Source organism: Pseudotabrizicola sp. 4114 (assembly GCF_031457365.1).
Taxonomy (GTDB): domain Bacteria; phylum Pseudomonadota; class Alphaproteobacteria; order Rhodobacterales; family Rhodobacteraceae; genus Pseudotabrizicola.
Genome location: NZ_JAVDWP010000005.1, coordinates 1 through 368,355, shown reverse-complemented (window position 1 = coordinate 368,355; position 368,355 = coordinate 1). Strand labels below are relative to the sequence as shown.

The following is a 368,355-nucleotide window of genomic DNA, read 5'->3' as shown; positions in this document are numbered from 1 at the left end:
CCGCACCACGCATCATCACCCCCGCCGTTGCCGTGCGCAGGGTGAATCATGTTCCGCAAAACAGGTCGAGAGCCGACTTCTTCAGCAGCCTGCTAGGGGGCAAACGCCATCCCCCTTGGCCTTTGCCCCCACATTCGCTAAGTCCCCTGCAACCGCAGAGGAACACGCCCATGCCGATGGAAAAGACCTTCAACGCCGCCGAGGCCGAGGCCCGGATCTCGAAAACCTGGCTCGACACCCGCGCCTTCCGCGCCGGGGCCAATGCCAAACCCGGCCACCCCGCGTTTTCCGTCATGATCCCGCCGCCGAACGTCACCGGCTCGCTGCACATGGGCCACGCCTTCAACAACACGCTGCAGGATATCCTGACCCGCTGGCACCGGATGAAGGGCGACGACACGCTCTGGCAACCCGGCACCGACCATGCCGGCATCGCGACCCAGATGGTGACCGAGCGCGAGATGGCGAAAAACGGCGAGCCCAGCCGCCGCGACATGGGGCGCGAGGCGTTCCTGTCCCGCGTCTGGCAGCAAAAAGCCCAGTCGCGCGGCACGATCATCGGCCAGCTGCAACGCCTCGGTGCCTCCTGCGACTGGGACCGTGAGGCCTTTACCATGTCCGGCGCCCCGAACGCGCCCGAGGGTGAGGAAGGCAATTTCCACGACGCCGTGATCAAGGTCTTCGTGGATATGTACAACAAGGGTCTGATCTATCGCGGCAAGCGCCTCGTGAACTGGGACCCGCATTTCGAGACCGCGATCTCCGATCTGGAGGTCGAGAATACCGAAGTTGCAGGCCATATGTGGCACTTCAAATACCGCCTCGCCGGGGGCGAGACCTATGAATATGTTGAGAAAGACGAAAACGGCGCAGTCACCCTGCGTGAGACGCGCGACTATATCTCCATCGCCACGACGCGCCCCGAAACCATGCTCGGCGACGGCGCGGTGGCGGTGCATCCGTCAGATGAGCGCTACGCCCCCATCGTCGGCAAGATGGTCCACCTGCCGCTGTGTGACCGCCTGATCCCGATCATCACCGACGAATACCCCGACCCGACCTTCGGCTCCGGCGCGGTGAAGATCACCGGCGCGCATGACTTCAACGACTATGCGGTGGCCAAACGCGCCAACCTGCCCTGCTACCGCCTGATGGACACGCGCGCCCAGATGCGCGCCGATGGTGCCCCCTATGCAGAAGCGGTGGCCCGCGCCCGCGAGATCGCCGCAGGCTCCCCCACCAATGAGTCCGAAGTCGACAGCCTCAACCTCGTCCCCGAAAAATACCGCGGGCTGGACCGGTTCGAGGCCCGCAAACAGGTGATCGCCGACATCAACGCCATCGGCCTGTCGGTGACGACACTGATCAAGGAAACCGACCCCGAAACCGGATCGGAACACCTGCGCCGCGAGCCGGTGGTCGAGGCGAAAAAGATCATGCAACCCTTCGGCGACCGCTCCAAAGTGGTGATCGAGCCGATGCTGACCGACCAATGGTTTGTCGACACCGCCAAAATCGTCGAACCCGCGCTCGATGCGGTGCGGACCGGCCAGACCAAGATCATCCCGGAATCGGGCGAGAAAACCTATTACCACTGGCTGGAAAACATCGAACCATGGTGCATCAGCCGCCAGATTTGGTGGGGGCACCGAATTCCGGTTTGGTATGGTCCAAATCTTCAAATGGTCGAAGCTGGTATCAAGCTTCGCGCAGAACACGACAGCCAAGAAAAGCTGCTTGGACGTAGCCTAACCGCTGACGAAAGATGGGCTATTATTGACAAGCATGTCGCAACCGCTTCGAGTGTTCCCCAAGAATTCTGTGCCGAAAACAAAGACAAAGCTGCACAATTGGCGCAAGAGTTTTACGGGACCAACACCAAAATTCACTTCCAAAAAGACGACGTTTGGTCCCTACGTTCAGCCGCAGGTGCTTTCACGGGGGGCTATGAAGATGGTGTAAATACGATCAGCCTGTTCCGCGACCCCGACGTTCTCGACACCTGGTTCTCCTCCGGCCTCTGGCCGATCGGCACCCTTGGCTGGCCGGAACAAACCCCAGAACTGCAGAAGTATTTCCCCACCTCCACCCTGATCACCGGGCAGGACATCATCTTCTTCTGGGTCGCCCGGATGATGATGATGCAGCTTGCCGTGGTGAACGAAGTCCCGTTCAAAACCGTCTATCTGCATGGCCTCGTGCGCGACGCCAAGGGCAAGAAGATGTCGAAATCGCTCGGCAATGTCATTGATCCCTTGGAGATCATCGACGAATACGGGGCCGACGCGCTGCGCTTTGCCAATGCCGCCATGGCCAGCCTTGGCGGGGTGCTGAAACTCGACACCGCCCGCATCGCCGGCTACCGCAACTTCGGCACCAAACTGTGGAACGCCTGCCGCTTCGCCGAAATGAACGGCGTGTGGGAGGGGCATCGCACCCAGACCCAACCGCCGCAGGCCAGCGCCACGGTGAACAAATGGATCATCGGCGAGACCGCCAAAGCCGCTGCCGAAGTCAGCGAAGCGCTGGAAAACTACCGCTTCGATCAGGCCGCCGACACGCTGTATAAATTCGTCTGGGGTAAGGTCTGCGACTGGTACGTCGAATTCGCCAAACCGCTGTTTGATGGCGAACAGGCGGGCGAGACCCGCGAAACGATGGCCTGGGTGCTGGATCACTGCATGATCCTCTTGCACCCGATGATGCCCTTCATCACCGAAGAGCTCTGGGCCACCACCGGCACGCGGGCGAAACTGATGGTCCACACCGACTGGCCCGAGCTGCCCGCCCGCCTGATCGACGCCCCCTCGATGGCCGAGATGACCTGGGTGACAACCCTGATCGACGACATCCGCTCCGCCCGCGCGCAGGTGCATGTGCCGGCCGGGCTGAAACTCGATCTGGTCGCCACCGCGATGACCGAAACGGCGCAAGCCGCATGGGCCAACAACGCGCCGCTGATCCAGCGCCTCGCCCGCATCGACACGCTCACCCACACCACCACCGCGCCCAAAGGCGCGATCACCGTCGCGGCCGAGGGCGCGACCTTTGCCATCCCGCTTGCAGGCGTGATCGACATTGCCGAAGAAAAGGCGCGGCTGCAAAAGACCCTGGACAAACTGGCGAAAGAAATCGGCGGGCTGAACGGGCGGCTGAAAAACCCGGCCTTCGCCGCCTCTGCCCCGGAAGAGGTGGTCGAAGAATGCCGCACCAATCTGGCCGCGCGCGAGGATGAGGCGGCAAAACTGACAGCCGCCATGACCCGCCTGTCCGAAATCGGCTGACCGGATCGCCTTTGCCCGCCGGGGACGCCTCCGGCGGGAGTATTTTGCAAGCAGCAATGCTCATGTTCTGTCTTCAAATCCCCTCGGCGGGATGAGGGGCGTCAGCGACAAAGGCGGGCGGAAAGCCCCCCTTTGCAATGGCAGCCGCAGGGCGGTCCGGCGGCAAAGTGTTAAAAAGACATTAAAGCCGCCCCGCCAAGCCATTGATATCCTTACATCTGGCCGCTTGTAACACAGGGGGAAGCCCCCTTGCCCCGCGCGCCGATTCCCGCCACTCTGCCCCGATCATGACCCGCTTTCTCACCCCCCACGCCGCCACCCTTCCCTCTGTCGTGCCCTTCACCGGCCCCGAGACGCTGGAGCGTCAGCAGGGCCAGCCGTTCCGGGCAAGGCTGGGGGCCAACGAGAGCCTGTTCGGCCCCTCGCCTGCCGCCATCGCCGCGATGCAGGCGGCGGGGACGGGGGTCTGGATGTACGCCGACCCCGAGAGCTTTGAGCTGAAACAGGCCCTCGCCCGGCATCACGGCGTGACCCCGCAGCATATCGTGGTGGGCGGCGGGATCGACGGGCTGCTGGGCCTGTTGTGCCGTCTGACGCTGGAACCGGGCACGCCGGTCGTGACCTCGCTTGGGGCCTATCCGACCTTCAACTTCCATGTGACCGGCTTTGGCGGCGCGCTGACCCGTGTGCCCTACCGTGGCGACTTTGAGGACCCGCAAGCCCTGCTGGATGCCGCCCGGCAGACCGGGGCGCGGCTGATCTATCTGGCCAACCCCGACAACCCGATGGGCAGCCATCACGCAGGCGCGGTGATCGAGGACATGGTGGCGCACCTGCCCGGTCACAGCCTGCTGGTGCTGGATGAGGCCTATGCCGATCTGGCGCCTGCGGGGACCATCCCCGACATCGACCCGAACCACCCCCAGGTGATCCGCGTGCGCACGTTTTCCAAGGGCTATGGCATGGCGGGCGCGCGGGTGGGCTATGCCATCTCCCACCCCGATCTGGCGCAGGCTTTTGACAAGGTGCGCGATCATTTCGGCATGAACCGGGTGGCGCAGATCGGTGCGCTGGCGGCGCTGGCGGATCAGGACTGGCTGGCCGGGGTGCAGCGGCAGGTCATCGCGGCCCGAGACCGCGTGACGGGCATCGCGGCGGCAAATGGGTTGCGCGCGTTGCCCTCGGCCACCAACTTCGTCACGGTGGATTGCGGGCGCGACGGCGACCATGCCCGCGCCATTCTGCGCGAGACGGTGGCGCGGGGGGTGTTCATCCGCATGCCGGGCGTGGCCCCGCTGGACCGCTGTATCCGCATCAGCCTGGGGAATGATGCCGCGCTGGATGTGCTGGAAGAGGTGCTGCCGCAGGCCATTGCTGCGGCAGGCTGATCATTCGGCGGCGATATCGGATTTTGCCGGATCAGGTCTGGCGGGGCCGGATTTGGCCAGATCGGATTTGCCCAGATCAGATTTGGCCGGCCCCAGCGCCGGAGCTGGCCCCGCCGCCACATGCGCGGCCCCAAGCTTCAGCGTCGGCAGCTCCGGCTCTGGCGTGGCGCGCAACGTGCTGAAAGCGGGGGGCAGCTCTGCTACCGCAGTCTCGGCCAGCGTGCGCCGGAACACCAGCATGTTCTGATAGGTGGTCTTTGTGCCGGTCAGGCCCGCGCGTTCATCGCAAGGCAAGGTATCGGCGCGCAGATACTCCCACCCCTCTGCCCCAAGGCTGTTCATCAGCTGGGTCAGGGTCTGGGCAAAGCGGTCTTCGGTCGTTTTCACTCCGCGGAGTTTCTCACCCCGCTTGGGGGCTGGAATGACCTTGTATTCATAGCGCTGCATGATGGCTCCCGCGAATTTTCAATGTGCAGAATAGCGGGTTTCCCGGGCCAAGACCAAGCTTTCAGCGCACTTTTTCGGCATCCCCGGGCAGCTGGGCAACATCTGGCCTATGTGGTGGGCATGGATCGCCCCGCCCCCATCTCTAGGGGGTATCCCCTGCCGCGAGGCCGGGAAACAGCTGCAACACATCCGCCTCCAGCGCGTCGGCGGTGTGGCGTTCATCGGCATCGGGGGCAAGCGCGCGGGCGGCATGCAGGTGCTGGCGCAGGCTGACCGCAAGCCTGCGGCCATCGGGGCAAAGCGGCGAGCGGCACAGGGCGAGCAGGATTTCTGCCATCGCCAGATGGCTGGCGGCAGACGGGATGACCAGCGCTTCGGTCTGTGCTTCCTCGGCCCGGAGCAGTTGGCGATAGCGCCGGTCGGGGTCTGTGGCATCTTCTGGCAGCGGCAGCCAGGCCTGGGCCAGAGCGGCCCACAGGGCGGCCCGGTCGGTCGCGGAGAGGCGCGGTTGTTCGATCATCGCGCGCAGTTTGGCCACCGAACGCGCCCGCAGGATGCGGGCCGGTTTGCCGGTCAGCGCCTGCGCCTTGGCCCGCAGCGCGCGGCCCAGCAGCAGCGCCACCTCGGGCGTGTTCGGCAGCCGCTCCAACGCGGCAATGGCGCGGTTCAGCGGCGCAAGACAGGCGGGCGGGTTCAACCCCAGGCCCATCCGCACATCACCGCGCGCCCGCGCCAGCAGCGAGGCATCATCGCGGCCAAGGGCCGCGCGAAGGCGGCCCAACAGGCTCACAGCCCCAGTTTCTGCGCCACCATCGCATTCACGACGGCGGGGTTGGCCTTGCCGCCGGTGGCTTTCAACACCTGCCCGGTGAACCACCCCGCCAGCTTGGCATTGACCTTGGCCTTTTCCACCTGACCGGGGTTGGCCGCGATCAGATCGTCCAGCGCGCGTTCAATCTCGCCGGTGTCAGTTACGGCTTTCATGCCATGTTTCGCGGCCTGTTCAGCCGGATCACCGCCCTCGGTCCACAGGATTTCGAACAGATCCTTGGCCATCTTGCCGGTGATCTCACCCGAGGCCAGCAGATCGAGCATACCGCCCAGTTGCGCCGCCGAAACCGGGCTGTCGACGATCGCCTTGCCCTCTTTGTTCAGGCGGCCAAAGAGCTCGTTGATCACCCAGTTGGCAGCGGACTTGCCGTCTCGGCCCTGTGCGACCGCCTCGAAGAACCCGGCGGATTCCAGATCGGCGGTCAGCACGTTGGCGTCGTAATCGGTCAGGCCGAAATCGGCCATGAAACGGGCTTTCTTGGCGTCGGGCAGCTCTGGCATGCTTGCTGCAATGTCATCGACCCAGGCCTGTTCGATCTCCAGCGGCAAGAGGTCGGGATCGGGGAAGTAGCGGTAATCAAACGCTTCTTCCTTGGACCGCATGTTGCGGGTTTCGTTCTTGTCAGGATCGTAGAGCCGGGTTTCCTGATCGACCTTGCCACCGTCTTCCAGAATCGCGATCTGGCGCCGGGCCTCATAGTCGATGGCCAGTTGGATGAACCGCATCGAGTTCATGTTCTTGATTTCGCAGCGGGTTCCCAGATGGGCAAAGTCCTGCGTGGCCTGATACTTCTCATACTGGCCGGGGCGGCAGACAGAGACGTTCACATCGGCGCGCAGGTTGCCGTTCTGCATGTTGCCGTCACAGGTCCCCAGATACCTCAGGATCTGGCGCAGCTTGGCGACATAGGCCGCTGCCTCTTCCGGCCCGCGAATGTCGGGGCGGCTGACGATTTCCATCAGCGCGACACCAGTGCGGTTGAGGTCGACAAAAGACATCGCCGGGTCCATGTCATGGATGCTTTTGCCCGCGTCCTGTTCAAGGTGGATGCGTTCAATCCGCACCAGACGGGCCACGCCGGGCGACAGCTCGACCAGCACCTCGCCCTCGCCCACGATGGGGTGATAGAGCTGACTGATCTGATAGCCCTGCGGCAGATCGGGGTAGAAGTAGTTCTTGCGGTCAAAGGCCGAGAACAGGTTGATCTGCGCTTTCAGCCCAAGGCCGGTGCGTACCGCTTGCTCGACACAGAAATCGTTGATCACCGGCAGCATGCCCGGCATGGCGGCATCAACAAAGGCCACGTTGGAATTGGGCTCCGCCCCAAAGGTGGTAGAGGCGCCGGAAAACAGCTTGGCGTTTGACGACACCTGCGCGTGGATTTCCATTCCGATGACAAGTTCCCAGTCGTGCTTTGCCCCGGCAATCACCTTGGGGGTCGGCGCGGTATAGGTCAGGTCCAGCATGGCGCACTCCTTCTTTGCCCTGACTTCGGGGCATTTCCCCCTGTCTTTAGGCGGCGGCGGGCTTTGGGGCAAGGGGGTGGAACTGGCGGATTGACGCCGATTGCCGGGTCATGGGGTTGCCCGACTCAGGCCAGACAGCCTAACGCCACAGGGCCGTGCACAGAGGTGCGGCGCTGCCGATGGACTTTTCGATGCGTTTTCCCTTTTCGCTTGTGGCCGTTTCGGCATTCGTTCTGGCTGGCTGTGTGGCCGGAGCTACCGGAAAGGACTCAGGCGAACAGCCCGCGATGCGGTGGGATCACCGGCCAGAGGCGGCCACCTGGACGCAGACCTCGATGAACATGATCGCCGCCAATGACGCGGTGCTGGCGGCCAAGGTGCCGGCGGATATTCAGGGCTGGTGCCCCGGCTATGGTCAGGCCTCTGTCACCGAACGCCGCGCGTTCTGGGCCGGGCTGTTGTCGGCAACGGCCAAGCATGAAAGCACGTGGAACCCAAAGGCTTCGGGCGGTGGCGGGCGCTATATCGGGCTGATGCAGATTTCTCCGGCAACGGCGCAGGCATATGGCTGCAAGGCAACCAGTGCCGCCGCGCTGAAGAATGGCGAGGCCAACCTGGCCTGTGCCATCCGGATCATGTCGAAACAGGTCGGGCGTGACGGGGTGGTTGCCGGGGGCGGCAATCTGGGCATCGGGCGCGACTGGGGGCCGTTCCGGTCGGCGTCGAAACGGTCTGACATCGCGGGCTGGACCAAATCGCAAGAGTATTGCGCCAGCTGACCGCGCGGCTTTTCGGGCCCTTGTCTGTGCCATCTTGTCCCTGACCGGCCTGCGGCCTATGTCTTGATCATGTTCGAACGTCTCCTCTCCGGCCTGCTGGCCCCCTCCCCCGCGCGGCTGCCCGAGCCGGATGCGCGCCTTGCCTTTGCGGCGCTGATGGTGCGTGTGGCCCGGTCTGACGGCGACTATGCCGCTGCCGAGGTCGCCCAGATCGACCGGGTGCTGGCCACCTTGCACAATCTGTCGCCCTTTGCCGCCGCCAGCCTGCGGGCCGAAGCCGAGGTGCTGGAGGCCGAAGCCCCCGACACCGTGCGCTTTACCCGCGCCCTAAAGGCCGCTACCGCGCACGAAGACCGCGCCGGTCTGGTGCAGGCGCTGTGGTCGGTTGCGCTGTCGGATGGCGCGCGTGACGCCGAGGAAGACCGGCTGCTGCGGCTGGTGGCCAATCTGCTGGGGCTGACGGATGTGGACTCGGCGCTGGCCCGGCAGCGGGCGTCCCAAGGCGCAGCGCGGGGATGATCGCCTCGCTTGGCATGTATGACCGGGCCGAGACGATGGCCGCCAACGATGTGTTGTGGGCGCTGATCCGCGACGGCCTGCGGGCGCGCGGGCTGATCGCGCCGGAGGCGCTGACCCGGGGGGCGCAGGCCTATTGGTCAGCGTGGGAAGCGCCCGGTCTGCTGCTGTCGCAGACCTGCGGCCTGCCGTTCCGGGCGCGGTTGCATCAGCGTGTCACGCTGATCGGAACACCGGATTATGGCGTCGCGGGCTGCGCGCCGGGGTTCTATCGCTCGGTCCTGATTGCAAGGGCCGATGACCCGCGCGCGACCGAATCCGAGTTCAGCACCGCGCGGCTGGCCTTCAATGAGCCCTTGTCGCAGTCGGGCTGGGCGGCGGTGCATCAGCATTTCCAGCACCTTGGCCTGACCCTCCGCCCCACGCTCCAGACCGGCGGCCACCGGGCCAGTGCGCTGGCGGTTGCCAAGGGCGAGGCCGACTTTGCCGCCATCGACGCGGTGACATGGGAAATGCTGGCGCGCCACGAGGATTTTGCCAACGGGCTGCGCGTCTTTGCCCGGACCGGGCCCACGCCGGGCCTGCCGCTGATTACGGCACAGGCGGCACAGGCCGATGCGCTGTTCGAGGTCGTCAGTCACGCAATCCGCGCGCTGAGCGATGCGCAGCGCCACACGCTTTGCTTGCGCGGGCTGGTGCGGATACCCGCCAGTGCCTATCTCGCCCTGCCTATCCCCCCTGCGCCTGCTCAATTTGGTGGCACTTTGTGACCAAAGCTGCGGCATATGCCGCAGCGTTTGTCACAAAGGGCGTTGCAATGGCGCGAATCTTGCGCCCTATTTGATCAATCAAAGCAACCGCGCGAGGCAAAGTGACCGCTGCCATCCAGACCGCCCCTCAGACCACCGCTCAAAGCGCCAACACGCCGCCGGTGATCGCGATTCATGGCCTGCACAAAGCCTATGGCTCGCTGGAGGTGCTGAAAGGGGTGGATCTGACCGCGCCGCGCGGCCATGTCGTCAGCCTGATCGGATCATCAGGATCGGGGAAATCCACGCTGTTGCGCTGCTGCAACCTGCTTGAAGACAGCCAGCAAGGCGAGATCCGGTTTGAAGGCGAAGCCGTGCGCTGGAAGGGTGAGGGGCTGAACCGCCACCCCGCCGACCGCGCACAGGTCACCCGCATCCGCACCAATCTGTCGATGGTGTTCCAGCAGTTCAACCTGTGGTCCCACATGACGATTCTGCAGAACGTGATGGAGGCCCCGGTCACCGTGCTGAAACGCGACCCCGCTGAGGTGGAGGCCAAGGCGCGGGAATATCTGGCCAAGGTCGGCATCGCCGACAAGGCCGATGCCTGGCCCGCCATGCTGTCGGGGGGCCAGCAGCAACGCGCGGCCATCGCGCGGGCGCTGTGCATGGAGCCGCGCGCGCTGTTGTTCGATGAACCCACCTCTGCGCTCGACCCCGAGCTGGAGCAAGAGGTGGTGCGCGTGATCAAGGCCCTTGCCGAAGAGGGCCGGACGATGATTCTGGTCACGCATGACATGAAGCTGGCCGCCGACTGCTCGGATCACGTCATCTTTCTGCATCAGGGCCTGATCGAAGAACAGGGGCCGCCAGTAGCGATGTTCAAATCGCCGCAAACCGCACGACTTCGTGGCTTTCTTTCGGCCACGTCCTGAGATTACACTAAACGATAACAACAGCTTACCAATGGGGAGACACATATGAAAAAGCTGCTGATCGCAACTGCGCTTGTCGCGCTGACGGCTGGGGGCGCCATGGCGCAACAGACCATCCGCATGGGCACCGAGGGCGCTTACCCGCCCTACAACTTCATCAACGACAGCGGTGAAGTGGACGGGTTCGAGCGCGAGCTGGGCGACGAGCTGTGCAAACGCGCCGAGCTGACCTGTGAATGGGTCACGACGGATTGGGATTCGATCATCCCGAACCTGCAATCGGGCAACTATGACACCATCATTGCGGGCATGAACATCAACGAGGAACGCTCCAAGGTGATCTCGTTCACCCAGAACTACACCCCCCCGGCTCCGTCGGCCTATGTCGCCTTGTCGCCTGATGCCGATATCGCGGGCGGCGTGATCGCGGCGCAGGTCAACACCATCCAGTCGGGCTACATCGCCTCGTCGGGTGCGACGCTGCTGGAATTTGCGACCCCGGATGAAACCGTTGCCGCCGTGCGCAACGGCGAAGCGGATGCGGTGTTTGCCGACAAGGACTATCTGGTTCCGATCGTCAACGAATCGAACGGCGAACTGGTTATCGTGTCAGAAGATGTGACGCTTGGTGGCGGCATTGGCATGGGCCTGCGCCAGTCGGACACCGAGCTGCGCGGCAAGTTTGATGCCGCCATCACCTCGATGAAAGAGGATGGCACGCTGAACACCATGATCCTGAAATGGTTCGGCGAAGACGCGGACGTATTCTGATGAAATGGCCCCCGCGCGCCTGCCGGGCGGGGGCAAATCCCCATGTTTGAAATCTGCGCGGATCCCAAATCGCTGGAAGGCCTGACATGGCTGTCGTGCTACCTGACCTCGGGCAAGCACATGAACATGTATTGGGCGTTCGGAACCGTGCTGCTGTTGCTGGCGGTCACGGCCCCGATTGCGATGCTGTTCGGTTTTTTCGGCGCGATGGCGGCGCGCAGCCAGTATTTCGCGCTGCGCCTGCTGGGCAAGGGCTATACCGGCATGGTGCGCGGTGTGCCCGATATCGTGTTCTTTCTGTTCTTCGTGATCGCGCTGGATCAGGGCATTGAATATATCATGCATCTGCTGCGCTGTCCCGACTGGACCGAGCCGGTCCGCAACGGGCTGGAATTCCGGGTCTGCCCGCAGGCCAAGGTGCCGCTGGGCAGCGCGCCGCAGACGGTGCATCAGTTTTACGGCTTCATGCTGGCGGTGCTGACCTTTGCGCTGGTGTTCGGGGCCTTTGCCGCCAATGTGCTTTATGGCGCGATGCAGGCGGTGCCGCGCGCGCAGCTCGAAACCGCCGAGGCGTATGGGCTGAGCCCGGCGCAGGTGTTCCGCCGGGTTCTGGTGCCGCAGATGTGGGTCTATGCCCTGCCCGGCCTGTCGAACCTGTGGCTGATCCTGATCAAGGCAACACCTCTGCTGTTCCTGCTGGGCGTGCAGGACATCGTTTATTGGGCGCGCGAGCTGGGCGGGGCCAAGACGCAAGCCTTTGACTATCCGCACCCGGACTGGCGGCTCTATTACTTCCTGTTCCTGCTGGTGTTCTATCTGGCCTTTACCCGCGTCTCTGAAATCGTGCTGAACCGCCTGTCCGCCCGCCTGTCCAAAGGTCAGGCGACGGCAGCGGGCGAAGCCATGCGAAAGGCGGGGATATGACCTGTTGGGAAACCATTGGCGCCTATGCCTTCCGCTCGATCGGCTATGGCGAGCGGTTGTTGCCGCGCACCGATTTCACCCTGTGCCAGCAGTTCACGCTGATCGGTTCGGGGCTGATCTGGAACGTCTATTTCGGCGTGGTCGCGCTGATCTTTGGCTTTGTGCTGGCCAATGCCATTGCCTTTGCCAAGGCATCGCACAGCCCGCTGGTGCGCAAACCCGCAGAATGGTTCATCTTTATCTTCCGCGGCTCGCCGTTGTTCATCCAGTTCTTTCTGGCCTATGAGGCGCTGCAGATGCTGCCGCGCGCCGGGATCGACGTGTTCGGCATCACCGTCCACACCAGCTGGACCACCAAGGCCTGGGCCGGGGCGCTGTTCGTCCTGTTCCTCAACACCGCCGCCTATTCGGCCGAGATCTTTTATGGCGCACTGCGGTCGATCCCCAAAGGCGATCTGGAGGCGGCAGAGGCTTATGGCCTGACCGGATTTGCCAAGTTCCGCCGCATTCAATGGCCCACGATGCTGCGGCTGGCCTGGCCCGCCTATACGAATGAGGCGATCTTTCTGTTCCATTCGACCACGCTGGTGTTTTTCTCGGGCTTTCCGGCGTTTCAGCAGCGCGGCGACGCGCTGTATTACGCCAGCTACTTTGCCGACAAGACCTTCAACCCCTTTGTCCCCTACCCGATCGTTGCCGGCTACTTCATCGCGCTGACCTTGCTGCTGATCTGGCTGATGAGCGCTGTCAACAACCGGCTGAACCGGCATTTGCCATCTAACATGAGCGGTAAAATTCGCTTGCGTCCTCAGGTGATCAGATAGTAGCGTATATTTGATCAAATTATTCGGGCACCCGCCCGGACCCGTGCCCCGCACGGGAGGAAAGATCACAAATCAAGGATGGAACAAGGGCCGCGCCCGGTGCAACGCCCCGACCAACGATCATGATGAAGGACTATCTTCGAAAACACCCGCAAGTGCGCACGATCCGGGTGGCCGCCGCCGACCTCAACGGTCAGGCCCGTGGCAAGCGCATTCCCGCCCGTTACGCCGACAAGGCGGTCAAGGACGGCACCCGCTTTCCGTTCTCTGTCCTGTCGCTCGACATCTGGGGCGAAGATATCGACGACAGCCCGATGGTCTTTGAACAAGGCGATCAGGATGGCGTGCTGAAACCCACCGAACGCGGCTTCATGCCGATGCCCTGGCTGGAGGCGCCGACAGCGCTGCTGCCGATCTGGATGTTCCGTGAAAACGGCACCCCCTATGAGGGCGACCCACGCCACGCGCTGAACGCCGTGGTCAAGAAGTACAAGAAACGCGGCCTGACCCCCGTGGTGGCGATGGAACTGGAGTTTTTCCTGATCGACGATTCGGGCAAAACCCTGCAAGTGCCGTCCTCGCCCCGGTCGGGCAAGCGACGCAAGGCGGCGGAAACCCTGTCGATCCGCGCGCTTGACGCCTTTGACACGTTCTTTACCGACCTGTACGACGCCTGCGAGGCGATGGACATTCCCGCCGACACCTCGACCTCGGAAACCGGCCTCGGCCAGTTCGAGGTGAACCTGATGCATTGCGATGACGCCCTGCGCGCCGCCGATGATGCCTGGCTGTTCAAGATGCTGGTCAAGGGTCTGGCCCGGCGGCATGGCTTTGCCGCCAGCTTCATGGCCAAACCGTACAAGGAATATTCCGGCTCGGGTCTGCACACCCATTTCTCGGTGCTGGATGAAGCGGGGGACAACATCTTTGACTCTGGCGGGCCAAAGGGCACGGCGGCGCTGAAACATGCGGTTGCGGGCTGTCTGGCAGCGATGTCCGATTCCACGCTGGTCTTTGCCCCGCACGAGAACAGCTATGAACGTCTGGTGCCCGACAAACACGCCCCCACCGCGATCTGCTGGGGCTATGAAAACCGCACCGCAGCGGTCCGTATTCCCGCAGGCAGCCCGGCCGCGCGGCGGATCGAGCACCGTGTCGCGGGCGGCGACGTGAACCCGTATCTGATGCTGGCGACCATCCTTGGCGCAGCCCTGATCGGGATGGAAGACGAGATGGAGCCGCCGTCCCCCGTCACCGGCAACGCCTATGCGATGGATCTGCCGCAGATTCCCGCCACATGGGACGCCGCCATCGAAGCGTTCGAGCACAGCGATATGCTGTCGCGCTTTCTGCCAAAAGAGCTGATCCGCAACTTCGTGCTGACCAAGCGTCAGGAAATGCACTACATCGCGGAACTGACCCCGGAGGAGCGTGTCGAACTGTATCTCGATACGGTCTGACGCCCCGGTTGCCACGCCCCCCTTGACCAGACGGGGGGCGCGGCGCATTGCTTTGTCACCCTCACATTCGGACAAATCATGCTGATCGGCATACTGCAAACCGGGCTCGCGCCCGAAGCTCTGGCGCCCACCATGGGCGATTACCCCGATATGTTCGCCCGCCTGCTGGACGGCCACGGCTTCACCTTTCGTACCTTTCCGGTGGTGAATGGCGTGTTTCCCGCAGGGGTGCATGACTGTGACGGCTGGCTGATCACCGGATCAAAGCACGGCGCCTATGAAGATCACCCGTGGATTCCGCCGCTGGAAGACTTCATCCGTGCCGCCTTTGCAGCGCGGGTGCCGGTGGTGGGCATCTGCTTTGGCCACCAGATCATCGCGCAGGCGATGGGGGGCCGGGTCGAGAAATACGCCGGGGGCTGGTCTGTCGGCCCCACCGCCTATGACTTTGACGGCGAAACCGTCACGCTGAACGCCTGGCATCAGGATCAGGTGGTGCAGCGGCCACCGGGGGCGACTGTGCTGGCCCGCAGCGGGTTTTGCGAAAACGCGGCCCTCTTGTATGACGACCGGGCGCTGACCATTCAGGCACACCCGGAATTTCAGGCGGATTTTGTCGATGGTCTGATGAAAACCCGCGCCATCGGCGTCGTCCCTGACCCGTTGTTGCAGACGGCGGCGACAAAACTCGATACACCCTTGGACGACACCTCGATAGCCGCGCGCATCGCGGCCTTTTTCAAAACGCCCCGGGCCTGACATCCGGGACAAACACACGGACCAACCCATGTCCAAATGGACCGAAAAACTGCCCCAAGCCGCGCGTGACTTTATTGGCGACCGCCGCGTGGACGAGGTGGAGTGCATCATCGGCGATATTGCTGGGGTGGCACGGGGCAAGGCGATGCCTGCCGCCAAATTCGCGACCCAGAAAAGCTATTTCCTGCCGAATTCGATCTTTCTGCAGACCATCACCGGCGAATGGGCCGACAACCCGTTTGACGCCTTTACCGAACCCGACATGATCCTGGAGCCGGATTTCACCACCGCCACCGCAGCGCCGTGGACGGCGGATGTGACCCTGCAGGTGATCCACGACGCCAAGGATCAGAACGGCGTGCTGGTGCCCTATGCGCCGCGCAACGTGCTGCGCCGGATTGTCGATCTTTATGCCGAACAGGGCTGGAAGGCCGTTGTCGCGCCCGAGATGGAATTCTTCCTGACCGCCCGCAACATCGACCCCAACATGCCGGTGATGCCGCCCATGGGCCGCTCTGGCCGCCGGGCGGCCGGCAAGCAGGCCTATTCGATGTCGGCGGTCGATGAATACGGCAAGGTGATCGACGACATCTATGACTTTGCCGAAGCCCAGGGGCTGGAGATTGACGGGATTTTGCAAGAGGGCGGTGCCGGCCAGATCGAGCTGAACCTCGCGCATGGCGATCCGGTGCGGCTGGCCGATGATGTGTTCTTCTTCAAACGCCTGATCCGTGAGGCCGCGCTCCGCCACGATTGCTTTGCCACCTTTATGGCCAAACCCATCGCGGGTGAGCCGGGGTCGGCGATGCACATCCACACCTCGGTCGTGGACAGCAAGACCGGCAAGAACATCTTTTCCGGCCCCAAGGGCATGGAGACGGAGGCGTTTTTGCACTTCATCGGCGGCTTGCAGAACCATCTGGGCGCGGGCATCGCGCTGCTGGCGCCTTATGTGAACAGCTACCGCCGCTACGTCCCCGACTTTGCCGCCCCGATCAATCTGGAATGGGGCCGCGACAACCGCACCACCGGCTTGCGGGTGCCTATCTCCACCGCTGCGGGCCGCCGGGTCGAAAACCGCCTGCCGGGGATGGATTGCAACCCTTACCTCGGCATCGCGGCCACCCTCGCCTGCGGCTATCTGGGTCTGATGGAAAAGCGCAACCCCCGGCCGGAATTCATCGGATCAGCCTATATCGACAGCGACGAGATCCCGGTCAACATGGGCGACGCGCTGGATCTGCTGGATGAGGATGCGGCGCTGAAAGCGGTGCTGGGGGACGGGTTCTGCAAGGTCTACGACTCGGTCAAGCGCAACGAATACAAAGAGTTCCTGCAAGTCATCAGCCCGTGGGAACGCGAACACCTGCTGCTGAACGTATGAACCTGCTGCACGCCAATGACCGGACGGGGGAATATCCCCCGTCCTATTACGCGGCCACCGCCACGCCGCTGGCCCCCTTCCCCACGCTCACAGGCCAGACCCGCGCCGATGTCTGCATCATCGGCGGCGGCTATACCGGCCTGTCGGCGGCGCTGCATCTGGCCGAAGCCGGGCTGGATGTCGTCCTCTTGGAAGCCCACCGCATGGGCTTTGGCGCGTCTGGCCGCAACGGCGGGCAAGTCGGCTCCGGCCAGCGGCAGGATCAGGACTGGCTGGAGGCGACGGTGGGGTATGAGCATGCGCGCCGGTTGTGGGACATGGGCGAAGACGCCAAGGCACTGGTGCGCGGGTTGATCGACCGCCACGCCACGCCGGTGACCTTTCACCCGGGCATCGCCCACGCCTGCCGCTCGGCAAGCGAGGTGCGGCATGCCCACGCTTACGCCGAAAAGCTGGCACGCGACTATGGCTACGATCAGATCCAGCCGCTGGACCGCGCCGAGATGCGCGCCATCATCGGGTCAGACGCGTATCACGGCGGCGATCTGGATATGGGCGCGGGCCACCTGCACCCGCTCAACTTCGCGCTTGGCCTTGCCAAGGCGACGGCAGAGGCGGGCGCACGGCTGTTTGAGCGTTCGGAAGTGCATCACATCGCCCATGGCGACAAGCCGGTGGTCCGCACCGCCAGCGGGCACGTCACCTGTGATCATGTGATCCTTGCGGGCAACGGCTATCTTGGCGGGCTGGACCGCAAGATCGCGGCCCGCGTGATGCCGATCAACAATTTCATTCTGGCGACCGAGCCTTTGGGGGATCGTGCCGCCGGCGTGCTGTCGCAACCCATAGCGGTGGCCGATACCAAGTTCGTGGTCAACTACTGGCGGCTGTCGGAAGACAACCGCCTGCTGTTCGGGGGCGGCGAAAGCTATGGCTACCGCTTTCCCGATGTAGTGAAAACCGTGATGAAACCGATGCTGGAGGTCTATCCGCAACTTCGCGATGTGCGGGTGGATTATGCCTGGGGCGGCACCTTGGCGATCACCATGAACCGCATGCCCTGCTTTGCGAGGCCCGCACCGAATGTGCTGTCAGCATCGGGCTATTCCGGGCACGGGGTGGCAATGGCGACACTCGCGGGCAAGATGATGGCGCAGGCGGTGCAGGGGCAGGCGTCTGGTTTTGACCTGATGGAACGCCTGCCGCAGCCACGCTTTCCCGGTGGCGCTGCCCTGCGCTGGCCGCTGCTGGTGGCCGCGATGACCTGGTATTCGCTGCGTGACCGGCTGGGGGTTTAAGCAAGGCCTTGCTTAATCATGGATTTGTCACTGGCTTTGCACGCGCCCACAGATTAAGCAGTCCTTAAACTGAGTTTAAGGATTCCCCATGGCACATGACGGCCAGACCCTGCCCCCCAATGTCTACGACGCCGAGCCGATCCCCGACGCCGCGCGCGCCGAGATCGAGCGGCTGCTGAGCTCGGGCGACCTGTTCCGCTACACCGCCGCCAAGGATTCCCCGGTCAGCCTGCTGGAGCAGGAGTTTGCCGACCTCTTGGGTGCGCGCTATGCGCTGGCCGTGTCGTCCTGTTCGGCAGCACTCTTCCTGTCGCTCAAGGCGCTGGATCTGCCGCGCGGAGCGCAGGTTCTGATCCCCGCCTTCACCTTTGCCGCCGTGCCTTCGGCCGTGGTGCATGCCGATTGCGTGCCAGTTCTGGTCGAGGTGGGCGACAGCTACCGCATTGATCTGGCAGACTTCGCCGCCAAACTGCCGGGCGCGGGTGCGGTGTTGATCAGCCATATGCGTGGCCACACCTCTGACATGGACGCGATCATGCGCCTGTGTGATGCCGCTGGCATTCCGGTGATCGAGGATGCGGCGCATTCTCTGGGCACGGTCTGGGGTGGGCGCAACATCGGCACCATTGGCCGCGTCGGCTGCTTCAGCTTTCAGTCCTACAAGATGGTGAACGCGGGCGAAGGCGGGATCATGGTCACCGATGACCCGGAAATCGCGGCGCGGGCGGTGATCATGTCGGGCGCATATGAAGAGAACTGGAAAAAGCACCCCGGTTTTCAGAACAGCTACTGCGAATGGCAGAACAAGCTGCCGCTGTATAACCTGCGGATGCAGAACCTGTCGGCGGCGGTGATCCGCCCGCAACTGCCGCTGATCGCGCGGCGGGTGGAAGACGGGCGGCGCAATCATGACCATGTGGCGGCAGCGTTGAACGGCTGCGGGCTGCTGCAGGTGCCCCCTGCCCTGCCGCCCGAGGTACGCGCCCCGGATTCGATCCAGTTCACGCTGGCCGGGGACTGGACCGATGCGCAGGCGTATCAGTTTCAGGCCGAGGCCAAGAGGCGCGGCGTGTCGGTGCAGATCTTCGGTCTGTCCGAGGGCAACGCGCGGGCATTCTGGAACTGGCAGTTTCTGGGCGAGGCCCCGGATCTGCCGCAAACCCGCGCCATGCTGATGCGGGCCTGCGATGTCCGCCTGCCCGTGCGGCTGACTCTGCCAGAGCTGGATTACATCGCCGACGCGCTGACCGATGCCGCCCGGGCCGCGCGTCCCGCGTAGCGGCCCCGCCGTCAGGACAAGCGCAGATCCGGCCCCAGCCACGGCCAGGCCTTGACGGCAGGCGTCACGATCGAGGCACCGATCAGGCGGCGCAGATCCTGCGCCACCCGGTCCGGCACATCGCCCATCACCCCCGCCCGCGCTGACAGCGAAATGCTGCGGCTGAGCGGCGCGCCGGGCAAGGGCTGCACCTCCACCGCGCTCAGAAACCGGGCCGCGTGGTGCAAAGCCAATGGGGTCAGGATCGTCCAGCCCGCGCCTTGCGCGACCAGCGCCAGAATGGCGTGATAGCTGTCCAGCTCGAACCGCACCTGCGGGCGCTGGTTGGCGCGGGCCAGATGCCCCGCGATCTGCCGCCCCATCAGGTGACGGGCGGAATACAGAATCAACGGCACATCCCCCGCCGCTTTCGGGCGCACCGCCACAAAGGGTTCGGTCAGGATCGGATGCACCTCACGCCAGCCAGCCTCGGTGCCTTCGGTGCCCAGTTCAGCGGCGACGGCAATATCCAGCGCCCGCGCCTCCAGCTTGTCCAGCAGCCGGTGGCTGGCCCCGGTTTCCAGCAGGAACCGGCAATCGGCCATGTCCTGCGCGAGGCCCGACAGCAGGGCTGGCGTCACCTCAGCGTCAAGGTCTTCGATCATTCCCAGCCGCAGCGTGCTGAGCCGTGCCAGGTCGGCGCGGGCCAGATCGGCGCGGGCTTCGGCTTCGGTGTTCAGGATCACCTGCGCATGGCGGCGGAACAGGCTGCCTGCCGGGGTCAGCACAAAGGGGCGGGCGGCGCGGTCGAACAGGACCGCGCCAAGCGTCGCCTCGATCGCCGCAAGCTGCTGGCTCACCGCGGGCGGTGACACCCCCAGACGGCGGGCGGCGGCAGAGATCGTGCCCTCTTCCGCGACGGCCAGAAAGACCTCGATCCCCCACAGGGTGACGCGGGTCTGTGCTTCGGCCATGATCGGTTACAGCTTGGAGAGTTTCTTTTGCAGCTCGGCCAGCTGCTTCTTGATCTGCGCCAGATCTTCGGCGCTGGTCGCCTCTTCCTTGTCGGGTTCCGGGCCCGAGCCTTTCCAGCCGGGAACGCCGGTCATCATGGTTTTCATGAACGCCTCCTGCTGCTTGCGCATCAGGTCGAACCCCGGCATCGCGGCCATCGGGTTCGGCAGCACGCCCAGATTGCCCATCATCTTGGACTGACCTTCGCGCAGCATCTCGAAGCTGGCGGCGAGGAACTGGGGCACGACGGAATGGACGTTGGTGGTGTAGCTGCGGACCAGATCGGTCAGCACGGCAATCGGCAGGACGTTTTCGCCCTTTGACTCATGCTCGGCCACGATCTGCAGCAGGTACTGGCGGGTCAGGTCGTCGCCGGATTTGAGGTCGACGATCTGCACCTCACGCCCCGCGCGGATGAAGCCGGCGATGTCCTCCAGGGTCACGTAGTCGGACGTTTCGGTATTATACAGGCGGCGGCTGGCGTAGCGTTTGATCAGCAGCGGCTTGTCGGTATCGGCCATGGCCACCCTCCCTGAGGTCTCTTCGCATGTGCAGAGAAGCTTACGCAGGCCAGACGCAAAAGGAAAGCCTGACGGTGGGGGGACAGGTTCCCCCTGTGTTACAGAGGATATAGTTGTTTAATATCAATTGGTTGACTGTGCGATGTTAAGAAAAACTTAACACTTTCCGCTCTTACAGAAGCGGCGCAAAGGGCCAGCCCCCCGTCGCTGTGCGACTCCCCCCGTGATACTTGCGGCGTTATGCAGCAAACGCACCAAGCCAGAAGGTAGTGCGCCATCATCATTATGGCGCTGGCAATTCTATTGGCTACGAACGCCATCGGACAAATGGATGTCTACCCCGTGAAGATGAACGCGGTTGAAGACATCAACAGACTGAAACTTTCCCTGCACGCAGACGCTGATTCCATCCCGCTCAATCATATCTTTCAGAAACCTACCTCTGCCTCGATCAAGTCTGAATTTTTCGCGGACTGTATCTTGCGGGGCTACTGTCCAGCCATCGCTCCAGAATTTTTGGCTCCAAATTTGTTTGAATGCGTATGGGTCGGAAACCAAAACATAACAGTCAACGAAAGATACACTGCCAGGGCTGTTTCCAAAGTTTTGAAAGATGATGTCTATGGTGTCTGTGTCTGTGTTAACTTCTGCCACATTGGCATAAATGTAAGATCTTACCTGCGCCTCACCGATGCGCTGAGTGTCAGTCGCCATTTTTCGCGTAGCGACAAGCGTTTGCCATACAAAAACAACCCCGAAGGTCGTAACGGCTGCCATAATCACAGTGGTAATAAGCATCCATCTGGCCCATTCGGCCATCTGCTGTTGGGCATCAAGGTCCTGCTCGGATCTCTGCTGTTCGCGCTCTGTGCTTTTGGCCGCGGCTATGCATTCGTATTGGGAGACACCGGAAAGAGCGAGGCATGTATCCTGTATTTGGGCATCAGCTTGCTGGGTATAAGCCTTGGCGCTTGCGCCTTGGTGGCTTTCTTGCCCCTGCTTGAATCCTTCATACCACCCTATCAGAGCTACGATTAGCAAGCATACAACTACAGCAAAAGCTAAAATCGAACCGTGTCTGTCACTATTACACTCATGCATTGCAAAAAGAACGTCCCCTAAACTTCCCCTTGGAAAGTTTGTTGCGGACGTTCACCTCCCTTTCGTCGATTCCCGAATTAGCAGCTTGCCCACAAGCTGCGCATAAGTCACGCCTTTCCGCTTGCGTTTCGGCCTGAGCAGGTTCGCGGTGATCATGTCCCGGCCTGCCTGTTCTGGCGTGTGTCACCCGGATAAATGGAAGCACTGTAAACAATACTTATACCCACAGTGCCGGATATTTGGGACAGAAAATGCTGCGGGCCGGGTAGAGACGGCAGGCGTGCAGAGCGCGCCAAAAGAAAAGGCGGGCCCTGGGGGGGCCCGCCTGATGCTGCTTTCCGTCCGGGGAGGAGGTCAGCGAAAAGCAGCGTCGATCAAAGGATCACTTGGCAGCGGTGGCTGCCGAGGTGGCTTTCTTGGCGGCAACGGTCACTTCGTTGGTCGCTTTTTTCACAGCGGCGGTCGCGTCTTCCGACATGTCCTTGCCAGCAGCCAGCATCAGCTCGACGGTTTCCATCTGCACTTTTTTCGCAACTTCTGCGAAAGCGGCCAGATTTTCAGCAGCCATTTCAGCAGCGGCCGACGCGAAGTCGGTCACCGATTTGGTGTAATCGGTCGGCTCGGTCTTGGCTTTGGACACGTCAGCCATTTTGGCGATGGTGTCTTTGGTCCATTTGGCGGTGATTTCGGTCGACTTTTCAGCAGCTTCCAGAGCCACTTTCGACATTTTCTCGGCCAGAGCAGCCTGGGTCTTGAACGCGTTCTGCATCGCGGACGAGTCAACCGGGAAGGAAGCCATCATGTCCTGCATCACTTTGGCGAAATCTGGGGTCTTGGTCATTGGTCTTCTCCTGCTTGGCCGGAGGGTCCGACCTGTTTTCCATGACAGCAATATAGATGCTGCACTGCAGCATTTCAACCATTTTTCTGCAATGCAGCATTATTTTCGGTTGTGCCGGGCTAAGCCCTTGGCCGCTAATCACTTCCCGCGACGACTGTTGCCGTTACGTAAGTCCCCGGCGCGTCACAGAGCACCGGATTGGTCGACTCGCCGGGGATCCGGGCGGGAATCATCTTGCCCGACCGGGCCTTGAGCCACTCGCCCCAGCGCGGCCACCAGCTGCCGGTGTTGAAGGTGGCCCCGGCCTTCCAGTCCTCGGGCACGCCGGCAACCGGCGCGTCAGAGGTGTAGTGGCCATATTTGTTCTTGGACGGCGGATTGATGATCCCGGCGATATGGCCGGATTCCGACAGGATGAAGGTTTTGTCCTTTGACCCCATCTGTTTGATGCTGTTGAAGCTGCCGCGCCAATGCGCGATGTGGTCAGTCTCACAGGCAATAGCGCAGAGCGGCACCTTGACGCCCGACAGGCTGACCGGCTCGCCGAACACCGGGAATGTGCCTTTGGCGAAACCGTCACCCTGACACAGGCCCCGCAGGTACTCTACCGCCATGGTGGCGGGCAGGTTGGTGCCGTCGCCGTTCCAGAACAACAGATCAAACGCGGGCGGCGCTTCGCCCAGCATGTAGCTTTTGATGGCGGGCTGATAGATCAGGTCATTGGAGCGCAGAAAGCTGAAGGTGCGGCCCATGAAGAATTTCGACAAAATGCCATCGCGCGCCGATTGCCGCTCGATGCCATCGACGAAATCATCCTCAAGGAACACGCCAACCTCGCCCGGATCAGAGAAATCGGCGAGGGTGGTGAAAAAGCTGGCGGATTTGACCGAGGTATCACCGGCCCGGTCCAGATGGGCAAGCGTCAGACCCAGCGTGGTGCCCGCGATGCAATAGCCGACCGCGTTGACCTGCTTTTCGCCGGTGATGCGCCGCGCCTCGGCCATGGCGCGCAGAAAGCCGTCGCGGATGTAGTCATCCATGCCGACATCGGCATAGCTCGCATCCGGGTTGACCCAGGAGACGACAAACAGCGTAAAGCCCTGATCCACGATCCATTTGATCAGCGAATTGGCGGGCTTCATATCCATGATGTAGAACTTGTTGATCCACGGCGGAAAGATCAGCAAGGGCGTCGCATGCACCTTTTCGGTGGTGGGCGTATACTGGATCAGCTCCAGCATGCGGTTGCGGTAGACCACCGCGCCGGGCGTGGTCGCGATGTTCTGCCCGACGTGAAAGGCGCCCGGATCGGCCAGCGTGACCAGCACATCGCCATTATTGGCCTCGATGTCGCGGACCAGATTTTCCAGACCCAGCACCAGACTTTCGCCATCGGTGGCTACGGCCTTTTCCAGCGCATCGGGGTTGGTGCCCAGAAAGTTGGTGGGCGAGAACATGTCGATGATCTGCTTGGTGAAGTATTCGACGCGGCGGCGGTCGGTCGGCTCCAGCTTGTCCAGATCGCCGATGGCATTGGTCATGGCCTCGGCGTTCAGCATGTATTGCTGCTTGATGAAATTGAAGGCCGGATGGGTTTCCCACAGCGGGTTGGAGAATCGGCGGTCTTTCGGGGTCGGATCCGGCGGAGCCTTGAGTTCGCCCGACAACAGGGCCTGCTGGGCGTCGACATAGTGCTTGAGGCTCTTGCCCCAGTAGCTGATCTGCTGTTCCAGAATCTTCGACGGGTTTTGCATCATTTCGGCCACATAAGCGGCTGCCGCCTTCATATACACCTCGTTCGAGGGGCCGGAGAGGGCATTGTCGGCCTGTTTGCGATGCGCAAGAGCACTGATCAGGCGCTGCGACAGCTCCTCGACCCGTGCCAGATTGGCCTGCATTCGCTGCAACTTTAGTCCCGCGTCATTGTCGTCAGTTGTCATGTTAAACTTTCCCCCCTAACCTGCCCAGGTGCAGCATAACGTCGCCCGACTGGGGGGGAAAGCGACGAATTGCCGGGGCACCTCGCCCGCAATGGAGATGCAGATGAAGTATATGACCACCTATGACATGATGGAAACGGCGCGGAACACCAATGCCTGGCTCGGCGCGACCGCGCGGGCGATGGCCTCGTATCCGGTGTTTGCGCTGTCGATGAACCCGATGCTGCCCTTGATGGCCGCCTGGGGTGAGGTGACGGAACGCACGTTTGACCGCATGGTCGCCAAGCCTGACTGGGGCATCCGCTCGATCGTCGGGGCCGATGGCACCGACCATCTGGTCGACGTGAAACCGGTGGTAGAGCGGCCTTTTGGCAGCCTGATGAAGTTCGACGTGCGCCGCCGCGCGCCGATGAAGCGCCGGGTGCTGGTGGTGGCCCCGATGTCGGGGCATTATGCGACGCTGCTGCGGTCAACCGTGCTGTCGCTGCTGCCCGATTGCGATGTTTATATCACCGACTGGCACAATGCGCGCGACATTCCGGTCAGCGCGGGCAAGTTCGATATTGAGGATTACACGCTGTATCTGGCCGAATTCATGCGCGAGCTTGGGTCCGACCTGCATGTGATCGCGGTGTGTCAGCCGGTGCCGCTGACCCTCGCCGCAACCGCCTATCTGGCGGCGGAAGACCCGAGCGCGCAGCCGCGCAGCCTGACGCTGATCGGCGGCCCGGTGGACCCGGATGCCGCCGCGACCGAGGTGACCGATTTTGGCCGCCGGGTGACGATGGGCCAACTGGAACAGCTGGCGATCCAGCGGGTCGGGTTCAAGTTCAAGGGCGCAGGGCGGCTGGTCTACCCGGGGCTGCTGCAATTGCAGAGCTTTATCTCGATGAACGGCGATCGGCATTCCAAAGCGTTCAGCGAACAGATCATGCGGGTGGCCCGCGGTGAGGCGTCAGATCACGATGCGCACAACCGGTTTTACGACGAATACCTCGCCGTGATGGACATGACGGCAGAGTTTTACCTGTCAACGGTAGAGCGGATCTTCAAGAACCGCGAGATTGCGAAAAATGAATTCGTGGTCGCCGGACGCAAGGTTGATTTTGGCGCGATCACTGACGTGGCGGTCAAGATCGTCGAAGGCGCGAATGACGATATTTCCGCGCCCGGTCAGTGCCTTGCGGCGCTCGACCTGTTGACCAACCTGCCCGACAGCAAGAAAGCCGCGCATCTGGAGCCGGGGGCCGGGCATTACGGGATCTTTGCGGGCAAGTCCTGGCGGCTGAACATCCGGCCCTTGGTGCTGGCCTTTATCGACGCCAACTCCGATGGGCCCAAGGCACGCAAGGGCGAAAAGCCTGAGGCTGCGCCGGTGGAAAAAGCCGAAAACGTGATCAACCTCGCCTCAGCGTAGGATCATCGGACCCGCCAGAAAGCCCTCGATTGCCGTGGTCACGGCATCGGGGGCCTCCAGCATCGGCAGATGGCCTGCGTCTTCGATCAGTTTCAGCACCGAAGACGGCATCAGGTCACGCGCGAATTCCTGACGCCGCAGCGGCAGGATCGTATCGGCCAGCCCGGCCAGCAACAAGGCGGGCACGGTGGCGCGGCGCAGGGTGCGTTGCTGATCGGGGCGGCGTTGCAGGGCGCGGCATTGGCGCAGATACACACCCTCACCCAGCCCCAGCGCCATATCCTGCATCAGCGCCAGCACCGCGCCACGGTCGGGGGTGTCGGCCAGCGCGCTGGCGGGCACATCTTCGGCAATCGCAGATTTGAGCCGCCCGGATTGCGCCGCGACCATCCGCGCTTCGCGCAAAGCGGCCATTTGCGGCGCCTCGGCCAGCGGATCGGTGGCCAACAGCACAATGCGCGTCACCCGTTCCGGCGCGCGGCGCAGAATATCCAGCGCGACATCACCACCCAAGCCATGCCCGACCAGCGCAAAACGCGGCGGCGCGTGGCGCAGGGCCGCTTCGCTCATCTTTTCGACATTGTCCTGCACCGGCAGATAAATCTGCGCGGTGTGGCGCAGCCCCAAGGCCACGATCTGCGGCAGGAAAGCGCGGGCATCCTGCATCAGACCGGGGATGAACAGGATGGGATCGCTCATCGCAGGGGCCTGTGGTCATGCAAAACGGCAATGTTCGAAAGGTGCAGTTTTTTCAGACTATGCAGCGTCCTGCAGTATGAAATTATTGGAAACTGACACATGAGGGGTCTCATTCCTGGCCCCGGTTCAGGATGCCATCAATCGCCTGCGTGATCATGGCCAGACAATCGGGCGTGGAAAAGCGGTGATCTGCGCCCTTTACCAAGGTCAGCCGCAGATCGGGGCTGGTGGCGTGATGCAGCAGGCGCAGCGCGACCGAGGGCGGCACATCGGTATCAGCTGTGCCTTGCAACAGCCTGACCGGAAACGGCAAATCCAGAGTGTCACGCAATACCAGACGGGTGCGCCCGTCTTCGATCAACCGGCGGGTGATGATATAGGGCTCATCGGCGTAGTCCGATGGCAGCTCCACCCGGCCCACCTCGGTCAGCGCGTGGCGTTGGGTTTCGGTAAAGCTGGCCCACATGCTGTCTTCGGTGAAATCGGGGGCGGCGGCGATGCCGACCAAACCGGCCACGCGCTGCGGAATGGCCTTTGCCACCAATAGCGCGATCCAGCCCCCCATCGATGAGCCGACGAGGATTTGCGGCCCCGTGGTCAGGGCGGTGATCGCGGCCAGCGCATCTTCGAACCAGTCGCCAATCGCGCCGTCGAGGAAATCGCCCGAGGACTGACCATGGCCAGAATAGTCGAACCGCAGAAAGGCGCGGCCCTGCTGTGCGGCCCAGTCTTGCAAAAACAAGGCCTTGGTGCCGGTCATGTCGGATTTGAACCCGCCCAGAAACACCACGCCCGGCCCCTGCCCCGCCGTTCGATGACAGGCAATCCGGCGGTCTTGCGGGGTGGTCAGAAACTGCGGCTGTGTCATGGCATCCTCCGTCCCTGCCCTTCTACGCGGGCGATGTTGACTTTGCCAAGCGCCGGGCGCAAAAACGCGCCCGATATAACCCGCAACCGGGCGTTTCGTAGGCGCCAAAACGACGAGGAGGCCGATATGGCACAAATCTCACTCACTTTTCCCGACGGCAATGTGCGCAGCTATGAGGCGGGCGTGACGCCTGCCGAGGTGGCGGCGTCGATTGCGCCCAGCCTCGCCAAGGCGGCGATTTCGGCGCAGGTCGATGGCCAGCACTGGGATCTGGCCTGGCCGATTACGGCGGATGCCAAGCTCGCGATCAACACGCTGAAAGATGACGCGGCGGCGCTGGAGCTGATCCGGCACGATTGCGCGCATATCATGGCGCGCGCGGTGCAAGAGATCTGGCCGGATGTGAAGGTCACCATCGGCCCGGTCCGCGATTATGGCTGGTTTTACGATTTCGACCGAGCCGAGCCGTTCACGCCCGATGATCTGGGCCAGATCGAAGCGAAGATGAAGCAGATCATCAACGCCCGCGACCCTGTCAAAACCGAACTTTGGGATCGGGAACGGGCACGGAAACACTATGAAGAACGCGGTGAACCTTACAAAATCGAACTTCTGGACCGGATTCCGGCAGGTGAGGACATCCGCATGTACTGGCATGGGCCTTGGCAGGATCTGTGCCGGGGGCCGCATCTGCAACACACGGGGCAAGTGCCTGCCGATGGCTTCAAGCTGACCCATGTGGCCGGGGCCTATTGGCTGGGCGACTCCACGCGCCCGATGCTGCAGCGCATCTATGGCGTGGCGTTCCGGAACCGCGACGATCTGAAAGCGCATATGACCATGCTGGAGGAGGCCGCGAAACGCGACCACCGCAAGCTGGGCCGCGAAATGGGCCTGTTCCATATGCAGGAGGAAGCGCCGGGCCAGATCTTCTGGCATCCGAATGGCTGGAGCATCTATGTCGCCTTGCAGGATTATATGCGCCGCAGGCAGCGAGCGGATGGCTATGTCGAGGTCAACACGCCGCAGGTGGTGAACCGCAAGCTGTGGGAAGCCAGCGGGCATTGGGAAAACTATCAGGAAAACATGTTCATCGTGGAGGTCGACGAGGACCACGCCCGCGAAAAGACGGTGAACGCACTCAAGCCGATGAACTGCCCCTGCCATGTGCAGATTTTCAACGTCGGGCTGAAAAGCTACCGCGATCTGCCGATCCGCATGGCAGAGTTCGGGTCTTGCGCCCGCTATGAACCCAGTGGCGCCTTGCATGGCATCATGCGGGTGCGCGGCTTTACCCAGGATGATGCGCATATCTTCTGCACGCTGGCGCAGGTGGAAGAAGAATCGAAGAAATTCATCGAGTTGCTGGCGCGGGTCTATTCGGATCTGGGCTTTGACAAATGGCGGGTCAAGCTGTCGACGCGGCCAGAAAAGCGGGTTGGCTCGGATGAGATCTGGGACAAGATGGAAGAGGCGCTGGCCAATGCCTGCCGGGCCGCAGGCTACGCGTTCGAGCTGTTCCCCGGCGAGGGCGCTTTCTATGCGCCCAAGCTGGAATTCGTGCTGACCGACGCGATTGGCCGCGACTGGCAGTGCGGCACCTTGCAGCTGGACCCGAACCTGCCCGAGCGGCTGGATGCGGCCTATATCGGCGAGGACGGGGCGAAGCACCGCCCCTTTATGCTGCACCGCGCGGTGTTGGGCAGTTTCGAGCGGTTCATCGGCATTCTGATCGAGAACTTTGCCGGCAAGCTGCCGTTCTGGCTGGCCCCGCGTCAGGTTGTGGTGGCCTCGATCGTGTCGGATGCCGACCCGTTTGTCGAAGAAGTGGTGACCGCGCTGACGCTGGCGGGAATCCGGGCAGAAGCCGACATGCGCAACGAAAAGATCAACTACAAGGTGCGGGAGCATTCGGTGGGCAAGGTGCCGGTGATTCTGGCCATCGGCATGAAAGAGGTCGAAGAGCGCACGGTCTCGGTCCGCCGGCTGGGCGAGACCCAGACCCGCACCATGGCGCTGGAGGCGTTGGTGGCGGATCTGACCGCCGAAGCGACGCCGCCCGATCTGCGCAAGGTCTGAGGCGACGGGAACTTGGGCAAAAACCAGCTCATGACCCCGGATTCGGCGGTCATGGGCGGTCGATTGCCGGGTCGGGCCGGTTTCCTCTTGATTTTAGGGGAATCTGAGTCATCCTTGAGCCAAGTGATTGACAGACTTTCTGACCGCCTCGCAGACCGAAGGCCGTAGAATCTGGCGGCACGGCTTGCGGCAATTCCGCTGCGAGGTGAGTTGAGAGGAGAGACGGTATGCCCACCGGCACAGTAAAATGGTTCAATGCGACCAAAGGCTTCGGCTTTATTGCCCCTGATGATGGCGGCAAGGATATCTTTGTCCATATCTCCGCCGTGGAGCGGGCCGGGCTGCAGGGTCTGAACGACAACCAGAAGATCGCCTACGAGCTGCAATCGGGCCGCGATGGCCGGGAATCGGCCAGCGATCTGCGCCTGCTGTAAGCGCATTCAAGCGCAAGGCTTTGACTGGACGGCCCGCTTTGCGGGCCGTCTGGCATTTCAGGGGGTGTTATGCGCCCGTAAGCGCGTCAATCGTGGCCTGATCCCAGCCCAGATACCATGTGCCACCTGCGTCGATCACCGGGCGTTTCATCACGGTGGGCTGGCTGCGGATCTGGGCATCGGCGTCAGAGGCTTTGAGAAAATCACTGAACGCGCGATAGGTGGTCGAGGTCTTGTTGATGATCCGGTCGCCGAATTCGGTGATGATGGTGTCAATCTCGGCCTCGGTCAGCGGGTCTTTGCGCACATCGCGAAAGGTGACGGGGTGGCCCGCGGCCTCCAGCGCCTTGATCGCTTTTTTGCAGGTGTCGCAGGTGGAAATGCCATACAGGATCATTCGGGGCCTCATGTGAACAGGGATGCCCCGAAGGTGTAGCGCGGGGCGGGGCCGGATGACAGCCCCTGCCCCACCTTAGCCCAGCAGCGCGCGGGTGATTGCCACCCCGGCCCAGGCCGAAAACGCGGTCAGCACGGTGCCCCACAGCGTGTCGGTGATCACCATCGACCAGTGCCAGTCGCGCAAAATGGCATAGCTGGTGAATTCATAGGTGCCATACGCCATCGCGCCGATGATCGCGGCGGGCAGGATCAGCGGCGCGCCGTCGCGCAGGGCGGGCAGGCTGACCAGATACAACAGCCCCGCCACATAGGCCGCATAAAACAGCCCGGCGGGGGCATAGCGGATCGGCTCGGCCATCAGCGCGCCGATGTGGCGGGTGAACAGCGGTTTCATCACAAGGCTGAGCATGACCGCATCGACGATCAGAAATACCAGCGCGGTGGACAGGTAGAGGGTGACAAGTTGCATTGCGGGCTCCCGTTTCCACGATGATAGGGCGCGGAATGAAAAGGTCACGCTTTGGCTGTGCCTGAGCCAAGAAATGTGCGCGCAGCGGTCAGGTCAACCCGTAGCGCCGCATCTTGTCGTTCAGGGTACGGCGCGGCAGGCCCAGCTTTTCGGCAACCCGCAGGGTGTTGTCACGGTGGCGGTCAAGGGCCGCGGCGATTTCGCGGGCCTCGAACGCGGCGACACGTTCGGCCAGCGTGCCTTCGGGCAGGGTGGAATCGTCGGGCGTGGCGGTGAACAGGCCAAGGGCATACGCCTCGGCCGCCGCTTTCAGCTCGCGCACATTGCCGGGCCAGGCGCGGCGTTTGAGCTGCTGGTCCAGTGCAAAGCTTACGCTGGGGTCGGCGCGACCATAGCGGCGGGCAGCAAGCTGGGCGTAATGGGCAAAGATCAGCGCGATATCCTCGCCCGCTTCGCGCAAAGGTGGTGTGCGCAGGTCGGCCCCGGCAAGGCGATAGTAGAGGTCGGCGCGAAAGTCATCACGCCCGCGCAGATCAGCTTTGCTGGTCGCGATCACCCGCAGATCGAGCGGGCGCAGGCCGTTTTCGCCAAGCCGTTCCACGCTGCGGTCCTGCAGCGCGCGCAAGAGTTTGGCCTGCACCGGGGGAGTCATCGCCTCGACCTCGTCCAGCATCAGGGTGCCGCGATTGGCGGATTCGAGCTTGCCGGCGCGGGCGGTGGTGGCGCCGGGAAAGGCCCCGGCGGCATGGCCAAAGAGCAGGATTTCGGCCATGGCATCCGGCAGGGCGGCACAGTTGAGCGCCACAAAGGGGCCGCCTGCACGCGGGCTGGCGGCATGCAGCGCCCGCGCGGCGAGTTCCTTGCCGGTGCCGGTCTCGCCGGTGATCAGCACGTCGATGTCCAAGGGTGCAAGGGCGGCGATGCGGTCGCGCAAGGCGCAGATGGCACGGCTTTGGCCCAGAAGCGTGACCTCGGCCCGTTCCGCCAGCACCTGTTGCAACCGCCCGACCTCGGCCCGTGTGGCGCTGGCGGCGAGGGCGCGGGCGACCACGGCAATCAGATGGGCGGCGTCATAGGGCTTTTCCAGAAAATCCTCGGCTCCAGCCCGGATCGCCTGCACCGCATGGCCAATATCGCCATGGCCGGTCAGCAGGATGACCGGCAAGTCCAGCGGCAGGGCGCGGATGGCGCGCAGCAGGGCCAGACCATCCATCCCCGGCATCCGCAGATCGGTGAGGATCAGGTCGGGCGGGTCGGTCAGGGCGGCAAGGGCCGCCGGCGCGGTGGCAAACCCCTGCGCGCGGTGGCCCGCCGCCTGCATCAGATCGCAGAGCGCGGCGCGGTGGTCGTCGTCATCTTCCACCACAAACAGCCGGGCACTCATTCGGCGGCCTCGCGCAGGGGTTCGGCGAGCGGCAGCGACACGGTGACGGTGGTGCCAAGACCGGGGGTGGAGGTGATGACCAGATCACCGCCAAATTCGGACAGGATCGCCTTGGAGATCGCGAGGCCAAGGCCAAGACCTTCGGTGGTTTTGGTGGAAAAGAATGGCTCGATCACGCGCGGCAGCACATCGGCGGCGATGCCGGGGCCGGTGTCGGTGACGGTGAGGTGTGCTTTGCCATCAGCGGCACCGAGGGTGACGGTGACGGCGGCGGCCGGGTGCCCCTCGACCGCGTCGAGCGCGTTGAGGATCAGGTTGACCGCCACCTGCTCCATCCGCACCGCCCCGGCCATCACGGTCACGCTCGCAGGGGTAAAGCTGGGGATCACCCCCACCGCGCGGGCGCGGGGGGTGACGAGTTCCAGTGCCGAGGCGATGACGGGGCAGAGGTCGATCAGCTTGCGCTCCCCCGCCTCTTTGCGGCCAAAGCTCTTGAGGTGTCTGGTGGTGCGCTGCATCCGGCGGATCAGGCCGCGCGCGGTGGCAAGGCGCGGCGCGGTGCCGGCGTCACTGGCGGGCAGGCCGATTTCGGCGGCGGCAAGCGTTGCCTCCATCGCGGCGAGGGGCTGGCTGATTTCATGCACGATCGCGGTGGACATGCGGCCAAGGGCGGCCATTTTCTCGGCATGGATCAGATGCTCTTGTGCTGCCCGCAGATCGGATTCGGCCTGACGGCGGGCCTCCACCTCGCGCGCGAGGTCGGCGGTGCGGGTGGTCACCATCACCTCCAGCCGTTCGGATTGCGACAGGCGCAGCGCGATGAGCTGGCGGCGTTGCTCCCATGTTTTCAGGCCGGCGGCGGCGGCGAGCGCCAGAAGCGCTGCAATCAGCGCCCAGCCAAGGGCCAGCCCGGTCACATCGGCGCTGGGGCGCGCGGCGATCAGCCGCCAGCCGGTGCCCTCTACCGCCGTCAGCCGGGCGATCCAGCCGTCGCCGGTGGCATCGGCCCCCAGGGGCGCGCGGGGCAAAAGCGGCGGGCTTTGGGCCAGATCGACCCCGTCATAGGTGCGGGTGGCGGCCAGCCGGGCCAGCGCATCGGGGCCAAGCGAGGCCAGCGGGCGGTAGAGCCAGTCTTCGCGGCCCGACAGAAAAATCACGCCATCGGCATCGGCCAAGGCCACCTGCGCGCCCGCGCTGCGCCATGTTGCCTGCAACGGCCACAGGTCGAGCTTCACCACCAGCACCCCGGTCTGATTGCCCGAGGTGACGCGGGTAGACAGGAAATAGCCCGGCACCCCCGTGGTGACCCCGATGGCATAGAACTGGCCGCGCCCGGATTCCATCGCCAGCGTGAAATAGGGGCGGAAGCTGTAGTGTTCGCCGACAAAACTGCCGGGGCGGTTCCAGTTCGACGCGGCAATCGCCTGCCCCTCGGCGTTGATCAGGAACAGGTCAGCGGCCCCGGCATGGGCAGAGACGGTTTCCAGATAGCGGTTGGCGGCATCCAGGCTGCGGGGGTCGAGCAGCGCGGCGCGGATGCGGGCATCTTCACCCGCGACATCGGGCAGCGCGCGGAAGCGGTCGATCTCGGCCTCGACCGCGCGGGCGGTCAGCAACAGCGAGCGGTCAAGGGTTTCGTGCAGGCTGGTGGTGGCCCAGCGTTCGGCGATCAGCCCTGCAAGCGCCGCCGCGACCAGTGCGGCGAGCAGCGGGACAAGCAAACCACGGCTTTTCATGCGGCACCCGCCCGTCCGCCCTGCCCCGAGCCACCGCCGCAGCCACAGTCACAGCCGCGCGACCGGCGCAGCGGCATCAGGCTATGGAAAGGCGGTCTGGCTGTCATCTGGTGTCCGGGTTGTGGCCTTGGGGTCAGGATATGGGCATCTTGCACGCGCCATCTGCGGCAAGGAAAGCGAATTCAGGGCGTGGCGCAGGGGGCGAGCCGGATCGCGCCACCGGCTTCAGCGCCCAACTCGTGGCAGTTCTGCCCGTCGCACAGCTGCCAGCCCGCCCCGGTGCTGCCAGAGGCGGCGAGGTGCAGCGCGGGCACCTCGATTTGCGGCGACCAGACCCACCAGCCGTTTTGCTGCACCGCATCCGGCCCCGGCTCCATCCCCGCGCCGGAGCCTTTGATGCGGGCGAGGCTCAGGCGCAGGCTGTGGGGATGAACCTGCCACTCCTCGACCCATTCGGTTTTCTCGACCGAATGGGTCCAGTGCAGGGAAAAGCCGGGGCCGGACAGCGCCAGCACCAGCGCCCCGGCCAACAGGCAGGTCACGCGGCGGCCCTGCGGCGCAGCAGCAGGTGCTGGGCGACAAAGGCCAGAACCAGCGCAAAGCCGATACCATCGGTGGCAGGCAAGGCCACCACCAGCGCACCCGCCGCGACCATGGCAAGGCCGCGCTGCCACAGGGTCAGCGGCGTACCCAGCCAGCCGATCACCGCGATGCCCCACAACCCGATGGCCAGCACGGTTTTGGTGACGACATAGATCACCGCCGGGATAAAGCCGATGCTGGCGGCCAGCGGCCCGCCATCCTGCAGCATCAGGGCGGGGGTATAGACCGCCATGAACGGGATCACGAACCCCGCCGCCGCGATCTTGACCGCCTGAATCGAGATGGTCAGCCCGCGCTCTTTGGCAATCGGGGCGGCGGCAAAGCAGGCCAGCGCCACGGGGGGCGTCAGATCGGCGAGGATGCCGAAATAGAACACGAACATATGGCTGACGATCAGCGGCACGCCGAGTTCCAAGAGCGCAGGCCCCGCGATCGACGAGGTGATGATGTAGTTCGGGATGGTGGGGATGCCCATGCCCAGCACGATACAGGTGATCATGGTCAGCACGAGGCTGAGAAACAGGCTGGATTCGCCGACCCCCACAATGAACTGGCCAAAGGTATTGGCGGCCCCGGTCAGGGTCATGGTGCCGATGATGATGCCGACCAGCGCGCAGGCGATGCCGACCGGCAGCGCGGTTTTCGCGCCATCGGCCAAGGCGTCGCGGCAGATGATCAGCGTCTCGCGCCCGCCCTTTGACAGGGCATTGAGCGCGATCAGCCCGGCGACCACGCCTGCCACCACCCAAATGCCCCATTGCAGGAACGCCCCGGCGGCAAAGCCGAGCCCGATCCAGAAGATGATGCGGATCACGCCCGCAGGCAGGCCAAGCGCCACGCTGGCCCCCAGGATCAGCATCAGCGTCAGGCCAAGGCCGACGGTGCCCGCAAACAGCGGCGTGTAGCCCGAGAACAACAGCCAGACCAGCACCGCCAGCGGCAGGATCAGGTGCCAGCCCTGTTTCAGCGCGGCGAGGGGCGAGGGCAGCTCCGCCTTTGACAGCCCGCGCAGGTTCATCCGGCCTGCCTCCAGATGCACCATCCAGAAGGCGGCGGCGAAATACAGGATGGCGGGGATGATGGCGGCGCGGACCACCTCGATATAGGCCACGCCCAGCGTTTCGGCCATGATGAAGGCCACCGCCCCCATCACCGGCGGCATGATCTGCCCGCCCATGCTGGCCGTCGCCTCGACCCCGCCGGCAAACGCCGGGCGGTAGCCAAAGCGTTTCATCAGTGGAATGGTGAACTGACCGGTGGTGACGACATTGGCCACGCCGGAACCGGAGATGGTGCCCATCAGGCCCGAGGACAGAACGGAAACCTTGGCCGCCCCGCCCATCCTGTGCCCGACAAGACCGAGCGAGACATCGGTGAACAGCTTGATCATCCCGGCTTTTTCCAGAAAGGCGCCGAACAGGATGAACAGGAAGATGAAGGTGGACGAGACATAGGTGGGAATGCCGTAGATGCCTTCGGTCCCGTAGGCCATATGCTCGACCACCTGCGCGAAATCGTAGCCGCGATGGTTCAGCGGTGCGGGCAGATACTCGCCAAACAGGCAATAGGCGAGGAACGTGCCCGCGATGACCGGCAAGGCGATACCCATCATCGCCCAGGCCGCGCCGAACACGGTGGCCAGGGCAATCACGCCCACGACAATATCCAGCGGCAGCGGATCGCCCGCGCGCATCAGCAGCGGCACATATTCCAGCCATTGGTAATACGCGACCGCGACCGACAGACCGGCCAGAGCCCATGCCGCAAGCCGGATCGCAGGCCCTGCGCCGCGCATCAGCGCCAGCAGCGGAAAGCCCAGCAGCAACAGAAAGCCCACATGGATGGCGCGGGTGATCTGGCTGGCGAAATCCACCAGATGCGCCGCCGTCAGGATCTGGAACACCGAAAAGGTGATGGCGATCAAGAACAGCGCCCGCCCCTCCCACCCCGGCGGAAAACCCTGGGCCAGCGGGTCATGCGGATTATGCGCCTCCAGCACGGCGTCAGCTTTGTCTTTGGTCATCATTGCCCTCCCTGGCCGATGCGGGCGGGCCTGTGCGGCCCGCCCTTTCCCGTTTTTCGCGGGTTACTGGATCAGCCCGGCTTCGCGGTAATAGCGCTCGGCCCCCGGATGCAGCGGCACCGGCATGCCGTCGAGCGCGGTGTCGAGCGAGATCGCGCTCGCCGCCTGATGCGCTGCGGCCAGAGCGGGCAGGTTCTCAAACAGCAGTTTGGTCATCAGATAGGCGGTTTCGTCATCCACATCTTCATGGGTCAGAAAGAAGTTGCCGACGGCGAGGGTCGGGATATCCTCGGTCTGGCCCTCATAGGTGCCTGCCGGGATCATCGCCGACAGATAGGGCGCGCCCAGCGTGTCTGCCACCTCGGCCGGGACCGAGACGATGGTGGTGGGCACCGAGGTCGCCAGATCCTTGAGCGAGGATACACCAAGGCCCGCCGACTGCAGCGTGGCATCCAGCTGGCGGTTCTTCATCAGCTCGACCGATTCCGCAAACGGCAGGTATTCGGTCTTGCTCAGATCGTCATAGCTCATGTCCAGCGCGCCAAGGATCGCGCGGGCGTTGAGTTCGGTGCCCGATTTTGCCGCGCCCACCGAGATCGACTTGCCCTTGAGATCGGCGACGGTGGTGATGCCGCTGCCCGCGCTTGCCGCGATCTGGATATAGTTCGGATAGGCCGCAGCAATGCCGCGCAATTTGGTCAGCGGCGCGTTGAAACCGGCGTCGGCATCGCCTTCCCACGCCAGTTTGACCGAGTCGCCCAGAGCGATGGCAAACTCGCCCTTGCCCTGTTGCAAAAGGTTCAGGTTTTCAACACTGGCCTTGGTGGCCTGCACCTGCGTGCGCGCGCCTTCGATGCCGTCGGCATAGATCTTCGACAGGCCGACGCCGATCGGATAATAGACCCCCGACGTGCCGCCGGTCAGGATGTTGATGAATTGCTCGGCCTGCGCCGCCATTGGCACAACAGTCAGCGCCGTGCAGGCGACAAGCGCGCGAAACCCGCGCGTTACGGAAATGGTCATGTGATCCTCCTCTGATCCGGGCAGGGTATCCCGCCCCTCCTCACCCCGGCTCCTCAGCGGGATAGGGCAGTCTGGCCCGGTCAGGGGGGTCTGGGAAGGGGGTTTGGGGGGGGCGTGCCGGGTTTTGTCGCAAGCAGCCGCCATGGTCCGGGCAGAAATCCGCCACAGGCGGGGGCCGTCCTGCACACGGAACGCTGGCGGAGAGGTGCGCCTCCGGCGGGAGTATTTTTGCCAAGATGAATGGCAAAGGGCGGTGGAAGGGGGCAGAGGCTCAGCTCTGATCCGCAAAGCTTTCGTTCAGATCCTTGAGCAGGCGGCCATGGCGGCGCACTTCGGACAGGACCGCGCCAAAGGTGTCAAAGCCCCTGCCCTGCAGCATCGGCACCAGTTTGAGGAAGGCATCCGCCGTGGCGATGGTGTCGCCGATGGCGGTGTGGCGCGCCTCTTCGGGGATGGTGATGCCCAGGCGGTGCGACAGCGCGTCAAGGCTGTGAACCTCGTGCTGGCCAAAAACCACCGCCGACAACAGCACGGTATCAAACACCGGGTTGTCAAAGCGCAGGCCAAGGGTCGGCTCCAGCCGGCGCAGAAATTCCATGTCGAACGGGGCGTTATGGGCGACCAGCACCGCGCCTTCGGCGAATTTGTGAAAGCGGCTGGCCACCTCTTCGACAAAGGGGGCGTCCTGCACCATGGCTTCGGTGATGCCATGCACCTCGGTCGAGCTGAGCGGGATCGGGCGGCGCGGGTTGACGAGGGTGTTGAACACCTCACCCTCGACCCGGCGGCCGTTGACGATGCGGACGGCGGCAATCTGCACGATCTCGTCCCCCTGCCCCGGCAACAGGCCGGTGGTTTCGGTGTCAAAAACCACATAGGTCAGGTCGTGCAGCCGGGCATCCTGTACCTTGGCGTTGCGGGCTTTGGACAACAGGTCAAAGTCATAGACCACCGGGCGCGCGACGGGTTCGGGGCGGCGCACCACGCGGCGGGCTTGCGGGATCGGCATGCACAGGCTGTTTTCGCCCTGCCCGGCCGCTTCGGGCCAGATCTCGGTCGCGTGGGTGGCGAGGACCGAGCGGCGTGGCATGGTGGTGATGCCCGGTTCCAGCGGGGCGTCAAGCCAGGTTTCCAGCTGCGCCATCGGCAGCGCCTCGCCCTGCCAGACCAGCCGGATCAGCGCGCCGGTGCCGTCCTCCTCGATCTGCAGCCGGAAGGCGCGGGCCAGGCCCGAACGCGCCATCGCCTCGGTCAGGCCGGACAGCAGGGCGATCACCTCGAACCCGTTGCAGCGCAGCAAAAGCGCGTCGGTCCGGGTCTCGGCGGTCAGGCCGTCGCCCTCCATCCGGGCGCGCAACCCGTCAAGGAGGTCAGAGGCGCGGGTCATCGCCAGCGACCAGCCGTCGCTGCGGCCCTCATCATGGCGGCGGCTGAGGTCGGTGACGGCGGTGGCCAGCGTTGCCACCTCTTCGCGCAAGGCGCGGTCGAGCTTGCCGGGGGCAGACGCGCCTTCGGGGATGGCGGCCATCAGGGTGGTGAGGTTGGCGGCCGGGCGGCGCACGCGGTCAAACACCTCGGCCAAGAGCGCCTCACGCCGGGCATGGGTGGCGTGGTCGGCGGTGACATCGCGCAGGGTGAGGACATAGCCGGGCACGGTGCCGTTATCCGCCGCCATCAGGCGCATCCGCGCCGACAGCACCCGGCTGCCGGTCAGGGTGGCGCAGAGCAGGTCAGAGGCGGCGTCGCGGTCGCCGGTGGCGATCAGGCGTTCGTGGGCCAGCAGGATCGGGCCCTCGCGCAGATAGTCGAACAACCGGCGGTCCAGCCCCGGCGCGGCCATGCCCGCGCCCATCAGATCCACCGCCTGCCCGTTGTAAAACGCCAGCGTATGATCGCCCGAACACAGGATCACCCCGGCATCAACATCCGAGAGCAGCGTTTCCAACCGCTGCTTTTCGACCGTCAGCCGGGTGGTTTCGCGCGCCACCGCCTCGGCCAGAGCGTTGCGGGTTTCCGAGAGCGAGGCGGCGGCGGCTGTGGCGGCGGGGGCCAGATCGCCGAGGTATTCGGCAATCCGCGCGTCGATACCGCCGGTCACATCGGAATGCGCCCGCGCGCGCAAAGCACCGGCCAGGGAGTCGATGGGGCGGGCCACATTGATGTCGAACAGATACCAGACCCAGGCCACAACGCCCAGACTGACAAACCCGGCCACCACGCCGCCCTGCACAAACGCCTCCAGCGTCTCTGGCGAGCCGAGCCGCCGGTAGCCCAGCCACAGGCCCGCACTCAAGGCCGCAAGCGCGCCTGCGGCCAATCCGGCAAACAGCAGGAATATCCGCAGCCGCAGGGACAGCGCGCGCAGCACCGCCTAGGCTTCCGTGACCAGAAGGCGGCGCACCTCGGCGCGCAGCTCTTTCAGCTCAAACGGTTTCGAGATGAAACCATCCGCCCCGAGCGCCAGCCCCTTGCGCCGTTCGATCGCCGATCCGCGCGCGGTCATCATCAGGATTTTGACATCTGACAGGGTCGGGTCCAGCCGCACCCCCTGACAGATCTCGTACCCCGACACTTCGGGCAGCATCACATCAAGCAGCACCAGATCGGGATGCGTGTCGCGGATGCGCGCCAAAGCATCGGCCCCGTTGGCGATGCGGTCATGGTCATAGCCTTCGCGCGTCATCAGATAGTCAAGCGCGATGGCAATGTTATCCTCATCCTCGACCACGAGGACGCGGTGCCGTCTCCCCCCTTCGGCCGTCATCTCTGCCTCCCCCTTCAGGCTGCCGTGCAGGCAGCCGCTTGAAATCCGTCGCCTTCGGGCGCGGTCACCCAATCGGCCCCTTGCAGGGTGCCGTCTTCGGAAATCTGCACTCCCTCGGTCACCAGAACCTGCTGGCGCTGGGCACAATCAAACACCATCAGCGCGTCGGTCACCGAACGCCAGCGGGCAAAGTTGAACAGCTTGGCCATGCGCAGACCCGGGTTGTTCGGGTGTTGAGCGATAGCGCGGGTGTCCATGGCGACAAAGCGGGTGGTGATCGGCGCGATCAGGGTCCAGGGCCGCAGGGTCATCACCTCTTCGGACAGCCAGACCACCTGTACCCCTTCGGGCAATTCGGCGCTGACCCGGTTGAACCAGTCATATTCCAGCCAGATCGTGGTGCCGATCAGGCCGACAGCCGCAGCGACGGTCACCGACCAGTTGGGCAGGCGGGTTCCGGTCAGTCTGCGCAAAAGATGCACCATGCCGCCAAGGGCGACAGCGGCGACGATTGCAGCGAAAAATTCAAAGGCCATTCATCAACTCCGGGTGCCGCGGGTCTGTCCCACGGCTGATTGCATGGTGCGCACCACGACAAAAGCGTCGCGCAGGTGGCTTCGCTCAAAGTCGGACATATCCGACGGGGCGAGGAAATTGTCGGGCTTGCGCCCCGACCGCACCAGCCGCGCCTGATTTTCCAGCCGGGTCTGCGCGATCAGGTCATAGGCCTCCATCAGATCGCGCGCGCCCGAGACGCTGATCACGCCTGCCGCTTCGGCAGCATCCAGCCGGGCGCGGGTGTTCACCGGCTCCAACTGGCCGATCAGCGCATAGATGCGGCCCAGATCCACCACCGGCACCACGCCGTTCAGCTTCATGTCGATGTGGTTCTTGTACTCACCCGAGCGGATGGTGGCAAAGCCGCGCAGCAGGCCCAGCGGCGGCGTGTGTTTCAGGCTGTTGCTAATCATATGCGCGACAAAGATCGAATTGCGGGCCGCCATTTCCAGCGTTTCATGCTGCAGATCGCTGAACAGGCTGGCCTGTCCGCCGATTGGGCGCAGGTCGAACATCACCGACGACAGCATCTGCGCCATCGGGTCCGGCGTCTGCACCCATTTGCGGAAATAGCTGCGCCAGACCCGCATGGGCTGGCACCATTGCGGGTTGGTCGCCATCATGTCGCCCGGGCAATAGACATAGCCGCAGGCATCCAGCCCGTCTGACACGATCTTCGCAAGGGCGTGAAAATACGCCATGTCGTCATCGGTCGCGGCATCGTCGATCATCAGGCAATTGTCCTGATCCGACACGCCGGTCTGCTCCTGCCGGCCCTGACTGCCACAGGCGAGCCACAAATAGGGCACCGGCGCGGGGCCAAGCTGCGCCTCGGCCATGGCCAGCAGGCGGCGGGTGACGGTATCGGCGATGTCGGTGATTAGGCGGGTGACCACCTCATGCGCGCTGTTGCCCCCGACCAGCTGCACCAGAAGGCGCGGAATGCGGGCGGTGACGGCGGCCATATCGGCCACGGTTTCCGCCGTGGCCGCGTCGCGCACCAGTTGCGCCGAGCTGACGGCCTGAAACCGGGTCAGGTCGGTCTGGGTGATCATGCCGACCAGCGTGCCGCCTTCGACCACCGGCAGATGCCCGATGCGGCGTTCCAGCATGATGTGCAGGATGTCAGAGCCCAGCGAGTCGGGGCGCAGCGACACCGGATCCGCCGTCATCACCTCGGCCACCGGGGTGGACGGGTCCAGCCCGTCGGCCAGCACCCGGTTGGTCATGTCGCGGGTGGTCAGGATGCCCAGAAACCGCCCGTCCTGTACCACGCCCAGCGACGATACCTTTGCATCGCGCATCTTTTGCGCGGCCGTGCGGACCGAATCCTGCGGCCCGACCACCACAGGTTTGCGCGCCATCAGGTCGCCCACCTTTTGCGTGGTCAGATCGCCGCCGCGCGGGTCGTGCCCGCGCCCCCGGCTGAAAAACCGCTCAAACGCCGGAGAGCTGGCCAGCAGCCGCCGGAACTCGGCCACCGGCAGCAGCAGCAGGACCGAGTCTTCGGTGACACGGGCAGCCGTCACGGCCAGCCCGTCACGCGCCAGACCACGTTCGCCAAAGCTGTTGCGGGGGCCAAGCAGCGAGATCACCTGACCGGAAGGGTCCTGCACCTCGACCGAGCCGCGCTTGATCAGGTACAGGCCCTTGAGCGGTTCACCGGCGTGATAGACTTCTTCTCCGGCGGCGTATTCTCTGCGGCTGAAGGAAGTGGCGACACGCGCCAACTCGTCCTGCGGCAGGGTATCGTAGGGATGGACCGTTTCCAGAAAAGCGATGATCGTCTCGACCGGGTGGTCCATGGCTTTGGTCCTTCCTGAGTTGCGCGCCCCCGGATGTCCGGGAGCGCGCGGTCGTTCTTAGTGGGCTGTTGCCGCACCGGCGCCTTTCGGCACGCGGATCGACTCGATCAGCTCAACCACATGCGCCGGCGGCGCTTTGGTGGCCATCGACACGATATAGGCCGAGGCGAAGTTGAGAACGGCACCGATGGTCCCGATCGACAGCGGCGAAATACCGAAGATGTAGTTCGCAGGGGTGTCAGGCAGCCAGTTGGTGCCGGGAACGAAGAACATCCCCTTGTAGGCGAAGATGTAGAGCGAGGTGAACACCAGACCCACCAGCATCCCGACAATCGCGCCTTCCTTGTTGATGCGCTTCGAGAAGATGCCCATCATCAGAACCGGGAAGATCGTCGCCGCTGCCAGACCAAAGGCCAAGGCCACAACCTGCGCGGCAAAGCCGGGCGGGTTCAGACCCAGGTAGGTCGCCACAACGATGGCAAACGACATCGCCACACGCGCGGCCAGCAGTTCGCCCTTTTCGCTGATGTTGGGGTTGATCGACCCCTTGATCAGGTCATGGCTGATGGCGGACGAGATTGCCAGCAACAGACCGGCAGCGGTGGACAGGGCAGCAGCCAAAGCACCGGCAGCAACCAAAGCCACAACCCAGGCCGGCAGAGCCGCGATTTCCGGGTTTGCCAGAACCATCATGTCGTTGTCGATTTTCGTCAGTTCGTTGCCACGCAGGCCCTGTGCGGCCATGGACTGGCCTCCGAGCTGCGCTTCGGCCAGAGCGGCGTCAACCGCGGTGGTGGCGGTCGCAACCGCAGCTTCCAGCGGCGCCTTGTCAGCACCCTCGGCAGCGTCGGTCAGGGCCTTTGTCGCATCGGCAAGGGCCTTGTTGGCAGCAACCAAAGCGGCGGGTTCGTTGAAGTACTGGATCAACCCGTCGCCGTTCTTGTCTTCATAGGCCAGCAGACCCGTGGTTTTCCAGGTGTTGATCCAGGAAAGCTCGGGCTTCGACTCGATATCAGCGATCGAAAGCGCTGGGGCCGAGAACGCCGATCCGGTCACTGCACCGGGCCAGAAGGTGGTGGTCAGGTTCAGTCGGGCCATCGAACCGACTGCCGGAGCAACCGTGTACAGCAGCGCGATGAACACCAGCGACCAGCCTGCCGACGACCGGGCGTCAGCCACTTTTGGCACCGTGAAGAAGCGGATGATGACGTGTGGCAGACCGGCGGTGCCGATCATCAAAGACATCGTGAACAGGAACATGTTGAACATGTTGGCCGATTCCGACGTATAGGCCTTGAAGCCAAGTTCCGTGACCACCTGGTCAAGCTTGGTCAGCATGGCCACGTCACCACCAGAGGGCGCATAGCCGCCGATCAGCCCGAGCTGCGGCAGGAACGACCCCGTCAGCGACAGCGAGATGAAGATCGCCGGAATGGTGTAGGCGATGATCAGCACGACATATTGGGCGACCTGCGTATAGGTGATGCCCTTCATGCCGCCAAGAACGGCGTAGGCGAACACGATCGCCGCGCCGATATACAGGCCGGTATCGGTGGAGACTTCCAGAAAGCGCGAGAAGGTCACGCCCACACCGCGCATCTGGCCGATCACATAGGTCACCGAGATGATGATCAGACAGATCACGGCCACAAGGCGTGCGCCGCCCGAATAGAAGCGGTCGCCAATGAATTCCGGCACGGTAAACTTGCCGAACTTGCGCAGATACGGCGCAAGCAGCAGCGCCAGAAGCACATAGCCGCCGGTCCAGCCCATCAGGAAGGCCGACTGCTCGTACCCACCGGCAGGCGCCAGGGCGATGATGCCGGCCATCGAAATGAACGACGCCGCCGACATCCAGTCAGCGCCCGTCGCCATGCCGTTCAGAACCGGGGGCACGCCCTGCCCGGCGGCGTAAAACTCAGCGGTCGTGCCCGCACGGGCCCAGATCGCGATCCCGATGTAGATGGCAAAGGTAATGCCAACCACGATCAGGTTGAGGGTAAATTGATCCATCTGTCCCTGTCCCTTACTCTTCGACGCCGAATTCTTTGTCGAGCTTGTTCATCTTCCACGCATAGACGCCGATCAGCACGAGGAAGACGTAAATCGACCCGTTCTGTGCAAACCAGAAGCCAAGGTCAGCGCCCCCGACCATGATGCCCTTGAGGGCTGGTCGCAGGATGATGCCAAGACCGAACGAGCAGAAGAACCAGACGGCAAGCGATATCAAGATCACCCGCACATTGGCTGCCCAGTAGGCCGAGGACGAAGTTCTGTCCGCCATGAGTTTTACTCCCTGTGTTTTGTCTCCACACCCGCACCCCCAGGGGGATACAGGCCCCCCTTAGTGCGCTGACACACCCGCGACGATGGCGCCCAGAGTCTGACGGATCGCGGCGATGTCACCCATCGCGTCGATCCGTTTCAGAACGCCTTTGCCATCGTAATAGGCGATCAGCGGTGCCGTCTGTGCGTGGTAGGCGCGCAGCCTTTCCCGCACGGTTCCGGCGTTGTCGTCGGCCCGGCGCTTGAAGCCCGTGCCGCCGCATTTGTCGCAAACGCCCGCAACAGCGGGCTGTTTGAACGTGTCGTGATACCCTTCGCCGCACCCGCCGCAGGTATAGCGGCCCGACACGCGACCGATCATCGCCTCGTCATCCACCTCCAGGCTGATGGCGGCGTTGACGCGCTGACCCGCTGTGGCAAGCAGCCCGTCCAGCGCCGCCGCCTGCGCGTCGGTACGCGGAAAGCCGTCAAGAATGATGCCACGGGCCACATCGGGCTGGGCCATGCGGTCGCGCAGGATGGCCAGCACGATGTCATCACTGACCAGCCCGCCTGCCTCCATGACCGCGCGGGCCTGCTGGCCCGCCGCGCTGCCCGAGGCAACCGCGGCGCGCAAAAGGTCGCCGGTAGAAAGCTGGACCAGACCGAAATCTTCTTCCAGCATCCGGGCCTGCGTGCCCTTGCCCGCGCCCGGAGGCCCGAGCAGGATCAGAACGGTGGGGGAGGACATGTCGCGCATCTCCCCACTCAGCCCCGGTTCATCCGGTTTTCGATCAGCTCATCGACCACCGACGGATCAGCAAGGGTCGAGGTATCGCCAAGCGCCGCGAAATCATTCTCGGCAATCTTGCGCAGAATGCGGCGCATGATCTTGCCCGAGCGGGTTTTCGGCAGGCCGGGCGCCCATTGGATCAGGTCCGGCTTGGCAATCGGGCCGATTTCGGTGCGGACCCAGGCCTCCAGCTCTTTGCGCAGGGCGTCGGTCGGGTCGATGCCGTTCATCAGCGTGACATAGGCATAGATGCCCTGCCCCTTGATGTCATGCGGGTAACCGACCACCGCTGCCTCGGCCACCGCCTCATGTGCCACCAGCGCCGATTCAACCTCCGCCGTGCCCATGCGGTGACCGGAGACGTTGATCACATCATCGACGCGGCCGGTGATCCAGTAGTCGCCATCCTCGTCGCGGCGGCACCCGTCGCCGGTGAAGTAATAGCCGCGATATTGCGAGAAATACGCCTCTTCAAACCGCTCGTGATCGCCCCAGAGCGTGCGCATCATGCCCGGCCAGCTGTCAGCGATGCACAGCACCCCGACGGCGGCGGTCTCGGTCTGAACCTCGGCATTGGCCGGGTCCAGCACGACGGGCTTGATGCCAAAGAACGGCTTGGTCGCCGCCCCCGGCTTTTGCGGAATGGCACCCGGCAGCGGCGTGATCAGGTGGCCGCCGGTTTCGGTCTGCCAGAAGGTGTCGACGATCGGACATTTCCCTTTGCCGACATGGGTGTTGTACCAGTTCCACGCCTCGGGGTTGATCGGCTCGCCCACGGTGCCCAGCAATTTGAGCGACGACAGGTCGTGCTTTTCGACCCATTCCGGGCCCATGCCCATCAGGCTGCGGATCGCGGTGGGGGCGGTGTAGAACTGGCTGACCTTGTGCTTGGCGCACACCTCCCAGAACCGGCCCGCATCGGGGAAGGTCGGCACGCCTTCGAACATGATCGTGGTCGCGCCGTTCGCCAGCGGGCCGTAGATGATATAGCTGTGACCCGTCACCCAGCCGACATCGGCGGTGCACCAGAACACATCCCCATCGTGATAATCAAAGGTGTACTGGTGCGTCATCGCCGCATAGGCCAGATACCCGCCCGAAGTATGCACAACCCCCTTGGGCCGCCCGGTCGAGCCGGAGGTATACAGGATGAACAGCGGGTCTTCGGCCCCGACTTCGACATAGGCGCAATAGGGTTTTGCAGCCGCCATCTCGGCCTTCAGGTCAACGTCGCGCCCCTGAACCCAGGTGGTCTGGTCGCCGGTGTGCTTGACGACAAGGCATTTCACCTTGTCCGAGCAATCGAACAGCGCCTTGTCGGTGTTGGATTTCAGCGCGGTTTTCTTGCCGCCACGCGGGGCGAAATCGGCGGTGATCACCACCTTGGCCTCGGAATCGTTGATCCGGTTGGCCAGAGCATCAGGCGAGAAGCCGGCAAACACCACCGAATGAATCGCGCCGATCCGGGCGCAGGCCAGCATGGCATAGGCCGCTTCGGGGATCATCGGCAGATACAGCACAACGCGGTCGCCCTTGCCCACGCCATAGGCTTTCAGCACATTGGCCATGCGCGAGGTGTTTTCCAGCAGTTGGGCATAGGTGATGTGCAGCGACGGCGTGGCCGGGTTGTCCGGCTCCCAGATGATCGCGGTCTGGTTGGCGCGGGTCAGCATGTGGCGGTCGATGCAATTGGCGCTGACGTTCAGCGTGCCATCCTCGAACCATTTGATCGAGACTTTGCCATAGTCAAAACTGGTGTTCTTGACCTTGGTAAAGGGCTTGATCCAGTCCAACCGCTGCGCCTGATCGGCCCAGAAGGCATTCGGATCGGTGACAGAGGCCTCATACATCCGCGCGTAGCCATCCGCATCGATATGCGCGTTGGCAATGAAATCAGCCGATGCGGTGTAGACGCCCGACGCTGAACCCTGATCTGTCATTTATATCTCCTCCTGCGCGGGCCGAATTTCGCCCGCCATCTGCAATCTTGCGGCATGTGCAGATGCCAACCAGATCGCCCTCTACCCTGCGCAAGTGTAACGCGCAGTCAATTTTATTGTAACCCCTTTTATTAAATGGATATTTCTGTAAATAAATTTTCTAATGATGTGCAAAATCTGAAAAATTCCGAAAACCGGCAAAAATTAGGCAAGCTTTTTCAAAGTGCTGCGCGTTCACAGACTGGTGAAGATGGTGTGAACGATGACGCAGCGTCAAACATGCATCTTCAACGCGTCTTTGACCTGTTGCCGCAAGGGAAAAACGGCGCCGCTGCCCGCCGAATCATGGTGGCGCTAACGCGCCGCTTCGGCCGTGGTCACGCTGTCCAGATCCGGCAGAAAACGCACCAACGGTTCGCGCACACCCTGTGCCAGCAGGTCACGGCGCACGTCGGGGCGGGTGCCGGTCAGGTACAGCTGCCCCCCCTTGCGCGCCACCTTGTGCGCCAGCAGTTCAAAGGCGCGCGCCCCCGAGGAATCAACAAACGGGACATCGGTAAAATCGACGACAAAGGCGCGCGGATAATCGGCGATCCGGTCCAGCACCGCACCCAGCCGGGCCGCAGCCCCAAAGAAATACGGCCCGCGCAGGCGGTACACCACCCGGTCACGGTCGCCCCCCTCTTCCGGTGACCATGTGCTGACCTGCGCCGGTTCCACCTCTGCCGCCTCGGACATGCGGCGGATGAACACCAGACCGCCCAGAGCAAAGCCCACCACGATGCCTTCGGTCAGGTCGCGGAACACCACCAGCAGAAAGGTCACGATGACCACCATCGCATCGCCCCTCGACGATTTCAGCAGACCCCAGAACTCTTCCTTTTCGGCCATGTTCCAGGCCACCACCGCCAGCAACCCCGCCAGAGCCGCCAGCGGGATGAAGGCGGCCAGCGGAGCCGCCACCAGCATGAAGCCCAGCACGAACAGCGCATGCAGCATGCCCGACACCGGCCCCCGGCTGCCCGCCCGCACATTGGTGGCCGTGCGCGCAATGGTGCCCGTGACGCAAAACCCGCCGAACAGCGCCGCGCCGACATTGGCCACGCCTTGCGCCACCAGTTCGGCGTTGCTGCGGTGCCGCCCGCCGCTCATCCCATCGGCCACCACCGCTGACAGCAGTGATTCAATCGCCCCCAGCAGCGTAAAGCTGACCGCATAGGGCAGCGCCGCCAGCACCGCATCCGCGCTCAGCCCCGGCAGCGCGGGGACAGGCGGCAGGCGCGGCAGATCGCCAAATCGCGAGCCGATGGTCTCTACCGGCAGGCCGGTCACAGCCACCACCACCGCCGCCGTCACAATCGCAATCAACAGGTTCGGCCAGCCCGGACGCAGCCGCTTTACCCCCAGGATCAGCGCAATCGTGGCCAAAGCCACCGCCAGCGCCGCCGGCGTCACCGTGCCCCGCGCGCCCCACAGAGCGCTGACCTTGTGCATAATTTCTGCCGGCTCCGGTCCGGTCAGGGTCAGGCCGAACAGATCCTTCATCTGACTGGCAAAGATGATCACCGCAATCCCGGCGGTGAAACCGACCGTGACCGGATAGGGGATGAACTTGATATAGGTGCCCAGCCGCAGCACGCCCGCCGCCACCATGAACAGGCCTGACAGAAAGGTGGCCAGGATCAGCCCCTCAACCCCGATCTGCATCACACAGGCCGAAACCAGAACGATAAACGCCCCCGCAGGCCCGCCGATCTGAAACCGGCTGCCGCCAAGGGCCGAGACCAGAAACCCGCCGATGATGGTGGTGTAAAGCCCGCGTTCCGGCCCGACCCCGCTGGCAATCGCAATCGCCATCGACAGCGGCAAGGCAACAATCGCCACCGTCAGCCCGGCCAGAACATCGGCGCGGAAATCCTGCGCCGAATAGCCCTCTCGCCACACGGTCACCAGTTTGGGCAGAAAATCATGAGCCATGTCAGCGGGTTTTCTGGTCGGCTGCTCTGAGGTTTTGTCGGTCATCTTGTTCCGTCTTTGTCCGGCCGGTCGCATCTGCCCCAGACAAGCGCTTCGCATCAGCGTGAGTCAATTGGATTGAGCCAAAGACCGGCAGGCTTTGTCCGGGTGCCCGCATGACAAAGGGGCGGCCCGACGGACCGCCCCTCTGCCCCATTGCCCGGCCCTGTCAGGTCGGATTGTCACAGCGGATCGTCGCCAGCACCTTGCCCTTGACCGCTGTCGGCCAGCGCAGATGCACCAGATTGCGCTCAGACCCTTGCTCGTTCTGGACAAAGGGCATCGCAAATTGCGCCACATTGGCGGTGTTGGTGATGGCGCCATCGGCCACCACACTTTGCGTAAGGCGCACCCGTCCGCCAAACGGCATGAATGCGCCGCCATCGACCACCCAGGTTTCGGCAGCCGTGTTCTGCGTATGCAGGATCGGCAGCGGGTTCATCACCACCTGGCTGACGCCGTTGAACGCATTCGCGCCAAAGTTCACGTTGCGGAAACGGCTGAAATCCAGCGTGCCATGCGTGCTGTCCACCGCCTCGGCCCGGTCGACAAAGCCATTGATGGCGCGGAAGGTGTTGTCCGAAACGCTGAGTCCATGCACAAACTGCCCCGATCCTTTGGGCGCAATCACGATCCAGCGGAACCATGGGGCCACGTCACTGGCAAAGAAATGGTTGGCCGCAATCGACATATTGCCAAAACTGAACCCCGAGACGAAATCAGGGTTGGCGTCGTGTTCGTTCGACCATTCAATAAAGCAGTTATCCACATAATTGCCGGTAAAGGTCAGCCGCGGATTGGTCTGGGTGACAATCAGACCGGCGCGGCGGATGCCCGCCGACGCGGTGTCCCCCTGAAAGAAGTGGTTGCCGCTGATCAGATGGCCGCCGCCATTGGCCACCATGAAATGCGCAAAGCGCACAATCCGGTTGGACCGGATCTTGGTGTCATTGGCATTGACGTTCAGCGCAATCGTGGTGCGGTCCTGCGCCAGCATGGCCTGTTCATTCGACCAGAACTGGCAGCCTTCAACGATCAAACCCTGACAGCCCGACCCGGTCGAGGTGATGCCGCGATCCTTTGGCCGGTTGAACACGCAGTCGCCGATCCGCAGGGTCAGGCCGACGCGGGGCAGCATGACACCCGAACATAGCCCGTTGCAGTTCAGGTCCAGCCGGTCGATCTCGAACCGCGACAGATCGTCAAAGCCCGAAAAATCCAGCAGGTATTTGTACCGGGTAAAGGTCAGCGTCCGGGTGCCCGCCCCGCCCCACAGGGCCTGGCTCAGGGTAACGGTTCCGGTGCCGACATTCCTGGCCACCACATAGATCTCGCGCCCGACGCCATTGCCGCTGACCCGCGCCCCGATGGGGATGTTGGCAACATTGGCCACGCCGGTCAGCAGGGTCGGGTTGGCCGGGTTATAGGTGGTGCCAGAGGTCACCGTCACCGTATCCCAGCCCGGCCCCGCCACCGCATTCAGCTGGCCATTGGTCAGGAACCGGCGCTGAGCAAAGGCGGTCAGACCCGCAATCGCCGCAACATCCAGCGGCTCGACCAGATCGACGCGGCGGTCAGACAGATCCAGCGCCACATGGTCGGTAAAATAGAACAGCGCCTGCAACGCCTTGCGAAAGCCCAGAAGCTCGCTGCCAAACGCGCTGGTATAGGTGTCCAGATCGTAATTGCGCGTCAGCGCCAGCCGCACGTTGTCGGGCTGGATCAGCGTGCCCTGAAACCGGATCGGATTGTTGATCGTCAGGTTTCCGGCAATGCGGTAGGTGCCCGAAGGCACCGTGAGGGTGCGGCCCTGCGCCGCGCTGTCGGCGGCGGCAAAGGCGGCGGTGTCATCGGTCGTGCCATCGCCCCGCGCCCCGAAGTCGCGCACGTCAACTGCATCAAAGATGTCGCGCAGATAGATCCCGGTCACATCCGAAATCTCGATATTGCTGATACGCACCACGCCGCCGTTTGGCCCGGTCAGGTCCAGCCCGATATGGCCATAAACCGCATTCGGCCCCCAGGCCATCGCGACCCCGCCGCGCCAGCCGGTCCCGATGATCGTGGCGAACTCGACCACCTGACCATATTGCGTCAGCGTCTGCGAAGGCGCCGACTGCACGACGCCGGGCACGTTGCTGCCGTCCGACCGTCCAGCCCAGCCCGCGATCCGCACCGAGGGGAAAGCGCCCGAAATGCACTTCACCCGGAACCGGACCAGCAGATACAATCCGGGCTGCATCGGGATCTGCTGAAAGCAGCGCAGCCTTTGCGTGGCTTCGGTTTTCTGCAACTCCATCGCGCCGCCGAAATCCTGATCCGCCGGAACGAAAGCCGCATTGGGCTGACCCGCATAAGACCCCTGCCCCGGCCGCCCGTCTTCGCGCGACCACAGATGCAGCCCCGCTGCGAATGGAGGCGGCATCAGCACCAGCCCGTCGGTAATCGCCTTGTTCATATCCTGAATCCTCGCTTGGTCCCATCGGCCAGCGGAATCCTCCCCGGCCATGCGAGGAACAGGGCTATCAACAATCGGTTAATGCGGGCTCAGACCACCGTACGCTGTGGCGGCAGGCAAGCCGCGAAATGCGCCATGCGCGCGGCGAATTCCGATTCGAAATCATGGGCTTGCGCAAAGGAAAGCCCGGCCGTCGCCGCACGCACCAGCTCTGCCCGGTTGCCCGCCAACCGGATGATCCGGTCTGACAGCGCCCGCCGGTCGCCCAAGGGCACCGCCCAGCCGCCGCCGGTTTCGGTTGCCATCCGGCCCCACATCTCATTGGCATAGCCCAAGACCGGCACCCCGCAGCCCAGACTTTCCAGATAGCTGCACGACGGGTCCGCCTGCCGGTGACAGCTGAGGAAAAGATCGGCGTGGCGGCGCATCCACGGCACCAGAGCGGTCTCGAAATCCACCGGCGCATGCAGGCGCAACCGCCCGCCCAATGCGTCAGCCCCGGCCCGCACCTCCGCCTCCAGCGCGCCGGTGCCAAACACGTCCAGCGTGAACTCCACGCCCGCCGCCACCAGCGCTCGGGCGACCGGCACCAGATCCTGCGCGCCCTTCATCGGCTCCAGCCGCCCCGAATGCACCAGCCGCAGTGGCCCCTGATGCGCCGCCCTGGCCGCCATATCCTGCGCCGAGGCCATCATCGTGCGGCGCATCCGGCCATCGAGATACAACAGGGTGCGCGGGTTCAGACCCGCATAGGCGTCAAACGCCGGATAGCCATTGCACTGCACCCCCGCCGCGCGCCGGAACGCCGCCCGCCGCCGCCGTTCAACCGCCAGATTCCACAGCGCCGACCAGCCCTTGCGCGCCATCCCCCGGCCCCGGTCCAGCGCCACAATGCGCAACCGGGTGCCAATGGTATACTCCACCACAAACACCACCGGCACCGGCCCCCAGGCCAGCACCAGCGCCTGCGCCATATCGGCAGGCACCGCGATCAGATCGGCCCCAAGCGCAGGCAAAGCCGCCCCCGCAGGCAGCACCGTCAGCGCAAAGCCCAACTCATCCGGTGCATACTCCGCCCCGAACGGCACCGCACTTGCCCCCTCCCAGACCACAGCCGAAACCGGCCCCTCCCACAGCGCGCAATGGGCACGCATCCCTTCGACATATTTCACATCCAGCCGCAGCCGCCCGTCAGGCAGACGGATCACAGGCGCGGGCGCAAGCATCAGCAAATGCGGCATGAAACCTCCGGCAGTTGCGCTTTCATCGCCCGGCAATCCGGCCATATCAAGGCTGCAAACGGAAAAGGGGCGGCCCTTTCGGACCGCCGCCCTGTTTCCTGACGGAAACGACTGGTCAGATAATGCAAGCCAAAGGCTTACATCATGCCGTCCATGCCGCCCATTCCGCCCATGCCGCCGCCGCCGCCAGCCGATTCCTTGGCTGGTTTGTCAGCGATCATGGCTTCGGTGGTGATCAGCAGCGAGGCGACCGAAGCTGCATCTTCCAGCGCGGTACGGGTCACTTTGGCCGGGTCGATCACACCGAAAGCGAACATGTCGCCATATTCTTCGGTCTGAGCGTTGAAGCCAAAGGTCACGTCGTTCGACTCACGCACCTTGCCAGCCACCACAGCGCCATCGACGCCAGCGTTTTCAGCGATCTGGCGCAGCGGAGCTTCCAGCGCGCGGCGCACGATGGCGATACCGGCGTTCTGGTCAGAGTTCGCGCCGGTCAGGCCTTCGAGAACCTTGCCAGCCTGAACCAGAGCCACACCACCGCCAACAACGATGCCTTCTTGCACGGCAGCGCGGGTTGCGTTCAGGGCGTCATCAACGCGGTCTTTACGCTCTTTGACTTCGACTTCGGTCATGCCGCCAACCTTGATCACAGCAACACCGCCAGCCAGTTTGGCCACGCGCTCTTGCAGTTTCTCACGGTCGTAATCCGACGTGGTTTCTTCGATCTGGGCACGGATCTGGGCCACGCGGGCTTCGATCTCGGCTTTGTCGCCAGCACCATCAACGATGGTGGTGTTGTCTTTGTTGATCGTGACTTTCTTGGCACGGCCCAGCATGTCGATGCCGACATTTTCCAGCTTCATGCCCAGATCATCGCTGATCACCTGACCACCGGTCAGAATGGCGATGTCCTGCAGCATCGCCTTGCGGCGATCGCCAAAGCCCGGGGCCTTGACAGCAGCGATTTTCAGACCGCCGCGCAGCTTGTTGACGACCAGCGTGGCCAGAGCCTCGCCTTCAACGTCTTCAGCGATGATGATCAGCGGGCGCTGCGACTGGATCACGGCTTCCAGCAAAGGCACCATCGGCTGCAGCGACGAGAGTTTTTTCTCGTGCAGCAGGATATAGGCGTCTTCCAGATCGGCGATCATCTTGTCAGCGTTGGTGACAAAATAAGGCGACAGGTAGCCACGGTCGAACTGCATGCCTTCGACAACGGTGGTTTCCGTTTCCAGGCCTTTGTTCTCTTCGACGGTGATCACACCCTCGTTGCCGACTTTCTGCATCGCGTCAGCGATCTGACGACCGATTTCCGCTTCGCCGTTGGCCGAGATGGTGCCGACCTGAGCGACTTCAGCGCTGTCCTTGACAGGGCGCGAAGCAGCCTTGATCGCAGCCACAACCTTGACAACAGCCAGATCGATGCCGCGCTTCAGATCCATCGGGTTCATGCCGGCAGCAACAGCTTTCAGGCCGTCCTTGATGATGGCCTGTGCCAGAACGGTGGCGGTGGTGGTGCCGTCGCCGGCTTCGTCATTGGTGCGGGAAGCGACTTCCTTCACCATCTGAGCGCCCATGTTCTCGAACTTGTCGGACAGTTCGATTTCCTTGGCGACCGTCACACCGTCTTTGGTGATCCGGGGCGAGCCGAAGGACTTGTCGATCACCACGTTGCGGCCTTTGGGGCCCAGCGTGACTTTCACAGCGTCAGCCAGAATGTTCACACCGCGCAGCATGCGGTCGCGGGCATCGGTATCAAAACGTACGTCTTTAGCACCCATAGTGCAGACTCCTCGTCTAAGATGTTGAAATCAAAAGCGCCGGGCACATTCTGCGCCCGAAAACCCTCAGGCGATGATGCCGAGGATGTCGCTTTCTTTCATGATCAGCAGTTCTTCGCCTTCCAGCGTCACTTCAGTGCCCGACCATTTGCCGAACAGGATGCGGTCGCCGGCCTTGACGGACGGAGCAATCAGCTCGCCCGAATCCTTGCGCGCGCCTTCACCAACCGAGACGATTTCGCCTTCAGCGGGTTTTTCCTTGGCGGTATCGGGAATGATCAGGCCGCCCTTGGTTTTGTCTTCGCCTTGAATACGGCGGACGAGCACACGGTCATGCAGCGGTTTGAAAGCCATCTGGCAAACTCCCTAAGGTTCCAGGTTGAATCTTTTAGCACTCACTGTCGGCGAGTGCTAACGACGTTTATCTAGTCGCAAGCCCCGCCTCTGTCAACCGGGGGCGGCCCGCCGGTTCCCTGCATTTTTACTTGGCTTCCCCGGCCATGCCTGCCACCTTCTGCGCGCAATCAAAGGGATGATGTATGCGTAACTTTCTGAGCTTGCTGTGTCTTCTGGCCATTCCTCTGGGGGTGTCCGCACCGGCGCAAGCCGCCTGTCAGGGTGTTAACCTGTTTTCACAAATGGCACCGGCAGAGCGCACCCGGCTGGAGCAGACCGCTGCCACCCATCCGTTTCATCAGGGCAATCTGTGGCGCGCGACCAAAGACGGGCAGCAGATCACGCTGGTCGGCACCTATCATCTGGCAGACCCGCGCCACGATCAGATTCTGGCCCAGGTCCAGCCGCATCTCGACACCGCCACCACGGTGCTGGTGGAAGCCGGCCCCGAAGAAGAGGCCGCGCTGCTGGCCGCGGTTGCCAAAGACCCCACGCTGTTCGTGATGCCCGACACCACCCTGCCCACGCTGATGGCGCCGGAAGATTGGGAAACCCTGTCCGACGCCATGGCGCGCCGGGGCATTCCCGGCTTCATGGCCGCCAAGTTTCAGCCGTGGTATCTGACCGTCCTGCTGGCCGTCCCGCCCTGCATGATGGCAGAGGTTCAGGCGCAGCCCAAAACCGGGCTGGATCACCTGATCATGCAAGAGGCCCGCGCACGCGACATTCCGGTGCAGGGGCTGGAGCCCTATGATACCGTTTTCGCTCTGTTCGACAGCTTTTCGCGCGACGATCAGATTTCGATGCTGCGCGCCTCTCTCGCCATCGAGGGACAGGCCGAAGATTACATGACCACGCTCGCTGACAGCTATTTCGCAGGCGAATCGCGGCTGATCTGGGAGCTGATGCGCGATCTGTCGTTGCAGACGCCCGGCTATACGCCCGAACAGCTGGAGTCCGATCTGGCAAAGATGGAACAGGCCATGCTGATCACCCGCAACCAGAGCTGGATTCCGGTGCTGGAGACCGCCGCGGCCAAAGGCCTCGTGCTCGCCGCCTTCGGTGCCCTGCATCTGCCGGGCGAACACGGCATCCCCTTTCTGCTGCAACAACGGGGCTGGACACTGACCCCGCTCGAATAGGCGAAAGGCGGGGGTCTCCCCGCCTTTCGGGCCGCACAAGGCCGTAAACGGCACAGCGGCCAGACAGGCGACCAAACGCGACCCAGATGTAGGGCGGGGGTCTCCCCGCCATTCCCCGGCAATGGCGGGGAGACCCCCGCCCTCCCCAGGCCTCATCGTTCCCCATCACCACGCGCACCGTCCCCCACGTGACAACTCCGGCTCGGCCCCGTATAAGCCGCGTCAAACCCCATGCCCCATAGGTGCCCACATGACCACGCTCGTATTCGGCCACAAATCCCCCGACACCGATTCCACCGGCTCGCCCATCATCTGGGCGTGGTATCTGTCCACGGTGCAGAACACCCCGGCCAAACCGGTTCTGCTGGGCGAACCCAATACCGAAGCGGCGTTCGTGCTGACGCATTGGAACCTGACAAAGCCGGACATCATCACGGACGTGACTGCCGACGACGCCGTGGTGATCGTTGACACCAACAACCCGGCCGAACTGCCGCCCTCGATCAACGAGGCGAAAATCGAAGGTATCATCGACCATCACATGCTGGTCGGCGGGCTGAAGACCAAAGGCCCGATCGACATCACCATCCGCCCGCTCGCCTGCACCGCCACGATTATGCACGACCTGATGGGCGACGCACTGGCGCAGGCCCCGCGTGAGATCAAGGGCGCGATGCTGTCGTGCATCCTGTCCGACACGCTGGAGTTCCGCTCGCCCACCACCACCGCGCATGACCGCGCCGTGGCCGAAAAGCTGGCCGCCGATCTGGGTGTTTCGATCAGCAAACTGGCCACCGCGATGTTCGAGGCCAAGTCCGATGTCTCGGCCTTCACCGATGCCGAACTGCTGCGGATGGATTCGAAAGAGTACACCGTCGCGGGCAAGGACCTGCGGGTTTCGGTTCTGGAAACCACCGCGCCGAAAATCGTGCTCGACCGCAAGGCCAGCCTGATGGCCTCGATGGACGCCGTCGCCCGCGAAGACGGCGCCGATCAGGTGCTGTTGTTCGTGGTCGATATCCTGCGCGAAGAGGCCACGCTGCTGGTGCCCAACGATCTGGTCAAACAGATGGCCGAAGCCTCCTTCGGCTGCACCGTCACCGGCGACACCGTGGTGCTGCCCGGCGTGATGAGCCGCAAAAAGCAGATCATCCCGGCCCTGAAACTCTGAGAAAAACGGCTGGCAAGCGCCGCGCACCCACAGCCCGACGCTTGCCATACCTTTGCCATACCTGAACCAGACCCAGATCAGACCTGCTGGTCTGCCGGAAAGGCCCCCGTCGCATGACCCAAATCATCCGCTCGCTCAACGATCTGTCAGACCGCTACGACGCCCTGTTCTGCGACCTCTGGGGCTGCCTGCACAATGGCGTCACCCCGTTCCCTGCCGCTGTCGCCGCCCTGCAAGCCTTCCGCGCCGGCGGCGGCAAGGTCATTCTGGTGACCAACGCACCGCGCCCAAAATCCAGCATTATCAAGCAATTGGATGCCATGGGCCTGCCCCGCGACACCTGGGATGACATCGCCTCATCGGGCGACGCGACCCAGGCCGCCATGCTGTCAGGTGCCGCAGGGCCTCGCGTTTACCACATCGGCGCGCCCAAGGATGAACCCTTCTTTACCGATTTCGAAGATGATCTGGCCGAACTGGCCGCCAACACCACCATCACCCGAGTGCCTCTCGATCAGGCCACCGGCATTATCTGCACCGGCCTTGCCGACGACCTGACCGAGACGCCTGACGATTATCGGGGCAAGCTATTGATGGCAAAGGCAAAAGGCTTGAAAATGCTCTGCGCCAACCCCGACATCATCGTCGATATGGGCGAAAAGCGGCTGTATTGCGCGGGGGCTCTGGCGCAACTGTATGAGCAGATGGGCGGCGAGGCGCTGTATTACGGCAAACCCCACCCGCCCATCTATGATCTGGCCCGCAAACGGCTGGGACTGGACGAGGCGCGCATCCTGTGTGTCGGCGACGGGATCTTCACCGATGTGCAGGGTGGCATCGGCGAAGGGCTGGACACGCTGTTCGTCACCGGCGGCCTGGCCGCGCAGGAGTTCGGGCCGGATATTCATAACCCGGACAATGACTTACTGCTGAACTGGCTGGCGGGCCACCAGCTTTCAGCCACCTATGCCATCGGCTATCTGCGCTGACCCGCGATCCTCTGGATAACATACTTGCGACTTTAGGCGCCAAAACGTAAATAACTTGCGCATCGGAATTGCGCTGCGCTGCGGCATTTGTTAAGGTCGCACCAGCACAATAACGGGAATCGCAAGATGCTGGACAATATGCCCCGCGGCACCATCTGCATCGAAGACCTTGAAATCGGCATGACGCGCGGCCTGTCAAAGCTGATCACCGACCGCGACATCGAACTGTTTGCCGAGGTGTCGACCGACCGCAACCCGGTACATCTTGATGATGCCTATGCGCAGGATACCATATTTGCCGGTCGCATCGCCCATGGCATGCTGACCGCCGGGCTGATCTCTGCCGTCATCGGCGAACAGCTGCCCGGTCATGGCACGGTCTATCTGGGCCAGTCCCTGCGCTTCATGGCGCCGGTCCGCCCCGGTGACCGGGTAGATACAGTGGTCACAGTGACGGCAATCGACCACGCAAAACGCCGGGTAACCCTTGAAACCCATTGCTCTGTGGGTAAAACGGTGGTGCTAAAGGGCGAGGCGCTGGTACTGGCGCCAAGCCGCAAGTTCGACTGACGGGGCATCTGCCCCAGACCGGGGTAGAATGCAGATCCACCGATCCTGGCAGGGGCTCGCCCCATCCGCCCGTGGCGCATCCTGTGCCATGGGCAACTTCGATGGCGTGCATCTGGGCCATCAGGCGGTCATTGATCTGGCCCGTGGCCTTGCCCCCCTGGGGATCATCACCTTCGAGCCGCACCCGCGCGAGGTCTTTGCCCCCGACGCCCCCCCGTTTCGCCTGATGAATGCCGAGGCCCGGCTGAACCGTCTGGCCAAGCTGGGGGTGCAGCATCTGTACGAGCTGCCGTTTGACAAAAGCCTCGCCTCATTGTCACCCGAAGACTTTGCCCGCGACGTGCTGGCCGATGGTCTGGGGATAAACCATGTCGTCGTCGGCGCGGATTTCTGCTTTGGCAAGGGGCGGGCCGGCAAGGCGGCTGACCTGCAAAGCCTTGGCAACGCTCATGGTTTCAAGACCACCATCGCCGATCTGATCACCGCCGCCGACCTGCCGATCTCTTCCTCCGCCATCCGCACCGCCCTGACCGAGGGCCGCCCGCGTGACGCGGCGGCGATGCTGGGCCACTGGCACCGGATCGAGGGCGAGGTTGTTCACGGCGAAAAGCGCGGGCGAGAGCTGGGCTACCCCACCGCAAATATGTCTGTGGCCGGGCTGCACCTGCCAAAGCTGGGCGTGTACGCGGTCAAGGCCGATGTGCTGACCGGCCCGCACAAGGGCAGCTACAATGGCGCCGCCAGCCTTGGTGTGCGCCCGATGTTTGGTGTAAACCGGCCCAACCTTGAAACCTTTCTCTTTGATTTCAAAGGCGATCTCTACGGCGCGCATCTGTCGATCGCCTTTGTCGATTATCTGCGCCCCGAGCTGAAGTTCGACGGCCTGCCCGCTCTGATCACCCAGATGGCAGCCGATTGCGACCGCGCCCGCACCATCCTGTCCGCCCTGTAACCCTTTGCCCCAAGGCCCCCTTATGCGTCCGAAGTTCTGGGAAACCATCCCGCTCACGAAAATGACGCCTCAGGAATGGGAGGCGCTGTGTGACGGCTGCGGCAAATGCTGCCTGAACAAGATCGAGTACGAAGACACCGGCGAGGTGGAATACACCCGCGTCGCCTGCCGCCTGCTCGATGGCGAAACCTGCCGCTGCATGCAATACCCGATCCGCAAGCAGTTCGTGCCCGATTGCGTGCAGCTGTCGCCCAAGACCCTGCCAAAGATCGCCTATTGGATGCCACGCACCTGCGCCTACCGCCTTCTGCATGAAGGCAAGAACCTGCCCGAGTGGCACCCGCTGATCACCGGCGACCCCGAAAGCACGCACACCGCCGGGGCCTCGGTGCGGGGTTGGACGATCCCGGAGTTCGAGGTGTCGGAAGACGACTGGGAAGATTACACCATCGAGGAAACCCCCTGATGTTCTTTGCCTCGGATAACGGCGCGCCGGTGCATCCGACGGTGATGGCCGCAATGCAAAGTGCCAATGCGGGCTATGCGCTGTCTTACGGCAATGACGCCGCCTCGGTGGCCCTGCGCGACCGGATCCGCACGGTGTTTGAGGCACCACAGGCCGAGGTGCTGCTGCTGACCACCGGCACCGCGGCCAATGCGCTGGCGCTGTCGCTGCTGACCGCGCCTTGGGCCACCACCTTCTGCCACCGCCACGCCCATATCGCCGAAGATGAATGCGGCGCGCCGGAGTTCTTTTCAGGCGGCGCAAAGCTGACCCTGATCGACGGGCCGAATGGCAAGATCACACCGGACGGCTTGGCGCAGGCTATCGTCCAAACCGGCGGCTCGGTCCATGTGGCGCAACGCGGTGCGCTCAGCCTGACCAACGTGACCGAAGCCGGCACGCTCTACACCCCGGCCGAGCTGTCGGCGCTGACATCGGTGGCGCAGGCGCATGGCCTGCCCGTGCATCTGGATGGCGCGCGTTTCGCCAATGCGCTGGCCGCCACCGGGGCCACCCCGGCAGAGCTGTCGTGGCGCGCGGGCGTCGATGTGCTGGTGCTGGGCGGCACCAAGAACGGGCTGCTGGGGGCTGAGGCGGTGGTGCTGTTCGACCCCGCCAAAGCGTGGGAAGGCGAATTGCGCCGCAAGCGCGCGGGTCATCTGAATTCAAAGCTGCGCTTTGTCGCCGCGCAGTTCGACGCGTGGTTTGACGGTGACCTGTGGCTCACCCTCGCCCGCCATACCAATGCCATGGCCGCCCGGCTGGCCACCGGACTGGCGCACCTGCCGGGGGTCGAGATCCTGCACCCCACCCCCGCCAATATGATCTTTGCCCACTTGCCCGCGGCCACGCATGCCCGCGCAAAGGCGGCCGGAGCCGTGTATTACCAGAGTGACGACACCCAGTGCCGCCTTGTCACCTCGTGGTCGACGACCGAGGCGGATGTCGATGCGCTGCTCGCCGCGTTTCGCGGCTAGACCCTCAGAGCTTGCCCGACAGGTACAGGTCCAGATCCTGCAGCCGGTCCTGCCCCCAGAACGCCTCTTCGCCGACCAGATAGAATGGCACGCCGAACACGCCGCGCGCCACCGCCTCTTCCAGATTGGCGGCAAAGGTCTCGGCCCCCACCAGCATGCCGCTGTCCGCCAGCTTCGGGTCAAACCCGTTGGCGGTCAGGATGTCCTTGACCACCGCGTCATCCGAAATGTCGCGATCTTCGGCCCAGACGGCGCGGCAAAAGGCGTGGACCAGCGGCCCCACATCGGCCCCGGTGCCGGCAGCGGCAATGATCGCATAAGACGAGGGGGCGGCGTTTGCCGGGAAGTAGGCAGGCCGCAGATTCAGCGGCATCCCGAGTTTGATCGGCAGGCGCCGCAACTCCTGCAGGCGGTAAGCGCGGCGGCTTTCGTGCCGGTCGGCCAGCACCTGCCCGCCCATGCGCGGCATCAGCGCCATCGGATTGATCGGCTTATAGCTGATCGTCGCGCCATGGCGCGCCGCAATCTCTTCCAGCCGGGTGCCTGCGAGGTAGCAATAGGGCGACATGGTCGCGAAAAAGTAGTCGATGTGTGTCATTTGACGCCCTATTCCCCTGCATCGGTTTGCAAGACCCTAGCCGGGTGATAAGCGGTGTCAACATCCCGATTCCGTGGCCCCGGAGACCCATCATGCCCGCCATCACCGAACCCAAGCTGATTTCCGGCAATGCAAACATGCCGCTTGCCAAAGCCATCGCCCGCCGTATGTCGGTGCATCGCGGCATGTCCGTGGGGTTGGTGGATGCCCGGATCGAACGGTTCAACGATCAGGAAATCTTTGTCGAGGTGTTCGAGAATGTCCGCGGCGAGGATATGTATGTCATCCAGCCGACCTCGAACCCGGCGAATGACAACCTGATGGAACTCTTGATCATGGTCGATGCGCTGCGCCGCTCGTCGGCGTCCCGCATCACCGCCGTGATCCCCTATTTCGGCTATGCGCGTCAGGATCGCCGCGCCAAGGCCCGCACCCCGATTTCGGCCAAGCTGGTGGCCAACCTGATCGAAAGCGCCGGGGTGGACCGTGTTCTGACGCTGGACCTGCACGCCGCACAGATTCAGGGGTTCTTCGACATTCCGGTGGACAACCTCTATGCCAGCCCGGTGTTTGCGCTGGATATCGAACACCACTTCAAGGGCCAGATGGAGGAGCTGATGGTCATCTCGCCCGATGTCGGCGGTGTGGCCCGGGCCCGCGAACTGGCCAAACGGATCAACGCCCCGCTCGCCATCGTCGACAAGCGCCGCGAAAAGGCCGGCGAGATTGCCGAAATGAAGGTGATCGGTGACGTTCAGGGCAAGAAATGCATCATCGTCGATGACATCTGCGACACCGCCGGCACCCTGTGCAAAGCCGCCGAAGTGCTGATGGAAAACGGCGCAACCGAGGTGCACAGCTACATCACCCACGGCGTGCTGTCTGGCCCGGCAGTGGAGCGGATCAAGAACTCGGTGATGAAATCGCTGGTTATCACCGATTCCATCGAACAAAGCGCCGCAGCGACGGCCGCCTCCAACATCCGCGTGGTCCCCACTGCCCCGATGTTTGCCCAAGCCATCCTCAACATCTGGAACGGCACCAGCGTGTCGAGCCTGTTCGAGACCGAAACCTTGGTCCCGATCTACGAAGGTATGTATCAGCGCGGTTAACCTGCCTGAAACCGGTCTCGGTCAGAGTGCAGTTGTCTGCCCTGACCGCGAGATCACGATGAAAAATGCTTTTCGTGGCGGAGACCATATCTCCCCCCCGCCCCTTGCTCCTCCTGCCCCGGGACCGGACAACCGGATCATTGATGAAATGGTGGCGGCCTCGGTGCAGCTGGGCCATGACATTGTGGACGTGGCGGGCTTTTTTGACGGCGTCGATGCGGCCGCCGCAGAACACGTCACACGCCTGACAGAAGTGCGCGACAGCGCCCGCAGCGTGTCAAAGGCATCTGCCTCCATGGTCGGGACGACCGAACGCCTGTCCACTGTCATGGGCAGTCTGATTGAGGTGCTGGCAACGTCAACCACACAGTTGCATCAGGCGATCGGGGCCAGCCAGCAGGTGTTGGGGTGGGTCAGTGGCGTGGGCGGGCCCCTTGCCCGCATTGATGACGCGATGCGGGCCACGCAGGCATCCAACACGCGTATTCTCGACATCGCACGTGAAATCAATATGCTGGCGATGAATGCAAAGATCGAGGCTGCCCGCGCGGGCGACCGCGGCCGTGGCTTTGCCGTGGTGGCCGATGCGGTCAATGCATTGTCAGCCCAGACGACCATTACCGCACGCGTGATTTCCGATACGGTGGGATCGTTGGCCGGGGAAATTGCCGCATTGCGCGCCGAGGCAGAGGTGACTGTCGGTCAGGCCGAAACCGGCTTGCGCGACCTTGCATCTGCCGGATCGGCCCTGAAAGATCTGGGAAAACAAGCCGGTGCAGGCGGGTCCGAACTGGCCGCGATGGGCACCGATGCGCAACAGATGCGGGGTGTCATGCACGGGTTCGCCCCAACATTCGTGGCGCTTTACGATGGGATCATCGAGCAGACCCAGATGATAAATGACGCGCGCAACCGCGTGTCCGGATTGATCACACTCAGCGAACGCATGGTGCAACACATGTTCGCGCTTGGTGGCGCTTCGGAAGACCGGCCGTTGATTGATGCCGTCATGCACTCTGCAACCCGGCTGAGCGAGCTGCTGGAACAGGCCGTCGACCGCGGAGAAATCAGTCAACAGATGCTGTTCTCCTCTGACTATCGCCCGATCCCCGGCAGCAATCCCGCCCAGGTTCTGGCCCCCTTCACCAGCCTGACTGACCGCCTGTTTCCGCCGGTACAAGAACAGATGCTTGCGCTTGACCCGCGGATCGTCTTTTGCGCAGCGGTGGCCCGGGACGGCTATCTGCCAACCCACAACCGGAAGTTCTCGGCCCGTCAGGGCAATGATCCGGTCTGGAATGCCGCGAATTGCCGCAATCGTCGTATCTTTGATGACCGGGTCGGTTTGGGGGCCGGAAGGTCCACCGCGCCTTTCCTGATGCAGATCTACCGCCGCGACATGGGCGGTGGCACCTTTGTGATGATGAAAGATGTTTCAGCCCCGATCACGGTCAAAGGTCGCCACTGGGGGGGCCTTCGGCTGGCCTACCGTTTTTAGGCGCCAGCCTCAGTCGATCTCCCAGTCGTCTTCATCCGGCACTTGGCCAATCGCCATCCAGTCGGCGCGTATGCGCGCGACGCGGGTGTCGCCCCAGGTTCTGAACACCAGATGAAAGCTGGTTTCGGTGACATTTTCCGCGGTCAGATCAGCGCGAGCGTTGGTCCGGTGATCGGTGTCCCACATCGAGATGCCGACATGCACCGCGGGGACCATGCGGAACGGCTCTTTGAACCGCACGATATGGCGGCTTTCGCGATCCCCCTCGCCCGTCCACATCACCCCCCCATCGGCGAAATCGGAAAACAGAACCCGCGAACCCTGAACGATTCCGATACTGCCGGGAGGAAAACGCTTCATGCGGAGACCCTTCATTGGCACTCTGGCTCTGGTGCCCTGTCATCCAAAAATCTGTACCTTGAAATGAACAGGCCCCAGCATATGCCGGGGCCTGTGCAGACTTCAACTGTTTCAGAGCATTACTGCCCGATCGCGCTGCGGGCTGCCATCATGTCGGCCACGATCTTGTCGGTGGCATCCTTGTCATCCGACCCGGCTGCCGCATCGCGGAGTTCGGCCACCAGACTGTCCATCAGGGCAGGCGTTGCCTCTTCGACCGGAACCGCGCGCTCGGCAAGAACCGAAACGCTGGTCGCGGTGATCTCGGCGAAACCGCCGGTCACGATAAAGGCCTTGGTCCCGTCAGCGGCGACCGCTTTCAGGATGCCGGGGCGCAGGGTGGTAATGGTGGGGGCATGCCCCTCCATCGCCGTCAGGTCGCCCTCAGCGCCCGGGATCTGCACCTCGGTCGCCTGAGCCGACGCAAGGCGCCGTTCCGGGCTGACGAGGTCGAACTGAACTGCCATGATCCCCTCCTTATGCCGCAGCGGCGGCGAGTTTGGCGGCTTTGGCTTTCACGTCTTCGATATCGCCGACCATGTAGAAGGCGGCTTCCGGCAGGTGGTCGTATTCACCCGCAACCACGGCCTTGAACGAGGCAATGGTTTTTTCCAGCGGAACCTGCACCCCGTCAGAGCCGGTGAACACCTTTGCCACGTCGAACGGCTGCGACAGGAAACGCTCCAGCTTACGCGCACGGGCCACGGCCAGTTTGTCGTCTTCCGACAACTCGTCCATGCCAAGGATGGCGATGATGTCCTGCAGCGACTTGTAGCGCTGAAGCACTTTCTGCACGTCGGTCGCGACCTTGTAGTGTTCGTCCCCGATGATCAGCGGGTCCAGCAGGCGCGAGGTCGAGCCCAGCGGGTCCACCGCCGGATAGATGCCTTTTTCCGAGATCGAGCGGTCCAGAACCGTCGTCGCGTCCAGGTGGGCGAACGAGGTGGCTGGCGCAGGGTCGGTCAAGTCATCGGCAGGAACATAAACGGCCTGAACGGACGTGATCGAGCCGTTTTTGGTCGAGGTGATGCGTTCCTGCATCGCGCCCATGTCGGTGGCCAGCGTTGGCTGGTAACCCACGGCAGACGGGATACGACCCAGCAGAGCCGACACTTCCGAACCGGCTTGGGTAAAGCGGAAGATGTTGTCGACAAAGAACAGCACGTCAGCGCCGGTCTCGTCGCGGAACTGTTCCGCCATGGTCAGACCCGACAGGGCGATCCGCATCCGCGCACCCGGAGGCTCGTTCATCTGGCCGTACACAAGGGCGATCTTGGATTTGGTCAGATCTTCCAGGTCGATAACGCCGGATTCGATCATCTCGTGATACAGGTCGTTGCCTTCACGGGTCCGCTCACCCACACCGGCGAACACGGACACGCCCGAGTGCACTTTTGCGATGTTGTTGATCAGTTCCATGATCAGAACGGTCTTGCCCACGCCGGCACCCCCGAACAGACCGATCTTGCCACCCTTGGTATAGGGGGCCAGCAGGTCGATCACCTTGATCCCGGTCACCAGAATCTGGCTTTCGGTGGCCTGCTCGGCAAACGTCGGGGCGGGCTGGTGGATCGACCGGGTCTCGGCCGCGTTGACCGGGCCACGCTCGTCAACCGGCTCGCCGATCACGTTCATGATGCGGCCCAGCGTTGCCGGACCGACCGGAACCTGAATCGGTTTGCCGGTGTCAGACACCGGCGCGCCACGGACCAGACCCTCGGTCGCGTCCATCGCCACGGCGCGGACGTTGCTTTCGCCAAGGTGCTGGGCCACTTCCAGAACCAGCGGCTTGCCGTTGTTGTCGGTGATCAGCGCGTTCAGAATTGCGGGAAGTTCGCCTTCGAACTGCACGTCCACGACGGCGCCGATAACTTGCGTCACCTTGCCCGCCGCGGCAGCTGCTTTCGGTGCTTTTGCCATGTCGTTTCTCCAGTTCCTCAGAGCGCTTCAGCGCCCGAAATGATTTCGATAAGCTCTTTGGTGATCGCAGCCTGACGCGAGCGGTTATAGATCGTCGTGTACTTCTTGATCATATCGCCTGCGTTGCGCGTTGCGTTGTCCATCGCGCTCATCCGTGCCCCTTGTTCGGAGGCACCGTTTTCCAGCAGAGCGGTAAAGATCTGCGTTGCGACACCACGGGGCAGCAGGTCGGCCAGAATGGCCTCTTCGCTTGGCTCATAGTCATAGAGCGCGCTGGTGGTGGCGCCTTCAAACTTGGCCGGAATGATCTGCTGCGCCGTCGGCACCTGGCTGATGACCGACTGGAACCGGTTGTAAAAGATCGTCGCGACATCAAACTCACCCGCCTCGAAACGGGTCAGCACTTCGCGCGCGATACCTTGCGCATTGGCATAGCCCACGCGCTTTACATCGCTCAGATCGACGTGGCCGATCATGTTGGCTTCCAGATCGCGGCGCAGTTGCTCGCGGCCCTTTTTGCCGACCGTCAGGATCTTGACCGTCTTGCCCTGCGCCAGCAACTCGTTCGCCTTCACGCGGGCAAGCCGCGCGATGGTCGAGTTGAAGCCGCCGCACAACCCGCGCTCTGCCGTCATGACGACAAGCAGATGCACCTGATCCTTGCCCGTCCCAGCCAAAAGCCGGGGCGCGCTTGCCGATGTACCGACCGATGCGGAAAGTCCTGCCATGACTGCGTTCATCCGCTCGGCGTAGGGCCGGGCAGCTTCGGCAGCCTCTTGGGCGCGGCGCAGTTTCGCCGCAGACACCATCTGCATCGCCTTGGTGATCTTGCGCGTGTTCTTGACGCTCGCGATCTTGTTTTTTAAGTCCTTAAGGCTGGGCATATCCCTGTCCTTTCAGACGCTTAAGCGAAGGTTTTGGCGAATTCAGCGATAGCGTCTTTCAGCTTTTGCTCATCTGCGCCTTTGATTTTCGGGTCAGCGGTGGTGATCCAGTCCAGGATATCCTTGCGCTGATTGCGCAGGAACGACAAAAGGCCCGCCTCAAAACGGCCCACATCCTTTACTGCAACCTTGTCGAGGAACCCGGCGGTGCCCGCATAGATCACGCAGACGATTTCCGCGTTGGTCAGTGGCGAGTACTGGTTCTGCTTCATCAGCTCGGTCAGGCGCGCACCACGGGCCAGCAGCTGCTGGGTCGAGGCGTCAAGGTCAGAGCCGAACTGCGCAAAGGCCGCCATCTCGCGGTACTGGGCCAGCGACAGTTTCACCGGGCCCGCAACCGTTTTCATCGAGTTGGTTTGTGCAGACGAGCCAACGCGGCTGACCGACAGACCGGTGTTCACAGCCGGGCGGATACCCTGATAGAACAATTCGGTCTCAAGGAAGATCTGGCCGTCGGTGATCGAGATCACGTTCGTCGGAATAAAGGCCGACACGTCGCCGCCCTGCGTTTCGATGATCGGCAGCGCAGTCAGCGAGCCCGAGCCGAAATCAGAGTTCAGCTTCGACGAACGCTCCAGCAGGCGGGAGTGCAGATAGAACACGTCGCCCGGATAGGCTTCACGGCCCGGCGGACGGCGCAGCAACAGCGACATCTGACGGTAGGCCACGGCTTGCTTGGACAGGTCATCATAGATGATCAGAGCGTGACGGCCGTTGTCGCGGAAGAATTCCGCCATCGCGGTTGCCGAATAGGGCGCCAGGAACTGCATCGGCGCCGGGTCGGATGCGGTAGCGGCCACCACGATGGTGTAGGCAATCGCGCCGGTCTCTTCCAGCTTCTTCACCAGCTGTGCCACGGTCGACCGTTTCTGGCCGATGGCAACATAGATGCAGTACAGTTTCTTTGACTCGTCGTCGCCAGCGGCCTCGTTATAGGACTTCTGGTTCAGGATGGTGTCGAGCGCCACAGCGGTCTTGCCGGTCTGACGGTCACCGATGATCAGCTCGCGCTGGCCACGGCCAACCGGGATCATGGCGTCAACGGCTTTCAGGCCGGTTGCCATCGGCTCATGCACCGACTGGCGCGGAATGATGCCGGGGGCCTTCACATCGGCGATCCGGCGTTCGGTCGCAGCGATCGGGCCTTTGCCGTCGATCGGGTTGCCCAGACCGTCGACAACACGGCCCAGCAGGGCGTTGCCGGCAGGCACGTCCACGATGGACTTGGTGCGCTTGACGATATCGCCTTCCTTGATGTCCTGGTCAGAGCCAAAGATCACGACGCCGACGTTGTCGACTTCAAGGTTCAGGGCCATCCCGCGGATACCGCCGGGGAATTCCACCATTTCACCAGCCTGAACATTGTCCAGACCATGCACACGGGCAATCCCGTCACCTACCGAAAGAACACGGCCCACTTCGGCCACTTCGGCATCCTGGCCAAAGTTCTTGATCTGCTCTTTCAGGATCGCAGAGATCTCAGCAGCCTGAATTCCCATCACCCAACCTCTTTCATTGCATTCTGGAGAGCTGCGAGCTTTGCCTTGACCGAGGTGTCGATCATGGTGGAGCCGAGCTTGACGACAAGACCGCCGATGAGACTTTCATCAACGGTGGTTTTCAATTTCACATCCTTGCCCACACGCGCTTTCAGCGTGGCGGCAAGGGTATTGGCCTGATCCGGCGTCAGGGCGGTGGCCGAGGTCACTTCGGCAGTCACCTCGCCCTTTTCCTCCGCGATGCGGGCGGCAAGACCGGTCAACACATAGGGCAACACAAAAAGGCGGCGCTTGGCCGCCATCAGTTGCAATGTGTTTGCGGTCAGATCCGACAGGCCCATCCTGGCTGCAATCGCAGCCATCGACCGGGCCTGATCATCGCGGGTGATCACCGGCGACGAAATCAACGTCCGGAAATCATCGCTGGTGGACAATGCGGCAGTCAGCGCGTCTGCGTCGGATTCAAGAGCCGCAATGGCCCCCGCATCCTTTGCCAGCTCGAACAGAGCGGTGGCGTAGCGCGCGGCGATGCCGGAGGAGATCGAAGCTGGTTCGGACACGTCATCCCTTCCGTTGTCTTAGGCCCGTCCCCACACGCCGGCAGGTCAGAGGCCGCCAATGGCGCATACAAGGGTATGCGTCTTGATTTTCGGCGTCTCTAGCAGAGCCTTTGCACCCCCGCAACCGTGTTGGTCGCCAGTTTGTGATCGTTCCATGCTGGTTTCCCACATGTTTGCGCTGCACCTGCACAGGTGCGACTCTTTGGCACCTTTCAGATCGGGCCGCAGAGCCAAAACCGTCGCCCCCGGCAGCCGTCTGCGCCGGGCCGTGGCGCGCAATTCCTGCCCACAATCCGCCCGCCGCGAATCCCCCACCGCACCCGATCAGTCCGACCGGCGCACCCCGGCGGGCGTCGGAACCGGCTGGCCCACCCCCTCCAGCACCCGGAGCGGGCGGCGCACGGCCGCGGCCAGCCCGCCGCGCGTCGGGGCATAGACCTGCTTTGTCGCCTCGACCATCAGCACCCCGCCCACCAGCCACGGCACGCGCTTGCCGATCCGCTCCCAGAATTCGGCGGTGCGCAGCCAGAACCGCCCGGCCGAGGGCGGCGCAAACAGCGCCGCTGCCGCCCGGTCCGGGGTAAAGCCATGCCGTTTGAGCTGCGCCTCCAGCTGGCTGACACTATAGGGCCGGCCAAAGCCGAATGGCGTGCCATCGCGCCGCGCCCACAGGCCCGAGCGGTTGGGCACGATGAACAGCGCCCGCCCCCCCGGCCCCAGCACCCGGTGCGCCTCTTCCAGAACGGCGGACGGCTGCTCTGATGTCTCCAGCCCGTGCATCAGCACCAGCCGGTCGACCAGCCCGGTCGGCAGCGGCCAGGCGGTTTCTTCGCACAGCACCGACACGTTCAGCATCCCGGCAGGCCAAGGCATCACACCTTGCGGCCCCGGCATCAGCCCGATCACCCGGCGCGATTTCGGCAGATAGGGCCGCAACAGCGGCACCGCAAAGCCGAAGCCCGCCACCGTCTGCCCCACCGCAGGCGGCCAGAATTGCACCACCTGATCCCGGATCGCCCGCTGCGCCACGCGCCCCAGCTGGGTGCGATAATAAAAGTTACGCAGATCGAGTACATCAAGATGCATTGCGGACCATCCTTCTTCCGGGCCATGCTGGCCGTATGCGACACAGTCAACCGTAAGGACGACCATGCCCCTGGACCTTGTGACGATCCCCTGCCTGAAAGACAACTATGCCTTTCTGATCCACGATTCCGCCTCCGGTGCGACCGCCGTGGTCGATGTGCCCGATGCTGCACCGATATTGGCCGCACTGCAAACCCGTGGCTGGCGGCTGACCGACATTCTGATCACCCATCACCACGATGACCATATCGCGGGCGTCCCTGCCCTGCGTGATGCCACTGGCGCACAGGTCTGGGGTGCCGCGGCCGACGCGCACCGCCTGCCGCCGCTGGATCACGCATTGACTGAGGGCGACAGCGTGACCATCGGCGGGGAAACCGGCGCTGTGATCGACGTGTCCGGCCACACCATGGGCCATATCGCCTTTCACTTCCCCGGCTCCGGCCTTGCCTTCACCGCCGACAGCCTGATGGCCGCCGGATGCGGGCGGCTGTTCGAGGGCGCGCCCGATACGATGTGGGCCAGCCTGTCAAAACTGGCCGCCCTGCCGCCCGAGACGCTGATCTGTTCGGGCCATGAATACACCGCATCGAACATCCGATTTGCCCTGTCCCTTGAACCCGGCAATCCAGCACTTATCTCTCGTGCATCGCAGGTTGCTCTGGCGCGCGAGGATGTTCGCCCCACAGTCCCCTCGACCCTGTCCGAAGAACTGGCCACAAACCCGTTCCTGCGCGCGGCCTTGCCCGAACTCAAGGCCGCTGTCGGAATGGCCAACGCCTCTGACGCTGAAACCTTCGCCGAAATCCGCAAGCGCAAGGACAGGTTCTGACGTGTTAACGCCCAAGGGCTGATCACATTTGATGTGACAAATGTCACCAAAGCCCAAAGCGTGAATATTCTTCTTGAAGTACGGCAAATAAAACCGAACTTTAAAGGTATGAGGCAACGGTTGGTAAAGGTGAAGAACACCCGAACCTGCCCCGAGGAACAGGAGCACGCAGCAAGTGCCTTCGTTTTCAACCACTCTCGAGCAAGCCATCCACGGCGCCTTGGCTTTGGCCAACGCCCGTCGCCATGAACTCGCAACGCTGGAGCATCTGCTGCTGGCGCTGATCGACGAACCCGATGCCGCCCGCGTGATGCAGGCCTGCTCGGTCAACCTTGATGACCTGCGCAAAACGCTGATGGAATTCATCGACGATGACCTGTCCACACTGGTCACCGATGTCGAAGGATCCGAAGCGGTGCCAACCGCCGCCTTCCAGCGCGTGATCCAGCGCGCGGCGATCCATGTGCAATCATCCGGCCGCAATGAGGTGACGGGGGCCAATGTTCTGGTCGCCATCTTCGCCGAACGTGAAAGCAACGCGGCCTATTTCCTGCAGGAACAGGACATGACCCGTTATGACGCGGTCAACTTCATCGCGCATGGTGTGGCCAAAGACCCGTCCTTTGGCGAAGCCCGCCCCGTGCAGGGTGCCGAAGAACACCATGAGACGCCAAAGGCCGAAGCCGGCGATGCCAAGGAATCGGCCCTGTCGAAATACTGCGTTGACCTGAACGTCAAAGCCAAAAAGGGCGATGTCGACCCGCTGATCGGCCGCGAGGCCGAGGTGGAGCGCTGCATTCAGGTGCTCTGCCGCCGCCGCAAGAACAACCCGCTGCTGGTGGGTGACCCCGGTGTTGGCAAGACCGCCATTGCCGAAGGTCTGGCGTGGAAGATCATCAACAAACAAGTGCCCGACGTTCTGGGCGGTGCCACCATCTATTCGCTCGACATGGGCGCTTTGCTGGCCGGCACCCGCTATCGCGGTGATTTCGAGGAACGGCTGAAAGCCGTGGTCAAAGAGATGGAGGATCATCCCGACGCGATCCTCTTCATCGACGAGATCCATACCGTGATCGGTGCCGGGGCCACCTCTGGCGGCGCGATGGATGCATCGAACCTGCTGAAACCCGCGTTGCAGGGCGGCAAGCTGCGCTGCATGGGTTCGACCACCTACAAGGAATTCCGTCAGCACTTTGAAAAGGACCGCGCCCTGTCGCGCCGGTTCCAGAAGATTGACGTGAACGAGCCTTCGGTTCCCGATGCTATCAAGATCCTGATGGGTCTGAAACCGCATTTCGAGTCGCACCACGACCTGCGCTACACCGCTGACGCGATCAAATCGGCGGTGGAACTGGCCAGCCGTTACATCAACGACCGCAAACTGCCTGACTCGGCGATTGATGTCATTGATGAGGCCGGCGCGGCACAGCACCTGTTGTCCGACTCCAAGCGGCGCAAGGTGATCGGCACCAAAGAGATTGAGGCTGTGGTCGCAAAAATCGCCCGCATCCCGCCGAAAAACGTCTCCAAGGACGATGCCGAAACCCTGCGCGATCTGGAAAAAACGCTCAAGCGTGTGGTCTTCGGTCAGGACAAGGCGGTTGAGGCGCTCTGCTCGGCCATCAAACTGGCCCGTGCAGGCCTGCGCGAACCCGAAAAGCCCATCGGCAACTACCTGTTTGCCGGGCCAACGGGTGTGGGCAAGACCGAGGTGGCCAAGCAACTGGCCTCCAGCCTTGGCGTCGAACTCCTGCGCTTTGACATGTCGGAGTATATGGAGAAACACGCCGTCTCCCGTCTGATCGGCGCGCCTCCGGGCTATGTCGGCTTTGATCAGGGCGGCATGCTGACCGATGGCATCGACCAGCACCCGCATTGCGTGCTGCTGCTCGACGAGATGGAAAAGGCCCATCCGGATGTTTACAACATCCTGCTGCAGGTGATGGACCATGGCAAACTGACCGACCACAACGGCCGGTCTGTCGATTTCCGCAATGTGATCCTGATCATGACCTCGAACGCCGGGGCCTCTGACATGGCCAAGGCAGCGATCGGCTTTGGCCGCGACAAGCGCACCGGCGAAGACACCGCTGCGATTGAGCGCACCTTCACGCCCGAATTCCGCAACCGTCTGGATGCAGTGATCTCCTTCGCCTCGCTGGGCAAAGAGGTGATCTTCCGGGTGGTCGAGAAGTTCGTGATGCAGCTCGAAGCACAGCTGATGGATCGTGGCGTTCACATCGAACTCACGCCAGAGGCGACGATCTGGCTGGGCGACAAGGGCTATGATGACAAGATGGGCGCGCGCCCCTTGGGCCGCGTGATCCAGGAACACATCAAGAAGCCGCTGGCCGAAGAGCTGTTGTTTGGCAAGCTGGTCAAGGGCGGCGTGGTCCGCGTCACGGTCAAAGACGATGCCATCGTGCTCGAAATCGACGAGCCGCAAAAGCCGCGCCTCACCGGCTCCAAACCGCCGCTTCTCACGGCGGAATGATCCGGCACTTCCCGAATACGACACAGGCCCCTGCGCAAGCAGGGGCCTTTTGCTTGCCGGTGCCGCTTGACTGCACCCTTGGGTGAGAGCTGCCCAAGTGGCTACAGGTGCCACCCAAACCGCTACCGCTCGGTCAGCTTCAACTCGATGCGCCGGTTTTGCTGGCGGTCCGCTTCGGAGTTGCCCGAGTCCACGGGCCGGTATTCGCCAAAGCCGGTTGCCGCCAGCCGGTCAGGTGGAAAGCCCAGAGAGTTCTGCATGAACCGCACCACCGACAGCGCACGCGCCTGACTCAGCTCCCAGTTATCGGCAAACTCCCCGGCCCCGGACAAAGGCACGTTGTCGGTGTGGCCATCGACCCGGATGATCCAGTCGATCGTGTCAGGAATTTCGGCCCGCACCTCGTTCAGGATTTCGACCACCCCGGCAATCTGGGCGCGGCCCTCGGGGGCCAGATCGGCGGCACCGGGCTGGAACAGCACTTCGCTGGAGAACACGAACCGGTCGCCCACAACGCGCACGCCCTCCCGCCCTTGCAGCAACCGGCTGAGCTGGCCAAAGAATTCGCTGCGGAACTTCTCCAGATCGGCGTTTTCCGCCTCCAGCCGCAGCCGCTCGGCCTCCTCCAGGGCGGCGCGGCGTCTTTGCTCGGCCGCGACCTGCGCCAAAGCGGTGTTCAGCTGCGACCCCAGCGCCTCCAGCTGCACCTGAGCGGTCGCATCCTTGTCGCGCGCCTCGTTCAGCACCGCCTGCAGGCTGCCCAACTGGCCGCGCAGGGCAACGATCTGCTCGTTCAGCAGCGCCACCCGCTGCGCCGCCTCGATCGACTTGGCCTGTTCATCCGTCAGCGCCCGCTCTGCCGCCGCCAGCATTGCCGCCGACTGGTCGACATCCGCCGCCGCCTGAGCCGCGTCGGTCTGGGCGGCGGCCAGCAACATCAGGGTTTCCTCGGCCCGCTTGCGCTGTTCTTCCAGCGCCAGTGTCATCGCCGCCATCGCCTCATCCGACCCGGCCATCCGCGCCCGCAACGCCTCCAGGGCCTGCGCATCGACCAGCCGCGCCGCTTCCGCCTCGGACAGTTCCGTTTGCGCCGCCGTCAGCGCCGCCGCGTCAGCGGTCGATTTCGCCTGCAAATCCGCAATCAGCGCCTCAACCGCCTCGCGCCGGGCCGCTGCCAGCCGCGCCTCTTCGGCGGTCTGATCAATCTCTTGCCGCGCCCGCGCCACCGCCAGTTGCAGCGCATCGCGTTCGGTCAACAGCGCCGCCCGCGCCGCCTCCAGCTCGGCATTGCTGACCGACAGATCCGCCACCTCTCCGCGTGCGGCATCGCGCTCGGCCAGCAGGGTCGCCACCTGAGCCTCAAAACTGGCCACCCGCGCCTCTGCCGCCTGCAATTCGGTCTCTGCCGTCGCCAGCCGCCCAGCCAGCCCCGCCACCAGCGCCGCCTGCCGCTCGCCCTCGGCCTCGCTTGCGGCAAGATCCGACCGCAGTGTGCCGACTTCGGCCTGCAACTGCCCGACCCGGTTCCGCTCAAGCCCCAGCGCATCGGCCAGCTGCGCCACCTGATCGGTCAGCGAATTCAGCTCACTGTCCTGCGTGGTGATGGTTTCCTGCAACACCGATTGCAGCACGGTAAAGATGGTCAGCACGAACATCAGCACCATCACCAGCGTCGTGACCGCATCCACGAACCCCGGCCAGATGATCGACGCGTCCCGCCGCCGCGACAGGCCCATGGCTCAGCGCCCCACCCCGGTGCGCGACAATTGCCGCACCGCCGCCGTCAGAGCCGAAATCTCGCCGCGCAGATCGGCCACGCTTTCCTGCCGCCCTGCTGAAATTTCCTCCAGAATTCGCAAGAGTTGCACATCAATCGAGCGCAAGCGCATCCGGCTTTCGGCATCCGAATGCGCGCCGCCCTCGGCGCCCACCAGCGCCGCGATCAACCGCTCCTGTCCTTCGGCGATGCGATCCAGCGCCGCCGCCTGCCCGGATTCCGCCTCCAGCCGGTTGGCAAGCGCGCCGACCGCCGCCGCCAGCTCGCCGATCCGCGCGTCTACTGCGCCCCGGCTGGCATCCGATTGCACATACAGCCCTTGCAGCACCTCCATCTGGCTGACCATCTGGTCCAGCACCATGGCCACCGCGCCACCGTCACTCTCGCCTTCGGCCTCGCCGCTGGAAAAGCCCAGCCGGGTGATCGACGACAGCCACTCTTCCAGCTCGCGGTAAAACCGGTTCTGACCATGGCCGGCAAACAGCTCCAGCAGGCCCACAACCAGCGATCCCGCCAACCCCAGCAGCGATGACGAAAACGCCGTTCCCATCCCGCCCAGCTGCGCCTCAAGCCCGCTCATCAGCTTTTCGAAAACCGCAGCGCCGCTTTCGCCCTCTTGCGGCGACAGTGACCGGATCGTTTCCACAATCGCCGGAACCGAGGTGGCAAGCCCGTAAAACGTGCCCAAAAGGCCTAGGAAAATCAAAAGGTTGGTCAGATAGCGCGTGATATCGCGCGCCTCATCAATTCGCGTCGCGACCGATTCCAGAATCGAGCGCGAGCTGGAGGAAGAGATCTGCATCTGCTGCCCACGCGTGCGCAACAGCGATGCCAGCGGCGCCAGCAGACGCGGCACCCGCTGGGTTTCCGCCCCCGGCCCGTGACTGACAAAATCCTCGATCCAGCTGACCGACTGGATGAGGATCAGCACCTGCCAGAAGCAGGTGACCACACCCAGCACAAAGATAAAGGCGATGAACCCGTTCAGCCACAGGTTGGACCGGAACACCTCGGCCACCTGGCCATGAATCAGCCATGCCCCCGCGGCCACCAGCCCGGTGATCACCAGCATGGTTACGATCTGCTGGATCGGCTGCGTAAATTTCGCGGCCCTGCGCTCTCGCCCAGGACGGCGTGCTCCGGCCTTTGCCTCGGCCTTGGTCTGCTTCATCAGACGCTGCCTGCCCGTTTGTTCTGCTTTGCCCGACGATACGCCATGATACCCTTGCTGCCAAAGAAATTCTCTGTGTCTTCACAGGGTAAGTGCGCGCACCCGAGAAGCCAACCACTCCAGTTCCGGGTCGGAAATGCCCAGTTCCGCCAGATGCGCCGCGGTTGACCAAAGGTAATCGCGGTTCAGCCCGCGCCCGCCAACAGCGCGCGCAATGATCTGCGCCTGCTCTTCCAGATCAACCCCGCCACAGTATTGCCAATGGTCCGGGTCGATCACATAGACCAGCGCGTCGCACCCGCCGCCATCCGGCCAATCGGCCCGCACCCGGGCCTCCAGATAGGCCGACGAGATCAGCTCGCGGTCCCGCAACAGGGCCAGCGTGGCGGCCTCGGCCCCCGGCTCGACCCGGAAGGTCACCCCGTCGCAATGATGCCCCTCGGCGGCGTCCAGTGCCAGCACCAGCCCCGGCTCCGCCTCAGACCCGCGATGATGGATCGAGCGCATGCAGAACGACCGCCGCCAGCCCTGCACCCGTGCGATGCGCGCCTCGGCCACCGGAAATTCCGGGTTCCAGATCAGCGATCCATAGCCAAAGACCCACATCGTCTCGGTCAAGTGACTGGCCCTCCTTGCTTGCTGCCTCTAAACAACAGGGGCGGATGAAAGAAAAGGGCCGATGATGCGCGCATTGCTGTCGATTGCCATCCTTTTGGTGGCGCTGTGGTCAGGCTACTGGTTTGTCGGCAAAACCGCCGTCGAACGCGGGTTCGAGGCGTTTCTGCAAGAGGCCCCGGCGCGCGGGCTGGAGATTGCGCAATCCGGCTACAGCTTTGTCGGCTTTCCCAACCGCTTTGATCTGACCGTGACCGAGCCACGCGTAACCGATCAGCGCAGCGAAATCCGGTGGGAAGCGCCGTTCCTGCAGGTGTTTTCGCTCAGCTATCGCCCCTGGCACGTGATCGCGGCCTTTGCGCCAGAGCAGATCCTCCGCACCCCTGCCGAAGACATCACGCTGCAATCGGGCAAGCTGCAGGCCAGCCTTGTGGTGACCCCCAGTACCGCGCTGACACTGGACCGCACCACGTTTGTCGGTGATGCCGTGCGCGCCGAGTCCAGCCTTGGCTGGGTGCTGGCGGCCGAGACGCTGCGCTTTGCCACCCGCACCGACCCCAGCCGGACCAATGCCCATGACATCGCGCTGGAGCTTTTGAACCTGTCGCCCGACCCGGCCCTTGCCGCCCGCCTGCCCGACCTGCCACCGCAGATCGCGCTGACGCGGGTTGATGCCAATGCCAGCTTTTCTGCCCCGCTCGACCGCTTCGCCGCAGAAACCCGGCCGATGTTGACCGCGCTGTCGCTGCGCGAGGCGGTGCTGACCTGGGGCGAGCTGTCCATCTTTGCCAAGGGGGATCTGCTGGCGGTGGATGGCTTGCCCGAAGGCCGGATCGAGATCCGGGTGACCGGCTGGCGCAATCTGGTGACTCTGGCCACCAGCATGGGCCTGATCAAACCCGAAATCGCGCCGACCGTGCTGAACATGATGCAGGCCGTTGCCGGCAGTTCGGGCGACCCTGATGTGCTGGAAATGCCGCTGATCTTTGCAAGCGGCCAGATGTCGCTTGGCCCGCTGCCCCTCGGCCCCGCGCCCCGGCTGAACTGAACCGGGGCTTAGCGGCAGTAGGTGCTGTTGCGTTTGGCGGTGTCGAAATGCAGATGGTCTTCGTGCATTCCGTCCGACCCCGGCCCCAGCGTGGTGTTAAAGATACCGCAGGCCGCTTTGTGGGCTTTTCTCATTTTCTTGTCGAAATTCCGCAGAACAGGCACGGTCTTTCCGTTCGAAAAGGTAAAGCCCGAGATGTCGATCGCCCGGCCCTTGCCATGTTCGCTGACCTTGGCCCCGGCGCGGTGATTGCGGGTCCGGCAGACATAATGCCCGGCCACCTGCAACTGAACTACCTTCCCTTTGCCATAGGCTGGCTCTACCCCGCGCTCGACCCAGGTCTTCAGCGCGCGGGCGGTATCGCAATCCACCGTGGCCGCCTGGCTCAGCCGCACCCCGGCCACGCTGGTGATCCGTACCGGGTCCGGTACGCCGCAGCCCTGAATGCGCGAGGTGATCGGCGCCAATGCCTCCCCCCGGATCGACGGATCGCCACAAACTGCGCCCTTGACCGACACAACGCCCTGTTTGCCCGGCTTTACCGGCGCAACGGTGGCCGCGACCAGTTGCTTATCAACCAGCCCCTCAGGCCGCTTTGACGGGCGCAGCAGGCCGAACAGACCCTTTTTCTCTGGCGGGGCAACCGCAGAGGCGGTGGCAACGACCACATCCGGCGCGGCAATCATCGCAGGCGCTTCAGCAACAAGGGTCTCGGGTCGCATCCTGGGGCGCACCGAAAGCGCCATGACCGGAAGCGCTGCAACCTGAGCGGTCACGCCCACCGTCTCGGCCTCGGCAACGGCGACCATTCCGGGGCGCGGCATCGGACGGGGCGATTTGGACGGCGCATCGGCGAACACAGCACTGGCCACAACCAGCAGAACAGCCCCCGTCACCCCCGCCCTGACCATCAGCCTTTGCCCTCTCCTCCACCCTGCGGGCTGCGCCCGAAGTCTGGAGCAGATGTATCCTGTCCTGCCTCGATAATGCCACGCCTGATTGCGCGGGTGCGGGTGAAGTAGGCGTGAAGATGCTCACCATCGCCCATGCGGATGGCGCGTTGCAGGGTGAACAGCTCTTCGGTAAAGCGGCCAAGGATATCCAGCACCGCATCCTTGTTGGTCAGAAACACATCGCGCCACATCACCGGATCGCTGGCCGCGATCCGGGTCAGGTCGCGAAACCCGCCCGCCGAATACTTGATGACTTCGGAGTTCGACACCCGCCGCATATGCTCGGCCACGCCGACCATGGTATAGGCAATCAGGTGCGGCGTATGGCTGGTGACGGCCAGCACCAGATCATGATGGCCTGCGTCCATCTCATCGACATTTGCGCCCATGCCCTCACACAGCGCCCGCAACCGGGCGACCGCGTCACGGTCCGCCCCTTCCAGCGGGGTCAGCAGCCACCAGCGGTTCTTGAACAGCGTGGCAAAGCCCGATCTCGGCCCAGAATGCTCGGTCCCCGCAATCGGGTGGCCGGGAATGAAATGCACGCCCGACAGCATGTGCGGCGCCACCGCCTCGACCACCGCGCCCTTGACCGAGCCCACGTCGGTGACGGTCGCCCCCGGCGCCAGATGCGGCCCGATCTCAGCGGCAATCTCGCCCATCACCCCGACCGGCACACAAAGCACCACCAGATCCGCGCCCTGCACCGCCTCGGCTGCGGTGGCAAACACCGCGTCACACAGACCGATCTGCAAGGCAATGTCCCGGCTCTCGGCCGATTTGGCATGGCCCACAATCTCGCCCGCCAGCCCGTATTGCCGCATCGCATGCGCCATGGACGAGGCAATCAGCCCCAGCCCGATCAGCGCCACACGCTGATAAAGAACCGTCATTTCAGCCCCTTGAACTGCCCCACGGCATGGGCAACCCGGCGGCACCCGGCTTCGTCGCCCACCGTGATCCGCAGACAATGCGGCAGTTTGTAGCCCGCCACCCGCCGCACGATCAGCCCCTGGGATTGCAGAAACGCATCGCACGCCTCGGCCTCTTCGACGCTGGCAAAGCGGGCCAGCACGAAATTCGCCATGCTGGTGTCAGAGGGCACCCCCACCTCGGCCAGAGCCTCGGCCAGCCAATGCCGCATCCGTGCATTCTCGGACCGGCATTTGTTCACCCACTCCTGATCGCGCACCGCCGCCTCGGCCACCTCCAGCTGGGTGGTCGACAGGTTGAACGGCCCGCGGATGCGGTTGAGCACGTCGATGATGTGTTTCGGCCCGTACCCCCAGCCAATGCGCAGACCACCCAGACCATAGATCTTGGAAAACGTCCGCGTCATGAACACATTCTCACGCCCGGTCGCCAGACCCGAACCGCCGTCATAGCCCTCGACATATTCGGCATAGGCCCCGTCGATCACCAGAATGGCCTGCGCAGGCAGCCCCGCCGCCAGCCGCTCCATCTCGGCGGGCGAAATCATCGTGCCGGTCGGGTTGTTGGGGTTGGCGATGAACACCAGCTTGGTGCGCTTGGTACAGGCGCGCAAGATCGCGTCCACATCCGTCATTCGCTCGCGCTCGGCCACTTCGACCGGGGTGGCCCCGACCGCCAGCGCCGAAATCCGGTACATGAGGAACCCGTGTTCGGTGAACACCACCTCATCTTTCGGCCCGGCATAGGCCTGGCACAGAAAGGTGATGATCTCATCCGAGCCGACGCCACAGATGATCCGCTCCGGGTCCAGCCAGTGCACATCGCCGATGGCCTGACGCAAGGCAGCGTGATCGGTGCCCGGATAGCGGTGCAGCGTGTGAACCGTCTTGCCGAACACCTCTTTCGCCCGGTCACCGGGGCCGAACGGGTTCTCGTTCGACGACAGCTTCAGCGCATTTGACACGCCGGCCAGATGCGCCTTGCCGCCTTCGTAAAGCGCAATGTCCAGAATGCCGGGCTGCGGGCGGATTGTGTCGTGCATAGTGGCCTCCAACTCACCCGGCGGTTCTAGCGGGCACAGGGCGGTTAGACCAGTGCGATTATAGCGCGCAGCTGTGGTCAGACCGGCCCTATTTGCTGGCGTATGACTTTGCCTGCAGCCAGTCCATCACCGCCAGCAACACGCCCGAGACCACAAAAGTCAGATGGATCACCACCAGCCAGAACAGCTCGGTCTCGCCGAACTTGGCATCCGCCACAGATTCCCCGATTTCCATGAACCGCTTCAGCAGATGGATGCCGGAAATCGCCACGATACTGGCCACCAGCTTCATCTTGAGCCCGCCAAAATCGACCTTGCCCATCCAGTCCGGGCGATCCTGTCCAGTATCAAAATCGAACTTCGACACAAAGTTCTCATAGCCGGAGAACATCACGATCAGCAAAAGGTTGGCTGCCAGCGTCAGGTCAATCAGCGTAAGGCACACCAGAATGACCTCATCCGCCGTCATCGCCAGCACCTGCGGCGCATAATAGGCCAGATCGCGCAGGAAAATCACCACCAGCATGCCAAGGCTGACGACCAGTCCCAGATACATCGGAGCCATCAGCCAGCGGCTGGCAAACAGCCCGGCCTCAAAGCGGTCTTCCAATGACTTGCGGTCCATATACCTCACCCAGATTGCAGCCGGTTCTGCCGCTTCGATAGCGCAGGCCGTGCATAAGGAAAAGGCCCGTCAATCGACCCCGGCGGCAATGCCCGCTCAAAGCAAAAGGGCCGCCCAATCGGGCGGCCCTTTGCACATTCTGCGCGAAAAATCAGTTCTTCGCGTAATATTCGACGACCAGGTTCGGCTCCATCACGACCGGATACGGCACATCGCCCAGACCCGGGGTGCGCACAAAGGTCACGACCAGTTTGTTGTGGTCGACTTCCAGATAATCCGGCACGTCACGCTCTGACGATTGCACGGCTTCCAGAATGATCGCCAGCTGACGCGATTTCTCGCGGACCGAGATCACGTCGCCCTCTTTCACACGGTAAGACGCGATGTTCACGCGAGCGCCGTTCACCTGCACATGGCCGTGGTTCACGAACTGACGGGCGGCGAACACGGTCGGCACCAGCTTGGCGCGGTACACGACCGCATCCAGACGGCGCTCCAGCAGACCGATCAGCATCTCGCCGGTGTCGCCGCGCACACGCTCGGCCTCACCAAAGATCTTGCGGAACTGCTTTTCGGTCAGGTCACCATAGTAACCCTTCAGCTTTTGCTTGGCGCGCAGCTGGGTGCCGAAGTCGGACAGTTTGTTCTTGCGGCGCTGACCATGCTGGCCCGGGCCATATTCACGCTTGTTGACCGGCGACTTGGCGCGGCCCCAGATGTTCTCGCCCATGCGGCGGTCAATTTTATACTTGGCAGACGTGCGTTTGGTCACGGCTGATCTCCTTCAAGGTTTGCGCGACCGGATTTCCCGGCACGCTTTGCGAAGGGCGTTGTCCTTGTGCCTTCACCTTCTAAAAAGGCTTCGGCCCGACAGGCATCCCCTTGCGGGGTCCACCAACACCAATGAAAAGCCCCGGAGGTTACCCGCCGGGACAGAGCGCGCTTATACGCCCGCAAATCAGGGTGTCAACAGCCGCTTCCGCCCCGGTCCGAAAATAACACCGGGGGAGGTGCAAAGCCAAAGCAGCAGTCCGCCCGCTCCCGAAGCCTAGGCCGCCACATCATGCCGCAGGATCGCCACCTCAGACGACGACAGATTGCGCCGGACATAATCGCCATAGCTGGCCGGGTTGAGCGAGACTTCCGGCAGGATCGCCATCAGCGCCTCGCGCTGCGCCGGCTCAATCGTGTCCACCGCAGTGTTCGACGGGTGAAAGCTCTCTGTCTCCATGCCGTTGGCCCAGACGATATTGTGCCGGTTCAGCAGGATATGGATATAGGTCACTTCGCGCAGCGCATGATCGACACAGATCGTCACATCGTTGATCAGATCCTCAGCCTTGACCAAGACTTCTTCGGTGTTGAACAGCGCCCGTGCGGCCGGCCCGTTCAGCACCATCCGGTGCTGGGGCGAGACCACCAGATCCATATCGGGCCGCTCGATCCCCAACGCCCCGGCCCGGAACCGGACCGGGCGCAGATGCGGCATCGCATACAGCCGCGCACCGCTCATCCGGCGGGTGCCGGTCCACAGAATGTCCTGCGCGCCGTTGTCCTTGGTCAGAATGCGGTCGCCCGGGCGCAGATCCTGGATCAGCCGCGCGCCGGTCGGCGTGGCAATGCGCGTGCCCGGCGTAAAGCAGATCACCCCGCCCGCCACCTTGGCCCCCGCGCCGGAATGGGTGCGGTCGATCGCGGTGCGCACCACCCACAGATCCTGCCCCGGCGGCGGCAGTTCGCCGACAAACATCAGCAGCCGCGCCCCCGTATCCGGCACCGGCAGAATGGTGACAGACCAGCTTTGATGGCCATCCGTCACGATAAAACCCTGATCCGGAGCCTCTTCTTCGTCGGCCTCTGCCCCGGGCGCGGCAACCGCCTCACCCGTGACTGCAACGCCAATCAGGCGGCGCACCATTTTCGCCGCCCGCCTGCGAATGTCCGCAATTCCCTCGGCCCCCTCCAGCAGAAGCATCCCGCCCTGACCATCCACGCGGACGGGCCGACCGGACCAGCGCCAAGAGGCGCCGACGGCAAGACCATCCAACGGGGCGGCACTCAGGCCGTCTATCTCTGTCTGTGACCAGGAAATTACGAACGTGCCCCGAGAGCCCGTTCCCATACCTGCACCTTTTTTTAGTCTGCTCGTGTTTTTATTACAGAAACCGTACCAAGGCGTTAAACCTTTGGCTATTGTAAAACAGCAACAATCCAGACGAACTCGGCAGAAGTATGAGCGAAACGGGAAACAGTCTGCAACTGCCGGGCGAGCAACCTGAAAAGCGCTGCATTTGCGCCCGCAGGCTACTTGCCAAAATGCGAAAAGCGATAGGGCGAAACCCCGTATTTCACCCGGAAAGACTTGGAAAAATGTGAGCTGCTGGCATAGCCGCAGGCAATCGCCACCTCGGTCACACTCATATCGGTTTCCGCCAGCAGCGCGCGGCCATGTTGCAGGCGCAGATCATTCATATAACGCACCGGGGTCACGCCCATGTAGCGGCTGAACAGCCGCTCGATCTGCCGCCGCGACAGGTCCAGCTGCGCGGCACAGGCGTCCAGATCAAACGGCTCTTCGATCCGCGCTTCCAGAAACGCCACCGCCTCGATCAGCTTTTCATGGCGCGTGCCCAGCCGGGCAGCCAGCGATGTCATCTGCTCATCGCCCTGCCTGCGCCGCTGAGCGAGCAGGCACATGTTCATCACTTCCTGACTGAGGGTGATGCCAAAGCGCTCGTGGATGATTTCCAGCATCAGATCGGCCGCCGCGACACCGCCGGCGCAGGTGACGATCCGGTCATCAATGCAGAACACTTGCCGCGCGGCCGTCAGATCGGGAAAGGTCTCGGCAAAGCCTGTCAGATTCTCCCAATGCAGGGTAAACCGCCGCCCTTTCAGGATACCGGCGCGCGCCAACGCATAGGCCCCGGTACACAGCCCCCCGACGATCCGCCCCCGCCGCCACAACCCACGCATCCAGTCCGCCAGTGCGGCCGAAGTCTGCAGCTCCGGCTCCACCCCGGAACAGACCAGCACGATCCCCTCGGGCTGGACCGCGCCGTAAGCCCCGTCCACCATCACCGGCACCCCGTTCGAACAGGCCACCGCCTGCCCGTCCGCCGACAGCACCTGCCAGCGGAACAACGCCTGCCCGGTCAGCTGATTGGCGATCCGCAACGGCTCGATGGCCGAAGCAAAGGCCAGCATGGTGAATTTCGGCAGCAACACAAAGCTGACCGCGACCGGGCTGGCCATGGCGGGCAGCTCGACATGGGCCACCCCTTTGGAAATATATCGCGCCGCGTCATCACTCATCCGCCAACCCTCCAGGACCGCCGCTCTTTGCCACCAAGTCTCAGTCTATGCCATATCCCGCAGCAACACGCCGGAAAAGCAAGTGCCAGCCAGATCGGGCTGCTTTCCCCTGCCCTGCCATGCTCGCCCGGTGCTCTCCGGCCCGGCGCGGTGCGCAAATATCCGGCCTCTGTGCAGATCCTCCGGCAGCAAGCCCCCCGGTTGCAGCCCCCGTATCCCTCGGCTAACGTCAGCCACCGCGTGAGGATAGGAGCCGAACCCATGTCGAAATCCCTGTTGAGCATTGGCGAATGCATGGTAGAGCTGTCACCCACCGCCTCTGGCGACTATGCGCGCGGTTTCGCGGGGGATACCTTCAACACCGCCTGGTATGCCCGCCGCCTTTTGCCCGCAGACTGGTCTGTCGCCTATGGCTCGGCCATCGGCACCGATGCGGTCTCGGATGAAATGGCTGCATTCATCGCCGGTGAAGGCATCGACACCACCGCCCTGCGCCGCCTGCCCGACCGGACCGTGGGCCTGTACATGATCAGCCTGCGCGACGGCGAACGCAGCTTTTCCTACTGGCGCGGCCAGTCGGCGGCCCGGATGCTGGCCGATGACCCCGACTGGCTGGAAACCACCCTCGACGGGCGCACCATCATCCATTTTTCCGCCATCACCCTTGCCATCCTGTCACCCGACCACCGCCGCAGCTTTTGCGCAGGCCTTGCCCGCGCCCGCGCCAGGGGCAGCCTGATCGCCTTTGACACCAACCTGCGCCCGCGCCTTTGGGACGGGGCCGATGCCATGCGTGACGGCGTGATGCTGGGCGCATCGGTCGCCGACATCGTGCTGCCCTCGTTTGACGAAGAAACCGGCCTCTGGGGCGACCAGACCGCCGCCGACACTATCGCCCGCTATCAGCAGGCCGGGGCAAACCGCGTCGTGGTCAAGGATGGCGGCGGTCCCGTGACCCTGTGGTCCGCCGATCACGGCAGCCGGCAGCACGCCGCGACCCCGGTCGCGCAGATCGTCGACACCACCGCCGCAGGCGACAGCTTTGCCGGCGGCTTTCTCGCCCATCTGGCCATGGGCGAGACTGAAGACCGCGCCGCACAGGCCGCAACGGCCCTCGCCGCGCAGGTCATCCAGTCCCGCGGCGCGCTGGTCCCCGCGCTCTTCGCCTGAGCTCTGCGCCCAGGCCCGATCCGGCAAACCCCTGCCGGATTGCTGCTTGCCAAAAACTCCCGCCGGAGGCGTCCCCAGCGGCCCCCGGCGCTTGCCGTTCAGTCCACGGCACTCCCCAGAACGGCACCTTTTTCATCACTCCCCAAGGCGCTGCACAATCCGCAAGCATGGGCGCACAAAAATCCATCACCCTATGCGCCCGGCCTATGACTCTGTCGCGTAATCTTGACCAATTGGGAAAACCCCAACCGGAGTCTGCCCCATGATCCGTATCGCCCTGTCCGGCCTTGTCACCGCACTTCTGGTGGCACAGGCGGCCCAAGCCGAAACCGCCATGCCCTTTGCGCTGGACTGGAAATTCGAAGGCCCCGCCGCCCCCTATTTCGTCGCCCTCGACAAAGGTCACTTCGCTGCCGAGGGGCTGACGGTCGAGATCACCGAGGGCGCGGGCTCGCTGGATGCGATCCCGAAAGTGGCCACCGGGGCCTATCCGGTCGGCTTTGCCGATATCAACAGCCTGATGAAATTCCTCGACCAGAACCCCGGCGCGCCGGTCACGGCGGTGATGATGATCTATGACAAGCCGCCCTTTGCCATGGTTGGCCGCAAATCGCTGGGCATCAACGCCCCCGGCGACATCTCCGGCAAGATCCTTGGCGCGCCGCCGCCGGATGGCGCCTGGGCGCAGTTTCCGATCTTTGCGGCCGAGAACGGCATCGACATGGCCACCGTCACCGTCGAACCCGTGGGCTTTCCGGTCCGCGAACCGATGCTGGCCGAAGGCAAGGTGGCCGCCGTCACCGGCTTCAGCTTCACCTCCAGCCTCAACGTCAAACGCCTTGGCGTTCCGGCCGATGATATTTCGGTCATCCTGATGGCCGATCACGGCGTGGCGCTTTATGGCAATGCGGTGATCGTCAACACCGACTTCGCCGCCGCCAACCCCGAAGCCGTGACCGGCTTTCTGCGCGCCATTGCCAAGGGCTGGAAAGACACCGTCGCCGACCCCGACGCCGCCATCGCCAGCCTGATCACCCGCAACCCCGCCGCCGATGCGGAGCTGGAGGGCGAGCGTCTGGCGCTGTCGATCAAGGACAATGTGATGACCGACTGGGTCATGACCAACGGCCTTGGCAACATCGACGCCGCCCGGATGGAAAAGGCGATCGAGCAGACCAAATCGGTCTACACCTTCACCAACACCCCCGATGCGGCGCTGTATTTTGATCCGACATGGCTGCCCGCCGATGGCAGCCTGATGATGCAATAAGGCCCCCGCCGCCCGGAGACTGGCGGCGCACCCCATGACAAACCTCATCGAGATCAAGGGCGTCACCCACGCCTACCGCACCAAATCCGGCCCGCTACCGGTGCTGGACAACCTCAACATCGCCGTACCCGAAGGCGAATTCGCCGCCGTCGTCGGCCCCTCGGGCTGCGGCAAATCCACCCTCACCCGGCTTGTCGCCGGGCTGATGAAGCCGGATCAGGGTGAGGTCTGGCTGCATGGCGAACGCGTCACCAGCCCGCGCAAGACGGTTGGCATGGCGTTTCAGAACCCGGTGCTGCTGGAATGGCGCACGATCCTTGAAAACGTGATCCTGCCGCTGGAAATCGTCGCCCCCCGCATGGCGCAGCGCGACCGCGAGGCGCGGGCCATGCACCTGCTGGATATGGTGGGCCTCAAGGGCTTCGAGTCCAAACGCCCCAGCGAGCTGTCGGGCGGCATGCGCCAGCGTGCCAGCCTGTGCCGCGCCATCGTGCACAAGCCCGATGTGCTGATCATGGACGAACCCTTTGGCGCGCTTGACAATTTCACCCGCGAAGACCTGTGGCAGACCATGCGCGATCTGCGCGCGGCGGAACCCTTTACCTGCGTGCTGATCACCCATGACCTGCGCGAAAGCGTGTTCCTGGGCGATCAGGTCTTTGTGCTGTCGGGCCGCCCCGCCCGCACCCAGATGGTGCTGAACGTGGATCTGCCCGCCGACCGCACGCTCGACATCCTCTATCAGCCAAAGGCGCAGGACATGCTGCACACGCTGCGCGACCAGATCCGCATTGCCCAAGGCCGCGACGGAGAGGTGCACTGATGGAAACCCTGCAGAAAATCGCCGTGCCGATTCTGGCCGTGATCCTGTTCCTGCTGGCATGGGAGTCGCTGGTCTGGGTCAACGACTGGCCGAATTACAAAATGGCCTCGCCCTCCGACCTGCCGCCCGCGTTCTGGAAATTCCGCTGGCTTTTCCTTGAGATGGGCTGGCAGACCCTGTGGCGCACCGTTGTCGGTCTTGGCCTTGCGGTGCTGTTCGGCACCCTCGTCGGCATGATCATGGGCTTTTCCCGCATCGCCCGTGACGGGCTTTACCCGTTGCTGGTCGGGTTCAACGCGATCCCGAAGGCGACGCTGGTGCCGGTGATCAGCCTGATCTTCATCGGCCAGCATGATTTCAACACCGTACTGATGGCGTTTCTGATCAGCTTTTTCCCGATCGCCGTCTCGGTCGGCATTGGCCTCTCGACGCTGGAACCCGAATACCGCGACATTCTGCGCAGCCTTGGCGCATCGCGGCTGACGATCTTTCAGAAGATCGCCCTGCCCAAAACCCTGCCCGAGTTCTTTGGCGCGCTCAAGGTCTCGGTCACGCTGGCCTTTATCGGCACCAATCTGGTGGAGATCGTGGCCCCCCATGGCCGCGGCCTTGGCGCGCTGTTCAAATCGGGCGAAACCAATGGCGACTACCCGCTGATGTTTGCGGTGCTGATCGCCCTCGCCGCCCTCGGCATCCTGCTGTATTATGCGGTTCTGGTGCTGGAACGCATCTTCGCAGGCTGGGCCGAACGCCCGCAAAGCTGATACCACGCGCGTCCAGCGTCACCGCTGGCCGCGCGGCCCTAGCCACGTTTGCGCAGGTTGGTGATCAGATCCCATCCGGCCAACGCCACCGTCACGCTGACCACCCCGATCAGATCCCAGCGCGGTACATGCCACAGCAGGATTCCCAGAAACCCCAGCAACACCGCAAACGCAAACAGCGCCATCACATTGTTCATTGGCTTGCGCCTCCCTTTGCCTGCGTTTCCACATGCGCCATCAGCCAGCGCGCGGTGCGCAACAGGCGCGCATCATCGCCCCGCCGCCCCACCAGCTGCAAGCCCATCGGCAAGCCGCTGTCGGACCAGAACAGCGGCAGCGTCACCGCCGGCACCCCGGCCAGCGTCCACAGCCCGTTGAAGATCGCCGATCCGGTAAACGCCAGCCCCTCGGGCGCGGGGCCGGGGGCCGCCGGGCACAGGATCGCGTCACAGCGCTCAAACACCGGGTTCAGGGCCGCATTCAGCAGCCCGCGCCAATCCAGCGCCGCCAGATAATCGCGCGCCAGCACCGCCTTGCCCTCATCCATCGCAGCAACCAGCACGTCAGACATCTGATCGCGCCCGCGCCGCTCGATCCCGTAATAACACTTGGCCATCTCGGCAAAGTTGATCCGCTGCCGGATCGCCGCCACCTCACTCAGCCCCGGCAGATCGGCGTCAAAGCACTGCTCGCCCAAGAGCGCCGCCACTTCCTCGACCGCCGCCCGCATCTGCGGGTCGGCCTCATCCCATCCGGGTGGGCGCAGAAAGGCAAACATCGGCGTCACCGGCACCTTTGCCAGCGTCACATCCAGCAGACGCGGCACCGGCACGGCCTCGGTCGCGCTGTCCGCCGGATCATGGCCCGCCAGCACCTCGACCAGCAAGGCCGCATCCTCGACAGTGCGGGCGAACACCCCCACCGTATCCAGGAACGGCGATTGCGGCAAAATCCCGGTGCGCGGGATCAGCCCAAAGCTGGGCTTCATCCCCACCACCCCGCAATAGGCCGCTGGCCGGATCACCGACCCACCCGTCTGCGTGCCGATGGCCAAGGGCACCATGCCCGCCGCCACCGCCGCCGCCGAACCTTGCGAAGACCCGCCCGGCGTATGCGCGGCATTGTGCGGATTGCGGGTCTTGCCGGGGTGCATATAGGCGCCCTCGGTCGTCACCGTCTTGCCCAGGATGATCGCCCCCGCCGCGCGCAGCCGCGCCACGATCCACGCATCCTCTGACGGCACCCGTCCGGCGTCCACCGCCAGCCCGTTCGCCGTGGGAATGCCCTTGGTGTCGATGATGTCCTTCAACGCCACCGGCACCCCGTGCAGCGGCCCGATCGGCCGCCCGGCCAGCCTGCGCGCATCCAGCGTGCGCGCCTGTTCCAGAGCGTAGTCGCCATCCAGCCAGGCCCAGGCCTGCACCTGCGGCTCCACCACGGCGATGCGGGCAAGGTAAGCCTCCACCACCTCGACCGCGCGCAAAGCACCCGAGGCCAGACGGTCGCGCAATACCACTGCGCCAAAGCCGGTCAGATCCACCACCTTATCGGCCCGGCCCATAGAATGCCTCCGGCAGGCTGAACACGATCTGCGGGAAGACATAGAGCAGCACCATGCAGATGATCACCATGCCGCAATAGGGCAGCACGCCCGCGAAAATCTCGGTCAGCTTGATCTGCGGCGGCGCGATGCCCTTGAGATAATACGCACTCATCGCCATTGGCGGAGTCAGGAACGAGGTCTGCAGGTTCAGCGCCACCAGCACGCCAAAGAACAACGGATCAATCCCGAACAAGGGCAGCAGCGGCAGGAAGATCGGCACAAAGATGATGATGATCTCGGACCATTCCAGCGGCCAGCCCAGCAGGAAGATGATCACCTGCGCCAGTATCAGGAACTGGATCGGCGTCAGATCCAGACCCATGACGAAATCGGCAATCACATGCTCGCCGCCCAGATAGCTGAACACGGCCGAGAAGGTGTAGGAGCCGACGAACAGCCAGCACACCATCGCGGTGGTCCGCACCGTCAGGTAGACGCTTTCGCGCAGGCGCTGGAACGTCATCGCCCGGTAGCCGACCGCCAGCAGCATGCCGCCCAATGCGCCGATTGATGCGGCCTCGGTTGGGGTCGCCAGACCGAACAGGATCGACCCCAGCACCGCAAAGATCAGGAAGGCCAGCGGGAAGAAGCTGGTGGCAAGCATCACGATCAGCTTGCTCCACGGAACCTCGGGCATTTCTTCGAGCGTCGGTTTGGGCGCGAGCTTGGGGTTCAGGATCGACCGCCCGATGATATAGATCAGATACAGCCCCACCAACGTAAAGCCCGGCAGCAAGGCCGCCGCATAGAGCCGCACAATCGACACACCCGAAGACGCCGCATAGACGATCAGCATGATCGACGGCGGAATCAGAATGCCCAGCGTGCCGCCCGCGCAGATGATGCCGGTGGCAAAGGAATGGTCATAGCGCGCTTTCAGCATCTGCGGCAGTGCCAGCAGCCCCATCAGCGTGACAACCGCGCCCACGATCCCCGTTGCGGTGGCAAACAGCGCACAGGTCAGCAGCGCCGCGACACCCATGGACCCGGGAATGTTGCGGGTGGCAATCGCCAGCGTACCGAACAGCTTGTCAACGATGTTCGCGCGTTCAACGATATAGCCCATGAACAGGAACAGCGGGATCGCGGTCAGCACCTCGTTCGAGATCACCGTATAGGTCTGGTTCACGAACAGGTCGAAGATCCGGTTGTTGTAAAACCCCTCGATCCACAGGCTGGTGCTGTCCCACCACCCCGCATCCTCGGTCAGCCGGTTATAGCCGCGCCACATCCGGCTGGGATCAAAGTAGGCGTAATAGCCAAAGGCAATGCCAAGCGCCATCAGCGTAAAGGCAATCGGGAAGCCCAGAAAGACAAAGGCAATAAAGATGCCCAGCATCATAAGGGCGATTTGCGGGTCGGTCACGTGTGCGAACTCCGGGAATGGGGCGGCGTTTTGGCCGATTACCTTTGGGCTTTGGCGGCTGCCGCGGCGGCAGCCTCAGCCGCCTGCCTGATCAGCAATTGTTCGGTTTCCTCGACATCTTCATCAGCGTGCATCCATTCGCCGGTGCGCATGCAGATGATGCAGCGGAACACCTGCGCCAGCCCCTGAATCAGCAGCAGGATACCCGCCGCAACGATCACCGATTTGAACTGATAGATCGGAATCCCCGCCGGGCTGTTCACCGACACTTCGGCATAGCCCCACGACCGGGCCGAGTATTTCCAGCCGGTGAACACCAGCGCCAGAATGCCGGGAAAGAAGAACAGGACATACAGCACCAGATCGACCAGCGCCTGCGTCTGCGGCCGCCAGGTGCGATAGATGAAATCGCCCCGCACATGCCCGCCGCGCGACAGGGTATAGGCCCCGCCCATCATGAACAGCGTGCCATACATGATGAAACTCAGGTCCAGCGCCCAGGGCGTCGGACGGTTGAACGCGTAGCGGACCAGCACCTCATAGGCCATGCCAAAGGTCATCAGAATGATCAGCCAGCCAAAGGTCTTGCCAAACCACGCGGACAGCTGGTCGGCAAAGCGAATATACCCGAGCATGTGGGGAACTCCGTTCAAGCAGTCACGCGGGCAGATCAGCCCGCAGCAGGAATCGCGGCGCAGATGAAACGGGGCGCGTCAGCCGCGCCCCCGGATCAGATTACAGTTTCAGTTTGCCGGGGAAGTAATGCTCGTATGCGAGCCCCAGATCCGGCGCACCCATCAGCTCGTAATACGACACCTGCTCAACCCAGGCGCGCTGGCTGTCCATGACCTTTTTGTTGAACGCGTCGGCTTCCAGATCGACGATCAGCTTGTCCCATGCTTCCAGCTGCGCGGCAAGAATCTCGGGCGAGGTACGGTGCACGGTGACACCGGCATCGCTTTGCAGCTCTGCCAGATCCTTGGAATACTCGCGCTGTGCCAGTGCAAGGTTTGCCGTGGCCGAAGCTTCAACCCCGTACTTCAGGATCGCCTGCAGATCGGGTTCCAGATCTTCAAAGAAATCCCGGTTGAAGGTGAATTCAAACGCTTCCGACGCCTGATGATAGGACGACAGGTAGTAGTTCTTGGCCACGTCCTGCGCGCCAAAGCGGCGGTCAGACGACGGGTTGTTGAACTCGAACGCGTCGATCACGCCGCGTTCCATCGCGGGCACGATCTCGCCGCCCGGCAGCTGCGCCACCGACATGCCCATCGCCTGCAGCAGGTCAGCCGCCAGACCCACGGTCCGGTATTTGAAGCCCTGAATGTCGGCGACCGTGTTCACTTCGGTCTTGAACCAGCCGAAGGGCTGGGCTGGCATCGGCATCCCCATGAAGCCGATCACGTTCAGGCCCAGCACATCCTGCGTCAGTTCGCGGTAGAACTCTGCCCCGCCGCCCTCATAGAACCAGCCCAGCATGGTCGAGGCCGAGCCGCCGAACACCGGCCCGGTGCCAAAGAACGATGCCGCCTTGTGCTTGCCGTACCAATAGACTGGCACGGTGTGGGTGGCGTCGATCACGCCGTCATGCACGGCATCCATCACCTGAAATGCGCCGACCACCGCACCGGCGGGCAGCAGGTCGATCTTCAGACGCCCGCCCGACATTTCTTCTACCCGCGTCACATACTGGCGCGCGAAATCCATCCAGATGTCCGACGCAGGCCACGAGGTCTGCATCTTCATCACCAGCGGGGCCTGCGCCAGAACGGCAGGGGCCGCCAGCACCGAGGCAGCGGCGGCGGCAGAGCCGCCCAGCGCACCTTTGCGCAGGAACGAACGACGGGAAAGCCCGGTGTCGCGGGTATCAGTCATATGGTGTCCTCCCAGACGATTATGGCCGCTCCTCGCGACCTGTTATCTGCGGAAAGTCTAATGCAGGGGGCGCGAAAAGCAAGCACTGGTAAGTTTGTTTTACCACGTCTACCCAATCATCGGTATAGACCCCGGTTTATGCCACCCGGTCACCCGGCTCCTGTCCGGCAAAAAACGCGTCCAGATTGTCCAGCGCGCGAAACCCCATCGCATCGCGGGTCTCTTCGGTGGCCGAGCCGATATGCGGCAACAAGAACACGTTCGGCAGCGCCGCAAGCGCCGGGTTGCCGCCGGGCTCGGTCTGAAACACGTCCAGCCCCGCCGCAAACAACCTCCCCGAGGTCAACGCGTCAACCAGCGCCGCCTCATCCACCAGCCCGCCCCGCGCCGTGTTCACCAGCACAGCCCGCTCCGGCAGCAGCGCCAGCGTACGCGCATTGATGATCCCGGCATTCTGCGGGGTCGAGGGGCAATGCAGGCTCAGCACATCCGACACCGCCAGCAGCCCCTCCAGCGTGTCATGAAAGACCGCGCCCTTTTCCAGATGATCGGGCAAGCGGCGGCGGTTGTGGTAATGCACCTGCATGCCAAAGCCGCGCGCCCGCTCTGCCGTGACCTGCCCCACCCGGCCCATGCCCAGCACGCCAAAGCGCTTGCCCGTCACTTGCCGCCCGACCATGAAGGCGGGTGACCAGAAATCCCACTTGCCCGCCCGGATCATCGCATCGCCCTCGGCCCCGCGCCGCGCCGCCCCCAGCATGCACAGCATGGCAGTCTCGGCCGTGGCATCCGACAACACGTCCGGCGTGTTGGTCACCACGATCCCCGCCGCCTTTGCCGCCACCAGATCGACGTGATCCGTGCCCACCGAGTGATTGGCGATGATCTTCAGTCTTGGCCCCAGCGCAGCAATCACATCGGCACTGAACCGCTCAGAATGGCAGGGCAAGACCGCATCCACCGTGCGACACGTGGAGATCAGCTCTTCCCGGCTGAACAGCCGGTCCCCGGGGTTCAGAATCACCTCGTAGTCCCGCGCCGCCCGCGCCTCGACCACGTCGCGCAGCTTGCGCGCGATAAACAGTGTTGGTTTTGTCATCTCTGCCTCCCAGCTTTGGGGCAGAGCCTAACCCGTCAGGCGACAGGTTCAAGCAAAGGGATCCACCGGATAGCCCACCCCGGTCAGATACAGCCCCTGCGGCGGACAGACCGGGCCACAGGCCGCGCGGTTGCGCGCCTCCAACGCCGCGTTCACATCCTCTGGTGCCCAGGTCCGCGCCCCGACCCGCTCCAGCGTGCCGACGATCGAGCGCACCTGATTGTGCAGGAAACTGCGGGCGCGCAGGATAAAGCGATACTCCACCCCGCCCGCATAGGCGTGCTCGGAAATGGAAATCTCATCCAGAGTCTTCATCGGCGACTGTGCCTGACAGAGCGACGACCGGAAGGTGGTGAAATCGTGGTGCCCGATCAGATGCGCCGCCGCCGCCCGCATCGCCCCCGTATCCACCGGGTTCAGCACCTGCCAGACCCGGCCCCGGTCATGCGTGACCGGCGCGCGCCGCGCCACCAGCCGGAACAGATAGCGCCGCTCGGTCGCGGAAAACCGGGCGTGAAAATCGTCCGGCACGCGCGCGGCACCGATGATCGCCACCGGCGCCGGCTTCAGATGCCAGTTCAGCGCCTCGGACAGCCGGTACGGCTCCCACTCACGCACCAGATCCACCGTCGCCACCTGCCCGGTGCCATGCACGCCCGCATCGGTGCGCCCGGCGGCAGCAATGGTGTGCGGCCCCGGCTGCAGCCGTGACAGTGCCGCCTCGACCGCAGCCTGCACCGACGGCTGATGAGCAGCCTGCCGTTGCCAGCCCTGAAACGGGCCACCGTCATAGTCGATTTTCAGCGCAAAACGTGGCATGGCTGTTCCTTACCCGATTTGCCCCCCACTGCAAGCCCGGCGCGGGCGGCTAAGTGCGGAAGCGCTCCGCGCGGGAGTATTTTCAAAGCAGCAATCCGGCAGAGGGGTGCGCCGGTCGGTCGGGCTTTCCCCCTACACAGCCGGGGCATAGCTGCCTATGTAGAGGCAAGCAGAAGGAATATCCGATTGGTCCTGTCTTCCCTGACTGATGGCATCACCCGCAGCTTTGAAGGGCTGACGGGATCGGTGACCGATCTGTTCGACCCCACCCTGCGACTGGGCGTCACCGGCCTGTCGGGGGCCGGCAAGACCGTGTTCATCACCGCGCTGGTCGCCAACCTGCTGGACCGGGGCCGGATGCCGCAACTGATGGCGCAGGCGCAGGGCCGGATCGAGACGGTGCTCCTGCAGCCCCAGCCCGACCTGACCCTGCCGCGCTTTGACTTCGAGGCCCACCTGACCGACCTGATGGGCAGCGATCCGCGCTGGCCGCAATCCACCCGCGCGGTGTCGGAACTGCGGCTGTCGTTCCGGCTGCGGCCCTCGGGGTTTCTGGGGCTGACCGGCAATACGCGCCTGCACCTCGACATTGTGGATTACCCCGGCGAATGGCTGCTGGATCTGTCGCTTCTGGACAAGGACTATACCCGCTGGGCCGAGGAAACGCTGACCCGCATCGCCAAACGCCCCGAGGCTGCCGATTTCATGGCGCAGGCCCGGGCCGAGGATGGGTCGCTGGCGCTGGACGAGCCGCGCGCCCAGGGCCTCGCCGCCGCTTTCACCGCCTATCTGCAGGCCGCACGCGGCAAGGGCTGGTCTGACCTGACGCCGGGGCGGTTCCTGCTGCCGGGGGAACTGGCAGGCTCGCCCGTGCTGACCTTTGCGCCTTTGCCCCTGCCCGCCAGCACCCCGCGCGGCAGCCTCTGGCGTGAGATGGAGCGGCGGTATGAGGCGTATAAGGCCAAGGTGGTCAAACCGTTTTTCCGCGACCATTTCTCGCGCATCGACAGGCAGGTGGTGTTGATGGATGTGCTGGGCGCCATCCATGCCGGTCCGCGCGCGGTCGAAGACCTGCGCCGCACCATGGCCGAAATTCTCACCGCCTTCCGCCCCGGGGCCAATGGCTGGCTCAGCCGCATTCTGGGCGGCAAGCGGGTGGAAAAGATCCTGTTCGCCGCGACCAAGGCCGATCACCTGCACCATCACCAGCATCCCGCCCTGACCGCGATCACCGAGGCACTGCTGTCCGACGCCCGCCGCCGCGCCGATTTTTCCGGCGCACGCACCATGGCGCTGTCGCTGGCCAGCTTGCGCGCCACGGTCGAAGACTCTGTGCAGCGTGATGGCGCGCCGCTCGATCTGGTGCGCGGGCGGCTGATCTCCACCGGCAAACAGGCCGCGATGTATGCGGGCGATCTGCCGACCGACCCCGCGCGCATCCTGGCCCCCGCCCGCGAAGGCGCCGAGCGTTGGCTGGATGCCGATTTCTCGCTGATGGGCTTTGCCCCCGCCCGCATGACCCTCAAACCCGGCGAGGGCCCGCCGCACATAAGGCTGGACCGGGCCGCCGAATTCCTGATCGGAGACCGGCTGTGACCGACCTGCCCCCCCCGCCCCCGCGTAAGCCGCTGATTCTGGAACTTGAGGATGAGGTCGATCCCTCCACCGCCGCCCCGGTGCCGGATGACCTGCCGCAGGGGCAGGCGATGCAGCTGGCCGCCCGCATCCGCGCGCCGCGCTCGCCGCTGGCGCGCTTTGCGCTCTGGGCGTTCACCGCCTTCTTCACCTTTGCGCTCTCGGTTGCGGGTTATGATTTCGTGACTGACCTCTTTGCCCGCAATGCCCTGCTGGGCTGGGTCGCGGGCGTGCTTCTGGTGCTGGCGCTGCTGGCCGCCGTGCTGCTGGCGGGGCGCGAATGGTCGGCCTACATGCGGCTCATGAGGCTTGACCACCTGCGGCAGGCCGCCATCACCGCCCGCCAGACCGCCGACCTGAAATCCGCCCGCCGCACCGTGGCATCACTCGTCAGCCTCTACGCCGCCCGCCCCGATACCGCCTGGGGCCGCGCCCGGCTGGCCGAGCGCGAGGCTGAAGTGCTGGACGCCGACGCCCTCCTGTCGCTGGCCGAGGCCGAACTGCTGCCCCCCCTCGACGCCCGCGCCCGCGCCGAGGTCGAGGCAGCAGCGCGGCAGGTCGCCATGGTCACGGCACTGGTGCCGCTGGCGCTGGCCGATGTGGCCACCGCTCTGGTCGCCAACCTGCGCATGATCCGCCGCATTGCCGAGATCTACGGCGGGCGCTCGGGCGCGCTGGGGTCGTGGGGGCTGCTGCGCCGCGTCTTCGCCTCGCTCTTGGCCGCTGGCGCGCTGGCGCTGACCGATGACCTGATCGGCTCGGTCGCAGGTGGCGGTGTGCTGTCAAAACTCTCGCGCCGCTTTGGCGAAGGCGTGGTCAACGGCGCGCTCACCGCCCGCGTCGGCCTCGCCGCCATCGATCTGTGCCGCCCGATGCCCTTTGTTGCGGTCGAGCGCCCCTCGACCTCCGGCACCGTCAGCCGGGCTTTGGCCGGGCTGGTGCCGCGCAAGGCCTGACGCGGCACGCTGATCAAAGGTCGGACGCGCGCCGCGCGGGGAGTATTTCAGAAAGGTGCAATGCACAGCGCCCGTGCAAAGGTTTACGCGAGCGCAAAGGCTTTGCTGCTTTCCAAATACTCAAAGCCACAAAGCGCAGCCTGCTGCGCGCCCCGCAACGGCACGTGAGGGCAAAGGGGGCGGTCCGGTGTCAGGCACATCTTCCAACCTTTGGCCGATCTGCTAAACTCGGCGCATGATGGCGCCCAGTGCATACAGCTTTCGCAAGGTCGCGGTGGGTGATCTCGATTTGCTCACGGCATGGCAATCACACCCGCATGTCCGGAAGTGGTGGGGGTCACAGGAGCCTTATACCGCACCGGATCTGGCCGATCCCCGCGTTTCACGCCGGATCGTATCCTATCATGCACGCCCCTTTGGTTTCATGCAGGACTACACCGTTCACGGCTGGAACGATCACCATTTCGCGCATCTGCCTGCGGGCGCGCGTGGAATTGACCAGTTTATCGGAGAGCCGGATATGATCGGTTTGGGTCATGGCCCGGCCTTTATCCGCACAAGGCTGCAGGCTCTGTTCGATGACGGGGCGCCGGTGATCGCGACTGATCCGCATCCGGACAATGCACAGGCCATTGCCGCCTACAGGAAACTCGGCTTCGAACCCTCTGGGCCGCCTCAGGAAACCCGGTGGGGTCTGATCCTTCCGATGCTGGCGAGGGCGCAGGCGGGGTGTCGCAGCGGTCCGCTCTGACCGCTCATTCCGCGCGCGCTGTTCCGTGCAGTGCTACAGCCCGCCACAGGCCGCGCAGCCCGCGCGCCGCTTCACCCCGATCACCCGCGTCTCGGCATAAAGCGCGTCGTGGATCATCAGCCGGCCGCGCAGGCCCTGCCCCGCGCCGGTCAGATGCTTCACCGCCTCCATCGCCATCATCGCGCCGATCACGCCGGGCAGCGGGGCCGCCACCCCGGCCTCGGCGCAGGTCGGCACCATGCCCGGCGCGGGCCGCACCGGGAAAACGCATTCGAAACAAGGGCCGCCTTGCGCCGGATCATACAGGCTGATCTGCCCCTCCCATTGGGTGATCGCCGCTGCAATCAACGGCTTGCCCGCCGCTGCGCACACCCGGTTCACCAGATAGCGGGTGTCGAAGTTGTCGGTGCCGTCCAGCACCAGATCATACTCCGCCACCAGCTCTGCCGCCAAATCCGCGTCCAGCCGCCGGTGATAGGGCCGCACCTCGATGAACGGGTTCAGCGCCTTCATCGCGATTTCTGCCGAGAACACCTTTGGCATCCCGATGCGCGCATCGGTATGGATGATCTGGCGTTGCAGGTTCGATCCCTCGACCCCGTCGCCATCAATCACCCCGATCACGCCCACGCCGCTTGCCGCCAGATACAGGAGCGCGGGCGAGCCAAGCCCGCCTGCCCCGACCACCAGCACCTTTGCCGCCTTCAGGCTTTTCTGCCCCGGCCCGCCGATTTCGCGCAGCATGATGTGGCGGGCGTAGCGGTCCAGCTCCACCTTTGAGAACGCCCCCGGCTTGGCCTCCACCACCGGCGTCACCCGCCTGCGCACCCGGCCCAAAACTGCGCGATACGCGAGGACCAGCGCCGCCAGCACCCCCAGCACGAACCAGCCGCGAAACTCGCCGCCGACAAACGCGCCCAGCTCTGGCGGCATGAAGGGAGCATGCGCCAGCAGCAGCACCAAGAGCCAGCCCCAGGCCAGCAGCCAGACCCAGCGCGCAGGCCAACCCAGCCAGCGCCCGCCCGCAAACACCGCGACAAAGCCCAGCAGGCCGATCATGCGAATGCGCCGATCATGCCATTTTTCCGATCATGACCGCCCGGTTGACCCGAACCCGCCCGCGCCGCGCGCGGTCTCGCCCAAGCTCTCCACCACCGCAAACGCGGCCTGCACCACCGGGGCCACGATCATCTGCGCCACCCGGTCGCCATGCTGCACGGTGTAGGGTTGATCCGACAGGTTGACCAAGGCCACCCCCAGCGGGCCGCGATAATCGCTGTCGATGGTGCCCGGCGTGTTGGGCAGGGTGATGCCCGATTTCGTCGCCAGCCCCGAGCGGGGCCGGATCTGCATCTCGAACCCCAGCGGAACCTCCACCCGTATCCCGGTCGGGCAGATCGCCCGCTGCATCGGCGCAAGGGTGAACCCCGCCGCCCGCATTTCGGGCGGCAGATTGGCGCGGATGTCGGCCCCCGCCGCCCCCGCAGTCTCATACCCCGGCAAGGGCAGATCCCGGTCCGCCCAGTCTTCAAACACGATCTTTACCACCGGGGTCATTGCAACGCCTCCGCAATCTTTTCCGCCAACCGCCGCGCCACGGCATCCTTGGTCATGCGCGGCCAGACCTCGGCTCCGGCGTCAGTGATCACCGTCACCGCATTCTCGGCCCCGCCCATGATGCCGGTCGCAGGGGAGACATCATTGGCCACGATCCAGTCACAGCCCTTGCGCAGGCGCTTGGCGGTCGCATGCTCTACCACCGCCTCGGTCTCGGCAGCAAAGCCCACCACCAGACGCGGGCGCATGGCCCCCTGCGAGACCGTCGCCAGAATATCGGCGTTCTCGGCAAACTCCAGCCTCGGGGCCTGCCCCGCTCCGTCCTTCTTCATCTTCTGCGCGCCCGCATTGGCCACCCGCCAATCGGCCACCGCCGCCGCCATCACCGCCGCATCGGCGGGCAAGGCGGCCTGCACCGCCGCCAGCATCTGCGCCGCCGTCTCGACCCGCACCACATCCACGCCACCGGGCGCGGGCACTGTCGCGGGCCCGGTCACAAACGTCACCCGTGCCCCCAGATCGCGCAAAGCTGCCGCAAGCGCCGTGCCCTGCGCGCCGCTCGACCTGTTGGCAATATAGCGCACCGGATCAATCGGCTCATGCGTCGGGCCGGAGGTCACCAGCACATGCCGCCCCGCCAACGGCCCGCCGCCCAGCGCGGCACTGATCGCCGCCACAATCTCCACCGGTTCCGCCATCCGCCCCGGCCCGTATTCGCCGCAGGCCATCTCGCCCTCATTGGGGCCGGTCATCAGCACCCCGTCACCGCGCAAAGCCGCCAGATTGCGCTGCGTCGCCGGGTGCCCCCACATCCGCACATTCATCGCCGGGGCCACCAACACCCGCTTGTCGGTCGCCAGAAGCAAGGTCGAGGCCAGATCATCGGCCCGCCCGCCCGCCATTTTCGCCATCAGATCCGCCGTTGCCGGGGCCACCACCAACAGGTCAGCGGCGCGGGACAGCTGGATATGCCCCATCTCTGCCTCATCGGTCAGATCGAACAGCTCCTGATACACCTTGTGCCCGGACAGCGCCGACACACTCAAAGGCGTCACAAACTCCGCGCCCGCCCGCGTCAGCACCGGCACCACCGAGGCGCCCGCCTTTTGCAAAAGCCGGATCAGTTCCAACGACTTATAGGCCGCAATCCCGCCGCCAATGATCAACAGCACCCGTTTTCCGGCCAGCATGTCACGCCCCCTGTTTGTCCCCGGACGTTAGGGCGCAAAGCCTGCCAAAGGCAACACCCCGTCAGCGAAACGCAGCACAGGGGTCGTCGCGCTCCACCGCTTCCGTCACCAGCCACAGATCGAACGGCGCATCTTCCACCGCCGCGCCTTCCATCTGCCCGACCGACAACACCGACAGGCCGGGCGCGGCCCCGGCCAGCACCGCAGGCACGCCCCAATCGGTGCGGGCATGGCCCGATCCGGTGATCACCGCCACCGGCGGCCCCACCTCCTCCAGCGCCTGCAGCACCGCCTGCGCCAGATAGGCATCGCGCAACCGCTGCGCCTGCACCATGCCGGGCAACAGGTCCGCCGGCATCGCATCGCAATGCGCGGCCATCTGTTCCGCCTCACGCGCGGCCTGTTCGGCCTCTGGCAACGCCCGCGCCAGACCGGGACCATCCGGCATCACCGCCAGCGCGCCCTCAGACACCGACCGCCGCGCCAGATCGCGCGGCACTTCGGCCCCGTAATGCCGCGCGTCGCGTGCGGCGACAAAGATCGGATAATACATCGCAAAATCAGGCCAGCCGCTCTGGTCCCACCTTAGCGCCCGCGCCACAGCGTCCCTGTCGCCCAGATCCGCCGGCACCCGTGTCGCCGCGTCCGCAGACAGCTGCTCCCAGACCACCGCCTTCGGGGTCAGCGAAAACACCGCCCGCGCCTGATTGAAATGGTGCGCGGGGTTGTCATGCACCTCGCCCAGCACCACCACATCGGCGGGCGGCAGGCTGTCCAGCGCCTTTGCGTCGATCTGCGCCGCCGTGGCAGTACCAAGACCGGCGGCCCCCATCACGAAGGCCACGGCCACGCTCAAAGTCAGGATCAGGTTTCTCATAAAAGAAAGTGATGCACTTCCCGCGACTGGGTTTCAAGGTTGCGCCGCATCTTGGCAAAGGCCGCCGCCTCCAGCTGCCGCACCCGTTCCTTGCTCAGCCCCAGCTCTTCGCCCAAGGATTCCAGCGTGCGCGGCTCGTCGCGCAGCTTGCGCTCGGCCACGATAAACCGCTCGCGCGGGTTCAGCGCCTGCATCGCTGTCACCAGCCAGCCGCGCAGGCATTCGGCATCATGCGACAGCTCCACCTGTTCCGCCGCGCCCGCACAGTCATCTTCCAGCGCGTCAATCCATTCGCGCCCGTCCTCGTCACTCGATTGTGTGGCGTTGAGCGAGAAATCAGAGCCCGACAGCCGCCCCTCCATCATCTCGACATCGGCCAGCGGCACCCCCACCTCGGTCGCCACCATCTGGCGCAGCTGGAACTGGTCCAGCTTTTCGCCGCGCTGCGACGCCTCGCGCTCCAACTTGGCCTGCACCCGGCGCAGGTTGAAAAACAGCGCCTTCTGGCTGGAGGTCGATCCGGTGCGCACCATCGACCAGTTGCGCATCACATAGTCCTGAATGCTGGCCTTGATCCACCACACGGCATAGGTCGAAAACCGCACGCCGCGGTCCGGGTCAAACTTGTCTGCCGCCTTCATAAGGCCCAGCGATGCCTCCTGAATCAGGTCCGGCATCGGCGCGCCATAGCGGCGGAACTTTGACGCCATCGAAATCGCCAGCCGCATATAGGCGGTGACCAGCCGGTGCAGCGCCCGCTCATCGCGCTGATCGCGCCAGGCATAGGCCAGCTTCAGCTCGGTCTCGGCATCCAGCAATTCCGCCCGCATCGCTTGGCGGGACATGGTTTGGTCGCTATATCCGTCCAGTGCCATCTTTGTACCCCCAGTTTCCGATCCCCCAGCGCCCGCGCCCCGAACCGCAACAATCGTTCGGAAAGGCAGCCGCTTTTGAAAGGTTCTACGCAGCGTGACCGCGACCGGATCACTTTCCCCATCGACTTTTTCGCTCCCCGCGCTAACGCTCGTGGTCGGCGGCGCGCGCTCCGGCAAATCGCGGCTGGCCGAACGGCTGGTCACCGCCACCGGCCGCCCCCGCATCTACATTGCCACCGCGCAAGCCTTTGACGCCGAAATGCGCACCCGGATTGCCCAGCACCTGACAGACCGTGGCCCGGACTGGACCACGATCGAGGCCCCCACCGACATCGCCACCGCGCTCAGCGGCTGCGACCCCGGCGGGGCGATCCTGCTCGACTGTGCGACACTCTGGCTGTCCAACATGCTGCTTGCAGGCCACGACCTGCACCACGCCTGCCAGGATCTGGTGGACACCCTCACCACCAGCCCCGCGCCCGTCGTTGTTGTCTCCAACGAGGTGGGCTGGGGTATTGTTCCCGACAACGCCCTCGCCCGGCAGTTCCGTGACGCGCAGGGCCGCCTGAACCAGATGATCGCCGCCCGTGCCGGGCTGGTCCTCGGCGTCATGGCCGGCCTGCCCTTCGCGCTCAAGGGCACCCTGCCCGAAGGCGCACTATGACCCGCCTGCACCTCGTCCGCCACGGCCCGACCCATGCCAAGGCCATGGTCGGCTGGACCGATCTGCCCGCCGATCTGTCCGACACCGCCGCACTCGCGCGGCTTTCGGCCCATTTGCCCCCGGATGCCGCCCTGATCTCATCCGACCTGTCCCGCGCCGTCACCACCGCCGACGCGCTGGCGCTGCCCTCCCGCGCCCGCCTGCCGCATGATGCCGCCTTGCGCGAGCTGCACTTCGGCACGTGGGAAATGCAGACCTTCGCGCAGGCCGAGGCGAAAGATCCCGCCCATATCCGCGCCTTCTGGGAATCGCCGGGCACGATCCGCGCCCCCGGAGGCGAGGGCTGGCACGATATCACCGCGCGCATCACCGCCGCCCTCGACCGCCTGCCCGGTGAGACCATCGTGGTCTGCCACTTCGGCGCGATCCTTGCCGCATTGCAATGCCGCCTTGGCCTGACCGCGCAGGATGTGTTTCAGCACAAGATCGACAACCTGTCGGTCACCGAATTGCACAAGACCTCATCGGGTTGGCAGGCCCTGCGCATCAATCACATTCCGTGATGACTACCCACAAAAATCATCACTTTCCATGACCGGCGCTCTGGCCTTAGCTGGCAAAAACCAGCGCAGAGGAAGCCGCCAGATGACCATCCCCTATGACCTCGTGATCGGCGACCGCGCCTATTCCAGCTGGAGCCTGCGCGGCTGGCTGCTGTTCGACGCCTTCGGCATCCCGTACAAACTACACAAAGCGCGGCTCTACACCGATGAGCTGCCCACCCTGCTGAAACAATTCCACCCGGCCCGCACCGCCCCCACCATCCGCACGCCCGACGGCGTGGTGATGCCGGAAAGTCTGGCGATTGCCGAAGAACTCGCCTCCCGTCACCCCGATGTCGGGATCTGGCCGACCGATCCGAAACACCGCGCCATCGCCCGTGTGCTGGCGGCCGAAATGCACGCAGGCTTTACCGCACTGCGCACCCATTGCCCGATGAACCTGCGGGTCAGCTACACCGATTGCAGCCCGCCGCAAGCCGTGCTCGATGATGTGAAACGGCTGGAAACGATCTGGGACTGGGCATGGGACCAGACCGGATCAACCCATTGGCTGTGCGGTAACTATTCCGCCGCCGATGTGTTCTTTGCCCCCGTCGCCAGCCGCATCGCCACCTACAACCTGCCGGTCAGCCCGCGTGCGATGGCTTATGTGCAGGCCCATCTGGCGCATCCCAGCTTCCGGCAATGGCGCGCCATGGGCCTGATCGACGGCGCGGATCAGGAGTTCTACCGTCGCGACTACCCGACACGGGACTGGCCCGGCCCCACGCGCCTGCCCGCCCGCGCGGTCGACGGCACCGCTTCGGAAAACACCGCCTGCCCCTATTCCGGCAAGCCCGTGACCCATGTGCTGGAGCTTCAGGGCCGCCGTTTCGGCTTTTGTAACGCGTTCTGCCGCGACAAGACCGTGGCCGACCCCGAGGCGTGGCCAAAGTTCATGGCCCTGCTTTAACCGGCATCGCCAGACGGACAACGTTAACCATTCGCTAACCCCCTCCCGTTAACCCTTTGCTACGGGATCGGGGTGCATGATGGTCGCCAAAGCCTATACAGTCGCGTTTGAAGGGGTCGAGGCGCGTCTGGTCGAAGTGCAATGCGCCGTCTCGCCCGGCATGCCCGGATTCTCCATCGTCGGCCTGCCCGACAAGGCGGTGTCCGAGGCCAAGGAACGGGTGCGCGCCGCGCTGAGCTCGATGTCCATCGCGCTGCCCACCAAGAAAATCACCGTCAACCTCTCTCCCGCCGACCTGCCGAAAGAGGGGTCGCACTTCGACCTGCCGATCGCGCTGGCGCTGCTCGCCGCCATCGACATCATCCCCAAGGACGAGGTAGAGGCGACGGTTGCCCTGGGCGAGCTCTCCCTCGATGGCCGCCTGATCGCAGTGATCGGCGCGCTGCCCGCCGCCATGGCCGCCGCCGAAAGCGACCGCTCCCTGCTATGCCCGCGCGCCTGCGGTGCCGAGGCCGCCTGGGTCGGGGCCACCGAAGTGCTTGCCGCCGCCTCGCTGGATGAGGTGGTACGCCATTACACCGGCCAATGCCCCCTGCCCCCGGCCGAGGCGGGCGAGGTGCTGCCCAAGACTGGTGGCCGCGATCTGGCCGAGGTCAAGGGTCAGGAACGCGCCAAACGCGCACTGGAAATCGCCGCCGCCGGCCGTCACCACATGCTGATGGTGGGCACGCCCGGCTCTGGAAAATCCATGCTCGCCGCCCGCCTGCCCGGCATCCTGCCGCCGCTTTCGGCGGTGGAGGCGCTGGAAACCTCGATGATCCACTCACTTGCCGGGCTTTTGACCGAAGGCGGCATCTCCCGCGAGCGCCCCTTTCGCGAACCGCATCACACCGCCTCGATGGCCGCCATCGTCGGTGGCGGCAAAGGCGCGAAACCCGGCGAAATCAGCCTTGCGCACAACGGGGTGCTGTTTCTGGACGAGTTTCCGGAATTCCCCCGGCAGGTGCTGGAAACCCTGCGCCAGCCGATCGAGACCGGCGAGGTGATGGTGGCCCGCGCCAATGCCCATATCCGCTATCCCTGCCGGTTCCTGCTGCTCGCCGCCGCCAACCCCTGCCGCTGCGGCTATCTGTCAGACCCGGCCCGCGCCTGCGGCAAGGCCCCCTTGTGCGGCGACGATTATCTGGGCCGGATCTCCGGCCCGCTGATGGACCGGTTCGATCTGCGCGTCGACGTGCCCCCTGTCGCCTATGCCGACCTTGACCTGCCCGCAACCGGAGAAAGCTCCGCCACCATCGCCGCCCGCGTCTCCCGCGCCCGCGCGCTGCAAACCACGCGCTATGCACAGGATGACACCTTGCGCGTCAACGCCGACCTGGAAGGCAAACGGCTGGAAGAGGTCGCGACCCCGGATGCCGAAGGCCGCGCCCTGATCGCGCGCGTCGCCGAACGCATGGGCCTGACCGCACGTGGCTATCACCGCGTATTGCGCGTCGCCCGCACCATCGCCGATCTGGACAATTCAACCGACGTGCGCCACCCCCATGTGGCGGAAGCGGTCAGCTACCGGTTTGCAGTCGGCTCAAAATCATAGCCCCGTCGCAGCACAAATTTTCTGCGAAAATTTACGTCGCCCTGCCTACAAATGTTTCAAGCGACCACCGAATTTTCGCAGAAAATTCGTCCTGTCGAAGCAATCACCGCGCCCGTTTGGCCTCAATAACCTCCCAGATCCGCGCCGCCGTATTGGTCCCGTCAAACCGCTCCAGCTCCTGAATGCCGGTGGGCGAGGTCACATTGATCTCGGTCAGCCAGTCGCCGATCACGTCAATGCCCACAAACACCTGACCATTGTCACGCAACACCGGCCCGATCCGGGCGCAAATCTCCAGATCCCGCGCCGTCAGCCCCACCTGTTCCGGCCGCCCGCCAGCATGCATATTCGACCGCGTCTCACCCTCCTGCGGCACGCGGTTGATCGCCCCCACCGGCTCCCCGTCGACCAGAATTACCCGCTTGTCCCCGGCCGAGACCGCCGGCAGGAATTTCTGCACGATCAGCGGCTCCCGGTTCATCCCGGTGAACATCTCATGCAGACTGGCGAGATTGCGGTCATTCGGGTCCAGCCGGAACACCCCGGCCCCGCCATTGCCGTACAGCGGTTTCAGAATAATATCGCCATGCCGCGCCTTGAACGCCCGGATCGTCTGCAAATCCCGCGCAATCGCCGTCGGCGGCGTCAGATCGGGAAACCGCAAGACCAGCAACTTCTCAGGAAAATTCCGCACCCAGAACGGGTCATTCACCACCAGCGTCTTCGGATGGATCATCTCCAGCAGATGCGTCGTCGTGATATAGCCCATGTCAAAAGGCGGGTCCTGCCGCAGCCAGACCACATCCATCTCCGACAGATCGACCTCGACCTCCGGCCCATAGCTGACATGATTCCCGACCTCGCGTCGCAGCTCGATCCAGAACCCCCGCGCCATCACCCGGCCTTCGACAAAGGCCAGCCGGTCCGGCGTGTAGTAAAACAGCGCATGCCCACGCGCCTGCGCTTCCAGCGCAATCCGGAATGTGCTGTCGGCGTTGATATTGACCGACCCGATCGGGTCCATCTGCAGGGCAACTTTAAGCGGCATGGCAATCCTCCGTGATCGCGCCAGCATTGGCGCAAAGCCGGGAAAGATGCAAACCGTCAGGCGGCGAAAGCGTTTTCCAGCACCTCGATCCGACCGGCCCCGTCGACCAAAGCCACATCAAACCGCACCGGCGTGTTCTGGCCCGCCGGTTCGCCGCCGATAAAACATGCCGCCGACGCATAAATCCGCGCCATCTGTCGCGTCGTCAAACGTTCTGCCGCCACTGCATGGCTGCGTGCCTGCTTGACTTCGATGAAAATCACCTCCGCCCCGTCGCGCGCAATCAGGTCAATCTCGCCGCCCGGCCCCCGCCACCGCCGCGCAATCACCGACCGGCCGGAACGGTCATAGAGCTGCGCCACCTGATCCTCTGCCGCAACGCCTGCATAATAGCTCCTGCGTCCGCTCATCCCCAATCCTTTCCCAACCGCACCGACTTCACCGCCCCCGCGCCAGAGCAAGCTGATACACTTCGCGCCGCGGCAGACCATAGGCGTCGGCAATCGCCGCTGCTGCATCCTTGACCGACATGCTTTCCAGCGCGCGGTCGAGTGCCGCCTCTACCGTTTCCGCATCGGCCTGCACCTCGACCCCGCGGTCGATCAGCAAGACGATCTCGCCCTTCACATCGCGCCCGTCAAAGGCCGCCGCCAGTTCTGCCAGCGTGCCACGGGTCACCTCTTCAAACCGTTTCGTCAACTCGCGGCACACCACCGCCTCTCTCTCTGCTCCGAAGTATTCCACGCAATTCATTAATGTTTCCCCAATGCGCTTGGGGCTTTCGTACAAAATCAGCGTCGCCCCGACCCGGACCAGCTCGCTCAGGAATGTCCGCCTTGCGGCTTTGGCCGACGGCGGGAAGCCCGCGAACAAGAACCGGTCGGAGGGCAGGCCCGACACAGTCAGCGCGCACAGCACGGCAGATGCGCCGGGGGCGGCCAGCACGGCGATGCCCTCGGCAATCGCCGCCCGGGCCAGACCAAATCCGGGGTCCGAGATCAGCGGCGTTCCGGCCTCTGACGCATAGACCACCGATTTGCCTTCGCTCAGCGCCCGCATCAGCCGGGGCAAAGCCTGCGCCTCATTGTGCTCGTGATAGGGCACCAGCGCCCGGTCTTTCAGCGCAACCCCGTGAATTTCCATCAGATGCCGCAGGCTGCGGGTGTCTTCGGCGGCCAGCACATCGGCCCCGGCCAGCAGGTCCAACGCCCGCAGGGTGATGTCGCGCGCCGCGCCGATGGGGGTCGCCACAAAATGCAGTCCCGGCGGAATCTCGCGCGCGGCGGCGATATGCGCGGTGGCAGAAGGGGAATCTGGTCTGTCGGCTGTCATCGGGGGGTCCTGACAAGTTTACTTCGTCTGCCATTGCCCGTAAGTTCAGCCGATAAAGCTGCGCAGTCCGGGAAGAGGAAGTCCATATGTTGTCTGTTATAAGCCGGGCCCGCAAGTCGCTGGGTCGTGCGGCCTTTGCCCTGGCTGCCGTTGCACTTGCTGCCTGTCAACCCGCCACCGGCCCCGGAGCCGGCGGTCCGACGGTCGATTCGTCCGCCCCGGTCATCGTGGCCCTGCTGGTGCCCTCGGGCTCGGGTCAGGCCAGTGACGAGCTGCTGGCACGGTCGTTGCAGAATGCGGCCCGTCTGGCGATCTCTGATCTGGGCAACACCCGCATCGACCTGCGGGTCTATAACACCGCAGGCCAGCCCGCCACCGCGCAGGCGATGGCGACCAAGGCGATTGATGACGGGGCCAAGATCATCCTCGGCCCGGTCTTCGCGCAAGAGGCAAATGCCGCCGGGGCCGCTGCTGCCGCGCGGGGCATCAACGTGCTGGCCTTCTCGAACAACCCCGATATCGCGGGCCGCAACGTCTTTATCCTTGGCCCCACCTTCAGCAACACCGCCACCCGTCTGGCCAGCTACGCCGTGCGCAACGGCAAGCGCCGGATCATGGTGGTGCATGAGCAGAACACCGCCGGCCAGCTGGGCCGCGCCGCGATCGAACAGGGCATCGCCCGCGCCGGTGGCTCGGTCGTCGGGGTCGGCTCGTATGAATTCTCGCAAAACGGCGTGGTCTCTGCGGCTCCGCGTCTTGCCGCTACCGCGCGCGACAATTCTGCCGATGCCGTGTTCCTGACCGCCGATACCGCCGGGGCCTTGCCGCTGGTCAGCCAGCTTTTGTCTGAAAACGGGCTTGGCCCGGCCGTCACCCAGTTCATCGGCCTGACCCGCTGGGATATTCCGCAAGGCACGCTGGCGCTGCCCGGCGTTCAGGGCGGCTGGTTTGCCCTGCCCGACCCGGCGCTGTATCAGCAATACCAGTCGCGCTATCAGACCGCCTTTGGCGAGCCGCCGCACCCGATCTCGGGTCTGGCCTATGACGGGATTGCCGCCATCGGGGCCCTGCTGAAACAGGGCCGCTCCAATGCCCTGACCGGGCAGGCGCTGACCCAGTCTGCTGGCTTTGTCGGGGTCAACGGCATTTTCCGCCTGCGCTCTGACGGGCAGAACGAACGCGGTCTGGCCGTGGCGCAGATCCGCAACAATCAGGTGGTGATCATCGACCCGGCCCCGCGCAGCTTTGGCGGCTTCGGGTCATAAGGCACGCCCATGGCGCGTGCCGCCGCCCCCCGGACGCCGGTTTCCGGCCCCGCATCTGGCGCCGCCGCCCCGGCGGCGGCACCAGATATGCTATTGCCACCCGAGCAGATCTTTGACAGCGCCGCCTGTCTGGCCGCCATCGCCCGGGAACGCGATGAGGCCCCCGACAGCCGCGCCTTGCGCGGCATCGCGGTCCGCCATCTGGCCGAGGCGCGCGCCCGTGGCAATGCGGCCCTGGCCGAAGCCTTTCGCCTGCGCCCCCGCGACGCCCGCGCGCTGGTGCTGGGGCAATCGGTCCTGACCGACGGTCTGGTGTACGTGGCGCTGGAAATATCCAGCCGCTGGCTGCACCCGTTGTCCAACCCCACCGAATCAGAGCGCATCGCCGTGCTGGCAGTCGGCGGCTACGGCCGTGCCGAAATGGCCCCGGCCTCGGATGTCGACCTGTTGTTCCTGACCCCATGGAAAACCACCCCCTGGGCCGAAAGCGTGGTCGAATCCATGCTTTACATCCTGTGGGATCTGAAGCTCAAGGTCGGCCACGCCACCCGCACCGTCAAGGACTGCATCCGGCTGGGGCGTGAGGATATCACCATCCGCACCGCCCTTTTGGAACACCGCTTCATCGCCGGGTACGAGCCGCTTGCGACCGACCTTGGTGACCGGCTGTGGTCAGACCTGTTCCGCAACTCCGGCCCCGAATTCATCGAGGCCAAGCTTTCCGAACGGGCCGAGCGCCACAAACGGCAGGGCGGCCAGCGCTATGTGCTGGAACCCAATGTCAAAGAGGGCAAGGGGGGCCTGCGCGACCTGCAAACCCTGTACTGGATCGGCAAATACCTGCACCGCGTACCGGCCGCGCGTGAGCTGGTCGCCATCGGCCTGTTCCGCCCCGAGGAATACGTTTCTTTCCGCACCGCCGAGGAATTTCTCTGGGCTGTGCGCTGCCACCTGCACTACATCGCAGGCCGCGCCATGGATCAGCTGACCTTTGACCTGCAGGTCGAGGTGGCCGACCGCATGGGCTATCGCGATGCAAACGGTCGCCGCGCGGTGGAAATCTTCATGCAGGACTACTTCCGCCACGCCACCCGCGTCGGCGAGCTGACCCGCATCTTCCTGACCGAACTCGAAGCCCGCCACGCCAAGCCCGAAGCCAGCCTGCTGGGCATCTTCAAGCGCAAGAAACGCGTGCGCGACGGCTATGTGCTGGTGCAGGGCCGCATCAATGTCGCGGACGAGGCCAGCTTCCTTGCCGACAAGCTCAACCTCTTGCGGGTGTTCGAAGAGGCCCTGCGCACCGGCTATCTGGTCCACCCCAACGCCCTGCGCCTGATTGCCGCCAACCTGAACCTGATCGACGACGACATGCGCGACGACCCCGAGGCGGTGCGCCTATTCACCGACATGTTGCTGAAACACGGCAACCCCGAACGCGCCCTGCGCCGGATGAACGAAATCGGCGTGCTCGGCGCCTTCATCCCGGAATTCGAACGCATCGTCGCCATGATGCAGTTCAACGTCTACCATCACTACACGGTCGATGAGCATATCATCCAATGCGTCTCGGTCCTGGCCCAGATCGAACGCGGCGAGCTGGTCGAAGAGCTGCCGGTCGCCTCCGGCATCCTCAAGGCCGGGATCAACCGCAAGGTGATCTATATCGCCCTTTTGCTGCACGACATCGGCAAGGGCCGGCCCGAGGATCATTCGATCATCGGCGCGCAGATGGCCCGCCGCATCGCGCCACGCCTTGGCCTGACGGCGGATGAGGTGGAAACCGTCGAATGGCTGGTGCGCTATCACCTGCTGATGTCCGATGTCGCGCAAAAGCGCGACATCGGTGATCCGCGCACGCTGCGCGACTTTGCCAAGGCGGTGAAAACCCGCAAACGGCTGGACCTGCTGACCGTGCTGACGGTCTGTGACATCCGCGGTGTCGGTCCGGGCACCTGGAACAACTGGAAAGCCATGCTGCTGCGCCGGCTCTACAGCGAGACCGCCGAAGCGCTTGAAAACGGGCTGGAAAACGTCAACCGCACCAAGCGCGAGGATGAGGGCAAAAAGGCCCTGCGCACCGCGCTGTCCGACTGGCCGCAGGCCGACATCCGCGCCGAACTCGCGCGACACTATGCCCCCTACTGGCAGGGCCTGCCGACGGAAACCCAGGCCGTGTTTGCCCGCCTGCTTCGGGGTCTGGCCGATGACGAGATCCGCATCGACCTGCACCCCGAACCCGACCGCGACGCCACCCGCGCCGCCTTTGCGCTGGCCGATCATCCGGGCATCTTCTCACGCCTCGCGGGGGCGCTTGCCCTTGTCGGGGCCAATGTCGTCGATGCCCGCACCTATACGTCAAAGGACGGCTATGCCACGGCGGTGTTCTGGGTGCAGGACGCCGAAGGCAAACCCTATGACGAGGCCCGCCTGCCCCGCCTCCGCGCCATGATCGACAAGACCCTGCGCGGTGAAGTGGTCGCCCGCGACGCGCTCAAATCCCGCGACAAGGTGAAAAAGCGCGACAGCGAGTTCCGCTTTCCGACCCATATCATGTTCGATAACGAAGGCTCCGACATCTACACCATCATCGAGGTCGATACCCGCGACCGCCCCGGCCTGCTGTATGATCTGACCCGGACGCTTGCGAACAACAACATCTACATCGCCTCTGCCGTGATCGCGACCTATGGCGCGCAAGTGGTGGACAGCTTTTACGTCAAGGACATGTTCGGCCTGAAACTCCACGCCAAAACCAAACAGGACGCGCTGGAGAAAAAGCTGCGGCAAGCCATCACCGAAGGCCGGGAGCGGGCCGCCACATGAAACCGATCCGGCTGATCCGCTCGATCATGGTGGTCGGCGGCTGGACGCTGCTGTCGCGCGGGGCGGGCTTTGCGCGCGACATCATGATCGCGGCCTATCTGGGTTCCGGGCCAGTGGCCGAAGCGTTTTTCACTGCCTTTTCCCTGCCCAACATGTTCCGCCGCTTCTTTGCCGAAGGCGCGTTCAACATGGCCTTTGTGCCGATGTTCGCCAAAAAGCTTGAAGCTGGCGAAGATGCAAAAGCCTTTGCCCGCGATGCTTTCAACGGGCTGGCGGGGATATTGCTGGTGTTCTCCGTGCTCGGCACGCTCGCAATGCCGTGGCTGGTCTGGGCGATGGTAAGCGGCTTTGTCGGAGACGAACGCTTTGATCTGGCCGTGCTTTATGGCCGGATCACGTTTGTCTACATTCTCTTTATAAGCCTTGTTGCGTTGCTCTCTGGTGTGCTGAACGCCTTTGGCCGCTTTACCGAGGCCTCATTTGTGCCAGTGCTGATGAACCTGATGTTCATCGCCGCGATGCTGATGGCCGCCCGTTCCGGCTGGGATATGGGGCTGACACTGGCATGGACCGTGCCGGTCACCGGCGTGGCGCAACTTGCCTTTACCTGGTGGGCAGCCGCCCGTGTCGGCTTTGCACCAAAGCCCGCATGGCCCAGGCTCACGCCCGACCTGAAACGCCTGTTCATCATCGCCGCCCCTGCCGTGCTGGCGGGCGGGGTGATCCAGGTGAATCTGCTAGTGGGCCGCCAGATCGCCAGCTTTACCGAAGGCGCAATTTCCTGGCTCAACTATGCCGACCGGCTGTATCAGCTGCCCTTGGGCGTGGTGGGCATTGCCATCGGCACCGTGCTCTTGCCCGATCTGTCCCGCCGACTGCGCGCAGGCGATGCGCAGGGCGGGCGTGACAGTTTCAACCGGGGCAGTGAATTTGCGATGGCGCTGACCATTCCGGCGGCGGTGGCGCTGGTGGTCATCGCCATGCCACTGTGTGCCGTGCTGTATCAGCGCGGCGAGTTTGGCGCGGATGACACCGCAAACACCGCGATGGCGCTGGCCGCCTATGGTCTGGGCTTGCCCGCCTTCATGCTGCAAAAGATGCTGCAACCGCTGTATTACGCGCGCGAAGACACCCGCCGCCCGTTCCGCTATGCGGTGATCTGCATGATCGTCAATGCGCTGATCGCCATCGGCCTGATGCCTTTGATCGGCTTTGTCGCGGCGGCACTGGCCACCACACTGTCGGCCTGGGTCATGGTCTGGCAACTCTGGCGCGGCAGTCGCGGCATGGGCGAGGCGGCGCAGTTTGACGACCGCTTCCGCGCCCGCGCGTGGCGGATTCTGGTCGCCGCCTTTACCATGGGGGCCGTGCTGTTCGGCGCGATGACGGTGCTTGGCCCGATGCTCGGCACCCCCGGCCTGCGCTATGCCGGTCTGGCCTTGCTGATCGCGTCCGGCGTACTGAGCTATTTCGCCACCGGCGCGCTGATCGGCGCGTTCCGGCTGTCAGATTTCCGATCAGCCCTGCGCCGCAGACCGGACTGACATCCGCCGGGCCGTGCTCGCCCATGGCTGCGGTAGAACGCTCCGCGGGGAGTATTTGGAAAAGCTGCAATGCAAAGGATCTGATGGGCTTTGCACCTTTCTGAAATACTCCCGCCGGAGGCGATCCGGCCTCACCACCCGCGCGCGGTGCCAAGGCCGTCGCCCCCGGATCAGGCGCAAAGGCGCTCCGCAGAGGTTAAGACCGCGTTAAAATCAAAATCCAAGCCCTTGATTCCATTGCATCCACAGGCTTGTAACACAGGGGGCAGCTAGCGCTGCCGCACCTTCTCCAGCACCCGCCCCCAGCCGCCGGGGCTGACCACAAAGGACAGGACAAACCCGGTCACAAACCCGGTCAGATCGGCCACCCATTCATAGCCGCCGCCAAACAACAGCCCAAAGACCAGCTGAATCCCCAACAGGAACCCGATCAGCGTAAAGGCCCGGTACTTGTTTGCCCCCACCGCCGCCAGATTGACCCACAACAGGAACGTGAAGCCCCCGATCAACCCGTAGACCGGCGGATACCCCCCGATCAGCGGGGCGCGGACCCCCGGCAACACCAGCGTATAGACCAGCGCCCCCACAATCGCCGAGGCAAAGAAGATCAGCAGAACCGCCCACCAGCGGAACACCTCGCCCACCATCTTGCCCAGCGCCAGCAGGATGACGACAACAAAGACCACATGGGTCACATTGCCATGCACAAACGGATAGCTGACCAGCCGGTGCAACCCGTCCAGCGGAAATTGTCCGGTCTCCAGTAAGTACCGCATCAGATCAGGGGAAAAGGCAAACCGCTCCAGCGCCTGCAGCCGCCAGCCAATCCCCTCCGGCCCGCCAATCAACCCGGCCCCGGCCAGACTCAGGACCAGCTCCATCGCGATCATCGGCAAGGCCAGCGCCCAGACCACCAGCGGCAGCGGGTTCAGCGGGGCGGCATTCATGTCCTGCATGGCAAACTCCTGTCGGGCCGTCCCGATTGACGCCCCCTTGCCCATGGATTACGCCAGCCACAGCACTTTATCCAGATGGAGACGACCATGTCAGAGCCTTCGGCGGTCCAAACGCCGCAAGCCTTTCCGCCACGGATTTTCTCGGGCATCCAGCCTTCGGGCGGGTTGACCCTTGGCAATTACCTCGGCGCCCTGAAACGCTTTGCCGAGAAGCAGGACGAGGGGATCGAGACGATCTATTGTCTGGTCGACATGCACGCCATCACCGTCTGGCAAGACCCGGCCAAGCTGCGCCAGCAGACGCGTGAGGGGGCTGCGGCCTTTATCGCCTCGGGTGTCGATCCGGCGCGGTCGATCCTGTTCAACCAGAGCCAGGTCAGCGCCCACGCGGAACTGGCGTGGATCTTCAACTGCGTCGCCCGTCTGGGCTGGATGAACCGGATGACCCAGTTCAAGGACAAGGCCGGCAAGAATGCCGAAGCAGCGAGCTTGGGTCTCTATGCATACCCTGCGCTGATGGCGGCGGATATCATGGCCTACCACGCCACCCATGTGCCGGTGGGCGAGGATCAGAAACAGCATCTGGAACTGACCCGCGACATCGCGGCCAAGTTCAACCACGATTACGGGGTGGAGTTCTTTCCCATCGTCGAGCCGCTGATCGAGGGGGCCGCCACCCGCGTCATGTCCTTGCGCGACGGCACCAAAAAGATGTCGAAATCCGACCCGTCGGATCAGAGCCGGATCAACCTGACCGACGATGCCGATGCCATCGCTGCCAAGATCCGCAAGGCCAAGACCGACCCGGAGCCGCTGCCCGACACCCTCGACGGGTTGAAAGACCGGCCAGAGGCGCGCAATCTGGTAAACATCTATGCCGCCCTTGCCGGAATGACGGCGGCAGACGTGATCGCGCAGAACGCGGGCGCGCAGTTTGGCAGCTTCAAACCCAAGCTGGCCGATCTGGCCGTATCGGTGATGTCCCCGATCACCACCGAGATGAACCGGCTGATGCAGGACCCGGCCGAGATTGACCGCATTCTTGGCGCGGGCGCTGACCGGGCCGAGGCGATTGCGCGGCCCATTCTTGATCAGGTCTATGACATCACCGGCATGATCCGGTCCCGGCGCTGAGCAAAGGGGCGGCCTTGCGCCGCCCTTTTACCCGTGGCGAAGGGACTGTGCCCGGCGGCCCGGCTTTGCTAGGATGCCCGGAATGAAACGTCTGGCGCGGACCCTGTTGCTTTTTCTGTTCATCGGGTCGCTGGCGATGACCCTGCGCTCTGGCATTCGGATCGCGGACAATCCCGCGCTTTCCCCTATGATCGACCGCGCTGCCGACGAAATCGCGGCACTGACCGACCGGATGATGGCGCGCGAGGCCACGCCCGAGCGGCTGGCAGAGCTGATCACCACAAGGCTGGCCGAAGCGCCGCGCAACTGGGTGGCGCTGCAGGCTCTGGCCGAGGTGGCCGCCGAACAGGGCCACGCCCTGCCCCCCGCTTATGCCGACGCATGGGAGCAGGACTCGGGCCTGCTGGCGATGTCGGGCGATTGCCTTGCCTGCATGTGGGATATCGCGACCTGTTCGCTGTCGACCGCGCTGATCTGCAAGGCGCCGATCCTGCTGACCCCGGTCGAGGATCTGCGCGGGGTGGTCAAGGCGGGGGCCGATTACACCATGGGCCAGCCGGTGGATCAGCTGGACCTTGGGTTGTCAGTGGTGGGGCTGGGGGCGACGGCGGCCTTTGTGGCGACTGGCGGCACCTCGGCCACGGTCAAGGCCGGGACGGCAACGATCCGGCTGGCGCGGGGCATGGGGCGGCTGTCGCCGCGCCTGACCACCCGAATGACAGCAGCGGTGACCGATGGCGTCCGCTGGGCCGATCTGCCAAAGGTTCGCGGGGCCGATGATGCGGTGGCACTCCTGCGCACCGATACCCTGCGCCCGCTGGCCGAAACCGTAACCGACCTTGGCCGGGTTGCCGACGCCGCCGGCCCGGTGCCCGCCCTGCACCTGCTGCCGCTGGTGGATGATGCGGTGGATGCCCGCCGACTTGCCCGCGCATCTGAGGCGTTGGGGGCAAAGACGGTGTCGCGCGCGGAAGTTCTGGGCAAGTCGCGACTGCTGCGGGCGACGATACGCTATGGCGACACCGCGATCGGGCTGATCGTCGGGCTGGTGGGGGCGCTGATGTCATTGGCGCTGATGCTGGCGGGGGCGGTGCAGACGATGGTGATCCGCGCCCTGCGCCGCGCCGCGCGTGTCACATGATTGATTCCAACCCGCGCTAACGCAGAGGGTGACGGGCGGGCCTGTCCCCCTCTGCGCTGCCACTTGGGTCCGTCCCCGGCCCCATGCAGCCCCGCCCTTGTTGCCCCCGGTTCAGTCCCCCTGAACCGGGGGTCTTTTTCCACAGCCTCTGTGCGGTCTTGCGCCTATGTCGCAAGCAACAGAGAGGCTATGTTCCTCAGGTCACAGAATTGACCCGAAGGAGGGCAAGATGAACAGCATTCACCCCGGCACCCGTGTCGGTCATGTCCACCTGAAGGTGGCCGATCTGGACCGGGCTATCGACTTTTACTCGGGCCTGCTGGGCTTTGGCATCACCCAGCGCTACGGGCCGCAGGCAGCCTTTCTGTCGGCCGGGGGCTATCACCACCATATCGGGCTGAACACATGGGAAAGCGCCGGCGGCACGCCGCCGCCGCCCGGTCATACCGGCCTCTTTCACACCGCCTTTCTGTTCACCGATCGCAAGGCGCTGGCGCAGGTGTTCAAACGGCTGGTCGAGGCGCGCTGGCCGATTGACGGCGCGGCGGACCATGGGGTGAGCGAGGCGATTTATCTGACCGACCCCGATGGCAACGGCGTGGAGCTGTATGTCGACCGGCCCGAGGCGGAGTGGCCGCGCGATGCCAACAGCACCCTGACGATGGTCAACAAGCGGTTTGATCTGGCGGCGCTGCTGGCCGAGGCTGACTAGGTCTTTACAGCGCGGCGCAAACCGCTTACCCCCGCCGCCTTGGTTTCAGGGGGCATCATGGCACAGGCACGCGTTTGCGGGGTGGATTTCGGCACGTCGAACTCCACCGTCTCGGTTCCTGCGGGGAATGGGGCGCGGTTGATTGCGCTGGAAGGCGACAGCGTCACCCTGCCCTCGGCGGTGTTCTGGGACGCAGAGGGCGCGCCGCCGCAATTTGGCCGTGCGGCGATGGCGGCCTATGTCGAGGGCGATGACGGGCGGCTGATGCGGGGCTTGAAAAGCGCGCTGGGGTCGGACCTGATCCACGAGAAAACCCGGGTGGGCAACCGGGCGATTGCCTTTACCCAGATCATCGGCCGGTTCTTTGCCCATCTGCGCGCCAGGCTGGAGGCGACACAGCCCGGCACCGATCATGTCGTGCTGGGCCGGCCGGTGCATTTCGTCGATGACGACGCTTTGGGTGATCAGGCGGCGCAGGATGTGCTGGAGGCGATTGCGCGTGAGCAGGGATTTACCGAGGTCGGGTTCCAGTATGAGCCGATTGCGGCGGCGCTGGATTATGAAAGCCGCATCACCGCCGAAGAACTGGTGCTGATCGTCGATATCGGCGGCGGCACCACTGACTTTTCGGTGATCCGCGTCTCTCCCGAGGGGGCCACCCGGGCCGACCGCTCGGGCGATATTCTGGCCAATCACGGCTTGCGGCTGGGCGGCACCGATCTGGACCGGCTGCTGAGTCTGGACCATATCATGCCCGATCTGGGGCTGGGGTCTTTGGTGCATGGCGGCAAGGCCCCGATGCCGCAGCACTATTACCTCGATCTGGCCAGCTGGCACCGGATCAACGCGATGTATGCGCCCGGTGTGGCGCGCGAGATCAAGGAGCTGCGCCAGCGGGCGGTGCGGCCCGATCTGCTGGACCGGCTGCTGTCGGTGCTGGAGAGCCGCCACGGCCACGCGCTGGCCATGGCGGCAGAGGCGGCCAAGATCGATCTGTCGGATCGCAGCGTGACGCAGATCCTGATCGCGGCGCTGACCGGGGGTCGCGACAAGCCGCTGTCACGCACCGGGTTTGAAGACACCGTCGCCCAGCCCGTGCTGCGCCTGACCTCGGGTCTGGCCGAAGTGTTGCGGCAGGCGGGCGTGGCCCCGCGCGACATCGGCACCGTGTTCATGACCGGCGGCTCGGCCAGCCTGCCGGTGCTGCGCGAAGCGGTAAGCCGCTGCCTGCCCGGCACTCCGATTGCGACGGGCGACATGTTCGGCAGCGTCGGCACCGGGCTGGCACTGGATGCCGCCCGGCGCTTTGCCTGACAGGCCGGGATTTGCCCTGCGCGAAGGGCCGGAATGTGCGCCCTGCGCGCCGGGGCTTGCCAGCCCCCCCGCCCATCCGCCATGATGCGCCCGCTTGGGGAGATCATGTATGCGGAAGTTTCTTGTCGTTCTGGACGACAGCCGGGAATGCCTGAACGCGATGCGCTTTGCCGCGTTGCGGGCGGCCCACACCGGCGCGGGGGTCACCATTCTGTCGGTGATCCCGCCCGAAGAGTTCCAGCACTGGATGGGCGTGGCCGATCTGATGCGGGCCGAAGCGCGCGAGCGGATCGAAGCGCATTTCGAAGTGTTCGCCAAATGGATGCGCGACAAACAGGGGGTGAACCCCGATCTGGTGATCCGCGAAGGCGACCCGGTGACGGAAATCCTGAAGCTGGTCAACGACACGCCGGAAATCGGCGTGCTGGTTCTGGGCGCGGGCAGCGACAAATCCGGCCCCGGCCCGCTGGTCAGCCAGATGTCGAAAAACGCAGGCGGCCTGCCGATTCCCATCACCATCGTTCCGGGGGAAATGTCAAAGGAACGGCTGGAGCGCATCACCTGAGCCTTGCGCCGGGCGCAGGCCGGACTTGCAGGCTTTGACCTTTCGCTGCAGTGCGGCAAGGACTAGGTAATGTGCAGGGAGGAGAGCATAAAGGGGCTTACGCCATGACCGCTCTCACATCACCAGACACCTACTACCGCCATGCGGTGAACGTCACCGCACTGGAACGTGCCAAAAGCGCCACCGTTGATTATTGCACTGTCGCCGCCAAGGATCTGGCGCATACCAAGCTGCGCGACCTGACCCCGCTGGAGGCGATGTATGCCTATTTCGGGTCGGACGAAGCTGCCGCCTGACCGCCGATGGCAGCAGGGTTCCGGGGCCACTTGTTGACTTGTGCGAGGCAAAGCCCCATATCCGAAAGGAACTGTCGGAGATAGCCATGTTCATCCAGACCGAGTCGACCCCGAACCCTGCCACGCTGAAATTCCTGCCGGGTCAGACCGTGCTGGAACTGGGCACTGCCGATTTCCCCAATGCCGCAGCGGCGGACAAATCGCCGCTGGCCAAGCGCATCTTTGCGGCGGCTGGCGTCACAGGCGTGTTCTTTGGCACCGATTTCGTCACCGTGACCAAATCGGACGAAACCGATTGGCAGCACATCAAACCCGCCATCCTTGGCGCCATCATGGAGCATTACCAGTCGGGTGCCCCGGTGATGGAGGGTGAGGCAAAGGCCGCTGGCGGCCATGCCGAGCACACCGGCGAAGATGGCGATATCGTGCGCCAGATCAAGGAATTGCTGGATACCCGCGTGCGCCCCGCCGTGGCGCAGGATGGGGGCGACATCACCTTCCACGGGTTTGAGCGTGGTGTGGTCTACCTGCACATGCAAGGTGCCTGCGCGGGCTGCCCGTCGTCGACGCTGACCCTGAAAATGGGGATCGAAAACCTGCTGCGCCACTACATCCCGGAAGTGACCGAGGTGCGCCCGGTTGCTGCCTGAGACCCTTCTGGCATTCGACACATCGGCGGCGCATTGCGCCGCCGCTTTGCTTTTGCCGGATGGCCGGTGCCTGATCCGGGTCGAAGACATGGCGAAGGGTCAGGCCGAACGCTTGATTCCGCTGCTGGAAGACCTGCTGGCCGAGGGCGGGATCGGCTGGCACGATCTGGCGGCGATTGGCGTGGGCACCGGGCCGGGCAATTTTACCGGCGTCCGCATCTCGGTTGCCGCAGCGCGCGGGTTGGCGCTGTCGCTGGGCGTGCCCGCCATCGGCGTGACCCGGCTGGAGGCTTTGGCGCATGGCTTGCCCCGGCCGCTGACGGTGGTGGAAGATGCGCGGCGCGAGGAAGTCTATCTGCAGCATTTTGGCGCAGACGGGCCACGGCCTGCGGGGTTGCACCCCCTCGCCGGGCTGACGGTCACGGGCCCGGTCACCGGGTCGGCGGCGGCGGCTCTGGGCGCGCCCGTGTTGCCGCCTGCGATGCCGCTGATCGAAGCCGTTGCCCGAATCGCGGCCACCCGGCTGGGCAGCCCGCAGCCGCGCCCTGCCCCGTTTTATCTGCGCGGTGCCGATGCCGCCCCGCCCAGCGACCCGCCGCCGGTGATTCTGGATGCCTGACGCAGCGGAGCTGGCGGCACTCCACGCGGCCTGCTTCACCCTGCCGCGCCCTTGGACTGCCCATGAAATCAACGCGTTGCTGGACAGCCCGCATGTGTTTGCGCTGATCGAATCAGGTGGCTTTCTGCTGGGCCGCGCCGTTGCCGGCGAGGCGGAATTGCTGACACTGGCCGTCTTGCCTGCCGTGCGCCGGCAGGGTCTGGGGGCGCGGCTGGTTCAGGCGTTTCTGGCCGAAGCCCGGGTGCGGCAGTCGGAGCAGGCGTTTCTGGAGGTGGCCGCCGGAAACACCGCCGCCATCGCCCTGTATGACCGCGCCGGATTCTCCGAAGTGGGTCGGAGAAAGGCCTATTACACTGGCGCGGATGGCCAAAGTGACGATGCGCTGGTCCTGTCCCGCGCCCTTTGACGCGGCGTTACCCTGTCTTGGGAACGCCTTGATTTTGATCGAAAGATCAAAACTCACGCGACGGCTTTGAAATGGCACTTGACCCTTTGTCGCGACCCTGCCCTAAATTGACAACGATCCGGGGCTGCTGCCATAGCGGGTTCTGGGCACCAAAAAACGTAATCGTCGTAACGACAACCGGGAGACTCTCCATGACCATGATGAAGCACCTTTTGGGCGCAGCCGGTGCGCTGGCCCTCACGGCTGGCGTTGCCAGTGCGGAACCGGCGCTGATCTACGACTTGGGCGGCAAATTCGACAAATCCTTCAACGAAGCGGCCTACAATGGCGCGGAACGCTGGGCCAAGGAAACTGGCGGATCGTACAAGGAAATCGAGATGCAGAACGAGGCCCAGCGTGAGCAGGCCCTGCGTCGTCTGGCCGAAGCCGGGTCGAACCCGATTGTCACCACCGGATTCGGCATGTCCGACCCGATTGCCACCGTGTCCAAGGACTTTCCTGACACCAAATTCGTTACCATCGACGGGTGGGTCGATCCGGCCGAGCATCCGAACGTGCTGACCATCGGCTTTGCCGAGCATGAAGGCTCATATCTGGTGGGCATGATGGCAGCTCTGGCCTCCAAAACCGGCACGGTCAGCTTTGTCGGCGGCATGGATATTCCGCTGATCCGCAACTTTGCCTGCGGCTATGCGCAAGGCGCGGTTGCGGCCAATCCCGACATCAAGTTCATCTCGAACATGACCGGAACCACGCCGGCCGCCTGGAACGACCCGGTGAAGGGATCCGAGCTGGCCAAAGCGCAGAAATCGCAAGGCTCTGACGTGATCTTTGCAGCGGCGGGTGGCACCGGTCTGGGTGTTCTGCAGGCGGCGGCGGATGAAGGCATCCTGTCGATCGGCGTGGACAGCAACCAGAACCACCTGCACCCCGGCTCGGTCCTGACCTCGATGCTCAAGCGCGTCGATGTGGCGGTCTACAACTCGATGATTCAGGGCGCGGAGCTGGACACCACAATGCAGGCGCTGAACCTTGCGTCCGATGGTGTCGGCTACGCGATGGATGAAAACAACGCCGAGCTGGTGACGGCAGAGATGCAGGCTGCGGTGGACGCAGCGGCCGAAAAGATCAAATCGGGCGAGTTGGTCGTGCATGACTACCGCACCGACGACACCTGCCCGGCTGCGACGTTCTGATGGCCGCAGCGGCTGACACCTTGGGGCGGCAGGAGACTGCCGCCCCCTTTGCCATCGAGTTGAAGGGCATCTCCAAAGCCTTTGGCCCGGTTCAGGCAAACAAGGACATCAACATCGCCGTGCCAAAAGGCACGATCCACGGCATCATCGGTGAGAATGGTGCCGGAAAGTCGACTTTGATGTCGATCCTTTACGGGTTCTACAAAGCGGATTCCGGTCAGATCTTCATCAGTGGCAATCTGACCCCGATCCCCGACAGCCAGAGCGCCATCCGCGCCGGCATCGGGATGGTTTTCCAGCATTTCAAGCTGGTGCAGAATTTCACGGTGTTGGAAAACATCGTGCTCGGCGCCGAGGATGGCGCGCTGCTGAACACCTCGCTGGGCAAGGCGCGGCGGGTGCTCAAAGAGCTGGCGCAGGAATACGGCCTGGACGTGGACCCCGATACGCTGGTCGAAGACCTGTCGGTCGGCCATCAGCAACGGGTGGAAATCCTCAAGGCGCTGTACCGACAGGCCGATATCCTGATCCTGGACGAGCCGACCGGGGTGCTGACCCCGGATGAGGCCGACCATCTGTTCCGCATCCTCAAAGGTCTGAAGGATCAGGGCAAAACCGTTATCCTGATCACCCACAAGCTGCGCGAGATCATGGAGGCGACGGATAACGTCAGCGTCATGCGGCGTGGCACCATGGTCGCCACGGTCAAGACCGCCGAGACCAGCCCCGAACAGCTGGCCGAGCTGATGGTGGGCCGCAAGGTGCTGCTGGAAGTGGAAAAGACCCCCGCCGTGCCGGGCAAGGTCGTGCTGGCGGTCGAAAACCTGCGCGTGCGCGACGAGCATGGGGTGGAGCGGCTGAAAGGCATCAGTCTGGAGATCCGTGCGGGCGAAATTCTGGGCATTGCCGGGGTCGCGGGCAATGGTCAGTCCGACCTGCTGGCCGCCTTGGGCGGGATGGTCAACGCCAGCGGCAAGATCACGCTGAACGGGGCGGATCTGCCCCTGTCCGGCGCGGGATCCGACGGGCAAAGCCGACGGGAGGCGGGCATCGCCCATGTGCCCGAAGACCGGCACCATCACGGGCTGATCCTTGATTTCACCGCTTGGGAAAACGTGGCCTTTGGCTATCACAACGACCCCAAGTACCAGAAATCGGCGCTGTTCATGGACAATGACGCCCTGCGCGCCGATACCGAGAAAAAGATGGCCGCCTATGACGTGCGCCCGCCGATCTGCACGCTGGAGGCCAAGAACTTCTCTGGTGGCAACCAGCAAAAGATCGTGGTCGCCCGCGAGGTTGAACAGAACCCCGATCTGTTGCTGATCGGCCAGCCGACCCGTGGCGTCGATATCGGCGCGATCGAGTTCATCCACAAACAGATCGTCGCGCTGCGCGATGCGGGCAAGGCGATCTTGCTGGTCAGTGTGGAACTGGACGAGATCATGTCGCTGTCCGACCGCATCGCGGTGATGTTTGACGGCCAGATCATGGGCATGCGCGACCCCGAGACCACGGATGAGCGAGAATTGGGGATGTTGATGGCAGGCATGAACGGCAAAAGCACCGGCACCACTCCGGGGGAGGCCGCCTGATGGACCGTTTGCCAAGATGGGCCGACCTCACGCTGGTGCCACCGGTCAGCCTGCTGTTTGCCGCCGTGATTTCGGCGCTGGTGCTGCTGGTGATCGGCCAAAGCCCGGTCGAGGCGTTCAAGGTCATGGTCGATGGCGCGCTCGGCTCGTCCTACGGCTGGGGCTATACGCTGTATTATGCCACCAGTTTCATCTTTACCGGGCTGGCGGTGACGGTGGCCTTTCACGCCGGGCTGTTCAACATCGGCGGCGAGGGTCAGGCGCAGTTGGGGGGCCTGGGCGTCGCTCTGGTCTGTCTGTCGCTGCCTTGGCCGCACTGGACCATCGCCCTGATCGCGGCAACCGCCGGGGCGGCGCTGTTTGGCGCGGCCTGGGCCGCCATTCCCGCCTATCTGCAGGCCAAGCGTGGCAGCCATATCGTGATCACGACGATCATGTTCAACTACATCGCGGCGGCGCTGCTGGTCTACATGCTGGTCGATGTCCTGAAGCCCGTTGGTCAGGCCGACCCGGCCTCGGCCCGGTTCCCGGTCGGCGCGCAACTGCCGGCGCTGAATGACATCCCCGGTTTCAACCTGATCTTTGAGCGCCCGGTCCCGGCCAACGTGACCCTGCTGATCGCGCTTGCGATGGCGGTTGTGGTCTGGGCGCTGCTCTGGCGCACCCGGCTGGGCTACCAGATCCGCGCCTTTGGCAAATCCGAGGCGGCGGCGAAATATGCGGGCATCAACCCGGTGCGCATCACCATCATCGCGATGCTGATCTCTGGCGGTCTGGCTGGAATGATGAGCATCAACAACGTGATGGGCGAGGCAGAGCGGCTGTTGCAGAACTCGTCCGAAGGCGCTGGGTTCATCGGCATCGCCGTGGCCCTGATGGGCCGCAACCACCCGTTTGGCGTGGTGCTGGCGGCGCTGCTGTTTGGCTTTCTCTATCAGGGCGGCGCAGAGCTGGGCCTGTGGACCAGCATTCCGATCGAGATGCGGATCGTGGTGCAGGGGCTGGTGATCCTGTTCACCGGCGCGCTGGACATGATGGTGCGGATGATCCTTGAGCGGGCCTTTGGTCTGGTCCGTTCGGCCAAAGCGATGAGGGCCGCCTGATGGATTACGCGACACTTCTGCAAGTCCTCGACACCACCGTGCGGCTGGCGACACCGCTGCTGCTGGCCTGTCTTGCGGGTCTGTATTCCGAGCGCGCCGGGATTTTCGACATCGGGCTGGAGGGCAAGATGCTGGCCGCCGCGATGTCGGCGGGGGCGGTGGCGGCGCTGACCGGCTCGGCCTGGGCCGGGCTGTTGGCGGGGATCGGCGCATCGCTGCTGTTTGCCGCCCTGCATGGCATTGCCGCCATCACCTTTCGCGGCAACCAGCTGATTTCCGGCGTGGCGCTGAACTTTCTGGCCTCGGGCCTGACCGTGCTGATTGCACAGGCGCTGTTCCGGCAGGGCGGGCGCACCCCGCCCCTGTCCGGCAATGCCCGCTTCAACCCCGTCACCCTGCCGGGGGCCGAGGGCTTGCGTGAGGTGCCGGTGATCGGGCCGCTCTATTACGAGGTGATCTCGGGCCATTCCGTGCTGGTCTATGTCGCGTTTCTGATCGTGCCGCTGACCTGGTGGGTGCTGTTCCGCACCCGGTTCGGCCTGCGCCTGCGGGCGGTTGGCGAAAACCCTGCGGCGGTGGATACGGCGGGCGTATCGGTCGTTGGCCTGCGCTTTGCTGCTGTGGCGATTACCGGCGTTTTGTGCGGTGTTGCGGGGGCCTATATGGCGACCGCGCTGCAAGCCGGATTTGGCCGCGAGATGACCGCCGGGCGCGGCTATATCGCGCTTGCGGCGCTGATCTTTGCCAAATGGCGGCCCGTGGCGGCGATGTGGGCCTGTCTGCTGTTCGGCTTTTTCCAGGCCCTCGCCCTTCGCCCCGACGTGGTGCAGTCGGTGGTGCAAGTCAGGGTGCCGGTGCCGGTGCTGGACGCGCTGCCCTATATCCTGACCGTGCTGGTGCTGGCGGGATTTGTCGGCAAGGCCATCCCGCCGCGCGCCGGGGGCCAACCCTATGTCAAGGAACGCTGAGCGATCCGCCTGAGACCAGCCGCCGGGGGTTTTACGCCCCCGGGGTTTCCACAACAAAGAAGGCAAGAAGCATGAGCAACACATCCGAGGCAATGCGCCTGATCCGGGAGCGGGCCGGCGACGCGCCGGTCAGGCTGGGGCTGATCCTGGGCTCGGGCCTTGGTCATCTGGCCCATGCGGTTGATGGGGTTGCCATTCCCTATGCCGATCTGCCCGGCTTTCCGCATGTCGCGGTGTCGGGGCACAATCCGAACCTGCACATCGGCACACTGGAAGGGGTGCGGGTGGCGGTGTTTGGCGCGCGCGAGCATTACTATGAAAAGGGCAACCCGGCTGCGATGCGTCTGGCGCTGGAGGTGCTGAAGGAACTTGGGGCAGACAGCCTGATCCTGACCAATGCCGCCGGGTCGATGCGCCCGGACATTCCGCCGGGCGATCTGATGCTGTTGTCGGATCACATCAATTACAACGGGTTGAACCCCTTGATCGGCGAGCCGACGGATGCGCGTTTCGTGCCGATGACCGATGCCCATAACCCCGGCCTGCGCGCCGCGCTGCGCGCCAGTGCGCAGGCCCAGGGCATCGACATCAAGGACGGGGTTTACGCCTGGTATTCCGGCCCGTCATTTGAAACCCCGGCGGAAATCCGCATGCTCAAACTGCTGGGGGCCGATGCCGTTGGCATGTCGACCGTGCCCGAGATCATTCTGGGCCGTTTTCTGGGTCTGCGCTGTGCTGCGATCTCGACCATCACCAATATGGCGGCGGGCATGTCGGATGAGCAGATCAGCCATGAGCATACCAAAGCGATGGCACCCATGGGTGCGGCAAAACTGGAACGCATCCTCAGGCATTTCCTGAGCAATCTCCGATGAGACGGATCGGGATTTGACTTCGCGGCCAAAGGCGCGCAAGCCTTTGGACTGACCGCCCTTTCGCCTGCCGGGGCCCGACATGCAGATCTTTCTCCCTATTGCCGATATTTCGGTCAATCTCTTCCTGCTTCTGGGAATCGGCGGTGTCGTGGGGTTTCTGTCGGGGCTGTTCGGTGTCGGCGGCGGGTTTCTGATCACGCCCTTGCTGTTTTTCATCGGGATTCCCCCTACCATCGCGGTGGCGACCGGGGCCAATCAGGTGGTGGCCTCGTCGGTTTCGGGCGTACTGGCGCAGGTCAAGCGCAAGGCGGTGGATTTTCCGATGGGCTTCGTCCTGCTGGCGGGCGGTCTGGTCGGATCGGCGGGCGGGGTCTGGTTCTTTGCGCGGCTGACGGCGGCGGGTCAGGTCGATCTGTTCGTGCAGCTGTCCTACGTGCTGTTTCTGGGGCTGATCGGTCTGACCATGTTCTGGGAATCGGTGGTCGCGTTGCGGCGCGCGAACCGGCCCGGTGGGCCGATCCGGCGGTCGCATACGCACAACTGGGTGCATGGCCTGCCGTTCAAGATGAAATTCCGCGCCTCGGGCCTCTATATCTCGGTGCTGCCGCCGCTGGCGGTCGGGGCGCTGGTCGGGTTTCTGGCGGCGATCATGGGGGTCGGCGGCGGGTTCATCATGGTGCCCGCGATGATCTATCTGCTGGGGATGCCAACCAAGGTGGTGATCGGCACCTCGTTGTTCCAGATCATCTTTGTCACCGCCTTTACCACGCTGATGCACGCGGTCACCGCCAACACCGTGGATATGATGCTGGCGGTGCTGCTGATCCTGGGTGGGGTGATCGGCGCGCAGATCGGCGCACAGGTCAGCGGCCGGCTGAAGGCCGAGCAGTTGCGCATCCTCTTGTCGCTTCTGGTGCTGGGTGTGGCGGCCAAGATCGCGCTGGACCTGCTGCTGCGCCCGTCCGAGCTGTACACCATCACACCGGGGTTGCTGCCATGATCCGCGCGGCATTGCTCTGGTTGCTGTCCGCCCTGCCCGCCTTGGCGGCGGGTGAGGATATTGTTGCGGGCCTCAGCCAGAACCGGGTCTCGATCACGGCGGATTTTGAGGGGTCCGAGATTTTGATCTATGGGGCGGTCCGGCGGACTGCCCCTGCCCCACCGGGCGCGCTGCATGTGATCATCACGGTCGAGGGGCCGTCGACCCCGATCACCGTGCGCAAGAAAGACCGCACCGCCGGCATCTGGATCAACCGTGAGTCGGTGCAGATCGCCAGTGCCCCGTCGTTTTATGCCATCGCGACCACCGGCCATCTCAGGGACATCCTGACCGAGACCGAGAACCTGCGTCACCAGATCACCATTCCGCGGGCGATCCGGGCGGTCGGAATCTCGCAACAGGCCGAAAACGCGCCGGAGTTTCTGGATGCTCTGGTGCGCGTGCGCGCAGCCGAAGGCCGCTACCGGCTCAACGAACGCTCGGTGCAGTTCACCCAAGGCACGCTGTTCCGCTCGGATGTGGTCTTGCCGGCCAATCTGACCGAAGGGCTGTATGTCGTGCGGATCTTTCTGACCCGTGACGGGCAGGTGGTGGACCGGATCGAGCGTCAGATCAACGTGCGCAAAGAGGGGTTGGAGCGGTTCTTGTTCAACATGTCGCGCGATCAGCCGCTGATCTATGGCCTGCTGTCGCTGCTGATTGCGGTGATCGCGGGCTACGGTGCCTCAGCCGCGTTCCGGCTGATGAAACGCTAGCCGCGGTCACTCTGCCGGTGTTCCCGGCGGCGATGGCATCAGGAAATGCCCGGTGCCTTGGGCAAACAGCCGGGCGCGGTTGTCTTGCCAGGCCTCGACATGGACGCTCGCATAGCGCCGCCCCGAACGGTTGATCCGCGCCCGCGCATAGGCATCGCGCGGCAGGCCGGAGCGCAGGTAATCGACGGTAAAATCAATGGTCTTGGGCAGGCGCACCGGCCCCATCTCGGCGGTGGGGTCCACCCGCCCCGCCTCCATCTCTTCCCACAGGCTGCCCCAGGCCAGCTCGATGATCGCCGCCACCTCCAGAAAGGCCGCCGTAACGCCCCCATGCAGCGCAGGCAAAGCCGGGTTGCCGATCAGCTTTTCGTCAAACGGCAGGATCGCGGTCAGCTCATCACCGCGACGGTCGAACTGGATGCCGAGATAGGCGATATAGGGCACGCCTGACAGCAGGCCCCGCAGGGCCCCGTCCCGGCGTTGCTTGATCACCTGCACAGGTTCGGGGCGCGCTGATGTCATGTCGCAGCTCCTTTCGGGCGGTCCAGCGTAAAGGCGCCGGTGGCGGCGGCCACCGGGCGCGCCTCATCCTCATCGGTGGCGGTCACCCGCACAAAGGCGACAGAGCGGGTCACATGATAACACTCGGCCCGCGCCGTGATTGCCTGCCCCGGGGTCGCGGCGCGGAAGTAGTCGATCCGCAGATCCAGCGTCGCCGTCGACGCAGGGGCAGTCGGATGGCACATCACCGCCGCACCCGATGCGGTGTCCATCAGCGCCGACACCGCGCCGCCATGGATCACCCCGGTTGCCGGGTCACCAACAAAGCGCGGGTCATAAGGCATGGAAATCACAGCCTTGCCATCGCCAAGGCTGTCAAACGCCATCCCCAGCGCGCGGGCATGCGGAATGGCTTCGATGAATTGTCGCGCAATGCGGATGATATCGGTCATGGGCGCTCCCTCGCTGCCCATAATCCCCGCTTCGCCCGGCGCTGCAAGCCGCGAATTGCATGCGCGGACATTGCGCGCGCTGTGATCCCCGCATAGGTTGTGTCAACGGAGGACCGCGATGACCGACACCAGCCGCCTCAGCTTCAAGGAAATGTGCGCCCGGTTCGATGTCACCCCGCGCACCCTGCGCTATTACGAATACATCGAACTGCTCTCTCCCGAAAAAGAGGGCCGCGCCCGGTTTTACGGCCCGCGCGAGCTGGCGCGGATGACGCTGATCCTGCGCGGGCGGCGGTTTGGCTTCAGTCTGGAAGAGATCCGGCAATGGCTGCTGATGTATGTTCAGCAGGGCACGCGCCCGCAGTACGAGACCTTTCTTGGCCTCGCCGACCGCCAGCTGGGCGAGCTGGAACGGCAAAAGGCCGAGCTGGATGCCACAATCGACGATCTGCGCGCCCTGCGGGCAACAACGGTCGATGCGCTGTCAAAACTGGACTGACCTGACATCACGTCACCTTGTTTTCTGACGTGACGTTACATTTACGTTAACGTCAAGCACTCTAGTATGGTCACCTGAAAGCACACATCTGCTGGTCAGATGGACGTGTTCGTGAGTGTATGACAATGACAAATGATCTGATGACCATTCGCCAGATGTGTGACGCTTTTGATGTCACCCCCCGCACCCTGCGGTTCTATGAGGCGAAAGAACTGCTGTTTCCGCAGCGCGACGGCACCCGTCGTCTGTTCACCCGGCATGACCGTGCCCGGCTGAAGCTGATTTTGCGCGGCAAGCGGTTTGGCTTCAGTCTGGAAGATATCCGCCAGATCCTTGATCTGTACGATCGCGATGGGTCCAACCATGCCCAGACGATCCGCACCTATGAACTGGCCCAGCACCGCCTCGCCCAGATGGAGGCGCAGCGCGCCGAACTGGACGTGGCGATTACCGAGTTGAAGGCCGAACTGGACGCGGGCGGCGAAATGATCGCCGGCCTGCGCCGGGCGGCAGAATGACCACAAAGATCGTCTAAGGGAGAGAGCACCGATGCCAACCTATACCGCCCCCGTAAAGGACATGCAGTTCCTGCTGCACAACGTCCTCAAGGTCACCGCCGCCGACACCCCCGGCTATGCCGAACTGGACGAAGGCTTCACGGCGGCCGTGCTGGAAGAGGCGGGCAAGGTGGCCTCTGACCTGCTCGCCCCGCTGAATGCGGTCGGCGACCGCGAAGGCTGTGTGCTGGAAAACGGCGTGGTGCGCACGCCCAAGGGCTTTGACGCCGCGTTCAGGGCGATGAAAGAGGGTGGCTGGACCGCTCTTGATTGCGACCCGGAGTATGGCGGTCAGGGCCTGCCTTACCTCATGGGCTCTGCCGTGGGCGAGATTTTCGTCTCGGCCAATATGGCCTTCAACATGTATCAGGGCCTGACCCACGGCGCCTATTCCGCGATCCACACCCATGGCACCGCCGCGCAGAAGACGACCTATCTGCCAAAGCTGGTGTCCTGCGACTGGACCGGCACCATGAACCTGACCGAACCGCATTGCGGCACCGATCTGGGGCTGATGCGCACCAAGGCCGACCCGCAGGACGATGGCAGCTATCTGATCACCGGACAAAAGATCTTCATCTCGGCGGGCGAGCATGATCTGGCCGAAAACATCATCCATCTGGTGCTGGCCAAGGCCCCTGGCGGCGGCGACGGCACCAAGGGAATTTCGCTGTTCATCGTGCCGAAGTTTCTGGTGAACGAGAATGGCTCGCTCGGCGAGCGCAACGCCTTGTCCTGCGGCAAGATTGAAGAAAAGATGGGCATCCACGGCAATGCCACCTGCGTCATGAACTATGACGGGGCAAAGGGCTGGCTGCTGGGCGATCTGCACAAGGGCATGCGGGCCATGTTCACGATGATGAACGAGGCGCGGCTGGGTGTTGGCCTGCAAGGCTATGCCCAGGCTGCAGCGGCCTATGAAAATGCGCTGGCCTATGCCAAGGACCGCCTGCAAGGCCGCGCCGTGACCGGGGCGGAAAACCCCTCCGGCCCCGCCGATCCGCTGATCGTCCACCCCGACATCCGCCGCAATCTGATGGAGCAGAAGTCTTTCGTCGAAGGTGCGCGCGCCCTGACCTTCTGGGCTGCCCATCTGATCGACCGCTCGGTGCGGCAGGGCGATGCCGCGGCCGAGGGGCTGGTCAGCCTGATGATCCCGGTGATCAAGGGGTTCCAGACCGACAAGGGCTTTGACATGGCCGTGCAGGCCCAGCAGGTGTTTGGCGGGCATGGCTATATCGAAGAATGGGGCATGAGCCAGTTCGCCCGCGATGCCCGGATCGCCATGATCTATGAGGGTGCCAACGGCGTACAGGCGCTGGATCTGGTGGGCCGCAAGCTGGCACAGGATGGCGGCAAGCATGTGATGGCATTCTTTGAGATGCTGAAGGCGGAATGCAAGGCGCATGACGGTGATGACCGGATGAAAGGCTTTGCCGAGCCGCTGAAAACCGCATCCAAGCAGCTGCAACAGGCGGGCATGTTCTTCATGCAGGCGGGCATGAAGAACCCGAACGCGGCGCTGTCAGGGTCGTATGACTTCATGCACCTTATGGGCCATGTCTGCCTGGGCCTGATGTGGACCCGGATGGCAAAAGCCGCCTATGACGCGCTGGACGCCGGCCACGCCGACCGCGATTATCTGGAGGCCAAGATCGCCACCGGACGGTTCTACATGGCCCGCCAGCTGCCCGCCTGCACCATGCACCTGGCCCGGATCGAAACCGGGGCGGACACGGTCATGGCCTTGTCTGCCGAGGCGTTCTAAGCTGCGCAAAACGTCGGGGGATCACGATTTTTCTGCGAAAAATCCCCCCGGCCCCAGCCGGAGAAACCCGATGCCCAAACGCTTTCGCCTGACCCGCCGCTTTCCCGTTGCGATGACCGAGGACGGCTATCGCCGGTTGAAGCGCTTTGCCACCGAGGCCGGGCTGGATGAAGGCGAGGCGCTGTCGTTCTTGTTCGAGCATTTCGACAGCGTCACCCACAAGGAGAACCTGACCCACCGGCTGCGGCTGTTCAATTCGGAGCTGGAGGCGCGCAAACACTGATTGTTGCGCAATCTGACGCGGCGGACGCCTCCGGCGGGGGAGTATTTGGGCCAAGATGAAAAGGCCCGCGTCCACCCCGCCCCGACTGTCCGCTTTGGCTATGCGGGGCTTCGGAGCGGGGCTTCACCTTGGGCGGTCATCGGCTCTCCAGCCTGTACCGCGCGTTTGACGATAGGATGACAAGGTTAACCATTCCTTGTTTCATCTTGGCAAAAATACTCCACGGGGGTCCGGGGGTGTGAAACCCCCGGTGACCCCGGCAGGTCTGGGAGGGCCGATAGCAGTGGAAGATCAGACGACTGAACTGGCGGAAGAGAGCATGGTGCACCTGTATTGCTTTGGCGAGAGCGGCAATGCCTATAAATGTGCGCTTGCCCTTGCCCTGACCGGCACGCCCTGGCGGCCGCGCTATGTCGATTTCTTCAACGGCGAGACCCGCACGGCTGAGTTTCGCGCGGTCAATGAGATGGGTGAAGTGCCCGTGCTGGTCGATGGCGAGGCCGTTCTGACCCAATCCGGTGCGATTCTGCTGCATATCGCGGCAAGGGCGGGGGCTTTGGGCGGGGCCACGGTCAAAGCCAGGAACGAGGTGGTGCGCTGGCTGTTGTGGGACAATCACAAACTGTCGACCCAGATCGGCACGGTCCGCTTCCTGATGAATTTTGCGCCGGTCGACAAGCGGCCCGAAGGTGTGGTGCCGTTTCTGCAAAGCAGGCTGAAAGCGTCCTATGCCGTGCTCGACGCGCATCTGGCGCGGCGCGACTGGATGGTGGGCGATGGGGTGACCATCGCCGATCTGTCCTGTTGCGGCTATCTCTATTACCCCGAACCTTTTGGCTTTGACCGCAAGGACTGGCCCCATATCGACGCCTGGCTTGACCGCATCGCGGCGCTGCCCGGCTGGAAACATCCCTATGATTTGATGCCCGGCAATCCATCAGACCGGGCATAAGGAGAGGACCCCATGTCAGACGCTTTTATCTATGATGCAGTCCGCAGCCCACGCGGCAAGGGCCGCCCCGATGGCAGCCTGCACGAGCTGACCTCGGTCGCCCTGTCGGCCAAAATCCTGAACGCAGTCAAAGAGCGCAACGGGCTGGAAGGCCACGCGGTCGAAGATGTGATCTGGGGCAATGTGACCCAGGTGGGCGAACAGGGCGGCTGTCTGGCGCGCTCGGCGGTGCTGTTGTCCGATCTGGACGAGAGCATCCCCGGTCTGGCCATCAACCGCTTTTGCGCCTCTGGCATGGAGGCGGTGAACCTGGCTGCCAATCAGGTCAAGGCGGGCGCCGGTCAGGCCTATATCGCCGGTGGGGTCGAAATGATGGGCCGGGTGGCCATGGGCAGTGACGGGGCGGCCATTGCCGTCGATCCGTCGTTGGCGATGAAGACCTACTTCGTGCCGCAGGGCATCTCTGCCGATATCATCGCCACCGAATACGGCTTTACCCGCGACATGGCCGATGCCCTGGCAATGGAATCGCAGCGCCGGGCGGCGGCGGCGTGGGCCGACAACCGCTTTGCAAAATCGGTCATCACCATCCGCGACCAGAACGGTCTGCCGATCCTGGATCATGACGAATACATGCGCCCCGGCACCGACATGCAGGCGCTTGGCGCGCTGAAACCCGCCTTCAAGGACATGGGCGAGGTGATGCCGGGCTTCGACAAGATTGCCATGATGAAATACCCGCATCTGGAGCGGATCAATCACATCCACCATGCGGGCAACTCGTCAGGCATCGTGGACGGTGCGGCGGCGGTGCTGATCGGCAATGCCGAATTCGGGCGCGCGCATGGGCTGACCCCGCGCGCGCGCATCCGGGCCACGGCCAAGATCGGCACAGACCCCACCATCATGCTGACCGGCCCGGTTCCGGTGACCGAAAAGATCCTGCGCGATGCGGGCATGAGCATCAGCGACATTGATCTGTTCGAGGTCAATGAGGCCTTTGCCAGCGTGGTTCTGCGTTTCATGCAGGCGTTTGATGTCGACCCCGCGCGGGTGAACCCGAACGGCGGTTCCATCGCCATGGGCCATCCCTTGGGCGCGACCGGGGCCATCATCATCGGCACCCTGCTCGACGAGTTGGAGCGGACTGGCAAGAGCGTGGGCCTGGCCACGCTGTGCATCGCATCCGGCATGGGGGCCGCCACCATCATCGAACGGGTATAGCCGTGCAGGCCGCCACCATCCTTCAGACCTATCTGGATGAAATGGGAGCAGCCGTCATGGCCGAGGATTTTGCGGCCTACCGGAGCGGGGTGGTGGTGCCCTTTCATCTTGTGACCCACACAGAAAGCATTTCGATTGCGACGGAAGAAGACCTGCAAGAGGGCTTCGCCAGTTTCTGCGGAATGCTCAAATCACAACGGGTGACCGACTATATCCGCCTGGTGGACAACGCGCAGCTGCTTGCGCCTGACCTGATCACCGGTCGCTATGTCACCCATGTGATTGCGGGCGGAATGCGGGTGTTTGATCCGTTTTCGTCACAGATCTCGTTGCGCAGGACCAACGGGCGTTGGTGTGCGGCCTCGATTACCAATTCTGTTGCCAAATCACGCTGGCCGCTGCTGATGCCCAGCCCAGCCAGAACCGACCTTCGGAAAGGACCGGAAGAATGACCGATTTTACCTATGTCGTTGATGCCAATGGCGTCGCCACCCTGACCTGGGATGTGCCGGACAAGTCGATGAACGTGATGTCGCTTGCCGGCTTTGCGGAACTGAACGGCCATATTGACACCGCGCTCGCCGATCCTGCGGTCAAGGGCGTGATCATCACCTCTGGCAAAAAGGATTTTGCCGGCGGGATGGATCTGAACGTGATCGCAAAGATGCGTGATGACGGGGGCGCGACCGGGATTTTCGACGGTGTCATGGAAATGCACGCCATCCTGCGCAAGATCGAACGCGCCGGGATGGACCCCAAAACGCTCAAAGGCGGCAAACCGATTGTAGCCGCGCTGCCGGGCACCGCGCTTGGCATCGGGCTGGAAGTGCCGCTGGCCTGCCACCGCATCATCGCGGCGGATAACCCCAAGGCAAAGATCGGCCTGCCGGAAATCATGGTCGGCATCTTCCCCGGAGCAGGCGGCACCACCCGGCTGGTGCGCAAGATGGGTGCCATGATGGCCGCGCCCTATCTGCTGGAGGGCAAGCTCTCTGACCCCAAGGGCGCAAAAGCGGGCGGTCTGATTGACGAGGTGGTGGCACCCGAAGATTTGCTGACCCGCGCCAAGGACTGGGTGCTGTCGGCGAAAGAGGCGGATCTGGTCAAACCCTGGGATGCCAAGGGCTACAAGATGCCCGGTGGCGCCCCTTATCATCCGGCGGGTTTCATGACCTTTGTCGGTGCATCCGCGATGGTGCATGGCAAGACCATGGGCGTCTACCCTGCCGCCAGGGCGCTGCTGAGCGCGGTTTATGAGGGCGCGATGGTGCCGTTTGACCTGGCGCTGAAGATCGAGGCGCGGCACTTTACCTCGGTGCTGATGAACCCGTCTTCGTCTGCGATGATCCGCAGCCTGTTCATCAACAAGGAAGCGCTGGAAAAAGGCGCAAACCGGCCAGACGCCCCGGATCAGACCGTAAAAAAGGTCGGCATCATCGGCGCGGGCATGATGGGGGCGGGCATCGCCTATGTCTCGGCCAATGCGGGGATCGAGGTTGTGCTGATCGACGCGGCGCAGGATGCGGCGGATCGTGGCAAGGCCTATTCCGAAGGCATCCTCGACAAGGGCATCCAGCGCCGGAAGGTCACGGCGGAGAAAAAGGCCGAGGTGCTGGCCCGCATCACCGCCACCACCGACTATGCCACGCTGTCAGGCTGCGATCTGATCGTCGAAGCGGTGTTTGAGGATATGAAGATCAAGGCCGATGTGACCGCCAAGGTCGAGGCCGTGGTCGGGCCGGACTGCATCTTTGCCACCAACACCTCCACCCTGCCGATTTCCGATCTGGCACGCGCCAGCCAACGGCCAGAGCAGTTCATCGGCATCCACTTCTTTTCGCCGGTTGACAAGATGATGCTGGTGGAAATCATCCGCGGCAAACAGACCGGCGATGTGGCGGTGGCCAAGGCGCTCGATTTCGCCCGCCAGATCCGCAAGACCCCGATCGTGGTCAATGACGCGCGCTTCTTTTACGCCAACCGCTGTATCATCCCCTATATCAACGAAGGCATCCGCATGGTGGCCGAAGGGGTGGAACCGGCTCTGGTCGAGAATGCGGCCAAGCTCGTCGGCATGCCGCTGGGGCCATTGCAGCTGGTGGACGAAACCTCGCTTGATCTGGGCGTGAAAATCGCCAAGGCCACCAGGCTGGCCATGGGCGACGCTTATCCTGACAGCGCGGTGGATGAGGTGCTGTTCTGGATGGTCGATCAGGGCCGCATCGGCAAAAAGGCCAATGCAGGCTTTTACACCTACGACGATGCAGGCAAGCGCGGCGGCTTGTGGGACGGGCTGGCGGCGCACTATTCGGTCGCCGATGACCAGCCGGACCTGACCCAGGTGCAGCACCGCCTGCTGATGGCACAGGTGCTGGAAGCGGTGCGCGCGCTCGAAGACGGCGTGTTGACCGATATCCGCGAAGGCGATGTCGGGGCGATCCTCGGCTGGGGCTTTGCGCCATGGTCCGGCGGCCCGTTCGGCTGGCTCGACATCATCGGCGCGGCCCGCGCGGTGGAGATCTGCGACGCGCTGACCGCCAGCGAAGGCGCGCGCTTTGCCGTGCCAGACCTTTTGGGCGAGATGGCCGCCACGGGCGCCACCTTTTACGGCAAAGCCGCCCGCAAGGCGGCTTAGGCCCGCGATCCCGGTCGGTGCTGCTCTGCCATCCGCAGGGCAGCACCGGTCTCTTCCGCCATCAGGCAGACGATCAGATGCCGGGCCTGTGCCAGCGAATAGCTGGTATAGCTGCGGGCACGCCACCCGGCATCGGCCAGCGGGTCACCGCCACACGACAGCAACACCCCCCGGCTGGCATAGATCACCTGATGCTGCGCGAACTGCAGCTGAACCACCGCCGCCAGCGGCGGTGGCCTGCACCGTGCGATGCCATGCAACCCCTCCAAAGCGCGTGCCGGGATCAGCGCAAACGGGTCGCCATACAGATCTTCTGCCGCATCCGCCTCGATCAGCACCTTCTGTTCGGGCAGCAGCACCAGCTCTTCGCGATTGTCCATCGCCCAGGCTGGCACCAGCAGCGGCCAGAGGCCGGGCGGTGCCTCCTCGAAGGCCAGAACCAACGCCCGCATCACCGGCTGACTGCCCGCATCAAAGGTCATGACCTGCGCGCCAGGCATCAGATCGCCCGCCGCGCGCCAGCCGCCGGGCGTGGCAACCGGGGTCGTGGCCAAGATCCCCTCGGCCACCACCGAGGGTCCGCCCTGTTCCGCCCGTACCGGCTCCGGCCAGACCATTCCCCGCTCCTCATTCGCGCCCCTGACCCTTAGAGGACAGGGATCACGACTCCAGCCCTGCCCCAAAGACAGGGCCTGCGCATGGCAAGCCACCGGCAAAACCAAGGCAAATCCAGCGAATTTGATAAACCGGACAGATCACGCTACGCGCTCACGATTGCATAGGCACCACATCTGGCATTGCTGCTTTCAAAATACTCCCCGCGGAGCGTCCGACACCAGCCGCCGGACGCTCCGCGGGGAGTATTTGGGCAAGGTGAAAGCCGGGCCCGCTACACCGGGTTGGGCAGCGGGCGCCCCTCGGCAAAAGCAATCAGGTTGTTGACCGCCATCATCCCCATGCTCTCGCGCACCTCCAATGCGGCGGTGCCCAGATGCGGCAGCAGGGTGACATTTTCCAGGGCCATCAGCGCCGGATTGATCTGCGGCTCGAACTCGTACACATCCAGCCCGGCCCCGGCCAGACGGCCCCCGACCAGCGCCGCTGCAAGCGCGGTCTCATCCACCACATCACCCCGGCTGATGTTCACCAGAATGGCATGGGGCTGCATATGGGTCAGCGTGTCGGCGTTGATCAGGTGATGGGTGTCCTTGCCACCCGGCACGGCCAGCACCACCACATCGGCGGCCATCGCCTCGGACAGGCTGACCTGCCGCGCGGGCACGCCGACTTCGGCGACCGTAGAGCGGTTGAAGAACACCACCTCCATGCCGAAGCCCGCCTGCGCACGGCGTGCAATCGCCTTGCCGATCCGGCCCATGCCGATGATGCCGATACGCTTGCCAGACACGTGCATCCCCAGCATCTGGGTCGGGTGCCAGCCCTCCCACCGACCGGCACGCACCATCCGCTCGCCCTCACCAGCGCGGCGGGCAGTCATCAGCATCAGCGTCAGGGCAATATCGGCGGTGGCATCGGTCACCGCGCCGGGGGTGTTGGAGACCACCAGACCGGCAGCACGGGCGGCGGCCACGTCGATGTGATTGTAACCCACGCCGAAATTCGCCAGCATCCGCGCGCGCGGCTCTGGTACATCGGCAAAGACATCGGCCTGATAGCGGTCGCCCAGCGTGGGCAGGATCAGGTCAAACGCGCGCAGGCTGGCGCGCATCTCGTCGCCGGTCAAGGGCCGCGTGCTTTCCCGCTGCGTGACCTCAAACCGGGCACGCGCGGCCTCGGTCACGTCATCCGGCAAGGGTCGTGTGATCAACAGTTTCATCAGAACATCCTTCCGCCCAAGGGCACGTCTTGCGGCACGTTTTGATCGGGCGACAGCAGCACCACCTCACCCTCATCATCCGGCACGCCCAGCACCAGTACTTCGGACAAGACCTTGCCGATCTGGCGCGGCGGAAAGTTGACCACCGCCATCACCTGCCGCCCGATCAGGGTTTCGGGCGTATAATGCCGCGTCAGCTGCGCGCTGGAGCGCTTTTCGCCAATCTCGCCGCCGAAATCCACCCAGAGTTTGATTGCAGGCTTGCGCGCCTCGGGGAAGGGTTCGGCACGGGTGATCCGCCCGACGCGGATATCGACCCGTTGGAAATCGTCGTAGCTGATCATTTGCCAAGCTCCCGCCCACGATCCGCCGCCGCCTTGACCGCCCGGCGCAGCAGGGCCGGAAAGCCGGTGTCCGGCTCCATCAGCACCGACAACGCCGCCGCCGTGGTGCCGCCGGGCGAGGTCACGTTGATGCGCAACTGTTCCGCACTTTCCGGGGCGCGATGGGCCAGCTCCCCCGCCCCGGTGACGGTGGCGCGGGCGAGTTGCATGGCCAGCGCTGCAGGCAGCCCCTCGGCCTCGCCCGCCGCCGCCAGCGCCTCGATCAGGTGAAACACATAGGCCGGGCCTGAGCCGGAAACGGCGGTAACGGCATCCATCTGATGTTCGCCCTCCAGCCGCACCACCTGACCCACCGCCGACAGCAGCGCTTCGGCAAGATCCAGATCGGCGGGCGTTGTCGCGGCATTTCCGGTGATGGCGGTGATCCCGCGTCCGACGGCGGCAGGCGTGTTGGGCATGGCGCGCACGATATGCGTGCCCGCGCCGAACGCCGCCTCATAGGTGGCAATGGTCGTCCCGGCCGCCACGGTCACGATCAGCGTGTCACCGCCGCCAAGCCCGGCAATCTGCGGCAGGGCGGCCCCCATCATCTGCGGCTTGACCGCGATCAGTACCACGGCGGGCGCCTCCGGCATGCCACCGTTCAGCGTCAGGCCTTTGGCGGCAATCCCCTGCAGCCAGTCCGACGGGTGCGGTTCAATCACCCAGGTCGCCTGCGGCAACAGCCCCCGCTCCAGCCAGCCTTCCAGCATGGCCGATCCCATTTTCCCGCATCCCAGCAGCACAAGGCCCCGGCGGTTGATCCTGTCCAAGTTCATCACATTCCCCGTCTTGACGGGGCAAGGTTAGGCGCGACCGTAGGCCTCGGCAATGGCAACCTTCATCGCGTCGGCGGGGGTCTTGTCGCCCCAACCCACCAGCTGGAACGCCGGATAGAACCGCTCCGCCGCCATCACCGCGCTGGAAATCAGCCGGTCGATCTGCTCCGGCCCGGCCACCTGCCCGCCCGCCAGCACCAGCCCATAGCGCCAGACCATCAGCTTTTGCTCGGCCCAATAGGTGAACGCGCCGGTCCAGACCATATCATTGCAACGGTTGAGCACATCGAGCAGCCCCGCCAGCTTGCCCTCGGGCGGCTCCATCTCGAAGGTGCAGATCAGCCGCAGGGTTTCATCCTGCGCCGACCAGGCAAGGGTCAGCGAATAGGTGCGCCACTGCCCTTCGACCGCCATGGCGATCTGGTCATCCGTGACCCGGTCAAACTCCCACTCATGGTGTTCGGCCAGGGATTCGACGATATCGATAGGGTGCATATCGTCGTTCGACAGGAAATCTTCGGATAGTGACATTGCCCGGCCTCTTCATGATGCCTTTCGCGGGGCGTGACCCACGAAATGCTGGGTGTCTGGCAAGGCGCTGCGTATGCCCGACAACGCCCATACTAGATATGGTGTTGCAGAAGCGAAACCCTGTAAAGCGATTTCTTGGCAAATCTTCTGTGGACAACAGGTGGTGTTGTGGCTGTAGCGCGACGCCGTAGTTTGCAGAGTTTTACGTCATAACCTGCAGCAGAGCACTTTTGGTTGCACGGGGCTTAAAGGGGGGATTGAACGGCGCGTCAAGCCGATCTGTCGCGCCGCGTACTGTCAGGCGCTGGTCACCTGCGCCATCCTGCACCGCAAAGCCGATCGGGGTGCGCCGATGGGGTCCAGCGTGGCCTCTGCCGGGCCGACCCACATTTCAAGCGCGTCAGAATGCGCGGCCGGACACGCTCTGCCTGCGACAGAACGTTGAGGATGGTCCGGCCGATCCGTTCCGCCGCTTCAAGGCTGACCGTCATGATGCAAATTGTGATGCCATTTGAACTTTACACCCGCAAATGATCCGGAAAATCGCTGGTCCGTTGCGGGATCCGGGCACTGCCGCAAATTCGCGCAGCACGATCCTGCGCGTTCGACGCGCAGACGGCGGTGGCAGTTGCCGAAGACGCGGGCAGTTGCTATGGCTGCGATGGCGCATTGTGTTTCTTGCGCAGGCCCCGCCCCGTGGGTGGCCTGCGCACAGCAGAGCGGCGTGTTTGACGACGAATTGACCCATGCAGGATTTGACATGACAAAAAAGGCCTTGATCACCGGCGTAACCGGCCAGGACGGATCCTATCTCGCTGAATTTCTTCTGGAAAAGGGATATGAGGTGCACGGCATCAAGCGTCGCGCCTCGCTGTTCAACACCCAGCGGGTGGATCACATCTATCAGGATCCGCACATCGACAACGCCCGGTTCCGGCTGCATTATGGCGACCTGACCGACAGTTCGAACCTGACCCGGATACTGCAGGAAGTGCAGCCTGACGAGGTGTACAATCTGGGTGCCCAGAGCCATGTCGCCGTCAGCTTTGAGGCCCCCGAATATACCGCAGATGTTGACGGAATGGGCACTCTGCGTCTTTTGGAGGCAATCCGCTTTCTCGGGCTGGAAAAAAAGACCCGGTTTTATCAGGCCTCCACCTCAGAGCTCTACGGTCTGGTGCAGGAGATCCCGCAGCGCGAAACCACGCCCTTCCACCCCCGCTCGCCCTATGCGGTGGCCAAGATGTACGCCTACTGGATCACGGTGAACTACCGCGAAGCCTATGGCATGTATGCCTGCAACGGCATCCTGTTCAACCACGAAAGCCCGCGCCGCGGCGAGACCTTTGTGACCCGCAAGATCACCCGCGGCCTGTCCAACATTGCACAGGGGCTGGAAGAGTGTCTGTTCATGGGCAACATCGACGCCCTGCGCGACTGGGGCCATGCCAAGGACTATGTCCGGATGCAGTGGATGATGCTGCAGCAGGATGTCGCCGACGATTTCGTCATCGCGACCGGCGTGCAATATTCGGTGCGCGAGTTCATCACCTGGACGGCGGCGGAACTGGGCATCTCTCTGGAATTCACCGGGACGGGCGTCGAGGAAGTCGCCACCGTAACGCAGGTCACCGGCGACAAGGCCCCTGCGGTGAAACCCGGCGACGTGCTGATGCGGATCGACCCGCGCTACTTCCGCCCCGCCGAAGTGGAAACCCTGCTGGGTGACCCGACCAAGGCCAAGACCAAACTCGGCTGGGTGCCGGAAATCACTGCGCAGGAAATGTGCGCCGAAATGGTGGCGCATGACCTGAAAGCCGCGCAACGCCACGCGCTGCTGCGGACCCACGGCTATGACGTGCCGGTCAGCCTGGAAGGCTGACCTCAGCTACGGGCATGACGCGCGACGCGTCATGCCCAAACCGTCACGGACTGTTTGTCGCTCTGCGTGCGCCGTTGCGGTATGTGCCGCTCCCACCGAAAGGCGGCGTCCGGCACTCACCCCTCGTAGCCAAGCCTTGCGCAGAGTTTGGCGTAATTTTCGCTTTTCTGGCGCTGGTCTTCCATCTGATCCGGGATCGGCTGACGCGGACGCGCGCCGATGCGGCCGCTGCTGCGGCCACTGTCTCCCGATAGGGTGAAGGCCTGAAACAGCTCTGTAAAGCCATCGGAATAGGTCAGATCCAGCGTCGCACAGGCCTGTCGCAGATGCGCACGGGGGTCTTCCAGAAAGTCCTCGTAGCGCAGCATGTCAAACGCGTCATGCCGGTCAAGAAACAGGTGATAGCGCCGTGCGTATTCGTCGAGCGTGGCGGGAACGAAATGTTTGTCCCAACCCATTTTCACCAGCGACAAGAAAGAATCAAGCGGATGGCGCACCGTCACCAGCGAGCGCAGCGGCATGTGGTCTTGCAGCATCTCGCGCAGGGTGGGCCGGTCTGGCCGGTAGCTGCCAAAGTCGAATGCACCATGGGAATGATCGCGCAGCACCAGATCAAGCCCAAGGTTCCGGCAATCCTGACGTACCACCTCCAGCCCCGCACGAAAGATCTGCGTTTCAACCTCCGAAGACACCGGGCGCGACGCCTTGCGGGACAGGCGCACAATATCTGTCGGAACAAACATGACCTTCTCATTGATCTGGCTGAGCGGGTCCACTTCACTCAGCAGGCGTACATTGGGCAGGGCCGCCAGACAGCGGCTGATCAGGGTGCCGCCCGTGCAGGCCAGATGGTGAACCAGTCGCACCGGCGGCGGGCCACGTCTTGCGGTGTCTTCGGTCATCTGACGGCACCGCTCCAGCAGACTGGGCAAAGCCTGTGCCGGGAGATCCCGCTTTGGCCGGTCGGCCAAGCGCGCATTCAGCAGCGTCAGCGTCGAGCGGATGGTGTCGTGCAGCTCCTGCCTGCGGGGGTCCGGCCTGCTCATTTGGCGCGCTTCTTTGACTTGCGGCCGGGCTCGCGGGCCGGGGCTTTGCTGACGGCGGCCTGTGCCACCGGGAGCAGACTGCCCGGCGCCTCGCGTTCCAGATCCTGCAGGTAATAGGCGGCCTCGGTCAGCCGGCTGGTCAGATCCTGCAAAAGCTGGTCCTGTTCCTCTTTGTCCGATTGCAGCCGGGTGTAGCGCGACCGCAGATCCGCCAGATCGGCATCGCGCAAGGCCAGCATGCGCAGCGACAGCGTGGTTTCCTGCTGATGCACCGCCTTCATCTCGGCTTCGCGCTCTGCCAGAGACGTTTTCAGGGAATCGATCTGCTGTGCGTGGGTCGCGGCGGAAATGCTGGCTGCCAGTTGGGTTTCCAGCGTGGTGATCCGCTTCGCCTGTTGCGCGGCCTCTTCGCTGTGCTTTGACAGCGCGGCGTCGCGCGTTGCAAGGTCCGCCTTCAGCGTGGCGATATGCGTCTCATGCTCCTCAGCTGCACTTGCGCCTTTGGCCGCAGCCGCCTGCTGCTCAGCCAGATCCGCCTCCAGTGTGGTGATGCGCTTGGCCTGGGTCTCTGCCGCCGCTGCCGTTTGGGCGCGCAAGGTGCTCAGGTTTGCGTCACGATCTGCCAGAGACTTTTTCAGCGCCTCGACATGCTCATTGTGGCGGGCACGCGGAAGGCTTGCCTCCAGTTCGGCTTTCAACGCGGCGATCCGGGCAGTCTGCTGCCCTGCCGCGTCAACGCTTTTGGCCAAGGCTTCGTCGCGTGCCGCAAGATCTGCCTTCAGTCTGGTGATCTGCGCCGCCCGGTCTTCGGCCGTACTTTTGCTGGTCGTCAATGCCGCCTGCTGCTCAGCCAGTTCTGCTTCCAGCGTGGCGATATGCGCGACCAGCTCCTCAGTTGCACTTGCACCTTTGGCCACAGCCGCCTGCTGCTCAGCCAGTTCCGCTTCCAGCGTGGCGATGCGCGTGGACTGACTTTTCGCCGCTGCTGCCGTTTCGGCCCGCAAGGTGCTCAGGTTTGCGTCGCGCTCTGCCAGAGACTTATTCAACGCCTCCACTTGCTCGTTATGGCGGGCACGAGGCAGGCTCGCCTCCAGTTCGGCCTTCAGCGCCGCAATCCGCCTGGCCTGCTGCTCTGCCGCACTCGCGCCCGCAGCAAGTGCTGCGTCCCGCGCGGCCAGATCCGCCTCCAACGCGGCAACACGCGCCGCCTGCTGTTCCGCCGCCGCCGCCGTTTCCGCGCGCAGGTTGTCCAGTTCTGCCGCAAGCGCTTTCGCCTGTCCGGCCTGCTGCTCTGCCGCGTTCGCGCCCGCACTAAGTGCTGCGTCCCGCGCGGCCAGATCCGCCTCCAACGTGGCAATACGCGCCGCCTGCTGTTCCGCCGCCGCTGCCGTTTCCGCGCGCAGGTTGTCCAGTTCTGCCGCAAGCGCTTGCGCATGTCCGGCCTGCTGCTCTGCCGCACTCGCGCCCGCACTAAGTGCTGCGTCCCGCGCGGCCAGATCCGCCTCCAACGTGGCGACACGCGCCGCCTGCTGTTCCGCCGCCGCCGCCATTTCTGCGCGCAGGTTGTCCAGTTCTGCCGTCAGCGCCTCCGCACGTCCGGCCTGCTCCTCTGCCGCACTTGCGCCCGCAGCAAGTGCTGCTTCACGCGCGGCCAGATCCGCCTCCAACGCGGCGACACGCGCCGCCTGCTGTTCCGCCGCCGCCGCCGTTTCCGCGCGCAGGCTGTCCAGTTCTGCCGCAAGCCCCTGCGCATGTCCGGCCAGCTGCTCTGCCGCACTCGCGCCCGCAGCAAGTGCTGCTTCACGCGCGGCCAGATCCGCCTCCAACGCGGCGACACGCGCCGCCTGCTGTTCCGCCGCCGCTGCCGTTTCCGCGCGCAGGCTTTCCAGTTCGTCCTGAAGGGCTACGGCGCGGGTGGCCAGTTGCTCTGTCGCACTTACCCCCGAGGTCAGGGCCAGATCACGCGCGGCCAGATCGCCCTCCAACGCGGCGATGCGCGCGGATTGCTGGACAGCCGCAGCCGCCATGGTCGTGCGCACCTCTTCCAGTTCGGCCCCGAGTTCCTTGATGCGTTTTCCCCGCCACTCGACCTTGGCGTCAATTTCCTTGCGGCTTGCAGCATTCTCGGCAATCTGCGCCTCCAGCTTTTTGCTGTAGTCACCCTGAGCCTTTGCGCTGGCAGTCATCTCGGCCAGCGTGGTCCGAACCTGATCCAGCAGGCTGGTCTTCAACGTGACTTCGGCTTCAAGATCGCCAAGTTTCCGCTGCAACGCCGCGGTCTGGCCTTCCGCGGCCTGCAAGCGGGCCAGAGCTTCCTTTTGCGCAAAAGCGGCACGATCAAAGGTGAACAGGCTGGCCACGAAGTCGGGGTCATCGCTGGTCAGGGGCGTATGGGCATATCCTTGCGCGATCAGGTCACGGCTCAGCTCGGCTGCCGCCGGTCCACCCTGATACAGCGCTTCGGTTCCGCATTGCAGAATGATCCGCGAAAAACGCCGCAAGCTGTCAGGGTCAGCCAGCCCTTTCAGCACGATGTCCTCGGCACCCGGAGCGTCGATCACCAAAAGATCGCCATCCGCATCCGGGGGCGGCAGCTGCGCCAGCAGATCGCTCATGGCGAGGGCGGGCACCATGGGCCGCTCGGTCACCCGCAGCCCGGGAAACAGGTTCAGGACATCTCCCGGTTCGCGAATGCTGGAAAGCTCGGTAAAATTGAAGATATTCAGCGGCACCGTCCCGCTGCTGTCGGCAACAGCCGAGGCAATGACAGTCAGTCGCGGTTCGGACTCTGCGCGCCGGGTCAGGCTGTCTGCCAGCTGAGCATTCGGCTCGACAAGGAAAATCTGCTTGGCACGCGTTGCCAGCCAACTGTCAAGCTGAGCGCCCTGGCCTGCGCCGACATGCAGGATGACCCCGTTGATCTCTGCCTTATTCAGACGCTCCGCCAAGTCCGTCATCACATCATTCATCAATGACCCACACTCAAATCAGTCTCAGTTCCCGCCAGCTTACGATGGTGCAGAGCGCGTTGAAAAGCCAAATGAGGCCCATATCGTGTCGACCATGCAAAAGAGCCGCACTCTGCTGACCCGCCGGCAGGTGCTGTGTCAGGGAAGTACCCGGCCAGACCGGCTGCCAGATATGACAACCGGCGGCCACCTCCCTGTCAGGTCGGAACGGTGCCCCCAAGCGCAAGGGTCAGCGACTGGTTGATATGGCGGGACAGTGCCTGTGTCGTGGCATCGCAGCGGCCTTGCAAAAGAGGCGTCAGAAAATCGAGGTGCTCCGAGATAACCCGCGTCGCATTCTGCCGGGTGACACGGACGCGCGACTGCGCCGCCATGCGGATCTTGATCGCGGTCACACGGTACACATTGGAAATCAGCTTGTTTTCCATCGCTTCAACCATCTGGCTGTGCATCTGCCAGTCAAACAGCTGAAAATCGCGTAAAAATCCGCTCAGGTCGTCGGTGTCGCCCTCCGCCAGCCGGGCACGGGCGGCCAGATGCCAGTCGATCCAGCCCTGAACCACTGATTTTTCCAGCCGCTCACACAGATCCGGCACCGTGCCAAGCTCGATCAGGCGGCGCATCTGATAGGCCTCGCGCACAAACACCACGTCAAGGCTTGGCACCATCAGCCCGCGCTGCGGCACCGTCTGCAACAGACCCTCGGCCTCGAATCGCGGAATCGCTTCTCGGACCGACCCCAGCGTCACGCCGGTCATTTCCACCAGCGCGCGCTGTGAAATGATCTGGCCGGGGCGCAGCCTGCCCCAGTTCAGCAGATCTTCGATCCGGTCATAGGCGATCTGGCGCAGCGAAGTTTCCCCGCCCGCTGCGGTCCATGTCGGGCTTGGCGTTTGCGTCATTGTCGGTTCTGGCATTCTGGTGTCCGATACCCGTTGCTAACATCAGACTAACATGTTAGTCGGAGGATAGTAAGCGCAAACCTGTCAGACATCCGATGGCTGCATCAAGAACAGCCAGGAACCGCCGCTGACAGACCGACGCTCGCACACTGACTCTGGGAGGAGATAGACAGATGACAAAACTGATGACACGCCGGGTCTTTCTGGCGACGACCGGCGCATTGGCGCTGTTTGCGGCCAGCCTGGCGCCGCAGCACTTGATGGCACAGGACAAGCCGGTGATCCGCATGTCCACCCCGGCCTCTGACACCGATCAGCGCTCGGTGGCGCTGGCCACGGTCTTTGGCCCGGCCATTGCCGACTTTGCGAGCTATCAGCCGCATTACAACAGCTCGCTGATCGCCCAAGGGTCAGAGCTGGAGGCGATTGCCTCGGGCGATCTGGAAATGTCGATCACCTCGGCGCAAGAGCTTGCAAACTTCTTTCCCGAATTCTCGATCTTTGCCACCGGCTATGTCCACCAAAGCGCCGCGCATCAGGTCAAGGTCTTCAACGACCCGCTGATGGACCCGTTCAAGCAAAAGGTCGAGGATGAGCTGGGCATCAAGCTGCTGGCGGTGATGTATCTGGGTAAACGCCACGTGAACCTGCGCTTTCCGCGCTCGGAGCGCGATGTGATGACCCCGGCCGATCTGGCCGGCGTCAACCTGCGGATGCCGGGCAGCGATGCCTGGATGTTCCTGGGCAAGGCGATCGGGGCCAACCCGACCCCTGTGGCCTTTACCGAGATTTACACCGCCCTGCAGACCGGGGCCGTTGACGGGCAGGACAACCCGCTGCCAACCGTGGTGGATGCCAAGTTCTACGAGGTGACAAAACAGGTCAGCCTGACCGCGCACCTTGTCGATCTGAACTACATCGCCCTGTCAAAAACCGTCTGGGACGGCCTGACTGCCGAGCAGCAGGCCGCTGTGCAGAAAGCCGCCGATGACACGGCAGAAACCGCCCGTCAGGGCCAGCTGGCGAAAGAGGAAGAGCTTGTCGCCTTTCTGACGGAACAAGGGCTTGACGTGTATGAACCCGATCTGGCCGCATTCCGCAGCCATGTGCAGGCACAATACGTCGGGTCGGAGTTTGCCAAAGCCTGGCCCGAAGGCGTGCTGGACCAGATCAACGCTCTGGGCGACTGATCCGCACTGACATCCGGGCCGGGGGCGATCCCCGGCCCGTTTTTCCCACATCACCGCGCCCTTGGTGCGGCTTGCCGGAGGTGTAGGCGTGTCCCGCATCCAGACCCTGTTCCGCACCCTGACCGAGGCGGTCGCGGCGGCCCTGATGGCGGCCATGTTCGGCACATTCATCCTTCAGGTTCTGATCCGCTACACCGCGCGGATCGAATGGGTCGCGGTCAACCTGCCCTGGCTGCAACCGATCAACTTCAGCTGGACATTGGAATTCTGCCTGGCGGTCTGGGTCTGGCTGATCTTCTGGGGCAATGCTTTTGTCGTGCGCAATCAGGATCATGTCACCTTTGACATCCTGTATCTGGCCGTCCCGCCCCGTGTGCGCCGTGGCTTTGCGATTGTGACCGGGCTGGTGATTGCCATCGGGCTTCTGGCCTCGATCCCGCCGACCTGGGACCGCTTCATGGTGCTGCGGCTGAAAAAGACCGCCACGCTGGGCGATCTGTTCGGCGACTGGATCAGGATGCGTGACATCTACATGATCTACATCGTCTTTCTGTTCGCCGTCGCTGCCCGCTATCTGTGGATGGTCTGGCACGCCTTTCGCTATGGGGTCGAAGAGCCCGTGTTGCCAACCGAGAAGCGGCCAAACCCATGAGCTTTGAATTTCTTCTGTGCCTCGTCAGCCTGCTGGGTCTTGCCGCCATCGGCACACCCATCGCCTATGCGATCATGATCGCCTCGCTGATCTATCTGGCGGCGGCGGGGCAAAGCATCGGGGTCAGCGGCAAGATCCTGATGGATGGCATGTACAACGGCTTCATCCTGCTGGCGGTGCCGCTGTTCATCGTGGCGGCCAACATCATGAACGCGGGCACGGTTTCGGACCGGCTGCTGCAATTCTGCATTGCGATGGTCGGGCGGTTCCGGGGCGGTCTGGGCCATGTCAACGTGCTGGCCTCGCTGGTGTTTTCGGGCATGTCCGGCTCGGCTGTCGCCGATGCCGCCGGGATCGGCAAGCTGATCATCGAGATGATGGTGAAATCGGGCCACTATACCCGCGGCTATGCGGCGGCGATCACCGCCGCCTCGGCGACAATCGGGCCGATCATTCCGCCGTCGATTCCGATGGTGCTCTATGCGCTGGTGTCGAACACCTCGATCGGGTTCCTGTTTCTGGCGGGCATCGTGCCGGGCCTGCTGATGGGCGCGGTGCTGATGGTGATGAACGCGCTGATCTCGCACAAGCGCGGCTTTGCCAAGGATGCGCCGGTGCCGCTGCGCGATCTGCCGCGCGTGACGCTGAACGCGGGGCCTGCGCTCTTGATGCCGGCGATCCTGCTCTATGGCATCTACGGCGGTGTCACCACGCCCACCGAAGCGGCAGCGGTCGCGGCGTTTTATGCGCTGATGCTGGCGGCGGTGTTCTACCGCTCGCTGTCCCTGCGCAGCTTTTACGACATTCTGGTCGCCTCGGCCCGGTCGTCGGCGGCGGTGGGTCTGGTGATCGGCGGCGCGCTGATCCTGAACTATGTGGTCGCGTCCGAGAATATTCCGGGCGTCGTGGCGCAGGCTCTGGTCGGCCTCGATATTCACCCGCTGGTCTTCCTTTTGTGCATCAACCTGCTGCTGTTGCTGCTGGGCTGTTTTCTGGATGCCACCACCATCATTCTGGTCATCATTCCGCTGTTCATTCCCAGCTGCCGGGAACTCGGGATCGATCTGGTGCATTTCGGGGTAGTTGCCGTCATCAACTGCATGATCGGGCTGATCACCCCGCCCTATGGCATTTTGCTGTTCGTGATCAACGCCGTCACCCGCATCCCGCTGGCCGAGATCATCAACGAGATCTGGCTGTTCCTTGGCGTGCTGGTGGCCGCCCTGCTGGCGCTGATCCTGTTTCCCGACATCACCCTGATGCTGCCCCGCGCCTTTGGCTACGAGGGCTGACCCATCTTAACGCTTCAAGGACCAATCCCCATGCCGCATGCCATGCAAGGTATCTTTCCTGTCGTCATCACGCCGTTTCAGGCCGACAACACCATCGACTGGGACGGATACGCCCGCCTGATCGACTGGTACATCGACAACGGCTCGCACGGGTTGTTCGCGGTGTGCCAGTCGTCGGAAATGCTGTTCCTGTCGCTAAAGGAGCGGGTCGCGCTGGCGCAATTCACCGTCAAACAGGTGGCGGGCCGGGTGCCGGTGGTGGCCTCGGGCCATATCTCGGACAGCATGGCCGATCAAAAGGCCGAGTTGCGCGCGGTGGCCGACACCGGGGTGGATGCGGTGGTGCTCGTCACCAACCGGCTGGCGGCGGCGGATGAGGACAGCACCCAGTTCCGCGCCCGGATGGACGATCTGCTCAGCGCCCTGCCGTCTGATCTGTCGCTGGGCCTGTACGAATGCCCTGCCCCCTATCGTCGCCTGCTGACCGATGACGAGGTCAGCTGGTGCGCGCAAAGCGGTCGCTTTGCCTTTCTCAAGGATGTGACCTGCGATCTGGATCATCTGAAGCGCCGTCTTGCGCTGGTCAAGGGCACGCCGCTGGCGATCAACAACGCCAACGCTGCGATTGCCTGGCCTGCGATACAGGCCGGTGGGCACGGATTTTCCGGCGTGATGAACAACTTCCACCCCGATCTCTATCGCTGGCTGATGGACCACGGCCGCACGCACCCGGACCTTGCGGCAGAGCTGGATACGTTCATGGTGCTTGCGGCGATGTCCGAGGGCATGGGCTACCCCAAGCTTGCCAAGCATTATCACCGCCGGATCGGCACCTTTGACAGCGTTCACAGCCGGACCATCCCCTATGACATCGCCGAAAAGCACTGGGCAGTAGAGGTGGTGCTGGATCACATCGTCGAAGACGCCGCACGGTTCCGCGACCGTATCCGCGCGCTCAGCTGAGCGCGGCGCCCTGAAAGGCAACCCCTCGGCGAAACAGCACCTGCGCACAGATGCCCCTGCGCCAACGGCGTGGACAGAGGGCGCACACCGGCATAGCAAGGCGGAATGGCTGACAGCATCTTCCTTGACCGCCGGACCCCGCCGCATATTGCGACGCTGATCCTGATTGCCGGGCTTTCGGCCCTGACCATGAACATCTTCCTGCCGTCGCTGCCGGGAATGGCGGCATGGTTCGGGGTGCCCTACAGCCTGATGCAGCTGTCGGTGGCGCTGTATCTGGCGCTGTCGGCGGTGTTGCAGATCGCCATCGGCCCGATTTCCGACCGCTATGGCCGCCGCAAGGTGCTGCTGTGGTCGCTGGTGCTGTTCCTGATTGCCACCGTGGGCACGCTGCTCGCGCCCAATGCGACCATGTTTCTGGTGTTCCGGATGGCACAGGCGGTGATCGCGGCGGGTATGGTCCTGTCCCGCGCCGTGGTGCGCGACATGGTGCCCGATGCGCAGGCCGCCAGCATGATCGGTTATGTCACCATGGGCATGAGCATTGTGCCGATGATCGGCCCGGTGCTCGGCGGCGTGCTGGAAGAGCTGGTCGGCTGGCAGGCAAACTTTGGTTTGCTGCTGGTGCTGGGCCTGTTCACCCTGTGGCTGACCTGGGCCGATCTGGGCGAAACCGCGACCCTGCGCCCGGTGACATTGGGCGCGCAGATGCGGCAATATCCGCAGCTGCTGCGCTCGCAGCGGTTCTGGGGCTATGCGCTGTGCGCAGGTTTCGCCTCGGGCTCGTTCTTTGCCTATCTCGGCGGCGCGCCCTATGTCGGGACCGAGGTGTTCAACCTCTCGGCCTCGGGCGTAGGGGCGCTGTTTGCGCTGACCGCCATCGGCTATGCTGCGGGCAATTTTGTTGCAGGCCGGTTTTCGGTGCGGATCGGGATGAACCGGATGGTCTATATCGGCGCGCTGATCACGCTGGGCGGGCTGGCCACGCTGGCGGCGGTCACGCTGGCGGGCGTGCATTCTCCCTTCGTGTTCTTTGGCTTCACCACCTTTGTCGGCATTGGCAATGGCATGACCCTGCCCAATGCCAATGCCGGGCTGTTGTCGATCAAGCCCGAACTGGCGGGCACCGCCTCGGGTCTGGGCGGGGCGATCATGATCGGCGGCGGGGCGGCACTGGCGGCCTTCGCCGGGGTGCTGCTGGGGCCGGGCGCAACCGAAACGCCGCTGGTTCTGCTGATGCTGGCCTCGTCGGTCGGTTCGCTGCTGTCGATCCTCTGGGTGATGCGGCGGGCGCGAGCACTGGGCCTGTCGGCGTGACAGCGTGACCGCTTGACGGCGGCTTTGCAAAGGCCAAGATGGCTTTGCAAAACCGGGGGACAGCATGGCCACTCAAAAGCTCTACGCGGGCGCCAAACTGCGCGAGATGCGCGGGCGTCTGGGGCTGACGCAAAAGCTGTTTGCCGACAAATTGTCGGTATCTTTGCCATACCTGAACCAGATGGAAAACAACCACAGGCCAGTCTCGGCCGGCGTGGTTCTGGCCTTGGCGCAAGAGTTCGGGCTGGATGTCACCGAACTGACGGTCGGCGAAAGCGAACGGCTGGTCAGCGACATGAAAGAGGCGCTTGCCGACCCGGTCTTCGGCGCGGCCAGCCCGCCCCTTGCCGATCTGCGGCTGGCCGCCTCCAACGCCCCGGCACTGGCCCGCGCCTTTCTGGATCTGCACCGCGCCTATCGCCAGACCCATGAGCGTCTGGCATCGCTGGACGAGGCGCTGGGGCGTGAAGATGCTGCATTGCGGCCCTCTCCGTGGGAAGAAGTCCGCGATTTCTTTCACTATTGCGACAATTACCTCGATGCGGTCGACCGCGCCGCCGAGCACTTCGTCACCGGCCCCCAAGGCCGCCGCGATGTGATTCAGGTCGCGCGTGAGGCGCTGGAGCGGCGCGGCATCAGCCTGCATTTCAGCGACACCGGCGCGATGCGGCGCTATGATCCGGTGGCAAAGCGGCTCGATGTCTCGGCCAGCATCTCGGAACCGACCCAGCGGTTTCAGCTGCTGCATCAGGTCGCCCTGATCACCCAGAACGACCTCTTGGACGCCACCCTGGACCTCGCCCGCTTTCACACCCCCGAAGCCCGCGAGATCGCCAAAATCGGCCTCGCCAATTACTTCGCCGGGGCCGCGCTGCTGCCCTACCGCGCCTTTCTGGAGGCAGCGGGCAGCACGCGGCACGATCTGGAACGGCTGGCAGATCTGTTCGGCGCAAGCATCGAACAGGTCGCGCACCGGCTGTCGACCCTGCAAAGGCCGGGGGCCAAGGGCATCCCGTTCTTTTTCGTGCGGGTCGATCAGGCCGGGACCATCACCAAACGCCACTCCGCGACCCGGCTGCAATTCGCCCGCTTTGGCGGGGCCTGCCCGCTGTGGAACGTGCATCAGGCGTTCGAGACCCCGGGCCGCTTCCTGCGCCAACTGGCCGAAACCCCCGATGGCGTGCGCTATCTGTGCCTGTCACGAGATGTGTCCAAACCCGGCGGCTCGTTCCACGCCCCCACCCGGCGCTATGCCATCGGGCTGGGCTGCGAGGTGCAACACGCCGGCGCGCTGGTCTATTCCGACGGGCTCGACCTCAAGGGCCGGTTCGAGCCGATCGGGATCTCGTGCCGGATCTGCGAGCGCGTCGATTGCCACCAGCGCTCGGTTCCGCCGCTGGAACGACGGCTGCGGGTCAACCCGGACCGCCGCGATGTGCTGCCCTATGAGATCCTTGCCTGATCAGAGCGGATCGCCCGGGGCTGGCCTGCGCGCTCCGCGCGGGAGTATTTGCCAAGCAGCAATGCAAAGCACCTGGCCTGTGGCTTGCTGCTTGCCAAATACTCCGGGGGGAGCCGAAGGCGGGGGGCAGCGCCCCCCACTGCCAACCCCAGCCTCAGCCGGGACTGTCGGAGCCCTGCGCGAGGTGATGGGCAATATGATCCTTCAGGTGAAAGCGTTGACGGCGCAACGCCGCTTCGGCCTCTTCCGACAGCGCATCAATGCGGGTTTCCGCCCGGTGCACCGCGCGGTTGATCTCGGTGTAATGCACCAGAAGGTTGGCGAAATGCGGATCGGACAGTTTCAGCGCGTGGATCTTGTCGGACTGACCGGGGAATTCCTCTGCCAGTTCATGCGGGGTGTTGGACATCTGCGCCTCCTGCTGCTTGCGTCACGCACAGGATAGCGCTTCGGTGGGGCGGGCACCTTGACCCGGATCAAGTCACCGCCGCGCCGCGCGGAAACCGGCGGCTTTCGCGGCCTTTTCGCTGCAGAACCAGGCCTCGCCTTTGGCAAGGTCGATGCGGGTCGCTGCATAGTCACGCTGGCCGGGGCGATGGTAAATGCGGCCCGATGCGCCGATGTTGCCCTTGATGTCACAGCCTGCGGGTGCGGTCTGGGCCATAGCGGCCACAGGGGCCGCGCGGCGGCGGTGCACTTCGGGGGTCGTCATGCGCCCGGCCCAGAGGCCATGGCCTGCCGCTTTGGCGACGGCCTCGTCGCCGGTGTAGCGGTCGGAATAGCGGGCATAGGCCTGCGCCGCCCCGGCCTGCACCTGCGCGCGGGACAGATCCACCCCGCCCGCCTTGCAGGTGGCGACCATGCGGCCATAGCGGTCGGTGTCTTCGCGCGCGCAGGTCACCGGGCCATTGGCGACGGCGCGGCCCAGCATGGTCGCGGACCACGCGCCACAGTCCCAGCTTTGCCCGGCGCGGTCACAGCTCTGGCCGCGCTCGGGCGCGTCGATGCCGAACAGGCGCACGCGCTGGCCCTGCCAGTCCAGCGTGTCGCCGTCGATGACCCGCACCGCCCCCTCGCGGGTGAGGGCAAAGGCGACGGGCGCGGCAAGCGACAGGGCGGCCAGAACGAGAAGGGAACGAAAAGTTAACATGCCCCCGAAATCGGAGATTATGCCCGGGCGCGCAAGGCAAAAGTTAACGAAAGGTTAACGTGAATTAAGGCTGTTGCCCGGCCCGTCAGCGCTGGGCAACCTGCCACGCCGAGTTGATCCACGGGCCAAGGTTCATCGGGGCCAGCGGCGTGCGGCCCAGAATGTGGTCCGCCGCCTTTTCCCCCACCATGATCGACGGCGCGTTCAGGTTGCCATTGGTCACCTGCGGAAACACCGAACTGTCGGCCAGACGCAGGCCATCCACCCCGATCACCCGGCATTCGGGGTCCACCACCGCCATGGGATCGGATCTACGCCCCATGCGGGCGGTACCGCAGGGGTGGTAGGCCGATTCGACATGCTCGCGCAGGAAGGCGTCGATCTCGTCATCGGTCTGCACCTGCGGCCCCGGCTGGATCTCGGATTTGACAAACCCGGCCATCGCGGGTTGGGCAAACACCTCGCGCGTCAGGCGGATCGCAGCGCGGAATTCGGCCCAGTCGTCGGGATGCGACATATAATTGAAGCGGATCACCGGATTGTCCGCAGGGTCCGCCGAGCGCAGCGTGACCGAGCCGCGCGATTTCGACCGCATCGGCCCGACATGGGCCTGAAACCCATGCCCGCCCGCCGCAACCTTGCCATCATAGCGCACCGCAATCGGCAGGAAGTGGTACTGGATGTCGGGATAGTCGATCCCGGCACGGGAGCGGATGAACGCACACGCCTCGAACTGGTTGCTGGCCCCCAGCCCCTTGCCGGTGAACAGCCATTGCGCCCCGATCAGCCCCTTGCTCCAGATATTCCAGTGTTTATACAATGTGATGGGCTGCGAAGCAGCGAACTGGAAATATATCTCCAGATGGTCCTGCAGGTTTGCCCCCACGCCGGGCCGGTCGGCGACCAGCGGGATGCCGTGGCCGGCCAGCTCTGCCGCAGGGCCGATGCCCGACAGCATCAGCAGCTTCGGGCTGTTGAGCGAGGAGGCGGCGATGATCACCTCACGCCCCGCCTGCACCACAAAGGGGGCGCCGCCCTGATCCACCTCGACCCCGGTGGCGCGACCGTTTTCGATCACCACGCGGCGGGCAGTGCCGCGCAACACGTGCACATTGCCGCCCGCCATCGCGGGTTTCAGATAGGCATTGGCAGCCGACCAGCGGCGGCCTTTGTAAATGGTGGCCTCCATCGGGCCAAAGCCCTCTTGCTGGTGGCCGTTGTAATCCTCGGTCACCGGATAGCCCGCCTGTTCGCCCGCCGCGATAAAGGCGTTGAACAGCGGATTGTCGCGCGGGCCACGGGTGATGTGCAATGGCCCATCGGTGCCGCGATACTCCGGCCCCGATCCACCGTGCGACTGCTCCATCCGCTTGAAATAGGGCAGCACATCGGCATAGCCCCAGCCATCGGCCCCCATCTCGGCCCAGGTGTCATAGTCGCGGGCGTGGCCGCGCACATAGACCATGCCGTTGATGCTGCTGGACCCGCCGATGACCTTGCCACGCGGCGTGGCCAGACGCCGCCCGCCCAGATGCGGCTCGGGTTCAGATTGCAGGCCCCAGTCATAGATGCCCATGTTCATCGGGTAGGACAGGGCGGCAGGCATCTGGATGAACGGCCCGGCATCCGATCCGCCCGCCTCGATCACGGTCACGCGCCGTCCGGCCTCGGCCAAACGATAGGCCATTGCGCAACCGGCAGAGCCTGCCCCGATGATGATGTAATCCGCGTGCATGTCTTTGACTTTATTCTCAGAAAGAGGCGTCGACCGGGCCCATGCCGACATAGACAGATTTGATCTGGGTATAGTGCTCGACCGCTGCATGGCCGTTTTCGCGCCCCACACCCGAGGCTTTGCTGCCGCCGAACGGCGATTCGACCGGGGTCAGGTTATAGGCGTTGATCCAGCAGGTCCCGGCCTGCAACTGGCCAATGACGCGGTGAGCCCGGGTCAGATCGGCGGTGAACACCCCTGCCGCCAGCCCGAATTCGGTGGCATTGGCGCGGGTCACGGCCTCGTCCTCGGTGTCGAAATCCAGCACCGCCATGACCGGGCCGAACACTTCCTCGACCGCAAGGGTCATGTCGTCGGTGACATCGGCAAACACCGTCGGCTGCACATAATAGCCGGTGTTCAGCGCCGCACGCACGCCGCCGGTGATCAGGCGCGCGCCTTCGGCCTTGGCGGTGTCAATATAGCCCAGCACCTTGGTCAGTTGGGCGTCAGACACCAGGGGGCCCATCTGTGTCGCATCATCCTGCGGGTCGCCCAGCACAATCGCCTCTGACCGGGTTTTCAGGCGGGCGAGGAAGGCATCCTTCAGCCCCTTTTGCACGAAAACCCGGGTGCCGTTGCTGCACACCTGCCCGGCGGAGTAGAAGTTGGCCATCATCGCCGCGCCCACCGCATCCTCCAGGCTGGCGTCGTCAAAGATGATCAGGGGCGATTTGCCGCCCAATTCCATCGTGACATGGCGCATGCCACCCGCTGCAGCGGCATAGACCTTGCGCCCGGTCGGCACCGATCCGGTCAGCGACACCTTGGCCACGCGGGGGTCAGTGACCAGCGCGCCCCCCACGGCCCCCCTGCCCTGCACCACGTTGAACAGTCCCGCAGGCAGACCTGCCGCGATATAGATCTCGGCCAGTTTCAGCGCGCCCAAGGGGGTGACTTCCGACGGCTTGAATACCATCGCATTGCCAAGCGCGAGCGCCGGCGCAGATTTCCAGCAGGCGATCTGGCTGGGGTAATTCCACGCGCCGATGCCGACGCAGACGCCCAAAGGCTCGCGGAGGGTATACACAAAATCGCGGCCCAGCGGGATGGTTTCGCCGGTCACCGTCGGTGCAAGACCGGCGAAATATTCCAAAGCATCAGCCCCGGACGGCCAGTCGGCGACCCGGGTTTCCTGAATCGGTTTGCCGGTGTCGAGTGTTTCCAGCTGCGCCAGCGCTTCGCCCCGGTCACGGATCATATCGGCGGCGCGGCGCAGGATGCGGGCACGCTCCACCGGGCGGGTAGCGGCCCAATCCGCCTGCGCGCGGGCGGCAGAGGCCAGCGCCCGGTCGATCAGGGCTGGCGTTGCCTCGTGCAGGCGGGCGATCACCTCGCCGGTGGCAGGATAGATCACCTCGATCACCGCCCCTGCGGTGTCTTCGGCATAAGCCCCGTCGATGAAATGGCTGGCGGTTGGTTGCGCTTTCATGCGTCATCCCCCGTTAGGTGTGAATTCAGATAGGTAAGCGCCATGCTGACCGCCGCCACGCCATCAGGCGGGCCGGATTTCAGCACTTCGCGCAGATAAAGCCCGTCGATCAGCGCACCCAGACCGTCGGCCAGCGCAGGCGCTTTTGCCCCGGCCAGCGGGCGCAGGCAGGCCATCAGGTTCGACCGCAACCGCCGCTGATAGATCGCCAGCAAGCGCCGCGCCTGCGGCACGGTCTGCGCCAGAACCCAGAAGTTGAGCCAGGCCCCCACCGCCTCGCGGCGGAAGTTGCCGGGGCTGAAACTGGCGCGCAAAATCGCCTCCAGCCGGGCCTGCGGCCCCTGCGTGGCGGCCAACGCACCGCGCACCTCGGCCCCGTACAGCGACAAGACATGGCGCATGGCGGCCAGAAACATCTCTTCCTTGGAGCCGAAATAATGATGCGCCAAAGCAGGCGACATCCCCGCCCGCCGCGCGATCTGGCTGACGGTCACATCCAGCGACCCGGCCCGCCCGATCTCGGTGATCGTGGCTTTGACCAGCGCGTCCTTTCGGATAGGCTCCATCCCGAGTTTGGGCATTTTGGTGTGACCTTGTGGAAATATCTTGCCAAACCAAGTAAGCTTGAAGTTCATTGACTCGTCAATCAACAAAAAAACAGGGATGCCTCATGACCCTTCGTAACAGCCTCCGTTCCGGCCTGCTGGCCACCACTGTCACCTTTGCCATCGCCGGCAGCGCCTTTGCCGCCAGCTGTGACAAGGTGATTTTCTCGGATGTCGGCTGGACCGACATCACCGCCACCACTGCCGCCACAACGGTGGTGCTGGACGCGCTGGGGTATGACACCGAGATCAAGCTGCTGTCGGTGCCGGTGACCTATTCCGGGCTGGCGGGCAACGATATTGACGTGTTCCTCGGCAACTGGATGCCGACGATGGAGGCTGATATCGCCCCCTATCGCGAGGCGGGCACGGTCGAAACCGTACGCACCAATCTGGAAGGCGCGAAATACACCCTCGCGACGAATGAGGCCGGAGCTGCACTCGGCATCGCCGATTTCAAGGACATCGCCGCGCACAAGGACGCGCTGGGCGGCGAGATCTATGGCATCGAGCCCGGCAATGACGGCAACCGCCTGATTCTCGACATGATCGAGGGCGGGCCGTTCGGTCTGGACGGGTTCAAGATCGTGGAATCGTCGGAACAGGGCATGCTGTCGGCGGTGGCGCGGGCCAACCGTGACGGCAAGCCGATCGTGTTTCTGGGCTGGGAACCGCACCCGATGAACGCCAATTTCACCATGACCTATCTGACCGGCGGCGATGACTACTTCGGCCCCGATCTGGGCGGCGCGGTGGTGGCGACCAACACCCGCAAGGGCTATGTCGCGGAATGCCCCAACACCGGCAAGCTGTTGGAAAACCTGTCGTTCACGCTGGCCATGGAAAACGAGATCATGGGCGCGATCCTGAATGACGGGGAAGATCCGGCAGCGGCGGCAAAGACCTGGCTGGCCGCGAACCCGGCCACATGGGAGGCCTGGCTGGACGGGGTGACCACCATGGACGGCGGTGACGCCAAGGCCGCCGTGGCCGCCGCGCTGAACTGATCCGCGATAGCGACTTGACGGGGTGCTTGTCGAAAGCGCCGGGGGCTTCGCGCCCCCGGACCCCCGCGGAGTATTTTTCCCAAGATGAAGGGGGCGGGTCGATCTGATGGACTGGCTGACGGATTACAAGCTGCCGGTGGGCAGGACCGCCAAGGCGGTGTTCGACTGGCTGAACGACAATATGGCCGGGGTGTTCGACACCATCTCTGACGGGATGGAGGCGATGATCGCCGCGATCCTGTGGTGTCTGTCGACGCCGCATCCCTTGGTGATTGTCGCGGTCTTTGTGGCGCTGACCTGGGCCTTGCAGCGGCGCTGGCCGGTGGTGCTGGGGGTGTTTGTCGGGTTTCTGTTCATCCTCAATCAAGGCTACTGGATGGCGACGATGGAAAGCCTGACCCTGATCCTGTCGGCCTGTGTGGTCTGCATGGGGATAGGCGTGCCGATCGGGATCGCCACCGCGCACCGGCCCCGGCTCTATGCCACGCTGTCGCCGGTGCTGGATCTGATGCAGACCCTGCCGACCTTTGTCTATCTGATCCCGGCCATCGTGTTCTTTGGTCTTGGCATGGTGCCGGGGCTGATCGCCACGGTGATCTTTGTGCTGCCCGCCCCGATCCGGCTGACGCATCTGGGGATCTCCTCGACGCCGACGCCGCTGCTGGAGGCCGCAACCGCCTTTGGCGCGACGCCGGGCCAGCGGCTGTGGAAGGTGGAACTGCCCTATGCGCTGCCGCAGATCATGGCGGGGCTGAACCAGACCATCATGCTGTCGCTGTCGATGGTGGTGATCGCGGCGCTGGTGGGGGCCAACGGATTGGGTGTACCGGTGGTGCGGGCGCTGAACACGGTGAACACCTCGCTGGGGTTTGAATCCGGCTTCATCATCGTCGTGGTGGCGATCATTCTGGACCGGATGCTGAGGGTGCGGCGATGAACGCAGTTGAATTTGACCGGGTGTCGATCGTCTTTGGCGACCACCCCGAACGCGCCCTGCCGCTGATGGATCAGGGCCTGAGCCGGGCTGAGGTGCAGGCAAAAACCGGGCAGGTGCTGGGGGTGCATGATTGCAGCCTGAGCGTCGCCAAAGGCGAGATTCTGGTACTGATGGGGCTGTCCGGTTCGGGCAAATCCACCCTGTTGCGGGCCGTCAACGGGCTGAACCCTGTCGTGCGCGGAGCCGTGATGGTGCGCGATGGCGACTGGAGCTGCGATGTCGCCAGCGCCGCCCCGGCTGAATTGCTGAAGGTACGGCGCGAGTGCATTGCCATGGTCTTTCAGGCCTTTGGCCTGCTGCCCTGGCGCACGGTGCGCGAGAATGTCGGACTGGGGCTGGAGCTTGCCGGTCAATCCGCGGCGCAACGGCGCGCAAAGGTGGACGAGCAGCTGGAGCTGGTGAACCTGACCCAATGGGCCGACCGCAAGGTCGGCGAGTTGTCGGGCGGCATGCAGCAGCGCGTCGGCCTGGCCCGCGCCTTTGTGACCGAAGCCCCGATCCTGCTGATGGACGAGCCGTTCTCGGCGCTCGACCCGCTGATCCGGGCCAAGCTGCAGGACGAGTTGCTGGACCTGCAGGCCAAGCTGAAACGCACGATCATTTTCGTCAGCCATGATCTGGATGAGGCGTTCAAGATCGGCAACCGGATCGCGCTGATGGAGGGCGGGCGGATCGTGCAGATCGGCACCGCGCGCGAGATCATCGCCAATCCGGTGGACGCCTATGTACAGGAATTCGTGGCCCACATGAACCCGCTGTCGGTGCTGACGGCGCGCGATGTGATGGTGGCCGGGGAGACCATGTCGGCCCACGCCGTCGCGGCGGAAACCCCGGTGCGCGAGATCATGGCCATGATGCGCGACGGCGTGGGCGAGATGGCGGTGACGGAACACGGCGCGCGCATCGGGGTGCTGCGCGCCGGAGCCGTGATGGGGCGGCTGATCAACCCCAGAACGGGTTGATCAGCACGGGCTGATCACTCCGCCGCTTTGGGGGCGGCTTTGGGGGCCGGCTTTTTCGCGGCGGGCTTTTTGGCTGCCGGTTTCTTGGCCGGGGCCTTTTTCACCGCCGGTTTGGCCACTTTCTCTGCCGCATCCCCAGCCGTTTTCGGTGCAGCCTTTTTCGGCGCGGCCTTTTTCGGTGCGGCTTTCTTTTTGCCCGGCGATTTGGCGGCCTTCTCAGCGATCAGTTCCAGCGCCTGATCCAGATTGATGTCTTCGGGCGTGATCTCTTTGGGGATCGTCGCGTTGATCTTTTCCCATTTGATATAAGGGCCATAGCGGCCCGGCATCACCGTGATCGCCCCGCCATCCGGGTGATCGCCCAGCGCCTTGATCGGCTCGGCCGGCGCGGCAGCGCCCCTGCCCCGGCTGGCCTTTTGTGCCAGCACTTCCATCGCGCGGTTCATGCCGATGGTGAAGACTTCCTCAACGTCCGGGATATTCGCGTAGACCTTGCCATGCTTGACATAAGGCCCATAGCGGCCAATCGCCGCCTCGACCGGCTCGCCGTCTTCGGGGTGCTGGCCGATCAGACGCGGCAAGGACAGCAGCTCCAACGCGCGTTCCAGCGTCAGACTGTCCGCGCCCCAGCCTTTGGGCAGGCTGGCGCGGTCGGGTTTGGGCTGGTCTTCGGTCGCCTCGCCGCGCTGCACGTAAGGCCCGAACCGCCCCGCGCGCAAGCTGATCGGCAAGCCGTTCTCGTCATTGCCAAGGATACGGCCATCCGCCCCGCCCGCATCTTCCCCGCCCGAAATCGGGCGGGTGTAGCGACATTCGGGATAGTTGCCGCAACCGATAAAGGCGGACCCCGAGCGTGCCGTTTTCAGATGCAGACGCCCGGTGCCGCAGGTCGGGCACGAGCGCGGATCAGAGCCATCGGCCCGCAGCGGGTACAGATGGGGCGACAGGAAATCATCAATCTTTTCCAGCACCTCGCCAATCCGCAGATCAGAGGTCTCGGCCACAGCGGCAGAGAAATCACGCCAGAACCGTTCCAGCACATCCTTGTAATCCAGCGCCCCCGCCGACACTTCGTCGAGCTGGTTTTCCAGATCGGCGGTAAAGTCATACTCCACATATTTGCGGAAATAGTTGGTCAGGAACGCCGTCACCAAGCGCCCCTTGTCTTCGGGGATCAGCCGGTTCTTGTCCTTGCGGACATATTCGCGGTCCTGAATCGTCGACAGAACCGAGGCATAGGTCGAGGGGCGGCCTATCCCCAACTCTTCCATGCGCTTGACCAGCGTGGCCTCGGTATAGCGGGGCGGCGGTTGGGTGAAATGCTGCTCGGGCGCGACCGACTGCTTTTGCGCAGGCTCGCCTTGCATGATCTGCGGCAGACGCCCGCCCTCTTCATCCTCGTCGTCGCGGCCTTCGTCATAGACCTTGAGGAAGCCGTCAAACTGCACCACCTGCCCGGTGGCGCGCAGGGTCACCTGACCGTCGGCGCTGCCGACATCGACCGTGGTGCGTTCCAGCCGCGCCGCTGCCATCTGGCTGGCAATCGTACGCTTCCAGATCAGATCATACAGATTGGCCTGATCCTTTTCCGCCAGACGCAGCTTTTCCGGGGCCGCTGCCAGTTCGGTCGGGCGGATGCATTCGTGGGCTTCCTGCGCGTTCTTGGCCTTGTTCTTGTAGAGGCGCGGCTGGTCGGGCACATAAGCTGCGCCGAAGCGGTCCTTGATCGCCTCGCGCGCCTGCGTCACCGCCTCGGGGGCCATGTCGATGCCATCGGTCCGCATATAGGTGATGTGACCGGCCTCATACAGCCGCTGCGCGGTGCTCATGCACTGTTTCGCGCCCATGCCCAGCTTGCGGCTGGCCTCTTGCTGCAGGGTCGAGGTCATGAACGGCGGATAGGGGTTGCGGGTGGCGGGCTTGGCCTCCACGCTCTGCACGGTCAATGTTCGGGACGTGACAGCCTGAACGGCGATTTCGGCCGCTTCCGAAGTGGTAATGTCGAATTTGTCCAGTTTCTTGCCGCCCAGAACCGTCAGCCGCGCCTCAAACTCCTGCCCGCGCGGGGTGACAAGCACCGCCCGGACAGACCAGTATTCGCGGGCACGGAACGCCTCTACCTCCATCTCGCGCTCGACGATCAGGCGCAGACAGACCGACTGGACACGGCCTGCCGATTTCGACCCCGGCAGTTTGCGCCACAGGACGGGGGACAGCGTGAAGCCGACCAGATAATCCAGCGCGCGGCGAGCGAGATACGCCTCCACCAGCGGCGTGTCGATCTCGCGCGGGTTCTTCATTGCCAGCGTCACCGCATCCTTGGTGATGGCGTTGAAGGTGACGCGGGACACGGTTTTGCCCTTCTTCAGACTGCCGGCAAGCGCCTCACGCAAGTGCCACGAAATCGCCTCCCCCTCGCGGTCAGGGTCGGTTGCGAGGATCAGGGTGTCGTCGGTTTTCAGCGCCTCGGTGATGGCGCGAATGTGCTTTTTCGACTCGGCAGCCACCTCCCATTTCATCGCGAAATCATGCTCGGTATCGACCGAACCATCCCTTGGCGGCAGGTCGCGGACATGGCCGTAAGAGGCCAGAACCGTGAACTCTGGACCAAGATATTTGTTGATTGTCTTGGCCTTGGCAGGAGATTCGACTACGACGACGGCCATGAAATACCCTTTTTGCACGAAGCCCCGAGAGGCGCGGCAAGATGTGGGCGAAGCGGCCAGAATGTCAATGCAACAATCTGCGCAACAATCTGCGCAGCAGTTCAGGCAATACTCCACGCACGGGTCAGGCACAGGCCAAGCACGGGCCAGGTACGGGCCAGGTACGGGCCAGGCGGCCACTGTGGGAGCCTCCGGCGGGAGTATTTTTACCAAGATGAATGTGGGACGTCACTCCGCCCGGCTCAGCAGCCCGCCGGGGGCGCGGTGAACCCGGCCATCCAGCTCCAGCGTCAGCAGATGCTGGGCCACCGTCGCAGGCGGCATCGACAGATCGCGGATCAGCTGATCCTCGGCCAGCGGGCTGGGACCAAGCCGGGCGAGGATCTGGCTGTGTACCGACGCGATGTCGGTCAGCGGGCGGCGCGCAGGGGTCGGGCCGGGGAGAGGCGGATCCTCCGTCACCGGCTCCTCCTCCGGCGCAAAGGGCAGCACCTGCGCCCCGATCGCCTCCAGCACATCGGCCGGGCCGCGGATCAGGGTTGCCCCGTCGCGCAGCAACATGTTGCAGCCCGCCGCCCGCGCATCAAACGGATGCCCCGGCACCACCAGCACATCGCGGCCCTGATCCAGCGCGGTCTTTGCGGTGATCAGCGAGCCAGACCGCGCCGCCGCCTCGACCACCACCACGGCGCGCGAGAGGCCCGACACGATCCGGTTGCGCTGCGGAAAATGGCGGGCCTGCGGTTGCAGACCCATCGGCTGTTCCGACACCAGACAGCCCTGTTCGGCAATCTGTGCCATCAGCCGGCTGTTTTCTTCAGGGTAGGCAACATCAAACCCGCCCGCCTGCACCGCCACAGTGCCGGTGATCAGCGTCGCCTCATGCACCGCCGTGTCGATCCCGCGCGCCAGACCGGACACAGTGACAAACCCGGCCTGCGCCACGCCGTCCGCCAGCCGCCGCGCCATGCGCAGACCAAGGGATGAGGCATTGCGCGCGCCCACCATCGCCACCAGCGGGCGGTGCAGCAGCGCCGCATCCCCCAGCACCCAGAGCACCGGCGGCGCATCAGGCAGGTCGCACAGCGGCATCGGGTAAGTGCCCGTCCCCCAGACGATCAGATGCGCCCCGGCGGCACGGCCCTGTGCCAGTTCGTGCCGGGCCACCTCGACCGGGCAGACGGCGTAATTCTCGACCCCCGCCGCGCGGGCCACATCGGGCAAGGCGGCCAGTGCCGCCCGGGCCGATCCATGCTCGGCCAGCAGCCGGTGCCAGGTGACCGGGCCAACCCTGCGGGAACGAATGAGACGAAGACAATCCACCGGGTCATCGTCCAGGGGTGTGGGGTGGGGTGTGGGTTTGGATGTCAGTCCCATGGCCGCCTCGCCTCATTCGCACCGTCACCCTGCACCGGGTAAGGTTAACAGCAGGTGAATCGCTCCGCGCCCAATTCCCCTTGCAGGATTTTCTTCGTCACTGGCGAAAACAGTCCCGGCAACGTCGGTAAGGTGATGGACGAAGCGATAAAAGTTTGATCAAATGTTGCGCGACGGCCCATGTCGGGCCAAAGGGAGCCCCACGCCATGCTGAACGCCGAAGTTGCCCGCCGCCGTGATGATGCCATCTCGCGCGGGGTCGGGATGATGACCCAGATTTACGCCGACCGCGCTTTGAACGCCGAAGTGTGGGACATTGAGGGCAACCGCTATATCGACTTTGCCGCAGGCATTGCCGTGGTCAACACCGGCCATTGCCACCCCCGCGTCATGGCCGCCGTGACCGAACAGCTGGGCCGCTTTACCCACACCTGCCATCAGGTGATGCCGTATGAGAATTACATCCGTCTGGCCGAACGTCTGAACGACAAGGTGCCGGGCGATTTCAAGAAAAAGACCATCTTTGTCACCACCGGGGCCGAGGCTTGCGAAAACGCGGTGAAAATCGCCCGCATCGCCACCGGGCGCAATGCGGTGATCGCCTTTGGCGGCGGCTTTCATGGCCGGACCTTCATGGGCATGTCGCTGACCGGCAAGGTCGAACCCTATAAAAAGGGCTTTGGCGCGATGATGCCGGATGTGTTTCACGTCCCCTTCCCGATGGAGCCGCATGGCATTTCCACCACCGATGCGATGGCGGGCATTGAAAAGCTGTTCAAATCCGATCTCGACCCCGCCCGCGTCGCCGCGATCATCTTTGAACCGGTACAGGGCGAAGGCGGGTTCTACCCCGCCCCGGCCGAGCTGATCAAAGCCATCCGTGCCCTGTGCGACAAACATGGCATCGTGATGATCGCCGATGAGGTGCAGACCGGCTTTGCCCGCACCGGCCATCTGTTCGCGATGGAGGCTTATGGCGTTGCCGCTGACCTCACCACCATGGCCAAGGGGCTTGCGGGCGGTCTGCCGCTGGCAGCCGTTACCGGCAAAGCCGAACTGATGGATGCAGCCAACCCGGGCGGTCTGGGCGGCACCTATGCCGGCAACCCGCTGGGCATCGCCGCCGCCAATGCGGTGCTGGATGTGATCGAGGACGAAGACCTGTGCGCCCGCGCCAATGAGCTGGGCAGCCGGCTGAAACAACGGCTGGAATCGATCCGCGCCACCGCGCCCGAGATCATCGACATCCGCGGCCCCGGCTTCATGGTCGCGGTGGAATTTGCCAACCCCGGCACCAACGCGCCCGACGCAGGCTTTACCGCCCGTGTCCGGGCCGAAGCGCAGAAACGCGGGCTGATCCTGCTGACCTGCGGCGTTTACGGCAATGTCGTGCGCTTCCTTGCCCCGATCACCATTCCCGACGCCCATTTCGCCGAAGGACTGGACATTCTGGAAGCCTCGGTCGCGGCTGCCCGCAACAACTGATCCCGCGCCCCGCAACGGGCTTCGGGGACTGACATATCGGAAACCGGGTGGAGGTTTATCCTCCATCCGGTCGCCCCAGATCTGATCCGCCAGCCGCAACACCGGTCATCCGGCCCGCCCCGCCCGCAAAAGGCTCTGGCGTTCTGATCACACCTGTCCCGTTTGCGGGCGAATAAGCGCTCGCGGTTGCGGAATTTGTAGCAAACTCCCGCAAATGGGTTGTAGATGCAAAGGGAACACCAAGACACCCCGCATGCCGGAAGTATACCGAAGTTGATGTCGTTTACCGCAGAGCTCCTCCAGAAAATCGAAGACTTTCCTGATCAGGACAAAGTGGGCGAAATCCTGTCCTGGCTTGTGCGCCGCAGCGGTGCAACTTCGGGTCTGCTGGTCGTCGGCCCCCCTGACATGACAGCGCACCTGCGGGTTGCCTGGCCAGACTCTGAACAGGCGTGTCTGTGCGCGGCTCTGGCCTCCGGGCAGGTGTCGGATGATCCGGCAACGGGCAGCATCCGCAAACTGGCACTGGGGACTGTCGGCGGTCAACCGGCGGTCTTGCTGCTGACCCTTGGTGCAGAGCAATTGCCGGCAGACATCGCAAGCGCGCTCGACGGCCTGCGCGCCATTCTGCGCCTCTTTGTCGAAGGGCTGATTGCCCGCCAGAACTCTGACCGGCTGACGGAATTTGCGGCATTGTTCGGGATCTGGATCTGGGACATCGACGCTCAGGGACAGTTGTGCCGGCTTTCCGCACCAATGCCGGATGGCACCGGCTGTGCCCCCGATGGCCAACCCCTGCATCAGGCAGACTGGTCCGGTACGGACTGGACGGCGGTGCAGTCGCGGCTGGCGCAGCGCGCGCCGTTCCGCAATCTTGTCCATGCCGTCACCTTGCCCGACGGCAGCCAGCGCTGGCTGCGCAGCAGCGGCACACCGCGTCACGATGCGTCGGGCACATTTCTGGGCTACTCGGGCGTCAGCTCAGAACGGCCCGAACCGTCTGACAAGGAACACAGCGCCATCGCGGCTTTTGAACGGCTGACGGCGATTCTGGATGTATTGCCCGACCTTGTGTTCGAAATCACCGCTGACGGGCGCTATACCGATTTCATCGCAGGCCCGATGGATCTGCTGGGGGATGCACAAAAAAGCCTGCCCGGCCGCCTGCTGGAAGACGTACTCCCCCCCGATGTCGCCCTCCGAAGCCGAGCCGCGCTGGAAGAGGCGTTGCGCACCGGCCGCAGCCCGCAGGCCCGTTTCAGGCTGCCCTCGCCGATCGGCATGCGCTGGTATGAAACCACCGGCGCGCGCAAGCTGGCCAACACGCCGGACGAACAGCCGACTGTGATCTTTGTCGTCCGCGACGTGACCAGAGACATGCAGAAATCCGAAGATCTGGGGCGTCTGGGCCGCGTTGTCGAGAACATGTCGAATCTGGTTGTCGTGGTCGACACCGACCAGAACATCACCTGGGCCAACCAGGCATGGGAACGCCGCACCGGCTGGACCGTGGACGAGGTTCTGGGCCGCCAGCTTTCCGAAGTGGTGCGCGGCAAGCATAGCGACCCGAAGAACGAAGCCGAGGTGTCACATGCCATCGCCCACCATCAGCCTTATCATGGCGCCACCATAAATTTTGACCGGCACGACAATGCCTATTGGATAGATTTCAACATCCTGCCGCTGCATGACCGAGACGGCAATGTGAACGGATATGTCTCGATCGAAACCGATGTGACCGCCCAGAAATTGGCCGAGGCACAGATGGCGCAGCTGGCAGATGAAGCCGACAGGATGCGGGCGCAGATGTACAATGCCATCGAAACCCTGCCCGACGGCGTTCTGATCTGGGATTCGAATGAACGTCTGGTCTTTGCCAACTCCGCCTACAAACGGATGTACCCCGAAGCAGCGCATATGCTGGTCTCCGGCGTCTCGCAGGAAGAGCTGCTGCGGTTCGGCATCGAGAACAAAGCCTTTCCCGAGGCGTTCGGACGCGAAGAAGAGTGGCTGGCCGAACAGTGGGAACGCTACCGCAACCCGAACATTGACGAAGTCCGACGCGCAAATGACCGCTGGATCCGGCGGGTTGACCTGCGCACCCCGGATGGCGGCCGCATTGCGGTGCGGATCGACACCACCGAACGCCACCGGCAATTGCTGGCCCTGGATGAAGCCCATCACTCGCTGGCCGAGGCCCGCGACTCGCTGGCCCAGATCATCGAAAGCGCGGATGTCGGCACCTGGAACTGGCATGTCGACACCGGCGAACTGCGGATCGGCGGGCGTTATGCCCAAATGCTGGGCTACACCCCCGAAGACCTGGGCGAAACTTCGGATGCGATGTTCCGCTCTCTGGTACATCCCGAAGATCTGGCGCGGCTGGACGCGACCGAGGTGGAGGATTTTGCCCCGCTGCCGGATGGCCGCGAAGTCGTGCGCGAACACCAGCTGCGGATGCGGCGCAAAGATGGCAGCTGGGCATGGATTCTGTCGCGGTCGGCAGTCACCGAGCGTCTGCCCGACGGCAGCCACAGGGCGGTTGTCGGCATTCACCTCGACATCACCGAGCGCAAGGCGCTTGAAGATCTGGTGATGAGCAATCAGGCCTTTCTGACCGAAGTGATGGACGCCTCGATCTCGGCCATTGTGGTCATGGACAGCCAGGACCGGATCACCTACGCGAACGCCGAGGCTGAACGTATTCTGGGCCGGGAACGTACGACGATTGAGGGGCTGACGTTCACCGACCCGATCTGGCGGATCACGGCTGCGGATGGTGGGCCGATCACTGATGCCTGCCTGCCCTGCCGCAAAGCCCTCGACGAAAACGAGATTGTGCGCGATGTCCGCATAGCCATCGAATGGTCAGACGGGACGCGCCGCGTTCTGTCGGTCAACGCTGTCCCGCATCATCAACCCGACCAGTCCGACGCGGAAAAGCTGGTCATCGCCTCATTTGTCGACATCACCGAAGACCTGAACAAAGCGTCGCGGCTGGAGCATGCCCTTTTGCAGGCACAGGCCGCCAGCCAGTCAAAGTCGACCTTTCTGGCCAATATGAGCCATGAAATCCGCACGCCGCTCAACGGTGTGCTGGGCATGGCCGAACTGCTGGAAGGGCTGATCACCGACCCACGCAAAAAGGAAATGATCGGAACCATCCGGCACTCGGGCGAGGTATTGCTGAATGTCCTGAACGAAGTTCTGGATATGTCAAAGATCGAGGCCGGCAAGATGGTGATCGAATTGATTCCGTTTACACCTGCCGAAATTGCCCGTCAGGTCGAGCCCCTGCACAGCCTGCGCGCCGAAGAAAAAGGTCTCGATTTCGAGGTGCTCACCAATTCCGGCGCGGAACGCCCGCGTCTGGGCGATTCGTTCCGTATTCAGCAGATCCTGAACAACTTGCTGAGCAACGCGATCAAATTCACCGAATCGGGCTCCATCGCGCTGACCATGTCCGCGCGTGAGGGCAAACCGCTGACGATCGAGGTCAGCGACACCGGAATCGGCATGTCCTCCGATCAGGTCGCGCGGATCTTTGACAATTTTGAACAGGCCGAAGGCGGCACCACCCGCCGCTTTGGGGGCACCGGGCTGGGCATGCCGATTGTGCGCAATCTGGTCGAGCTGATGGGGGGCACAATTGCCGTGACCAGCACACAAGGCGTCGGCACCCGGGTCAAGGTGACCCTGCCGCTGGCCGAATCGACCGAAGCCGCGGCGACAGAACCCAGCATGCCCGACAAGGCGCAGTTCCGGTCTCTGGCGGGTGTCTCGCTTCTGATCGCCGATGATTCTGCGACCAACCGGATGGTCATCAATGAGATGCTCAAGGACAGCGGCGCCGAGATCGTGCTGACGAACAACGGGGCCGAAGCGGTCGATGTCTGGCGGCAACGCGCGCAAGGCGGCACCCCGTTTGACATGTTGATCCTTGATATCGCCATGCCGGTGCTGGACGGCACCGGCGCCCTGCAGGCCATTCGTGCAACCAACCTCGCCGGGTCGCAGGTGCCGGCCATCGCGGTGACCGCCAATGCGATGTCCCATCAGGTGTCCGAATACATCATGGCAGGATTCGATTCGCATGTGCCCAAACCCTTCCGTCAGGCAGAGCTGCTGCACGCAGTTTCGACATTGTTGACAAGAGATTAGCACAACTCAGGGGTTACAAATGCAACCCAAGATTGATACTTTCAAGGCAACCTCCCTTATGTCGGGAATTCCGCACGCGAAACGACATCTTTCGTCCTTTGTGCAGCCACATTCTGATGAAATATGTTAGGGGTTCATTGATCCCGGCACAGTTGCCGCAGGATGAGTTGGAGTAAGAGTCGTGGGGATTTTGCAGCGATGACCCAAAGTGGGGACCAGTCGCCGGCTGTTGTTTTGCTGGCTGAAGACGATGTAATCAATCAGCAGATCGTCCGTCATCTTTTGGCGGATTTTCCGTTTATCGATCTCGTGATCGCCGGTGACGGCAAAGTGGCGCTGGAAGCAGCGATATCTCAGCCTTTTGACCTGATGATCTTTGACCGCAACATGCCATTGATCTCGGGCGACCGGGTGATCCGTCACCTCAAGGCGGCCCGCACGATCAACACCTCCACCCCGATGATCCAGTTCACCGCAGATGCGGACCGTACCTCGACGAATCCGCGTCCCGGCGATCAGGCAGATGCTGTGATCCCAAAGCCGATCCAGAGCGAGGTGTTCCGCAACACCGTTCTGCGTCTGCTCGGCCGGGGGGTTGAGCCAGAGGCGCGCAAAATTTTTGGCTAACGCCCAAATTCTGCCGCAAACTCCGGCTTAGGTTGTATTCAGACAACCAAAGGTGGTGATGATGTCAGCCAATATGCGATACCTAGCCGTTGACGATGATCCGGCATTTCACTTTGTTCTGACGAAAATGATGACCCAGCTCGGGTATCAACCGCCAGTCTGTGCCATTTCTGCTGTTGAGGCCCTGAAGTATCTGTCTGATCCGCAGGAACAGTTTGATGCGATTCTCCTGGATATCCAGATGCCGGGAATGGATGGAATCGAGGCCTGCCAGCACATCCGCGCGATGCCGCATCACAGCGAAACGCCGATCATGATGGTCACGACCATGAACGGGCGGGAATTTGTCGATCAGGCTTTTGCGGTCGGCGCAACCGACTATCTGACCAAGCCGATCAACCGGATAGAGTTGCAGGCCCGGCTCGGCATGCTGGACCGTCTGGTCAAAGAGCATGCCAATGCCCGCTCGCTGCAGTTTGCCATGGAATCGATGGATGACGTGGAAAGCTTTGGCTTTGCCTTCGAAGACGCGGTGACCCTGCCGAAATGCGGCTCGCTGATCGACTATCTGGCGCTGGAAAACCACTTGCTGACCCTCAGCCGGCTCAAGCTGCATGCCCATACCGCACTGGCGTTTCAGGTCGTGGGCGGCGCGTCGCTGTTCCGGCGGCTCAACCGGATGGAGTTTCTCGATTGCATGGCCGATGTCGGCTCTGCCATCGCGGCCTGCATGAAGCGCCAGACCTTTCTGCTGGCCTATGCCGGCAGCGGCGAGTTCGTCTGCATCCTCAACCGGCAGCATCCGGTCGACATGCAAGAGCTGGAACAGGAACTGTCGTCAGAACTGATGGTCTATGACGCGGTTTACGACAGTCTGGGCCTGCCGATGCTGGAAGTGCGGATCGGGGCCACGGTCACCTCGGGCCTGTTCTCGACCTCGGCGGTCAAGACCATGCTGGGGCGCGCGCGCGCGTCAGTACGGGGCCACTCCGGCTATCCGATGCAATACATGGCGGGCTAAGGTGCGCGCAGACATGACAGCGGGACCAGAGGCCGCAGACCCGTGGACACTGGCGCTCTTGCCGCAATTTCTCGATCTGACGGCCAGCCGACAGAACGAGATCGACATCGAGCGTGGCAATCTGGAAGCGGGCGAAGACCCGCTTTCCGCAGCCCGCGAAATCGGCAAGATCGCGCACAAGATCGCCGGAACCGCCGCCAGCTTTGGCTTTGGGGGTCTGGGCAGACAATCCCAACGCATCGAACTTATCTGCAATCAGATCTGCTCTTTGTCTGACGCCACCCGCGACGAGGCCGTAAAGACCTATCTTCTCCCCGCACTGGATGATCTTTCGGGTGAGATGACCAAGGCCCTGATGTCTGCTCCCTGATTGCGGCGCCGGTGTATGCTGGCGTACCGGCGGTTTTCGCCGGTTTTTTGCCAGGTCACGTTTTCCTGACTGGAACCAATTCGCTGTTTGCCGCGTTATGCTGCATATGTAGAGAATCCAGGTAACTCCAAGAGGCTTCCAATGAAAAAATTCGCCCTTCTGTCCGCTGTCGCGCTGTCTCTGGCCGCTTGCCAGACCTCCAACCAGAATGCTGCGCTTGGCGCTCTGGGCGGGGCCGCTCTCGGCGCGGGCCTGTCCTCCGGGTCGGACCGCACCACCGGTGCGCTGATCGGTGCGGCGGCGGGTGTGGCTGCATCCACCCTGATCGGCCCGGCCCAACAGCGTGGCCAGTGCTACTACCGTGACGCAAACGGCAACCGTTTCGTTGCCGCCTGCTGATCTGACCTTGGGTTAGATATGGGGCGGGACCGCATTGCCGGTCCCGCCCTTTTGCATTCCGGCCCCCGGCAGCCATCCGGCCTTTTCAGCCCGCCGCCCACCCGGTATGAGCGGGGCAAGCACAGCCGGGGCGCGCCGACCCATGACCAGATCCACCGCAGCCGATGATGATGGTATCGTTCTGACCGATGCCAGCGTCACGCTGACCGGCAGGCCGGTTCTGCACAACCTGTCGCTTCACCTGCATCAGCAGCGGATCGGCATCATCGGGCGCAATGGCTCGGGCAAATCCACGCTCATGCGGCTGATGGCCGGGCTGATCGCGCCCGACCGGGGCACGGTACGCGTCGAAGGGGATGATCCCACCCGCGCGCGCAAGAAAATGCTGTCGCATCTGGGCATCCTGTTCCAGAACCCCGATCACCAGATCCTGTTCCCCACGGTTGATGAGGAACTGGCCTTTGGCCTCATGCAGATGGGCGCTCCGAAATCCGACGCGCAGGCGCAGGTCACTGCCCACCTCGTCCGCCATGGCCGCAGCCATTGGCGCGGCGTGTCGGTTGCCACGCTGTCGCAGGGCCAACGCCACTGGCTCTGCCTGCAAGCCGTGCTCTTGATGCAGCCGCGCACGATCCTGCTGGATGAACCACTGGCCGGGCTGGATCTGCCCACACAAACCCGGCTGGCCCGCGCCTTTGCCGCCCTGCCCCAGCGTCTGATCACCATCACCCATGACCCGGCCAGCCTGACCGGCTGCGACCGCGTGATCTGGCTGGACGGCGGCAGCGTGGCCGCCGATGGCCCGCCCGCGCAGGTTCTGCCGCTGTTTCAGGCCGAGATGCAGCGACTGGGGGGCCTTGATGCTGACGCTGACCTCGCCGGTTGAAACCCCGCTGCACCGGCTGCGGGCAGGGGTGAAACTCGCCGCACTCGCCCTGTTCACCTTTGCCCTGTTCTGGACCAGATCCCCGCTCTGGCTGGGCGTCGCACTGGGTCTGGTCATCGCAGTATACCTGACGGGGGGCACGATATTCGCCCGCCACGGCGCACGCATGCTGCGCCCGCTCTGGCCCTTTATTGCCGTCATCGCACTCTGGCATCTGTGGCAGGATGACCTGTCCGGCGGGGCCGTGGTGCTGCTGCGCATGGTTGCAGCGGTCGCGGCGGCCAACCTTGTCACCATGACCACCCGACTATCAGACATGATCACCGTGCTGGAACGGCTGGCCCGGCCGCTGTCGCCGCTCCTGCCACCCCGGCGACTGGCGCTGGCAATCGCGCTGGTGATCCGGTTTATCCCGGTACTCTCCGAACGCGCGGCGCAGCTGTCACTGGCCTACCGCGCCCGCTCTGGCCGCGCCCCCGGCTGGCGGCTTTTCGCGCCGGTGGCGCTGGCCGCCCTTGATGATGCCGAATGCGTCGCCCAGGCCTTGCGCGCGCGCGGCGGCGCGGGGTAAGACCCTGCAAACTCCGGAGGATCCGATGGAACGCAGCCTGACCCATATCGCCCTGTTTGCCGCCCTGATTGCCGTGCTGGGCCTTGTGCCGCCGCTCTATCTGGCCGGTGCCGTGCCGGTCACCGCACAAACCCTCGGGGTCATGCTGTGCGGCACCGTGCTGGGTGCCCGGCGCGGCGCACTGGCGGTGCTGCTGTTCCTGCTGCTGGTGGCGCTTGGCCTGCCGCTGCTGTCGGGCGGTCGCGGTGGCCTTGGCGTGTTTGTCGGCCCTTCCGTCGGCTATCTTGTCGGCTTCCCCCTCGCCGCCTTTGTCGCGGGCTGGATCATGGAACGCACCACGCTGCCGACGTTCTGGGCCGCAACGGCGGGCGGGGTCATCGGTGGCATCGGCGTGATGTACCTCTGTGGCATCACCGGCATGGCCATCGTGCTGAACAAAACGCTGGCCGAGGCGGCATTTCTGGGCCTCGCCTTTCTACCCGGCGATCTGATCAAGGTGGTGCTGGCCGGTCTGGTGACCCAAGGCATCGCCCGCGCCCGCCCCGGCGCGCTGCTGGCCCGCGCCTGAGGCAGTTACCGCTGCACCACCAGCGCCGTGCCGATCCCCCCGGCCGAGGCAATGGCCGCAAGGCCAAAGCCTTGGCCAAGGCTGTGAAACAGCCGCACCGCCAGCACCGCGCCGGATGCCCCGATCGGATGTCCGCGCGCCAGCGCCCCGCCCTGCAGGTTCACCCGCGCCGGGTCCAGCCCCGCGCCTGCGACACAGGCCATCGCCTGCGCGGCATAGGCCTCCATCACCTCGCTCTGCGTCATGTCCTGCGCTGACAGCCCCAGCGCGCTGAATGCCGCCACAATCGCCGGAACCGGGGCCAGCCCCGGCTGCTCCGGGTCCGCCCCCAGCGTGCGCCCGCCGCAGATGCGCAGCGCGCCCGCCCCGGCAAGGCGATCCGCCGCCACCAGACAAAACGCCGCCCCATCCGCCGCCACCGCCGCCGTCGTCCGGGTGACCGACCCCGCCACCACCGGCGCCCGCGCCAGCAGCGCCGGGGTCAGGCGACGCGCAAAGTCATCGCGAGACACCCCCACCACCGGCACAATCTCGGGCCAATCCGCCACCGCCAGCGCCTTGGCATGGCTCGCCACCGCCCAGGCCTCCTGCGCCGCGCGACCGTAGCCACAGGCCCGCGCCAAAGCCGCCGCCGCATCCGCCATGCTCGGATTGCGCGCGGGCCAGGGCGTAAACGGCGCCTCGTCATAGGCCACCGGCGCGCCGCCCTCCGGGTCGGTCGCGAGCCGCAGCGGGCGGCGCGAGAAACTCTCCACCCCGCCCGCCAGCACCAGATCGGCCTGCCCCGAATCGACCAGCGCCGCCGCCAGCAGCAGCGCATCCAGCCCCCCCGCGCATTGCCGGTCAATCGTCAGCCCCGCCACCCGCTCCGGCAGCCCCGCCGCCAGCGCGATCCGCCGCGCCGGGTTGCCCCCCGGCCCGATGGCATTGGCGCAGATCAGCTCATCCACCGCCGCCACCCCGGCATCCGCCAGACAGGCCAGAACCACCGGCACCGCCAGCGCCTCCAGCGACAGCCGGGCAAAGGCCCCGCCCTTGGGCACGATCCCCGTGCGCCGGGCCGACAGGATCACCGCCACGCCTCCACCTCCCGCTGCAACGCGCCAAAATCGGTCTTGCCCGAGGCCAGCACCGGCCAGTCCTGCCGCCAGATCACCCGGCGCGGTGCCAGCATTGGCCCCAGACCCGCCCGCGCCGCCGCCAGAATCTCCCCCTCCCGCGCCTGCTCCCCCATCAACACCGCCCACAGCACATGCCCGCGCAGCGCATCCGCCCGCGCCAGCACCGCCGCCCGCGTCACCCCCGGCAAGCCCGCCAGAAACCGCTCGATCTCTTCGGGAAACACATTCTGCCCGGCAATCGTCACCATCCGCCCCGCCCGCCCGCGCAACACCAGCCCGGCAGGCGTCATCGCCCCGATCTCGCCCACCGTCAGCCAACCATCCCGCCACCGGGCCGAGCCATGATCCGCCCCGGCATAGCCCTGAAACACATAAGGACTGCGCACCCAGACCTCACCCACCGCCCCCTCGGGCAGGCCCCCCCCCCCGGCATCACAGATCCGCAGCTCCACGCCCGGATACACCCGCCCCACCGTCTCCGGCCCATCCTCCGGCCCGGAGAGCGTGATGAAACTCGCCTCCGCCGCACCATAAAACTCGCGCACAACCGCCGCCGGGGCCACCGCGCGCACCTCAGCGCGCAACCCCGCCTCCAGCTTGGCCCCGCCCACCAGCACCAGCCGCAGATCGGGCCAGACCACCCCCGCCGCCACCATCTGCGCCAGATGCACCGGCGTCGCATAGATCACCCCGATCCGCCGGTCCGCCAGCGCCTGCGCCATCCGGTCGGGCCGAACCCCGTCCAGCAGATGCACCTCGGCCCCCAGCGCCAGCCCCTCCAGCGCTGCATACAGCGCCAGCGATTGCGACAACCGCCCCGGCACCGCCACCCGCACCCCCGGACCGATGCCGAACAGCCGCGCATTCACCGCAAAACTCGCCAGCCACGAGGCTTGGGTCCGCACCACCCGCCGCGACCCGCCCAAAGAACCGCCGGTCAAGGTCTCGAAACACCCCTCCCCCGCCGCAACCGCGCCCGCTCCGCCAACCCGGAACCCGGCCCCCCGCCCCGCCAGAACCGCCGCCAGCGCGACCCCGCCCGGATGATCCGGTACCACCGGCGCAAACACCGCCCCACGCGGCACCTCACCCCCGTCAGGACCGATCAGCCGAGCCTGATCATGCCATTCAAACCAAGGCTTTGCAGCTTTCCCAAATACTCCCGCCGGAGGCATCCGCCGCTCTCCCCAAACGACCGCGCTCAGGACAGCACGAGCGTCCGCATCCGCCGCACCGCCAGCAGATAGCCCTCGGTCCCGAACCCCGCGATCACCCCCTCCGCCCGCAAACTGACATAGGAATGATGCCGGAACGCCTCGCGCTTGTGGACGTTCGAGATATGCACCTCCAGCACCGGCCCGTCAAAAGCGTTCAGCGCGTCCAGAATGGCGACCGAGGTATGGGTGAACGCACCGGGGTTGATGATGATGCCCGCGCCCGCGCCGCGCGCCTCGTGGATCCAGTCGATCAGCGCGCCCTCGTGGTTGGACTGGTGAAAGCGCAGCTCCAGCCCCAGATCCGCCGCCAGCGCAGCACAGGCCGCCGCCACATCCTCCAGCGTCTCGCGCCCGTAAATCTCGGGCTGGCGCAGGCCCAGCAGGTTCAGGTTGGGACCGTTCAGAATATAGATCGGCTTGGTTTGGTCAGGCTGGGCCATGGCGTCCTCTTTGCAACTCGCGCCATGCTATCCAGACCGGGTGCGACAGGAAACCCGCATTTGCACAGGCTGCTCTGCAGCATGGGCAAACAGGGCGGCCCGCGCCACCCAAAAAAAAGAGGCCCAGGCCGCATTCGGCAAGGGCCTCAGGGAGACGCCGTCAGCCTGTGGTCAGGCAACCTTTTCCAGAACCAGCTCGGGCACCAGTTCGGGCTGGATGCCCAGCGCGCGCACGACTTCGCGGGTCAGATGCGGGCGGTTCAGGGTGTAGAAATGCAGATCCTCGACCCCGCCTTGCAGCAGGTTGTCGCAAAGCTGGGTGCAATGGGCCAGCGCATACAGCTCTTCACGCCCGTCACGGGCGGCGGTGGTAAAGGCCTCATCCAGCCGCGCCGGCACGTCCGAGCCACAGCGCAGCGCGAATTTCTTGGCCCCCGCCCAGCTGGTGATCGGCAGGATGCCCGGAATGATCGGCGCGGTGATGCCCTCTTTCACGCACAGATCGCGGAAGCGGAAAAACGTGTCGGCATCAAAGAAAAACTGGGTGATCGCGCTGGTCGCACCCGCGTCGATCTTGCGCTTCAGCCAGCGCACATCGGCAAGGCTGTCTGCCGCATCGGGGTGCGGCTCCGGATAGGCCCCGACGCGCAGCTTGAATTTCCCGGTCGCGGCCAGCGCCTCGATCAGCTCCACCGACGAGGCAAAGCCGTCCGGGTGCGCGGTAAACCGCTCCGCCCCTTTGGGCGCATCGCCGCGCAGGGCGACAATCTCGGTCACGCCCGCCTCGGCATAGGCCGCAGCAATTTCCATGGTCTCGGCGCGGGTGGCATCCACACAGGTCAGGTGCGCCGCCACGTTCAGCCCGTAGTTCTTGCCGATCGCCGTCACCGCCTCATGCGTCAGCCTGCGGGTGGTGCCGCCCGCGCCATAGGTAACCGAGACAAACTCCGGCTGCATCGGGGCCAGCGCCTGTACGGTTTCCCAAAGACGGAACGACGCGTCGAGCGTCTGGGGCGGGAAGAACTCGAACGAGATGCGCGGGGTGGCCATGGGTCTCTCCTTTTGATGCCCCCTTGTCGCAGATTGGCGCATGTGAGACAAATTCATAATCTTCACGATGATCTTGTGGTGAACCTCATGTATATCGAACTCCGCCACCTGCGCACCATCCGCGCCATTCATCAGGCGGGCGGGCTGGCCCGCGCCGCTGACCTGTTGAACATGACGCAATCGGCCCTGTCACATCAGGTCGCCAATCTGGAAGATCAGGCCGGGATGGAGCTGTTCGTGCGCCGCTCCAAACCGATGCGCCTGTCAGCGGCAGGCATCCGCATGCTGCGCGCCGCCGACCGCATCCTGCCGGAAATCGAGCTGATGGAGGAAGAATTCCGCGCCCTGCGCTCGGGCAAGACCGGGCGGCTGCACATCGCCATCCAGTGCCACGCCTGTTTCGACTGGCTGTTCCCGGTGCTCGAGATGTTCCGCCACGCCTGGCCCGAGGTTGATGTCGATATCCGCGCCGGCCTCGCGTTTGACAGCTTTCCCGCGCTTCTGCGCGAAGAGGTGGATCTGGTCATCACCTCCAACCCCGAACCGCTGACCGGCATCACCTATAACCCGCTGTTCGACTACCATCCGGTGTTCCTGGCCTCAGCCCAGAACCCACTGGCCGCCAAACCCTTCATCACCGCCGAAGATTTCCGCGATCAGGTGCTGATCACCTACCCCGTGGGCCGCGACAAACTCGATGTGTTCACCGAACTCCTCACCCCCGCCAAGGTCGAACCCCGCGGCCAGCGCCCGGTGGAACTGACGGCGGTGATCCTCATGCTGGTGGGGTCGAACCGCGGCGTGTCGGTGCTGCCCGACTGGGTGCTGCGCGACATCAAAAGCAATGCCGATTACATCACCCGCCCGCTCGGCCCAGACACAGTGACCAAGCGCCTCTCCGCCGCCACCCGCGACGAGGATGCGGCCAAACCCTTCATGGCGCATTTCCTGCGCCTGTGCCGGTCCGAGCCGGTCAAGCTGCAACGCGACTGACCCCGCCGCGCCACCCGCTGCCAAACAGCGGAAAATCCGTGCCTTTTTCAGCGCAGGGCAGGAATTCCTGACCCTGCACCTCGCGCAAACCATTTGACTTGCCCCCCGATCAGCGGAACCCTGCCGAGCGTCGGACACCCCTGCCGGAGGATGTGATGCGCGTTGTGATTGCCGCCCTGACCCTTGCCCTTCTGGCCTGCGCCACCCTGCCCGCTCAGGCCGCCCAGAGCTTGTTGCCCGCCCCCGAAGCACAGGCCACCCCCGAAGCGCAGGCCGCAGAGCAACCCGCGCGCATCTCGGTCCGCGTCTCGATCTCGCGGCAAGTGATGGAGGTGTTTCACGAGGGCCGCAAAATCCACGAATGGCCGGTCTCTACCGCGCGGCAAGGCAAGATCACCCCCACCGGCCAGTGGAACGGCGCGCAATGGCTGTCCCGCAACCACCGCTCCAGCCTCTATAACAATGCGCCGATGCCGTTTGCGGTGTTCTACAACGGCAATTACGCGATCCACGGCACCGATCAGGTCAGGAAACTGGGCCGCCCCGCCAGCGCCGGATGCGTCCGCCTGCACACGGCCAATGCCAAGATCCTGTTCAACATGGTCCGCGCCGAGGGCAAGGACAATCTGCGCGTCACCGTGGTGCGCTAACCCCACCGCTGACCTGCCCGCAGCGGGGTGTCCCGCCGCTGCCCCCCTCGCAGCCGCCCGAAACGCGCCGGAATACAGCGAAACACCCATCCCCCCTTCCCTTGGGCAACCGTCCGCCCTATACGCGGGCGCTTAAGCGGAACGGAGTCCTCACGATGCAAGGCAGCGCCAACCTCAACCTGATGATCAAGGCGGCGCGTCGCGCTGGCCGCTCTCTGGTGAAAGACTTCCGCGAGGTTGAAAACCTTCAGGTCTCGACCAAAGGCCCCGGCGACTTTGTCACCAAGGCCGACCGCGAGGCCGAGCGGATGATCCGCGAAGACCTGATGGGCGGCCGCCCCACCTATGGCTGGCTGGGCGAGGAAACCGGCGCCGCCGCCGGGGCTGACCCCACCCGCCGCTGGATCGTCGATCCGCTCGACGGCACCACCAACTTCCTGCACGGCATGCCGCATTGGGCCGTCTCGATCGGGCTGGAGCACAAGGGTGAAATCGTGTCGTCAGTCGTGTATGACGCGGCCAAGGACGAGATGTTTTGGGCCGAAAAAGGCTCGGGCGCCTGGCTCAACGACAGCCGCCGCATCCGCGTCTCGGGCCGCCGCACGATGAGTGAGGCGGTCTTCGCCACCGGCGTGCCGTTCGGCGCAAAGAAAACCCTGCCCGCCACCCTGCAAGACCTCGCCCGCCTGATGCCTGCCTGTGCCGGTGTCCGCCGCTGGGGTTCCGCCGCACTCGACCTCGCCTATGTCGCCGCAGGCCGCTACGAGGGCTACTGGGAGCGTGAGCTGTCCCCCTGGGACGTGGCTGGCGGCATCCTGCTGGTCAAGGAAGCCGGCGGCATGGTCACCGGCATCCGCGAAACCCAAGACCCGCTCGAAGACGGCAGCCTGATCGCTGGCAATGAGGGCTTGTTCGAGGCGTTCCGCAAGATCATCCGCAACGACGCCTGACAGGGGGCGGGGCCTGCCGCGCCCCCCTATCGCGGCCGCCGCGGTACCTGCGGCACACGTGACTGCGCCAGCGGATAGCGCGCCTCCGGATGCGGCGGCGCGCCGTGGGTGCGGTTCCAGAACCCGAACCCGCCCCGCCGCAGCCACAGCGGCAGCGTCATCGCAACCCCGGCGACAAACCCGCCCGTATGCGCCCAATAGGCCACGCCGCCACCGTCCAGCGGTGTGACCGCGCCATTGAACAGCTGCAACGCAAACCAGATCCCCAGCACAATCCAGGCCGGAATCGGGAAAATGCGGAAAAAGATCACGAAAATGATCAGCACATCCACCCGCGCCTTGGGAAACAGCAAAAGATACCCCCCCATCACCCCGGCAATCGCCCCCGAGGCGCCGACCATCGGAATTTCCGACACCGGATCCGCCGCATATTGCAACCCGACCGCCGCCAGCCCCGCCAGCAGGTAAAACAGGGCAAAGCCGGAATGCCCCATCTCATCTTCCATATTGTCGCCAAAGATGAACAGGAACAGCATGTTGCCCAGCAGATGCATCCAGCCGCCATGCAGGAACATATGGCTGACAATCCCGTGCAGGCTGACCCCTTCGGTCACGAAACGCGGCACAAAGCCCCAGTCGTAATAGAAATAGGCCAGTTGCTGTTCGTCCAGCGACAGATTGAACAGCAAGAAAACCGCCACATTCGCAGCGATCAGCAGCCAGGTGACATAGGGCCTGCGCCCCGACGGGTTATGATCGCGGATGGGAAACATGCGGCCCAGCCTTTCGCATCACCCCGCCCCCGTCAAGCCCGCGCAGCGGCCTTGCTGATGCCGTACCAGCGTCACCCCCGGGGGCCAGCCCCCGGACCCCCGGAGTATTTTCTAAGCAGCAATACAAAGAATCAGGCTTGCATTGCTGCTTCTGAAAATACTCCCGCGCGGAGCGCACTCCCGAGGAGACGCGGCGCAGCCGCGCGACGAGATAAAACCGCGCGGCGCAGCCGCTCCTTCAGATCCGCCGCCTCAGCCCGCGACTTCGGCCAAAAGCTGGGCATTGCCGCCCGAGGCCGTGGTGTCGATGCAGGCGTGGCGCTCCAGCGTGGCATGGGCCGCGTCGGGCATACCGGTGATCAGCGGCAGGATCGGCCCTTCGCGCGCCGCCAGTGCCTGCACGCAGGCGCGGGCAACCGCCTCATCGCCCCACCAGATCGCCCCGGCAAAGCCCGTCTCTGTGCGCAGCGCCTCGGGCAGCAGACCCGGCACCTCTACCGCCAGCCCGCCCAATGCGCGCACGGCGGTTGCCTGCGCCATCGCCTGCGCCGGGGACGGTCCCAGACACAGGACCGGCGCACGTGCCACGGATGTCAGGCGGTTCGATTCGCCGGTGGGACCGGGCAGATCGACCGTGACCGGCGCAGGCGTCGCCTGCGGTGCCTTCAGTGCTGCGCGCAGCTGTGCCACGCTGGTGGTTGCGCCAAGGTCGGCGTTATCCACCTCCGGCGCAGGGGCTGCGGTGAAGCGGTGCAGGTAATGCGGACCGCCCGCCTTTGGCCCGGTGCCGGACAGTCCTTCGCCGCCAAAGGGCTGACTGCCCACCACCGCGCCGATCTGGTTGCGGTTGACATAGATGTTGCCCACCCGCAGCGCGCCGATCACCTGCTGCACCCGGTCATCAATCCGCGTGTGCAGCCCGAAGGTCAGGCCATAGCCGGTGGCGTTGACCGCCGCGATCACATGGGGAAGCTCTGCCGCCCTGAATGTCGCCACATGCAGCACCGGCCCAAAGATCTCGCGCGCCATCGCCGCGATGCCCGGCACCTTTATCACCACCGGTGCAACAAACGTGCCGCCCTGCGGGGCCTTCAGCTCTTTCAGCACCCGCCCCTCGGCGCGGGCCGCTGCCACATACGCCGCAATCCCCGCCTGGGCGTCGGAGTCGATCACCGGCCCCACATCGGTCGCCAGATCCCACGGATCGCCCAGCGCAAGGTCGTCCATCGCGCCGAACAGCATCTCCAGCACGGTCGCCGCGATATCTTCCTGCACATACAGACAGCGCAGCGCAGAACAGCGCTGGCCCGCCGACTGGAAGCTCGACGCCAGAATGTCGCGCACCGCCTGTTCGGGCAGCGCGGTGGAATCCACCACCATCGCATTCAGCCCGCCGGTTTCCGCGATCAAGGGCGCGCCGGGGGCCAGATACTCGGCCATGCTGGCGCGGATCTTCAGTGCCGTATCGGTGCCGCCGGTAAAGGCCACCCCCGCCACCCGCGCATCGCGGGTCAGCGCAGCCCCCACCGCGCCGTCGCCGGGCAACAGTTGCAGCGCCGTCACCGGCACCCCCGCCTTGTGCAGCAAGCCCACCGCAAACGCCGCAATCAACGGCGTCTGCTCCGCAGGCTTGGCCAACACCGCATTGCCCGCCACCAGCGCCGCCGCGATCTGCCCGGTGAAAATCGCCAAGGGGAAGTTCCACGGGCTGATGCAGGCAAAGACCCCTCGCGCGGGATGCGCCAGCGCCCCGGCCCCGTCGGCATAATAGCGCAGGAAATCCACCGCTTCGCGCAGTTCGGCCACCGCATCGGCTTGCGTCTTGCCCGCCTCGCGCGCCAGCAGCGCAAAGATCGCGCCGAACTCGGCCTCATACAGATCCGCCGCGCGGCGCAGCACCTCGGCCCGCACCCCGGCCTCTGCCGCCCAGGGTTCGGCCAGCCGCAACGCGCAATCCACATCCGGGGCCGCAGCATCGGTGACAAAACCCACCCGTGCGCCGGTGGCGGGGTTCAGCACCTCGTGCCGCAAGCCGCCAACGGCGCGGCCCGCCAGCAGCGGCGCCGCCTCGAACACATGGTCCCGGAACGGCTCCCGCGCCGCCGCCACCGCCGCCAGATCAGGCGCAGCCGTCAGGTCAAACCCACGGGCATTGCGCCGGCCGCCGAACAACTCCGGCCCGGTCAGCAGCGCCTTGTTGGGCAGGCTCAGCCGCTCCACCGCCGTCAGCGGACAGGCGGCCACCCGCAGCGGCGGCACATCCTCATCAACGATCTGGTTGACGAAGCTGGAGTTCGCGCCGTTCTCCAGCAACCGCCGCACGAGGTAGGCCAGCAGGTCGCGGTGCGCGCCCACGGGTGCATAAATCCGGCAGCGGGTGCCGCGAGCCGTCAACACGATGTCATGCAGCCGCTCGCCCATGCCGTGCAACCGCTGGAATTCATAGGCCATTGCATCGACCCCCATCTCGCCCGCCATATGCAGCACCGCCGCCACCGTATGCGCGTTATGGGTAGCAAATTGCGGATAGATCCGGTCGGTCATGCCCAGCAGTTTGCGGGCGTTGGCGATATAGGACACGTCCGTCGCCTCTTTCCGGGTAAAGACCGGAAACGACTCCAGCCCCAGCACTTGCCCCCGCTTGACCTCGGCATCCCAATAGGCGCCCTTGACCAGCCGCACCATCAGTTTGCGGTCCAGCCGTTCGGCGGTGTCATGCAGCCAGTCGATCACCGCGCCCGCGCGGCGGCCGTAAGCCTGCACCACCACGCCAAACCCGTCCCAGCCCGCCAGCGACGGATCGGCCAGCACCACCTCGATCACCTCCAGCGACAGCTCCAGCCGGTCGGCCTCTTCGGCGTCGATGTTGAAGCCCAGCCCCGCCGCCCGCGCCAGCCCGGCCAGCGCCCGCACCCGGGGCACCAGCTCCGCCATCACCCGCGCGCGCTTGGCCACCTCATAGCGCGGATGCAGGGCCGACAGCTTGACCGAGATGCCGGGATTGGCGCGGATGTCATTGCCCTTGGCCGCCCCGGCAATCGCGGTGATCGCTTTTGAATACGCAAGATGATAGCGCCGCGCATCGCCTTCGGTGCGCGCGGCCTCGCCCAGCATGTCATAGCTGTAGGTATAGCCCTTGCCCTCCAGCTCGCGGGCGCGGTCCATCGCGCGGTCAATCGTCTCGCCCAGCACGAAGTTGCGGCCCATTTCCTTCATCGCCTGCGCCACCGCGCGTCGGATCACCGGCTCGCCCAGCCGTTTCACTGCTGCACGCAGGTGCCCCACCACCCCCGGCTCGCGGTCTTCCAGCACCTTGCCGGTCAGCATCAACGCCCAGGTCGAGGCATTGACCAAGGACGATGCCGACCGCCCCAGATGCCGCCCCCAGTCGCTTGGCGCGATCTTGTCCTCGATCAGCGCATCCATGGTTTCCGCATCCGGCACCCGCAGCAGCGCCTCGGCCAGACACATCAGCGCGATGCCCTCATCGGTCGACAGACCATATTCGGCCAGAAACACCTCCATCAGCCCCGGCCTGGCACTCTTGCGGATGCGGGTCACCAGATCGGCCCCATCCGCCGAAATCGCCGCCCGCGCATCGGGCGCCAGCGCGGCCTCGGCGACCAGCGCCTGTACCAGCGCCGGCTCATCGCGCAGCGCTTCGTTCTGAATGATCGCAAAGGGGGAGGCGTGGGACGGACGCGGCATGGGGGATCTCCTGTTTGGCCCATGATACCGCGCTATTCAAAGGCTGTTCTCCCGATTATCATCCTGCAGACAGGCATTCCGCCCGCAAATCAGGGAGTCTCCGATGTCATCTGTTCCACCCGATCTGGACCGTTTCGACCATGCCATCCTGCGCATCCTGTCATCCGAAGGCCGGATCAGCGCCGTGGAACTCGCCCGCCGGATCGGACTGTCAAAAAGCCCGACCCAGGCCCGCATGAAACGGCTCGAAGAACTGGGGGTGATCACCGGCTACCGGGCGGGCCTCGACCCGATCAAGATGGGTCAGGCCCATGTCGCCTTTGTCGAGGTAAAGCTGGCCGATACCCGCGAAGCCGCGTTGCAGGCGTTCAACAAGGCGGTGCTGACCGTGCCAGAAGTCGAGCAATGCCACATGATCGCCAGCCGCTTTGACTACCTGCTCAAAGTGCGCACCGCCGATATTCAGGCCTATCGCCGCGTGCTGGCCGAACGCATCTCTGCCCTGCCCCACGTCACCAGCACCTCCACCTATGTGGCAATGGAATCGGTGAAAGAAGGCCCGATCTGACCCCGCGCGCCGCCCCCCACCCCATCCCTCCCCCACAAGGGGGGAGGGAGGCGCTTGCGGCTCGCGGTGGTCCCGGACGGCCAGGCGCAGGCCCCTGCCCCAAGCGCGCCCTGCCCCTTGTGGGGAGGGATGGGGTGGGGGGCGGCACAGGGCTCAGACGGTCAGGCACCACCCCTCTCTGATCCCCGCGGAACCACATCAACGTCATGACGCAAGCCATACAGAAACCAGACGCGGGTCACACGTGACGCATACCTGAAATTTTCAGTCTTTTCATCCCCTTGCCGCCCGTCAGCGCCGGGCGCAATGCCCGGCCTCCGGGCCGTCACGATCAGCTCACCCCCCGATGCCCCGATCAGGGATCCGCTCAGTCAGGTGGTGCCCGCGGCCGGACTTGAACCGGCACGACCTTGCGGTCGGGAGATTTTAAGTCTCATGTGTCTACCATTTCACCACGCGGGCAGCGCAAGCACAGCATAGCGAAGCAGACGGCGGGGAAAAGGGGGGCCGTGACAATCCGTGCGGATCGCTTCACATGCTGCCCTGCGGCAATTGACACCGCCCCGGTTCCCCCGCTTTATGACAGCAACGTTTTTGCGGAAAGGGTCAGCATGAAAAAGGTCTATCCGGATGCCAGATCGGCACTCGACGGGGTGCTGTTTGACGGAATGCTTATTGCTGCGGGAGGCTTTGGCCTGTGCGGCATTCCTGAACTGCTGATCGCCGCGATCCGCGACGCGGGCACCAAGGATCTGACGGTCGCCTCGAACAACGCGGGCGTTGATGGGTTCGGGCTTGGGGTGCTGCTGCAGACGCGTCAGGTCAAGAAGATGATCTCGTCCTATGTCGGCGAAAACGCTGAATTCATGCGACAATATCTGAGCGGCGAGCTGGAGCTGGAGTTCAATCCGCAGGGCACGCTGGCCGAACGGATGCGCGCCGGCGGCGCCGGGATTCCCGGCTTTTACACAAAAACCGGGGTGGGCACGGTGATTGCCGAAGGCAAGCCGGTGATGAATTTCGACGGTCAGGACTACATCATGGAGCGCGGCATCGTCGCGGATCTGTCGATCGTCAAGGCGTGGAAGGCCGATCCCTCGGGCAACCTGATCTTCCGCAAGACCGCCCGCAACTTCAACCCGCCCGCCGCCACCTGCGGCAAGATCTGCGTGGTGGAAGTCGAAGAAATCGTGCCACTTGGCACACTTGACCCCGACCACATCCACCTGCCCGGCATCTATGTGCATCGCATCATCCAAGGCCAGCACGAAAAACGCATCGAGCAACGCACTGTTCGCAAAAAGGAATCCGTGTAATGTGGGACCGCAACCAGATGGCCGCCCGCGCCGCGCAGGAACTGCAGGACGGCTGGTATGTCAACCTTGGCATCGGCATCCCGACGCTGGTGTCGAACTACATTCCCGAAGGCGTCAACGTGACCCTGCAATCGGAAAACGGCATGCTGGGCATGGGCCCGTTCCCGTTTGAGGGCGAAGAGGATGCCGACCTGATCAACGCCGGCAAGCAGACCATCACCGAATTGCCGCAGACCGCTTTTTTCGATAGCGCCCAGTCCTTTGCCATGATCCGCGGCGGCAAGATCGCCATGGCGATCCTTGGCGCGATGGAGGTGGCCGAAAATGGCGATCTGGCGAACTGGATGATCCCGGGCAAGCTGGTCAAGGGCATGGGGGGTGCTATGGATCTGGTGGCCGGGGTGGGCCGGGTGGTGGTGGTGATGGACCACACCTCGAAACACGGCGAGTCCAAGGTGCTGAAATCGTGCACACTTCCGCTGACCGGCAAGGCGGTTGTCGACCGCATCATCACCAACCTTGGCGTGCTCGATGTCGTGCCCGGCGGGCTGAAGCTGGTGGAACTCGCCGACGGTGTTTCCGAGGCCGACCTGCGCGCCGCGACGGAGGCCACCCTTGTCGACTGACCCCAGCTTCCGCCGCGAAGATCACGGCGCCAAAGGCCGTTATGTCCTGACGCAAGATGGGGCGGAGGCCGAGATCACCTTTTCGGTCACCACCCCCACCCTGATCATTGCCGACCATACCGGCGTGCCCGATGCCCTGCGCGGCACCGGCGCGGGCGCGGCGCTGGTCGAATACATGGTGGGTGATGTGCGGGCGCGCGGCATCAAGATTGTGCCGCTCTGCCCCTTCGTGAACGCGCAGCGCCGGAAACACCCCGAATGGGCCGATGCCTTCGCCACCTGAAGCCATTCAGCTGTTCAGAAATATTTCCGGGGGGTAGGACCGAAGCGACGAGGGGGGCAGACAGCCCCCCTTTGCACCGCCAGCCCCAACCGCAACCTTCAGCCGCCCGCAGAGATCACCTTGAACACGCAAGGATCGGTCACCAGCTCTGGTGGCGTCAGGCACAGCCCCTGTGACACCTGCCAGGCCGCCAGCACCTTGGGCACATAGTCGCGCGTCTCGGCATAGGGTGGCACCCCGTCATTGGCCCGCACCGCGCCCTCGCCCGCATTATAGGCGGCGAGCACCATCAGCGGATCGCGGTTGAACTCTTTCAGCAGCCAGTTGAGATAGGCCACCCCGCCCTTGATGTTCTGCGCAGGGTCGGTCGAATCCGTGACCCCGAACCGCGTGGCGGTCGCGGGGATCAGCTGCATCAGCCCCTGCGCGCCCGCCGTTGACACCGCATCGGCGCGACCGGCGCTTTCCACCCCGATCACCGCCAGCACCAGCGCGGGCGAGACATCGGTCCCGATGGTGGCCGCCAGAATATGCTTGCCGTACTTCTCGGCGATGCCCTGCATATGCTGCATCCGGGGCGCGGCCACGCCGGTGCCTTTCGGCCCTTTGGACAATGTGGCCATCGCCAGCGGGAACCGGTCTGCCACCGCGCCCCGGCTGGTGGGCACGGTCTGCCAGAACCAGTCATAGCTGGAGGATTTCGGCGCCACCTGCATCAGCACGCCCGGCGGGGCCACGGCACCGGCCACCGCCGTCACCGCATCCGGCTCTGGCGTCGGCTCGCGTGGTTTCACCTTGGGGGCCAGCGCCAGCAGCCGGGCCTGTTCGGCCGGGTCAATCTGCACGATCTTGCGTTTGCCCATGCCTTCGCCGACCTTGACCCGCTTGAACGAGAAGTCGCGTTCGCCGCTCAATCCCTCAGCCGCACCCGGAACGGGCGCAAGACTGATTCCCGCGGCCAATAGTCCTGCAATGAATCGCATCGCTGCTCGATGCCTGTCTGTTGTTTTTATTGCCTGCACTTTCGCACGAATCTGCGCTTTGGGCTATCCGCCCGCGCAAATCAGCCCCCAATTCTGGCGAATTTGCCGCAATTGCGGGAGCCGCGTTGGCCTGCCCGGCCGCACGTCACCAGAAACGGAACCTAAAATCATTCAGAATCAGAGATTTATAAGTTTTCTTCAGATATTTTCATTTGTCTGAAAAACACCTGATCTCCGCCCAGAAGTTGCCACCGTGACAGGTGAAAACATGCTCATACCGAACGGAAGACGGAACGGAACAGAGGCCAGACCGAAAAAGACGCCGAGCGGTTGAAACAAACCAAAGCAACACGTGAAAGAGAGATATACCATGCTGAACATGATCCAGAACTTCAAAAACGACGAATCCGGCGCTGTGACTGTTGACTGGGTGGTTCTGACCGCCGCCGTTGTGGGCCTGGGCCTGATCGTCGTCAACGCTGTCCGTCCGGGCATCACCAACGCTGGTGCCGTTCTGGCCACCGACCTGACCACCGCTGCTACGCGCTGATCTTAGGGCAAGGCGACCTAGCCTTGCCTGACCAAGACGGCGGGCGCGGACCGATCCATCGGCCCGCGCCCTCTTCGTATCTGTGGGCGGCGGAAAGCAGGCGCGCAGATGCTCCCCGGTAGAGAGTATTCACCAAGCGGCGGGTCCGCGGCAGCAGCTGACCACGCAGAACAAGGCCAGTGTCATGAAGTTTTACCAGACCTCAAACCGCCGTCGCCTCTGCCAGTTCTGGACTGACGAGTCAGGTGCCATCACCGTTGACTGGGTTGTGCTGACCGCCGCTGTGGCCGGTCTGGCAATCATGGTTGCGACCTACTTCACCCCCCAGATCTTTGAGGCGGTGGGTGTGACAGTGGTGTCCTATCTCGATGAGGCCAGGGTGCGGCCATAAGGCACCCGGAAACGACGGGCAGCGGTTGCACAACGCGATACGCCGCTCTCAGGTGGGAAAGGGTTAAATCATGCGCGGCATGTTCGGACTGGTGCTTGTGGCGGGCGTCGCCCTCGCGGGCAGCGCGGTCTATATGGCACAGGGCTATATCGGCCAGACCCAGACGCAACTGGAACAGGAACGCCAGCTGCGCGAAAAGGTTGGCCCCATCACCCAGGTCTATGTTGTCACCAAGACCAAGAATTACGGCGAAGAGCTGACGCCCGAGGATGTGCAACTCGTCTACTGGCCCCAGAACTCGCTGCCCGAGGGCGTCTTTACGGATGAGGCAAAGCTTTTTCCTAGCGGGATCAAGGAAAACCGCTACATCCTGCGCCAGATGGACAAGTTTGAACCCATCCTCGCCACCAAAGTCACCGATCCGGGTCAGGGCGCAGGCCTGACCGGACAGATTGCCAAGGGCATGCGCGCCTTTGCCATCAAGGTCGATGTCGCCTCGGGCGTGTCGGGCTTTGTGCAGCCCGGCGACCGCGTCGATGTCTACTGGACCGGCGCGGTGGATGGCACCGGGGGCGAGCTGACACGCCTGATCGAAAGCTCTACCCGCATCATCGCGGTGGACCAGCAATCCGACGCTCTGGGCGGCGCGATGGTCGCCCGCACCGTGACCGTGGCCGCCACCCCGGAACAGGTTGCCCGTCTGGCGCAGGCGCAGGCCACTGGCCGTCTGGCGCTGTCGCTGGTCGGCTCGGGCGACGATACGATCACCGGCACCATCGAGGTGAACAGCAGCGCGCTTCTGAACATCCAGAAGCAGGAAGTGGTTCAGATCGAGGCCGCAAAGGTCTGCACAATCATCCAGCGCAATGGCAGCGAACGGGTCGAAGTGCCGATCCCCTGCACCAACTGACGCAGCAAAGCGACAGGGGCGGCACCTCATCTGGTGGCCGCCCGGATGCCTTCGCCGATCTGTTGCGGGTTGTTGCAACTTATCCACATAAGCTTTGGCGAATAAGCGTTTGATTCTTGCAAAAAAACGGCTTTGCAGGCATGTTCTGTGACAATACGGGCGAAAAGACCCGGAACGAGGCGTGATCGAAAGGGCAGGTCACATGAGCATGAACATCCTTCTCAAGGCGGGTCTGATGGCCGCAGCCTTGGCCACGACGGCGCTGAGTAGCGTCGCCTCGGCAGAAACCCTCCGGGTGATGCGGGGCTCCGTCTCAGCACCGCTGCAAGTCCCGATGAACCGCGCGGTGGTGGTCGAAAGCGATACGCCCTTTGCCGAACTCTCCATCGCCAACCCCGGGATCGCCGACATCTCGACCCTGTCTGACCGGTCGATCTATGTGCTGGGCAAAACCCCGGGCCGCACCACGCTGACGCTGCTGGCCCCTGACGGACGGCTCATTTCCAACGTCGATGTACATGTCACCCCCGATATCGCCGAATTCAAGGAACGCCTGCAGCAGATCCTGCCGGGCGAACCGATCGAGGTGCGCACCGCCAATGACGGCATCGTGCTGTCGGGCGTCGTGTCCTCCACCGCCAAACTCGACCGGGCGCTGGATCTGGCCAACCGCTACGCCCCCGAACGGGTCTCCAATCTGATGAGCGTCGGCGGCACCCAGCAGGTGATGCTCAAGGTCCGCTTTGCCGAAATGCAGCGCTCGGTTGCGAAAAATCTGGGCGTGTCGCTGGCGGCGCAGGGTGGCAAGAAGATCGGCATCGCCGGCGAAACCGGCACCTGGCTGTCGGGCGACAACGGCATCGGCAACCCGATCACCACCGCCCCCGGCACCCGGGGCGCGCTTGGTCTGGGCTTCACCGCCGGATCGGTGCAATTCGCGGTGCTGCTCGAAGCGCTGGAATCCAAAGGGGTCGTGCGCACGCTGGCCGAACCCAACCTTACCGCCCTGTCAGGGCAAGAGGCGCGGTTTCTGGGCGGCGGCGAATACCCGATCCCGGTGCTGACCTCGGATGGCGTGGTGATCGACTACAAACCCTTTGGGGTCGAGCTGAACTTTACCCCGACCGTGGTGGATGGCGATATCATCAACCTGCAGCTCAACGCCGCCGTGTCGTCGATCGACACCACCGTCACCATCGAATCCGGCGGCTTTTCGATCAACGCCTTCAAACGCCGCGAAACCTCGACCACCGTGGAAATGCGCGATGGTGAAAGCTTTGCCGTCGCCGGTCTGTTGCAGGACGATTTCCGCAACCTGAATACGCAGCTGCCGTGGATCGGCGATGTGCCGATCCTTGGCGCCCTGTTCCGCAGCGCCGATTATCAGCGCAACCAGTCGGAGCTGGTGATCATCATCACCCCGCATCTGGTGACCCCGACCCGCGGCGATGTCTATGCCTTGCCGACCGACCGGGTCCGCCTGCCGACCGAACGGGAGTTTTTCCTGAACGGCACCGTCGCCAACGCCCCACGCGGGGCCGCAGGCGAAGTGGCGCGGCAGGATTTCAGCACCTCTTATGGCTATGTGATGGAGTAAGACCATGCTCAAGACATCCACAGCCCTGATCAGCCTGCTTCTGACCGCCGCTCTGGCCTCCTGCACCGCGTCGCCCGGCTTTGACAAAGAACTCGGCTCCGAGATTGACGAAAGCGGCTATGGCGCGGTGACCCGCAACAACACCGGCATCATGTCAGGCGAAATCAACGCGACCGTGCAGCTGAACACCCGCTTCCGGGCCGAGGTGCCCAGCACGGTCACCTTTGCCTTCAACAGCGCGGTGCTGACGCCAGAGGCGCAGCGCGTTCTGGCGCAACAGGCCAACTGGATCCGCCAGTTCCCCGAACTGCGCTTTTCGGTCTATGGCCATACCGATCTGGTCGGTTCCAACAGCTACAATCAGACGCTTGGCAAACGCCGGGCGCAGGCTGTGGTGGCGTTCTTTGCCAGCCAGGGCATCAGCCGCAACCGGCTGGAGGCGCTGGTGTCTTACGGCAAGACCCGCCCCGTGGTCGCAAGCCCCGGCCCCGAAGAGGCCAACCGCCGCACCGTGACCGAGGTGGCGGGCTTTCACAAGCGCAGCAGCGCGCCGCTGAATGGCAAATATGCCGAAGTGATCTTCCGCGAATACGTCGCCAGTGCCGTCCGGCCTCATCCGGTCAACAGCACCATCACCACGCAGGTCAATCCGGGCGAGTAACGCCACGGCAAAGCGCCGGATCATCTGGCCGGAACCGAACCGCACAGGGGGCAGCCAGTCTGCCCCCTGTGCCATGCCGGGCATCAGTTGCAGCCAACAGACCCGACGCATCCGCCAGAAATCAAAGAATCACGATCTTTTAGCCCCAATCCTGCCACCATTTCCCAGCATTCCTTGGCCAATGGAAACAGTCGCGGGGGGCAGCCCCTGCACGGTTCCGGGGCAATTTCCCGTGGTGTCAGCATGTTGCCGATACCCTGCCCTGTGAGTCGTCTTCTGGAAGGACAAGAGACGAGATGACGAGTGTGGCAACCCTGCAACCCGATCCCGCCCCGATTGTAGCCTGCACCATCTCGCGGGATGTGCAGAACTTCGAGATGCTGATCGACGACATGGAAAACGCCCTTGGCGAAAGCTGGGGGGATCTTTCGTTTGACGATGCCCTGCTGTTTCTGGGTCAACCCGAAGCATCCACGCTTGAATTTGTCGCCATCGCCGTTGACGCCGAGGACGAAGCCGATCTGACCCGGATTTCAGAGATCATCCGCACCGCCAAGGCGCGCGGCATAAAGGTGGTGCTGATCGCCGATCAGCTCAGCCCGATCGCCCTGCACCAGCTGCTGCGTCTGGGGGCCGATGATTTTGTGCCCTATCCCCTGCCCGACGGCGCGCTGAACGAAGCCATCGAACGCCTGCGCAAGCCCGAGCCGGTCCGTATCGCCGCCCAGGTGGTGACCGAGCCCCCAGCCGAGGCCGAGGCCGTCGCCACCCCGAAATTCAAGGCCAAAGGCGACCGCGAAGGCGTGGTTCTGCCGGTGCATGGTCTGGCGGGCGGCACCGGGTCGTCGACCTTTGCCGTCAACCTGGCCTGGGAACTGGCGACCATCTCCAAAACCGACGCCCCGCGCGTCTGTCTGCTGGACCTTGATTTTCAATATGGCTCTGCCGCCACCTATCTGGACCTGCCGCGCAAGGAAATCGTGTTCGAGGTTCTGTCAGACACCGCCAACATCGACAGCGACACCTTTTTGCAATCCATGCTGACGTTCAACGACCGTCTGCATGTCTTTACCGCGCCCGCCGACATGCTGCCGCTCGACATTCTGGGGCCCGAAGACATTGGCCGGGTCATCGACATGGCTGCGGCGAATTTTGACTATGTCATCATCGACATGCCCAAAACCATCGTTGCATGGACCGAATCTGTCCTGACCCGCGCGCATGTCTATTTCGCGCTGCTGGAACTTGACCTGCGCTCGGCGCAGAACGTGCTGCGCCTGATCCGCGCGCTCAAGGCCGAGGCGTTGCCGCATGAAAAGCTGCGCTATGTACTGAACCGCGCACCGAAATTCACCGACCTGTCGGGTAAGAGCCGCGTCAAACGCATGGCCGAAAGCCTCGACATCGCCATCGAGGTGCAACTGCCCGATGGCAGCGCACAGGTCACGCAGGCCAATGACCATGGCCTGCCACTGTCTGAGACCGCCGCAAAGAATCCGCTGCGCAAGGAAATCCAGAAACTCGCCAAATCGCTGCACGACCTGAACAAGGGCGTGGAGACAGGCAAGGCCTGACCGGGCCAAGGGGGCACCACGATGTTTTCGCGATTCAAGAAACCCGAAACCGGCCCGGCATCCACCGGGTTGAAAGCCGTGACCTCATCCGGCCCGGTAGCCCCGCTGGCCGCTGCCACCGCCAAGCCGATTGCGATCTCGTCGCGCCCCGCCCCCGCCGCTCCGCCGCCAAAAACCCCGGCCGAAGCACTGGCGGCGGACAAGGAAAAAAAGCGCAAAGACAAGCTGATGGAGCTCAAGGTCGAGCTGCACAAGCGCCTTTTGGACAACCTCAACCTGTCGGCGCTGGAAAAGGCGTCCGAGGCCAGCCTGAAACAGGAAATCGCGTCGATCACCGCCGAAGCGCTGGACGAAATGAGCGTGGCGCTGAACGCCCAAGACCGCCAGATCCTGCATCAGGAACTTTATGACGAGGTGATGGGCCTTGGCCCGCTGGAAGCGCTGCTGAAAGACGATACCGTCAACGATATTCTGGTCAACGGCCCCAAGCGCATCTTTGTCGAACGGGGCGGCAAGCTGACGCTGACCGACATCACCTTCAAGGATGAGCGCCACCTGTTGCGGATCATCGACAAGATCGTGTCGGCCGTGGGTCGCCGGGTCGATGAATCGAACCCCTATTGCGACGCCCGCCTTGCCGATGGCTCGCGCTTCAACTGCATGGTGCCGCCGGTGGCCGTCGATGGCTCGCTGGTGTCGATCCGCAAATTCAAGAAGGACAAGCTGGGCATCGCCGACCTTGTGCGCTTTGGTGCCTTTACCGAGGAAATGGCCGCCTATCTGCAAGCCGCCGTCGCCACCCGGCTGAACGTGATCGTCTCGGGCGGGACCGGGTCGGGCAAAACCACCACGCTGAACGCCCTGTCATCGTTCATCGCCAACGACGAACGTATCCTGACCATTGAAGACACCGCCGAACTTCAGCTGCAACAGGTCCATGTCGGCCGCATGGAAAGCCGCCCGCCCAACGTCGAGGGCAAAGGTGCGGTGACCCAGCGCGACTGTCTGCGCAACGCGCTGCGGATGCGCCCCGACCGGATCATCGTCGGCGAAACCCGTGGCGAAGAGGTCATCGACATGTTGCAGGCGATGAACACCGGCCATGACGGATCAATGACCACGATCCACGCCAACTCGGCGCGCGATGGCATCAGCCGGTTGGAAAACATGATCGCCATGTCGGGCATCGAAATGCCGACCAAGGCGATGCGCAGCCAGATCTCTTCGGCTGTGAACCTGATTGTGCAGGCCAGCCGCCTGCAGGACGGCTCGCGCCGCATGGTCAGCATCACCGAAATCACCGGGATGGAGGGCGAGGTGATCTCGATGCAGGAAATCTTCCGCTACGAACGCCTGGGCACCGAGGCCAACGGCAAGATCATCGGCCGGTTCAATGCCACCGGCATCCGTTCCGCCTATTCCGATCGCTTCCGCCAGTGGGGCTATGACCTTCCGGCATCCATCTACGAACCGATCGTGTAAAGGGTCAGCACCATGGAAATCTCAGCCGCTCCGCTGATCTACATTCTGATTTTTGTCGCGGTCATTATGCTGGTCGAAGGCCTGTACCTGACCGTGTTCGGCAAATCCATCAGCATGGACAGCCGCGTCAGCCGCCGTCTGGCGCTGATGCAGAAAAACGGCAACCGCGAACAGGTTCTGGAACAACTCCGCAAGGAGATGAGCCAGCACATGTCGTCGCGCGGGATTCCGCTGTATTCGCTGCTGGCGGACAAGGCACAAAAGGCCAACATCGCCTTTTCGCCCAAGCAGCTGATCGGCATCATGGCGCTGGTCAGCGTCTTTGCCTTTGTCGGGCTGACCATCGGCACCGCCGTCGATACCCCGGTCCGCATCGCCATCGCCGTGATCATGGGCGTCGGCGGCGTGTATTTCTGGGTCAACAAAAAGGCCAAGAAACGCGTCAGCATGATGGAGGAACAGCTGGCCGAAGCGGTGGAACTGATGGTGCGCTCGTTGCGCGTCGGCCACCCCTTTGCCTCGGCCATCGGCATCGTGGCCAAGGAAGTCCCCGATCCCTTGGGCACCGAATTCGGCCTGATCGCGGACGAGGCCGCCTATGGCCGCAACGTCGCCGACAGTCTCAAATCCTTTGCCGAACGGATGGACAATCAGGATCTGCGCTTTCTGGCCGTCGCCGTCGCCATCCAGCAGCAATCGGGCGGCAACCTGGCCGAAATTCTCGAAGGTCTGGGCAAGGTGGTGCGCGCCCGCTACAAACTGTTCCGCCGCGTCAAGGCCATCACCGCCGAAGCGAAATGGTCGGGCATGTTCCTGTCGGCCTTTCCGCTGGTCGCGCTGGTCGGGATCAACATCGTCGACCCGAACTATTACGAAGAGGTCAAGGATTCCACCGCCTTTGTCCCGGCGGGCATCTTTGTCGGGGTCATGCTGACCTTCAACATCATCTACATGAAAATCATGACGACGATCAAAGTCTGAGGCAGGCCATGCAAATCATCAACCAGATCAATACGATGCTGACCGATACGCTGGGCGAAATGGGGCCCCTGCTGGCACTTGGCTTTGTCGGCATCGTGCTGATCGTCGCCGCCCTGCCCTCGATGCTGAAAAAGGAAAAAGACCCGCTTGACGGTATCCGTGCCCTGCGCACCGGCAAGACCGTCACGGTCGAAAGGCTGCGCCGGGGTGGCGGCCCGTCCAAAGCCGACAAGCTGGAACGCTTTGCCTCGTATCTGGAACCGCAAAGCGCCGAAGAGCTGTCGGCCACCAAGCTCAAGCTCTTGCGCGCCGGTTATCGCGGCAAGAACGCGGTGCGGCTGTTCCACTTTTCGCAGTTTTCGCTGGGCATTGGCGTGCTTGTGCTGGGTATGCTCTACGCCCTGCTCAAATCGACCCAGACCGAGATGACCACGCAGATGATGGTGCTCTACACCATCCTGCCCGCCGCCATCGGCTATTACGCCCCGGTCTACTGGGTCACCCGCCGTATCGGCATGCGCCAGCAGCAGATCACCGAAGGCTTTCCCGATGCGCTCGACATGATGCTGGTCTGCGTCGAGGCCGGGCAATCGCTGGATCAATCCATCATCCGCGTCGGCAACGAAGCGCGCAACGGCTACCCCGCTCTGGCCGAAGAGTTTGAAACCGTGGCGCAAGAGGTCAAGGCCGGCAAGGAACGCGTCACCGTTCTGCGCGACCTGTCCGAACGGGTCGGCCTGCCCGACATCACCTCTTTCGTGACCACGTTGATCCAGTCGGCCAGCTTTGGCACCTCGATCGCCGATGCGCTGCGGGTCTATTCGTCGGAAATGCGTGACAAACGCATCATGCGCGCCGAAGAAAAGGCCAACACCATCCCGACCAAGCTGACTCTGGGCACAATGCTCTTCACCCTGCCGCCGCTTCTGGTTATTCTGATCGGACCCTCGCTTGCCAAATTCGCCGGTCAGATGGGGGGTGGAGGCTGAGATTCCGCACATCCGTTTTCAACCAGGCCCCGCTCTGGCCCTGATACTCTGCCTCGCCGCCTGTGGCTCCACCGGCGGCAACGGGCTGTTTGGGGGTCAGGCCGACAGCACCCGCACCTCTGCCTTTGGCGTCAACCCGCGCGAAGAGTCTGTGGACGGGCTGATCGTCGGCCACCGGCTGATGGCCGCCGCCGAATATGATCTGGCGCTCAAGGCCTATCTGCGCGCGGCGGGCGAGCAGGGGTTTACCGTCGATGTGCTCTCGGCGCTGGGGTCGGCAAACCTGCACCTCGGCCGGCTCAATCAGGCCGAAAAGCTGCTGCGCGACGCCGTGCGCGAAGACCCGAATTTTGTGCCCGCGCTCAACAATCTGGGCGTTGTGCTGATGGAACGCGGCACCTATGGCGAGGCGCGGCTGTTCTTTCAGCGCGCCTTTGCCGCCGATAGTGGCCAAACGGACATGATCCGGGAAAACCTGATGCGCGCCATCGCAAAAAGCGAAGATGCCGTGTATGTAGAACCCGAGGAAACATCACGGTTCACCCTCGTCCGGCGCGGCTACAGCACGTATGAGCTGTTGTCCGAACTGTAACGGGGCAAGGGCCGGAGCAGTCAAAAAGGACGCATAAATGCGCCGACCGATCGTTGTGGCACTGTGCCTTTCGGGCGCGGTGGCTCTGAGCGCCTGCCAAAGATCAGCCGATGCCGAAGTGCAGCGCGCGTTGAAAGACGTGAACGTGATCGACGAATCCAACCTCTCTGACATCATGCTCACCGTGGGCGATCCGGATGAGGCTGTCAGTTATTTCCAGCGCACCGCCGAACAGAACCCTGACCGGATCGACCTGAAACGCGGCCTTGGCAAATCGCTGGTCCGCGCCGGTCGCCCGACCGAAGCCGCTGCCGTCTGGCGGTCCGTGGTCGCCCATCCGCAAGTCACCCATGAAGACCGGGTTTTGCTGGCCGACGCCCTGATCCGCGCCAATGAATGGCCCGCTGCCGAGGCCGAGCTGAACAAGGTTCCGCCCACGCACGAAACCTATGAACGCTACCGGCTGGAGGCGATGGTCGCCGACAGCAAGAAAAACTGGAAGAAAGCCGACAGCTTTTACGAAATCGCCGCCGGTCTGACCACCAAACCCTCGGGCGTGCTGAACAACTGGGGCTTTTCCAAGCTGACCCGGGGCGACGCTGCCGGGGCCGAGCGGCTGTTCGTGCAGGCGCTGACCTTTGACCCGACGATGTTCACCACCAAGAACAATCTGGTTCTGGCCCGGGGCGCACAGCGCAAATACGAACTGCCCGTGGTCAAGATGAGCCAGTCGGAAAAGGCCGAACTCCTTTACACCATGGCGCTGACCGCGATCAAACAGGGCGATGTCAGCACCGGCAAGCAGCTCTTGCGCGAAGCCGTCGACACCCATCCGCAGCACTTCGAGACCGCCGCCCGCGCGCTGGCCGCACTGGAGGCCTGAGGCATGGAGTTTCTTCCGACCCTCGCCCCCCTGACCACCGGCGCCGCCATTGCCTTCCTGCCCTTTGCCCTGATCATCGGCGGCTGGGTCGCGTGGTCGGACATGAAGTTCATGAAGATCCCCAACACATGCATGATGGCCCTGCTGGCAGTCTGGCTGGTGGTGGGGCTCGGGGCAGTCTGGCTCACCGGCCTGCCCTTTGCCTCATGGGCCTGGGGCTGGGCTCTGGCGGCCGTCACGCTGGTCGTGGGCTTTCTGGCCAATGCGATGCGTCTGGTCGGTGGCGGCGATGCAAAATTCGCCACCGCCATGGCACCGTTTTTCGTCGGGGCTGACTGGCGCAGCGTGTTTGTCATTGCCGCAGGCTGTCTGATTACGGCCTTTGTCGCGCATCGTGCCATCCGCACGCTTGGGTTTGTCCGCCGCGCCACCCCGGATTGGGTCAGCTGGACCAGCAAGGATTTTCCGATGGGCCTCGCCCTCGCCGGAACACTGATTTTCCATCTTTTGCTCACAATTTCGGGCGCATTCTAGGACAGGCTTCGGCCAACGGGCGGGATCTGTTCCCAGCCGCCCGTTCCTTGTCCTTCAACCCGAGTGCCCCGCATGAACATGCCGATCACGCCGAATGTGATAGCCCCGCCAGCGCCAAAGTCGCTGGCCGAAACCGGCCTGTCGCTGGTCATGATGCGGGACATCCTGCTCAAAACCATCTTCCGCATGAACATCGACCTGGTGTCCGACATCGCCCGCGTGGTCGCGCTGTCGCCGCAGCTGACGCAAGAGTTGATCGACATCGCCCGTGGCCAAAAGCTGATCGAGGCGACGGGCACGCTGCACGCCACCTCCGGCAATGAAATGGGCTATCAGCTGACCGACGCGGGCAAGGCCCGCGCGCTGGATGCGCTGTCACAATCGGAATACTTTGGCGCGATGCCGGTGCCGCTGGCGGCTTATGCTGTTCAGATGAAACGGCAATCGGTGCGCAATATCCGGTTGACGCGGGCGCAGCTGATGGGGGCCATGGGCCACCTGATCCTGCCGCCCGACCTGTTGGGCAACCTTGGCCCCGCCATCACCTCGGGCCGGTCGATCCTGCTCTACGGCCCGCCCGGCAACGGCAAATCCTCGATCTCCAACGGCATCCGTGCCGCAATGGGGGACAAGATCTATATCCCGCGCGCGCTGGCCTATTCCGGTCAGGTGATCACCGTTTACGATCCCATCGTGCATTCCTCGGCTGAAGAGTCGGTCGATGACCCGAATGCCCTGCGCCGCACGTCCGGCCGGTTCGACACCCGTTATGTCTATTGCGACCGCCCGACCGTGATCACCGGCGGCGAGCTGACGCTTGATATGCTGGATCTCAAGTACAATCCCGTCGCCCGCACCTATCAGGCCCCGCTGCAACTGAAAGCTTCGGGCGGGATCTTCATCGTCGACGACCTTGGCCGTCAGTCCGAGCCACCGCAAAAGCTGGTCAACCGCTGGATCGTCCCGCTGGAAGAGGCGCGCGATATCCTGTCGCTGCAATCGGGCGAGAAATTCACCGTGCCGTTCGATACGCTGGTGATCTTTTCCACCAACTTCCACCCGAACGAGATTTTCGACGGCGCCGCCCTGCGGCGGATCTTTTTCAAGATCAAGGTCGATGGTCCCGATCAGGAAATGTTCCTGAAAATCTTCGCCATGGTCGCGCGCAAGAAAAAGATGCCGCTGGATGAGGCGACGCTGCTGCACATGCTCAAAACCAAGTACCCGACGATCCGGAACAACTTTGCCAACTACCAGCCGACCTTTCTGATCGACCAGATGATCGCCATCTGTGAGTTCGAGGGCATCGCCTATCAGATGCGCCCCGATCTGATCGACCGCGCCTGGGAAAACATGTTCGTGCGCGAAGAGAAAATCGCCCGGTAACAATTTTTCTGCGAAAAGCCCCGATACGATCCTTCTGCGAAGGATCCCCTTTTCGAATTTTCGCAGAAAATTCGTTCCACCGCGTTTTCGCAGAAAACGCGCGCGCCGGTCAGAACCGCCGCACCCCCTGCTCGGTCACGATCATGTCCAGCCTCTGATCGGTCGCATCAATCGGCACCGCCTCCACCTCCTGCGCCGCAAAGGCAAAGCCCACCGCCAGCACCTTCCTCCTCGCCCGCAAGCCTTCCAGCGTGCGGTCATAAAACCCGCCGCCATAGCCCAGCCGATAGCCGCGCGCATCAAAAGCCAGCAGCGGCACGATCAGCACCTCCGGCTCCAGCCAAGCCCCCTCCTCCGGGATCAGCGCGCCGAATTCGCCCGCCACCATGGCACAGCCCGGCGACCATTCCCGAAACCGCAACGGCTGTGCCGGGCCCGGGATCACCGGCACCCCCACCGGCCCCTGATGCGCCGCCATTGCGGGCAGCGGGTCAATCTCGGTCCGCATCGGCATATAGCCCGCCAGCACAGTGCCGCGATATGCCGCCAGCACATCTGCCAACAACTCCGCCGCCTGCCCCTGCCCGGCGGCAAAGGCCGCCTTGCGCGCCGCAAAGGCGGCCTGACGCGCCGCCGCCTTTACAACAGCATCCATGACGCCAACCCCAGAAAGGCAAAGAAGCCAACCACATCCGTCACCGTGGTCACAAACGGCCCCGAGGCCAGCGCCGGGTCTACGCCGGCACGCTCCAGCGCCATCGGAATCGCGATGCCGCCGAACGCCGCCGCCATCAGCGTCAGCACCATCGCCAGCCCGATCACCACCGCCAGCATCGGCACGCCGAACCACACCCCCGCCACCAGCGCCATCAGCACACCAAAGACTACCCCGTTGATCGCCCCCACCGCCACCTCGCGCCGGATCACGCGCGGCGCGTTGCGCGGGGTCAGGTCGCGCGTCGCCAGCGCCCGCACCGCCACGGTCATCGACTGTGTGCCTGCATTGCCACCCATGCTGGCCACGATCGGCATCAGCACGGCCAGAGCCACCATCTGTTCGATCGTCTCGGCAAAGGCGCTGATCACCACAGAGGCCAGAATGGCCGTCAGCAGGTTGACAAACAACCACAACGCCCGGCCCTTTGTCGCCTCCCACACCGTATCCGACAGCGTGGCCTCGTCATCCACCCCGGCCATCCGCAACATGTCTTCCTGGTGTTCCTCATCCAGCACGTTCATCGCGTCATCAATCGTGATCACACCCACCAGCCGCCCGTGTGCATCCACCACCGGGCAGGAAATCAGGTGATACTGGTTGAACAGATAGGCCACATCCGCCTCGGCATCCGAGGCTTCAATCGTGCGGAAGCTGTCTTCCACAATCGCCGTCAGCGCCACATTGCGCCGCGCCGACAACAGCCGCCCCAGCGTGACATAAGACACCGGCTTTATCCGCGGATCGACCAGAATAACGTGGTAAAACTGGTCCGGCAGCCAGTCAACCGACCGCAGATGGTCGATCATCTCGCCCACAGTCCAATGCTCGGGCGCCGTCACCACCTCCCGCTGCATTAGACGCCCGGCGGAGTATTCCGGATAGGCCAGGGCCTGCTCCACCGCCAGCCGGTCCGCCTTGTTGAGCGACGACAGAATGGCCTCTTGCGCAGGCTCTTCCAGATCTTCAAGAATATCAACGACATCGTCGGTATCCAGATCCCGCATCGCCTCGGCCACCACCGCATGGGGCAGCGATTCAATCACCTCTTCCCGGATCGCATCCGAGATTTCCGACAGAATGTCGCCGTCGATCTCGCCCGACCACATCGCCAGCAACTGGCGGCGCTGCTCACCGCTGATCTGCTCCAGCAAGTCGGCCACGTCGGCGGGGTGCATCGGCTCCAGCAGGCGGATCAGCGCCGCGCTGTCGCCTGCCTCTGCCGCCTCCAGAATGGCGGCCACACGGCGCCTGTCCAGCCCGTCTTCGTCATCCCTGCGCGCATCAACTGCCATACCGACCCCACCTGATTACCCCGACAGTAGCGAAAGCTGTTTCCGGCAAACAGGGGGCATGGGCGCCCTTGGGGGAAATTTACCCAAAGGCGGAAACACGATACGTTGCCCGCAACAAAGGGGATGACTTATGACCGATCTGTTGCTGGGCCAGGTGCTGCACTACACCGCCGACCCGTTCGACCACGGCCCTGCCGCCGCCCGCGTGGATGAAGCGCTGGTGGTCGAGCATGGCAGGATCATCGCCGTCGGCACCGCCGATGCGCTGCGCCGCCAGTACCCCGACGCCCGCATCAACGATTACGGCCGCAGCCTGATCAGCGCCGGATTTGTCGATGCACATGTCCACTACCCGCAAACCGCCATCATCGCGTCCTGGGGCAAGCGGCTGATCGACTGGCTGAACAGCTATACCTTCCCCGAAGAAATGCGGTTTTCGAACCTTTCCTATGCGCAAGACGTGGCAAACCGCTACTTTGACCTGACAGTTTCGAACGGCACCACCTCGGTCTGTTCGTATTGCACCATCCACCCCGAAAGCGTGGATGCGTTCTTCACCGCCGCCGCCACCCGCAACCAGCGGGTCTGGGCTGGCAAGACCTGCATGGACCGCAACGCGCCCGAAGGTCTGCGCGACACCCCGCAATCCGCCTATGACGACAGCAAGGCGCTTCTCGACAAATGGCACGCGCAGGGCCGCGCCTCCTATGTCATCACCCCGCGCTTTTCGCCGACCTCGACACCGGAACAGCTCCACGCCCTCGGCACCCTTTGGCGCGAGCATCCCGACTGCCTGATGCAAACCCATCTGTCGGAACAGACCGACGAAATCGCCTGGGTGCAGGATCTGTTCCCGCAATCGCGCGACTACCTTGATACCTACGAATCCCAGGGCCTGCTGCGCGAAGGCGCAATCTATGGCCATGCCATCCACCTGACCGAACGGGAAAAATCCCGGCTCAAGGAGGCCGGCGCCAGCCTGATCCACTGCCCGACCTCGAACACCTTCATCGGCTCCGGCCTGTTCGACATGGGCGGGCTGAAAGCCGCAGGCCAGCGCATCGGCCTTGCCACCGACACCGGCGGCGGTTCCTCATTTTCAATGCTCCGCACCATGGCCGCCGCTTATGAGGTCGGCCAGCTCGCCGGGCGCGCGCTGCACCCGGCGGAACTGTGGTGGCTGGCCACGCAAGGCTCTGCCCGCGCCCTGCATGCAGACACCCTCATCGGCAATATCGCGCCGGGGATGGAGGCGGATCTGGTGGTGGTCGACCTCGCCTCCACCCCCGCCATCGAACAGGCCACCCGCCGCGCGGATGACATCTGGCAGGCGTTGTTTCCCACCATCATGATGGGCGACGACCGCGCCATCCGCGCCACATGGGTCGCGGGGGCCTGCGTTCACGGGGGTTAAGCGCCCTCAGTCAAAGCCGAATTCCCAGCCGTCGGGCAGGAAATCATAGGCCACGCCAATCTCGCTCACCTTGCGCTCTTCCTCCCACAACACCTCGGGGGTGATGCGCAAGGGGGTCTTGGTGGTGACGATCAGCGTGTCTTCGTCCGTGTCCCGTTGGGTGGAAAAGCCTTTGGCCTGCAACGCCTTTTCACAAACCTTCCAGTTTGCCTCATCGCTTTCTGCCAGCAGGTAGAACTCCACCAGCGACATCTGCGGCAGCGTCGCGCCGCCCTTTTTCATCTCGGCAAAACTGTCAAACGTCTCGCGCCGCTGCGCTTCAAAATCATGTGCCATGCTAGTCCCTCAGCTTGCGCGCCAGAGCGGTCTGCCGCTCGACGATCGTCGACAGGTCTACCGTAACCATCTGCCCCCCGGCAACCACTCTGCGGCCTTCCACAAACAGATCGCGCACCCGCCCCGGTCCGCACAGCGCCAGCGCCGCCACCGGGTCCCACGACCCCGCCGCCTCGATCCCGCTGACATCCCAGATCGCCACATCAGCGCGTTTGCCGGGCACCAGCGCGCCGCAATCGCCGCGCCCCAGCACCTGCGCCCCGCCCAGCGTGGCAATCTCCAGCACCTCGCGCGCGCTCATCGCATCGGCCCCGCGCGCCACCCGCTGCAACAACAGCGCCTGCCGCGCCTCATTGATCAGGTTGCCCGCATCATTGCTGGCCGAGCCATCCACGCCCAGCCCCACCGGCACCCCGGCATCCCGCATCGCGCGCACCGGAGCAATCCCCGACCCCAACCGGCAGTTGGAACAGGGGCAATGCGCCACCCCCGTACGGCTGCGGGCAAACAGATCAATCTCGCCCGCATCCAGCTTGACGCAATGCGCGTGCCAGACATCGGGGCCGGTCCAGCCCAGATCCTCGGCATATTGCCCCGGCCGCACCCCGAATTTCGCCAGAGAATAGGCGATATCCTCATCATTCTCGGCCAGATGGGTGTGCAGCATCACGCCCTTGTCGCGCGCAAGCAGCGCCGCTTCACGCATCAGATCGCGGCTGACCGAGAACGGCGAGCAGGGTGCCAGCCCCACCCGCACCATCGACCCCTCGGTGGCATCGTGAAACGCATCCACCACCCGGATCATATCCTCCAGTATGGCCGCCTCGCGCTCTACCAGACTGTCGGGCGGTAGCCCGCCATCCGACTCGCCGATGCTCATCGCGCCGCGCGTCGGGTGAAAGCGCAGGCCCACCGTGGCCGCCGCCTCAATCGTATCCTCCAGCCGCGCGCCGTTCGGGTACAGGTACAGATGATCCGACGACAGGCTGCACCCGGTCAGCGCCAGTTCGGCCAAGCCCACCTGCGCCGAGACGAACATCTCTTCCGGCCCGAACCGCGCCCAGATCGGGTACAGCGTCTTGAGCCAGCCAAACAGCAAGGCATCCTGCCCGCCCGGCACCGCCCGCGTCAGGGTCTGGTACAGGTGGTGATGGGTGTTGACCAACCCCGGCGTGACCACACAGCCCCGCGCCTCGACCACCTCGGCCCCGAGGGCAGGCAAGCCCTGCCCCACAGCGGCAATCACGCCCCCCCGCAGCAAGACATCCGCCCCCGCCAGCTCCCGGCGGGTGGCATCCATCGTCACCACGACATCCGCATTCCTGATCAGAATATCACGCAAAACAGGTTCCTCCGCCCCTTCGGTGGAACCTCAAGGCGGGCCGACAGAAGGGGAAAGGACTCGGCCACCGCAGGGAAAGACTAGCAAAACCGGCTTGGAAAACGCAAGCCATCCTGTTTTCTGTCTGAAAATACCCTGGGGCTGAGAGGCGAAGCGATGAGGGGGCGTGAGCCCCCCCCTTTCACCCGTTCAGCAACGCCAGCGCCTCGGCGTGTACCGCTGCGTTTGCCGCCGCCAGCACCTGCCCGCCCTGATGACAGGGGTTGCCCTGCCAGTCGGTCATCACGCCGCCGGCCGCCTCGATCACCGCGATCGGGGCCTGCACGTCATAGGGCTGCAGCCCGGCCTCGATCACCAGATCAATCTGCCCGGCAGCGACCAGTGCGTAGCCATAGCAATCCATCCCATAGCGCACCAGCCGCACCCGGTCGGCGACCCGGCGAAAGGCCAGATGCTCGGCCGTCGTGCCCACTTCGGGAAAGGTGGACAGCATGATCGCATCCGCCAGCGGCCGCGCCGCACGGCAGGCCAGCGCAAACTCCCCCGAAGGCCCGAGGCCACGGGCCAGACCAAAGCCGCCCTCAAACCGCTCGCGGATATAGGGCTGGTCGATCAGGCCGTAAACCGGGCCGCTTTCATCCGCGACCGAGATCAAAACTCCCCAAGTGGGGGTGCCCGACAGATAGCCCCGGGTGCCGTCAATCGGGTCCAGCACCCAGGTCAGGCCCGAAGTTCCGGCCTTGCTGCCGTATTCCTCGCCCAGAATGGCATCATCGGGCCGACGCTGCGCCAGAATGGCCCGCATCCGCTCTTCGGCCAGCCGGTCGGCGATGGTCACCGGGTCGAACCGCGCGGTTTCCTTGCTGTCCGCCAGCAAACCCGGCTTGCGGAAATGCAAAAGCGTCGCCTCACGCGCGGCATCTGCCAGCGCATGGGCGGTCGCGATCAGGTCACGATGTAGCTCTGTGTTCAGATTGGCCATGCTGTCCCCGATTCTTGCGGGGCAGGAACCCCCGGCAGAACAGGCGCTACCGCCGCCCTATGCCGGGGTCAAGTTCAACTGGCCGGTTCCGGGCCGTTTCCGGCCCGGGGGGCCCCGTCTCAGGCCGCTTCGCTCAGCACGCGGGCCAGATCGAACAACCGGCGGCGCTGCGCTTCGGGAATGGCGTAATACGACCGCACCAGCTCCAGCGCTTCCTTATCGGCAAAGAAATCACCGGCGGGGGCGGCGGCAGGCACAGCACCCTCGACCGTCAGTCCCTCAAAGAAGAACGGGATCTGCACACCCAGCGTTTCAGCAATATCCCACAGGCGGGACGCGCTGACGCGGTTCATGCCGGTTTCATACTTCTGGATCTGCTGGAACTTGATCCCGACCTTGTCCGCGAGTTGCTGCTGGGTCATGCCCACCATCCAACGGCGATGGCGGATCCGTTTCCCGACATGGGCATCAACTGGGTGTTTCATCTGGCTCTCCGACACTGTAAGTCCCCTGCATATACACAAGCAACACTCGTGCCAACTTAAAGAAATTTCCTGTCAGGCCGGGATTTTTATACAGTTCGCCGGTTATGAGCCGGATTATGGCGCTTCAGTTGCACAACCGATCAGAACCAGCCCCGACTTACCTGCAGAAGAACAGGCAAGCCATGCACTCGCGCCCAGCGTGTTTTGCATTTTGCTTTGCATTCTGCAACAGACTCGCAGATTGGTGGGGTGCATCCGCTTCGTCAGTCCTGCGACCCGCTTGCCTCTGGCCTCGCCTGCCGGCCCGCACTAATCTTGCCTCAGCCACCAAAGGATACCCTGATGCGCGCCTGGCAGATCGACACGCTCTCAACCCCCGCCCGCCTGACCGACCTGCCAACCCCGGCCCCGGCTCAGGGACAGGTGTTGCTGCGCATCCATGCCTGCGCGCTGAACTTTGCCGATCTGCTGATGGCGGAAGGCAGGTATCAGTCAAAACCGCCGCTGCCCTTTACCCCCGGGCTGGAGCTGGCGGGAGAGGTGATAGCCCTTGGCCCCGACACGCCCGGCCCCGCGTCCGGCACCCGCGTTGCCTGCTATGCCGGTCATGGCGGGCTGGCCGAATACGGCGTCTTTCCCGCCGCCCGGCTGATCCCGGTGCCGGGTGCCATGCCCTATGACCACGCCAGCGCCTTTCTGATCGCTTACGGCACCTCGCACCTGGCACTCTGGCACAAGGCGCGGCTGCAACCCGGCGAGACGCTGCTGGTCACCGGCGCCGCAGGTGGCGTGGGGCTGACGGCGGTGGAGGTGGGCAAACGCATGGGCGCGCGTGTCATCGCCACCGCGCGCGGGGCGGACAAACTGGCGGTGGCACGGGAGGCCGGGGCGGATCACCTGATCGACAGCGATGCGCCCGACCTGAAAGACCAGCTCAAGGCGCTTGGCGGCGTTGACGTGACCTATGATACCGTCGGCGGCGCAGGCTTTGACGCCGCCCTGCGCGCCACCCGCCCCGATGGCCGCCTGCTCTGCATCGGCTTTGCCGGCGGCGAGGTGCCAAAACCTGCCGCCAATATTCTGCTGGTCAAGAATATCTCGATCATCGGCTTCTGGTGGGGCGCCTACTTCGACTTCGCCCCGCATCTGGTGCGGCAAAGCCTGTCCACCCTGATGGGCTGGTATGAAACCGGCGGCCTGCGCCCCCACATCTCGCACCACCTGCCGATGGAAGCCCTGCCCGAGGGGCTGGCGCTGCTGCAAGACCGCAAGGCGACCGGCAAGGTGGTGATAGCTATCAGGTGACGGGATTGGCCCTCGCAACTGACAAACAGTTTCGCCGCCCTATCAGCGTGACAACCTATCACACAAAATCAACCTTCTTCACTTTAGCTTTACAAGCACTTGGCGGAGACGTAGCAGTTGCAAGGACTGTAAGCAGGGATTGACTGATAAGATGTCCAAAAATGTAGACGCCTGGGTCATAGTGCCCACACTGTTTCTACTTTCAAGCTGTGTCACAACTGAGTACCGCGCAGAGGAGGCAAGCTGCTCCAGCACATGGATGCAAAAGATCGCACCTCGTTATGAACAAGAATTGTATAACAACATGCAGTCACGTCAGGTGCCAACTGGGCAGATGACGTGCACAAGTTATGGATACACAACAAATTGCCAACAAGTGATGCGGACAGAGTTCTACTCCATTCCAGCGGTGCGAACGGTGGATAGGAACGCCCCCCAGCGCGATGCTCATATCCAAGCGTGCACTCAAAATGCCTGCATGCAAAAATATGGTGACGCCGAATGTAAAGCAAAAGACGGGAAGGCCTGAACGGCCGCTTCGCCTGAAACGAGTAGCACGCGAAAGCAACGTCAAATCTACCCTTCAATGGTTCCCACCAGGTTGTGCAGCACAACACTTGCAAAATCTTCTCTTCCCCTTCAATCGTGTGGAGGGGCGGGATGCGCCACAAAGCAGCCCCCCCCTCACCCCGCCGCCCTTACCACGCCCCTCGCCTGATAGGCGCGCTGGATCATCGCCGCCATCTCCAGCACCGCCGGGCTGTGCGCCGGGTCTGCGACATACAGGTTCACCTTCATCCGTTTCAGGTCGGGCAAGGTGCCGCCATGGCTGATCCGCTCCACATACGGCGGCTCCGATCCGGCCAGCACGGTATGCACCGCCAGATCGGCGCTGACGCTGGCCTCGATCGTGCGGGTGCTGTCGCTTTCCACCGCCATCTGCCAGGCGATGCCCGCCCGGTCCAGCGCGGCCTGCACGCCCTGCCGGAAGATGCAGTTGTGCTCATAGGCCAGCTTCAACGGCCGCCCCTTCCACGCCACACCCCCCGGCGCCCCGACCCAGACCAGCGGCAATTCGGCCAGCGTCACGCCCCCCGGATCAACGCCATCCTCGGTGGTCAGGATGATGTCACACTCGCCCCGGCCAAACTGCGCCTTCAGCACACGCGTAAAGGAACTGATCAGCGACACCTTCATCCGGGGAAAGCTGCGGGCGAAATGCTGCAGCACCTGCGGGATCACCGGATAGACGATGTCATGCGGCACCCCCAGCACCACCTCGCCCTCATGAGGGTCGCGCGTCAGCCGCTCCATCACCTCGTCGTTGAGGGCCAGCATCCTGCGCGCATAGCCCAGCAGCTGCTCGCCCGCCGCCGTCAGCGCCACCTGCCGGCCCGAGCGATCCAGCACCTCGACCCCCAGCATCTCTTCCAGCCGCTTGATCTGCATCGACACCGCCGATTGCGTCAGGTTCAGAAACCCCGAGGCCCGCGTCACCCCGCCCGCATCGGCGACCGCCACAAAAGACCGCAGGGCGGTCAGGTCCAGATTGCGCGCCATATCACAAATCCTGATGTGAGAGTTCAAAAGCATTCACTTTTCTAATGTCGATGATTCGGCTATCTGAGGCAAGTGATTTGAGAACGCCGCGCGCTTCGTCACGTCTGATGATGACCCTGAAAGGAAAGACCATGTTTGCCTCGCTCCACACCGCCACGATCGCCACCCGGCGCGTGCGGTCGGCTGGCAGCGCCCCGCGCCTTTTGACGCTTGTGCGCGCGGCCCTTGCCGCGCACCGCCAGCGTCAGTTTCTCGCCCGGCTCGATGACCGTACTCTGGCCGATATCGGCCTCACCCGTGATCAGGCCCTGTCCGAGGCTGAGCGCCCGATGTGGGACATTCCCGCCAACTGGAACGGCCGCATTCTGGCCTGACCGGCACCCACCGCAGAAAAGTCGGATTTTAGGCATCGTTTTAGGCCGGAAATCCTTGAAACCGGCGGCATCCTTCCCGATATTAACCCCATAAAATCCTGCGCGGACAAACCGCGCGGGGCATGGGGTCAACTTCGGAGGCTATCACATGGCTGACTATACAACGATCCGTACAGCCGGCGCAGGTGTACGCGCCGCCCAGCTGGACGAGGGCCTTCGCGCCCACATGAACAAGGTTTACGGGCTGATGTCCGTCGGCATGGTGCTGACGGGCGGTGTGGCCTGGGCTGTTGGCACCAATGACGCGATGCTCGCCGCCATCTTCGGCACCCCGCTGAAATGGCTGGTGATGTTCGCCCCGCTGATCATGGTCTTTGCCTTCAGCGCGATGATCAACCGCCTGTCCGCTGCTGCGGCACAGCTGTTCTTCTACGTCTTCGCCGCCCTGATGGGCCTGTCGATCAGCTATATCTTCGCCGTCTACACCGGCATCTCGATCGCGCAGACCTTCTTTGCGACTGCCATCGCCTTTGCCAGCCTGTCGCTCTATGGCTACACGACGAAAAAAGACCTCTCCGGCATGGGCACCTTCCTGCTGATGGGTCTGATCGGCCTGATCGTGGCCTCGATCGTCAATATCTTCCTCGGCTCGTCGGCGCTGCAATTCGCCATCTCGGTGATCGGCATCCTGATCTTTGCCGGCCTCACCGCCTATGACACGCAAAGCATCAAGAACGAATATGTGCAGCATGCCATGTCGATGGATCAGGAATGGCTCGGCAAATCCGCCATCATGGGTGCGCTGCGGCTCTACCTCGACTTCATCAACATGTTCATGTTCCTGCTGTCGTTCATGGGCAACCGCGAATAATCGCGGCGAAACCAGACCTGTGACAGGGCCGCCTCTGGGCGGCCCTTTTCTTTTGCGCAGGCCCCGGCCATCCTGCGGCAAAGGAGAGCCGCGATGCCCCACTTCCCGCTTGCCGACGCCCTGACCGACAGCTCTGACGGCACCGACTCCGCCGCTGGCCCCTATCGCGCGCTGCTCTTGTCCGACACCGGCGGCCTGACCCAGTTCGGCGCCTTTATCGAGATCCTGCCGCCCGGCTCCGGCTCTTCGCTCAAGCACTGGCATGCGAACGAGGATGAGATGATTCACATGCTGGCGGGCGAGGTCACGCTGCTTGAGGGTGACACCACCACGATCCTGCACCCCGGCGACACCGCCACCTTCAAGGCCGGCATGGCCCTGGGCCATTGCCTGCACAACCACAGCGACGCCGAGGCTCGCTATCTGGTGATCGGCACCCGGGGCCCTGCGGACGTGATCACCTACCCCGACCACGACCGCGTGCTGCACTTCACGCGCAGCCCGCTCCAGCGCCGCTATACCGACCTGCAGGGCCAGCCCGCAGACTCGCCCTACCGCAAACCGGGCTGATCGCCAAAGCCGCGCACAAACCGCCGCACCGCGCGCGCCGAGGTCAGCCGCACCAGCCGCTTCGCCGACGGGGCGCTGTCCCACAGCCGCTGGATCCCCGCCCGCGACGTGTGGCGCGTGCGCCAGATGAAGCGCCAGAATGGCAGCGTCTCGCGGTGAAACCCCTCCGGGCACTCGGGCGGCAGGTCGGGACGATTGCGGCCCTGCCAGCGCAGCGTGCGCCACACCACCCGGCCGAATCGCAGCCAGAGCGGCAGATCCAGCCAGATCAGCATCTCCGCCCGCGCCAGCCGGTTGGCCCAGGTCGCCGAATGCCCGCCCTCAAAGATCCAGGCCTCGCCCGCTTCCACCGCGTGGCACAGCCGGGTTTTCTCATCGCGCGGCCGCTCGACCCAGCCCTGCATCCAGTGGATGTGGTCTATATGCACCACCGGCAGCCCGGTCTGCGGGCCCAAGGCCCGCGCCAGCGTCGATTTCCCCGATCCCGGCTGGCCCACAATCATAATACGATTCATGGCATGATGCGCCGCATCGCCTGCTCCATCGCCCAAATGCAAAAGGCCGCCCAAAATGCAAAAGGCCGCCCAAAGGCGGCCTTCAGACACGGATCAGCAGGATCTTACTTGATCTTGCCTTCCTTGTACTCGACATGCTCGCGCTTGACGGGGTCGTATTTACGGACCGTCATCTTTTCGGTCATGGTCCGGGCATTCTTTTTGGTGACATAGAAATGCCCGGTGCCAGCCGTCGAGTTCAGACGGATCTTGATCGTCGCCGGTTTGGCCATAGTCGTCTCTCCTGCATCGGGGAAACACCGTTGCCCCGCGAAATCCTTGAAGCCCGCCTTTTACCCGTGCGCACCGCAGAGTCAACAGCCAAACGTCACTCCCTGTCATCTTCCGTTGACCTGATAGAGCGCGCTGTGCGCGCAAGCTGTTTTCTCGCCTCTGTGGCAGGGCCACAACCGGCTCGGGCGATGCCTCCGGCGGGAGTATTTGGACCAGGATGAAGGGCATTCATCCTGGTCCAAATACTCAGCCTGATGTATCAAGCGCATCAAACCCCCGAACGGAGGGCTGAATGATGGCTAGCGCGCTGGCACTAGTGCTCATTCTTGGGGGCCACTTGGCGAACCTCGACAGCGAACGGCTCATCGATTGTTATCATTCGCATGGAGAAAAGGAGAGTTGCGGCACTGACCTCGGGAAGTTCATCGAAAAAATTGTCAAATGTCACATTGAAGGTGCCCCCCCACCGGCACTTATCGCCAGGGAAGGCGCGCCCACTAAGCCAACTGTCTTGGGCCTCTTTGAGTTTCTCTTGGGCGCTCTCACTCCCGGAACTCACATTAAGTAAAGCGAAGCCAAGGACGTTATCCAGAAGACACTCGTCGCCCACAGGGCGGTCGAGCCTGATATGCAGAGTCACGGCCTCGGATCGATCCCGCCCCATACTTATTGTACTATCAGGTGCAACACATGTCCTGAATAACCCCCCGAGTCGTCGCGGGCCTCCCGGGTCGGAGAAAGAAACTACGGCCTCTCCGCTGCCCATGGAAACTCGAACCGAACGTGAGGGGCTATTGCCTATATTCGACAATGTAAGCGTGATATAAAGATGAATACACTGGCTAATGATTTTGGGGTCAGCAATACTGAGAGACCCTATCTCCATCGGCCCCGCCTCACGGAAAACTGCTTCAGCTTTCTCAATAATCACGTAAGCTTGGCTGCTTTTCTTCGCCGCGTTCAGGGTGGCGCCAACACCCTTTTCGGCGATGGAGGTTGCCTTTTGAGTCTCGACCCAAGTCCTCCGCAACAAAACCAAACCGTACAAGGCAACAAGCGTTCCGGCGAAGGCGGTGGTGAACATCCAGAACGCCCAATGAGCCATCCATTCTTGGGCGTGAAGATCGCGGGTGTCTTCACTCTGTTTCTGGTAGGCCTCCATCGCATCCAGTGCGCACTCTCCCCAGAGAGGCCCACTCAAGCTTGAACAGACTTCCTCAATATGACGCTGAGCCTCATGAATATTTGCGCCACGGTCGGCTTGTTCGGCTACGTAATCCTGCATTCCATTTAGGTAGGCAGAATCTATCGCCACATAACAGACCGCGCTAACGGACAGGACAAAAACAATTACAAGTGCAGGGTCTATGATCAAACGGCGCTCAGGCATTGCAATAGGAACGCCGCAGTGAATTTCCCTGGGGAAAGTCTGTTGCGGACGTTCACCTCCTTCTCACTGATTCCAATCGCCGCCAGCTTTTCGACAAGCTGCGCACAAGTCACGCCTTTTCGCTTGAGAGGCGAAGCCGAGGGGGCAGAGCCCCCTTGCACCACTGGCAGAAAACGCGCGGATGGCCTGTAAGCCGGATTCTGTCCCGGGGTTTCCCCCATGGATGACCATTCCTCTGCCGCACCTGTTACCAGATGCAGTCAAGCTGCCAACCCGGGCCTCTGGGCTGAAGCGTCCCTGTGGAGGTCTCTGCTGTCGCCGCCGGCTTGCGCCTTTGGCCGTCGCAGACCTTTCCACACAAGGCCCCTATTCGGCATTGCTCCGGGTGGGGCTTGCCATGCCGGTCCTGTTACCAGTCCCGCGGTGGGCTTTTACCCCACCGTTTCACCTGTTCCCTGCCACGCGAGAGGCGAACCTCTCTGACAACAGGGAAGTCTGTTCTCTGTGGCGCTTTCCCTGGGGTTGCCCCCGCCGGGGGTTACCCGGCACCCTTGCTTCATGGAGTCCGGACTTTCCTCGAAGGCTTGCGCCCCCGCGGTCATCCAGCCATCCGCGCGCTGCGGGGCTTACGCCTGTGCGGCGGGGGCGTCAACGCCAAAGCGCAGTGCAAGGGCGGCGGCCATGGCGGCATCGGCAGAGGTGACCGGGCCAGACGCAGCGGGCCGGAAGCGCCAGCGAAACGCCCGCAGCACCAGATCTTCGCCCAAGGCCGGGTAGCCGAAGCGGCAGGCGGAGGACAAGAAGTCGGGCGCGGGATCGGCCCCGGTCAGTTCAGGCCAGACCGACAGCCCCTGCCGCGCCAGCCGCTGCCAGTCAAAGCGCGGGCCGGGGTCCGATTTGCGGTCGGGGGCCATGTCGGAATGGCCGATCACCCGATGGGCCGGAATCTGCCAGCGCGCCATGATGCCTTCCAACAAAGTCTCCAGCGCTGCCATCTGCGGCTCGGGGAACGGCTCATTGCCGCGATTGTCCAGCTCGATCCCGATGGAATGCGAGTTCACATCGGTGATGCCCGCCCACGCCCCTGCCCCCGCATGCCAGGCGCGCTTGTCCTCGTCCACCAGCGCCTCTGCGTCGCCGTGGCGGGAAATCAGCCAATGCGCCGAGACCTCTGCCACAGGGTCGCACAGCCGCGCGCGCGCGGCGGCGCAGCTTTCCATTGCGGTATAGTGGATCACGATCAGCGACGGAGTTGCCCCGCCACGCCGGTCGGAAAAATTCGGCGACGGTGTCACCGCAGCCGGTACGGGCTCGGGTCCCAGGTGCAGGCATAGCCGTCGCCATCGGGGTCAAGGCCAAGCCGGTCCCGCTCTGGTCCGCCGCGGGCCAGAAACGCCTGCTGCGCCAGATCGGGCGAGGCATAGCCTGCGCATTTGCCCGCAGCATTGCCGCCGGCAAAGCCAGAGCGCTTGTAAAGCTGGGTGCCGCGCGGGTGGTTGGTGGCCAGCGCATAATCCACAATGTTCGGCCCGGCATCACCGGGTCGCACCGGCAGCGCGCCGGGCTGAATCACTTGATACTGCGCGCGGTTGCGGTCAATGCGGGCGCGGTCGCTCTCAATCGTCTCGCGGCTGGCGACCGCGTCAAAGTCATTCTCGTCCGAGATCCGCGCGCCGCCGCCAAGGCTCGCGATCCGCGACGCCTCGCCGGTTTCTTCGCGGATGCCCGCAGGCGCGTTGCCGCGCGGGCGGTTGGCCGACATGTCGCCGCCAGATGCCGGGCTGGCCCCGATCACCGACCCTGTCACCGGGCCCGTCGCAGGTGCGATGCCGCCACGGCCATCGGCCCGGTCAATCGCCGCCCCGATCTGGTCGGCCGAAAAGCCCGGCGTGACAATCGGCTGTGCCCGCCCCGCTGCCGCATCGCGGTCGCGCATATAGGAATTGTAATCCTGAAACCCGACCCCGGCGCCGCTGTCGGGCACCGCAGGCGCGCAGGCCGCGATCGTCAAAGGCAAAAGCAAAATCAGGGAAACGCGCATGATCTGACAGACCCACATTTAAATTCAGCGGCAGGAATTACCACCATTTTGCCGGTTTGGCCACAAAGCCCGCAGCCTGCTCCAGCACATAGGCGTGATTGAGCAGGTCCGCCTCCTGCCACGGCTGACCGATCAGCTGCAGACCCAGCGGCAGCCCCTTGGCATCCAAGCCCACCGGCACCGCCACCCCCGGCAGACCGGCCAGGTTCAGCGTCACCGTGAACACGTCGTTCAGATACATCTCGACCGGGTCCGTCCCGCCCTGCTCGCCCAGACCAAAGGCCGACGACGGCGTGGCGGGCGCCAGAATCGCATCAATCCCCGCCGCAAACGCCAGCTCAAAGTCACGCTTGATCAGCGCACGCACCTTGCGCGCCCGGTTGTAATAGGCGTCATAGAACCCGGCCGACAGCACATAGGTGCCCGCCATGATCCGGCGCTGGGTCTCGGGGCCAAAGCCTTCGGCGCGGGTCTTTTCATACATCTCGGTGATGCCATCGCCCTGCGCCAGCTTGGCGCGGTGGCCATAGCGCACCCCGTCATAGCGGGCGAGGTTTGACGACGCCTCGGCGGGCGCAATCACGTAATAGGTCGGCAGCGCATATTTCGTATGCGGCAGCGAAATATCCACAATCTCTGCCCCGGCATCGCGCATCATGTCCATGCCGCGATCCCAGAGCGCGGCAATCTCGCCCGGCATTCCGTCCAGCCGGTACTCACGCGGGATACCAATTTTCTTGCCACGGATGTCGCCGGTCAGGGCCGCCTCAAAATCCGGCACCGCCAGATCGGCAGAGGTGGAATCTTTGGCATCATGCCCGGCCATCGCGCCCAGCATGATCGCCGCATCGCGCACCGATTTGGTCATCGGCCCGGCCTGATCGAGGGATGAGGCATAGGCCACCACGCCCCAACGGCTGACGCGGCCATAGGTCGGCTTGATCCCGGTGATGCCGCAGAACGCCGCCGGTTGGCGGATCGACCCGCCGGTATCGGTGCCGGTCGCCGCCAGACACAAATCTGCCGCCACCGCCGCCGCCGACCCGCCAGACGATCCGCCCGGCGTCAGCTTGCGGTCATCCACCTTCCACGGGTTCACCGCTGGCCCATAGCACGACGACTCATTCGACGATCCCATCGCGAATTCGTCCATGTTCAGCTTGCCAAGGCAGACCGCCCCCGCGCCCCACAGCTTGGTGGTCACCGTCGATTCGTATTCGGGCCTGAACCCGCGCAGAATGTTCGACCCGGCCTGCGTCGGCACGCCCTTGACCGCAAACAGGTCTTTCACGCCGACCGGAATGCCGCACATTGCGGGCGCATCGCCCCCCGCCAGCCGCGCATCCGCCGCCCGCGCCTGCTCCAGCGCCAGTTCGGGCGTCTTGTGGACAAAGGCGTTCAGCCCGTCGCCCGCATCTATCGCGGTCAGACAAGCCATGGTCAGATCCACCGCCGTCACGTCACCCTTGCGCAGCGCATCGCGCGCCGCTGCAATCGTCCAGCCGTTTGCACCCGTCATATCCGCGCTCATTCCACCACCTTCGGCACCGCAAAGAAGCCCTCACGCGCATCGGGCGCGTTTTTCAGCACGGCGGCCTGCTGGTTGCCATCTGTCACCGCATCGACCCGGCGCTTCAGCCGCATCGGCGTCACCGATGTCATCGGCTCGATGCCCTCTACGTCCACATCCTTCAGCTGTTCCATGAACCCAAGGATCGACGACAGCTTGTCGGCCAGAGCGGGCAGATCGCCCTCTTCCACCCGGATACGGGACAGTTTCGCCACCTTGCGGGCGGTGTCGATGTCGATGGACATATGGGGCCCTTTCCCTGCAATAACCCGCATCGTTTAGCCCCCTGCCCTGCGGGCTGCAAGCCCGGCCATCGGTCTGCGCTCTTGTCAAAGCCGGGTGCAACACCCAGTCTCATGGCACAACAGGACCAAAGGAACACCCCATGCAGATCATCTGGCTTGGCCACTCCGGCTTTCGGATCGAGATTGAAAACGCCGTCCTGCTGATCGACCCATGGCTCGACGACAACCCGATGTTTCCAGAGGGCCGCCGGGCTGAGGCCCTCAAGGGCGTCACCCATATCTTTCTGACCCATGCCCATGGCGATCATGCGTCGGGCGCACTGGCCATTGCACAGGAAACCGGCGCCCCCATCGCCGCCATTCACGAACTGGCGGAATACCTGACCCGTCAGGGCGCAAAAGACGTGACCGGTTTCGGCAAGGGCGGCACCATTGACGCGGGCGGCGCAAAGGTCACCATGGTCAATGCCACCCATTCCTCCAGCATCGACTTCGCGGGCGGCAACGCCATCCCCGCCGGGTCCGAGGCGGGGTTCATGATCGCCGGTGAAGGTGAGGTGATCTATATCTCCGGCGACACCGACATCATGGCCGATATGGATTGGATGGGGGATTATCACAAACCCACCATCGGCATTCTGTCCTGTGGCGGCCATTACACCATGGACATGGCCCGCGCCGCCTATGCCGCGCGGCGCTATTTCAACTTCAGCACCGTGATCCCCTGCCATTACAAGACCTTCGGTCTGCTCGCGCAGGATGCATCAGAGCTCAAGGCAGGTCTGCCCCCCGGCACCACCCTGATCGAGCCGCAGGTGTTGGAGCCGATCCGGTTTTGACCCGGCAGAGCCAGTCCCCCTGTCTGGCGCCCTTGCAGGTGGTGGTGGAGTCGCTCTACCACCACCTGCCGCCACAGATGCCCCCGATGATGGAGGTCTGTCTGTGCAACATCTGCATGTTGCCCGCGCAGCTGGCGCAAATGATCGCGACCCCGGTACGCGATATGCCGGCGGCACTGGTGCGCGAATACATCGACTCGGCGCATGGCGTGCCCGCCAATCCGGATGATCTGCGCGCCATCCTGCCACGCATCCTTGATCTGATGGCGCGGGGGGATGACATTTCTACCCTTGGCACCCACACCGAACTGCGCCGCTTTGGCGACGCCCGCGCGGTGCATCCCGATCTGTTCGATCCGCACACCCTTGCCCTGCTGGATGATTTCGCCCGTTTGATGCTGCTGCACACCGGCTGGGCCGAAGCCACGGGCGAACCCGCCCGCGACACACCGCTGACCCTGACGGAAACGCTGCTGGTCGGCGGCTGGCCCCCTGCCACCGTGACCGGATCCCTCGACGCGCTCTTTGCCACCGCGCAAGGGTCCGGGGCGCTGACGCGGCTGCTCACCGCTCTGGGCACCAGCCTGCAAAGCGAGGGCCACTTTGACCTCTGGGCCTTGGCCACCTACCGGGCCGAGGCGATTCCGGCGCTGGCAGACTGGCTGAACCGCCTGCTGCTCAGCCCCGCCGTGCAAACCCTTCTGCTGCCGATGGACGCCGAGGATGCCCCCTGGGCCGGGGCGCTCTGGGCCATTGCAGGCGACATAGCCCCGGCCCATTTCACCGCCGCCGCAGCGGGCAATCGTTAAAAATAGCTTAATTAGATACAGTCAAGCCTTTGATTTAAAACGCTTGCAAAACGTGTAACACAGGGGGTCATACCCCGCGCCGCCCGGCAAAGAACGCCCGCAACAGCCCCTCCGCCTCGCCCGCCGCGATGCCATCGTAAACCTCCGGCACATGATGGCACTGCGGGTGGGAAAACACCCTCGCCCCCACCGCCACGCCGCCGCTCTTGGGGTCCGCCGCACCATAATACAGCCGCCCCACCCGCGCGGCCGCAATCGCGGCGGCACACATCGGGCACGGCTCCAGCGTCACATAGAGATCATAGCCCACCAACCGCTCTGACCCCGCCAACCGGCAGGCCTCGCGGATCACCAGCACCTCTGCATGGGCGGTCGGATCGCTCAGCTCCCGCGTCCGGTTCCCCGCCTGCGCCACCACTGCGCCATCAGGCGAGACCATCACCGCCCCCACCGGAACCTCGCCGCGCCGCGCCGCCGCCCGCGCCTCTTCCAGCGCCAGCGCCATAAAGGAGGTAAACCCGCGTTGCTCTTTCATCCTGGCTCAAATACTCTCGCGGTTAGCCAATCGGGTTCGCCATTGGTCCGAAAGACCAATCGGCCTGGGCGCGCAGACAGCCCCAAGGCTGGGCACCCGGTGCCAAGGATGACAGTCATGACCGCAAATGAAAAGCCACCCCGCCCGAAAGCCGCCCCGAAAGCTGCGCCCAAATCGGCATCGCCCGAAGGCGAGCGCATCGCCAAGGTGCTGTCCCGCGCCGGCGTCTCGTCGCGGCGTGAGGCCGAACGGCTGATCGAGGCGGGCGAGGTCACGGTCAACGGCAAGCTCGTCACCTCTCCCGCGCTGAACGTCACCGCTGCCGACCGGATCACCGTCTCCGGCCAGCCGGTCGGCGCGCCCGAACCGGCCCGGCTGTGGCTGTATTACAAGCCCGAAGGCCTTGTGACCTCTGCCTCGGATGAAAAGGGCCGCGACACGGTGTTCGACCACCTGCCCGAGGATATGCCCCGGGTCATGTCGATCGGCCGGCTTGACCTCAATTCCGAGGGCCTGCTGCTTTTGACCAACGACGGCGCGCTGAAACGGCAGCTGGAACTGCCCTCCACCGGCTGGCTGCGCAAGTACCGCGTGCGGGTCAAGGGCAACCCGACCGAGCCCGAGATTGAACCCCTGCGCAAGGGCATCACCATCGACGGCGAACGCTTTCAGCCGATGGAGGTCAAGATCGACCGGCATCAGGGCGCAAACGCCTGGCTGACCATCGGCCTGCGCGAGGGCAAGAACCGCGAAATCCGCCGCGCCATGTTCGCCATCGGCCTGACCGTGAACCGGCTGATCCGCGTCAGCTACGGCCCGTTCCGCCTGAACGAGATGGAGCCGGGCGATGTCGAGGAAATCAAGGCGCGGGTGATGCGCGACCAGCTGGGCGCGCTGATCTCGGGGCAGATCGAAGATGCCTCCGAGGTGCCGACCAAGCCGAAATCCCGGGTCCGCACCACCAGCCGCACCGCTGGCGATGACGACCGCCCGGCGCGCAGCTCCGGCCCCCGCCCCGTGCGGGCAACGATCGGCGACCGGCCCGCGCGCAGCGGCACCCGCGCCCCGCGCGATGACGCAGCAAAACCCGCCCGCGCCAGCACGGGCAAACCCGACCGCAACGCGCCCAAGGCACCGGGCGCGATGACCAGCACGCGGGGCCGCAAGGCGCTGGGGCAACTGGCTGACAGCTGGGCCACCGCGTCAAAGCCTGCGACAAAACCTGCCGCGAAGCCTGCCGCAAAACCCGCCCGCCGCCAAACATCGTTGCAGATCGAGGGTGACACCGCCGCGCCGAAACCGCGCGGCCGCACCACCACCGGCGCCAAACCCAGCACCCGCAACGCAGGCCCTGCAGCACCCCGCGGCGGCAGCCCGAAACCACCGCCGCGCCGCAAGTAGGCGGCGCTGACCGTGGCGGGGGGAACGCAGTCTGTGAGTTCCCCCCTGCGTCACCTCTGGCAAGGCCGTCTTCCTTCCCCTATACTAAAGAAGCAGGCCCGCCCGTCGCCGCGCCGCTGCCAGAATGAGGCTGAAATGTCCGGAAACGGGATGCAAACCCTGTCCTTCATCCTGCTCATCGGGCTTGTTGCCTATGTGGCCTTTGGCGGAGGTCTCTAGATGGCGCAACGTTTTGGCGGCAGATTCAGCCCCGGCGCTTCCGATCCAAAGGGCACATTGCCCCCTGCGCATCCGTTTGATGGCAAACAACCGCTCAAAGGTGCCGGGCGTGCCCGGTTTATGGGCATCGCGGCGCTGCTCTTTCTGCCCGCCGCCTTTACCGGCAGCCCCCGTCAGCTGATGTTCGGCCTTGCCGCCACAGCGCTGCTGCTGGCCGCCGCCTTTCTGACCCGGGAGGGGCTGAAGGCCCATGCCGCCTATGACCAGCGCAAGGTCGCCCGCCGCCCCGCCTTTCCGCGCAAGATTTTCGGCTCGGTGCTGACCGGGGCGGCCCTGGTCGCGGGCGGGTTGATGAGCCATGACGGGCTGCTCTACCCGCTGCTGTTCGGTGTGGCCGGGGCGGCGCTGCATTTCAACACCTTTGGCGCCGATCCGCTGCGCGACAAGGGGGCCGAAGGAATTGATACCTTTCAGACCGACCGTGTTGCCCGTGCCGTGGATGAGGCGGAAAAGCATCTGAGCGCGATGCGCGATGCCATCCTGCGCGCGAATGACCGCCAGCTGGAGGGCCGGGTGGACCGGTTCACCGCCGCCGCCCGCCAGCTGTTCCGCACGGTCGAGGAAGATCCGCGTGATCTGACCGCCGCCCGCAAGTATCTGTCGGTTTACCTGATGGGCGCGCGTGACGCGACGGTCAAGTTTGCCGATCTGTACGCCCGGTCGCGCGATACGCAGGCGCGCGGCGATTATCTGGCGCTGCTGGATGATCTGGAAACCACCTTTGCCGACCGCTCGCGCCGCCTGCTGAGTGACAACCGCAGCGATCTGGATGTTGAAATCTCGGTCCTGCGCGACCGGCTGAAAGCCGAAGCCTGATCCCTTTGCCACCTGCCCCCTTTCCCGCCAGTGCCCGAAAAACAGTGAGAATGACGCCATGACCGAAACCACCCGCGAACAGGCCGCCCGCGCCCTGACCCAGATCGAGGAAGTCACCGCCGTCATCCTGCCCGAACCGGGCGGCGAGATCGTGGCGCTGGAGGCCGCCGATGGCGACAAGGCCGGGGCGATCCGGGCGCGCATGGCAGAGCTGGACATGGCCAACACCCAGTCGATCATCTCGTTCGGCTCAAAGGCGCAGGCCGAGTTGCAAGTCATTTCTCAGGAAATGCTGGCCGATGTGAAAAACAAGGACGCAGGCCCCGCTGGCGACAGCCTGCGCAAGATCGTCACCACGATCCGCGGCTTCGGGGCCGAAGAGCTGGACCTGCGCCGCGACCGCAGCTGGTGGGAAAAGCTGATCGGGCGTGCCGCGCCCTTTGCCAATTTCGTCGCCAAGTATGAAACGGTTCAGGGCCAGATCGACAAGGTCACCGAAGAGCTGCTGCATCATGAGCATACGCTGCTCAAGGACATCCGCGCGCTGGATATGCTCTATGCCAAAACGCTGAATTTCTACGACGAACTGGCGCTCTATATCGCGGCGGGTGAGGCAAAGCTGGCCGATCTGGATGCCACCACAATCCCCGCCGCTCAGGCCGTGGTGGCGGCAGCGCCCGAAGCGGATCAGGTGAAAAAGGCGCAGGAGCTGCGTGACCTGCGCGCCGCGCGCGACGATCTGGAACGCCGGGTGCATGATCTGAAACTGACGCGGCAGGTCACCATGCAATCGCTGCCGTCGATCCGGCTGGTGCAGGAGAATGACAAATCGCTGGTCACCAAGATCAACTCGACGCTGGTGAACACCGTGCCGCTGTGGGAAACCCAGCTGGCGCAGGCCGTCACCATCCAGCGGTCGCGTGAAGCCGCCGAAGCGGTGCGCGGCGCCAATGACCTGACCAACGAGCTGCTCACCAAAAACGCCGACAACCTGCGCGAAACCAACCGTGTGGTGCGCGAGGAGATGGAGCGTGGCGTGTTCGACATCGCGTCGGTCAAGCAGGCCAATGATCAGCTGATCGCCACCATCAACGACAGCCTGCAGATCGCGGATGAGGGCAAGGCCCGCCGCGCTGCCGCCGAAGCCGAATTGCAGAAGATGGAGGCCGAATTGCGTGATACCCTCGCCTCTGCCTCCGCGCGCCGCCCCGTCCAGCAGCCTCAAGGATAGACCCGTTCCGATGCGCGTTTCCGCCGCCTTTCGTCTGACTTTGTCCGCGCTGTGCGGTCTGGCGCTTGTGGGCTGTGTGGCCAGCCCGCAGGCCCCGCGCAGCTCGCCCAATGCCCCCAATCGCCCCACCCCGGCGGCGGTGGCCGTGCCGCAAACACCGCCCTCTGCCGCAAGTCAGGCGGTGCGTCTGCATTTCGCGCGGGTGCAGGCCGATCTGTTGTCGAACGGGCTATTGCGCACCGATGGCGGCGGGCGCGACACCCCGTTTACCGACCGGATGCTGGCTGAAAACTTCATCCGCGTTGCTTTGTACGATGAATATGTGCGTGGCTCCGGCGGCCCGGTTCAGCGCGAAACCCCCAGCCGCCTGCGCCGGTGGGAGGCGCCGGTGCGCGTCGGCCTGCACTTTGGCGCCTCGGTCAGCGCCAGCAGCCGCGCCACCGACACCGCGCGGGTGCGATCCTACCTCGCGCGGCTCAGCCGCCTGACCGGCCATCCGATCGGGCTGAGCGATCAGGCCCCCAACTTTTTCATCTACATCGTGAACGAGGATGAACGCCGCGCGCTTGGCCCCGCCGTGACCTCGGCCCTGCAAGGCCTGTCAGCGGGTGAGGTGGCAGGCATCACCAACATGCCGCTCTCGACCTATTGTCTGGTCTACGCCATGTCTGAAGGCAGCTCTGGCCGCTACACCCGTGCCTTTGCCGTGATCCGGGCCGAACACCCCGATCTGTTGCGCCTGTCCTGCATGCACGAGGAAATTGCCCAGGGCCTTGGTCTTGCCAACGACAGCCCGCGCGCGCGCCCGTCGATCTTTAACGACGATGAGGAATTTGCGCTGCTGACCGGGCAGGACGAGCTGATGCTGCGCATGCTCTACAACCCCGCCCTGCGCACCGGCATGGCCGAATCCGAAGCGCGACCGATCATCGAATCCCTTGCGCGCGCCCTTGTGGGCGGCGAAAGTTAAGCGGCCCTGACGGGCAAAAGGAGTGTTGTCATGGTTTTTGATTTCCTCAAGGGCGAGTTCATCGACGTCATCTCCTGGCTGGATGACACCCGCGACACGATGGTCTGGCGGTTTGAACGCCGGGGTCAGGCGATCAAATACGGGGCAAAGCTGACCGTGCGCGAAGGTCAGGCGGCGGTGTTCGTGCATGAGGGGCAGCTGGCCGATGTCTTCGGCCCCGGCCTGTACCAGCTTGAAACCAACAACATGCCGATCATGACCACCCTGCAGCACTGGGACCACGGGTTCAGCAGCCCGTTCAAGTCCGAGGTGTATTTCATCAACACCACCCGCTTCAACGATCAGAAGTGGGGCACCAAGAACCCGATCATGACGCGCGACCCGGAGTTTGGCCCGGTCCGCATCCGCGCCTTTGGCACCTATTCGATGCGCGTCAGCGACCCCGCCGTTTTCTTACGCGAAATCGTCGGCACCGATGGCGAATTCACCGCTGATGAAGTGTCGATGCAGATCCGCAACATCATCGTGCAGGAATTCAGCCAGACCATCGCCAAATCCGGCATCCCGGTGCTGGACATGGCCGCCAACACCCGCGATCTGGGGCAGATCGTCACCACCGCAATCAACCCGACGGTGGCCGAATATGGCCTGACCCTGCCGGAATTCTACATTGAAAACATCAGCCTGCCGGAAGAGGTCGAAAAGGTGCTCGACAAGCGCACCTCGATCGGCATCGCGGGCGATCTGAACAAATACATGCAGTTCAACGCAGCCGAAGGCATCGCCAACCCCGCCTCTGGCGCAGGCGCGATGATGGGGGCCGGGATGGCCGCCGGCATGGGTGCCGCGATGGCGCAAGCCGCCGGGCCATGGGGCGCGCCACCGGCTGCCCCCGCAGCACCCGCCACCGCTGCGCCGCCGCCCCCGCCGGCACCGCCCGCCGCAACCGTCTGGCACGTGGCCGAAAACGGCGCGACCAAAGGCCCGTTTGACGAGCAGACCCTTGCCACCATGGCCTCCGCGGGCCAGCTCTCGCGCGCGACAATGGTGTGGACTGCCGGACAGGACGGCTGGAAAATGGCCGCCGACACCGCGCTCAAACGCCTGCTCGACTCCGTCCCGCCACCGCCGCCCGCGCCGTAACCGGGACCGATGATGGCAGAACAGGAACACCGCTGGCCCTGCGAAAGCTGTGGCGCAGACCTGCGCTACTCGCCCGGCGATACGGCGCTGAAGTGCGACCATTGCGGCCATGTGCAACCCCTGCCCGACGCGCCGCCCGCGCGCCGGTCGGCGCTGGAAGAGCTCGACCTGAACCTCGCGCTGCAAGACGACCTGCCGCCCGCCGATATGGAAGAGGTGCGCATCACCCCCTGCCCGTCCTGCGGCTCGCAGGTGGAGTTCAAGGGGGCCGAGCACGCCACCGAATGCCCGTTCTGCGCGACGCCGGTCGCCATCGGCACCGGCACCCAACGCCTGATCAAGCCACAAGCCGTGCTGCCCTTTGCCCTGACCGAACGACAGGGGCGCGAGGCGATGGGCAAATGGCTGGGCAGCCTGTGGTTCGCCCCGGGCGGTTTGGTCGAATACGCCCGCAAGGGCCGCACCCTGTCCGGCCTTTACGTGCCGTACTGGACCTATGACGCCGCCACCCGCAGCCGCTATTCCGGCGCGCGGGGGGAGTATTACTACGAGACCCGCACCGTCACCGTACAGGTGAATGGCAAGAGCGAACGGCGGCAGGAACAGGTGCGCAAAACCCGCTGGCATTCCGCTGCGGGCTGGGTCTCGCGCCGGTTCGATGATGTGCTGGTGCTGGCCAGCGGCTCGCTGCCGCGCCGTTACACCGATGCGCTCGCGCCGTGGGATCTGGGGGCCTTGGTGCCCTATTCCCCCGATTATCTGGCGGGTTTCACCGCCGAAGGCTATACCGTCAGCCTGACCGATGGCCAGACCATCGCCCGCGAAATCATGGCGGGGCAGATCGCGCATGACGTGCGCCACGACATCGGTGGCGACGAGCAGCGCATTGACCGGATCGACACCGCCTATTCAGCCGAGACCTTCAAGCACATCCTGCTGCCGGTCTGGATGGCGGCCTATAAATACAACGGCAAAAGCTATCGCTTTGTGGTCAACGGCCAGACCGGCAAGGTGCAGGGCGAACGTCCGTATTCGGCGTGGAAAATCGCCTTTGCCGTCATCGCCGCCATAATCGTGATCGGCGGGATTGCGTATCTGAGCCAGATGTAGCGCAGGGCCGTCTTTCGGTCCCGACTGCAATGGGTTAGCATCGGGAAAACACAAAAAGCACAGGGGCAGATCATGCAGGCACAACGGCGCGCGTTCACATTCGGATTGGGTGCCCTGTGGCTGTCGTCCTGTGTCGGCGGCGGCGGCACCAGCTCTGTCGTCTCTCGCGGGCCCGAACCCGGCATGTCGCCGGTGCCCAATGCCGGGTTTGACGCCTGGGTTGATGGCTTCAAATCCCGCGCCACAGGCCGGGGTCTGTCCCAATCCACCATCGACACGGCGTTTCGCTCGGCGGGTTTCCTGCCCGGCGTGATCGAACGTGACCGCAACCAGACCGAATTCAAACGCACGCTGGAAGATTACCTTGCCATCGCCGCCAGCGCCGAGCGCGTGGCCAAAGGCCGCGCCGCTCTGGCCCGCCACCGCAATGCCCTGTCGGCCATCGAATCGCGTTACGGGGTCGAGGCCGAAGTCGTCACCGCCGTCTGGGGTCTGGAAAGCCAGTATGGCGAACGGCGCGGCACCGTGCCGGTGATCTCGGCACTCGCCACCCTCGCCTATGACGGACGCCGGGGTGCATTTTTCGAGCAGCAACTCACCGCCGCCCTGCGCATCCTGCAAAACGGCGACACCACCCCCGCCAACATGACCGGCAGCTGGGCAGGGGCCATGGGCCATACCCAGTTCATCCCTACCAGCTATCTGGAATATGCGGTCGATTTCACCGGCGACGGCCGCCGCGACATCTGGGCCGATGACCCGACCGACGCGCTCGCCTCTGCCGCCGCCTACCTGTCGCGCTCCGGCTGGCGCAAGGGCCAGCCCTGGGGGATCGAGATCCGCCTGCCGTCGGGCTTCAACACCGCCGTCACCGGACGCGGCAAGGGCCGCAGCTCTGACGCTTGGTCGGCGCTTGGCGTCACCACCGCCGACGGCGGCCGCCTGCCGAACCACGGCGCAGGCTCGATCATCCTGCCGCAGGGGGCGGGTGGCCCGGCCTTCCTGATCTTCAACAATTTCAACGCCATCGCCCGCTACAACAACGCGGTCAACTATGTCATCGGCGTCGGCCACCTGTCTGACCGGCTGCGCGGGGCCGGCCCGATCCGCGGCAATTTCCCGCCCGATGCCACCGGCATGACCATCTCCGACCGTCAGGATCTGCAACGCCGCCTGACCGCCGCAGGCTTTGACACCGAAGGCAGCGACGGCGTCATCGGCGCCAAAACCCGCGCCGCGATCGAAGGGTTCCAACGCGCACGCGGCCTGCCCGTCACCGGCGAGCCGACCCTCGCCCTGCTGCAGATGCTGCGGGGCTGACCGGGGCAGGCGCCCGCCGGTCCATAATTCTGATCCGACCCGCCGCTGCACCGTTGGTCTTTGAGTATTTTTGCCAAGATGAAATCGCAAGGCACAGCCCACGGGGTTCATCTTGGCCCAAGTACTCCCGTGCGGAGCACAAACCCGAGGAGACGCGCGGCACGCGCGCGACGAGACAAAAACAACGCGGCGCAGCCGCTCCATCAGATCCCGTTTGGCCCCCGGTTCAGCGCCGGGGCCGTTGACTCGCCGCCCTGACCGCGCAATAGCGCTATCCATCCCGACCGGAGGCTCCGATGCTCGATCTGACCCGCGTTCTGCCGCATGCCCGCATTCCCGAACTGCCCAATCCCTATTTCGGCAAGGTGCGGGATTGCTACGATCTGCCCCCCAGTGCGGATCATCCTGGTGGCAGGCGGATCCTGATCTCGTCGGACCGGATCAGCGCCTTTGACCGCATCCTCGCCGCGATCCCCTACAAGGGGCAGGTTCTGACCCAGACCGCGCGCTACTGGTTTGACCACACCGCCGATATCTGCCCCAACCATGTGCTGGGCTACCCGGACCCGAATGTGGTGATCGGCCAGCACGTTACCATCCTGCCGGTGGAAATCGTGGTGCGCGGCTATCTGGCCGGCACCACCTCGACCTCGGTGCTGACCCAGTATCGCGCGGGCCACCGCAGCCTGTACGGGCATACCCTTCCCGATGGCATGCGTGACAATCAGCCCCTGCCGCAGCCGATCATCACCCCCACGTCAAAGGCGTTTGACGGCGGCCATGACGAACCGCTCACCGCCGATGAGGTCCTCGCGCAGGGCCTGCTGACGCCGGCGCAGTGGGAACAGGTCTCGGCCTATGCCCTCGCCCTGTTTGCCCGGGGGCAAAAGATGGCGGCTGAGCGCGGGTTGATCCTCGCCGATACCAAGTATGAATTCGGCACCGATGCGACAGGCCGCATCCTGATCGCCGATGAAATCCACACCCCCGATTCCAGCCGCTACTGGCTGGCCGATGGCTATGACGCCGCGTTCGAGGCCGGCAGCCGCCCGCCCAGCTTTGACAAGGATGTCATCCGCTCCTGGGTCGCCGCGCGCTGCGATCCCTATACCGACCCGATCCCCGAGATCCCTGCCCAGATCATTGCGCAGACCGCTGAGGTCTATGTCGGGGCCTATGAGGCGATCACCGGCCAGAGTTTCCATGGCGATACCTCGGGCCCCACGCCGCTGGACCGCATCCGCGCCAATCTGTCGCCGTGGTTTGCCGGACACCCCTGAGCCGCGCCAGCAAGGCTCTGCCGCCCGGCTGAGCCTTTCGCGCTCACAACGAATGTTTGCGCTAACACGCCCTTCGCCTGTATAGTCCCCGCCCATCAAGACCCCATTACCCCGCCGGAGGCCCCGATGATTCTCAGCTGTGGCGAAGCGCTGATCGACATGCTGCCGCGCACCTCGACCCAAGGGGAGGCGTGCTTTGCCCCCTACGCGGGCGGAGCTGTGTTCAACACCGCCATCGCGCTGGGGCGCCTCGGCACGCCGTCGGCGTTCTTTTCCGGTGTCTCGACCGATATGCTGGGGGACATCCTCGCCGATACGCTGACCGCCTCAGAGGTGGATACGCAGTATCTTGCGCGCTCTGACCGGCCCACCACGGTTGCGTTTGTCAAACTGGTGAACGGTCAGGCCACCTATGCCTTTTACGACGAGGCCACCGCCGGGCGCATGCTGTCGCCAGATCAGCTGCCAACCCTGCCGGGTACTGTCAGCACCCTGTTCTTCGGCGGCATCAGCCTGGTCAACGACCCCGCCGCCAGCACCTATGAGGCGCTGCAGAACCGCGAGGCCGCCGCCCGCGTCACCATGATCGACCCCAACATCCGCCCCGGCTTCATCGCCGGCAAGGAAGCCGAATACCGCGCCCGCATCGAGCGGATGATCGCCCGCGCCGATATCGTCAAACTGTCCGACGAAGACCTGCACTGGCTGATGGGCGCGGGCGATCTCAGCGCCCTTGCCCGCCAGATCATCGCCACCGGCCCGAAGCTGGTGTTCATCACCGAAGGTGCCGCCGGGGCGCGCGCCCTGACCGCCACGCAAAACCGGTTCTTCGCCGCCACCCCGGTCACCGTGGCCGATACCGTGGGCGCAGGCGATACCTTCAACGCGGGCGCGCTTTCGGCTCTGCACGCCGCAGGCGCGCTGACCAAAGCTGCCCTGACCAGCCTGCCCGATGCCACGCTCGACGCCGCCCTGTCGCTCGGCACCCGCGCCGCTGCCATCACCGTCAGCCGCCCCGGTGCCAACCCACCCTGGGCCAACGAATTGTGAGAGCCGTCGTTCAGCGCGTCTCCCACGCCTCGGTCAGCGTGGACGGCACCATTACCGGCGAGATCGGCGCGGGCCTGCTGATCCTGATCTGCGCGATGGAGGGCGACACCGAGGCGCAGGCCGATGCCATGGCCGCCAAGATCGCCAAGCTGCGCATCTTCAAGGATGATCAGGGCAAGATGAACCGCTCGGTCACCGACATCGCCGGATCAGCCCTGATCGTGTCGCAATTCACCCTCGCCGCCGATCTGCGCGGCAACCGCCCCGGCTTTTCCACCGCCGCAAAGCCAGAGACCGGCCAACGCCTCTACGAGCATTTCACCACCCGCATTGCCGCCGCAGGAATCCCCACCGCCAACGGCATCTTCGGCGCCGACATGGCGGTCAGCCTCACCAATGACGGCCCGGTCACGATCTGGATGGACATCTGACCCCGGCTTGCTGCTTTTGAAATACGCTGGGGTTGTTCATCGGTGTCGCCATCGGTCCGAGAAACCGATGAACCAGGGGGCAAAGCTCCCGGCGGGTCAGCCCGCACATCACCGCACAATCAGCTCCAGCGGATCATACAGGCTCTCCCCCACCCCCCAGGCCGCCGAGGGCAGGCTGTCGGGCTTGAACCTGATCCCGCGCAGCGCGTCGCGGCTGAAAAACCGCCGCTCGGTCACCACGCCTTCGGGGTCGCGCCAGCTGTCACTGATCTGCCCGCCCACGATCTGGCAGCGGAAGTAAAGATCGACCTGATGAAACCCGCGCTTTGGGTCGTGAAATTCGTTCACGAGGCACGGCGCGCCGACGGCCACCGTCAGCCCGGTCTCCTCCCAGATCTCGCGCTTCAGATTGTCATGCAGCGATTGCCCCACCACCGCCCCGCCGCCCGGCGCGCACCACAGGTCCGACACCCCGCCGCGATAGGCGTTCACCAGCAGCAGCCGGTCATCAGCCAGAATAAGCGCGCGGGTGGCAAGGCGAGGGGTTCGGTGCGACATGGCCGCAGCCTGTGACGTTGCGCGCCGTTTGTCCACTCCCCCTTGGCAACAGCGCGCATCGCGGCCATCTTGCGCCCATGATCCGTGCGCTTGGCCTTGCCCTCCTTTTTGCGACACCCGCGCAGGCCGATTGCGTGGTGCTGCTGCACGGGCTGGCGCGCAGCGATGCCTCGCTGATCCCGATGGCGCAGGCGCTGCAAGGCGCGGGCTTTCGCACCGTCAACCAGTCCTACCCCTCGACCTCTGCGCCGATCCGCGATCTGGCCGCTTTTGTCGATGACGGCATCGCCGCCTGTGCGCTTGCGCCTGATGAGCAGATCCATTTTGTCACCCATTCGATGGGCGGCATCCTTGTGCGCTATCTGCTGGCCGATCACCGCCCCGAGGCGCTTGGCCGCGTGGTGATGCTGGCCCCGCCCAATCAGGGCTCGGAACTGGTGGATGCGCTCGGCGCCATCCCGGTCTTTGACTGGATCAACGGCCCTGCCGGTCAGCAACTCGGCACCGATGCCGCCTCGGTGCCGCGCACCCTGCCCGCGCCCGATTATCCGCTGGGCATCATCGCCGGCAATCAGTCGCTGAACCCGGTCTATTCCAGCCTGATCCCCGGCCCCGATGATGGCAAGGTCAGCGTGGCCTCGACCCGGATCGACGGCATGACTGCCCACCTGACCCTGCCTGCCACCCACACATTCCTGATGATGAACCCGATCGTTCTGCGCCAGACCATCCTGTTCCTGCGCACCGGAACCTTTGACGCCACCCTCAGCTATGCGCAGGCGGTTGAGGCCCTGATCCTACAGGACTAGCTTGACTTCGCCCGCAGGTAAGGGTGTATCGGCGCGAAGACGCCCGAACCCTTGAAAGGGGACTACTGATGCACGCCTATCGCAGCCATACCTGCGCCGCCCTGAACACCGCCCATGTCGGCGAAACCATCCGCCTGTCGGGCTGGGTGCACCGGGTGCGCGATCATGGCGGCGTGTTGTTCATCGACCTGCGCGACCATTACGGCATCACCCAGATCATCGCCGACAGTGACAGCCCGGCCTTTGCCGACATCGAAAAAGTCCGCGCCGAATGGGTCATTCAGGTCGAGGGCCGGGTCAAGGCCCGCGACGCATCGCTGATCAACCCCAAACTGCCGACCGGGGAAATCGAGGTCTACGCCACCGGCATCACCGTGCTGGGCGAGGCGGCAGAACTGCCGATGCCGGTCTTCGGCGAAACCGAATACCCCGAGGAAACCCGCCTCACCTACCGCTTCCTCGACCTGCGCCGCGACGGCATGCACCGCAACATGATGCTGCGCTCCAACGTGGTGCGCTCGTTGCGCAACCGGATGTGGGATATGGGGTTCAACGAATTTCAGACGCCCATCATCACCGCCTCCTCGCCCGAGGGCGCGCGTGACTTCCTCGTGCCGTCGCGCCTGCATCCGGGCAAGTTCTACGCCCTGCCGCAGGCCCCCCAGCAATTCAAACAGCTGATCATGGTCGCGGGCTTTGACCGCTATTTCCAGATCGCGCCCTGCTTCCGGGATGAAGACCCCCGCGCCGACCGCTCGCCCACCGACTTCTACCAACTCGACATCGAGATGAGCTTTGTCGAACAGGAAGACGTGTTCGCCGTGGTCCAACCGGTGATTCAGGGCCTGTTCCAGGAATTTGCGCCAGAAAAGCCGGTCGATGCCGACTGGCCGCGCATCGCCTATCGCGATTCGCTGCTGTGGTACGGCTCCGACAAGCCCGACCTGCGCAACCCGATCAAGATGCAGATCGTCTCCGACCATTTCGCAGGCTCCGGCTTCGCCGTCTTCGCCAAACTGTTGGAGCAGGAAGGCACCCAGATCCGCGCCATCCCCGCCCCCAAAGGCGGCAGCCGCAAATTCTGCGACCGGATGAACGCCTTCGCCCAGCAACAAGGGTTGCCGGGGATGGGGTATATCTTCTGGCGTGAAGCCGAAGACAAATCCGGCATGGAGGCCGCAGGGCCATTGGCGAAAAACATCGGCCCCGAGCGGACCGAGGCGATCCGCCAGCAACTCGGCCTCGGCCTCGGCGATGCCGCCTTCTTCCTCGGCGGCAAGCCCGAAGCGTTCGAATCCGTTGCCGGACGGGCCCGCAATGTCATCGGCGAGGAACTCGGCCTGACCGAGAAAGACACCTTCCGCTTCGCCTGGATCGTCGATTTCCCGATGTACGAGAAAACCGACGACGGCAAGATCGACTTCAGCCACAACCCGTTTTCCATGCCGCAAGGCGGGATGGACGCGCTCAACGGTGACCCGCTCAACGTCTACGCCTATCAGTATGACCTGGCCTGCAACGGCTATGAGCTGCTGTCGGGCGGCATCCGCAACCACAAGCCCGAGATCATGTTCAAGGCGTTTGAACTGGCCGGATACCCGAACTCCGAGGTCGAAAAGCGCTTTGGCGGCATGGTCAAGGCGTTCAAATACGGCGCGCCGCCCCACGGCGGCTGTGCGGCGGGGATCGACCGCATCGTGATGCTCTTGGCCGACACCACCAACATCCGCGAAGTCATCATGTTCCCGATGAACCAGCGCGCCGAAGACCTGTTGATGAACGCGCCCTCCGACCCCACCAACGACCAGCTGCGCGAATTGCGCCTGCGCGTGCTGCCGAAAGACGCCTGATGTATCACGCCACCGTCCCCGTTTTCCGCCACTACCTCGCCCAGATGGCCGGGATCGTGGACAAAGCGGGGCGGGAGGCGATGACCGCGCAGATCGCCGACAGCTTTACCGCCAGCCAGCACTTTGCCACTGCCGCGGGCTTTACCCTGCGCATCGCCTGCCCGCTGGCAGGCCGCGCGGTGCCCGACCTGCCCACCGCGCTTGCCCCGCGCATGGCGGTGGCCCGCGCCACCCTTGGCGCGATGAAACCGGCCGAGTTTGACGGGGCTGCCGACCGGATCATCAGCCATCGCGCAGGTTTTACCGATCTCGACCAACCCGCGCATGATTTCGTGTTCCTCTATGGCCTTCCGAATTTTTTCTTTCATATGACAATGGGTTACGCCTCTCTGCGTGCGTCTGGCATCCGCTTGGGCAAGGGCGATTTTGATGGTTTTCACAGCTATCCCCCCGATTTCAGCTTTGACGGATCGCTCTGACACTGACTTTCCCCGGTGCAAAGGCCCGCGTTTGCCTTTATCCTGACCGCACCTCAAGGACGCCCGATGACTCAGGACAAGACGACTGCCGCCTTTCGCTTTGGCTATGGGCTGCCCCTCCCCGATCAGGCGCCGGCCGAACCCGCGTCGATGCTGGCCGCCCTGCGCGGCCCCGATGTCATGGCCGCCACGTATCCCGGCCCGCGTCTGGCCGATCTGAACGACACCCTGGCGCGTGCCGATACCTTGCTGCAAACATGGCGCCGCGCCGAAGCCGCCGAGGCACGGGTCGCCCGGCAAGATTACCGTCAGGCCATCGCCCAGCTTGAAGGTGTCACCCTGCTCGCCGCCAAAACCACAATCGCCCGTGCGCTGGATGCCCCTGATGGATTTCGCGAACGTCTGGTGCAGTTCTGGGCCGATCATTTCACCACCGTTGCCCGCGCGCGCCGGGACAGCCCGCTGCCCGCGACACTGGTGGAAGAGGCGATCCGCCCCCATTTGACCGACCGCTTTGCCGATATGCTGAAAGCGGTCATCCAGCACCCGGCGATGCTGCGGTATCTGGATCAGTCGCGCAGCATTGGTCCCAGATCGCGCATCGGAAAACGCCAGAACAAGGGGTTGAACGAAAATCTGGCGCGCGAACTGCTGGAACTGCACACCGTAGGCAGCGGCTATGCCCAGGACGATGTGACCCAGATGGCCGAACTGCTGACCGGGCTGACCGTCGGCAAGTCCGGCACCACCTTTGACGCCCGCCGCGCCGAGCCGGGGCCGGAGACCATTCTGGGCACCACCTATGCGGGGGATAAACTGGAGCCCGTGCTGAAAGCACTGGATGATCTGGCCGAACACCCCGCCACCGCCGCCCATCTGGCGCGCAAGCTGGCGGTGCATTTCGTCGCCGATCAGCCCAACCCCGATCTCGTGCAGGCCCTGACCGACGCCTGGCGCAGTTCTGGCGGCGATCTGCTGGCGGTGGCCGAATCGCTGCTGACCCACCCCGCCGCTTGGTCGCGGATACAGGAAAAGGCGCGCCAACCCTTTGATTTCACAGTTGCCGCGCTGCGTGCGCTTGGCCTTGACGGGGCGGATGTTATGCGGATGGCTGATGATGTGTTCCGTCAGCTGATCCTGCAACCGATGGCGGCCATGGGTCAGCCCTGGCAGCGCGCCCCCGGCCCCGATGGCTGGCCCGAGGCGGCAGAGGTCTGGATCACCCCCGAGGCGATGGCGGTGCGCATCACCTGGGCGATGGAGATGCCGCAGCAGCTGGTCACCCCGCTGCCTGACCCTGCCGCGCTGATGACCCGCAGCCTTGGCTCGCATCTGGGTGAGCGGCTGGCCTGGGCGGTGCCCCGGTCGGAAAGCGCCCGCGAAGCCGTCGGTCTGGTGCTGGCCAGCCCCGAATTCAACCGAAGGTAGCCGCCCATGGATCGCCGCCTGTTTCTCCAAGCGCTGACCGGCACCGCCTGTTCGCTCGCCGCGCACCCGTTGATGACCACCGTGACGCTGGCCGCGTCCGATGGCAGTGCGCCCTTGGGGGATCACCGGCTGGTCGTGGTGATTCTGCGCGGCGGGATGGACGGGCTCGATCTGGTCCGCCCCTCCGGTGATCCGCTGCTTGCGGGCTATCGCCCCACGCTGTCTGCCCCTCAGGGGCCTGACCTGACGGGATATTTCAGCCTTAACCCGATGCTCGCGGGGCTGCTGCCGCTGTGGCAGGCGGGTCAGCTTGGCTTTGTCCACGCCACCTCCACGCCCTACCGTGATCACCGCAGCCATTTCGACGGGCAGGATATTCTGGAGGCGGGTACCGGGCTGGATCTGCCCGACAGCACGGTGCGCGATGGCTGGCTGAACCGGATGCTGCAATCGGTCCCCGGCTTGCGGTCGCAGACCGCCTTTGCCATCGGGGCCGATTCGGCGCCGGTGTTGCAGGGCCCGGCCCCGGTCAGCAACTGGCAGCCCGACGTGCGGCTGGATCTGTCGCCGCAAAGCCGGCTGCTGCTGGATCACATTTACCATGACGACGCGCTGTTTCGCGAGGCCGCGACCGAGGCCGTGACCCTGACCGAACGCATGGATCTTGCCCGGATGGGCGGGGCGGTGCAGCCCACCGTCGACAAGGGGCGGCTGGCCGAAACCGACCGGCTGACCGATTTTGCCGCCCAGCGGTTGCGCGACGACACCCGCATCGCCGCCTTTTCGCTCAACGGCTGGGACACCCACCGCAACCAGTCCGGCGGCAGCGCCCTGCCGCTGCAGCGGCTGGAGCGGGTGGTGCTGCGGCTGGCAGATCAGCTCGGGCCGCAGGTCTGGGACAAGACGTTGCTGCTGGCGATGACCGAATTCGGCCGGACCGTGGCCGAAAACGGCACCAAGGGCACCGACCACGGCACTGGCGGCGCGATGCTGATGGCCGGTGGCGCGCTCAGGGGCGGGCGGGTCATGGGGCGATGGCCGGGGCTCGACGAGGCCGCGCTCTATCAACGCCGCGATCTGATGCCCACCTCCGATGTGCGGGCCTGGGCGGCCTGGGCGATGCGCGGGATGTATGGTTTTGACCGCACCCTGCTTGAGTCCAGCATCTTTCCGGGTCTGGTGATGGGGAGTGACCCCGGATTGCTGGCCTGATTCACCCCCCGCACCGGCATGCAATAATCCCCATTGCACCCTGCCCTGAAGGCAGGACATAACCTGCGCAGGATCAACAGGGACGCGGCAATGCACACACAGGCACCACAAGGGCAATTGCTCGCAGACTGGACCCCGCCGCCGCATCCGCCCGCCGGTCTGACGCTGGAAGGCAAACACATCCGGCTCGACCCGCTGGAGGCCGATGACCATGCGGCCGATCTGTTCGCCGCGTTTTCCGGCCATGATGCGCTGTGGGATTACATGCCCTATGGCCCGTTCTCTTCGGCCTCGGCCTATCATCGCTGGGTCAAGGATCATCAGGGCCGCAACGACCCGGTTTTCTTTGCCCTCACTGACACCGCCACCGGCCATGCGGTTGGGGTCGCCTCTTATCTGCGCATCACGCCAGACTCGGGCAGCATCGAGGTGGGCCACATCTGCCTGTCGCCCGCGCTGCAACGCACGCCTGCCGCGACCGAGGCGATGTTTCTGATGATGGACTGGGCCTTCCGCGCCGGATACCGCCGCTATGAGTGGAAATGCAACGCCCTGAACCTGCCGTCGCGCCGGGCCGCACAACGGCTCGGCTTCAGTTATGAGGGGATCTTTCGCAACCACACCGTCAGCAAGGGCCGCAACCGCGACACCGCCTGGTTTTCGGTGATCGACAGCGAATGGCCCGCCCTGCGCGAGGCGTTTGCCGCCTGGCTTGCCCCTGCCAATTTTGATGCGACCGGCCAGCAGCGCGAGCGCTTGTCCGATCTGTCGCAACTGGTGCGCGCAGCCTCTGATCCGGGCCTGTAGCCTACCAGTCAAAACCGCGCGCCCTCCCCCAGACGGTGCTGCACCAGACGGTGCAGCTGCGGCAATGCGTCGGCCCGCAGCGCCGCAGCCGCCGCCGCTGCGGCCAGATCGGCATCCCCGGTGCTGCGGGCGATGCCCGCGACAAACCCCGTCAGATAGCTGCGCCCCGCCGCATCCGGAGCCATCGACATCAGACCCGCCGCATGTGCCAGATCATCGCGCAGCGCAAGCGGGTCAGCCCCATCGCCCGCCAGCCCCTCCTCATCGCGCACGGTCAGGGCAAAGCGCCCCGGCATATGCCGCAGAATCGCCCGCTGAAACGCCCCCAGACCCTGCAACGGCTTTTCCAGAAATCCCTTTGCCCCCGCCGCAAGCGCCAATCCCCGCCCGTCAGGGTCGCCCGACAGGCCCAGCACCACCGCCACCCGCCGCGAGATCGCCAGATCGCGGATCAGCCGGTCGCCCCGCCCGTCCGGCAGGCCCAGATCGACGATCACCACATCCGGGCAATAGGTGCGCAGATGCGCCTGCGCGTTTGCCATCGACTCTGCCCGCCGTAGCCGCGCGCCTGACCGCTGACACATCAGCCGCAACGCATCCGAGGCAAAGCGGCTGTCTTCGACCAGCAGGATAGTCACCCCGGACAGGGGCAGCGCCCCGCCCTCCGGCGCGGCCACGCCGCGCGGCAGAAAGGTCGGCATCACAGCAGCATCCGGTGAGACTGGTACAGGCATCGCGATCCCCCAAACCGCCCCCGACAGCGGCAGACCCCATCAGACACCCAAAGCGGATAAAAAACGGTTAATGCAGCCCTGAAAGCAGAGCGCGCCGCAGCGGAATTGCCCCCTGCGGCGGTTCGGCCCCTTGCCTGACGCGGCAGCCCCGCCCATAACCGCAAAAACCTGCCCAAAGGAGATGCCCATGATCGGCCGCCTGAACCATGTCGCCATCGCCGTGCCCGACCTTGTCGCTGCAAGCGCGCAATATGCCGGCACGCTGGGGGCCGCCGTGCGCCCGCCCCAGGACGAGCCTGATCATGGCGTGACCGTGGTCTTCATCGACCTGCCGAACACCAAGATTGAACTGCTGTACCCCTTGGGCGAAAACTCCCCGATTCAGGGCTTTCTCGACAAGAACCCCTCGGGCGGCATCCACCACATCTGCTATGAGGTCGAAGATATCCTTGCCGCGCGGGAGACGCTGAAAGCCTCCGGCGCGCGCGTGCTGGGCACGGGCGAGCCGAAAATCGGCGCGCATGGCAAACCGGTGCTGTTCCTGCACCCCAAAGACTTCAATGGCTGCCTGATCGAGCTGGAGCAGATATGACCATCACCGCCGCCGCCGTTCTGTTTGCCGTTGTCTGGTTCATGGTGTTCTTCATCGTGCTGCCGCTGCGCCTGACCACTCAGGGCGACGCGGGCTCGGTCGTGCCCGGCACCCCCCGCAGCGCGCCGCGTGATGAGCTGGTGGGGCGCAAGGCCAGGATCACCACGCTGTTCGCCATCATCGTCTGGGGGCTGCTGGCGGGCATCATCACCTCCGGCGCCATCTCGGTGCGGGATTTCGACTGGATGGGCCGTATGCCGCCCGTCACCACCACCCCCGTCACTGCCACCCCATGATCCGCGCGCTGAACCCGGCAGCCGACCGCGCTGCGGTCTTTGCCCTGCTGACCGAGGCGCAGGATTACTACCACCTGTGGAAAGGCCGCGCGCCCGGCGTCGAAGAGGTCGATGATTTCTTCACCGGCGCGCCGCTGACCTGCGACATGGCCGCCACCCTCCGGCTTGGCCTGTTTGCAAAAGACCGGCTTATCGGTCTCGCCGAAGTGTTCTTCGGCTTTCCCACCGCGTCAGACGCTTATCTTGGGCTGATGATCCTGACGCCCGACGCCCGCTCCAACGGCCACGGCGCGGACTTCCTCGCCGAGATTGAGGCCCGGTGTCGCTCCAGAAACGCGACCCGGCTCTCTCTCGCCGTGCTGCAGGCCAACCCGCGCGGCGCCGCCTTCTGGGCCCGCATGGGCTTTTCCCCCACTGGCATCAGCCGCGACGACACCGAATACGGCCACACGCTTCACCGCTTGGTCAAACCGCTCTGAACACTGGCAATCGCCACGCCGCTCAAAATCACCGCCGAGGCAAGCCAGAACCGCCCCCCCACGGCCTCACCGATCACCACAGCGCCGCCCAGCGCGGCCAGCATCGGCACCGTCAGCTGCGCCACCGCCGCCCGCGCCGCCCCAAGAGCGGGCAACACCGCATACCACAGCGCATAGCCCAGCCCGCTCGTCACCGCCCCCGACAGCACCGCCAGCCAGATCCCCGCCGCCTCCGCCTGCATCCCGCCCCAAATCAGCGCCACCCCAACCACCACCGGCACCGCCAGCCCGAAATTCCATGCCGTTGCCGCCAGCGCATCCGTGGCCCCCCGTCCTGCCCCCCGTCCTGCCCCCCGTCCTGCCAGCGAATAGATCCCCCAGCCGATCCCGGCACAGGCCATCGCCAAAGCCCCCGCAACCGGCACCTCAGCGCCACCGGGGGCCACCAGCCCGACCAGCCCGGCAAAGGCCAGCCCCGCCCCCAGCCAGCGCCGCCCCGGCACCACCTCCCCCAACAACACCGCACCGGCAAACATCGTCACCTGCACCGCGCCGAACAAGATCAGCGCCCCGACCCCGGCCCCCAGCGCCAGATAGGCGACCGAGAAGCCGACCAGATAGACCACCAGCCCGAACACCCCGGACAGCCGCCCCCGCGCGCCCGGCCAGACCACGCCCCCGCGCACGCCCACCAGCAGCGCCAGCATCAAGGCCCCCGCCACCACCCGCACGGCGGCAAAGGCCAGAGGATCAATCCAGCCCGCCCCCACCGCCATCCGGTTCAGCACCGAATTCGCCGCAAACGCCGCCATCGCCAGCGCCGTCCAGCCAAACACCCGCACCGCGCTCATGAAGTGCACCTGTTGAAAACACTCCCCGCGCGGCGCGCGTCCGCACGATGCAGTCGGTCCCATCGCCCTGCATTGCTGCTTCCCCAAATACTCCCGCCGGAGGCGTCCACCGGTTCCGCCACACGGACCGCGCGGTCAAAGGCGCAGCCCACCAGCCTGCACCTTTCCCAAATACTCCCGCCGGAGGCGTCCACCGGTTCCGCCACACGGACCGCGCAGTCAAAGGCGCAGCCCACCAGCCTGCACCTTCCCCAAATACTCCCCGCGCGGAGCGCTCCCGCCTCAGGCAACCCACACCGCCTCGGCCATCCCGCGCAGCGCATTCCCGACCCACAAGCGCACCCGTGGCAGATCCTCCGCCATCAGCACCTCTTCCGCACACCCAACCTCGGCCCGCAACACCCCCGGCAACAGCCCGCAGGTCAGGGGCGGGGTGCGCAGCCCGGCCCCGCGATCAAAGAACACCGTGGTGATGGTCCCGTCACAGACCTCTCCGCGCTCATTCACAAACACCACCTCATCCAACCCCGCAGGCAACCCCGCCCGCGCCCGGTCATAAACCGCCCGCCGGGTCGATTTCACCCCCAGCCACGGATCGTCCGAGCGCAACCGCTCCGCCGCCAGCCCCAGCCGCCAGACCGCCCGCGCCGGCGGCACCGCACCCGCCTCAACCTCAACCACACCCGTCCGGTCCAGCGTCAGCCGCAGCCGTGCCGCCTGCCCCTCCGGCCCCTTCACGTCCAGCACAGGCACCGCCCAGCCCAAAGCCGCCGCCCCCGCTGTCAGCCGTGCCAGATGCAGCGGCCAGCGCGGCACACGCGCGCCGTCCCACAGCATCGTCTCGATCAGCTTCAGCCCCGGCGCGTCAGCGCCACAGCAAAGCGTGCTTTCCACAGCGCTTCCTCCCATTCCCCGGCTTCGGTGGAATCGTACACCACCCCGCCGCCGACATTCAGCCGCACCTCGCCATCCGGCCAGACCCGCGCGGTACGGATCGCCACCGACCAGCATTGATCGCCCCCCGGCGCCGCCCAACCCACCGCCCCGCAATAGACCCCGCGCGGCTCGGCCTCGACCTGCGCGATAATCTCCATCGCCCGGATCTTCGGCGCGCCGGTCACCGACCCACACGGAAACAGCGCCGCCATCAGCCCCGGCAGGCCCGCGCCGGGCAACAACCGCCCCTGCACGCGACTGCTCATCTGATGCACCGTGGCAAAGCTCTCCACCGCATAGAGCTCCGGCACCTTGACCGAGCCGACCTCTGCCATCCGCGCAATGTCGTTGCGCAAGAGATCCACGATCATCAGGTTCTCGGCCCGGTCCTTTTCGCTGGCCTGCAACGCCGACGCCAGCCCGGCATCCTCCACCGGATCATCACTGCGCGGCGCGGTCCCCTTCATCGGGCGGCTCTCAATTACCCCGCCCGTGACGCGAAAAAACAACTCCGGGCTGCGCGACACAATCACCGGCCCCACCCCCAGATCGACAAAGGCGCCATAGCCGACCGGCTGCCCGACCCGCAGCGCACCATAAAGCCCCAGCGCCGTACCACCCGACAGGCGCGAGGCCAGCGGAAAGGTCAGGTTGATCTGATAGCAGTCGCCCGCCGCAATAAGCCGCTGCACCCGCGCAAACGCCGCCCCGTAAGCTGCACGCGTCACACCGGGCACCAACGGCGCCAGCCGCACCCCCCGGCCCTGTTCCGCCGCAGCGGCCAAGGCAGCCCCCGCATCCTCCGGCCCGTCAAATGCCGCCAGACAGACCAGCGGCCCGCGCCGCCCCTCGGGCATCTGCGCGCGCAATCGCGGCTCCAGCGCATACCCCGCCTCATAGGCGATATAGCCCGCAATCCACGCACCCTGCACCCGTGCCGCTTCGGCAGCGGCAAGGCAGGCTGCAACGTCATCCGCCTCATGCGCCACGAACACCCGCAGAGCCTGCGAAAACGCAACCGCCCGCCCACCCGGCCCATGTTCAATGACAATCATCGAAATCCCCCGGCATCGCCCGAAATCCGCCCGCTACCCACCTGACGCATCTAGCACGCACCCCGCCGCCGGAACAGGCGGCAAGCGACGCATTCCGGCCTCGCCAATCCACCCGTAACCCGGTCATCGCCGCATTTGCGGCCCCGGTAGGGCGGGGTTCACCCCGCCTGTCGCCCGGCAATGGCGGGGTTAACCCCGCCCTACCCCATATGCCCCGAAAACCGCGCCCCCAACCGACCCCTTCGCAAAGGGTTGCGCCTTGGCCCGCAACCCCCTAAACCCCCGTCAATTTGCGCAGACCGCACGAATCCGCGACCCGGTGTCACCACGCCGGGATCAGCCATGCACAGGGGCCACGACCATGCCGAAAAGAACCGACATCAAATCCATCATGATCATCGGTGCGGGCCCCATCGTCATCGGACAGGCCTGCGAGTTCGACTATTCCGGCGCTCAGGCCTGCAAGGCTCTGCGCGAAGAAGGCTACCGCGTCATTCTGGTCAACTCCAACCCCGCCACGATCATGACCGATCCGGGGCTGGCCGATGCCACCTATATCGAGCCGATCACGCCCGAAGTGGTCGCCAAGATCATCGAAAAGGAACGCCCCGACGCGCTGCTGCCCACCATGGGCGGCCAGACCGGGCTGAACACCGCGCTGGCACTCGCAGATCTGGGAATATTGGAAAAGTTCAATGTCGAGCTGATCGGCGCCAAGCGCGAAGCCATCGAAATGGCAGAAGATCGCAAGCTGTTCCGCGAAGCGATGGACCGGATCGGGCTGGAAAACCCCAAGGCCACCATCATCGCCGCGCCCAAACTGCCCAACGGCAAATACGACATCAACGCCGCGATCCGTGAGGCGATTGACACGCTCGACTATGTCGGCCTCCCCGCCATCATCCGCCCCGCCTTTACCCTTGGCGGTACCGGCGGCGGCGTGGCTTACAACCGCGACGACTATGAGGCGATCTGCCGGAGCGGCCTTGAGGCGTCGCCCATGGCCCAGATCCTCGTCGACGAATCCCTGCTCGGCTGGAAAGAGTTCGAGATGGAAGTGGTCCGCGACACCGCCGACAATGCCATCATCGTCTGCGCCATCGAAAACATCGACCCGATGGGCGTCCACACCGGCGACAGCATCACCGTCGCCCCGGCGCTGACCCTGACCGACAAGGAATACCAGATCATGCGCAACGGCTCCATCGCCGTGCTGCGTGAAATCGGGGTCGAAACCGGCGGCTCCAACGTGCAATGGGCGATCAACCCCGCCGATGGCCGCATGGTGGTGATCGAGATGAACCCCCGCGTGTCGCGCTCCTCCGCGCTGGCCTCCAAAGCCACCGGCTTCCCCATCGCCAAGATCGCCGCCAAACTCGCCGTCGGCTACACGCTGGACGAGCTCGACAACGACATCACCAAAGTCACCCCGGCGTCGTTTGAACCCTCAATCGACTATGTCGTGACCAAGATCCCGCGCTTCGCCTTCGAGAAATTCCCCGGCAGCGAAAACAACCTCACCACCGCAATGAAATCGGTGGGCGAGGTCATGGCCATCGGCCGCACCATCCACGAGTCGATGCAAAAGGCCCTCGCGAGCCTGGAAACCGGCCTCACCGGCTTTGACGAAATCGCGATTCCAGGCGGCCCTGACCGCGCCGCCATCTCCAAGGCGCTCAGCCTGCAAACCCCCGATCGCCTGCGCGTCATCGCGCAAGCCATGCGCGACGGCTTCACCGACGACCAGATCAACGCCATCACCTCCTTCGATCCGTGGTTCCTCGCCCGCATCCGCGAAATCATCGACGCTGAAGCCCGCATCCGCCACGACGGCCTGCCGCTCGACGCCCCCGGATTGCGCAAGCTGAAAATGATGGGCTTCACCGACGCCCGCCTCGCCACCCTGACAGGCCGGGACGAAGCACAGGTCCGCCGCGCGCGGCGCAACCTTGGCGTCACCGCCGTCTTCAAACGCATCGACACCTGCGCCGCCGAGTTCGAGGCGCAGACCCCTTACATGTACTCCACCTACGAATCCCCGGTCATGGGCGATGTGGAATGCGAAGCCCGCCCAAGCGCGGCGAAAAAGGTCGTCATCCTCGGCGGCGGCCCCAACCGCATCGGTCAGGGGATCGAGTTCGACTATTGCTGCTGCCACGCCTGCTACGCCCTCACCGACGCGGGCTATGAAACCATCATGGTCAACTGCAACCCCGAAACCGTCTCCACCGATTACGACACCTCCGACCGCCTGTATTTCGAGCCGCTCACCCTCGAACACGTCCTCGAAATCCTGCGGGTCGAGCAGGACAACGGCACCCTGCACGGCGTGATCGTGCAGTTCGGCGGTCAGACCCCGCTGAAACTGGCCCAAGCGCTGGCAAACGAAGGCATCCCGATCCTCGGCACCACCCCCGACGCCATCGACCTTGCCGAAGACCGCGAACGCTTCCAGCAACTGCTGAACACCCTCAACCTGAAACAACCCGTCAACGGCACCGCCCGCTCGCGGGATGAGGCCTTCGCCGTCGCCAAACAGGTCGGCTACCCCCTCGTCATCCGCCCCTCCTTTGTCCTCGGCGGCCGCGCGATGGAAATCATCCGCGACGATGCCCAGCTGGAGCGCTATATCCGTGAGGCGGTTCAGGTCTCCGGCAACAACCCGGTCCTGCTTGACAGCTACCTCTCCGGCGCGATCGAGGTCGATGTTGATGCCCTCTCCGATGGCCAGAACGTCCACGTTGCCGGCATCATGGAGCATATCGAAGAGGCGGGCGTCCATTCCGGCGACTCCGCCTGCTGCCTGCCGCCGCATTCCCTCTCCGCCGACACCATCGAAGAACTCAAAACCCAGACCGTCGCCATGGCCCGCGCCCTCAATGTCGTCGGGTTGATGAACGTTCAATTTGCGATCAAGGACGGCACCATCTACGTGCTCGAGGTGAACCCCCGCGCCTCTCGCACCGTGCCCTTTGTCGCCAAAGCCACCGATAGCGCCATCGCCGCCATCGCCGCCCGTCTGATGGCCGGCGAGCCGATGTCGAACTTCCCGCTGCGCGCACCCTACGAGGCCGGCGTCGGCCCCGACACCGCCCTGCCGCTCGCCAACCCCTTCACCCTCGCCGACCCGATCACCCCGTGGTTCAGCGTGAAAGAGGCGGTGCTGCCCTTCGCCCGCTTCCCCGGCGTTGACCCGGTGCTTGGCCCTGAAATGCGCTCCACCGGCGAAGTCATGGGCTGGGACCGCACCTTTGCGCTGGCCTTCCTCAAGGCGCAGATGGGCGCAGGCACCATCCTGCCCGAATCCGGCCGCGTCTTCCTGTCGGTGAAAGACATGGACAAGACCGAAAGCCTCGCCTCCGCCGCCCGCGATCTGGTGTCGATGGGGTTCGAGATCGTCGCCACCAAAGGCACCGCCAGCTGGCTGGCGGGCGTCGGCGTCGCCACAACCCCTGTCGCCAAAGTCTATGAGGGCCGCCCCAACATCGTGGACCGGTTGAAAAACAACGACATAGCCTTGGTCCTGAACACCACCGAAGGCACGCAAGCCATCAACGACAGCCGCGACATCCGCCGCGTGGCGCTGATGGACAAGATCCCCTACTTCACCACCGCAGCCGCCAGCATCGCCGCCGTAGCAGCGATGAAGGCCCGGGGTGAAGGCTATGGCGTGCGGACGTTGCAGGGGTAAAACCGGCCCCCGCCCCTGTCTGTGATGCAAAGGGCGGGGTTCACCCCGCCTTACCGACGCAATGGCGGGGTGAACCCCGCCCTACGCCGGGAACAACCGAAGGCACCCGGGCCATCAACGACAGCCGCGACATCCGCCGCGTGGCACTGATGGACAAGATCCCCTGCTTCACCACCGCAGCCGCCAGCATCGCCGCCGTGGCAGCGATGAAGGCCCGGGGTGAGGGGTATGGCGTGCGGACGTTGCAGGTGTAAAAACCACCGGCCCCCGCCCCTGTCTGTAATGCGTAGGGCGGGGTTCACCCCGCCTTTCGCCCCCTTGAACCGGCAATTCTGCGGGTCTTACTCGGCACAGATCAGAACGGCACCTCCAACCACGACGGCCCCGGCGAGTGCCCCCGAAACCGTCGCGGGTGCCGTGGCAATGCCGACCGCCGTGCTTCCGACCGTGCTCAGCGTGCCCGCGACATAGCCTGACGCTCCAGTCATGATCCAGCCTGCCGGACTGTTGGGAGCGACTTTTGCGCCGATTTCGGCAATGGCGGCATTCGCCCCAAGGACCGTGCCCGCAAGCCCGCTCGCCTTTGCGACGGCAAAGTCCGAGGCATTGTTCACAACCCTGCAGACTGCCCCCACCTTGCGGCACCTGCCGAACCGGTCCCCGGCCCCTGCCACAGCGGCGGCATAAGAGCCGTCATCGTCGGTCAACAGGCAATAGTTTTTCCAATCCACCGGATCAATCTCGGGCTTCAGCTTGGCGATGATCGCTTCGCTTGGGCATGGCGGCGCGAACGGGCTCCATTTCTCCCGGAAGCTTCGGAAAGCAACCGCAGTCTTGTCAAATTCAAGAACCGTTTCCTGACCGCCAAGAGTCACCACACAGGACGCTGTTTCAGCCAGAGCCGGGCCAGAAACAGACAGGAAAACCGCCGTGACGAAAAATTTGGTGAAACGCATCTGTCAGGTGTCCTTTGGTCCATCGAAGCCTTCGGCACAGATTACGTCCAAAACAAACCGTCCGCTTGGCAAAAGACCTCAGTCCCGAACATTTGATCGTCTCCGGCTCATGCAACACAGGGCCGCGCCCAACGCCGGAAGGACGCGCCGACGCTGGTTCCAGGCGCTTTACGGTTCAACCCACCCTCCGCCGAGGGTCTGGGCGGAACGGTTGCAACACCCCCCTCTCCGCCCCTCCCGCGCCCGTCGCAGATCCGCCTCCAGCGCCGCGCGGTCGCGCCGCTGCCGCTCCGCCAGCGCCGCCCGCTCCTCCTCCGTCCGGCACGGCCCGGAATAATCCACCGCCTCCGGTCCCTTGACCACCCCCGCCAGCCGCGCGTGCATGAAGGTGGACAGCACCTCGGCCATCCGCGTACTGTGGCCTTTGCCCATGCTGCGGAAGAACCGCAGCACGTCGGCCTCCACCCACAGCGCCAGCTTGACCTTGCGGCCCGCGCCCACGCCTTGGGCAATCGCGTGCCACTCCTCGGGCACCGCGCCTTCGCCGCGCCGCGCGCCGTGCAGCGCGCGTTCCAGATCGCGCAGGCCCTCGGCCATCCGGTGATAGCTGGCCTTTCGGGTGTCGTCGCGTGTTGTCATGGCGCACCTCCGCCGCCACCCTGCCTGAACCGCCCGAAAACCGAGTAAACGGCGTGCGCGCCCGCGTCATGACGCGGGCCAGACGCTGTGCGTACGCAAACCCGCCCGAAACCGGACCCTTGATGCCAGCGCCCGGCATCGGGCGCTGGCGGTCCCTCATATCATGCCACACCGCCGCGACCGGCACCCGGTCGCGGCGTCTGCCTTTTCTGTCAGCTCAGATGATGCGGCGGATGCAGGCCCCAGACCTGCGTCTCGATCCCCGCCTGTCGCGCCTTCAGCTGCAGCGCCAGATAGCGTGAGTAGTGCCGCGACTGGTGCAGGTTGCCACCGTGAAACCACAGACCGGGCTGCATCGTGGGCTTCCACATGTTGCGCTGCTCGCCTTCCCACGGGCCGGGGTCTTTGGTGGTGTCTGACCCAAGCCCCCAGCATTTGCCGACCTTGTCCGCAACCTCGGGGCTGATCAGATCCGCCGCCCAGCCGTTCATCGACCCGTAGCCGGTGGCATAGACCACCAGATCGGCGGGCAGTTCGGTGCCATCGTCCAGCACCACGGCGGTTTCGGACAGATGGCTGATGCCCTTGCCCGATTGCAGCTTGATCGAGCCGTCGATCACCAGATCACAAGCCCCCACGTCGATGTAATACCCCGACCCCCGCCGCAGATATTTCATGAACAACCCCGAGTCATCATCGCCGAAATCCAGCAGGAAACCCGCCTTTTCCAGCGCCGCATAGAACCCGGCATCGCGCCGCCTGATCTCGTCATATTGCGGCACATGAAACCCGGCCATGATCTTGTAGGGGACCGAGGCAAAGATCATGTCGGCCTTGTCATGGGTGATGCCATTGGCCACCGCCTGTTCAGAATAAAGCCCGCCCAGACAGACCTCCATCAGACTGTCGGATTTGACGATATGGGTCGAAGACCGCTGCACCATCGTCACATCGGCACCCTGTTCCCAAAGGGCCGCGCAGATGTCATGCGCCGAGTTGTTCGCGCCGATCACCACCACCTTTTTGCCTTTGTAGGCATCCGGGCCAGGGTGCTGGCTGGAATGCTGCTGCTCGCCCTGAAACACATCCTGACCGGGGATCACCGGCACATTGGCCTTGCCCGACATGCCCGTGGCCAGCACCAGCTGTTTGGGGTGCAGCGTGACCTCTTCGCCGTTTCGGTCAACGATTACAGTCCACTCGCCCTTGGCCTCATCATACTGCGCAGATTTCGCGGTGGTCGAGGACCAGTAGTTCAGCTCCATCACCTTGGTATACATTTCCAGCCAGTCGCCCACTTTATCCTTGGGGGCAAACACCGGCCAGTTGTCGGGAAACGGGATATAGGGCAGGTGGTCATACCAGACCGGATCATGCAGGCAGAGCGATTTGTAACGCTTGCGCCACTGGTCACCGGGGCGTTCGTGCTTGTCGACGATGATCGTCGGCACGCCCAGCTGGCGCAGCCGCGCGCCAAGCGCGATGCCCCCCTGCCCGCCGCCGATCACCAGCACATAGGGCTGATCCTCATAGCCCAGACGGCGGGCCTCTTCCTCCTGCTTTTCCTTCCAGGTCTTGCGGTTGGGGTCATGGCCATGCTCGGCCCCCATCGGGCGGCGCAGCTTGCGCGGCTCTTCATGGCCTTTCAGCTCGTGCAGCGTGGTCAGCAAGGTCCAGATCCGGCCATCTTTCATCCGGATATGCCCGACACCGCGCCCGGCAGCGGTTTCCAGCACCAGCCAGCCCTCGGCCACGCCGTCAGCCTCGGTCACCGTCTCGGCCGGGTCCAGCGTCAGCGCCTTTGGCGCGATCTGCGGCAGCTGCGCCGCCGCCATTGCGCGGATCTGCGCCGCGCCCTCGCAGGTGTTGAGGTTCCAGGTAAAGGCCGCAAGGTCGCGCCAATAGCTGTCGGTCGCAAACAATGCGGCAACGGCGTCGGCATCCTGCGCAATCAGCGCGCGTTCCAGATCCGCAACCAGCGCCGCCAGGTGCGGATGGGTGGTATCAAGCATGGTCGTCCTCCCTTGGTGTGAATGGTGCCGCCCCTCCCAAGGCGGCAGATGGTGTCAGGTCAGATCAATCAGGATCTTCAGATGCGTGCCCGCCGGGTCGAGCAGGGTGTCGAAGCCTTCGGTCACCGCCTCCTCCAGCCGGATCTTTTTGGTGACCACCTTGCTGGCCGGGATCGCGCCCGTCGCGATCAGGTCAATCACGCGCGGCCACAGATGCGTCGGGTACGCCCAGGATCCGCGCACATCGACATCCTTGAAGGTGACGGTAAACCAGTCCAGCCCGCTGTTGCCCGGATGCAGGCCGACCTGCACGATGACGCCCTGTTTGCGCACCGCATCCAGACAGCTGCCAAGCGCCTTTTCATTGCCCACACATTCCAGTGCCACATCGCAGCCGACCCCGCCCTCGGTCGCGGCGCGGATCCGCGCGCCGATGTCGTCGCGTTTGGGGTTCAGGGTGATGACGCCGGGCAGAATGCGCTGCGCGATCTCCAGCCGGGTGTCGTTCAGGTCGGACACGAACAGCGTGGTTGCGCCAAACGCCTTGGCCGCCAGCAAGGTCAGCATGCCGATCGGCCCGGCCCCGGTCACCAGCACGCTGTTGCCCGCCACAACGCCGCCCCGGTCGCAGGCATAAACCGCCACCGCCGTCGGCTCGACCAGCGCCGCCTCTTCATCGGTCAGGCTGTCGGGAATGCGCACCACATTGTAATCGTTCAAGAGCGCCGCCTCGGCCATGCCGCCCGAAATCCAGCTCAGACCGGCAAGCGCCAGATCGGGGCTCAGGTGGAACAGCCCCCGGTCGGCAAAGTAGTCGCCCGAGCGCGGCATGATCAGCGGTTGCACCGACACCCGGTCGCCCGGTGCCACATGCGTCACACCTTCGCCCACAGCGGTCACCACACCGCCGAACTCATGGCCCAGCACCTGCGGCCCCTGCGCCCCGGTAAAGGCATGCGGCTCTTTGGGAATAAAGATCGGGCCATAGGAGTATTCGTGCAGATCGGTGCCGCAGATCCCGACAAAACGGTTGCGGATCGTCACCTGCCCCGGACCGGGGGCAGGCACCGCCGCGATATCCTCAAGACGCAGATCTTTTGCGGCGTGAAAGCGAAGGGCCTTCATGGAATGTCCTCTCGGTTTGGTTGCCTCACGCTAGGCCCGTGGCAAACAGCGCCAAACCGAATTCACCCGAGTCAAACTTTTCAAAGCCTTAGCCACCCCGACTGTGGCGCGACCTGTGGCATCTGTGGCGGCAGCGTGCCACAGGTCATGCGACTCAAGTGCCATTCCCACCCGCCCTGCGATGCTGCTACCCTGTGCCAGCCGCCGTATCCCGGGAGGGGGACACGATGAACGCCGACCTGCACCACATCCGCGAAATCGAGGCTGTCTCACAGGGGGGGCCCGCCGCCCGCGACCCGGTGGTGGTTCAAAGCTGGCTGCGCTGTCTGGAAAAGCACCGGCTGGATCCCGCGACACGGGCCGAGGCCTATATCCTGCCCGATGCCGAGTTGCGCCAGCACCGGCAGCGCAGCGAAGAGCTGATCGCCATCGCCCGCTCGGGGATCGAGAACCTGTATGCGCTGGTCGCGGGGCAAAACTATGTGCTGCTTCTGGCCGACCGCACCGGGGTAACGGTGGAGTATCTGGGCGATGAGGCGCAGAAATCGGCGCTGCGCCGCTCGGGCCTGTACATGGGCGCGGAATGGTCCGAGGCGCGGGCCGGCACCTGCGCGCTGGGGGCCTGTATCGAGACCGGAGAGCCGCTGATCATCCATCAGGACGATCATTTCGATGTCACCCATGGCGGCCTGTCCTGCACCGCCGCGCCGATCTACGATTCCGGCGGCCAGCTGACAGCGGTGTTGGACATCTCGCTCTTGTCCTCGCCCCGGCCAAGGGCCAGCCAGAGCCTGGCGCTGAACCTTGTGCGCCAGTCGGTGCGGCGGATCGAGATGGCGAACCTGATGGCGGAATCGCGCCGTGAATGGGTGCTGCGCCTGTCGGGCAGCCCGGATTTTCTGGATGTCGACCCCGAGGCCGCGATTTCACTCGATAGCGCGGGCCGGGTGATCGGCATGACCCATGGCGCAGCGCGGCTGATGGCGCGGGCGGGCGGCGCGGACTGGCGCGCGCCGGATCAGCTGATCGGGCGCGCGCTGTCGGACTTTCTGAATGTGCGGCTGGACCGGCTGGATGATCTGACCCGGCAACGCCCCGCCGCCGAGCGCTTTATCGAAACCCGCGACGGCCACCGCCTGTTCGCCCACGCGATCGAGCCGCGCCGCACCCTGCCCCGCAGCGCGCCCGCCGCTGTGACCCATATCCCCGCCGTCCTGCGCGATCTTGCGGGCGACGATCCGGCGATGGGGCAAGTGCTGCGCCGGGCCGCCGCTCTGGCCAGCCGTCCGCTGCCGCTGCTGATCGAGGGCGCGACCGGCACCGGCAAGCTGACCCTCGCCCGCGCCATCCATGCCGCCGCGCGCAATGGCACCGCCACCGTGCTGCATTGCGCAGGCCTGTCGGATGCCGATGAGCCGCTGGTCTTTGGCCGCATCGACGGCCGCCGCCACACGCCGGGCCTGCTGGACCGCGCCGCGCGCGGCACGCTCGTGCTGGACAAGGTCGGGGAACTGCCGCCGCGCCTGCAGGCGCGGCTGCTGCAACTGGCGTCCGAGGGCAGCTATCTGCCGGTGGGCGGTCTGCGCCCCATCACCCCCGGCCTGCGCCTGATTGCGACAGCCCAAGACGATCTGTCGCGCGCGGTCGACGAGGGGCGGTTCCGCCGCGATCTCTATCACAGTCTGGCCGGGGCCACGCTGCACCTGCCCGCCCTGCACGACCGCCGCGATCTGTTCTGGCTGCTCGACCGGATGCTGGCGCAGGCCTTTGGCCAGCCAGTCCTGCTTGCGCCAGAGGTGCCCGCCCGATTGGCCGCCTACGCCTGGCCCGGAAATCTGCGCGAACTGGCGCGGCTGGCCGAAACCCTGGCCGCCACCCTGCCGCAGCCCCGGCTGGAGCTGGCAGACCTGCCGCTGATGGCGGCACCCTCAACCGGGCCGGTCAAGGACAGCGTGTCGCTGCTGGCACAGATCCTGCACGAGACCGGCGGCAATATCTCGGAATGCGCGCGCCGCATGGGGGTGGACCGCACCACCATTCACCGGCGGATGCGCCGGTTGGGCCTTCGTTAAGGCCGGGCAGGCAGCGGCGCGCTCACGCCACCGGCGCGCGGATGTGGCGGCAGGCCTCCAGCGCCAATGGCGACAGGCCTGCGCCCCCGGCGGCGGCATGATCCAGCAGCTTGATCCGCATCCGTGGCTCCCAGAAGTCATTGATATGGGCGGCCACTTTGCCCGCCCGGTCATCATCGGGCTGGGTCTGGAAAAAGGTCGCGATCTGGTTGGCCATCATGACCATCTTTTCAGGCTGCATCACAGGCTCCGGTCTGAATGCGGTCGGGATGGGCATAGACATCAAACCCGCCCCCCCGCGCAAAGGCGACAAGGGTCAGGTTCGCGGCCAGCGCCAGCCGCAGGGCATGGGCGGTCGGGGCCGAGACGGCAATCAGCACCGGGCACCCGGCCATCACCGTTTTCTGCACCATCTCGACCGACACGCGCGAGGTCAGCACAATCGCCCCCGCCCCCGCATCAATCCCGTCGCGCGCCATAGCACCAATCAGCTTGTCCAGCGCGTTGTGCCGCCCGACATCCTCGCGCGCCAGCGCGATGCCCCGGCCCGGCAGCAGAAACCCCGCCGCATGCACCGCATGGGTCTGGTCGTGCAGCGGCTGATGGTCGCGCAACCGATCAGTTGCCTGCGCCACTTCTTGCCGCGACAGCCGGGGTCCATGCCCCGTCAGCACCGGCAAGGGGCGGATCGCCTGTTCCAGACTGTCGATCCCGCACAAGCCGCAGCCCACCGGCCCCAGCATGTTGCGCCGGCGCGCCTGAATCGCCCGCGCCTGATCTTCGGCAATCCAGAACCGCGCCTCGGCCCCCGCATCATGCGAGACGATCTCGAACGACAGGACCTGATCCAGCCGGTCGATGAACCCTTCGGTCAGTGCAAAGCCAAAGGCGAAATCCTGCAACGCCAGCGGAGACGCCATCATCACCGCCGCCGTGGTGCCGTTGAACACCAGTGCCACCGGCATCTCTTCGGGCAGGCAACGCGTGACCTCACGCATGGTGTCGCCCTGCACCGATAACCCGCGCAGGCTATGTGTGGCGGGCAGCATGGCTATTCCGCCGCCGGCAGGATGCGCCGCGCCAGAGCCGCCTGCGCATTATAGTCTTCCTGCCAGTCAGAGGGCCCGTTTGATGGTGACACCTGCACCGCTGTCACCTTGTATTCCGGGCAGTTCGTCGCCCAGTCCGAAAAGTCGGTGGTGATGACATTGGCCTGCGTGTCGGGATGGTGGAAGGTGGTGTAAACCACCCCCGGCGACACCCGGTCGGTGATTGTGGCGCGCAGCGTGGTATCGCCGGAACGCGAGGCGAGGCGCACGAAATCGCCGTCATTCACCCCGCGCAACTCGGCATCATGCGGATGGATTTCCAGCACATCCTGATCATGCCAGACCACATTCGCCGTGCGCCGGGTCTGCGCGCCGACGTTGTATTGCGACAGGATCCGCCCGGTGGTCAGCAACAGCGGAAAGCGCGGCCCGGTGCGTTCTTCGGTGGCGACATATTCGGTCACGATGAACCGCCCCTTGCCGCGCACGAAACCATCGACATGCATCAGCGGCGTGCCATCGGGATTGGCCTCGTTGCAGGGCCACTGGACCGAGCCCTTTTCCTCCAGCATCGCATAGTTCACCCCGGCAAAGCTGGGCGTGGTCAGCGCGATTTCATCCATGATCTGTGACGGATGGGTATAGTGCCAATCCGCCCCCATCGCGCGGGCCAGCAGTTGCGTCACCTCCCAGTCGGCATAGCCGTTGCGCGGGGCCATCACCCGGCGCACCCGGTTGATGCGACGCTCGGCATTGGTAAAGGTGCCGTCCTTTTCGAGGAAGGTCGAGCCGGGCAGAAACACATGGGCGTAATTCGCGGTCTCGTTCAGAAACAGGTCATGCACGATGACACACTCCATCGCCGCCAGACCCGCCGCCACATGCTTGGTGTCGGGGTCCGATTGCAGAATGTCTTCGCCCTGACAGTAAAGGCCCTTGAACGTGCCCTCGACCGCCGCATCCAGCATGTTGGGAATGCGCAAACCGGGTTCGGGGTCGATCTTCACGCCCCAGACCGCTTCGAATACAGTGCGCGCGTCTTCGCCTTTCACATGGCGATAGCCGGGCAATTCGTGCGGGAATGACCCCATGTCGCACGATCCCTGCACATTGTTCTGGCCGCGCAATGGGTTCACGCCCACGCCGGGGCGGCCGACATTGCCGGTCAGCATGGCAAGGTTGGCGATGGCAATCACAGTGGTCGAACCCTGCGAATGCTCGGTCACGCCCAGCCCGTAATAGATCGCCCCATTGCCGCCGGTGGCAAACAGCCGGGCTGCCGCGCGCAGATCCGCCGCCGGTACCCCGGTCAGCATCTCGTTCGCCTCGGGCGCGTGGCGCGGGTCACTGATAAAGGCGGCGTAGTCCTGGAACTCATCCCAGTCGCAGCGTTCGCGGATGAACGCCTCATCCATCAACCCTTCGGTCACGATCACATGGGCAAAGGCCGAGACCACAGCGACATTGGTGCCGGGCCGCAGCGGCAGGTGATGCGCCGCCTTGATATGCGCCGATTTCACCAGATCAATCCGGCGCGGGTCGATGACGATTAGCTTGGCCCCGGCCCGCAGCCGCTTTTTCAGGCGGCTGGCAAAGACCGGGTGGCCATCGGTCGGGTTGGCCCCGATCACGATCACCACATCGGTTTGCTCCACAGAGTCAAAATCCTGCGTCCCGGCGCTGGTGCCAAAGGTCTGGCCCAGACCATAGCCGGTGGGCGAATGGCAGACGCGGGCGCAGGTGTCGGTGTTGTTGTTCATGAACACCCCCCGCGCCAGTTTCTGCACCAGATAGGTTTCCTCATTGGTGCAGCGGCTGGAGGTGATGACGCCAATCGAGCGGCGGCCATGCTTTTCCTGCAACCCGCGCATCCGGTCGGCGGCAAAGCGCAAAGCCTCGTCCCAGCTCACCTCTTGCCACGGCTGGTCAATGCGGTCGCGGATCATCGGTTTCAGGATGCGGTCCTGGTGGGTGGCATAGCCATAGGCAAAGCGGCCCTTGACGCAGGAATGCCCCCGGTTGGCCTTGCCGTGTTTATAGGGCACCATCCGCACCAGTTGGTCGCCGTTCAGCTCGGCCTTGAACGAGCAGCCGACCCCGCAATAGGCGCAGGTGGTGATCACCGATTTCTGCGGCGTCCCCAGTTCGATCACCGATTTTTCCTGCAGGGTCGCGGTCGGGCAGGCCTGCACACAGGCGCCGCAGCTGACGCAATCGGACTCCATCGCCGTGTCGGTCTTCGCCCCGAACGACACCCGGCTGTCAAAGCCGCGCCCCTCAATCGTCAGCGCAAAGGTGCCCTGCACCTCTTCGCAGGCCCGCACGCAGCGCGAGCAGACGATGCATTTGGCGGGATCGTAGGTGAAATAGGGATTGGAGGTGTCTTTGGGAATGAACTGCGGATTGGCCTCGCCACTGGTGTTGCGCGGGCGGAAATGCGTCTTTTCGGCCTCATAGCGCACATCGCGCAGACCGACCGCGCCCGCCATATCCTGCAACTCGCAATCGCCATTGGCGGCACAGGTCAGACAATCCAGCGGGTGGTCCGAGATATACAGCTCCATCACCCCCCGGCGGATTCTGCGCACCGTATCCGACTGGGTGCGCACCACCATGCCGGGGGCGACCGGCGTGGTACAAGATGCCGGCGTGCCGCGCCGCCCCTCGATTTCCACCACGCACAACCGGCAGGAGCCGAACGCCTCCACACTGTCGGTCGCGCAGAGCTTTGGCACCGATATGCCCGCCTCTGCCGCCGCACGCATCACGGATGTGCCTTCGGGCACGGTGACCTCGAATCCGTCGATCAGCAGCGTGACCGGCGGGCCCATTTTCGCAGGCGTGCCCATGTCGCGGTCGTTGGGGAGGATGAAGTCTTTCATTCCGCTGCCTCTTTCCGGGTGGCAAAGTCATCGGGGAAATGGGTCAGCGCCGACATCACCGGAAAGGGCGTGAACCCGCCGAGCGCGCAGAGCGAGCCCAGCTTCATCGTCTCGCACAGATCGGTCAGGATCGGCACCGCCGCCGCATCGCCACGCGCGATCCGGTCGATGGTTTCGACCCCGCGCACCGCACCGACCCGGCACGGCGTGCATTTGCCACAGGACTCCACGGCGCAGAACTCCATCGCAAAGCGCGCCATGCCCAGCATGTCGGTCGTGTCATCAAACACCACCAGCCCGGCATGGCCGATCAGCCCGCCCGCCGCGTCAAAATCCTCATACCCAAGCGCCGTATCGAACTTCGACACCGGCATATAGGCCCCCAGCGGCCCGCCGACCTGCACCGCCTTGACCGGGCGGCCCGTGGCGGTGCCGCCCGCCACATCCATCACCAACTCGCCCAGGCTCATGCCAAAGGCGGTCTCGAACAGCCCGCCCCGCGCCACATTGCCCGCGATTTGCAAGGTCACCGTACCGCGCGACCGGCCCAGGCCGAAATCGGCGTAATGGGCTGCGCCCTTCTCGAAAATCACCGGCACCGTCGCCAACGAGATCACGTTGTTCACCACAGTCGGACGGCCCAGAAACCCCTCCAGCGCGGGCAGCGGCGGTTTGGCGCGCACCACGCCGCGCTTGCCCTCCAGCGCGTTCAAAAGCGAGGTTTCCTCGCCGCAGACATAGGCCCCGGCCCCGACCCGCACCTCGATGTCAAACGCCCGGCCCGAGCCCAGAATGTCCGGCCCCAGCAGACCCGCATCACGCGCAATCTGCACCGCTGCAGTCATCACCTTGATCGCATCCGGGTATTCCGAGCGCAGAAACACATAGCCGCGTGTGGCCCCGACGCCGATCCCGGCAATCACCATCCCCTCGATCAGCGTGAACGGGTCGCCCTCCATGATCATCCGGTCGGCAAAGGTGCCGCTGTCGCCCTCATCAGCATTGCAGACGATGTATTTCTGCGCAGCCTTGGCCCCCAGCACCGTGTTCCACTTGATGCCGGTGGGAAAGCCTGCGCCGCCCCGGCCCCGCAGCCCGCTGTCGGTCATTTCCTGCACGATCTCGGCGCTTGTCATCCCCAACGCCCGGCGCAGGCCCACCAGACCGCCATGCGCCTCATAGTCACGCAGGCTCAGCGGGTCGATCACACCGCAGCGGGCAAAGGTCAGCCGGGTCTGGCGGGCAAAGAACGGAATGCTATCCACCGGCCCCAAACCTTGCAGCGTGCCGTCCAGCAACGCGGGCACATCCGCCGGCGTGACCGGCCCGAACGCCTGCCGCCCGTCGCCCCTGTCAACCTCGACCAAAGGCTCCAGCCAGATCATCCCGCGCGTGCCGTTGCGCACCAGTTCCACCGCCAGCCCCCGGCGCGCGGCCTCGGCCACAATCGCAGCCGCCACTTCATCCGCGCCAAGCGCCTTGGCGGCGCTGTCCATGGGAACGTAAATCTTCATGCCCCCACCTCGCGCAGCAAGCTGGCCATGCGGGCGCGGTCCACCCGGCCCACCACCCGGTCATCGACCATCGCCGCCGGGGCACAGGCGCACAGGCCAAGGCAATACACCGGCTCGACCGTCACCGCGCCATTGGCGGTGGTGCCGTGCCACGCGATCCCCAGTTCCGTCAGGGTGTCTTCGGCCAAGGCATTCGCCCCCATCGCCTGACAGGCCTCGGCCCGGCAGATCTTGACCACATGCCGACCGGCGGGCACTTCGCGGAAATCGTGGTAAAAAGACACCACCCCATGCACCTCGGCCTTGCTGATGTTCAGCGCCGCCGCGATCAGCGGCTGAGCGTTTGCGGGCACATGACCGAAGCGCGCCTGTATCGCATGCAGGATCGGCAACAGCGGCCCTTCCAGCGACAGGTGCCGGTCAATCAGCGCGGTGATCTCAGATTCGGTAGGGGCGGGCAATCTTTGGGGCATGGCTGGCCTTTGCTGGCGTCAGCCTTCAGGATACCGCGCCGAAGCATCGGCAATCAATATCGCAAATCCGTTGATTGATAGGAATCGCCTATCAAGCGCAGAGGTCAGCGATGCTTGCCAAAAGCCTTCATGGTCTTGTTCCCGCGCGGTCCTGTCGCCACCGGCGTATTGCTGCGGTTCTCATCAATCAACTTGCGCCACCGCTCCAGCCGGGCCGGATCGAGGGTGCCAGCGGCAACCGCCGCCTGCACCGCGCAGCCCGGCTCGTGGGCATGGGTGCAGTCGCGGAACCGGCACCCGGGGGCAAGTTCGGCAATCTCGGCAAACAGCACATCGAGGCCAACCGAAATATCGCTGACATGCAGGGTGCGGATGCCCGGCGTGTCGATCACCCAAGCCCCGCCCACAATGCCGTGCAGGGATCGCGACGTGGTGGTGTGCCGCCCCTTGGCATCATCCTCGCGGATGCTGCCGGTCGCCTGCGCCTCTTCCGCCGATTTGGCGGCCAGCGTGTTCAGCAGCGACGATTTCCCCACGCCGGACGAGCCGACCAGCGCCACCGTCTGCCCTACGCCGCACCATGGAGCAAGCGCAGCAGCAGCCTCCGGCGCATTGGCATTCAGCGCCACCACCGGCAGGTCGCGCTGCAGGCCCGCCACCTGAGCAATATATGGCGCGGTATCCGCCACCTGATCGGCCTTGGTCAGCACGATCACCGGGGTCGTGCCCACCTCATTGGCGAGTGCCAGATACCGCTCCAGCCGCGCCGGGTTCAGATCGTCATTGCATGAGGTCACGATGAACAGCGTGTCGACATTGGCCGCGATCAGCTGCGGCACCCGCCCGCCTTCGGTGCGGCGCTGGATCAGCGTCTTGCGCTCCAGCCGGCGGGTCAGCAGGTTGGTGTCCGGCACCACCAGCACCCAATCCCCCACGGCGTAATCGGCGGTGTTGGTCAGCGGCGGGGTCTGCAACCGCACCGGACCGCGCACCGATTGCGCGCTCATCCGGGCGCGGTGAACCGTGGCCACCCGCATCGGGTCCAGCGCCCTGTCCTCCTCCGTCAGCTGGTCGTCGAAAAATGCCGTCCAGCCAAGCGACGCAAGCGGCAAGGGGGTCTGATCAGGTGCATCGGTCATGCCCCCTGCATGCGCGGGCCGCCGGGCCGATGCAAGGCTTCGTCACACCACAGGCGCAGATTTCCCGCCAGACTGTCCCGCAGTACACGCCTCACCCAACGGCAACACCGGCCCTGAGCCCGGTATAGACCATCATCTGAATCAGACCCTGCGCCGGAGGGGCGTTCAGACCCGCCCGCTTTGCCCGGCACATCCGAAGGGGATCCGCCGTCACAGGTGGTGGTCAAATGCGCAAAGCAGGCTTACATTGGCTGGTCATCGCGCCCGCAGGCCCGGCTTTGTGTCGGCCGGGCAGCGCCCCGTGAAAGGAGCCACCGCTCTGATGTCGAAAGAACCACGCGCCGCCGTCTCGGTTGACGGGCTGACCGCCTCGCTTGCGGCTGTGCCGAAAAAGGGGCCGCCCCCGGTGCATCTGTGGAACCCGCCCTATTGCGGCGAGATGGACATGCGCATCGCCCGTGACGGCACCTGGTATCACGAAGGCACGCCGATTGGCCGCGCCCCGATGGTCAGGCTGTTCTCGTCGATCCTGAAACGCGAAGGCGACCGGTTTTATCTGGTGACCCCGGTGGAAAAGCTGGGCATCCAGGTCGATGACGCGCCGTTTCTGGCCACCGATTTCACCGCCGAGGGCACGGGCCCTGCGCAGCGTCTGACCTTTGCCACCAAAACCGGGGACGAGGTTGTGGCCGGCCCCGAAAATGCCATCCGGGTGACGCGCAATCCGGACAGCGGCGAGCCGTCGCCCTATATCCACATCCGCGCCGGAATGGAGGCGCTGATCGACCGCAAGACATTCTATCGTCTGGTCGATCTGGGCACGCAGGAAGAGGTTGACGGCACCCCCTGGTTCGGCGTCTGGTCTGCGGGAGTTTTCTTTCCCATGATCCCATCGGCTGACCTGCCCTGAATGCCCCGATTTGCCGCAAACCTGACGATGCTGTTCACCGAGGTGCCCAGCCTGCACCGACCCGAGCTTGCCGCACAGGCAGGGTTCGACGGGGCCGAAATCCTGTTTCCCTATGACCACCCCGAGGCAGAGTGGGAAAAGGCGCTGTCGGGCCTGCCGCTGGCGCTGATCAACACCCCGCCCGGCAACTGGTCGGCGGGCGACCGTGGCTTTGCCGCCGTCCCGGGCGAGGAAGAGCGCTTTCGCACCGGCTTTCTGCGCGCCGCAAGTCTGGCAACCCGGCTGGGGGCCGAACGGCTGCATGTGATGGCCGGTGTGGCCCGGGGGCCGCAGGCCGAACAGGTCTACCGCGAAAACCTGACATGGGCGGTCCAGCAGGCCCCCGGTCTGCAGCTGACGGTCGAGCCGATCAATCCCGATGACATGCCGGGCTATTTCCTGAACGATTTCGATCAGGCCGCCCGCATCTTGGAAGACCTGAACGCGCCGCAAATCGGGCTGCAATTCGATGTCTGGCACGCGGCCCGCATTCACGGCAATGCCAGTGCGGTCTGGGCCGCGCACCGCCAGCGGGTCAGCCATGTCCAGATCGCGGGTTTTCCCTCACGCAACGAACCGGGCGGCGGCGGCTTTGACCTGCCCGCGCTGTGTGCGGAGCTGGATGCCACCGACAGCACGGTCTGGGTCTCGGGCGAGTACCGCCCGGCCCGCGCCACGGTGCACGGGTTGATGTGGTTGCAGGCGCTCAAATCCCGCAACCGCCCGATCGGCAACTGACACGCGTCCCCCTTGACCACCCGCGCGCTTTGCGCGCAACCCTTGCCCCCGCGCGCCTTGCGCGCCACCCTTGCCCGCCCGCGCGCTTTGCGCGCAACCCTTGCCCGCGCTCCGGTTTTCCGTATGATGCGGGCGCAGCAAAGCCACAGGATTCCAGCCATGAGCATCGACGCGCCAGAAACCCAGATCGTCACCACCTGGAAAGTCGCCTGCGACGGCGGCGAGGGCGCTTTGGGTCACCCCCGCGTCTGGCTGACGATTCCGCAGGGTCTGGGCTATGTCGAATGCGGCTATTGCGACAAACGCTACGTGATCGACCGTGAGCATGCCCACGACGATCACTAGGCTGCGCTTTTACCCCAAAGCCACCGCAAACGACGGCCCCGGAGCCGGGCGCTCTGCCAGCCCCATCGCGCGGTACGCCGCCGCCGCCCCGGCATTTGCCGGATGCGTGCCGATGGTCAGCCGGGTGCAGCCCTCTGCCAGCGCAAGCCCGCGCGCCGCCGCAATCAGCGCCCGCCCGATGCCGCGGCCACGAAACACATCCTGCACAAACAGATGCGTTATGTCATAGCCCGACCGCCCGGTGATCAGGTCGGTGCGCCGTGACAGCAGCGCATAGCCGACCGGAAGACGGGACGGACGGTCCATGGGAAACGCGACCAGCCCGCGCAAATCAGGTGCATCCAGCACCAGCGACCGCAGCACCGGCGGCGTGATGGTGGCCACATCGCCATGATGACTGGCAAGCTCGATCAGCATGCGATGCACTTCGGGCAGATGTGCCGCCTCAAGCGGGCGGATCTCGATCGGGGGATGGTTCGGTATCACGGTCAGGTCTCTCTCTCGCGAAGGGCCCGCGAGGGGAACCTTTCCATCGGCCTGACCCTTGCGGGCGGCTGATGGGGGTTTCAGACGAAACTGCCCTGCCGCCTATATGGCGCAGGTCCAATAAAACGACGCCGAAGCGCTGGATATGACAGTCAGGTGCAGCATGCGCATACCCTGCCGCGCTTTGCCGCCCCGGTCAAGCCGATGCGCGCCACATCTCTTTGTCAGCTGACCGGAATGTCATGGCTGCCACATTTCATCACCGCCTCTGCACTTGGGTTCCCGTCGCGGAAATAGTCCAGCACATGCAGCCCCGACCAGCTTTGCACCACCTCTTCGCGGTTGCTGATCCCCTTGCCAAGCGCCGTGCCGGTGTATTCATCCTGATAGAAATAGATCACCGTCGCGCTCATCCCGTCGTCACAGCTCACACTGGCCTGCCCGGTGCCAAAGGCGTTCCGGCTGGTCCAGTCGCCGACGCATTGCACGCCGTCATTCATCACGCCGGCCAGCGTGCCCTCGCCGCGGCCAAGGGCGCGGCCATGAAACCAGCGCCCCTGCTCACCGATACAGGCAAGGATCCGCACGCAGTTTGACCCGTCATCGGTCATCGGGCACAGATCCGCCTCGGCAAAGGCCGGGGTGACAAAGACCGGGGTGGCGGCAACAAGCAAGGGTGGCAGCAGACGCAGGAACATGGCAAGACAGACCCCAGATACACGGCAAGGAGTTTGGCGATGAGCGACAGTTTCGGCAAGGGGCACCACCTGCATCTGATCGACGGCTCGGCCTATATCTTCCGCGCCTATCATGCGCTGCCACCGCTGACGCGCAAATCCGACGGCCTGCCGGTGGGGGCCGTCGCCGGGTTCTGCAACATCCTGTGGGGCGAGCTGACCAAATCGGGGCGCGAGGTGCCGACCCATATCGCGGTAATCTTTGACTATTCCTCAAAAACCTTCCGCAATGACATCTACCCCCTATATAAAGCCAACCGCCCTGAGCTGCCCGAAGACCTGCGCCCGCAATTCCCCCTGACCCGCGCCGCCACCCGCGCCTTCAACGTCGCCTGCATCGAGATCGACGGGTATGAGGCCGACGACATCATCGCCACCCTTGCCCGGCAAGCGGTCGAGGCGGGCGGGGCCTGCACCATCATCTCTTCGGACAAAGACCTGATGCAACTGGTCGGCAACGGCGTGCGGATGCGCGACCCGATGAAAGACAAGACCATCGACCGCGACGAGGTGATCGAGAAATTCGGCGTCGGGCCAGAGCGCGTGGTCGATGTGCAGGCGCTTGCCGGCGATTCGGTCGACAACGTGCCGGGCGCACCGGGCATCGGGCTGAAAACGGCGGCCCTTTTGATCAACGAATATGGCGATCTGGAAACCCTGCTGGACCGCGCAGGCGAAATCAAACAGCCCAAACGCCGCGAAGCGCTGATCAACAACGCCGATCTGATCCGCATTTCCAAACGCCTTGTGTCGCTGGATGCCGCAGTGCCGCTCGACTTCACCATCGCCGATCTGTCGGTCCTTGAGCCCGACCCTGAAACCCTGCTCGCCTTTCTGCAAGAGATGGAGTTCCGCACCCTCACCCGCCGCGTCTCGGACCGGTTGCAGGTCGAGGCGCCGGCTGTGCCCGAGACACCGGAACCGCTGACCGCCGCCCCCGAACGGCTGCCGTTTGACCACAGCACCTATGAGCGGATCGACACCCTTACTGCCTTGCAAGCCTGGGCCGACCGCATCCGCGAGATCGGCCATGTCGCTGTGGACACCGAAACCACCAGTCTGGATGAGATGCGCGCCGAACTGGTCGGCATTTCCCTCGCCGTTGATCCGGGCCGCGCCTGCTATATCCCCATCGGCCACAAACAGGGCGGCGGCGATCTGTTCGGCTCGACCGATCTGGTGCCGGGGCAACTGCCGCTGGCGGACGTGCTGGCGGTGCTGAAACCCATCCTCGAAGATCCGGCGATCCTGAAAATCGGCCAGAACATGAAATATGACTGGAAGATTTTCGCCCGCGTCGGTGTGACTGTGGCCCCCGTCGAAGACACCATGCTGATGTCCTCGGCCATGTACGCCGGGCTGCACAACCACGGCATGGATACGCTGTCGGAAACCTATCTCGGCCATATCCCGATCCCGATCAAGCCGCTGCTCGGCTCGGGCAAATCGGCGATCACCTTTGACCGGGTGGCGATTGACGATGCGGTGAAATACGCGGCTGAAGATGCCGATGTGACCCTGCGCCTGTGGCAGAGCTTCCGGCCCAACCTGCACCGCGCACAGGTCACCACCGTTTATGAAACGCTGGAACGCCCACTGGTGCCGGTGCTGGCCCGGATGGAAATGCACGGCATTCAGGTTGACCGCGATACGCTGTCGCGCATGTCAAACGCGTTTGCGCAGAAAATGGCCGGGCTGGAGGATGAAATCCAGACCCTCGCCGGTGACAAGTTCAACGTAGGCTCCCCCAAGCAACTGGGCGAGGTGCTGTTCGACCGCCTCGGGTTGCCCGGCGGCACCAAGGGCAAGACCGGGGCCTATGCCACCGGGGCCGATGTGCTCGAAGACATCACCACGCTGGAAGACACCTATCCGCAAGGCGCGCAACTCGCCGCCCGCGTGCTGGACTGGCGGCAGCTGGCAAAGCTGAAATCCACCTATACCGACGCGCTGCAAGACCACATCAACCCTGAAACCGGGCGGGTCCACACCTCGTATTCGCTGGTCGGCGCGGTCACCGGGCGGCTGTCCTCGACCGATCCCAACCTGCAGAATATCCCGATCCGCACCGAAGAGGGCCGCCGCATCCGCGAGGCCTTTGTCGCGCCCGCAGGCCGGGTGCTGGTCTCGCTCGACTACAGCCAGATCGAGCTGCGCATCCTCGCCCATGTCGCCGATATACCCTCGCTGCAACAGGCGTTCCGCGACGGCATCGACATCCACGCGCTGACCGCCTCCGAGATGTTCGGCGTGCCCCTGGACCAGATGACCCCCGACATCCGCCGCCGGGCCAAGGCGATCAACTTCGGCGTGATCTACGGCATCTCGGGCTTTGGCCTTGCCCGCAATCTGCGGATCCCGCGCGCCGAGGCGCAGGGCTTCATCGACCGCTATTTTGAGCGTTTTCCGGGCATCAAGGAATACATGTCGGAAACTGTCAAATTTGCGCAAGGTTCAGGCTATGTGCAGACCCTGTTTGGTCGCAAAATTCATACGCCGGAAATCAACGCCAAAGGCCCGACCGCCGGATTTGCCAAACGCGCCGCCATCAACGCGCCGATTCAAGGCACCGCGGCCGATGTGATCCGCCGCGCCATGATCCGCATGCCTGACGCGATCACCCACCTTGATGCCAAGATGCTGCTGCAGGTCCATGACGAACTGCTGTTCGACGTGGCAGAGGACGACGCAGCCGAACTGACCCGGATCGCCAAAGCGGTAATGGAAAACGCCCATCACCCGGTTCTGACCCTCAAGGTGCCCCTGACGGTCGAGGCAGGTCAGGGCCTCAACTGGGCCGCCGCCCACTGATCCCGATCCGGGCAAAGCGGTGTTGTGCCAAACGCACCAGACAGTGATCACAGGTCGCTGTCTGGTACGACGACATGCTTGATGCGATCGCGCCAGACGTTGCGACGATCAGCACGGCACTCAGAGAATATGGGATATAAATGGTGCCCGGAGACGGATTTGAACCGCCGACACGCGGATTTTCAATCCGCTGCTCTACCAACTGAGCTATCCGGGCACCGGACCTTTGCGGCGTTGCCGCTTGGTTGGCGGGTGATACGTCAGGGCGGCGGGGCTGTCCAGAGGCTTTTTCGGATTTTTGCCTCCCCGCCTGATCGCCGCTCAGTGCCGCGACTGACGGTCTTCGTCGTCCAGCTCTGGCGGGGTCTCTTCCTCGCCTTCCGGCGCGGGAATCGCGTAGCTTTCGGTCAGCCAGCGGCCCAGATCCACGTCGGCACAGCGGCGCGAGCAGAACGGGCGGTACTTCGGATCGGTGTCTTTCTTGCAGATCGGGCAGCTCATGCGAACAGCCCTCCCGCCACCTCGGCCAGCGGCAGACGGTCGCGCTTGCGGGTCAGCTCATACAGGCCCAGCGTGGTCCAGCCCGCCAGATTGGCCTCGCCGTCGCCTTTGAACGCGGCCTTGATCACCTGATCCAGAATGGCACGGTCTTTCTTTGACATCGGCGCGAAATCCACCACCACCTGCCCACCAAGCCCGCGCAGGCGCAGCTGGCGCGGCAGATCGCGGGCGGCGGCGATATTCACCTTCAGACTGGCCGCCGGGCTGGTATCGGGCCCGGTGTTTACATCGACTGCCACCAGAGCCCGGGTCGGCTCGATCATCATGTGCCCCCCGCCCACCAGATCGACGCGTGCGGTCAGCAGATCGGCGACCATCGCATCGACGCCATGTTCGGCAAAGCCGCCCGGCTCTGTCACTGCCTCATCCGGCTCCGGATCCAGCCAGTCGCGGAACGCAATGTCATGCGCGCCCGGCCCATCGACCAGCAGTTCGGCATCGCCCTTCAGGTCAACCAGCACCGCCTCGGCCAGACCGCGCATCGCGGCGATGTCTTCGGCAATCGCCTCCGGCTCCGCCCCGTCGCAGGCCGAGCGCAGGATCAGCCCCAGCGTTTCCGCTGCGCCCGCCATGCCAGCGGTGGCAATCCCGGCCAGCTCGGCGCGTGCGTCTTCATCCCGAATGCGGCGGCTGATGTTCAGCCCCGGCGCATCGGGGGTGATGATGGCAAAGCGCGACTTGAACAGCAGCCGCGCCGTGACCGGAATCGCCTTGCCGGATTCTGCCGGCCCGCTGACCTGCACCAGCAGGCGCTGACCGGGGGCAATGCCGCTGATCTGGCGCAGAAAGCCCGAGCCTTCGGGCAGCTTCACAAAAATCCCGCCCTGCCCCTTGACCGGACGATCCGCAATGGCGCGGTAGATCGCGCCCGGCAGCACCGCATCGCCTTCGGGGTCGACCGACAGCTCTTCCAGCCGCCCGTCCACCACCAACCCTGCCACCTGCCGCCCGTCGATCTCGTCGACGATAACCACGCGCCCCTTCATCCCTGCCTCCAGACCGGATAGCCGATGGCCTCCAGCAAAACTGCGGTTTCCGCCACCGGCAACCCCATGATCCCGGTAAAGCTGCCCTGAATCCACGGGATCAGCGCGCCCGCCAGACCCTGGATGCCGTAGCCGCCCGCCTTGCCCTGCCAGTCATCCGACGCAAGATAGGTGTTTAGCTCGGCATCCGACAGCCGTTTCATCTTGACCGTGCTCACCGACTCGCGGGTCAGAATGCGGTCGCCCCGGCGCACGGCAACAGCGGTGATCACCTCATGCCGCCGCCCGCCCAGCAGCGTCAGAAACGCTGCCGCTTCGCCCGCATTGGCGGGCTTGCCAAGGATACGGCGGCCAAGCGCCACCGTGGTATCGGCGCACAGCACCACATCTTCCGGCCCGGCCTTCACCGCCAGCACCTTTTCCCGCGCGATCCGCGCGCAATAGGGCCGCGGCAGTTCGCGGGCCTGCGGGTCTTCGTTGATGTCGGGGGGAAGCACGGCATCAGGCGTCAGCCCGAGCTGCGCCAGAAGCTCTTTCCGGCGCGGGCTGGCGGACCCCAGGATCAGCCGCATTTACTTGAAGCGGTAATTGATACGGCCCTTTGACAGGTCATACGGGGTCATTTCCACCTGCACTTTGTCGCCTGCCAGAACCCGGATGCGGTTCTTGCGCATCTTGCCTGCCATCACTGCGATCAATTCATGGCCATTGTCGAGTTCAACCTTGAATGTCGCATTCGGCAGGAGTTCCTTGACGACACCGGGGAATTCGAGAATGTCTTCCTTGGCCATGGTCACTCCAATAAATATGAGCCCGCGGGAACCGCAGGCCATGTGCCGCGCATATGCGCCTGATTTTCCGGGTTTTCAAGAGGATTCTCCGCGCCGCGCCGCTCAGCGGCCCTGACGGCCCTCTGCGCGCGCGCGGGCCACGGGGCGTCCCCCCTCAGCCCGCCGTGCGCGCTGCCTGCTCTGCCCAATGCAGATGGTTCAGCACCCGCCCGTCGCGGCGGACATGGCGGATCGCCTCCAGGCTCACCTCTGCCACCGCCCAACCCGGCACATTCAGCGCGGTCTCGGCCAGAATGCCGGTGGGCGGAAAGCCGGTGTCGGGCGGGCCATAGATCGACGCCGACCCGGTATTGGCATCCACCGCCGGGCAGAAATCGCAAGGCCCGACCGTCGGCGCATGGGCGACAACGCATTGATTTTCCAGCGCCCGCGCCATCGACCCGATCCGCACCCGCCAAAACCCGGCCAGCGTTTCGGTGCAGGACGGGGCCAGCAAAATCTCGGCCCCCTGATCGACCAGATGCCGCCCCAGCAGCGGAAACTCACTGTCATAGCAGATGATCACGCCGATCCGGCCCAGATCGGTGTCAAACGGGGTCAACCCCTGCCCAGCTACCACATCCCATTCTTCGCGCTCGAACCGGGTCATGATCTGCTTGTGCTGATGGCCGATGATGCCATCGGGGCCATAGAGCGTGGCACGGTTCACCGGGCGCGGGCCGGTAAAAAACGGCCGCGACGCGCCAAGGATCAGGCAATCATGCTGCCGCGCCAGCTCCAGATGCAGCGCATCGGTGGCCGCGCCATGCCGCGCCACCTCGTGCAACCCCGCCTCCAGATCCGCCGCCACCGCGCGCCCGCCAAGGCTTGCCAGCTCCATCGAGCCGTACTCCGGGAACACCAGCAGCTTTGCCCCCTGCCCGGCAGCCCCGGCCACCCAAGTGCCCAGCTTGGCGGCGTGGTCGTCGAAATGATCGAACCAAGTGAAATCATAGGCAGCCGCGGCGAGGGTGAAATCGGTCATAGGGCGCGCATCCAGAATTGCAGGGGTTTCTTGCTCTCAGCCGTGTCGCCGAGATCCAGCCATGAAAATTCAGCCATTGCACCGGGCACCGGCGCATAGCCCCGGCCGCGCCAGAACGCATCGTTGGTCCGGTAGGTTGCGGGCCGCGCCGGGTGATCCTCACGCCGCTGCACCGAACAAAACGCAACATGACTGCGCCCCAACGCCCGGGCATGGTCTTCGCGCAGGTCAAAGAACCGGTGCCCCAGCCCAAGCCCGCGATAGGCGGGCAGCAGCACCGATTCGGCCCCGTACAGGATCGCGCCCGGCGGCAGCCCCAGCCCGGCCAGCGGCGCGGCAAATTCGGCAGCGTGATCCTCCATCGGGGTCGAGGTCGAGGCCCCGATCAGCCGCTCACCCTCAAACGCCCCCACCAGCAGGGCCAGGGGGGAGTCGCGATAGGTCTGCAGATATTCGCGCTCATAGTCCAGCGTGCCGTCATACAGATAGGGCCAGTCGCGGAACACCGCGATCCGCAAGCCCGCCACAGCATCCAGATGCGGTTCCAGATCCGCGCCCTGCAAGGCCCGGACGGAAATGCCGTCCGGCAGCCCGCCCCGGGTCATGCCGACACCTGGGCAACCCAGTCTGACAGGTTGTAAAACGTGGTGATCCGGGTAATCCGGCCGCCCTGCAGATCAAAGAACGCCCCCGCAGGCAGCACATAGCGCTGCCCCCGCGCCTCTGGCAGGCCCGGATCGGTTTGCAGATATTCGCCATGCACGGTAAATTCCGCCGCCCCGCGCGTGCCATCGTCATTGGCAAAGATCACCAGATCCCGCAGCTCTTCGCGGTAGCTGACGCCCATATGCGCGCAGAATTCCGTGAATTTTGCGCGCCCGTGCCGGATGCCGCCCTCATTCACCCGGTGCTCGACATCATCGGTCACCAGCGCCAGCATTCCGGCGGGATCACCCGCATTGAAAGCGGCGTAATAGGCGGCAAGGGTGGTTTCGGCTGAGGTTCTGGACATCAAAGGCTCCGGGGTTTTGACCGCACGATAGCGGCATTGATCCGGATGGCTAGGCCCCTTTTGCCGGTGGCGGAGTGGGGGCCAGCCCCCACACCCCCGGAGTATTTGGAAAAGCAGCAAATATCAGAGACTTGCCAGCGCCTGTGCGATCACCTCTGCCATCGGTGTCGTCGGGCGGCCGATCAGGCGCGACAAGGTGCGGCTGTCGTCATACAAGGCACCCTTGGCGGCATGGGCATCAATGTCGGCAATAATGGCGATAGCGCCCTCGGGCAGGCCAAGGCCTTGCAGAAGATCAACATAGGCCGCCTCGGGCAGGGAGTCATAGCGCATGTCCTTGCCGGACTGGCGGCCCAGTTCGGCCGCGAACTCCGCCATGGTAAAGGCGGTGTCGCCCGCCAGCTCATAGACCGCATTCTCATGTCCGGGCGTCGCGGCGGTGGCCGCAATGGCTTCGGCAAAATCGGCGCGGGCGGCGGCAGAGAACAGGCCATCTTTGGCGGCCCCGATCACCGCCCCATGCGCAAGAGACGCCCCCAGCGATCCGGTCAGGTTCTCCAGATACCAGCCATTGCGCAGGATGGTATAGCGCAGGCCAGAGGCTTTCAGCGCGGCTTCGGTTGCAATGTGATCCTGCGCCAGCAGCATCGGTGAGGCATCCCCCTTGAGGACGGAGGTATAAATCACCCGGTCCACGCCCGCCGCTTTGGCCGCCGCGATGGCATTGGCATGCTGGCCCACCCTGTCGTTCAGATCACTCGACGAAATCAGCACCAGCACCTCGACGCCCGCCAGCGCCGCCACATCGGGGGCGGTGTAGTCAAGGGCCCGGACTTCGAGACCAAGGTCAGCCGCCTTTTCCGGGCTGCGGGCAAGCGCGATGGGGGACGCGCCGCGTGCGACGAGGGCCTTGATGGCAAGGCGGCCGAGTTGGCCGGTGGCTCCGGTGACGGCGATGGTGGTCATGGGTCTCTCCTGTGCTGTGATGCCAGAGAGGTACGGGCTTTACTTCCGAAACGTAAGTACCTACATTTTTGTTAGTATACCGCAGAGGCGCACATGACCCTTTCCACGACAGCACATGACTTGGTGAACCACTGGGACCGGGGCAATGTTCTGGCCGCCGACTGCCCGTCGCGCGCCATATTGCAGCACCTGACCAGCAAATGGGGCACTCTGGTGATGGTCACGCTCGCCACCGGCCCGCACCGTTTTGCCCAATTGCGCCGGCGCATCACCGGCGTCAGCGAGCGCATGCTGGCGCAGACCCTGCAACAGCTGGAGGCGGATGGCTTTGTGTTGCGGGTCGCGCGCGATGTGGTGCCGCCACATGTCAGCTACAGCCTGACCCCGCTGGGGACCGAGGCGGCGGCACATGTCATCGCTCTGACCGCCTGGATCGAAGGCAACCTGCCCCGGATCTGCGCGCACCCGGCGGGGGCAGAGGCGGAGCTGACAGTCTGACATCAAAAGCCAAAGCGGAACACGCCGCCTATTCCACAGACCCGCCTTCTGTCGGCGTGCCAAAGCGCGCGATCATCCGGTCGCGGATCTGGTCACGCGCCTGCCGGTAGGCCGACAGCTTGCTCTCGCGCGACTCCCCAAGACCCGTCGGGTCCAGAATCGGCCAATACTCGATATCCAGATGGAAATGCCGGGTCAGCTCCAGCGCCATCCGCTGACTGGCAGGCGACAGCGCGATGATCAGGTCGAACTGCGACAGATCATCGCCCCATTCCTTCATCTCTTCAAAGCTGCGGCTGCGGTGCCGGGCCAGCTCGATCCCCAGTTCCCGGCAGACGGCAACCGAAAACCCGTCTACCTCCATGTCATTCCTGACCCCGGCCGACTGCACATAGGCGCGCTGGCCGTAGAACTTTTTCATCATCGCTTCGGCCATCGGCGAGCGCACAGCATTATGGTCGCAACAAAACAGCACCGAATGGGGGAAATCACCCAAAACGCCTACCCCCAGTGCAGAACGCAGATCAGCGTGAACAGCCGCCGCGCCGTATCGGTATCCACCTCGGCCTTGCCCTCCAGCCGTTCCTGCAGCACGCGCGCGCCTTCATTGTGGATGCCGCGCCGGGCCATGTCGATTGCCTCGATCTGGCTGGGCGGCAGCCGCTTGACCGCCTCGAAATACGACTCGCAGATCTGGAAGTAATCCTTCACCACCTGCCGGAACGGCCCCAGCGACAGATGGAACGCCCCCACCGCCTCACCCGCCTCGGAGCCTATGTCGAACACCAGCCGCCCCTCGCGGATCGCAAGAGCCAGCCGGTACGGCCCCGGCGGCACCGGCCGCCCCTCGCGCGCGGGCAGGGCAAAGCTGTTTTCCTCCAGCAGATCAAAGATCGCCACGCGGCGCTCCTGCTCGATCTCCGCCGTCGGGCGGGCAAGGCCCTTGTCGTCGATGTCGATATGGCAGATGCGGTTGGTCATGATGGGCGGGCCTTGCTCGGTGATACACAAGGTGATGCCCGACCGTGGGGCGCGGTGCAAGCGCTGCGATGCCGCGTCACCCCGCCAATGCCGGTCTTTCGCCCAGATCCTGAAAGAACCGCAGCAGATAGCCATCCGGATCTGCCACGATAAACTGACGGTTGCCCGTCTCGACCCCGCCTTTGCGATACCAGCGATCCTCTGGCGGCAGGAGCAAGGGCCAGCCCGCATCCTTCAACGCGGCAACCAGAGGCGCAATGTCGGGGGCCTGCATCTGCAGGTTCAGCCCGCGCCCAAACGGCCGATCCGCGTGCGTCAGCAGCGCATCAAAGCTGCGGCCCTGCCCGATCTGATCCAGCATCAGGTGCAAGCCGCCCCGCGTGAGATAGGCAAAGCCCTCCTCCGGGCGATCATAGAGACAGGAAAACCCAAGAATGTCGCAATAAAACGCGCGGCTGGCCCGCCAGTCACTGACCGAAAGCTCCGGCACAAGGGCGGGTGCCGCCTCACCCATTCAGCCGGTCCAGCCGTGCCCGCACGCTCAACCCATGCGCCTCAAGGCTCTCGCTGATCGCCAGCCGCTCGGCGCTGGGGCCGATGGCTTTCAGCGCCTCGGGCGTCATCCGCGCCATGGTGGTGCGCTTCATGAAATCAAGCACATTCAGCCCGCTGGAGAACCGCGCCGAGCGCGCGGTCGGCAGCACGTGGTTCGGCCCGCCGACATAATCGCCGATCGCCTCCGGCGTCCACGGCCCCAGAAAGATCGCCCCCGCGTGCGGGATCTGCGCGGCCAGCCCTTCGGCATCTTCCACCATGATCTCCAGATGCTCGGGTGCGATCCGGTTGGCCAGTGCCGCCGCCTGCGCCAGCGTTTCCACCACGATCACCGCGCCATTGTCGCGCCACGATGCCCCAGCAATCTCGCGCCGCTCCAGCGTCTGCAACCGCGCCTCGACGGCCAACACAACAGCGCGCGCCAGACCCGCATCGGTGGTGATCAGAATGGCCTGCGCGCTCTGGTCATGCTCCGCCTGGCTCAACAGATCCAGCGCGATCCAGTCCGGATCATTCCCGGCATCGGCAATCACCAGAATCTCCGACGGCCCCGCGATCATGTCGATGCCGACCCGGCCAAACACCCGCCGCTTGGCCGCCGCGACAAAGGCATTGCCCGGCCCGGTGATCTTGTCGACCGGCGCAATCGTCGCCGTCCCATAGGCCAGCGCTGCAATCGCCTGCGCGCCGCCGATGCGGTACACCTCATCCACCCCGGCAATCTGCGCCGCCAACAGCACCAGCGGGTTGACCACACCCCCCGGCGTCGGGCAGGTCACCACCAGCCGCGACACCCCCGCCACCTTGGCCGGAATCGCATTCATCAGCACCGATGACGGATAAGACGCCAGCCCCCCCGGCACATAAAGCCCCGCCGCCGACACCGGCGTCCAGCGCCAGCCCAGCTGCGCCCCCGCCGCATCGGTCCAACTCGCATCTTCAGGGCGCTGCCGGTCGTGATAGGCCCGGATCCGCTCCGCCGCCAGCTCCAGCGCCGCCCGGTCCTCCGGCGATACCTTGGCAATCTCCGCCGCAATCTCCGCGTCCGAAAACGCCATGCCCGCCGCCGTCAGCTCCAGCCGGTCAAACCGTGCCGTCAGCTCCAGCACCGCCGCATCGCCCCGGGTCCGCACATCGGCGATGATCCCGGCCACGACCTGATCCACATCTTCCGCCTCTTCGCGCTTCATCCCCAACAGCGCCGCAAACTGCGCTTCGAAATCCGCATCCTCAGAAGTCAGAAACACAGGCATGGCAGCTCTCCTTGCAGAACCCGCCCCAGATAGCGCGCGCCCGCCCCCGCCTCAACCCATCGCTTGCAATTGCTGCTTTGCAAATACTCCGGGGGGCCGCAGGCGGGGGCAGCACCCCCCTCGACGCTCACCCCAATCACACCGCCGCAGGCAGTCGCGCCCAGAACCGCGCCATCAGGCTCACCGCCGCACAGGCCAGCCCGACCACCAGCCCCAGCCACAAACCGACCGCGCCAAAGCCCAGCGGAAACGCCAGAATATAGCTCGCCGGCATCCCGATCAGCCAATAGCTGATCGCGGCATAGATCATCGGCCCCCGTGTATCCTGCACCCCGGCCAGCAAGCCCAGCGCCATCACCTGCATCGAATCCGCCAGCTGGAACAGCGCCGCACAGGCCAATAGCGCCGCCCCCACCGCCAGAATCGTGCCCCGCGCCGGTTCCGCCGGGTCGAGGAACAGCGAAATCAGCGGCTCGGGAAAGCTCAGGAAAATCACCATGGTCAGCCCGGCCACCGCCAGCGACAGCCCGATCGCCACCTTGGCCCCCAGCCGCATGGCATCGTAATCGCGCGCCCCGGCAAAGCGCCCGGTGCGCACCGTCACCGCGTTGGACAGGCCAACATGCACCATGAAGGCCAGCGCCGTGATCTCCAGGGCGATGCCATGTGCCGCCAGCTCGACCGTGCCGATCCAGCCCATCATCAGCGCAGATGCCTGAAACAACCCGCTCTCGGCCAGCCCGGTCAGCCCCATCGGCCAGCCCAGACGGAACACCGATGCAAACGCGCCCCAGTCGGGGCGCCAGAACCGGATGAACAGCTGATAGCGCCGCAGCGACGGCAACAGTGCCGCATAAAGACACAGCAACCCCAGCGACACGATCTGGATCACCACCGTCGCAATCGCAGCACCCGCCACCCCCAGCTCCGGCGCGCCCCAGTTGCCAAAGATCAGCGCCCAGTTGATCGCCGCATTCAGCGGCACCGCCGCCACGGTGATCCACAACACCACCTGCGTCCGCTCCAGCGCCGACAGATAGCTTTTCAGCACCATCACCAGCAGCGCCGGGATCATCCCGAACCCGGCAATCCGCAGATACTCCTGCCCAAGCGCCGCCACATCCTCGGCCTGCCCCAGCGCCAGCAGAATCGCCTCAGACGACCAGAACACCGGAAATATCAGCACCCCGAACAGGATCGACAGCCACAGCCCCATCCGCGCCACGCGCCGCACCTGTACCTCATCGCCCTGCGCCTGCGCATTGGCCACCATCGGCATCACCGCCTTGGCAAAGCCGGACCCAAGGATGAACATCACGAAAAAGCTCGACGCCCCCAGCACGCCCGCCGCCAGCGGCACCACGCCATACCAGCCCAGCATGATCGTGTCGGTCACATGCAGCCCGAATTGCGCAACATGGCTGCCGATCAGCGGCAGGCCCAGCGCCAGCGTGGCGCGGACATGATCTGCCGCAGATTGCGACACGGGCGGAGAAACAACTGCTGAATTCATAGGCAAACCGATACGATGCGCCCCGGCCAGAGGCAAGTGTCAGAGCGCCCCGGCCAGCAACATCAGCGATACCGCCGCAATCACCGCCCCCGCCGCCAGTTCCACCCCCGGCAAGAACCGCGCCAGCCCCGCGCCGGGCAGGGCGGCCAAAGCCCCTTCCCGCGCCCAGAATGCCAGCCCCGCCACCATCACCGTCACCGCCGCCGTGCCCAGACCCATGGCAAAAGTCCCTGCCACCCCGGCCCAGCCGATGCCCATGGCAAAGGTCAGGATCAGCAGAAACAACGCCCCCGAACAGGGGCGCAGCGCAATCGCCCCGATCAGCACCGCCGCATCGCGGGCCGATGTGACCTGCGCCACCTGCTCCACACTCGGCCCATGCGCATGACCGCAGCCGCAGGCCTCATCATGATGATGGTGGTGGGGGTGGCCATGATGATCATGCCCCACCTCAGCCACCGCCCGCCGCGCCGCCAGCCCGCGCGCCCCGCGCCACACCAGCCACAGCCCCAGCCCGGCAATCAACGCATGCGACACTGGCATCATCGCGGTCCCTGCAAAGCCCTCCATCTGCGGCCGGGTCCAGCCCAGCGCAAGCGCCCCGCCCGCCACCAGCACCACCGCCACAGCCGCCTGGGCAAGCGACGAGGCCAGCGCGAGGCCCGCCAGCACCGGCAACCGCACCCGCCGCGCCATGCCATAGCCGCCGATCACCGCCTTGCCATGCCCCGGCCCCACGGCATGGAAAAACCCATAGGCGAAACACACCGCCATCAGCGCCGACCACGCCCCCGGCTGCCCGCCGCGCAAAGCCCGCACTGCCTGCGCCAGCGCCTCCTGCACCGCGCGCTGCTGCCCCGCGGCCCAAGCCGCCAAAGGCTCCATCGCGCCACTGGCCCAAAGCACCGCCAGCACCGACGCGACTCCCAGCCCGACCAGAGCCAGCACCCGCCAAACCCCGGTCACGGCCCGCATGTAACCCGCGCCTCCTCGGCATAGGCCGCCCCGATCGCCGGAAACTCGGTCTCGGCATCCGCACTGCCCGCCAGCTCCTGCATCGCGGCCTCCAGCCGCGCATCGGCGGCTGCGCGATCCGGCTCGTAAACCTGCACCCGGCAGCCCTCGCCCCCGGTCAGCACCGGAGTCTGCGCGATCAGATACGACGTGTAGAACGACGGATCATAAACCTGCACCACCAGATCCTCGCCCACCGGGGCCACGGGCGCCGACAACCGCCGCAGATGGGTAGAGACCAGAGAGCCGTCGCGATAGGCCGCCGTCGGCTCCAGCGGCGCGGACAGACCAAGCGGCACCTCGCCCAGCAAAGCATAGGTGTCGCCGGCGAAATCTTCATGCCAATCCATGTCAAACCCGGCCAAAGCCGCCTCTTCCTCCGCCGTCAGCACTCCGTCAAAATCCGGGTCCAGCCCCCGCTCGGCCACGTAAGTCATGGAAAACAGCGAATCATAGGTCCAGCCGATCCGCACAGCCTCGGCCCGGCCCGTCGCATCAAAAATTACCTCGATGGTTGCATCAACAAACACATGCGGATGCGCCGCCGCCCCGACCGGGACAGACAGGACCAGACCAACAATCGCCGCCATCACGTTTTTCATCCGCCGCAGATTAGCCCAAAGCAAATGCAGCCGCCATGCCCGTAAACCGGGGTTCAGCGCAGATTTGCCGGTGCGCCATGCAGGCCCGCCCATGATCGGCCCTTGCCCGTCCCGGCGCATCATGCTGCTATTCCCGCACCCACAAAAGGACCGACCCCGATGCTGACCATCTATGGCGTTTACCGATCCCGCGCGATCCGCCCGCTCTGGGTGCTGGAGGAATGCAAAGCCCCCTTCACCCATATCCCGGTGATTCAGGCCTACCGGCTGACCGACAGCACCGCCGCCAGCGCGGCGCTGAACACCGCCATGCCGGAGTATCTCGCCATCAACCCGCTGGGCCAGGTGCCCGCGATGCGTGACGGCGCGCTGCTGCTCACCGAATCCCTCGCCATCTGCCTGCACATCGCCCGCAAATACGGACATGCCCTTGGCCCGGCCTCGGATGACGAAGCCTCAGTGATGGAACAATGGGCGCTGTTCGCCGCCACCGCAGTCGAGCCCGCCGCCATCGAAATCCTCTACACGATGCGCGATGGACAGGCCGATACCCCGACCGGGCAAGGCATCATCCGCGTCGCCGCCGAAAAGCTCAAACGCCCGCTCGCCCGGCTGGAGGCGCATCTGGCAACGCAGGACTGGCTGCTGACCCGCTTCACCGTGGCCGATATCATGGTCGCAGAATGCCTGCGCTACGCCCAAAGCCACAGCCCGCTGCTCGACACCTTCCCCAACGTCGCCCGCTGGCTGACCGCCGCCCAAGGCCGCCCGGCGTTTCAAACCGTCTGGGCAAAGCGCGCAGCGGAACCCGAGTAGGGGGGCCAGCCCCCCGGCTTCGCCTCCCCCCGGAGTATTTTTGCCAAGATGAAATCCAAAAGCCCAAGGCGGGGGGGTCATCTTGGCTCAAATACTCCCGCGCAGAGCGCATTGCCGAGGAGACGCGGCGCAGCCGCGCGACGAGATAAAAGCCGCGCGGCGCAGCCGCTCCTTCAGATCAGCCGTGGTCAGGCAGTGCCACGCGCCAGTCATGGGCGTCCCTGAACCCCAGCACATCGCGGATCTTGCGGTTCGACATCAGGCTGTCCCACGGACCCAGCTCTTCGGTCACCGGCACATTGGGAAAGAACCGGGCCAGCAGGTCGGCATTGGGAATGTTCATGCCATTGGTCGAGTTGCAGGCGTTGAACACCTGATAGCCCAAGCCGTCCTTTATCAGGCACAAATCGACGATCTGCCCCAGATCGCGGGCGTCAACATAGTTGAACGCATTCCTGCGCCGCACCTCCGGGTTGGCGAAATACTGCGGGAACAGCGTCTCATACTCCTGTGGCTCCACCACATTGCCGATCCGCAACGCATAGATGTCCGCCCCCGAGCGCTGCGCGAAACTGCGCGCGGTGACCTCGTTGACCTTTTTCGAGGTGCCATAGGTGTCCATCGGGTCGATGTCATAGTCTTCGGTCAGCGGCAGGGAATGCGGGTCGGTGACGCCATCGGCAAAGCAGATGCCATAGGTGGTCTCGGACGAGGCGATGATCACCTTGCGGATCCCCAGCTTCATCGCCGCTTCGATCACATTGTAGGTGCCGACCACGTTCACCCGCCAGGTCTCGGTATCCGGGCACATCATCATCCGCGGGATGGCGGCGAAATGCACCACCGCGTCAAAGGCCTTTGCCCCCTGCCCGGTCTCCAGCTCGTCATAACCGGCATGGCTGTGCAGCGCCGAATAGACCTGCCCCGCATCGGTAATGTCGCCCAACAGGTCATGCACCCCCGCGCCGCCCAGCGGCACCCGGTCAAAGTTCAGCACCCTATGCCCTTGCTCCACCAGATAGGGGATCACATGTTTCCCCGCCTTGCCCGATCCGCCCGTGAAAAACACCCGCATCTTCCGATCCTCCCAATTTGCTTCCCCGAACCTAGGGCGCGGGGCCTGTCCCCGCAATGCCCCTACATCTTGCGCCCCCCCATCTTGCGCCGCGCACCCTGCTGGTGATCTAATGCGGCCAGCCCTGACCCAGAACAAGAATCGAGCATGCCATGGCCAATGACCTTCTGTCCGCCGCGACGCCGACCTATGACGCCTCCTCCATCGAGGTGCTCGAAGGGCTGGAGCCGGTGCGCAAGCGGCCCGGCATGTATATCGGCGGCACAGACGAGCGCGCGCTGCACCATCTTGTCGCCGAGATCCTCGACAACGCGATGGATGAGGCCGTCGCCGGTCACGCAACACGCATCGAGATCGAGCTGCACGATGGCAACACCGTCACCATCCGCGACAACGGTCGCGGCATCCCGGTCGACCCGCACCCGAAATTCCCCGGCAAATCCGCGCTGGAGGTGATCCTGTGCACCCTGCACGCGGGGGGCAAGTTCGGCGGCGACGCCTATGCCACCTCCGGCGGTCTGCACGGCGTGGGCGCGAGCGTGGTCAACGCCCTGTCCGACCACATGCGGGTCGAGGTCGCCCGCAACCGCGAGCTTTACGTGCAGGAATTCTCCCGCGGTATCCCGCAGGGCCCGGTGCAAAAGGTCGGCCCCGCCCCGAACCGGCGCGGCACTACTGTGACCTTTCACCCCGACCCGGAAATCTTCGGCAGCCTCACCCTGAAACCCGCCCGTATGCTCAAGGCCGCGCGGTCAAAGGCTTACCTGTTCTCGGGCGTGGAAATCCGCTGGAAAACCGCCGTCAACGATGGCGAGACCCCGCAGGAGGCCATCTTCCACTTCCCCGGCGGCCTGGCCGATTACCTCACCGACACGCTGGCGAAATCCACCACCTATGCCGAGCGGCCCTTTGCCGGCAAAGTCCCGTTCACCGAGAAATTCAACGTCCCCGGCTCCGTCGAATGGGCGATCAACTGGACGCCCGCGCGCGACGGCTTCATCCAGTCCTACTGTAACACCGTCCCCACCCCCGAAGGCGGCACGCATGAAAGCGGCTTCTGGGCCGCCATCCTCAAGGGCATCCGCGCCTATGGCGAGCGGGTGAAAAACCGCAAAGCCGAGCAGATCACCCGCGACGACCTGCTCACCGGCGGCTGCGCCCTCGTCTCCTGCTTCATCCGCGAGCCGCAATTCGTGGGCCAGACCAAGGACCGGCTGGCGACGGAGGAGGCCGCCCGCTATGTCGAACTCGCCGTGCGCGACCACTTCGACACCTGGCTGGCCGCCGATCCGAAATCGGCGGGAAGCATCCTCGATTTCCTGATCCTGCGCGCCGAAGAACGCCTGCGCCGCCGGATGGAGAAGGAAACCGCCCGCAAATCCGCGACCAAGAAACTGCGCCTGCCCGGCAAGCTCACCGATTGCACCGCGAAAAACCGCGAAGGCACCGAGCTGTTCATCGTCGAGGGCGACTCGGCAGGCGGCTCTGCCAAAGGCGCCCGCTCACGCGAGACGCAGGCGCTGTTGCCGCTCAAGGGCAAGATCCTCAACGTGCTGGGCGCGGCCTCCGCAAAGCTGCACGACAATTCGGAAATCCGCGATATCTGCGAAGCACTTGGCGTCTCGATGGGCACCAAGTTCAACGTCGATGATCTGCGCTATGACAAGATCATCATCATGACCGACGCCGATGTTGACGGCGCGCATATCGCCAGCCTGCTGATGACGTTCTTCTTCACCCAGATGCGCCCGCTGATCGACAAGGGCCATTTGTATCTGGCCTGCCCGCCGCTCTACCGCCTGACCCAAGGCGCGCGCCGGATGTATGTCTCGGATGACGCCGAAAAAGAACTCTGGCTCGCCAAAGGCCTTGGCGGCAAAGGCAAAATCGACGTGCAACGCTTCAAGGGTCTGGGCGAGATGGACGCCAAAGACCTGAAAGAAACCACCATGGACCCCGCCTCGCGCAAACTGATCCGTGTTTCCATCGACGAAGACGAACCCGGCATGACCGGCGATCTGGTCGAGCGCCTGATGGGGAAAAAGCCCGAACTGCGGTATCAGTACATTCAGGAGAATGCGCGGTTTGTGGAGGAGCTGGATGTGTGAGGGCTATATGCCATTGACGTATACGCCAATGGCATATATATGCGAGTGACAGCTGTAGAAATGCCCGAATTTCTGCGGCGGGCAAAAACCATCATGACGGATGCCGAACGCAACGATCTGATCGACTTCCTCTCCGCAAACCCCGAAGCCGGGGTATCTCTCGGCGGTGGTATCCGGAAGCTGCGCTTTGCCCGCGACGGCGGCGGCAAAAGTGGCGGCTTCCGCTCCATCCACTTCTACGCGCCCGGACGCGGGCAGCCGGTGTTTCTGATGACGGTCTTTTCCAAGAACGCGAAGTCATACCTGAAACCAGACGAAGAGGCCGCCTTGGTCAGCATCGGCGAGCGGATTCTTGCAAGCTACGGAAGAAAATCATGACCAAAGCCTATGACAGCATCCTGCAGGGCCTGACCGAGGTGGAAGCCTATCTTAAAGGTGACAAAACCGGCGCGGTGACCCACGAAATCGAAGTGCCCACCCCAGATGTCCGCGCGATCCGCGCCCGGACCGGGTTAAGCCAGGCCGACTTCGCCCGCTCCATCGGCGTCAAGAAAGCCACCCTGCTGAACTGGGAACACAACCGCCGCACCCCGGACGGCCCGGCACGGGTGCTGCTGGCCCTGATCGAGAAGGAGCCGGGGATTGTGCAGAGGGTGTTGGTTTAGGGGGTGGTGGGCAAAAAAGTCGGAACTGCAGTATCAGTATACTCAGGAAAACGCGCGGTTTGTGGGGAGTTGGATGTGTGAGGGAACATTAAACCAATGAGCCTATACGAAATAGACATTCGCTTTTCAGTCCCGGGCACTCCAGTTTCGTTGAAGGCCAAAGGTTTCGGAAAACTAGACTGGATGGAAAGAGTGAAAAACGCCGCTCTATCTGCGCTGCCACAAAACTGGCAGCCAACAGACCAAGAACTTTCACTAACCATTTATGATTTCCCCTCGGAGCAGCCCCAAGGCGACGTAGATAACATTATTAAGAGAATTCAAGATGCTATGAACAATGTTATTTACGTGGATGATAAGCAGGTTCGCCGAGTTGTTGCGCATCGATTTTTACCTGACGAGTATTCTGACGTGGTCACGCTACCCCCCTTGATTATGGAGGCCATCGCAAATGAACCTCCATTCGTTTATCTGACTATTCGCTCAAATCCATTTGGAGATGCGCAATGATAGCTGTTCATTCTGAAGCAGAAGCTATTGTATTAGAACATGCTACACAGTTGTATAAACCGCTAGGGTTTGAGCTTTCAAACGAGAAGATATCGCCATTTACGCTGGGGGTCAGAGGTTATCTTCCTGATTTCGTCTTCAAGCGAGGCGAAGAACGCATTGCGGTAGAAGCAAAAGTGCGGAGAACGCAGAATTTGCAAAGAAGCTTAGAAGATTTAAAAAAGGAAATAGAGCAACTGCCTAATTGGAAGTTTGAGTATTTCTTTGCAGATGAACTTAGAGACAAAACTAGTCTGAACAAAGTGGGCATGGACGCAATTACAGCTTCGCTTCGGCAGGTGCGTGAAGTGTTGTCGGCAAACCAAGTTCAAGCAGGTTTTCTTCTTTCTTGGGCTATCTTTGAGGCTGTCGCCCGCTTCAAAATGCCAAAATCATTTCAGGTTCCGCAATCTCCCGGCCGAATAATCACGGTTTTGGCAGAAGCAGGATCAATTTCACCTTCGGAAGCAGATACATTGCGTGCATTGTCCTCTAAGCGGAACTTGCTTATACATGGAAAACTTGATGAAGTCATTTCTATCGAAGAGGCAAATACTCTCATAATGATTTCAGAAAGACTAATTGTTAGCACTAACTTATAAATGGCACTACCATCACAGGAAAACGGGTCAAGCAACCGCCGTAGGGCGGGGTTCACCGCGCCCCCCCTCCCCAACCCCCAACCCTTAACAACTCCTGAATCCCGCACCCCTAACCCCTTGATTCCAAACACTCCGCCCCATTGTAACACAGGGGGAAGCCTCAGCAGCCTTGCCTGACCCCCGCGAAGCGGCTAGGAACCTTCCGACCCCCTTTAGCGATAGGCCGCCCCTCATGCGTCTCTCCCGATACTTCCTCCCCGTCCTCAAGGAAAACCCCTCCGAGGCCCAGATCGTCAGCCACCGCTACATGCTGCGGGCGGGCATGATCAAACAGCAGGCGGCGGGCATCTATTCCTGGCTGCCGCTGGGCTACCGGGTCCTGAAGCGGATCGAGCAGATCGTGCATGAGGAACAGGCCCGCGCCGGTCACATCCCCCTCTTGATGCCCACCCTGCAGCCCGCCGACCTGTGGCGTGAGAGCGGCCGCTATGATGACTACGGTCAGGAAATGCTGCGCATCAAGGACCGCCACGACCGCGACATGCTGTTCGGGCCGACCAATGAAGAGATGATCACCGACATCTTCCGCGCCCATGTCGGCAGCTACAAAGACCTGCCGATGACCCTGTATCACATCCAGTGGAAGTTCCGCGACGAGATGCGGCCCCGGTTCGGCGTGATGCGTGGCCGCGAGTTCCTGATGAAGGACGGCTATAACTTCGACATCGACAAGGACGCGGCCCTGCACGCCTATAACCGCCACATGGTCAGCTACCTGCGCACCTATGAACGCATGGGCCTGACCGCCATCCCGATGCGCGCCGCCTCCGGCCCCATCGGCGGCGACAACACCCATGAATTCCTGGTGCTCGCCAGCACCGGCGAGTCGGAGGTGTTCTACGATTCCGCGGTGACCGAGCTGAAACTGGGCGAGCGCGAGGTCGATTTCGACAACCGCGACGAGGTGGCCGGCATCTGCAAGGAGTTCACCACCCTCTACGCCCGCACCGACGAGACCCACGACGCCGCCGTGTTCGACGAGATCCCGGAAGAGCGCCGCAAGGTGGGCCGGGGCATCGAGGTTGGCCAGATCTTCTACTTCGGCACCAAGTATTCCGAGTCGATGGGCGCCACCGTGGTCACGCCCGACGGCTCGAAAGTGCCGGTCGAGATGGGGTCGCACGGCATCGGCGTGTCACGCCTTCTGGGCGCGATCATCGAGGCCAGCCATGACGACAAGGGCATCATCTGGCCCGAGGGCGTCACGCCGTTCCCGGTCGGGATCGTGAACCTCAAACAGGGCGACGCCAGCACCGATCTGGCCTGCGAGGGGCTGTACAAGGCGCTGAAAGCCAAGGGGCTGGAGGCGCTGTATGACGACCGCGAGGAACGCGCGGGCGCCAAATTTGCCACCATGGACCTGATCGGCCTGCCCTGGCGCATCACCGTCGGCCCGCGCGGGCTGTCGAACGGGGTGGTGGAAGTGACCAGCCGCCGCACCGGCGTGTCCGAAGAGATGTCGGCCGAAGCTGCGGTGGACCGCATCGTGCAGATCTACGCGGCACATCGCTGACAGCGGTCAGGTCAGGCGTGACATAACCCGCAGGGGGCCGGCATTGAAATTCCTGGTGATTTCAAATTGTCAGGGCCCCCTGTGCGGACCAGCCCTACTTCAAACCCGCGCTCAATACGTATCAAGGGGCTTTTCGCCCCATGACCCGGCTGCGCCGGGCAGTACGGTCAATGATCAGACAGCCGGGCGGACTGACCATATTTCTACGGACAAATGCCGCCGGGAACGCAACGTCAATCGGTCTGGTGATTGACTTCAGACCTTGCGGGGGCATCATTCAGCCGTCCCTGAAAGTGCCGCCATGACCCTGCCTGCCAACCATCCGCGACTGAACAAGCGCCCCTTCAGCGTCGGAGAGCTGGTGGCTGACGGCGTGGTGCACGGCGTGGCGCTGATTGCCGGGGTCATGGCGTTTTCGGCCCTGCTCTATCATGTGTTGGCGCGGGCCGACTTTGGCCTGTTCGTGGCGCTTGCGGTGTATGCGGCCGGGTTCTTTCTGATGTTCGGCTTCTCATTGGCCTATAACATGGCCCCGCCCTCGGCGCTGAAATGGATGCTGCGCCGGTTTGATCATTCGGCAATCTACGTCATGATTGCAGGCACCTATACCGCCATTCTGGCGCAGTTCGAACCCGGTCTGATGGTCTGGGTTCTGGGCGCGGTGGTCTGGGCCGGGGCGGTGCTGGGGGTGGTGGTCAAGCTGGCTCTGCCCGGGCGCTATGACCGGCTGTCGGTGGTCACCTATATCGCGCTCGGCTGGATGGGCGTGCTCGCCGTCGGCCCCGCCCGCGCAGCGCTGCCGGGGGTGTCGCTGTGGCTGATCGTGCTGGGCGGCATCACCTATGCGGGCGGTGTCGCGTTTTACAAATGGCACCGGCTGCGGTTTCACAACGCGATCTGGCATCTGTGCGTGGCCATTGCCGCAGGATTGCACTTTGCCGCCATCGCCATCGCGGTGGGCTGAGGGTGATCCCGCCGAAGTGACGGTGCCCCCGCCCGCCACGTCTTGACGCGACAGGCAGCAAGCGACACTGTCCGCGCAAAAGACATAAAGAGCAGACATGCCCCAGACAGCCCCCTTTTCCCGCTTTGAACGGATGATCGCCTGGCGCTATCTGCGCGCCAAAAAGGCTGAAGGCGGGGTCAGTGTGATGACCTGGATCAGCCTGATCGGCATCACGCTGGCAGTGTTCGCGCTGATTGCCACGCTGGCGGTGCGGGCCGGGTTTCGGGCGGAATTTGTTGACACCATTCTGGGCGCCAACGCGCATGTCACGATCTATTCCGCAGGGCGCGCCGATCAAAATGGCAATCTGATCAAGGGCTTTCCGGATTACGAGTCGCGGGCGCAGGCCCTGGCCGCCGTTCCGGGCGTGACCCGCGCCGCGCCGATGATCCGCGGGCAGGTCATGGTGTCGAGCCAGAACGCGACCAACGGGGCCGAAGTGTATGGCCTGTCCGAAGAGGATTTGTCCTCTATCCCCCGCGTCGGCCTTGGCGCGGATGCTTACGGCGATCTTGAACGCTTTGACGAGGGTGTCGCCATAGGCTCGGTTCTGGCGCGGGATCTGGGCGTGACGGTGGGCGACCGCATCCGCGTGATCTCGCCCGACGGGGTCAGAACTGCCTTTGGCAGCAGCCCGCGCGTCAACGCCTACGAGGTGGTCTATATCTTCACTGCCGGGCGCTATGATATTGACAAGACACGGCTTTATATGCCGTTTGCCGAGGCGCAGAGCTATTTCAACCGCGAAGGCATCGCGGATGAGTTCGAGGTGATGGTCAGCCAGCCCGATGACATCGACCGCTATACTGCGCCCTTGCTGCAGGCGGGCGGCGATGACGCAATCCTGTGGACATGGCGCGACTCGTCTGGCGCCTTCCTGCGGGCGCTGGATGTCGAGGACAACATCATGTTCGTGATCCTGTCCATTCTGGTGCTGATCGCCACGATGAACATCATTTCCGGCCTGATCATGCTGGTGAAGAACAAGGGCCGCGACATCGGCATTTTGCGCACGATCGGGCTGACCGAAGGCGCGGTCTTGCGGATCTTCTTCATGTGCGGGGCGTTTACCGGCATTGTCGGCACGGTGCTGGGCGTGGCTCTGGGCTGTCTGTTCGCGCTCTATATCGACCCGGTGTTCTCGGCGGTGAACTACCTGGCCGGCGGGGGGGTCTGGGATCCGTCGATCCGGGGGATCTACGCGCTGCCGGCCAAGCTGCAATGGGCTGACGTATTGTCGGCGGTGTCGCTGTCGCTGGGGTTGTCGTTTATCGTCACGATCTTTCCGGCCCGCCGCGCCGCCCGGATGAACCCGGTGGAGGCGTTGCGTTATGAGTGATCAGGCACAGGATCTGGCGCTCGATCTGTCGGGGATCGAGAAGACCTATAACAAGGGGAAGCCGTCGGAGGTGATGGTGCTGCGCGGGGCCACGCTGTCGGTAAAGCCGGGCGAGGTGGTGGCTCTGGTTGCGCCCTCGGGGGCGGGGAAATCGACGCTGCTGCATATCGCCGGGCTGCTCGATACGCCCGACATCGGGCAGGTCCGGCTGAACGGGCGCGACATGAATGGGCTGTCCGACAAGGCCCGCACCGAGGTGCGGCGCGCGGATGTAGGCTTTATCTACCAGTTCCACCATCTGCTGCCCGAGTTCTCGGCGCTGGAAAACATCGTCATCCCGCAGCTGGCCAATGGCGTGGATGAGGCGACGGCCAAGGCGCGGGCGATGGACCTTTTGACCCGTGTGGGGGTGGGGCCGCGCGCCGGTCACCGCCCCGCCGCGCTGTCCGGGGGCGAGCAGCAGCGGGTGGCGTTCTGCCGGGCGCTTGCCAATGCACCGCGCCTGTTGCTGGCGGACGAGCCGACCGGGAACCTTGATCCGGCGACCTCGGATCAGGTGTTTGCCGCGCTGATGGATCTGGTCCGCGCGACCGGGCTGGCGGCCCTGATCGCCACGCACAACATGGAGCTGGCGTCACGGATGGACCGGATCGTTCGGCTGGATCAGGGCCGCGTGGCCTGAGTCCTTCGCCTGAGCCCGTCGCCTGAGCCCTTGTGCCGGAGGCGCTGCCCTGTCACCCTGAGCGGAACCCAGAAGGAGACCGCCATGGCACAGCCATTGCCGATGCTATCCCTGTTTGCGGCCCTTGCGTTGGGGGCTTGCGTGATTGCGACGGCGCCCAAGGTGATGCCGACCGGGGCGCAGGATTTTGCCGATTTCTGTGCCGGCTGCCACGGGCTTTCCGGCAAGGGCGACGGCGAGATGGCGGGCACGCTGACCCGGCGGCCGCCAGATCTGACCCGTCTGGCGCGGCGCAATGGCGGCACCTTTCCGACCACCAAGGTGATGGCCAAGATCTGGGGCTATACCGGGGGCAAGGGTGGGGCGGTGATGCCGAACTTTGGCCCGCTGCTGGACAGCGATCTGATGCCCTATGACGGGGGAGACGGGATCATGTCGCCGACACCGGCGCGGCTGGTCCAGATTGCCGAGCATCTGCAGGCGATTCAGGTTCGCTGACGGACTGCCGAGAGCTAGGCATCCATTTATATCATTTATTACAATGACTTACACTAAAATATGTATCGATTGTTAACAAAAGGCGGGGTATGTGGCGGGGTGAACCCCGCCCTACCGACGGCATCTACTGCTTGATCTTCTTGCCCGCGATGGTGGTGCCGTCCTTGCTCAGCCCCGCATTGGCGGTGGCCAGAACCTTGACGACCTCTTTCTTGGGCTTCTTGGTTTCCTTGTTGCCGCGGTTCTTTTCCTTGGACATGGCCTGTTCCCTTGTGCCGGAGTTCTACCCCGGCCCATGCCGGAGGGATCGCTGCCACCGGAGACACTGACACGGGGTCAGCACGGGCCGGAAAGCATCAGGGGCGGTCCCACGCCGGGCGTGGGGGGCGGAGCCTGTGAGGAATAGATGGGCCTTTGTCACCCGAATCGCAAGGGTGCTATGGGCAGGTGGCGGGTCGCACGCGTGTTGTCTCGGTGCTGAGGCCGGTGCCCCCTCCCCCTCCCCGGGGCAGGGGAGGCGCATCTGGCAACGCGCGCGGGATGGCTGCGGCTGACGGGGTGGGGCGCGGGCTACGCGCCCGCACAGGCCCCTGCCCCTGCGCCCCGGACTGGCGCAATACCCTGCGCTTGCAGAACAGGCGCTTCCCTCCCCCCTTGTGGGGGAGGGGGAGGGAGGGGGGGCAGCGGCGGACTTTCCAAAGCATGTGGGCTTGCACATGTTCCGGGCAGCGGCAATATCAGGGCAAGATCAAGGCCGATCAGGCAGGCAGGGGCGGGCGCAATGGCACTTCCGATGGCACAGCAGGCGAAATACTGGGGCATTGCGGGCGTGATGTTCCTGCTGCTGATGTATCTGATGGGGGATGTGCTGGTGCCATTCCTTGTCGGCGGGGCAATTGCCTATTTCCTTGACCCGGTGGCCGACCGGCTGGAGCGGGCCGGGATGAGCCGGGTGGCAGCAACAGCGGTAATCACACTGGTGATGTTTCTGGTGGTGGTCCTGCTGGTCCTGGCGGTGATTCCGACGCTGATCCAGCAGACCAGCGCCCTGGTGAACGCGGCACCCGAGATTTCGCGCAACCTGCAGACATTTCTGACCGATCTGTTTCCCGAACTGTCGGATGAGACCAGCATCATGCGCAAAACCCTGGCGGATATCGGTGATTTCATCCAGTCAAAGGGCGGCGATCTGGCGCAGGGGATCGTGACCTCGGCCATGTCGGTCATTTCTGCGGTGATCTTTATTGTCGTGGTGCCGGTTGTCGCGTTCTATCTGCTGCTGGACTGGGACAAGATGGTGGCGCGGGTGGATGCGATGATCCCGCGTGATCACGTGGCAACGGTGCGGCGGCTGGCGCGGGAGATTGATGACGTGCTGGCGGGCTTTGTGCGCGGGCAGCTGACGGTCTGTCTGATTCTGGGGGCGTATTATTCGGTCGCGCTGATGCTGGCCGGGTTGCAGTTCGGCCTTGTGGTCGGGGCAATTGCCGGGGCGGTGACGTTCATTCCCTATGTCGGTGCGATCATCGGCGGGATTCTGGCGGTTGGTCTGGCGCTGTTTCAGTTCTGGGGCGACTGGGTGGCGATCGGGATCGTGGCGGCGATTTTTGCCTTTGGCCAGTTCATTGAAGGCAATATCCTGACCCCCAAACTGGTGGGAAATTCTGTCGGGCTGCATCCGGTCTGGCTGCTGCTCGCCCTGTCGGCGTTTGGCGCGCTGCTGGGTTTTGCGGGAATGCTGATTGCGGTGCCGGTGGCAGCATCTTTGGGCGTGCTGATGCGGTTTGCCGTCAGCCAGTATCAGGCCTCTGTGTTGTATCGCGGGGTAGATCAGGCGGAAACCCTGCCACCGATTCCGCCGATGCCGACACCTGTAGCATACACAAAGGATGTGGTGTGATCCGGCAGCTGGCGTTTGATCTGCCGGTGCAGGCGGCCTATCGGCGCGAGGATTTCTTCACCTCTCCCGCCAATGCGCATGCTTTGGCGGCGGTTGAGGGCTGGCGGGGCTGGCCGGGGGGCAAGATGCTGCTGGTCGGGCCGCCGGGGGCTGGCAAGACCCATCTGGCACATCTGTGGGCCGCGACGGCGGGTGCGGTGATTGTCGCCGGGGCCGATCTGGCCGGGGCCGATCTGCTGGTGCTGGCCGAAACCGGTGCGGTGGCGGTCGAGGATGCCGACGCGGTGGCGGGGCGGCCCGAGGCCGAAACCGCGCTGTTTCACCTGCACAATCTGGTGCTGCCGCGCGGGTCTTTGCTGCTGACGGCGCGGGGCCCGGCGCGGGACTGGGGCCTGCGCCTGCCCGATCTGAAAAGCCGGGTGGAGGCTGCATCGGTGGCGCGGCTGGAGCCGCCGGATGATGCGCTGCTGTCGGCGGTGCTGGCCAAGCTGTTTGCCGACCGGCAGACCGTGGTGCCCCCGGCGCTGATCCCCTGGCTGGTGGCGCGGATGGAACGCTCGATCGACGCGGCGCGCGAACTGGTCGCGGCGATGGATGCGCGGGCGCTAGCGCAGGGCAAGCCGATCACCAGAGCGACGGCGCAGGGGTTGCTGGACAGGGATGAGGCGGAATGAAACAGTGTCATGAAAGTGTAAGATTTTTGAAGCATAAGCCCCGATCATGACCCAGGCAGATTTCCTCAAAGCGCCCTTCCCCGCCCCCGTCACCCTGCCCGAGGCTGAAATCACCGGGCCGGGGCGGTTTTTCAACCGTGAGCTCAGCTGGCTGGCGTTCAACCGTCGGGTGCTGGATGAGGCGGCGAACCCCAATGTGCCGCTGCTGGAGCGGCTGCGGTTTCTGTCGATCTCGGCAACCAATCTGGATGAGTTTTTTACCGTGCGGGTGGCGGGCCTGCGCGCGCTGGTGCGGGCCGGGAAAGCCGGGTTTTCCGAAGACGGCCGCACCCCGGCTGAACAGCTGGTGCTGATCCATGCCGATGCGCGCAAGCTGATGCAGCGCCAGCAGACCGTGCTGAACGGTCTGAAACGCGAGATGGAGGCCGAGGGGATCAGCATTGTCACCCGGTCCAAGCTGACAACGGCGGATCTGCGGCATCTGGAAGAGCATTTCCTGCACAAGGTGTTTCCGGTGCTGTCGCCGCTGGCGATTGACCCGGCGCACCCGTTTCCGTTCATCCCCAATACCGGGTTTTCCTTGGCCTTGCAGCTGGAGCGGCTGTCGGATCACCGCACGCTCAAGGCGCTGTTGCCGATCCCGCAGCAGATCTCGCGCTTTGTGCCCTTGCCGGGAAAACCGGGGGTGCATCGGTTCCTGCCGCTCGAAGAACTGCTGCTGCTGCATCTGAACATGCTGTTTCCGGGCTATACCGACCGGGGGCATTGCGCGTTCCGCGTCCTGCGCGACAGCGATCTGGAGGTCGAGGATGAGGCCGAAGATCTGGTGCGCGAGTTCGAGACCGCGCTGAAACGGCGGCGGCGGGGTGAGGTGATCCGGCTGAAGATGACGGCGGGGGCACCGCCTGAGCTGCGCGCGCTGATCATGGAAGAGCTGGCGGTCACCGAGTCGGAGGTGGTGGAGGTCAAGGGCCTGCTGGGGATTGCCGACCTGAAAGAACTGGTGCTGTCCAGCCGCCCTGACCTCTTGTGGCCACCGTTTACCCCGCGCGTGCCGGAACGGGTGCAGGACCATGAGGGCGATCTGTTTGCCGCCATCAAGCAAAAGGATATCCTGTTGCACCACCCCTATGAAACCTTTGATCTGGTGATCCGGTTTCTGGAACAGGCGGCGCGTGACCCGAACGTGCTGGCGATCAAGCAGACGCTGTACCGCACCAGTTGGGACAGCCCCATTGTCGGCGCGCTGTGCGAAGCGGCAGAGGCGGGCAAATCGGTCACCGCACTCGTCGAGCTGAAGGCGCGGTTTGATGAGGCCGCGAACATCCGCCAGAGCCGACGGCTGGAACGGGCGGGGGCGCATGTGGTGTACGGGTTCATCCACTACAAGACCCATGCCAAGATCAGCACCGTGGTCCGGCGTGAGGGCGACCAGCTGGTCACCTATACCCATTACGGCACCGGCAACTATCACCCGATTACCGCGCGGATTTACACCGACCTGTCGTTTTTCACCTGCGACCCTGCGCTGGGGCGCGATGCGACCAAGGTGTTCAACTATCTGTCGGGCTATGTGCAGCCCGAGGGGCTGGAGAATCTGGCGATTTCCCCGATCAGCCTGAAACCGCGCCTGCTGGAGCTGATCGCAGCCGAAGCGGATCATGCCCGCGCAGGCCGCCCGGCAGAGATCTGGGCCAAGATGAACAGCATCATCGAGCCAGAGGTGATTGACGCGCTCTATGCGGCCTCTCAGGCCGGGGTAAAGATCAGTCTGGTCATTCGCGGCATCTGCGGATTGCGGCCCGGCATCAAGGGGTTGTCCGAGAATATCCGCGTCAAATCCATCGTTGGGCGGTTTCTGGAACACAGCCGGATCGTCTGTTTCGGGTCAGGCCATGGCCTGCCCAGCCGTCAGGCGCGGGTGTTCTTTTCCAGCGCGGACTGGATGGGGCGCAATCTGACGCGGCGGGTGGAAACGCTGGTCGAGGTGCATAATGACACCGTCAAGGCCCAGATCGTCAGCCAGATCATGGCCGCCAATCTGGCCGATGAGGCGCAATCCTGGGTGCTGACCGCCGATGGCAGCACCGAGCGCGAATTGCAGCCCAAAGATGGCAAGCTGTTCGCCTGTCATACATTTTTCATGGAAAACCCGTCTTTGTCAGGCAGGGGCACCGCCGGGGCAAAGGATGTGCCGAAACTGGCCGCACTGAAGGAATAGCGGGTCACGGATGGAAATAACCAAACGTTGCGCCCCGATCAATGCGTTCAACCATAAGGCGTAGCTTTGCTTGACGCCGCACCGCACCTTGCGCCAAGGTCCGGCTTACACTGCACTGGGGACTCAATGACCAGCGACCATGACCAGACCACTGTTGACGCAGAGGATGAAGAGTTCGGCCCCTTTGGCCGGTCGCTGTTTGAAGACCCGTCGGTCCGGGCGCTGAGCCGGGTCGGCGTGGTCGACGTGGGGTCAAACTCGGTCCGGATGGTGGTGTTTGACGGCGCGGCGCGGTCGCCCGCATATTTTTACAACGAGAAAATCCTGTGCGGTCTGGGCAAGGGTCTGGGCGAAACCGGGATGCTGAACCCCGAAGGCAAGCGGCGGGCACTGGCGGCGCTGAAGCGGTTCTCTCTGCTGGCCGGGGGCATGGGCGCGGCACCGCTGACCGTAGTGGCCACCGCCGCAACGCGCGAGGCGACCGACGGCGCGGAATTCTCTGCGCAGGTGCTGAAAGAAACCGGGCTGCGGCTGCATGTGATCGACGGCGATGAGGAGGCGCGGCTTTCGGCGCAGGGGGTGCTGCTGGGCTGGCCCGAGGCCAAGGGCGTGGTCTGCGACATCGGCGGCAACTCGATGGAGCTGGCGCGGGTCGGGGATGGCAAGGTCGGCACCCGCGTCTCGACCCAGCTGGGGCCGTTCCGCCTGCAGCAGGTCGAGGGCGGGCCCGAGCAGCGCCGCGCGCTGATCCAGCGGGTGCTGACCCGGGCGCAAGGCAAGATCAAGACCGAGGGGGAGCGGTTTTACATGGTCGGCGGCTCGTGGCGGGTGATCGCGCGGCTGGATATGGAGCGGCGGAATTATCCGCTGACCGTACTGCATGAATACCGGATGCCGGTGAAATCGGCGCTGGACACGCTGGACTGGCTGGAAGGCGCGGATCTGTCGATGCTGCGCGGCCGGACCGGCACCAGTGTCGAACGGATGGAACTGGTGCCACTGGCCTGCGAGGTGCTGCGCGAGGTGATCCGGGTGTTCAAGCCGACGGAAATCGACATCTCGTCCTACGGCATCCGCGAAGGTCTGCTGTACGAGCAGATGCCCGACAAGCTGCGCGCCCGCGACCCGCTGATCGAGGCGGCGCGGGCGGCGGAACAGACCGGCGCGCGGTTGCCGGGATCGGGCAAGAAGCTGTATGAATTCCTGCTGCCGCTGTTCAAGGGCCGCTCGCATGAGCGGCTGCGGCTGATCAAGGCGGCGTGTCTCTTGCATGACACCACCTGGCGGGCGCACCCCGATTACCGCGCCGATGTGTGCTTTGATAATGCGACGCGGGCCAACCTGGGCGGGCTTGACCATCCGGGGCGGGTGTTTCTGGGGCTGTCGCTGCTGCACCGCTACAAGAACAACCGCTCCGGCACCCGGCTGGAGCCGCTGTTCCGATTGTTGTCCGAGGATGAGGTGCAGGAGGCCGAGGTGCTGGGCAAGGCCATGCGCTTTGGCGCGATGTTCGCGGCGGGCGACCCGTCGCAGGCCGGGCATCTGGTGTGGAAGCCGAAAAAGCGCCTGCTGGATCTGCAACTGACCGAGCTGGGGTCGGGCCTGTATGGCGAAGTGGCAAAGGCGCGGTTTTCGTCGCTGACACAGGCGTTGCGGGCCAAGGGGCGGGTGTTGCAGCCCGGCGATGATGATGCTGAGACTTGATCATCTGGCGGTCAGCTGCACCGCGCTGGACGAAGGTGCAGCGGCGGTGGAGGCGGCGCTTGGCCTGCCGCTGGTTGCCGGTGGCACACATGCCCATATGGGCACGCACAACCGGCTGCTGCGGCTGGGCGATCTGTATCTGGAAGTGATTGCGATCAACCCGCAGGCCCCTGCCCCGGCGTGGCCGCGCTGGTTTGCGCTGGATGCGTTTGCGGGCGCACCCCGGCTGACCAACTGGGTTGCGGCCTGCGATGATCTGGACGCGGCGGTGGCGCAGGCCCCCGCAGGTGTGGGCACGCCGGTCGATCTGGCGCGCGGCGATCTGCGCTGGCGGATGGCGGTGCCAGGTGACGGGCGGCTGCCGTTTGGCGGCGCACATCCGGCGCTGATCCAGTGGCAGGGGCCGCATCCGGTGGCGCGGCTGCCCGATACCGGCGCGCGGCTGGCCCGGCTGGTGGTGAGCCATCCCGAAGCCGCGGCCTTGCGCGCGGCGCTGACGGCGCTGTCCGACGCGCGGCTGGTGATCGACCCGGGGCCGCTGTCTCTGCGGGCCGAGATCGACACGCCGCACGGGCGGCGCGTGCTGGCATGATCCGCCCGGCAACGCCAGCGGATGCGGCAGCGGTCGCCGCGATCTGGAACCATTACATCCGCGCCAGTGCTGTCACCTTCAACGCCACCGAAAAATCGCTGGACGAGGTGGGCTGCACCATCACCGCCCGGCTGGCGCAGCGCTGTTTCGTGGTGGCCGAAGAGGCGGGTCGCGTCTGCGGCTTTGCGACCTATGACCAGTTCCGCAGCGGCATCGGCTATGCCCATGCAATGGAACACACCATCCAGCTTGCCCCGGATGCAGGTGGCCTTGGCCTTGGCCGCGCCCTGATGGCAGCGGTCGAGGCGCATGCAACACGTGCTGGCGCACATGTGATGATCGCGGCGGTGACCGGGGAAAACGCAGGCGGCCGCGTGTTTCACGCGAAAATGGGCTATACCGAGGTCGGCGTGATGCCACAGGTCGGGCGGAAATTCGGGCGTTGGATGGATCTTGTGCTGATGCAGAAAATCCTCTCCTGACAAGGCGTGCGGCCCGCGCTATCCTGTGCCCATGTCGATCTGGACCCGCATCGCTGACGCGCTTTCGGCCCTTGCCACTGGCGAAGGGCTGTCGGTGGTGTTCGACCGGCTGCGCGGGGTGCAATCGACGCCGGAAAAATCGGTGGGCTTCACCATTGCCGTGATCGCGCTGGGGGCCAAGATGGCCAAAGCCGACGGGCAGGTGTCGCGGCACGAGGTGGCAACCTTCCGGCGGATCTTTGCGATTCCCGATGAAGAAGCCGCCAATGCCGCCCGTGTGTTCAACCTCGCGCGGCAGGATGTGGCGGGGTTTGACTCCTATGCCCGCAAGGTGGCCGCGATGTTCCGCGCCGAGGGGCAGGCCCTGTGCGCGGACGACCGCAATGTGCTGATCGACCTGCTGGAAGGCTTGTTCCACATCGCCATGGCGGATGGCGATTTTCACCCCGCCGAGGATGCGTTCCTGCGCGAGGTAGCGCGGATCTTTGGTCTGGATGACCGCTGCTACGCCACCTTACGCGCCCGTTTTGTCGAAGGCGCGCCGCGTGATCCCTATGACGTGCTGGGCGTGGCCGCCAACGCGCCGCTGGATCAGGTGCGCGCGGCCTGGCGGCAGGCGGTCAAGGACAGCCACCCCGATTCGATGATCGCGCGCGGTGTGCCTGCCGAGGCGGTGAAGCTGGCCGAACGCCGCCTGATCGCGATCAATGCCGCCTGGGAGGAAATATCGGGGCGGCGGGCGGCCTGATGACCGCGCCCGAACGGCTGCGCATCGCCACCTACAACGTCGAATGGTTCAACACCCTGTTTGATGAGGACGGCCGACTGCTGGCCGACGGTGAACCCTCGGCCCGCCACCAGATCAGCCGCGCGACACAGGCGGGCGCGCTGGGGATCGTGTTTTCCGCGATGGATGCCGATGCGGTCATGGTGATCGAGGCGCCCGATACCGGCTCGAAACGCAGCTCCACCCGCGCGCTGGAGGCCTTCGCCCAAGCCTTCGGCCTGCGCACCCGCCGCGCCATCACCGGCTTCATGTCGGAAACCGAGCAGGAAATCACCCTCCTCTATGACCCCGACCGGCTGACGCCCCGGCATGACCCGATCGGCGCGCCGGCGGGCAAGAAGGGCAGCCGCGATGCCCCGCGCTTTGACGGAACATTCCGCTATGACATCGACACCGATGCCACCCCCGACCTGATCCGGTTTTCCAAACCGCCGCTGGAACTGGCGGTGGTCACGGCTGCGGGGCACAGGCTGCGCCTGATCGGGGTGCACGCAAAATCCAAGGCACCGCATGGGGCCCGTACCCCCGAAGCCATCACCCGGCTGTCAATCGAGAACCGCCGCAAACAGCTGGCCGAATGCATCTGGCTGCGCGCCCGGGTCGATTGGCATCTGGCACGCGGCCATGACCTGTTGGTGCTGGGCGATTTCAATGATGGTCCGGGGCTGGACGAATTCGAGGCGCTGTTCGGCCATTCCGGGGTCGAAATCGTGCTGGGCCTCGACGTGCCACCCGAGGCGCGGATGTATGACCCGCATGCCGCCATGGCGCTGCCCGGGCGGATGAACCTGACCCCGACCACGGCGCGGTTCTGGCTGAACCCGCAACAGCGCTATTTCGAGGCCCTGCTGGATTTCATCATGGTCTCGCCGCGCCTCGCCGCCAGCCACCCGGCCTGGCGGATCTGGCACCCGTGGAATGATCCGGCCTGCCTGAACACCCCCGAACTGCACGAGGCGTTGCTGCAGGCCTCGGACCATTTCCCGGTCACGATCGACCTGTCGCTGTCCCATCCGCCGACCCGTACGACGGTGCCGCCCGATCTGCCATAAGACGTGATTTGCGCCGGTTCCGGCGCAGCGACATAATGGGTCACATGAAAACCCTGTGCCGCACCCTCGCCCTGCCCCTCCTGCTGATCGCAGCCCCGCCTGCCATCGCCCAGACCCTGCCTGCCCCGCAACCCGAGGCGGAAAAGGGCTTTGATCTGATGGAAGAGGGTGCCAAGCTTTTGTTCCGTGGCCTCATGCGCGAGATGGAACCGGCGCTGAACGAGATGGGCAAGGCGCTGTCGGAAATGGAACCGACACTGGAAAAGCTGATGGCGCTGGTCGATGACATCCGCAACTACGATGCCCCGCGCCTGCTCGACAATGGCGATATCCTGATCCCGCGCCGCAAGGATGCGCCAAAGCCCCTGCCGATTCCCGAGGGGGAAATCGAGCTGTAAGAGGGGGGCCAGCCCCCCGGCTTCGCCGCCCCCCGGAGTATTTTCAAAAGATGCAAATCAGGCAGGCCAGACGGTTGATCTGCACCTTTCTGAAATACTCCCGCCGGAGGCATACCCGGCCCGTCAAGGCCGGGCGGGTGCCGGATCAGCGCCGGGTCTGACGAATCAGGGTCAGAATATCCTTGGCGGCGCTCGGGATATTGGTGCCCGGACCAAAGATCGCCTTGACGCCGTTGTCATAAAGGAACTGGTAATCCTGCTGCGGGATCACCCCGCCGCAGATCACCAGAATGTCGCCCGCCCCTGCCGCGTTCAGCGCCTGCACCAGTTTCGGCGCGAGGGTCTTGTGCCCTGCGGCCTGCGACGAGATGCCGATGACATGCACGTCATTGTCGATGGCATCCTGCGCCGCCTCTTCCGGGGTCTGGAACAAGGGGCCGACATCCACGTCAAAGCCGATATCGGCAAAGGCAGTGGCGATGACCTTGGCCCCCCGGTCATGGCCATCCTGGCCCATCTTCACCACCAGCATGCGCGGGCGGCGGCCCTCTTCGGTGGCAAAGGCCTCGACATCGGCCTGAATCGCCTCGAACCCGGCGTCGCCCTCATAGGCGGCGCCGTAGACCCCGGCGAGGGTTTTGACTTCCGCGCGGTGGCGGCCAAAGACGGTTTCCATGGCGTCTGAAATCTCCCCTACGGTGGCGCGGGCGCGGGCGGCGGTGACGGCGGCATCCAGCAGGTTGCCGCCTTCGCCCGCGCGGCGGGTCAACTCGGCCAATGCCGCCTGACACGCCGCCTCGTCGCGGTTGGCGCGGGTGGTTTTGAGCCGGGCGATCTGGCTTTCGCGCACGGCGACGTTGTCGATATCCAGAATATCAATCGCGTCTTCGCTCGCCTTGCGGTATTTGTTGACGCCGACGATGACATCTTCGCCCCGGTCAATCGCCGCCTGACGCCGGGCAGCGGATTCCTCGATCCGCAGTTTCGGCATCCCGGTGGCGACCGCCTTGGTCATGCCGCCCATCGCCTCGACCTCTTCAATCAGCTTCCACGCCTCTGTCGCCAGCTGATGCGTCAGCGTCTCGACATAATAGCTGCCCGCCAGCGGGTCGACGACATGGGTGATGCCGGTTTCCTCCTGCAGGATCAGCTGGGTGTTGCGGGCAATGCGGGCCGAGAATTCGGTGGGCAGCGCAATCGCTTCATCCAGCGCATTGGTATGCAGCGACTGCGTGCCGCCCAGCACTGCCGACATCGCCTCATAGGCGGTACGGATCACATTGTTGTAGGGGTCCGCCTCTTGCAGGCTGACGCCAGAGGTCTGGCAATGCGTGCGCAGCATGAGCGACACCGGATTTTTCGCAGAAAAATCGGACATGATCCGGTGCCACAGTAGCCGGGCGGCACGCAGTTTGGCGGCCTCCATGAAGAAATTCATGCCGATGGCGAAAAAGAATGACAGCCGCCCGGCAAAGGCGTCGACATCCATGCCGCGCGCAATCGCGGTGCGCACATATTCGCGCCCGTCAGCCAGCGTAAAGGCCAGTTCCTGCACCAGATTGGCCCCGGCTTCCTGCATGTGATAGCCGGAAATCGAGATCGAGTTGAACTTTGGCATATGCTCGGAGGTGTATTCGATGATGTCCGCGATGATCCGCATCGACGGCTCGGGCGGATAGACATAGGTGTTGCGGACCATGAATTCCTTCAGAATATCGTTCTGAATGGTGCCCGACAGCAGGCTGCGGTCGACCCCCTGCTCCTCCCCCGTCACAATGAAATTGGCCAGAATCGGGATCACCGCGCCATTCATTGTCATGGAAACGCTGACCTTTTCCAGCGGAATGCCGTCAAACAGGATTTTCATATCCTCTACCGAGTCAATCGCCACCCCGGCCTTGCCGACATCGCCCACCACGCGCGGGTGGTCGCTGTCATACCCCCGGTGGGTGGCCAGATCAAAGGCGACCGAGACGCCCTGCTGACCGGCAGCAAGGGCCTTGCGGTAAAAGGTGTTCGACTCCTCGGCGGTGGAAAAGCCCGCGTATTGCCGGATGGTCCAGGGCCGGCCCGCGTACATCGTGGCCTTGACCCCGCGTGTAAAGGGGGCGGCCCCCGGCACCCCGCCCATATGGGGCAGGTTCGCCGTGTCGGCGGCGGTGTAGAGCGGTTTGACCGGAATGCCTTCGAGCGTGTTCCAGATCAGGCTTTCAGGGTCGCGGCCCTTCAGCTCTTTGGTGGCAAGGGCGGCCCAGTGGTTCAGCGCGTCGGTCATCGGTGTTCTCCGTCATATGCTCTTGGCATCTGCTCTTGGGTTTCCGGCCGCGCCGCCCTATGTTCTGATCAAAGGGAGCCGCATGAAACCGCTTTATACTCTTGGTCTTGCAGCATTGCTGCCGTTTGTCGCCACCGCTCAGGAAGCGGCGGCGATTGATCCGTCAGTTCAGGTCGAAGCCATGGCCGAAGAGGCGGCCGGGGCCTATGGGCCGCGCGATGCGGCAGATGTGGTGTTTGCCGATCTGCTTTTCGAATTCCGCCCGGTGGTGGTGTTCGGCGACAGCCCGGAAGATCCGAATTTCCTGCGCCAGATGGAGCTTTTGGCTCGCGATCTGCCCGCGCTGCAATTGCGCGATGTGGTTTTGATCACCGACACCGACCCCGAGGCGCGGGGCGAGTGGCGGCTGAAGCTGCGCCCGCGCGGGTTCAGCCTTGTGCTGATGGACAAGGATCTGCGCCCGGTGATCCGCAAGCCGCTGCCGTGGGAGGTGCGCGAGATCACCGCCGCCATCGACAAGTTCCCGCTGCGCCGCCAGGAAATGCTGGAGCGCAACCCGGCCGGGCGCCGCTAGGCCCGGCTGCGGCTGCCCCCCGGCGGTCCTCATGCCAGCTTATCGAGGATCTGGCGCAAAAGCGCCAACCCCTCACCGCTGAACTGCACGGATTGCGTGACCTTGCCCGCGCCGTCGCGGTCGGATGATCCGTAGGTGTCGATCTGCAAGTATTGGACGCCATCCTGCGTGAAGGCGTGAAAGGTGGCGTCAACGCGGCTGTGAACCGTTGTGCGCAGCGGGTCCTTTTCCGTCAGGCTGTCAATCCGGGCCATCATTCAAACTCCATGATCACTTCATCGACCTTCAGGCTGGCCCCGGCGCTGGCGGTGATCTTTTTGACCACGCCTTTGCGTTCGGCCTTGAGGATGTTTTCCATCTTCATCGCCTCGACCGTGGCCAGCGGCTGACCTTCCTGCACTTCGTCGCCTTCGGCCACGGTGATCTTGACGATCAGGCCGGGCATCGGGCAGAGCAGATATTTCGACGTGTCAGGTGGCAGTTTTTCCGGCATCAGGGCGTAAAGCTCGGCCTGACGCGGGGATTGCACCAGCACCTTTACATCGGCCCCGCGCAGGCGGATGCGAAAGCCCATCGGGATCTTGCCAACCTTGAGCACCACCGGCGTGCCATCCACCCGCAGCCGGGCAAGGCTGTCGCCCGGGGTCCAGTCCGACGCCACGCGCAGGCTGGTGCCATCGTCAAAAGTCACGGTCGAGCCGGATTTGTCGGCGGCGACGGTGACCGCGTACTGGGTGCCTTGCAGGCTGACCACCCACGGGTCGCCGACGCGGCGCTGGTGATTGTCCATCGTGCCGGAGATTTTCGTGCGGCGGATTTCGGCGACGCGGTTCATTGCGGCACAGGCGGCGGCGACCTGTCGTAGCATCTGCGCATCCAAGCTGACGCCCTGAAAACCGTCCGGGAATTCCTCGGCAATAAAGGCGGTGGTGATGTTGCCAGAGGTAAATCGCGGGTGGTCCATCACCGCCGAGCAGAATGGCAGGTTGTGGCCGATGCCTTCGACCTCGAACGTGTCGAGCGCCAGCCGCATTTCCTCGATCGCGGCGGCCCGGGTCGGGCCCCAGGTGCAGAGCTTGGCGATCATCGGGTCGTAGAACATGCTGATTTCGCCGCCCTCGAACACGCCGGTATCGTTGCGCACGATGCCGGTGGCGGTCTTGCCCTCGACCGGGGGGCGATAGCGGGTCAGGCGGCCGATGGAGGGCAGAAAGTTGCGGTACGGGTCTTCGGCATAAAGCCGCGATTCCATCGCCCAGCCGTTGATCTTCAGGTCTTCCTGACGGAACGGCAACGGCTCGCCCGCCGCGACGCGGATCATCTGTTCGACCAGATCGACGCCGGTAATCAGTTCGGTGACCGGGTGTTCGACCTGCAGACGGGTGTTCATTTCTAGGAAAAAGAAATTGCGCTCGCCATCAACGATGAATTCAACCGTGCCCGCCGAGGTGTATCCGACCGCGCGGGCAAGCGCGCAGGCCTGTTCGCCCATCGCCTTGCGGGTGGCGGCGTCCAGAAACGGCGAGGGGGCCTCTTCGATGACTTTCTGGTTGCGGCGCTGGATCGAACATTCGCGTTCGTGCAGATAGACGGTGTTGCCATGCTGATCGGCCAGCACCTGAATTTCGATGTGCCGGGGTTGGGTCACGAATTTCTCGATAAAGATCCGGTCGTCGCCAAAGCTGCTGGCGGCTTCGTTCTTTGACGATTGAAAGCCCTCGCGCACCTCGGATTCACTCCACGCGATGCGCATGCCCTTGCCGCCGCCGCCGGCAGAGGCCTTGATCATCACCGGATAGCCGATTTCGCCGGAAATCCTGATCGCCTCATCGCCATCGGCGATCAGACCCATATACCCCGGCACGGTCGAAACCCCTGCCGCCATCGCCAGTTTCTTGGAGGTGATCTTGTCGCCCATAGCTTCAATCGCGGGGGATGGCGGGCCGATGAACACCACGCCTTCCCGCTCCAGCGCCGCGGCAAAGTTCATGTTTTCCGAAAGAAACCCGTAGCCCGGATGCACCGCCTCGGCCCCGGTCTGGCGGACCGCGTCGAGGATCTTGTCGATGACAATATAGGATTGGTTCGCGGGCGACGCGCCGATGTGCACGGCTTCATCCGCCATACGGACATGCAGGGCGTTGCGGTCGGCGTCGGAATAGACGGCAACCGTCTTGATTCCCATCTTCTTGGCAGACTTGATCACACGGCAGGCAATTTCGCCCCGGTTGGCGATCAGAATTTTCTTGAACATCGGCTCTCTCTCCCCTCGGGCAGAGTCGGGCCGGACCCTGCGCCGCAAATGAAAAGGGCCTTCCAGCCGGTATGGCTGAAAGACCCTGTTTTCGAATGATCTGTGATCAGGCGATCTGCCGAAAGTCTGCGCCGCGCAGTGGCGGCGGGCAGATCAATAGCAGTTGTTGGTGCCCGGAATGATGCACGAGCCGCCGCCAGCAACGGCGCCGATAAGCGCGCCTTGCGTTTTGGAGCCGCCGGTTGCGCCTGCGATAAGAGCGCCGGTTGCAGCACCACCAACGGTACGGACAGCCGCGCTGTTGAGCGGGGCCGAGTTGCCGTAGCCGCCGCCGCCCTGGACGCAGCCAGCGAGCGAGAGGGCAAGAGCCGATGCGATAAGGATGTGTTTCGTAACCATGTGTGACTGCCTCGTGTCAGGGTTTTTATTACGCCTGACTCTACTCCATCCATGGCCGTGGAAAAGGGGAATTTTCCGTGTGGCCCGTCATCGGCAAGGCTTTGCCACCGATAAAAGTGCGGCCCGGACCCAAGGGGACCGGACCGCAAGGCAAGGGAAAGGGACGTCCCATGGTCCCCGGACCGGGGATGAGGAGCCCGGACCGGACAAACCACAGACTGTGGGCTGTGTGCGTTGAAATCAAACGCAATTCCGCCGTGCCGCGCAGGATGCGCGGGCCTTTGCCAGTGCGGCGAACGGGTCGGCGGAACGGCGCGCATCAATCGTCATCCCCGTCGTCGGTCTCGTCCCAGATCACTTCTTCGGCATCGGCAGCGAAGACGGCGGGGAACGAGACTTGCGCGATTTTCAGATTGACGCGCAGCAGCGCGTCATAGCTTTCAGGATCAAAGGGATCTTCGGCCGGAATGACCTCACGGCCGAACAGCCAGGACAGACGGCCGGCGTCCAGATTGCCGCGCTCGAACGGCTCTTCGCCAAAGCACTGCCAGATCGCGGCCATGAAGCCTTCGTCCGCCTTGCGGTCGGCAAGCTTGCGGTCGCGGTAGCGCTCGCGCTTGATCAGCTTGGCCGGGCCGTCCTTTTTATTGGCGCGGCGGATGGTGAATTGAAAATCGGTGCCCGGAAGGCGGCCCGGAAAGCCGCGGTGTTTCAGCATGATGTGCCCCCTGTGGTTGGATGGGCACAGCAATAGGCATCTGCGCGCCCAAGGCCAAGGGGCGAGGATGTAATTGAATGCGACGCCGTATGGTCATACGGGCGCAGCCAGGTCATCGCTGAAAGGTAGGATGTAGTCGCATCCGGGGCCGGCGGCGCAGTGCGGGCGGCAAGGATGCGGGCCGCGCCCTGGCGCGGGGGAAGTGATGGGGCGGGATGTTGCGGATCAGATCCGGCAGCCCGCCCGACCGACTTACTTGTATTTGCCGGTGTAGGTGGGTTCGACCGAAACCGGTTCGTCCACATAAACGACTTCAGCTTCTTTGGTACCGGCGCAGGCTGCCACAAAGGCGACCATGCACAGGGCCAGCAAAGTTTTCGTGCTCTTCGACATCCTCTACTCCTATATTCTTGGAAGGTTGCTTCGGAATGTCCGATAGCACACCCTTCATGCGAGGCAAAGGCCGCTTGGGTCCGGCCTCCGCTTACACTAGCGGATTGCCGCCGGGTTTGACATGGAATGTTTGCCAAGTTTTCCGCCTGTGACTCTGCTACATCAGAGTGGCGGGCGGCGGGAATGCGGACAACCATATCTGGTGGGAGCATCAGAAAATCTCCCATATGCAGATACCATCGTGATAGCTGAACGCCTCGAAAAACTGGGTTGCCTCTGGCATCGCTTCGCCGAACGGCACCGGCTGATCCGACATCGAGACGATGATCTGGGTGGGCTGCGGGCCAAACTCTGCCAGCCGGGGCAGCGCATAGGTCTGGCACAGGTGCATCATATCCTCTGCCGCCACCTCGTAGGGGGTGGCGCCCGACTCGCTGACGATCTGCGGCGCGACAAAGCGGAACCGCACCGCCAGCCCGTCCGGGCCGGGGACGTTCCAGATCACATCCTGCAACATCACCGGCTGGCCCGAGGGCACCGGAATCAGCGCCCCGTCGCCCGGAATGACATGGGCAGCCGCGTGATGATCGGACAGTTCGTCGGCAACGGGGTCGGTCATGACCGGCTCCGCTGTGGTCGGCTGCGCGCGGCCCCTGCCCTGCTGATGATTGCCATGGATACACCCTCTTTGTCCTGCTGCGTTCAGAGAGGGATGTTATCGTGCTTTTTCCACGGGTTCGCCAACTTCTTCGTGCGCAGGGACGCAAAGGCCCGGCAAACCCGGCGACGGGTGGAAGAGGGCATGATCACCTCGTCGATAAAGCCCTTTTCAGCGGCAACAAACGGGTTGGCGAACCGGTCTTCATAGTCTTTGACACGGGCGGCGATCTTGTCCTTGTCGCCCAGCTCGCTGCGGTACAGGATTTCCACCGCGCCCCTTGCCCCCATCACCGCCACTTCGGCAGTCGGCCAGGCATAGTTGAAATCGGCCTGCAAGTGCTTGGACGCCATCACGACATAGGCCCCGCCATAGGTTTTCCGGGTCAGAACAGTGACTTTCGGCACCGTCGCCTCGCCATAGGCAAACAAGAGCTTTGCGCCATGCTTGATCACGCCGCCATATTCCTGGCCGGTGCCGGGCAGAAAACCGGGCACGTCCACCAGCGTCAGGATCGGGATTTCGAAGGCATCGCAAAAGCGGACAAAGCGCGCGGCCTTGCGGCTTGCGTCGATGTCCAGACACCCCGCCAGCACTGTGGGCTGGTTGGCAACCACGCCAACCGACTGCCCCTCCAGCCGGATGAAACCGGTGATGATATTGGCGGCAAAGGCGGCCTGAATTTCAAAGAAATCGCCCTCGTCCGCGATCTTGGTGATCAGCTCCTTCATGTCATAGGGCTGATTTGGATTGTCGGGCACCAGCGTATCAAGGCTTTTGTCCACGCGGGCCGGGTCGTCAAAGAACGGGCGCACCGGCGCTTTTTCGCGGTTGTTCAGCGGCAGAAAGTCGATCAGGCGGCGGGTCTCGGCCAGTGCCTCGACATCATTTTCAAACGCCCCATCCGCGACCGAAGACTTCCGGGTATGGGTCACGGCCCCGCCCAGCTCTTCGGCGGTCACCACCTCGTTGGTGACGGTTTTCACGACATCGGGGCCGGTCACGAACATGTAGCTGGAGTCTTTGACCATGAAGATGAAATCGGTCATGGCGGGCGAATAGACCGCCCCCCCGGCACACGGCCCCATGATCAGACTGATCTGCGGCACCACGCCCGAGGCCATGATATTGCGCTGAAACACCTCGCCATAGGCGGCAAGGCTGGCAACACCTTCCTGAATGCGCGCGCCACCGGAATCGTTGATGCCGATCACCGGCGCACCGTTCTGAATCGCCATATCCATGATCTTGCAGATCTTTGCGCCATGGGTCTCGCTGACCGACCCGCCCATCACCGTGAAATCCTGTGAAAACACATAGACCTGACGGCCATTGATGGTGCCCCAGCCGGTGACCACCCCATCCCCTGCAGGACGATCCTCCTCCATCCCGAAATCGGTGCAGCGATGGGTGACAAACATGTCGAATTCCTCAAAGCTGCCCTCGTCGAGCAACAGCTCGATCCGCTCGCGGGCGGTCAGCTTGCCCTTGGCATGCTGGGCATCGACCCGCCGCTGCCCCCCGCCCGCGCGGGCAGTTTCACGGCGGCTTTCAAGCTGGGCCAGAATGTCTTTCATCGCGCCGACTCCCCTGCGGATTTGCCGCACCATAGGAGGCGTTGCTGCGGGCGCAAAGTGGATTTGAGAAAATTTGCATAGTATTTTTTATCGCCTGATCGCAAATTGCAAAGTTGTATATTTTCTGCGGCTGCACAGATCTTCAGACCCTTCGGCTGAAGGTCCGGACCCAGCGAAAATCGCCGCTGACCAAGAGTATTGGTAAAGTATCTTGACCAGAATCACCATGTAATGCTCATATTCAGCGATGGAGCGGCGTTGGCAGTGGGAGGCTGTGTCACTCCATTCACCCTAAGGGAGGATCAGATGACACATATGCAAGTCCTGAAAGGACTGCTGCTTGGCACCATACTTTCCGGCCCGGTCTTTGCTCAGGAAAACCTGGACAAGCTGACCAACATGCAAAAGACTGGCGCAACCTTTACCACTGTCGAACAGGACGGGGCAAAAGGGGCGGCGCTGCGCGATATCGTGCAATACATCAATGTTCCGGAAGGCTTCGATGTAAGCCTTTATGCGGTTGTGCCGGACGCGCGCTCCATGGCCATGGCGCCGCAGGGCACCGTGCTCTTTGCGGGAACGCGCAAAGACAAGGTCTGGTCGATCGTGGACCGGGACCGCGACCGGATTGCGGATGAGGTAAAGGATTTTGCCCCCTCAATCACGTTTGACATTCCGAACGGTCCCTGCTTTTCGCGCGACGGGTTCCTGTACATCGCTGAACGGAACCGGGTTCTTGTCTTTCCTGCGGCAGAATTCTTCTTCGAAGGGCCTGACATTGCCGTAGGTGTTGTCGTGCCGCAGGGTGAGTTGATCCCGGCGGAGGAGGAGAGCTTCAACCACACCGCGCGGGTGTGCGACGTCGGGCCGGATGGCAAGCTCTACATCTCGCTCGGCCAGCCGCATAACGTCCAGCCGCGTGAAAAACTTGAGCTTTACGATGAGCTGGGCATCGGCGGCATTATCCGCATCAACACCGACGGCACAGGCCGCGAGGTCTATACCCGAGGGGTGCGCAACTCTGTTGGTCAGGATTTCAACCCGGCCACGGGTGAGCTGTGGTGGACCGACAATCAGGTTGACGGGTTGGGGGACGATATCCCACCGGGGGAATTGAACCGGCAAACTGCGGCAGGCCAGCACTTTGGCTTTCCATGGACCAACTCGCGCGTCGAGATTCCCGATTACAAATCCGTTCCACGCCCCGAAGGGGTGACATTTGTCGAACCGCAGCTTGAACTGGAAGCGCATGCCGCAGATCTTGGTATGCGGTTCTATCAAGGCAAGTCTTTCCCTGACAAGTATCACGGCGGGATCTTCTGGGCGCAGCACGGATCGTGGAACAGAACGGTTCCGGTTGGCGCCAGGGTGATGTTCACGGCGCTTGACGAAAACGGCGACGCGGTCGGCGCAGAGGTCTTTGCCGACGGCTGGCTGAATGAGGAAACCGGCGAGTATCGCGGTCGTCCCATGGACATCGAGTTTCTGCCGGATGGGTCGATGCTGGTGTCTGACGACTTTGCCGGAGCGATCTGGCGGATCGCCTATAACCCGAAGCCGGCCGAATGAGCCGCGCACTTGCCATCGTTCTCGGCGGGCTTATGCTCGCCGGGGGCTTCCCGCAGCCCAGTCTTGCCGGGGATCCGGAGGCAGGGCGAAAGGTCGCCAATATGTGCCGGACGTGTCACGGCATTGACGGCTATGCGCAGATCCCCATTGCTCCGCATATCGGCGGGGAACCGAAAGAGTATCTTGAAGGGCAGCTCATGGCCTTCAAGACCGGCGCGCGCCAGCACGAGATGATGTCCGTCGTGACGGCCACGCTCTCGGCGCAACAGATTTCTGACGTTGCAGCATGGTATGCCTCTTTTACCGCGGTCGCGACGCTGCCGGCCGGTGTCACCGAGGCAGATGCTCCGGCGGCCTGTGTCTCGTGTCATGGCGCTGACGGAATATCCGTTTTGCTCGATGCGCCCAACCTTGCGGGCGAGGTGAACATCTATGTTGATACCCAGTTGAAAGCGTTTCGCCTTGGCAAACGGCAACATGACATCATGTCCGAAATCGCATCGGAAATGACGGATGCAGATATCCGCGAAGTCGCGGACTGGTATTCAAAAGTTGCGCTGGAGATCGTGCCGTCCGACTAGACAGCGGGCCGCGCTCGGTGCTCAGGATGCGATAGGTGCCTTGTCTGGTTCAGCTCAGGTCCAGGATGGGCCCGTCAAGAAGCCGCATCAGGTCGCCGAAATAGCCGCCGGACCGGGCGATTTGTGTCGGATCGGACGTGATCGCCACCGCAAGGCCGCGTTCGGGATTTGCCGCGATGATCTGGCCGCCATAGCCACGGGCGATGACCCATCCGGTCTCACTCAGAAACCAGCCCAGACCATACTCCAGCCCGGAATAGGGCGAGGTTGTCCGGGCCACCTGCGATGCCTCAACCCACTCCTGATCAACCACCTGCGTCTCGCCATAGGTGCCGCCATCGCGCAGCATCACCGCCACGCGCAGCATCGCCTCTGGCGTCAGGGCCATCTCGTTGCCGCCAAAGTAGTACCCCTGCGGATCACGGGTCCAGGATGCCACATCAATGCCAAGCGGCCGGCCCAACCGTTCCCGTGCCAGCTGCCGCAGGTCTTTGCCGGTGGCCACCGCAATGGCCGCCCCCAGAACATGGGTGGTCCCGGTCGAATAGATCATCCGCCCCCCGTTGGGCGCGATCCGGGGTTGGCGCAGGGCATAGGCGATCCAGTTGCGCGAATTGACCCAGGCGCCGTACTTCGCGCCTGACGTGCCTTCCAGCCCGGCGCGCAGGGTGACCAGATCGGCCATGGTCAGATCAGCCACCCCCTCTGTCGCATCGCCGGGGATCAGCTGCGGCGCGACCTCGCCCAGACGTGCCGAAAGCCCGGCAATTTCACCCCGCGCAATCGCGGTGCCAAGCATCAGCGCAAGGATGCTTTTGGAGCAGGATTTGATGTTAGCGCCAGCCTCCAGCCCCCGGCCCCGCGGGGCCTCGGCCAGCAACCGCTCACCCCCTCGCTGGACCAGAATGGCATGCAGCTGCGGCAGCCCAAGCGCCGCGTCGCGCAGGGTACTGGTCGGCACAGACTGCGCGCGCAGAAGAGATGGGCAGGCAAGCGCGCCAGCCAAAACTGCGGAAAACTGACGGCGTGAAAGCATCTCACCTCTGCGGACATGGCGCTGACGATGCAATATCATAGCCCACACAGCGCCTTGGGAAACGGGTCGGCTGGTGAATACAGAACACAACCGATCACGAGACAGCGATTGCCGCGCGCTTCTCGCACCCTGAAAGATCAAGCCTTGCGCCCGATCAGACGCGGGGGCCGTACCGCAATTCTTGACAAAACCTTAAACTCACATCTTAAGCCATTGAATTCGCACAGTCCTTATCTGTGTAACACAGGGGGCAGCCCCACCCCCCTTGACACAGCGGCCAAAAAGCCTCATCTCACCCCTATCCGAAGCCCGTGCCGCGTGAGCACCGAAAGGCCCGGATACAGGTTCCCACCATCACGCAGGGGCGCCGACGGCGCGCACGGTCTCTCAAGTTGTTGGGGGACGAGGACCGCCTGCTTTTTGTTTGATGGAACGACCCAATGACCACATTTGCAGACCTCGGGCTCAGCCCGAAACTTCTCAAGGCACTTGAGAAAACCAATCTTCAGACGCCGACGCCGATTCAGGCGCAGGCGATCCCCCATATCATGCAGGGCCGCGACCTGATGGGTCTGGCGCAGACCGGCACCGGCAAAACGGCGGCCTTTGGCCTGCCGCTCTTGCACCGCCTGCTCGACATCGGCCACCCGCCCGCGCCCAAACACGTGCGCGCGCTGATCCTTGCGCCGACGCGCGAGCTGACGCTGCAGATCAAGGACAACCTTGAGGTCTTTACCAAAGGCACGCCGGTCAAGGTGACCATGGTGGTCGGCGGCGCATCGCTGTTCCGTCAGGCACAGGCGCTGTCCAAGGGCAGCGACGTGCTGGTTGCCACCCCGGGCCGCCTGATCGACCTCTTGGAACGTGGCGATGTCAAGCTGGACCAGTGCGCCTATCTGGTGCTGGACGAGGCCGACCACATGCTCGACATGGGTTTCATCCATTCCCTGCGCAAGATTGCCAAGCATATCCCGCTCAAGCGCCAGACCATGCTGTTCTCGGCCACGATGCCCAAGGATATCTCTGAAATCGCCGACACCTACCTGCGCGACCCGGTCCGGGTGCAGGTCACCAGCGCTGGCAAGACCGCCGACAAGGTGACACAAGGCGTGCACTTCCTGCCCAACGGCGACAAGGCCCGCGTGCTGGAGGATTACCTCAAGAAGCATCCGACCGAACAGGCACTGGTCTTTGGCCGCACCAAGCATGGCTCGGAAAAGCTGATGAAGCTGCTGGCCGGCTGGGGCTTCAAGGCAGGCTCGATCCACGGCAACAAGTCGCAGTCCCAGCGTGACCGCACCCTGACCGAGTTCCGCAATGGCGAGCTTGATGTGCTGGTGGCCACCGATGTCGCGGCGCGGGGGATTGATATTCCGACCGTCCGCCATGTCTATAACTTCGACATGCCGAACGTGCCGGAAAACTATGTTCACCGCATCGGCCGCACCGCGCGCGCCGGGGCCGAGGGCACGTCGGTCAGCTTCTGCGCCCCCGCAGAGATGGGCGAATTGCAGGCGATTGAAAAGCTGCTGAAAAAGCCGCTGCCGATCCTGGGTGGTGCGCCATGGTCCGCTGATATGGTGGCCGCAAGCCCGAAGCCCGGCCAGAACCGTGGCCAACGCCCGGCCCGTCCGCAAGGCGGCCGCCCGCAGGCTGGCAAACCCGCCGGGGCAAAGCCGCAGCAGGCACGTCCGGCCGCCAAACCCAAGCCGATGGGTGGCGGCAACGTCCCCCGCCGCGCCGAGGGTGGCAAGCCAGCAGGGCAGCGCCGGACTAGCTGACCCCGTTCTCCAGGTGCAGCTTCATGTCAAGCAGCACCTGTTGAATCGCCAGCGTTTCGCGCAGCATCCGCTTTGCCTCGTTGACCGTGATAACACCGTCGCCAATGGCGGTGTTATACTCGCTCATCAACATGGCAAAGCGCTGCGCGAGCACCACGACATCCTGATTGACCCCCTTTGAGGTCGCATTGCGCTTGTCCGCGTCATAAGACAGCGTGATCCCCCGCAGATCGGCCAAAGCCGAGGTGACATGCGGAAACCGCGCGGCGGATTCCAGCTGCGCCACAACGTCGACCGGCATGAAACGGTCGTCATGTTCATCCTGATCCGAATAATAGCGCCCCAGCGTGGCCTTGGATTTGCCTGTCAGCTTGCAGGCGGCCTCGATGCCCACATCCTTGACCAGGGCCTCGCTATGCTTTTTCAGATAGGACGCAACCGACATTCACAACCTCCTTCACCCCGCACCCCGGGGAAATCACACAATCTTTTCCCATTAATGATACGGCAAGTGGTTGTCATAGATAAAGATGTTCCGGGTGTTTTCCGGAACAGTAGTGAGTGGCCGATGTCCCCAGCATCGGCTTTGGTGGGGGTCCGCCGTGCCTTGGTCCCTGTAAGGGATGGTTGCAAGGCCGTGCGGCGGGCCCGTCATTTGGTATCCGTGTGTCTTGGTATGTGATAAATGACGGCCCGCTGCGGCCCCCGCCAACAGGTTTCTGGCCCGTCCGAAACCCACCCTGATCGCTTGCAGGCTGCTGCCGGAATCGGATAGGTGCTCTGCCATGGCAAAGCTGTATTTCAATTATTCCACCATGAACGCGGGGAAATCGACCCTGCTGCTGCAGGCCGCACACAACTATCGTGAGCGCGGGATGGAGACATATCTGATCACCGCGCAATTCGACAACCGCGCCGGTGAAGGGCGCATTGCCAGCCGCATCGGCATCGGCGATCCAGCTGATACCTTTGCCCCTGATGAGGATATGTATGCCAAGCTGAAGGCGCGCATAGCCCTTGGCCCGGTGTCTTGCGTGTTCATCGACGAAGCGCAGTTCCTGTCGAAACAGCAGGTCTGGCAACTGGCCTGCGCCGTCGATGATCTGTCGGTGCCGGTGATGTGCTATGGCCTGCGGGTGGATTTTCAGGGCCAGCTGTTTCCCGGCTCGGCCGCGCTGCTGGCATGGGCGGATGAAATGCGCGAGGTCCGCACGATCTGTCATTGCGGCAAAAAGGCCACGATGGTGGTGCGCAAGGGCCCGGATGGCCGGGCGTTGCGCGATGGCGATCAGGTGGTGATCGGCGGGAATGAGACCTATGTCAGCCTGTGCCGCAGGCATTGGCGCGAGGCGGTCGGCAACTGACCCTCCAGCGACAAAAGCCGTCAGGCTTGCGGCGCGACGGGTTCGCCCGCACCCGCCCGCAGCGCGATCATGCTGCCCGCCGCCACAATCAGCACCATGCCGCCAACCGCCATCGGCGCCAGCACCTCGCCCCACAGGGTCCAGGACCAGAACGCCGAGGCGGGCAGGATCACATACTCGATCACCGAAGCCCGGCCCGCATCGGTGATCTGATAGGCCCGGATCATCATGCCCACGCCCAGCAGCGACCCCGCCGCCTGCACAAAGGTCCACAAAAGGAACGGCCCGTTCGGTATCACCCAACCCCGCATCAGAAAGCCATCCGGCCCGACCGGGGCAACCAGCGGGGCCAGCGTCAGCAAAATCATCCCCAAGGCACCGAACAGGCCCAGCGTGGCAAAGAACCCGGCCAGCAGCGTCTCGGCGCTTTCCTCCGGGCACCATTCGCGGGTCGCCACATTCCCCAGAGCATAAAGCGCCCCCGCCAGCACCGGCAGGACAGCGGCGGCAGATGCCCCCGATACCGCCTCTGGCCCCAGCACCAGCAACACACCGACAAAACCGACCGCCACCGCCAGAATCCGCACCGGGCCAATGGCATGACCATAGGCAAAGCGCGAAATCAGCAGCACAAAGATCGGCGCGGTGAACAGACCTGCCGCCACAATGGCCACCGGCAGAAAGGCCAGTGCGCCAAAGTAGATCACCATGGCCAGCCCGTGGATCAGGCTGCGCGCCACCACCGCCCGCAGATTGACCGGGCGCAGCCGCAGGCCCAGCAGCGGCACCAGCAGGCCAAGCAGCGCCAGCGCCATCACCGTCCGGGTAAAATGAAACTGCCACAGCCCATGTTCCTGCGCGATCACCCGCACGTAATTGTCAGTATAGCCGATCAGCATCGCATAGCCGCAGATCAGCCCGGCGGCGGCAAGTGTGCGGTCCTGGTGTGCGGCAGGCATGGGGCATCCCTTTTTGTTTTCTCTGTTGAACCCTGCCCGGCGACGGCCTGCGCGTCGGAAAGCGACACCTGCAGCCCTTTCCGGGCGAGCGCAGGGAATGGGGGCGAACACAGTGCGGGTGATTGTGGCCCGAACAGGCTTGGTCTAGTGTCAACCCCATGACAGGCAAGGCTCCGCGCGCCATGACGGCATTAAAGCAATATACCCGGCTGGAAAGCGGTGGGCTGTGGCGTGACACACCGACATCGCAGCGCCGCGAAGTCATCGTGGCCTTTCGTGAGGCAACGCTGGTTCTGTCTGATCCCAAAAGCGAATCCGCGCTCAGCCACTGGTCCCTGCCCGCGATCGAGCGGCTGAACCCCGGCGAGCTTCCGGCGCTGTTCGCCCCCGGAACCGAAGCAATCGAGACGCTGGAACTGGACGACCGCGATATGATCGCCGCGCTGGAAACCGTGCGCAGTGCGCTGGCCGGGCAACGGCCAAAGCCGGGGCGGTTGCGCGGCGGGTTGTTGGGCGGCGGCACCCTGCTGGTGCTGGCTCTGGCGGCATTCTGGCTGCCGGATGCGCTGGTCAGGCATACGGCCTCGGTGCTGCCCGCAGCGACACGGGCGGCAATCGGGCAGGCCGCTCTGGCCGATGTGCAACGGCTGACCGGATCAGCCTGCACCACGCCGCTGGGCAGCTTTGCCCTGACCGCGCTTGGCGACAAGCTGTTCGGCCCGCACCGGGCGCAGATCCTGATCCTGCGCGAAGGTCTGTCAGGGTCCGCCCATCTGCCGGGCGGCACCATCCTGATCGCCCGCCGCTTTGTCGAAGATGAGGGCGGGCCAGAGGCGCTGGCCGGGCTTGCCCTGATGGAACGGCTGCGTGCCGAGGCACAGGACCCGATCCTGCCGGTGCTGAAACACGCCGGGCTGACCGCAACTTTCCGCTTGCTGACCTCTGGCATCCTGCCGGATTCGGCATTGGCGGGCTATGGCGAGGTGCTGTTGCAGGACAAGGGCCTCGCCGTGCCCGACGACGTGGCGCTGGCCCGGTTCAAGGCGGCGGGGCTGTCATCTGCCCCCTATGCCTATGCCATCGACCCCAGCGGCGAAGCCACCATCGCGTTGATCGAGGCGGACCCGCTGGCCGGTCTGGTGCCCGAACCATTGATGCCAGACAGCGATTGGGTCAGCCTGCAAGACATCTGCACCACAAACTGAAAAGGCCCCCGACACCGGATGTCAGGGGCCTTTTCAGTTTACATCGGCTCAGGCGTCAGCGGATGAACGCATCCCCAAATCCCGCACGACGGGCGGCAGACAGCGCCGCCTGCGCCTCAGACCGCGATCCGAACGGTCCTGCCAGCACGATCTGCAACGGCTTGCCGTTTTTCGAGATCTTTGACCGGGCGACCGGCAGACCCAAGCCCGACAGCCGCGACGAGGCCCCTTCGGCATTTGCAGGCTGGCCAAAGGTGCCGACCTGCACATAGCTGCGGCCTGTGCCCTGCTGGGATGCGGCTTTCGGCACAGCCGGTTCCGATTTGGTCGAGGTGTAAACCTCGCGGACAACACCCCTTTTTCCCTTTTGCTTCACCACATCGGCGACCAGACGGGCGGGCACGTCACGGGTCCAGACCTGATCCTGCTGGTCCCAGCCCTGCTGGGTGCCTTTGGCCCGGTTGGGGTTCAGGCGGTCATCCTTGAACGCCGGTCTGTACCCCTTTGGCACGGCCGGCTGCCCCTGCGACGCGGCAACCACCCGCTGCGTTTGCCGGGTACCGACACCTGCGGCCGGGTCCGGCCCTTCCAGATAGCCGGACGGGGCCACAGCCGCCGCACCTGCCAGCAAGCGCGGCGCGCGGGCATTTGCGATGTCGCCATCGCCGCGGGTACACATCACCACGCTGCCCCCGTTCTGCAAGCGGAACCGTTCGGCCACCGGCGCATCGGTATAGCAGCCGATCCTGCCGCCGCCCGCAGTTGTCGCCACCCGTTCCGCCGGTTGGCGGCGCTGCGCCTCGGGCGCGGGTCGCTGCACCACCACACGCGGGGCAGGCACCGCGACCGGCGCGGGCACATAGGTTGACGGAGCCACGCGTTGCGGCGCCTGCGTGCTGCGGATGCGCGGCGGCGTGGTGATGCTGGCCACGGTATCCATCGGCCGCCGTCCCGTCACTGCCGGTTCAGGCGCGCGCGCCACCGGCGCCGGAGCGGCCCGTGGCGGCTCAGCTATAGCCACCTGATTGTTGCCAAAGGTGGGCGGATAGCCACACAGCGGCGCCCGGTTGCGGCTGACACGCGGCACCCAGTTGGTGCGGCCACCAAGCCCGGCGCGCAGGAAAACGCAGCCCCGGCTGTCAACATATTGCTGTCCTGCAAAGGACGCCGGCGGCTGCTCACGCGGGCCACCAAAATCACCGGCCGACTGAGCATTGGCAACACTCAACCCGGCCACGACCGCCAGAACGGCGGCCGAAACCAACTTCAACACCATGACTACCCCCAAGTAGCGTATGGGGGATACTGGAATAATATTGTTTCCGAGTAAAGGGATTAACCCGCTATTTTGTGCCAAACATCCGGTCACCCGCATCCCCTAGCCCCGGGACGATATAACCGTGATCATTCAAATGGCTATCGACCGAAGCTGTCACGATCGGCACATCGGGATGTGCCTCTTGCATCCGCCTGATCCCTTCGGGCGCGGCCAGCAGGCACAGAAACCGCAAGTTCTTTGCGCCGTTGTCTTTCAGCAACTGCACCGCCGCCACCGATGAATTGCCGGTGGCCAGCATCGGATCAACCACGATACACACCCGGTCTTCCAACTGGGTCGGCACCTTGAAATAATACTGCACCGGCTGCAGCGTTTCGGGGTCGCGGTACAGCCCGACAAAGCCGACCCGCGCCGCCGGGATCAGCTCCAGAATGCCATCCAGCAGCCCGTTGCCCGCCCGCAGGATAGAGATCAGCGCCAGCTTCTTGCCCTCGATCACCGGCGCGTCCATCGGCTCCAGCGGGGTTTCAATCCGCTTGGTGGTCATCGGCAACTCACGCGTGACCTCATAGGCCAGCAGCAGGGAAATCTCGCGCAAGAGCTGGCGGAACGACGCGGTAGAGGTGTCCTTTTCCCGCATCAGGGTCAGCTTGTGCTGGACCAGCGGGTGCGAAACGACGGTCAGATGGTCCAGCATGATCAGGTCTCCAGAAGTTTGCCGATGCGTGCGCGTGTATCGGCATCACAGAACGCCGCGTCAAGCGCGGTGCGGTTCAGCGTGGCGAAAACCCCGTCATCCCAGTCAAACGCCCGGTTCAGCTCGTCAACCTCGCGCACCATGGTGGTGTGGAAAAACGGCGGATCATCGGTGCTGACCGTCACCTTGACGCCCCGGTCATAGAGCTGCCCGATCGGATGGCTGCGCCAGCCGGGATAAAGCCCAAGCGCCACGTTCGATCCGGGGCAGACCTCCAGCACGATGCCACGCTCGGCCAGTTCATCGACCAGTGCCAGATCCTCGATGGCGCGCACGCCATGCCCGATCCGCTCGACGCCCAGATCATTCACCGCGTCCCGCACCGATTGCGGCCCGCCCCATTCGCCCGCATGCGCGGTCAGCCGCAGCCCCGCCTCGCGCGCGCAGTCGAATGACCAGAGGTAATCCTTTGGCGTCAGCACCTTCTCATCGCCCGCGATGCCAAAGCCCACGATCCAGTCGCCCGCCGTATCGGCGGCACAGCGGGCGACCTCGCGCGCTTTTTCCGGGCCAAAATGGCGGATGCAGGTGATGATGCCGCGCAGGGTAATGCCCATCGTACGCTCCGCCTGATCCGCCGCCTCGCGGATCGCGTGCAGATATTCGCGCCAGGCGCCAATATCCCGCCCGCCGCAGAAATCGGGGGACAGGAAGGTTTCGGAATAGACCACACCGCTGGCGGCACTTTCCTCCAGCACCGCAAGGGTCAGGCGGGCGTAATCCTCGGGCGATTTCAGCGCACTTGTCGCAGCTTCATAGACCTTCAGGAAATCCCAGAAATCCTTGTACTGATAATGCCCGCGCTCATCGAAAATGCCCGCGATGTCCAGCCGCTTTTCCTTGGCCAACCCCCGGATGAACGCAGGAGGGGCTGCCCCCTCCAGATGCAGGTGCAGTTCGACTTTGGGCATCATGGCGCGGGCTTCCTTCTCATTCATCTTGGTAAAAATACTCCGGGGGTGCGGGGGCTGGCCCCCGCTTCTTCCGGGTCAGAGGAAACTTTTCCCGGGCGCAGAAGCCCGCACCCCCAGATGCGCCGCCACACTGGCCCCCACATCGGCAAAGGCGCACAGGCCGATGGGCCGCAGCCCAAGGCCGGTGCCGATCACCGGCACCCGCTCACGCGTGTGCTCGGTGCCGGGAAAGGTCGGATCATTGCCGTGATCGGCGGTAAAGATCGCCAGATCACCGGGGCGCAGAGTGGCCAGAAACCGGGGCAGATTGGCGTCAAACCCTTCCAGCGCGCGGGCATAGCCCGCTACGTCGCGCGGATGGCCGTACAGGCTGTCAAACTCAACAAAGTTGGCAAAGGTCAACGAACCGGCCTCCGCCTCGTCCCCTAACCGCACCAGATGTTCGAAAAGGTCAGCATCGGATTTGCCCTTGTGCAGCTTGCCGACGCCGCGCATCGAAAAGATGTCGCCGATCTTGCCAATGGCATGGGTCATCTGCCCCTGCCCCGCCACCCAGTCCAGCAGCGTCGGCGCAGGCGGGGCAATGGCATAGTCACGGCGGTTCGCGGTGCGTTTGAAATCGCCGCAGCCGCCGGTAAAGGGCCGCGCAATCACGCGACCCACGCGTCTTGCATGCAAGGTCGGGGCCAGATCGGCGCAGAGCTTCAGCAGCCGGTCCAGCCCGAACGCCTCTTCATGCGCGGCGATCTGAAACACGGAATCGGCAGAGGTGTAGCAGATCGGCCAGCCGGTCTGCAGATGCGCCTCACAATGCGCGGCGATGATCGGCACGCCCGAGGCGTGGCAGTTGCCCAGGATCCCCTCCGTCCCGGCCAACCGGCAGACTTCGGCCACCAGATCCGGCGGAAAGGCGGGTTCGGTTGTTGAAAAATAGGTCCAGTCCCAAGGCACCGGCACACCCGCCAGCTCCCAATGGCCCGAGGGCGTATCCTTGCCGCGCGACACCTCGGTCGCAGCCCCCCACAATCCGGTGGGCGTGGCCCCCAGACCCGGCGCATCTGCGCCTGAGGCCAACCGGATCGCCGCCCCCAGCCCCAAGCGGTCAAGGTTGGGCATCCGCAACGGCCCGCTGCGGCCAACCTCGGCCTTGCCTGCTGCACAGGCCTGCGCGATATGGGCCAAAGTATTGGCCCCGGCATCCCCAAAATCGTCCGCATCCGGCGCGCCGCCGCAGCCGACCGAATCCAGCACCACAAGAAACGCGCGTGCCATCAGCTGATCCTTTTCAGCACAAGCGGGCCTTCATCCAGCACCGAGGTGCCGACGCGATAGGCCGCCTGCACCGCCCGCACCGCCGCCTCTGCCGCGTCTTCGGTGGCCGCATGCACCATGGCAAGCGGCACCCCGGCCCCGATTTCCTCGCCCAACCCGATCAGGTCGGACAGACCCACCGCCGGGTGAATCCTGTCGCCTTCGCGCAGCCGCCCGCCGCCCAGATGCACCACGGCATGACCCAAAGCCTCGCCATCTATATGCGCGATAAAGCCGTCATCCAGTGCCGGCACCTCGCGCACCACGGGGGCTGCGGGCAGACGGTCGGGCCAGCGTTCGACGAAATCGGCCGGCCCGCCCTGCGCCGCGACCATCCGGCCAAACGCCTCGGCCGCAGCCCCCGATTCCAGCGCCTGCGCAATGCGCCCGGCCCCGTCTTCGGCATCCGCCGCCAACCCGCCCAGCGCCAAAGCCTCGCCGCCCAGCGCGCAGGTCAGATCCCACAACGCCGCGTTCACGGACGTGCCGGTCAGCGTTTCCATCACCTCGATCACCTCCAGCGCATTGCCCGCCGCTGTGGCCAAGGGCTGCGACATATCGGTGATCAGCGCCGTCGTCATGCAGCCCGCACCCTGCGCCGTGCTGACCAGCGCGCGGGCCAAAGCCTCGGCCCGCTCCGGCGTCTTCATGAACGCGCCAGAGCCGCATTTGACATCCAGCACCAGCCCCTCCAGCCCCGCCGCCAGCTTTTTCGACAGGATCGAGGCGGTGATCAGGTCGATGCTTTCCACCGTGCCGCTGATATCGCGGATCGCATAGAGCCGCTTGTCGGCGGGAGCGAGGTCGGCACTGGCCGCCACAATCGCGCAATGCACCCGGCCCATCTGGGCGCGAAACTGATCTTCACTCAACCCGGTGCGGAACCCGGGGATCGCCTCCAGCTTGTCCAGCGTGCCACCGGTATGGCCCAGACCCCGGCCCGAGATCATCGGCACATAGGCCCCGCAGACCGCGAGCGCCGGGGCCAGCAGCAGCGACACGCAATCGCCAATCCCCCCGGTCGAATGCTTGTCGAGCACCGGGCCCGGCAGATCCCATTCCATCACCCGACCAGAGTCGCGCATCGCGCGGGTCAGCGCCACCCGCCCCGCCTCCGACAGCCCGCGCAGCAGCACCGCCATGGCAAAGGCCCCGGCCTGCGCATCGGTCACAGCGCCCGAGGCCAGACCCCCGGCAAACCACGACAGCGCACCCGCCGATGGCGTCTCCCCGTCGCGGACCTGTGCGATGATGCTGCGCGCATCCATCAGGCGCGGTCCATATAGGCGGCGGTGAACACACCGGGCAGCAATTCGCCGACCGTCAGCGTGCGCTGCGCGCCATCGGTGGTGCAGAGCGTGACCTTGACCCCCGCATCGGCAAATTCCGCGATCTTCTGGCGGCACCCGCCACAAGGCGGCACCGGATCGGGGCTGTCGGCGATCACGAACACCTCGGCAATCCGCGTATCCCCCCCGGCGATCATCGCGGCAATTGCCCCGGCCTCGGCACAGGTGCCCTCGGGGTAGGCCACGTTTTCGACGTTGCAACCCACATAGACCGCGCCAGAGGTGCTGCGCAGCGCCGCCCCCACCAGAAACCGCGAATAGGGCGCATAGGCGCGCAGGCGAACATCGGTGGCAGCTTGCAAAAGGGACATTTCAGCCTCGGTTCTTGACCAATTGGTCGGGAATTGTGAGCGTATGCCGCCCAAAGCGCAAGGGTCACAAAAGGGCGGTGGCGGGATCGCCCGGCAACGACACCTCCAGCAGCGCCAGATCTGGTGTCGGGTCAGCATAGCGGGTGGCAAGCCCCGGCGGAATGACAAAGGCATCGCCAGGCGACAAGCGGAACGGCGCTTTGCCCTCGCCTTCCAGCGTCATTTCGCCGGACATGACAAAGGTGAACAGAATATCCCCCGCATGCCGCGCCCAAGGCGCGGCAGAGCCGTCTGGCCGCAGCACCATGACGCTTGCCACGCCCTTGGTGTTGGCGTTGATCGTGGTGTCCCGCGCCACAAACCCCGGCAGGCGGCAGGGGGCAAACGCCCCCTCGGTGCCTTGGTTGAACACAAACCGCTGGCCTTGCCACTCGCGGTCGGGGCGCAGATGCGGGGTTGGCAGGGTCATGTCGTGGTCGATCTCGGTCACATGCTCGGCGGGCACGCCGATCTCGATCACCTCAATCCCGTCGCTGGCTTCCAGCACCCGGTGGCGGATTTCCGGCGGCTGGATAAAGCAGTCGCCCGCCTGCAGCCGGATCGGCCCGCCCTGATCTTCATAGACCACATCCACCCAGCCCTTGATGCAGAATATCAGCTGGAACCCGACCCGGTGGAAATGCACCATATCGGGCACCGGCCCCCCGTCGGGAATGCGGATGTGGCTGGCGATCATCGCCCCGCCCAACCGGCTGGGCACCAGATCGCGGTAGTGCATCCCGGCGCGGCCAATCACCCACGGGGCCTGATCGGCCAGACGGCGCACGACAAAGGCATGTTCGGTTTGCGGCAGAACCAGCGGTGGGTTCAGATCGTCAATCTCGATCCTCGTGCCATTCGGCGCGGTCAGGCTGCGCTGACCTCCGGCAAATCCATCGGGGTCTTCGGTCAGAATGCGCAGCGTGCCCGGTGGCTCGCTCGCCCCCTTCTGGATCCGCAGGCGCAAGCCATGGCCCGACAGCACCGCCACCTCCGGGTCATCGGCGGGATAGATCATATCCAGCCGCATCCCCAGCACCTTTGTAAAGAATGGCAGGTCATTCCGCAGCTCCTGTGTCGGCAGACGGATTTCGGCGCGCGTCTCTGGCATGGATTTCCCCGGGTTTTGCGGCCATGCTGGGGCGCAGGCAAAAAATTTGCAAGCCACAGCGGCAGCGTTCGCGCTATCACCCGGTTGGCGGATCAAAATAAATGGTTTAAGGCTAAACCAAATTTTTCGGGAGGCGAAAATGGAAGAAGTGCGTCAGGACAACGCCCGTCAGGCGGCGCTGGATTATCACGAGTTTCCCAAGCCAGGAAAGCTGGAGATCCGCGCGACCAAGCCGCTGGCCAATGGCCGCGACCTGTCCCGCGCCTATTCCCCCGGCGTGGCCGAAGCCTGCCTTGAGATCAAGGCCGACCCGTCCACCGCGTCACGCTACACCTCGCGCGGGAACCTTGTGGCCGTGGTGTCGAACGGCACAGCGGTGCTGGGCCTTGGAAACATTGGCGCTTTGGCCTCCAAGCCGGTGATGGAGGGCAAGGCGGTCCTGTTCAAAAAATTCGCCAACATCGACTGTTTCGACATCGAGGTGAACGAGTCAGATCCCGAAAAGCTGGCCGATATCGTTTGCGCGCTGGAGCCGACCTTTGGCGCGATCAACCTCGAAGACATCAAGGCCCCCGATTGTTTCATCGTTGAACGGTTGTGCCGTGAGCGGATGAGTATTCCGGTATTCCACGACGACCAGCACGGCACCGCCATCGTGGTGGGGGCAGCGGCCACCAATGCCATGATTATTGCCGGCAAGAGCTTTGATCAGATCAGGATCGTCTCGACCGGGGGTGGCGCTGCGGGAATCGCCTGTCTTGAGATGCTGGTCAAGCTGGGCGTGCGGCGCGAGAACATCTGGCTCTGCGATCTCGAAGGTCTGGTCTACAACGGCCGCACGGCCCAGATGACCCCGCAGAAAGAAGCTTTTGCCCAAGGCACCAGCCCTGCCACGCTCGGCGATGTGATCGCAGGGGCCGACATGTTCCTCGGCCTCTCCGGCCCCGGTGTGCTGACCCAGGACATGGTGGCCCGGATGGCCCCCAACCCGATCATCTTTGCCCTTGCCAACCCGAACCCGGAAATCCAGCCTGACCTCGCGCGCGCGGTGGCCCCCGGGGCGATCATCGCCACGGGGCGGTCTGATTTTCCCAATCAGGTCAACAACGTGCTGTGCTTTCCGTTCATCTTCCGCGGCGCGCTGGATGTGGGGGCGACCACGATCAACGACGAGATGAAGATCGCCTGCATCGAAGGAATCGCTGCCCTTGCCCGCGCCACCACCAGCGCCGAGGCGGCGGCGGCCTATACCGGCGAGAAGATGTCGTTCGGCGCGGATTACCTGATCCCCAAGCCTTTTGACCCGCGCCTGATGGGCGTGGTCGCCAGTGCCGTGGCCCGCGCCGCGATGGAAACCGGCGTGGCCACCCGCCCGCTGGAAAACCTTGACGCCTACAAAACCAAACTCGACGGCTCGGTCTTCAAATCCGCCATGCTGATGCGCCCGGTGTTCGAAGCGGCGCGGCAGGCCGAGCGCACCATCGTCTTTGCCGAGGGCGAGGATGAACGGGTGCTGCGCACCGCCAATGCGATGCTGGAGGAAACCACCGACCGGCCGATCCTGATCGGCCGCCCCGAAGTGGTCGAGGCCCGGTGCGAGCGCGCCGGTCTGCCGATCCGGCCGGGCAAGGATTTCCATCTGGTGAACCCGGAAAACGACCCCCGCTACCGCGATTACTGGGGCACCTATGCCGAGCTGATGGCGCGGCGCGGCGTGTCGCCCGATATTGCCCGCGCGATCATGCGGACCAACACCACCGCGATTGCGGCGGTGACGGTGCATCGCGGCGAGGCAGACAGCATGATCTGCGGCACCTTCGGGCAGTATCTGTGGCATCTGGGCTATGTCCGTCAGGTGCTGGCGCGCGGCGGGTTGCAGCCGGTGGGGGCGCTGTCGATGATGATCCTCGAAGACGGGCCGCTGTTTATCGCCGACACCCATGTCAATGCCGAACCCAGCCCCGAGCAGATCATGCAGACCGTGCTGGGGGCCGCGCGCCATGTGCGGCGGTTTGGGCTGAAGCCCAAGGTGGCGCTGTGCACGCAAAGCCAGTTCGGGAACATGGAGAATGAAAAGGCGCAGCGGATGCGGGCGGCGCTGGAACTCCTGGACGCGCGCGAGCCGGACTTTGCCTATGAGGGCGAGATGAACGTAGACTCGGCGCTGGATCAGGCCCTGCGCGACCGTCTGCTGCCGGGCAGCCGGTTCGACGGCGCGGCCAACGTGCTGGTCTTTGCCAGCGCCGATGCCGCCTCGGGCGTGCGCAACATCCTGAAAATGAAGGCCGGCGGGCTGGAGGTCGGCCCGATCCTGATGGGGATGGGCAACAAGGCCCATATCGTGACCCCATCAATCACGGCGCGTGGCTTGCTGAACGTCTCCGCCATTGCAGGCACGCCGGTGGCGCATTACGGGTAAGGCGGCTTCCCCCTGTGTTACAGCAGGGGGAAGTGTTTTGAATCAACGGGTTGACCTACTTCAATTTACGTTTCCTTAACCTTTGAGCGGCAGAAGACGCCGATCAAAGGGCCTCACCGCCCTATTCGCTGCGGTTCGATGTGATGAGAGCATAGGCATGCGGCACCAAGGTCGTCAGCGGCACTTTGCCGTGTCTGCTGTGTGGATAAAATCACCATCGGCAGTGTGCGTCCGAATGGCCGATGCGGGTAAACTGGCCTTGCCCTATGCCCTGTTTTCAAAGCCCAAGCTAAAAGGCGCGTCCCTGTTTCGGCGTTTTCTGGAGCAAACAGCCGAGCACTGCGTCCGAGCAACACCAAAGCAAATAGATCATTCGCATGGGGGAAGAGTAACCTGCCCAAAGGGCATGTCCCCGGAATGCGAAATCAGATATTTGGCGTTTCTTTTGTGATGAAATGCCAAGTGTCGACCTTGGCGCCCCAATACCGCCGGACGCGCCTGCAACGCCTTGTGTTCAATATCCGACAATTCGGGCAGTATCATCAAAACTTCATCCCGCGCTTCCTTTGACAAACTCTTCATTGCCTGAGGGCCAGCGTAAAGGCTTTCCGTCTGGACACCGTTCGCAAAAACACTCTCGTGTTGGTCACACAAGAAGTGGTAATATGTCACGTCGTCATATTCATTGACCACATCAATCCCGTCAATTGAAACCAGCTGCTTTGCCGCGACTAAAACCTCTTTCTCGCCAAACATTTTTTGTACGATCTTTGAATTGATGAGGACGCGGTGTTGTGGGGATACGATCAAGTCGAATACTGGCCTACCACCACCCAATGCGCCCGCTTGAATGCGAATGGGGCGTAAAGACGGCGCTTGAACCAGTTCGCCCGCAGTCAAATGGCGCGAACCGATCCATCTGATGACTTGTGGGCCATGGTCGACCGTCAGAATCATGTCACCCTGTTTCAGGTCTTCAATCGCAACGTGCTCGCCGTGGCCAGTCAATATCTGTGTTCCAGCGGCAAAACAGATGGTCAAACTGGAATATGCAACGCTTGGTGAGCCGGCCGCATACGAAATGGAGTAAGTGACGGCGGGATCAATTGGTCCGTCTGCCACAAAGCCAATGACACTGTTGCTTAGTCCAAAAAGCCCCGCAGACGTAAAGGCGTATATGTTGACCGTGTCGCCAGTGACCGGGTGGGTGAGCCTATAGGAGTATTCCGGCTCGCTTGATCCCGACAGGTTAAACAGGCTGCCCGAGAAGGACGAAGTTTGTCCTCCAATTCCAAGAAGACCGGTATCGCCGTCATTAAACTCTGGATCATTATCGTCTACGACAACTTTCTCACCGTCCAATGCGCCAAATCTTACGGTACCACCAACGCCCGTGTTTCCAAGCGCCGAATTGGGAAACAGAGACCCGGGACCTGTATAAGAGGTGACGCTACTCAACTTGAAAAGATACATCTCATAGGCGGCCATGACGTTTTCTTCCATCTGATAGGGTGCGGGAGGCGGCTTGACTTTCGCTCTCTCATACAACGCAACGCTGCCAACTTGATAATTCTATGCTTCGGTCCACATAGCAGCCCACAAGGTCCAGACCGCGCGACGACATTTCCCACTGCCGTGCCTATCCGATTTATGGGATATTTCTTAAAAATCTGTTGAATGTAGAAAGACCAAGTTGCCAGATAATGCCTTTGCCAAGCGACATGGTCGTGCTGGAAACTCGCGTTGATCAATTGCGTCATAAGTGGATTCTTTCGACGGCAGCCCAAGACAAGGGTTCAGGGTTCTTCATACGAAGCCGGCATCTGGGTTTATAGCAGCATCTGTCAAAACGGGCTCTCACCTGACAGTTGCTCCCCTGCGCCGCATGGCTCTGCTTGCCGAGAACGCCCCCGAAGCAATGAACCGCCAGCTGCCAGATTCGCAGCAGCAGCGAGTCAACTTTGCAAACCACTCCCAAATCTTCCGTATTCTTCCCAAACCCAGACACTTTGCAAAAATTTGCACCCCAAAACCCGCCATTTCTGCAAACATTATGTCGCAGTCACCTTATGTCCGGCGGTAACATCGTTGCGCGATCCGGCAGCGATGCCGTAACACTCACGCCAGCGTTGGGAGGAGGCGCGAAGGATGGGATATTCCGACATCTATGCAAAATGGCAGGCCGACCCTGAGGGGTTCTGGATGGATGCGGCGGGGGCCATCGACTGGACCCGCAAGCCCTCCCGCGCGCTGAACGACGACCGCGCGCCGCTGTATGAGTGGTTTACCGAGGCAACCGTCAACACCTGCTGGAATGCGGTGGACCGGCATGTGCTGGCCGGGCGCGGCAAGCAGCCTGCCATCATCCATGACAGCCCGGTGACCGGCACCAAACATGTGATCACCTATGCCGAGCTGTTGGACCGGGTGTCGCGGCTGGCCGGGGCGCTGAAGGCCCATGGCGTGACCAAGGGCGACCGGGTGATCATCTATATGCCGATGGTGCCCGAAGCGCTGGAGGCGATGCTGGCCTGCGCCCGGCTGGGCGCGATCCATTCGGTGGTCTTTGGCGGTTTTGCCGCCGCCGAACTGGCGGTCAGGATTGATGATTGCAAACCCAAAGCGATCATCGCGGCCAGCTGCGGGGTCGAACCCACGCGCGTGGTGCATTACAAGCCGCTGCTGGACGGCGCGATTGAAATGGCCAGCCACAAGCCCGAATTCTGCGTGATCTTGCAGCGCGAGCAGGAAGTGGCGAAGCTGATCGACGGGCGCGATCTGGCGTGGCACACCTTCCAATACGGCGTCGAGCCTGCCGCATGTGTGCCGGTCGAGGGCAACCACCCGGCCTATATCCTCTATACCTCCGGCACCACCGGCGCGCCCAAGGGCGTGGTGCGCCCCACGGCAGGGCATCTGGTGGCGCTGAACTGGACCATGCGGGCGATCTACAATTGCGGCGTGGGCGATGTGTTCTGGGCGGCGTCAGATGTGGGCTGGGTCGTCGGGCACAGCTATATCTGCTACGCGCCGCTGATTGCGGGCTGCACCACGGTGGTGTTCGAGGGCAAGCCGGTGGGCACGCCGGATGCGGGCACGTTCTGGCGGGTGATCGAAGATCACAAGGTCAAGACGTTCTTTACCGCCCCCACCGCGCTGCGCGCGATCAAGCGCGATGACCCCGAGGGTCTGTTGATGAAGGATTACGACACCTCCAGCATGCAGGCGTTGTTTCTGGCAGGGGAGCGGGCCGACCCCGATACCGTGCTTTGGGCCGGGCGGCATCTGAATGTGCCGGTGATCGACCACTGGTGGCAGACCGAGACCGGATTTGCCATTGCCGCCAACCCCTTGGGCCTTGGGCTGTTGCCGATGAAGATCGGCAGCCCCTCGGTTGCGATGCCCGGCTTTGACGTGCGGGTGCTGGATGAGGGCGGGCATGAGGTGTCGCCCGGAACGCTGGGTGCCATCGCGATCAAGCTGCCGCTGCCGCCCGGAACCTTGCCGACGCTGTGGAATGCCGAAGACCGGTTCGTGAAATCCTACCTCACGCATTTCCCCGGCTATTACGAGACCGGGGATGCGGGCTATGTCGATGACAGCGGCTATCTCTACATCATGGCGCGCACCGATGATGTGATCAACGTGGCCGGGCACCGGCTGAGCACCGGCGCGATGGAAGAGGTGCTGGCCGGGCACAAGGATGTGGCCGAATGCGCAGTGATCGGGGTGGCGGATGCGCTGAAAGGCCAGTCGCCGCTGGGGTTCCTGTGCCTGAACAAAGGGGTGGACCGTGCCGCCGCCGATGTGGTGGCCGAATGCGTGCGGCTGATGCGCGACAAGATCGGCCCGGTGGCCGATTTCAAACGCGCGGTGGTGGTGGAGCGGTTGCCCAAGACTCGGTCGGGCAAGATTTTGCGCGCGACCATGGTGAACATCGCCGATGGCAAGCCATGGAAGATGCCCGCCACCATTGATGATCCGGCGATTCTGGACGAGATTACGGCGGTGTTGCAGGGGATTGGTCTGGCAAAGGGATGACTCTTTCGGGTGCGCTGGGGAACCAGCTGTGGCGCGACGGAGCTTGTGCCGTGAAAGCCATTGGACTGGCGCATTCGTTAAGATAGACTCGCGTTATGGTTGACCCTTTTGCCGTGCCCCTTCCCGATCCCACACCGCAGCTTCGGGCTTTGCGCGCCGCGCTGACCCGTCTTGCCGGATGCGCGCTGCCCGGTCCGGCGCGGGTGGCGCTGGCCGAGGCGCAGATGGCGCTGTCAGCGCTGGAAAGCCTGCACAGCGGCACAGTGGACCGCAGCGTGTTTGACGCGCTGATGGCGATGGCTGGGCCCGAGGTCGCGCCCGAACTGGTGGCGCAGATGGCGGCGGATCTGCGGGCGGTGCGGGTGGCGCTGGCTGTGGCGCTGGACGGGATGGACTGGGCCGGGATCAGGTCGCAGACCCATGTGCTGGTGGCCCTGGCCGGATCGGCGGGCGCGCGCGGGCTGGAGCAGGGATCGCAAGCGCTGAACCTGGCCGCGCATGAGACGGATGCGCTCCGGGTGCGGGCGCTGGGGCCGGGAATACTGACCGGACTGGACGGGCTGATCCGGTTTGTCGAAGCGGCGGGCAGCGGCGGGGCAGCCGTAAAATGACCGGGCCCGCGCCCTCACCCTTGCTGCTGATCGAGGATACGCCGTCGTTGCAGATGGTTTACCGCTCGGTGCTGCAAACGGCGGGGCATACGGTGCAGGCGGCCTCGAACGCGGCCGAGGGGATGCGCCTGTTTCAGGACAGCGGCGCGGTGACGGTGCTTCTCGATCTGATGCTGCCGGACCGCGACGGGCTGGCGGTGATGCGCGAGATGCTGGCGCTGCGGCCAGAAACGCGGGTGATCGTGATCACCGCCAATGCCAGCATCAACCGCGCGGTCGAGGCGATGCGGGCCGGCGCGCATGATTTTCTGGTCAAACCGTTCGACGAGGCACGGTTTCTGGGGGCGGTGGCAAATGCCACCGGCACGACCGGGGCTTTGCCCAAACCGGCGGCAAAACGGACGGTGACGGCGGAACCAGACGCGGTGGCCGAGGTGTTCATCGGCTCTTCCGCCGCGATGCGCCGGGTGCAGGGCACGATCCGCTCAGTCGCGGGGTCGATGGCAACGGTGTTCATCACCGGCGAAAGCGGCACCGGCAAAGAGCTGTGCGCGCTGGCCGTGCATGCGGGCAGTCCGCGCGCGAACGGACCGTTCATCGCACTGAACTGCGGCGCGATCCCGCAGGACCTGCTGGAATCCGAAGTGTTCGGCCATATGAAGGGCAGTTTCACCGGCGCGATTTCCGACAAACCGGGGGCGGCGGCGGCGGCAGATGGCGGCACGCTGTTTCTGGACGAGATCTGCGAAATGGCCCCGGCCTTGCAGACCAAGCTGCTCAGGTTCCTGCAAACCTCAACGGTGCAGCCGGTGGGGGCGGTGCGGCCGCGCAAGGTGAATGTGCGCATCGTCTGCGCCACCAACCGCGACCCGGCCGAGGCGGTGCGCCGGGGCGAATTCCGCGAGGATCTGTATTACCGGCTGTTCGTGGTGCCGGTCCACATGCCCGCGCTGCGGGACCGGGGCAATGATGTGGTAGAGATTGCCGAAATCGCGCTCGACCGCTTTGCCCGTGAAGAGGGGCGGCGGTTTGACGGGTTCGACCCCGAGGTGCTGGATCTGTTCCGCAGGCTCAGCTGGCCCGGAAACGTGCGGCAGGTGCTGAACGTGATCCGCAACATCGTGGTGCTGCATCCGGGCGGGCGGGTCACGCTGGCCATGCTGCCCGACTCGTTGCAGCGCGAAGGGCCGGTGACCAGTGCTGCGGCCAAACCCGATGTTACCGACGGTCTGAACAGCCTGATCGGGCGCAGCATGGCCGAGATCGAGCGGCTGGTGATCGAGGAAACCATCGCCCGCAACGGCGGATCGGTGCCAAAGGCGGCGCGGGTGCTGGAACTGTCACCTTCAACAATTTATCGCAAGCTGGAAGGCTGGGGCCTGAAACCGCAGCTCTGATCAGGCAGACCTCAGCGGCCCGGTCCGGTTGCGTCAGGCGAATTGCTCGACCAGCAGACGCTCTTCCAGACCATGGCCCGGATCGAACAGGACACGGTGGCAGATCGTGGGGTCAGAGCGGATTTCGACTGAAATCACATCGCGCACCGACCGGCCATCGGCATCGGCCATCACCGGGCGCTTTTCGGCATCCCGCACCTCGATCCGCACCACAGCGGTTTTCGGTAGCAACGCCCCGCGCCAGCGGCGGGGGCGAAACGCCGCAACAGCCGTCAGCGCCAGCACATCGGAACCGATCGGCAGGATCGGACCATGGGCGGAATAGTTATAGGCGGTTGACCCGGCGGGCGTGCACAGCAAAGCGCCGTCACAGACCAGCTCTTCCAGCCGCAGCTTGCCATCGACATAGATCGCGAGCTTCGCCGCCTGTGGCCCGGCCCGCAGCATCGACACCTCGTTGATCGCCAAAGCCTCGACCACGCGGCCACCGGCAGTGGTGGCGCGCATGTGCAGCGGGTTGATCACGGTTTCTTCGGCCAGCGCCAGCCGCTCGGCCAGCCCGTCCGCCTCGAACCCGTTCATCAGAAACCCGACGGTGCCGCAGTTCATGCCGTAAACCGGCAGCCCCGCGCTTTGGGTATCATGCAGGGTTTGCAGCATGAACCCGTCGCCCCCAAGGGCCACCACCACCGTGGCCCGCCCCAGCGGCGTCTGGCCATGCCGCGCCGTCAGCTCGGACAAGGCCAGCTGGGCGGCGGGGGTGGCACTGGCGCGAAAGGCAATTCCGGATGTGGGCAAAGCGGTTCTCCCTTGCGCACAGTCTTGACGGTCCGGGGGCGGGAACTCAAGCCCGCTGAGCACCCGACGGGAAAAGAGGGTGCCAGACACGGCAAGCAGACGGGCGCAGGGGCGATATTGAAAGGTGCTCTTAAAAGTGCTATCTATAGCACCCTGACAGGCATTATTCACAGGAGCATGCCATGGCTCATTCCATCTTTGCCAGCGTGACCGCCAGTGTCACCGAACTCAAGCGTAACCCGATGGGGACCATGGCGGCAGGCAATGGCGCGGCAGTCGCGATCCTGAACCGCAATGAGCCCGCATTTTACTGTGTTCCGGCGGAGGAGTATGAGGCGATGCTGACCCTGATCGAGGACGCAGAACTGAACGCCATCGCAGACGCACGGGCCAACAGCCGGGAAATTCAGGTCTCGCTGGATGACCTATAACCTTCGGTTCCGCGAGGAAGCCTTGAAGGAATGGAAAGGGTTGGGCCCGACAATCCGTGACCAGTTCAGGAAAAAGCTGGCCGAGCGGCTCGAAAACCCGCATGTGCCTGCGGCAAAGCTGCACGGGTCCACGAACAGGTACAAGATCAAGCTGCGATCTGTCGGGTACCGGCTGGTGTATGAGGTCAGGGATGCCGATCTGATCGTCAGCGTGATTGCCGTTGGCAAGCGCGAAAGGAACGCGGTCTATCGCGATGCGTCCCAGCGGGCGTGAACTGCGGGTGTGAACTGCGGGTGCAACCAGCGACAGTCCTCCACAGGCCGGATGCAGTCGGTATCCTTGCCCGCACAAGCGACCTTGCGTCACCTTAGGACAGGCAAATTTCGCCCCCATCCGGGGATGCGTCGTTTTCCTCCCTTCCCCGAAGGCGGTGCTTGGTCTAAATGGGCGCTATCCCGACCCCCGGATCTGGCAGGAGACGCCCATGAACGCCCCGCACCGTGACAACGGCTTTTTCACCGAAACTCTGGCCTCACGCGACCCCGAGCTGTTTGGCTCGATCACGCAAGAGCTGGGCCGTCAGCGCCATGAGATCGAACTGATCGCCAGCGAAAATATCGTGAGCCGCGCCGTGATGGAGGCGCAAGGCTCGGTCATGACCAACAAATATGCCGAAGGCTATCCGGGCAAGCGCTATTACGGCGGCTGCCAATATGTCGATATTGCCGAAAATCTGGCGATTGACCGCGCGCGGCAGCTGTTTGGCTGTGACTTCGCCAATGTGCAGCCGAACTCCGGCAGCCAGGCCAATCAGGGGGTGTTTCAGGCGCTGTTGAAGCCGGGCGACACGATTCTGGGGATGTCGCTGGATGCTGGCGGCCACCTGACCCATGGCGCGGCACCCAACCAGTCGGGCAAGTGGTTCAACGCCGTCCAATACGGCGTGCGCAAGCAGGACCTCTTGCTGGACTACGACCAACTGGCGGAGCTGGCGGCAGAGCACAAGCCGAAGATGATCATCGCCGGTGGCTCGGCCATTCCGCGCATCATCGACTTTGCCCGGATGCGCGAGATTGCAGATTCCATCGGGGCCTATCTGCTGGTCGACATGGCGCATTTCGCCGGGCTGGTGGCGGCGGGTCTGTACCCTTCGCCCTTCCCCCACGCGCATGTGGCGACCACGACCACCCACAAGACCCTGCGCGGTCCGCGTGGCGGGATGATCCTGACCAATGACGAAGCGCTGTCGAAAAAGATCAACTCGGCAATCTTCCCCGGCATTCAGGGCGGGCCGCTGATGCATGTGATCGCGGCGAAAGCGGTGGCATTCGGCGAAGCGCTGCGGCCGGAGTTCAAGACCTATCAGGCGCAGGTGATCAAGAACGCGCAGGCGCTGGCGGATCAGCTGATGCAGGGCGGTCTGGATATCGTGACCGGCGGCACCGACAGCCATCTGATGCTGGTGGACCTGCGGCCCAAGGGCGTAAAGGGCAATGCGACCGAAAAGGCTTTGGGCCGGGCGCATATCACCTGCAACAAGAACGGCATCCCGTTTGATACCGAAAAGCCGACCATCACCAGCGGCGTCCGCCTGGGCACGCCAGCCGGCACCACGCGCGGCTTTGGGACCGAAGAGTTCCGCCAGATCGGGCGCTGGATCACCGAAGTGGTCGACGGGCTGGCCGCCAATGGCGAAGACGGCAATGCGGCGGTGGAAGAGCGGGTGAAAGCCGAGGTCGAAGCGCTGTGCAAACGGTTCCCGATTTACCCGGAGCTGTAAGACTTGTGACTTTGCAACATTGATGGGTATAGGGCGCGGGATAATTCCCGCGCCCTTTCACTTTCGGAACAACGCATGATTGAAACGAAAAGCACCCGCACTCTGGCCACTCGCACTCTGGAACGCCGGCTTGGCGACTGGGCGCGGCGGCGGTTGCCGTTTGCACTGGCCGAACTGGTGATGTTCGTGCTGAAACAGGGGTGGGCCTGTCTGTTTGGCGGGCTGTTGCTGATTGCGATCATCGGCACAAAGATGATCTGGCAGCCGGACTGGCCGCTGCACCGCTATGACGCGCTGTTCCTGTTTGCCATCGCCACGCAGGCGGCATTCCTGTGGCTGCGGCTGGAGACATGGGAAGAGGCGCGGGTGATCGCGCTGTTTCACCTGACCGGCACCGCGATGGAATGGTTCAAGGTGCATGCCGGATCCTGGGCCTATCCCGAGCCGGGGCTGTTCATGGTGATGGGCGTGCCGCTGTTTTCGGGGTTCATGTATGCATCCGTCGGCAGCTACATGGCCCGCGTCATCCGCATTTTCGACATGCGCTTTGCGCCCTATCCGCCATTCTGGGCCACAATGGTTCTGGGCATAGCGATCTACATCAACTTTTTCGCCCATCACTTCCTGCCCGACATCCGGCTGGCGCTGTTTGCCGCCACGCTGATCCTGTTTGCCCGCACCCGGATCTGGTTCCGCATCTCTGACCGCGACTGGTGGATGCCACTGCCGGTGGCGGCGTTCCTGTCCAGCGTGGCGCTGTGGGTGGCGGAAAACGTCGGCACCGCGACCGGCACATGGCTCTATTCCGGGCAGATGCCGGGGCAATGGGTCAGCTTTGCCAAGCTGGGGTCGTGGTATCTGCTGCTCTATGTGGCCTTTGTCACCGTCACCGTCGTGGTGCGGTCGGCGCTGCACCGCACCCCGCTGACAGCGCAGGCCGGGTCAGATCCGGCCCTGCAACCGCTGCACCAGCAGCACAACGCCACCCACCAGCAATAGCCCCAGAACCACCGTTGCGGCAATGCGCGCAACCGAACGCATCAGGGCAGAGCCTGCGCGCTGCGCTGACAGATGGCGCAGGCAAATGTCATAGCAGGCGGCAACGCGGGTCTGGTCGATCTGAACCAGCAGCTTGGGGTTTTTCGACTTCTCGGCGAGATCGGCCAATTCCCTTGCCGCCGCCCGCACCCCGCGCGGCAACGCCCCCCGGCCCCGCCGCAGCTTTTCCGACAGGCCAGTGCCACGGATGCCAAGACGCTCTTCCATCAGACCGGCAACCCGGTCGGCCATTTGCTGAATTGTGACTGCGCTCATGACCCTTACCCTTTTGGCGAACACTAGGCGCGCGCGGCAAAATCCTCAACTGCTCTGGCACGGATGGTGAACTGGCGGTAAAGAGGTGGCATGCTTGCCACGATCCATCACCCCGCCGCCACCGCCTCGGATGCTCTTCCGCTGGTCATTGCCCATGGTCTCTATGGCTCGGCCCGCAACTGGGGGGTGATCGCGCGGCGACTGGCAGATGTGCGCGACGTGGTGGCGGTGGATATGCGCAACCACGGTGACAGCCCGCATGTGGCCGATCATGGCTACCCCGAGATGGCGGCGGATCTGGCCGAAGTCATCGCCACGCTGGGCGGCCGGGTCGATCTGATGGGCCATTCGATGGGCGGCAAGGCGGCGATGCAGCTGGCCCTGACCGATGGCGCGCGGGTGCGGCGGCTGGTGGTGGCCGACATTGCCCCTGTGACTTACCGTCACGACCAGTCGCAATATGCTCAGGCCATGCAGGCGCTGGACCTGACCGGCATCACCACGCGCGGCGAGGCTGACCGGCGGCTGGCGGAAACGATAGAAGACCCCAGCCTGCGGGCATTCTTTCTGCAATCGCTGGACCTGAAGGCAGCGGGCGGGCCCCGCTGGCGGCTGAACCTCGATGTGCTGGCGGCCGAGATGAGCAAGATCGTCGGCTGGCCCGGAACCCTGGGCCAGTTCGACGGCCCCGCGCTGTTTCTGACCGGGGCCGACAGCCATTACGTCAAGCCGGAATACCGCGACACCATCCGCGCGCTGTTTCCCGCCGCGCGCTTTGCCAAGATCCCCGACACCGGGCATTGGCTGCACGCCGAAAAGCCGCGTGAATTTGAAGAAACGGTGCGCGTGTTCCTGACCGCCTGAGCGCTTCGGATCACTCCAGTTGTCGGGCGATGTACCAGCTGACCGGGATCGCGGCCAGAAATCCGACCGCCGCCCCGATCAGGATCGGCTGCAAGGTATCATTGCCCGTGGTCAGGGCCACGATCACCCCGATCCCCATCAGAGAGGTGGAGATGATCGAAAAAAGTACTGCCATCAGCCGGGTCATCGCTGTCTCCATTCCTTGCGCGTTTTCAGAAGTATAGCAGGGGCAGACCGGCCCGGCCTTGACCGAGATCAAGCCGCTCAGTGGTCTGCGCGCGCAGGCGAACGGAACCTGACGCCCCCGGCCGGGTTGGTGCAGCGGGGCGGCATGGGGCGCGGGGCAAGCATTTGCCCCGCGTGGCCAGCCGTGGCCTGATCCATATGTCCGGGGACATCTTTTGCCATGAAGCTTTTTCAGTGCCAATGCTGTGGCCAGATCCTGTATTTTGAAAACACCGTCTGCCTGCAGTGCGGCAGCATGCTCGGCTATCTGCCAGACGAAGACCGCATGATCGCCGTCGCGCCCGATGGGCCGGTCTGGCATGCTCTGCCCGGCACGCAGGGAATGGACGCAGCGGCGCCAGACCCCGGCCCCTTGCGGTTTTGCCGCAACTGGGAGCGCAGCGCCTGCAACTGGATGCACCGCAGCGCCGAGGGCGATGGCACCGGCACGGCGGGCTATTGTCTGGCCTGCCAGCACAACCGCACCGTGCCCGACCTGTCAACGCCGGACCATGTGGCGCTGTGGACCCGGATCGAGGCGGCCAAGCGGCGGCTGGTCTATTCGATCCTGCGCCTGAACCTGCCACGCCCCCTGCCCGACTCGGGCCACCCTGAACCCCTGGTGTTCGACTTTCTGGCCGATGATCCGGGCAGCCCAGACCCGGTGCTGACCGGCCATTCCGATGGGGTGATCACCATCGCGCTGATCGAGGCCGATGACGCCGCCCGCGAAGAACGCCGCAGCCAGATGGGCGAGGCCTATCGCACCCTCTTGGGCCATTTCCGGCATGAGGTCGGGCATTATTACTGGGATATTCTGGTGCGCGACAATCCCGCAGCACTAGAGGCGTATCGCGCCCTGTTCGGTGACGAACGCGCCGATTATGCCGAAGCGATGCAGCACCATTACGAATCCGGCGCGCCCGAAGGCTGGGAAAACCGCTTTGTCTCGGCCTATGCCACGATGCACCCCTGGGAAGACTGGGCGGAAACCTGGGCGCACTATCTGCACATGGTCGATACGCTGGAAACGGCGTCAGCGCTGGGTCTGCGGGTGGATGCGGGCAGCACATTGGCGGCACATGTCGAGTCTGACCCTTACCGCACTTCGACTGCGGCAGAGCTGATCGGCACCTGGGTGCCGCTCACGCTGGCGCTGAACAGCCTGAACCGGTCGATGGGGCAGGCCGATCTCTACCCGTTCTCGCTGCCCGCCGATGTGCAGACCAAGCTGCGCTTCGTGCATGATCTGGTGTCGCACTGCGGGGGCACGGAACCAAAGACCGCCTCACCCGTTTGATCCGGGCGGCATGGTGCCGGCAGGAGCTTTCCCCCCATGCGTGAACCGATCTGTGTGCTGGCCAATGCCGGGTCAGGGCGGAAATCCGGCGCGCGGATCGCGCAGCTGACCGAACCGCTGCGCGCGGCAGGGCTCAAGCACGAGGTGCGGCTGATCCGCAAGGGCGCGCTGATCCCCGCAGCGGCACAAGAGGCGCGGGCCGATGGCTTTGCCACCGTGATCGCGGCGGGCGGCGATGGCACAATCTGCAGTGTCGCGACCGAGCTTGCGGGGTCAGGCATCGCGCTTGGCATCCTGCCACTCGGCACCTTCAACTTTTTCGCCCGCTCTCTGGGGCTGGAAAACAACCCCGAAGCCGCGATGGCGCAGCTTCTGGCCGGGTCCGAGATTCCGGTGGCGGCGGGTGAGGTCAACGGCAAGCTGTTTCTCAACAACGCCAGCCTTGGGCTCTACCCGGCCCTGCTGGAACGGCGCGAGGCGGCCTATGCCAAATGGGGCCGGTCGCGCTGGGCGGCCTATTGGTCGGGGTTGCGGGTTCTGGCAACCTATAACCGCCCCAGCCGGATGACCCTGACCGTTGACGGCGTGGTGCAGGTCAGGCACTCGCCGATGGTGTTCATCGCGCAGAATGCCTATCAGCTGGAGGAATACGGCATGCAAGAAGGCGTCGATCTGATCCGGGCGGGCAAGCTGGCAATCTATATCGCGCCCGAATTGCGGCGCTGGCAGCTTCTGGGCTTTGCCCTGCGCATCGCGGTGCGGATGGCACGACCCTACCGCGACTTTACCCTGATCGGCGCAAGCGCGGTGGAGATTGAGACCCGCGCGCGTCGCCGCACCATCGCGCGCGATGGTGAGCGTGAGAAAATGGCCGCCCCCTTTGCCTTTCGCCGCCTGCCCGATGTGCTGACGGTGATCGTGCCGGTGGCGGTGGCCGCCTAGATGGGGCGTCTGCTGCACCTGTCAGACCTGCACTTCGGCACCGACCGCGCCGGTCTGGTGGCCCCGCTGGTCGCGCTGGCGCAGCGCTTGCAGCCCGATGTGGTGGTGATCTCCGGTGATCTGACCCAGCGCGCCCTGCCCGCGCAATGGGCGGCGGCGGCAGAGCTGATTGCGGCGCTGCCCGCGCCGGTGCTCTGCGTGCCGGGCAATCATGACGTGCCGCTCTATAACCCATTGGCCCGGCTGCTCTGGCCGTTCCGGGGCTATCGCAAGGCGGTGGCAAAGGTGCTGGAGCCGGTGGCGGACGCGGGCGATCTGCTGGTGGTCGGCATCAACACGACCGACCCTTACGTCTGGCAACGCGGCACGCTGCGCCCCGCCTCGCTGCGCCACGTGGCGCAGGTCTTCGCCCGCGCCCGCCCCGGCCAGCTGCGCGTGGTGGCCCTGCACCACCCGCTGACCACGCCCCCCGCGACCGGCAAAACCCCGATGCGCGGGGCCGATGCCGGGGCAGAGGCTCTGGCCCGCGCCGGAGCCGATGTGATCCTCAGCGGCCACCTCCACCTCTGGGCCGCCGCCCCCTTCGCCCTGCACAAAGGCGCGCGGTCCATGCTCTGCGTGCAGGCCGGCACCACCCTGTCCTCCCGCCTGCGCGGCGAGGACAACGACCTGAACGTAATCGACTTCGATCAGGGTCTGGTCACGGTAACCCGCTGGCGCACGGTGGGGGATGCGCTGGAGTACACGCCGGATGATGTGACGCGGTATCAGCAGGATAGCGCGGATGTGGGGTGGGGGAGAGAGGGGGAATAGGCACATTTTGCACGCGGTCGCTTTGAGTCCAGATCGACCAATGCTGCATGATGCAGGAATGTCTGCTATCATTCGCGAGCCAGAACCATTGAACAAACGCTTGGATTTTGAGCGGTGTTTGCGGCAGCGTCAATCGAGGTAGTTGCTTCACGTTCAAAAAACGAGCGCTTTAGAACTTTTTTAAAGTAGCATGTCTTCGATTATTTTCAAGGTGTCGATTTAAATATCAGAGCGGCAAATAAAAAGTTTAACGTACCATCACGCTTGTCGCCCCCCCAAATTTCGCCTTGTTTCCATATGACATAGCTTATATTGTGGAGGTATCAATCAACTGCGCCTCAACCCACACGGCAGTTAAGTTATGCTCGACACACCACAGTACTTTTCTACTCTCTCATGGCTTGGAACTCCCGTGCACCTCGGCAGTGGGAGCGTCATTACGCGGCCACTTCCGTTAAAGATGAAAGACGCAAGGGGCAGCTGGCCATATCAGTCCCCACCCAATCCTGAAATGATCAAGGAAATCAAGAGCACCAAAGTTGCAATAAACCTGACTGTCGTCATTCGACCTGATGCTCCTGTTTCAGATATTCGGTCACTAGATCGCGATACTTCAGGAATTCTGAGGCCACTGAAGGATCACCTATGTCATCGAGCATCACTGCCTCCGGCCTGGGACTATTATTCCCTCCGTACCCGCCAGAGAATTGCGCGCGCTGAAAAGGTTTTTACCGTGCAGAAAGAGATTTTTTGTGCAAGGCACATGATCATTGCCGACTGGCAAGATCAACTGCGCGACTATCGCCAAATCCCTCTTCAGTCCTCACCAAACAGGACACATTTCAAAGACCTTGCCAGTGCAGAGTTTCGCCTCTCAAAAAGGCTCGGTTGCATCACGTTGAGACGGAACGACAGCAATTCACTTTGTGGAATTTTCATTGCCTTGCAAGATAGCCAAACGGGAACCTGGCACGCGCATTCATCGCTTGGAAATGAACAGGCCCGCGCCAACTTTGGCATGTATCTTTTATTTGATAGGGCGCTTCGTTATCTGCGTGATGCAGATGTCTGGCTGGGTGGTGCTCCCGGGGGGAACAATGGCGCAGGGGTCTTCAATTTCAAGCGGCGCTTTGCCAACAGTAGCGCATTTGCACATATTCTGTCCCTTGATCTAGCCCCCGCTCTTTTGCGAAGATTGCGGAAAAAGACCGGAATATTCCCTTACTATCCAGACTACCGAAATCCAGAAAGTGAGAAGCTGCATTGCTGACCTGGAATCGTCACAACACAGGTGAAAGATATCAATGCGTTCCGAAACACTCAAGATAAATTTTGACCCTTGCACGCCTTGGGGGTCAAAAGAGCATTATTTTCATTTTCTACACGGTTATCTTTTACCAGGATTGCATTTGGCAATTTCCGGTGGGTATCAAAATATCCAGTTTGAGGATTGCGGTCCTGTTATGCAGCCAAAAATCCTTGAGGCGTGCAAGCTCCTGTCCTTAACATATATTCCGCCTATGATGCCGACGCAGGGAGACATGGTCAAAGCACCGCGATGGGACAGAATTCTGTTGCATTTCGATGCCCCGCCACCTTCTGAAGCCGTCATATCAGCATTTAGGGAAACGAGCGCGCTGGTGGTTCACAGACTTTTCACCGCATCGGAACGTGCTTTGCGTCAGGCTGGCATCCGACCGCCTGCGGAGCGGAACGGAGTGATCATCTTCCAACGGTCCGCCGATCACCCTTTTTACCATTCAGATCAAATGTCAAAGTCTGCACGATATGGCAAAGGCCGTCGGAGCCTTCTTAACGCGGAAGACTTGACCGCTGCGATCAGAAAAATTGGGTTCAATGCGCATCTGATTGACTTCGGAGTAATTAGTTTAGCCGAACAGATTGTAGCCTCCTACCATGCTGACGCAATCATTGGCATCCGTGGTGCAGAGTTTGCAAATACGATCTGGATGCGGCCAAATACTCAGGCGATTATGTTCGGACCGCCATGCGTTGAAAACAATGCTACGCGTATTCTGGCCAAATCGGCCAAAGTCTTATTTTCATTCATAAAAGTCGCCAAAGCACATGTAGTATTGCAGAAAGATGAAATGGAGCGCGTGAATTACATTCTTAAAAACAAGGTTGACACATAGGTGAGCAACTAATTTTGGTTCTTCTATCCTTCATCGTGCACCTCAAAATTATTTAAATTATTATAATAAATTGGCTCTATTTTGCAATTATAATTAAAATAAAGGTTTTGAAGGCTGGAGAACTAAAGCCAAACTATCAAAATCTGCTGCCTTCACAGAAATGCTTTCCAAAAACGACGGATTGATGAACGGTTCGCCAAACCGGACATTGGCGCTTGTGCAGAGATGGTCTGAATAGTCCCGCATAGCTGACATTCGGATCAGCCCCTCCTCACCCCTTCCCCACATTCCCCTCCACAAACCCCACAATCTCCGCCGCCGGTCTTGCCCCGGCCAACCGCCCGACTTCCCTCCCCCGGTGATACAGGATCAGCGCCGGGATGCCGCGGATGCCGGCGCGTTGCGAGATGGTGGGGTGATCTTCGGTGTTCAGCTTCGCCAGCCGGGCGTGGGGCGACAGCGCCTTGGCGGCTTTGGCGAATTCCGGGGCCATCATCCGGCAGGGGCCGCACCATGGCGCCCAGTAATCGACCAGGAGCGGCAGGTCGTCATTCCGGGTGGCCTTGTCGTGGCTGGCGGCGTCCAGCTCGGCCACCTTGTCCGACACCAGCACATCGCCGCAGCTGCCGCATTTCGGGCGGTCGCCAGCGCGGGTGGCGGGGATGCGGTTGATCTGGCCGCAGGTGGTGCAGGTCAGTTTCAGGCTGTCTTTGGTCGTCGCATTGGTGGTCATGATCCCCTCATATTCGGTATCCAGAATATATTGAGGGTCAGCGCGCGGCGTGCAAGGGGGTCACAACAAATCCTCCTCCTCCCCCGTCACATCCACCCCCATCGCCTCCAGCCCGGCCTCAAGGTTCTCCGCCAGATGCGGCATGCCGGTCAGGTAGTCGGCGGTGGGCGTGGTGGCCTGGGTATAGGCGGTGGTCAGCGCTTCGGCGTAATCTTCCGGCTCGAACGCCCCGCGCCCGACCCAGGCGATGGCGGTCAGGTGCGCCTTTTCGTCCTCATTCAGGTTCTCGATAAAGGCATAAAGCTCGGCGGCGGCAACCGGGCCTTCGCGGTGCTGAAAGATGATCTGAACAACTTTGGACGTGCTGATGTCTGGCATGGTCATTCCCCCTGTCCCATGCTGCGCCCATAGGGGCGCATGTGCAAGTCCGGGCACCAGACCCCGGCCGGAAAACCGGGGTGACCGCGCGCCTGTCACGCAGGCGCGCGCGTCATGCTGTTTGCCATACGTCAGGCATATGCGGGCCGGACGCCCGTCATACGCCGCTCACTCCGCCGCTTCGGCGTAGCTTTCGACCGGCGGGCAGGTGCAGATCAGGTTGCGGTCGCCGTACACATTGTCCACGCGACCCACCGGCGGCCAGTATTTATCGACCCGGAACGCGCCGGGCGGAAAGCATCCGGCCTCGCGGCTGTACTTGCGGTCCCACTCGGCCACAAGGTCGTTGACCGTGTGCGGCGCGTGGCGCAAGGGGCTGTCTTCGCTGGATATTTCGCCATTCTCCACCGCGCGGATTTCGTCGCGGATCGCCAGAAGGGCGGTGATGAAGCGGTCAATCTCGGCCTTGGTTTCCGACTCGGTCGGCTCCACCATCAGCGTGCCCGATACCGGCCAGCTCATCGTCGGAGCATGAAAACCGTTGTCAATCAAGCGCTTGGCGATGTCATCGACGGTGACGCCCACATCAGCAAAGGCGCGGGTATCAAGGATGCACTCATGCGCCACCCGGCCCTTGTTGCCCATGAACAGGATCGGGTAGCTGCCCGCCAGCCGCGCCGCGATGTAATTGGCGTTCAGGATCGCCACACGCGTCGCCTGCGTCAGCCCATCGCCGCCCATCATGAGGCAATAAGCCCACGAAATCAGCAGGATAGAGGCAGAGCCATAGGGGGCCGCCGACACCGGCCCCTCTTCTCCCCCGGTCTCATTATGCCCCGGCAGAAACGGCGCCAGATGCGCGCCGACCCCGATCGGCCCCATGCCCGGCCCGCCGCCGCCATGCGGGATGGCAAAGGTCTTGTGCAGGTTCAGGTGGCTGACATCGCCGCCGATCTTGCCCGGTTTGACCAGCCCGACCAGCGCGTTCATATTCGCGCCGTCGATATAGACCTGCCCGCCGTGATCATGGGTGATCTTGCACACCTCGCGCACGGTTTCCTCAAAGACGCCGTGGGTGGAGGGGTAGGTGATCATACAGGCCGACAGCCGGTCGCCTGCGGCCTGCGCCTTGGCCCGGAAATCCTCGACATCAATATCGCCGTTGGGGGCGGTTTTCACCACCACCACCTGCATGCCGGCCATCTGCGCGCTTGCCGGGTTGGTGCCATGCGCCGAGGTGGGGATCAGGCAGACCGTGCGCTGCGTGTCACCACGCGACCTGTGATAGGCCTGAATGGTCAACAGCCCGGCATATTCGCCCTGCGCGCCGGAATTGGGCTGCATCGACATCGCGTCATAGCCGGTGATCTCGCACAGTTTGGACGACAGATCGTCAATCGCCTCCTTGTACCCAAGTGCCTGATCTGCCGGGGCAAAAGGGTGCAGCGAGCCGAACTCCGGCCAGGTGATCGGCATCATCTCTGCCGCTGCGTTCAGCTTCATCGTGCAGGAGCCGAGCGGGATCATCGCGCGGTCCAGCGCCAGATCACGGTCGGACAGGCGGCGCATGTAGCGCATCATTTCCGACTCGGCCCGGTTCATGTGGAACACCGGGTGGGTCAGATAGTCGGTCGTGCGCACCATGGCTTCGGGGAAGCCCAGTTGTGCGCGGTGCGGCGGGGCCCCTTCGATGCCAAAGGCGCGCAGGATGCGGGCCAGCACCCGTTCATCCGTGGTCTCATCCAGCGCGATGCCCACACGATCGGTGCCGATCTTGCGGAAGTTCAGCCCCTCGTGCCGGGCGGCGGCGAGGATGCCGGTCTGGCCCACGCCCACCTCGACCGTGATGGTGTCAAAGAAGGCGGCGGGCGAGACCTTGGCCCCGGCGGCTTGCAGTGCGCGGGCCAGACGATTGGTCAGGAAATGCACGCGTTCGGCAATGGCGCGCAGGCCAAGCGGGCCGTGAAATACGGCATACATGCTGGCCATGACCGCCAGCAACGCCTGCGCGGTGCAGACGTTGGACGTGGCCTTTTCGCGGCGGATGTGCTGCTCGCGGGTTTGCAGCGACAGCCGGTAGGCCTTGTTCCCGCGCGAGTCGATGGACACGCCGACGATACGCCCCGGCATCGAGCGTTTCAGATCATCGCGGCAGGACATGAAGGCGGCATGCGGGCCGCCATAGCCCATCGGCACGCCAAAGCGCTGCGCCGAGCCGACGGCAATGTCGGCCCCCATCGCGCCCGGTTCTTTCAGCATGCACAGCGCCAGCAGATCGGTCGCCACGATGGCCAAGGCTTTGGCGTCGTGCAAAGCGGCAATCTGGTCGGTGAAATCGGTGACATGGCCATAGGTGCCGGGATATTGGAAGATCGCCGCAAAAACCGCCGCCGGGTCCAGCTTTGCCGGGTCGCCGATGATCACCTCGATCCCCAGCGGGGCGGCGCGGGTCTGGATCACGCCAATGGTCTGCGGATGGCAGTTGCGGTCGACAAAGAACGCCTTGGCCTTTGACTTGGCGCTGCGTTCGGCCATGGTCATCGCCTCTGCCGCCGCCGTTGCCTCGTCCAGCAGGGAGGCGTTGGCGACCGGCAGGCCGGTCAGATCGGCCACCATGGTCTGGTAATTCAGCAAAGCCTCCAGCCGGCCCTGTGCGATTTCGGGCTGATAGGGGGTATAGGCGGTGTACCACGCCGGGTTTTCCAGAATGTTGCGCTGAATGGCCGGGGGCGTCACCGTGCCGTAATAGCCCTGCCCGATCAGGCTGGTCATCACCGTGTTGCGCTTGCCGACCTGACGCATCTTGTCCAGCAGCTCATGCTCGGCCAGCGGGGCCCAGCTCAGCGGGGTGTTCTGGCGGATCGATTGTGGCACGGTTTCGTCAATCAACGCGTCCAGAGTGGGCACGCCCACCACCTGCAACATCGCCTCCATCTCGGCGGGAGACGGGCCGATGTGGCGGCGGTTGGCGAAATCATACGGATTATAGGCGACGGGGGTATAGGTCATGGCTTGCCTGCGATGTCAGCGCGCGGGCGGGCGCGTGGCTGCGCCCGCCGTCTGTTCTCAAAGCGGGGGGAAGGGTCAGCCGATGAAATCGGCGTACTCGTCTTCGTCCATGTAGTCATCAAGGGCGGACAGATCGTCGATCTTCATCTTGAAGAACCACGCCTCGCCGGTCGGGTCTTCGTTCACCAGTGCCGGTTTATCGACCAGCTTGGTATTGACCTCGACGATCTCGCCATCCAGCGGGGCCAGAATGTCGCTTGCGGCCTTGACGCTTTCGATCACGCAGACCTCATCGCCCTCGGCGACCATCGTTTCGGTTTCGGGCAGTTCCACGAACACCACATCGCCCAGTTGGGTGGCAGCGTGTTCGGTGATGCCGACAACGACCAGATCGCCCTCGACGCGCATCCATTCGTGTTCCTTGGTGTATTTCATCGCAAAGCCTCAGCGTTTGTAGGTGGTGGGATGGAAAGGAAGCGGGGCGACCGTCACGGGCAGGCGCTTGCCGCGCACCTCGCCCTCCAGCAGCGTGCCGGGTGCGGCGTGGCTGGCGGCGACATAGCCCATGGCGACGGGGGCCTGTACCGAAGGGCCAAAGCCGCCCGAGGTGACCTCGCCCAAGGGTGTGCCATCAGGATCGAACAGCTGCGTGCCCTCGCGCATCGGCGCGCGGGTCTGCGGCAGCAGGCCGACGCGCAGACGCTCTGGCCCGTGGTCCAGTTCGTGCAGGATGCGGTCGGCACCGGGGAAGCCACCAGCGCGTGCGCCACCTGTGCGGCGCACCTTCTGGATCGCCCAATTCAGGCCTGCTTCGACCGGCGTGGTGCCGGTGTCGATGTCATGACCGTACAGGCACAGCCCCGCCTCCAGCCGCAGGCTGTCGCGCGCGCCAAGGCCGATCGGCATCACCCCGTTCACAGACAAAAGCGAGCGGGCAAGGTCTTCGGCCGCCGCCTCTGGCACCGAGATCTCGAACCCGTCCTCGCCGGTATAGCCCGACCGGCTGACCCACATCGGGCCATAGAGCGTGTCAAACACCCGCGCATCCATGAAGCGCATCTCGGTCACGCCGGGCACCCATGCAGCCAGAACCGCCTCGGCCCGCGGCCCCTGCAACGCCAGCAAAGCGCGGTCGGTGATATGCTCGACCGTTGCCACCGCCGACAGATGCGCGGTCATATGGGCGACATCGGCCTCTTTGCAGGCGGCGTTGACCACGACAAACAGATGATCCCCCCGGTTGGCAAACATCAGGTCATCCAGAATGCCGCCGGTCTCATTGGTGAACAGGCCATAGCGCTGCCGCCCCTCGACCAGCCCCGCCACATCGACCGGCATCAGCGCCTCGAACCCTGCCACCAGCGCCGCCATGTCGCCGGTGGGCCGCAGGATCACCTGCCCCATATGGCTGACATCAAACAGCCCGGCAGCAGAGCGCGTGTGCAGATGTTCGGTCATCACGCCCGCAGGATATTGCACCGGCATCTCATAGCCCGCAAACGGCACCATCTTGCCGCCCAATGCGACATGCAGATCATGCAGCGCAAGCCGCTTCAGGTCAGACGTGTTCAGGTCGGTCATTCCGCCCCCATGTTTTCCGCCGGAAGACAGACTCCGGCACCGTTCGGACAGACTGATCCCTGCCCTGCGATGCCCCCTCTGTCCTTGCCCTGTCTGTCGACAATCGGGCGCCTGAGATCGTTATCCCTTCGGCGGGCCGCCCCCTCACAGGGTTGGCCACTCTCCAGAGTTCCGGTGCCAAGAACGGTCCCTTGCGCCTGAGAGTTTACCGGGGCGGTTGCTCCTTCGGCACCGATGGCTGCGCTGGCGCGCGGCCCCCGGATTCTCCCGATCCTGACAGGGACGATCTAGCGCGGCGCCGCGCCCGCTGGCAAGGGGGAAAACGAAAGCGACGTGTCGGGCGGTAAAAGCGACGGCGCGAACGCCTATGCCTTGGGCTGAGTGCCGTATTGATCGACCACCCGGAACACCAGCCACAGAGAGACGATGCCAAAGATCACCCCGCCGACCGCCTGCCCGATCAGCACGCCCTCTGCCCCCCAGACCCCGGCAAACCACAGCGCAAACGGCACCGTGCCAAGCGTATGACGCCCCCAGTTCAGCAGGGTCGACAGGAACGGGCGGCCCAGATTGTTGCAGGCGGCGTTGGAGATGAACAAAAGCCCGTTGAAGAAAAACAACAGACACAAAGGCCCGCAGAACAGGAACACCAGATCACGGGTGACCCCTTCGGCATGGAACAGATCGGCAATCGGCCCGCGCAACAGGAACAGCGCCAGCGTCACAAGGCTGATCACCACGGCGGTAAAGATCACCGCATCCCAGACCGCGCGCCGCACCCGGTCGATCCGGCCCGCCCCCGCATTCTGGCCGATGATCGGCCCGATGGCCCCCGCCAGCGCAAAGATCACCCCCAGCGCCACCGGCGTCAGCCGCCCGGTGATCGCCATGCCCGCCACCGCCGCCTCGCCAAAGGGCGCGATCAGCCGGGTCACAAAGGCCTGCCCGACAGGCGTTGCCACCTGCGTCAGAACCGCAGGCCCGGCGATCCCCGCCATCGCGCGCGCATCCTCCACCAGTTCCGGCACCGTCACCCGGGTAAACCCGCCGTAATGCCGCCACAGCGGCCAGATCGCCATCGCGGCAATCACCAGCCGCGACAGGTTGCCCGCATAAGCCGCCCCGGTCAGGCCCAACCCGGCTCCGAAAATCAGGATCGGATCGGCAATCGCCAGCACCACCGCCCCCCAGACCGTGACCATCATCGAGCGCCGGGCATCACCATGGCTGCGCAGCACCCCGGCCCCGGTGATGCCCAGCATCAAAAGCGGCTGCCCCAGCATCACATGGCGCAGGAACCCCACCGTTGCCTCTGCCGTCGGCCCGGTGGCCCCCAACAGACCGACAATCGGCCCCAGCAGCGCCCAGACCACGGCGGTAAACGCCACCCCCAGCCCAAGCCCCAGCACCAGCCCGTTGGTCGCCCGCCGCCGCGCCAGATGCGCCTCGCGCTGCCCGAGTGCGCGCGCCACCACGGCCGACACCGCAATCGAAATCCCGATCCCGAAACTGGTGGTGAAAAACAACACCGCCCCGGCATAGCCGACCGCTGCGGTCGCCACCGGGTCCTGCAACCACGAGATATACAGAATGTTGATCAGATCGACGCTGAAGATCGCCATCAGCCCGACCGATGAGGTCAGCGACATCACCACGACATGGCGCATCAGACTGCCGGTCACAAAGCGCGGTGCCGGTCCGCGTGTCGCCTCGCCCGCCACCGGATCTGCTCCCGCGCTCATCCCGACACCTTCCCGGCTTTCATCTTGGTAAAAATACTCTCGGGGGGTCCGGGGGGCAGACAGCCCCCCGGCGGTTTCAGAAAGACAACGGCACGCAAGCCACCGCCCGGCCTGTCAGCCGCTCATTGACATCCGCCCGTCACAGGCTGGGGCGTTTTTCCAGAAGCGGCATCACATCGGCCATTTCCGGCCCGTGTTCCTGCCCGGTCAGTGCCTTGCGCAGCGGCATGAACAGGCCCTTGCCTTTGCGGCCCGTCGCCTCTTTCACCGCTGCCGTCCACTGACCCCAGGTCTCGCGGGTCCAGGGCTGGGCGGGCAGCAGATCAAAGGCCTGCGCGATGAAGTCGCGGTCCTCGTCGGCCACCAGCGGTGTGGCGCCATCGCGGAACAGGGTCCACCAGCCCTCCAGATCATCGAGCACGGTGATGTTGCCGCGCGCGACCGACCAGAAGCCCTCGGCCTTATCCGCAGGCACGCCCAGAGCCCCGATCCGCGCCTGCACTGCGTCAAACGGCAGGCCCTGCACATAGTGGCGGGTCAGGGGGAACAGGTCTTCGGCGTCGAATTTGGTGGGCGCGGAGCCAAAGCTGCCGACCTCGAACCCCTCGATCAGCTCGTCCATCGAGCCGACCAGTTCCACCGGCTTTGACGATCCCAGCCGCGCCATCAGGCTCAGCAGCGCCAGCGGCTCCACGCCACGCGCCCGCAGGTCACGCAAGCTCAGGGTGCCAAGGCGTTTCGACAGTTCCTCGCCCTTCGCGCCGGTCAGCAGCGAGTGGTGCGCGAAATCGGGCGGGGTGCCGCCCATGGCTTCCATGATCTGGATCTGGGTGGCGGTGTTGGTCACATGGTCCGCGCCGCGCACGATAAAGGTCACGCCCATGTCGATGTCATCCACCGACGAGGCAAAGGTATAGAGCACCTGACCATCCGCGCGGATCAGCACCGGGTCAGACACCGACGCCGCATCAATCGACACCGAGCCAAGGATGCCATCGGTCCATTCGATGCGGTTCTGGTTCAGCAGAAAACGCCAATAGCCGTCGCGCCCTTCGGCCCGCAGCTTTGACTTGTCATCCTCTGACAGCGCCAGCCCGGCGCGGTCATAGACCGGAGGCTTGCCCATGTTCAGCTGCTTCTTGCGCTTGAGGTCCAGCTCAACCGGAGACTCGAACACCTCATAAAACCGGCCCTTGGCCTTCAGGTCTTCGGCGGCCTCGCGGTAGCGGTCCATGCGCAGCGATTGCCGCTCCACCCGGTCCCAATGCAGGCCCAGCCACTCAAGGTCAGCCATGATCGCATCAGCGTATTCCTGCTTGGACCGCTCCTGATCGGTGTCATCCAGCCGCAGGATGAACTGACCGCCGGATTTGCGGGCGATCATGTAATTCATCAGCGCGGTGCGCAGATTTCCGACATGGATATAGCCGGTGGGCGACGGGGCAAAACGGGTAATGGTGGGGCGGGTCATTCGGGCATCTCCTGCAACCGCTCTTCCCTGTCACAGCGGGGGCGTCTTGTCCAGTTTGCGCAAGGCACAGGCGCGCACCCCCGGTTTGCACCAACCGGGGGTGCGTGGGTCTTTCACCGGCCTGCCCTGCCCCCTATATCAGCGCCATGACCCAGACTCCGCCCGGCGCCATCGCCCCCGACCTTGCCCTGATCGAACAGCTTGCGCATGGCGCAATCGCGGGCTTGCCCGGCCCGTTCCGCGCGGCTGCCACCGCGATCCGGCTGCGGGTCGAGGAGTTCGCGCCGGATGAGATTCTGGAAGCGATGGAGATCGACGATCCGTTCGAGCTGACAGGGCTGTACGAGGGCATTCCGCTGACCGAGAAATCCTTCAGCGACCAGCCGATGCAGCCCGATGTGATCTGGCTGTTTCGCCGCCCCATTCTGGATGAATGGCTGGACCGGGGCGATGTCTCGCTGCAAGAGCTGGTGACCCATGTGCTGGTGCATGAGGTGGCGCATCATTTCGGCTGGAGTGATGACGACATCGCGCGGATCGACCCGTGGTGGGAATAGCGGGTACAGCTTTGCGCAAAAGCCTGTGCGCCTGCGCACAGGCGATGACAGCTCCGTGACTGGCGACGGCGGGCTTTGGCGTTACCATTCCTCCCACAGTTTCACAGGAGGACACCGATGACGATGCCCGCACTGACCCGCCGTTCGGCGCTGTTTGCCGCCGCCGCCCTGCCGTTTGCCCCCGCCCTGATGCCCCGCGCCGCCCATGCGGCGGCCGAGATGATGGGCGCAGGCATGGCCCCGTTCAACCGCTTCAAGCTGGGCGGGTTCGAGGTGACAACCTTGCTCGCCGGCACCCGCGCCTTGGAAAACCCGCAGGAGACCTTCGGGCTCAATGCCTCGCCCGAGGAATTTGCCGCACTGTCGCAGGCCAATTTCATCCCCGCCGACATGAGCCAGAACTTTTTCACCCCGACAGTCGTGAACACCGGGGCGGAACTGGTGCTGTTCGACACCGGTCTTGCCCCCGAGGCGATCACCGGGGCCTTGGCGGCGGCTGGTTACACCCCGGATCAGATCGACGTGGTGGTGCTGACCCATATGCACGGCGACCACATCGGCGGGATCGCGGGGGATGCCGGGGTCACCTTTGCCAACGCGCGCTATGTCACAGGATCGGTAGAGCACAATCACTGGGCGCAGGCCGGGAATGAGGGGTTTGACACCAAGGTCAGACCGCTGGAAGACCAGATGACCTTTGTCGAGGGCGGTGCCGCCGTCGCCACCGGCATCACCGCGATGGAGGCCTTTGGCCACAGCCCCGGCCATATGGCCTATATGCTGGAAAGCGACGGGCAGCAGCTGGCGCTGATCGCCGATGCCGCCAACCACTACGTCTGGTCGCTGCAAAAGCCCGATTGGGAAGTGCGGTTCGACATGGACAAAGCCGCCGCCGCCGCGACCCGCAAACAGCTGTTCGGCATGCTGGCCGCCGACCGCGTGCCCTTTGTCGGCTACCATATGCCCTTCCCGGGCGTGGGCTATGTCGAGGCGATGGACGACGGCTTCCGCTATGTGCCGGTCAGCTATCAGATGATGCTGAACGCTTGACTCAAAAGGGGCGGGGAAACCCCCGCCCCGTTTCACCTGTCTCCGGGGGCGGAACTCCCGCCCCTCTTTGCCAGTCAGCCCTTCAGCTTGGCCGCAATCTCCACCGTGCGCTTGGCCTGATGGCCGATTGACGCGCGGGCCTTGTCGTCAAACTCCGCCCCTTGGGTGTGGCTGTAGCCGTAGGGGTTGCCGCCGGTCGCGAACAGTGCGGGGTCGGTGTAGCCAGGGGCGACGATGATCGAGCCCCAGTGCATGAAGGTGGTGTAAAGGCCCAGAATCGTGGCCTCCTGCCCGCCATGCGGGTTCTGCGCCGAGGTCATGGCGCTGACCGCCTTGTTGGCCAGTTTGCCGCTGCCCCATTGGCCGCCCAGCGTGTCGATAAAGGCGCGCAGCTGGCTGGGTGCCGCGCCAAAGCGGGTGGGGGCCGAGAACAGATAGGCGTCGGCCCATTCCATGTCTTCGGGGGTGGCCACCGGAATATCGGCGGCCTTTTCAACCTGCGCTTTCCACGCATCCTGACCGTTCACCACCGCATCCGGCGCGGTTTCGGCGATGCGCAGCAGCTTGACCTCGGCCCCCGCCGCGCGGCCGGCTTCGGCGGCGATTTCGGCCATCTGATGGTTGGTGCCATAGGTCGAATAAAACAGGACAGCGAGTTTGACAGACATAACAAAGCCTCCGGGCTGGGATTACTTGGGTACAGGGTAGATGTGCGCATGATTCACAGGAATTCCAAGATAACGCGCAGGTTTCGTGCGAAATCGCACGGACCAGCCTGCGCCGGTGCGAAGTCACAGCGCGCTTTCAGATCGCTTTTGGTGGCGCTAACATGCAGATGACCCAAAAGGACGCCGCCATGCAAGCCCCCATCCTGACCCTGACGCTGAACCCCGCGCTGGACATGGCCACAGCCGTGCCCGACATCATTCCCGGCCACAAACTGCGCTGCACCGATCCGCATCTGGACCCCGGCGGCGGCGGGCTGAACGTCAGCCGCGCGATCAAGGCGCTGGGGGGCGATTCGCTGGCGCTGGTGGCGCTTGGCGGGTTGACCGGCGACCGGGTGGCCGGGCTGATCCGGGCCGATGGGGTCACGTTCCTGTCGATCCTCGGGCCGGGCGAGACCCGGCAAAGCCTGACGGTCACAGAGGAGACTTCGGGCAAGCAGTTCCGCTTCATGCTGCCCGGCCCGGTCTGGGGCGAAGCAGAGCGGGCACGGGTGTTCACCCTGCTGGCCGCCACCGCGCGGCCCGGCGGCTACAGCGTGATCTCGGGCAGCCAGCCGCCCGGCGTGCCCGCCGATTTTCCGGCGCATCTGGCGGCGAGCATGGAAGGTTCGCTCGTGGTGCTCGACACCTCGGGCGCGGCGCTGACCGAGGCGGTGCGCACCCCGATCCCCGGTCTGGAGGTGCTGCGGATGGACGGCGAAGAGGGGGAAGAGCTGGCGGGGCACAGGCTGGAAACCCTGACCGATACGGCGGATTTTGCCGCCGGGCTGGTGGCGCGCGGCGTGGCGAAACGGGTGATCGTGGCGCGCGGCGCCGAGGGCAATGTGCTGGCCGAAGCCGGCCGGCGGCTGTTCTCGCCCGCGCCAAAGGTGCGGGTGAAATCGACCGTGGGCGCGGGCGACAGCTTTGTCGCGGCCTTTGTGCTGAGCCTTGCACGCGGACAAGACAGCGCGCAGGCGCTGGCAATGGCCTCTGCCGCCGCTGCGGCAGCAGTAATGTCCGACGCCACTATGCTCTGCCGCGCCGAAGACGTGATGCGCCTGATGCACGAAGCGGCGGCGCGCGAGATCTGATCCGGCGCGCAGCCCCCCACCCCAGCCCTCCCCCACAAGGGGGGAGGGAGGCACTTTGCGCCACAGGGCAAGCGCTTCCGGCAAAGGTCGGAACAATCCGCACCGAAGGTGAGGGTGAAGTCGGGCGCGGACGCGCACGAGATCTGATCCGGCGCGCCCCCCACCCCAGCCCTCCCCCACGCGGGGGAGGGAGGCGCTTTGCGCCACGACGCAGGCGCTCATGGCGAATGTCAGGTGCCTCCCCTCCCCCTTGTGGGGAGGGGCTGGGGGTGGGGGGCAGCGCCCCGGTCCGGCGTTATGCGCCGCTGGGGTCGCGCCAGCGGTTGGCGATTGGGTAGCGGCGGTCCAGCCAGAACGCCTTTTGCGTCAGCCGTGTGCCGGGCGCGGACTGAAAGCGTTTGTATTCCGCTATATACAGCAGGTGTTCGATCTTTTTCACCGTCGCGCGGTCAAAGCCTTCGGCCACCAGTTCGGCCACCGAGGCCTCGCGCTCCACCAGCCCCTCAAGGATCGCGTCCAGCACCTCATAGGGTGGCAGGCTGTCCTGATCGGTCTGGTCGGCGCGCAGTTCCGCGGAAGGCGGCTTGGTGATGATCCGCTCGGGGATCACCTCGCCCGCCGGGCCCTTCATCCACGGGCGATGGGTCTCGTTGCGCCAGCGGGCGGTCAGGAACATGCGGGTCTTGTACATGTCCTTGACCGGGTTATAGCCGCCGTTCATGTCTCCATAGATCGTACAATAGCCGACCGCCATTTCCGACTTGTTACCGGTGGTCAGCAGCATCTCGCCGTATTTGTTGGAAATCGCCATCAGCATCACCCCGCGCAGGCGGCTTTGGATGTTCTCTTCGGTGATGCCTTCCTCTGTCCCCGCAAACAGCGGCGCGAGGGTATCCAGCACCGCCGCCTGCGCCGCACTGATCGGCACGGTATCCAACCGGCAGCCCAGCGCGCGTGCGCATTTTTCGGCATCCTCCAGCGAATGGGCGCTGGTGAACTCCGACGGCAGCATCACGCAGCGCACATTCTCTGGCCCCAGCGCATCAGCCGCAATCGCTGCCACGATGGCCGAATCAATCCCCCCCGACAGGCCCAGAACCGCCTTTGTGAACCCGGTCTTGGCGAAGTAGTCCGCAACCGACAGCACGCAGGCGCGGTAATCCGCTTCGCCAATCGGCGGGATCTGCGCAATCTCACCCGTATCCGCCCGCCAGCCATCCGCAGTGCGGCGAAAGGTGATCTGCGTCAGATGCTCATCAAACTGCGGCAGCTGCGCCGCCAGATGCCCGCCGGGGTTCAGCACCATCGAAGAGCCGTCGAACACCTGATCATCCTGCCCGCCCACCATGTTGAGGTAAACCAGCGGCAGGCCGGTTTCGACCACGCGGGAAATCATCAGGTTCAGCCGCAGGTTCGGCTTGCCGCGATGATAGGGGCTGCCATTAGGCACCAGCAGGATCTCGGCCCCGGTTTCCGCGAGAGTTTCCGCCACATCGGGATGCCAGGCATCCTCGCAAATGGGGGAGCCGATGCGCACGCCGTTGATGGTAAAGGGGCCATGCACATCGGCGGGGGTAAACAGCCGCTTTTCGTCAAACAGCGTGTCATTGGGCAGATGGTGCTTCAGCACCGTTGCGGTTACCCGCCCGCCCTGCAGAATGTAATAGGCGTTGTACAGCCGCCCCTCCTGCACGGCCGGGCCGCCAATGGCCAGCGCCGGGCCATCCGCGCACTCCGCCGCCAGCTGCTGGATCGCGGCAATCGCCGCCTGCTGAAACGCCGGTTTGAGGATCAGATCCTGCGTCTGATAGCCGGTGATGAACATCTCGGTCAGCGCCACAAGGTCGGAACCATCGGCGCGCCCCTGCTCCCAGGCCGCGCGCGCCTTGGCGGCATTTCCGGCCAGATCGCCCACCACCGGGTTCAGCTGGGCAAGGGTCATGCGGAACAGATCGGCCATGGCGGCACCTTTCAGACACGGGATTGCCGATGTTCTAGCAGGTTGTCCGCCAAGGGAAAGTGATTGCAGCCGCCGGGCGGCAAAGCTTGTAAGCCGGGGATGGCGCGGCTAGGCTTTGACGGGAATTACGGCAGGGGGTCAGAATGCGGCACAGAGTCAGATCAATGCTGGGAGCGGTGGTTCTGGGCCTTGCCCTGCCCGGAGCCGGACTGGCACAAGAGGGGGACGTCGTCACCAAACAATATGACGACGGCTCGTTCTATGAAGGCACTTTTCTGAATGGCCGCCAGCACGGCACCGGCACCTATACCCTGCCCAATGGCTACAGCTATACCGGCGACTGGGTTGCGGGGGAAATCCTCGGTCAGGGTGTTGCGCGCTATCCCAACGGCTCGGTCTATGAGGGGCAGTTTGCGGCGGGCAAGCCCGAGGGCCGCGGCAAGATCTCTTATGCCAACGGCGGCAGCTATGAGGGCGACTGGACCGGCGGCAAGATGACCGGCGCCGGGGTGGCCACCTATCCCGACGGCTCGGTCTACACCGGCGCTTTCGTCGATGGCAAACACCACGGTCAGGGCGTGCAGGACGGCCCCGGCGGCTACCGCTATGAGGGCGCCTGGGCCGAAGGACTCAAGGACGGGGCGGGCAAGATCACTTATGCCGATGGCGCTGTGTATGACGGCCAGCTGGTTGCGGGCGAGCGGCAGGGCAAGGGCACGCTGACCATGCCCGATGGCCTGACCTATGTGGGCGACTGGCAGGCGGGCCAGATCAACGGCACCGGCAAGCTGACCCAGCCCAATGGCGACACCTATGAGGGCGGCTTTGCCGAAGGCCAGCGGCAGGGCACCGGCAAGACCACCTATGCCAATGGCGATGTGTTCGAAGGCGTGTTTCAGGCCGACAAACGCACCGGCCAGGGCGCGTTCCGCGCGCAGGATGGCACCGTGCTCGAAGGTGACTGGCTGGATGGCCGCCTGACCGGCACCGGCACCATCCGCTTTCCCGATGGCTCGGTCTATACCGGCGCGGTCAAGGATGATCAGGCCGAAGGCATTGGCAAGATCACCTATGCCGATGGCTCCACCTATGACGGCACATGGGCCGCAGGCGTGATCGAGGGCGAGGGCACCGCCACCTATGCCAATGGCGCGACCTATACCGGCGGCTTCACCGCCGCGCGCCCCAATGGTCAGGGCAAGCTGACACTGGCCGACGGCTACAGCTATGAAGGCGCGTTTGTCGACGGCCAGCGGCAGGGCAAAGGGGTGGCTACCTATCCCGATGGCGCGGTCTACACCGGCGATTTCGTGGCCGGGCTGCGGCAAGGCACGGGCGAGATCACCGGCCCCGACGGCTTTCGCTATACCGGCGACTGGGCGGCGGGCGAGATCGACGGCACCGGCACCGCCACCTATCCCAATGGCGATGTCTATGAGGGCGGCTTTGCCAAAGGCCGCCGCGCCGGGCCCGGCAAACTCACCTATGCCAGCGGCCAGATCGCCGAAGGCCTGTGGGAAAACGGCATCCTGATGGCCCCCGCCCCGGCCCCGTCCGAGGCGACCGCGCCAGAGGGCGAAGCCGCACCTGCAGACCCGGCCCCCTCGCCCTGAGGTCGATCAGACGGAGCGCGCAAAACGTACGCTTTTCAGGTCGGCTGCACGCGCCCCAAACTGCCGGTCCTCGGACCGGTGGCCAACCGGCGGAGTATTTGCATAGCAGCAAATCTCAAGCCCTTTGACTTGCAGCTTTCTCAAATACTCCCGCGCGGAGCGCATCCGACCGCGCCGTTTTCCAACGACCCAGATCATTCGTCCGGCCACGGCATACCGTGGCAACGCCATCGCGGCGGGCTCGATGCCCGCCCCGATGGCCCCGTGCCGCCGGTCAGACGGCCTCGCCTGCCTCAAGCCGCTGCAGGAACGCCTCCGCCTCTGACAAGGTCGCCGCCTTGCGGGCCGGGTCCATCTTGTCCCAGGTGCGGTACATCTGCGCCATGCGCGGATTGCCCTCAAACCGCGCGCGATGGCGCAGAAGGAAATGCCAGTAGAGCAGGTTGAACGGACAGGCCCCGTCGCCGGTCTTCTGCGCCACCGTGTAGTGGCAGCCCGCGCAGTAATCCGACATCCGGTCGATATAGGCCCCCGAGGCGGCATAGGGTTTCGACCCCAGCACCCCGCCATCGGCGAACTGGCTCATCCCGATCGTGTTGGGGGCCTCCACCCATTCGAACGCGTCGATATAGACCGACAGATACCACTCATGCAGCGCCTGCGGGCTGATCCCGGCCAGCAGCGCGAAGTTCCCGGTCACCATCAGGCGCTGGATGTGATGGGCATAGGCCAGATCCCGGGTCTGGCCGACCGCATGCGACAGGCAGGCCATGCCGGTCTTTGCCCCCCAATACAGCGGCGGCAGGGCGCGGTCGGCCTTCAGCACATTCTGACCGGCGTAGCCGGGGCCGTGCCGCAGATAGATGCCACGCACGAATTCACGCCAGCCAAGGATCTGGCGGATAAAGCCTTCCACCGCGTTCAGCGGGGCTTTGCCTGCGGTATGGGCGGCCTCGGCGGCGGTGCAGACCTCCAGCGGCGTCAGCAGCCCGATGTTGAGATAGGGCGACAGCAGCGAATGGCTGAGCGTGGGATCCTCCGCCAGCATCGCATCCTGTTCATCACCAAAGCGCGGCAGCGCCTGCCCGATGAACCAGTCCAGCGCCGTCAGGGCATCGGCGCGGGTGACGCCCCAGCCAAACGGGCGCAGCCGCCCGAAATGGCCGGGAAAGTGCCGCTCCACCAGATCCAGCACCGCGGCGGTGATGGCATCCGGCGCGAACCGGGGCGGGCGCGGGCGGAACAGGTCGGGTTTCGCCGCTTTGCGGTTGTCATGGTCAAAGTTCCATTGCCCGCCGGTGGGCTGGTCGCCTTGCATCAACAGCCCGGTTTTGCGCCGCATCTCACGGTAGAACCATTCCATGCGAAACTGTTTGCGCCCCTCGGCCCAGTCCGCAAACGCGGCCTCGGAGCACAAAAAGCGGTCATCGGGGCATTGCCTGACCGCCAGCGGCATCTCCTCCAGCGCGGTGATCAACCGCCATTCGCCGGGGCGGGTGGCAATGATTTCGCTGGCCCCATATTCTGCTGCACGACGCAGCAGTTCGCCGGGGATCGAGTGGCTGTTCTCCGGGTCGTCGAGCTGTGTATAGGCCACCTGCCATCCGGCCGCGCGCAACTCCGCCGCAAAGTGCCGCATCGCCGACAGAATCAGCGCGATCTTTTGCGGGTGATGCGGGACATAGCTGCCCTCGGCCTTCACCTCGGCCATCACCACCACATCCCTGGCCGGATCCGCCGCGCGCAGGGCACTCAGACCCGGCGTCAGCTGATCGCCGAGGATCAGGACAAGCCGTGTCACCATGGCACCGGCTTTCCCTGCCAGTCAAAGAAACCACCGCTGTCGGCGGGGGTCAGCCCGCCCAGCACAGCCAGCAGGTTTTCAGCGGCCTGATCCGGGCTGACGGCAGGGTGGGAGCCTGCATATTTCGCAGTCAGCGGGGTCTGCACGGTGCCGGGGTGCAGGCAGACCACCACCGCCAGCGGGTGGCTGCGGGCGATCTCGATCGCCGCCGTATGGATCAGCTGGTTCAGCGCGGCCTTGGCGGCGCGGTAGCTGTACCAGCCGCCCAGAGCGTTGTCGCCGATGCTGCCGACCCGCGCCGAAAGGACGGCAAAGCGGCTGGGGCGGTCTTTCGGCAACAGGCGCAGGCTGTGCTGCAGCACCAGCGCCGGGCCGATGGCGTTCAGGGCGAACTGGGCGGCCATCGTGGCGGGGTCAAGGCTGCGCAGGGATTTCTCGGGCGGCACCCCGTTCAGCTCCAGCGCGCCGGTGGTGACGAGGATCTGGTCATAGACGCCCTCCAGCCCGCCAAGCAGGCGGGCAAGCCCGGGCGCGTCGGTCAGGTCCAGCCCATCCCTGCTGCGCGACAGGCGGGTGATCGCGGCCCCCTGCCCCTCCAACCGCTCCGCCACCGCCCGCCCGATCCCGCCCGACGCCCCCACCACCAATGCCCGCATCGCCGCCCCCTTTGGTTCCGGCGCTCAGGTAGGGCGGATGGGGGAGCGTTCAATGGCAGCGGGGTCCCCCTGTGTTACATCATAGAGGATACAGCAAAAACAACGGGTTAACCTGATGAAATTAAGAACTTGTTAAGGGACGCACCGGCAAAAGACAGGCTCACGCTCTGTGCCCATTGCACCTTTTCCAAATACTCCCGCGCGGAGCGCATCACCGGCGGCAAACCGGACGCGCGCGGCAGATCCATCGCGCCGGGTCCGCCTTCCGTGGCAACGCCGTCGCGGGGGGGGGGGGGCCCCCCCCCCCCGCCCCCCCCCCCCCCCCCCAGGGGCCTTGCCAGGCCCCCCGGCCCCCGGCACGCCCCCCCCCGGCAAAGCCCACCGTTGTTAATGGGGGCGGGTG

Annotated in this window: 355 protein-coding genes, 2 tRNA genes, 1 other RNA gene and 1 riboswitch; of the genes, 184 read left to right on the top strand and 174 right to left on the bottom strand. The window is 64.2% G+C overall.

Annotation, left to right across the window (positions count from 1 at the left end):
• The first annotated feature begins 170 nt into the window (after nucleotides 1-170).
• On the top strand, nucleotides 171-3,284 hold the full coding sequence (locus J2X53_RS14470; protein ID WP_349038193.1) for a valine--tRNA ligase: 3,114 nt from the start codon (nucleotides 171-173) through the stop codon (nucleotides 3,282-3,284).
• Nucleotides 3,285-3,571: 287 nt separating this feature from the next.
• Nucleotides 3,572-4,672 carry a pyridoxal phosphate-dependent aminotransferase gene (locus tag J2X53_RS14465; RefSeq protein ID WP_349038192.1) on the top strand — a complete coding sequence of 367 codons (1,101 nt, stop codon included), beginning with the start codon at nucleotides 3,572-3,574 and terminating at the stop codon, nucleotides 4,670-4,672.
• Here the strand turns inward: J2X53_RS14465 and J2X53_RS14460 are convergent, their stop codons facing one another.
• From J2X53_RS14460 to gatB, 3 genes are all read right to left on the bottom strand, one after another.
• Nucleotides 4,673-5,119: a DUF4177 domain-containing protein gene (locus J2X53_RS14460; protein WP_349038191.1), complete on the bottom strand. Its 447-nt coding sequence runs from the start codon at nucleotides 5,117-5,119 to the stop codon at nucleotides 4,673-4,675. It lies immediately after the preceding gene.
• 142 nt (nucleotides 5,120-5,261) lie between these two features.
• Nucleotides 5,262-5,909 (bottom strand): hypothetical protein, encoded by a 648-nt coding sequence (locus J2X53_RS14455; protein WP_349038190.1) that lies wholly within the window; start codon nucleotides 5,907-5,909, stop codon nucleotides 5,262-5,264.
• Nucleotides 5,906-7,417 carry an Asp-tRNA(Asn)/Glu-tRNA(Gln) amidotransferase subunit GatB gene (gene gatB / locus J2X53_RS14450; protein ID WP_349038189.1) on the bottom strand — a complete coding sequence of 504 codons (1,512 nt, stop codon included), beginning with the start codon at nucleotides 7,415-7,417 and terminating at the stop codon, nucleotides 5,906-5,908. Before gatB ends, J2X53_RS14455 begins: the two co-directional genes overlap by 4 nt.
• A gap of 191 nt (nucleotides 7,418-7,608) precedes the next feature.
• Between gatB and J2X53_RS14445 the strand changes: the two genes are divergently transcribed.
• The 12 genes from J2X53_RS14445 to J2X53_RS14390 all read left to right on the top strand — a co-directional run bounded on the left by J2X53_RS14445 (nucleotide 7,609) and on the right by J2X53_RS14390 (nucleotide 19,095).
• Nucleotides 7,609-8,196 carry a transglycosylase SLT domain-containing protein gene (locus J2X53_RS14445; RefSeq protein ID WP_349038188.1) on the top strand — a complete coding sequence of 196 codons (588 nt, stop codon included), beginning with the start codon at nucleotides 7,609-7,611 and terminating at the stop codon, nucleotides 8,194-8,196.
• A 69-nt stretch (nucleotides 8,197-8,265) separates the two neighbouring features.
• Nucleotides 8,266-8,715 carry a TerB family tellurite resistance protein gene (locus J2X53_RS14440; protein ID WP_349038187.1) on the top strand — a complete coding sequence of 150 codons (450 nt, stop codon included), beginning with the start codon at nucleotides 8,266-8,268 and terminating at the stop codon, nucleotides 8,713-8,715.
• Nucleotides 8,712-9,482 carry a PhnD/SsuA/transferrin family substrate-binding protein gene (locus J2X53_RS14435; RefSeq protein WP_349038186.1) on the top strand — a complete coding sequence of 257 codons (771 nt, stop codon included), beginning with the start codon at nucleotides 8,712-8,714 and terminating at the stop codon, nucleotides 9,480-9,482. Before J2X53_RS14440 ends, J2X53_RS14435 begins: the two co-directional genes overlap by 4 nt.
• 101 nt (nucleotides 9,483-9,583) lie before the next feature.
• Complete coding sequence (locus J2X53_RS14430; protein WP_349038185.1) at nucleotides 9,584-10,396, top strand: amino acid ABC transporter ATP-binding protein; 813 nt, start codon at nucleotides 9,584-9,586, stop codon at nucleotides 10,394-10,396.
• A 45-nt stretch (nucleotides 10,397-10,441) separates the two neighbouring features.
• Nucleotides 10,442-11,167, top strand: a complete 726-nt coding sequence (locus tag J2X53_RS14425; protein ID WP_349038184.1) for a transporter substrate-binding domain-containing protein — start codon at nucleotides 10,442-10,444, stop codon at nucleotides 11,165-11,167.
• 42 nt (nucleotides 11,168-11,209) lie between these two features.
• On the top strand, nucleotides 11,210-12,091 hold the full coding sequence (locus J2X53_RS14420) for an ABC transporter permease subunit (RefSeq protein WP_349038183.1): 882 nt from the start codon (nucleotides 11,210-11,212) through the stop codon (nucleotides 12,089-12,091).
• Nucleotides 12,088-12,915: an ABC transporter permease subunit gene (locus J2X53_RS14415; RefSeq protein ID WP_349038182.1), complete on the top strand. Its 828-nt coding sequence runs from the start codon at nucleotides 12,088-12,090 to the stop codon at nucleotides 12,913-12,915. The genes J2X53_RS14420 and J2X53_RS14415 overlap by 4 nt, the downstream gene beginning before the upstream one ends.
• Before the next feature lie 125 nt (nucleotides 12,916-13,040).
• Nucleotides 13,041-14,375 carry a glutamine synthetase family protein gene (locus J2X53_RS14410; protein WP_349038181.1) on the top strand — a complete coding sequence of 445 codons (1,335 nt, stop codon included), beginning with the start codon at nucleotides 13,041-13,043 and terminating at the stop codon, nucleotides 14,373-14,375.
• Between the two features lie 78 nt (nucleotides 14,376-14,453).
• Nucleotides 14,454-15,134 carry a type 1 glutamine amidotransferase gene (locus J2X53_RS14405; protein ID WP_349038180.1) on the top strand — a complete coding sequence of 227 codons (681 nt, stop codon included), beginning with the start codon at nucleotides 14,454-14,456 and terminating at the stop codon, nucleotides 15,132-15,134.
• Nucleotides 15,135-15,162: 28 nt separating this feature from the next.
• The gene (locus J2X53_RS14400) at nucleotides 15,163-16,518 is read left to right on the top strand and encodes a glutamine synthetase family protein (RefSeq protein WP_349038179.1); all 1,356 of its coding nucleotides are present in this window, start codon (nucleotides 15,163-15,165) and stop codon (nucleotides 16,516-16,518) included.
• On the top strand, nucleotides 16,515-17,816 hold the full coding sequence (locus J2X53_RS14395; protein WP_349038178.1) for an FAD-binding oxidoreductase: 1,302 nt from the start codon (nucleotides 16,515-16,517) through the stop codon (nucleotides 17,814-17,816). The genes J2X53_RS14400 and J2X53_RS14395 overlap by 4 nt, the downstream gene beginning before the upstream one ends.
• An 88-nt stretch (nucleotides 17,817-17,904) precedes the next feature.
• Nucleotides 17,905-19,095: an aminotransferase class I/II-fold pyridoxal phosphate-dependent enzyme gene (locus tag J2X53_RS14390; RefSeq protein WP_349038177.1), complete on the top strand. Its 1,191-nt coding sequence runs from the start codon at nucleotides 17,905-17,907 to the stop codon at nucleotides 19,093-19,095.
• A gap of 11 nt (nucleotides 19,096-19,106) precedes the next feature.
• On the opposite strand, the gene J2X53_RS14385 is transcribed toward J2X53_RS14390, so the two are convergent.
• Both J2X53_RS14385 and phaR read right to left on the bottom strand, forming a co-directional pair.
• Complete coding sequence (locus tag J2X53_RS14385) at nucleotides 19,107-20,048, bottom strand: LysR family transcriptional regulator (protein ID WP_349038176.1); 942 nt, start codon at nucleotides 20,046-20,048, stop codon at nucleotides 19,107-19,109.
• Between the two features lie 6 nt (nucleotides 20,049-20,054).
• Nucleotides 20,055-20,609, bottom strand: coding sequence for a polyhydroxyalkanoate synthesis repressor PhaR (gene phaR, locus J2X53_RS14380; protein WP_118149884.1), 555 nt, complete (start codon nucleotides 20,607-20,609; stop codon nucleotides 20,055-20,057).
• A 285-nt stretch (nucleotides 20,610-20,894) separates the two neighbouring features.
• On the opposite strand from phaR, the gene J2X53_RS14375 reads away from it, so the two are divergent.
• A complete protein-coding gene (locus J2X53_RS14375) occupies nucleotides 20,895-21,647 on the top strand; it encodes a hypothetical protein (RefSeq protein ID WP_349038175.1) in 753 nt (250 codons plus the stop codon).
• 445 nt (nucleotides 21,648-22,092) lie between these two features.
• Here J2X53_RS14375 and J2X53_RS14370 read toward each other — a convergent pair whose 3' ends face one another.
• Both J2X53_RS14370 and phaC read right to left on the bottom strand, forming a co-directional pair.
• Nucleotides 22,093-22,551 (bottom strand): Phasin, encoded by a 459-nt coding sequence (locus J2X53_RS14370; protein WP_349038174.1) that lies wholly within the window; start codon nucleotides 22,549-22,551, stop codon nucleotides 22,093-22,095.
• Between the two features lie 134 nt (nucleotides 22,552-22,685).
• Nucleotides 22,686-24,491, bottom strand: a complete 1,806-nt coding sequence (phaC, locus tag J2X53_RS14365) for a class I poly(R)-hydroxyalkanoic acid synthase (RefSeq protein WP_349038173.1) — start codon at nucleotides 24,489-24,491, stop codon at nucleotides 22,686-22,688.
• 103 nt (nucleotides 24,492-24,594) lie between these two features.
• Here phaC and phaZ point away from each other — a divergent pair, with 103 nt between their 5' ends.
• Complete coding sequence (phaZ, locus tag J2X53_RS14360; protein ID WP_349038172.1) at nucleotides 24,595-25,908, top strand: polyhydroxyalkanoate depolymerase; 1,314 nt, start codon at nucleotides 24,595-24,597, stop codon at nucleotides 25,906-25,908.
• Here the strand turns inward: phaZ and J2X53_RS14355 are convergent.
• Nucleotides 25,900-26,607 (bottom strand): alpha/beta hydrolase, encoded by a 708-nt coding sequence (locus tag J2X53_RS14355; RefSeq protein WP_349038171.1) that lies wholly within the window; start codon nucleotides 26,605-26,607, stop codon nucleotides 25,900-25,902. The genes phaZ and J2X53_RS14355 overlap by 9 nt on opposite strands.
• A gap of 109 nt (nucleotides 26,608-26,716) precedes the next feature.
• Nucleotides 26,717-27,475: an alpha/beta hydrolase gene (locus tag J2X53_RS14350; protein ID WP_349038170.1), complete on the bottom strand. Its 759-nt coding sequence runs from the start codon at nucleotides 27,473-27,475 to the stop codon at nucleotides 26,717-26,719.
• Between the two features lie 126 nt (nucleotides 27,476-27,601).
• On the opposite strand from J2X53_RS14350, the gene thrS reads away from it, so the two are divergent.
• Both thrS and J2X53_RS14340 read left to right on the top strand, forming a co-directional pair.
• Nucleotides 27,602-29,554, top strand: coding sequence for a threonine--tRNA ligase (gene thrS / locus J2X53_RS14345; RefSeq protein ID WP_349038169.1), 1,953 nt, complete (start codon nucleotides 27,602-27,604; stop codon nucleotides 29,552-29,554).
• A gap of 227 nt (nucleotides 29,555-29,781) precedes the next feature.
• Nucleotides 29,782-29,988 (top strand): cold-shock protein, encoded by a 207-nt coding sequence (locus tag J2X53_RS14340; RefSeq protein WP_103332975.1) that lies wholly within the window; start codon nucleotides 29,782-29,784, stop codon nucleotides 29,986-29,988.
• Nucleotides 29,989-30,055: 67 nt separating this feature from the next.
• On the opposite strand, the gene J2X53_RS14335 is transcribed toward J2X53_RS14340, so the two are convergent.
• From J2X53_RS14335 to J2X53_RS14240, 20 genes are all read right to left on the bottom strand, one after another.
• Nucleotides 30,056-30,385, bottom strand: coding sequence for an ArsC/Spx/MgsR family protein (locus J2X53_RS14335; RefSeq protein ID WP_349038168.1), 330 nt, complete (start codon nucleotides 30,383-30,385; stop codon nucleotides 30,056-30,058).
• A 75-nt stretch (nucleotides 30,386-30,460) separates the two neighbouring features.
• Nucleotides 30,461-30,856: a DUF2177 family protein gene (locus tag J2X53_RS14330; protein WP_118149876.1), complete on the bottom strand. Its 396-nt coding sequence runs from the start codon at nucleotides 30,854-30,856 to the stop codon at nucleotides 30,461-30,463.
• A gap of 88 nt (nucleotides 30,857-30,944) precedes the next feature.
• Complete coding sequence (locus J2X53_RS14325) at nucleotides 30,945-32,240, bottom strand: sigma-54 dependent transcriptional regulator (protein WP_349038167.1); 1,296 nt, start codon at nucleotides 32,238-32,240, stop codon at nucleotides 30,945-30,947.
• Complete coding sequence (locus J2X53_RS14320) at nucleotides 32,237-33,961, bottom strand: ATP-binding protein (protein WP_349038166.1); 1,725 nt, start codon at nucleotides 33,959-33,961, stop codon at nucleotides 32,237-32,239. The genes J2X53_RS14325 and J2X53_RS14320 overlap by 4 nt, the downstream gene beginning before the upstream one ends.
• Nucleotides 33,962-34,158: 197 nt before the next feature.
• Nucleotides 34,159-34,518: a DUF1850 domain-containing protein gene (locus J2X53_RS14315; RefSeq protein WP_349038165.1), complete on the bottom strand. Its 360-nt coding sequence runs from the start codon at nucleotides 34,516-34,518 to the stop codon at nucleotides 34,159-34,161.
• A complete protein-coding gene (locus J2X53_RS14310) occupies nucleotides 34,515-36,602 on the bottom strand; it encodes a TRAP transporter permease (protein WP_349038164.1) in 2,088 nt (695 codons plus the stop codon). The genes J2X53_RS14315 and J2X53_RS14310 overlap by 4 nt, the downstream gene beginning before the upstream one ends.
• A 63-nt stretch (nucleotides 36,603-36,665) precedes the next feature.
• Nucleotides 36,666-37,625: a TAXI family TRAP transporter solute-binding subunit gene (locus J2X53_RS14305; protein ID WP_349038163.1), complete on the bottom strand. Its 960-nt coding sequence runs from the start codon at nucleotides 37,623-37,625 to the stop codon at nucleotides 36,666-36,668.
• A 271-nt stretch (nucleotides 37,626-37,896) separates the two neighbouring features.
• Nucleotides 37,897-39,993, bottom strand: a complete 2,097-nt coding sequence (locus J2X53_RS14300; protein WP_349038162.1) for an exonuclease domain-containing protein — start codon at nucleotides 39,991-39,993, stop codon at nucleotides 37,897-37,899.
• A gap of 3 nt (nucleotides 39,994-39,996) precedes the next feature.
• Nucleotides 39,997-40,389 (bottom strand): response regulator, encoded by a 393-nt coding sequence (locus tag J2X53_RS14295; protein ID WP_118149868.1) that lies wholly within the window; start codon nucleotides 40,387-40,389, stop codon nucleotides 39,997-39,999.
• A 14-nt stretch (nucleotides 40,390-40,403) separates the two neighbouring features.
• Nucleotides 40,404-40,925 (bottom strand): hypothetical protein, encoded by a 522-nt coding sequence (locus tag J2X53_RS14290; RefSeq protein WP_349038161.1) that lies wholly within the window; start codon nucleotides 40,923-40,925, stop codon nucleotides 40,404-40,406.
• Between the two features lie 3 nt (nucleotides 40,926-40,928).
• Nucleotides 40,929-42,752 carry a DUF294 nucleotidyltransferase-like domain-containing protein gene (locus J2X53_RS14285; protein WP_349038160.1) on the bottom strand — a complete coding sequence of 608 codons (1,824 nt, stop codon included), beginning with the start codon at nucleotides 42,750-42,752 and terminating at the stop codon, nucleotides 40,929-40,931.
• Between the two features lie 57 nt (nucleotides 42,753-42,809).
• Nucleotides 42,810-44,765, bottom strand: coding sequence for a sodium:solute symporter family protein (locus J2X53_RS14280; RefSeq protein WP_349038159.1), 1,956 nt, complete (start codon nucleotides 44,763-44,765; stop codon nucleotides 42,810-42,812).
• A gap of 13 nt (nucleotides 44,766-44,778) precedes the next feature.
• Nucleotides 44,779-45,036, bottom strand: a complete 258-nt coding sequence (locus J2X53_RS14275; RefSeq protein WP_349038158.1) for a DUF4212 domain-containing protein — start codon at nucleotides 45,034-45,036, stop codon at nucleotides 44,779-44,781.
• 60 nt (nucleotides 45,037-45,096) lie between these two features.
• A complete protein-coding gene (locus J2X53_RS14270) occupies nucleotides 45,097-45,768 on the bottom strand; it encodes an adenylate kinase (RefSeq protein WP_349038157.1) in 672 nt (223 codons plus the stop codon).
• 17 nt (nucleotides 45,769-45,785) lie between these two features.
• Entirely contained in the window at nucleotides 45,786-47,750 is a 1,965-nt protein-coding gene (acs, locus tag J2X53_RS14265; protein WP_349038156.1) for an acetate--CoA ligase, read from the bottom strand.
• Nucleotides 47,751-48,104: 354 nt separating this feature from the next.
• Nucleotides 48,105-49,772, bottom strand: coding sequence for a SulP family inorganic anion transporter (locus J2X53_RS14260; RefSeq protein ID WP_349038155.1), 1,668 nt, complete (start codon nucleotides 49,770-49,772; stop codon nucleotides 48,105-48,107).
• A gap of 163 nt (nucleotides 49,773-49,935) precedes the next feature.
• Nucleotides 49,936-52,224 (bottom strand): glycosyl hydrolase family 28-related protein, encoded by a 2,289-nt coding sequence (locus tag J2X53_RS14255; RefSeq protein ID WP_349038154.1) that lies wholly within the window; start codon nucleotides 52,222-52,224, stop codon nucleotides 49,936-49,938.
• Between the two features lie 89 nt (nucleotides 52,225-52,313).
• Nucleotides 52,314-53,465 carry a glycosyltransferase gene (locus J2X53_RS14250; RefSeq protein WP_349038153.1) on the bottom strand — a complete coding sequence of 384 codons (1,152 nt, stop codon included), beginning with the start codon at nucleotides 53,463-53,465 and terminating at the stop codon, nucleotides 52,314-52,316.
• A gap of 137 nt (nucleotides 53,466-53,602) precedes the next feature.
• On the bottom strand, nucleotides 53,603-55,246 hold the full coding sequence (groL, locus tag J2X53_RS14245) for a chaperonin GroEL (RefSeq protein WP_349038152.1): 1,644 nt from the start codon (nucleotides 55,244-55,246) through the stop codon (nucleotides 53,603-53,605).
• Between the two features lie 66 nt (nucleotides 55,247-55,312).
• Complete coding sequence (locus tag J2X53_RS14240) at nucleotides 55,313-55,600, bottom strand: co-chaperone GroES (protein ID WP_118149858.1); 288 nt, start codon at nucleotides 55,598-55,600, stop codon at nucleotides 55,313-55,315.
• 185 nt (nucleotides 55,601-55,785) lie between these two features.
• Between J2X53_RS14240 and J2X53_RS14235 the strand changes: the two genes are divergently transcribed.
• The 7 genes from J2X53_RS14235 to J2X53_RS14205 all read left to right on the top strand — a co-directional run bounded on the left by J2X53_RS14235 (nucleotide 55,786) and on the right by J2X53_RS14205 (nucleotide 61,948).
• The gene (locus J2X53_RS14235; protein ID WP_349038151.1) at nucleotides 55,786-56,784 is read left to right on the top strand and encodes a TraB/GumN family protein; all 999 of its coding nucleotides are present in this window, start codon (nucleotides 55,786-55,788) and stop codon (nucleotides 56,782-56,784) included.
• Nucleotides 56,785-57,034: 250 nt separating this feature from the next.
• A complete protein-coding gene (locus tag J2X53_RS14230) occupies nucleotides 57,035-57,955 on the top strand; it encodes a manganese-dependent inorganic pyrophosphatase (protein WP_349038150.1) in 921 nt (306 codons plus the stop codon).
• A gap of 113 nt (nucleotides 57,956-58,068) precedes the next feature.
• Nucleotides 58,069-58,944: a TIGR01459 family HAD-type hydrolase gene (locus J2X53_RS14225; protein ID WP_349038149.1), complete on the top strand. Its 876-nt coding sequence runs from the start codon at nucleotides 58,069-58,071 to the stop codon at nucleotides 58,942-58,944.
• Between the two features lie 126 nt (nucleotides 58,945-59,070).
• Entirely contained in the window at nucleotides 59,071-59,514 is a 444-nt protein-coding gene (locus J2X53_RS14220; RefSeq protein WP_349038148.1) for a MaoC family dehydratase, read from the top strand.
• 28 nt (nucleotides 59,515-59,542) lie between these two features.
• Complete coding sequence (locus J2X53_RS14215) at nucleotides 59,543-60,466, top strand: bifunctional riboflavin kinase/FAD synthetase (RefSeq protein WP_349038147.1); 924 nt, start codon at nucleotides 59,543-59,545, stop codon at nucleotides 60,464-60,466.
• Nucleotides 60,467-60,470: 4 nt separating this feature from the next.
• Entirely contained in the window at nucleotides 60,471-60,932 is a 462-nt protein-coding gene (locus J2X53_RS14210) for a YcgN family cysteine cluster protein (protein WP_349038146.1), read from the top strand.
• On the top strand, nucleotides 60,932-61,948 hold the full coding sequence (locus tag J2X53_RS14205; protein WP_349038145.1) for a beta-eliminating lyase-related protein: 1,017 nt from the start codon (nucleotides 60,932-60,934) through the stop codon (nucleotides 61,946-61,948). The genes J2X53_RS14210 and J2X53_RS14205 overlap by 1 nt, the downstream gene beginning before the upstream one ends.
• A 4-nt stretch (nucleotides 61,949-61,952) precedes the next feature.
• Here J2X53_RS14205 and J2X53_RS14200 read toward each other — a convergent pair whose 3' ends face one another.
• Nucleotides 61,953-62,546: a 2-hydroxychromene-2-carboxylate isomerase gene (locus tag J2X53_RS14200; RefSeq protein ID WP_349038144.1), complete on the bottom strand. Its 594-nt coding sequence runs from the start codon at nucleotides 62,544-62,546 to the stop codon at nucleotides 61,953-61,955.
• A gap of 92 nt (nucleotides 62,547-62,638) precedes the next feature.
• Between J2X53_RS14200 and J2X53_RS14195 the strand changes: the two genes are divergently transcribed.
• A complete protein-coding gene (locus J2X53_RS14195; RefSeq protein ID WP_349038143.1) occupies nucleotides 62,639-63,658 on the top strand; it encodes a ribose-phosphate pyrophosphokinase in 1,020 nt (339 codons plus the stop codon).
• Between the two features lie 148 nt (nucleotides 63,659-63,806).
• Nucleotides 63,807-65,156 (top strand): methyl-accepting chemotaxis protein, encoded by a 1,350-nt coding sequence (locus tag J2X53_RS14190; RefSeq protein ID WP_349038142.1) that lies wholly within the window; start codon nucleotides 63,807-63,809, stop codon nucleotides 65,154-65,156.
• A 9-nt stretch (nucleotides 65,157-65,165) separates the two neighbouring features.
• Here J2X53_RS14190 and J2X53_RS14185 read toward each other — a convergent pair whose 3' ends face one another.
• The 7 genes from J2X53_RS14185 to J2X53_RS14155 form a co-directional block, all read right to left on the bottom strand.
• Nucleotides 65,166-65,516, bottom strand: a complete 351-nt coding sequence (locus J2X53_RS14185) for an H-type lectin domain-containing protein (protein WP_349038141.1) — start codon at nucleotides 65,514-65,516, stop codon at nucleotides 65,166-65,168.
• A 119-nt stretch (nucleotides 65,517-65,635) separates the two neighbouring features.
• Complete coding sequence (locus J2X53_RS14180) at nucleotides 65,636-66,022, bottom strand: F0F1 ATP synthase subunit epsilon (protein WP_349038140.1); 387 nt, start codon at nucleotides 66,020-66,022, stop codon at nucleotides 65,636-65,638.
• Nucleotides 66,023-66,032: 10 nt separating this feature from the next.
• A complete protein-coding gene (atpD, locus tag J2X53_RS14175; RefSeq protein WP_349038139.1) occupies nucleotides 66,033-67,475 on the bottom strand; it encodes a F0F1 ATP synthase subunit beta in 1,443 nt (480 codons plus the stop codon).
• 17 nt (nucleotides 67,476-67,492) lie between these two features.
• Nucleotides 67,493-68,359 carry a F0F1 ATP synthase subunit gamma gene (locus J2X53_RS14170; RefSeq protein ID WP_349038138.1) on the bottom strand — a complete coding sequence of 289 codons (867 nt, stop codon included), beginning with the start codon at nucleotides 68,357-68,359 and terminating at the stop codon, nucleotides 67,493-67,495.
• A gap of 20 nt (nucleotides 68,360-68,379) precedes the next feature.
• Nucleotides 68,380-69,918, bottom strand: a complete 1,539-nt coding sequence (gene atpA / locus J2X53_RS14165) for a F0F1 ATP synthase subunit alpha (protein ID WP_349038137.1) — start codon at nucleotides 69,916-69,918, stop codon at nucleotides 68,380-68,382.
• On the bottom strand, nucleotides 69,918-70,478 hold the full coding sequence (locus tag J2X53_RS14160) for a F0F1 ATP synthase subunit delta (RefSeq protein ID WP_349038136.1): 561 nt from the start codon (nucleotides 70,476-70,478) through the stop codon (nucleotides 69,918-69,920). The genes atpA and J2X53_RS14160 overlap by 1 nt, the downstream gene beginning before the upstream one ends.
• Nucleotides 70,479-70,802: 324 nt before the next feature.
• Nucleotides 70,803-71,564, bottom strand: coding sequence for a methyltransferase domain-containing protein (locus J2X53_RS14155; protein ID WP_349038135.1), 762 nt, complete (start codon nucleotides 71,562-71,564; stop codon nucleotides 70,803-70,805).
• 64 nt (nucleotides 71,565-71,628) lie between these two features.
• On the opposite strand from J2X53_RS14155, the gene gloB reads away from it, so the two are divergent.
• Nucleotides 71,629-72,396 (top strand): hydroxyacylglutathione hydrolase, encoded by a 768-nt coding sequence (gene gloB / locus J2X53_RS14150; RefSeq protein WP_349038134.1) that lies wholly within the window; start codon nucleotides 71,629-71,631, stop codon nucleotides 72,394-72,396.
• A gap of 175 nt (nucleotides 72,397-72,571) precedes the next feature.
• Nucleotides 72,572-74,890 carry an ATP-dependent Clp protease ATP-binding subunit ClpA gene (gene clpA / locus J2X53_RS14145; protein WP_349038133.1) on the top strand — a complete coding sequence of 773 codons (2,319 nt, stop codon included), beginning with the start codon at nucleotides 72,572-72,574 and terminating at the stop codon, nucleotides 74,888-74,890.
• Nucleotides 74,891-75,012: 122 nt separating this feature from the next.
• On the opposite strand, the gene J2X53_RS14140 is transcribed toward clpA, so the two are convergent.
• From J2X53_RS14140 to J2X53_RS14130, 3 genes are all read right to left on the bottom strand, one after another.
• Nucleotides 75,013-76,626 carry a peptidoglycan -binding protein gene (locus J2X53_RS14140; protein WP_349038132.1) on the bottom strand — a complete coding sequence of 538 codons (1,614 nt, stop codon included), beginning with the start codon at nucleotides 76,624-76,626 and terminating at the stop codon, nucleotides 75,013-75,015.
• A gap of 3 nt (nucleotides 76,627-76,629) precedes the next feature.
• Nucleotides 76,630-77,739 carry a biopolymer transporter ExbB gene (locus J2X53_RS14135; protein ID WP_349038208.1) on the bottom strand — a complete coding sequence of 370 codons (1,110 nt, stop codon included), beginning with the start codon at nucleotides 77,737-77,739 and terminating at the stop codon, nucleotides 76,630-76,632.
• Between the two features lie 180 nt (nucleotides 77,740-77,919).
• Nucleotides 77,920-78,456 carry a gamma-glutamylcyclotransferase gene (locus tag J2X53_RS14130; RefSeq protein WP_349038131.1) on the bottom strand — a complete coding sequence of 179 codons (537 nt, stop codon included), beginning with the start codon at nucleotides 78,454-78,456 and terminating at the stop codon, nucleotides 77,920-77,922.
• 61 nt (nucleotides 78,457-78,517) lie between these two features.
• On the opposite strand from J2X53_RS14130, the gene J2X53_RS14125 reads away from it, so the two are divergent.
• Nucleotides 78,518-79,501 carry a DUF2125 domain-containing protein gene (locus J2X53_RS14125; protein WP_349038130.1) on the top strand — a complete coding sequence of 328 codons (984 nt, stop codon included), beginning with the start codon at nucleotides 78,518-78,520 and terminating at the stop codon, nucleotides 79,499-79,501.
• Nucleotides 79,502-79,509: 8 nt separating this feature from the next.
• On the opposite strand, the gene J2X53_RS14120 is transcribed toward J2X53_RS14125, so the two are convergent.
• From J2X53_RS14120 to J2X53_RS14090, 7 genes are all read right to left on the bottom strand, one after another.
• Complete coding sequence (locus tag J2X53_RS14120) at nucleotides 79,510-80,412, bottom strand: extensin family protein (RefSeq protein WP_349038129.1); 903 nt, start codon at nucleotides 80,410-80,412, stop codon at nucleotides 79,510-79,512.
• Nucleotides 80,412-81,347, bottom strand: a complete 936-nt coding sequence (locus tag J2X53_RS14115; RefSeq protein WP_349038128.1) for a prephenate/arogenate dehydrogenase family protein — start codon at nucleotides 81,345-81,347, stop codon at nucleotides 80,412-80,414. The genes J2X53_RS14120 and J2X53_RS14115 overlap by 1 nt, the downstream gene beginning before the upstream one ends.
• Nucleotides 81,344-82,429, bottom strand: coding sequence for a histidinol-phosphate transaminase (hisC, locus tag J2X53_RS14110; protein ID WP_349038127.1), 1,086 nt, complete (start codon nucleotides 82,427-82,429; stop codon nucleotides 81,344-81,346). Before hisC ends, J2X53_RS14115 begins: the two co-directional genes overlap by 4 nt.
• A gap of 88 nt (nucleotides 82,430-82,517) precedes the next feature.
• On the bottom strand, nucleotides 82,518-83,054 hold the full coding sequence (locus J2X53_RS14105) for a TIGR00645 family protein (RefSeq protein ID WP_349038126.1): 537 nt from the start codon (nucleotides 83,052-83,054) through the stop codon (nucleotides 82,518-82,520).
• 151 nt (nucleotides 83,055-83,205) lie between these two features.
• Entirely contained in the window at nucleotides 83,206-83,826 is a 621-nt protein-coding gene (gene rpsD, locus J2X53_RS14100) for a 30S ribosomal protein S4 (RefSeq protein ID WP_349038125.1), read from the bottom strand.
• A 276-nt stretch (nucleotides 83,827-84,102) separates the two neighbouring features.
• Nucleotides 84,103-85,176 (bottom strand): Hint domain-containing protein, encoded by a 1,074-nt coding sequence (locus tag J2X53_RS14095; protein ID WP_349038124.1) that lies wholly within the window; start codon nucleotides 85,174-85,176, stop codon nucleotides 84,103-84,105.
• 182 nt (nucleotides 85,177-85,358) lie between these two features.
• Nucleotides 85,359-86,369 (bottom strand): GlxA family transcriptional regulator, encoded by a 1,011-nt coding sequence (locus J2X53_RS14090; RefSeq protein WP_349038123.1) that lies wholly within the window; start codon nucleotides 86,367-86,369, stop codon nucleotides 85,359-85,361.
• A 261-nt stretch (nucleotides 86,370-86,630) separates the two neighbouring features.
• Here J2X53_RS14090 and J2X53_RS14085 point away from each other — a divergent pair, with 261 nt between their 5' ends.
• From J2X53_RS14085 to J2X53_RS14070, 4 genes are all read left to right on the top strand, one after another.
• Complete coding sequence (locus tag J2X53_RS14085) at nucleotides 86,631-87,539, top strand: sugar kinase (protein ID WP_349038122.1); 909 nt, start codon at nucleotides 86,631-86,633, stop codon at nucleotides 87,537-87,539.
• Nucleotides 87,540-87,801: 262 nt separating this feature from the next.
• On the top strand, nucleotides 87,802-88,809 hold the full coding sequence (locus J2X53_RS14080; protein WP_349038121.1) for an ABC transporter substrate-binding protein: 1,008 nt from the start codon (nucleotides 87,802-87,804) through the stop codon (nucleotides 88,807-88,809).
• Nucleotides 88,810-88,843: 34 nt separating this feature from the next.
• Nucleotides 88,844-89,632 (top strand): ABC transporter ATP-binding protein, encoded by a 789-nt coding sequence (locus J2X53_RS14075; protein WP_349038120.1) that lies wholly within the window; start codon nucleotides 88,844-88,846, stop codon nucleotides 89,630-89,632.
• Nucleotides 89,632-90,396, top strand: a complete 765-nt coding sequence (locus J2X53_RS14070; RefSeq protein WP_349038119.1) for an ABC transporter permease — start codon at nucleotides 89,632-89,634, stop codon at nucleotides 90,394-90,396. Before J2X53_RS14075 ends, J2X53_RS14070 begins: the two co-directional genes overlap by 1 nt.
• Before the next feature lie 38 nt (nucleotides 90,397-90,434).
• Here J2X53_RS14070 and J2X53_RS14065 read toward each other — a convergent pair whose 3' ends face one another.
• From J2X53_RS14065 to truA, 7 genes are all read right to left on the bottom strand, one after another.
• Complete coding sequence (locus J2X53_RS14065; protein WP_349038118.1) at nucleotides 90,435-90,593, bottom strand: hypothetical protein; 159 nt, start codon at nucleotides 90,591-90,593, stop codon at nucleotides 90,435-90,437.
• The gene (locus J2X53_RS14060; RefSeq protein WP_349038117.1) at nucleotides 90,590-91,957 is read right to left on the bottom strand and encodes an amidase; all 1,368 of its coding nucleotides are present in this window, start codon (nucleotides 91,955-91,957) and stop codon (nucleotides 90,590-90,592) included. Before J2X53_RS14060 ends, J2X53_RS14065 begins: the two co-directional genes overlap by 4 nt.
• Nucleotides 91,941-93,365: a TRAP transporter large permease subunit gene (locus J2X53_RS14055; RefSeq protein WP_349038116.1), complete on the bottom strand. Its 1,425-nt coding sequence runs from the start codon at nucleotides 93,363-93,365 to the stop codon at nucleotides 91,941-91,943. The genes J2X53_RS14060 and J2X53_RS14055 overlap by 17 nt, the downstream gene beginning before the upstream one ends.
• A gap of 38 nt (nucleotides 93,366-93,403) precedes the next feature.
• Nucleotides 93,404-94,000, bottom strand: coding sequence for a TRAP transporter small permease subunit (locus J2X53_RS14050; protein ID WP_349038115.1), 597 nt, complete (start codon nucleotides 93,998-94,000; stop codon nucleotides 93,404-93,406).
• Nucleotides 94,001-94,100: 100 nt separating this feature from the next.
• On the bottom strand, nucleotides 94,101-95,240 hold the full coding sequence (locus tag J2X53_RS14045) for a TRAP transporter substrate-binding protein (protein ID WP_349038114.1): 1,140 nt from the start codon (nucleotides 95,238-95,240) through the stop codon (nucleotides 94,101-94,103).
• 136 nt (nucleotides 95,241-95,376) lie between these two features.
• A complete protein-coding gene (locus J2X53_RS14040; protein ID WP_349038113.1) occupies nucleotides 95,377-96,339 on the bottom strand; it encodes a D-glycerate dehydrogenase in 963 nt (320 codons plus the stop codon).
• A 48-nt stretch (nucleotides 96,340-96,387) separates the two neighbouring features.
• On the bottom strand, nucleotides 96,388-97,158 hold the full coding sequence (truA, locus tag J2X53_RS14035) for a tRNA pseudouridine(38-40) synthase TruA (RefSeq protein WP_349038112.1): 771 nt from the start codon (nucleotides 97,156-97,158) through the stop codon (nucleotides 96,388-96,390).
• Nucleotides 97,159-97,344: 186 nt separating this feature from the next.
• Between truA and J2X53_RS14030 the strand changes: the two genes are divergently transcribed.
• From J2X53_RS14030 to J2X53_RS14020, 3 genes are all read left to right on the top strand, one after another.
• The gene (locus J2X53_RS14030; RefSeq protein ID WP_349038111.1) at nucleotides 97,345-98,754 is read left to right on the top strand and encodes a YcjX family protein; all 1,410 of its coding nucleotides are present in this window, start codon (nucleotides 97,345-97,347) and stop codon (nucleotides 98,752-98,754) included.
• A gap of 32 nt (nucleotides 98,755-98,786) precedes the next feature.
• Nucleotides 98,787-99,749: a TIGR01620 family protein gene (locus tag J2X53_RS14025; RefSeq protein WP_349038207.1), complete on the top strand. Its 963-nt coding sequence runs from the start codon at nucleotides 98,787-98,789 to the stop codon at nucleotides 99,747-99,749.
• 238 nt (nucleotides 99,750-99,987) lie between these two features.
• Entirely contained in the window at nucleotides 99,988-100,500 is a 513-nt protein-coding gene (locus J2X53_RS14020) for a GNAT family N-acetyltransferase (RefSeq protein ID WP_349038110.1), read from the top strand.
• A gap of 33 nt (nucleotides 100,501-100,533) precedes the next feature.
• On the opposite strand, the gene J2X53_RS14015 is transcribed toward J2X53_RS14020, so the two are convergent.
• The 5 genes from J2X53_RS14015 to J2X53_RS13995 all read right to left on the bottom strand — a co-directional run bounded on the left by J2X53_RS14015 (nucleotide 100,534) and on the right by J2X53_RS13995 (nucleotide 104,999).
• The gene (locus J2X53_RS14015) at nucleotides 100,534-101,559 is read right to left on the bottom strand and encodes a HesA/MoeB/ThiF family protein (RefSeq protein ID WP_349038109.1); all 1,026 of its coding nucleotides are present in this window, start codon (nucleotides 101,557-101,559) and stop codon (nucleotides 100,534-100,536) included.
• Nucleotides 101,560-101,589: 30 nt separating this feature from the next.
• Nucleotides 101,590-102,057 (bottom strand): dUTP diphosphatase, encoded by a 468-nt coding sequence (gene dut / locus J2X53_RS14010; protein WP_349038108.1) that lies wholly within the window; start codon nucleotides 102,055-102,057, stop codon nucleotides 101,590-101,592.
• On the bottom strand, nucleotides 102,054-103,247 hold the full coding sequence (coaBC, locus tag J2X53_RS14005; RefSeq protein WP_349038107.1) for a bifunctional phosphopantothenoylcysteine decarboxylase/phosphopantothenate--cysteine ligase CoaBC: 1,194 nt from the start codon (nucleotides 103,245-103,247) through the stop codon (nucleotides 102,054-102,056). The genes dut and coaBC overlap by 4 nt, the downstream gene beginning before the upstream one ends.
• 61 nt (nucleotides 103,248-103,308) lie before the next feature.
• Nucleotides 103,309-104,124, bottom strand: coding sequence for a ChaN family lipoprotein (locus J2X53_RS14000; protein WP_349038106.1), 816 nt, complete (start codon nucleotides 104,122-104,124; stop codon nucleotides 103,309-103,311).
• On the bottom strand, nucleotides 104,121-104,999 hold the full coding sequence (locus J2X53_RS13995; protein WP_349038105.1) for an RNA polymerase factor sigma-32: 879 nt from the start codon (nucleotides 104,997-104,999) through the stop codon (nucleotides 104,121-104,123). Before J2X53_RS13995 ends, J2X53_RS14000 begins: the two co-directional genes overlap by 4 nt.
• A gap of 94 nt (nucleotides 105,000-105,093) precedes the next feature.
• On the opposite strand from J2X53_RS13995, the gene cobU reads away from it, so the two are divergent.
• The 4 genes from cobU (at nucleotide 105,094) to J2X53_RS13975 (ending at nucleotide 108,772) form a co-directional block, all read left to right on the top strand.
• Nucleotides 105,094-105,663 carry a bifunctional adenosylcobinamide kinase/adenosylcobinamide-phosphate guanylyltransferase gene (gene cobU, locus J2X53_RS13990; protein ID WP_349038104.1) on the top strand — a complete coding sequence of 190 codons (570 nt, stop codon included), beginning with the start codon at nucleotides 105,094-105,096 and terminating at the stop codon, nucleotides 105,661-105,663.
• Nucleotides 105,660-106,226 carry a histidine phosphatase family protein gene (locus tag J2X53_RS13985; RefSeq protein WP_349038103.1) on the top strand — a complete coding sequence of 189 codons (567 nt, stop codon included), beginning with the start codon at nucleotides 105,660-105,662 and terminating at the stop codon, nucleotides 106,224-106,226. The genes cobU and J2X53_RS13985 overlap by 4 nt, the downstream gene beginning before the upstream one ends.
• Before the next feature lie 88 nt (nucleotides 106,227-106,314).
• Nucleotides 106,315-107,178: a glutathione S-transferase gene (locus J2X53_RS13980; protein ID WP_349038206.1), complete on the top strand. Its 864-nt coding sequence runs from the start codon at nucleotides 106,315-106,317 to the stop codon at nucleotides 107,176-107,178.
• Between the two features lie 79 nt (nucleotides 107,179-107,257).
• Nucleotides 107,258-108,772, top strand: coding sequence for a YifB family Mg chelatase-like AAA ATPase (locus J2X53_RS13975; protein ID WP_349038205.1), 1,515 nt, complete (start codon nucleotides 107,258-107,260; stop codon nucleotides 108,770-108,772).
• 103 nt (nucleotides 108,773-108,875) lie between these two features.
• Here the strand turns inward: J2X53_RS13975 and gshB are convergent, their stop codons facing one another.
• Genes gshB through rsmI form a run of 3 tightly spaced genes read right to left on the bottom strand, consistent with a single transcriptional unit; the run spans nucleotide 108,876 to nucleotide 111,152 of the window.
• Nucleotides 108,876-109,820, bottom strand: coding sequence for a glutathione synthase (gshB, locus tag J2X53_RS13970; protein WP_349038102.1), 945 nt, complete (start codon nucleotides 109,818-109,820; stop codon nucleotides 108,876-108,878).
• A 56-nt stretch (nucleotides 109,821-109,876) separates the two neighbouring features.
• Nucleotides 109,877-110,230, bottom strand: coding sequence for a YraN family protein (locus J2X53_RS13965; RefSeq protein WP_349038101.1), 354 nt, complete (start codon nucleotides 110,228-110,230; stop codon nucleotides 109,877-109,879).
• 28 nt (nucleotides 110,231-110,258) lie between these two features.
• Nucleotides 110,259-111,152 carry a 16S rRNA (cytidine(1402)-2'-O)-methyltransferase gene (gene rsmI, locus J2X53_RS13960; protein ID WP_349038100.1) on the bottom strand — a complete coding sequence of 298 codons (894 nt, stop codon included), beginning with the start codon at nucleotides 111,150-111,152 and terminating at the stop codon, nucleotides 110,259-110,261.
• Between the two features lie 86 nt (nucleotides 111,153-111,238).
• On the opposite strand from rsmI, the gene J2X53_RS13955 reads away from it, so the two are divergent.
• From J2X53_RS13955 to murJ, 3 genes are all read left to right on the top strand, one after another.
• Nucleotides 111,239-112,417, top strand: a complete 1,179-nt coding sequence (locus J2X53_RS13955) for a penicillin-binding protein activator (RefSeq protein ID WP_349038099.1) — start codon at nucleotides 111,239-111,241, stop codon at nucleotides 112,415-112,417.
• A gap of 87 nt (nucleotides 112,418-112,504) precedes the next feature.
• Nucleotides 112,505-115,240: a [protein-PII] uridylyltransferase gene (locus J2X53_RS13950; RefSeq protein WP_349038204.1), complete on the top strand. Its 2,736-nt coding sequence runs from the start codon at nucleotides 112,505-112,507 to the stop codon at nucleotides 115,238-115,240.
• Nucleotides 115,237-116,784 (top strand): murein biosynthesis integral membrane protein MurJ, encoded by a 1,548-nt coding sequence (murJ, locus tag J2X53_RS13945; protein WP_349038098.1) that lies wholly within the window; start codon nucleotides 115,237-115,239, stop codon nucleotides 116,782-116,784. The genes J2X53_RS13950 and murJ overlap by 4 nt, the downstream gene beginning before the upstream one ends.
• 269 nt (nucleotides 116,785-117,053) lie before the next feature.
• Here murJ and J2X53_RS13940 read toward each other — a convergent pair whose 3' ends face one another.
• Complete coding sequence (locus J2X53_RS13940) at nucleotides 117,054-117,740, bottom strand: rhomboid family intramembrane serine protease (RefSeq protein WP_349038097.1); 687 nt, start codon at nucleotides 117,738-117,740, stop codon at nucleotides 117,054-117,056.
• Nucleotides 117,741-117,827: 87 nt separating this feature from the next.
• On the opposite strand from J2X53_RS13940, the gene trpS reads away from it, so the two are divergent.
• From trpS to J2X53_RS13860, 16 genes are all read left to right on the top strand, one after another.
• Nucleotides 117,828-118,874, top strand: a complete 1,047-nt coding sequence (gene trpS, locus J2X53_RS13935; RefSeq protein ID WP_349038096.1) for a tryptophan--tRNA ligase — start codon at nucleotides 117,828-117,830, stop codon at nucleotides 118,872-118,874.
• Between the two features lie 82 nt (nucleotides 118,875-118,956).
• The gene (locus J2X53_RS13930) at nucleotides 118,957-120,015 is read left to right on the top strand and encodes a hypothetical protein (RefSeq protein WP_349038095.1); all 1,059 of its coding nucleotides are present in this window, start codon (nucleotides 118,957-118,959) and stop codon (nucleotides 120,013-120,015) included.
• A gap of 229 nt (nucleotides 120,016-120,244) precedes the next feature.
• Entirely contained in the window at nucleotides 120,245-120,727 is a 483-nt protein-coding gene (locus J2X53_RS13925; protein WP_349038094.1) for a VOC family protein, read from the top strand.
• A gap of 57 nt (nucleotides 120,728-120,784) precedes the next feature.
• Nucleotides 120,785-122,041, top strand: coding sequence for an Hsp70 family protein (locus tag J2X53_RS13920; protein ID WP_349038093.1), 1,257 nt, complete (start codon nucleotides 120,785-120,787; stop codon nucleotides 122,039-122,041).
• Nucleotides 122,042-122,150: 109 nt separating this feature from the next.
• The gene (locus J2X53_RS13915) at nucleotides 122,151-122,606 is read left to right on the top strand and encodes a universal stress protein (protein ID WP_349038092.1); all 456 of its coding nucleotides are present in this window, start codon (nucleotides 122,151-122,153) and stop codon (nucleotides 122,604-122,606) included.
• A gap of 104 nt (nucleotides 122,607-122,710) precedes the next feature.
• A complete protein-coding gene (locus J2X53_RS13910) occupies nucleotides 122,711-122,902 on the top strand; it encodes a hypothetical protein (RefSeq protein WP_349038091.1) in 192 nt (63 codons plus the stop codon).
• Nucleotides 122,903-122,988: 86 nt separating this feature from the next.
• Nucleotides 122,989-123,552, top strand: coding sequence for a NifU family protein (locus tag J2X53_RS13905; RefSeq protein ID WP_349038090.1), 564 nt, complete (start codon nucleotides 122,989-122,991; stop codon nucleotides 123,550-123,552).
• Nucleotides 123,542-124,171 (top strand): tRNA (adenosine(37)-N6)-threonylcarbamoyltransferase complex dimerization subunit type 1 TsaB, encoded by a 630-nt coding sequence (gene tsaB / locus J2X53_RS13900; protein WP_349038089.1) that lies wholly within the window; start codon nucleotides 123,542-123,544, stop codon nucleotides 124,169-124,171. Before J2X53_RS13905 ends, tsaB begins: the two co-directional genes overlap by 11 nt.
• A complete protein-coding gene (locus tag J2X53_RS13895) occupies nucleotides 124,164-124,577 on the top strand; it encodes a GNAT family N-acetyltransferase (RefSeq protein ID WP_349038088.1) in 414 nt (137 codons plus the stop codon). Before tsaB ends, J2X53_RS13895 begins: the two co-directional genes overlap by 8 nt.
• A 191-nt stretch (nucleotides 124,578-124,768) precedes the next feature.
• Nucleotides 124,769-125,773 (top strand): BMP family ABC transporter substrate-binding protein, encoded by a 1,005-nt coding sequence (locus J2X53_RS13890; protein WP_349038087.1) that lies wholly within the window; start codon nucleotides 124,769-124,771, stop codon nucleotides 125,771-125,773.
• Entirely contained in the window at nucleotides 125,773-127,368 is a 1,596-nt protein-coding gene (locus tag J2X53_RS13885) for an ABC transporter ATP-binding protein (protein WP_349038086.1), read from the top strand. The genes J2X53_RS13890 and J2X53_RS13885 overlap by 1 nt, the downstream gene beginning before the upstream one ends.
• Nucleotides 127,368-128,471, top strand: a complete 1,104-nt coding sequence (locus J2X53_RS13880; protein WP_349038085.1) for an ABC transporter permease — start codon at nucleotides 127,368-127,370, stop codon at nucleotides 128,469-128,471. The genes J2X53_RS13885 and J2X53_RS13880 overlap by 1 nt, the downstream gene beginning before the upstream one ends.
• Entirely contained in the window at nucleotides 128,471-129,439 is a 969-nt protein-coding gene (locus J2X53_RS13875; RefSeq protein WP_349038084.1) for an ABC transporter permease, read from the top strand. Before J2X53_RS13880 ends, J2X53_RS13875 begins: the two co-directional genes overlap by 1 nt.
• 71 nt (nucleotides 129,440-129,510) lie before the next feature.
• Nucleotides 129,511-130,314 (top strand): purine-nucleoside phosphorylase, encoded by an 804-nt coding sequence (locus tag J2X53_RS13870; RefSeq protein WP_349038083.1) that lies wholly within the window; start codon nucleotides 129,511-129,513, stop codon nucleotides 130,312-130,314.
• Nucleotides 130,315-130,393: 79 nt separating this feature from the next.
• Nucleotides 130,394-131,314, top strand: a complete 921-nt coding sequence (locus J2X53_RS13865; protein WP_349038082.1) for a sulfite exporter TauE/SafE family protein — start codon at nucleotides 130,394-130,396, stop codon at nucleotides 131,312-131,314.
• Nucleotides 131,311-132,069, top strand: coding sequence for a TIGR02186 family protein (locus tag J2X53_RS13860; RefSeq protein ID WP_349038081.1), 759 nt, complete (start codon nucleotides 131,311-131,313; stop codon nucleotides 132,067-132,069). Before J2X53_RS13865 ends, J2X53_RS13860 begins: the two co-directional genes overlap by 4 nt.
• Before the next feature lie 6 nt (nucleotides 132,070-132,075).
• On the opposite strand, the gene J2X53_RS13855 is transcribed toward J2X53_RS13860, so the two are convergent.
• Both J2X53_RS13855 and J2X53_RS13850 read right to left on the bottom strand, forming a co-directional pair.
• Nucleotides 132,076-132,591 (bottom strand): PaaI family thioesterase, encoded by a 516-nt coding sequence (locus J2X53_RS13855; protein ID WP_349038080.1) that lies wholly within the window; start codon nucleotides 132,589-132,591, stop codon nucleotides 132,076-132,078.
• Nucleotides 132,588-133,022, bottom strand: a complete 435-nt coding sequence (locus tag J2X53_RS13850) for a PaaI family thioesterase (protein ID WP_349038079.1) — start codon at nucleotides 133,020-133,022, stop codon at nucleotides 132,588-132,590. The genes J2X53_RS13855 and J2X53_RS13850 overlap by 4 nt, the downstream gene beginning before the upstream one ends.
• Before the next feature lie 118 nt (nucleotides 133,023-133,140).
• Here J2X53_RS13850 and J2X53_RS13845 point away from each other — a divergent pair, with 118 nt between their 5' ends.
• The 8 genes from J2X53_RS13845 (at nucleotide 133,141) to J2X53_RS13810 (ending at nucleotide 140,940) form a co-directional block, all read left to right on the top strand.
• Entirely contained in the window at nucleotides 133,141-133,521 is a 381-nt protein-coding gene (locus J2X53_RS13845; RefSeq protein ID WP_118149789.1) for a MerR family DNA-binding transcriptional regulator, read from the top strand.
• Nucleotides 133,522-133,646: 125 nt separating this feature from the next.
• Nucleotides 133,647-134,039, top strand: coding sequence for a MerR family DNA-binding transcriptional regulator (locus tag J2X53_RS13840; protein WP_349038203.1), 393 nt, complete (start codon nucleotides 133,647-133,649; stop codon nucleotides 134,037-134,039).
• Between the two features lie 31 nt (nucleotides 134,040-134,070).
• Nucleotides 134,071-135,846, top strand: coding sequence for an acyl-CoA dehydrogenase C-terminal domain-containing protein (locus J2X53_RS13835; protein ID WP_349038078.1), 1,776 nt, complete (start codon nucleotides 134,071-134,073; stop codon nucleotides 135,844-135,846).
• Nucleotides 135,847-135,916: 70 nt separating this feature from the next.
• Nucleotides 135,917-136,129, top strand: coding sequence for a hypothetical protein (locus J2X53_RS13830; RefSeq protein WP_349038077.1), 213 nt, complete (start codon nucleotides 135,917-135,919; stop codon nucleotides 136,127-136,129).
• 319 nt (nucleotides 136,130-136,448) lie between these two features.
• The gene (locus J2X53_RS13825; RefSeq protein WP_349038202.1) at nucleotides 136,449-137,081 is read left to right on the top strand and encodes a glutathione S-transferase; all 633 of its coding nucleotides are present in this window, start codon (nucleotides 136,449-136,451) and stop codon (nucleotides 137,079-137,081) included.
• Between the two features lie 12 nt (nucleotides 137,082-137,093).
• Nucleotides 137,094-138,305 (top strand): acetyl-CoA C-acetyltransferase, encoded by a 1,212-nt coding sequence (locus J2X53_RS13820; protein WP_349038076.1) that lies wholly within the window; start codon nucleotides 137,094-137,096, stop codon nucleotides 138,303-138,305.
• Nucleotides 138,306-138,307: 2 nt separating this feature from the next.
• Nucleotides 138,308-138,757, top strand: a complete 450-nt coding sequence (locus J2X53_RS13815; RefSeq protein WP_349038075.1) for a hypothetical protein — start codon at nucleotides 138,308-138,310, stop codon at nucleotides 138,755-138,757.
• On the top strand, nucleotides 138,754-140,940 hold the full coding sequence (locus tag J2X53_RS13810) for a 3-hydroxyacyl-CoA dehydrogenase NAD-binding domain-containing protein (RefSeq protein ID WP_349038074.1): 2,187 nt from the start codon (nucleotides 138,754-138,756) through the stop codon (nucleotides 140,938-140,940). The genes J2X53_RS13815 and J2X53_RS13810 overlap by 4 nt, the downstream gene beginning before the upstream one ends.
• Here J2X53_RS13810 and J2X53_RS13805 read toward each other — a convergent pair.
• From J2X53_RS13805 to J2X53_RS13785, 5 genes are all read right to left on the bottom strand, one after another.
• On the bottom strand, nucleotides 140,937-141,557 hold the full coding sequence (locus J2X53_RS13805; RefSeq protein WP_349038073.1) for a Hint domain-containing protein: 621 nt from the start codon (nucleotides 141,555-141,557) through the stop codon (nucleotides 140,937-140,939). The two genes, J2X53_RS13810 and J2X53_RS13805, sit on opposite strands and share 4 nt — an antisense overlap.
• 272 nt (nucleotides 141,558-141,829) lie before the next feature.
• Nucleotides 141,830-142,777 carry a D-glycerate dehydrogenase gene (locus J2X53_RS13800; protein WP_349038072.1) on the bottom strand — a complete coding sequence of 316 codons (948 nt, stop codon included), beginning with the start codon at nucleotides 142,775-142,777 and terminating at the stop codon, nucleotides 141,830-141,832.
• Nucleotides 142,777-143,121: a tRNA-binding protein gene (locus J2X53_RS13795; protein ID WP_349038071.1), complete on the bottom strand. Its 345-nt coding sequence runs from the start codon at nucleotides 143,119-143,121 to the stop codon at nucleotides 142,777-142,779. Before J2X53_RS13795 ends, J2X53_RS13800 begins: the two co-directional genes overlap by 1 nt.
• Entirely contained in the window at nucleotides 143,118-143,939 is an 822-nt protein-coding gene (gene proC / locus J2X53_RS13790) for a pyrroline-5-carboxylate reductase (protein WP_349038070.1), read from the bottom strand. The genes J2X53_RS13795 and proC overlap by 4 nt, the downstream gene beginning before the upstream one ends.
• Nucleotides 143,940-143,966: 27 nt before the next feature.
• Nucleotides 143,967-144,470 carry a YbjN domain-containing protein gene (locus tag J2X53_RS13785; RefSeq protein ID WP_349038069.1) on the bottom strand — a complete coding sequence of 168 codons (504 nt, stop codon included), beginning with the start codon at nucleotides 144,468-144,470 and terminating at the stop codon, nucleotides 143,967-143,969.
• A gap of 760 nt (nucleotides 144,471-145,230) precedes the next feature.
• Between J2X53_RS13785 and gmd the strand changes: the two genes are divergently transcribed.
• Nucleotides 145,231-146,352 carry a GDP-mannose 4,6-dehydratase gene (gene gmd, locus J2X53_RS13780; RefSeq protein WP_349038068.1) on the top strand — a complete coding sequence of 374 codons (1,122 nt, stop codon included), beginning with the start codon at nucleotides 145,231-145,233 and terminating at the stop codon, nucleotides 146,350-146,352.
• Between the two features lie 116 nt (nucleotides 146,353-146,468).
• Here gmd and J2X53_RS13775 read toward each other — a convergent pair whose 3' ends face one another.
• The 3 genes from J2X53_RS13775 to J2X53_RS13765 form a co-directional block, all read right to left on the bottom strand.
• A complete protein-coding gene (locus J2X53_RS13775; RefSeq protein ID WP_349038067.1) occupies nucleotides 146,469-147,398 on the bottom strand; it encodes a sulfotransferase in 930 nt (309 codons plus the stop codon).
• Complete coding sequence (locus J2X53_RS13770; protein WP_349038066.1) at nucleotides 147,395-150,355, bottom strand: hypothetical protein; 2,961 nt, start codon at nucleotides 150,353-150,355, stop codon at nucleotides 147,395-147,397. Before J2X53_RS13770 ends, J2X53_RS13775 begins: the two co-directional genes overlap by 4 nt.
• A gap of 209 nt (nucleotides 150,356-150,564) precedes the next feature.
• The gene (locus J2X53_RS13765) at nucleotides 150,565-151,269 is read right to left on the bottom strand and encodes a GntR family transcriptional regulator (RefSeq protein ID WP_349038065.1); all 705 of its coding nucleotides are present in this window, start codon (nucleotides 151,267-151,269) and stop codon (nucleotides 150,565-150,567) included.
• A 173-nt stretch (nucleotides 151,270-151,442) separates the two neighbouring features.
• On the opposite strand from J2X53_RS13765, the gene dctP reads away from it, so the two are divergent.
• From dctP to J2X53_RS13735, 6 genes are all read left to right on the top strand, one after another.
• Nucleotides 151,443-152,459, top strand: coding sequence for a TRAP transporter substrate-binding protein DctP (gene dctP / locus J2X53_RS13760; protein WP_349038064.1), 1,017 nt, complete (start codon nucleotides 151,443-151,445; stop codon nucleotides 152,457-152,459).
• An 88-nt stretch (nucleotides 152,460-152,547) separates the two neighbouring features.
• On the top strand, nucleotides 152,548-153,111 hold the full coding sequence (locus J2X53_RS13755; RefSeq protein WP_349038063.1) for a TRAP transporter small permease subunit: 564 nt from the start codon (nucleotides 152,548-152,550) through the stop codon (nucleotides 153,109-153,111).
• Nucleotides 153,108-154,403 (top strand): TRAP transporter large permease, encoded by a 1,296-nt coding sequence (locus J2X53_RS13750; RefSeq protein ID WP_349038062.1) that lies wholly within the window; start codon nucleotides 153,108-153,110, stop codon nucleotides 154,401-154,403. Before J2X53_RS13755 ends, J2X53_RS13750 begins: the two co-directional genes overlap by 4 nt.
• A 30-nt stretch (nucleotides 154,404-154,433) precedes the next feature.
• Entirely contained in the window at nucleotides 154,434-155,366 is a 933-nt protein-coding gene (locus tag J2X53_RS13745) for a dihydrodipicolinate synthase family protein (protein ID WP_349038061.1), read from the top strand.
• Nucleotides 155,367-155,471: 105 nt separating this feature from the next.
• Nucleotides 155,472-156,683, top strand: coding sequence for a multidrug effflux MFS transporter (locus J2X53_RS13740; protein ID WP_349038060.1), 1,212 nt, complete (start codon nucleotides 155,472-155,474; stop codon nucleotides 156,681-156,683).
• A 64-nt stretch (nucleotides 156,684-156,747) separates the two neighbouring features.
• The gene (locus J2X53_RS13735; protein WP_349038059.1) at nucleotides 156,748-158,145 is read left to right on the top strand and encodes a short-chain fatty acyl-CoA regulator family protein; all 1,398 of its coding nucleotides are present in this window, start codon (nucleotides 156,748-156,750) and stop codon (nucleotides 158,143-158,145) included.
• Between the two features lie 154 nt (nucleotides 158,146-158,299).
• On the opposite strand, the gene J2X53_RS13730 is transcribed toward J2X53_RS13735, so the two are convergent.
• The 5 genes from J2X53_RS13730 to betI form a co-directional block, all read right to left on the bottom strand.
• Nucleotides 158,300-158,554, bottom strand: coding sequence for a DUF465 domain-containing protein (locus J2X53_RS13730; RefSeq protein WP_349038058.1), 255 nt, complete (start codon nucleotides 158,552-158,554; stop codon nucleotides 158,300-158,302).
• Between the two features lie 72 nt (nucleotides 158,555-158,626).
• Complete coding sequence (locus J2X53_RS13725; RefSeq protein ID WP_349038057.1) at nucleotides 158,627-159,295, bottom strand: thermonuclease family protein; 669 nt, start codon at nucleotides 159,293-159,295, stop codon at nucleotides 158,627-158,629.
• Nucleotides 159,296-159,380: 85 nt separating this feature from the next.
• Nucleotides 159,381-161,030, bottom strand: a complete 1,650-nt coding sequence (gene betA, locus J2X53_RS13720) for a choline dehydrogenase (RefSeq protein ID WP_349038056.1) — start codon at nucleotides 161,028-161,030, stop codon at nucleotides 159,381-159,383.
• 16 nt (nucleotides 161,031-161,046) lie between these two features.
• The gene (betB, locus tag J2X53_RS13715; RefSeq protein ID WP_349038055.1) at nucleotides 161,047-162,501 is read right to left on the bottom strand and encodes a betaine-aldehyde dehydrogenase; all 1,455 of its coding nucleotides are present in this window, start codon (nucleotides 162,499-162,501) and stop codon (nucleotides 161,047-161,049) included.
• Nucleotides 162,498-163,082 carry a transcriptional regulator BetI gene (betI, locus tag J2X53_RS13710; RefSeq protein WP_349038054.1) on the bottom strand — a complete coding sequence of 195 codons (585 nt, stop codon included), beginning with the start codon at nucleotides 163,080-163,082 and terminating at the stop codon, nucleotides 162,498-162,500. Before betI ends, betB begins: the two co-directional genes overlap by 4 nt.
• Nucleotides 163,083-163,171: 89 nt before the next feature.
• On the opposite strand from betI, the gene choX reads away from it, so the two are divergent.
• The 3 genes from choX (at nucleotide 163,172) to choV (ending at nucleotide 166,072) form a co-directional block, all read left to right on the top strand.
• Nucleotides 163,172-164,113 (top strand): choline ABC transporter substrate-binding protein, encoded by a 942-nt coding sequence (choX, locus tag J2X53_RS13705; RefSeq protein WP_349038053.1) that lies wholly within the window; start codon nucleotides 163,172-163,174, stop codon nucleotides 164,111-164,113.
• A gap of 106 nt (nucleotides 164,114-164,219) precedes the next feature.
• Nucleotides 164,220-165,050 carry a choline ABC transporter permease subunit gene (gene choW / locus J2X53_RS13700; RefSeq protein ID WP_349038052.1) on the top strand — a complete coding sequence of 277 codons (831 nt, stop codon included), beginning with the start codon at nucleotides 164,220-164,222 and terminating at the stop codon, nucleotides 165,048-165,050.
• Nucleotides 165,047-166,072, top strand: a complete 1,026-nt coding sequence (choV, locus tag J2X53_RS13695) for a choline ABC transporter ATP-binding protein (protein WP_349038051.1) — start codon at nucleotides 165,047-165,049, stop codon at nucleotides 166,070-166,072. The genes choW and choV overlap by 4 nt, the downstream gene beginning before the upstream one ends.
• A 14-nt stretch (nucleotides 166,073-166,086) precedes the next feature.
• Here the strand turns inward: choV and topA are convergent, their stop codons facing one another.
• Both topA and dprA read right to left on the bottom strand, forming a co-directional pair.
• Nucleotides 166,087-168,738, bottom strand: a complete 2,652-nt coding sequence (gene topA, locus J2X53_RS13690; RefSeq protein WP_349038050.1) for a type I DNA topoisomerase — start codon at nucleotides 168,736-168,738, stop codon at nucleotides 166,087-166,089.
• A gap of 228 nt (nucleotides 168,739-168,966) precedes the next feature.
• Nucleotides 168,967-170,115: a DNA-processing protein DprA gene (dprA, locus tag J2X53_RS13685; RefSeq protein WP_349038049.1), complete on the bottom strand. Its 1,149-nt coding sequence runs from the start codon at nucleotides 170,113-170,115 to the stop codon at nucleotides 168,967-168,969.
• A 207-nt stretch (nucleotides 170,116-170,322) separates the two neighbouring features.
• Here dprA and J2X53_RS13680 point away from each other — a divergent pair, with 207 nt between their 5' ends.
• The 9 genes from J2X53_RS13680 (at nucleotide 170,323) to J2X53_RS13640 (ending at nucleotide 180,203) form a co-directional block, all read left to right on the top strand.
• The gene (locus tag J2X53_RS13680; protein ID WP_349038048.1) at nucleotides 170,323-171,600 is read left to right on the top strand and encodes a 4-aminobutyrate--2-oxoglutarate transaminase; all 1,278 of its coding nucleotides are present in this window, start codon (nucleotides 170,323-170,325) and stop codon (nucleotides 171,598-171,600) included.
• Nucleotides 171,601-171,876: 276 nt separating this feature from the next.
• Nucleotides 171,877-175,761, top strand: coding sequence for a PAS domain S-box protein (locus J2X53_RS13675; RefSeq protein ID WP_349038047.1), 3,885 nt, complete (start codon nucleotides 171,877-171,879; stop codon nucleotides 175,759-175,761).
• A gap of 162 nt (nucleotides 175,762-175,923) precedes the next feature.
• A complete protein-coding gene (locus tag J2X53_RS13670) occupies nucleotides 175,924-176,388 on the top strand; it encodes a response regulator (RefSeq protein ID WP_349038046.1) in 465 nt (154 codons plus the stop codon).
• 58 nt (nucleotides 176,389-176,446) lie between these two features.
• A complete protein-coding gene (locus tag J2X53_RS13665; RefSeq protein WP_349038045.1) occupies nucleotides 176,447-177,409 on the top strand; it encodes a response regulator in 963 nt (320 codons plus the stop codon).
• Nucleotides 177,410-177,422: 13 nt separating this feature from the next.
• Entirely contained in the window at nucleotides 177,423-177,779 is a 357-nt protein-coding gene (locus J2X53_RS13660) for an Hpt domain-containing protein (protein WP_349038044.1), read from the top strand.
• Between the two features lie 141 nt (nucleotides 177,780-177,920).
• Complete coding sequence (locus J2X53_RS13655; RefSeq protein WP_349038043.1) at nucleotides 177,921-178,178, top strand: hypothetical protein; 258 nt, start codon at nucleotides 177,921-177,923, stop codon at nucleotides 178,176-178,178.
• 142 nt (nucleotides 178,179-178,320) lie between these two features.
• Nucleotides 178,321-179,064, top strand: a complete 744-nt coding sequence (locus J2X53_RS13650) for an ABC transporter ATP-binding protein (RefSeq protein WP_349038042.1) — start codon at nucleotides 178,321-178,323, stop codon at nucleotides 179,062-179,064.
• Nucleotides 179,039-179,635 (top strand): energy-coupling factor transporter transmembrane component T, encoded by a 597-nt coding sequence (locus J2X53_RS13645; protein WP_349038041.1) that lies wholly within the window; start codon nucleotides 179,039-179,041, stop codon nucleotides 179,633-179,635. The genes J2X53_RS13650 and J2X53_RS13645 overlap by 26 nt, the downstream gene beginning before the upstream one ends.
• A gap of 25 nt (nucleotides 179,636-179,660) precedes the next feature.
• The gene (locus J2X53_RS13640) at nucleotides 179,661-180,203 is read left to right on the top strand and encodes a biotin transporter BioY (RefSeq protein WP_349038040.1); all 543 of its coding nucleotides are present in this window, start codon (nucleotides 179,661-179,663) and stop codon (nucleotides 180,201-180,203) included.
• A 5-nt stretch (nucleotides 180,204-180,208) separates the two neighbouring features.
• On the opposite strand, the gene J2X53_RS13635 is transcribed toward J2X53_RS13640, so the two are convergent.
• The 4 genes from J2X53_RS13635 to metF all read right to left on the bottom strand — a co-directional run bounded on the left by J2X53_RS13635 (nucleotide 180,209) and on the right by metF (nucleotide 184,031).
• A complete protein-coding gene (locus J2X53_RS13635) occupies nucleotides 180,209-181,282 on the bottom strand; it encodes a thiolase family protein (RefSeq protein ID WP_349038039.1) in 1,074 nt (357 codons plus the stop codon).
• Nucleotides 181,273-182,499: an AMP-binding protein gene (locus J2X53_RS13630; RefSeq protein ID WP_349038038.1), complete on the bottom strand. Its 1,227-nt coding sequence runs from the start codon at nucleotides 182,497-182,499 to the stop codon at nucleotides 181,273-181,275. Before J2X53_RS13630 ends, J2X53_RS13635 begins: the two co-directional genes overlap by 10 nt.
• A 26-nt stretch (nucleotides 182,500-182,525) precedes the next feature.
• The gene (gene aroQ / locus J2X53_RS13625) at nucleotides 182,526-182,981 is read right to left on the bottom strand and encodes a type II 3-dehydroquinate dehydratase (RefSeq protein ID WP_349038037.1); all 456 of its coding nucleotides are present in this window, start codon (nucleotides 182,979-182,981) and stop codon (nucleotides 182,526-182,528) included.
• Between the two features lie 171 nt (nucleotides 182,982-183,152).
• Nucleotides 183,153-184,031: a methylenetetrahydrofolate reductase [NAD(P)H] gene (gene metF, locus J2X53_RS13620; RefSeq protein WP_349038036.1), complete on the bottom strand. Its 879-nt coding sequence runs from the start codon at nucleotides 184,029-184,031 to the stop codon at nucleotides 183,153-183,155.
• 87 nt (nucleotides 184,032-184,118) lie between these two features.
• Here metF and J2X53_RS13615 point away from each other — a divergent pair, with 87 nt between their 5' ends.
• From J2X53_RS13615 to J2X53_RS13605, 3 genes are all read left to right on the top strand, one after another.
• The gene (locus J2X53_RS13615; protein ID WP_118149738.1) at nucleotides 184,119-185,024 is read left to right on the top strand and encodes a LysR family transcriptional regulator; all 906 of its coding nucleotides are present in this window, start codon (nucleotides 184,119-184,121) and stop codon (nucleotides 185,022-185,024) included.
• A 155-nt stretch (nucleotides 185,025-185,179) separates the two neighbouring features.
• Nucleotides 185,180-185,674 carry a L,D-transpeptidase gene (locus J2X53_RS13610; RefSeq protein WP_349038035.1) on the top strand — a complete coding sequence of 165 codons (495 nt, stop codon included), beginning with the start codon at nucleotides 185,180-185,182 and terminating at the stop codon, nucleotides 185,672-185,674.
• Between the two features lie 155 nt (nucleotides 185,675-185,829).
• Nucleotides 185,830-186,624: an inositol monophosphatase family protein gene (locus J2X53_RS13605; protein WP_349038034.1), complete on the top strand. Its 795-nt coding sequence runs from the start codon at nucleotides 185,830-185,832 to the stop codon at nucleotides 186,622-186,624.
• Nucleotides 186,625-186,650: 26 nt separating this feature from the next.
• Here the strand turns inward: J2X53_RS13605 and J2X53_RS13600 are convergent, their stop codons facing one another.
• Both J2X53_RS13600 and putA read right to left on the bottom strand, forming a co-directional pair.
• A complete protein-coding gene (locus tag J2X53_RS13600) occupies nucleotides 186,651-187,397 on the bottom strand; it encodes a rhomboid family intramembrane serine protease (RefSeq protein WP_349038033.1) in 747 nt (248 codons plus the stop codon).
• A 252-nt stretch (nucleotides 187,398-187,649) separates the two neighbouring features.
• Nucleotides 187,650-191,105: a bifunctional proline dehydrogenase/L-glutamate gamma-semialdehyde dehydrogenase PutA gene (gene putA / locus J2X53_RS13595; RefSeq protein WP_349038032.1), complete on the bottom strand. Its 3,456-nt coding sequence runs from the start codon at nucleotides 191,103-191,105 to the stop codon at nucleotides 187,650-187,652.
• 103 nt (nucleotides 191,106-191,208) lie between these two features.
• Here putA and J2X53_RS13590 point away from each other — a divergent pair, with 103 nt between their 5' ends.
• Complete coding sequence (locus J2X53_RS13590; protein WP_349038031.1) at nucleotides 191,209-191,673, top strand: Lrp/AsnC ligand binding domain-containing protein; 465 nt, start codon at nucleotides 191,209-191,211, stop codon at nucleotides 191,671-191,673.
• Between the two features lie 376 nt (nucleotides 191,674-192,049).
• Here J2X53_RS13590 and J2X53_RS13585 read toward each other — a convergent pair.
• A tRNA-Leu gene (locus J2X53_RS13585) sits at nucleotides 192,050-192,135 on the bottom strand.
• 149 nt (nucleotides 192,136-192,284) lie between these two features.
• On the opposite strand from J2X53_RS13585, the gene J2X53_RS13580 reads away from it, so the two are divergent.
• The 3 genes from J2X53_RS13580 to J2X53_RS13570 are packed head-to-tail and all read left to right on the top strand — an operon-like array spanning nucleotide 192,285 to nucleotide 193,898.
• Nucleotides 192,285-192,989: a CoA transferase subunit A gene (locus J2X53_RS13580; RefSeq protein ID WP_349038030.1), complete on the top strand. Its 705-nt coding sequence runs from the start codon at nucleotides 192,285-192,287 to the stop codon at nucleotides 192,987-192,989.
• On the top strand, nucleotides 192,989-193,615 hold the full coding sequence (locus tag J2X53_RS13575) for a 3-oxoacid CoA-transferase subunit B (protein ID WP_349038029.1): 627 nt from the start codon (nucleotides 192,989-192,991) through the stop codon (nucleotides 193,613-193,615). Before J2X53_RS13580 ends, J2X53_RS13575 begins: the two co-directional genes overlap by 1 nt.
• Nucleotides 193,605-193,898: a GNAT family N-acetyltransferase gene (locus tag J2X53_RS13570; RefSeq protein ID WP_349038028.1), complete on the top strand. Its 294-nt coding sequence runs from the start codon at nucleotides 193,605-193,607 to the stop codon at nucleotides 193,896-193,898. The genes J2X53_RS13575 and J2X53_RS13570 overlap by 11 nt, the downstream gene beginning before the upstream one ends.
• Before the next feature lie 98 nt (nucleotides 193,899-193,996).
• Here J2X53_RS13570 and J2X53_RS13565 read toward each other — a convergent pair whose 3' ends face one another.
• Nucleotides 193,997-194,881 (bottom strand): lytic transglycosylase domain-containing protein, encoded by an 885-nt coding sequence (locus tag J2X53_RS13565; RefSeq protein WP_349038027.1) that lies wholly within the window; start codon nucleotides 194,879-194,881, stop codon nucleotides 193,997-193,999.
• Nucleotides 194,882-195,251: 370 nt separating this feature from the next.
• On the opposite strand from J2X53_RS13565, the gene J2X53_RS13560 reads away from it, so the two are divergent.
• The 13 genes from J2X53_RS13560 to J2X53_RS13500 all read left to right on the top strand — a co-directional run bounded on the left by J2X53_RS13560 (nucleotide 195,252) and on the right by J2X53_RS13500 (nucleotide 207,411).
• Nucleotides 195,252-195,431: a hypothetical protein gene (locus tag J2X53_RS13560; protein WP_349038201.1), complete on the top strand. Its 180-nt coding sequence runs from the start codon at nucleotides 195,252-195,254 to the stop codon at nucleotides 195,429-195,431.
• 184 nt (nucleotides 195,432-195,615) lie between these two features.
• Nucleotides 195,616-195,822 carry a hypothetical protein gene (locus J2X53_RS13555; protein ID WP_349038026.1) on the top strand — a complete coding sequence of 69 codons (207 nt, stop codon included), beginning with the start codon at nucleotides 195,616-195,618 and terminating at the stop codon, nucleotides 195,820-195,822.
• 70 nt (nucleotides 195,823-195,892) lie between these two features.
• On the top strand, nucleotides 195,893-196,732 hold the full coding sequence (gene cpaB / locus J2X53_RS13550; protein ID WP_349038025.1) for a Flp pilus assembly protein CpaB: 840 nt from the start codon (nucleotides 195,893-195,895) through the stop codon (nucleotides 196,730-196,732).
• Nucleotides 196,733-196,934: 202 nt separating this feature from the next.
• Nucleotides 196,935-198,329: a type II and III secretion system protein family protein gene (locus J2X53_RS13545; protein ID WP_349038024.1), complete on the top strand. Its 1,395-nt coding sequence runs from the start codon at nucleotides 196,935-196,937 to the stop codon at nucleotides 198,327-198,329.
• Between the two features lie 4 nt (nucleotides 198,330-198,333).
• Entirely contained in the window at nucleotides 198,334-198,990 is a 657-nt protein-coding gene (locus J2X53_RS13540; RefSeq protein ID WP_349038023.1) for an OmpA family protein, read from the top strand.
• Nucleotides 198,991-199,286: 296 nt separating this feature from the next.
• Entirely contained in the window at nucleotides 199,287-200,564 is a 1,278-nt protein-coding gene (locus tag J2X53_RS13535; RefSeq protein ID WP_349038022.1) for an AAA family ATPase, read from the top strand.
• A gap of 21 nt (nucleotides 200,565-200,585) precedes the next feature.
• The gene (locus J2X53_RS13530) at nucleotides 200,586-202,046 is read left to right on the top strand and encodes a CpaF family protein (protein ID WP_349038021.1); all 1,461 of its coding nucleotides are present in this window, start codon (nucleotides 200,586-200,588) and stop codon (nucleotides 202,044-202,046) included.
• Nucleotides 202,047-202,058: 12 nt separating this feature from the next.
• Entirely contained in the window at nucleotides 202,059-203,027 is a 969-nt protein-coding gene (locus J2X53_RS13525) for a type II secretion system F family protein (RefSeq protein WP_349038020.1), read from the top strand.
• A gap of 8 nt (nucleotides 203,028-203,035) precedes the next feature.
• Nucleotides 203,036-204,016, top strand: coding sequence for a type II secretion system F family protein (locus J2X53_RS13520; protein ID WP_349038019.1), 981 nt, complete (start codon nucleotides 203,036-203,038; stop codon nucleotides 204,014-204,016).
• Nucleotides 204,017-204,101: 85 nt separating this feature from the next.
• Complete coding sequence (locus J2X53_RS13515) at nucleotides 204,102-204,608, top strand: tetratricopeptide repeat protein (protein WP_349038200.1); 507 nt, start codon at nucleotides 204,102-204,104, stop codon at nucleotides 204,606-204,608.
• 37 nt (nucleotides 204,609-204,645) lie between these two features.
• Nucleotides 204,646-205,491 (top strand): tetratricopeptide repeat protein, encoded by an 846-nt coding sequence (locus J2X53_RS13510; RefSeq protein ID WP_349038018.1) that lies wholly within the window; start codon nucleotides 204,646-204,648, stop codon nucleotides 205,489-205,491.
• A gap of 3 nt (nucleotides 205,492-205,494) precedes the next feature.
• Nucleotides 205,495-206,025, top strand: coding sequence for a prepilin peptidase (locus J2X53_RS13505; RefSeq protein ID WP_349038017.1), 531 nt, complete (start codon nucleotides 205,495-205,497; stop codon nucleotides 206,023-206,025).
• A gap of 78 nt (nucleotides 206,026-206,103) precedes the next feature.
• Entirely contained in the window at nucleotides 206,104-207,411 is a 1,308-nt protein-coding gene (locus J2X53_RS13500) for an ATPase (protein ID WP_349038199.1), read from the top strand.
• Between the two features lie 109 nt (nucleotides 207,412-207,520).
• On the opposite strand, the gene J2X53_RS13495 is transcribed toward J2X53_RS13500, so the two are convergent.
• Nucleotides 207,521-208,066 carry a 5-formyltetrahydrofolate cyclo-ligase gene (locus J2X53_RS13495; RefSeq protein WP_349038016.1) on the bottom strand — a complete coding sequence of 182 codons (546 nt, stop codon included), beginning with the start codon at nucleotides 208,064-208,066 and terminating at the stop codon, nucleotides 207,521-207,523.
• On the bottom strand, nucleotides 208,051-209,421 hold the full coding sequence (gene mgtE / locus J2X53_RS13490; RefSeq protein ID WP_349038015.1) for a magnesium transporter: 1,371 nt from the start codon (nucleotides 209,419-209,421) through the stop codon (nucleotides 208,051-208,053). The genes J2X53_RS13495 and mgtE overlap by 16 nt, the downstream gene beginning before the upstream one ends.
• 130 nt (nucleotides 209,422-209,551) lie before the next feature.
• On the opposite strand from mgtE, the gene guaD reads away from it, so the two are divergent.
• Nucleotides 209,552-210,835 (top strand): guanine deaminase, encoded by a 1,284-nt coding sequence (guaD, locus tag J2X53_RS13485; protein WP_349038014.1) that lies wholly within the window; start codon nucleotides 209,552-209,554, stop codon nucleotides 210,833-210,835.
• 6 nt (nucleotides 210,836-210,841) lie between these two features.
• On the opposite strand, the gene J2X53_RS13480 is transcribed toward guaD, so the two are convergent.
• The 4 genes from J2X53_RS13480 to J2X53_RS13465 all read right to left on the bottom strand — a co-directional run bounded on the left by J2X53_RS13480 (nucleotide 210,842) and on the right by J2X53_RS13465 (nucleotide 213,980).
• Entirely contained in the window at nucleotides 210,842-211,171 is a 330-nt protein-coding gene (locus tag J2X53_RS13480) for a ribonuclease E inhibitor RraB (RefSeq protein WP_349038013.1), read from the bottom strand.
• 1 nt (nucleotide 211,172) lies between these two features.
• Nucleotides 211,173-212,513: an 8-oxoguanine deaminase gene (locus J2X53_RS13475; protein ID WP_349038012.1), complete on the bottom strand. Its 1,341-nt coding sequence runs from the start codon at nucleotides 212,511-212,513 to the stop codon at nucleotides 211,173-211,175.
• A 181-nt stretch (nucleotides 212,514-212,694) separates the two neighbouring features.
• Nucleotides 212,695-213,495, bottom strand: a complete 801-nt coding sequence (locus tag J2X53_RS13470) for an inositol monophosphatase family protein (protein WP_349038011.1) — start codon at nucleotides 213,493-213,495, stop codon at nucleotides 212,695-212,697.
• A gap of 119 nt (nucleotides 213,496-213,614) precedes the next feature.
• Nucleotides 213,615-213,980: a helix-turn-helix transcriptional regulator gene (locus J2X53_RS13465; protein ID WP_349038010.1), complete on the bottom strand. Its 366-nt coding sequence runs from the start codon at nucleotides 213,978-213,980 to the stop codon at nucleotides 213,615-213,617.
• Nucleotides 213,981-214,322: 342 nt separating this feature from the next.
• Between J2X53_RS13465 and J2X53_RS13460 the strand changes: the two genes are divergently transcribed.
• Nucleotides 214,323-215,285 carry an NADPH:quinone oxidoreductase family protein gene (locus J2X53_RS13460; protein WP_349038009.1) on the top strand — a complete coding sequence of 321 codons (963 nt, stop codon included), beginning with the start codon at nucleotides 214,323-214,325 and terminating at the stop codon, nucleotides 215,283-215,285.
• Between the two features lie 684 nt (nucleotides 215,286-215,969).
• Here J2X53_RS13460 and J2X53_RS13455 read toward each other — a convergent pair.
• A complete protein-coding gene (locus J2X53_RS13455; RefSeq protein WP_349038008.1) occupies nucleotides 215,970-216,845 on the bottom strand; it encodes a LysR family transcriptional regulator in 876 nt (291 codons plus the stop codon).
• Between the two features lie 131 nt (nucleotides 216,846-216,976).
• Between J2X53_RS13455 and J2X53_RS13450 the strand changes: the two genes are divergently transcribed.
• The 3 genes from J2X53_RS13450 (at nucleotide 216,977) to J2X53_RS13440 (ending at nucleotide 218,660) form a co-directional block, all read left to right on the top strand.
• Nucleotides 216,977-217,219, top strand: a complete 243-nt coding sequence (locus tag J2X53_RS13450) for a DUF1127 domain-containing protein (RefSeq protein ID WP_349038007.1) — start codon at nucleotides 216,977-216,979, stop codon at nucleotides 217,217-217,219.
• A gap of 148 nt (nucleotides 217,220-217,367) precedes the next feature.
• Nucleotides 217,368-218,090, top strand: a complete 723-nt coding sequence (locus J2X53_RS13445) for a Bax inhibitor-1/YccA family protein (RefSeq protein ID WP_349038006.1) — start codon at nucleotides 217,368-217,370, stop codon at nucleotides 218,088-218,090.
• A gap of 93 nt (nucleotides 218,091-218,183) precedes the next feature.
• Nucleotides 218,184-218,660, top strand: a complete 477-nt coding sequence (locus J2X53_RS13440) for a cupin domain-containing protein (protein WP_349038005.1) — start codon at nucleotides 218,184-218,186, stop codon at nucleotides 218,658-218,660.
• Here the strand turns inward: J2X53_RS13440 and J2X53_RS13435 are convergent.
• The 9 genes from J2X53_RS13435 to gatC form a co-directional block, all read right to left on the bottom strand.
• Nucleotides 218,642-219,175, bottom strand: a complete 534-nt coding sequence (locus J2X53_RS13435) for an AAA family ATPase (protein ID WP_349038004.1) — start codon at nucleotides 219,173-219,175, stop codon at nucleotides 218,642-218,644. The genes J2X53_RS13440 and J2X53_RS13435 overlap by 19 nt on opposite strands.
• A 104-nt stretch (nucleotides 219,176-219,279) precedes the next feature.
• Entirely contained in the window at nucleotides 219,280-219,447 is a 168-nt protein-coding gene (rpmG, locus tag J2X53_RS13430) for a 50S ribosomal protein L33 (protein ID WP_100197186.1), read from the bottom strand.
• Between the two features lie 314 nt (nucleotides 219,448-219,761).
• Nucleotides 219,762-220,823 carry a hypothetical protein gene (locus J2X53_RS13425; RefSeq protein WP_349038003.1) on the bottom strand — a complete coding sequence of 354 codons (1,062 nt, stop codon included), beginning with the start codon at nucleotides 220,821-220,823 and terminating at the stop codon, nucleotides 219,762-219,764.
• The gene (locus J2X53_RS13420; protein WP_349038002.1) at nucleotides 220,820-220,951 is read right to left on the bottom strand and encodes a DUF6471 domain-containing protein; all 132 of its coding nucleotides are present in this window, start codon (nucleotides 220,949-220,951) and stop codon (nucleotides 220,820-220,822) included. Before J2X53_RS13420 ends, J2X53_RS13425 begins: the two co-directional genes overlap by 4 nt.
• Nucleotides 220,952-221,011: 60 nt before the next feature.
• Nucleotides 221,012-221,452, bottom strand: an RNA gene (rnpB, locus tag J2X53_RS13415) — RNase P RNA component class A.
• 12 nt (nucleotides 221,453-221,464) lie between these two features.
• On the bottom strand, nucleotides 221,465-222,133 hold the full coding sequence (locus J2X53_RS13410) for an N-acetylmuramoyl-L-alanine amidase (RefSeq protein ID WP_349038001.1): 669 nt from the start codon (nucleotides 222,131-222,133) through the stop codon (nucleotides 221,465-221,467).
• Nucleotides 222,130-222,879 carry a hypothetical protein gene (locus tag J2X53_RS13405; RefSeq protein WP_349038000.1) on the bottom strand — a complete coding sequence of 250 codons (750 nt, stop codon included), beginning with the start codon at nucleotides 222,877-222,879 and terminating at the stop codon, nucleotides 222,130-222,132. Before J2X53_RS13405 ends, J2X53_RS13410 begins: the two co-directional genes overlap by 4 nt.
• Before the next feature lie 37 nt (nucleotides 222,880-222,916).
• Complete coding sequence (gene gatA / locus J2X53_RS13400; RefSeq protein ID WP_349038198.1) at nucleotides 222,917-224,398, bottom strand: Asp-tRNA(Asn)/Glu-tRNA(Gln) amidotransferase subunit GatA; 1,482 nt, start codon at nucleotides 224,396-224,398, stop codon at nucleotides 222,917-222,919.
• A gap of 8 nt (nucleotides 224,399-224,406) precedes the next feature.
• Nucleotides 224,407-224,694, bottom strand: coding sequence for an Asp-tRNA(Asn)/Glu-tRNA(Gln) amidotransferase subunit GatC (gatC, locus tag J2X53_RS13395; protein ID WP_349037999.1), 288 nt, complete (start codon nucleotides 224,692-224,694; stop codon nucleotides 224,407-224,409).
• A 140-nt stretch (nucleotides 224,695-224,834) separates the two neighbouring features.
• On the opposite strand from gatC, the gene J2X53_RS13390 reads away from it, so the two are divergent.
• Together J2X53_RS13390 and J2X53_RS13385 are read left to right on the top strand one after the other, a co-directional pair.
• Complete coding sequence (locus tag J2X53_RS13390; protein ID WP_349037998.1) at nucleotides 224,835-225,533, top strand: metal-dependent hydrolase; 699 nt, start codon at nucleotides 224,835-224,837, stop codon at nucleotides 225,531-225,533.
• The gene (locus J2X53_RS13385) at nucleotides 225,530-226,342 is read left to right on the top strand and encodes a hypothetical protein (protein WP_349037997.1); all 813 of its coding nucleotides are present in this window, start codon (nucleotides 225,530-225,532) and stop codon (nucleotides 226,340-226,342) included. The genes J2X53_RS13390 and J2X53_RS13385 overlap by 4 nt, the downstream gene beginning before the upstream one ends.
• A gap of 67 nt (nucleotides 226,343-226,409) precedes the next feature.
• On the opposite strand, the gene J2X53_RS13380 is transcribed toward J2X53_RS13385, so the two are convergent.
• Complete coding sequence (locus J2X53_RS13380) at nucleotides 226,410-226,877, bottom strand: nucleoside deaminase (protein ID WP_349037996.1); 468 nt, start codon at nucleotides 226,875-226,877, stop codon at nucleotides 226,410-226,412.
• 117 nt (nucleotides 226,878-226,994) lie between these two features.
• On the opposite strand from J2X53_RS13380, the gene J2X53_RS13375 reads away from it, so the two are divergent.
• The 10 genes from J2X53_RS13375 (at nucleotide 226,995) to dtd (ending at nucleotide 237,908) form a co-directional block, all read left to right on the top strand.
• Entirely contained in the window at nucleotides 226,995-228,278 is a 1,284-nt protein-coding gene (locus J2X53_RS13375) for a pseudouridine synthase (RefSeq protein ID WP_349037995.1), read from the top strand.
• Nucleotides 228,279-228,497: 219 nt separating this feature from the next.
• On the top strand, nucleotides 228,498-229,373 hold the full coding sequence (locus J2X53_RS13370) for a 5-bromo-4-chloroindolyl phosphate hydrolysis family protein (RefSeq protein WP_349037994.1): 876 nt from the start codon (nucleotides 228,498-228,500) through the stop codon (nucleotides 229,371-229,373).
• Between the two features lie 58 nt (nucleotides 229,374-229,431).
• Nucleotides 229,432-230,604, top strand: a complete 1,173-nt coding sequence (locus J2X53_RS13365; RefSeq protein ID WP_349037993.1) for a toxic anion resistance protein — start codon at nucleotides 229,432-229,434, stop codon at nucleotides 230,602-230,604.
• Nucleotides 230,605-230,614: 10 nt separating this feature from the next.
• Nucleotides 230,615-231,574, top strand: a complete 960-nt coding sequence (locus tag J2X53_RS13360) for a DUF2927 domain-containing protein (RefSeq protein ID WP_349037992.1) — start codon at nucleotides 230,615-230,617, stop codon at nucleotides 231,572-231,574.
• Nucleotides 231,575-231,604: 30 nt separating this feature from the next.
• Nucleotides 231,605-232,717 carry an SPFH domain-containing protein gene (locus J2X53_RS13355; protein ID WP_349037991.1) on the top strand — a complete coding sequence of 371 codons (1,113 nt, stop codon included), beginning with the start codon at nucleotides 231,605-231,607 and terminating at the stop codon, nucleotides 232,715-232,717.
• Between the two features lie 12 nt (nucleotides 232,718-232,729).
• Nucleotides 232,730-233,827, top strand: a complete 1,098-nt coding sequence (locus J2X53_RS13350) for a primosomal protein N' (replication factor Y) - superfamily II helicase (protein WP_349037990.1) — start codon at nucleotides 232,730-232,732, stop codon at nucleotides 233,825-233,827.
• A gap of 72 nt (nucleotides 233,828-233,899) precedes the next feature.
• Nucleotides 233,900-235,147 (top strand): lytic murein transglycosylase, encoded by a 1,248-nt coding sequence (locus J2X53_RS13345; protein ID WP_349037989.1) that lies wholly within the window; start codon nucleotides 233,900-233,902, stop codon nucleotides 235,145-235,147.
• Between the two features lie 296 nt (nucleotides 235,148-235,443).
• Nucleotides 235,444-236,427, top strand: coding sequence for a phosphoribosylaminoimidazolesuccinocarboxamide synthase (locus J2X53_RS13340; protein ID WP_349037988.1), 984 nt, complete (start codon nucleotides 235,444-235,446; stop codon nucleotides 236,425-236,427).
• 126 nt (nucleotides 236,428-236,553) lie between these two features.
• Nucleotides 236,554-237,477, top strand: coding sequence for a carbohydrate kinase (locus tag J2X53_RS13335; protein WP_349037987.1), 924 nt, complete (start codon nucleotides 236,554-236,556; stop codon nucleotides 237,475-237,477).
• Complete coding sequence (dtd, locus tag J2X53_RS13330; protein WP_349037986.1) at nucleotides 237,474-237,908, top strand: D-aminoacyl-tRNA deacylase; 435 nt, start codon at nucleotides 237,474-237,476, stop codon at nucleotides 237,906-237,908. The genes J2X53_RS13335 and dtd overlap by 4 nt, the downstream gene beginning before the upstream one ends.
• A gap of 108 nt (nucleotides 237,909-238,016) precedes the next feature.
• Here dtd and J2X53_RS13325 read toward each other — a convergent pair whose 3' ends face one another.
• Nucleotides 238,017-238,466 carry an NUDIX domain-containing protein gene (locus J2X53_RS13325; protein ID WP_349037985.1) on the bottom strand — a complete coding sequence of 150 codons (450 nt, stop codon included), beginning with the start codon at nucleotides 238,464-238,466 and terminating at the stop codon, nucleotides 238,017-238,019.
• A 77-nt stretch (nucleotides 238,467-238,543) separates the two neighbouring features.
• Here J2X53_RS13325 and J2X53_RS13320 point away from each other — a divergent pair, with 77 nt between their 5' ends.
• The 6 genes from J2X53_RS13320 to J2X53_RS13295 all read left to right on the top strand — a co-directional run bounded on the left by J2X53_RS13320 (nucleotide 238,544) and on the right by J2X53_RS13295 (nucleotide 245,051).
• Complete coding sequence (locus J2X53_RS13320; protein ID WP_349037984.1) at nucleotides 238,544-239,275, top strand: alpha/beta fold hydrolase; 732 nt, start codon at nucleotides 238,544-238,546, stop codon at nucleotides 239,273-239,275.
• Nucleotides 239,276-239,343: 68 nt separating this feature from the next.
• Nucleotides 239,344-241,125 (top strand): aspartate--tRNA ligase, encoded by a 1,782-nt coding sequence (gene aspS, locus J2X53_RS13315; RefSeq protein ID WP_349037983.1) that lies wholly within the window; start codon nucleotides 239,344-239,346, stop codon nucleotides 241,123-241,125.
• Nucleotides 241,125-241,604, top strand: coding sequence for a DUF1993 family protein (locus J2X53_RS13310; RefSeq protein ID WP_349037982.1), 480 nt, complete (start codon nucleotides 241,125-241,127; stop codon nucleotides 241,602-241,604). Before aspS ends, J2X53_RS13310 begins: the two co-directional genes overlap by 1 nt.
• Before the next feature lie 66 nt (nucleotides 241,605-241,670).
• Nucleotides 241,671-243,032: a DUF1800 domain-containing protein gene (locus J2X53_RS13305; protein ID WP_349037981.1), complete on the top strand. Its 1,362-nt coding sequence runs from the start codon at nucleotides 241,671-241,673 to the stop codon at nucleotides 243,030-243,032.
• 6 nt (nucleotides 243,033-243,038) lie between these two features.
• Nucleotides 243,039-244,244 carry a DUF1501 domain-containing protein gene (locus tag J2X53_RS13300; protein WP_349037980.1) on the top strand — a complete coding sequence of 402 codons (1,206 nt, stop codon included), beginning with the start codon at nucleotides 243,039-243,041 and terminating at the stop codon, nucleotides 244,242-244,244.
• 90 nt (nucleotides 244,245-244,334) lie between these two features.
• A complete protein-coding gene (locus tag J2X53_RS13295; RefSeq protein ID WP_349037979.1) occupies nucleotides 244,335-245,051 on the top strand; it encodes a GNAT family protein in 717 nt (238 codons plus the stop codon).
• Nucleotides 245,052-245,059: 8 nt separating this feature from the next.
• On the opposite strand, the gene J2X53_RS13290 is transcribed toward J2X53_RS13295, so the two are convergent.
• Nucleotides 245,060-245,785, bottom strand: a complete 726-nt coding sequence (locus J2X53_RS13290) for a response regulator (protein ID WP_349037978.1) — start codon at nucleotides 245,783-245,785, stop codon at nucleotides 245,060-245,062.
• Nucleotides 245,786-245,972: 187 nt separating this feature from the next.
• Between J2X53_RS13290 and mce the strand changes: the two genes are divergently transcribed.
• Genes mce through J2X53_RS13275 form a run of 3 tightly spaced genes read left to right on the top strand, consistent with a single transcriptional unit; the run spans nucleotide 245,973 to nucleotide 247,152 of the window.
• Nucleotides 245,973-246,377, top strand: coding sequence for a methylmalonyl-CoA epimerase (gene mce, locus J2X53_RS13285; protein ID WP_349037977.1), 405 nt, complete (start codon nucleotides 245,973-245,975; stop codon nucleotides 246,375-246,377).
• Nucleotides 246,374-246,673 (top strand): DUF1467 family protein, encoded by a 300-nt coding sequence (locus tag J2X53_RS13280; protein WP_349037976.1) that lies wholly within the window; start codon nucleotides 246,374-246,376, stop codon nucleotides 246,671-246,673. The genes mce and J2X53_RS13280 overlap by 4 nt, the downstream gene beginning before the upstream one ends.
• Nucleotides 246,670-247,152 (top strand): GNAT family N-acetyltransferase, encoded by a 483-nt coding sequence (locus J2X53_RS13275; protein ID WP_349037975.1) that lies wholly within the window; start codon nucleotides 246,670-246,672, stop codon nucleotides 247,150-247,152. The genes J2X53_RS13280 and J2X53_RS13275 overlap by 4 nt, the downstream gene beginning before the upstream one ends.
• Here J2X53_RS13275 and J2X53_RS13270 read toward each other — a convergent pair.
• The 3 genes from J2X53_RS13270 to J2X53_RS13260 form a co-directional block, all read right to left on the bottom strand.
• Entirely contained in the window at nucleotides 247,128-248,003 is an 876-nt protein-coding gene (locus J2X53_RS13270; RefSeq protein WP_349037974.1) for a DMT family transporter, read from the bottom strand. The two genes, J2X53_RS13275 and J2X53_RS13270, sit on opposite strands and share 25 nt — an antisense overlap.
• Nucleotides 248,004-248,285: 282 nt before the next feature.
• The gene (locus tag J2X53_RS13265; protein WP_349038197.1) at nucleotides 248,286-248,840 is read right to left on the bottom strand and encodes an aminotransferase class IV; all 555 of its coding nucleotides are present in this window, start codon (nucleotides 248,838-248,840) and stop codon (nucleotides 248,286-248,288) included.
• A 14-nt stretch (nucleotides 248,841-248,854) separates the two neighbouring features.
• Nucleotides 248,855-249,994, bottom strand: coding sequence for an aminodeoxychorismate synthase component I (locus J2X53_RS13260; RefSeq protein WP_349037973.1), 1,140 nt, complete (start codon nucleotides 249,992-249,994; stop codon nucleotides 248,855-248,857).
• 361 nt (nucleotides 249,995-250,355) lie between these two features.
• Between J2X53_RS13260 and carB the strand changes: the two genes are divergently transcribed.
• Entirely contained in the window at nucleotides 250,356-253,685 is a 3,330-nt protein-coding gene (gene carB / locus J2X53_RS13255) for a carbamoyl-phosphate synthase large subunit (protein WP_349037972.1), read from the top strand.
• A gap of 341 nt (nucleotides 253,686-254,026) precedes the next feature.
• Here the strand turns inward: carB and J2X53_RS13250 are convergent, their stop codons facing one another.
• The 4 genes from J2X53_RS13250 to J2X53_RS13235 all read right to left on the bottom strand — a co-directional run bounded on the left by J2X53_RS13250 (nucleotide 254,027) and on the right by J2X53_RS13235 (nucleotide 258,417).
• Nucleotides 254,027-254,641 (bottom strand): hypothetical protein, encoded by a 615-nt coding sequence (locus J2X53_RS13250; protein WP_349037971.1) that lies wholly within the window; start codon nucleotides 254,639-254,641, stop codon nucleotides 254,027-254,029.
• Between the two features lie 168 nt (nucleotides 254,642-254,809).
• Nucleotides 254,810-255,280, bottom strand: a complete 471-nt coding sequence (locus J2X53_RS13245; protein ID WP_349037970.1) for a BrnA antitoxin family protein — start codon at nucleotides 255,278-255,280, stop codon at nucleotides 254,810-254,812.
• 212 nt (nucleotides 255,281-255,492) lie between these two features.
• Nucleotides 255,493-257,292 (bottom strand): NAD(P)/FAD-dependent oxidoreductase, encoded by a 1,800-nt coding sequence (locus J2X53_RS13240; protein WP_349037969.1) that lies wholly within the window; start codon nucleotides 257,290-257,292, stop codon nucleotides 255,493-255,495.
• 54 nt (nucleotides 257,293-257,346) lie between these two features.
• Nucleotides 257,347-258,417, bottom strand: a complete 1,071-nt coding sequence (locus J2X53_RS13235) for a 2,3-butanediol dehydrogenase (RefSeq protein WP_349037968.1) — start codon at nucleotides 258,415-258,417, stop codon at nucleotides 257,347-257,349.
• Between the two features lie 227 nt (nucleotides 258,418-258,644).
• Here J2X53_RS13235 and J2X53_RS13230 point away from each other — a divergent pair, with 227 nt between their 5' ends.
• The gene (locus J2X53_RS13230; protein WP_349037967.1) at nucleotides 258,645-260,489 is read left to right on the top strand and encodes a sigma-54-dependent Fis family transcriptional regulator; all 1,845 of its coding nucleotides are present in this window, start codon (nucleotides 258,645-258,647) and stop codon (nucleotides 260,487-260,489) included.
• A gap of 22 nt (nucleotides 260,490-260,511) precedes the next feature.
• Here J2X53_RS13230 and J2X53_RS13225 read toward each other — a convergent pair whose 3' ends face one another.
• From J2X53_RS13225 to rsgA, 6 genes are all read right to left on the bottom strand, one after another.
• Nucleotides 260,512-260,730: a formate dehydrogenase subunit delta gene (locus J2X53_RS13225; RefSeq protein ID WP_349037966.1), complete on the bottom strand. Its 219-nt coding sequence runs from the start codon at nucleotides 260,728-260,730 to the stop codon at nucleotides 260,512-260,514.
• Nucleotides 260,720-261,538: a formate dehydrogenase accessory sulfurtransferase FdhD gene (fdhD, locus tag J2X53_RS13220; RefSeq protein ID WP_349037965.1), complete on the bottom strand. Its 819-nt coding sequence runs from the start codon at nucleotides 261,536-261,538 to the stop codon at nucleotides 260,720-260,722. The genes J2X53_RS13225 and fdhD overlap by 11 nt, the downstream gene beginning before the upstream one ends.
• A 2-nt stretch (nucleotides 261,539-261,540) precedes the next feature.
• Nucleotides 261,541-264,420 carry a formate dehydrogenase subunit alpha gene (gene fdhF, locus J2X53_RS13215; protein ID WP_349037964.1) on the bottom strand — a complete coding sequence of 960 codons (2,880 nt, stop codon included), beginning with the start codon at nucleotides 264,418-264,420 and terminating at the stop codon, nucleotides 261,541-261,543.
• The gene (locus tag J2X53_RS13210) at nucleotides 264,417-265,934 is read right to left on the bottom strand and encodes an NADH-ubiquinone oxidoreductase-F iron-sulfur binding region domain-containing protein (protein WP_349037963.1); all 1,518 of its coding nucleotides are present in this window, start codon (nucleotides 265,932-265,934) and stop codon (nucleotides 264,417-264,419) included. The genes fdhF and J2X53_RS13210 overlap by 4 nt, the downstream gene beginning before the upstream one ends.
• Nucleotides 265,931-266,407, bottom strand: coding sequence for a formate dehydrogenase subunit gamma (locus J2X53_RS13205; RefSeq protein ID WP_349037962.1), 477 nt, complete (start codon nucleotides 266,405-266,407; stop codon nucleotides 265,931-265,933). The genes J2X53_RS13210 and J2X53_RS13205 overlap by 4 nt, the downstream gene beginning before the upstream one ends.
• Before the next feature lie 104 nt (nucleotides 266,408-266,511).
• Nucleotides 266,512-267,546 (bottom strand): ribosome small subunit-dependent GTPase A, encoded by a 1,035-nt coding sequence (gene rsgA / locus J2X53_RS13200; protein WP_349037961.1) that lies wholly within the window; start codon nucleotides 267,544-267,546, stop codon nucleotides 266,512-266,514.
• Nucleotides 267,547-267,868: 322 nt separating this feature from the next.
• On the opposite strand from rsgA, the gene J2X53_RS13195 reads away from it, so the two are divergent.
• The 3 genes from J2X53_RS13195 (at nucleotide 267,869) to J2X53_RS13185 (ending at nucleotide 269,578) form a co-directional block, all read left to right on the top strand.
• Nucleotides 267,869-268,456 (top strand): DUF1285 domain-containing protein, encoded by a 588-nt coding sequence (locus tag J2X53_RS13195; protein ID WP_349037960.1) that lies wholly within the window; start codon nucleotides 267,869-267,871, stop codon nucleotides 268,454-268,456.
• Nucleotides 268,457-269,233 (top strand): TIM barrel protein, encoded by a 777-nt coding sequence (locus tag J2X53_RS13190; RefSeq protein WP_349037959.1) that lies wholly within the window; start codon nucleotides 268,457-268,459, stop codon nucleotides 269,231-269,233. It begins immediately after the preceding gene.
• A 159-nt stretch (nucleotides 269,234-269,392) separates the two neighbouring features.
• Nucleotides 269,393-269,578, top strand: a complete 186-nt coding sequence (locus J2X53_RS13185) for a zinc-finger domain-containing protein (protein WP_349037958.1) — start codon at nucleotides 269,393-269,395, stop codon at nucleotides 269,576-269,578.
• Between the two features lie 9 nt (nucleotides 269,579-269,587).
• Here the strand turns inward: J2X53_RS13185 and J2X53_RS13180 are convergent, their stop codons facing one another.
• Nucleotides 269,588-270,064 carry a GNAT family N-acetyltransferase gene (locus tag J2X53_RS13180; RefSeq protein ID WP_349037957.1) on the bottom strand — a complete coding sequence of 159 codons (477 nt, stop codon included), beginning with the start codon at nucleotides 270,062-270,064 and terminating at the stop codon, nucleotides 269,588-269,590.
• A gap of 224 nt (nucleotides 270,065-270,288) precedes the next feature.
• Nucleotides 270,289-270,762 (bottom strand): hypothetical protein, encoded by a 474-nt coding sequence (locus J2X53_RS13175; RefSeq protein ID WP_349037956.1) that lies wholly within the window; start codon nucleotides 270,760-270,762, stop codon nucleotides 270,289-270,291.
• A 39-nt stretch (nucleotides 270,763-270,801) separates the two neighbouring features.
• Here J2X53_RS13175 and polA point away from each other — a divergent pair, with 39 nt between their 5' ends.
• Nucleotides 270,802-273,612: a DNA polymerase I gene (polA, locus tag J2X53_RS13170; protein WP_349037955.1), complete on the top strand. Its 2,811-nt coding sequence runs from the start codon at nucleotides 270,802-270,804 to the stop codon at nucleotides 273,610-273,612.
• A gap of 141 nt (nucleotides 273,613-273,753) precedes the next feature.
• Here polA and J2X53_RS13165 read toward each other — a convergent pair.
• The 9 genes from J2X53_RS13165 to J2X53_RS13125 all read right to left on the bottom strand — a co-directional run bounded on the left by J2X53_RS13165 (nucleotide 273,754) and on the right by J2X53_RS13125 (nucleotide 278,952).
• Nucleotides 273,754-273,829 (bottom strand) — tRNA-Phe (locus tag J2X53_RS13165).
• Between the two features lie 104 nt (nucleotides 273,830-273,933).
• A complete protein-coding gene (gene yacG / locus J2X53_RS13160) occupies nucleotides 273,934-274,113 on the bottom strand; it encodes a DNA gyrase inhibitor YacG (RefSeq protein WP_349037954.1) in 180 nt (59 codons plus the stop codon).
• Entirely contained in the window at nucleotides 274,110-275,159 is a 1,050-nt protein-coding gene (locus J2X53_RS13155; protein WP_349037953.1) for a ribonuclease E/G, read from the bottom strand. The genes yacG and J2X53_RS13155 overlap by 4 nt, the downstream gene beginning before the upstream one ends.
• Nucleotides 275,156-275,731, bottom strand: coding sequence for a Maf family protein (locus tag J2X53_RS13150; RefSeq protein WP_349037952.1), 576 nt, complete (start codon nucleotides 275,729-275,731; stop codon nucleotides 275,156-275,158). Before J2X53_RS13150 ends, J2X53_RS13155 begins: the two co-directional genes overlap by 4 nt.
• The gene (gene infA, locus J2X53_RS13145; RefSeq protein WP_054005112.1) at nucleotides 275,732-275,950 is read right to left on the bottom strand and encodes a translation initiation factor IF-1; all 219 of its coding nucleotides are present in this window, start codon (nucleotides 275,948-275,950) and stop codon (nucleotides 275,732-275,734) included. It lies immediately after the preceding gene.
• A 154-nt stretch (nucleotides 275,951-276,104) separates the two neighbouring features.
• A complete protein-coding gene (locus tag J2X53_RS13140) occupies nucleotides 276,105-276,974 on the bottom strand; it encodes a carbon-nitrogen hydrolase family protein (protein WP_349037951.1) in 870 nt (289 codons plus the stop codon).
• Nucleotides 276,971-277,579 carry a GNAT family N-acetyltransferase gene (locus tag J2X53_RS13135; RefSeq protein WP_349037950.1) on the bottom strand — a complete coding sequence of 203 codons (609 nt, stop codon included), beginning with the start codon at nucleotides 277,577-277,579 and terminating at the stop codon, nucleotides 276,971-276,973. The genes J2X53_RS13140 and J2X53_RS13135 overlap by 4 nt, the downstream gene beginning before the upstream one ends.
• A complete protein-coding gene (locus J2X53_RS13130) occupies nucleotides 277,576-277,986 on the bottom strand; it encodes a ketosteroid isomerase-related protein (RefSeq protein WP_349037949.1) in 411 nt (136 codons plus the stop codon). The genes J2X53_RS13135 and J2X53_RS13130 overlap by 4 nt, the downstream gene beginning before the upstream one ends.
• Before the next feature lie 123 nt (nucleotides 277,987-278,109).
• Complete coding sequence (locus tag J2X53_RS13125) at nucleotides 278,110-278,952, bottom strand: NAD(P)H-binding protein (protein WP_349037948.1); 843 nt, start codon at nucleotides 278,950-278,952, stop codon at nucleotides 278,110-278,112.
• A gap of 93 nt (nucleotides 278,953-279,045) precedes the next feature.
• Between J2X53_RS13125 and J2X53_RS13120 the strand changes: the two genes are divergently transcribed.
• Entirely contained in the window at nucleotides 279,046-279,450 is a 405-nt protein-coding gene (locus J2X53_RS13120; RefSeq protein WP_349037947.1) for a helix-turn-helix domain-containing protein, read from the top strand.
• Nucleotides 279,451-279,478: 28 nt separating this feature from the next.
• Here the strand turns inward: J2X53_RS13120 and J2X53_RS13115 are convergent, their stop codons facing one another.
• The 7 genes from J2X53_RS13115 to J2X53_RS13085 all read right to left on the bottom strand — a co-directional run bounded on the left by J2X53_RS13115 (nucleotide 279,479) and on the right by J2X53_RS13085 (nucleotide 285,491).
• Entirely contained in the window at nucleotides 279,479-279,946 is a 468-nt protein-coding gene (locus J2X53_RS13115) for a low molecular weight phosphatase family protein (RefSeq protein WP_349037946.1), read from the bottom strand.
• Between the two features lie 5 nt (nucleotides 279,947-279,951).
• Nucleotides 279,952-280,431: a UPF0262 family protein gene (locus J2X53_RS13110; protein WP_349037945.1), complete on the bottom strand. Its 480-nt coding sequence runs from the start codon at nucleotides 280,429-280,431 to the stop codon at nucleotides 279,952-279,954.
• Nucleotides 280,432-280,507: 76 nt separating this feature from the next.
• On the bottom strand, nucleotides 280,508-280,945 hold the full coding sequence (locus J2X53_RS13105; protein ID WP_349037944.1) for a VOC family protein: 438 nt from the start codon (nucleotides 280,943-280,945) through the stop codon (nucleotides 280,508-280,510).
• Nucleotides 280,938-282,239, bottom strand: coding sequence for a histidinol dehydrogenase (gene hisD / locus J2X53_RS13100; protein WP_349037943.1), 1,302 nt, complete (start codon nucleotides 282,237-282,239; stop codon nucleotides 280,938-280,940). Before hisD ends, J2X53_RS13105 begins: the two co-directional genes overlap by 8 nt.
• A gap of 136 nt (nucleotides 282,240-282,375) precedes the next feature.
• A complete protein-coding gene (locus J2X53_RS13095) occupies nucleotides 282,376-283,752 on the bottom strand; it encodes an MATE family efflux transporter (RefSeq protein WP_349037942.1) in 1,377 nt (458 codons plus the stop codon).
• A gap of 39 nt (nucleotides 283,753-283,791) precedes the next feature.
• Nucleotides 283,792-284,727, bottom strand: a complete 936-nt coding sequence (locus J2X53_RS13090) for a hypothetical protein (protein WP_349037941.1) — start codon at nucleotides 284,725-284,727, stop codon at nucleotides 283,792-283,794.
• Nucleotides 284,715-285,491: a DUF1007 family protein gene (locus tag J2X53_RS13085; RefSeq protein WP_349037940.1), complete on the bottom strand. Its 777-nt coding sequence runs from the start codon at nucleotides 285,489-285,491 to the stop codon at nucleotides 284,715-284,717. Before J2X53_RS13085 ends, J2X53_RS13090 begins: the two co-directional genes overlap by 13 nt.
• A 36-nt stretch (nucleotides 285,492-285,527) precedes the next feature.
• Between J2X53_RS13085 and J2X53_RS13080 the strand changes: the two genes are divergently transcribed.
• Complete coding sequence (locus J2X53_RS13080) at nucleotides 285,528-286,184, top strand: glutathione S-transferase family protein (RefSeq protein ID WP_349037939.1); 657 nt, start codon at nucleotides 285,528-285,530, stop codon at nucleotides 286,182-286,184.
• Nucleotides 286,185-286,362: 178 nt separating this feature from the next.
• Here J2X53_RS13080 and J2X53_RS13075 read toward each other — a convergent pair whose 3' ends face one another.
• Nucleotides 286,363-287,259: an NAD(P)-dependent oxidoreductase gene (locus J2X53_RS13075; RefSeq protein WP_349037938.1), complete on the bottom strand. Its 897-nt coding sequence runs from the start codon at nucleotides 287,257-287,259 to the stop codon at nucleotides 286,363-286,365.
• 152 nt (nucleotides 287,260-287,411) lie between these two features.
• Between J2X53_RS13075 and parE the strand changes: the two genes are divergently transcribed.
• From parE to J2X53_RS13025, 10 genes are all read left to right on the top strand, one after another.
• Entirely contained in the window at nucleotides 287,412-289,367 is a 1,956-nt protein-coding gene (gene parE, locus J2X53_RS13070) for a DNA topoisomerase IV subunit B (RefSeq protein ID WP_349037937.1), read from the top strand.
• A 60-nt stretch (nucleotides 289,368-289,427) separates the two neighbouring features.
• On the top strand, nucleotides 289,428-289,745 hold the full coding sequence (locus J2X53_RS13065; RefSeq protein WP_349037936.1) for a type II toxin-antitoxin system RelE/ParE family toxin: 318 nt from the start codon (nucleotides 289,428-289,430) through the stop codon (nucleotides 289,743-289,745).
• Complete coding sequence (locus J2X53_RS13060; protein WP_349037935.1) at nucleotides 289,742-290,032, top strand: helix-turn-helix domain-containing protein; 291 nt, start codon at nucleotides 289,742-289,744, stop codon at nucleotides 290,030-290,032. The genes J2X53_RS13065 and J2X53_RS13060 overlap by 4 nt, the downstream gene beginning before the upstream one ends.
• 183 nt (nucleotides 290,033-290,215) lie before the next feature.
• Complete coding sequence (locus tag J2X53_RS13055; protein ID WP_349037934.1) at nucleotides 290,216-290,542, top strand: RusA family crossover junction endodeoxyribonuclease; 327 nt, start codon at nucleotides 290,216-290,218, stop codon at nucleotides 290,540-290,542.
• Nucleotides 290,539-291,183, top strand: a complete 645-nt coding sequence (locus J2X53_RS13050) for a hypothetical protein (protein WP_349037933.1) — start codon at nucleotides 290,539-290,541, stop codon at nucleotides 291,181-291,183. The genes J2X53_RS13055 and J2X53_RS13050 overlap by 4 nt, the downstream gene beginning before the upstream one ends.
• 232 nt (nucleotides 291,184-291,415) lie before the next feature.
• Nucleotides 291,416-292,756 carry a proline--tRNA ligase gene (gene proS / locus J2X53_RS13045; RefSeq protein WP_349037932.1) on the top strand — a complete coding sequence of 447 codons (1,341 nt, stop codon included), beginning with the start codon at nucleotides 291,416-291,418 and terminating at the stop codon, nucleotides 292,754-292,756.
• 301 nt (nucleotides 292,757-293,057) lie between these two features.
• Nucleotides 293,058-293,720 carry a hemolysin III family protein gene (locus tag J2X53_RS13040; RefSeq protein WP_349037931.1) on the top strand — a complete coding sequence of 221 codons (663 nt, stop codon included), beginning with the start codon at nucleotides 293,058-293,060 and terminating at the stop codon, nucleotides 293,718-293,720.
• Between the two features lie 97 nt (nucleotides 293,721-293,817).
• Nucleotides 293,818-295,101 carry a lipoprotein-releasing ABC transporter permease subunit gene (locus J2X53_RS13035; RefSeq protein ID WP_349037930.1) on the top strand — a complete coding sequence of 428 codons (1,284 nt, stop codon included), beginning with the start codon at nucleotides 293,818-293,820 and terminating at the stop codon, nucleotides 295,099-295,101.
• On the top strand, nucleotides 295,094-295,783 hold the full coding sequence (locus J2X53_RS13030) for an ABC transporter ATP-binding protein (RefSeq protein WP_349037929.1): 690 nt from the start codon (nucleotides 295,094-295,096) through the stop codon (nucleotides 295,781-295,783). Before J2X53_RS13035 ends, J2X53_RS13030 begins: the two co-directional genes overlap by 8 nt.
• A gap of 84 nt (nucleotides 295,784-295,867) precedes the next feature.
• Nucleotides 295,868-296,281: a cytochrome c gene (locus J2X53_RS13025; protein ID WP_349037928.1), complete on the top strand. Its 414-nt coding sequence runs from the start codon at nucleotides 295,868-295,870 to the stop codon at nucleotides 296,279-296,281.
• A 124-nt stretch (nucleotides 296,282-296,405) separates the two neighbouring features.
• Here J2X53_RS13025 and J2X53_RS13020 read toward each other — a convergent pair whose 3' ends face one another.
• Nucleotides 296,406-296,540 (bottom strand): hypothetical protein, encoded by a 135-nt coding sequence (locus J2X53_RS13020; protein ID WP_267897815.1) that lies wholly within the window; start codon nucleotides 296,538-296,540, stop codon nucleotides 296,406-296,408.
• Between the two features lie 522 nt (nucleotides 296,541-297,062).
• Here J2X53_RS13020 and J2X53_RS13015 point away from each other — a divergent pair.
• The 9 genes from J2X53_RS13015 to J2X53_RS12975 all read left to right on the top strand — a co-directional run bounded on the left by J2X53_RS13015 (nucleotide 297,063) and on the right by J2X53_RS12975 (nucleotide 306,091).
• A complete protein-coding gene (locus J2X53_RS13015) occupies nucleotides 297,063-298,181 on the top strand; it encodes an AI-2E family transporter (RefSeq protein WP_349037927.1) in 1,119 nt (372 codons plus the stop codon).
• Nucleotides 298,178-298,855 (top strand): chromosomal replication initiator DnaA, encoded by a 678-nt coding sequence (locus J2X53_RS13010; protein ID WP_349037926.1) that lies wholly within the window; start codon nucleotides 298,178-298,180, stop codon nucleotides 298,853-298,855. The genes J2X53_RS13015 and J2X53_RS13010 overlap by 4 nt, the downstream gene beginning before the upstream one ends.
• A 46-nt stretch (nucleotides 298,856-298,901) precedes the next feature.
• Nucleotides 298,902-301,076, top strand: a complete 2,175-nt coding sequence (locus J2X53_RS13005) for an RNA degradosome polyphosphate kinase (RefSeq protein WP_349037925.1) — start codon at nucleotides 298,902-298,904, stop codon at nucleotides 301,074-301,076.
• A gap of 126 nt (nucleotides 301,077-301,202) precedes the next feature.
• Nucleotides 301,203-302,780, top strand: coding sequence for a Ppx/GppA family phosphatase (locus tag J2X53_RS13000; protein WP_349037924.1), 1,578 nt, complete (start codon nucleotides 301,203-301,205; stop codon nucleotides 302,778-302,780).
• Nucleotides 302,767-303,372, top strand: coding sequence for a VOC family protein (locus tag J2X53_RS12995; RefSeq protein ID WP_349038196.1), 606 nt, complete (start codon nucleotides 302,767-302,769; stop codon nucleotides 303,370-303,372). The genes J2X53_RS13000 and J2X53_RS12995 overlap by 14 nt, the downstream gene beginning before the upstream one ends.
• Nucleotides 303,369-303,854 (top strand): N-acetyltransferase family protein, encoded by a 486-nt coding sequence (locus tag J2X53_RS12990; RefSeq protein ID WP_349037923.1) that lies wholly within the window; start codon nucleotides 303,369-303,371, stop codon nucleotides 303,852-303,854. Before J2X53_RS12995 ends, J2X53_RS12990 begins: the two co-directional genes overlap by 4 nt.
• A gap of 31 nt (nucleotides 303,855-303,885) precedes the next feature.
• A complete protein-coding gene (locus J2X53_RS12985) occupies nucleotides 303,886-304,602 on the top strand; it encodes a molecular chaperone DjiA (protein WP_349037922.1) in 717 nt (238 codons plus the stop codon).
• Nucleotides 304,602-305,693 (top strand): endonuclease/exonuclease/phosphatase family protein, encoded by a 1,092-nt coding sequence (locus tag J2X53_RS12980; protein WP_349037921.1) that lies wholly within the window; start codon nucleotides 304,602-304,604, stop codon nucleotides 305,691-305,693. The genes J2X53_RS12985 and J2X53_RS12980 overlap by 1 nt, the downstream gene beginning before the upstream one ends.
• Nucleotides 305,694-305,737: 44 nt before the next feature.
• Nucleotides 305,738-306,091 (top strand): AAA+ family ATPase, encoded by a 354-nt coding sequence (locus tag J2X53_RS12975; protein WP_349037920.1) that lies wholly within the window; start codon nucleotides 305,738-305,740, stop codon nucleotides 306,089-306,091.
• Between the two features lie 145 nt (nucleotides 306,092-306,236).
• On the opposite strand, the gene scpA is transcribed toward J2X53_RS12975, so the two are convergent.
• On the bottom strand, nucleotides 306,237-308,366 hold the full coding sequence (gene scpA, locus J2X53_RS12970) for a methylmalonyl-CoA mutase (protein ID WP_349037919.1): 2,130 nt from the start codon (nucleotides 308,364-308,366) through the stop codon (nucleotides 306,237-306,239).
• A gap of 82 nt (nucleotides 308,367-308,448) precedes the next feature.
• On the opposite strand from scpA, the gene J2X53_RS12965 reads away from it, so the two are divergent.
• Entirely contained in the window at nucleotides 308,449-308,940 is a 492-nt protein-coding gene (locus J2X53_RS12965; protein WP_349037918.1) for a DUF4174 domain-containing protein, read from the top strand.
• A gap of 29 nt (nucleotides 308,941-308,969) precedes the next feature.
• On the opposite strand, the gene J2X53_RS12960 is transcribed toward J2X53_RS12965, so the two are convergent.
• The 7 genes from J2X53_RS12960 to J2X53_RS12930 all read right to left on the bottom strand — a co-directional run bounded on the left by J2X53_RS12960 (nucleotide 308,970) and on the right by J2X53_RS12930 (nucleotide 314,939).
• Entirely contained in the window at nucleotides 308,970-309,197 is a 228-nt protein-coding gene (locus J2X53_RS12960; protein WP_349037917.1) for a hypothetical protein, read from the bottom strand.
• Nucleotides 309,194-311,194 (bottom strand): acetyl/propionyl/methylcrotonyl-CoA carboxylase subunit alpha, encoded by a 2,001-nt coding sequence (locus J2X53_RS12955; protein ID WP_349037916.1) that lies wholly within the window; start codon nucleotides 311,192-311,194, stop codon nucleotides 309,194-309,196. Before J2X53_RS12955 ends, J2X53_RS12960 begins: the two co-directional genes overlap by 4 nt.
• A 153-nt stretch (nucleotides 311,195-311,347) precedes the next feature.
• Nucleotides 311,348-311,593: a hypothetical protein gene (locus tag J2X53_RS12950; protein ID WP_349037915.1), complete on the bottom strand. Its 246-nt coding sequence runs from the start codon at nucleotides 311,591-311,593 to the stop codon at nucleotides 311,348-311,350.
• 319 nt (nucleotides 311,594-311,912) lie between these two features.
• Nucleotides 311,913-312,311: a hypothetical protein gene (locus tag J2X53_RS12945; RefSeq protein ID WP_349037914.1), complete on the bottom strand. Its 399-nt coding sequence runs from the start codon at nucleotides 312,309-312,311 to the stop codon at nucleotides 311,913-311,915.
• Between the two features lie 252 nt (nucleotides 312,312-312,563).
• Entirely contained in the window at nucleotides 312,564-312,704 is a 141-nt protein-coding gene (locus J2X53_RS12940; protein ID WP_349037913.1) for a hypothetical protein, read from the bottom strand.
• A 211-nt stretch (nucleotides 312,705-312,915) separates the two neighbouring features.
• A complete protein-coding gene (locus J2X53_RS12935) occupies nucleotides 312,916-313,323 on the bottom strand; it encodes a DUF6497 family protein (protein WP_349037912.1) in 408 nt (135 codons plus the stop codon).
• Nucleotides 313,324-313,406: 83 nt separating this feature from the next.
• Nucleotides 313,407-314,939 (bottom strand): acyl-CoA carboxylase subunit beta, encoded by a 1,533-nt coding sequence (locus tag J2X53_RS12930; protein WP_349037911.1) that lies wholly within the window; start codon nucleotides 314,937-314,939, stop codon nucleotides 313,407-313,409.
• A 306-nt stretch (nucleotides 314,940-315,245) separates the two neighbouring features.
• On the opposite strand from J2X53_RS12930, the gene J2X53_RS12925 reads away from it, so the two are divergent.
• Nucleotides 315,246-316,508, top strand: coding sequence for a PQQ-dependent sugar dehydrogenase (locus J2X53_RS12925; RefSeq protein ID WP_349037910.1), 1,263 nt, complete (start codon nucleotides 315,246-315,248; stop codon nucleotides 316,506-316,508).
• A complete protein-coding gene (locus J2X53_RS12920) occupies nucleotides 316,505-317,089 on the top strand; it encodes a c-type cytochrome (protein WP_349037909.1) in 585 nt (194 codons plus the stop codon). Before J2X53_RS12925 ends, J2X53_RS12920 begins: the two co-directional genes overlap by 4 nt.
• Nucleotides 317,090-317,138: 49 nt before the next feature.
• On the opposite strand, the gene J2X53_RS12915 is transcribed toward J2X53_RS12920, so the two are convergent.
• On the bottom strand, nucleotides 317,139-318,125 hold the full coding sequence (locus J2X53_RS12915) for a serine hydrolase (protein WP_349037908.1): 987 nt from the start codon (nucleotides 318,123-318,125) through the stop codon (nucleotides 317,139-317,141).
• Nucleotides 318,126-318,565: 440 nt separating this feature from the next.
• Here J2X53_RS12915 and J2X53_RS12910 point away from each other — a divergent pair, with 440 nt between their 5' ends.
• Nucleotides 318,566-319,906, top strand: a complete 1,341-nt coding sequence (locus tag J2X53_RS12910; RefSeq protein ID WP_349037907.1) for a DEAD/DEAH box helicase — start codon at nucleotides 318,566-318,568, stop codon at nucleotides 319,904-319,906.
• Here the strand turns inward: J2X53_RS12910 and J2X53_RS12905 are convergent.
• Nucleotides 319,899-320,351 carry a hypothetical protein gene (locus J2X53_RS12905; RefSeq protein WP_349037906.1) on the bottom strand — a complete coding sequence of 151 codons (453 nt, stop codon included), beginning with the start codon at nucleotides 320,349-320,351 and terminating at the stop codon, nucleotides 319,899-319,901. The two genes, J2X53_RS12910 and J2X53_RS12905, sit on opposite strands and share 8 nt — an antisense overlap.
• A 340-nt stretch (nucleotides 320,352-320,691) precedes the next feature.
• Here J2X53_RS12905 and J2X53_RS12900 point away from each other — a divergent pair, with 340 nt between their 5' ends.
• Entirely contained in the window at nucleotides 320,692-321,270 is a 579-nt protein-coding gene (locus J2X53_RS12900) for a thymidine kinase (RefSeq protein WP_349037905.1), read from the top strand.
• A gap of 20 nt (nucleotides 321,271-321,290) precedes the next feature.
• On the opposite strand, the gene J2X53_RS12895 is transcribed toward J2X53_RS12900, so the two are convergent.
• Nucleotides 321,291-322,229 carry a DMT family transporter gene (locus J2X53_RS12895; RefSeq protein ID WP_349037904.1) on the bottom strand — a complete coding sequence of 313 codons (939 nt, stop codon included), beginning with the start codon at nucleotides 322,227-322,229 and terminating at the stop codon, nucleotides 321,291-321,293.
• A 182-nt stretch (nucleotides 322,230-322,411) separates the two neighbouring features.
• Here J2X53_RS12895 and J2X53_RS12890 point away from each other — a divergent pair, with 182 nt between their 5' ends.
• Nucleotides 322,412-323,434, top strand: coding sequence for a hypothetical protein (locus J2X53_RS12890; protein ID WP_349037903.1), 1,023 nt, complete (start codon nucleotides 322,412-322,414; stop codon nucleotides 323,432-323,434).
• A 55-nt stretch (nucleotides 323,435-323,489) separates the two neighbouring features.
• Here J2X53_RS12890 and J2X53_RS12885 read toward each other — a convergent pair whose 3' ends face one another.
• The 7 genes from J2X53_RS12885 to J2X53_RS12855 all read right to left on the bottom strand — a co-directional run bounded on the left by J2X53_RS12885 (nucleotide 323,490) and on the right by J2X53_RS12855 (nucleotide 330,505).
• Nucleotides 323,490-324,710, bottom strand: a complete 1,221-nt coding sequence (locus J2X53_RS12885; protein WP_349037902.1) for an SPOR domain-containing protein — start codon at nucleotides 324,708-324,710, stop codon at nucleotides 323,490-323,492.
• A 67-nt stretch (nucleotides 324,711-324,777) separates the two neighbouring features.
• On the bottom strand, nucleotides 324,778-325,410 hold the full coding sequence (gene upp, locus J2X53_RS12880) for a uracil phosphoribosyltransferase (RefSeq protein ID WP_118149609.1): 633 nt from the start codon (nucleotides 325,408-325,410) through the stop codon (nucleotides 324,778-324,780).
• 2 nt (nucleotides 325,411-325,412) lie between these two features.
• Nucleotides 325,413-326,408: an adenosine deaminase gene (locus tag J2X53_RS12875; RefSeq protein WP_349037901.1), complete on the bottom strand. Its 996-nt coding sequence runs from the start codon at nucleotides 326,406-326,408 to the stop codon at nucleotides 325,413-325,415.
• Between the two features lie 51 nt (nucleotides 326,409-326,459).
• Nucleotides 326,460-327,656, bottom strand: a complete 1,197-nt coding sequence (locus J2X53_RS12870) for a phosphopentomutase (protein ID WP_349037900.1) — start codon at nucleotides 327,654-327,656, stop codon at nucleotides 326,460-326,462.
• The gene (locus J2X53_RS12865) at nucleotides 327,656-328,963 is read right to left on the bottom strand and encodes a thymidine phosphorylase (RefSeq protein WP_349037899.1); all 1,308 of its coding nucleotides are present in this window, start codon (nucleotides 328,961-328,963) and stop codon (nucleotides 327,656-327,658) included. The genes J2X53_RS12870 and J2X53_RS12865 overlap by 1 nt, the downstream gene beginning before the upstream one ends.
• Nucleotides 328,963-329,355, bottom strand: coding sequence for a cytidine deaminase (locus J2X53_RS12860; RefSeq protein WP_349037898.1), 393 nt, complete (start codon nucleotides 329,353-329,355; stop codon nucleotides 328,963-328,965). Before J2X53_RS12860 ends, J2X53_RS12865 begins: the two co-directional genes overlap by 1 nt.
• Nucleotides 329,356-329,419: 64 nt before the next feature.
• Nucleotides 329,420-330,505, bottom strand: coding sequence for a cupin domain-containing protein (locus J2X53_RS12855; RefSeq protein ID WP_349037897.1), 1,086 nt, complete (start codon nucleotides 330,503-330,505; stop codon nucleotides 329,420-329,422).
• Between the two features lie 139 nt (nucleotides 330,506-330,644).
• Between J2X53_RS12855 and J2X53_RS12850 the strand changes: the two genes are divergently transcribed.
• On the top strand, nucleotides 330,645-332,924 hold the full coding sequence (locus J2X53_RS12850; RefSeq protein WP_349037896.1) for an NADP-dependent malic enzyme: 2,280 nt from the start codon (nucleotides 330,645-330,647) through the stop codon (nucleotides 332,922-332,924).
• Between the two features lie 369 nt (nucleotides 332,925-333,293).
• Here the strand turns inward: J2X53_RS12850 and J2X53_RS12845 are convergent, their stop codons facing one another.
• Nucleotides 333,294-334,412 (bottom strand): Hint domain-containing protein, encoded by a 1,119-nt coding sequence (locus J2X53_RS12845; protein ID WP_349037895.1) that lies wholly within the window; start codon nucleotides 334,410-334,412, stop codon nucleotides 333,294-333,296.
• Nucleotides 334,413-335,072: 660 nt separating this feature from the next.
• Between J2X53_RS12845 and J2X53_RS12840 the strand changes: the two genes are divergently transcribed.
• The 3 genes from J2X53_RS12840 to J2X53_RS12830 all read left to right on the top strand — a co-directional run bounded on the left by J2X53_RS12840 (nucleotide 335,073) and on the right by J2X53_RS12830 (nucleotide 338,973).
• Entirely contained in the window at nucleotides 335,073-336,965 is a 1,893-nt protein-coding gene (locus J2X53_RS12840; protein WP_349037894.1) for a propionyl-CoA synthetase, read from the top strand.
• Nucleotides 336,966-337,060: 95 nt separating this feature from the next.
• Complete coding sequence (locus tag J2X53_RS12835) at nucleotides 337,061-337,576, top strand: hypothetical protein (protein WP_349037893.1); 516 nt, start codon at nucleotides 337,061-337,063, stop codon at nucleotides 337,574-337,576.
• Nucleotides 337,573-338,973 (top strand): sigma-54 dependent transcriptional regulator, encoded by a 1,401-nt coding sequence (locus J2X53_RS12830; RefSeq protein ID WP_349037892.1) that lies wholly within the window; start codon nucleotides 337,573-337,575, stop codon nucleotides 338,971-338,973. Before J2X53_RS12835 ends, J2X53_RS12830 begins: the two co-directional genes overlap by 4 nt.
• A gap of 33 nt (nucleotides 338,974-339,006) precedes the next feature.
• Here J2X53_RS12830 and J2X53_RS12825 read toward each other — a convergent pair whose 3' ends face one another.
• The gene (locus tag J2X53_RS12825; protein WP_349037891.1) at nucleotides 339,007-339,771 is read right to left on the bottom strand and encodes an NAD kinase; all 765 of its coding nucleotides are present in this window, start codon (nucleotides 339,769-339,771) and stop codon (nucleotides 339,007-339,009) included.
• Nucleotides 339,772-339,953: 182 nt separating this feature from the next.
• On the opposite strand from J2X53_RS12825, the gene J2X53_RS12820 reads away from it, so the two are divergent.
• From J2X53_RS12820 to J2X53_RS12805, 4 genes are all read left to right on the top strand, one after another.
• Entirely contained in the window at nucleotides 339,954-340,202 is a 249-nt protein-coding gene (locus J2X53_RS12820; protein ID WP_349037890.1) for an antitoxin, read from the top strand.
• Complete coding sequence (locus J2X53_RS12815) at nucleotides 340,192-340,476, top strand: type II toxin-antitoxin system RelE/ParE family toxin (protein WP_349037889.1); 285 nt, start codon at nucleotides 340,192-340,194, stop codon at nucleotides 340,474-340,476. The genes J2X53_RS12820 and J2X53_RS12815 overlap by 11 nt, the downstream gene beginning before the upstream one ends.
• 211 nt (nucleotides 340,477-340,687) lie before the next feature.
• On the top strand, nucleotides 340,688-341,983 hold the full coding sequence (gene glyA, locus J2X53_RS12810) for a serine hydroxymethyltransferase (protein WP_349037888.1): 1,296 nt from the start codon (nucleotides 340,688-340,690) through the stop codon (nucleotides 341,981-341,983).
• Between the two features lie 75 nt (nucleotides 341,984-342,058).
• Nucleotides 342,059-342,982 (top strand): DUF817 domain-containing protein, encoded by a 924-nt coding sequence (locus J2X53_RS12805; RefSeq protein ID WP_349037887.1) that lies wholly within the window; start codon nucleotides 342,059-342,061, stop codon nucleotides 342,980-342,982.
• On the opposite strand, the gene J2X53_RS12800 is transcribed toward J2X53_RS12805, so the two are convergent.
• Nucleotides 342,926-343,297: a hypothetical protein gene (locus tag J2X53_RS12800; RefSeq protein ID WP_349037886.1), complete on the bottom strand. Its 372-nt coding sequence runs from the start codon at nucleotides 343,295-343,297 to the stop codon at nucleotides 342,926-342,928. The two genes, J2X53_RS12805 and J2X53_RS12800, sit on opposite strands and share 57 nt — an antisense overlap.
• A 90-nt stretch (nucleotides 343,298-343,387) precedes the next feature.
• Here J2X53_RS12800 and J2X53_RS12795 point away from each other — a divergent pair, with 90 nt between their 5' ends.
• A complete protein-coding gene (locus tag J2X53_RS12795; protein ID WP_349037885.1) occupies nucleotides 343,388-344,161 on the top strand; it encodes an alpha/beta fold hydrolase in 774 nt (257 codons plus the stop codon).
• Nucleotides 344,162-344,171: 10 nt separating this feature from the next.
• Here the strand turns inward: J2X53_RS12795 and J2X53_RS12790 are convergent, their stop codons facing one another.
• A complete protein-coding gene (locus tag J2X53_RS12790; protein ID WP_349038195.1) occupies nucleotides 344,172-344,348 on the bottom strand; it encodes a CTP synthetase in 177 nt (58 codons plus the stop codon).
• Nucleotides 344,349-344,567: 219 nt separating this feature from the next.
• Here J2X53_RS12790 and J2X53_RS12785 point away from each other — a divergent pair, with 219 nt between their 5' ends.
• The 5 genes from J2X53_RS12785 (at nucleotide 344,568) to J2X53_RS12765 (ending at nucleotide 349,597) form a co-directional block, all read left to right on the top strand.
• Complete coding sequence (locus tag J2X53_RS12785) at nucleotides 344,568-345,686, top strand: putative zinc-binding metallopeptidase (protein WP_349037884.1); 1,119 nt, start codon at nucleotides 344,568-344,570, stop codon at nucleotides 345,684-345,686.
• Nucleotides 345,687-345,722: 36 nt separating this feature from the next.
• Entirely contained in the window at nucleotides 345,723-346,628 is a 906-nt protein-coding gene (locus J2X53_RS12780; RefSeq protein WP_349037883.1) for a diacylglycerol kinase family protein, read from the top strand.
• Nucleotides 346,629-347,441 (top strand): metallophosphoesterase, encoded by an 813-nt coding sequence (locus tag J2X53_RS12775; protein WP_349037882.1) that lies wholly within the window; start codon nucleotides 346,629-346,631, stop codon nucleotides 347,439-347,441.
• A gap of 511 nt (nucleotides 347,442-347,952) precedes the next feature.
• The gene (locus J2X53_RS12770) at nucleotides 347,953-348,711 is read left to right on the top strand and encodes a hypothetical protein (RefSeq protein WP_349037881.1); all 759 of its coding nucleotides are present in this window, start codon (nucleotides 347,953-347,955) and stop codon (nucleotides 348,709-348,711) included.
• A 34-nt stretch (nucleotides 348,712-348,745) separates the two neighbouring features.
• Nucleotides 348,746-349,597, top strand: a complete 852-nt coding sequence (locus J2X53_RS12765) for a glycosyltransferase family 61 protein (protein WP_349037880.1) — start codon at nucleotides 348,746-348,748, stop codon at nucleotides 349,595-349,597.
• A 271-nt stretch (nucleotides 349,598-349,868) separates the two neighbouring features.
• On the opposite strand, the gene J2X53_RS12760 is transcribed toward J2X53_RS12765, so the two are convergent.
• The 7 genes from J2X53_RS12760 to gltX all read right to left on the bottom strand — a co-directional run bounded on the left by J2X53_RS12760 (nucleotide 349,869) and on the right by gltX (nucleotide 358,511).
• Entirely contained in the window at nucleotides 349,869-350,330 is a 462-nt protein-coding gene (locus tag J2X53_RS12760) for a thioredoxin domain-containing protein (RefSeq protein WP_349037879.1), read from the bottom strand.
• Between the two features lie 60 nt (nucleotides 350,331-350,390).
• The gene (locus tag J2X53_RS12755) at nucleotides 350,391-350,708 is read right to left on the bottom strand and encodes a DUF3775 domain-containing protein (protein ID WP_349037878.1); all 318 of its coding nucleotides are present in this window, start codon (nucleotides 350,706-350,708) and stop codon (nucleotides 350,391-350,393) included.
• A 168-nt stretch (nucleotides 350,709-350,876) separates the two neighbouring features.
• The gene (gcvP, locus tag J2X53_RS12750) at nucleotides 350,877-353,717 is read right to left on the bottom strand and encodes an aminomethyl-transferring glycine dehydrogenase (RefSeq protein ID WP_349037877.1); all 2,841 of its coding nucleotides are present in this window, start codon (nucleotides 353,715-353,717) and stop codon (nucleotides 350,877-350,879) included.
• Nucleotides 353,718-353,792: 75 nt separating this feature from the next.
• A complete protein-coding gene (gene gcvH / locus J2X53_RS12745) occupies nucleotides 353,793-354,152 on the bottom strand; it encodes a glycine cleavage system protein GcvH (protein WP_118149587.1) in 360 nt (119 codons plus the stop codon).
• 9 nt (nucleotides 354,153-354,161) lie between these two features.
• Nucleotides 354,162-355,298 (bottom strand): glycine cleavage system aminomethyltransferase GcvT, encoded by a 1,137-nt coding sequence (gcvT, locus tag J2X53_RS12740; RefSeq protein WP_349037876.1) that lies wholly within the window; start codon nucleotides 355,296-355,298, stop codon nucleotides 354,162-354,164.
• Nucleotides 355,299-355,472: 174 nt separating this feature from the next.
• Nucleotides 355,473-355,578, bottom strand: a riboswitch (glycine riboswitch).
• An 85-nt stretch (nucleotides 355,579-355,663) separates the two neighbouring features.
• Nucleotides 355,664-357,040 carry an MATE family efflux transporter gene (locus J2X53_RS12735; protein WP_349037875.1) on the bottom strand — a complete coding sequence of 459 codons (1,377 nt, stop codon included), beginning with the start codon at nucleotides 357,038-357,040 and terminating at the stop codon, nucleotides 355,664-355,666.
• 139 nt (nucleotides 357,041-357,179) lie between these two features.
• On the bottom strand, nucleotides 357,180-358,511 hold the full coding sequence (gene gltX, locus J2X53_RS12730; protein WP_349037874.1) for a glutamate--tRNA ligase: 1,332 nt from the start codon (nucleotides 358,509-358,511) through the stop codon (nucleotides 357,180-357,182).
• Nucleotides 358,512-358,657: 146 nt separating this feature from the next.
• Here gltX and J2X53_RS12725 point away from each other — a divergent pair, with 146 nt between their 5' ends.
• Nucleotides 358,658-359,068, top strand: coding sequence for a metallopeptidase family protein (locus J2X53_RS12725; protein WP_349037873.1), 411 nt, complete (start codon nucleotides 358,658-358,660; stop codon nucleotides 359,066-359,068).
• A gap of 117 nt (nucleotides 359,069-359,185) precedes the next feature.
• Nucleotides 359,186-360,118, top strand: coding sequence for an MBL fold metallo-hydrolase (locus tag J2X53_RS12720; protein ID WP_349037872.1), 933 nt, complete (start codon nucleotides 359,186-359,188; stop codon nucleotides 360,116-360,118).
• Between the two features lie 74 nt (nucleotides 360,119-360,192).
• On the opposite strand, the gene wrbA is transcribed toward J2X53_RS12720, so the two are convergent.
• Nucleotides 360,193-360,786, bottom strand: a complete 594-nt coding sequence (wrbA, locus tag J2X53_RS12715; RefSeq protein WP_349037871.1) for an NAD(P)H:quinone oxidoreductase — start codon at nucleotides 360,784-360,786, stop codon at nucleotides 360,193-360,195.
• A gap of 188 nt (nucleotides 360,787-360,974) precedes the next feature.
• Here wrbA and J2X53_RS12710 point away from each other — a divergent pair, with 188 nt between their 5' ends.
• A complete protein-coding gene (locus tag J2X53_RS12710; RefSeq protein ID WP_349037870.1) occupies nucleotides 360,975-361,919 on the top strand; it encodes a 1-phosphofructokinase family hexose kinase in 945 nt (314 codons plus the stop codon).
• Between the two features lie 295 nt (nucleotides 361,920-362,214).
• Here the strand turns inward: J2X53_RS12710 and J2X53_RS12705 are convergent, their stop codons facing one another.
• Nucleotides 362,215-363,879 carry an NAD+ synthase gene (locus J2X53_RS12705; RefSeq protein WP_349037869.1) on the bottom strand — a complete coding sequence of 555 codons (1,665 nt, stop codon included), beginning with the start codon at nucleotides 363,877-363,879 and terminating at the stop codon, nucleotides 362,215-362,217.
• 164 nt (nucleotides 363,880-364,043) lie between these two features.
• On the opposite strand from J2X53_RS12705, the gene J2X53_RS12700 reads away from it, so the two are divergent.
• A complete protein-coding gene (locus J2X53_RS12700) occupies nucleotides 364,044-365,492 on the top strand; it encodes a 2-isopropylmalate synthase (protein ID WP_349037868.1) in 1,449 nt (482 codons plus the stop codon).
• Between the two features lie 274 nt (nucleotides 365,493-365,766).
• On the opposite strand, the gene J2X53_RS12695 is transcribed toward J2X53_RS12700, so the two are convergent.
• The 3 genes from J2X53_RS12695 to J2X53_RS12685 all read right to left on the bottom strand — a co-directional run bounded on the left by J2X53_RS12695 (nucleotide 365,767) and on the right by J2X53_RS12685 (nucleotide 368,200).
• Nucleotides 365,767-367,293: a cryptochrome/photolyase family protein gene (locus J2X53_RS12695; RefSeq protein ID WP_349038194.1), complete on the bottom strand. Its 1,527-nt coding sequence runs from the start codon at nucleotides 367,291-367,293 to the stop codon at nucleotides 365,767-365,769.
• Complete coding sequence (locus J2X53_RS12690) at nucleotides 367,290-367,952, bottom strand: SDR family NAD(P)-dependent oxidoreductase (RefSeq protein WP_349037867.1); 663 nt, start codon at nucleotides 367,950-367,952, stop codon at nucleotides 367,290-367,292. The genes J2X53_RS12695 and J2X53_RS12690 overlap by 4 nt, the downstream gene beginning before the upstream one ends.
• A 107-nt stretch (nucleotides 367,953-368,059) precedes the next feature.
• Nucleotides 368,060-368,200 carry a hypothetical protein gene (locus tag J2X53_RS12685; protein WP_349037866.1) on the bottom strand — a complete coding sequence of 47 codons (141 nt, stop codon included), beginning with the start codon at nucleotides 368,198-368,200 and terminating at the stop codon, nucleotides 368,060-368,062.
• Nucleotides 368,201-368,355: the final 155 nt, after the last annotated feature.

What these genes read in the sequence shown, in the direction of transcription:
- J2X53_RS12795 (WP_349037885.1), top strand. Translation starts at nt 343,388, where the DNA reads ATGCTTGCCACGATCCATCACCCCGCCGCCACCGCCTCGGATGCTCTT.
- J2X53_RS14355 (WP_349038171.1), bottom strand. Translation starts at nt 26,607, where the DNA reads ATGAGCGATCCCATCCTGTTCATCCCCGGTCTGATGCAGGATGCCCGC.
- J2X53_RS14140 (WP_349038132.1), bottom strand. Translation starts at nt 76,626, where the DNA reads ATGGGCCTGTCGCGGCGGCGGGACGCGTCGATCATCTGGCCGGGGTTC.
- J2X53_RS13910 (WP_349038091.1), top strand. Translation starts at nt 122,711, where the DNA reads ATGACCGCTCTCACATCACCAGACACCTACTACCGCCATGCGGTGAAC.
- J2X53_RS12900 (WP_349037905.1), top strand. Translation starts at nt 320,692, where the DNA reads ATGGCAAAGCTGTATTTCAATTATTCCACCATGAACGCGGGGAAATCG.
- J2X53_RS14260 (WP_349038155.1), bottom strand. Translation starts at nt 49,772, where the DNA reads ATGACCGACAAAACCTCAGAGCAGCCGACCAGAAAACCCGCTGACATG.
- J2X53_RS12950 (WP_349037915.1), bottom strand. Translation starts at nt 311,593, where the DNA reads ATGGTTACGAAACACATCCTTATCGCATCGGCTCTTGCCCTCTCGCTC.
- J2X53_RS13050 (WP_349037933.1), top strand. Translation starts at nt 290,539, where the DNA reads ATGATAGCTGTTCATTCTGAAGCAGAAGCTATTGTATTAGAACATGCT.
- J2X53_RS12820 (WP_349037890.1), top strand. Translation starts at nt 339,954, where the DNA reads ATGGCTCATTCCATCTTTGCCAGCGTGACCGCCAGTGTCACCGAACTC.
- J2X53_RS13260 (WP_349037973.1), bottom strand. Translation starts at nt 249,994, where the DNA reads ATGATTGTCATTGAACATGGGCCGGGTGGGCGGGCGGTTGCGTTTTCG.
- J2X53_RS14180 (WP_349038140.1), bottom strand. Translation starts at nt 66,022, where the DNA reads ATGGCAGTTCAGTTCGACCTCGTCAGCCCGGAACGGCGCCTTGCGTCG.
- J2X53_RS14275 (WP_349038158.1), bottom strand. Translation starts at nt 45,036, where the DNA reads ATGGCGGACAGAACTTCGTCCTCGGCCTACTGGGCAGCCAATGTGCGG.
- atpA (WP_349038137.1), bottom strand. Translation starts at nt 69,918, where the DNA reads ATGGGAATTCAGGCTGCTGAGATCTCTGCGATCCTGAAAGAGCAGATC.
- J2X53_RS13470 (WP_349038011.1), bottom strand. Translation starts at nt 213,495, where the DNA reads ATGGCCAATCTGAACACAGAGCTACATCGTGACCTGATCGCGACCGCC.
- J2X53_RS14095 (WP_349038124.1), bottom strand. Translation starts at nt 85,176, where the DNA reads ATGGGAACGGGCTCTCGGGGCACGTTCGTAATTTCCTGGTCACAGACA.
- J2X53_RS12685 (WP_349037866.1), bottom strand. Translation starts at nt 368,200, where the DNA reads ATGGATCTGCCGCGCGCGTCCGGTTTGCCGCCGGTGATGCGCTCCGCG.
- J2X53_RS14400 (WP_349038179.1), top strand. Translation starts at nt 15,163, where the DNA reads ATGTCCAAATGGACCGAAAAACTGCCCCAAGCCGCGCGTGACTTTATT.
- aspS (WP_349037983.1), top strand. Translation starts at nt 239,344, where the DNA reads ATGCACGCCTATCGCAGCCATACCTGCGCCGCCCTGAACACCGCCCAT.
- J2X53_RS13135 (WP_349037950.1), bottom strand. Translation starts at nt 277,579, where the DNA reads ATGACCCGGGGCGGGCTGCCGGACGGCATTTCCGTCCGGGCCTTGCAG.
- J2X53_RS13975 (WP_349038205.1), top strand. Translation starts at nt 107,258, where the DNA reads ATGGTCGCCAAAGCCTATACAGTCGCGTTTGAAGGGGTCGAGGCGCGT.
- J2X53_RS12830 (WP_349037892.1), top strand. Translation starts at nt 337,573, where the DNA reads ATGACCGGGCCCGCGCCCTCACCCTTGCTGCTGATCGAGGATACGCCG.
- J2X53_RS13995 (WP_349038105.1), bottom strand. Translation starts at nt 104,999, where the DNA reads ATGGCACTGGACGGATATAGCGACCAAACCATGTCCCGCCAAGCGATG.
- J2X53_RS12945 (WP_349037914.1), bottom strand. Translation starts at nt 312,311, where the DNA reads ATGCTGAAACACCGCGGCTTTCCGGGCCGCCTTCCGGGCACCGATTTT.
- J2X53_RS13225 (WP_349037966.1), bottom strand. Translation starts at nt 260,730, where the DNA reads ATGCAGCCTGAAAAGATGGTCATGATGGCCAACCAGATCGCGACCTTT.
- J2X53_RS14440 (WP_349038187.1), top strand. Translation starts at nt 8,266, where the DNA reads ATGTTCGAACGTCTCCTCTCCGGCCTGCTGGCCCCCTCCCCCGCGCGG.
- J2X53_RS12720 (WP_349037872.1), top strand. Translation starts at nt 359,186, where the DNA reads ATGACGATGCCCGCACTGACCCGCCGTTCGGCGCTGTTTGCCGCCGCC.
- J2X53_RS14285 (WP_349038160.1), bottom strand. Translation starts at nt 42,752, where the DNA reads ATGGACCACCCGGTCGAGACGATCATCGCTTTTCTGGAAACGGTCCAT.
- yacG (WP_349037954.1), bottom strand. Translation starts at nt 274,113, where the DNA reads ATGAGCTGCCCGATCTGCAAGAAAGACACCGATCCGAAGTACCGCCCG.
- J2X53_RS14050 (WP_349038115.1), bottom strand. Translation starts at nt 94,000, where the DNA reads ATGCTCGGGTATATTCGCTTTGCCGACCAGCTGTCCGCGTGGTTTGGC.
- cpaB (WP_349038025.1), top strand. Translation starts at nt 195,893, where the DNA reads ATGCGCGGCATGTTCGGACTGGTGCTTGTGGCGGGCGTCGCCCTCGCG.
- J2X53_RS14090 (WP_349038123.1), bottom strand. Translation starts at nt 86,369, where the DNA reads ATGAGTGATGACGCGGCGCGATATATTTCCAAAGGGGTGGCCCATGTC.
- betA (WP_349038056.1), bottom strand. Translation starts at nt 161,030, where the DNA reads ATGCACGCGGATTACATCATCATCGGGGCAGGCTCTGCCGGTTGCGCA.
- J2X53_RS13245 (WP_349037970.1), bottom strand. Translation starts at nt 255,280, where the DNA reads ATGACAACACGCGACGACACCCGAAAGGCCAGCTATCACCGGATGGCC.
- J2X53_RS12845 (WP_349037895.1), bottom strand. Translation starts at nt 334,412, where the DNA reads ATGGCCGCCTATGAGATGTATCTTTTCAAGTTGAGTAGCGTCACCTCT.
- thrS (WP_349038169.1), top strand. Translation starts at nt 27,602, where the DNA reads ATGGCACAAATCTCACTCACTTTTCCCGACGGCAATGTGCGCAGCTAT.
- J2X53_RS13575 (WP_349038029.1), top strand. Translation starts at nt 192,989, where the DNA reads ATGTGGGACCGCAACCAGATGGCCGCCCGCGCCGCGCAGGAACTGCAG.
- proC (WP_349038070.1), bottom strand. Translation starts at nt 143,939, where the DNA reads ATGAACTTGGACAGGATCAACCGCCGGGGCCTTGTGCTGCTGGGATGC.
- J2X53_RS13250 (WP_349037971.1), bottom strand. Translation starts at nt 254,641, where the DNA reads ATGCGTTTCACCAAATTTTTCGTCACGGCGGTTTTCCTGTCTGTTTCT.
- J2X53_RS12875 (WP_349037901.1), bottom strand. Translation starts at nt 326,408, where the DNA reads ATGAATGAGAAGGAAGCCCGCGCCATGATGCCCAAAGTCGAACTGCAC.
- rpmG (WP_100197186.1), bottom strand. Translation starts at nt 219,447, where the DNA reads ATGGCCAAACCGGCGACGATCAAGATCCGTCTGAACTCGACGGCTGGC.
- hisC (WP_349038127.1), bottom strand. Translation starts at nt 82,429, where the DNA reads ATGCACGACACAATCCGCCCGCAGCCCGGCATTCTGGACATTGCGCTT.
- J2X53_RS12800 (WP_349037886.1), bottom strand. Translation starts at nt 343,297, where the DNA reads ATGAGCGCAGTCACAATTCAGCAAATGGCCGACCGGGTTGCCGGTCTG.
- groL (WP_349038152.1), bottom strand. Translation starts at nt 55,246, where the DNA reads ATGGGTGCTAAAGACGTACGTTTTGATACCGATGCCCGCGACCGCATG.
- J2X53_RS13770 (WP_349038066.1), bottom strand. Translation starts at nt 150,355, where the DNA reads ATGACGGACTTGGCGGAGCGTCTGAATAAGGCAGAGATCAACGGGGTC.
- J2X53_RS12815 (WP_349037889.1), top strand. Translation starts at nt 340,192, where the DNA reads ATGACCTATAACCTTCGGTTCCGCGAGGAAGCCTTGAAGGAATGGAAA.
- J2X53_RS14220 (WP_349038148.1), top strand. Translation starts at nt 59,071, where the DNA reads ATGCTGGACAATATGCCCCGCGGCACCATCTGCATCGAAGACCTTGAA.
- J2X53_RS13500 (WP_349038199.1), top strand. Translation starts at nt 206,104, where the DNA reads ATGCCGATCACGCCGAATGTGATAGCCCCGCCAGCGCCAAAGTCGCTG.
- J2X53_RS13580 (WP_349038030.1), top strand. Translation starts at nt 192,285, where the DNA reads ATGAAAAAGGTCTATCCGGATGCCAGATCGGCACTCGACGGGGTGCTG.
- J2X53_RS13655 (WP_349038043.1), top strand. Translation starts at nt 177,921, where the DNA reads ATGAAAAAATTCGCCCTTCTGTCCGCTGTCGCGCTGTCTCTGGCCGCT.
- J2X53_RS13555 (WP_349038026.1), top strand. Translation starts at nt 195,616, where the DNA reads ATGAAGTTTTACCAGACCTCAAACCGCCGTCGCCTCTGCCAGTTCTGG.
- gltX (WP_349037874.1), bottom strand. Translation starts at nt 358,511, where the DNA reads ATGACCCGCCCCACCATTACCCGTTTTGCCCCGTCGCCCACCGGCTAT.
- J2X53_RS14335 (WP_349038168.1), bottom strand. Translation starts at nt 30,385, where the DNA reads ATGATCCTGTATGGCATTTCCACCTGCGACACCTGCAAAAAAGCGATC.
- J2X53_RS13150 (WP_349037952.1), bottom strand. Translation starts at nt 275,731, where the DNA reads ATGCGGCTGATCCTGGGGTCCGCCAGCCCGCGCCGGAAAGAGCTTCTG.
- J2X53_RS13455 (WP_349038008.1), bottom strand. Translation starts at nt 216,845, where the DNA reads ATGGCGCGCAATCTGGACCTGACCGCCCTGCGGTCTTTTGTGGCGGTC.
- J2X53_RS13825 (WP_349038202.1), top strand. Translation starts at nt 136,449, where the DNA reads ATGGTGCACCTGTATTGCTTTGGCGAGAGCGGCAATGCCTATAAATGT.
- J2X53_RS13445 (WP_349038006.1), top strand. Translation starts at nt 217,368, where the DNA reads ATGGCTGACTATACAACGATCCGTACAGCCGGCGCAGGTGTACGCGCC.
- J2X53_RS14195 (WP_349038143.1), top strand. Translation starts at nt 62,639, where the DNA reads ATGCCCGCCATCACCGAACCCAAGCTGATTTCCGGCAATGCAAACATG.
- J2X53_RS13670 (WP_349038046.1), top strand. Translation starts at nt 175,924, where the DNA reads ATGAGTTGGAGTAAGAGTCGTGGGGATTTTGCAGCGATGACCCAAAGT.
- J2X53_RS14080 (WP_349038121.1), top strand. Translation starts at nt 87,802, where the DNA reads ATGATCCGTATCGCCCTGTCCGGCCTTGTCACCGCACTTCTGGTGGCA.
- J2X53_RS13130 (WP_349037949.1), bottom strand. Translation starts at nt 277,986, where the DNA reads ATGTCCAGAACCTCAGCCGAAACCACCCTTGCCGCCTATTACGCCGCT.
- J2X53_RS14395 (WP_349038178.1), top strand. Translation starts at nt 16,515, where the DNA reads ATGAACCTGCTGCACGCCAATGACCGGACGGGGGAATATCCCCCGTCC.
- gcvT (WP_349037876.1), bottom strand. Translation starts at nt 355,298, where the DNA reads ATGACCGACCTGAACACGTCTGACCTGAAGCGGCTTGCGCTGCATGAT.
- J2X53_RS13305 (WP_349037981.1), top strand. Translation starts at nt 241,671, where the DNA reads ATGACTCAGGACAAGACGACTGCCGCCTTTCGCTTTGGCTATGGGCTG.
- J2X53_RS13380 (WP_349037996.1), bottom strand. Translation starts at nt 226,877, where the DNA reads ATGAAAGAGCAACGCGGGTTTACCTCCTTTATGGCGCTGGCGCTGGAA.
- J2X53_RS14280 (WP_349038159.1), bottom strand. Translation starts at nt 44,765, where the DNA reads ATGGATCAATTTACCCTCAACCTGATCGTGGTTGGCATTACCTTTGCC.
- gcvH (WP_118149587.1), bottom strand. Translation starts at nt 354,152, where the DNA reads ATGAAATACACCAAGGAACACGAATGGATGCGCGTCGAGGGCGATCTG.
- J2X53_RS13605 (WP_349038034.1), top strand. Translation starts at nt 185,830, where the DNA reads ATGCAAGGCAGCGCCAACCTCAACCTGATGATCAAGGCGGCGCGTCGC.
- J2X53_RS12835 (WP_349037893.1), top strand. Translation starts at nt 337,061, where the DNA reads ATGGTTGACCCTTTTGCCGTGCCCCTTCCCGATCCCACACCGCAGCTT.
- J2X53_RS13480 (WP_349038013.1), bottom strand. Translation starts at nt 211,171, where the DNA reads ATGGCACATGATTTTGAAGCGCAGCGGCGCGAGACGTTTGACAGTTTT.
- J2X53_RS13845 (WP_118149789.1), top strand. Translation starts at nt 133,141, where the DNA reads ATGACCGACACCAGCCGCCTCAGCTTCAAGGAAATGTGCGCCCGGTTC.
- J2X53_RS13345 (WP_349037989.1), top strand. Translation starts at nt 233,900, where the DNA reads ATGCAGGCACAACGGCGCGCGTTCACATTCGGATTGGGTGCCCTGTGG.
- J2X53_RS13340 (WP_349037988.1), top strand. Translation starts at nt 235,444, where the DNA reads ATGCTCGATCTGACCCGCGTTCTGCCGCATGCCCGCATTCCCGAACTG.
- J2X53_RS14375 (WP_349038175.1), top strand. Translation starts at nt 20,895, where the DNA reads ATGGCGCTGGCAATTCTATTGGCTACGAACGCCATCGGACAAATGGAT.
- J2X53_RS12700 (WP_349037868.1), top strand. Translation starts at nt 364,044, where the DNA reads ATGCTGGGAGCGGTGGTTCTGGGCCTTGCCCTGCCCGGAGCCGGACTG.
- hisD (WP_349037943.1), bottom strand. Translation starts at nt 282,239, where the DNA reads ATGCCTGTGTTTCTGACTTCTGAGGATGCGGATTTCGAAGCGCAGTTT.
- J2X53_RS13440 (WP_349038005.1), top strand. Translation starts at nt 218,184, where the DNA reads ATGCCCCACTTCCCGCTTGCCGACGCCCTGACCGACAGCTCTGACGGC.
- J2X53_RS14340 (WP_103332975.1), top strand. Translation starts at nt 29,782, where the DNA reads ATGCCCACCGGCACAGTAAAATGGTTCAATGCGACCAAAGGCTTCGGC.
- murJ (WP_349038098.1), top strand. Translation starts at nt 115,237, where the DNA reads ATGAAACCGATCCGGCTGATCCGCTCGATCATGGTGGTCGGCGGCTGG.
- J2X53_RS13265 (WP_349038197.1), bottom strand. Translation starts at nt 248,840, where the DNA reads ATGCTGTGGGACGGCGCGCGTGTGCCGCGCTGGCCGCTGCATCTGGCA.
- trpS (WP_349038096.1), top strand. Translation starts at nt 117,828, where the DNA reads ATGTCAGAGCCTTCGGCGGTCCAAACGCCGCAAGCCTTTCCGCCACGG.
- J2X53_RS13545 (WP_349038024.1), top strand. Translation starts at nt 196,935, where the DNA reads ATGAGCATGAACATCCTTCTCAAGGCGGGTCTGATGGCCGCAGCCTTG.
- gcvP (WP_349037877.1), bottom strand. Translation starts at nt 353,717, where the DNA reads ATGACCTATACCCCCGTCGCCTATAATCCGTATGATTTCGCCAACCGC.
- J2X53_RS14225 (WP_349038149.1), top strand. Translation starts at nt 58,069, where the DNA reads ATGACCCAAATCATCCGCTCGCTCAACGATCTGTCAGACCGCTACGAC.
- J2X53_RS13495 (WP_349038016.1), bottom strand. Translation starts at nt 208,066, where the DNA reads ATGGATGCTGTTGTAAAGGCGGCGGCGCGTCAGGCCGCCTTTGCGGCG.
- phaZ (WP_349038172.1), top strand. Translation starts at nt 24,595, where the DNA reads ATGAAGTATATGACCACCTATGACATGATGGAAACGGCGCGGAACACC.
- J2X53_RS12705 (WP_349037869.1), bottom strand. Translation starts at nt 363,879, where the DNA reads ATGGCCGATCTGTTCCGCATGACCCTTGCCCAGCTGAACCCGGTGGTG.
- upp (WP_118149609.1), bottom strand. Translation starts at nt 325,410, where the DNA reads ATGCTGGACCATCTGACCGTCGTTTCGCACCCGCTGGTCCAGCACAAG.
- J2X53_RS13300 (WP_349037980.1), top strand. Translation starts at nt 243,039, where the DNA reads ATGGATCGCCGCCTGTTTCTCCAAGCGCTGACCGGCACCGCCTGTTCG.
- J2X53_RS12890 (WP_349037903.1), top strand. Translation starts at nt 322,412, where the DNA reads ATGACGGCATTAAAGCAATATACCCGGCTGGAAAGCGGTGGGCTGTGG.
- J2X53_RS12850 (WP_349037896.1), top strand. Translation starts at nt 330,645, where the DNA reads ATGGAAGAAGTGCGTCAGGACAACGCCCGTCAGGCGGCGCTGGATTAT.
- J2X53_RS13630 (WP_349038038.1), bottom strand. Translation starts at nt 182,499, where the DNA reads ATGCCTCCGGCGGGAGTATTTGGGAAAGCTGCAAAGCCTTGGTTTGAA.
- J2X53_RS14255 (WP_349038154.1), bottom strand. Translation starts at nt 52,224, where the DNA reads ATGAACAAGGCGATTACCGACGGGCTGGTGCTGATGCCGCCTCCATTC.
- J2X53_RS13230 (WP_349037967.1), top strand. Translation starts at nt 258,645, where the DNA reads ATGAACGCCGACCTGCACCACATCCGCGAAATCGAGGCTGTCTCACAG.
- J2X53_RS13890 (WP_349038087.1), top strand. Translation starts at nt 124,769, where the DNA reads ATGACCATGATGAAGCACCTTTTGGGCGCAGCCGGTGCGCTGGCCCTC.
- J2X53_RS12965 (WP_349037918.1), top strand. Translation starts at nt 308,449, where the DNA reads ATGAAACCGCTTTATACTCTTGGTCTTGCAGCATTGCTGCCGTTTGTC.
- J2X53_RS13195 (WP_349037960.1), top strand. Translation starts at nt 267,869, where the DNA reads ATGTCGAAAGAACCACGCGCCGCCGTCTCGGTTGACGGGCTGACCGCC.
- J2X53_RS12860 (WP_349037898.1), bottom strand. Translation starts at nt 329,355, where the DNA reads ATGTCCCTTTTGCAAGCTGCCACCGATGTTCGCCTGCGCGCCTATGCG.
- J2X53_RS13540 (WP_349038023.1), top strand. Translation starts at nt 198,334, where the DNA reads ATGCTCAAGACATCCACAGCCCTGATCAGCCTGCTTCTGACCGCCGCT.
- J2X53_RS13875 (WP_349038084.1), top strand. Translation starts at nt 128,471, where the DNA reads ATGGATTACGCGACACTTCTGCAAGTCCTCGACACCACCGTGCGGCTG.
- J2X53_RS12930 (WP_349037911.1), bottom strand. Translation starts at nt 314,939, where the DNA reads ATGAAAGACATTCTGGCCCAGCTTGAAAGCCGCCGTGAAACTGCCCGC.
- choW (WP_349038052.1), top strand. Translation starts at nt 164,220, where the DNA reads ATGGACTGGCTGACGGATTACAAGCTGCCGGTGGGCAGGACCGCCAAG.
- carB (WP_349037972.1), top strand. Translation starts at nt 250,356, where the DNA reads ATGCCGAAAAGAACCGACATCAAATCCATCATGATCATCGGTGCGGGC.
- scpA (WP_349037919.1), bottom strand. Translation starts at nt 308,366, where the DNA reads ATGACCGACGCGCTGAACCACTGGGCCGCCCTTGCCACCAAAGAGCTG.
- gshB (WP_349038102.1), bottom strand. Translation starts at nt 109,820, where the DNA reads ATGCCGCTTAAAGTTGCCCTGCAGATGGACCCGATCGGGTCGGTCAAT.
- J2X53_RS12805 (WP_349037887.1), top strand. Translation starts at nt 342,059, where the DNA reads ATGATTGAAACGAAAAGCACCCGCACTCTGGCCACTCGCACTCTGGAA.
- aroQ (WP_349038037.1), bottom strand. Translation starts at nt 182,981, where the DNA reads ATGGCCCAGCCTGACCAAACCAAGCCGATCTATATTCTGAACGGTCCC.
- J2X53_RS14015 (WP_349038109.1), bottom strand. Translation starts at nt 101,559, where the DNA reads ATGATCGGCCTGCTGGGCTTTGTCGCGGTGTTTGCGGGCGGGCGCTGG.
- J2X53_RS14270 (WP_349038157.1), bottom strand. Translation starts at nt 45,768, where the DNA reads ATGTCCTCCCCCACCGTTCTGATCCTGCTCGGGCCTCCGGGCGCGGGC.
- J2X53_RS13375 (WP_349037995.1), top strand. Translation starts at nt 226,995, where the DNA reads ATGACCGCAAATGAAAAGCCACCCCGCCCGAAAGCCGCCCCGAAAGCT.
- J2X53_RS12975 (WP_349037920.1), top strand. Translation starts at nt 305,738, where the DNA reads ATGAAAACCCTGTGCCGCACCCTCGCCCTGCCCCTCCTGCTGATCGCA.
- betB (WP_349038055.1), bottom strand. Translation starts at nt 162,501, where the DNA reads ATGAAAGCGCAACCAACCGCCAGCCATTTCATCGACGGGGCTTATGCC.
- gatA (WP_349038198.1), bottom strand. Translation starts at nt 224,398, where the DNA reads ATGACGGGTGCAAACGGCTGGACGATTGCAGCGGCGCGCGATGCGCTG.
- J2X53_RS14075 (WP_349038120.1), top strand. Translation starts at nt 88,844, where the DNA reads ATGACAAACCTCATCGAGATCAAGGGCGTCACCCACGCCTACCGCACC.
- J2X53_RS14405 (WP_349038180.1), top strand. Translation starts at nt 14,454, where the DNA reads ATGCTGATCGGCATACTGCAAACCGGGCTCGCGCCCGAAGCTCTGGCG.
- J2X53_RS13885 (WP_349038086.1), top strand. Translation starts at nt 125,773, where the DNA reads ATGGCCGCAGCGGCTGACACCTTGGGGCGGCAGGAGACTGCCGCCCCC.
- J2X53_RS13800 (WP_349038072.1), bottom strand. Translation starts at nt 142,777, where the DNA reads ATGAAACTGTTGATCACACGACCCTTGCCGGATGACGTGACCGAGGCC.
- J2X53_RS12980 (WP_349037921.1), top strand. Translation starts at nt 304,602, where the DNA reads ATGACCGCGCCCGAACGGCTGCGCATCGCCACCTACAACGTCGAATGG.
- J2X53_RS13805 (WP_349038073.1), bottom strand. Translation starts at nt 141,557, where the DNA reads ATGGTCTGGCCGGAGCCGGTACGGGCGGAACAGGGCGGACCCTCGGTG.
- dprA (WP_349038049.1), bottom strand. Translation starts at nt 170,115, where the DNA reads ATGGGACTGACATCCAAACCCACACCCCACCCCACACCCCTGGACGAT.
- J2X53_RS12960 (WP_349037917.1), bottom strand. Translation starts at nt 309,197, where the DNA reads ATGATGGCCCGGATTGACAGCCTGACGGAAAAGGACCCGCTGCGCACA.
- J2X53_RS13930 (WP_349038095.1), top strand. Translation starts at nt 118,957, where the DNA reads ATGAAACGTCTGGCGCGGACCCTGTTGCTTTTTCTGTTCATCGGGTCG.
- J2X53_RS14445 (WP_349038188.1), top strand. Translation starts at nt 7,609, where the DNA reads ATGCGTTTTCCCTTTTCGCTTGTGGCCGTTTCGGCATTCGTTCTGGCT.
- wrbA (WP_349037871.1), bottom strand. Translation starts at nt 360,786, where the DNA reads ATGTCTGTCAAACTCGCTGTCCTGTTTTATTCGACCTATGGCACCAAC.
- J2X53_RS13725 (WP_349038057.1), bottom strand. Translation starts at nt 159,295, where the DNA reads ATGTTAACTTTTCGTTCCCTTCTCGTTCTGGCCGCCCTGTCGCTTGCC.
- J2X53_RS14170 (WP_349038138.1), bottom strand. Translation starts at nt 68,359, where the DNA reads ATGCCCAGCCTTAAGGACTTAAAAAACAAGATCGCGAGCGTCAAGAAC.
- J2X53_RS13320 (WP_349037984.1), top strand. Translation starts at nt 238,544, where the DNA reads ATGATCCGTGCGCTTGGCCTTGCCCTCCTTTTTGCGACACCCGCGCAG.
- J2X53_RS13530 (WP_349038021.1), top strand. Translation starts at nt 200,586, where the DNA reads ATGTTTTCGCGATTCAAGAAACCCGAAACCGGCCCGGCATCCACCGGG.
- J2X53_RS13075 (WP_349037938.1), bottom strand. Translation starts at nt 287,259, where the DNA reads ATGCGGGTGTTTTTCACGGGCGGATCGGGCAAGGCGGGGAAACATGTG.
- J2X53_RS13675 (WP_349038047.1), top strand. Translation starts at nt 171,877, where the DNA reads ATGTCGTTTACCGCAGAGCTCCTCCAGAAAATCGAAGACTTTCCTGAT.
- J2X53_RS13465 (WP_349038010.1), bottom strand. Translation starts at nt 213,980, where the DNA reads ATGAAACACCCAGTTGATGCCCATGTCGGGAAACGGATCCGCCATCGC.
- J2X53_RS12935 (WP_349037912.1), bottom strand. Translation starts at nt 313,323, where the DNA reads ATGACCGACCCCGTTGCCGACGAACTGTCCGATCATCACGCGGCTGCC.
- J2X53_RS13860 (WP_349038081.1), top strand. Translation starts at nt 131,311, where the DNA reads ATGATCCGCGCGGCATTGCTCTGGTTGCTGTCCGCCCTGCCCGCCTTG.
- fdhD (WP_349037965.1), bottom strand. Translation starts at nt 261,538, where the DNA reads ATGCTGCCCGCCACACATAGCCTGCGCGGGTTATCGGTGCAGGGCGAC.
- J2X53_RS12760 (WP_349037879.1), bottom strand. Translation starts at nt 350,330, where the DNA reads ATGACCACCAATGCGACGACCAAAGACAGCCTGAAACTGACCTGCACC.
- phaR (WP_118149884.1), bottom strand. Translation starts at nt 20,609, where the DNA reads ATGGCCGATACCGACAAGCCGCTGCTGATCAAACGCTACGCCAGCCGC.
- J2X53_RS13015 (WP_349037927.1), top strand. Translation starts at nt 297,063, where the DNA reads ATGGCACTTCCGATGGCACAGCAGGCGAAATACTGGGGCATTGCGGGC.
- J2X53_RS12985 (WP_349037922.1), top strand. Translation starts at nt 303,886, where the DNA reads ATGTCGATCTGGACCCGCATCGCTGACGCGCTTTCGGCCCTTGCCACT.
- J2X53_RS13565 (WP_349038027.1), bottom strand. Translation starts at nt 194,881, where the DNA reads ATGCGATTCATTGCAGGACTATTGGCCGCGGGAATCAGTCTTGCGCCC.
- J2X53_RS14470 (WP_349038193.1), top strand. Translation starts at nt 171, where the DNA reads ATGCCGATGGAAAAGACCTTCAACGCCGCCGAGGCCGAGGCCCGGATC.
- J2X53_RS13355 (WP_349037991.1), top strand. Translation starts at nt 231,605, where the DNA reads ATGGTTTTTGATTTCCTCAAGGGCGAGTTCATCGACGTCATCTCCTGG.
- J2X53_RS13435 (WP_349038004.1), bottom strand. Translation starts at nt 219,175, where the DNA reads ATGAATCGTATTATGATTGTGGGCCAGCCGGGATCGGGGAAATCGACG.
- J2X53_RS13650 (WP_349038042.1), top strand. Translation starts at nt 178,321, where the DNA reads ATGACCAGATCCACCGCAGCCGATGATGATGGTATCGTTCTGACCGAT.
- J2X53_RS13110 (WP_349037945.1), bottom strand. Translation starts at nt 280,431, where the DNA reads ATGACCAACCGCATCTGCCATATCGACATCGACGACAAGGGCCTTGCC.
- J2X53_RS14070 (WP_349038119.1), top strand. Translation starts at nt 89,632, where the DNA reads ATGGAAACCCTGCAGAAAATCGCCGTGCCGATTCTGGCCGTGATCCTG.
- J2X53_RS13030 (WP_349037929.1), top strand. Translation starts at nt 295,094, where the DNA reads ATGAGTGATCAGGCACAGGATCTGGCGCTCGATCTGTCGGGGATCGAG.
- J2X53_RS13190 (WP_349037959.1), top strand. Translation starts at nt 268,457, where the DNA reads ATGCCCCGATTTGCCGCAAACCTGACGATGCTGTTCACCGAGGTGCCC.
- J2X53_RS13095 (WP_349037942.1), bottom strand. Translation starts at nt 283,752, where the DNA reads ATGAATTCAGCAGTTGTTTCTCCGCCCGTGTCGCAATCTGCGGCAGAT.
- J2X53_RS14425 (WP_349038184.1), top strand. Translation starts at nt 10,442, where the DNA reads ATGAAAAAGCTGCTGATCGCAACTGCGCTTGTCGCGCTGACGGCTGGG.
- J2X53_RS13295 (WP_349037979.1), top strand. Translation starts at nt 244,335, where the DNA reads ATGCACACACAGGCACCACAAGGGCAATTGCTCGCAGACTGGACCCCG.
- J2X53_RS14065 (WP_349038118.1), bottom strand. Translation starts at nt 90,593, where the DNA reads ATGAACAATGTGATGGCGCTGTTTGCGTTTGCGGTGTTGCTGGGGTTT.
- J2X53_RS12915 (WP_349037908.1), bottom strand. Translation starts at nt 318,125, where the DNA reads ATGCTTTCACGCCGTCAGTTTTCCGCAGTTTTGGCTGGCGCGCTTGCC.
- phaC (WP_349038173.1), bottom strand. Translation starts at nt 24,491, where the DNA reads ATGACAACTGACGACAATGACGCGGGACTAAAGTTGCAGCGAATGCAG.
- J2X53_RS14135 (WP_349038208.1), bottom strand. Translation starts at nt 77,739, where the DNA reads ATGCTGGTGATCACCGGGCTGGTGGCCGCGGGGGCATGGCTGATTCAT.
- J2X53_RS14410 (WP_349038181.1), top strand. Translation starts at nt 13,041, where the DNA reads ATGAAGGACTATCTTCGAAAACACCCGCAAGTGCGCACGATCCGGGTG.
- J2X53_RS13185 (WP_349037958.1), top strand. Translation starts at nt 269,393, where the DNA reads ATGAGCATCGACGCGCCAGAAACCCAGATCGTCACCACCTGGAAAGTC.
- J2X53_RS13155 (WP_349037953.1), bottom strand. Translation starts at nt 275,159, where the DNA reads ATGAAGGGGCGCGTGGTTATCGTCGACGAGATCGACGGGCGGCAGGTG.
- rsmI (WP_349038100.1), bottom strand. Translation starts at nt 111,152, where the DNA reads ATGACAGCCGACAGACCAGATTCCCCTTCTGCCACCGCGCATATCGCC.
- J2X53_RS13680 (WP_349038048.1), top strand. Translation starts at nt 170,323, where the DNA reads ATGCTGAACGCCGAAGTTGCCCGCCGCCGTGATGATGCCATCTCGCGC.
- J2X53_RS13750 (WP_349038062.1), top strand. Translation starts at nt 153,108, where the DNA reads ATGAGCTTTGAATTTCTTCTGTGCCTCGTCAGCCTGCTGGGTCTTGCC.
- J2X53_RS13850 (WP_349038079.1), bottom strand. Translation starts at nt 133,022, where the DNA reads ATGACCGATATCATCCGCATTGCGCGACAATTCATCGAAGCCATTCCG.
- betI (WP_349038054.1), bottom strand. Translation starts at nt 163,082, where the DNA reads ATGCCCAAACTCGGGATGGAGCCTATCCGAAAGGACGCGCTGGTCAAA.
- J2X53_RS13925 (WP_349038094.1), top strand. Translation starts at nt 120,245, where the DNA reads ATGAACAGCATTCACCCCGGCACCCGTGTCGGTCATGTCCACCTGAAG.
- J2X53_RS12755 (WP_349037878.1), bottom strand. Translation starts at nt 350,708, where the DNA reads ATGCCAGACATCAGCACGTCCAAAGTTGTTCAGATCATCTTTCAGCAC.
- gloB (WP_349038134.1), top strand. Translation starts at nt 71,629, where the DNA reads ATGCCCCTGGACCTTGTGACGATCCCCTGCCTGAAAGACAACTATGCC.
- J2X53_RS12990 (WP_349037923.1), top strand. Translation starts at nt 303,369, where the DNA reads ATGATCCGCCCGGCAACGCCAGCGGATGCGGCAGCGGTCGCCGCGATC.
- J2X53_RS14295 (WP_118149868.1), bottom strand. Translation starts at nt 40,389, where the DNA reads ATGACGGCCGAAGGGGGGAGACGGCACCGCGTCCTCGTGGTCGAGGAT.
- J2X53_RS13280 (WP_349037976.1), top strand. Translation starts at nt 246,374, where the DNA reads ATGACCATCACCGCCGCCGCCGTTCTGTTTGCCGTTGTCTGGTTCATG.
- J2X53_RS13895 (WP_349038088.1), top strand. Translation starts at nt 124,164, where the DNA reads ATGCCTGACGCAGCGGAGCTGGCGGCACTCCACGCGGCCTGCTTCACC.
- J2X53_RS12790 (WP_349038195.1), bottom strand. Translation starts at nt 344,348, where the DNA reads ATGACCCGGCTGATGGCAGTACTTTTTTCGATCATCTCCACCTCTCTG.
- J2X53_RS13000 (WP_349037924.1), top strand. Translation starts at nt 301,203, where the DNA reads ATGACCAGCGACCATGACCAGACCACTGTTGACGCAGAGGATGAAGAG.
- J2X53_RS14305 (WP_349038163.1), bottom strand. Translation starts at nt 37,625, where the DNA reads ATGACCATTTCCGTAACGCGCGGGTTTCGCGCGCTTGTCGCCTGCACG.
- J2X53_RS14000 (WP_349038106.1), bottom strand. Translation starts at nt 104,124, where the DNA reads ATGAGAAACCTGATCCTGACTTTGAGCGTGGCCGTGGCCTTCGTGATG.
- choX (WP_349038053.1), top strand. Translation starts at nt 163,172, where the DNA reads ATGACCCTTCGTAACAGCCTCCGTTCCGGCCTGCTGGCCACCACTGTC.
- J2X53_RS13965 (WP_349038101.1), bottom strand. Translation starts at nt 110,230, where the DNA reads ATGAGCGGACGCAGGAGCTATTATGCAGGCGTTGCGGCAGAGGATCAG.
- J2X53_RS14310 (WP_349038164.1), bottom strand. Translation starts at nt 36,602, where the DNA reads ATGACCAAAGACAAAGCTGACGCCGTGCTGGAGGCGCATAATCCGCAT.
- J2X53_RS13905 (WP_349038090.1), top strand. Translation starts at nt 122,989, where the DNA reads ATGTTCATCCAGACCGAGTCGACCCCGAACCCTGCCACGCTGAAATTC.
- J2X53_RS13740 (WP_349038060.1), top strand. Translation starts at nt 155,472, where the DNA reads ATGGCTGACAGCATCTTCCTTGACCGCCGGACCCCGCCGCATATTGCG.
- dctP (WP_349038064.1), top strand. Translation starts at nt 151,443, where the DNA reads ATGACAAAACTGATGACACGCCGGGTCTTTCTGGCGACGACCGGCGCA.
- J2X53_RS14215 (WP_349038147.1), top strand. Translation starts at nt 59,543, where the DNA reads ATGCAGATCCACCGATCCTGGCAGGGGCTCGCCCCATCCGCCCGTGGC.
- acs (WP_349038156.1), bottom strand. Translation starts at nt 47,750, where the DNA reads ATGACAGATCAGGGTTCAGCGTCGGGCGTCTACACCGCATCGGCTGAT.
- J2X53_RS14045 (WP_349038114.1), bottom strand. Translation starts at nt 95,240, where the DNA reads ATGACTGATACCCGCGACACCGGGCTTTCCCGTCGTTCGTTCCTGCGC.
- J2X53_RS13665 (WP_349038045.1), top strand. Translation starts at nt 176,447, where the DNA reads ATGATGTCAGCCAATATGCGATACCTAGCCGTTGACGATGATCCGGCA.
- J2X53_RS13785 (WP_349038069.1), bottom strand. Translation starts at nt 144,470, where the DNA reads ATGTCACTATCCGAAGATTTCCTGTCGAACGACGATATGCACCCTATC.
- J2X53_RS14460 (WP_349038191.1), bottom strand. Translation starts at nt 5,119, where the DNA reads ATGCAGCGCTATGAATACAAGGTCATTCCAGCCCCCAAGCGGGGTGAG.
- J2X53_RS13275 (WP_349037975.1), top strand. Translation starts at nt 246,670, where the DNA reads ATGATCCGCGCGCTGAACCCGGCAGCCGACCGCGCTGCGGTCTTTGCC.
- polA (WP_349037955.1), top strand. Translation starts at nt 270,802, where the DNA reads ATGAGCGACAGTTTCGGCAAGGGGCACCACCTGCATCTGATCGACGGC.
- J2X53_RS14370 (WP_349038174.1), bottom strand. Translation starts at nt 22,551, where the DNA reads ATGACCAAGACCCCAGATTTCGCCAAAGTGATGCAGGACATGATGGCT.
- J2X53_RS13005 (WP_349037925.1), top strand. Translation starts at nt 298,902, where the DNA reads ATGACCCAGGCAGATTTCCTCAAAGCGCCCTTCCCCGCCCCCGTCACC.
- J2X53_RS12855 (WP_349037897.1), bottom strand. Translation starts at nt 330,505, where the DNA reads ATGCCAGAGACGCGCGCCGAAATCCGTCTGCCGACACAGGAGCTGCGG.
- J2X53_RS13590 (WP_349038031.1), top strand. Translation starts at nt 191,209, where the DNA reads ATGTCATCTGTTCCACCCGATCTGGACCGTTTCGACCATGCCATCCTG.
- J2X53_RS13855 (WP_349038080.1), bottom strand. Translation starts at nt 132,591, where the DNA reads ATGACATCAGCGCGCCCCGAACCTGTGCAGGTGATCAAGCAACGCCGG.
- J2X53_RS13370 (WP_349037994.1), top strand. Translation starts at nt 228,498, where the DNA reads ATGGCGCAACGTTTTGGCGGCAGATTCAGCCCCGGCGCTTCCGATCCA.
- J2X53_RS13065 (WP_349037936.1), top strand. Translation starts at nt 289,428, where the DNA reads ATGCCCGAATTTCTGCGGCGGGCAAAAACCATCATGACGGATGCCGAA.
- J2X53_RS14060 (WP_349038117.1), bottom strand. Translation starts at nt 91,957, where the DNA reads ATGGGCCGGGCCGATAAGGTGGTGGATCTGACCGGCTTTGGCGCAGTG.
- J2X53_RS12925 (WP_349037910.1), top strand. Translation starts at nt 315,246, where the DNA reads ATGACACATATGCAAGTCCTGAAAGGACTGCTGCTTGGCACCATACTT.
- J2X53_RS14420 (WP_349038183.1), top strand. Translation starts at nt 11,210, where the DNA reads ATGTTTGAAATCTGCGCGGATCCCAAATCGCTGGAAGGCCTGACATGG.
- J2X53_RS13290 (WP_349037978.1), bottom strand. Translation starts at nt 245,785, where the DNA reads ATGCCTGTACCAGTCTCACCGGATGCTGCTGTGATGCCGACCTTTCTG.
- J2X53_RS14020 (WP_349038110.1), top strand. Translation starts at nt 99,988, where the DNA reads ATGGCGCCCAGTGCATACAGCTTTCGCAAGGTCGCGGTGGGTGATCTC.
- J2X53_RS13645 (WP_349038041.1), top strand. Translation starts at nt 179,039, where the DNA reads ATGCTGACGCTGACCTCGCCGGTTGAAACCCCGCTGCACCGGCTGCGG.
- J2X53_RS13525 (WP_349038020.1), top strand. Translation starts at nt 202,059, where the DNA reads ATGGAAATCTCAGCCGCTCCGCTGATCTACATTCTGATTTTTGTCGCG.
- proS (WP_349037932.1), top strand. Translation starts at nt 291,416, where the DNA reads ATGCGTCTCTCCCGATACTTCCTCCCCGTCCTCAAGGAAAACCCCTCC.
- J2X53_RS13505 (WP_349038017.1), top strand. Translation starts at nt 205,495, where the DNA reads ATGGAGTTTCTTCCGACCCTCGCCCCCCTGACCACCGGCGCCGCCATT.
- J2X53_RS14390 (WP_349038177.1), top strand. Translation starts at nt 17,905, where the DNA reads ATGGCACATGACGGCCAGACCCTGCCCCCCAATGTCTACGACGCCGAG.
- J2X53_RS13985 (WP_349038103.1), top strand. Translation starts at nt 105,660, where the DNA reads ATGACCCGCCTGCACCTCGTCCGCCACGGCCCGACCCATGCCAAGGCC.
- J2X53_RS13310 (WP_349037982.1), top strand. Translation starts at nt 241,125, where the DNA reads ATGTATCACGCCACCGTCCCCGTTTTCCGCCACTACCTCGCCCAGATG.
- J2X53_RS14155 (WP_349038135.1), bottom strand. Translation starts at nt 71,564, where the DNA reads ATGCATCTTGATGTACTCGATCTGCGTAACTTTTATTATCGCACCCAG.
- J2X53_RS13125 (WP_349037948.1), bottom strand. Translation starts at nt 278,952, where the DNA reads ATGACCACCATCGCCGTCACCGGAGCCACCGGCCAACTCGGCCGCCTT.
- infA (WP_054005112.1), bottom strand. Translation starts at nt 275,950, where the DNA reads ATGGCCAAGGAAGACATTCTCGAATTCCCCGGTGTCGTCAAGGAACTC.
- J2X53_RS13955 (WP_349038099.1), top strand. Translation starts at nt 111,239, where the DNA reads ATGTTGTCTGTTATAAGCCGGGCCCGCAAGTCGCTGGGTCGTGCGGCC.
- gatC (WP_349037999.1), bottom strand. Translation starts at nt 224,694, where the DNA reads ATGTCCATCGACATCGACACCGCCCGCAAGGTGGCGAAACTGTCCCGT.
- J2X53_RS12770 (WP_349037881.1), top strand. Translation starts at nt 347,953, where the DNA reads ATGATCAAGGAAATCAAGAGCACCAAAGTTGCAATAAACCTGACTGTC.
- parE (WP_349037937.1), top strand. Translation starts at nt 287,412, where the DNA reads ATGGCCAATGACCTTCTGTCCGCCGCGACGCCGACCTATGACGCCTCC.
- J2X53_RS14085 (WP_349038122.1), top strand. Translation starts at nt 86,631, where the DNA reads ATGTCGAAATCCCTGTTGAGCATTGGCGAATGCATGGTAGAGCTGTCA.
- J2X53_RS13830 (WP_349038077.1), top strand. Translation starts at nt 135,917, where the DNA reads ATGCCCAAACGCTTTCGCCTGACCCGCCGCTTTCCCGTTGCGATGACC.
- J2X53_RS13795 (WP_349038071.1), bottom strand. Translation starts at nt 143,121, where the DNA reads ATGATCAGCTACGACGATTTCCAACGGGTCGATATCCGCGTCGGGCGG.
- glyA (WP_349037888.1), top strand. Translation starts at nt 340,688, where the DNA reads ATGAACGCCCCGCACCGTGACAACGGCTTTTTCACCGAAACTCTGGCC.
- J2X53_RS13810 (WP_349038074.1), top strand. Translation starts at nt 138,754, where the DNA reads ATGACCGATTTTACCTATGTCGTTGATGCCAATGGCGTCGCCACCCTG.
- J2X53_RS13405 (WP_349038000.1), bottom strand. Translation starts at nt 222,879, where the DNA reads ATGCGCGTTTCCCTGATTTTGCTTTTGCCTTTGACGATCGCGGCCTGC.
- J2X53_RS13335 (WP_349037987.1), top strand. Translation starts at nt 236,554, where the DNA reads ATGATTCTCAGCTGTGGCGAAGCGCTGATCGACATGCTGCCGCGCACC.
- J2X53_RS14415 (WP_349038182.1), top strand. Translation starts at nt 12,088, where the DNA reads ATGACCTGTTGGGAAACCATTGGCGCCTATGCCTTCCGCTCGATCGGC.
- J2X53_RS13535 (WP_349038022.1), top strand. Translation starts at nt 199,287, where the DNA reads ATGACGAGTGTGGCAACCCTGCAACCCGATCCCGCCCCGATTGTAGCC.
- J2X53_RS13105 (WP_349037944.1), bottom strand. Translation starts at nt 280,945, where the DNA reads ATGGGTGAGGCGGCACCCGCCCTTGTGCCGGAGCTTTCGGTCAGTGAC.
- J2X53_RS13920 (WP_349038093.1), top strand. Translation starts at nt 120,785, where the DNA reads ATGGCACAGGCACGCGTTTGCGGGGTGGATTTCGGCACGTCGAACTCC.
- J2X53_RS12775 (WP_349037882.1), top strand. Translation starts at nt 346,629, where the DNA reads ATGGGGCGTCTGCTGCACCTGTCAGACCTGCACTTCGGCACCGACCGC.
- J2X53_RS13865 (WP_349038082.1), top strand. Translation starts at nt 130,394, where the DNA reads ATGCAGATCTTTCTCCCTATTGCCGATATTTCGGTCAATCTCTTCCTG.
- J2X53_RS14325 (WP_349038167.1), bottom strand. Translation starts at nt 32,240, where the DNA reads ATGAGTGCCCGGCTGTTTGTGGTGGAAGATGACGACGACCACCGCGCC.
- fdhF (WP_349037964.1), bottom strand. Translation starts at nt 264,420, where the DNA reads ATGAAAGACTTCATCCTCCCCAACGACCGCGACATGGGCACGCCTGCG.
- J2X53_RS12765 (WP_349037880.1), top strand. Translation starts at nt 348,746, where the DNA reads ATGCGTTCCGAAACACTCAAGATAAATTTTGACCCTTGCACGCCTTGG.
- J2X53_RS13325 (WP_349037985.1), bottom strand. Translation starts at nt 238,466, where the DNA reads ATGTCGCACCGAACCCCTCGCCTTGCCACCCGCGCGCTTATTCTGGCT.
- J2X53_RS13840 (WP_349038203.1), top strand. Translation starts at nt 133,647, where the DNA reads ATGACAAATGATCTGATGACCATTCGCCAGATGTGTGACGCTTTTGAT.
- J2X53_RS14230 (WP_349038150.1), top strand. Translation starts at nt 57,035, where the DNA reads ATGACCACGCTCGTATTCGGCCACAAATCCCCCGACACCGATTCCACC.
- J2X53_RS13640 (WP_349038040.1), top strand. Translation starts at nt 179,661, where the DNA reads ATGGAACGCAGCCTGACCCATATCGCCCTGTTTGCCGCCCTGATTGCC.
- putA (WP_349038032.1), bottom strand. Translation starts at nt 191,105, where the DNA reads ATGCCGCGTCCGTCCCACGCCTCCCCCTTTGCGATCATTCAGAACGAA.
- J2X53_RS13360 (WP_349037992.1), top strand. Translation starts at nt 230,615, where the DNA reads ATGCGCGTTTCCGCCGCCTTTCGTCTGACTTTGTCCGCGCTGTGCGGT.
- mgtE (WP_349038015.1), bottom strand. Translation starts at nt 209,421, where the DNA reads ATGGCAGTTGATGCGCGCAGGGATGACGAAGACGGGCTGGACAGGCGC.
- topA (WP_349038050.1), bottom strand. Translation starts at nt 168,738, where the DNA reads ATGGCCGTCGTCGTAGTCGAATCTCCTGCCAAGGCCAAGACAATCAAC.
- J2X53_RS12870 (WP_349037900.1), bottom strand. Translation starts at nt 327,656, where the DNA reads ATGGCACGCGCGTTTCTTGTGGTGCTGGATTCGGTCGGCTGCGGCGGC.
- dut (WP_349038108.1), bottom strand. Translation starts at nt 102,057, where the DNA reads ATGACCCCGGTGGTAAAGATCGTGTTTGAAGACTGGGCGGACCGGGAT.
- J2X53_RS13560 (WP_349038201.1), top strand. Translation starts at nt 195,252, where the DNA reads ATGCTGAACATGATCCAGAACTTCAAAAACGACGAATCCGGCGCTGTG.
- J2X53_RS12840 (WP_349037894.1), top strand. Translation starts at nt 335,073, where the DNA reads ATGGGATATTCCGACATCTATGCAAAATGGCAGGCCGACCCTGAGGGG.
- J2X53_RS13020 (WP_267897815.1), bottom strand. Translation starts at nt 296,540, where the DNA reads ATGTCCAAGGAAAAGAACCGCGGCAACAAGGAAACCAAGAAGCCCAAG.
- J2X53_RS13240 (WP_349037969.1), bottom strand. Translation starts at nt 257,292, where the DNA reads ATGCTTGATACCACCCATCCGCACCTGGCGGCGCTGGTTGCGGATCTG.
- J2X53_RS14240 (WP_118149858.1), bottom strand. Translation starts at nt 55,600, where the DNA reads ATGGCTTTCAAACCGCTGCATGACCGTGTGCTCGTCCGCCGTATTCAA.
- J2X53_RS13615 (WP_118149738.1), top strand. Translation starts at nt 184,119, where the DNA reads ATGTATATCGAACTCCGCCACCTGCGCACCATCCGCGCCATTCATCAG.
- J2X53_RS12955 (WP_349037916.1), bottom strand. Translation starts at nt 311,194, where the DNA reads ATGTTCAAGAAAATTCTGATCGCCAACCGGGGCGAAATTGCCTGCCGT.
- J2X53_RS14115 (WP_349038128.1), bottom strand. Translation starts at nt 81,347, where the DNA reads ATGACGGTTCTTTATCAGCGTGTGGCGCTGATCGGGCTGGGGCTGATT.
- J2X53_RS14120 (WP_349038129.1), bottom strand. Translation starts at nt 80,412, where the DNA reads ATGGTCAGGGCGGGGGTGACGGGGGCTGTTCTGCTGGTTGTGGCCAGT.
- J2X53_RS13745 (WP_349038061.1), top strand. Translation starts at nt 154,434, where the DNA reads ATGCCGCATGCCATGCAAGGTATCTTTCCTGTCGTCATCACGCCGTTT.
- J2X53_RS13660 (WP_349038044.1), top strand. Translation starts at nt 177,423, where the DNA reads ATGACAGCGGGACCAGAGGCCGCAGACCCGTGGACACTGGCGCTCTTG.
- J2X53_RS13085 (WP_349037940.1), bottom strand. Translation starts at nt 285,491, where the DNA reads ATGATGCGCCGGGACGGGCAAGGGCCGATCATGGGCGGGCCTGCATGG.
- J2X53_RS12920 (WP_349037909.1), top strand. Translation starts at nt 316,505, where the DNA reads ATGAGCCGCGCACTTGCCATCGTTCTCGGCGGGCTTATGCTCGCCGGG.
- gmd (WP_349038068.1), top strand. Translation starts at nt 145,231, where the DNA reads ATGACAAAAAAGGCCTTGATCACCGGCGTAACCGGCCAGGACGGATCC.
- J2X53_RS13940 (WP_349038097.1), bottom strand. Translation starts at nt 117,740, where the DNA reads ATGCAGGACATGAATGCCGCCCCGCTGAACCCGCTGCCGCTGGTGGTC.
- J2X53_RS14040 (WP_349038113.1), bottom strand. Translation starts at nt 96,339, where the DNA reads ATGACAAAACCAACACTGTTTATCGCGCGCAAGCTGCGCGACGTGGTC.
- J2X53_RS13090 (WP_349037941.1), bottom strand. Translation starts at nt 284,727, where the DNA reads ATGCGGGCCGTGACCGGGGTTTGGCGGGTGCTGGCTCTGGTCGGGCTG.
- J2X53_RS13140 (WP_349037951.1), bottom strand. Translation starts at nt 276,974, where the DNA reads ATGACCGATTTCACCCTCGCCGCGGCTGCCTATGATTTCACTTGGTTC.
- J2X53_RS12910 (WP_349037907.1), top strand. Translation starts at nt 318,566, where the DNA reads ATGACCACATTTGCAGACCTCGGGCTCAGCCCGAAACTTCTCAAGGCA.
- J2X53_RS13080 (WP_349037939.1), top strand. Translation starts at nt 285,528, where the DNA reads ATGCTGACCATCTATGGCGTTTACCGATCCCGCGCGATCCGCCCGCTC.
- atpD (WP_349038139.1), bottom strand. Translation starts at nt 67,475, where the DNA reads ATGGCAAAAGCACCGAAAGCAGCTGCCGCGGCGGGCAAGGTGACGCAA.
- J2X53_RS14290 (WP_349038161.1), bottom strand. Translation starts at nt 40,925, where the DNA reads ATGGCCTTTGAATTTTTCGCTGCAATCGTCGCCGCTGTCGCCCTTGGC.
- J2X53_RS13460 (WP_349038009.1), top strand. Translation starts at nt 214,323, where the DNA reads ATGCGCGCCTGGCAGATCGACACGCTCTCAACCCCCGCCCGCCTGACC.
- J2X53_RS13950 (WP_349038204.1), top strand. Translation starts at nt 112,505, where the DNA reads ATGCTATTGCCACCCGAGCAGATCTTTGACAGCGCCGCCTGTCTGGCC.
- J2X53_RS14105 (WP_349038126.1), bottom strand. Translation starts at nt 83,054, where the DNA reads ATGGACCGCAAGTCATTGGAAGACCGCTTTGAGGCCGGGCTGTTTGCC.
- J2X53_RS13870 (WP_349038083.1), top strand. Translation starts at nt 129,511, where the DNA reads ATGAGCAACACATCCGAGGCAATGCGCCTGATCCGGGAGCGGGCCGGC.
- J2X53_RS13025 (WP_349037928.1), top strand. Translation starts at nt 295,868, where the DNA reads ATGGCACAGCCATTGCCGATGCTATCCCTGTTTGCGGCCCTTGCGTTG.
- J2X53_RS13520 (WP_349038019.1), top strand. Translation starts at nt 203,036, where the DNA reads ATGCAAATCATCAACCAGATCAATACGATGCTGACCGATACGCTGGGC.
- J2X53_RS12710 (WP_349037870.1), top strand. Translation starts at nt 360,975, where the DNA reads ATGCAAGCCCCCATCCTGACCCTGACGCTGAACCCCGCGCTGGACATG.
- J2X53_RS13600 (WP_349038033.1), bottom strand. Translation starts at nt 187,397, where the DNA reads ATGTTTCCCATCCGCGATCATAACCCGTCGGGGCGCAGGCCCTATGTC.
- guaD (WP_349038014.1), top strand. Translation starts at nt 209,552, where the DNA reads ATGACCGATCTGTTGCTGGGCCAGGTGCTGCACTACACCGCCGACCCG.
- J2X53_RS13120 (WP_349037947.1), top strand. Translation starts at nt 279,046, where the DNA reads ATGACCCTTTCCACGACAGCACATGACTTGGTGAACCACTGGGACCGG.
- J2X53_RS13040 (WP_349037931.1), top strand. Translation starts at nt 293,058, where the DNA reads ATGACCCTGCCTGCCAACCATCCGCGACTGAACAAGCGCCCCTTCAGC.
- J2X53_RS12995 (WP_349038196.1), top strand. Translation starts at nt 302,767, where the DNA reads ATGCTGAGACTTGATCATCTGGCGGTCAGCTGCACCGCGCTGGACGAA.
- J2X53_RS13820 (WP_349038076.1), top strand. Translation starts at nt 137,094, where the DNA reads ATGTCAGACGCTTTTATCTATGATGCAGTCCGCAGCCCACGCGGCAAG.
- J2X53_RS13510 (WP_349038018.1), top strand. Translation starts at nt 204,646, where the DNA reads ATGCGCCGACCGATCGTTGTGGCACTGTGCCTTTCGGGCGCGGTGGCT.
- J2X53_RS12780 (WP_349037883.1), top strand. Translation starts at nt 345,723, where the DNA reads ATGCGTGAACCGATCTGTGTGCTGGCCAATGCCGGGTCAGGGCGGAAA.
- J2X53_RS13235 (WP_349037968.1), bottom strand. Translation starts at nt 258,417, where the DNA reads ATGAAGGCCCTTCGCTTTCACGCCGCAAAAGATCTGCGTCTTGAGGAT.
- J2X53_RS13915 (WP_349038092.1), top strand. Translation starts at nt 122,151, where the DNA reads ATGCGGAAGTTTCTTGTCGTTCTGGACGACAGCCGGGAATGCCTGAAC.
- metF (WP_349038036.1), bottom strand. Translation starts at nt 184,031, where the DNA reads ATGGCCACCCCGCGCATCTCGTTCGAGTTCTTCCCGCCCCAGACGCTC.
- J2X53_RS13390 (WP_349037998.1), top strand. Translation starts at nt 224,835, where the DNA reads ATGCAGATCATCTGGCTTGGCCACTCCGGCTTTCGGATCGAGATTGAA.
- J2X53_RS12895 (WP_349037904.1), bottom strand. Translation starts at nt 322,229, where the DNA reads ATGCCTGCCGCACACCAGGACCGCACACTTGCCGCCGCCGGGCTGATC.
- J2X53_RS12690 (WP_349037867.1), bottom strand. Translation starts at nt 367,952, where the DNA reads ATGCGGGCATTGGTGGTGGGGGCGTCGGGCGGGATCGGGCGGGCGGTG.
- J2X53_RS13450 (WP_349038007.1), top strand. Translation starts at nt 216,977, where the DNA reads ATGTTTGCCTCGCTCCACACCGCCACGATCGCCACCCGGCGCGTGCGG.
- J2X53_RS13055 (WP_349037934.1), top strand. Translation starts at nt 290,216, where the DNA reads ATGGAAAGAGTGAAAAACGCCGCTCTATCTGCGCTGCCACAAAACTGG.
- J2X53_RS13175 (WP_349037956.1), bottom strand. Translation starts at nt 270,762, where the DNA reads ATGTTCCTGCGTCTGCTGCCACCCTTGCTTGTTGCCGCCACCCCGGTC.
- J2X53_RS12865 (WP_349037899.1), bottom strand. Translation starts at nt 328,963, where the DNA reads ATGGATGCGCGCAGCATCATCGCACAGGTCCGCGACGGGGAGACGCCA.
- choV (WP_349038051.1), top strand. Translation starts at nt 165,047, where the DNA reads ATGAACGCAGTTGAATTTGACCGGGTGTCGATCGTCTTTGGCGACCAC.
- J2X53_RS12905 (WP_349037906.1), bottom strand. Translation starts at nt 320,351, where the DNA reads ATGTCGGTTGCGTCCTATCTGAAAAAGCATAGCGAGGCCCTGGTCAAG.
- J2X53_RS13765 (WP_349038065.1), bottom strand. Translation starts at nt 151,269, where the DNA reads ATGACGCAAACGCCAAGCCCGACATGGACCGCAGCGGGCGGGGAAACT.
- J2X53_RS14435 (WP_349038186.1), top strand. Translation starts at nt 8,712, where the DNA reads ATGATCGCCTCGCTTGGCATGTATGACCGGGCCGAGACGATGGCCGCC.
- J2X53_RS12785 (WP_349037884.1), top strand. Translation starts at nt 344,568, where the DNA reads ATGAAGCTTTTTCAGTGCCAATGCTGTGGCCAGATCCTGTATTTTGAA.
- J2X53_RS13350 (WP_349037990.1), top strand. Translation starts at nt 232,730, where the DNA reads ATGGCAGAACAGGAACACCGCTGGCCCTGCGAAAGCTGTGGCGCAGAC.
- rsgA (WP_349037961.1), bottom strand. Translation starts at nt 267,546, where the DNA reads ATGACCGATGCACCTGATCAGACCCCCTTGCCGCTTGCGTCGCTTGGC.
- truA (WP_349038112.1), bottom strand. Translation starts at nt 97,158, where the DNA reads ATGCCACGTTTTGCGCTGAAAATCGACTATGACGGTGGCCCGTTTCAG.
- J2X53_RS14185 (WP_349038141.1), bottom strand. Translation starts at nt 65,516, where the DNA reads ATGAAGCGTTTTCCTCCCGGCAGTATCGGAATCGTTCAGGGTTCGCGG.
- J2X53_RS13880 (WP_349038085.1), top strand. Translation starts at nt 127,368, where the DNA reads ATGGACCGTTTGCCAAGATGGGCCGACCTCACGCTGGTGCCACCGGTC.
- J2X53_RS13730 (WP_349038058.1), bottom strand. Translation starts at nt 158,554, where the DNA reads ATGTCCAACACCCCGCATGAACTGGCAGAGGAATTCCCCGGTCAGTCC.
- J2X53_RS12725 (WP_349037873.1), top strand. Translation starts at nt 358,658, where the DNA reads ATGACCCAGACTCCGCCCGGCGCCATCGCCCCCGACCTTGCCCTGATC.
- J2X53_RS14465 (WP_349038192.1), top strand. Translation starts at nt 3,572, where the DNA reads ATGACCCGCTTTCTCACCCCCCACGCCGCCACCCTTCCCTCTGTCGTG.
- J2X53_RS14190 (WP_349038142.1), top strand. Translation starts at nt 63,807, where the DNA reads ATGGTGGCGGCCTCGGTGCAGCTGGGCCATGACATTGTGGACGTGGCG.
- J2X53_RS14350 (WP_349038170.1), bottom strand. Translation starts at nt 27,475, where the DNA reads ATGACACAGCCGCAGTTTCTGACCACCCCGCAAGACCGCCGGATTGCC.
- J2X53_RS13775 (WP_349038067.1), bottom strand. Translation starts at nt 147,398, where the DNA reads ATGAGCAGGCCGGACCCCCGCAGGCAGGAGCTGCACGACACCATCCGC.
- J2X53_RS14250 (WP_349038153.1), bottom strand. Translation starts at nt 53,465, where the DNA reads ATGCCGCATTTGCTGATGCTTGCGCCCGCGCCTGTGATCCGTCTGCCT.
- J2X53_RS14205 (WP_349038145.1), top strand. Translation starts at nt 60,932, where the DNA reads ATGTTCTTTGCCTCGGATAACGGCGCGCCGGTGCATCCGACGGTGATG.
- gatB (WP_349038189.1), bottom strand. Translation starts at nt 7,417, where the DNA reads ATGCTGGACCTGACCTATACCGCGCCGACCCCCAAGGTGATTGCCGGG.
- J2X53_RS14385 (WP_349038176.1), bottom strand. Translation starts at nt 20,048, where the DNA reads ATGGCCGAAGCACAGACCCGCGTCACCCTGTGGGGGATCGAGGTCTTT.
- J2X53_RS13060 (WP_349037935.1), top strand. Translation starts at nt 289,742, where the DNA reads ATGACCAAAGCCTATGACAGCATCCTGCAGGGCCTGACCGAGGTGGAA.
- J2X53_RS13035 (WP_349037930.1), top strand. Translation starts at nt 293,818, where the DNA reads ATGCCCCAGACAGCCCCCTTTTCCCGCTTTGAACGGATGATCGCCTGG.
- mce (WP_349037977.1), top strand. Translation starts at nt 245,973, where the DNA reads ATGATCGGCCGCCTGAACCATGTCGCCATCGCCGTGCCCGACCTTGTC.
- J2X53_RS14125 (WP_349038130.1), top strand. Translation starts at nt 78,518, where the DNA reads ATGATGCGCGCATTGCTGTCGATTGCCATCCTTTTGGTGGCGCTGTGG.
- coaBC (WP_349038107.1), bottom strand. Translation starts at nt 103,247, where the DNA reads ATGCTGGCCGGAAAACGGGTGCTGTTGATCATTGGCGGCGGGATTGCG.
- J2X53_RS12735 (WP_349037875.1), bottom strand. Translation starts at nt 357,040, where the DNA reads ATGAGCGCGGGAGCAGATCCGGTGGCGGGCGAGGCGACACGCGGACCG.
- J2X53_RS13365 (WP_349037993.1), top strand. Translation starts at nt 229,432, where the DNA reads ATGACCGAAACCACCCGCGAACAGGCCGCCCGCGCCCTGACCCAGATC.
- J2X53_RS14235 (WP_349038151.1), top strand. Translation starts at nt 55,786, where the DNA reads ATGCGTAACTTTCTGAGCTTGCTGTGTCTTCTGGCCATTCCTCTGGGG.
- J2X53_RS13610 (WP_349038035.1), top strand. Translation starts at nt 185,180, where the DNA reads ATGCGCGTTGTGATTGCCGCCCTGACCCTTGCCCTTCTGGCCTGCGCC.
- J2X53_RS13205 (WP_349037962.1), bottom strand. Translation starts at nt 266,407, where the DNA reads ATGCCCCAAAGATTGCCCGCCCCTACCGAATCTGAGATCACCGCGCTG.
- J2X53_RS13270 (WP_349037974.1), bottom strand. Translation starts at nt 248,003, where the DNA reads ATGAGCGCGGTGCGGGTGTTTGGCTGGACGGCGCTGGCGATGGCGGCG.
- J2X53_RS13835 (WP_349038078.1), top strand. Translation starts at nt 134,071, where the DNA reads ATGCCAACCTATACCGCCCCCGTAAAGGACATGCAGTTCCTGCTGCAC.
- J2X53_RS13210 (WP_349037963.1), bottom strand. Translation starts at nt 265,934, where the DNA reads ATGAAGATTTACGTTCCCATGGACAGCGCCGCCAAGGCGCTTGGCGCG.
- J2X53_RS12940 (WP_349037913.1), bottom strand. Translation starts at nt 312,704, where the DNA reads ATGTCGAAGAGCACGAAAACTTTGCTGGCCCTGTGCATGGTCGCCTTT.
- J2X53_RS14200 (WP_349038144.1), bottom strand. Translation starts at nt 62,546, where the DNA reads ATGACACACATCGACTACTTTTTCGCGACCATGTCGCCCTATTGCTAC.
- J2X53_RS14330 (WP_118149876.1), bottom strand. Translation starts at nt 30,856, where the DNA reads ATGCAACTTGTCACCCTCTACCTGTCCACCGCGCTGGTATTTCTGATC.
- J2X53_RS13735 (WP_349038059.1), top strand. Translation starts at nt 156,748, where the DNA reads ATGGCCACTCAAAAGCTCTACGCGGGCGCCAAACTGCGCGAGATGCGC.
- J2X53_RS12885 (WP_349037902.1), bottom strand. Translation starts at nt 324,710, where the DNA reads ATGGTGTTGAAGTTGGTTTCGGCCGCCGTTCTGGCGGTCGTGGCCGGG.